At 59.0% G+C, this 461373-nt stretch carries 391 protein-coding genes, 2 tRNA genes and 11 pseudogenes (2 of these 404 cut by a window edge); 227 read left to right on the top strand and 177 right to left on the bottom strand.

Going from position 1 to position 461373, the window contains the following annotated elements; all coding sequences use genetic code 11:
* Positions 1-343, top strand: the 3' portion of a protein-coding gene (locus tag ACZ0A4_RS08680) for a DUF1294 domain-containing protein (protein ID WP_463574096.1). It extends 89 nt beyond the left edge of the window; only the last 343 of its 432 coding nucleotides appear in the window; its start codon lies beyond the left edge, outside the window; it ends in the stop codon at positions 341-343.
* 120 nt (positions 344-463) lie between these two features.
* Here ACZ0A4_RS08680 and ACZ0A4_RS08685 read toward each other — a convergent pair whose 3' ends face one another.
* Both ACZ0A4_RS08685 and ACZ0A4_RS08690 read right to left on the bottom strand, forming a co-directional pair.
* Positions 464-823, bottom strand: coding sequence for an MmcQ/YjbR family DNA-binding protein (locus tag ACZ0A4_RS08685; protein WP_463574097.1), 360 nt, complete (start codon positions 821-823; stop codon positions 464-466).
* On the bottom strand, positions 820-1728 hold the full coding sequence (locus tag ACZ0A4_RS08690) for a LysR substrate-binding domain-containing protein (protein WP_463574098.1): 909 nt from the start codon (positions 1726-1728) through the stop codon (positions 820-822). The genes ACZ0A4_RS08685 and ACZ0A4_RS08690 overlap by 4 nt, the downstream gene beginning before the upstream one ends.
* A 127-nt stretch (positions 1729-1855) precedes the next feature.
* On the opposite strand from ACZ0A4_RS08690, the gene ACZ0A4_RS08695 reads away from it, so the two are divergent.
* Both ACZ0A4_RS08695 and ACZ0A4_RS08700 read left to right on the top strand, forming a co-directional pair.
* Positions 1856-2467 carry an FMN-dependent NADH-azoreductase gene (locus ACZ0A4_RS08695; protein ID WP_250605060.1) on the top strand — a complete coding sequence of 204 codons (612 nt, stop codon included), beginning with the start codon at positions 1856-1858 and terminating at the stop codon, positions 2465-2467.
* Between the two features lie 236 nt (positions 2468-2703).
* Positions 2704-3741, top strand: coding sequence for an alpha/beta hydrolase family protein (locus ACZ0A4_RS08700; RefSeq protein WP_463574099.1), 1038 nt, complete (start codon positions 2704-2706; stop codon positions 3739-3741).
* A 124-nt stretch (positions 3742-3865) separates the two neighbouring features.
* On the opposite strand, the gene ACZ0A4_RS08705 is transcribed toward ACZ0A4_RS08700, so the two are convergent.
* Positions 3866-5053 carry an MFS transporter gene (locus tag ACZ0A4_RS08705; RefSeq protein ID WP_463574101.1) on the bottom strand — a complete coding sequence of 396 codons (1188 nt, stop codon included), beginning with the start codon at positions 5051-5053 and terminating at the stop codon, positions 3866-3868.
* Between the two features lie 281 nt (positions 5054-5334).
* Positions 5335-6921: an ABC-F family ATPase gene (locus tag ACZ0A4_RS08710; RefSeq protein ID WP_007914779.1), complete on the bottom strand. Its 1587-nt coding sequence runs from the start codon at positions 6919-6921 to the stop codon at positions 5335-5337.
* Between the two features lie 379 nt (positions 6922-7300).
* Here ACZ0A4_RS08710 and lpxO point away from each other — a divergent pair, with 379 nt between their 5' ends.
* A complete protein-coding gene (gene lpxO, locus ACZ0A4_RS08715) occupies positions 7301-8200 on the top strand; it encodes a lipid A hydroxylase LpxO (protein ID WP_397480621.1) in 900 nt (299 codons plus the stop codon).
* 142 nt (positions 8201-8342) lie between these two features.
* Here the strand turns inward: lpxO and ku are convergent, their stop codons facing one another.
* Positions 8343-9209, bottom strand: coding sequence for a non-homologous end joining protein Ku (gene ku / locus ACZ0A4_RS08720; protein ID WP_463574102.1), 867 nt, complete (start codon positions 9207-9209; stop codon positions 8343-8345).
* 189 nt (positions 9210-9398) lie between these two features.
* Between ku and ACZ0A4_RS08725 the strand changes: the two genes are divergently transcribed.
* Both ACZ0A4_RS08725 and ACZ0A4_RS08730 read left to right on the top strand, forming a co-directional pair.
* Positions 9399-9719 carry a hypothetical protein gene (locus tag ACZ0A4_RS08725; RefSeq protein WP_007914772.1) on the top strand — a complete coding sequence of 107 codons (321 nt, stop codon included), beginning with the start codon at positions 9399-9401 and terminating at the stop codon, positions 9717-9719.
* Positions 9720-9771: 52 nt separating this feature from the next.
* Positions 9772-10926 carry a PQQ-dependent sugar dehydrogenase gene (locus tag ACZ0A4_RS08730; RefSeq protein WP_463574104.1) on the top strand — a complete coding sequence of 385 codons (1155 nt, stop codon included), beginning with the start codon at positions 9772-9774 and terminating at the stop codon, positions 10924-10926.
* Between the two features lie 50 nt (positions 10927-10976).
* On the opposite strand, the gene ACZ0A4_RS08735 is transcribed toward ACZ0A4_RS08730, so the two are convergent.
* On the bottom strand, positions 10977-12077 hold the full coding sequence (locus ACZ0A4_RS08735; protein WP_463574105.1) for a peptidase C39 family protein: 1101 nt from the start codon (positions 12075-12077) through the stop codon (positions 10977-10979).
* 92 nt (positions 12078-12169) lie between these two features.
* On the opposite strand from ACZ0A4_RS08735, the gene ACZ0A4_RS08740 reads away from it, so the two are divergent.
* The 4 genes from ACZ0A4_RS08740 to nudC all read left to right on the top strand — a co-directional run bounded on the left by ACZ0A4_RS08740 (position 12170) and on the right by nudC (position 16528).
* A complete protein-coding gene (locus ACZ0A4_RS08740) occupies positions 12170-13744 on the top strand; it encodes a RimK family protein (RefSeq protein ID WP_463574106.1) in 1575 nt (524 codons plus the stop codon).
* Between the two features lie 7 nt (positions 13745-13751).
* A complete protein-coding gene (locus tag ACZ0A4_RS08745) occupies positions 13752-14675 on the top strand; it encodes a magnesium transporter CorA family protein (protein ID WP_110718565.1) in 924 nt (307 codons plus the stop codon).
* A 203-nt stretch (positions 14676-14878) separates the two neighbouring features.
* The gene (locus ACZ0A4_RS08750) at positions 14879-15691 is read left to right on the top strand and encodes a crotonase/enoyl-CoA hydratase family protein (protein WP_463574108.1); all 813 of its coding nucleotides are present in this window, start codon (positions 14879-14881) and stop codon (positions 15689-15691) included.
* 6 nt (positions 15692-15697) lie between these two features.
* Positions 15698-16528, top strand: a complete 831-nt coding sequence (gene nudC / locus ACZ0A4_RS08755) for an NAD(+) diphosphatase (RefSeq protein ID WP_463574110.1) — start codon at positions 15698-15700, stop codon at positions 16526-16528.
* Here nudC and ACZ0A4_RS08760 read toward each other — a convergent pair.
* The gene (locus tag ACZ0A4_RS08760; RefSeq protein ID WP_134175277.1) at positions 16496-17275 is read right to left on the bottom strand and encodes a TSUP family transporter; all 780 of its coding nucleotides are present in this window, start codon (positions 17273-17275) and stop codon (positions 16496-16498) included. The genes nudC and ACZ0A4_RS08760 overlap by 33 nt on opposite strands.
* Positions 17276-17610: 335 nt before the next feature.
* On the opposite strand from ACZ0A4_RS08760, the gene sfnG reads away from it, so the two are divergent.
* Positions 17611-18693 carry a dimethylsulfone monooxygenase SfnG gene (gene sfnG, locus ACZ0A4_RS08765; protein ID WP_463574112.1) on the top strand — a complete coding sequence of 361 codons (1083 nt, stop codon included), beginning with the start codon at positions 17611-17613 and terminating at the stop codon, positions 18691-18693.
* 121 nt (positions 18694-18814) lie between these two features.
* Here the strand turns inward: sfnG and ACZ0A4_RS08770 are convergent, their stop codons facing one another.
* A complete protein-coding gene (locus ACZ0A4_RS08770) occupies positions 18815-19294 on the bottom strand; it encodes a nuclear transport factor 2 family protein (protein ID WP_463574114.1) in 480 nt (159 codons plus the stop codon).
* Positions 19295-19349: 55 nt separating this feature from the next.
* Positions 19350-19913 (bottom strand): TetR/AcrR family transcriptional regulator, encoded by a 564-nt coding sequence (locus ACZ0A4_RS08775; RefSeq protein ID WP_463574115.1) that lies wholly within the window; start codon positions 19911-19913, stop codon positions 19350-19352.
* A gap of 216 nt (positions 19914-20129) precedes the next feature.
* Here ACZ0A4_RS08775 and pssA point away from each other — a divergent pair, with 216 nt between their 5' ends.
* Positions 20130-21473: a CDP-diacylglycerol--serine O-phosphatidyltransferase gene (gene pssA / locus ACZ0A4_RS08780; RefSeq protein WP_463574116.1), complete on the top strand. Its 1344-nt coding sequence runs from the start codon at positions 20130-20132 to the stop codon at positions 21471-21473.
* Between the two features lie 132 nt (positions 21474-21605).
* On the opposite strand, the gene efeO (ACZ0A4_RS08785) is transcribed toward pssA, so the two are convergent.
* From efeO (ACZ0A4_RS08785) to efeU, 4 genes are read right to left on the bottom strand one after another with little or no spacing between them, the layout of a single operon-like run.
* Positions 21606-22430 (bottom strand): iron uptake system protein EfeO, encoded by an 825-nt coding sequence (gene efeO, locus ACZ0A4_RS08785; RefSeq protein ID WP_463574117.1) that lies wholly within the window; start codon positions 22428-22430, stop codon positions 21606-21608.
* Positions 22431-22459: 29 nt separating this feature from the next.
* Complete coding sequence (efeB, locus tag ACZ0A4_RS08790) at positions 22460-23758, bottom strand: iron uptake transporter deferrochelatase/peroxidase subunit (RefSeq protein ID WP_463574118.1); 1299 nt, start codon at positions 23756-23758, stop codon at positions 22460-22462.
* Positions 23759-23776: 18 nt separating this feature from the next.
* Complete coding sequence (gene efeO, locus ACZ0A4_RS08795; protein ID WP_463574120.1) at positions 23777-24976, bottom strand: iron uptake system protein EfeO; 1200 nt, start codon at positions 24974-24976, stop codon at positions 23777-23779.
* An 8-nt stretch (positions 24977-24984) separates the two neighbouring features.
* A complete protein-coding gene (efeU, locus tag ACZ0A4_RS08800; RefSeq protein WP_463574122.1) occupies positions 24985-25824 on the bottom strand; it encodes an iron uptake transporter permease EfeU in 840 nt (279 codons plus the stop codon).
* A 284-nt stretch (positions 25825-26108) separates the two neighbouring features.
* Between efeU and ACZ0A4_RS08805 the strand changes: the two genes are divergently transcribed.
* The 6 genes from ACZ0A4_RS08805 to ACZ0A4_RS08830 all read left to right on the top strand — a co-directional run bounded on the left by ACZ0A4_RS08805 (position 26109) and on the right by ACZ0A4_RS08830 (position 33063).
* Positions 26109-27125: an AraC family transcriptional regulator gene (locus tag ACZ0A4_RS08805; protein WP_463574123.1), complete on the top strand. Its 1017-nt coding sequence runs from the start codon at positions 26109-26111 to the stop codon at positions 27123-27125.
* A gap of 227 nt (positions 27126-27352) precedes the next feature.
* Positions 27353-29017 carry an AMP-binding protein gene (locus tag ACZ0A4_RS08810; RefSeq protein ID WP_463574125.1) on the top strand — a complete coding sequence of 555 codons (1665 nt, stop codon included), beginning with the start codon at positions 27353-27355 and terminating at the stop codon, positions 29015-29017.
* A gap of 18 nt (positions 29018-29035) precedes the next feature.
* Complete coding sequence (locus ACZ0A4_RS08815; RefSeq protein WP_463574127.1) at positions 29036-29797, top strand: SDR family NAD(P)-dependent oxidoreductase; 762 nt, start codon at positions 29036-29038, stop codon at positions 29795-29797.
* A gap of 12 nt (positions 29798-29809) precedes the next feature.
* Positions 29810-31003 (top strand): acetyl-CoA C-acyltransferase, encoded by a 1194-nt coding sequence (locus tag ACZ0A4_RS08820; RefSeq protein WP_463574129.1) that lies wholly within the window; start codon positions 29810-29812, stop codon positions 31001-31003.
* Between the two features lie 142 nt (positions 31004-31145).
* On the top strand, positions 31146-32273 hold the full coding sequence (locus ACZ0A4_RS08825) for an acyl-CoA dehydrogenase (protein ID WP_463574131.1): 1128 nt from the start codon (positions 31146-31148) through the stop codon (positions 32271-32273).
* Between the two features lie 16 nt (positions 32274-32289).
* Positions 32290-33063 (top strand): enoyl-CoA hydratase, encoded by a 774-nt coding sequence (locus ACZ0A4_RS08830; RefSeq protein ID WP_463574132.1) that lies wholly within the window; start codon positions 32290-32292, stop codon positions 33061-33063.
* Positions 33064-33314: 251 nt separating this feature from the next.
* On the opposite strand, the gene ACZ0A4_RS08835 is transcribed toward ACZ0A4_RS08830, so the two are convergent.
* The 14 genes from ACZ0A4_RS08835 to arnB all read right to left on the bottom strand — a co-directional run bounded on the left by ACZ0A4_RS08835 (position 33315) and on the right by arnB (position 48821).
* On the bottom strand, positions 33315-34466 hold the full coding sequence (locus ACZ0A4_RS08835; protein ID WP_463574134.1) for an acyl-CoA dehydrogenase family protein: 1152 nt from the start codon (positions 34464-34466) through the stop codon (positions 33315-33317).
* Positions 34467-34469: 3 nt separating this feature from the next.
* Positions 34470-35576, bottom strand: coding sequence for an enoyl-CoA hydratase/isomerase family protein (locus tag ACZ0A4_RS08840; RefSeq protein WP_463574135.1), 1107 nt, complete (start codon positions 35574-35576; stop codon positions 34470-34472).
* A 142-nt stretch (positions 35577-35718) separates the two neighbouring features.
* Positions 35719-36408 carry an HPP family protein gene (locus ACZ0A4_RS08845; protein ID WP_463574137.1) on the bottom strand — a complete coding sequence of 230 codons (690 nt, stop codon included), beginning with the start codon at positions 36406-36408 and terminating at the stop codon, positions 35719-35721.
* Positions 36409-36566: 158 nt separating this feature from the next.
* On the bottom strand, positions 36567-37745 hold the full coding sequence (locus ACZ0A4_RS08850) for an MFS transporter (RefSeq protein WP_463574138.1): 1179 nt from the start codon (positions 37743-37745) through the stop codon (positions 36567-36569).
* A gap of 104 nt (positions 37746-37849) precedes the next feature.
* Complete coding sequence (locus ACZ0A4_RS08855; protein WP_463574139.1) at positions 37850-38368, bottom strand: GNAT family N-acetyltransferase; 519 nt, start codon at positions 38366-38368, stop codon at positions 37850-37852.
* 36 nt (positions 38369-38404) lie between these two features.
* Positions 38405-40000 (bottom strand): ArnT family glycosyltransferase, encoded by a 1596-nt coding sequence (locus ACZ0A4_RS08860; RefSeq protein ID WP_463574141.1) that lies wholly within the window; start codon positions 39998-40000, stop codon positions 38405-38407.
* Complete coding sequence (locus ACZ0A4_RS08865) at positions 39997-41376, bottom strand: UDP-glucose dehydrogenase family protein (protein WP_463574142.1); 1380 nt, start codon at positions 41374-41376, stop codon at positions 39997-39999. Before ACZ0A4_RS08865 ends, ACZ0A4_RS08860 begins: the two co-directional genes overlap by 4 nt.
* On the bottom strand, positions 41373-41777 hold the full coding sequence (gene arnF / locus ACZ0A4_RS08870) for a 4-amino-4-deoxy-L-arabinose-phosphoundecaprenol flippase subunit ArnF (RefSeq protein WP_463574143.1): 405 nt from the start codon (positions 41775-41777) through the stop codon (positions 41373-41375). Before arnF ends, ACZ0A4_RS08865 begins: the two co-directional genes overlap by 4 nt.
* A complete protein-coding gene (gene arnE / locus ACZ0A4_RS08875) occupies positions 41774-42118 on the bottom strand; it encodes a 4-amino-4-deoxy-L-arabinose-phosphoundecaprenol flippase subunit ArnE (RefSeq protein ID WP_463574145.1) in 345 nt (114 codons plus the stop codon). Before arnE ends, arnF begins: the two co-directional genes overlap by 4 nt.
* On the bottom strand, positions 42115-43767 hold the full coding sequence (gene arnT / locus ACZ0A4_RS08880; RefSeq protein ID WP_463574147.1) for a lipid IV(A) 4-amino-4-deoxy-L-arabinosyltransferase: 1653 nt from the start codon (positions 43765-43767) through the stop codon (positions 42115-42117). The genes arnE and arnT overlap by 4 nt, the downstream gene beginning before the upstream one ends.
* The gene (arnD, locus tag ACZ0A4_RS08885; protein ID WP_463574148.1) at positions 43764-44648 is read right to left on the bottom strand and encodes a 4-deoxy-4-formamido-L-arabinose-phosphoundecaprenol deformylase; all 885 of its coding nucleotides are present in this window, start codon (positions 44646-44648) and stop codon (positions 43764-43766) included. The genes arnT and arnD overlap by 4 nt, the downstream gene beginning before the upstream one ends.
* A complete protein-coding gene (arnA, locus tag ACZ0A4_RS08890; protein ID WP_463574149.1) occupies positions 44648-46654 on the bottom strand; it encodes a bifunctional UDP-4-amino-4-deoxy-L-arabinose formyltransferase/UDP-glucuronic acid oxidase ArnA in 2007 nt (668 codons plus the stop codon). Before arnA ends, arnD begins: the two co-directional genes overlap by 1 nt.
* Entirely contained in the window at positions 46651-47676 is a 1026-nt protein-coding gene (gene arnC / locus ACZ0A4_RS08895) for an undecaprenyl-phosphate 4-deoxy-4-formamido-L-arabinose transferase (RefSeq protein WP_463574150.1), read from the bottom strand. The genes arnA and arnC overlap by 4 nt, the downstream gene beginning before the upstream one ends.
* On the bottom strand, positions 47673-48821 hold the full coding sequence (gene arnB, locus ACZ0A4_RS08900; protein WP_463574151.1) for a UDP-4-amino-4-deoxy-L-arabinose aminotransferase: 1149 nt from the start codon (positions 48819-48821) through the stop codon (positions 47673-47675). Before arnB ends, arnC begins: the two co-directional genes overlap by 4 nt.
* Before the next feature lie 433 nt (positions 48822-49254).
* Here arnB and ACZ0A4_RS08905 point away from each other — a divergent pair, with 433 nt between their 5' ends.
* Positions 49255-50145 (top strand): site-specific integrase, encoded by an 891-nt coding sequence (locus tag ACZ0A4_RS08905; protein WP_463577517.1) that lies wholly within the window; start codon positions 49255-49257, stop codon positions 50143-50145.
* Here the strand turns inward: ACZ0A4_RS08905 and ACZ0A4_RS08910 are convergent, their stop codons facing one another.
* The 8 genes from ACZ0A4_RS08910 to ACZ0A4_RS08945 form a co-directional block, all read right to left on the bottom strand.
* Positions 50146-51204, bottom strand: a complete 1059-nt coding sequence (locus tag ACZ0A4_RS08910) for an ABC transporter ATP-binding protein (protein ID WP_463574152.1) — start codon at positions 51202-51204, stop codon at positions 50146-50148. It lies immediately after the preceding gene.
* Complete coding sequence (locus tag ACZ0A4_RS08915; protein ID WP_463574154.1) at positions 51201-52799, bottom strand: ABC transporter permease; 1599 nt, start codon at positions 52797-52799, stop codon at positions 51201-51203. The genes ACZ0A4_RS08910 and ACZ0A4_RS08915 overlap by 4 nt, the downstream gene beginning before the upstream one ends.
* The gene (locus ACZ0A4_RS08920; protein ID WP_463574155.1) at positions 52800-53813 is read right to left on the bottom strand and encodes an iron ABC transporter substrate-binding protein; all 1014 of its coding nucleotides are present in this window, start codon (positions 53811-53813) and stop codon (positions 52800-52802) included.
* A gap of 220 nt (positions 53814-54033) precedes the next feature.
* Entirely contained in the window at positions 54034-54585 is a 552-nt protein-coding gene (locus ACZ0A4_RS08925) for a PqiC family protein (protein WP_463574157.1), read from the bottom strand.
* A 17-nt stretch (positions 54586-54602) separates the two neighbouring features.
* Positions 54603-56258, bottom strand: coding sequence for a PqiB family protein (locus ACZ0A4_RS08930; RefSeq protein WP_463574159.1), 1656 nt, complete (start codon positions 56256-56258; stop codon positions 54603-54605).
* A 179-nt stretch (positions 56259-56437) separates the two neighbouring features.
* The gene (locus tag ACZ0A4_RS08935) at positions 56438-57739 is read right to left on the bottom strand and encodes an NAD(P)/FAD-dependent oxidoreductase (RefSeq protein WP_463574160.1); all 1302 of its coding nucleotides are present in this window, start codon (positions 57737-57739) and stop codon (positions 56438-56440) included.
* The gene (locus ACZ0A4_RS08940; RefSeq protein WP_463574161.1) at positions 57736-58824 is read right to left on the bottom strand and encodes a polyamine ABC transporter substrate-binding protein; all 1089 of its coding nucleotides are present in this window, start codon (positions 58822-58824) and stop codon (positions 57736-57738) included. Before ACZ0A4_RS08940 ends, ACZ0A4_RS08935 begins: the two co-directional genes overlap by 4 nt.
* A 160-nt stretch (positions 58825-58984) precedes the next feature.
* Positions 58985-60343, bottom strand: a complete 1359-nt coding sequence (locus ACZ0A4_RS08945; protein WP_042704900.1) for a glutamine synthetase family protein — start codon at positions 60341-60343, stop codon at positions 58985-58987.
* Positions 60344-60505: 162 nt separating this feature from the next.
* Between ACZ0A4_RS08945 and ACZ0A4_RS08950 the strand changes: the two genes are divergently transcribed.
* The 4 genes from ACZ0A4_RS08950 (at position 60506) to ACZ0A4_RS08965 (ending at position 65437) form a co-directional block, all read left to right on the top strand.
* Entirely contained in the window at positions 60506-61414 is a 909-nt protein-coding gene (locus ACZ0A4_RS08950; RefSeq protein WP_463574162.1) for a helix-turn-helix domain-containing protein, read from the top strand.
* 84 nt (positions 61415-61498) lie between these two features.
* Complete coding sequence (locus ACZ0A4_RS08955) at positions 61499-62017, top strand: sigma-70 family RNA polymerase sigma factor (protein ID WP_463574164.1); 519 nt, start codon at positions 61499-61501, stop codon at positions 62015-62017.
* Positions 62008-62970: a FecR domain-containing protein gene (locus ACZ0A4_RS08960; protein WP_463574165.1), complete on the top strand. Its 963-nt coding sequence runs from the start codon at positions 62008-62010 to the stop codon at positions 62968-62970. Before ACZ0A4_RS08955 ends, ACZ0A4_RS08960 begins: the two co-directional genes overlap by 10 nt.
* A 67-nt stretch (positions 62971-63037) precedes the next feature.
* Entirely contained in the window at positions 63038-65437 is a 2400-nt protein-coding gene (locus ACZ0A4_RS08965) for a TonB-dependent siderophore receptor (protein ID WP_463574166.1), read from the top strand.
* A gap of 98 nt (positions 65438-65535) precedes the next feature.
* Here ACZ0A4_RS08965 and ACZ0A4_RS08970 read toward each other — a convergent pair whose 3' ends face one another.
* From ACZ0A4_RS08970 to ACZ0A4_RS09025, 12 genes are all read right to left on the bottom strand, one after another.
* Positions 65536-66807 carry a condensation domain-containing protein gene (locus tag ACZ0A4_RS08970; protein ID WP_463574167.1) on the bottom strand — a complete coding sequence of 424 codons (1272 nt, stop codon included), beginning with the start codon at positions 66805-66807 and terminating at the stop codon, positions 65536-65538.
* A 9-nt stretch (positions 66808-66816) separates the two neighbouring features.
* Positions 66817-68241, bottom strand: a complete 1425-nt coding sequence (locus tag ACZ0A4_RS08975; RefSeq protein WP_463574169.1) for an MFS transporter — start codon at positions 68239-68241, stop codon at positions 66817-66819.
* Positions 68242-68314: 73 nt separating this feature from the next.
* The gene (locus ACZ0A4_RS08980; protein WP_463574170.1) at positions 68315-68899 is read right to left on the bottom strand and encodes an aminodeoxychorismate/anthranilate synthase component II; all 585 of its coding nucleotides are present in this window, start codon (positions 68897-68899) and stop codon (positions 68315-68317) included.
* The gene (locus ACZ0A4_RS08985; protein WP_463574171.1) at positions 68896-70296 is read right to left on the bottom strand and encodes an anthranilate synthase component I family protein; all 1401 of its coding nucleotides are present in this window, start codon (positions 70294-70296) and stop codon (positions 68896-68898) included. The genes ACZ0A4_RS08980 and ACZ0A4_RS08985 overlap by 4 nt, the downstream gene beginning before the upstream one ends.
* Positions 70293-71618, bottom strand: a complete 1326-nt coding sequence (locus tag ACZ0A4_RS08990) for a phenylacetate--CoA ligase family protein (RefSeq protein ID WP_463574173.1) — start codon at positions 71616-71618, stop codon at positions 70293-70295. The genes ACZ0A4_RS08985 and ACZ0A4_RS08990 overlap by 4 nt, the downstream gene beginning before the upstream one ends.
* Entirely contained in the window at positions 71615-77116 is a 5502-nt protein-coding gene (locus tag ACZ0A4_RS08995; protein ID WP_463574174.1) for an amino acid adenylation domain-containing protein, read from the bottom strand. Before ACZ0A4_RS08995 ends, ACZ0A4_RS08990 begins: the two co-directional genes overlap by 4 nt.
* A gap of 34 nt (positions 77117-77150) precedes the next feature.
* On the bottom strand, positions 77151-78269 hold the full coding sequence (locus tag ACZ0A4_RS09000) for a DNA glycosylase AlkZ-like family protein (protein ID WP_463574176.1): 1119 nt from the start codon (positions 78267-78269) through the stop codon (positions 77151-77153).
* Between the two features lie 30 nt (positions 78270-78299).
* On the bottom strand, positions 78300-79034 hold the full coding sequence (locus ACZ0A4_RS09005; RefSeq protein WP_463574177.1) for a flavodoxin family protein: 735 nt from the start codon (positions 79032-79034) through the stop codon (positions 78300-78302).
* A gap of 90 nt (positions 79035-79124) precedes the next feature.
* Positions 79125-80480, bottom strand: a complete 1356-nt coding sequence (locus tag ACZ0A4_RS09010; RefSeq protein WP_463574179.1) for a serine hydroxymethyltransferase — start codon at positions 80478-80480, stop codon at positions 79125-79127.
* Positions 80480-81478, bottom strand: a complete 999-nt coding sequence (locus ACZ0A4_RS09015) for an alpha/beta fold hydrolase (RefSeq protein ID WP_463574180.1) — start codon at positions 81476-81478, stop codon at positions 80480-80482. The genes ACZ0A4_RS09010 and ACZ0A4_RS09015 overlap by 1 nt, the downstream gene beginning before the upstream one ends.
* Positions 81471-82547, bottom strand: a complete 1077-nt coding sequence (locus ACZ0A4_RS09020; RefSeq protein WP_463574181.1) for a hypothetical protein — start codon at positions 82545-82547, stop codon at positions 81471-81473. The genes ACZ0A4_RS09015 and ACZ0A4_RS09020 overlap by 8 nt, the downstream gene beginning before the upstream one ends.
* Positions 82548-83298: 751 nt before the next feature.
* Positions 83299-83868, bottom strand: coding sequence for a DJ-1/PfpI family protein (locus ACZ0A4_RS09025; RefSeq protein WP_463574183.1), 570 nt, complete (start codon positions 83866-83868; stop codon positions 83299-83301).
* Between the two features lie 272 nt (positions 83869-84140).
* Between ACZ0A4_RS09025 and ACZ0A4_RS09030 the strand changes: the two genes are divergently transcribed.
* Entirely contained in the window at positions 84141-84650 is a 510-nt protein-coding gene (locus ACZ0A4_RS09030) for a cupin domain-containing protein (protein ID WP_463574184.1), read from the top strand.
* A 371-nt stretch (positions 84651-85021) separates the two neighbouring features.
* Here the strand turns inward: ACZ0A4_RS09030 and ACZ0A4_RS09035 are convergent, their stop codons facing one another.
* Entirely contained in the window at positions 85022-85969 is a 948-nt protein-coding gene (locus ACZ0A4_RS09035) for a type II toxin-antitoxin system RelB/DinJ family antitoxin (RefSeq protein WP_463574186.1), read from the bottom strand.
* 285 nt (positions 85970-86254) lie between these two features.
* On the bottom strand, positions 86255-87436 hold the full coding sequence (locus ACZ0A4_RS09040; RefSeq protein WP_463574187.1) for a XylR family transcriptional regulator: 1182 nt from the start codon (positions 87434-87436) through the stop codon (positions 86255-86257).
* Positions 87437-87611: 175 nt separating this feature from the next.
* Here ACZ0A4_RS09040 and xylA point away from each other — a divergent pair, with 175 nt between their 5' ends.
* The 5 genes from xylA (at position 87612) to ACZ0A4_RS09065 (ending at position 94142) form a co-directional block, all read left to right on the top strand.
* A complete protein-coding gene (gene xylA / locus ACZ0A4_RS09045) occupies positions 87612-88928 on the top strand; it encodes a xylose isomerase (protein WP_463574188.1) in 1317 nt (438 codons plus the stop codon).
* Between the two features lie 149 nt (positions 88929-89077).
* Positions 89078-90079 (top strand): D-xylose ABC transporter substrate-binding protein, encoded by a 1002-nt coding sequence (xylF, locus tag ACZ0A4_RS09050; RefSeq protein ID WP_463574190.1) that lies wholly within the window; start codon positions 89078-89080, stop codon positions 90077-90079.
* A 165-nt stretch (positions 90080-90244) separates the two neighbouring features.
* On the top strand, positions 90245-91801 hold the full coding sequence (gene xylG, locus ACZ0A4_RS09055) for a D-xylose ABC transporter ATP-binding protein (RefSeq protein WP_463574191.1): 1557 nt from the start codon (positions 90245-90247) through the stop codon (positions 91799-91801).
* Positions 91802-92938, top strand: a complete 1137-nt coding sequence (locus ACZ0A4_RS09060) for a sugar ABC transporter permease (RefSeq protein WP_463574192.1) — start codon at positions 91802-91804, stop codon at positions 92936-92938.
* Between the two features lie 244 nt (positions 92939-93182).
* On the top strand, positions 93183-94142 hold the full coding sequence (locus ACZ0A4_RS09065) for an EamA family transporter (RefSeq protein WP_463574194.1): 960 nt from the start codon (positions 93183-93185) through the stop codon (positions 94140-94142).
* A 29-nt stretch (positions 94143-94171) separates the two neighbouring features.
* On the opposite strand, the gene ACZ0A4_RS09070 is transcribed toward ACZ0A4_RS09065, so the two are convergent.
* Positions 94172-95101 carry a ZIP family metal transporter gene (locus ACZ0A4_RS09070; RefSeq protein ID WP_463574195.1) on the bottom strand — a complete coding sequence of 310 codons (930 nt, stop codon included), beginning with the start codon at positions 95099-95101 and terminating at the stop codon, positions 94172-94174.
* A gap of 63 nt (positions 95102-95164) precedes the next feature.
* Positions 95165-95413 (bottom strand): hypothetical protein, encoded by a 249-nt coding sequence (locus ACZ0A4_RS09075; protein ID WP_463574196.1) that lies wholly within the window; start codon positions 95411-95413, stop codon positions 95165-95167.
* 316 nt (positions 95414-95729) lie between these two features.
* On the opposite strand from ACZ0A4_RS09075, the gene ACZ0A4_RS09080 reads away from it, so the two are divergent.
* Positions 95730-97028 carry an MFS transporter gene (locus ACZ0A4_RS09080; RefSeq protein WP_463574198.1) on the top strand — a complete coding sequence of 433 codons (1299 nt, stop codon included), beginning with the start codon at positions 95730-95732 and terminating at the stop codon, positions 97026-97028.
* Between the two features lie 23 nt (positions 97029-97051).
* Here the strand turns inward: ACZ0A4_RS09080 and ACZ0A4_RS09085 are convergent, their stop codons facing one another.
* Positions 97052-97663, bottom strand: a complete 612-nt coding sequence (locus ACZ0A4_RS09085; protein WP_463574200.1) for a dTMP kinase — start codon at positions 97661-97663, stop codon at positions 97052-97054.
* Between the two features lie 127 nt (positions 97664-97790).
* On the opposite strand from ACZ0A4_RS09085, the gene ACZ0A4_RS09090 reads away from it, so the two are divergent.
* Both ACZ0A4_RS09090 and ACZ0A4_RS09095 read left to right on the top strand, forming a co-directional pair.
* Complete coding sequence (locus ACZ0A4_RS09090; protein ID WP_463574202.1) at positions 97791-98924, top strand: alanine--glyoxylate aminotransferase family protein; 1134 nt, start codon at positions 97791-97793, stop codon at positions 98922-98924.
* A gap of 166 nt (positions 98925-99090) precedes the next feature.
* Positions 99091-100212 (top strand): SMP-30/gluconolactonase/LRE family protein, encoded by a 1122-nt coding sequence (locus ACZ0A4_RS09095; RefSeq protein ID WP_463574203.1) that lies wholly within the window; start codon positions 99091-99093, stop codon positions 100210-100212.
* A gap of 196 nt (positions 100213-100408) precedes the next feature.
* Here ACZ0A4_RS09095 and ACZ0A4_RS09100 read toward each other — a convergent pair whose 3' ends face one another.
* A complete protein-coding gene (locus tag ACZ0A4_RS09100; RefSeq protein WP_463574205.1) occupies positions 100409-101575 on the bottom strand; it encodes an MFS transporter in 1167 nt (388 codons plus the stop codon).
* A gap of 94 nt (positions 101576-101669) precedes the next feature.
* Between ACZ0A4_RS09100 and ACZ0A4_RS09105 the strand changes: the two genes are divergently transcribed.
* The 3 genes from ACZ0A4_RS09105 (at position 101670) to ACZ0A4_RS09115 (ending at position 104826) form a co-directional block, all read left to right on the top strand.
* On the top strand, positions 101670-102575 hold the full coding sequence (locus ACZ0A4_RS09105) for a LysR family transcriptional regulator (RefSeq protein WP_463574206.1): 906 nt from the start codon (positions 101670-101672) through the stop codon (positions 102573-102575).
* Positions 102576-103145: 570 nt separating this feature from the next.
* Positions 103146-103505: a hypothetical protein gene (locus ACZ0A4_RS09110; RefSeq protein WP_463574208.1), complete on the top strand. Its 360-nt coding sequence runs from the start codon at positions 103146-103148 to the stop codon at positions 103503-103505.
* A gap of 100 nt (positions 103506-103605) precedes the next feature.
* A complete protein-coding gene (locus tag ACZ0A4_RS09115; protein ID WP_463577519.1) occupies positions 103606-104826 on the top strand; it encodes an MFS transporter in 1221 nt (406 codons plus the stop codon).
* A 70-nt stretch (positions 104827-104896) separates the two neighbouring features.
* Here ACZ0A4_RS09115 and ACZ0A4_RS09120 read toward each other — a convergent pair.
* Positions 104897-105810 (bottom strand): annotated as a pseudogene (locus tag ACZ0A4_RS09120) (aldehyde dehydrogenase family protein).
* A gap of 602 nt (positions 105811-106412) precedes the next feature.
* On the opposite strand from ACZ0A4_RS09120, the gene ACZ0A4_RS09125 reads away from it, so the two are divergent.
* Together ACZ0A4_RS09125 and ACZ0A4_RS09130 are read left to right on the top strand one after the other, a co-directional pair.
* On the top strand, positions 106413-108443 hold the full coding sequence (locus ACZ0A4_RS09125; RefSeq protein WP_463574209.1) for an alkyl/aryl-sulfatase: 2031 nt from the start codon (positions 106413-106415) through the stop codon (positions 108441-108443).
* Positions 108444-108533: 90 nt separating this feature from the next.
* Positions 108534-109202, top strand: coding sequence for a DUF3313 domain-containing protein (locus ACZ0A4_RS09130; RefSeq protein ID WP_463574211.1), 669 nt, complete (start codon positions 108534-108536; stop codon positions 109200-109202).
* Between the two features lie 64 nt (positions 109203-109266).
* Here ACZ0A4_RS09130 and ACZ0A4_RS09135 read toward each other — a convergent pair whose 3' ends face one another.
* Positions 109267-110475 (bottom strand): MFS transporter, encoded by a 1209-nt coding sequence (locus ACZ0A4_RS09135; RefSeq protein WP_463574212.1) that lies wholly within the window; start codon positions 110473-110475, stop codon positions 109267-109269.
* Positions 110476-110705: 230 nt separating this feature from the next.
* Here ACZ0A4_RS09135 and ACZ0A4_RS09140 point away from each other — a divergent pair, with 230 nt between their 5' ends.
* From ACZ0A4_RS09140 to ACZ0A4_RS09165, 6 genes are all read left to right on the top strand, one after another.
* Positions 110706-111638 (top strand): AraC family transcriptional regulator, encoded by a 933-nt coding sequence (locus ACZ0A4_RS09140; protein ID WP_463574213.1) that lies wholly within the window; start codon positions 110706-110708, stop codon positions 111636-111638.
* Between the two features lie 77 nt (positions 111639-111715).
* Complete coding sequence (locus ACZ0A4_RS09145) at positions 111716-112171, top strand: (2Fe-2S)-binding protein (protein ID WP_463574215.1); 456 nt, start codon at positions 111716-111718, stop codon at positions 112169-112171.
* Positions 112171-114423 carry a xanthine dehydrogenase family protein molybdopterin-binding subunit gene (locus ACZ0A4_RS09150; protein WP_463574216.1) on the top strand — a complete coding sequence of 751 codons (2253 nt, stop codon included), beginning with the start codon at positions 112171-112173 and terminating at the stop codon, positions 114421-114423. The genes ACZ0A4_RS09145 and ACZ0A4_RS09150 overlap by 1 nt, the downstream gene beginning before the upstream one ends.
* A gap of 17 nt (positions 114424-114440) precedes the next feature.
* Complete coding sequence (locus ACZ0A4_RS09155; protein ID WP_463574218.1) at positions 114441-115793, top strand: c-type cytochrome; 1353 nt, start codon at positions 114441-114443, stop codon at positions 115791-115793.
* 13 nt (positions 115794-115806) lie between these two features.
* Positions 115807-116811 carry an XdhC family protein gene (locus ACZ0A4_RS09160; protein ID WP_463574219.1) on the top strand — a complete coding sequence of 335 codons (1005 nt, stop codon included), beginning with the start codon at positions 115807-115809 and terminating at the stop codon, positions 116809-116811.
* A 184-nt stretch (positions 116812-116995) separates the two neighbouring features.
* Entirely contained in the window at positions 116996-117808 is an 813-nt protein-coding gene (locus ACZ0A4_RS09165) for a DUF1206 domain-containing protein (RefSeq protein WP_463574220.1), read from the top strand.
* Positions 117809-117869: 61 nt separating this feature from the next.
* Here the strand turns inward: ACZ0A4_RS09165 and ACZ0A4_RS09170 are convergent, their stop codons facing one another.
* A complete protein-coding gene (locus tag ACZ0A4_RS09170) occupies positions 117870-118847 on the bottom strand; it encodes an NAD-dependent epimerase (RefSeq protein WP_463574221.1) in 978 nt (325 codons plus the stop codon).
* Between the two features lie 597 nt (positions 118848-119444).
* On the opposite strand from ACZ0A4_RS09170, the gene rfaH reads away from it, so the two are divergent.
* The 17 genes and pseudogenes from rfaH to ACZ0A4_RS09255 all read left to right on the top strand — a co-directional run bounded on the left by rfaH (position 119445) and on the right by ACZ0A4_RS09255 (position 138926).
* Positions 119445-119981 (top strand): transcription/translation regulatory transformer protein RfaH, encoded by a 537-nt coding sequence (gene rfaH / locus ACZ0A4_RS09175; RefSeq protein ID WP_463574223.1) that lies wholly within the window; start codon positions 119445-119447, stop codon positions 119979-119981.
* A 36-nt stretch (positions 119982-120017) separates the two neighbouring features.
* The gene (locus tag ACZ0A4_RS09180; protein ID WP_463574224.1) at positions 120018-121178 is read left to right on the top strand and encodes an outer membrane beta-barrel protein; all 1161 of its coding nucleotides are present in this window, start codon (positions 120018-120020) and stop codon (positions 121176-121178) included.
* 12 nt (positions 121179-121190) lie between these two features.
* Positions 121191-121724, top strand: coding sequence for a polysaccharide biosynthesis/export family protein (locus ACZ0A4_RS09185; protein ID WP_463574225.1), 534 nt, complete (start codon positions 121191-121193; stop codon positions 121722-121724).
* Positions 121725-121726: 2 nt separating this feature from the next.
* Positions 121727-124042 carry a GumC family protein gene (locus ACZ0A4_RS09190; protein WP_463574226.1) on the top strand — a complete coding sequence of 772 codons (2316 nt, stop codon included), beginning with the start codon at positions 121727-121729 and terminating at the stop codon, positions 124040-124042.
* 147 nt (positions 124043-124189) lie between these two features.
* Entirely contained in the window at positions 124190-125581 is a 1392-nt protein-coding gene (locus ACZ0A4_RS09195; protein WP_463574227.1) for an undecaprenyl-phosphate glucose phosphotransferase, read from the top strand.
* Positions 125582-125652: 71 nt separating this feature from the next.
* A complete protein-coding gene (locus tag ACZ0A4_RS09200) occupies positions 125653-126993 on the top strand; it encodes a UDP-glucose dehydrogenase family protein (protein ID WP_463574229.1) in 1341 nt (446 codons plus the stop codon).
* A 12-nt stretch (positions 126994-127005) separates the two neighbouring features.
* Positions 127006-127710 carry a WecB/TagA/CpsF family glycosyltransferase gene (locus ACZ0A4_RS09205; protein ID WP_463574231.1) on the top strand — a complete coding sequence of 235 codons (705 nt, stop codon included), beginning with the start codon at positions 127006-127008 and terminating at the stop codon, positions 127708-127710.
* Positions 127711-127712: 2 nt separating this feature from the next.
* On the top strand, positions 127713-128792 hold the full coding sequence (locus tag ACZ0A4_RS09210; RefSeq protein WP_463574232.1) for a glycosyltransferase: 1080 nt from the start codon (positions 127713-127715) through the stop codon (positions 128790-128792).
* A complete protein-coding gene (locus ACZ0A4_RS09215) occupies positions 128789-129901 on the top strand; it encodes a glycosyltransferase (protein ID WP_463574234.1) in 1113 nt (370 codons plus the stop codon). Before ACZ0A4_RS09210 ends, ACZ0A4_RS09215 begins: the two co-directional genes overlap by 4 nt.
* On the top strand, positions 129898-131211 hold the full coding sequence (locus ACZ0A4_RS09220) for an O-antigen ligase family protein (RefSeq protein ID WP_463574236.1): 1314 nt from the start codon (positions 129898-129900) through the stop codon (positions 131209-131211). Before ACZ0A4_RS09215 ends, ACZ0A4_RS09220 begins: the two co-directional genes overlap by 4 nt.
* Positions 131212-131228: 17 nt before the next feature.
* On the top strand, positions 131229-132182 hold the full coding sequence (locus ACZ0A4_RS09225; RefSeq protein WP_463574237.1) for a glycosyltransferase family 2 protein: 954 nt from the start codon (positions 131229-131231) through the stop codon (positions 132180-132182).
* Between the two features lie 13 nt (positions 132183-132195).
* On the top strand, positions 132196-133614 hold the full coding sequence (locus ACZ0A4_RS09230; protein ID WP_463574239.1) for an oligosaccharide flippase family protein: 1419 nt from the start codon (positions 132196-132198) through the stop codon (positions 133612-133614).
* 29 nt (positions 133615-133643) lie between these two features.
* A complete protein-coding gene (gene galE / locus ACZ0A4_RS09235) occupies positions 133644-134699 on the top strand; it encodes a UDP-glucose 4-epimerase GalE (RefSeq protein ID WP_463574240.1) in 1056 nt (351 codons plus the stop codon).
* Positions 134696-136162, top strand: coding sequence for a family 16 glycosylhydrolase (locus tag ACZ0A4_RS09240; RefSeq protein WP_463574242.1), 1467 nt, complete (start codon positions 134696-134698; stop codon positions 136160-136162). The genes galE and ACZ0A4_RS09240 overlap by 4 nt, the downstream gene beginning before the upstream one ends.
* A 123-nt stretch (positions 136163-136285) precedes the next feature.
* Positions 136286-137338: an acyltransferase family protein gene (locus tag ACZ0A4_RS09245; protein ID WP_463574244.1), complete on the top strand. Its 1053-nt coding sequence runs from the start codon at positions 136286-136288 to the stop codon at positions 137336-137338.
* Between the two features lie 49 nt (positions 137339-137387).
* Positions 137388-137504: pseudogene (locus ACZ0A4_RS09250) on the top strand (alanine--glyoxylate aminotransferase family protein); the annotation flags it as partial.
* Positions 137505-137966: 462 nt separating this feature from the next.
* The gene (locus ACZ0A4_RS09255) at positions 137967-138926 is read left to right on the top strand and encodes a hypothetical protein (RefSeq protein ID WP_463574245.1); all 960 of its coding nucleotides are present in this window, start codon (positions 137967-137969) and stop codon (positions 138924-138926) included.
* A 193-nt stretch (positions 138927-139119) separates the two neighbouring features.
* Here ACZ0A4_RS09255 and ACZ0A4_RS09260 read toward each other — a convergent pair whose 3' ends face one another.
* Positions 139120-139626, bottom strand: coding sequence for a hypothetical protein (locus ACZ0A4_RS09260; protein ID WP_463574247.1), 507 nt, complete (start codon positions 139624-139626; stop codon positions 139120-139122).
* Between the two features lie 400 nt (positions 139627-140026).
* On the opposite strand from ACZ0A4_RS09260, the gene ACZ0A4_RS09265 reads away from it, so the two are divergent.
* The 8 genes and pseudogenes from ACZ0A4_RS09265 to ACZ0A4_RS09300 all read left to right on the top strand — a co-directional run bounded on the left by ACZ0A4_RS09265 (position 140027) and on the right by ACZ0A4_RS09300 (position 150307).
* Positions 140027-140407: a hypothetical protein gene (locus ACZ0A4_RS09265; protein ID WP_463574249.1), complete on the top strand. Its 381-nt coding sequence runs from the start codon at positions 140027-140029 to the stop codon at positions 140405-140407.
* A gap of 39 nt (positions 140408-140446) precedes the next feature.
* The gene (locus tag ACZ0A4_RS09270) at positions 140447-141904 is read left to right on the top strand and encodes a tyrosinase family protein (protein ID WP_463574251.1); all 1458 of its coding nucleotides are present in this window, start codon (positions 140447-140449) and stop codon (positions 141902-141904) included.
* A 10-nt stretch (positions 141905-141914) separates the two neighbouring features.
* Positions 141915-142685 carry a copper chaperone gene (locus ACZ0A4_RS09275; RefSeq protein ID WP_463574252.1) on the top strand — a complete coding sequence of 257 codons (771 nt, stop codon included), beginning with the start codon at positions 141915-141917 and terminating at the stop codon, positions 142683-142685.
* A complete protein-coding gene (locus ACZ0A4_RS09280) occupies positions 142678-144678 on the top strand; it encodes a hypothetical protein (RefSeq protein WP_463574253.1) in 2001 nt (666 codons plus the stop codon). Before ACZ0A4_RS09275 ends, ACZ0A4_RS09280 begins: the two co-directional genes overlap by 8 nt.
* A 41-nt stretch (positions 144679-144719) precedes the next feature.
* Positions 144720-145184, top strand: coding sequence for a hypothetical protein (locus ACZ0A4_RS09285; protein WP_463574255.1), 465 nt, complete (start codon positions 144720-144722; stop codon positions 145182-145184).
* A 184-nt stretch (positions 145185-145368) separates the two neighbouring features.
* On the top strand, positions 145369-146271 hold the full coding sequence (locus ACZ0A4_RS09290) for a bestrophin family protein (protein WP_122598350.1): 903 nt from the start codon (positions 145369-145371) through the stop codon (positions 146269-146271).
* Positions 146272-146519: 248 nt separating this feature from the next.
* Positions 146520-148925 (top strand): glucose/quinate/shikimate family membrane-bound PQQ-dependent dehydrogenase, encoded by a 2406-nt coding sequence (locus ACZ0A4_RS09295; RefSeq protein WP_463574257.1) that lies wholly within the window; start codon positions 146520-146522, stop codon positions 148923-148925.
* 85 nt (positions 148926-149010) lie between these two features.
* Positions 149011-150307 (top strand): annotated as a pseudogene (locus ACZ0A4_RS09300) (carbohydrate porin).
* Between the two features lie 63 nt (positions 150308-150370).
* On the opposite strand, the gene ACZ0A4_RS09305 reads toward ACZ0A4_RS09300, so the two are convergent.
* The gene (locus tag ACZ0A4_RS09305; protein ID WP_095049097.1) at positions 150371-150616 is read right to left on the bottom strand and encodes a hypothetical protein; all 246 of its coding nucleotides are present in this window, start codon (positions 150614-150616) and stop codon (positions 150371-150373) included.
* A gap of 176 nt (positions 150617-150792) precedes the next feature.
* Positions 150793-151440: a hydrolase gene (locus ACZ0A4_RS09310; protein ID WP_463574258.1), complete on the bottom strand. Its 648-nt coding sequence runs from the start codon at positions 151438-151440 to the stop codon at positions 150793-150795.
* A gap of 177 nt (positions 151441-151617) precedes the next feature.
* On the opposite strand from ACZ0A4_RS09310, the gene ACZ0A4_RS09315 reads away from it, so the two are divergent.
* The 3 genes from ACZ0A4_RS09315 to ACZ0A4_RS09325 all read left to right on the top strand — a co-directional run bounded on the left by ACZ0A4_RS09315 (position 151618) and on the right by ACZ0A4_RS09325 (position 153435).
* The gene (locus tag ACZ0A4_RS09315) at positions 151618-152541 is read left to right on the top strand and encodes a LysR family transcriptional regulator (RefSeq protein WP_463574259.1); all 924 of its coding nucleotides are present in this window, start codon (positions 151618-151620) and stop codon (positions 152539-152541) included.
* A 38-nt stretch (positions 152542-152579) separates the two neighbouring features.
* Entirely contained in the window at positions 152580-153041 is a 462-nt protein-coding gene (gene alaE / locus ACZ0A4_RS09320) for an L-alanine exporter AlaE (RefSeq protein WP_463574260.1), read from the top strand.
* Between the two features lie 97 nt (positions 153042-153138).
* A complete protein-coding gene (locus tag ACZ0A4_RS09325) occupies positions 153139-153435 on the top strand; it encodes a hypothetical protein (RefSeq protein WP_463574261.1) in 297 nt (98 codons plus the stop codon).
* 153 nt (positions 153436-153588) lie between these two features.
* Here ACZ0A4_RS09325 and ACZ0A4_RS09330 read toward each other — a convergent pair whose 3' ends face one another.
* The gene (locus ACZ0A4_RS09330) at positions 153589-153957 is read right to left on the bottom strand and encodes a hypothetical protein (protein WP_141125695.1); all 369 of its coding nucleotides are present in this window, start codon (positions 153955-153957) and stop codon (positions 153589-153591) included.
* Positions 153958-154036: 79 nt separating this feature from the next.
* Between ACZ0A4_RS09330 and ACZ0A4_RS09335 the strand changes: the two genes are divergently transcribed.
* Entirely contained in the window at positions 154037-154213 is a 177-nt protein-coding gene (locus tag ACZ0A4_RS09335; protein WP_463574262.1) for a hypothetical protein, read from the top strand.
* Positions 154214-154510: 297 nt separating this feature from the next.
* Here ACZ0A4_RS09335 and ACZ0A4_RS09340 read toward each other — a convergent pair whose 3' ends face one another.
* The gene (locus ACZ0A4_RS09340) at positions 154511-157216 is read right to left on the bottom strand and encodes an AAA domain-containing protein (RefSeq protein ID WP_463577521.1); all 2706 of its coding nucleotides are present in this window, start codon (positions 157214-157216) and stop codon (positions 154511-154513) included.
* Positions 157217-157554: 338 nt separating this feature from the next.
* Here ACZ0A4_RS09340 and ACZ0A4_RS09345 point away from each other — a divergent pair, with 338 nt between their 5' ends.
* Positions 157555-158502, top strand: a complete 948-nt coding sequence (locus tag ACZ0A4_RS09345) for a lysophospholipid acyltransferase family protein (RefSeq protein ID WP_463574263.1) — start codon at positions 157555-157557, stop codon at positions 158500-158502.
* Positions 158503-158722: 220 nt separating this feature from the next.
* Here the strand turns inward: ACZ0A4_RS09345 and ACZ0A4_RS09350 are convergent, their stop codons facing one another.
* Entirely contained in the window at positions 158723-159022 is a 300-nt protein-coding gene (locus ACZ0A4_RS09350; protein ID WP_463574264.1) for a DUF3144 domain-containing protein, read from the bottom strand.
* A gap of 150 nt (positions 159023-159172) precedes the next feature.
* Here ACZ0A4_RS09350 and ACZ0A4_RS09355 point away from each other — a divergent pair, with 150 nt between their 5' ends.
* The gene (locus ACZ0A4_RS09355; protein ID WP_463574265.1) at positions 159173-159454 is read left to right on the top strand and encodes a hypothetical protein; all 282 of its coding nucleotides are present in this window, start codon (positions 159173-159175) and stop codon (positions 159452-159454) included.
* A gap of 32 nt (positions 159455-159486) precedes the next feature.
* On the opposite strand, the gene ACZ0A4_RS09360 is transcribed toward ACZ0A4_RS09355, so the two are convergent.
* The 6 genes from ACZ0A4_RS09360 to ACZ0A4_RS09385 form a co-directional block, all read right to left on the bottom strand.
* The gene (locus ACZ0A4_RS09360) at positions 159487-160833 is read right to left on the bottom strand and encodes a glutamine synthetase family protein (RefSeq protein ID WP_463574266.1); all 1347 of its coding nucleotides are present in this window, start codon (positions 160831-160833) and stop codon (positions 159487-159489) included.
* A 21-nt stretch (positions 160834-160854) separates the two neighbouring features.
* Positions 160855-161412 (bottom strand): helix-turn-helix domain-containing protein, encoded by a 558-nt coding sequence (locus tag ACZ0A4_RS09365; protein ID WP_463574267.1) that lies wholly within the window; start codon positions 161410-161412, stop codon positions 160855-160857.
* A gap of 13 nt (positions 161413-161425) precedes the next feature.
* Positions 161426-162715: an NAD(P)/FAD-dependent oxidoreductase gene (locus ACZ0A4_RS09370; protein WP_463574268.1), complete on the bottom strand. Its 1290-nt coding sequence runs from the start codon at positions 162713-162715 to the stop codon at positions 161426-161428.
* Positions 162716-162844: 129 nt separating this feature from the next.
* Positions 162845-164029 carry a DUF2252 family protein gene (locus ACZ0A4_RS09375; protein WP_463574269.1) on the bottom strand — a complete coding sequence of 395 codons (1185 nt, stop codon included), beginning with the start codon at positions 164027-164029 and terminating at the stop codon, positions 162845-162847.
* A 92-nt stretch (positions 164030-164121) separates the two neighbouring features.
* A complete protein-coding gene (locus ACZ0A4_RS09380; RefSeq protein ID WP_463574270.1) occupies positions 164122-165450 on the bottom strand; it encodes an ATP-binding protein in 1329 nt (442 codons plus the stop codon).
* Positions 165450-166154, bottom strand: coding sequence for a response regulator (locus ACZ0A4_RS09385; protein WP_463574271.1), 705 nt, complete (start codon positions 166152-166154; stop codon positions 165450-165452). The genes ACZ0A4_RS09380 and ACZ0A4_RS09385 overlap by 1 nt, the downstream gene beginning before the upstream one ends.
* 162 nt (positions 166155-166316) lie before the next feature.
* Between ACZ0A4_RS09385 and ACZ0A4_RS09390 the strand changes: the two genes are divergently transcribed.
* The 3 genes from ACZ0A4_RS09390 to proP all read left to right on the top strand — a co-directional run bounded on the left by ACZ0A4_RS09390 (position 166317) and on the right by proP (position 168960).
* Entirely contained in the window at positions 166317-166628 is a 312-nt protein-coding gene (locus ACZ0A4_RS09390) for a hypothetical protein (protein WP_463574272.1), read from the top strand.
* Positions 166628-167287, top strand: a complete 660-nt coding sequence (locus ACZ0A4_RS09395) for a DUF3313 domain-containing protein (protein WP_463574274.1) — start codon at positions 166628-166630, stop codon at positions 167285-167287. The genes ACZ0A4_RS09390 and ACZ0A4_RS09395 overlap by 1 nt, the downstream gene beginning before the upstream one ends.
* A 170-nt stretch (positions 167288-167457) precedes the next feature.
* Complete coding sequence (gene proP / locus ACZ0A4_RS09400) at positions 167458-168960, top strand: glycine betaine/L-proline transporter ProP (RefSeq protein WP_141125710.1); 1503 nt, start codon at positions 167458-167460, stop codon at positions 168958-168960.
* A gap of 27 nt (positions 168961-168987) precedes the next feature.
* Here the strand turns inward: proP and ACZ0A4_RS09405 are convergent, their stop codons facing one another.
* Positions 168988-169875, bottom strand: coding sequence for a LysR family transcriptional regulator (locus ACZ0A4_RS09405; protein ID WP_463574276.1), 888 nt, complete (start codon positions 169873-169875; stop codon positions 168988-168990).
* 99 nt (positions 169876-169974) lie between these two features.
* Here ACZ0A4_RS09405 and ACZ0A4_RS09410 point away from each other — a divergent pair, with 99 nt between their 5' ends.
* Entirely contained in the window at positions 169975-170637 is a 663-nt protein-coding gene (locus ACZ0A4_RS09410) for an NADPH-dependent F420 reductase (RefSeq protein WP_463574277.1), read from the top strand.
* Positions 170638-170730: 93 nt separating this feature from the next.
* On the top strand, positions 170731-171324 hold the full coding sequence (locus ACZ0A4_RS09415) for a DUF502 domain-containing protein (RefSeq protein WP_463574278.1): 594 nt from the start codon (positions 170731-170733) through the stop codon (positions 171322-171324).
* Here ACZ0A4_RS09415 and ACZ0A4_RS09420 read toward each other — a convergent pair whose 3' ends face one another.
* Positions 171325-171891: a hypothetical protein gene (locus tag ACZ0A4_RS09420; RefSeq protein WP_463574280.1), complete on the bottom strand. Its 567-nt coding sequence runs from the start codon at positions 171889-171891 to the stop codon at positions 171325-171327. It abuts the gene before it with no gap.
* Between the two features lies 1 nt (position 171892).
* Positions 171893-172681, bottom strand: a complete 789-nt coding sequence (locus ACZ0A4_RS09425; RefSeq protein ID WP_463574281.1) for a DUF2092 domain-containing protein — start codon at positions 172679-172681, stop codon at positions 171893-171895.
* Positions 172682-172932: 251 nt separating this feature from the next.
* On the opposite strand from ACZ0A4_RS09425, the gene ACZ0A4_RS09430 reads away from it, so the two are divergent.
* From ACZ0A4_RS09430 to ACZ0A4_RS09450, 5 genes are read left to right on the top strand one after another with little or no spacing between them, the layout of a single operon-like run.
* A complete protein-coding gene (locus ACZ0A4_RS09430; protein ID WP_463574282.1) occupies positions 172933-184245 on the top strand; it encodes a VCBS domain-containing protein in 11313 nt (3770 codons plus the stop codon).
* 44 nt (positions 184246-184289) lie between these two features.
* A complete protein-coding gene (locus ACZ0A4_RS09435) occupies positions 184290-185828 on the top strand; it encodes a TolC family protein (protein ID WP_463574283.1) in 1539 nt (512 codons plus the stop codon).
* Entirely contained in the window at positions 185809-186582 is a 774-nt protein-coding gene (locus ACZ0A4_RS09440) for an efflux RND transporter periplasmic adaptor subunit (protein WP_463574284.1), read from the top strand. The genes ACZ0A4_RS09435 and ACZ0A4_RS09440 overlap by 20 nt, the downstream gene beginning before the upstream one ends.
* Positions 186579-187925, top strand: a complete 1347-nt coding sequence (locus ACZ0A4_RS09445) for an efflux RND transporter periplasmic adaptor subunit (protein WP_463574285.1) — start codon at positions 186579-186581, stop codon at positions 187923-187925. The genes ACZ0A4_RS09440 and ACZ0A4_RS09445 overlap by 4 nt, the downstream gene beginning before the upstream one ends.
* Positions 187925-190021, top strand: coding sequence for an HlyD family efflux transporter periplasmic adaptor subunit (locus ACZ0A4_RS09450; protein ID WP_463574287.1), 2097 nt, complete (start codon positions 187925-187927; stop codon positions 190019-190021). Before ACZ0A4_RS09445 ends, ACZ0A4_RS09450 begins: the two co-directional genes overlap by 1 nt.
* Before the next feature lie 9 nt (positions 190022-190030).
* Here the strand turns inward: ACZ0A4_RS09450 and aspT are convergent, their stop codons facing one another.
* From aspT to ACZ0A4_RS09465, 3 genes are all read right to left on the bottom strand, one after another.
* A complete protein-coding gene (gene aspT, locus ACZ0A4_RS09455; protein WP_463574289.1) occupies positions 190031-191722 on the bottom strand; it encodes an aspartate-alanine antiporter in 1692 nt (563 codons plus the stop codon).
* 24 nt (positions 191723-191746) lie between these two features.
* Entirely contained in the window at positions 191747-193360 is a 1614-nt protein-coding gene (locus tag ACZ0A4_RS09460; protein WP_463574290.1) for a mechanosensitive ion channel family protein, read from the bottom strand.
* A gap of 96 nt (positions 193361-193456) precedes the next feature.
* On the bottom strand, positions 193457-194572 hold the full coding sequence (locus ACZ0A4_RS09465) for an AI-2E family transporter (RefSeq protein ID WP_463574291.1): 1116 nt from the start codon (positions 194570-194572) through the stop codon (positions 193457-193459).
* A gap of 132 nt (positions 194573-194704) precedes the next feature.
* On the opposite strand from ACZ0A4_RS09465, the gene ACZ0A4_RS09470 reads away from it, so the two are divergent.
* On the top strand, positions 194705-195982 hold the full coding sequence (locus ACZ0A4_RS09470) for an OmpP1/FadL family transporter (RefSeq protein WP_463574293.1): 1278 nt from the start codon (positions 194705-194707) through the stop codon (positions 195980-195982).
* Positions 195983-196110: 128 nt separating this feature from the next.
* Here the strand turns inward: ACZ0A4_RS09470 and ACZ0A4_RS09475 are convergent, their stop codons facing one another.
* Both ACZ0A4_RS09475 and ACZ0A4_RS09480 read right to left on the bottom strand, forming a co-directional pair.
* On the bottom strand, positions 196111-196437 hold the full coding sequence (locus ACZ0A4_RS09475; protein WP_463574294.1) for an FKBP-type peptidyl-prolyl cis-trans isomerase: 327 nt from the start codon (positions 196435-196437) through the stop codon (positions 196111-196113).
* Positions 196438-196629: 192 nt separating this feature from the next.
* Positions 196630-197238, bottom strand: a complete 609-nt coding sequence (locus tag ACZ0A4_RS09480) for a TetR/AcrR family transcriptional regulator (protein WP_463574295.1) — start codon at positions 197236-197238, stop codon at positions 196630-196632.
* A gap of 158 nt (positions 197239-197396) precedes the next feature.
* Here ACZ0A4_RS09480 and ACZ0A4_RS09485 point away from each other — a divergent pair, with 158 nt between their 5' ends.
* The 7 genes from ACZ0A4_RS09485 to ACZ0A4_RS09515 all read left to right on the top strand — a co-directional run bounded on the left by ACZ0A4_RS09485 (position 197397) and on the right by ACZ0A4_RS09515 (position 209523).
* Positions 197397-198773 (top strand): aspartate aminotransferase family protein, encoded by a 1377-nt coding sequence (locus ACZ0A4_RS09485; RefSeq protein ID WP_463574296.1) that lies wholly within the window; start codon positions 197397-197399, stop codon positions 198771-198773.
* Positions 198774-199142: 369 nt separating this feature from the next.
* On the top strand, positions 199143-200846 hold the full coding sequence (locus tag ACZ0A4_RS09490) for an amidase (RefSeq protein WP_463574297.1): 1704 nt from the start codon (positions 199143-199145) through the stop codon (positions 200844-200846).
* 423 nt (positions 200847-201269) lie between these two features.
* Complete coding sequence (locus ACZ0A4_RS09495; RefSeq protein ID WP_463574298.1) at positions 201270-202565, top strand: OprD family porin; 1296 nt, start codon at positions 201270-201272, stop codon at positions 202563-202565.
* A 217-nt stretch (positions 202566-202782) separates the two neighbouring features.
* Positions 202783-205920, top strand: coding sequence for a hypothetical protein (locus ACZ0A4_RS09500; RefSeq protein WP_463574299.1), 3138 nt, complete (start codon positions 202783-202785; stop codon positions 205918-205920).
* Between the two features lie 248 nt (positions 205921-206168).
* On the top strand, positions 206169-206414 hold the full coding sequence (locus ACZ0A4_RS09505) for a hypothetical protein (protein WP_463574300.1): 246 nt from the start codon (positions 206169-206171) through the stop codon (positions 206412-206414).
* Between the two features lie 479 nt (positions 206415-206893).
* Positions 206894-209122, top strand: coding sequence for a TonB-dependent siderophore receptor (locus ACZ0A4_RS09510; protein WP_463574301.1), 2229 nt, complete (start codon positions 206894-206896; stop codon positions 209120-209122).
* 185 nt (positions 209123-209307) lie between these two features.
* Positions 209308-209523: a hypothetical protein gene (locus ACZ0A4_RS09515; RefSeq protein WP_463574302.1), complete on the top strand. Its 216-nt coding sequence runs from the start codon at positions 209308-209310 to the stop codon at positions 209521-209523.
* 324 nt (positions 209524-209847) lie between these two features.
* On the opposite strand, the gene ACZ0A4_RS09520 is transcribed toward ACZ0A4_RS09515, so the two are convergent.
* The 5 genes from ACZ0A4_RS09520 to ACZ0A4_RS09540 all read right to left on the bottom strand — a co-directional run bounded on the left by ACZ0A4_RS09520 (position 209848) and on the right by ACZ0A4_RS09540 (position 213304).
* The gene (locus tag ACZ0A4_RS09520; protein ID WP_463574304.1) at positions 209848-210339 is read right to left on the bottom strand and encodes a GNAT family N-acetyltransferase; all 492 of its coding nucleotides are present in this window, start codon (positions 210337-210339) and stop codon (positions 209848-209850) included.
* Between the two features lie 118 nt (positions 210340-210457).
* The gene (locus tag ACZ0A4_RS09525; protein ID WP_463574305.1) at positions 210458-211039 is read right to left on the bottom strand and encodes a DinB family protein; all 582 of its coding nucleotides are present in this window, start codon (positions 211037-211039) and stop codon (positions 210458-210460) included.
* A 17-nt stretch (positions 211040-211056) separates the two neighbouring features.
* Complete coding sequence (zapE, locus tag ACZ0A4_RS09530) at positions 211057-212172, bottom strand: cell division protein ZapE (RefSeq protein WP_463574307.1); 1116 nt, start codon at positions 212170-212172, stop codon at positions 211057-211059.
* A gap of 22 nt (positions 212173-212194) precedes the next feature.
* Positions 212195-212536 carry a nuclear transport factor 2 family protein gene (locus tag ACZ0A4_RS09535; protein WP_463574309.1) on the bottom strand — a complete coding sequence of 114 codons (342 nt, stop codon included), beginning with the start codon at positions 212534-212536 and terminating at the stop codon, positions 212195-212197.
* A gap of 51 nt (positions 212537-212587) precedes the next feature.
* Positions 212588-213304, bottom strand: coding sequence for a helix-turn-helix transcriptional regulator (locus ACZ0A4_RS09540; RefSeq protein ID WP_463574310.1), 717 nt, complete (start codon positions 213302-213304; stop codon positions 212588-212590).
* Positions 213305-213505: 201 nt separating this feature from the next.
* Between ACZ0A4_RS09540 and ACZ0A4_RS09545 the strand changes: the two genes are divergently transcribed.
* A complete protein-coding gene (locus ACZ0A4_RS09545) occupies positions 213506-214558 on the top strand; it encodes an aldo/keto reductase (protein ID WP_463574312.1) in 1053 nt (350 codons plus the stop codon).
* 154 nt (positions 214559-214712) lie between these two features.
* On the opposite strand, the gene speB is transcribed toward ACZ0A4_RS09545, so the two are convergent.
* Positions 214713-215672 carry an agmatinase gene (speB, locus tag ACZ0A4_RS09550; protein WP_463574314.1) on the bottom strand — a complete coding sequence of 320 codons (960 nt, stop codon included), beginning with the start codon at positions 215670-215672 and terminating at the stop codon, positions 214713-214715.
* Positions 215673-215688: 16 nt separating this feature from the next.
* Entirely contained in the window at positions 215689-216780 is a 1092-nt protein-coding gene (locus tag ACZ0A4_RS09555; RefSeq protein WP_463574315.1) for a polyamine ABC transporter substrate-binding protein, read from the bottom strand.
* A gap of 99 nt (positions 216781-216879) precedes the next feature.
* Between ACZ0A4_RS09555 and ACZ0A4_RS09560 the strand changes: the two genes are divergently transcribed.
* From ACZ0A4_RS09560 to ACZ0A4_RS09575, 4 genes are all read left to right on the top strand, one after another.
* A complete protein-coding gene (locus ACZ0A4_RS09560) occupies positions 216880-217773 on the top strand; it encodes a LysR family transcriptional regulator (RefSeq protein WP_463574316.1) in 894 nt (297 codons plus the stop codon).
* A gap of 131 nt (positions 217774-217904) precedes the next feature.
* Positions 217905-219371 (top strand): nucleobase:cation symporter-2 family protein, encoded by a 1467-nt coding sequence (locus ACZ0A4_RS09565; RefSeq protein ID WP_463574318.1) that lies wholly within the window; start codon positions 217905-217907, stop codon positions 219369-219371.
* 68 nt (positions 219372-219439) lie between these two features.
* Positions 219440-219913, top strand: a complete 474-nt coding sequence (locus tag ACZ0A4_RS09570; RefSeq protein ID WP_397480458.1) for an LEA/WHy family protein — start codon at positions 219440-219442, stop codon at positions 219911-219913.
* 53 nt (positions 219914-219966) lie between these two features.
* Positions 219967-220518 (top strand): GNAT family N-acetyltransferase, encoded by a 552-nt coding sequence (locus tag ACZ0A4_RS09575; protein ID WP_463574320.1) that lies wholly within the window; start codon positions 219967-219969, stop codon positions 220516-220518.
* A 127-nt stretch (positions 220519-220645) separates the two neighbouring features.
* Here ACZ0A4_RS09575 and ACZ0A4_RS09580 read toward each other — a convergent pair whose 3' ends face one another.
* Positions 220646-221569: a carbon-nitrogen hydrolase family protein gene (locus tag ACZ0A4_RS09580; RefSeq protein ID WP_463574321.1), complete on the bottom strand. Its 924-nt coding sequence runs from the start codon at positions 221567-221569 to the stop codon at positions 220646-220648.
* An 84-nt stretch (positions 221570-221653) separates the two neighbouring features.
* Here ACZ0A4_RS09580 and ACZ0A4_RS09585 point away from each other — a divergent pair, with 84 nt between their 5' ends.
* Positions 221654-222562: a LysR family transcriptional regulator gene (locus ACZ0A4_RS09585; protein ID WP_463574323.1), complete on the top strand. Its 909-nt coding sequence runs from the start codon at positions 221654-221656 to the stop codon at positions 222560-222562.
* A 4-nt stretch (positions 222563-222566) separates the two neighbouring features.
* Here the strand turns inward: ACZ0A4_RS09585 and ACZ0A4_RS09590 are convergent, their stop codons facing one another.
* Positions 222567-222821 (bottom strand): hypothetical protein, encoded by a 255-nt coding sequence (locus ACZ0A4_RS09590; RefSeq protein WP_007917411.1) that lies wholly within the window; start codon positions 222819-222821, stop codon positions 222567-222569.
* Between the two features lie 154 nt (positions 222822-222975).
* On the opposite strand from ACZ0A4_RS09590, the gene ACZ0A4_RS09595 reads away from it, so the two are divergent.
* A complete protein-coding gene (locus tag ACZ0A4_RS09595; RefSeq protein WP_016982860.1) occupies positions 222976-223293 on the top strand; it encodes an ElaB/YgaM/YqjD family protein in 318 nt (105 codons plus the stop codon).
* Positions 223294-223502: 209 nt separating this feature from the next.
* Here the strand turns inward: ACZ0A4_RS09595 and ACZ0A4_RS09600 are convergent, their stop codons facing one another.
* The gene (locus tag ACZ0A4_RS09600) at positions 223503-224543 is read right to left on the bottom strand and encodes an Ldh family oxidoreductase (protein ID WP_463574325.1); all 1041 of its coding nucleotides are present in this window, start codon (positions 224541-224543) and stop codon (positions 223503-223505) included.
* A gap of 231 nt (positions 224544-224774) precedes the next feature.
* Here ACZ0A4_RS09600 and ACZ0A4_RS09605 point away from each other — a divergent pair, with 231 nt between their 5' ends.
* Positions 224775-229649, top strand: coding sequence for a dermonecrotic toxin domain-containing protein (locus tag ACZ0A4_RS09605; protein WP_463574326.1), 4875 nt, complete (start codon positions 224775-224777; stop codon positions 229647-229649).
* A 66-nt stretch (positions 229650-229715) separates the two neighbouring features.
* Here the strand turns inward: ACZ0A4_RS09605 and ACZ0A4_RS09610 are convergent, their stop codons facing one another.
* Complete coding sequence (locus tag ACZ0A4_RS09610) at positions 229716-229985, bottom strand: PepSY domain-containing protein (protein ID WP_463574327.1); 270 nt, start codon at positions 229983-229985, stop codon at positions 229716-229718.
* 152 nt (positions 229986-230137) lie between these two features.
* On the opposite strand from ACZ0A4_RS09610, the gene ACZ0A4_RS09615 reads away from it, so the two are divergent.
* On the top strand, positions 230138-231139 hold the full coding sequence (locus ACZ0A4_RS09615; RefSeq protein WP_463574328.1) for a FecR family protein: 1002 nt from the start codon (positions 230138-230140) through the stop codon (positions 231137-231139).
* A 56-nt stretch (positions 231140-231195) separates the two neighbouring features.
* On the opposite strand, the gene pvdQ is transcribed toward ACZ0A4_RS09615, so the two are convergent.
* A complete protein-coding gene (gene pvdQ / locus ACZ0A4_RS09620; protein ID WP_463574329.1) occupies positions 231196-233541 on the bottom strand; it encodes a bifunctional acylase PvdQ in 2346 nt (781 codons plus the stop codon).
* Positions 233542-234348: 807 nt separating this feature from the next.
* Here pvdQ and ACZ0A4_RS09625 point away from each other — a divergent pair.
* Positions 234349-234726: a fe2+ zn2+ uptake regulation protein gene (locus tag ACZ0A4_RS09625; protein ID WP_095050747.1), complete on the top strand. Its 378-nt coding sequence runs from the start codon at positions 234349-234351 to the stop codon at positions 234724-234726.
* Between the two features lie 18 nt (positions 234727-234744).
* Here ACZ0A4_RS09625 and ACZ0A4_RS09630 read toward each other — a convergent pair whose 3' ends face one another.
* Positions 234745-234933, bottom strand: coding sequence for a hypothetical protein (locus ACZ0A4_RS09630; protein WP_273916767.1), 189 nt, complete (start codon positions 234931-234933; stop codon positions 234745-234747).
* Positions 234934-235091: 158 nt separating this feature from the next.
* On the opposite strand from ACZ0A4_RS09630, the gene ACZ0A4_RS09635 reads away from it, so the two are divergent.
* The 6 genes from ACZ0A4_RS09635 to ACZ0A4_RS09660 all read left to right on the top strand — a co-directional run bounded on the left by ACZ0A4_RS09635 (position 235092) and on the right by ACZ0A4_RS09660 (position 242563).
* Entirely contained in the window at positions 235092-235232 is a 141-nt protein-coding gene (locus tag ACZ0A4_RS09635) for a hypothetical protein (RefSeq protein ID WP_007918111.1), read from the top strand.
* 275 nt (positions 235233-235507) lie between these two features.
* Positions 235508-236755, top strand: coding sequence for an MFS transporter (locus ACZ0A4_RS09640; protein ID WP_463574331.1), 1248 nt, complete (start codon positions 235508-235510; stop codon positions 236753-236755).
* 11 nt (positions 236756-236766) lie between these two features.
* The gene (locus ACZ0A4_RS09645) at positions 236767-237897 is read left to right on the top strand and encodes a LuxE/PaaK family acyltransferase (protein ID WP_463574332.1); all 1131 of its coding nucleotides are present in this window, start codon (positions 236767-236769) and stop codon (positions 237895-237897) included.
* Position 237898: 1 nt separating this feature from the next.
* Positions 237899-240295, top strand: a complete 2397-nt coding sequence (locus tag ACZ0A4_RS09650) for an aldehyde dehydrogenase family protein (protein ID WP_463574333.1) — start codon at positions 237899-237901, stop codon at positions 240293-240295.
* Between the two features lie 43 nt (positions 240296-240338).
* Positions 240339-241637, top strand: a complete 1299-nt coding sequence (locus tag ACZ0A4_RS09655; protein WP_463574334.1) for an AMP-binding protein — start codon at positions 240339-240341, stop codon at positions 241635-241637.
* A complete protein-coding gene (locus ACZ0A4_RS09660; protein ID WP_463574335.1) occupies positions 241625-242563 on the top strand; it encodes a GNAT family N-acetyltransferase in 939 nt (312 codons plus the stop codon). Before ACZ0A4_RS09655 ends, ACZ0A4_RS09660 begins: the two co-directional genes overlap by 13 nt.
* A gap of 60 nt (positions 242564-242623) precedes the next feature.
* On the opposite strand, the gene ACZ0A4_RS09665 is transcribed toward ACZ0A4_RS09660, so the two are convergent.
* Positions 242624-243151, bottom strand: coding sequence for a hypothetical protein (locus ACZ0A4_RS09665; protein ID WP_141129313.1), 528 nt, complete (start codon positions 243149-243151; stop codon positions 242624-242626).
* A 382-nt stretch (positions 243152-243533) separates the two neighbouring features.
* Between ACZ0A4_RS09665 and ACZ0A4_RS09670 the strand changes: the two are divergent.
* From ACZ0A4_RS09670 to ACZ0A4_RS09760, 19 genes and pseudogenes are all read left to right on the top strand, one after another.
* Positions 243534-244664: pseudogene (locus tag ACZ0A4_RS09670) on the top strand (HAMP domain-containing protein); the annotation flags it as partial.
* A gap of 333 nt (positions 244665-244997) precedes the next feature.
* A pseudogene (locus tag ACZ0A4_RS09675) lies at positions 244998-245525 on the top strand (methyl-accepting chemotaxis protein); the annotation flags it as partial.
* Between the two features lie 319 nt (positions 245526-245844).
* The gene (locus tag ACZ0A4_RS09680) at positions 245845-246291 is read left to right on the top strand and encodes a DUF411 domain-containing protein (RefSeq protein WP_463574336.1); all 447 of its coding nucleotides are present in this window, start codon (positions 245845-245847) and stop codon (positions 246289-246291) included.
* A complete protein-coding gene (locus ACZ0A4_RS09685) occupies positions 246291-246725 on the top strand; it encodes a YqaA family protein (RefSeq protein ID WP_463577522.1) in 435 nt (144 codons plus the stop codon). The genes ACZ0A4_RS09680 and ACZ0A4_RS09685 overlap by 1 nt, the downstream gene beginning before the upstream one ends.
* Positions 246726-246812: 87 nt before the next feature.
* Positions 246813-247862 (top strand): alpha/beta fold hydrolase, encoded by a 1050-nt coding sequence (locus tag ACZ0A4_RS09690; protein WP_463574337.1) that lies wholly within the window; start codon positions 246813-246815, stop codon positions 247860-247862.
* Between the two features lie 13 nt (positions 247863-247875).
* Positions 247876-248829, top strand: coding sequence for a D-2-hydroxyacid dehydrogenase family protein (locus tag ACZ0A4_RS09695; RefSeq protein ID WP_463574338.1), 954 nt, complete (start codon positions 247876-247878; stop codon positions 248827-248829).
* A 620-nt stretch (positions 248830-249449) separates the two neighbouring features.
* Positions 249450-251036 (top strand): glycogen synthase GlgA, encoded by a 1587-nt coding sequence (gene glgA / locus ACZ0A4_RS09700; protein WP_463574340.1) that lies wholly within the window; start codon positions 249450-249452, stop codon positions 251034-251036.
* An 18-nt stretch (positions 251037-251054) separates the two neighbouring features.
* Complete coding sequence (gene treZ / locus ACZ0A4_RS09705) at positions 251055-252857, top strand: malto-oligosyltrehalose trehalohydrolase (RefSeq protein WP_463574341.1); 1803 nt, start codon at positions 251055-251057, stop codon at positions 252855-252857.
* A complete protein-coding gene (gene malQ / locus ACZ0A4_RS09710; RefSeq protein WP_463574343.1) occupies positions 252854-254932 on the top strand; it encodes a 4-alpha-glucanotransferase in 2079 nt (692 codons plus the stop codon). Before treZ ends, malQ begins: the two co-directional genes overlap by 4 nt.
* Positions 254929-257703 carry a malto-oligosyltrehalose synthase gene (locus ACZ0A4_RS09715; RefSeq protein WP_463574345.1) on the top strand — a complete coding sequence of 925 codons (2775 nt, stop codon included), beginning with the start codon at positions 254929-254931 and terminating at the stop codon, positions 257701-257703. Before malQ ends, ACZ0A4_RS09715 begins: the two co-directional genes overlap by 4 nt.
* A 21-nt stretch (positions 257704-257724) precedes the next feature.
* Complete coding sequence (locus ACZ0A4_RS09720; RefSeq protein ID WP_463574346.1) at positions 257725-258039, top strand: DUF2934 domain-containing protein; 315 nt, start codon at positions 257725-257727, stop codon at positions 258037-258039.
* A gap of 227 nt (positions 258040-258266) precedes the next feature.
* Positions 258267-260426 (top strand): glycogen debranching protein GlgX, encoded by a 2160-nt coding sequence (glgX, locus tag ACZ0A4_RS09725; protein ID WP_463574347.1) that lies wholly within the window; start codon positions 258267-258269, stop codon positions 260424-260426.
* Position 260427: 1 nt separating this feature from the next.
* Positions 260428-261426, top strand: a complete 999-nt coding sequence (locus ACZ0A4_RS09730; protein ID WP_463577524.1) for an acyl-CoA dehydrogenase — start codon at positions 260428-260430, stop codon at positions 261424-261426.
* Positions 261423-262181: a PIG-L deacetylase family protein gene (locus ACZ0A4_RS09735; RefSeq protein ID WP_463577526.1), complete on the top strand. Its 759-nt coding sequence runs from the start codon at positions 261423-261425 to the stop codon at positions 262179-262181. The genes ACZ0A4_RS09730 and ACZ0A4_RS09735 overlap by 4 nt, the downstream gene beginning before the upstream one ends.
* Positions 262178-262777 (top strand): SAM-dependent methyltransferase, encoded by a 600-nt coding sequence (locus ACZ0A4_RS09740; protein ID WP_463574348.1) that lies wholly within the window; start codon positions 262178-262180, stop codon positions 262775-262777. Before ACZ0A4_RS09735 ends, ACZ0A4_RS09740 begins: the two co-directional genes overlap by 4 nt.
* Complete coding sequence (locus ACZ0A4_RS09745) at positions 262774-263460, top strand: glycosyltransferase family 2 protein (RefSeq protein ID WP_463574349.1); 687 nt, start codon at positions 262774-262776, stop codon at positions 263458-263460. Before ACZ0A4_RS09740 ends, ACZ0A4_RS09745 begins: the two co-directional genes overlap by 4 nt.
* Before the next feature lie 156 nt (positions 263461-263616).
* The gene (locus ACZ0A4_RS09750; protein WP_463574351.1) at positions 263617-264375 is read left to right on the top strand and encodes a PIG-L deacetylase family protein; all 759 of its coding nucleotides are present in this window, start codon (positions 263617-263619) and stop codon (positions 264373-264375) included.
* A 196-nt stretch (positions 264376-264571) separates the two neighbouring features.
* Positions 264572-265354, top strand: coding sequence for an endonuclease/exonuclease/phosphatase family protein (locus ACZ0A4_RS09755; protein ID WP_122661320.1), 783 nt, complete (start codon positions 264572-264574; stop codon positions 265352-265354).
* Between the two features lie 389 nt (positions 265355-265743).
* Positions 265744-266811, top strand: coding sequence for an autotransporter domain-containing protein (locus ACZ0A4_RS09760; RefSeq protein ID WP_463574352.1), 1068 nt, complete (start codon positions 265744-265746; stop codon positions 266809-266811).
* Between the two features lie 124 nt (positions 266812-266935).
* On the opposite strand, the gene glgB is transcribed toward ACZ0A4_RS09760, so the two are convergent.
* From glgB to ACZ0A4_RS09775, 3 genes are all read right to left on the bottom strand, one after another.
* Positions 266936-269167 (bottom strand): 1,4-alpha-glucan branching protein GlgB, encoded by a 2232-nt coding sequence (glgB, locus tag ACZ0A4_RS09765; protein ID WP_463574354.1) that lies wholly within the window; start codon positions 269165-269167, stop codon positions 266936-266938.
* 2 nt (positions 269168-269169) lie between these two features.
* A complete protein-coding gene (treS, locus tag ACZ0A4_RS09770) occupies positions 269170-272511 on the bottom strand; it encodes a maltose alpha-D-glucosyltransferase (protein ID WP_463574356.1) in 3342 nt (1113 codons plus the stop codon).
* A 72-nt stretch (positions 272512-272583) separates the two neighbouring features.
* Positions 272584-274578: an alpha-1,4-glucan--maltose-1-phosphate maltosyltransferase gene (locus ACZ0A4_RS09775; RefSeq protein ID WP_463574357.1), complete on the bottom strand. Its 1995-nt coding sequence runs from the start codon at positions 274576-274578 to the stop codon at positions 272584-272586.
* 216 nt (positions 274579-274794) lie between these two features.
* Here ACZ0A4_RS09775 and ACZ0A4_RS09780 point away from each other — a divergent pair, with 216 nt between their 5' ends.
* Complete coding sequence (locus ACZ0A4_RS09780) at positions 274795-274953, top strand: hypothetical protein (RefSeq protein WP_463574359.1); 159 nt, start codon at positions 274795-274797, stop codon at positions 274951-274953.
* A 42-nt stretch (positions 274954-274995) separates the two neighbouring features.
* Here ACZ0A4_RS09780 and ACZ0A4_RS09785 read toward each other — a convergent pair whose 3' ends face one another.
* A complete protein-coding gene (locus ACZ0A4_RS09785) occupies positions 274996-275508 on the bottom strand; it encodes an MgtC/SapB family protein (RefSeq protein WP_463574360.1) in 513 nt (170 codons plus the stop codon).
* A gap of 123 nt (positions 275509-275631) precedes the next feature.
* Here ACZ0A4_RS09785 and ACZ0A4_RS09790 point away from each other — a divergent pair, with 123 nt between their 5' ends.
* The 3 genes from ACZ0A4_RS09790 to mapR all read left to right on the top strand — a co-directional run bounded on the left by ACZ0A4_RS09790 (position 275632) and on the right by mapR (position 279192).
* Positions 275632-275880: a DUF3203 family protein gene (locus tag ACZ0A4_RS09790; RefSeq protein ID WP_460090790.1), complete on the top strand. Its 249-nt coding sequence runs from the start codon at positions 275632-275634 to the stop codon at positions 275878-275880.
* A gap of 195 nt (positions 275881-276075) precedes the next feature.
* Positions 276076-277506 (top strand): cytochrome c oxidase accessory protein CcoG, encoded by a 1431-nt coding sequence (ccoG, locus tag ACZ0A4_RS09795; RefSeq protein WP_463574362.1) that lies wholly within the window; start codon positions 276076-276078, stop codon positions 277504-277506.
* 276 nt (positions 277507-277782) lie between these two features.
* On the top strand, positions 277783-279192 hold the full coding sequence (gene mapR, locus ACZ0A4_RS09800; RefSeq protein ID WP_008087199.1) for a GntR family transcriptional regulator MpaR: 1410 nt from the start codon (positions 277783-277785) through the stop codon (positions 279190-279192).
* A 149-nt stretch (positions 279193-279341) separates the two neighbouring features.
* Here the strand turns inward: mapR and ACZ0A4_RS09805 are convergent, their stop codons facing one another.
* The 8 genes from ACZ0A4_RS09805 to ACZ0A4_RS09840 all read right to left on the bottom strand — a co-directional run bounded on the left by ACZ0A4_RS09805 (position 279342) and on the right by ACZ0A4_RS09840 (position 293132).
* Positions 279342-280088: an SDR family oxidoreductase gene (locus tag ACZ0A4_RS09805; protein ID WP_463574364.1), complete on the bottom strand. Its 747-nt coding sequence runs from the start codon at positions 280086-280088 to the stop codon at positions 279342-279344.
* A gap of 181 nt (positions 280089-280269) precedes the next feature.
* Positions 280270-282351 carry a putative bifunctional diguanylate cyclase/phosphodiesterase gene (locus tag ACZ0A4_RS09810; RefSeq protein WP_463574366.1) on the bottom strand — a complete coding sequence of 694 codons (2082 nt, stop codon included), beginning with the start codon at positions 282349-282351 and terminating at the stop codon, positions 280270-280272.
* Positions 282352-282646: 295 nt separating this feature from the next.
* On the bottom strand, positions 282647-284116 hold the full coding sequence (locus ACZ0A4_RS09815; RefSeq protein WP_141129291.1) for an efflux transporter outer membrane subunit: 1470 nt from the start codon (positions 284114-284116) through the stop codon (positions 282647-282649).
* Positions 284113-287220 (bottom strand): efflux RND transporter permease subunit, encoded by a 3108-nt coding sequence (locus tag ACZ0A4_RS09820; protein ID WP_463574368.1) that lies wholly within the window; start codon positions 287218-287220, stop codon positions 284113-284115. The genes ACZ0A4_RS09815 and ACZ0A4_RS09820 overlap by 4 nt, the downstream gene beginning before the upstream one ends.
* A gap of 142 nt (positions 287221-287362) precedes the next feature.
* Positions 287363-290464, bottom strand: a complete 3102-nt coding sequence (locus tag ACZ0A4_RS09825; protein ID WP_463574370.1) for an MdtB/MuxB family multidrug efflux RND transporter permease subunit — start codon at positions 290462-290464, stop codon at positions 287363-287365.
* The gene (locus ACZ0A4_RS09830; RefSeq protein WP_463574371.1) at positions 290461-291765 is read right to left on the bottom strand and encodes an MdtA/MuxA family multidrug efflux RND transporter periplasmic adaptor subunit; all 1305 of its coding nucleotides are present in this window, start codon (positions 291763-291765) and stop codon (positions 290461-290463) included. Before ACZ0A4_RS09830 ends, ACZ0A4_RS09825 begins: the two co-directional genes overlap by 4 nt.
* A 175-nt stretch (positions 291766-291940) precedes the next feature.
* Positions 291941-292441 carry a thiol peroxidase gene (gene tpx / locus ACZ0A4_RS09835; RefSeq protein WP_194935989.1) on the bottom strand — a complete coding sequence of 167 codons (501 nt, stop codon included), beginning with the start codon at positions 292439-292441 and terminating at the stop codon, positions 291941-291943.
* Between the two features lie 247 nt (positions 292442-292688).
* On the bottom strand, positions 292689-293132 hold the full coding sequence (locus ACZ0A4_RS09840) for an SRPBCC family protein (RefSeq protein ID WP_463574372.1): 444 nt from the start codon (positions 293130-293132) through the stop codon (positions 292689-292691).
* A gap of 130 nt (positions 293133-293262) precedes the next feature.
* On the opposite strand from ACZ0A4_RS09840, the gene ACZ0A4_RS09845 reads away from it, so the two are divergent.
* Entirely contained in the window at positions 293263-293688 is a 426-nt protein-coding gene (locus ACZ0A4_RS09845; RefSeq protein ID WP_242208002.1) for a YciI family protein, read from the top strand.
* A 103-nt stretch (positions 293689-293791) separates the two neighbouring features.
* On the opposite strand, the gene ACZ0A4_RS09850 is transcribed toward ACZ0A4_RS09845, so the two are convergent.
* Positions 293792-294151 carry a hypothetical protein gene (locus tag ACZ0A4_RS09850; RefSeq protein WP_463574373.1) on the bottom strand — a complete coding sequence of 120 codons (360 nt, stop codon included), beginning with the start codon at positions 294149-294151 and terminating at the stop codon, positions 293792-293794.
* A gap of 253 nt (positions 294152-294404) precedes the next feature.
* Positions 294405-294773: a DUF6124 family protein gene (locus ACZ0A4_RS09855; RefSeq protein WP_463396394.1), complete on the bottom strand. Its 369-nt coding sequence runs from the start codon at positions 294771-294773 to the stop codon at positions 294405-294407.
* Positions 294774-295399: 626 nt separating this feature from the next.
* Here ACZ0A4_RS09855 and ACZ0A4_RS09860 point away from each other — a divergent pair.
* The 15 genes from ACZ0A4_RS09860 (at position 295400) to ACZ0A4_RS09930 (ending at position 314557) form a co-directional block, all read left to right on the top strand.
* Positions 295400-296188: a hypothetical protein gene (locus ACZ0A4_RS09860; protein ID WP_463398652.1), complete on the top strand. Its 789-nt coding sequence runs from the start codon at positions 295400-295402 to the stop codon at positions 296186-296188.
* Positions 296189-296198: 10 nt separating this feature from the next.
* Positions 296199-297650: a DUF1254 domain-containing protein gene (locus ACZ0A4_RS09865; RefSeq protein WP_463558424.1), complete on the top strand. Its 1452-nt coding sequence runs from the start codon at positions 296199-296201 to the stop codon at positions 297648-297650.
* Between the two features lie 13 nt (positions 297651-297663).
* Positions 297664-299067 carry a DUF1254 domain-containing protein gene (locus ACZ0A4_RS09870; protein WP_463574374.1) on the top strand — a complete coding sequence of 468 codons (1404 nt, stop codon included), beginning with the start codon at positions 297664-297666 and terminating at the stop codon, positions 299065-299067.
* 16 nt (positions 299068-299083) lie between these two features.
* Entirely contained in the window at positions 299084-300034 is a 951-nt protein-coding gene (locus ACZ0A4_RS09875) for a SphA family protein (protein ID WP_463574375.1), read from the top strand.
* Between the two features lie 23 nt (positions 300035-300057).
* A complete protein-coding gene (locus tag ACZ0A4_RS09880) occupies positions 300058-301038 on the top strand; it encodes an AAA family ATPase (RefSeq protein WP_463574376.1) in 981 nt (326 codons plus the stop codon).
* A complete protein-coding gene (locus ACZ0A4_RS09885; protein WP_463574377.1) occupies positions 301035-301970 on the top strand; it encodes a DUF58 domain-containing protein in 936 nt (311 codons plus the stop codon). Before ACZ0A4_RS09880 ends, ACZ0A4_RS09885 begins: the two co-directional genes overlap by 4 nt.
* Complete coding sequence (locus tag ACZ0A4_RS09890) at positions 301967-302569, top strand: DUF4381 domain-containing protein (RefSeq protein ID WP_463574378.1); 603 nt, start codon at positions 301967-301969, stop codon at positions 302567-302569. Before ACZ0A4_RS09885 ends, ACZ0A4_RS09890 begins: the two co-directional genes overlap by 4 nt.
* Positions 302556-303548, top strand: coding sequence for a vWA domain-containing protein (locus tag ACZ0A4_RS09895; protein ID WP_463574379.1), 993 nt, complete (start codon positions 302556-302558; stop codon positions 303546-303548). Before ACZ0A4_RS09890 ends, ACZ0A4_RS09895 begins: the two co-directional genes overlap by 14 nt.
* 1 nt (position 303549) lies before the next feature.
* Entirely contained in the window at positions 303550-305130 is a 1581-nt protein-coding gene (locus ACZ0A4_RS09900) for a VWA domain-containing protein (RefSeq protein ID WP_463574380.1), read from the top strand.
* On the top strand, positions 305127-306479 hold the full coding sequence (locus ACZ0A4_RS09905; protein WP_463574381.1) for a BatD family protein: 1353 nt from the start codon (positions 305127-305129) through the stop codon (positions 306477-306479). Before ACZ0A4_RS09900 ends, ACZ0A4_RS09905 begins: the two co-directional genes overlap by 4 nt.
* Entirely contained in the window at positions 306476-307498 is a 1023-nt protein-coding gene (locus ACZ0A4_RS09910) for an HAD family hydrolase (RefSeq protein WP_463574383.1), read from the top strand. The genes ACZ0A4_RS09905 and ACZ0A4_RS09910 overlap by 4 nt, the downstream gene beginning before the upstream one ends.
* Positions 307499-307568: 70 nt before the next feature.
* A complete protein-coding gene (locus tag ACZ0A4_RS09915) occupies positions 307569-309149 on the top strand; it encodes an arylsulfatase (RefSeq protein ID WP_463574384.1) in 1581 nt (526 codons plus the stop codon).
* Between the two features lie 188 nt (positions 309150-309337).
* Positions 309338-311842, top strand: coding sequence for a fused MFS/spermidine synthase (locus ACZ0A4_RS09920; RefSeq protein WP_463574385.1), 2505 nt, complete (start codon positions 309338-309340; stop codon positions 311840-311842).
* Positions 311843-311942: 100 nt separating this feature from the next.
* Positions 311943-313562 carry a J domain-containing protein gene (locus tag ACZ0A4_RS09925; protein WP_463574386.1) on the top strand — a complete coding sequence of 540 codons (1620 nt, stop codon included), beginning with the start codon at positions 311943-311945 and terminating at the stop codon, positions 313560-313562.
* Positions 313559-314557: a DUF3829 domain-containing protein gene (locus ACZ0A4_RS09930; RefSeq protein WP_463574388.1), complete on the top strand. Its 999-nt coding sequence runs from the start codon at positions 313559-313561 to the stop codon at positions 314555-314557. Before ACZ0A4_RS09925 ends, ACZ0A4_RS09930 begins: the two co-directional genes overlap by 4 nt.
* A 49-nt stretch (positions 314558-314606) precedes the next feature.
* On the opposite strand, the gene ACZ0A4_RS09935 is transcribed toward ACZ0A4_RS09930, so the two are convergent.
* The gene (locus tag ACZ0A4_RS09935; RefSeq protein ID WP_463574389.1) at positions 314607-315284 is read right to left on the bottom strand and encodes a DUF3313 domain-containing protein; all 678 of its coding nucleotides are present in this window, start codon (positions 315282-315284) and stop codon (positions 314607-314609) included.
* Positions 315285-315495: 211 nt separating this feature from the next.
* Between ACZ0A4_RS09935 and ACZ0A4_RS09940 the strand changes: the two genes are divergently transcribed.
* Positions 315496-317856: a tetratricopeptide repeat protein gene (locus ACZ0A4_RS09940; protein WP_463574390.1), complete on the top strand. Its 2361-nt coding sequence runs from the start codon at positions 315496-315498 to the stop codon at positions 317854-317856.
* Between the two features lie 229 nt (positions 317857-318085).
* Here ACZ0A4_RS09940 and ACZ0A4_RS09945 read toward each other — a convergent pair whose 3' ends face one another.
* The 3 genes from ACZ0A4_RS09945 to ACZ0A4_RS09955 form a co-directional block, all read right to left on the bottom strand.
* Positions 318086-319060, bottom strand: a complete 975-nt coding sequence (locus tag ACZ0A4_RS09945; RefSeq protein WP_463574391.1) for a hypothetical protein — start codon at positions 319058-319060, stop codon at positions 318086-318088.
* Between the two features lie 141 nt (positions 319061-319201).
* Positions 319202-319681, bottom strand: a complete 480-nt coding sequence (locus ACZ0A4_RS09950) for a DUF934 domain-containing protein (RefSeq protein ID WP_463574392.1) — start codon at positions 319679-319681, stop codon at positions 319202-319204.
* Positions 319678-321351, bottom strand: a complete 1674-nt coding sequence (locus ACZ0A4_RS09955; protein WP_463574393.1) for a nitrite/sulfite reductase — start codon at positions 321349-321351, stop codon at positions 319678-319680. The genes ACZ0A4_RS09950 and ACZ0A4_RS09955 overlap by 4 nt, the downstream gene beginning before the upstream one ends.
* Before the next feature lie 347 nt (positions 321352-321698).
* On the opposite strand from ACZ0A4_RS09955, the gene ccoN reads away from it, so the two are divergent.
* The 3 genes from ccoN to ACZ0A4_RS09970 all read left to right on the top strand — a co-directional run bounded on the left by ccoN (position 321699) and on the right by ACZ0A4_RS09970 (position 324635).
* The gene (ccoN, locus tag ACZ0A4_RS09960) at positions 321699-323126 is read left to right on the top strand and encodes a cytochrome-c oxidase, cbb3-type subunit I (protein ID WP_463574394.1); all 1428 of its coding nucleotides are present in this window, start codon (positions 321699-321701) and stop codon (positions 323124-323126) included.
* A gap of 18 nt (positions 323127-323144) precedes the next feature.
* Entirely contained in the window at positions 323145-323363 is a 219-nt protein-coding gene (locus ACZ0A4_RS09965; protein ID WP_016983187.1) for a hypothetical protein, read from the top strand.
* A gap of 129 nt (positions 323364-323492) precedes the next feature.
* Positions 323493-324635, top strand: coding sequence for an IS481 family transposase (locus ACZ0A4_RS09970; RefSeq protein WP_463573905.1), 1143 nt, complete (start codon positions 323493-323495; stop codon positions 324633-324635).
* Between the two features lie 209 nt (positions 324636-324844).
* On the opposite strand, the gene ACZ0A4_RS09975 is transcribed toward ACZ0A4_RS09970, so the two are convergent.
* Positions 324845-325336, bottom strand: a complete 492-nt coding sequence (locus ACZ0A4_RS09975; protein ID WP_463574396.1) for a hypothetical protein — start codon at positions 325334-325336, stop codon at positions 324845-324847.
* A 204-nt stretch (positions 325337-325540) separates the two neighbouring features.
* On the opposite strand from ACZ0A4_RS09975, the gene ACZ0A4_RS09980 reads away from it, so the two are divergent.
* Positions 325541-326233 (top strand): aspartate/glutamate racemase family protein, encoded by a 693-nt coding sequence (locus ACZ0A4_RS09980; RefSeq protein ID WP_463574397.1) that lies wholly within the window; start codon positions 325541-325543, stop codon positions 326231-326233.
* 1 nt (position 326234) lies between these two features.
* Here ACZ0A4_RS09980 and ACZ0A4_RS09985 read toward each other — a convergent pair whose 3' ends face one another.
* The 14 genes from ACZ0A4_RS09985 to ACZ0A4_RS10050 all read right to left on the bottom strand — a co-directional run bounded on the left by ACZ0A4_RS09985 (position 326235) and on the right by ACZ0A4_RS10050 (position 340463).
* Positions 326235-326753, bottom strand: a complete 519-nt coding sequence (locus ACZ0A4_RS09985) for a GNAT family N-acetyltransferase (protein WP_463574398.1) — start codon at positions 326751-326753, stop codon at positions 326235-326237.
* 173 nt (positions 326754-326926) lie between these two features.
* A complete protein-coding gene (locus ACZ0A4_RS09990; RefSeq protein WP_463574399.1) occupies positions 326927-327907 on the bottom strand; it encodes a LysR family transcriptional regulator in 981 nt (326 codons plus the stop codon).
* 190 nt (positions 327908-328097) lie between these two features.
* Positions 328098-329045: a peptidylprolyl isomerase gene (locus ACZ0A4_RS09995; protein WP_463574400.1), complete on the bottom strand. Its 948-nt coding sequence runs from the start codon at positions 329043-329045 to the stop codon at positions 328098-328100.
* Positions 329042-329512 carry a YbjN domain-containing protein gene (locus ACZ0A4_RS10000; RefSeq protein ID WP_134177130.1) on the bottom strand — a complete coding sequence of 157 codons (471 nt, stop codon included), beginning with the start codon at positions 329510-329512 and terminating at the stop codon, positions 329042-329044. Before ACZ0A4_RS10000 ends, ACZ0A4_RS09995 begins: the two co-directional genes overlap by 4 nt.
* Positions 329513-329529: 17 nt before the next feature.
* A complete protein-coding gene (locus ACZ0A4_RS10005; protein WP_463574401.1) occupies positions 329530-330159 on the bottom strand; it encodes a DNA repair protein in 630 nt (209 codons plus the stop codon).
* A 17-nt stretch (positions 330160-330176) separates the two neighbouring features.
* Positions 330177-331874: a putative porin gene (locus tag ACZ0A4_RS10010; protein WP_242209060.1), complete on the bottom strand. Its 1698-nt coding sequence runs from the start codon at positions 331872-331874 to the stop codon at positions 330177-330179.
* Between the two features lie 39 nt (positions 331875-331913).
* Positions 331914-332618 carry an energy transducer TonB family protein gene (locus ACZ0A4_RS10015; RefSeq protein ID WP_463574402.1) on the bottom strand — a complete coding sequence of 235 codons (705 nt, stop codon included), beginning with the start codon at positions 332616-332618 and terminating at the stop codon, positions 331914-331916.
* Positions 332619-332621: 3 nt separating this feature from the next.
* Positions 332622-333047 (bottom strand): ExbD/TolR family protein, encoded by a 426-nt coding sequence (locus ACZ0A4_RS10020; protein WP_007915482.1) that lies wholly within the window; start codon positions 333045-333047, stop codon positions 332622-332624.
* 11 nt (positions 333048-333058) lie between these two features.
* A complete protein-coding gene (locus tag ACZ0A4_RS10025; protein WP_463574403.1) occupies positions 333059-334858 on the bottom strand; it encodes a DUF2341 domain-containing protein in 1800 nt (599 codons plus the stop codon).
* 12 nt (positions 334859-334870) lie between these two features.
* Entirely contained in the window at positions 334871-336469 is a 1599-nt protein-coding gene (locus ACZ0A4_RS10030) for a ShlB/FhaC/HecB family hemolysin secretion/activation protein (protein WP_463574405.1), read from the bottom strand.
* Positions 336470-336525: 56 nt separating this feature from the next.
* Positions 336526-337137 (bottom strand): transposase, encoded by a 612-nt coding sequence (locus tag ACZ0A4_RS10035; RefSeq protein WP_463574406.1) that lies wholly within the window; start codon positions 337135-337137, stop codon positions 336526-336528.
* 281 nt (positions 337138-337418) lie between these two features.
* On the bottom strand, positions 337419-338627 hold the full coding sequence (locus ACZ0A4_RS10040; protein ID WP_463577527.1) for a DSD1 family PLP-dependent enzyme: 1209 nt from the start codon (positions 338625-338627) through the stop codon (positions 337419-337421).
* Between the two features lie 74 nt (positions 338628-338701).
* Entirely contained in the window at positions 338702-340030 is a 1329-nt protein-coding gene (locus ACZ0A4_RS10045; protein WP_463577529.1) for a D-arabinono-1,4-lactone oxidase, read from the bottom strand.
* Between the two features lie 76 nt (positions 340031-340106).
* A complete protein-coding gene (locus ACZ0A4_RS10050) occupies positions 340107-340463 on the bottom strand; it encodes a c-type cytochrome (protein ID WP_463574407.1) in 357 nt (118 codons plus the stop codon).
* A gap of 369 nt (positions 340464-340832) precedes the next feature.
* Here ACZ0A4_RS10050 and ACZ0A4_RS10055 point away from each other — a divergent pair, with 369 nt between their 5' ends.
* From ACZ0A4_RS10055 to ACZ0A4_RS10070, 4 genes are all read left to right on the top strand, one after another.
* On the top strand, positions 340833-342458 hold the full coding sequence (locus ACZ0A4_RS10055) for an NADP-dependent glyceraldehyde-3-phosphate dehydrogenase (RefSeq protein ID WP_064391032.1): 1626 nt from the start codon (positions 340833-340835) through the stop codon (positions 342456-342458).
* Between the two features lie 130 nt (positions 342459-342588).
* Positions 342589-342939: a DUF3302 domain-containing protein gene (locus tag ACZ0A4_RS10060; protein WP_463574409.1), complete on the top strand. Its 351-nt coding sequence runs from the start codon at positions 342589-342591 to the stop codon at positions 342937-342939.
* Positions 342940-342944: 5 nt separating this feature from the next.
* Positions 342945-343904, top strand: a complete 960-nt coding sequence (locus ACZ0A4_RS10065; protein WP_463574411.1) for an HlyD family secretion protein — start codon at positions 342945-342947, stop codon at positions 343902-343904.
* A gap of 61 nt (positions 343905-343965) precedes the next feature.
* Entirely contained in the window at positions 343966-345006 is a 1041-nt protein-coding gene (locus tag ACZ0A4_RS10070) for an FUSC family protein (RefSeq protein WP_463574413.1), read from the top strand.
* A gap of 3 nt (positions 345007-345009) precedes the next feature.
* Here the strand turns inward: ACZ0A4_RS10070 and ACZ0A4_RS10075 are convergent, their stop codons facing one another.
* A complete protein-coding gene (locus tag ACZ0A4_RS10075; protein WP_034156510.1) occupies positions 345010-345903 on the bottom strand; it encodes a DMT family transporter in 894 nt (297 codons plus the stop codon).
* Between the two features lie 138 nt (positions 345904-346041).
* Here ACZ0A4_RS10075 and ACZ0A4_RS10080 point away from each other — a divergent pair, with 138 nt between their 5' ends.
* Together ACZ0A4_RS10080 and ACZ0A4_RS10085 are read left to right on the top strand one after the other, a co-directional pair.
* A complete protein-coding gene (locus ACZ0A4_RS10080; protein ID WP_064381847.1) occupies positions 346042-346479 on the top strand; it encodes an Lrp/AsnC family transcriptional regulator in 438 nt (145 codons plus the stop codon).
* 57 nt (positions 346480-346536) lie between these two features.
* On the top strand, positions 346537-346854 hold the full coding sequence (locus ACZ0A4_RS10085; RefSeq protein WP_463574414.1) for a YceK/YidQ family lipoprotein: 318 nt from the start codon (positions 346537-346539) through the stop codon (positions 346852-346854).
* Positions 346855-346941: 87 nt separating this feature from the next.
* Here the strand turns inward: ACZ0A4_RS10085 and ACZ0A4_RS10090 are convergent, their stop codons facing one another.
* On the bottom strand, positions 346942-347613 hold the full coding sequence (locus ACZ0A4_RS10090) for a Bax inhibitor-1/YccA family protein (RefSeq protein ID WP_008081508.1): 672 nt from the start codon (positions 347611-347613) through the stop codon (positions 346942-346944).
* Between the two features lie 122 nt (positions 347614-347735).
* Here ACZ0A4_RS10090 and ACZ0A4_RS10095 point away from each other — a divergent pair.
* The 4 genes and pseudogenes from ACZ0A4_RS10095 to ACZ0A4_RS10110 all read left to right on the top strand — a co-directional run bounded on the left by ACZ0A4_RS10095 (position 347736) and on the right by ACZ0A4_RS10110 (position 349183).
* Positions 347736-347823: transfer RNA gene (locus tag ACZ0A4_RS10095), tRNA-Ser, on the top strand.
* A gap of 207 nt (positions 347824-348030) precedes the next feature.
* Positions 348031-348241 (top strand): annotated as a pseudogene (locus tag ACZ0A4_RS10100) (hypothetical protein).
* 262 nt (positions 348242-348503) lie between these two features.
* Positions 348504-348755 (top strand): annotated as a pseudogene (locus ACZ0A4_RS10105) (hypothetical protein); the annotation flags it as partial.
* A gap of 75 nt (positions 348756-348830) precedes the next feature.
* Positions 348831-349183 (top strand): annotated as a pseudogene (locus ACZ0A4_RS10110) (hypothetical protein).
* Positions 349184-349220: 37 nt separating this feature from the next.
* On the opposite strand, the gene ACZ0A4_RS10115 reads toward ACZ0A4_RS10110, so the two are convergent.
* Both ACZ0A4_RS10115 and ACZ0A4_RS10120 read right to left on the bottom strand, forming a co-directional pair.
* Positions 349221-349844, bottom strand: a complete 624-nt coding sequence (locus ACZ0A4_RS10115; RefSeq protein ID WP_463574415.1) for a hypothetical protein — start codon at positions 349842-349844, stop codon at positions 349221-349223.
* Between the two features lie 94 nt (positions 349845-349938).
* A complete protein-coding gene (locus ACZ0A4_RS10120; RefSeq protein ID WP_463574416.1) occupies positions 349939-350793 on the bottom strand; it encodes a hypothetical protein in 855 nt (284 codons plus the stop codon).
* Between the two features lie 304 nt (positions 350794-351097).
* Between ACZ0A4_RS10120 and ACZ0A4_RS10125 the strand changes: the two genes are divergently transcribed.
* Both ACZ0A4_RS10125 and ACZ0A4_RS10130 read left to right on the top strand, forming a co-directional pair.
* Entirely contained in the window at positions 351098-351412 is a 315-nt protein-coding gene (locus ACZ0A4_RS10125; protein ID WP_463574418.1) for a hypothetical protein, read from the top strand.
* A 56-nt stretch (positions 351413-351468) separates the two neighbouring features.
* A complete protein-coding gene (locus tag ACZ0A4_RS10130) occupies positions 351469-351870 on the top strand; it encodes a hypothetical protein (RefSeq protein ID WP_463574419.1) in 402 nt (133 codons plus the stop codon).
* Between the two features lie 33 nt (positions 351871-351903).
* On the opposite strand, the gene ACZ0A4_RS10135 is transcribed toward ACZ0A4_RS10130, so the two are convergent.
* Positions 351904-352647, bottom strand: coding sequence for a hypothetical protein (locus tag ACZ0A4_RS10135; RefSeq protein ID WP_463574420.1), 744 nt, complete (start codon positions 352645-352647; stop codon positions 351904-351906).
* A 72-nt stretch (positions 352648-352719) separates the two neighbouring features.
* A complete protein-coding gene (locus tag ACZ0A4_RS10140; protein WP_463574421.1) occupies positions 352720-352908 on the bottom strand; it encodes a hypothetical protein in 189 nt (62 codons plus the stop codon).
* 271 nt (positions 352909-353179) lie between these two features.
* On the opposite strand from ACZ0A4_RS10140, the gene ACZ0A4_RS10145 reads away from it, so the two are divergent.
* Together ACZ0A4_RS10145 and ACZ0A4_RS10150 are read left to right on the top strand one after the other, a co-directional pair.
* Positions 353180-353392 carry a hypothetical protein gene (locus ACZ0A4_RS10145; RefSeq protein ID WP_463574422.1) on the top strand — a complete coding sequence of 71 codons (213 nt, stop codon included), beginning with the start codon at positions 353180-353182 and terminating at the stop codon, positions 353390-353392.
* A 101-nt stretch (positions 353393-353493) separates the two neighbouring features.
* Positions 353494-354372 (top strand): hypothetical protein, encoded by an 879-nt coding sequence (locus ACZ0A4_RS10150; RefSeq protein ID WP_463574423.1) that lies wholly within the window; start codon positions 353494-353496, stop codon positions 354370-354372.
* Between the two features lie 42 nt (positions 354373-354414).
* On the opposite strand, the gene ACZ0A4_RS10155 is transcribed toward ACZ0A4_RS10150, so the two are convergent.
* Both ACZ0A4_RS10155 and ACZ0A4_RS10160 read right to left on the bottom strand, forming a co-directional pair.
* A complete protein-coding gene (locus tag ACZ0A4_RS10155) occupies positions 354415-354684 on the bottom strand; it encodes a hypothetical protein (RefSeq protein ID WP_463574424.1) in 270 nt (89 codons plus the stop codon).
* Between the two features lie 95 nt (positions 354685-354779).
* The gene (locus tag ACZ0A4_RS10160; RefSeq protein WP_463574425.1) at positions 354780-355628 is read right to left on the bottom strand and encodes a hypothetical protein; all 849 of its coding nucleotides are present in this window, start codon (positions 355626-355628) and stop codon (positions 354780-354782) included.
* Positions 355629-355763: 135 nt separating this feature from the next.
* Here ACZ0A4_RS10160 and ACZ0A4_RS10165 point away from each other — a divergent pair, with 135 nt between their 5' ends.
* Together ACZ0A4_RS10165 and ACZ0A4_RS10170 are read left to right on the top strand one after the other, a co-directional pair.
* A complete protein-coding gene (locus ACZ0A4_RS10165) occupies positions 355764-355982 on the top strand; it encodes a hypothetical protein (protein WP_463574426.1) in 219 nt (72 codons plus the stop codon).
* Complete coding sequence (locus ACZ0A4_RS10170) at positions 355979-356275, top strand: hypothetical protein (RefSeq protein WP_463574427.1); 297 nt, start codon at positions 355979-355981, stop codon at positions 356273-356275. The genes ACZ0A4_RS10165 and ACZ0A4_RS10170 overlap by 4 nt, the downstream gene beginning before the upstream one ends.
* 79 nt (positions 356276-356354) lie before the next feature.
* Here the strand turns inward: ACZ0A4_RS10170 and ACZ0A4_RS10175 are convergent, their stop codons facing one another.
* A complete protein-coding gene (locus ACZ0A4_RS10175; RefSeq protein ID WP_463574428.1) occupies positions 356355-356924 on the bottom strand; it encodes a hypothetical protein in 570 nt (189 codons plus the stop codon).
* A 67-nt stretch (positions 356925-356991) separates the two neighbouring features.
* Between ACZ0A4_RS10175 and ACZ0A4_RS10180 the strand changes: the two are divergent.
* The 4 genes and pseudogenes from ACZ0A4_RS10180 to ACZ0A4_RS10195 form a co-directional block, all read left to right on the top strand.
* Positions 356992-357485: pseudogene (locus tag ACZ0A4_RS10180) on the top strand (hypothetical protein).
* A gap of 46 nt (positions 357486-357531) precedes the next feature.
* On the top strand, positions 357532-357774 hold the full coding sequence (locus ACZ0A4_RS10185; protein WP_095190012.1) for a DUF4224 domain-containing protein: 243 nt from the start codon (positions 357532-357534) through the stop codon (positions 357772-357774).
* A gap of 1 nt (position 357775) precedes the next feature.
* Positions 357776-358825 (top strand): tyrosine-type recombinase/integrase, encoded by a 1050-nt coding sequence (locus ACZ0A4_RS10190; RefSeq protein ID WP_463574429.1) that lies wholly within the window; start codon positions 357776-357778, stop codon positions 358823-358825.
* A gap of 371 nt (positions 358826-359196) precedes the next feature.
* A pseudogene (locus ACZ0A4_RS10195) lies at positions 359197-359403 on the top strand (hypothetical protein); the annotation flags it as partial.
* 152 nt (positions 359404-359555) lie between these two features.
* Here the strand turns inward: ACZ0A4_RS10195 and ACZ0A4_RS10200 are convergent.
* Together ACZ0A4_RS10200 and ACZ0A4_RS10205 are read right to left on the bottom strand one after the other, a co-directional pair.
* Positions 359556-360491 (bottom strand): SDR family oxidoreductase, encoded by a 936-nt coding sequence (locus tag ACZ0A4_RS10200; RefSeq protein WP_463574430.1) that lies wholly within the window; start codon positions 360489-360491, stop codon positions 359556-359558.
* Between the two features lie 169 nt (positions 360492-360660).
* Complete coding sequence (locus ACZ0A4_RS10205) at positions 360661-361221, bottom strand: Crp/Fnr family transcriptional regulator (RefSeq protein ID WP_463574431.1); 561 nt, start codon at positions 361219-361221, stop codon at positions 360661-360663.
* A 372-nt stretch (positions 361222-361593) separates the two neighbouring features.
* Here ACZ0A4_RS10205 and ACZ0A4_RS10210 point away from each other — a divergent pair, with 372 nt between their 5' ends.
* The 4 genes from ACZ0A4_RS10210 to ACZ0A4_RS10225 all read left to right on the top strand — a co-directional run bounded on the left by ACZ0A4_RS10210 (position 361594) and on the right by ACZ0A4_RS10225 (position 364072).
* Positions 361594-362028 carry a hypothetical protein gene (locus ACZ0A4_RS10210; protein ID WP_463574433.1) on the top strand — a complete coding sequence of 145 codons (435 nt, stop codon included), beginning with the start codon at positions 361594-361596 and terminating at the stop codon, positions 362026-362028.
* Positions 362029-362100: 72 nt separating this feature from the next.
* Positions 362101-362589, top strand: a complete 489-nt coding sequence (locus tag ACZ0A4_RS10215; protein WP_463574434.1) for a DUF6530 family protein — start codon at positions 362101-362103, stop codon at positions 362587-362589.
* Between the two features lie 125 nt (positions 362590-362714).
* Positions 362715-363350 (top strand): hybrid sensor histidine kinase/response regulator, encoded by a 636-nt coding sequence (locus tag ACZ0A4_RS10220; RefSeq protein WP_463574435.1) that lies wholly within the window; start codon positions 362715-362717, stop codon positions 363348-363350.
* A gap of 260 nt (positions 363351-363610) precedes the next feature.
* On the top strand, positions 363611-364072 hold the full coding sequence (locus ACZ0A4_RS10225; protein WP_463574436.1) for a hypothetical protein: 462 nt from the start codon (positions 363611-363613) through the stop codon (positions 364070-364072).
* A gap of 141 nt (positions 364073-364213) precedes the next feature.
* Here the strand turns inward: ACZ0A4_RS10225 and ACZ0A4_RS10230 are convergent, their stop codons facing one another.
* A complete protein-coding gene (locus ACZ0A4_RS10230) occupies positions 364214-364435 on the bottom strand; it encodes a hypothetical protein (protein ID WP_463574438.1) in 222 nt (73 codons plus the stop codon).
* A 193-nt stretch (positions 364436-364628) separates the two neighbouring features.
* On the opposite strand from ACZ0A4_RS10230, the gene ACZ0A4_RS10235 reads away from it, so the two are divergent.
* On the top strand, positions 364629-364838 hold the full coding sequence (locus ACZ0A4_RS10235; RefSeq protein WP_463574439.1) for a hypothetical protein: 210 nt from the start codon (positions 364629-364631) through the stop codon (positions 364836-364838).
* A 51-nt stretch (positions 364839-364889) separates the two neighbouring features.
* On the opposite strand, the gene ACZ0A4_RS10240 is transcribed toward ACZ0A4_RS10235, so the two are convergent.
* Both ACZ0A4_RS10240 and ACZ0A4_RS10245 read right to left on the bottom strand, forming a co-directional pair.
* On the bottom strand, positions 364890-365258 hold the full coding sequence (locus ACZ0A4_RS10240) for a cupin domain-containing protein (protein WP_463577531.1): 369 nt from the start codon (positions 365256-365258) through the stop codon (positions 364890-364892).
* A gap of 166 nt (positions 365259-365424) precedes the next feature.
* Positions 365425-366333, bottom strand: coding sequence for a transcriptional regulator GcvA (locus ACZ0A4_RS10245; RefSeq protein WP_463574440.1), 909 nt, complete (start codon positions 366331-366333; stop codon positions 365425-365427).
* A gap of 110 nt (positions 366334-366443) precedes the next feature.
* Here ACZ0A4_RS10245 and gstA point away from each other — a divergent pair, with 110 nt between their 5' ends.
* From gstA to ACZ0A4_RS10260, 3 genes are all read left to right on the top strand, one after another.
* Entirely contained in the window at positions 366444-367055 is a 612-nt protein-coding gene (gene gstA / locus ACZ0A4_RS10250) for a glutathione transferase GstA (RefSeq protein ID WP_463574441.1), read from the top strand.
* 99 nt (positions 367056-367154) lie between these two features.
* A complete protein-coding gene (locus ACZ0A4_RS10255) occupies positions 367155-367535 on the top strand; it encodes a RidA family protein (protein ID WP_007919637.1) in 381 nt (126 codons plus the stop codon).
* A gap of 216 nt (positions 367536-367751) precedes the next feature.
* On the top strand, positions 367752-369740 hold the full coding sequence (locus tag ACZ0A4_RS10260; protein WP_463574444.1) for a peptidase U32 family protein: 1989 nt from the start codon (positions 367752-367754) through the stop codon (positions 369738-369740).
* Positions 369741-369853: 113 nt separating this feature from the next.
* Here the strand turns inward: ACZ0A4_RS10260 and ACZ0A4_RS10265 are convergent.
* Positions 369854-369928 (bottom strand) — tRNA-Gln (locus ACZ0A4_RS10265).
* A gap of 319 nt (positions 369929-370247) precedes the next feature.
* Here ACZ0A4_RS10265 and ACZ0A4_RS10270 point away from each other — a divergent pair.
* Entirely contained in the window at positions 370248-371276 is a 1029-nt protein-coding gene (locus tag ACZ0A4_RS10270) for an alpha/beta fold hydrolase (RefSeq protein ID WP_463574445.1), read from the top strand.
* 56 nt (positions 371277-371332) lie between these two features.
* On the opposite strand, the gene ACZ0A4_RS10275 is transcribed toward ACZ0A4_RS10270, so the two are convergent.
* Positions 371333-371689 (bottom strand): DUF6124 family protein, encoded by a 357-nt coding sequence (locus ACZ0A4_RS10275; protein WP_007919067.1) that lies wholly within the window; start codon positions 371687-371689, stop codon positions 371333-371335.
* Positions 371690-371807: 118 nt separating this feature from the next.
* Entirely contained in the window at positions 371808-372173 is a 366-nt protein-coding gene (locus ACZ0A4_RS10280) for a DUF6124 family protein (RefSeq protein ID WP_463574447.1), read from the bottom strand.
* Positions 372174-373008: 835 nt separating this feature from the next.
* On the opposite strand from ACZ0A4_RS10280, the gene ACZ0A4_RS10285 reads away from it, so the two are divergent.
* Positions 373009-374358, top strand: coding sequence for an AAA family ATPase (locus tag ACZ0A4_RS10285; protein WP_463574449.1), 1350 nt, complete (start codon positions 373009-373011; stop codon positions 374356-374358).
* On the top strand, positions 374355-375062 hold the full coding sequence (locus tag ACZ0A4_RS10290; RefSeq protein ID WP_463574451.1) for an HNH endonuclease: 708 nt from the start codon (positions 374355-374357) through the stop codon (positions 375060-375062). The genes ACZ0A4_RS10285 and ACZ0A4_RS10290 overlap by 4 nt, the downstream gene beginning before the upstream one ends.
* A gap of 260 nt (positions 375063-375322) precedes the next feature.
* On the opposite strand, the gene ACZ0A4_RS10295 is transcribed toward ACZ0A4_RS10290, so the two are convergent.
* Genes ACZ0A4_RS10295 through ACZ0A4_RS10315 form a run of 5 tightly spaced genes read right to left on the bottom strand, consistent with a single transcriptional unit; the run spans position 375323 to position 380640 of the window.
* Positions 375323-376348 carry a GlxA family transcriptional regulator gene (locus ACZ0A4_RS10295; protein ID WP_463574452.1) on the bottom strand — a complete coding sequence of 342 codons (1026 nt, stop codon included), beginning with the start codon at positions 376346-376348 and terminating at the stop codon, positions 375323-375325.
* A gap of 50 nt (positions 376349-376398) precedes the next feature.
* The gene (locus ACZ0A4_RS10300) at positions 376399-377520 is read right to left on the bottom strand and encodes an agmatine deiminase family protein (protein WP_463574454.1); all 1122 of its coding nucleotides are present in this window, start codon (positions 377518-377520) and stop codon (positions 376399-376401) included.
* A 49-nt stretch (positions 377521-377569) separates the two neighbouring features.
* Positions 377570-378673 carry an extracellular solute-binding protein gene (locus ACZ0A4_RS10305; RefSeq protein WP_463574455.1) on the bottom strand — a complete coding sequence of 368 codons (1104 nt, stop codon included), beginning with the start codon at positions 378671-378673 and terminating at the stop codon, positions 377570-377572.
* Position 378674: 1 nt separating this feature from the next.
* Positions 378675-379583, bottom strand: coding sequence for an N-carbamoylputrescine amidase (aguB, locus tag ACZ0A4_RS10310; RefSeq protein WP_463574456.1), 909 nt, complete (start codon positions 379581-379583; stop codon positions 378675-378677).
* Between the two features lie 4 nt (positions 379584-379587).
* Positions 379588-380640, bottom strand: coding sequence for an agmatine deiminase family protein (locus ACZ0A4_RS10315; RefSeq protein WP_463574457.1), 1053 nt, complete (start codon positions 380638-380640; stop codon positions 379588-379590).
* Positions 380641-380751: 111 nt separating this feature from the next.
* Here ACZ0A4_RS10315 and ACZ0A4_RS10320 point away from each other — a divergent pair, with 111 nt between their 5' ends.
* Entirely contained in the window at positions 380752-381639 is an 888-nt protein-coding gene (locus tag ACZ0A4_RS10320) for a LysR substrate-binding domain-containing protein (RefSeq protein WP_463574458.1), read from the top strand.
* Here ACZ0A4_RS10320 and ACZ0A4_RS10325 read toward each other — a convergent pair.
* A complete protein-coding gene (locus ACZ0A4_RS10325; protein ID WP_463574460.1) occupies positions 381610-382770 on the bottom strand; it encodes a radical SAM/SPASM domain-containing protein in 1161 nt (386 codons plus the stop codon). The two genes, ACZ0A4_RS10320 and ACZ0A4_RS10325, sit on opposite strands and share 30 nt — an antisense overlap.
* Positions 382771-382894: 124 nt before the next feature.
* A complete protein-coding gene (locus ACZ0A4_RS10330; protein WP_463577533.1) occupies positions 382895-383788 on the bottom strand; it encodes a LysR family transcriptional regulator in 894 nt (297 codons plus the stop codon).
* Positions 383789-383904: 116 nt separating this feature from the next.
* Here ACZ0A4_RS10330 and ACZ0A4_RS10335 point away from each other — a divergent pair, with 116 nt between their 5' ends.
* The 15 genes and pseudogenes from ACZ0A4_RS10335 to ACZ0A4_RS10405 all read left to right on the top strand — a co-directional run bounded on the left by ACZ0A4_RS10335 (position 383905) and on the right by ACZ0A4_RS10405 (position 395527).
* Positions 383905-384306, top strand: coding sequence for a RidA family protein (locus ACZ0A4_RS10335; protein ID WP_463574461.1), 402 nt, complete (start codon positions 383905-383907; stop codon positions 384304-384306).
* A gap of 72 nt (positions 384307-384378) precedes the next feature.
* Positions 384379-384936 (top strand): helix-turn-helix domain-containing protein, encoded by a 558-nt coding sequence (locus tag ACZ0A4_RS10340; protein WP_463574463.1) that lies wholly within the window; start codon positions 384379-384381, stop codon positions 384934-384936.
* Positions 384937-385011: 75 nt separating this feature from the next.
* Positions 385012-385569 (top strand): annotated as a pseudogene (locus ACZ0A4_RS10345) (HD domain-containing protein); the annotation flags it as partial.
* Positions 385570-385572: 3 nt separating this feature from the next.
* Entirely contained in the window at positions 385573-386079 is a 507-nt protein-coding gene (locus tag ACZ0A4_RS10350; protein WP_463577535.1) for a GNAT family N-acetyltransferase, read from the top strand.
* 216 nt (positions 386080-386295) lie between these two features.
* Complete coding sequence (locus tag ACZ0A4_RS10355; RefSeq protein ID WP_137216861.1) at positions 386296-387159, top strand: putative selenate ABC transporter substrate-binding protein; 864 nt, start codon at positions 386296-386298, stop codon at positions 387157-387159.
* Positions 387156-387953 (top strand): phosphonate ABC transporter ATP-binding protein, encoded by a 798-nt coding sequence (locus tag ACZ0A4_RS10360; RefSeq protein ID WP_463574464.1) that lies wholly within the window; start codon positions 387156-387158, stop codon positions 387951-387953. The genes ACZ0A4_RS10355 and ACZ0A4_RS10360 overlap by 4 nt, the downstream gene beginning before the upstream one ends.
* On the top strand, positions 387947-388771 hold the full coding sequence (locus tag ACZ0A4_RS10365) for a PhnE/PtxC family ABC transporter permease (protein ID WP_463574466.1): 825 nt from the start codon (positions 387947-387949) through the stop codon (positions 388769-388771). Before ACZ0A4_RS10360 ends, ACZ0A4_RS10365 begins: the two co-directional genes overlap by 7 nt.
* The gene (gene phnE, locus ACZ0A4_RS10370; RefSeq protein ID WP_141129199.1) at positions 388768-389535 is read left to right on the top strand and encodes a phosphonate ABC transporter, permease protein PhnE; all 768 of its coding nucleotides are present in this window, start codon (positions 388768-388770) and stop codon (positions 389533-389535) included. The genes ACZ0A4_RS10365 and phnE overlap by 4 nt, the downstream gene beginning before the upstream one ends.
* A 188-nt stretch (positions 389536-389723) precedes the next feature.
* Positions 389724-391403 (top strand): MFS transporter, encoded by a 1680-nt coding sequence (locus tag ACZ0A4_RS10375; RefSeq protein WP_463574467.1) that lies wholly within the window; start codon positions 389724-389726, stop codon positions 391401-391403.
* Between the two features lie 158 nt (positions 391404-391561).
* On the top strand, positions 391562-391780 hold the full coding sequence (locus ACZ0A4_RS10380; protein WP_463574469.1) for a hypothetical protein: 219 nt from the start codon (positions 391562-391564) through the stop codon (positions 391778-391780).
* Between the two features lie 9 nt (positions 391781-391789).
* Positions 391790-392299 (top strand): hypothetical protein, encoded by a 510-nt coding sequence (locus ACZ0A4_RS10385; protein ID WP_463574471.1) that lies wholly within the window; start codon positions 391790-391792, stop codon positions 392297-392299.
* A gap of 202 nt (positions 392300-392501) precedes the next feature.
* Positions 392502-392687, top strand: coding sequence for a DUF1843 domain-containing protein (locus ACZ0A4_RS10390; RefSeq protein ID WP_463574473.1), 186 nt, complete (start codon positions 392502-392504; stop codon positions 392685-392687).
* Between the two features lie 34 nt (positions 392688-392721).
* On the top strand, positions 392722-393336 hold the full coding sequence (locus ACZ0A4_RS10395; RefSeq protein ID WP_463574474.1) for a DUF1842 domain-containing protein: 615 nt from the start codon (positions 392722-392724) through the stop codon (positions 393334-393336).
* A 42-nt stretch (positions 393337-393378) separates the two neighbouring features.
* Positions 393379-393960 carry a DUF1842 domain-containing protein gene (locus tag ACZ0A4_RS10400; protein WP_463574475.1) on the top strand — a complete coding sequence of 194 codons (582 nt, stop codon included), beginning with the start codon at positions 393379-393381 and terminating at the stop codon, positions 393958-393960.
* Positions 393961-394063: 103 nt separating this feature from the next.
* Entirely contained in the window at positions 394064-395527 is a 1464-nt protein-coding gene (locus ACZ0A4_RS10405; RefSeq protein ID WP_463574476.1) for a GDL motif peptide-associated radical SAM/SPASM maturase, read from the top strand.
* A 486-nt stretch (positions 395528-396013) separates the two neighbouring features.
* Here ACZ0A4_RS10405 and ACZ0A4_RS10410 read toward each other — a convergent pair whose 3' ends face one another.
* Complete coding sequence (locus ACZ0A4_RS10410) at positions 396014-396730, bottom strand: DUF72 domain-containing protein (protein WP_463577536.1); 717 nt, start codon at positions 396728-396730, stop codon at positions 396014-396016.
* A gap of 36 nt (positions 396731-396766) precedes the next feature.
* Positions 396767-398554: a thiamine pyrophosphate-requiring protein gene (locus tag ACZ0A4_RS10415; protein WP_463574477.1), complete on the bottom strand. Its 1788-nt coding sequence runs from the start codon at positions 398552-398554 to the stop codon at positions 396767-396769.
* A 167-nt stretch (positions 398555-398721) separates the two neighbouring features.
* Here ACZ0A4_RS10415 and ACZ0A4_RS10420 point away from each other — a divergent pair, with 167 nt between their 5' ends.
* Both ACZ0A4_RS10420 and ACZ0A4_RS10425 read left to right on the top strand, forming a co-directional pair.
* Entirely contained in the window at positions 398722-399510 is a 789-nt protein-coding gene (locus ACZ0A4_RS10420) for an APH(3')-II family aminoglycoside O-phosphotransferase (RefSeq protein WP_463574478.1), read from the top strand.
* Between the two features lie 160 nt (positions 399511-399670).
* The gene (locus ACZ0A4_RS10425; RefSeq protein ID WP_463574480.1) at positions 399671-400180 is read left to right on the top strand and encodes a cupin; all 510 of its coding nucleotides are present in this window, start codon (positions 399671-399673) and stop codon (positions 400178-400180) included.
* A 3-nt stretch (positions 400181-400183) separates the two neighbouring features.
* Here the strand turns inward: ACZ0A4_RS10425 and ACZ0A4_RS10430 are convergent, their stop codons facing one another.
* Positions 400184-400459: a DUF2798 domain-containing protein gene (locus ACZ0A4_RS10430; RefSeq protein WP_463574482.1), complete on the bottom strand. Its 276-nt coding sequence runs from the start codon at positions 400457-400459 to the stop codon at positions 400184-400186.
* A 124-nt stretch (positions 400460-400583) separates the two neighbouring features.
* On the opposite strand from ACZ0A4_RS10430, the gene ACZ0A4_RS10435 reads away from it, so the two are divergent.
* The 4 genes from ACZ0A4_RS10435 to ACZ0A4_RS10450 all read left to right on the top strand — a co-directional run bounded on the left by ACZ0A4_RS10435 (position 400584) and on the right by ACZ0A4_RS10450 (position 403505).
* Positions 400584-401495, top strand: coding sequence for a LysR family transcriptional regulator (locus ACZ0A4_RS10435; RefSeq protein ID WP_463574483.1), 912 nt, complete (start codon positions 400584-400586; stop codon positions 401493-401495).
* Between the two features lie 88 nt (positions 401496-401583).
* The gene (locus tag ACZ0A4_RS10440) at positions 401584-402660 is read left to right on the top strand and encodes an alpha/beta hydrolase family protein (protein WP_463574485.1); all 1077 of its coding nucleotides are present in this window, start codon (positions 401584-401586) and stop codon (positions 402658-402660) included.
* A 2-nt stretch (positions 402661-402662) separates the two neighbouring features.
* The gene (locus tag ACZ0A4_RS10445; protein WP_463574487.1) at positions 402663-403073 is read left to right on the top strand and encodes a GFA family protein; all 411 of its coding nucleotides are present in this window, start codon (positions 402663-402665) and stop codon (positions 403071-403073) included.
* Positions 403074-403121: 48 nt separating this feature from the next.
* Positions 403122-403505: a hypothetical protein gene (locus ACZ0A4_RS10450; protein WP_463574488.1), complete on the top strand. Its 384-nt coding sequence runs from the start codon at positions 403122-403124 to the stop codon at positions 403503-403505.
* A 13-nt stretch (positions 403506-403518) separates the two neighbouring features.
* On the opposite strand, the gene ACZ0A4_RS10455 is transcribed toward ACZ0A4_RS10450, so the two are convergent.
* Positions 403519-404415: a LysR substrate-binding domain-containing protein gene (locus tag ACZ0A4_RS10455; RefSeq protein ID WP_463574490.1), complete on the bottom strand. Its 897-nt coding sequence runs from the start codon at positions 404413-404415 to the stop codon at positions 403519-403521.
* A gap of 166 nt (positions 404416-404581) precedes the next feature.
* Here ACZ0A4_RS10455 and ACZ0A4_RS10460 point away from each other — a divergent pair, with 166 nt between their 5' ends.
* The 4 genes from ACZ0A4_RS10460 (at position 404582) to ACZ0A4_RS10475 (ending at position 409931) form a co-directional block, all read left to right on the top strand.
* Complete coding sequence (locus ACZ0A4_RS10460) at positions 404582-405202, top strand: LysE family translocator (RefSeq protein ID WP_463574491.1); 621 nt, start codon at positions 404582-404584, stop codon at positions 405200-405202.
* Positions 405203-405312: 110 nt separating this feature from the next.
* Complete coding sequence (gene yghU, locus ACZ0A4_RS10465) at positions 405313-406152, top strand: glutathione-dependent disulfide-bond oxidoreductase (protein ID WP_463574492.1); 840 nt, start codon at positions 405313-405315, stop codon at positions 406150-406152.
* Positions 406153-406420: 268 nt separating this feature from the next.
* Complete coding sequence (locus tag ACZ0A4_RS10470) at positions 406421-408598, top strand: TonB-dependent siderophore receptor (RefSeq protein WP_463574493.1); 2178 nt, start codon at positions 406421-406423, stop codon at positions 408596-408598.
* A 139-nt stretch (positions 408599-408737) separates the two neighbouring features.
* Entirely contained in the window at positions 408738-409931 is a 1194-nt protein-coding gene (locus tag ACZ0A4_RS10475) for a GAF domain-containing sensor histidine kinase (protein ID WP_463574494.1), read from the top strand.
* 13 nt (positions 409932-409944) lie between these two features.
* Here the strand turns inward: ACZ0A4_RS10475 and ACZ0A4_RS10480 are convergent, their stop codons facing one another.
* The 3 genes from ACZ0A4_RS10480 to ACZ0A4_RS10490 form a co-directional block, all read right to left on the bottom strand.
* Positions 409945-410586 (bottom strand): LysE family translocator, encoded by a 642-nt coding sequence (locus ACZ0A4_RS10480; RefSeq protein WP_064118354.1) that lies wholly within the window; start codon positions 410584-410586, stop codon positions 409945-409947.
* A gap of 663 nt (positions 410587-411249) precedes the next feature.
* On the bottom strand, positions 411250-411591 hold the full coding sequence (locus ACZ0A4_RS10485; RefSeq protein WP_456021618.1) for a hypothetical protein: 342 nt from the start codon (positions 411589-411591) through the stop codon (positions 411250-411252).
* Positions 411592-411677: 86 nt separating this feature from the next.
* The gene (locus tag ACZ0A4_RS10490; RefSeq protein ID WP_463574496.1) at positions 411678-412322 is read right to left on the bottom strand and encodes an ATPase; all 645 of its coding nucleotides are present in this window, start codon (positions 412320-412322) and stop codon (positions 411678-411680) included.
* Positions 412323-412493: 171 nt separating this feature from the next.
* On the opposite strand from ACZ0A4_RS10490, the gene ACZ0A4_RS10495 reads away from it, so the two are divergent.
* The 3 genes from ACZ0A4_RS10495 to ACZ0A4_RS10505 all read left to right on the top strand — a co-directional run bounded on the left by ACZ0A4_RS10495 (position 412494) and on the right by ACZ0A4_RS10505 (position 414550).
* Complete coding sequence (locus ACZ0A4_RS10495) at positions 412494-412742, top strand: hypothetical protein (RefSeq protein ID WP_463574497.1); 249 nt, start codon at positions 412494-412496, stop codon at positions 412740-412742.
* A gap of 147 nt (positions 412743-412889) precedes the next feature.
* The gene (locus tag ACZ0A4_RS10500) at positions 412890-414047 is read left to right on the top strand and encodes a GGDEF domain-containing protein (RefSeq protein WP_463574498.1); all 1158 of its coding nucleotides are present in this window, start codon (positions 412890-412892) and stop codon (positions 414045-414047) included.
* A gap of 8 nt (positions 414048-414055) precedes the next feature.
* Positions 414056-414550 carry a PaaI family thioesterase gene (locus ACZ0A4_RS10505; protein ID WP_463574499.1) on the top strand — a complete coding sequence of 165 codons (495 nt, stop codon included), beginning with the start codon at positions 414056-414058 and terminating at the stop codon, positions 414548-414550.
* Positions 414551-414774: 224 nt separating this feature from the next.
* Here the strand turns inward: ACZ0A4_RS10505 and ACZ0A4_RS10510 are convergent, their stop codons facing one another.
* The 5 genes from ACZ0A4_RS10510 to ACZ0A4_RS10530 form a co-directional block, all read right to left on the bottom strand.
* A complete protein-coding gene (locus tag ACZ0A4_RS10510; protein WP_463574501.1) occupies positions 414775-415182 on the bottom strand; it encodes an Imm1 family immunity protein in 408 nt (135 codons plus the stop codon).
* Between the two features lie 5 nt (positions 415183-415187).
* The gene (locus ACZ0A4_RS10515; RefSeq protein ID WP_463574502.1) at positions 415188-419909 is read right to left on the bottom strand and encodes an RHS repeat-associated core domain-containing protein; all 4722 of its coding nucleotides are present in this window, start codon (positions 419907-419909) and stop codon (positions 415188-415190) included.
* Positions 419906-422830, bottom strand: coding sequence for a type VI secretion system Vgr family protein (locus ACZ0A4_RS10520; RefSeq protein ID WP_463574504.1), 2925 nt, complete (start codon positions 422828-422830; stop codon positions 419906-419908). Before ACZ0A4_RS10520 ends, ACZ0A4_RS10515 begins: the two co-directional genes overlap by 4 nt.
* Positions 422831-422956: 126 nt before the next feature.
* Positions 422957-423472: an Hcp family type VI secretion system effector gene (locus ACZ0A4_RS10525; RefSeq protein WP_127646759.1), complete on the bottom strand. Its 516-nt coding sequence runs from the start codon at positions 423470-423472 to the stop codon at positions 422957-422959.
* A gap of 454 nt (positions 423473-423926) precedes the next feature.
* Positions 423927-426131, bottom strand: coding sequence for an OsmC domain/YcaO domain-containing protein (locus ACZ0A4_RS10530; protein ID WP_463574505.1), 2205 nt, complete (start codon positions 426129-426131; stop codon positions 423927-423929).
* Positions 426132-426352: 221 nt separating this feature from the next.
* Here ACZ0A4_RS10530 and ACZ0A4_RS10535 point away from each other — a divergent pair, with 221 nt between their 5' ends.
* Complete coding sequence (locus ACZ0A4_RS10535; RefSeq protein ID WP_463574506.1) at positions 426353-428965, top strand: bifunctional diguanylate cyclase/phosphodiesterase; 2613 nt, start codon at positions 426353-426355, stop codon at positions 428963-428965.
* A gap of 5 nt (positions 428966-428970) precedes the next feature.
* On the opposite strand, the gene ACZ0A4_RS10540 is transcribed toward ACZ0A4_RS10535, so the two are convergent.
* On the bottom strand, positions 428971-429186 hold the full coding sequence (locus ACZ0A4_RS10540) for a hypothetical protein (RefSeq protein ID WP_463574507.1): 216 nt from the start codon (positions 429184-429186) through the stop codon (positions 428971-428973).
* A gap of 263 nt (positions 429187-429449) precedes the next feature.
* The gene (ppk2, locus tag ACZ0A4_RS10545; RefSeq protein WP_463574509.1) at positions 429450-430265 is read right to left on the bottom strand and encodes a polyphosphate kinase 2; all 816 of its coding nucleotides are present in this window, start codon (positions 430263-430265) and stop codon (positions 429450-429452) included.
* 188 nt (positions 430266-430453) lie between these two features.
* Here ppk2 and ACZ0A4_RS10550 point away from each other — a divergent pair, with 188 nt between their 5' ends.
* Positions 430454-432580: a TonB-dependent receptor family protein gene (locus ACZ0A4_RS10550; protein ID WP_463574511.1), complete on the top strand. Its 2127-nt coding sequence runs from the start codon at positions 430454-430456 to the stop codon at positions 432578-432580.
* Positions 432581-432808: 228 nt separating this feature from the next.
* On the opposite strand, the gene ACZ0A4_RS10555 is transcribed toward ACZ0A4_RS10550, so the two are convergent.
* Positions 432809-433465 (bottom strand): O-methyltransferase, encoded by a 657-nt coding sequence (locus ACZ0A4_RS10555; RefSeq protein WP_463574513.1) that lies wholly within the window; start codon positions 433463-433465, stop codon positions 432809-432811.
* A 112-nt stretch (positions 433466-433577) separates the two neighbouring features.
* Between ACZ0A4_RS10555 and ACZ0A4_RS10560 the strand changes: the two genes are divergently transcribed.
* Positions 433578-434255: a TetR family transcriptional regulator gene (locus ACZ0A4_RS10560; RefSeq protein ID WP_463574515.1), complete on the top strand. Its 678-nt coding sequence runs from the start codon at positions 433578-433580 to the stop codon at positions 434253-434255.
* Here the strand turns inward: ACZ0A4_RS10560 and msrA are convergent.
* Positions 434227-434724, bottom strand: a complete 498-nt coding sequence (msrA, locus tag ACZ0A4_RS10565; protein ID WP_463574516.1) for a peptide-methionine (S)-S-oxide reductase MsrA — start codon at positions 434722-434724, stop codon at positions 434227-434229. The genes ACZ0A4_RS10560 and msrA overlap by 29 nt on opposite strands.
* A 402-nt stretch (positions 434725-435126) precedes the next feature.
* Between msrA and ACZ0A4_RS10570 the strand changes: the two genes are divergently transcribed.
* Positions 435127-436230: an HBL/NHE enterotoxin family protein gene (locus ACZ0A4_RS10570; protein WP_463574517.1), complete on the top strand. Its 1104-nt coding sequence runs from the start codon at positions 435127-435129 to the stop codon at positions 436228-436230.
* 67 nt (positions 436231-436297) lie between these two features.
* Positions 436298-437251, top strand: coding sequence for an HBL/NHE enterotoxin family protein (locus ACZ0A4_RS10575; RefSeq protein ID WP_463574519.1), 954 nt, complete (start codon positions 436298-436300; stop codon positions 437249-437251).
* Positions 437252-437480: 229 nt separating this feature from the next.
* Here the strand turns inward: ACZ0A4_RS10575 and ACZ0A4_RS10580 are convergent, their stop codons facing one another.
* Complete coding sequence (locus tag ACZ0A4_RS10580; RefSeq protein ID WP_463574520.1) at positions 437481-438698, bottom strand: MFS transporter; 1218 nt, start codon at positions 438696-438698, stop codon at positions 437481-437483.
* A gap of 131 nt (positions 438699-438829) precedes the next feature.
* Between ACZ0A4_RS10580 and ACZ0A4_RS10585 the strand changes: the two genes are divergently transcribed.
* Positions 438830-439465 (top strand): TetR/AcrR family transcriptional regulator, encoded by a 636-nt coding sequence (locus tag ACZ0A4_RS10585; RefSeq protein ID WP_463574522.1) that lies wholly within the window; start codon positions 438830-438832, stop codon positions 439463-439465.
* A 229-nt stretch (positions 439466-439694) separates the two neighbouring features.
* Here ACZ0A4_RS10585 and ACZ0A4_RS10590 read toward each other — a convergent pair whose 3' ends face one another.
* From ACZ0A4_RS10590 to ACZ0A4_RS10600, 3 genes are all read right to left on the bottom strand, one after another.
* Positions 439695-439949 (bottom strand): hypothetical protein, encoded by a 255-nt coding sequence (locus ACZ0A4_RS10590; protein ID WP_463574524.1) that lies wholly within the window; start codon positions 439947-439949, stop codon positions 439695-439697.
* A gap of 258 nt (positions 439950-440207) precedes the next feature.
* On the bottom strand, positions 440208-441752 hold the full coding sequence (locus ACZ0A4_RS10595; protein WP_463574525.1) for an endonuclease NucS domain-containing protein: 1545 nt from the start codon (positions 441750-441752) through the stop codon (positions 440208-440210).
* A 194-nt stretch (positions 441753-441946) separates the two neighbouring features.
* The gene (locus ACZ0A4_RS10600) at positions 441947-442312 is read right to left on the bottom strand and encodes a hypothetical protein (protein ID WP_463574527.1); all 366 of its coding nucleotides are present in this window, start codon (positions 442310-442312) and stop codon (positions 441947-441949) included.
* 730 nt (positions 442313-443042) lie between these two features.
* Here ACZ0A4_RS10600 and ACZ0A4_RS10605 point away from each other — a divergent pair.
* Positions 443043-443405: a DUF6124 family protein gene (locus ACZ0A4_RS10605; RefSeq protein WP_463574529.1), complete on the top strand. Its 363-nt coding sequence runs from the start codon at positions 443043-443045 to the stop codon at positions 443403-443405.
* A 106-nt stretch (positions 443406-443511) separates the two neighbouring features.
* Here ACZ0A4_RS10605 and ACZ0A4_RS10610 read toward each other — a convergent pair whose 3' ends face one another.
* From ACZ0A4_RS10610 to ACZ0A4_RS10620, 3 genes are read right to left on the bottom strand one after another with little or no spacing between them, the layout of a single operon-like run.
* A complete protein-coding gene (locus ACZ0A4_RS10610; RefSeq protein ID WP_463574530.1) occupies positions 443512-443868 on the bottom strand; it encodes a DUF7079 family protein in 357 nt (118 codons plus the stop codon).
* Complete coding sequence (locus ACZ0A4_RS10615; RefSeq protein WP_463574531.1) at positions 443853-444635, bottom strand: hypothetical protein; 783 nt, start codon at positions 444633-444635, stop codon at positions 443853-443855. Before ACZ0A4_RS10615 ends, ACZ0A4_RS10610 begins: the two co-directional genes overlap by 16 nt.
* A gap of 10 nt (positions 444636-444645) precedes the next feature.
* Positions 444646-445191, bottom strand: a complete 546-nt coding sequence (locus ACZ0A4_RS10620) for a PAAR domain-containing protein (RefSeq protein ID WP_463574532.1) — start codon at positions 445189-445191, stop codon at positions 444646-444648.
* A gap of 356 nt (positions 445192-445547) precedes the next feature.
* Between ACZ0A4_RS10620 and ACZ0A4_RS10625 the strand changes: the two genes are divergently transcribed.
* Both ACZ0A4_RS10625 and ACZ0A4_RS10630 read left to right on the top strand, forming a co-directional pair.
* Positions 445548-446372, top strand: coding sequence for a GIY-YIG nuclease family protein (locus ACZ0A4_RS10625; RefSeq protein ID WP_463574534.1), 825 nt, complete (start codon positions 445548-445550; stop codon positions 446370-446372).
* A 90-nt stretch (positions 446373-446462) separates the two neighbouring features.
* A complete protein-coding gene (locus tag ACZ0A4_RS10630; protein ID WP_463574535.1) occupies positions 446463-447356 on the top strand; it encodes a DUF2971 domain-containing protein in 894 nt (297 codons plus the stop codon).
* 170 nt (positions 447357-447526) lie between these two features.
* Here ACZ0A4_RS10630 and ACZ0A4_RS10635 read toward each other — a convergent pair whose 3' ends face one another.
* Together ACZ0A4_RS10635 and ACZ0A4_RS10640 are read right to left on the bottom strand one after the other, a co-directional pair.
* Positions 447527-448453 (bottom strand): DMT family transporter, encoded by a 927-nt coding sequence (locus tag ACZ0A4_RS10635; RefSeq protein WP_463574536.1) that lies wholly within the window; start codon positions 448451-448453, stop codon positions 447527-447529.
* Positions 448454-448728: 275 nt separating this feature from the next.
* Positions 448729-449532, bottom strand: coding sequence for a 2OG-Fe(II) oxygenase (locus tag ACZ0A4_RS10640; RefSeq protein WP_463574537.1), 804 nt, complete (start codon positions 449530-449532; stop codon positions 448729-448731).
* A 265-nt stretch (positions 449533-449797) separates the two neighbouring features.
* Between ACZ0A4_RS10640 and ACZ0A4_RS10645 the strand changes: the two genes are divergently transcribed.
* On the top strand, positions 449798-450769 hold the full coding sequence (locus ACZ0A4_RS10645) for an AraC family transcriptional regulator (RefSeq protein ID WP_463574538.1): 972 nt from the start codon (positions 449798-449800) through the stop codon (positions 450767-450769).
* Positions 450770-451092: 323 nt separating this feature from the next.
* Here ACZ0A4_RS10645 and ACZ0A4_RS10650 read toward each other — a convergent pair whose 3' ends face one another.
* Entirely contained in the window at positions 451093-453012 is a 1920-nt protein-coding gene (locus ACZ0A4_RS10650; protein WP_463574539.1) for a tyrosine-protein phosphatase, read from the bottom strand.
* A gap of 497 nt (positions 453013-453509) precedes the next feature.
* On the opposite strand from ACZ0A4_RS10650, the gene ACZ0A4_RS10655 reads away from it, so the two are divergent.
* Positions 453510-455036, top strand: coding sequence for an EAL domain-containing protein (locus tag ACZ0A4_RS10655; protein WP_463574540.1), 1527 nt, complete (start codon positions 453510-453512; stop codon positions 455034-455036).
* Here the strand turns inward: ACZ0A4_RS10655 and ACZ0A4_RS10660 are convergent, their stop codons facing one another.
* From ACZ0A4_RS10660 to ACZ0A4_RS10675, 4 genes are all read right to left on the bottom strand, one after another.
* Positions 455037-455435, bottom strand: a complete 399-nt coding sequence (locus ACZ0A4_RS10660) for a hypothetical protein (protein ID WP_463574541.1) — start codon at positions 455433-455435, stop codon at positions 455037-455039.
* An 80-nt stretch (positions 455436-455515) separates the two neighbouring features.
* Positions 455516-455752 carry a hypothetical protein gene (locus ACZ0A4_RS10665; RefSeq protein WP_463574542.1) on the bottom strand — a complete coding sequence of 79 codons (237 nt, stop codon included), beginning with the start codon at positions 455750-455752 and terminating at the stop codon, positions 455516-455518.
* Positions 455753-455889: 137 nt separating this feature from the next.
* Positions 455890-457329, bottom strand: coding sequence for a hypothetical protein (locus ACZ0A4_RS10670; protein WP_463574543.1), 1440 nt, complete (start codon positions 457327-457329; stop codon positions 455890-455892).
* Entirely contained in the window at positions 457326-458174 is an 849-nt protein-coding gene (locus ACZ0A4_RS10675; RefSeq protein WP_463574545.1) for a hypothetical protein, read from the bottom strand. Before ACZ0A4_RS10675 ends, ACZ0A4_RS10670 begins: the two co-directional genes overlap by 4 nt.
* Before the next feature lie 120 nt (positions 458175-458294).
* Here ACZ0A4_RS10675 and ACZ0A4_RS10680 point away from each other — a divergent pair, with 120 nt between their 5' ends.
* From ACZ0A4_RS10680 to ACZ0A4_RS10695, 4 genes are all read left to right on the top strand, one after another.
* On the top strand, positions 458295-458879 hold the full coding sequence (locus tag ACZ0A4_RS10680) for a hypothetical protein (protein WP_463574547.1): 585 nt from the start codon (positions 458295-458297) through the stop codon (positions 458877-458879).
* A gap of 61 nt (positions 458880-458940) precedes the next feature.
* A complete protein-coding gene (locus ACZ0A4_RS10685; protein WP_463574549.1) occupies positions 458941-459684 on the top strand; it encodes an N-acetyltransferase in 744 nt (247 codons plus the stop codon).
* A gap of 302 nt (positions 459685-459986) precedes the next feature.
* The gene (gene tspO, locus ACZ0A4_RS10690; RefSeq protein ID WP_007916213.1) at positions 459987-460427 is read left to right on the top strand and encodes a tryptophan-rich sensory protein TspO; all 441 of its coding nucleotides are present in this window, start codon (positions 459987-459989) and stop codon (positions 460425-460427) included.
* Positions 460427-461373 carry the 5' portion of an alpha/beta hydrolase gene (locus ACZ0A4_RS10695; RefSeq protein ID WP_463574550.1) on the top strand. Its footprint extends 31 nt past the window's final position, so only the first 947 of its 978 coding nucleotides appear in the window; it begins with the start codon at positions 460427-460429; its stop codon lies off the right edge, out of view. The genes tspO and ACZ0A4_RS10695 overlap by 1 nt, the downstream gene beginning before the upstream one ends.

Raw genomic sequence — 461373 nt, forward strand, 5'->3', positions numbered from 1 at the left:
GATCGTCTGCGCGCTGCCGTTGTTCGGCTCAGTGTCGATGTGGCTGCGCGGGATTTCACGGGTGCCGCTGACCGCTTATGGCGTCGTCAGCGTGCTGGCGTTCTTTATGTACTGGGCGGACAAGCGCAAGGCTCGCGCTGATGCCTGGCGCACCCCGGAGAACATCCTGCACGCGGTGGAACTGGCCGGTGGCTGGCCGGGCGCGTTGATCGCCCAGCAGGTGTTCCGGCACAAGACGCGCAAAGTCTCGTTTCAGATTCTGTTCTGGGTGGTTGTGGTGTTGCATCAGGTGTTCTGGATCGACCAGCTGTTTCTCGGCTCGAACTTGCTGACGCTGTTCTAAAGAACTGCAAAAAACCAATGTGGGAGCGAGCCTGCTCGCGAAGAGGCCATGTCAGGCAACATTATCGTTGAATGAAAGTCCGCTTTCGCGAGCAGGCTCGCTCCCACAGGGGGGTGGGGGTTAAAGCAACAATCCCACCTGGGTTTTCTTTGGCAACTTGCTCACAACCAGTTGATGCGAACGCTGCAACAACCCGCGCAACTCCTCAGCAGCCAACGGGTAGGGCGGGTGCATGATGATCCACTGCGCCCGCGCCAGATACGGCGCCGGGTGAATGCCCGGACGGTCGCAATGGCCGAGAAACAGATCCTTGTCGACCTTGAACGCCAGCGAATCCCCACGCAGCCCCTGCAAGGCAAACATCTTGTTGCCGGCAATCGAAAACACCCGCACGCCGCCCCATTTGTAATCTTCCCGAGCGCCCGGCAATGCCAGGCAGAACGCCGCTACGTCGGCTTCGTTCATCTTTCCTTTGCTCATAACAATCGCTCCCCACAGGCATTGAACGATTCGACCAGATGATCGATCCACGCGCGCACCGCCGGCATCACTCCGCGTCGATGCGGATACACCGCTTGCAGCCAGCCGCCGGGCAGCGACCACTCTGGCAGCAATTGCACCAGCGCGCCGTTTCTCAGTTCTTCTTCGCAGTACATCATCGGCAGCAAGGTGAAACCCTGACCGGCCAGCACGCAGGCTTTGCGCACAATAAAGTCATCGATGCCCAGTCGTGCCTCCATGTTCAACTCGAAGCTTTCACCCTGTTGATCAAGCAGGCGCACATGAACCAGACGGTCCGCCTCCAGCGCGCCGAGCACCGGTAGATTTTTCAGGTCTTGCGGATGGTTGATCGATTGCTCCCGTACAAAATCCGGACTGGCCACCACGACCATTTGCGCCTGCCGCAAGCGCCGGGTCACAAGTAACGGATCTTCGTCACCGTGTTCACGCACGCGCAGCGCCACATCAAAGCCTTCGCCGACCAGATCGACCCGGCGATTGAGCAAGACGACTTCCAGTTGCACCTGCGGAAATTTGCCTAAAAATTCGCTGATGACCCACGGCAACATTTCCCGGGCCAGACCGGTGGGGCAGGAAACTCGCAGGCGACCGCGCGGCTCACTGGACATACTCGCCACCGCCTCGTCGGCCATTTCCGCTTCCAGCAACATGGCCTGGCAGTGACGCAGATAACGTTCGCCAACAGCGGTGAGATTGAGTTGTCGAGTGGTGCGTTGCAGCAGGCGTGCGCCGAGGCGCTCTTCCAGTTCGGCGATGCGCCGCGACAGGCGCGACTTGGGAATGCCCAGCAAACGCCCGGCCGCCGCGAACCCGCCGGCCTCGACCACTTTGGCGAAATAGTAGAGATCGTTGAGGTCTTGCATAGGGAAATCCAACTGTTCTATCAGTGGGACAAACTATCGCATTTCAGGCGTCTAATCATCCATTGGTTTCTTGCGTAGGATTGTCTCCATTCCGTCGCCACCGGCGATTCCTTCCAGGAGATTCCACATGAAACTGCTGCATATCGATTCGAGCATTCTGGGCGACAACTCGGCTTCCCGTCAGTTGAGCGGCGAAGTCGTCAAAGCCTGGCAAGCCGCCGAGCCAAGCGCTGTGGTGACCTACCGCGACCTGGCCGCCGACGCCATCAGCCACTTCTCGTCGACCACCCTGGTTGCCGCCGGCACCACTGCTGAGCTGCGTAACGCCGCGCAACAACACGAAGCCGAGCTGAGCGCATCGACCCTGGCCGAGTTCATCGCTGCCGACGCCGTGGTGATTGCTGCTCCGATGTACAACTTCACCGTACCGACCCAACTCAAGGCGTGGATCGACCGCGTTGCCGTTGCCGGTCAGACCTTCCGTTACACCGAAGCCGGCCCTGAAGGCCTGTGCGGCGGCAAGAAAGTCGTGATCGTATCGACTTCCGGCGGCATTCATGCCGGTCAGGCCAGCGGCATCGCTCACGAAGAATACCTGAAGCTGGTGCTGGGCTTCCTCGGCATCACCGACATCGAAATCGTCCGTGCCGAAGGCCTCGCTTATGGCGACGAAGTGCGCAACAACGCCATGACCGCAGCGCAAGCGAAGATCAGCGAGCAGTTGTTCGCCGCTGCGTAAGGCTTGCGTAAAGAACAGCTATTGTTCAGGTAACACTCAAAAAACTCTGTATTCTGGTTCCGCAAGGGGCGAATACGGAGTTTTTTGTTTCTGGCTGTTACATAATCTGGCCCGGGTTATGCAGTCACACAATCAGCGTCTGAGTGCATTGTCGTACCGAAACACCGAATCCCCGGCGTTTCAGGCCCGCAACGCAACGGAACTTTCGATTGAGTAACAACAGGGTGGAGCATCCCATGATGCGTCTTTGTGCAACGTTACTGATTTGCCTGCTTGGCAGCTTTAACACAGTGCACGCTGCGCCTGGGCGACACCCGGTGTGGAGCGTCGGCTACCACGAGATGACGTTTCTCGATCCGCTGGACCTGCAACCGATGCGCGCCATCGCCTTCTATCCTTCCAGCGATCGCGAACACATGAGCCTGCTCGAAGGCTATTCGGTGGAAGCGGGCGAAGACACCAAAGTCGCCATCGGCCGCTTTCCGATGCTAATGCTCTCCCACGGCAACACCGGCACCCCGCTGGCGCTGCACGATCTCGCGACCTCACTGGCGCGCAAAGGCTTTGTTGTGGTCGCAGTGATTCATCCCGGCGACAACTCCAAAGACCACAGCCGACTGGGCACCCTGAGTAATCTCTACGGGCGGCCGATCCAGATTTCCGAGGCCATCACCGCGACCCTTGGCGACCGCATGCTTGCTCCGTACGTCAACGCCGATCAGGTCGGGGTGATCGGTTATTCTGCGGGCGGTGAGACGGCGTTGATCTTGTCCGGGGCGCAACCGGATCTGGATCGCCTGCGGCGTTATTGCCAGGAGCGTCCGGATGATCGTGATGCCTGCAACACTCAAGGTGAATTGATCGTCGATCGTGATGACCTGCAACCGGTGGCCGATCCACGTGTGCATGCCTTGCTGCTGATGGCGCCGCTGAGCCTGAAGTTCGGGCGTCACACCCTGGCCGATGTGCACGTACCGGTGCTGCTATATAGCGGCGATGGCGACAAACTGGTGGCCTTCGACAAGAACGCCGCTGCGCTGGCGCGTAAACTGCCGACGGCGCCGGATTTCAAGTTACTGGCCGGGGCAGGGCACTTCGTCTTTATGGCGCCGTGTAATGAAGAGCAGATCCGCGCCATGCCAGCACTGTGCACCGATGCCGATGGCGTTGATCGCGAGGATATCCATCGCAACCTCATCTCAGAGGCGGGGCGATTCTTCTCCCATGCGCTGGGCAGACCAACGCGAGCGGGCATGCAAACCGCAGATCAATAGTCAGGAGCAGAACCCTTGTGGGAGCGAGCCTGCTCGCGAAGGCGTAGTGTCAGTCAATACATGTGCTGACTGACTCCCCGCCTTCGCGAGCAAGCTCGCTCCCACTTGGTTTTGCGTCGATTGTTCAGGAAGTTGCACGGCGCATCAGTAGCAAGGTCAACCCCAGCCCGATCACCGACAACAGCGCCGCACTGAAGAAAATCCACGAATACCCCAGATTCAACGCCACCGCGCCCATCAGCGGCCCGGCAATCGCCAGCGCGAGGTCGAAGAACACCGCATAAGCCCCCAGGCCCGAACCGCGACTGGAACTCGGCACCTGCTTGATCGCCTCGACCCCCAGCGCCGGGTACACCAGCGACAGGCCAAACCCCGCCAGACCCGCGCCGATCAAGGCGAAAGCGGTAGACGGCGCCAGCCACAACAGCACCAGCCCCACGGTTTCGATGGTCATGCAGGCAATGGCAGACCTGAAACCACCAAACCGACTGATCGCCGAAATGAACATCAGGCGCGACAGGATGAAACACACGCCGAACACCGTCAGGCAATACGCCGCGCCGGTCCAGCCACGGTTGAGGTAATACAGGGTGATGAAGGTGGTCAGCGTGCCGTAGCCGATCGAGGCCAGGGTCAGGCTGGCGCCATACGGGGCAATCCGCCCGAACACCGCCCAGAACGGCAGGCGTTCGCCACGGATCACCGGCACCGAAGGCTTATTGCGAATCAGCACCAGCGCAGCCGCCGCCAGCACTGTCAGGGCGATACCGAGGCTGGTGAAGCCGTAATCGGCGACCATCACCACGCCCAGCGGCGCACCAATCGCAATCGCGCCATAGGAAGCGATGCCGTTCCAGCCAATCGATTTCGCCGTGTGTTCGACGCCGACCTGGCCCATGCACCAACTGATCGTGCCGACGCCGATCAAGCCCTGAGCGATGCCGAGCAGCAGGCGCCCGGTAATCAGAATGATCAGGCTGGTCAGCGGGAAATCCTGTAGCAGCGTGGAGAGCAGCGTCAGCAAACCGCTGAGGACAATCCCCCACAGGCCATAAATGATTGCCCGTTTGGTCCCGACTGTATCTGACATGCGCCCGGCCATCGGTCGGCTGAGCAGGGTTGCGAGATACTGCGAGCCAATCACCAGCCCGGCAATGACTGCGCTGAAACCCAGCTGCTCATGTACATAACCGGGCAACACCGCAATCGGCAAACCGATGCAGAGGAAGGCAATAAAGGTATAGAACACGATGGAGACGATCTGCAGGGTGATCGCCATTGAGCTTTGCGGTGGCAGTTGCTGCGCAGACATGAGGACTCGTTCGCGGGCGGCGGTGGGAGAGTTCGCATCATGGCTTGGGCTTGCGATAAAAGAAAGCAGGCTATCTATTTTTCCTGAGGATTGATCTCGCCGCTACTGGCCCCTTCGCGAGCAGGCTCGCTCCCACAGGGGAATGCATTTCAAAGTGTGGGAGCGAGCCTGCTCGCGAAGGTAGCCGCACCCGCAAATTCCTCAACCTGAAATGCAAAAAGCCCCGTCACATGGACAGGGCTTTAGCTTGAAGCTGACAGCTCAACACTAGAAGCTGCGTTTTAGAACACCACACCCTGACTACGCAGGTAGTCATCGTAAGTGCCGCTGAAGTCGGTGACGCCATCCGGGCTCAGCTCGATGATGCGCGTGGCCAGGGACGATACGAACTCACGGTCGTGGCTGACGAAGATCAGCGTGCCCGGGTAGTTTTCCAGCGCCAGGTTCAGCGCCTCGATCGATTCCATGTCCAGGTGGTTGGTCGGTTCGTCCATGATCAGCACGTTCGGCTTTTGCAGGATCAGCTTGCCGAAGAGCATGCGACCTTGCTCACCACCGGAGATAACCTTGACCGACTTGAGGATCTCGTCGTTGGAGAACAGCATGCGGCCCAGAGTACCGCGAATCATCTGCTCGCCCTGAGTCCACTGACCCATCCAGTCGAACAGCGTGACGTCGTCTTCGAAATCGTGCGCGTGATCCTGAGCGTAGTAGCCCAGTTCGGCCGCGTCGGTCCACTTGATGCTGCCGGCGTCCGGGGTCAGCTCGTTGACCAGGGTGCGCAGCAGGGTGGTTTTACCGATACCGTTCGGGCCGATGATCGCCACGCGCTCGCCGGCTTCAACCTGGAAGCTGAAGTCTTTGAACAGGGGTTTGCCGTCGAAGCCTTTGGCCATTTTTTCGACGATGACCGCCTGGCGGTGCAGCTTCTTGTTCTGATCGAAGCGGATGAACGGGCTCACGCGGCTCGATGGCTTGACCTCGGCCAGCTGGATCTTGTCGATCGCCTTGGCACGCGACGTGGCCTGCTTGGCTTTCGAGGCGTTGGCCGAGAAGCGGCTGACGAACGATTGCAGCTCGGAAATCTGCGCTTTCTTCTTGGCGTTGTCCGACAGCAGTTGCTCGCGGGACTGGGTCGCCACGGTCATGTACTCGTCGTAGTTGCCCGGGAACAGACGCAGCTCGCCGTAATCCAGGTCAGCCATGTGCGTGCACACGCTGTTCAGGAAGTGACGGTCGTGGGAGATGATGATCATCAGGCTGTTGCGCTGGGTCAGCACGTTTTCCAGCCAGCGAATGGTGTTGATGTCCAGGTGGTTGGTCGGCTCGTCGAGCAACAGTACTTCCGGATCGGAAAACAGCGCCTGCGCCAGCAGCACGCGCAGTTTCCAGCCTGGCGAGACTTCGCTCATCGGGCCGAAGTGTTGCTCGATGCCGATACCCAGGCCCAGCAACAGTTCACCGGCACGGGATTCGGCAGTGTAGCCGTCCATCTCGGCGAATTCGGTTTCCAGCTCGGCCACGGCCATGCCGTCTTCTTCGCTCATTTCCGGCAGCGAGTAGATACGATCGCGCTCGGCCTTGACCTTCCACAGCTCTTCGTGACCCATGATCACCGTATCGATCACGGTGAATTCTTCGTAGGCGAACTGGTCCTGGCGCAATTTACCCAGACGCACGTTCGGCTCGAGCATGACCTGACCACCGGACGGATCGAGGTCGCCGCCGAGGATTTTCATGAAGGTCGACTTGCCGCAACCGTTGGCGCCGATCAGACCGTAGCGATTGCCCGCACCGAATTTGACCGAAACGTTTTCGAAGAGCGGCTTGGCGCCGAACTGCATCGTGATGTTAGCTGTAGAAATCAAGGGTTTTTCCTGCGAAGCATTCTTAAAAAGCGAGGGTGCGGCTGCAGCGCTTGGCCCGAGTCAAAGTGCGCTGAGGCGGGAGAGTCCCGTCATCAACCAAGGGGGGCGCGTAAAGTTTGGCGGCGATTGTACTGGTCTGGCTCTTTAAACGATAGGGCGATCATGCCACGATCGCCGATTGGCATGATCACGGGACAGTTTTTCACAGTTGAAGATTCACTATCGGTTACAAACTGTGGCTAAAATGCCACCTTTCACCGAGCGTCCGGTTACGGCGCGGGCCAAGGACGTGCCATGTGTATTCAGACCACTGCATAAGACGCTGAGCCTCAGGCTGCACGGCGCGCAGTTTGTTCACTTCTGACGTGTGACGATTTCCGTGAAACTCATCATTGCTGCTATTTATGTCATTTCCATTGCATACGTTCATCTGCGTGGGCGTGTGCGCCACAAGCTCGGTCGACAACTGAGTGACCATTCGACGTTTCTTGCGCCGATCAACTGCTTCCTTTATCTGTTTTCGAAAAAGCCGAACAAGCCGTACCTGGATCCGAGCGAGTTTCCAGACTTGAGCCCGTTGCAGGCGCACTGGGAAGAAATCCGCGAAGAAGGCCAGAATCTGCTGCGTGCCGGCGAGATAAAACGCTCTAACCAGTACGACGATGTCGGTTTCAACTCGTTCTTCAAAAGCGGCTGGAAGCGTTTCTATCTGAAGTGGTACGGCGAGAGCCATCCGTCGGCAATGAAGCTGTGCCCGCGTACCACCGAACTGGTGCAGAGCATCGGTTCGATCAAGGCCGCGATGTTTGCCGAGCTGCCACCGGGGTCGAAGCTGGTGCGTCACCGCGATCCGTATGCAGGCTCCTATCGCTATCACCTGGGCCTGGACACGCCGAACGACGCTGGCTGCTATATCAACGTCGACGGTGAGAGCTACCACTGGCGTGACGGCGAAGCGGTGATGTTCGACGAGACGTTTATTCATTACGCCGAAAACACCACGGACAAGAATCGCATCATCCTGTTCTGCGACATTGAGCGGCCGATGAAGTACCGCTGGGCCGCCGCGTTCAATGCGTGGTTCAGCCGCACCGTGATGTCGGCGGCAGGCGCGCCGAACGATGCCGGTGACCGCACCGGTGGCATCAACCGGTTGTTTACCCGGATCTACAAGATTCGTCTGCGTGGCAAAGAACTGAAAAAACGCAATCGCAAGCGTTACTACATGGAAAAGTGGGCGATCTTTGGTGGTTTGCTCGCGGTGTTCATTCTGATCTGAATTTTGCAGTAGGTTCACTGGCCCCTTCGCGAGCAAGCTCGCTCCCACAGTGGAATTGGGTGAATGCGAATTTCGCGCTCGACTCAGAACCTTGTGGGAGCGAGCTTGCTCGCGAAGGGGCCCTTAAAATCCCCAGGTACTATCAGGAAGCCTTCTTGGTCTTCTTTGCCGGCGCAGCTTTCGCCGGTTTCTCAGCTTTTGCCTTCGGTTTAGCCGCCGCTTTCCCGCCCAGACTGCGTTTAAGCAGCTCGGTCAAGTCGATCACATCAGCAGTTTTGCGCTCTTCCTCGCCACCCACCGACTCAACATCCTCGATCTTGCCTTCATGGGCCTTTTTCTCGACCAGAGCCATGATCTTGTCTTCAAATTCATCGTTGTAGTCTTCGGGTTTCCAGTCCGCGCTCATGTCTTGCACCAGCCGTTTGGCCATGTCCAGTTCACCCTTGGCCAACTGCGGCTTGGTCACTTCAGGACCCAATTCCAACTCATCGAGGCCACGCACCTCCTGCGGCCAGCGCAATTTCACCAGCACCAATGCATCTTCCAGCGGCATCAGCGCCGCAAGGTACTGGCGTGTATGCAGCACCACGCGGGCGAGGGCGACCTTGTTGGTTTTGCTCAGGGTTTCACGCAGCAATGCGTAAACCTTGCCACCGCGCTTGTCGGGTGCCAGGTAGTAGGGCGTGTCGATGTTCTGCAGGGGAATCTGTTCGGCGTCGACGAAAGAAAAGATATCGATGGTTTGGGTGGAGACGGGGTGCGCCGAACGGATCTCCTCTTCGCTGAGCACCACATAGCGGCCCTTTTCATAGGCCACACCTTTGACGATGTGCTCTTTGCTGACTTCCTTGCCGGTGACCTTGTTGACCCGCTTATAACCCACTGGGTCCATGCTACGGCTGTCGAGCCAATCGAAGTCGACGCCCTGCGACGAGGTCGCCGATACCAGCGCGACAGGGATGTGCACCAGTCCGAAACTGATCGCGCCTTTCCAGATTGCCCGAGCCATGGTGTTTTCTCCGAGTGATGATCGGATGACCTGCGGCTGTAACTGAAAGTTTCCCCGGATTGCGCGGGTTTCCAGGGACTCGGTCAAGCCGTGTTACATGTTGTTTAAGGCTGACGGGTTAACAAATCCGAACCCTCGGCGTAGCGTGGACTCGAAGGCTCTATCCCAAGCCCATCGAGAGGCAGCGTCATGAACCGAATTCTGCTTGGCATCGTCGTCCTGACACTCAGTGGCGGTCTGGTCCATGCCGACGTCCTGTTGGCGCAAAGCCCGACCGGCAACAGCAACAACCCCTACAACAGCCCGATCCGCCGAGCGAACCCCAACAGCATGCAGGGCACCCAGCCCAGCGCTCCACCCATTCGGGGGCCGAACACTGTACCGACGCCGCGTCAGCCCACGGTCGAAAACCGTGGCATCGGCAACGGGCAGCCGATCCGCTCGGTGCCGAGCACGCCACCCACGTTCATTCCCAACCCACCTTCGCGCAGCGGAGACAGCAACCGTTGAGCGGCAGGACTGAGGTTCTGCCGGCCCCTGAAACGAACAAAAGGAATCGTGCATGTTGCGTAAAACCCTTCTAGCCACACTGTGTGCCGGTGCGCTGCTCAGTGCCCCGGCCTTTGCTGCCGCCCCCAACGAGCTGCAAAGCGAACAGGGCACCCTCGAAGTCACGACCATCACCGCAGGCCTTGAGCATCCATGGGCACTGGCGTTTCTGCCGGATCGCCAGGGCATGCTGGTCACCGAGCGTCCCGGCAATCTGCGCCTGGTGGCCGCCGACGGCAAACTGTCGGCGCCGATCGCCGGTGTACCGCAGGTCTGGGCCAAGGGGCAGGGCGGGTTGCTGGATGTGGCGCTGTCGCCGGACTTCAAACAGGATCGTCTGGTTTATCTGTCGTATGCCGAAGGCGGTGGTGCCGGGGACAAGGCCGGCACGGCTGTGGGGCGTGGACGGCTTTCAGATGACTTGAAGACGCTGAAGGATTTCAAAGTGATCTTCCGCCAGGAGCCGAAGCTTTCGGTTGGCAATCACTTCGGCTCACGGCTGGTGTTTGATCGCGACGGTTATTTGTTCATCACCTTGGGTGAGAACAACGACCGGCCGACGGCGCAGGATCTCGACAAGCTGCAAGGCAAGGTCGTGCGCATCTACCCGGACGGCAAGGTGCCGGATGACAATCCCTTTGTCGGCCAGTCCGGCGTACGCCCCGAGATCTGGGCCTACGGCCTGCGCAACCCGCAGGGCGCGGCACTCAACCCCTGGACCGGCACGCTCTGGGAAAACGAACACGGCCCGCGCGGTGGCGATGAGGTGAACGTCATCGAGCGCGGCAAGAATTACGGTTGGCCGCTGGCGACCCATGGCATCAATTACTCGATGCAGCCGATTCCGGAAGCCCAGGGTAAAACGGCCGAAGGCACTGTCGCGCCGCACCATGTCTGGGAGAAGTCTCCGGGCGTTACCGGCATGGCGTTTTACGACGCCGATCGTTTTAAACCGTGGCAACACAACGCGTTTATCGGCGCGTTGGTGACTCAGGAACTGATCCGCTTGCAGTTCGATGGCGACAAAGTGGTGCACGAGGAGCGCTTGCTGGGCGAGCTCAAGCAGCGGGTTCGCGATGTGCGGCAAGGTCCGGATGGTTATCTGTATGTGCTGACGGATGAAGAGAAGGGATCGCTGTACAAGATCGGCCTGAAGCCCGCGCCTTGACGGGTATTCCCCTGTAGGAGCAGCCCGCGGCAGCTCCTGCATGTGGAGGCTTACGTTACGCGGGAATACAGCACCACCGCCGCACGCAATTTACCCCGGCCAAACCGGCACATTTTCTCGAACTCCCCATGGCTCACCGGCACATGCTGGCAATCCATGGGCTGCCGATGCTGGCTGTGATCGACATCCGGGTCATGCAGGTAAACGAAATCCTCGTCGCAGTCCGTCACGATTACCCAGTGCGGCGACTTGGAGCGGGTCAGCCGATAGCTGCTGATCAACACCAGTGGCTGTCCACCGGCATCCAGCAGTCGCGGCAGATCCATTGAGGCACCGATTACACACTCGACATCGGTCTCCTGCAATTGCGCCGTGAACTCATCGTGGACAAGCCGCATGACGTCTTTTTTATGCGCATTACGCACGCCATCGAGAAACAATGGCCCGGCCAGGCTCAGTTGCAAACCCACCTTGTAGCCTCGACGCCACGCCGCCAACGCCAATCCCTGTGGACTGCATCCGCCGTGGCCGGAGGTCATGAACACCGTGGTCGCTTCACGCCAGATCTGCAACTCTTCACGCCGCTCCAATAAACGTTCCGATTGCAGTGCACCCATGGCCATTAACAGGCAGGCCGGGCCACAGGTGAAATCAGTGGTTTGCCGGTAGTAGGGCACTTTGATGCTGCGCGAATCGCGGTGCTGGAGAATGCGTTTCTCCAGCCGCAGCGCGTCGGCATGATCTTCGTAGTAATCGTGAATCAGCGCAAAACGCCGGTAGCCACTACGCTCGTACAGCGCAATAGCCGCAGGGTTGTCGAGGCGCACCTCCAGGCGCAGATACGCGCAGTCGTGCTCCAGCGCCATCGCTTCAATGCGCTGCAGCAATGCCTTGCCCAACCCCGTGCCGCGCGCTTCGACGGCGATGGCGATGGAGTACAGCCGGGCGAGCGAAGTGCCGCGATGGAATAACACCAGCGCGTAACCCAGCAGTTGGCCGTCGTACTCTGCCACCAGCAACTGTCCGTGAGCACGGGTGATCATCCACTGAAAGCTGCGACTGGTGAGCCGGTCCGTGGTGAAACATTGCATTTCCAGTGCCAGCAGCGCCGGCAAGTCTTCAACTACCGCCAAACGAAAAACAGCCTTCATATGACCACCGTAAAAGTTGCGTAACGAAACGAGACTTTCAAAAAACTTCGTGCTTAATAGAAAAGGTCTTGTTCTCCAACGGATCAATCTCTATGTCAGCGGTACAGGGTCATTGGCGCGAAGTATCCGAGCAAAGTTTGCCGGCGGCAACTTATTTAAGTTCGGCGATTAAAGCATCCAGCCAAGTGTTGATAATTGTCGAGCGCAAGGAAGATTGGGCCTCATATTTCCCCAGCGAAGACATCCTGACGGCGCAGGAATACCTCGAGCACAGCTGTGACAGCGAGCCGGGCAAGCGCGTGCAGGTGATCAATCTGTGCCGCAGCTACAAGTATCTAGGGCACGGCTATTACTGCTCGCTACTGGCCGAAGCGCGGGGGCACAAGGTGATTCCGTCGGTGCGCACCATCAGCGAGCTGACGAAAAAATCACTGTACGGCCTGGCGCTGGACGATCTCGATAAAACCCTGGAGAAAGCCCTGAGTCATCATCTCTACAGTGATACCGAAGGCTTTACTTTGACCTTGTATTTTGGTCGGACCCATATTGAGCCATTACAGGATCTGGCGCGGCAGTTGTTTGAAGTGTTTCCCTGCCCGATCCTGTTAGTTGAGTTTCGCCGAACTAACGGTTGGCACATCGAAGGTATAAAATCCGGCGCCTTGCACAAGTTGCGCGATGATCAGGAAGATCAGTTTGCCAACGCGCTGGACGGTTTCAGCCGTAAAGTCTGGCGAGTGCCGCGCTCGCCACAAGTGGCGCGCTACGACTTGGCGATTCTGCACGATCCGCAAGAGGCCCTGCCGCCGTCCAACGCCAAGGCACTGGTAAATTTCGTCCGGGTCGGTAAAACCATGGGCATCGATGTTGAACTGATTGAACGCAAGGATTACGCACGACTCGCCGAGTACGACGGCTTGCTGATCCGCGAAACCACCAGTGTCGATAACCACACTTATCGCTTCGCCAAAAAAGCCGAGAGTGAAGGACTGGTGGTGATGGATGACCCGACGTCGATTTTGCGCTGCACCAACAAGGTCTACCTGACCGATCTGCTCAACAGCCATCAATTGGGTATGCCCGCCACCGAAATTCTCTACAAGGAGCGACCCGAAGACTTCGAGCGGGTCGGCGAGCGGCTTGGCTTTCCGCTGGTACTGAAGATTCCCGACGGCTGTTTTTCCCGTGGCGTGATCAAGGTCGAAAGTCAGCAAGCCTTGCTTGAGGCGACTGCTGAGTTGTTTGAGCACTCGGTGTTGCTGCTGGCGCAGGAGTTTTTCTACACCGAGTACGACTGGCGCATTGGCGTGCTCAACCGCAAACCGATCTTCGCCTGCCAATACTTCATGTCCAAGGGCCATTGGCAGATTTACAACCATAAGGCTAAGGGCCAGGACGTCAACGGCGAATGCCGGACGATGGCGGTCCACGAGGCGCCACGCGCTGTAGTGGAACTGGCGGTGAAGACCGCCAACCTGATCGGCGACGGCCTCTACGGCGTCGATCTGAAGCAGGCCGGCGACAAAGTGGTGGTGATCGAAGTCAACGACAACCCCAACCTCGACGCCGGCATCGAAGACGCCTATCTGCACGACGATCTGTATTCATTGGTGCTGGAAGAGTTTGTGCGCCGCCTGGAACTCAAGCGTCGCGGCCAGGCCTGGTGATGCGCCGATGATCAACAGCTTTGCACTGAGCCACGGCGCTTTGCAGCGGGTCGAGCGGCTGGACGCCGAGGTCATGCTGTTCAGCAACCCCGATGCCGCCGAGCGCGACTTGCTGCACAGTCATTTCAAGGTCGATGAGCATGCACTGGCGTCAGCGCTGGACCCGGACGAGGTGTCGCGCATCGAGTTCCATCCCGACCATCTGTTCCTGATCTGGAAACGCCCGGAAAACTATTCCGGCGGTGGCAGTCTGGCATTTGAAGTGTCGTCCTGCGGATTGCTGTTCGCGCCGGGACAACTACTGGTGATTGCCACCGACGACACGCCGCTGCACGGCCTCGGCACCCGCCAGCCGTTGAACACGCCGCTGGATGTGTTGCTGGATCTGTTGTTCAACAACATCCATCACTACCTCGGGCACTTGAAGGTGATCAAACTGGTCGCCCGTGAGTTGCAGCAGAAATTCAACGCCTCGATGCAGAACCAGCATCTGGTGCAGATGTTCAACCTCAGCGAAAGCCTGATCTATTACATCAACGCGTTGCACAGCAACGGCGCGGTCCTCACGCGCCTGCGCAATCATGCCGAGAAGCAGCACTTCGGCAGCGAAGCGATCGGCCTGATCGACGACCTGATCATCGAGAACAACCAGTGCTACAAGCAGGCGGAAATCTACTCGACAGTGTTTTCCGGGCTGATCGATGCGCGTGGCAACCTGATGAACAACAGCATGAACAACCTGCTGCGCAAGCTGACGTTGATCAACGTGGTGTTTCTGCCGTTGAACCTGATTGCGAGCATTGGCGGGATGTCGGAGTTCAGCATGATGACGGCGGGGACGCCGTGGTGGGTTTCCTATCCGCTGTTTTTGGCGGCGATGTTGCTGGGGGCAGGGGGGATGTTGTTTGGGTTGCGGCGTTTGGCTCGATGATGTTTCGTGATTGATCTGGCCTCTTCGCGAGCAAGCTCGCTCCCACACTTTGAAATGCATTCCCCTGTGGGAGCGAGCTTGCTCGCGAAGGGGCCGGCACAAGCGAAGTAAAACCCAGAACAGTCCCGCATTTGGCCGAACCGCCGCCGTGATGCCTTGTTATAGTTCGGGCCTCATTTTCAGCCCGGTAAAGGATCACTGCCATGACTCAATACTCCGCCTTCAGCGTCGAACTGGCCGACAACATCGCCCATGTGCAGATCAATCGCCCGGAAAAGATCAACTCGATGAACGCGGCGTTCTGGAGCGAGATCGTCGAGATCTTCCAGTGGATCGACGACACCGACGAAGTGCGCGTGGTGGTGCTCAGCGGCAACGGTAAACATTTCTCCTCCGGCATCGACCTGATGATGCTCGCCAGCGTCGCCAATGAACTGGGCAAGGACGTCGGCCGCAACGCGCGCCTGCTGCGCCGCAAGATCCTCACCCTGCAAGCCTCGTTCAACGCCGTCGACAACTGCCGCAAACCGGTCATTGCGGCCATTCAAGGTTATTGCCTGGGCGGCGCCATTGATCTGATCGCCGCGTGCGACATGCGCTACGCCGCCGAAGACGCGCAATTCTCGATCAAGGAAATCGATATCGGCATGGCCGCCGATGTTGGCACATTGCAACGGTTGCCACGGATCATCGGGGACGGCATGCTGCGTGAACTGGCTTACACCGGTCGCACTTTCGGCGCTGACGAAGCGCGCAGCATTGGCTTGGTCAATCGCGTCTACAGCGACAAAGAAGCGCTGCTCGAGGGCGTGCTGGACATTGCTCGCGAGATCGCTTCGAAGTCACCGATCGCGGTCACCGGCACCAAGGAAATGATCAGCTACATGCGCGACCATCGCATCGACGACGGTCTCGAATACGTTGCCACCTGGAACGCCGCCATGTTGCAATCCACCGATTTGCGCGTGGCCATGGCCGCCCACATGAGCAAACAGAAACCCGAATTTCTGGACTGAGAAACCATGACATCTCGCTGGACCACTGCAGTACTGGACACCGATCAACCCGGCGGCTGGGCCGTGGCGCGCAGCCCGGAAGGCTTTCTGTTCGATGACAACGGCGCGTTGTTCCCTCGCGAATGGCTCAAGCGTCAGGACTTGTCGATCCTCGCCGAGCATGGCATCGGCCACCTCGATGGCGAGCCGGTGTATCTGCTTGAACTGCGCAGCGCCAGCGAGGTGCCGGGTTGTAACTGGAAAGGCCTGCGGGCGTTCATGCTCGACGGCGATCATACGATCTACAAAGTGCTCGGTTATGCCGCGCAGATCGGCACCTGGGCCCGTGAGCATCGTTTCTGCGGCAATTGCGGCCAGGCGATGACACAGGTGCCGCGTGAGCGCGCGATGTATTGCCAGCCGTGCGACCTGCGCAGTTATCCGCGTATTTCGCCGAGCATGATCGTGCTGATCACCCGTGGCGACGAGATCCTGCTGGCGCGTTCACCGCGTTTCGTCACCGGGGTTTACAGCACGCTGGCCGGGTTCGCCGAGCCGGGCGAGTCAGCCGAGGATTGCCTGATTCGTGAAGTGCGCGAAGAAGTGCAGATCGAGGTGAAGAACATTCAGTATCTGGGCAGCCAGTGCTGGCCGTTCCCGCATTCGATGATGCTCGGCTTCCATGCCGAATACGCCGGTGGCGAGATTGTCTGTCAGGAAGACGAGATCGAGGACGCCCAGTGGTTCAACGTGCACGACCTGCCGCCGTTGCCGGCGTCCAAGTCGATTGCTCGTTACCTGATCGACGTCTATGTGGCGCGGCGCTTAGGCCACGCTGAACCAGTGCTGCCAGGCTAGGCGTACGGTCAAACCCAGCACCACGGTGATGAACACCGGGCGAATGAACTTGGCGCCGCCGCTGATCGCGGTGCGCGCGCCAAAGAACGCGCCGACCATCACCGACAGGCCCATGCTCAGGCCGATGATCCAGTCCACCTGCCCGGAAAACACGAACACCGACAGCGCCGCAATGTTGCTGACGAAGTTCATGCTGCGCGCTACGCCGCTGGCCTTGACCAGATCAATCGGGTAAAGCAGCAGACTGCTGACTGTCCAGAACGCGCCTGTGCCCGGACCCGCCACGCCGTCGTAGAAACCGAGGCTGAAGCCTTGGGTTGATTGCCATTTCTTTTTGATCGGTGCATTGCTGTCCAGCGGCGCTTTTGGCGTGCCGCCGAACAACAGGTAAAGACCGCAGGCGAAGACGATCACCGGGAGCATCTTGTTCAGCCATTCGGCCGGCAGGTAATGAGCGACGACGGCGCCGGTCAGTGCGCCGACCAGTGTGCCGACGATGGCGTGTGTCCATTGGCGCGGGTGAAACAATTTGCGTTTGTAGAAGGTGAAACTGGCGGTGGCCGAACCGAAGGTCGAACTCAATTTGTTCGTGCCGAGCACCAGATGCGGCGGCAGGCCAGCCGTCAGCAGGGCAGGCGTGGTCAACAGACCGCCACCGCCGGCGATGGCGTCGATGAAACCGGCAATGAAAGCGACAAGGGCCAGAATGGCCAGGGTGGTGAGGTCAACGCTGAGTTCGAAAGGCATGGAATCGGCTTATTCGGCAGGGCGCAGATTTGGCTGCGGGGAGGGCGGTCATGTTACTCATTTCCAAGTGTTGCGGCGACCCGTCTGACGCCTTCGCGAGCAGGCTCGCTCCCACATTTTGAAATGCATTCCATCCTGTGGGAGCGAGCCTGCTCGCGAAGACATTCTTCATGCCGACCCCAAACCAACTGTTGCCCACACAACAACCTGCCAACAAATCCCCCTTCCACAAAACATCAACGCCACCCCGAAACCCAACGAAATCGGGCATTTCCAGGCTGGCACGCTTGCTGCTCTAACACTCCCATCTCCGCAAATGTCCCGAGGACACGCCAATGAGTCAGCAAGCCGTTAAATTTGCCTACTGGGTGCCGAACGTCAGCGGTGGGCTGGTGGTCAGCAAGATCGAACAGCGCACCGATTGGGGCATCGACTACAACCGCAAACTGGCGCAAATCGCCGAGGCCGCCGGGTTCGAATATGCGTTGACGCAGATCCGCTTCACCGCCGGTTATGGCGCCGAGTTCCAGCATGAGTCAGTCGCGTTCAGTCACGCGTTGCTGGCGGCCACCAGCAAACTCAAGGTGATCGCCGCGATCCTGCCCGGCCCGTGGCAACCGGCGCTGGCGGCCAAGCAACTGGCGACGATCGATCAACTCACCAACGGGCGCATCGCGGTGAACATCGTCAGCGGCTGGTTCAGAGGCGAGTTTCAGGCCATCGGCGAGCATTGGCTGGAGCATGACGAGCGTTATCGTCGTTCTGAAGAGTTTATCCGTTCATTGCGAGGGGTGTGGAGTCAGGACAACTTCACCTTTCGCGGCGATTTCTATCGCTTCGACAATTACAGCCTGAAACCAAAACCGCTCGGCCGTCCGGAGATTTTCCAGGGCGGCAGTTCCCGTGCAGCGCGAGACATGGCCGCGCGGGTCTCGGACTGGTATTTCACCAATGGCAACAGCGTGGAGGGAATCAAGGCGCAGGTTGACGATATTCGTCAGAAGGCGGCGGCGAACAATCATTCGGTGAAGATTGGCGTGAACGCGTTTGTCATCGCCCGTGATACCGAAGAAGAGGCCAGAGCCGTACTGGCGCAGATCATCGATCAGGCCGATCCGGAAGCGGTGAATGCTTTTGGTGATGCGGCGAAGCAGGCGGGCCGGGCTTCACCGGAGGGTGAGGGCAACTGGGCAAAATCGACGTTCGAGGATCTGGTGCAGTACAACGATGGCTTCAAGACCAATCTGATTGGCACGCCGCTGCAGATTGCCGAGCGGATTGTGGCGTTGAAGGCGGTGGGTGTGGATTTGGTACTGGCGGGGTTTCTGCACTTTCAGGAAGAGGTGCAGTATTTCGGCGAGCGAGTGTTGCCGCTGGTACGCGAACTGGAGGCCGAAAAGACTGCCGCTGTTGCCTGAACCCAATGCAAAAACCTGTGGGAGCGAGCTTGCTCGCGAAGGCGTCCTTTCAGTAACTATTGTGATTACTGATACACCGCATTCGCGAGCAAGCTCGCTCCCACATTAGATCTACGGGGTCTTAGAGACCCAGGTCAGACAGCCCCGGATGATCATCCGGGCGCCGGCCCAGTGGCCAGTGGAACTTGCGTTCGCTCTCCTTGATCGGCATGTCGTTGATGCACGCATAGCGCTGGAACATCAGGCCTTGCTCGTCGAATTCCCAGTTTTCATTGCCGTAAGAGCGGAACCAGTTGCCCGAATCATCGTGCCATTCATAGGCATAGCGCACGGCAATGCGGGTATCCGAGTAAGCCCACAGCTCCTTGATCAAACGATAATCCAGTTCTTTCGCCCATTTACGGGTCAGAAAGGCCCTGGCTTCTTCGCGGTTGTTGGCGAATTCGGCGCGGTTACGCCATTGGGTGTCGAGGGTGTAGGCCAGCGATACCCGTTCCGGGTCGCGGGAGTTCCAGCCATCCTCGGCCAGTCGAACTTTTTCGATCGCCGAGTCACGGTTGAAGGGCGGCAATGGCGGACGTACCTGGGCTGCAGTAGACATGTTCAGTCTCCCGATCTAATTAATAATTGAACAACAAGTCCGGCTTATTAAGGCGTTACAGGTCCAATAACTTTCGCGCCATGCATTGCGCATTATCGGCGGCACTGTGATCACCCATCACAAGCGCTACGGTAATGGCACCGTCAATCAGGATCAGCAGCTGTTTGGCCAGCAGTTGCGGATCCTCGGCGCCATGTTCGGTACACAGCTCGCACACGTAGTCGAGCAGCTTCTGTTTGTGTTCTTTGGCCACTAGCCGCACCGGGTCCTGTGGATCGCCGGTTTCACCGCTGGTGTTGATGAACGCGCAGCCGCGAAAGCCTTCCGAGGCGAACCAGCTCTTGAGCACGGTAAACAGGTTGAGCAGGCGATCGGCCGGGCTTTCGGCCTGATCGACAGCGCCTCTGTACCAATGCATCCAGCGCACGTCGCGGCGTTGCAGAGCGGCGACGGTCAAGGCGTCCTTGTCGGCAAAGTAACGGTAGATACTTTTTCTGGAGACGCCGGCGGTTTTCACCAGAAGATCCATGCTGGTGGCAGCGATGCCACTTTTGTAGATCAACTTTTCGGTGACATCCAGGATGATGTCGCGTGTGTCGTTGCTAGTGATTTCGTTCATGCTGCAAACAGTAGAACGATTGTTCTCCTTGGTCAAGCGGGTATTTTTGCTGGCTGTAGAATCGTCTTCGCGAGCAGGCTTGCTCCCACAGGGGAGTGCGTTTCAAAGGTGGGAGCGAGCCTGCTCGCGAAGAGGTCATTACAGACACTAACAAGACCCGAAGGATGCGATGGTGTAAGCTCTCGGGTTCTTCGGATTCGACCCATTGCGAGCCCTATGCCGTTGCTTTTCAAACGTTCCTTGCTGCCTAAACTGCGCAGCTTTGCGCTGACCGCCGAGGCTGTGACCATTCTGTCCGGCGCCGCCGAGTTTCGTCGTTGCCTGCTGGATAAAATCGCCACGGCGACGCAGCGCATCTACATCGTTGCGCTGTATCTGCAGCAAGACGAAGCCGGTCAGGAAATCCTCGATGCCTTGCACGCCGCCAAGCTCAAACGTCCCGAGCTGGAAATTGCCGTGGTGGTCGATTGGTTGCGCGCCCAGCGCGGTCTGATCGGTGCCGGCAAGCAGCCGGGCAACTCGGCGTGGTATCAGGAAATGACCCGCACGCACCAGAGCGAAGTGCCGGTGTACGGCGTGCCGGTGCAGACCCGCGAGTTGTTTGGTGTGCTGCATTTGAAGGGCTTTGTGATCGACGACTGCGTGGTCTACAGCGGCGCAAGCCTGAACAACGTCTACCTGCACAAGTTCGACAAGTACCGCTTCGACCGTTATCACGTCCTGCAAAGCGCTGAGCTGGCCGACTCGATGCATCATTTGGTCAAGCACGGCCTGATCGAATCGAAAGCGGTGCATCGCCTCGACCTGCCAAACCTGCCGACCACGCGTAGCTTGCGCAACGACATCGGCGATCTGCGCAGCCGTCTCAAATATGCAACGTACGACACGGCCACTGGCAGTACTGCCCGAGACGGCTTGTCCGTTACCCCGTTGCTCGGTGTCGGCAAGAACAACCCGTTGAACCGGGCGATTCTCGAACTGATCGCCAGCGCGCAAAAACAGCTGACCATCTGCACGCCGTACTTCAACCTGCCGCTGGGCGTGATCCGTGAGATCAATCGCGCATTGGCCCGTGGCGTGAAGATCGACATTGTGGTCGGCGACAAGACTGCCAACGACTTTTACATTCCGCCGAGCGAGCCGTTCAAGGTGATCGCAGCGTTGCCGTATCTGTACGAGATCAGCCTGCGCCGCTTCGCCAAGCGCCATCAGCGCAACATCGACAGCGGCCAGTTGAACCTGCACCTGTGGCGTGATGGCGATAACACCTATCACCTCAAAGGCATGTGGGTTGATCAGCGCTATACGTTGCTGACTGGCAACAACCTCAACCCACGGGCGTTCCGCCTCGATCTGGAAAACGCGTTGTTGATCGATGATCCGAAAGGCGAATGGCTGGAGCCGCGGGCGAAGGAGCTGGAAGAGATTTTCCGCCATACCACGCGGATCGACAGCTTTCAGAGTCTGGAGACGCTGCCGGAGTATCCGGCCGGGGTGGCCAGGTTTCTCAAGCGCGTGAGTCGGGTGCGGATTGAGCGGTTGCTGTACCGGATTCTTTAGCGCCGCTGAAAGTGCCATCGCTGGCAAGCCAGCTCCCACAGGTTCTTTGGTGTACACAATACTTGTGAATGACCGAGAACACTGTGGGAGCTGGCTTGCCAGCGATGGGGCCCGCTTAGACGCTAAATAAACTCAGTTCAGACCCAGCTTGCCACGCAACGTGGACAGGTCTTCCGCCAAGGTATTCACCGGTCCAACCAGCGCTTTACGGTCGTTGTCCTTCACCTTGTCATAAGTCTCAAACCCACCATCCTTGGTCTTGTACTTGGCCAGAATCTTGTCGACCGTGGCAAAGTTCTTGTCGACCTTCGCGACGAAAGCCTTGTCCTGCTTCTCGATCTGCGGACGGAACAGATCAACGATTTTCTTCGCGCCGTCGATGTTGCCCTGGAAGTCGTAGAGGTCGGTGTGGCTGTAGCGATCTTCTTCGCCGGAGATCTTGGTCGCGGCGACTTCTTCCAGCAGCGCAGCGGCACCGCCGACGACTTTCTCCGGCGGGAAGGTCAGGCCGGCGACGCGGGTTTGCAGGTCTTTGACGTCGCTGTTGAGCTTGTCGGCCAGCTCGTTCAGGCCCTGGGTGCTTTTTTCCGAGAACAGCGTGTATTCGATGCGGTGGAAACCGGTGAAGTCGTCGGCCTTCACGCCTTTTTCGTGGTCGTCGACGCGCGAGTCGATGGACGCATCGAGGTCACTGAACAACTCGGCGATCGGCTCGATCGACTCGTAGTAAACACGGGTCGGAGCGTAGAGCTTTTGCGCAGTGGCCAGGTCGCCGTTTTTCACCGCATCGGTGAATTGCTGGGTGTGGCTGCCCAGCTCATCCAGTTGCTCGGTGACGTAAATCTTGTAGTCAGACACCGGCCCGACCAGATCCAGCGGTGCTGTCGCGGCGAACGCCGACAGCGGGGTGTTGAGCAAACCAAGGGTCAGCAATAGCGCGAGTGGCGTCTTTTTCATGGGGGCGGCTCCAGTGTTGGGGTGTTGTTTTATGCGGCTGTTTTCGGTTGTGTGGCGTTGAGCAGCGAGCGACCGATGAAATCCTTGTCGCCGGTGACACCCGGCAGGGTGAAGAAGTACCCGCCGCCGACCGGTTTGAGGTATTCCTCCAGCGGCTCGCCGTTAAGGCGGGTCTGCACGGTGATGAAGCCTTTTTCCAGATCGGCCTGATAGCAGATGAACAGCAGGCCCATGTCGAGCTGACCGTTCTTGTTCACGCCGTTGGAGTAGTTGAACGGCCGGCGCAGGATCAGGTTGGCCTGGGTTTGAGCCGTACGCGGATTAGCCAGACGAATGTGCGCGTCGAGTTTGGTCAGCTTGCCCGCCGGGTCCTTGCTGTAATCCGGGACTTCGCTTTCATGCTGGCCACCCATCGGTGCACCGGTGGTTTTGACCCGGCCAAGGATGCTTTCCTGCTCCTGCAACGGCGTGCGGTCCCAGCGCTCGACGAAATTGCGGATGATCCGCACTGCTTGGTAACTGCCATGGGCAGCCCAGGCCGGCTCATCGCTGCCCGGTTGCACCCAGACCAGGCGATCCATGGCATTGCTGTCGTTGGAGTCGGGGTTGGCCGAGCCGTCGCGGAAACCAAGGAAGTTGCGCGCCGATTGTGCTGGCACACCGGGTTTCGCCGGGGCTTGCGGCGGCACGCTGCCTTCCTGTTTCCAGCGCACCAGCAACAGGTCGGGGAGGTTTTTGACGATGTCGCGCAGGGCGTGAATGTTGGTGTCAGCGGTGTTCGAACAGAACTGCAAACTCAGGTCGCCATGGCAGCAATCGGCTTCCAGCGCATCGTTGGGGAAACCGACCATGCGCATCAAACGCTTGGGCTTGGCCTCGGCCAGACCGAAGCGCTCGTCGAACAGCGATTCGCCGACAGAAACGGTGATGGTCAGGTTGTCCGGCGTCACGTTCGGGCCGAGGATGCCGGAATCCGGCGGCGGCAGTTTCGGATCGATCTGTGCGACCGGGCCACCCTTCATCAGAAACGCGATGCGCTCGTTGAGGGTGCGGAACAACCGCTCCAGATCTTCACGATCACTGGCCAATACGTCGAACGAAACCAGCATGCCCGAGGCCGGACGCGGGGTGATGATGCCGGTCTGGTGCACGCCGTGGAAATCGTGGCGGTCTTCGGTCTTGTCGCTGCTTGGTGCTTCGGTGACTTGCGCAGGTGCGGCGGCCATGGCCGGGCAGCTCAGAGCGGACCCGGCGAGGGCGACACCCGCGGCGCCCATGCCCATCAGGACACGGCGACGTTGCAGGTTGAGTGGTTCGATATCTTTCATCGGAAATTCGTCTTCTGCTTACAGGCCGGAAAGGCCGAGGGCGGGATCGATGCCATCCAGTGCGTCGGCCAGAGCCTGGGCCTTGTCGGCGATCTGCTTGCGTTGTGCGCCGCTGATGGAGTCGTAGCTGGCGTAGCCGTCCTTGATCTTGTAGGTGTCGAGTTCTGTGTCGAAGTCCGCCAGTGCCTTGTCAATTTTCGGCAGCAGGTCAGCAGCCGACTTGGTCAGCATCGGCCGCAGCAAATCGACGACTTTATGTGCGGTTTGCAGATTGGCGGCGAAACCGTTGAGGTCGCTGTGGCTGTAGCGTTCCTCTTCACCGCTGGCGGCGCGGACGTCGGCAAGGGTGTTGAGGTTGCGCACTACGATGTTGACCAGTTGTTCCGGTGGCAGCGACTGCGCGAGCAATTGCTGTTTGAGCGTGGTGACATCGCTGAGCAGGCGCTGGGCGACTGGTGTCAGTTCGTCGAGTTTGCGTTGCTGGAACAGCGCGTATTCGACGCGGTGGAAGCCGACGAAGGCCGGATCCTGCTCGCGTTTTTCGAAATAATCGGCGCGGGCATTGATGCTGTTATCCAGTTCGGCCAGACGCTGCGCGGCCGGGGCCAGGCGTTGATAAGCCGAACGCGCCGGCAGGTACAGCGCCTGAGCCTGAGCCAAATCGTCGCTTTCAATGGCTTGATTAAGCGCGGTCACGGCTTTGATCAGCGCGCTGCTCTGGCTGGCCAGGTACACACGGAATTCCGACAACGGCCCGACGAAGGCGACCATCGATGGTTTGGCTTTGGCCGCTGCGTCAGACGCGGCAGTTGGCGTGACGTGCAAGGTGCCGCGCGGGTTGCTCAGCAAACCGCAAGTGATCGCGTAGTCGCCCGGTTGCAGATTGGCGTTGATCACCTGGCTCAGGCCCGGCGCGATGTTTTCGCGCTCTTCGACGACGAGCACACCATCGAGAATTTCCCATTCCACGGCGCGCTCGGAGCGGTTGACGATGCGGAAACTGGCGTGACCGGCCGGCACCGTCAGCGCGTTTGGCTCGCAACTGCCCGGATGAATATTCACCACCACTTCATCGTGGTTGTGCTGACGCTTGGCCGCAGCCAATTTCGAGGCGTAATAAAACAGACCGCCGGCGGCGATCATCACCACCACCGAGCCGGCCACCGCCCAACGCAAGGCGCGGGGAGGGGAGGCCTGAGGAGTATTAGGCTTTGACATGAATGCCCTTATTGGCTGGAAACAGAAGACGATTGAGCGGACGGCTTGGGCGCTGGCAGAAAGAACATCACCAGCGCGACGAGCAGATAGATCAGATACGCGCCGAGGGTGCTGACGGTCGGCGTGTCCTGATACCCGAACATGCCGGCCAGCACCGAGCCCAACGGGCCATCCATCGGCAGCGTCGCGCTGAAGTCGAACAGCACCGTTTGCAGGTGATTCCACAGCCCGGCTTCATGCAGCGCCTGCACGGAGTTGGCGAGAATCCCGGCGGCCACCACCAGAATGAACAGGCCGGTCCACTTGAAGAACGCCGAAAGGTTGAGGCGCATGCTGCCGCTGTAGATCAGGAAGCCGACGATGATTGCCAGAATCAGCCCGAGCAGGGCACCGATCGGCGCGCCCGGGCCTTCGCTTTGCTGGAACACGGCGAGCAGGAAGAACACCGTTTCCAGGCCTTCCCGGGCGACAGCGAAAAAGACCATGGCGATCAGCGCAATGACCTGATGCTTCGAAGAAGTCAGCGCGTGCTCCAGCGAGGCTTGCAGCGAATGCTTGATCGAGCGCGCGACCTTGCGCATCCAGAACACCATGGAGCTGAGAATGCCCACGGCCACCAGGCCGACGATGCCTTCGAACAGCTCCTGTTGCTTTTGCGGGAATTCTGCGCTGACCAGTTCCAGGCCACCACCGACCAGCAGGGCGAGGGCGGCGGCGAGGAAAACCCCGATCCACACGGCGGGCATCCATTGGCCACGGCCGGTTTGCTGGAGGTAACTGGCGATAATGCCAACGATCAGCGCGGCTTCAATGCCTTCGCGCAGCATGATCAGAAAGGGAACGAGCATTCGGTGTCCACTAAGTCATTCGAAGAGGTTACAAGTTGTAACATAATGAAAGTCATTCTCACATGACATTGATTGACATAAACCTGAACACAAGCTGAACAACCTGTTTTTTGCTGCGCACAAGTCCCTGTGGGAGCGAGCTTGCTCGCGAAGGCGGCGCTCCAGTCAACATATCCGTGCCTGCGCCACCGCTTTCGCGAGCAAGCTCGCTCCCACAAGGGATCTGCGCTGGGTTTGGGGTAATATGCGGGCCATCAGAAAAACAACAGGAATAAGCGCGTTCCATGTCGGAAAAAGACACCATTGCCGTCCAACTGGTGCGTGAAGCGCTGTTGCAAAGTTGTGCCCCGGGTGTGGCCACGGAAGAGGCCTTGAACAAGGTCGGGATTGATCCGGCGCTGCTGCAGACCGAGCACGGCCGGGTGCCAGCCTCGCAGTACGCGAAGCTCTGGCGGTTATTGGCCCGGCGCGGTGACGACGAGTTTTTCGGTATGGATCCACGCAAACTCAAGTCCGGCAGCCTTGAATTCCTCTGCCGCAGCGCCATGGCGCAACCGACACTGGCAGTGGGTTTGAGCACGGGCCTGAGCTTTCTGTCATTGATGCTTGAACGCATGCCCGCGCAACTGGTGCACCAGCAAAGTCTCGCGGAAATCGTCCTGCTGGAGGACGACCCCGAGCCGCGCCGCGCCTTCACTTATTTCACTTATTGGATGATCGTCCACGGTGTGGCCTGCTGGCTGGCGGGGCGGCGAATTCCGATTCTGGCGATTGAACTGCGCTGCCCCGAGCCGGATTTCACCGATGACTATCGGGTGATGTTTTCGCAAAACCTGCGTTTCGACCGGCCTCGTACGCGGATGATCTTCTCGGCGGATTGCCTCGAGCTGCCGATCAAGCGCACGGCCGAGGAGCTGAAACGCTTTCTCGCCCACGCCCCGGCCAATATTCTGGTGAAGTACCGCGATCCGGAAAGTCTCGCCAGCCGGATCAAGCAGGATCTACGGCAACTGCCGGCCGAGCAGTGGCCGGAAACAGAGGCCTTGGCGCAGCAATTGTGCATGTCGGCCTCGACGTTGCGCCGGCGACTGGCGGAGGAAGGGCAGACCTATCAAGGCCTCAAGGACAGTGTGCGCAAGGAGTTGGCGATTATCTGGCTGGCTGAGCCTTCGATCAGTTTTGTCGAGATTGCCGCGCGATTGGGGTTTGCCGATGCGAGTTCGTTTTACAGGGCGTTTCGCAAGTGGTCGGGGTCGAATCCGGGCCACTACCGCACGCTGATCCTCAATGAGGTTGTCTGACCCGGCCTCTTCGCGAGCAAGCTCGCTCCCACAGGGGAATGCATTTCAAACTGTGGGAGCGAGCCTGCTCGCGAAAGCTTCCGTCCAGGCAACACACCTTTAAAGGCATGGCCAAACCAGTCAGCCACATTGATAGCTTTGACCATTGCCCCAACCCCCGCACAGCGCGACTATCCCTCTGTTGTTTACGCTTCCCAGCCTAATAAAAACACAGAGGGATTCTGGCAATGCGCGATTACTTGTCTGCCACCAAACAGTTCAACTATCAACACACCGTGGATGCCGCGCTCAGCGGTACGCTTGCGGCGCTCAACGCTTGCGTCGAATGCTGCGACCGTCACGCCTTGCCCGGGCGTATCGCGCTGTTCTGGGAAGGCCGCGACGGCGCCAGTGCGACGTACACCTTCAGCGATCTGCAAGACAAAGCCGCGCGTTTCGCCAATTTCCTTCTCGCCCAAGGCGTGCAGAAAGGTGACAAGGTCGCCGGGCTGCTGCCGCGCAACGTCGAGTTGCTCATCACTGTGTTGGCCACCTGGCGTATCGGTGCGGTTTATCAACCGCTGTTCACCGCGTTCGGCCCGAAAGCCCTCGAACATCGCCTCAACAGTTCCGGCGCCAAAGTCGTGGTGACCGACGCCGTCAACCGGCCGAAACTCACCGAAGTCGCCGATTGCCCGACACTCGTCACCGTTGGCGGCGCGAAAGGCCAGGGCATCGTCCGTGGCGACTTTAGTTTCTGGGCCGAACTGGCCAACCATTCCAGCGTCTGCGAACCGGTATTGCTGACCGGCGAAGACCCGTTTTTGCTGATGTTCACCTCAGGCACCACCGGCCCGTCGAAAGCGCTGTCGGTGCCGCTCAAAGCCATCGTCGCGTTCCAGAGCTACACCCGTGATGCCGTCGATCTGCGCCCGGAAGATTCGTTCTGGAACGTCGCCGATCCGGGCTGGGCCTACGGCATTTATTTCGGCGTCACCGGCCCGTTGTCGATGGGCCACCCGATCACCTTCTACGATGGCCCGTTCACTCTCGAAAGCACCTGCCGGGTGATCAACAAATACGGCATCACCAACCTCACCGGTTCGCCAACGGCTTATCGCTTGCTGATTGCCGGCGGCGACGACTTCGCCAGGTCGATCAAAGGCAAGCTGCGCATCGTCAGCAGCGCCGGCGAACCGCTGAACCCGGAAGTGATCCGCTGGTTTGCCGACAACCTCGGCGTAATCATCCACGACCATTACGGCCAGACCGAACTGGGCATGGTCCTGTGCAATCACCACGGCCTCGACCACGCGGTGCACGTCGGTGCTGCCGGTTTCGCCTCGCCGGGCCATCGCATCGTCGTGCTCGACGATCAGTACAACGAACTCGGCGTCGGTCAGCCGGGCATTCTTGCCATCGACCGGCCGCAATCACCGATGTGCTGGTTTGGCGGCTATGAAGGCGCGCCGACCAAGGCGTTCGTCGGCGATTACTACTTGAGCGGCGACACCGTGGAATGGAACCCGGACGGCAGCATCAGCTTCGTCGGCCGCAGCGATGACGTGATCACCACATCGGGCTACCGCGTCGGCCCATTCGATGTGGAAAGCGCGCTGATCGAACACCCGGCGGTCGTCGAGGCGGCGGTGGTCGGCAAACCTGATCCGGAGCGCACCGAACTGGTCAAAGCCTTCGTGGTGCTGAGCGCGCAATACCGTGCCGCGCCCGAGCTGGCCGAAGAACTGCGCCAACACGTGCGCAAGCGTCTGGCGGCGCATTCGTACCCGCGTGAAATCGAATTTGTCAGCGAATTGCCCAAGACCCCGAGTGGCAAATTGCAGCGCTTTATCTTGCGCAACCAGGAAATCGCCAAGGCTCAAGAGGCCGCGGCGCATAACGTTTCAGCTTGAAGATCAGGAACTACAGTCATGCAGATCGAGAACAAGGTTTTTATCGTCACCGGCGGCGCATCCGGCCTCGGAGCCGCCAGTGCTGAATTGCTGGTGAGTGCCGGCGCTAAAGTGATGCTGGTGGACATGAACGCCGAAGCGGTCGCCGCGCAGGCTCAGCGTCTCGGCGCGAAAAGCGTGGTTGCCGATATCAGCAGTGAAGCTGCCGCCGAAGCCGCCGTGCAGGCAACCGTCGCAGCCTTTGGCAGCCTCAATGGTCTGGTCAACTGCGCCGGCATCGTCCGTGGCGAGAAAATCCTCGGCAAGAACGGCCCGCATGCACTGAGCAGTTTCGCGCAAGTGATCAACGTCAACCTGATCGGCAGCTTCAACATGCTGCGTCTGGCCGCTGCGGCCATCGCCGAAAGCGAAGCCAATGCAGACGGCGAGCGCGGCGTGATCATCAACACTGCGTCGGTAGCAGCCTTCGACGGCCAGATCGGCCAAGCGGCATATTCCGCTTCGAAAGGCGCGATCGCCAGCCTGACCCTGCCGGCCGCCCGTGAACTGGCGCGTTTCGGCATCCGTGTGATGACCATCGCGCCGGGCATTTTCGAAACGCCGATGATGGCCGGCATGACCCCGGAAGTGCGTGACTCGCTGGCCGCCGGCGTACCGTTCCCGCCGCGCCTGGGCAAGCCTGCCGAGTACGCTGCACTGGTTCGGCATATCATCGAAAACAGCATGCTCAACGGCGAGGTGATCCGTCTCGACGGTGCCTTGCGCATGGCCGCCAAGTAAGGAGGAATTGTCATGACTATTTCCAACGATCCGATTGTTATCGTCAGCGCCGTGCGCACGCCCATGGGCGGCTTTCAGGGCGAACTGAAAAGCCTCACCGCGCCGCAACTCGGTGCTGCGGCGATCAAAGCCGCAGTGGAACGTGCCGGTGTCGCCAGTGATGCGGTCGATGAAGTGTTGTTCGGTTGCGTACTGCCGGCCGGCCTCGGTCAGGCACCGGCGCGTCAGGCGGCACTGGGCGCCGGGCTGGATAAATCGACCCGCTGCACCACCGTCAACAAGATGTGCGGCTCGGGCATGGAAACCACCATTCTCGCCCACGACATGCTGCTCGCTGGCAGCGCCGATGTGGTGATCGCCGGCGGCATGGAAAGCATGTCCAACTCGCCGTACTTGCTCGATCGCGCCCGCGCCGGTTACCGCATGGGCCATGGTCGCGTGCTTGACTCGATGTTCCTCGACGGCCTCGAAGACGCCTACGACAAGGGCCGTTTGATGGGCACCTTCGCCGAGGATTGTGCCGAGACCAACCACTTCAGCCGTGAAGCGCAGGATGCGTTTGCCATCGCCTCGACCACCCGCGCGCAGCAGGCGATCAAGGACGGCAGCTTCAAGGACGAAATCGTCCCGCTGACCGTGACCGTCGGCAAAGAGCAGGTGCTGATCAGCCATGACGAGCAGCCGCCGAAAGCCAAACTCGACAAAGTGGCATCGCTGAAACCGGCGTTCCGCGAAGGCGGCACGGTGACGGCGGCGAATTCCAGTTCGATCTCTGACGGTGCGGCGGCGCTGGTGCTGATGCGCCAGTCGCAGGCGCAGAAACTCGGTCTGAAACCACTGGCGGTGATCCATGGTCATGCCGCGTTCGCTGATACCCCGGGCCTGTTCCCGGTGGCGCCGATTGGGGCGATCAAGAAACTGATCAAGAAAACCGGCTGGTCGCTGGGGGACGTCGATCTGTTCGAAGTGAACGAAGCGTTTGCCGTGGTTGGTATGGCGGCGATGACGCACCTGGAAATTCCCCATGACAAGTTGAATGTGCATGGTGGGGCCTGTGCGCTGGGCCACCCGATCGGTGCCTCTGGCGCGCGGATTCTGGTGACGTTGCTCTCGGCGCTGCGGCAGAAGAAGCTAAAACGCGGCATCGCGGCCATCTGCATCGGCGGCGGCGAAGCGACGGCCATGGCTGTGGAATGCGTGTATTGAAATAAACAACAATCCCTGTGGGAGCGAGCTTGCTCGCGAAGGCGTCGTGTCAGCCACCATCGGAGTTGAATGACACACCGCATTCGCGAGCAAGCTCGCTCCCACAGGGTTCTGTGTGGTAACCCGGATTTAAGGATTCACCATGATTCCCAACGAAGACCAAACCCAGATCCGCGACATGGCCCGGCAGTTTGCCGAGGAGCGCCTGAAACCGTTCGCCGCCGAGTGGGATCGCGAGCACCGTTTCCCCAAGGAAGCCATCGGCCAAATGGCTGAGCTGGGCTTTTTCGGCATGCTCGTGCCGGAGCAGTGGGGCGGTTGCGAAACCGGTTACCTGGCCTACGCCATGGCTCTGGAAGAAATCGCCGCCGGTGACGGCGCCTGCTCGACGATCATGAGCGTGCACAACTCGGTCGGCTGCGTGCCGATCCTCAAGTTCGGCAATGACGATCAGCGTGAACGCTTCCTGAAGCCGTTGGCCAGCGGTGCCATGCTCGGCGCCTTTGCGCTGACCGAACCGCAAGCCGGTTCCGACGCCAGTAGCCTGAAAACCCGGGCACGGCTGGAAGGTGATCACTACGTGCTGAACGGCTGCAAACAGTTCATCACTTCAGGGCAAAACGCCGGGATCGTTATTGTGTTTGCCGTCACCGATCCGAGTGCCGGCAAACGCGGCATCACTGCGTTTATCGTACCGACCGATTCACCGGGCTATAAAGTCGCTCGCGTCGAAGACAAGCTTGGCCAACATGCGTCCGACACCTGCCAGATTCTCTTCGAAGACGTCAAAGTGCCGGTGGCCAACCGTTTGGGCGAGGAGGGCGAGGGCTACAAGATCGCCCTGGCCAACCTTGAAGGCGGCCGCGTCGGCATCGCATCGCAATCGGTGGGCATGGCCCGCGCGGCGTTCGAAGCAGCACGTGATTACGCCCGCGAGCGCGACACCTTCGGCAAGCCGATCATCGAGCATCAGGCCGTGGCATTCCGCTTGGCCGACATGGCCACGCAGATCGCCGTCGCCCGGCAGATGGTGCATTACGCCGCCGCCCTGCGCGACAGCGGCCAACCGGCCCTGGTCGAGGCGTCGATGGCCAAACTGTTCGCCTCGGAAATGGCCGAGAAGGTCTGCTCGATGGCCTTGCAAACCCTCGGCGGCTACGGTTACCTCAACGACTTCCCGCTGGAGCGGATATACCGCGACGTGCGCGTCTGCCAGATCTACGAAGGCACCAGCGACATTCAGCGCATGGTCATTTCGCGCAACCTTTGACAAGGAATTTTTCTCCATGACTTACGAAACCATTCTGCTGGAAACCCATGGCCGCGTTGGCCTGATCACCCTCAACCGCCCGCAGGCGCTGAACGCCCTGAATGCGCAACTGGTCAGCGAAGTGAACCAGGCCCTTGATGCGTTGGAGGCCGATGCGAACATCGGTTGCATCGTCCTCACTGGCTCGAAAAAAGCCTTTGCCGCCGGTGCCGATATCAAGGAAATGGCCGAGCTGACTTACCCGCAGATCTACATGGACGACCTGTTCAGCGACAGTGATCGTGTGGCTAACCGACGCAAGCCGATCATCGCGGCTGTCAACGGTTTCGCCTTGGGCGGCGGCTGTGAGCTGGCTTTGATGTGCGACTTCATTCTGGCTGGCGACAACGCCAGATTCGGCCAACCGGAAATCAATCTCGGTGTGTTGCCGGGCATGGGCGGCACCCAGCGCCTGACCCGTGCCGTGGGCAAGGCGAAAGCCATGGAAATGTGCCTGAGTGGGCGCTTGATTGATGCAGTGGAAGCCGAGCGTTGCGGCATCGTCGCGCGCATCGTGCCGAGTGATGAACTGCTCGATGAAGCGCTGAAGGTGGCGGCAGTGATTGCCAGCAAGTCGCTGCCGATTGCGATGATGGTCAAAGAGAGCGTGAATCGTGCCTTTGAAGTGAACCTGACCGAGGGCGTGCGCTTTGAGCGTCGGGTCTTCCACGCGGCGTTTGCCACGCAGGATCAGAAGGAAGGGATGGCGGCGTTTATTGCCAAGCGTGAGGCCGACTTCAAAGGCAAGTAACGCGTCTAAAGCGAAAAGCCCCTCACCCTAACCCTCTCCCGGAGGGAGAGGGGACTGATTGGGGGATGCTTGGGAGGTACGCCGACCTGAAAGAACTTTACTGAATCCCTGATCGACCTGGTTTATCCAATCGATAATCGACGCGGTCTTTCAGGTCGATGTATAACGCCAGACACTTCGGTCGGCTCCCTCTCCCTCTGGGCGGTCCGACGTTTCGGGAGGGCTGGGGTGAGGGAAAGGGGCCAACACCATTACAACTGATAGTGCTTCAACTCCCGCGCAATCACCATCCGCTGTATCTCGCTCGAGCCTTCATAGATCTGGGTAATCCGCGCATCGCGGTAATACTTCTCGACTGGGTAATCCTCCAGATACCCATACCCGCCATGAATCTGAATCGCCGACGAACACACCTTCTCGGCCATTTCCGACGCAAACAGCTTGGCCTGCGAAGCCTCCGACAGGCACGGCTTGCCCGCCGTGCGCAGCCGCGCCGCATGCAGGATCATCAAGCGCGCGGCGTTGATTTGCATGTGCATGTCGGCCAACAGATTGGCGATGCTCTGGTGCTCATTGATCGGTTTGCCGAACTGGATGCGATCACGCGAATACACCAGCGCCGCCTCAAACGCCGCGCGGGCGATCCCCAGTGCTTGCGCGGCGATACCGATGCGTCCGCCCTCAAGGTTGGACAGGGCAATCGCCAGGCCTTTGCCGCGCTCGCCGAGCAGATTGGCCTCAGGAATGCTGCAGTTGTTCAGCGTCACCGCACAGGTATCGGAGGCACGAATGCCCATCTTGTGCTCAGTACGATCAACGATAAAACCGGCGGTATCGGTCGGCACCAGAAACGCCGAAATACCTTTCTTGCCCAGATCCGGATCGGTCACCGCAAACACGATCGCCAGCTTCGCCCGTTTGCCGTTGCTGACAAATTGCTTGGCGCCGTTGATCACCCATTGACCGTCACGCAGTTCGGCGCGGGTGCGCAGGTTGTGCGCTTCGGAGCCGGCCTGCGGTTCGGTCAGGCAGAAGCAGCCGATGGTTTGCCCGCTGGCCAGATCCGCCAGCCAGGTTTGTTTCTGTGCTTCGCTGCCGTAATTGAGCACCGGGCCGCAGCCCACCGAGTTGTGGATGCTCATGAACGCACCGGTCGCGCCGTCACCGGCGGAAATCTCCTCCACGGCCAAAGCGTAGGCAACGTAATCGACGTAAGTGCCGCCCCATTCCTCAGGCACCACCATGCCAAGCAAACCGAGTTCACCCATCTTCGCGACGAGCGCGTCATCGATCCAGCCAGCCTTTTCCCAGGCCTGCGCGTGCGGCGCGATTTCACCACGGGCGAAGTCCCGGGCCATGTCGCGGATCATCACTTGTTCTTCAGTCAGTTCGAGATCGTGCATGGCTCAGCTCCCGCTCTCATCAAAGCCTTGGAAGAAACTCGCGACATGCTCTGTGTCCAGCGCAGCCAGGGTCGGTGGGTTCCAGCGCGGTGTCTTGTCTTTATCGATCAGCAGGGCGCGTACGCCTTCGATCAGGTCGCCGCGCTCGAACCACTGGCGATCCAGATGCAGCTCCAGCGCGAAGCAATGTTCCAGGCTCAAGTGGCGGCCACGGCGCAGCATCTCCAGCGTCACGGCCATGGCCAGCGGCGAGCGGGTTTGCAGCAGGTCAGCGGTGGCGGTCGCCCACTCATGGCTGTCGGCGACGGTCACTGCGCGCAGCTGCTCAACCATGCTCGGCACATCCGGCAGGGCGAAGAAATGATCAATGGCCGGGCGCAAGGCCTCCAGCGGCGCATCAGGCAGGGTTTGCACGGCGTGCTTGGCGAGCAGGTTTTGCAGGGCCTTGAGCGGCGTATCCTGCCATTCCATCTGATCGAGTCTTTCGTCGAGCAGCGCCAGTTTGCTGCTGTCCAGATACCAGTCGGCCAGCCCGCAATACAGCGCATCGGCCGCACGGATCTGCACGCCACTGACCCCCAGATAAATCCCCAGCTCACCGGGAATGCGCGGCAGGAAATAACTGCCACCGACATCCGGAAAATAACCGATGGCCACTTCCGGCATCGCCAGGCGGCTCTTCTCGGTGACCACGCGCAGATCGGCGCCTTGCACCAGGCCCATGCCGCCGCCAAGGACAAAACCATCCATCAGCGCCAGCACCGGTTTGCGGTAGTGATGAATCGTCAGGTCGAGGGCGTATTCCTCAATGAAGAAATCTTGGTGCAGGGTGTCGCCGCTTTTGAAACTGTCGTACAGCGAGCGAATGTCGCCACCGGCGCAGAAGGCTTTTTCACCGGCGCCGCGCAGCACAACGGCGTGGACATCGGCATCAGTCGCCCAGGCGTCGAGTTGCTGTTGCAGCAAACGCACCATGTCGAGGGTAATGGCGTTGAGGCCGGCGGGGCGGTTGAAGGTCAGGTGACCGATATGGTTGCGAACCTCGGCCAGCACTTCGTTTTGCGTGGCATCCATGGACGGTGTCCGCTGGGATGAAGCCTGAGCTGTCATCAGTAACTCCCTGCTTTTATTGTCTTTATTCGAGAAGCTCGCGCACGAGCGTTACCGGATCGTAACAGTGCAAATTTGCCGTGTACAACCGGGATATGTGCAGGCGCTGTCTGCGTTTTTACCTTAGACGATAGGCAGAAGATTACTTCGAAAAAACCGCACCAATACTGCGGCGTCTGGCGTGCATTTCGCTGGCATGGATCAATTGCTCGAGATCTTCGGGCGTCACATCGATGAACGCCTCCATATCCGCCAACGCCAGTTTGAGGTCTTCAGCGGTGATCGCCTGACTGTCGACGGGCGCAACGATCGGCGCCGGTTCAGCCGGGCGTTTCGGGTAACGAATGCGTGTCAGGTTGTTGTAGGCGAGGGCACTGAGCAGCATGCACGCTGCGCCGAGCATCACCGGTCCCATCGCTTGCCAATCCAGGGCGATGGTCGCCGGATCAGCCAGCACCAGTGTCAATGCCAACGCCCCGGCCGGTGGATGCAGGCAACGCAGCCAGCACATCAAAATCAGCGCCATGCCCGCCGCCAGACAGGCGCTGCCGAGCGTGCGCCCGAGCACATGGGCCACCAGCAACGCCACAACGCCGGCACACAAGTAGCCGCCGAGAATCGACCACGGCTGGGCGAGAGCACCGGAGGACACGGCAAACAGTAACACCGCCGATGCGCCCAGCGGTCCGATCAGGTGGTAGGCGACTTCATGGCCGAACACCTGCGCACACAACCACACACTGAACAACGTGCCCAAGGCCATGCCGATGGCGGCGCGGCTCCATTCGGTCGGGCGGGTATTGATGGCGGCGGGCAACCAGCGAGCGAGCATGTGAATCCAGTCCTTGCAGCAAATTCGAGGCAAAAAAAAGGACTTGTCCGGCATATCCGGAAAGCCCTCGAAGTTGTTCCAACATTGGGGGAGGAACGTGCACAGTGTGCCGGGCAAACTCGATGCTGACAAATTCATATTAATGAAGATTTAGTGCATTAATTTTGCATTGAAGCGACGCGACGACCACTCACGAAGCATAGGTAGCCGCCCACCGCCGCCAATGCGCTCAAGGCATAGAACATGCTCGGCGCGGGTGTGTGCATCAGCAGAAACCCGCACATCACCGGGCTCGCCGCACCGCCCAGCGCTGCGAGGTTCTGCGCGCCGTAATAGCTGCCGCGCAGTTCTTCCGGGGCGAGGGTGTCGACAAACAGAAAATCGGCCGGGTAAATAATCATCTCGCCCAAGGTGAAGATGAACATCGCTACGCACCAACCGACCAGGCTGTCGGCCAGACTGAAGCCGATCAGCCCGACGATGAACAACGCGGTGCCGCCGGCAATCCAGTAGCGCAGGTGTTCGCGGCTGAGCAAGCGGCCGATCTGGTACTGCAAGAGGATCACCGTGATTGCGTTGCAGGCGAGCAGCGCGGCCATGGTGTCCAGCGTCTGTTGTTGGGTGTGGGTGACCAGCAGGTATTGCGACAGGTACAGGGTGAAACGCCCGTGCACCAGCGTGCTGAGCAGGCAACCCAGAGTGAACAGGATCATCGTGCGGTCGTTTTTCAGGATGACCAGGGTTTTCAGAAAGCTCGGCGGCGCAGTGACTGCGGCTATCGGGCTCACTTCCCGGGTGGCGCCGAGCAGCAAAAAAATACTGCCGATGGCAATCGCGCCGGCCACGATGAAGGGCGCCGAGGGCTGCACCCCGGCAATCACCACGCCGATCATCGGGCCGACGGCATAGCCGATGTTGGTCAATGTGTAGTTGAGGGAAAATGCCTTGACCCGTTGGCCGACTGGCAGGTTTTCACTGAGGATGGCTTTGGAGCAGATGAGGAACAGCGCCGATGCCGTTTCGCTGATGATCAGTACCAGGGTGACCAGATACAGGTTCTGCGCGAAGCTCAGCAGGATCAGGCCGATGCCGCTGGAGAGCATGGTCAGGATCAGCAACTGACGCTTGTCCAACCGATCGATGATGTAACCACCGTACAGCGACAGCAACGTGGCGCTGAACACCGCGATGCCCAGCAGCAGACCGACATCCTGTGGGTTGAGGCCAAGTTTGTTGCTGAGGAACAACGTCAGTAGCGGGCTGATCAGCGCGCGGCTGATGACGACGGTCAGCGAACTGATCATCAACCGACGGATGAGGCGGGAGTAGGTGGCCACGAAGGGTCAATGTCCTTATTTCAAATGCCTGGTGGGCGTGCGTCATCCTCACCGGCCAGTCACCACCGGTCAAGCTGCCACACCCACAAGAACCTTCATTGCTTTCAAATCAGGGGCAGGCGCATGGCGCAGCGCCGCTCTGGGGGAAATCCGCAGGCGATTTCGGCTTGCAGCGCATCGCGTAAATGGCGATCGGCTTGTACATTCGCCAACTCGACAAACCCCATCCTCTGATAAAACGGCGCATTCCACGGCAGATCGCGAAAGGTGGTCAGCGTCACTGAGTTCAACTGCATCGCGCGCGCTTGTTCAATGACGGCCGCAACCAGTGCACGACCCGTGCCTTGTCCTTGAAAAGCCTGGCTGACGGATAGCTCCTCAATGTGCAGGTGCTGATCGATAGTCACAGCACGAACAAATCCAATCAGTTGCCCGTCGCTATTTGCCGCAACCCACACGTACGCCTGTTCGATGGCTTGCAAATGACGCGCAGCAGTGGGCACCTCGGCATCAGTCAGCCACGCCAGTGAAGGATCAAGACGAAACAATTGCGCTGCCGAGCGCTCGATCGCGGGGAGGGCAACCGCGTCAGCGAGGCTGGCGCGGCGTACGTCGATGGTCATGTTGAGGCGCATCCTGCCGATCAAAAGGTCGACAGGTTACGGTTTCAGCCACAGCAATACATAGTCGTTTTTGTCGAAACGCCCGTTCAACACCGGCTGCGCGTTTTCCAGCGGCGTGGCCTTGAGGGATGGCAGATCACTGCGATCCATCATCAACCACGCGGGACCTTTGAGCGCCTCCAGTTGCTGCACCGAGTCGCTGAACTGCGGTTGCATATCCTGCGAGAGGTTGACCATGAACTTGATGGCCTTCGCGTCTTTACCCATGCCGTGCAACACCAGTGGCGCGGGGTTTTGCTGAACCTTGGCGAACGCTGCACGACTGAAAACCTGTGTGTCGTACAGGCGACGCTCCACCGGTTCAAACACTGCCGCGTACACCGTCCACAACGCTAACACGGCACACAACGCCAATACCTCGACGCGCCAGCGCGCAACCAATAATCGCGAGAGCGCCAGCAGTTGCAGCACGCCCAACGCGATCAAAACTATAGAAACCTCACCCAATTGCTCGGGAAAGCGCCGTTGGGCGATCAGCAAAACCACCAGCAACAAGCCCGGCGTGACCAGCCACAAGCCCATGATCAAGGCGCGCAAATAGCGGAACACCCGCCCGTGCGCCACCTGAAACGGATACGCCGCAATGATCGCCGCCATCGGCAGCATCGGCAGCAAATACCGCGCCTTCTTCGCCTGCGGAATCGACAGCCCGACCATCACAATCAACCCCGCTGCCGCGCAATACTGCACCAGACGCAACGCCGGGCCACGCTGCTGCGGTTTGCTCAGCCACACTGCCGCCAGCACCAACAAGGCCAATGGGTAGGCCAACGCATAGTTGCCGAACGAGCTGGTGAAGTAATACAGCGAACCGCTGACGCCTTCGCTGCCGTCCATGCGCCCCATGAACTGCATGCGGATCACGTCCTGCATGAACGCCGGACCACCGCTGACCTGCGCCAGCCACAACAACAGCCCGACACACCCGACCAGCAACGCCGAAGCCAGCACACCGAACACCAGCAACCGCGACCATTCTCGATTGAGCAGGTAATAGCTGCACAGCATGCCGGTCGGCACCACCAGCCCCATCGGCCCGCGAATACCGAACCCCAGCAACAGCAATACGAAGATCAACGGCCAGTGACGTCTGCCACCAAAATGATCACGGGCATAACCCAGATAAAACAGCGCAAACGCCACCGCCGCGAGCATCAAGTCCTGCGACACTGCGCGTACTTCAGTGACAAAGCCACCAGTGAGCATCAGCAGCGCGATACTGATCAACGCCCAGCGCCGCGAGTACGGCGCCAACAGTCGGTACATCAACGTCACGATCAGCGCGCCGGCGAACGCACTTGGCGCCCACGCGGTCAACGCATTCACTGCGCCAAACGGCAACGACAGCAGCCAGATAAACAGCGTCGAAACCGCTGAATAATCCGCGTACGGCTGACCATAGGTGGTTGGAAACACCGTCGGCCCATGGCGCAGCATTTCCTGCGCGAACAACACAAACCGCGAATCGAAACCGATAGGGGTCTGCCCATAGACCCCGGCCATGAACAATAAAAACGCCAGCAGCCCTGCGATCAGGGACTGCCGGCGAATCTCAGGCGTTAACGCTATCAAGCGACGTCGGACGCGTGCGGCCACTGTTGCAGCGGGATCGGCAATTTGCGCGATTCGCCACGGCCCATCGGGAAGTAATGGAAGCCATTGCGCGCCAGACGCTCGGCGTCGTACAAGTTGCGCCCGTCGAAAATCACCGGGGTGTTGAGGCGTTGTTTGATCAGTTCGAAATCCGGGGCCTTGAACTGCTGCCATTCGGTGCAGATGATCAGTGCGTCGGCGCCGGGCAACACCGATTCCGGCGTGCCCATCAGCATCAGTTTCGACTCGTCCGGGTAAAGGTTCTGGGTTTCCTGCATGGCTTCCGGATCGAACGCGCGCACGCTGGCACCGGCCGCCCACAGCTCTTCCAGCAACACCCGGCTCGGCGCATCGCGCATGTCATCGGTGTTGGGTTTGAATGCCAGGCCCCACAGGGCGAAGGTCTTGCCGCGCAGATCACCCTTGTAGAACGCATTGATACGCTCGAACAACTTGTGTTTCTGCCGCTGGTTGATCGCCTCGACCGCTTGCAGCAAGTCGCTGGAGCAATGCGCCTCTTCGGCACTGTGGATCAACGCGCGCATGTCTTTGGGGAAGCACGAACCGCCATAACCGCAGCCCGGGTAGATGAAGTGGTAACCGATGCGCGTGTCGGCGCCGATGCCCTGGCGCACCGACTCGATATCGGCGCCCAGGTGTTCGGCGAGTTCGGCGATCTGGTTGATGAAGCTGATCTTGGTCGCCAGCATGCAGTTGGCGGCGTACTTGGTCAGCTCGGCGCTGCGCAGGTCCATGAACATGATGCGGTCATGGTTGCGGTTGAACGGCGAGTACAGATCGCGCATCACGTCGCGCACGTCATCGCCGTCGCAGCCGATGACGATACGGTCCGGACGCCGACAGTCGGCAACCGCCGAGCCTTCCTTGAGAAACTCCGGGTTGGAGACGATATCGAATTGCAGCAGGCGGCCGACCTTGATCAAGGCTTTTTCAATGTGCGTGCGCAGGGTGTCGCCAGTACCCACCGGCACCGTGGATTTCTCGACGATGATCAACGGCTGCTCACGATGGCGGGCAATCGCGTCACCCACCGACAGCACGTAACGCAGATCGGCCGAACCGTCCTCACGCGACGGCGTACCTACGGCTATAAACGCCACCCGAGCGTGCTGCACGGCGAGTTTTTCATCGGTGGTGAATTGCAGGCGTTTTGAATCCAGCCCTTCGCGCACCAGGCTGGCCAGCCCCGGTTCGAAAATGCTGACATGGCCCTGCCGTAACAGCTCGACCTTCTTCTGGTCGACGTCCATGCACACGACATCATGGCCGACTTCGGCCAACACAGCCGCTTGCACCAGACCGACGTAACCGCTGCCAAATACTGTGATTTTCATGGAGCACTCCTGAATTCGGGCGCACGAGCCGGACGAGTGTTGATGGTGATGACCCCGAGCATGACCAGCGCCACGCCCAGTGATTTAGTGAAACTGAAGGATTCGTTGAACAGCGGCAGACTGGCCGCCAGCAGATACACCAGCGCATAGCTGATGCTCAGCAGTGAGTAAGCCCGGCCCAGCGGCAGATCGCGCAGGGCGGCGAGCCAGCAGAGCATCGACAGCGCGTAGGCGAAAATCGCCGCAATGACCACGGCCAGCGCGCGCCAGTCGAGGCTGTCGATATGCAGCCATTGGTCCGGTGCGGGCAGACGGGTCATGCTCCAACGCATGCCCAGTTGCGCAGCGCTGACGAGGAACACGCTGCCCATTGCGAAGGTGATGCCACGACGTTGATTCATGACTGTTGCCCCAGCAACACCACGCCGCCGATCACCAACGCCACGCCGAGCCAATGCTGGCGGTCGATGGGTTCACGGAAGACGAAGCGCGCGATCAGCGTGATCAGCACGAAATTGAGGCTGAGCATTGGGTAGGCGATGCCGACTTCCAGACGCTGCAACACCAGCAGCCAGACCAACAGGCCAGAGCCGAGGGCGAGGAGCGCCAGCCACAACCACGGCGAGCGCAGTTTGGTGATCAGCGAAGAATCGACGCCGCGCCAGCTCTCCACGGCGTATTTCTGCGCAATCTGACCGAGACAGGTCAGCAGGCACGCGGCCAACAGCAGCAACAGGCTCATGACGCCTCCTTGGGCAGGATCATGATCACCAGGTTGCCCTGTTCATAACGAATACCGTCCTTTGGCAATCTGTCGATTTCGTCCAGTTCGTCCTGCCCCTTGACGCGCATCACCACGCCGACTGAACCGCTGCGGCGCGCCTCGCGCATCCACTGTTGTACGTGTTCGGGATCGACCCGCTGTTGAATGCCGTCAGGATAGGCAAGGCCATATTTCAATTCGCCTATCGTGTTGTACAACGCCACTTGCGGGGTTTTCAGGCGCCAGGCCAGCGCCGAAGCAGCCCCCAGATCGTTGCTCAACAGGTGGGTGGTTTGTGCCAGTTCCGTGACGTGATGCTTGATGAACTGATCCGGCATCTTGTTGGCGACCACCGATTTCGGCAGCGCCGCCGGCAACAGTGCAATCAGCAAAAGGCTGCCGAGCGCCGGCGCGGCCCAGCATTGCAGCGGCAGAAAGGCTTGCAGCAGGTTGGCGATGATCCAGCCGATCAGCGCGATAAACACCAGCACCAGGCTGTGCAGTTCGTGGTCGTAGACCGGTTTGGTCAGTTGCAAATAGACCAGCGCGATCAATGTGACGATGCCCAGCAACAGATTGAGCAGACCATTGATGCTCAGCGCGCGACCTTGCTCAAGACGCAAGCGGTCGGCCAGCGCATTGCCCAGCAGCAATGCCATCGGCAGCAGGCATGGCAGGATGTAGGTTGGCAATTTGCCGTTGGCCAGACTGAAAAACCCCAGCGGCATCAGCAGCCACAGCAACACAAACACGATTTTTGGCTGGACGCGGCTTTGCCATGCCTGCTTGAACGCAGTCGGCAGCAACCCCACCCACGGCAGACTGAACGCCACCAACAGCGGCAGATAGAACCACCACGGTGCATCATGCTGGGCATCGTCCCCGGCAAAGCGGCGAATGTGTTCGTGCCAGAAGAAGAACCGCCAGTAGTCCGGCTCCTGCGCATGCACCGAAAGCACCCACGGCAGGCTGACAAGGATCGCCACGGCAATCGCCAACGGGCCAAACATCAGCAGTTCACGCCAGCGTTTTTGCCAGAGCATCCACGGCAGGGCGATCAATACCGGCAGCAACCAGGCAAGAAACCCCTTGGTCATGAACCCCATGCCGCAAGCCAGTCCTAACACTGCCCACGCGGCCATGCGTTTACCCGTGGTCTGGCTGTCGATCGCAAACCACAGCGCCACCAGACTGAGGTTGACCCAGAAGGTGAATTGCGGATCGAGGTTGGCGTAACCGGCCTGACCGGCGACTACGGTGAAACTCATGTAGAGCAGGGCGCAGACGAAGCTTTTACGCGGCTCGTTCCACAAACGGCGCGCGACCAGATAGCACAGCAGCACGCTCAATCCAGTGCTCAGCGCCGAAGCAAAGCGCACGCCGAACAGGTTCTGTCCGAACAATTCCTGCCCCAGCGCGATCATCCAGTAACCGGCAATCGGCTTCTCGAAATAACGCAGGCTCATGAAGTGCGGGGACACCCAGTTGCCGCTCAGCAGCATGTCCTGACTGATCTGCGCGTAACGGGTCTCGTCGGGAATCCACAAGCCGTGCGTGCCCAGCGGCAGCAGATAGGCAAGCAGACAAATGCCCAGCAACAGGAGCGGCAATGCCCAGCGTTTATTCATGCGCCTTGCACTCCCAGCCAGCCTTCACGGCCGTCGAGGGCGCCGCGTTGCACGCGACCTACGGGCAAGGTATTGAAAAACTCGGGCAACAAATCGCCCAGCGGTTTGAAGTCGATGTTGCGTTGGCGCGAATCGGCCAGCAATTGACGAAAATCCTCAGCCATCAGAATCCCTTCCACTTCGGCATGAATGGTGTAGACGTTGAGCTGTTGCGGGCGGAAGTGATCAAGGATGAAACCGTTGAAGTCCCGCGCCGCGACGATGGGGCCGACCACCTCATCGAAGGTCGGCAGATCCACTGGAATCTGTGGCGTGCCCGGCGTCCCATCAGCCAGCAGCGGACGGAACAGGCGTTGCCCACGGCAATCGCTGTTGTAGCGAAAGCCGAAGGCTTGTTTGGCCTCGATCACGCGCTCGTCCGCACGCCAACCGGCGGCGGCCGAGCACTCGACTTTCGCGCCGAGAATGTCGCTCAAGGTGTCGACGCCCTGACGGATCTGCTCGATCAGTTGCGCGTTGCTCCAGCGCCCGGCATTGGCCTGCCAGCCGTGGTGATCCCACGCATGCAAACCCACTTCATGACCGGCATCGCGGGCCTGACGCATCAGGTGCCCGAGATCACGGCCAATCGGTTTGCCCGGCCACGCGGTGCCGGCCAGCAGAATGTCCCAGCCATACAGGCCGGCCGCGTTGGAACGAAGCATCTTCCAGAGGAACTGCGGGCGGATCAGGCGCCACAGATGCCGGCCCATGTTGTCGGGGCCGACACTGAAGAAAAACGTTGCCTTGATCTGCGCCTCGTCGAGCATCTCCAGCAAACGCGGCACCCCTTCACGGGTGCCGCGATAGGTGTCGACATCGATACGAAGGCCTGCCTGCATTAGCCTGCCTCTTTGTTAGAGAGTTCCGCTTGTTCAAGCATGGCTTCGCGCAAGAAGAAATCCAGCGTGTTGCCAATGGTCTCGCGCATTTCCACGGTCGGCGTCCAGTCGAGCAGGCGCTTGGCGTTGGCGATGCTTGGCTTGCGGTGTTCGACGTCCTGGTAACCGGCGCCGTAGAACGCCTTGCTCTCGACGTCGCGGAAACCGGCGAACGGCGGGAAGTTGTCGCGCAGCGGATGCGCTTCGAACTGACGCAGCAACTCTTCACCCAACTGGCGGATGCTGGCTTCGTTGTCCGGGTTGCCGATGTTGATGATCTGGCCGTTGCAGACGTCGTTGTCGTTGTCGATGATCCGCGCCAGGGCCTCGACGCCGTCAGCGATGTCGGTGAAGCAGCGTTTCTGCTCACCGCCGTCGAACAGGCGAATCGGCGTGCCTTCGACCAGATTGAGGATCAATTGGGTGATGGCGCGGGAGCTGCCGATGCGTGCCGAGTCCAGGCGATCAAGGCGCGGCCCCATCCAGTTGAAAGGACGGAACAAGGTGAAATTCAGACCCTTGGCACCGTACGCCCAGATCACCCGGTCGAGCAGTTGCTTGGAAACGGAGTAGATCCAGCGTTGCTTGTTGATCGGGCCTACTACCAGGTTGGAAGTGTCTTCGTCGAAATGCTTGTCCTGGCACATGCCATAGACTTCCGAGGTCGACGGAAAGATCACGCGCTTGTTGTACTTGACGCAGTAGCGCACCAGTTTCAGGTTTTCCTCGAAGTCGAGTTCGAACACGCGCAACGGGTTACGGGTGTATTCGATCGGCGTGGCGATGGCCACCAGCGGCAGCACCACGTCGCACTTCTTGATGTGGTACTCGATCCACTCGGAGTGAATGCTGATGTCGCCTTCGACGTAGTGGAAGTGCGGGTGGCTGCGCAGGCGGTCGATCGCGTCGGAGCCGATGTCCAGGCCATAGACTTCATAGCGGTCATCGCGCAGCAGACGCTCGGACAAGTGATTGCCGATAAAACCGTTAACGCCGAGGATCAGCACGCGAGTGCGACGCGGTGCACGGCCGGATTCAGCCCCGCGCAACAGTGAGCCGTCGACCAGACCGAGTTCGTTGGCCAGTTGCGGGCCACTGAGGAACAGGCCGTTATCGTTGCGCTGACCGGAGAGGATCACCAGCGAGTCTTCGCCGCAGGCAATGCGCAGCGGATCGACGCTGATCACCCGGCCCGGTGCCTGACCGTCGTTGCCCTTGGCAACTTCAGCGCTCCAGACGATGAGTTTGTGCTCACCGACCGCGCAAAACGCGCCCGGGTAAGGTTGGGTTACGGCACGCACGAGATTGAACAGTTGCTCGGCCGGTTGCGCCCAGACCAGTTTGCCGTCGGCGGCAGTGCGACGACCAAATACCGTGGCTTTCGATTCGTCTTGCGGGGTTTCGCTGATCTTGCCTTGCAGCATTGCCGGCAGCGTGTCGCGCAGCAGATCGCTGGCTGCCGTGCGCAACTTGCCATGCAGGCTGAGCGCAGTGTCGCTGCGTTCAATGGCAACACGTTGCTGGGCGACGATGGCACCGGCATCGGCACGTTTGACCATGCGATGCAAAGTGACGCCGGTTTCGCTCTCGCCGTTGACCAGCACCCAGTTGGCCGGGGCGCGGCCACGGTAGCTTGGCAACAGCGAACCGTGCAGATTGAACGCGCCTTTCTTGGCCAGGGCCAGCAGTGGCTCGCTCAGCAGGTTGCGATAGTAGAACGAGAAAATGTATTCAGGATCGAGTTTGGCGATCCGCTCGATCCACAACGGATGGTTGACGTCTTCCGGCGCGTGCACCGGGATGCCTTTGCGTGCGCACAGTTGCGCGACCGAGGCGTAGAAGGCGTTCTCTTTCGGGTCGTCGGCATGAGTGAACACCGCCGCGATGTCATAGCCGCTGTCGAGCAGGGCTTGAATGCCGGCGCAACCAATATCGTGATAAGCGAAGACAACAGTTTTTGCACTCATGAGAGAACCTGACCGGTAGTAGAAGTAGTAGTGGAGAGACCGTCAACGGTGACTGCAGGCGCCGGGTCGGCGGCGTGGCTGCGCAAGACTTTTTCAATGAAGAAGCGCGGACGGGCGCGCACGTCGCTGTACATGCGCCCCAGGTATTCGCCGAGCAGGCCCATGCCGATGAACTGGCCACCGGTGAACACGAACAACACCGCGAACAGCACGAACATGCCGTCACCGGCCCAGCCAGAACCGAACGCCAGGCGCATGACGATCAGTGCGAACGCAAACAGCAATCCAAGACCGGCCATGGTGAAACCGACGATGCTCAGCAGGCGCAAAGGCGTGGTGGTCATGCAGGTGATCAGGTCGAACATCAGGTTGATCAAACGCATCGGGCTGTACTTCGAGTCGCCGTGTTCACGTTCGGCATGGGCGACGACGATTTCGGTGGTGTGGCGGGCGAAGCTGTTGGCCAGAATCGGAATGAACGTGCTGCGTTCCCGGCAGGCAAGCATCGCGTCGATGATCGTGCGGCGGTAAGCGCGCAGCATGCAGCCGTAGTCGCTCATGGCAACGCCAGTGGAGCGCTGCACGGCGAGGTTGATCAGCTTCGATGGATAACGGCGCAGGGCCGAATCCTGGCGGTTGCCGCGCACCGTGCCGACGACGTCGTAACCTTTTTCGGCTTCGGCGACCAGGCGCGGGATTTCTTCCGGCGGGTTCTGCAGGTCGGCGTCGAGGGTGATCACGACATCGCCTTTGCACTGTTCGAAACCGGCCATGATTGCTGCGTGCTGGCCGTAGTTGCGATTGAGGATGACGGCCACAAACGGGCTGTCTTCACGGCTCGCGGCTTCTTCCAGAAGATTGGCGGATTCATCACGGCTGCCGTCGTCGACGAGGACGATTTCATAGTCGTGACGCAGCATGCGGCAGGCCGCTTCGGTGCGGCGCAGCAGTTCCGGCAGGCTGTCCTGTTCGTTGTAGACCGGGATGACGATCGAGACACAGCGGATCGGATAAGGTTTCACAGGCGTTTGTCCATAAGGGTGGCAATGGCGCCGACCACGCGATCGAGGTCTTGATCGCTCATGTCGGGGAACAACGGAATCGAGCACAGCCGCGCCGAGTTCCATTCGGTGTTGGGCAGGTACAAGTCGGGATCACGCTGGCGATACCAGGTGTGCAGGTGGGTGGCGATGAAATGAATACCGGTGCCAATGCCCTGGTCCTGCAAGCCTTTCATGAAGGCTTCGCGGTCCATGCCGCAGCGCTCGCTGTCGATGCGCAGGATGAAAAGGTGCCAGGCGTGGGTTTGTGCGTAGGCGGGCACGGCCAGCGGTTGCACCGGCAAGCCTTCGAGTTTTTGCCGGTAGGCGGCGGCCAGTTCAGTGCGGCGCGCGTTGATTGCGTCCAGACGCTCCAACTGCACCAGGGCAATTGCAGCGTTGATGTCGGCGAGGTTGTATTTGAACCCCGGCTCCATTACCTGGGCCTGTGGCTTGCGGCCACCGGTCAGGCGATCGTAGGCGTCTACGCCCAGACCGTGGAACTTGAGCATGCGCACGCGGCTGGCCAGGGCTTCGTCGTCGGTGACGAACATCGCGCCTTCGGCACAGGTCATGTTCTTGATCGCGTGGAAGGAAAAAATTGCCGTGCCCTGGGCGCCAACGTGACGGCCCTTGTAAAGGGTGCCAGCAGCGTGGGCGGCGTCTTCGATGACCGTAATGCCGTGCTTGTCGGCCAACGCGTAGAGCGGATCGAGATCGAACGCGGCGCCAGCGTAATGCACCGGGATAATCGCTTTGGTGCGCGGGGTGATGGCGGATTCGATGCGCTCGGCGTCGGTCATCAGCGTGTTGCGGTCGACGTCGACGAACACCGGTGTGGCGCCGAGCAGCGAGATCATGTTGGCGGTCGACACCCAGGTCTGCGACGGGGTGATGACTTCGTCGCCGGGGCCAATGCCCAAGGCCAGCAAAGTGATGTGCATGCCGCCGGTGGCTGAAGACAGTGCCACCGCGTGACGGCAACCAACGTACTGTGCGAATTGCTCTTCGAGTGCCTGGTTTTTCGGTCCGGTAGTGATCCAGCCGGAACGCAAGACTTGTTCTACGGCTGCAATTTCTTCATCGCCGATACTTGGACGAGAAAAGGGGAGAAACGCCTGACTCATGAACACCTCATCACAAACGATCAGAAGAAAACCAACTCACCAAATAGGATCCAATCTCAGCGTAGACGCAAAAAATACCTTTGCATCAATAAGTTGCTGAAATGACATACCGTCGGTGTGCGATTGACTTTTGTGGCTTCGCGCGGCAGTTTGGACAGGGCCGACGCGGGATCTGTTGGAATTAAGGTTATGCGCGTTTTTGTGAAAGGAACATGAAAAACCGGTCGGCGAATCGTTTATCTAGAACTCATACAGCCGCTGTTCAGACTTCTACCGTTTATCGTCGTTTTTAGTAGAAAAGTCCTACGGAAGTGTCCCCCTTATAGGGGAAATGTTGCAGTTGTTAGTTGCTGTGTTGAATTGTTTTTACTCAAGGCCTTTACGTTTGACTGACTTGTCCGTTGTACCGCTGCAAACCCGCCAAACCAATCCGATGACCCTGTATCTGGCGCGCCTGGCCCCCTCGAGCCAGTTGACCATGCGCTACGTTTTGCAGGATGCGGCCGACCGTCTCGGCTTTGAAGACATGAATGTCGAGGAAATCCCCTGGCACGCATTACAACCTGAAGATGTGGTCGCCCTGGTTGCCGCCTTACGCGAAGACAACTATGCGCCGAACACTTCTTCGCTTTATGTGAATGCCGTGCGCGGGGTGATGAATGAAGCATGGCGGATGAGTTTGATCTCTCAGGATCATCTGTTGAAGATGCGCTCGGTCAAAGGCATTGCCGGTACGCGGTTGTCGCAGGGGCGCAACTTGAAGCGCACTTTGATCCATGAATTGATGGAAGTGTGCGCCGCCGATCCACGCCCGCAAGGCCTGCGCGACGCGGCAGTGATTGCGCTGTTGTACGGCACCGGCATGCGTAAGTCGGAGTCGGTGGATCTGGACTTGAATCAGGTCGACTTCACTGCACGCAGCCTGACCGTCACCGGCAAGGGCAACAAGCAACTGATCAAGTACGCGCCGGCCTGGGCCTTCGCCAAACTCAATGCGTGGCTGGAGTTGCGGCGTTCAGAACTCAAGGAAGGCGAGAGCGATGATGCCTTTCTGTTCAACCGTATCCGTCGCGGCAGCCACATCACCCGCGAGCGCATTACCAAACACGCGATCTACTACATCGCCCGTCAGCGTGGCACGCAGGTCGGGGTGAAGATCATGCCCCACGATTTTCGCCGTTCGTTTATCACCCGGGTCATCGAAGAACATGATCTGTCGATCGCCCAGAAGCTCGCGCACCACAGCAACATCCAGACCACCGCCAACTACGATGTCCGTGATGACAACGAGCGGCGGCGAGCGGTGGATCGCTTCGATCTGTGATCAGGAAAGCGCGAAGATGTGAGCAGCACCGAGTACCGATAACTGTACGTCGCTGCCGGCCGGCGGCGCGTGCATGCCGGAGCTGCGGACCAACAACGAGCGGCCGGGTTGCTGATTGACGAACGAGCGCAGTTCGACCGTGAGGGTGCAGGTGTTGCCGGCAAAATCGCGTTCGGTCACCACGGCGGGACAGCCTTGGGTGCCGAGCACGGCGCCCGACACCTGCAACTGTTCCGGCCTGAGCATGATCTGCGCATCGCCAATGAAACCGTTGCTGTTGACCGGCACCTGGCCGAGATCGCAGTGGGCCAGACCGGAGTCGATCCGCGCCGGCATTACCACGGCTTCGCCGAGAAAGTGTGCGGTCTGCTCGTCGTGTGGGTATCGGTAAAGATCCATCGGATGCCCGGACTGCACCAGCCGTCCGCCGCGCATCACCGCCAACTGATCGGCAAATGACAGCGCTTCGCCCTGATCGTGGGTCACCAGAATCGTGGTGACGCCGGCGTCCTCCAGCAGTCGCGCGACCATTTTGCGCATGGCGCTGCGCAGGCCGGTGTCGAGGGCGGAGAACGGCTCATCGAGCAGCATCAGTCGTGGTCGCTGGGCGAGCGCCCGGGCGAGGGACACCCGTTGCTGCTGGCCGCCGGACAGCTCATGAGGCCAACGCTCGGCCATGTTGGCGTCCAGCGAAACGCTGTCCATCAATTCCTTGATCCGTTCCTCTCTGGCCGTGCCGGTCAGCGCCAGGCCGAAACCGATATTGGCGGCGACGGTCATGTGCGGAAACAACGCGCCGTCCTGCGGTACGTAGCCGATCTGCCGTTGATAGGCGGGCACGGCATGAGTGCTGTCGACCAGCATCTGACCATTGAGCGTGAGGCTACCGGCGTCGGGGAATTCGAATCCGGCAATCATCCGCAGCAATGTGGTTTTGCCCGAGCCGGACGGGCCGACAATCACCGTGCGGCTGCCGGTCGGCACCGACAGGCAGATGTCATCCAACGCTTTCTGCGCGCCAAAGGATTTGTTCAGGGAGATCAGTTCGAGTGCGTTCATCGGCCAGCGGTGCGCCTGGATTGGTGATAGAGGATGGCCGTCAGCGGCAGCGATAACAGCACCATCAACAGTGCGTAGGGCGCGGCAGCGGCATAATCGATTTCGCTGGTCATGGCCCAGAAACCGGTGGCCAGGGTGCGGGTGCCGTTAGGCGCGAGCAGCAAGGTTGCGGTCAGTTCATTGGTGATCGCCAGAAACACCAGTGCGGCGCCGGCGGCAGCCCCCGGCGCGGCAAGGCGCAGGGTGACCAGCCACAAGGCCCGCAGCGGCGAACGACCGAGGCTTTGCGCAATATTTTCCAGCTCCACTGGCGCCTGGGCGAAACCGGCACGCAGGCTGACCAATGCGCGGGGCAGGAACATCAGCAGGTAGGCGAGCAGCACGGTGATGGTGGTCTGGTAGATCGGCCGGGCGAAATGGATGGTCACGGTGACCAGCGCGAGTGCCACAACAATGCCCGGCAGCGAACTGGTGATGTAGTTGCAGCCTTCAAGCAAGCGCTGCAATTTGCCCGGCGCGCGAATCGACAGCCAGGCAATCGGAATCGCCGCCAGACTGGTCAATAGCGCGCCGGCGACACCGAACGACAGAGTTTGCAGGAGCGCGGGCAACAGTTCGCCACCGCCCCAGACCTCAACGCCACCGGCAATCAACCAGCGACCCAGCGTCAGTAATGGCACGCCGAGCGCGAGCAGGCAGATCAACAGTTGCAGACTCAGTCCGAGGATGACGCTGCCGCGACGCAACAGCACCGTGCGCTGCTCGCGGGCGCTACCGGAACCCACACGAGCGTAACGCGCCTTGCCCCGGGCGGCGGATTCGACGGTAAGCATCGCGAGGCAGCACAACGCCAGAACGCCCGCCAGCATGTTCGCCGCCGGGCCGTTAAAGGTCGATTTGAACTGGTCGAAAATCGCCGTGGTGAAGGTGTCGAAGCGGATCATCGCGTAGAGGCCGTACTCGGCCAGCAAGTGCAGCCCGACCAGCAATGCGCCGCCGCAAATGGCCAGACGCAGTTGCGGCAGCACCACCCGCCAGAACACCGCCCAAGGTTTCAGGCCTAGGGATTCGGCAACGTCTTCGATCGCCGGATCGAGCCGCCGCAACGTCGCCGCAACCGGCAGGTAAAGAAACGGGAAATAAGCGATCACCGACACCAGCACGCCGGCCGGCAATCCGTGAATCGAAGGAATCAGGCTGACCCACGCATAGCTATGCACGAACGCGGGTACTGCCAGCGGCGCCACGGCCAGTAAAGACCACAGACGTCGACCGGGCAGATTGGTGCGCTCGGTCAGCCAGGCCAATGCAGTGCCAAGCACAATGCACAGCGGCAAGGTGATCAACACCAGCAGCACGGTGTTGATCAGCAGTTCCGCGACCCGTGGGCGAAACACCAACGCTTCGATGGTCGCCCAACCGGTGGCCCACGACACGCCGAGGACAAACGCGATCGGGAGCAACGACAACAATGAAACGCCGACGGCCAGCGCGACCACCCAAGAGCCACCGCGCCCGGTCAGGGCGCGGGGTTTAAGCCTGAGGCTGGCGGAGGAGGCCGCTGCGACCTGCGCCGGTAGGGTTTCGGGGAGCACTTAGAGGATTCCGGCCTGAGTCATCAGCTCAACGGCTTTCTTGCTGTCGAGTTTCGACGCATCGACTTTGGGTGCGTCGAGATCCTTCAGCGGCGTCAGTTTCGCGTTGGACGGTGCGTCTTTGCCGACTGCGTACTCAAACGAGGTGCCGCTGTGCAGAATCTCCTGGCCTTCTTTGCCGGTGATGTATTTGACGAACTTCTGCGCCTCTTCCTGATGTTTGCTGGAGGCCAGCACGCCTGCGCCGGAGGTACTGACAAACGCGCCCGGGTCCTGATGCTTGAAGTAATAAAGCTGGGTGTTCTTGCTGTTTTCGCCGGTCTTGGACTGATCGACGAAGCTGTAATAGTGGTAGATCACGCCGCTGTCGATCTGCCCGGCATTCACCGCTTTGAGCACGGCGCTGTTGCCGCGATACACGGTGGCGTTGGTTTTCATGCCTTTGAGCCAGTCCAGCGTGGCGGCTTCGCCTTTCTGCTCCAGCACAGCAGCGACGATGGCCTGGAAATCAGCGCCGGCCGGCGAGGCAGCCCAGCGACCTTTCCACTCCGGTCTGGCCAGATCCAGCAAGGATTTCGGCAGGTCTTTTTCCGCCAGTTTCGCCGGGTTGTAGACGAACACCGTTGAGCGCGCAGCGATGCCAATCCACTGGCCGTGAGCCGGGCGGTACGCCGCATCGACTTGTTCCAGCGTGGCTGGCGCGATCGGGGCGAACAGCTTGGCGTTGTCGACCAGTACCATCGCCGGGGAGTTTTCGGTGAGGAACACATCGGCCGGCGAGGCCGCGCCTTCCTGCACCAGTTGGTTGCCCATCTCAGTGTCATCGCCATTGCGGATCGTCACCGGAATGCCCGTCTCTTCGGTAAAACCGGCGACCCAGGCCTTGGTCAGGCTTTCGTGCTGGGCGTTGTAAACCAGCAAGCCAACACCGTCAGCCGCATAGGCCTGGCTGGCGCCGAGCAGAGCGGTAGCCAGTACGGCGCGTTTCAGGAAGGCGGGAATGTGTGGGCTCATGACGGGCGGGCTCCGGGTTTTCAGACGTTAAAGGCAAACCTTCGCCATTGATGTGATGCGAATGATTTGCAAGTGTTGAGTCGCAGGCAATGTAGGCAGGCAAATGAGAAAAAAACGTTAAAAAAACCGTTAATACATGTCATTCCTATTCAGATTAGCAGCGACTCGACGACGCACGATGGCCGTGCGTCTTGACGTGAGTTTTTTTTGCGGTTGGGAATCAGGAGGAGGGTGGGCAGCCGCGTGCATTGCCGGCAGCCTGAGTGATCTGTGCAGCCAGACGTTTGACGTTGTTCTGCTGCGCCGTCACCAGTTCATCGATGCTCGGCCCCGAGGGCGTCTGCAGGACTGAACGGCACGTCAGCAGGGCGCTGTCCGTCGCGCCGAGTGGACGCAGGCGCCATTTGACGTCGATCAAAGCGTACTGGCCGGGAATCGAATCGAAACGCTGCACGTCGACACGTACCGACATTCGCTGCTGGCCGGCGGCGTTGCTCAGTTGATCGACCAGGGCACTGCGCAACTCATCGGCGAGGCTGGCGCCCCACCATTCGGTTTCAAGTATCGCCAGGCCACTGTCGCCTTGGCGGATGACGATTTGCGGACGGTCGACTTGCGGCGGCACGGTGATGCCCTCGATCGCGATGTCCGAGCCATTGCGAGCGTGACCTGGTTGGGCCGGCGTCAGCGTGTGAAAGCTGATCGGGTCGCTGCGGCAGGCGCTCAGCAACATAACGACAGCGAGCACAGTAATCTTCAGCGGTGATGCCATGGGTTCAGCTCCTGTGCTCAATTGCGTGGCGGTCCTTTCAGGTCCAGCGGTGCCGCGTTGTCGGGACGGCCACGAATCAGCGATTCCGGATGACGCCCGAGATAGTCGGAGAGTTCACGCAGAGAGCGCGACATGCGTCCGAGTTCGTCGAGGGTCTCGGTGAGTTTCTCGCGTTGCGGCGAATCTTCGGCGAGCGTTGAACTGGCAGACTGCAAGGTCTTGCTGACGTCGGCGAGCGTGCTCTGCACGCCCGGCAAGGTCTTGGCGTTGAACTGGGTCAGACCTTTGCGCAGTTCGACCAGATTGCTGTCGAGGTTGCTGGCGATACGCTCTACCGGCAGTGCGTTGATCTTGTTGACCATCGCTTCGAGTTTTTCCTGCAACTGTTCGAGGCTGCCCGGAATCGTCGGGATGCTGACCGGGCGGGCGGTTGGGTCAAACGCGACTTTTGGCGCTTTCGGGTAGAAATCCAGCGCGATGTACAACTGACCGGTGAGCAGGTTGCCGTTACGGGCCTGGGCACGCAGGCCATTGTCGATAAAGGTGCCAATCAGGCGCGCGCCGGTGGCTTCGTCGTTTTCGTCGCCATTGAATGCCTTGAGCATTTTCTGGTGCGCCCGGCCAAGGCGCTGCGGATAAATGACGATACCGACGTTGACCGGGAACGTCCGTTTGACTTCGTCGAAGTCCAGATTGACCGCCACCACGCGACCGATCTCGACACCGAGGAATTCGACCGGCGCATCGACCTTCAGCCCACGCAGGGCCTGATCGAAACGCAGGCTCAGGTACTGCGCCTTGCCGTTGGGCGGGGCGAGGGCGGCGGTCTGGTCGGCGAAGAGCTCGAAGTCTTTGTTTTCCGCGGCGACACTATCGTTGGGGCTGTAATCCGGTGCGCGGAACGCGATACCGCCCACCAGCAGGGTCGACAGCGATTCGGTTTTTACCGCGAAACCATTGGCGCCGACGCTGACATCAACGCCACTGGCGTTCCAGAAACGGGTGTTTTCGGTGACGTATGCATCGTTGGGTGAGTGGATGAATACTTCGATGTTGACGCCTTTACCATCGGGATTGAGCGCATAGGACACTACTTGGCCCACGGGGATCTTGCGGAAGTAGACCGGTGAGCCGATGTCCAGCGAGCCCAGATCAGAGGTGTGCAAGGAGAAGGTTTTGCCCGGTTCGCCATAGGTGATGGGCGGCGGGTTCTCCAGGCCTTTGAAGTTTTTCGAGCGGTTGTTGGCTTCGCCGATATCGGCACCGATGTAGTCGCCGGACAGCAGGGTATCGATGCCCGAGACGCCGCCGGCGCCGATTCTTGGCCGCACTACCCAGAATTGCGAATCTTCACGGGTAAAGCTTTCGGCCTGCTTGGCCAGTTTGATCGTCGCGTTCACGCTTTTGTGATCGTCGGCCAGTTCGACATCCGAGACATGCCCGATGACCACGTTGCGGTATTTGACTTCGGTTTTATTGGCCGTGAGACCGTCACCGGTCTTGAACGTCACGGTGATGGTCGGGCCTTCCTGCATGAGGTTGTGCACCACCAGCGAGATGCCCACCAGCACCGCGACGATCGGCACGATCCAGACCAGTGAGATGCCGAAACGGCGGGTTTTGACTGGGGCTTGGCCTGGCGCTCGCGGCTCGTCGGTGGCTGACGACTTCATCCATGTCCTCCTCGATTGATTGGGCACTGAGCGTCAGGAACGCAAAAGCACCTCATCAATATAGAAGTGCTTGGCGATAGAGCAAATCTGTATAGCGCATGCACCGCGATTCCCCTGTTGATGATCGTTCCCACGCAGAGCGTGGGAACCATCAGATCGCGACAGCGCTGTTTGCGCCGTTAGCCGAGCATTTCCCGCAGGCGATACCAGAACATCCCCAGTGCCAGCAGTGGCGAGCGCAAGGCCGGGCCGCCGGGGAAGGTCATGTGCGGCACGCCGCTGAACACGTCCATGCCTTGGCTGTGACCGGCGTGAATCGCCTCGCCGAGCAGTTTTGCGCACCAGTGTGTGACGTTCAGGCCATGCCCGGAATAGCCCTGCGCGTAGAACACGTTCGGGTACTGTTTGAGCCGGCCGACCTGCGGGAAACGGTTGGCGGTGATGCCGATCTTCCCGCCCCACTGGTAATCGATGCGCACGTCCGCCAGTTGCGGGAAGACTTTGAGCATCTTCGGTCGCATATAAGCCGCGATGTCCGCCGGATCGCGCCCGGAATAATGACAGGCACCGCCGAACAGCAAGCGTCGGTCGGCTGAAAGCCGGTAGTAATCAAGGCCGACTTTCTGGTCGCAGACTGCGAGATTCTGCGGGATCAGTTGCGCGGCGCGCTCCTCGGACAACGGCTCAGTGGCGATGATGTAACTGCCGGCCGGCAGCACCTTGCCACTGAGTTGCTGTTCGAGTTCGTCCAGATGCGCATTGCAGCCGAGCACCAGGCTGCCAGCGCGCACCGTGCCGTGGGCGCAGCGCACTTGCACCGTCGCGCCATGGATGATTTCCAGCACTTCGCTCTGCTCGAAAATCTGCACGCCAAGCGACGCGGCCAGTCGCGCTTCGCCTTGCACCAGATCCAGCGGGTGCAGGTGACCGGAACCCATGTCCACTAGCCCACCGGCATAGAGGTCGGAATTCACCACTTGCTGGCGGATCTGCTCCGGGCTGACCAGGCGGGTTTCGTGGGCGTAACCGAGTTCGGCGAGGTCGAGCAATTCATCCTTGAATGCAGCGTACTGCGCCGGGGTGTTGGCCAGGTCGCAGAAGCCCCAGCGCAGATCACATTCGATGCCGTTGTCGCCGATGCGCTGACGCACCAGGTCCACCGAATCGATGCCAGCGCGCTGCAAATAGCGCACGCCCTCCTGACCGACATACTTGGCGAAACCGTCAACGTCATGACCGATGCCGCGAATCAACTGGCCGCCATTGCGCCCGCTGGCACCCCAACCGATGCGCCGGGCTTCGATCAACACCACCGACAGCCCGCGCTGCGCCAGTTCAATAGCCGTGTTGACCCCGGTGAACCCGCCGCCGATCACGCAGACATCGGCGCTCAGATCACCTTCCAGTTGCGGATAAGGTGTAGTCGCCCGAGCCGAAGCGGCGTAATAGGAACGGGCGTGTTCGTGGGTGTACTGATTCATTTGTTCGACTTCACTTTGCTCCAGGAGCGGGTCATCAGACGCATGATCGCTTGAGGCGGGGTGGTAGAGATGTAGAGTTTGTCGAGGACTTCTTGAGGCGGATACACCTCAGGATTGTTGACCAGATCCTGATCCATGTACTGCTTGGCGGCCGGGTTCGGGTTGGCGTAACCGACCGAGGCGCTGACCTTGGCGATCACTTGCGGATCGAGCAGGTAATTAATGAAAGCATGGGCTTCTTTGGTGTTGCTGGCGTCGGCAGGAATCGCGAGCAGATCGAACCAGAGGTTGGCGCCTTCTTTCGGAATGGCGTAGGCGATGTTCACGCCGTTCTTGGCTTCCTTGGCGCGGTTGGCGGCCTGGAACACGTCGCCGGAGTAACCGAAGGCCACGCAGATATCGCCATTGGCCAGGTCCGATACGTACTTCGAGGAGTGGAAATAGGTGATGTACGGACGGATGCTCAGCAGCTTCGCTTCAGCCTTTTTATAGTCTTCCGGATTTTCGCTGCGCGGGTCCATGCCCATGTAATTAAGGACGGCGGGGAAGACTTCGTCGGCGGAGTCCATCATCGACACGCCGCACTGGGTGAGTTTTTTCAGGTTCTCGGGTTCGAACAGCACGGCCCAGGAATCGATGTGGTCGATGCCCAGCACTTGTTTGACTTTGTCGACGTTGTAGCCGATGCCGTTGGTGCCCCACAGGTATGGCACTGAGTGGGCATTGCCCGGGTCGTTTTTCTCCAGCAGTTCGAGCAGTTTCGGGTCGAGGTTCTTGAAATTCGGCAGTTGTGAGCGATCCAGTTTGAGGAACGCGCCGGCCTTCACCTGACGAGCGAGGAAGTGGTTGGACGGCACGACCACGTCGTAGCCGGTGCGGCCAGCGAGAAGTTTGCCTTCGAGGGTTTCGTTGGAGTCGAAAACGTCGTAGATCACCTTGATCCCGGTTTTGGCCTGGAAGTCGGCGAGGGTGGTTTCGCCGATGTAGTCGGTCCAGTTGTAGACGCTGACCTGGGGCTGGGCTTGGGCTACGGCGCTGAACAGCACGCTCAGGGCGACGGGGAGTACGGATTTCAACAGATGCATTTCGACACCTCTTAAATTGTTGGATTTTTCAGGTGGTTCGCTATTCCCCTTGTGGGAGCGAGCCTGCTCGAGAAAGCGGTGGGTCAGGCAACATCAATGGTGACTGTGCCGGCGCCTTCGCGAGCAGGCTCGCTCCCACAGGGATTTATGCAGATTTGGATTAGACGCTGAGCATCAGGAACTCACGCTCCCACGAGCTGATCACGCGCTTGAAGTTTTCATGCTCGGCTCGTTTCACCGCGACGTAACCCCGGACAAACTTGTCGCCAAGGTATTGCGCAACGGCCTCGCACTCTTCCATCTGCGTCAGCGCTTCTTCGATGGTGATCGGCAAACGCAGGTTGCGGCGCTCGTAAGCGCGGCCCTGGACCGCTGCGCTCGGCGCTATGCCTTCGACCATGCCGATGTATCCGCAGAGCAAACTGGCGGCAATCGCCAGATACGGGTTGGCATCGGCGCCCGGCAAGCGGTTTTCCACGCGCATGGCTTCCGGGCTGGAAGTCGGCACACGCAGGCCGACGGTGCGGTTTTCCTCACCCCATTCGACGTTGACCGGTGCCGAGGTGTCCGGCAGGAAACGGCGGAACGAGTTGACGTTCGGCGCGAACATGGGGAGCACTTTCGGAATGTACTTCTGCAAACCACCGATGTAGTGCAGGAACAGTTCGCTCATCTGCCCGTCTTCATTGGCGAAAATCGGTTTGCCAGTGGCGATGTCGACCACACTCTGGTGGATGTGCATGGCGCTGCCCGGCTCATCACCGATCGGCTTGGCCATGAACGTCGCCGCAACGTTGTGCTTGAGTGCCGCCTCACGCATGGTGCGTTTGAACACGGTGATCTGGTCGGCGAGATCGAGGGCGTCGCCGTGGCGGAAGTTGATTTCCATCTGCGCCGGGCCGTCTTCGTGGATCAGTGTGTCGAGGTCCAGACCTTGCAATTCGCACCAGTCATAGACGTCTTCGAACAGCGGATCGAACTCGTTGGCAGCATCGATGGAGAACGACTGACGACCGCTTTCAGCACGACCGGAGCGGCCCAGCGGTGCCTTGAGCGGCAAGTCCGGGTCTTCGCAACGTTGGGTCAGGTAGAACTCCATTTCCGGCGCCACAATCGGCTTCCAGCCTTTGTCGGTGTACAGCTGCAAGACTTTCTTCAGAACGTTGCGCGGCGACAGTTCGATCGGGTTGCCGAACTTGTCGAAGGTGTCGTGGATGACTATGGCGGTCGGTTCGATCGCCCACGGAATCACGTAGACCGCGTCAGCCACGGGCTTGCAGACCATGTCAATGTCGGCAGGATCGAGCAGGTCGTAGTAGATGTCGTCGTCGACAAAATCCCCGGTTACCGTTTGCAGCAGCACACTTTCCGGCAGGCGCATGCCTCGCTCATGCAGGAACTTGTTGGTCGGTGCGATCTTGCCGCGGGCAATGCCGGTCAGGTCGCTGACCACACATTCGACTTCGGTAATCTTGTGATCTTTCAGCCACGTGAACAGCTGATCGAAAGGGGCATTCATAAAGACCTCGTTATTGGTTTTATAGACGCCGGGGAGGGCGGGTTTCATCTTCCGCCCCTTCCCCTGTGGCGCGTTGACGACTATCTTGGGCGAGCCTTGCAGTTCCATCTATCCACTTTAAGCAACACCAAAGCGCACCAAAAGAGTGCGCAAGGTCACCCCATGACAACGTGCAATCCGCTACAAGTCCAAGCGTTCAATACCGCCGATGTCGCCGAGCAAGTCCGTGTCACACCGGGCTGGGTCCAGCATTATCAACAGATGTCGCCGGGCCATTTCGCCGGGCAGATCCGCTATCTGGATCTGCAGGGTGTCGAGGTCTATGAAGAGCAGATGAACACCCGCGTCGAGCAGAATTTCAGCGCGCCGTCGGGTGCCTTGGCGTTCTGTTTCGATCGCAGCGACAACGCGCTGTACCTGCTCAACGAAGAAAGTCGCAACATCTGGATCACCCCGGAGAATTACCAGGAAATCGCCGTGGTGTTCGGCCCGGAGTTTGTCCGTGAGCACGGTCTGAATGTGGCGAAACTCGAAGGGTTGTTCATGACGCAACTTAATTGCGGGCAGAACGCTTTGTTCAGTCGCTGGTTAAGCTCGACTCTCACGAAGGTGTCTCAAGCTGTTGATCTGCTTGATAAAGATTCGCTGACCAAGCAGCTGCTGGAAGACTGTCTGTTCATCCTCGATAACGCTCATAGCACCCTTGATCGCGGCGGGTTACAGAAACGTAGCGAAGAACGGATGATCATGAAACGGGTTGGGGAGTGGGCGGCGGATTCGCCGGAAGACACCGTCAACCTGCTTGAACTGTCGCAGGTGGCAGGCGTGCCGTTGCGGCAATTGCAGCAGGCGTTCAAGGCCTACACCGGGATGACCCCGAGCCACTGGCTGCGCCTGCGCCGATTGAACAGCGCACACCGCGAATTGCTCAAGCGCCGGCCGACGGAAACCACCGTGGCCGAGGTGGCCATGCACTGGTCGTTCTGGCATTTGGGAAGGTTTTCCAGCAGTTATCGGGCGCTGTTCAAAGAGCTGCCGAGCGAGACGCTGAAACGCTCGGGATTGCGCTAACCGGCAAAAAGATCTTTGTGTCCCAACCGAAGTTAAATAGAATCAGTCTCATTTGAATTCTTACTTCGCGCAGGGCCTCTTGAGATGACTGAAGCAACGGCGCCATCGGAGCAGAGCCTGCACGCGTTGTACCGGGATCACCGAGGCTGGCTGGAAACCTGGCTGCGGCGGCGCATGGGCAACGCGTGGGATGCGGCGGACCTGAGCCAGGACACCTTCCTGCGCGTGCTGTGCGGCGCTCAACCGATTGCCGACATGCGTGAACCGCGCGCGTACCTGCTGACCGTGGGTAAGCGCCTGCTGAGCAATTTCTACACCCGCCGCAGCCTGGAGAAGGCCTATCTCGAAGCCCTCGCGCAGTTGCCCGAAGATTGCGTGCCGTCGCCCGAGCAACGTTGGCTGCTGCTGGAAACCCTGCAAGCGCTGGATGAGCTGCTCGATGGTTTGCCACGGGAGGTGCGCCGGGCGTTTTTGTGGAGTCAGCTTGAGGGCCTTGGTTACCGCGAAATCGCCGAGCGTCTGCAAGTCTGCGAACGAACCATAAAACGGTATATGGCAAAGGCTTATGAGCATTGCTTGATGTTGGATCTAGCATGCGCGTAGCGCTCAACGCAGAAGTTCGCAAAGTGGCACGCGCCGCCGCGCAATGGCTGGCGCTGCTTGAATCCGGGGATGCCACCGATGACGATCACGCGCGACTGCAGCATTGGCGCAGCAGTGACAGTCGTCATGAAGATGCCTGGCAGAAGATTCAACTGCTGCGCCAGCGCTTTTCTGCGGTGCCGGCGGCGTTGGCCATGGCCACGCTGGACCGTCCGGATCTGGCGCGTCGCGCTGCGCTGAAACGTGCGCTCGGTCTCGCCGCATTGGTGCCGGCGGCGTGGCTGATCAGTCGACAATTGCCGATGGACGTCTGGCGTGCCGATCTGCACACCAGCACCGGGGAGCGCCTGCGTTTGCCGTTGGCCGATGGCAGTTCGTTGCAACTGAACACCGCCAGCGCAGTGAATGTCGATCTGCCGGCACGGCAAGTGACGCTGGTGCGTGGCGAGATCGCGCTCAACGTTCCGGGCACTTCGGCGCTGACCATCAATGCGCCTTACGGCCGGATCATCGTCAGTCGCAGCGAGGTTTGCGTGCGTCTCAATGAGCGTGACTGCAATGTTTCGGTCGTCAGCGGCGCGGTGCAGTTACAGCCGTTGCACGGACCCGCGCTGGTGTTGAATCAAGGACAGCAAGTCAGCCTGCAAGCGTCTGGCGCAGGTTCCGTCAAAGCATTCGATGCGTTGATGCCGGGCTGGCGCGACGGTGTGTTGATGGCGCAGAACCAAGCGTTGGGAGACTTCTTGCGCGAGCTGAGTCGCTATCGTTCGGGGCAGTTGCGTTGGCACCCGGCCTTGGAAGCGTTGCGCATCACCGGCAGTTTCCGCCTCGACAACACCGATCAAATCCTCGCACTGCTCACGGCGAGCCTGCCGATCGATGTTCATACGCGTACGCGGTTCTGGGTGTCTCTCACGCCTCGAAATATTCCCCCCTCAGAAAAAACTGGCTGAAGCCTGTCCCTTTTTTTCGCCTCGCTGGTCATTCCAGGCAAGTGAACAAAATCGAGAGCGTCTTCCAATGCCCGCAGTATTCCCAAGTCGTTTGCGTCCGTTGTTGCAGTTGAGTCTGCTGCTGAGCCTGAGTGCCAGCCCTGTGTTGATCCAGTCGAGCTGGGCCGAAGACGCCCGGCGCGGTTATCAAGTGCCGGCGGGTAGTCTGAGTGCAGCGTTGACGCGGTTTGCCGGGTTGGCCGGGGTCAATCTGTCTGTCGATCCGGCGCTGGTCAGCGGGCGCAACAGCAATGGTTTGTCCGGCGAGTTTGGCGTGGAGGAGGGGTTTACCCGGTTGTTGCTGGGCTCAGGTTTGCAACTGCTACCGCTAGGCGAGCACGCTTACACCCTGGTGCCTGCGCCGGAGGCTGGCAGCCTGCAACTTGCACCGACTTCGATCCTCGGCGCCAGCGATTCGACAGGCGCCGATGTCTTTGCCGGTGGCCAGGTAGCGCGTCGCGGCTCACAGGGTTTGCTGGGGTCGAAAGACTTCATGGAAACCCCGTTCAGCATGACCACCTACACCAGCGAAACCGTTAAAAACCAACAGGCACGCACGCTGGGTGATCTGATTGCCAGCGATCCATCGGTGCGCGCGACCAACCCGGCCGGTGGACGTTACGAGCAGTTCACCATCCGTGGTTTCAGTCTGTTCAACAGTGACGTGGCCTATAACGGCCTCTATGGGGTTCTGCCGACTTACACAATCGACATGGAAATGGCCGATCGCGTCGACATCCTCAAAGGCCCGAGCCAGCTCATCAACGGTATTTCGCCGAGAGGCAGTGTGGGCGGGGGGATCAACGTGGTGCCCAAGCGCGCTACCGACCTGCCGATCACTTCACTGACGGCCAATTACGCGTCGAATAATCAGGCCGGTGGTGCGGTGGATGTCGGCCGCCGTTTCGGCGAAGACAACCAGTTCGGCCTGCGTTTCAACGGGGTGAAGCAGTCCGGTGACACGGAGTGGGATCATCAGAGTGTCGACCGCGACATGGCGGTGCTCGGCCTGGACTTTCGCGGTGAGCGCTTGCGACTTTCGACCGATATCGGTCACACCGAACGCGACACCGACGCCCCGCAAGAGCGCGTGCAAGTTGCTGCCAATGCCAAGGTGCCCAACGCCAGCGACGTGCACGATAACTATGCGCAACCGTGGAGCCAGGCGCGGACCAAAGACACCTTCGGCACAGCGAACGCTGAGTTTGATGTCAATGATTCGGTGATGGTCTACGGCGGCGTTGGCGCCCGCAAGAGCAATCACGAGTTCCTTCGACATGCGGTTTCCGTGACCAACGATGCCGGCGACTTCAGCGTGCAACCGCGTGATTTTACCCGCGACGAGAATGTCCGTACCGCCACGGCCGGTGTGCGCAACTGGTTCCATACCGGGCCGGTGAGCCACGAAGTCAATCTGGCGGCCAGCTACTTTTATATGGATTTCGAGAATGGCGGTGCGCGATATGCGGCCGGTCGCAGCAATCTGTATGACCCGGTGGAAACCGCGAAACCCGGCACGCCGACGCGCAATGACGCCAAGGTCTACACGGAAAACCGCTTCAGCGGCGTGGCGTTGTCCGACACCTTGGGCTTTTTTGATGATCGGCTTTTGTTGACCCTCGGTGCGCGCTGGCAACGGGTGAAGGTCGACGACTGGAGCGATGACGTCAAAGGTGACACCGCTTACGACGAGGAAAAAGTCTCGCCATCGGGCGGCATTCTGTTCAAGGCGACTGACAAGCTGTCGCTGTATGCCAACTACATGGAAGGTTTGAGTCAGGGCAAGATTGCGCCTTCGACATCAGTGAATGAGGATGAGATCTTCCCGCCATTTATTAGCCGTCAGGTCGAGGTCGGTGCCAAGTACGACGCCGGTTCGTATGCGTTGACGGCAGCCGTGTTCAGGATCAAGCAGCCAGCTTACGAAACCAACGCAACGACCCGAGTCTTCGGCCCCAACGGCAAGCGACAGAACGACGGCGTGGAGCTGAGCGTGTTCGGCGAACCGCTCAAAGGCTTGCGGTTGCTCGGTGGCTTGATGTACATCGACAGCGAGCTGACCCACACGACCAATGGCACGTTCGACGGCAATCGCGCGCCGGCGACGCCGAAATACAACATCAATCTTGGCGCCGAGTGGGATGTGCCGACGGTGCAAGGCCTGACGCTGACCGGACGCGGGATTTATTCCAGCGCGCAGTATCTGGATCAGTCCAACGAAAAGGAAATCGACGCCTGGGAGCGCTTCGACGTAGGGACGCGTTATGCGTTCAAAGTCGATGAGAAAACCGTCACGCTGCGCGCCAATGTCGAGAACGTGCTGGATAAACGCTACTGGAGTTCGGCAGGCGCTTCGGATGACAGTGAGCCGGGTTTGACGTTGTCGACGCCGAGAACCTATCTGCTTTCGGCGACCGTGGATTTCTGATCGGGCGCCCAAACACATTGGGCTCCGGTGTGCCCGGGAACGATCAAGTCAGGGGCGGGCGTGATGCCGCCCCTGATGTTTGCTTAACGCCTTGTTGATCAATCGCCGGGGATGCTTTGCAGGTCACGGATCATGTGCTCGATGACCTGGCCTGCCTGTTCGCCATAGGCATCGGCGTCCATGTCGATCCGCCCGGAAATATGCTCGGTGTGCTCATCCAGGGTGATTTCGAAAGAAACGCGACAGGTATCGTTCGGCAAAAGCTTAAGGCTCATCCACTGGTCCTCACCCAAGTCGATACGGCTGCCTTCGCTGCGTGAGTTCCAGGCGTTGAACAGCTGGGGAAACGGCAGTTCGAAACCGGCGGTACGCGTAGATATGCCCTCGGGATATAACGCCGCCGGTTCCAGATGCTGACGCGCCGCGGCATTGATCACTGCCCGCTGCACGCGTTTGATCACCGCTGCCAACGGCTCGTCGGGCGCATGCCAGGTACTGACCGGAATGGTGTTGGACAACGGCCCCACCAGCGACTGGACCGCAGCGTCCGGGCGGTTGGCAAAAGGCACTCCCGTGACCACGGTAGCGACACCACTGACGGCACTGATTGCCCGCTGATAGATCGCCAACAGCAGCGCAAACGGTGTCACGCGCAGGCTTCTGGCATAGTCCATTACCCTGCTGCGCGCGACGCTGGAGGTGAATTTCAGGCTCTGCATGCGCCCCTTTGCGTTGCCGCTTTTGCGGCGCAACGCATCAAGCCCGTAGGGTCCTGTCCCCGGGTAAATCTCACATTGCTGCACCGCGCTGACTGACTGTGCCGGCAGGTGCTGCAACCGGCAATAGTCATTCCAGTCCGCGCAGGACACCGGGGGCAGGCCGGTGTAACACCGGGCAATATCGTCCATCAACAGATCAATCGATGCGCCATCGCAGGTATAAATCCAGAAGCCGATCCAGATATGCAGACCGGTTTCGTCTACCGTCGAGACGATGCGCAGCCCCGGTTCACCGGCGTGGCGGGCCCGGTAGGCAAGAAAGTCCTGGTCACTGACGGTGGCCTGCACTTCACTCAATTGCTCCTCCAACGCTTGGCGCAATGCCTGCTCGGCAGGGGCTCGACCGACCAGTTGTTCGTCTTCAAACCCGAACCGGGCGGCCAGGATTGGATGTCGCGCCAAGACCTTGGCCACAGCCTCGAATACGAGTGCCTGGTCGCACTGCGCGCTGAAGTCCAGACGCAGCGCGCCGCTATAGGCGCGCCCTGTCTGGTCAAGCATCGCCCCGGTCCATTTTTCCCGCAGTGCCGCGACGCTGGACAGCGTCGTGAGTGGCCCCTTGAAGGGGGGGATCAGGTAGTTCTGATGCATGACGATAACCTACGGTTGTGGGCTCGCGGGGGCTGGCTCGAGCGCCAGCGCATTGCGTCCGGCCCAGATCAGCACCGCCCCTGCGATCATTGCCAGCGCCGATACGGCGAAGGCGGCGACAAAACCGTTGGCGGCGATGGCAGGCACTCCGGAGTTGTCGGAGACCGCCAGGGCCACAGCTGCCAGAAGCGTGACCCCGAACACCTGGAACAATTGCTGGATGGTGGTGGTAATACCGGATCCGGCCCCCGCATCTGCCTCGCTAAGGTCGCTGGTGGCCAACGATTGGGCAACCGGTGCGACACAACCGAAGCCGATGGAAGTCACCAGCATCGCCGGGAGCATTCCCAGCCAGTAGTTGTGCAGCGGAACGCCGAAGGCAAACAGTGCGAAACCCAGTGCGGAGGTTGCCAGACCAACCACGGCGGCGGCCTGCGGACTCCAGCGTTGCATGACGAACTGCGAAAGGAAGATGCCAGGGAAGAAACCCAGGCAGAAGGGCAGCCACGCCAGGCCGGTCTGCATCGGGGTCAGGCCCAGGTAGTCTTGCAACAACAGAACACCAAGATAGAACAGGGCGCCGGAGGTGGCTGCCAGGATGGCCACGATGGCATAACCAGCCACACGCGGGGAGCGTGTCATCAGGCGTGCCGGAATGATGCCGTTTTCCGAGCGCTTGCAACGACGCAATACCACGGCGATACCCAATATACCCAGTAGCAGAAGCGTGATGCGCTGCCCCGGCAGGTGTTCGATGCCAGAGCCCATCACGGCCATGACGGTCGCGGCGACGGCCACCACCAGGATCAGAGCGTTGCCCAGGTCCAGAGGGGTGGAACTACGGTGAGTGAACTTGGGAATCATGACCGCGGCAGCCACGATCAGGAGCAGGACGATCGGTACGTTGATCCCGAAGACCCAACGCCACGACAGATAATGCGTCAGTACACCGGACAGCAGGACACCGATGATCGAGCCCAGACCACCCAGTGCCGCCCAGATGCCAAACGCCTTGCCGCGTTCGGGGCCGGAGGGAAACAGCAGTGACACCATGGCCAGTCCGGTGGCAGACGCCAGCGCTTCACCGACGCCCTGGCCGGCACGGCTGATGATCAGTACGGTGGCGTCCTGAGCAAAGGTTGCCAGCAGGGAAAATGCGCCAAAAATCACTACGCCGACCTGAAACGTGCGGCGCACGCCGAAGGCGTCGCCGATCCTTCCGCCCAGCAGCAACAGCGATCCAGCCGTAATGAGGTAGGCGTTGACTACCCAGGTCAGGGACCCGTCCGTGAGTCCCAGTTCGTGTTTGATCCGTGGCAGGGCCACGTTCACCACGGTGGCATCCAGCAGCAGTATCAACTGGATGATCGAGATGACAGCCAGGGCCTGCCATCGTTTTTCATTAAGCGTTGCGTTCTTGGGTGTGTGCATCATGTTTATCCAGTCCTTAGATTTAAACGGGTGTCGCCCGGCTTCCGGCCGGCACCCAGGGCTTTTTTTCGAGCATTCAGCCCATGGCGTTGACGTTGGCCAGCGCCAATGAGTTACGAATCATTTTGATCCCGTGAGCGGTGCCGATGCTCTCGGGGTGAAACTGCACGCTTTCGATCGGCCGGGTACGATGCCGCGCCGCCATGTTCACACCATCGTCCGAACAGGCCGTGGCCACCAATGGGCTGGATGCTCCCGGGTCGGTGATTGCCAGCGAGTGATAACGCACCACAGTGACGGCCGATGGTACGTCCTGAAAGACGCCTCGTCCGTCATGGTGAACCTGAGCGTATTTGCCATGTTGGGAGGAGGGCGCACGGCTGAGCTTCCAGCCGAAATGTTCGCCCAGTGCCTGGTGCCCCAGGCAGACCCCGAAAATGGCCTGCTGCTCATCCATCGCGCGGATGATCTGCGGGTAGCCATGATCTTCGGGAGTGCCCGGTCCAGGCCCCAGCACCAGTAACTGCGGTTGCCACTGGCGATAGTGGGCGATGGGGTCATCGTTGACGCGAACGACCCGGGTCTCTGCACCCACCGCCGAATAGTACTGCTCGATGACATACACAAAGCTGTCGAAGGCGTCGACTAACATCACTCTCATACGCTGGCTCCCATTGCTCGGGAAAACGATTTGATCTTCGCTCCCGCCTCGTTCCATTCATCTTCGGGCTCGGAGTCAGCGACGACTCCCGCCGCAGACTGCAGTACATAGCGTCCGGCATTGCCGACGATCGTGCGGATGGTCAGGGCCAGCACCGCGCTGTTGGCGCCGGTGATATAGCCGACACAACCGGTGTACAACCCGCGAGCGCTGCCTTCCAGCTCGGCGATGATTTCCATTGCCCGGACCTTGGGGGCGCCGGTCATGGTGCCTGCCGGGAAATTCGCCACGATCAGATCCCAGACATCACAGTGCTCGCGCACCTTGGTTTCCACGGTCGAAACCAGGTGCAGCAAGGATCCGTATGTGTCCTGTTGCATGAACGAAGTCACCTGTACGCCCCCAGGAACAGCGCACCGGGCCAGGTCGTTGCGCGCCAGATCGACGAGCATCAAGTGCTCGGCGGCTTCCTTGGGAATCTTGTCCAGCGGACTGCCGCGCTCATCCTCCCGGCTCATGGTGCCGGCGATGGGCCGGACCTGAGCCACACCGTCATGGAGGCGGATCATCAGTTCCGGGCTGGATGACACGACGTGCAGGTCGGCAAGGTCCAGGTAGTACATGTACGGCGCGGGATTGACCGATGTCAGGCGTTCATAAAGATCCACCGGCGCAATCATCGCGCTGGACACTGCACGTCGACACAACTGCACCTGGTAGATCTCACCGGCGCGGATGTATTCCTTGGCCCGGGAAACCGCCGCACAGAATGCCTCGCGATCAGTGACGTCCTCGACCACGGCGACCTCAGTGGCCAGCGCTGGCGCGGGTGCCACGGGCGGCTTGCGCAGCACCGCAAGCAGGGCGTCCAGTTGCGCTTGAGCATTGTCCCCGGCGTTGAGGACGTCGACTTGCGCCGGACCTTGAGCGTCTTCGTAACGCACGATCTGCCGATAGACCCGCACCAGCACCTCGGGCACATCTCGCTCGATGGCAATGTCCGGCAGGTTTTCGACGAAGCGCGCGGCGCTGTAGCCCAGCGCCAGCACCAGCGGAAAACCCTCCGGCAAGGCCAGCGTCTGCGTGACCCGTCGCAGGCGTTCGCACAGGCTCGACTGTGAATTGTTCAGCATCTGCTCGCAGGCGGCCAACGCCCACTGGAATGGCGCGCCAGCCGACAGCCGCCAAGTGCCATTGACCAGTTTCAGCTCCAATAGCAGGTCGATCATGAACGTGGTCTGGTGACCGTCGACTGGCAGGAAGCCCGCTCCGGTTTCGAACAGCGCCGGGCACGGATAGAGCCCAAGCAGGCCACGCCGCACCTGGGCGACCGGCGCTGCATCGGCGATGTCGTGGTGCTCCACGGTCCACAGGGGGATCGGTTGTAATGAACTCACAGTGCTGGCTCCCGTTGATCGCGAATACGTGCGTGCTTCCAGGAAATGTAGGCACCGGTCTCGGTCCTCGGATCCAGGCTCTGCTCCAGTTGCAGCTGGACTGAGGTGCCGAAATGGCCGGCCATCTGCTCTTGTACTTCGGCCAGCGAGCGCTCGCCGATACCTGCCACCATCGACACCTCGATATGGTCACTTCCGTCGCTGGCGGAGCAGATCCTGACTTCGTAGCCAGAGACCCATTCGGCTGCCGTCAGCACCGCTGACTCGATCAGTGCCGGAAGGACCTGGCGACCGCCGAGGGTCATCACATCACTCACCCGGCCAAAGACCCGCAGGCAACGGGAACGATTGCCGCACCCGCAGTCCTCGGCAGCGTGCAGCCGCGCCAGATCGCCGGTGCGATAGCGGATCAGCGGCTTGGCCCCAGGCACGAGCATCGTCAGGCACAGTTCGCCGATATCGCCCTCCATACCCGGAACCGGAAGAATTTCCGCCAGATAGTTGGTCTCGGAGAAGTGCAGGTTGCCGTTTGCGCAACCGGTGGCCACCGCATGGGCTTCCTGAGAGCCATACAGGCCGTGGGTGCAATGGGCATTCCAGACCCGGGCAATATTGCTCAGCATTTGCGGCGTGCACAGTTCACCCAGCACCATGATCTGACCGACCGCTGTTGCACGCGGATCGATTCCCTGGCTCGTGTAGAGGCGGGCCAGGGCCAGCGCTACGGCGGGCGAGCAGATCAGTGAGCGCACGCCCAGGTCGTTGATCAACTGAGCGGCCTTGACCAGACCGACGCGCGGGCTTTCCGGCCACAGTCGCACGTAGGGAATGCCCAGGTTGCGGCAGACCTCGCCATAGGTATCGCCGAACGCATACAGCTCCGACGGCCCCATGATCGCGGTGAGGGCTTGGGTCGTGCCGAATGTCGACTGATACAGGTCGGCGACGGCCTTCTGCACATAGGCGCCGCTGGTTTCGACATCGATCGCCGCGCGCGGGCAGGGGGTTGGCAATCCGGTGGTCCCGGTCGTTTCGTAGTACACCGCGATCTGCTCGAAAGGCAGGCTGCAGACCGAGCGACCCACGGCGCGCAGGTCGTCCTTGGTGGTGAAAGGCACGCCGTCCAAAGCCGGCAAGGCGCTCGGACTGCCAGCTTGCGAGCGCAGGTGCCCGGCATAGAATGCCGAGCCTTCCTGGACATAGTGCAAGACTTCGCTAGCCCGCCGTTGCCCGTTGGCCTCTAGCGCCTGTGGCGTCGTGCGTCCATCCAGGTAGGCTTCCACATCTTCCAGCCATTGTTGGTGCAGGTTGTCCCTGATCATGGCTGGTTCCCCTCGTCCAGGCTGTTGGCAAACTCCTTGATGGTCTCGGTGAGCATGAGGTTCTCCAGCGGTACGGGCATGGACAACTGCGACTCGAGTTCGATCTTGATCTTCATCGCCGACAGCGAATCGCCGCCGAGGTCGAAGAAGTTGTCTTCGGGCAGTATCACGGGTTGTTCGAGATGACTGGCGATCACCCGGATAACCGTGCGCAGGATGGTTTGCGAAGTCTTGCCATTGGGTTCTTTCATGTCATTCCTCAGGGTTTCACGCAGGGCCAGGACATCCACCTTGCCGTTCTTCGACAGGGGTAACCGGGGTAACGACTGGACAGTCTTTGGCACCATGTAGGCCGGCAGGCGCTGGGTCAGAGTCAGGGTGATTGCCGCTGCCAGCTCGGGCTCGCCGACATACACCAGGGCGATCTGTTTGGGATGCCCGTCGGGGCCCGGCAGGGCTACGGCACAGGCTCGCGAGACGCCAGCGCAGGACTCTGCCACGCTTTCGATTTCACCCAGTTCGATGCGCAGGCCATTGAGCTTGATCTGGTTGTCGATACGTCCCAGGATCTCGATTTCACCGTTGGGCAGGTAACGTCCCAGGTCGCCGGTGCGGTACATACGCCGGCCGCTGCGCGGGTGCCGGACAAAGGCCTTGGCGGTCAGTTCCGGTTGGCCGATGTAGCCACACGCCAGGGAGACATCGCTTTCGACGAGCATTTCCCCGGGCACCCAATCCGGGCAATCGGTCCAGTCACCCGCCACGATGTGATAGGCCGAATTACGCATCGGCGCACCATAGATTACCGAGCGCACTCGCTGGCCTTCCTGTGCGTCGATCTCATGCAGCACCGACCAGTTCGTGGTCTCGGTCGGACCGCCGCAGGAGTAAAGACGTGCGTTCGGGTAAAGCGCCCTGGCGCGTGGCAGCAAGGGCAGTGGAATCCAGTCACCCGCCATGACGATATGGCTCAGTGATTCCACCGCGCAGAGACTGCGCGCCGTCTGCGCAACACTGCACAGCAGATCCATGATGGCCGGAACGCAGGCCCAGAACGTCACGCCGTGGCGGCGTTGCAGGCGTAGCCAGGCATCGGGATCCGGACCTGCCGCCTGCGCAGGCACCACCACCGAGCCACCGTGTAGCAGGGGGCCGAAGATATCGAAGACCGACATGTCGAAATGCAGGGCGGCCGTGGCCAGGTGGCGAGTGGACGCGTCCAGGCCGAAACGCTCGACGACGTCATAAACGTGGTTGACCACGGCAGCCTCTGGAATCTCGACACCCTTGGGATTACCGGTGGAGCCGGAGGTGAAAATCACATACGGCGAGTACTCCGCAGGCACAGGTGCCAAGGCCAGGTCCGTGTGCTCTGCAGCCCACGCATGCAGGTCTTCATCTGTCAGTACCAGCCGCTGGATCTGTTCGGGCAACGCGGTATCGACACCGGCGATCACGGTGAGTACCCCGGCCTGGGAAAGTACCGAACGGATACGTTCGGATGGCAGGTCGATATCCACCGGCACATAGCCGACCCCGGCCAGCAAGCAACCGTAGACCGCGGCATAATGGCTGCTGCCCTTGGGCAGGACAATGCCGACAAAGCGCTCATCAGGATGGCGGGTTTGCTGGATCATCTTGCTGATTCGCGCCGCCACCCGGCCGATTTCGCCCCAGTTATAGCTGCGATGAGTATCGAGGACGGCGGTTTCCCCCCCGCGCTCGGCAATCCTTGCCAACAGCAGGTCACGCAAATGAACCTGCGGTACTGGCGCCTGCGTCGAGTTGACGGCGTGGCGTATTCCGATTTGCGCGGCAGGGCGTAGGTCGAGCCAGGTGCGTTGCCATATTTCGCTGTCATCGGCCAGTTGCTGCAGCAACGTGCGGAATGCACCGAACATCGACTCCACGACCTCGGGACGAATGACCCCGGTGAGGTAATCCCATTTGAAGTGCAAGGTGCCCTCGGACTCGCGCAATTGCACATCAAGGGTCACCTGAGGCGTTTGCGATACACCGTAGACCTCTTGCCCAAAGAGCGCCGAATCATGACGTCCCGGGTGCCCGAGCAGGCTGGTAAGGACGATTGGCATCAGTGGCGCGCCGCCACTGCGACGGACTCGGGCCAGCTCGCGCAGCACCTCGACACCGTTGAACAGGCGATGATCCAGCGCCTGCCAGATGGCGCCTTGCAGCTGCTGGCCACGCGCCTCGAGGGTGTCGGCGGCCGCGGCTTCATAAGGCACGAGCAAGGTGTTGGTGAAGTCGCCCACGACCTGGTCGATATCGGCCGTGACGGGCATCCGGTCGGAAACCGGGAAGTTCAGGGTAAACCGCTCCTCTTCACTCCAGCCGCGCAGCACTTCGCACAACGCCAGTGCGACGACCCCGGACGGCGAGATATTGCGCGCCTGGGCCTGACTCTGCAGGCGCTCCCAGGCAGCAACGGCGAGGGTGCCCTCGTATCGCTCGAAACGCGACGTGCCAGTGAACTCTCCAGGCTCCAGTTGAGGCAGGCGCGGGGCCGCCGGCAGATGGTTGATCTTGTCCAGCCAGTACTCGCGGTCGGCCTGATACTGGGCGCTTTGAAGCACTTTTTGCCGGTAGGCGACGTAGTCATGGAAGCTGGTGTGCAGCTCCGGCAGTTGTGCGTCATCGTCCATGTAAAGATCGATCAGGTCGGGGATGATCACCTGGAAGATCGACCAGGCATCGGCGATCAGCATGTCGATGCACAGATGCACACGGCTGGCGCCGGCACTGATGCGACTGATACGGAACTGGAACAGCGGCCATTGCGTGGTGCCGATTTCTTCGTTGGCCATGCGTTCGCGGACCTGATCGATTTCCCGCTCGATCTGCTCGTCATTCAGAGCGCTGAGATCGACGTACTGCACCGCCTGCGTACCGTCGACGTCACCGATGCTCTGGCGACCGCTGGCATCAATGGTCATGCGCAGCATCGGATGGCGCTGGACCAGCAATCCTACGGCACGGGTGAAGCGCTCGCGGTCGAGGGCCTGCACCTCCCATTCGAAATAGCCCTGGCAGCCGACGCCACCGTAGTCGTAGAACGAGCCACGGCCGATCCACAATGCCTGCTGGCTTTCGTTGAGTTCAAACGGCAGCAGTTGCTGCTCTGCCGGCAAGTGCTCGAACTTCGGCAACCGGGTGTTGTGCGAGGCGTTGGCCAGGCGCACCAGGTTTGCCAGTACGGGTTCTTCGAGGAATGCACCCATTTGCACATGGATGCCATGCTTGCAGGCCAGTTCACCGACCATGCGCAAAGCGCGCAGTGAATCGCCGCCGGCGTCGAAGAAACTCGATTCCAGCATCGCTTCTTCACATAGCGTCCAGGCCAGCCAGCAATCACGCACGGCTTGTTCCGCCTGGGTCACCGGGACGAAAACGGTCTGGTCCGCATCGCGCTCGACAGGACTGACCCGCAGCGCGCTGTAGTCAACCTTACCGTTGCGCCCAAGGGGCAGAGCGCCGGTCACGATCTGGCCGGGCTGGGCGGCCGGGTGCAGGCGCGCAGCCAGATGCTTGCGAACCTTGGCGACCACCTCTTCGGCGTCCGGCGCCAACTCCAGAAACAATGCCAGCGTCGCGCCCTGGTCGTTGCTTACGCAGTTGGCCGCCGCCTTCACCACGCCCGCTACTTGCAGCGCGGTGATCTCCAGTTCAGTCAGGTCGACCCGGTGGCCGCGGATCTTCACCACCGAGTCAGTCCGCCCGAAGATTTCCACGGTGCCATCGGCGGCCATTCGCGCCCGGTCGCCGGTGCTGTATTGCAAGGGCGAAGTGGCGTCGAGGGTGTTGCCACGAAACGCTTTGCGGGTGTCCTCGGGATTGACGTAGCCCACCGACAGCGTTTCGCCGGTGATGATCAACTCACCGACACAACGAGCCGGCAGCTGTTGGCCGTGGCGGTCGACCACATACATGTGGGCGCCGGGTATCGCGCGTCCTACCGAGGGCAGCAAGGTACGGCGTGGCGCGGACAGGTCCTCGATGGAAACCACTGCGGCTTCGGCGGAACCATAGACGTTGATGACCTGGTAGCCGAGATCGGTCGGCGGCCATTGCTTGCAGCGCTCACCGGCGATCAGCATGGTGCGCAGACCTGACCGGGCACCAGTGGCCCACAACGCCTCGGCAATGGAAGTCATGGCCAGCGTGTGGTTCATGTCGCCTTCCAGCAGCCAGCGTGCCAGCAGGTTGACGTCCTGCAACACTTGCGGGGCAGGGATGCACACCGTGCCGCCAGCGCACAGCACCGGCAGCGGGTCGACTTCCACCATGCCGTAGCCAGGCGATGAGAGCCAGGAACCGCGGCTATGCTCGTCCAGCCCTGCCTGCTCGATAATGGCATCCAGGGTGGCGGCCATGCCCCGATAGGACAGGCAAACAGCCTTGGGCCGTCCGGTACTGCCGGAAGTGCCAGCGATGAAGCAGGCTTCATTGGTGCTGTCGACCCATTTGCCGTGTTCCCAATCGACGAGGGCAGGGCGCAGCTGCACTTTGTCGATATCCAGTTGCGGGCAGGTCAACAGATCGCGCGCGCGCTCGGTGGTACTGCCGGCGGTCAGCACCGCATGTGGGCTGCACTCTTCGATGAAGGCCCGAATGCGCTCATCAGGATGCGCCGGGTCGATCAGCACGCAGGTGCCCCCCATGCGTTGCACAGCGATGATCGAAGCCAGATGTTGCCAGCCGCGGTCGAGAAACAAAGCCAGGCGCGGACTCGAGCGGCGCGAAGTCACGCGCTCGCGTATGTGCTGGACCAATACCTCGGAGGCTTCCCAGAGTTCGGCGTAGGTCAGGGTGCGGTCAGCATTGTCATCCACTATCGCCGCAGCCGATGGCTTGCTCTGTACATGGCGGTAGATGCGCTCGACCAGGAACTGGCGCTCGGCAGCTTGCACCGAGGCCGGGAAGGCGGGCCGGATCGTGGCTGCCGGCAAGACCTTGGGGTCAAGTACTCGGGCGCAAGCGAAGGCCACCAGTTCAAGCAATTCCAGGCGTACTTCGCGGGTCATGCGATCGCTGCGCACTGACAGTTGGCAGCAGCCGTCCTGCACCAGTAGCCAGACCGGTGATTGCTCCGCGGGCAAGTGCTTGCCATCGCTGATCTCGATATCGGCATGCATTGGCGTCTCGCCGTGACACGCTTGAGCATTGTCATGCAACTGGGCGATATAGGCCCGAACGTCTTGCGCAAGGTTCAACGCCATGCAATCGACGCTGAGCTGCGCCGGTCTGCCATCGACATGGATTCCCAGGGTTACCCGGCCCTCTGGACTGAGCAGTGAGCCGAGTACCGCAGCGACCGTCATCAGGTCGTTGACACTGGCCGCCAGGCCAGGGGGCAGGGCGATATCTTCCTGGTCTCGTGTGCTGCCGGGCGATTGTCCAGCCGTCGGGTACGCAAATGCGTCCCACAGGCTGCGCTCGTTGCCTGACTGCGAGTGTGGTGCGGGGGGTACTGATGTCATGTCGTCCCTCATCTTGTTCATGCCTTCCCTGTTTTCACGCGGTGGTTTCGTTTTCGATCTCGTGAATCGCCCCGATCTGCTCCGCCAGAACCGAAGCCGCCTGAAGCACCGCCTCACGCTCTTGGCTGGCCAGTGTCGAGGCGTCGACCGCAATCAAGCGTTTGCTGCCCTTCGCCGCTGTATTCCATGTCGCGACAGCCCGGCCACCGATGAGCACCACGGGCTTTCCGTTTCCAGCCTTGTCGTAGCCGCCGACACGCTCCAGCTCAAGGCAGTCGCGCTGTCTCGAACCGGGCGCATAGCCCATGACCAAAGGGTCCCAGGCCGGCAGAAAGCGAATCTGCGTGCTGCTGGATGCCGGATCGCGCTGGAAAAACTGCTCCAGACGCGTCAGACCCGCCTGGCTATGCCACATCTGGTCTGCGACCTGACAGGCCGCGCACGTTTGCAGCAGCGCGCGTGCGGTTTCCTTTGAAACGGCGAGCCACCAGGCCAGGTCGTCGACCGTGACGGGGCCGTAGTGCTCGACGTAGCGCGCAGCGATATCACGCAGCAGTGAGTCGCGGTCCAGTGGCACTCCGTCGCCTGGCAGCAGCCCATCGGGTGCAGCCGAATACAGCCAGCGACTGGACCATTGGTTGGCCGCCGGAACACGAATCAATGCACCGTCATAGGCCGCAACCGAAGTCAATGCACGAGCCTGGGGTGCCGGCAGGTCGAGGGCGCTGCCGATGTCCTGCAGGCGCACGGCAACGCCGGTGCTGAAGGCGATCAGCGCCGGCAGCAGTCGCCGGTAATCATCCAGACCAAGCCCTGCGTCCCGTAGCCGCCACTCGTGGTTGGCCAGTGGCAAGCGGGTGGCGGCGAAGACTTTGCCTGCCAGTTCGCCGGGAAGCAGAAACTTGGAGCGCCGCATGCCCGGAATTCGCAGCAGGTCGCTGTCGCTTTCCATCGTCAATACGCTCTTGCGATCGAGGTTGTGATTGCGCGCCATGACCGCCAGCCAACTGGTCGGCCGGGCTGAATAAACGCCGACATAGGCCTGTGCAATTTCTGCCACCGTTGCTTGTGCCAGGCGCTCGAAGTGTTCCGACACAATCCATTCCCGCAGGTGGGTGTCGGTGAGGCCATTGCAGGCAGTTCTAATGCTCATAGGTTTCTCGATAGCTGTTGGCTGTGCCGTTCAATCGCCGACCACATCGAAGTTGCAGTTGCGCGCGGCTTCGACCTGATACATATCGGACTTGGTCGGAACGAAGAACTTGCCGTCATTGCCCTCGCGATGACGTTCTCCGGGTACCGAGACCGGCAGCGCCGGCTGGCCGGTGAGCTGTTCGTAGTCGCGCAGCAAACGGGTCATGGACACCATGCGGTCAAGCATCCGGCGCAGCATCTCCATGCCTTCCTTGTCGCCCAGTACTTCACCTTTCTTGTCGCCCACGAGCATTGCCGGGAAGCCGTAGCCGACCATGATCATGCGGTTGAGCAAGGCGCACTGGAGCATCTGGTTGTACACCTCGACATGGCCCATCCGCCGGCCGGTGACCATGACCCCGGCCACCTTGTTGGTGAGGGTACGATCGTGGCGCAGGAACCCGGTGCCGACCCGCTCCAGGAACGCCGACATCAACGGCGTTGCGCCAAAGCCATGCACGGCACAGGCGAAGATCACGCCGTCGCTGGCTTCCATGAGTCGCACTGCACGCGCGGCGTCATCCTTCTGAGCGCAGGGCTCATTACGAAAATTGCAATCGCCGCAGGCTCCGCAGGGATCGATTTTGGCGTTGGCCAGTGAAAAAACCTCGAGAATGACATCCTGTTTTTCCAGGTACTCGGCCGCCCATTCCAGTGCCCTGGCATTGTTGCCATCGACCCGCTCCGAGCCATTGATGGCGACATATCTGATCTTGTCCGTCATGGTGCTTCTCTCTCCTTAGAGTGTTGCTGTTCCCGGACACGACGATCGCCGGACCGTCGTGCCATCTCTCCAGCGTTGCCAGAGCCTGTTTCAGCGTGCCAGGTAGTCTGCGATCGGATACTTCACGCATAAGGCCTCGGCCTCTGCGCTGAATTGCTTGCGCAGGACCGGGTCCAGCGTGAACTCGCTGTCACCGAGCGGCGTCACCTCGTCGAGGATTCGGCAGAGCAAGTCGACAATCTGCCGGCAACCTTGCGGGTCGACGTGACGCTGGGCGAGGGCGCCAGTTCCGATGCGCAGGCCACTGGTGACGAACGACGAACGGGTTTCGCCAGGCACTCGGTTCTTGTTGACGACGATTCCGCAGTGCTCCAGCGCGGTCTCGGCGATGGCGCCGGTCATTGCGGCACGCAGGCGAATCAGAATGGTGTGGTTCTCGCTGCGGCCGCCCACCACCTCGTAGTCCCGGGCCTGGAATTCGCTGGCCATCACATCGGCCGCGGTGCGGATGCGTTGCATCTCGGCATCGAATTCGGGGGTCATGGCGTAACCCAGTGCTGCCGCCTTGGCAGCCATCATGTTGACGGCGGGAGCGCCTTGCATTCTTGGGAATACTGCCAGTTCGAGCACGCGGCTGAACGTCGCATCGCGGCCAGGGACTTTTTCATTAGCGTCACGGCCCGAGAGAATCAGGCCGCCACGAGGGCCGGCGAGCTGCTTGTGGGTACAGGTCGTGGTGACGTGCGCGGCATCAATCGGACTCGGATGGCGCCCGGTCGCCACCAGGCCGGCAATATGCGAGATGTCGGCCATCAGAATGGCGCCGGCTTCATCGGCAATCCGGCGGAAACGTTCGAAATCCACGACTCTGGAGTAGGCGGTGGCACCGCAGATGATCAGTCGCGGCCGATGCTCGAGGGCCAGCCTGCGGACTTCGTCGTAGTCGATCAGACCTTCCTTGGTGGTGCCATAACCGATGGCGTTGTAGTAGGTGCCCGAGAAAGTCACCGGGCTGCCATGGGTCAGATGGCCGCCGTTATCCAGGGCCATGCCCAGTAACGTGTCGCCAGGTTCGAGCAAGGCCGCGAGTACCGAATAGTTGGCGCTGGAAGCCGAGTGCGACTGCACGCCGGCATACTGCGCAGAGAAAAGCTCCCGGGCACGCTGGATCGCCAGGGACTCGACCCGATCGACGTTCTCGCAACCCGCGTGATAGCGGCGTCCTGGAACGCCTTCAGCAGTCACGTTGACCAGCACGGAGGACGACGCGGCCAGGGTACGGGGCTTGACCGCGCAGCAAGAGGCGACCAGCGAGAGGGTGCGTTGCTGGCGAGCGACTTCGGCGTCGAGGATCCGCGCCAGTTCGACATCATGTTCTTGAAGATCGGCCAGGCCACGCTTGAGCAGATCCGCCTGGGTGAGAAGTGGCTGATGATTGGCTGTCATTACTTGCTATCCCTTCCTTTGGTGTTGTGTGCTGCGAAAGACAGCACGGTTTCCTCGACCTCGCGCGCATGGGTACGCACGAAGTAATGCCCGCCACCTGCGAGGGTTGCGGTTTGGGTGACGTTGATGAACCTGCTCCATTGCGCCAGTACGACTTCCGGCTCGGCGGTGGCCGGATCCTCATCGCCCAATAGCACCAGTGCCGATACGCCCTGTGCCGGGTACTGCGCCAGGTAGCGATAGGCTTCGCAGGCAATCAGATGGTCTCTGCGGCCGCGAGCCAGCATGCTCTCGACCTGACTGTCGAGCAGTCCGGTAAAGGCCCCCAGAGAACGCAAATAGTCGGTCCAGATCTGGTCCGAGGTGGTTTCGGCGGCGCGAATCGCGGCATCTGCATCGAGCACCGGGCGCGAGGCGGCAACCACCAGTGAGAGGTCCTTGTGGCCTGCGGCCATGCTTGAGGCAATGCACGCAGCTGTTGCTGCGCCGGCGCAGTGGCCGTAGATCACCAGATGCGCAGCGCCGATCCCTTCGATTTCGGTGCAAAGGGTGTCGAGCAGGGCATGGAAGTCCGAGGCGTTCTCGACCTCGGAGTCACCGAAATCCACGCCGAAAACCTGAACATTCGGGTTGCCTTGAAACAGGTTGCAGTAGGCCGTGGCGTCTCCGCCGCCAAAAGGGACCGCGATCACCGCCGTGGAGTGTGCGGCGGCCGGCGCATCGCTGAAACAGACCAGGCGAGCGGCTTGGCGTGTGGCCGCGCAGACGATGCGTCGAGCCAGGCCCGCTGCCGTCGGATGCTCAAAAAGAGTCACGATAGGCAAGCTGCAAGACAGGCGCGACATCACGCGAATAGCGTCAAAGGAGTCGCCGCCAAGGTTGAAGAAATTATCATCAGGGCCGACCTGCGAAAGCTTCAGCACCTCGGCAAACGTGGCGCAAACGCGAGCCACTTCTGCGGCGAGATCTTGTTCATCGAACTGGATGTTTTCAGTCATTCCATTCACTCCTATCCATAAGTTCATCAGCGAGTTCATTGAGCAGATTGTTGGCGGCACCGGCATCGCAAAACGGCCCCTCGATTTCCAGCAGCCATTGCGAAGTACCTGTGCGCCGTACGTCGATTCCCACCGGAAAAGTTGCACTCATCACCTGTGACGCCGGAATGCCGCGCCGGCCAGCGCCGTTGATGAACAGCTCGGATGCCCGGCAGCAGGCCAGCGCCTGACGCGCTGCCGGACAGCGACGGGCCCGTGCTTCCAGGCTGATTTGCCCGGATAACCGCTGCTCTCGAGGGGATGTGAGGGAGAGTGGAACAAGGCCTGTCATCATGCCGATGGCAGCCTGTTCGTGAGCCTGTCGCCAGTTCTGCGACGAGCACAGAGTGTCGCCGTCGGCAATGACGTCGGCGCGTTGCAGGCAGCCCAGGAGTGTTGCCATGGGCTGCTTTTCGACATTGATCGTGGCGATGTCAAAGGTGCGTTGCAGACTCATGCGCTGCCCTTGAGCGTTAAAAGCCAGGCGTCCGGTTTGCAGCAGACGCACAGGCACAATGGGGTGTGCTAACGCTGTGCCAAGCCCGCCATCATCGTCGGCGTTGAGCGCTTGCGCCTGGACATAATCTTCATAGAGCTCGCGCCCTTGATGCATCTGCGCCAACACTGAAGCGACATCTACGCAAGGTGCTGCTTGCAGCCGTAGCGCGAGAACCTCAAGGCTATGTTCGTCGGCCAAGCCATGATGAATCGAGAGCAGGCACAGCGTTCCGGTGCTGGTCAGCAGGCTGCCGGCAGCAAATAGGGCAGTACTGGATCTGACAGCTATTTGAACCTTGCGCAACGCCTCTTCAGCGCTGTCGCCACGAACGTCGAGCACTTCAAGGCATTGGCCAAGCGTCTCGCCCCATCCGGCGATTACCAGTTGGCGCAAACGCTCAATAACCGGTTCTGCCTGATTTTTTAGCGGTATGGCGATGGAAACTTCCTGGCAGATCCCGGTGTAGAAACCCTGAGCGACCATCGCCTTGGCTTCGACACTGAGCAGGGCATCAGCCAGCGCCTGCCTCATGGCCATCCGTTGCACTGACGCTTCGGGCAAGTGTTTAACCGTTGTTTTTGACATGTCAGATCCTCGTCGGGCAGACAGCACCCGGCGGCGATTTCGATCCATTGAAGAACACATTTCCGAGCGCTCGCATCTTTCCCGTCCGAGGGGAAAGTCATAGGGCACGCGCAGTTTTTTGTACGACAGCCTTAGTCGGTCATGTCGTAAAAATGTGTCGGTGTTTTACGTGTTTCGAGTGGGCCGATCAGTTTCTAAGGCGCACGCGAAGGAGGGATCCCGAGGTCATCTCGGGCAGAGTTCTGGAGGTATGGGAGACATTGCTCTCAGTATTTCTCTCAAGGGCTGAGGTGCTGAAAGCTGGCGCTACAAGAGGGGTTGGAACGTTTCCGGCAACGATATCGACAGACAAAAACATTAAGCCATTCCTTAGCTTTGGTAAAAAAGCGTCGCCTCATGGCGATCTCAATAAAGCATCCTTTGACACGGCTCCAATTTCATCCTGACGGAGCCAGGGCGAACCCCTATGCGTCATAGGAGGAAACCTTAGTCGGAAATATCGTAACCGCAAGTAGGATTTTTCCGATTATTGAAAATAATTGTCGGACGATCCAAAACTACGGTGCTATCGCCGAGAACACAGAGAGGCCGCCGTCAGCGCGGAATTCGTGAAAGGATTCAATGTCGCAGACGCGCTGCGGCCTGATAAGAGACCGCAGCGTCGGGGGAGGGAGGGGAGATCGGGGGAAGAGGGGGCTCAGCAGTGAGTATGTTCCGCCGCGTGCATCGCCAGGTAGGCATCCAGCTTCTTGTCGTTCAAACCCAACGTGTCGAGAATTTGCCCCATGAAGCTGACAGGCGCGCTACCGGGAGCCGTGACCACGCCCTTATCGGCAACGGCATAGGGCACATCCTGATAATAAGCCGCTCCGCGATAATGCACTTGCTTCAAGTTGTCGGCGGAGTTTGACGTATGGCGCAAGTGATCCAGAACTCCAGCCTTCGCCAGAACGCGGGTGCCGTCACAGATTCCCGCTACGACGATTTTCCGCGCGTGGGCCGCACGAACTAGCGTCTCGATCGCCGGTGCATTGTCTGTTTTCCAGATTGGACCTCCCGTCACAATCAGCAAATCGACATGTTCCAACTCAATGGCCTCGATGGCCTGGTCAGGGATGATGGTCATTCCTCCGGACGAGGTCACTTGCTTGCCAGCGGGAGCGGCAAAACAAGTGTCGAAGCCGTAGTAAGCGCGCCCCGTGGAATTGATGAGGGCGGGCTCCCAGTCAGAAAAATTCTCGGTGAGAATAGTAACGGCACGTACCATTTGAGTGTCCTTCTCAAGATTCCATGATAATCAGCGGCAACATACCCAAGACGCGGGTCTCGCCACCGAGTGTAGACGCCAGCGATGTCGATGAATAAGTGGGTGACCTTTTGGCAGTGTGTATTTCAGCTGACAATGACAGTGATCAACTGGCGCTCATATTTAGCGCGTTTAATTAGTGAAGAGCGTTCTTAGTGCAATTAATTATAACTACACTAAATGACCGTTTAGTTTAGTTATATTGGATCTATCCTTATCAAAAAGGGAAAGCCATGAATCAGCGTACGACAAACGCCTCAGACGTGATAACCAAGCTCGATCTGGAACCGCATATTGAAGGTGGGTATTTTCGCAGAACCTACCAGGCCGACCATCGAGACATGCTGCAAACAGCCGACGGCCCACGCTATTTGCTGACTTCGATCTACTATCTGCTGACTGCAGATTCTCCGGTGGGACAGTTTCATTTCAACCAGTCCGACATACTGCATTATTTCCATTTGGACGATGCCATCGAATACAGCCTGATCCATCCTGACGGATCACTGCAGACATTCATCATGGGCAACGATTTTCTGGCAGGACAGTATCTGCAATTGCACGTACCGGGCGGCATGTGGAAAGCATCTCGATTGCTGGACGGCACAAACGGTTTTGGATTGGTCAGCGAAGCCGTTTCACCAGGATTTGATTTTGCCGATATGGAGATGGGTAATCGGCAAAAACTCACGACAGCGTTTCCACAGCACCGAACGCTGATTGAAAAGCTGACGTGGGATTAGGATCGAGCGCTGCAGATTTAAAGGATTATCAGGTTGGAGGGAAAGACGATGTGAGGCTTTAAGGAGAATGAAATCTCTTGGGCAACGAGGCTAATCTCGAAACATATTGTTACGTGTAATGTATATTATGTTAAATGATGTATTACGCTACGTGCCCTTGCAGTCGTTCAATCCCACATGCTTTCGTTCAAAGTCCCATAGCCCCCGGTTTCCCAGAAAATCCAACGCTTGGCCCATATTCATCGTCCCGTCTCTCCAGATCGCATCTCTCTAAACTCCAGTTGGCACAATAGAGCCCTGTATGGTATTCGACCATAGAAGTAATAGGCCTTGCGCGCGTCGTTCAACTTAGAGGCGCGCAAGGTTAAAGACTATCGCGAACCTCCGCGGACGGCATTCCGCTGTAGTGTCCGCACTAGCTCGTCAGCAACATCGATAGCATCACCCTGGAACTTGAGCCATGCCAGGTTGTTCCTGGATGCATACTCAAGGCGCTGCTGATTCCAAAGGTCAATCTCTTTCCTGACCTTGACTATCTGGTTGACCACCTGCTGAATCTGAATATCCCACTTGCTCGCGCCCACTCGCTTGTGACACGACTGGACTTCACGGCACCCGGCATCTACGCGTGAGAACCAATGCGTGAACATGAAGATTTCGTACGGGCCTTCAGTGAGGGCTCTGGCAGCCTGAACAACATCCATAGCCGCAACCACGAAGAATGCAACTCGAGAGGCTGTTGATCGATCACCAGGCACTAAATCACGTAGCGCTTGGAGCTCCACTGCGGCATCAGAAAGGGAGCTCTGCATTTGCTCTAAGTCGCCCCGTTCTAGCGGACGATTGTTAAAATTAATGCAACATACAGCTTCTCCCAACCGAGATTTGACTGCGTTAAATTTCTCACGGCTCAGCGAAAAGTCACGCAGTGAACCATCACCGATCTCTACCCTCTCCACCTGGCATGGCGCGCCGTACACGTAGCGCTCATTTTCTCGAAGAAAACTCAGCGCGAGTGTGTGGTCGTGGCACAGAGGGCGGCATCGCTCCATTTGATCATCGATACCTGGCTGCATCGCATTTTTCATCGAAGCCAAGCCATTGTATAGGTCAGAGAATTTCTCTACCGCCTCAGCGTAAACCTCATCGAAGTTAACCAGCTTGGGCTTCTGCTTGATCTCGAAGGGTACAGCTCCCGTATCTGCAATGTACTCGATCACGCTGGCGAAGTACCCACTCACGGACAGGCCGTGAATCTTGAGTACTTGTTCGGCTTTCTCTTTGTCTTCGTCTGCCACCCGGGCATTTATCTGGGCCATAAGGCCTCCCATTCCGTCGTTAGGTTTCCATCAAGCCGTCGTAGCTCGATGGATGTAGTAAAGCATATTGCTTTACCGTAAAGCAATTCACTTTACCGACACTCGGAAAAGTGAGAAAAATTTGTTATGCCAGCAGTCTCGGCGTGCCTCGGAGCGTCAAGTGAGCTGTCCTTCAAAATCGAGCGCTCGATAGGTGTTCATCCAGAGCGCCTCGATTCTTAGGCAAAATACTGGTCCGGGCGGAGACATTCGAAAAAGCGAGCAATGTCTTTGAAGAAGCCACGTTTAACGCATTCCCGCCCCTTGCTGATACTCCCGAGGCGTACAACCAAACTCCCGCCGAAAAACCGTGTGCAAATACTGCGCAGACTTAAACCCACAACTGCGCGCAACGTCGGCAATCACCGAGTCAGCATTTTTCAAGCCGCTGGTAGCCGCTGCCAATTTGAAACGCAAAATCTCGTCATGCACGCTACAACCACGCTCACCGCGAAAATGCGCTTCGAGTGACGAACGCGACACACCGACATAAGCCGCCACCTGTGCCGTTTTGATGCCCTGGCAGGCGTATTGGCGAATGAACAGCAGCGCTTGCATGACGTACGGATTGCCCAATGGCTGGTGCAAACTCGACACCTGCACGTTCACAGCATCCGGCGGAATCAGGATCTGCGTGCCGGTCGACGGCATGCCGTGCAGCATCTGGTGGAGTAATTGCGCAGCGGTGCGGCCCATGGTTTCGGTACCTTGGATGACCGAACTTAGTGGCACCCGGGTCAGGCTGCGGGTCAGCGGATCATTGTCGATGCCAATCAATGCCACCTGCTCCGGCACGGCAATCCCGGCGGTCAGGCAGGCTTGCAGCAACTGACGGGCGCGGGCGTCGCTGACGGCGATGATGCCAATGGGTTTGGGCAGGCTTTGCAGCCAGGCGATCAGTTGTTCGACGGCGCTGTCCCAGAGCGGCGCGCTGGTGCCCATGCCGCGATAGATTTCGCCGTGCAGGCCGTCGCGTTTCATCAGTTTGCGAAAGGCTTTTTCGCGCTCCTGCGCCCAGCGATTGGCTTGCGCTTCCGGCAGGCTGAAGCAGGCAAAACGCTGCAGTCCCGCCTCGATCAAATGCGTGTAGGCCAGTGTCATCAACGCGTTGTTATCGGTGGCGACGTAGGGAATCGCTTTCGGATAGGCGCGTTTATCGTCGTACGAGCCCCCTACTGCTACCACCGGCATCTGGATATCGGCCAACGCCTCGCCAATCAGCGGGTCGTCGAAGTCGGCAATGATCCCGTCACCCTGCCAGCGCTCGATGCCTTTCAAGCGACAGAGAAAATCCTCTTCCAGGAACAAGTCCCAGGAGGCACGGGTGCTGCTCAGGTAGTTGCCGATGCCGCTGATGATCCCACGGTCGTAGATCTTGCTGCCGTTGAACAACAGGGCGATGCGGTGAACAGGCGGTACGGTTTTCATTGTTTTTATGCTTGTTCAAGGCCCCTTGTCACGGAGGCGATTGGCACAGACTAGGCGCGTGACCGAAGAAGCTCAATACGCAAAATCGCACCCCGTGTTGATGTTTTTCATAATCAGCGGGCACAGGGCCGTTGCTAGTATCGAGACACCGCCAAGAACAACAAGGACAAGGTCCATGCAGTATTTCCCCGATGTCGATGCGATTCGCTACGAAGGCCCGGATAGCGATTCCCCCCTCTCCTTTCGTCACTACGACGCCGATAAAATCATCCTCGGCAAACCCATGCGCGAACACCTGCGCATGGCCGCCTGTTACTGGCACACGTTCGTCTGGCCCGGTTCCGATGTGTTCGGCGCGGGGACGTTCAAGCGCCCATGGCAACACGCCGGTGATCCGATGGAAATGGCCATCGGCAAGGCAGCCGCCGCCTTCGAATTCTTCTCCAAACTGGGCATCGACTATTACTGCTTCCATGACACCGATGTCGCCCCGGAGGGCCGCTCTCTGAAGGAGTATCGCAACCACTTCGCGCAGATGGTTGATCACCTGGAGCAACACCAGGAAGCCAGTGGAATCAAGCTGCTGTGGGGCACGGCCAACTGCTTCAGCAATCCACGCTTCGCAGCGGGTGCAGCGAGCAACCCGGACCCGGAAGTATTCGCCTGCGCCGCAGCACAGGTGTTCAGCGCCATGAACGCCACCCAGCGCCTGAAAGGCGCCAACTACGTGTTGTGGGGCGGTCGTGAAGGCTACGAAACCCTGCTCAACACGGACTTGAAGCGTGAACGCGAACAGCTGGGCCGCTTTATGCGCATGGTGGTCGAGCACAAGCACAAGATCGGTTTCACCGGCGACTTGTTGATCGAACCGAAGCCGCAGGAGCCGACCAAGCATCAATACGATTACGACAGCGCCACCGTGTTCGGCTTTCTTCAGCAGTTCGGGCTGGAGCGCGAAATCAAGGTCAACATCGAGGCCAACCACGCCACCCTCGCCGGCCACAGTTTTCATCACGAGATCGCGACAGCCGTCTCACTGGGGATTTTCGGCAGCATCGACGCCAACCGGGGGGATCCGCAAAACGGCTGGGACACCGACCAATTCCCCAACAGCGTCGAAGAAATGACTTTGGCCACTTACGAAATCCTCAAGGCCGGCGGCTTCAAGAATGGCGGGTTCAACTTCGACTCCAAGGTTCGCCGGCAAAGCCTTGATCAGATCGATCTGTTCCATGGCCACGTCGGCGCCATGGACGTTCTTGCCCTGTCTCTGGAGCGCGCAGCCGCCATGGTGCAGAACGACGAACTGCAACGTCACAAGGATCAACGCTACGCCGGTTGGAAGCAGCCATTCGGGCAGGCAGTGATGGCGGGCGACTTCAACCTTGAATCGCTAGCCGAGCACGCGTTCACCAACGAGTTGAACCCGCAAGCCGTCAGCGGCCGCCAGGAAATGCTCGAAAACGTGGTCAACCGGTTTATCTATCGCTGATCACACAGAGAGTCTGCGGGCGCATTCATGCGGTGACATTTCTACGACAAATCTGTGCCTGCTGCGCCTGAGGATTCTCTACAGTTTTACCAGCCCGATACTCATCGTCAGGCCGTGTCTTTCCAACAACAATAAAAGGACGCCCCACTATGAAGAACGTAAAACGCACGCTATTGGCCACTGCCCTGGCCTTGCTGTCTCTGCCAGTGCTGGCTGACGCTGCCCACCCGAAAATCGGTTTCTCCATTGATGATCTGCGCCTGGAGCGCTGGTCGCGTGACCGTGATTACTTCGTCGCGGCGGCCGAAAAAATGGATGCCAAGGTCTTCGTGCAGTCGGCCGATGCCAACGAACAGAAGCAGATTTCCCAGATCGAAAACCTCATTTCCCGGGGCGTCGATGTCATCGTTATCGTACCGTTCAACGCCACGGTGCTGACCAACGCGGTGGCTGAAGCGAAGAAAGCCGGGATCAAGGTAGTGTCCTATGATCGGCTGATCCTCAACGCTGATGTCGACGCCTACATTTCCTTCGATAACGAAAAGGTCGGCGAGATGCAGGCCAGCGGCGTGCTGAGCGCGGCGCCCAAGGGCAATTACTTTTTGCTCGGTGGTGCGCCCACCGACAACAACGCCAAGATCCTGCGTGAAGGCCAGATGAAAGTGCTGCAACCGGCCATCGACAAGGGCGATATCAAGATCGTCGGCCAACAGTGGGTGAAGGAATGGAACCCGACCGAAGCACTGAGCATTGTTGAAAACGCCTTGACCCGCAACGACAACAAAATCGACGGCATCGTTGCCTCCAACGACGCCACGGCCGGTGGCGCCATTCAGGCTCTGGCGGCGCAACAACTGGCCGGCAAGGTGCCGATTTCCGGGCAGGACGCTGACCTTGCTGCAGTCAAGCGCGTGATCGCCGGCACGCAAACCATGACCGTGTACAAACCGCTGAAACTCATCGCCACCGAAGCGGCCAAGCTCTCGGTGCAACTGGCGCGCAACGAAAAACCTGCCTTCAGCTCGCAGTACGACAACGGCAGCAAAAAAGTCGACACCATCCTGCTCACACCAACCCCGCTGACCAAGGACAACATCGACCTGCTGGAACAGGACGGCTTCTACACCAAGGCGCAAATTGCCGGGAAGTGATCCCATCACAACTCTGCGGTGATGCGAAAACCCTTGTGGGAGCGAGCTTGCTCGCGAAGACGGCAGCACATTCAGTATCGATGCCAGCTGAACCACCGCTTTCGCGAGAAAGCTCACTCCCACAGGTTTCGTGGTGTGTGAGTCTTTGATATACGAGCCCTGTCCATGTCCGACTATCTGCTGCAAATGAACGGCATCGTCAAAACCTTCGGCGGTGTCAAAGCCCTCAATGGCATCGACATCAAGGTCAGACCCGGCGAGTGCGTTGGCCTGTGCGGCGAGAATGGTGCCGGCAAGTCCACGCTGATGAAGATCCTTTCGGCGGTCTACCCCCATGGCACCTGGGACGGTGAAATCCTCTGGGACGGGCAACCGCTCAGGGCGCAATCGATCAGCGAAACGGAAGCCGCCGGTATCGTCATCATTCACCAGGAACTGACGCTGGTGCCCGACCTGTCGGTGGCCGAAAACATTTTCATGGGCCATGAGCTGACGCTGTCCGGCGGGCGCATGAACTACCCGGCGATGATTCACCGCGCCGAAGCGCTGATGCGGGAATTGAAAGTCCCCGACATGAACGTATCGCTGCCGGTTTCGCAGTACGGCGGCGGCTATCAGCAACTGGTGGAAATCGCCAAAGCCCTCAATAAAAAGGCCCGCCTGCTGATCCTCGACGAGCCCTCCTCGGCCTTGAGCCGTTCGGAAATCGAGGTGCTGCTGGACATCATCCGCGACCTCAAAGCCAAAGGTGTTGCCTGCGTCTACATCTCGCACAAGCTCGATGAAGTGGCCGCCGTGTGCGACACCATTTCGGTGATCCGCGACGGCAAACACATCGCCACCACCGCCATGGCCGACATGGACATTGCGCAGATCATCACGCAGATGGTCGGACGGGAAATGAGCAACCTCTACCCCAGCGAGCAACACAATATTGGCGAAGTGATTTTCGAAGCCCGCCATATCACCTGCTACGACGTCGACAACCCCAAGCGCAAACGGGTCGACGATATTTCCTTCGTGCTCAAACGCGGCGAGATCCTCGGTATCGCCGGGCTGGTCGGCGCCGGTCGTACCGAATTGGTAACCGCGCTGTTCGGCGCTTATCCCGGTCGCCACGAGGGCGAAGTCTGGCTGGACGGGCAACCCATCGACACGCGCACACCGCTCAAATCAATCCGTGCCGGCCTGTGTCTGGTGCCGGAGGACCGAAAGCGCCAAGGCATCATTCCTGACCTGGGCGTTGGCCAGAACATCACCCTCGCCGTGCTGGACAACTATTCGAAACTGACCCGCATCGATGCCGAAGCCGAATTGGGCTGCATTGATCAGGAAATCTCGCGCCTGCACCTCAAGACCGCCAGCCCGTTCCTGCCGATCACCAGCCTTTCAGGTGGCAATCAACAAAAAGCCGTGCTGGCGAAGATGCTGCTGGCCAAACCCCGAGTGCTGATTCTCGATGAGCCGACCCGAGGCGTGGACGTCGGCGCCAAATACGAAATCTACAAGTTGATGGGCGCGCTGGCCGCCGCCGGCGTGTCGATCATCATGGTCTCGTCGGAGCTGGCCGAAGTGCTCGGCGTTTCCGACCGCGTACTGGTGATCGGCGAAGGCCAGTTGCGTGGCGACTTCGTCAACCATGAGCTCACTCAGGAACAGGTGCTCGCAGCCGCCCTCAGTCAGCCTGGCAGTCATAACAATAATGATCGGAAATCCGCGTAAATGAATCAGGTCAAACAACTGTTCACTCGCTACAAAATGCTCGCGCTGGTGTTTGCCGTGGTGCTGATCTGGCTGTTCTTCAGCTGGCAGACCGAGGGCGGATTCCTGACCCCGCGCAACCTGTCCAATCTGCTGCGGCAAATGTCGATTACCGGCATTCTCGCCTGCGGCATGGTGCTGGTGATCATCAGCGGCGAGATCGATTTGTCGGTCGGTTCATTGCTCGGCCTGCTCGGTGGCCTCGCGGCGATTCTCGATGTGGTCTATCACATTCCGCTGTTGGCCAACCTGAGTCTGGTCGCGCTGTGCGGGCTGATGATCGGCCTCGCCAACGGCTACATGGCGGCTTACCTGCGCATCCCCTCGTTCATTGTCGGCCTGGGCGGCATGCTGGCGTTTCGCGGGATTCTGCTGGGGATCACCGGCGGCACGACCATCGCGCCGGTATCGCCGGAGCTGGTTTACATTGGCCAGGGTTACCTGCCCCACGCGATCGGCACTGGCCTGGGCATTTTGCTGTTTGCACTGACGGTATTCCTGACCTGGAAGCAACGGCGTAATCGCGCCCTTCACGGCCTCGCGGCGCATTCGTTGGTGCGTGATGTTATCCGCGTGTTGGTGATCGGCGCCGTGCTGGCCGGTTTTGTACAGACGCTCAATAGTTATGACGGCATTCCCGTGCCAGTCCTGCTGCTACTGATTCTGCTGGGCGTATTCAGCTACGTGACCAGTCAGACCGTGTTCGGCCGGCGCGTGTATGCCGTGGGCAGCAACATGGAAGCGACGCGCTTGTCAGGCATCAATGTGCAGGCCGTGAAACTGTGGATCTTCGGGATCATGGGTGTGATGTGCGCCCTCGCCGGCGTGGTCAACACCGCGCGCCTCGCCGCCGGTTCGCCTTCTGCCGGGAGCATGGGCGAACTCGACGCCATCGCCGCCTGCTTCATCGGCGGCACCTCGATGCGCGGCGGCTCCGGCACGGTGTACGGCGCCCTCCTCGGCGCGCTGGTCATTACCAGTCTGGACAATGGCATGTCGATGCTCGATGTCGACAGTTACTGGCAGATGATCGTCAAGGGCAGCATTCTGCTGTTAGCCGTATGGGTGGATGTCAGTACGCGGACCGGGCGACGTTAAGCGGTTACGGAGGGGGTTCGCCCCTCCGTACCTGGCCAGCCCTGAATCGTCGCGCCAGCCAGAGTCATACGATCTCTATTTTTTCTCAAGGCACTGAAAGCCAGACGTAGCGTGCTATAGACCCATGTTTAAGCTGCATGGGTCTCTTGCCCATCGCCGTCGGATACGGTAAAAACCGGTTAGTTGTACGACAACATAATAAAAACCGGGTCGCCTTGAGCGGCTATTACTCTTGAGATCTGCCATGCCTCACCCTACCGCTACGCAAACCGTGCCGCCGCCCTACCCTCGATATCTGGCTGTGATCATTCTGTTGTGCATGGGCTGTGCGTTTGCCGGCAATCATGTGGCGGCGCGAGTCGCCTTTGATGATGGCGCGGGTGTGTTGCTGGCGATTTTGATGCGTTCCGGCGGGACCTTGCTGGTGCTCGCCATCCTCGTCCTGTGGCAAAGACAAAGCCCGCGCTTGCCGGTGGGCGCGTGGCGCTGGCAACTGTTGCTGGGGTTGCTGATCACTGCGCAGAGTCTGTGTCTGTATTCCGCTGTCGCACGGGTGCCGGTGGCGCTGGCCCTGCTGGTGGCGAACGTATTCCCTATTCTGCTGGCATTGCTCACTTGGGCGCTGGGTGGCCAGCGACCGAGCGCACGCACTGCGACATTGATGGGGCTGATTCTATTGGGCCTGGTGTTTGTGCTGGATGTCCCCGGGCGGCTCTCAACCACGACAGATGTCAGTGCGCAATGGCTGACGGGCGTCGCGCTCGCGTTCTGCGCCGCCAGCGTGTTCGCCTGTGCGCTGTGGATCACCGACCACAAACTGTCTCAGGTACGTGGCTCGGTGCGCAGTCTGCTGACCATTTTCATCGTGTTCAGCAGCGTCAACCTGGCAGGGCTGACGGGCGCCCTCCCAGGCGGACTGAACCTGCCCGCCACCTCGACCGGATGGCTGGCCCTCGCCACTTTGGTGGTGCTGTACGGCACAGGTTTTATCGTCTTGTTCATTTCAGTACCTCGACTCGACATGCCGCGCAATGCGCCGGTCATGAACATCGAGCCATTGGCAACGCTGCTGATGGGCTGGATTGTGCTGGACCAAATGCTCAGCAAAGGACAGATTTTCGGCGGGGTGATTGTGGTCATGGGCATCGTTTTGCTGACTTATCGTAAATCAGTGGTCAAGGCTGAGGTTAAAGCCAGTGCGTGAGGGTTTCTCTCCAGTGGTCAGGTTCGTGATTAACCCAAAGCAGTGTCGAGAAACATCATCACCCCAAAGCCGAGCATCAGTCCCAAGGTGGCCGGGGTCTCATGCCCGTTGCGATGGGTCTCGGGAATGACCTCATGGGACACCACAAAAATCATCGCCCCGGCGGCCAAACCGAGCGCGATGGGATATCCCAACGCAAAGCTGCTGGAAATACCCAGTCCGACAATGGCGCCAATGGGTTCCATCAACCCAGAACCCACCGCAATCATGGCTGCGCGCAGTGCGGAGATGCCGGTTACGCGTAATGCCAGGGCGACTGCCAGACCTTCGGGAATGTCTTGAATGGCGATGGCAGTCGTCAGCGGCAGTCCCACCTTCATATCGCCGTTGGCGAAGCTCACGCCAATGGCCATGCCTTCCGGCAGGTTATGCAGTGTGATTGCCAGCACGAACAACCAGACACGATTGATGCGCTGCGCGTCCGGCCCACGGCGTCCGCTTTTCTCGTGTTCGTGAGGGACGAAACGATCAAGACCGACCATCAGCGCTACGCCCAATCCCAAACCTGCGACGACGACGCAGGCTGCGAGCAGTTGGTTATCGCAAAGCGCCTGAGCCGCTTCGATGCCAGGCAGAATCAGCGAAAACGAACTGGCGGCCAGCATCATTCCGGCAGCGAAGCCGAGCATGATGTCTTGGGTTCGGGCGGCGATGTCTCGCAACGCGATCGCTACGACAGCACCCATTGCCGTCGCAGCGAAGCCGGTCATGCCACCGATAAAGGCGAAGTACAGATTCTGTTTGTTGGCCCCGACGAAGGCGCCATACCCGCTAATCAGCAGGAAGATTGTCACCCCGATCAGAATTGACCAGAAGACGCGCCCGCCCCATCCAGACCCTGAGAAACGAGCGAACCAGGAGCGAGCGGGTGCGCCTGATGAGGTCAACGGCTCGGGCATGGAAATCTCCTGTTGTCTTGAGTCGATCTTTTCAGCGGATGCGGATAACGACCGTACATGACCTCAATGGTAATCGTCTCCAGCGACTGCGCGCAGGTACGCGACGTCTGCTTCTCTGCGCAGGTCGCGCCACTCGTCCCAGCTGAGGATGCCCAAGCGATCCATTTCATCCGACTGGCGCAGCAGTTCGTCGTGATAGGCATCTGGACAGTCCATGCGCAATTCAAGGTTTTCCAGTGCGCGTTGCCAAGTCGCCAACGCGAGTAATCTGGTTTCTTGTGCGAATGTCAGTTGATTCTTGAACGCGTTCATTTCGCCCACCCCGAACATTTCCCGGTTGAGCGACCGATTTCGGGTTAGGTTCAAAATGTCTGAAGAAAAGCGGATGACTGAAAGCTTGTCGTTATATCTCTGCCTTTGTTTGCCTGCGTCCAAGCGTCGCAGTCAACAGCTATTGGCAAATCCTGCGCAAGCCTTAGAATCCGCGCGCTCTTGCAGTCGCCGGATCTGGTGACCGAAACGTATCCAACCGCCCTGCCCGTCTGGCGGGCGCCTGCACCACACACCCCGGCTTGGCAATCGCATGCGCAGAGGCGCACGTTGCGCTGTTCGATCTCTAGAGGTTTTTATGTCTCCGCGTTTGCTGGCCATGGCGCTGGCGCCCCTGCTCGGGCTGTTCATTGTTGCGCTGGGCAACGGCTTTCTGTCGTCGCTTACCACCCTTCGACTCGACGCTGCCGGCGCATCAGCGACGATGATCGGCGTCGTTTCATCGGCCTACTTCATCGGCCTGACCCTGGGCGCCGTGTTCAATGACCGCTTGATTCTGCGCATCGGTCATATCCGCGCCTACGGCAGCTTTGCTTCGCTGATCGCCGTGACCATCCTGCTGCAGGGCTTGTTTTATCACACCTGGGGCTGGTTCGCCCTGCGCCTGATCAACGGCTGGGCCACGGTCGGCGTATTTCTGGTGATCGAAAGCTGGCTGCTCTTGGCGGGTGACGCGAAGATTCGTGGGCGCTTGCTCGCGTTGTACATGATCGTCCTGTACGGCGCCGGTGTGCTGGGTCAGGCAACGCTGGGCAAAATCACCGGGCTCAGCGACAGCGCGCCGTTTATGGTCGCCGGCATGCTTGCCTCGTTGTCGGTGTTGCCGATCGTGATCCTGCCGCGCGTGTCGCCGCTGCTCGATCAGGTCGAGCCGCTCAAGCCACGGCAACTGCTGGGCGTGACCCCGACCGGGCTGGTCGGCTGTTTCGGCTCGGGCGTCACCATTGCGGCGATTTACACCTTGCTGCCGTTGTATCTGCAGCGCAGCGGTCTGAATGTCGGGGAGGTTGGCAGCATGATGGCCTGGACGATTCTCGGCGCCATGCTCCTGCAATACCCGGTCGGGCGTTGGTCCGATCGCAAGGATCGTTTGCAGGTACTGACGATCCTGACGGTGGCGTGCACGGTGTTGTCGCTGGTGATCGTATTGCTGCCGTTGTCCACAACGATGCTAGCGGTGATGTTGTTTCTGCTCGGCGGCGGTGTGTTTGCGCTTTACCCGGTTGCCGTCAGCCACGCCGCCGACCGTGCCCCGGCCGAAGCCTTGGTGCCGATGATTCAGGGCTTGCTGCTGATCAACTCGCTGGGCTCGGCGATCAGTCCGATGATGATTTCGCCGGTGATGAACTCGTTCGGCGCCAATGGGTTGTTTTGGGTATTTGCGCTGGTCAATCTGTGCATGGTCACCTTCTTCCTTTGGCGCCGTGGCAAACGCCCGGTTCCGGCCAATCCCGCGCCGTTTGCGGCAGCAGCGACGTTCTCACCGACAGGTGCGGAACTGCGGGTGACCGAAGACTTGCGTCAGGCGGTGCAGGAGCATCCGCCGATGGTGGATGCGTTGAGCGGCGAGCCTTCGCCACACTGTGAAGCACGGTGAGGTTTGCGCCGCCCCTTCGACTATCAGCCAAGCACTTTATAGATCTCGGAAACCACCTGCATCGTCGCGGCTTCGATGGTTGCCTCGTTACGGCACAAAATCCAGCCGTGATCGGCAACCGCCTGCTCGAACATCTCGGTACACACGACGTGCTCTGCGTGTTTCTGGATCACCGTGCCGCCCAGTCCACGCGATCGTGCCGTTGCCCGCGCCCATGAAATATCCGGCGCGGTGACGACGCCGACATGCAGGTCCGGCACGCGCACGCCTCGCTGCATGTTCAACTGCAGAATTTCGGCAAACGGCACGCCATGGCGAAATGCGGCATCTGACGGATACCAGCGGTCGATCAGGATGATGCTGTCCAGCGGCTGTTTGGGCAGCACTTCTTGGGAAATCCAGCGACGGCTATCCGCAAGGCGCTGACACACCGCCCACTCCAGATCCCGCGAGGGATGTCTGGCGAGTTGGTTGACCAGGGCCATGGTTTCACCTCTGTAGGGATCGCTTTTTCTCTCGCACAACCGAATGACTTTGTGCTTGTCTGCCCGCAGCGCTGCGGTAACGGCCTCCAGCAATGTGGTTTTGCCGGTGCCCTTGGGCCCATCCAGAGAAATAAACAGCGGCAGCTTCATGGTTCACGCAACGATTGAGACATTGCTGAGCACTCTAACCTCATTTGCGCATTTCGATGAGCTGATCCCTGCCCTTTGCCTACACTTGCTTGCCAATGATGTTTACCCCTCTGCCAAAGGAGTCACCATGTCAAAGCTCTATCCGAGCATCGATCCCGAGGGATTGGTCGAGTATTCCGTGGTCTACACCGACCGCTCGCTCAATCACATGTCGCAGTCCTTTCAAGGCGTGATGAAGAACATTTCCACGACCCTGAAACAGGTCTACAACGCCGAAGCAGTGGCGGTGGTTCCGGGCAGCGGCACATTCGGCATGGAAGCAGTGGCGCGACAGTTCGCCACCGACCAGCAATGTCTGGTGATACGCAACGGGTGGTTCAGTTATCGCTGGAGCCAGATTCTGGAGATGGGCAACATCCCGGCGGCCACCACGGTGCTCAAAGCCCGGCCGGTCGAGACGGGGCGCCAGGCAGCCTACGCCCCGCCGCCGCTGGATGAAGTGCTGGCCGCCATCGCCGCGCAGAAACCGAAAGTGGTCTTCGCGCCCCACGTTGAAACTTCATCCGGAATTCTCCTGCCTGACGAGTACCTGCGGGCCGTCGGTGACGCTGTGCATGCAGTGGGTGGTCTGTTCGTGCTGGACTGCATCGCCTCCGGCGCGATCTGGGTGGACATGCACAAATGCGCCGTCGACCTGCTGATCAGCGCACCGCAGAAAGGCTGGAGCGCCTCCCCTTGCTGCGCCTTGGTGATGTTCAGTGCTGCGGCGCTTGCACGCATCGAACAGACGCAAAGCAGCAGCTTCGCCTGCGACCTGAAAAAGTGGCTGCAGATCATGCAGGCTTACGAACAGGGCGGACATGCTTATCACGCGACCATGCCCAGCGATTCCCTCGCGCGCTTCAACGATGTGATGAAAGAGACGCAAGCGTACGGGTTCGACAAGATCCGCGACGAGCAACAGGCGCTGGGCGATCGGGTGCGTGCGTTGTTGACCGGCAGAGGCTTTAAAAGCGTGGCCGCGCCAGGCTTTCAGGCTCCCGGCGTGGTGGTGAGCTACACCGATGATGCCGATATCAAGAGCGGCAAGAAATTTGCCAATCACGGCCTGCAGATCGCCGCCGGAGTACCGCTGCAATGCGACGAACCGGCCGACTTTCAGACCTTTCGCCTCGGGCTGTTCGGACTGGAGAAGCTGCAGAATATCGAGCGCACGGTCAGCCTGCTTGAGCAGGCAATGGATGAAGTGGTGGCTGGCTAAGATCTGTTCGTTCCCGCATGCCAATTTTACGGTGGAGGTCGCGCTCACTCGCTTCCACCGCTACATGCAACCTGTGGCCCGCGCACAACGAACAACTTGTACGATGTCCTATCACAAGGTATTACTACGTCTCCCCGAAAAAAAATAAAACCACGGAGATCGCTACATGGACTCACGCCTGTCCGCCAAACCTGAAAGCCTCGACCGAGCGCAAGGCAACACCCGCCGCAGCTTCCTGAAAAAATCCCTCGCCGTTTCCGCCACGCTCGCCACCGTTGGCAGCACCGCACTGACGAGGATCGCCGAGGCCGCCGAACCCTTGAGTCAGCGCTACCCGGATCCGCTGATTCACATCCTCGACGACAGCTTCCTCGAGCTGCGCATTTTCAACGCCAGTGTTGAAAAACTTGCCACCGGTATGCGCTGGGCCGAAGGGCCGGTGTGGGTCGGTGATGGCCGCTACTTGCTGGTCAGCGACATTCCCAACAATCGCATCATGCGCTGGGACGAAATCACCGACACCTTCAGCGTGTACCGCGAACACTCGAACTTCTCCAACGGCATGTGCCGGGATCGCCAAGGGCGGCTGATTGTCTGCGAAGGTTCGACGACCACCAGCGAAGGCCGGCGCATCACGCGCACCGAAGCCAATGGCACGATCACCGTGCTGGCCGACAGCTTCGACGGCAAACCCTTCAACTCGCCCAACGACATCGTCTGCAAAAGTGACGGATCGATCTGGTTCACCGACCCACCCTTCCAGACCGGCAACAACTATGAAGGCCACAAGATCACCCCGAGCCAACCCCACGCCGTTTACCGCATCGACGGCGAGAGCAAAAAAGTCACGCGGGTCATCGACGACCTCAATGGCCCAAACGGTCTGTGCTTTTCTCCCGATGAGAAAACCCTGTACGTGGTCGAAGGTCGCGCCAAGCCCAATCGCCTGATCTGGGCGATTGCGGTGAAGGACGACGGCACACTCGGCGAACGCCGCAAGCACATCGAAGGGTTGGACTATGCCGCCATCGACGGCATCAAATGCGATGAAGCGGGCAACCTGTGGTGCGGCTGGGGTGGCAATGGTGATCCCAAGGCTGACCTGGAAAAACTCGACGGCGTGCGCGTTTTCAATCCGCAGGGCAAGGCCATCGGGCATATTTCGTTGCCAGAACGTTGCCCGAACCTGTGCTTTGGGGGGCGCGAAGGGAATCGGTTGTTCATGGCCAGTAGTCACTCGATCTATTCGCTGTTTGTAAATACCCGTGGGACTACGTTTGCGTTGTAGAACCGCTGTCGAAACAATCTGATGCCGCGCATCCGAGGATGCGCGGTATTCTCCTCAGGATGCAGGCATCAATACGAACGCCTCTTCAAGACCAGAACCCTTTATGCGGCTCAGCCGCCTCCCCCGCCAGAGCGGGCCTCGATCAAGCGCTTTTGTCGCTACGTCAGGTCGGCTGTTTCAGGCTGACCGGAGCTTGTCACACCGTTGCCGCTTCAATCGTTCTGGAACGCCACGCAAACGCCAACACCATCAGCAGCCCCAGACCTGCCATTGCCGCGCCGGCCAGGGAGATCGCCGGATAACCCAGGCCGCTGCTGATCACCGCACCGCCCAGCGCCGCGCCAATCGCATTGCCGAAGTTGAAGGCGCCGATGTTCACCGCCGAGGCCAGATTGGGCGCGTCCTTCGCCGCTTCCATGACGCGCATCTGTAGTGGCGGCACCAAAGCAAAACTGGCGATACCCCAGATCAGGATAGCCACGGCGGCCGGCAGCGGCCAACGCATCAGTACGGTGAACGCCAACAAGACGCCAATCAGTACGCTCAGCGAGACGATCAGGGTGCGATCGATCGAGCGGTCAGCGGCCTTGCCGCCCCACATGTTGCCCAGCGTCAACCCGACACCGTAAAGCATCAGCATGGCGGTAATGTAGGCAGTGGATGCGTGGGTCTCACTGCTGAGGATCGGCGCGATGTAGGTGAAGACAGTGAACATGGCGCTCGAGCCAACGACGGTCAGGGCCAGCGCGGCCAGCACCGGGCCGCGCCCCAACACCCGAATTTCCGCCATGACACCGACACTTTGCGGCGCCCGCACGTTGGGCAGAGCGAACCACAACGCGGCCATCGTCACCACGCCCAGGCCGGTAATGCCCCAGAACGCGGTGCGCCAACCGAACAGTTCGCCAAACCAGGCGGCCAGCGGCACACCGCCGATGGTCGCCAGGGTCAGGCCCATGAACATTGCCGCAACCGCTCCGGCACGTTTTTCCGGGGCGACCAGGGTGGCGGCGACGACGGAGCCGACGCCAAAGAAGGCACCGTGGTTCAGTGAGGTCACGACCCTGGCGACCATGAGACTGTAGTAATCGGTGGCCAGGGCTGACATCAGATTACCCAGAGTGAAAATCGCCATGAGCCCGATCAGCAGATAGCGTCGGGGAATCCTGCCGGTGGTCAGGGTCATCAGCGGTGCGCCGAGCAACACGCCCAACGCATAAGCACTGACCAGCAAACCGGCAGCGGGAATGGAAACGCCCAGATCCGCAGCGATACCCGGCAACATGCCCATGGGGGCGAATTCTGTAACGCCGATGCCGAAGGCACCGATGGCGAGTGCAACAAGTGGTGGATTGATACGCATGGAAAACTCCTTATCTATGCCGCCAATGCTACGATCCTGTCTTTTCAGGCGGTAGATAGCATTTTTGGCAATCACCTTTGCGTAGGAGGCACAAGTGGATTTCAACGGCAGGTCAGGTGAAATGAGCGTGTTCACCACCGTGGCGCAGCAAGGCAGCCTGTCGGCCGCCGCGCGTGCGCTGGGCCTGACACCTTCGGCAGTCAGTCGGATCATCGCTCGCACCGAGCAACGTCTTGGCACCCGCCTGCTGTTGCGCACCACCCGAGCGATCACGTTCACGGCAGAGGGTGAAGCGTTCCTGCGCGGCGCCCGGCGTATCCTCGCCGACATGGACGAGGTCGAAGAAGCCATCGCCGATCAAGGCGTGCCCAGAGGGCGATTGCGGGTCAGTGCCGCTCTTGGCCATGGGAGGCTGGCCATCGTTCCGTTGGTCGCAGCCTTCAGCGCCCGCTTCCCGAACATCGTCGTCGACCTCACCCTCGGCGACGAAGTGGTCGACATTCTTGGTGGGCAAGCCGACGTCGCCGTTCGCTTCGGTCATCTGCCCGACAGCCCGCTGACCGCACGCAGAATCGGCACCACCGGCCAGGTCGTGGTGGCATCGCCCGAGTATCTACAGCGCCACGTCGTCCCCCAGGAACCGGAAGACCTGCTGCAGCACAACTGCCTGCGCTTCAATTTCAAGCGTGCCGAACCCAACTGGCCATTTATCCGCGATGGCAAAGCGTTTTCCCTGAAGGTCAGCGGCAATATCGAATGCAGCAGTGGTGAAGCGCTGGCACAACTCGCGCGAATGGGCGCCGGCATTGCCCGTATCGGTGCGTTCAGCGTGAGTGAGGATCTGCAGCGCGGCGACCTGATTGCGCTACTGGAAGCCTGGAACCCCGGGGATCAGGAGCCGATTCATGCGGTGTTCGTCGGGGGCGCGACGATGCCGGCGCGGGTGCGGTTGTTTGTGGACTTCCTGGTGGAACATCACCGGATGTCAGCCGAGACGTAAGCTGATACTGATGATGTTGAAGTGGCCATGGCCTTTTTGGACGTCTTACCAATAGGTGTCTGCCCTACAGGAGCAATCGTGACACCGGCATGGCTGACCGAGAAATTTTAACGAAGTCTTTTGTATATTCACGCAAAACCTTCCGCTCTCTGCATGTGCACGAAACCTTTCTTACATGCCCCATTTTGATGCTCGATTAGTTAACCCTCCAAAAATAAAGCTTCTACGCATCATTGTTTATTTACCAAAATGGTGCACGAAAATATAGTTTGACAGCGTCTTTTGAGTTGATCTTAATTACCCCGCCACTCAACTGCATTGCAAAGTAACTCCGTTGCTTTGGACGGTAAAAAGCTTTTTATATTGCGCAGTTTAATAAGCCTTTCCGCCCCGCTGTCTTGTTGAGTTGACAAGGCGGTTCTCGCCGACTACTGTGATTTCGATTTCGTTTTACATACGACATCTACAATGGTCTGCGCCGAGAGCCTCCATGTTGAACCAGTCCGCTTTATGGATTGGAAGCTTCTGAAAGCAAACGTGTTAATCACTCATAAATACGTAGAGGCAAGAATGGAATCTCAAACATACGAAGTCGTCTTTGGCAAAGAACGTCAACTTGATAAGCCAATTATTGCGCTGACCAACTGCGAAGTGGTTTTTTCAAGTAAGGACGAGCTGGACAAGTGTATTGTTGCAGTGATGGAGTCTGACGAACGACTGGGAGCTCGACCGGTTGAGGCTGTTTTCTACGACTGGCAACTGGCTACGGTGATAAGGGGGCTGACCATGTTCTTCGGCGTAAGGTGGTATGATCGAGAGTATTTTGATCAAAACCGAGATATTTATAAGAATAAAATGCACAGCCACCTCTTTTCGAAGTTTGGCGTGAGTGCAGAAAGCTTCAAGGTTAATCATTTCGTAGCCGGCTGATTCGTATGAAGGGTTCGCAATGGCATGAAGCTGTTGCGAACTTCATACGAAGCAAGGAAATTATCAATTGAGTATATTTCGAAAGTATCTTTGCCTGGACTTGTTACTTTGGATCTACCTCGGCTGTTGGAATACTACGCTACCTCTGATTATCGTGCAGCGAGGAAGCCTCTTGGAGCTGGCAGCCTATGAAACAGCCCTGGCACTCGCGGCGATCATTTCAATGTTGTGTCTGGCGCCGCGTGTTGAGTCAATGCGTCGCAGCACAGCGCTTAAGGTCGGCTGTTTTGCGGTATTGATTGCGAGCGTATTGCGATACTTTTTTGCCGCAAACTGGTATTCGCTTGATGCCCTGATACTGATCGATGTGATAGCTGCATCAGCCTTTGGAATGATCCAGCCTCTTTTGGGCATCTATCCTGCGGAAACCGTTGATAAACACCGTGCGGACGCTGCGTTTCGCGTCCGGCGCATCGTTGTAACTGTCGGCCGGGTTGCGGGGCCTTTGTTGGCGGGTATTGTGATTACGGTTTCTTCACTGGAAAGCTCGCTGCTATTTGTATCGATAGTGGGATTCGTCATTGTGGTTTCAGTCATGGCGCTACCGGTTAGCGCAGCCCCTGCCCTACAACGTAGAAAACCATCAACTGATCTTATTAATGACATGCTTTTAGGGCTTAAACTCAAATGCGTTCTACCGCCAGAACAATTTTTGACCTTTTCCGGATTACTACTTGGTTTTGCCGTCACAGCGACCGTACCGATGCTGGTGCCAACGCTCATACACACTCACGGTCTAGCTGAAGGTAGCGTTGGCTTGTTCAATGCGGTATTCGCCGGTGGAGCCGTTGCAGGTTTGTTCTTTTTAAGCCCGCTGATTAGCAAAAGGCAACATCAGCGCAACAAGTATCTCGGATGTTGGGCATTATTAACTTTTGCACTCTGCGCAGCGGCGCAAGCAGACGAAATCTGGCAGTTGAGTGCTTGCCTGTTTTTCGCTGGGGCGGCAAGTGCTTGCATTACGATGGTCGGAATGGACAAGAGAGTCATATCGATCCCCTCCGGCGTACGCGTGCGACTGATGGCATCCACGTTAGTGATCAGTCAGCTAGGAAGCTCGGTCTCATTCATGATGACGGGCGCCATCATGTCCAGGTCCGGCGCAACCAGTTTGATGTGGCTTTATCTTGGGGTATTTCTGATTATCGTCATATATTCCATGCGATCAAAAAAGATATGGCACTTCCTGGAAGATGACGCAGAGTCAGAGCTGTATTACGCAAAAAACCATCCGAAACTAGCGGCAGTCATGACCCCATGAAATGTCTCCTGAGAATGTGCCCGATAGCCCGGACGACGGATGCAGTGCCCCAGACAAGAACCTGACCCAGTCATTTCAACGGGTCATCGCTGATCAACGTCTTCAACTCCGGATACGCGCTCATCCCCCACCTGCCCATTTCGCGCCCAAGGCCTGAATGCTTGAATCCACCGAAAGGGGCACGTGGTTCGTGGGCCAGGGTGTTGATGAGCACGCGCCCCGCATCGATCTGACGTGCGACGTTCATACAACGTTCAGCGCTTTTTCCCAGCACCAGAGCGCTCAGCCCATAGTCTGTATCGTTGGCAATGCTGATCGCATCGGCATCGTCCTCGTAGAAATGATTGTCAGCACGGGGCCGAAGATTTCCTCGCGCGCAATGCGCATCCGGTTGTTGGCATCAGTGAAGATCGTGGGTTTCACGAACCATCCGGCATGCAAGCCTTCCGGGCGACCTTCGCCACCCGCCAGCAACCTCGCGCCTTCTTCCTGGCCGGTGCGGATGTAGCGCTGCACCCTTTTCCATTGTTTCTGGCTCACCATCGGGCCGATATCGGTGTTGGTATTACGCGGATCGTCCGATCGGATCTGTGAGACGCCCTCCTTCGCAATGCGCTCGAACTCTGCCAGCCGGCGGTGCGGCACGAGGATGCGAGTGCCTGCGATGCAAGCCTGGCCGCTGTTGAGAAATCCGGCTTGCAGCACCATCGGCATGACTGCCTGGAAATCCGCATCGTCAAGTACCACGGTGGGCGACTTGCCGCCGAGCTCAAGCGTCACACGCTTCATAGTGTCCGCACCGGTTTTGACCAGATGTTGGCCGATAGCGGACGAACCCGTGAACGAAATCCTGGCAACGTCGGGATGACGGGCGATCTCCTCGCCAACCACATCGCCCCGTCCGTTGATGACATTGAATACACCCGGTGGCAGCCCCGCTTCGTGCAACGCCCTGACCACGACCTGCGTCTGTAACGCGCTCATCTCGCTAGGCTTGATGAAGGCGGTGCAGCCGCAGCAGCCTGGTGGGCGTGGAGTACCTCGATTCGACCACCAAGGCTGTATTCCTATATGGAGTCCGAAGTACTGCGCGGTTCGTTGTACGACGGCAGCTCCCTGAAGGGTAATTGAGTTCGCCACGGCACCCAAGCATTCCGCTTCGCTCTGGAGTTATTACGACGTGCCCGCCACTGATGTCAGCGTTGGCATGGCCATTTGCGACTGTCTTGGTAGTCATTAACTGGTCAGCAGAATCACCGCTCGTCGGCTCATGAAGGCATGTAACCGCAATGCTCGGGAATGCAGTCATCGATTAAGTCGCAATGCGTGACAAAATCGTTCGACCTGTACAACTAATTTATAACTCGTTGACCTTCATAGCATTTCTATTTTTCAGTGCGTGGGTCTGAAAGTTTTCCACCCATTGAAATTCTCAGCTTGTCATCGATTACGTTAAAATTTGTTTCACTTGATTTCTGAAAACGGTCGATGATTTTCCTGGCCAACTGCGAATTCCTACTACCTTCAAGTGGGCTTGTTTTTGCGCTTTAGGCTTAGCGCATTCCTACTATGAAGGAGCGTAGAAGATGGTCTGGGAAACTCACTCGACAGTGCAACGCCAACCCCGTGGAGAATGGCGTTCCTTGAAACTGGCTGGCGCCGCTTTTTCGTTGGTAGCAGCCATAGCATTGGCTTCGCAGGCCCTCGCGGCTGACGGAGAAAAGCCAAAGCCTGCGTCGGAAGCCACCAAGGCGGCGAACAATGCGTTGCTCAATGAGCTGCCGTTCAACGACAAGACCTCGTTTGAACTGGCGCACAAAGGCTTTATTGCGCCGTTGCCATCGACAGTCATAAAAGGCGGCTCGGGCAATGTCATTTGGGACCCTGCCAAGTATGCCTTTATCAAGGAAGGTGAGGCTGCACCGGACACCACCAACCCCAGCCTGTGGCGTCAGTCTCAACTGATCAATATTTCTGGTTTGTTCGAAGTCACCGATGGCATCTATCAGGTGCGTAACTACGATCTTTCGAACATGACCATCGTTGAGGGAAAGGACGGCATCACCATCTTTGACCCATTAATTTCCACCGAAACCGCGAAGGCAGCCCTCGATCTTTACTATCAGCACCGGCCGAAAAAACCCGTGGTCGCGGTGATCTATACCCACAGTCACGTCGATCACTATGGCGGCGTACGTGGGGTGATCAACGAAGACGATGTAAAGGCCGGAAAGGTCAAGGTTTACGCCCCTCTGGGCTTCGTCGAGCACGCCGTAGCCGAAAACGTCATGGCCGGTACCGCCATGAGCCGTCGGGCCAGCTACATGTACGGCAACCTGCTACCCCCTTCGGCAACCGGCCAGTTAGGCGCAGGTCTGGGCACCACCACGTCGGCCGGTACCGTGACACTGATACCGCCGACCGACATCATCAAGACCACCGGTGAAACCCACGTCATCGACGGCCTGACCTATCAATTCCTGTATGCGCCCGGCAGTGAAGCACCGGCGGAAATGCTCTATTACATCAAGGAGAAAAAGGCGCTCAACACCGCCGAAGACTCCACCCATACCCTGCACAACACCTACTCGCTGCGCGGCGCGAAGATCCGCGAACCGCTTCCATGGTCCAAGTACCTCAACGAAGCGCTGAAACTGTGGGGTGACGATGTCCAGGTGATGTACGCCATGCACCACTGGCCAGTCTGGGGCAACAAGGAAGTGCGTGAGCAACTGTCTTCCCAGCGCGACATGTACCGCTACATCAACGATGAAACCCTGCGGATGATCAACAAGGGTTACACGATGGTGGAGATCGCCGAGCAATTCAAACTGCCCAAGGCGATCGCCAACAAGTTCTCCAACCGTGGTTATTACGGCTCGGTGAACCACAACGTCAAAGCCACCTATGTGCTGTACCTGGGCTGGTTTACCGGCAACCCGGCCACATTGAATGAATTGCCGCCGGAGGAAGGCGCCAAGCATTACGTGGAAATGATGGGCGGCGAAGACGCCGTACTCAAGAAGGCCAAGGAGTACATGGATAAAGGCGAATTCCGCTGGGTCGCCGAAGTGGTCAATCATGTGGTGTTTGCCAACCCGGGCAACCAAGCGGCGAAAAACCTGCAAGCCGATGCGCTTGAGCAGTTGGGTTACCAGGCCGAAAGCGGCCCATGGCGCAATTTCTACCTCACCGGTGCACAGGAACTGCGCGATGGTGTGAGGAAGTTGCCTACTCCGGACACGGCCAGTCCGGACACTGTTCGCGCCATGGATCTCGATCTGTTCTTCGATTTCCTGGCCATGCGCCTCAATGGTCCGAAAGCGGATGGCAAGCGTTTGTCGCTCAACTTTGATTTCACTGATCTGAAGCAAAACTACTCGGTGGAAATGGAGAACGGCGTGCTTAACCACACTGAAGGCGTTGAAAGCAAAGACGCCGATGCCAAAGTGACCCTGACTCGCGACACCTTGAACAAAATCGTGCTGAAAGAAACCACTTTGAAGGACGCCTTGGCCAAGGGTGATATCAAAGTCGACGGCACGCAGGGCAAGCTCGAAGAGTTGGTGTCGTACATGGATGACTTCGATTTCTGGTTCAACATCGTCACGCCGTAACGACCGAGTCAGTTGATGTCGGTCTGCGGTAGCGATTCAAAACGCTGCCGTAGGCCTGTGTCACTAGTATTTCGACAATGGAGCGTTCTCATGCGATTTAAAGCACTCGCTGTACCGTTGTGTGTGCTGTCTCTGGCCCTTTCCGGCTGTGCCAGCAAGTACGTCGACCCTGAGCAGTACTCTGGATTTCTCGGCGACTACAGCGTCCTGAAAGAGGAGAAATCTCCTTCGGGTGCAGCCGTCATGCGCTGGATTGATCCGAAAGTCGATGTCAGCAAATTCACCAGCGTTTACGTCGAACCCAGTCAGCTCTTCCCCAAGCCGCAGCCTACCGCGAAAATCCCGCAAAAGACCCTCAATGGCATCACTCAGTACTACGATCAGACCTTGAAAAATGCCTTTTCCAGCGCGCTTCCGCTCGCCAGCGGCCCAGGGCCGGGCGTGCTGGTGGTACGTCCGGCGATCACCGCGGCCAGTGCCAAGACCAAGGGGCTGCGTCCGTATGAAGTGATCCCGATTGCACTGGTGGCCGCTGGCGTCAGCGCCGCCACCGGCATTCGTGATCAGGACACCAGCCTGGCGACCGAAGCCGCGTTTCTCGATGGAAGTGACAACAAACTGGTCGCCGAAGTGGTGCGCAAGGGCGCCGGCGCTGATCTCGACAACTCCGCGCAGGTTCTGCAGGCCAATGACTTCAAAGCGGTGCTCGATGTCTGGGCGCGGGACATGGTCAAGTCTTATGAGCAACTGAAGAAATAGCGCCGACCACGGCCACCTGACGTGAGCCTGCGCAGGTTAGTGGTACGCGAAACGGCTGCTCCCCTCAAGCAGCCGCATTCGCCTCGACAAGATGAACCTCCGTGGCATTGCGCCCCGCCATCCACGCCAACACCGACGCGACAACCAGGACAGCGGCACTAAGCTCGAACGTAGCTTTATAACCACTCAGATCAAAAGCCAGACCACCAATGATTGCGCCACCGGCGATCGCCAGTTGAACAATCGCCACGAGCAAGCCGCCTCCAGCCTCCGCATCATCCGGAAGCGTCTGCGCCAGCCATGTCCACCAGCCGACCGGCGCGGCCGTCGCAACCAGTCCCCAGAGGCCGAGCAACACGGCGGTCAGCACCGGTGATTTGCCGAAGCTGACCAACGCCAGCGCGATGGCCGCCATGATCAGCGGGATGACGGTCAACGTGCGGTAGAGGCCGCGGCCCATAAACCGTTCGATCAGAAAGGTGCCGATAAAACCGGCCAGTCCCAGCCCCAGCAGCATCAAAGACAAGGTTGAGACACTGACACCCGTCACGCCTTCAAGAAAGGGTCGCAGGTAGGTGAACAGCATGAACTGGCCCATGAAAAAGACGCTGACGGCGACCATGCCCAAGGCCACTGGCAATTGCGTCATCAGGCGCAGAACGTTGCCGCTACCGGCCTGGCGCTCGGCCTTGAAGGACGGCAGGCTGATCAGCAGCCACACGGCGGCCAGCACTGCGACCGGAACCACACAGAAGAATGCCCCGCGCCAGCCGATCAGCGAGCCAAGAAAGCTCCCTGCCGGAGCGGCGATAACCGTGGCCAAGGCGTTACCGCCATTGACGATGGCCAGCGCTCGCGAAACCTGTTCAGGCTTCACCAGGCGCATTGCAGTCGCTGCCGACAATGACCAGAAACCACCAATCGCTATCCCGATCAACGCGCGTCCGAACATGAATGACGGATAACCCGGCGCGACCGCGACGACCGTACCGGAGACGATCATCAGCAAGGTCAGGCCCAGCAGCAATTTCTTGCGTTCGACGCGAGCAGCGACCGAGGCAATCAACAGACTGGTGATCAAGGCAAAGGCACCCGAGACGGAAATCCCCTGCCCGGCCTGGCCTTCGGTGATGTGCAGGTCTGCAGCAATCGGCGTCAGCAGACTGACGGGCATGAACTCTGAAGCGACCAAAGCGAATGCGGCCAGCGACATGGCCAACACAGCGCTCCAGCCGCCTGTTCTTTTAGAAGGATCTGTAGAAGGAAACGTCATGGGAGCTACCTGTGGTGCGAAAAAACGTAGGGGTGTGATGCGCAGGGGCAAGCAGTTTGTCGCTCTTGCGAGCACTGCCCCTGTAACAGATAGACACATTCTCCCGGTCAATCCGGCCCTTCCCTAGTGCATTCCTCTTGAATGCTTGCCTGATCCTCTGGCGATGCAGGGTGATGGATAGGAAACGTCTCGCTCGCGGATTAGAGTTCGGTCAACAGGAGTGACCCGACATGATCCCTACCCCCCAGCCGCAGCAATCGCCTTTGGCGTTGCACATAGACCCGCGCGTGAAGGCCCCGGGTGACTTCGCCACGGCCATACCCGGGCTGACGTTGTTTCGTCGCGACCAACCGGCGCCACCTGTTGTGTGCATGATCGAACCGAGCCTGATTCTCGTCGGTCGCGGCGAGAAGCGCTTGTGGGTCGGTGGTAAGGGCTACAGCTATGACCCTTCGCGGTTTCTGGTGACCTCACTGGATCTGCCCGCCAACTCCGAAGTAATGCTTGCCAGCCCCGAGCAGCCCTGTGTCGGCCTCGTGCTGAAGCTGGATGTGAGCATGCTCGCCGAGGTCATCACCAAGAGTGGCTTGCCGGCCAAGCGCCAACCCTCAACGGGCACGGGCGCCGCGATTGGCAGTCTGTCGTCGGCGTTGGAGGGCGCGCTTGATCGCCTGCTGGCATTGCTCGACGAACCCGAGGCGATCCTGGTGCTGGCGCCGCTGATTCTGCGCGAAATCCACTATCGGTTGCTGCATACCGACCAAGGCGCACGGCTGCGGCAGATCACGGCCGTCGATGGTCAGGGTTATCGCATCGCCAAGGCGATTGACTGGCTCAAGCTCAACTACGCAGATGCCCTGCGCATCGACGATCTGGCCGCGCGGGTACAGATGAGCGCGCCGACCTTTCACCATCATTTCCGTCAGCTCACCGGCATGAGTCCGCTGCAATACCAGAAATGGCTGCGGCTCAATGAAGCGCGGCGGCTGATGCTGGTCGAGCGCCTCGACGTGTCGCGGGCGGCGTTTGCAGTCGGCTATGAAAGTCCTTCGCAGTTCAGTCGCGAATATGGCCGGCTGTTCGGCACCGCGCCGAGTCGAGACATAGCCGTCCTGCGCGGGCAGCCATTTGAAGCAGAAGCCCTCGGCACAGTAGCGAATTGAACGAAAAACGGTGATGCGCCTCGCCGCGTGTCACCGCTCATAACAATGCACGTCAACCGATGATCAGCGGGTGAATCATGGAACTACGAATCAACCAGAAGACCTATCAGGTCGATGCCGACGCCGATACGCCCTTGCTGTGGGTGATCCGCGATGATCTGGGCATGACCGGGACCAAGTACGGCTGCGGACTGGCGCAATGCGGCGCCTGCTCGGTGCTGGTGGATGGCAACGTGGTGCGCTCGTGCGTCACGCCGGTGGCCGGTGCGGTCGGCCGCGAGGTCACCACCATTGAGGCCATCGAAAGCGATGACGTGGGCAAACGGGTGGTCTCGACCTGGGTCGATCTGCAGGTCGCCCAGTGCGGCTACTGCCAGTCCGGGCAGGTGATGGCCGCCACCGCACTGCTCAAACAAAACCCCAAACCGAGTGATGCGCAGATCGAGGCGGCGATGGTCAATCTGTGCCGCTGCGGCACTTACAACGCGATTCATGCCGCCATGCATGAGCTGGCCGGCAAGGGAGACGCGTGATGAACGTTCGAATCGACCCTTCACTGCAAGCCTCAGCACTGGATCTGCACGAACCGATCAATGTTTCGCGCAGACGTTTTCTCACCGGCACCGCCGTCGGCGCACTGGTCCTCGGCTTCGGCCTGCCGCTGGGTGCGACGCGCGTGCAAGCTGCCGTTGCAGCGGCGACGGCCGAACGCGGCACGCAAGTGCCGGCGTTTCTCGAAATCCGTCCAGACAACCGCGTGCGCCTGCTCTGCCCGTTCATGGAAGGCGGACAAGGCACGTTCACCGCGATGGCGCAGATTGTCGGTGAAGAACTCGATGCCGATCCGTCGACCTTCCTGGTCGAAGCGGCGCCGCCCGGCGAAGCCTATGTAGTGTTGGAAAACGGCATGCGCATCACCGGCGGCAGCATGTCGGTGCGCATGAGTTACCCGGTCATGCGCCGCCTCGGCGCCCTCGCCCGCGCCATGTTATTGCAGGCAGGCGCGCAGCAACTTGGCGTGCAAGTCAGCGAGTTGAGCACCGAGCCTGGAAAAGTCGTGCATGCCAAGTCGGGCCGCTCGTTGGCCTACGGTGAGCTGGCCGAGCGTGCGATGGATCTACCGGTTCCTGATCCGGCCTCTGTGAAGCTGCGTGATCCGAGCCAGTTCCGCTGGATCGGCAAACCGGTGAAGCGTCTTGATGCCTACGACAAGTCCACGGGCAAAGCGCTCTACAGCATCGATCTGAAGGTCGACGACATGCTTCATGCTGCCGTGCAACATGCCCCGCGCTTGGGCATGACGGTCGGCAACCTGCGCAACGAAGACCAGATCATGGCGATGAAAGGCGTGCATTCCGTGCACCGTCTGCCAGGCGCTGTGGCAGTAGTCGCTGAACGCTGGTGGCACGCCAAACGTGCGGTCGAGGCGATACAGGTTGACTGGCAAGAACCAACGGCCGGGAGCAAAGTGCGGCCGATGCCCGCTGACTTTTCCAGCGACGCCTGGTTCAAACGCCTCGCGGAAGATAAAGGTCCGGCCAAAGATGATGAAAACGAAGGCGACGTGGCGTCGATTCTCAAGGAAACCAAGACTCGGATCGACGCCACTTACCACAACCAATACCTGAATCACGGGCAGTTAGAGCCGCCTTCGGCACTGGCCCGCTTCAACCCCGACGGTTCGCTGGAAGTCTGGTTGCCGAATCAGGCGCCGGACATGTTCCGCGCCGACATCGCCAAACGCACAGGGCTGGATCCGTCGCGCATCACCTTGCATTCGCCACTGCTGGGCGGGTTCTTTGGCCGGCATTTTCTCTACGATTCGGCCAGTCCCTATCCGCAGGCGATCGCGCTGGCGAAAGCGGTTGGCCGCCCGGTCAAACTGATCTGGAGTCGCGAGGAAGAGTTCCTGCGCGATGTGCTGCGCCCCGTTGCTGCGGTGAACTTCCGTGCCGCGCTGGACGCCGACGGCTGGCCGCTGGCAATCGAAGCGATCAGTGCCACTGAAGGCCCGACCGAAGCCCTCGCCGGCAAGCAAGGTGAAAAGCTCGACCCGACGGCGCTTGAAGGGTTGTCAGGCAAAACCTATGCGATCCCCAACAAACGCATCGCGCAGATCTACGTCAAAGGTCCAGCGATGCTCGGTTACTGGCGTTCGGTGGGCAATTCGCTCAACGACTTCTTTTATGAATCGTTCCTCGATGAACTGGCCGACAAGGGCGGCAAGGACCCGTTCGACCTGCGCCTGCATTTGCTGCGTGACAACAAACGACTGACCACCCTGCTGCAAGCGGTGGGTGAACTGTCGGGCGGCTGGAAGCGTGGGCCGTTTACCGCCGAGGACGGCAGCAAACGTGCACGAGGCGTGGCCATGGCTTCGCCGTTCGGAACGGAGACAGCGGTGATCGCCGAGGTGTCCATCGAGAACGGCCAGGTCAAGGTGCACGACATCTGGCAAGCGATTGACCCCGGCAGCATCGTCAACCCGGCGATTGTCGAGGCGCAGGTCAATGGCGCCGTGGCGTTGGGGCTGTCGCAAACCCTGGTGGAAGAAGCCGTGTGGATTGATGGCAAACCCCGGGCGCGCAACTACGACTTGTATCCGATCCTGCCGCCTGCGCGGATGGCTCGGGTCCATGTGCGGGTGGTCGAGAGTGGGGAAAAAATGGGTGGTATCGGGGAACCGCCGCTGCCTGCGGTCGCGCCCGCCGTCGCTAACGCGGTGGCAGCGCTAACCGGTCAGCGGGTGCGCAGCCTGCCCATGAGCCGACACACCTTCACTTGATCAGCGCCGGAGCGTCCATGAATAACAGCCGATTCGCAAGAACCGCTGGCTGGCTGGCAGTGCCGTGCCTGGTCGCGGCAGGCCTGCTGGCCTGGTATGTCACCCGCGAGCCTGTCTCACGCCTTGAACACCCTCAGATCACCGTGGCCGACATCGACCCGGCATTGGTCGCACGTGGCGAATACGTCGCCCGGCTCAGCGATTGCGTGGCCTGTCACAGCGTGCCGGGCGGCGCGCCATTCGCCGGCGGCCTGGAAATGGCCACACCGCTGGGCTCAATCCACGCGACCAATATCACCCCGGACGCGGAAACCGGCATCGGCCACTACAGCCTGGCGGATTTCGACCGGGCGGTGCGTCACGGCGTGGCACCCGACAGTCGCCGTCTGTATCCGGCGATGCCCTACCCGTCCTACGCCAAGCTCAGTGATGACGATGTGCGTGCGCTGTATGCGTTCTTCATGAAAGGCGTGACGCCGGTGAAGCAAGCGAACATCCCCAGTGCGATTCCGTTTCCGCTGAACCTGCGCTGGCCGATCGCACTGTGGAACGGCGTGTTTGTCGACGCCGAACCCTACGTAGCCAAACCGTCGCAGGATCAACAGTGGAACCGTGGCGCTTACCTCGTTCAGGGCGCCGGGCATTGCGGCAGTTGCCATACGCCGCGTGGCTTGGCGTTCAACGAGAAGGCACTGGATGACACTGGTAAGCCGTACCTCGCCGGCGCCTTGCTCGATGGCTGGTACGCACCGAGCCTGCGTGATGATCACAACACCGGTCTGGGCCGCTGGAGCGAGGCGGAAATCGTGCAGTTCCTCAAGACCGGTCGCAATCAACACGCGGTGGTCTATGGCTCAATGACCGAGGCGTTCAACAACTCCACGCAGTTCATGAGCGATGAAGATCTGACCGCGATTGCCCACTACCTGAAGTCGCTTGCCGGGGATCGCGAACGGGATGGCGCACCGTGGCAGTATCAAGCGGTTTCGGCAGCGCAACGTCTGGACTCGCCCGGTGCGCATACCTACGTGACGCGCTGTGCTTCGTGCCACGGCCTCGACGGCAAGGGGCAACCTGAATGGATGCCGCCGCTGGCCGGCGCCACCTCGGCACTGGCCAAGGAAAGCGCCTCGGCGATCAACATCACCCTCAATGGTTCGCAACGTGTGGTGGCGGCCGGCGTGCCGGATGCCTATCGCATGCCGGCCTTCCGTGAGCAGCTGTCGGATCAGCAGATCGCCGAAGTGCTGACTTTCATGCGCAGCACCTGGGGCAATCAGGGCAGCGCTGTTGATGCGCAGATGGTGGGCAAATTGCGTGAACACACCGATCCGGCCAGCAGCAGCCCGATCATCCTGCAAATGCGCTAGAGGAGAGAGACTGATGGAAAGCATCGACTTGCTGGTCCTGCGCACGGCGCGGGACTGGCTCGCCGCTGGCGAACGTGTGTTGCTCGCCACGGTGGCGCGCACTTGGGGTTCGTCACCACGGCCGACGGGATCGATGATGGCCTTGCGTGACGATGGTCGCGTGGTCGGCAGCGTGTCCGGCGGCTGCATTGAGGATGATCTGATCCATCGCTACACCACGGCCCATGGCGGCAGCGCTTTTAGCGACAGCGCACCGCAAGTGGTGCGCTATGGCGTCAGCGCCGATGAGGCGCATCGGTTCGGTTTGCCCTGCGGTGGCACGCTGGAACTGATCCTTGAGCTCAACCCGTCGTGGCGGTCGCTCGACGCGTTGCTGGTGCAACTGAATGCCGGGCAACTGGTTCGCCGTCGTTTGGCGCTAGAGTCCGGTCAGGTGATGCTCGAACCGACCGCAACGCCGGAACAGTTCAGCTTCGATGGCGTGCAGATGCTAAACACCTTGGGGCCGGGCTATCGGATGCTGATGATCGGTGCCGGCGCGCTGGCCGAGTATCTGGCGACCATGGCCTTGTTCAACGGTTTCAAAGTGGCGGTGTGCGATCCGCGTCCCGAGTACATCGAGACGTGGGCGGTAGACGGTGTGGAGCGCATTGTCGGCATGCCGGACGACGTGGTGCGCGACTTCGCGGTCGATCAGCGCACCTGCATCGTCGCCTTGAGTCATGACCCCAAACTCGACGATCTGGCCCTGCTCGAAGCGCTCCACGGCCCGGCGTACTACGTCGGTGCGATCGGCTCGCGGCGCAACAGCCAACTGCGCCGCGAGCGCCTGATCGGGCATTTTGGTGAAACCGAGGCATCGCTTGAACGCCTGCACGGGCCGATCGGCCTCTACATCGGCAGCAAGACCCCGGCGGAAATCGCCGTTAGCGTGATGGCCGAAATTCTTGCGGCGAAGAATGGCGCCAGCCTGCCGAAAGGGTTTTCAATTGCCAGGGCCAAAGCGCTCGCAGAATGAGCCGCGCGGCTACTCTGCGTCGGCGTTATCGGCCAGCAATGAAACGACGTGGTGTTATCAGGTGACGATTCCGGCTATTGATGAGTTATCGACACAAACCAGCTCACTGTGTTCTTCGACAAGTCATAGAACCCCTCGGGGCAAGAACGGTCTGCTCTCCTGTGACCTCTCAGGAATACGTCCCATGTCAGCGCAACGCAACCTTGTCATCCTCGCTCGGGGAGGCTACGCCGCCCGGGGAATGCTGTATTTGATCATCGGCATCTTTGCGTTGCTGGCGGCCCAGGATTCGACCAGACCGAAGGACAGTCACAAGAGTCTGGAAGCCCTGCTGGGCCAGCCATTCGGCTATTTTCTGGTTGGACTTGTCGTGGCGGGACTGCTCGCATTTGCCGCCTGGCGTGTCCTGCAGGCAACGCGTGATGTCGATCATCACGGCACAAAACTCAAAGGTCTGGTGATTCGCACAGGGCTGTTTGTGGGAGGTTTGGTCAACGGTGCTCTGGCGTTCTTTGCATTGGGCCTGCTCATCAGCGGGATTAAAAGCTCGGGCAATTCTGCAGGACAGACCAAAGACTGGCTGGCGCATCTGCTGTCCTGGGAACACTCGAACTGGCTGGTGTACCTGATCGCCCTCATTCCGCTTGGGGTCGGCATTGCCCACATCTTCAAGGGATGGAAAGCGACGTTCGAGAAGTATTTCCAGGCCGACGAGGATGTCATGCGCTACGTTCGCCCGGTCTCCCGGTTTGGTCTGATAGCGCGCGGAGTGGTGTTTATCGAGATTGCATTGCTGCTGGCCGTCAGCGGTTCCAGCTATCAGGCCATGGATCCACCCGGTATGAAGGAAGCGCTCGATGCGCTGCAGAATCTACCCGCTGGCTGGCTGATTTTGATGGTGATGGCCTTGGGACTGATTGCCTTCGCGGTCTACAGTCTGGCGGAAGCTTTCTGGCGCAAGATCAATATGGATGTGCCGGGAGTCGCGAGACCGTAGGGTGTAATCCAGTCCCCATGGCGCTCGTCATCTCGTTACGGGTTATCCACCGCCCGATCACTCACACCCGATAATACTGGCGATACCAGCGTACAAACTCCGCCACACCCACCTCAACCTCGACCTGCGGCGAACACCCGATCCAGTCTGCCAGCGCCGAAACATCAGCCCAGGTCTTGACGACATCGCCTGCCTGCATCGGCAGCAAATTGCGCTGGGCTTTTATGCCCAATGCCGTCTCCAGACAGTCGACAAAATCCAGTAGCGCGATCGGCCTGCCACGCCCGAGGTTGAAAATCCGGTGACTGCCATGGGCGTCTTTGTCGGGCGTTGGCGGCTTTGGGCACAGGCGGACGATGCTCTCGACAACGTCATCGACGTAGGTAAAGTCCCGCGCCATCTGGCCCTGGTTATAAATATCAATCGGCCGCCCCTGAAGGATCGCTTCGGTGAACTTGAACAACGCCATGTCCGGTCGTCCCCATGGCCCATAGACGGTAAAAAACCGCAGTCCGCTAGCCTTGAGGCCGTAGAGATGGCAGTAGCTGTCGGCAAGCAGTTCATTGGCGCGTTTGGTGGCGGCATACAGGGACACCGGATGCTCGACCGCGTCATCGACGCTGTATGGCAACTTGCTGTTGGCCCCGTACACCGAACTGCTCGACGCGTAGATCAGATGCGCAGGTGGATAGTGCCGGCAGGCTTCCAGTACATTGAGAAAGCCCAGCAGATTTGATTGCGCATAGGCATCCGGGTTGTCGAGCGAATAGCGGACACCCGCTTGAGCGGCCAAATGCACGACCTCGGTGAAACCGTGCTCTTCGAACAAAGCCATCAAGGCTGGCTTATCGACAATGTCCATGGTCTGGAAACGGAAACCCTGTAGCTCGCTCAACTTCTGAAGGCGCGCCTGTTTGAGTTCCACGCTGTAGTAATCGTTGAGGTTGTCGATGCCGATTACTTGATGGCCTTGCAGTATCAACCGTCTGACCGTGTGATATCCGACAAAGCCTGCAGCACCTGTAACAAGAACGGACATATTCGCCTCTCCAGCCAATTCAACAGGCGATTAGTTATAGCGTTGGTCGACTTGCGCAGTCCAGACTTTATAACTTCCCCAACTATGGGGATTAACGACCGATCTAAATAGCGGGCGACGACTCTGAAGTGACAGTAAAGTTTCTTGTCTTCCGACAAAAGGATGACGCCTTGGAAAACAATAACCTGCGCACGAGTGCCATCATTAGCAGATAAATGGCGTGTTTTTTGACTGGGATCGTTTGACAGACCGCAAAGACTGGCCGATAACTACCAAGGTTCATTTTTACAGGGCGCGAGCAATCTTCTAGTCGCGCCCTGTCGTTTCAGAGACAACTACTTAGTTACCTATCGTTAAAGCTGCATGAGCAGACCGTGCGGTAGCTTTGCCTTCTGAAAAGTTAAGCCGCGGCTTATTCCCCATGCGCCGCACAATATAGCGTCACGCCTCAGTTGGACGCACCTTAATGAAACGCTTTGTGATTCGAGATTGAAACACCTCAGTGTTAATAAAATAAGACTTTCGCCACGTGCCTTACTTAGCCCTCGATAGAGCTTCTGCCTGCATAAACTTTCGATCATTACAGAGTTTACCAGCATGCCAGTTATCAGCTCCGAACGTCCCTTTTGGTACCTTTTGCAATGCAAACCACGTCAGGATGAGCGCGCTCACCTGAACCTGCTCCAACAGGATTACGTGGTATTCCATCCCCAACTCCTCAGTGAACGCATCATTCGCGGGAAACGACAGCGAGTGCGCGAATCGCTGTTTCCCGGCTATTTGTTTATCCAGCTCAGTCGTAACGACAATTGGGGGCCCTTGCGTTCCACGCGCGGGGTCAGTCGTATCGTCGAATTCAATCACGGGCCGGCAACGGTGGCAGAGCATGTCATCGAGCACCTGCGTGTGCGCTGTATCGAATCGTCGCTGTCGGGGCCGGATGAGGCGCTGAAACCGGGGCAGAACCTGCAGATCGTCAGCGGCCCTCTGGCATCCTTGGAGGGTGTGTTTCTCGGTTTGCACGGCACTGATCGCGTGATGATCCTCCTGCAATTTCTCAATCGCGACCAATCCGTTTGCTTGCCACTCAGCGTGATCGAACGTCAACACCGCAACTTTCAGACCTATAACTAAGCCCTTTCCTTATATGCCTTGCTCAGGAGCTATAACATGACCTTGAAGTCACGATGCCCTGTCGCACTGATGATGGCCTCTCTTTATCCCGGAATGGCGTGGAGTATCAATCCGCAAGCCATTGATGTTTACGGATTCGATTTCACGCCATCCTTTTTGTTTTCAGAAAGTTATGACGACAACTTTCGCGAAGTGGAAAACAGCAAGCAGTCCTCAATGGTCACCAAACTGGCGCCCTCCTTCGAACTCAAGGCCGAAGACCGCAACAGCGCCACTCGCTTGATCTGGCAGCCCACGCGTTACATCTATCACGACGACTCGGATGCCTCGAACACTGCCCAGCGCGTGCGTGCCGACAGCATCATGGAGTTCACCGACCGGCATCGTCTCAAGCTCGACGCTGAATACCGTAAATGGGAGCGCACCGAGTCGACGGCAGTCGAGGGCATCAACGACAAGCTCAACAACAAACGCGTGGGCGGTCTCTACACCTTCGGCGCTAAAAGTGCGGATAACCAAATCGATGTAGGGGCCAGTTACGCGCAACTTCGCTACGACAATGCCGACGGCATCAACGACGACAAGGAACGCAATACCACCGCCCTCACCAGCACCTGGTATCACCGCATCGGCAGTAACACTCGCGGCCTGCTCGAATATGACCACACCGACTTTGATTATCAGCAAGCCAACAGCCCGCGCAGCAGTAAATCCGATGCGGTACTGGCCGGTGCCGTGTGGGATTTCACCGCACGCACGACCGGCAAAGTGCGCCTCGGTTATGAGCGCAAGAACTTCGACAACAGCGAATCCAAAGACCTCAACAACCCGACCTGGCAAGTGGACTTGCAATGGAAACCGCGAACCTATTCGACGTTTACCTTTGTCGCTCGTCAGGCCCTTGCCGAGGGTGACGATGGCGCTGATGCCGTGAAGTCGACATTCACTCAGATCGGTTGGCGTCACGGCTGGACCGAACGGATCACCACGGTGGCACAAGCCGGGTACGGCCGTTATGTCTACGAAGGCCAGAGCCGAACCGACAATCTTCAGGACTACAACCTGGCCGTGGTGTACGCGATGCGCCGCTGGCTGGATATCGAACTGGGTTATCGGTACCGCGACAACGATTCCGATGCCGACAATGAAAGCTTCACCCGCAACGTGTTCCAGATCAGTTTCAACGTCAGCCTTTAAGAGGGTTTCGACATGAACACACGCACGCTCGTCCTGTTGTTCGCCCTGTGTTTTGTACCTCATACCTTTGCCGCAGGCCCCGACACTCAATACAAACTGGCCGCTGGCGATGTCTTGCGCATCATCGTCTTCGGTGAGCCGGAATTGAGCCTGAAAAAGATCCGCCTCAGCGACGCTGGCACTTTTTCCTACCCTTTTCTGGGCGAGATTTCCGCCAAGGGCCTGACCCCCGGCCAAGTCGAAAAAATCATCGTCGACGGGCTGAAACAGGGTTACCTGATCGACCCGAAAGTCAGCCTCAGCCAGATTGAATACCGGTCTTTCTACATCAATGGCGAAGTGAAGAAACCCGGCAGCTACCCGTTCGTGCCCGGCCTGACTCTGGAGAAAGCCATCGCCTTGGGCGGTGGCCTGACCGAGCGTGCCTCTATCAAGCGCGTGACCATTTTGCGCGGCGATGGTGGCGCGACCCTCACCGATGACGTGACGCGCAACACCACGATTGCCCCCGGTGACACCATTTCAATTGCACAAGGCTTTTTCTAATCATGGACAACAGCCCTAGCACCTACGTCGAACGTCCTTTGCAAGCGCATCTGCATCAGCAGTACAGCGAAGACAAGGACACCCTTGACCTGTTAAAGCTCTGGAGAGTGATCTGGCGCGCCAAATGGAGCATCGCCTGGCTGGTGCTGGCCAGTGCTGCGCTGGCCGCGATTGTGGTCTCGAACATCACGCCGCAATACATCGGCAGCACCACTTTGCTGTTCAACGATAAGACACCGCCGCTGATGTCCTTTCAGCAAGTCAAGGATTCGGGCGGCAACGCCACGGATTACTTGCAGACCCAGCAGGCGCTCCTGCAATCGCGCGATCTCGCCGAACGCGCAGTGAAAAAACTCGGCCTGACCACCCACCCGGTCACCGACCCGCGCCAGCAATCAAAGCCCTGGTTTGCACCGCGCCAGTGGCTGGCGGATCTCGACCTTGATCAATGGATCCCGGAGCTGAGTCGGGTGATGCCGCTGAACAACAAAGAGGAGCCCACTGAAGAAGACGTCTTCAATCAGGTCACGCAGAACCTCATGCTGCACACCAGCGTCAAGTTCGTCGGCAAGAGCCAGTTGCTCGAAATCGAGGTCGAGTTGCCCGATCCGGTTCTCGCAGCCGCAGCGGCCAATGCGTTGGCCCAAGGCTTCACCGACAGCCAGCTCGACACCAGCGAAAAGTCCTCGCAAACCACCACAGCCTGGATGAACACACGGCTGGTCAAACTGCGCGACAACTTGCGTGTCGCCGAGAAAAAGCTCCAGGGCTACCGCGAAGAGCAAGGTCTGGTGGACGTCGGCGGCGTTGCCACCATCAGTGCCAACGAACTGGAAATGACCGGCAATCGCATGGTCGACGCCCGGCGCAACCGCGCTGAAGCCGAGAGCGAATACCGTCAGGCGAAGGCCTTGGGCAACGGTGATCTGAGCCGGCTCTCCAGCGTGCCTGCAGTGCTGAGCAATCCCTTGGTGCAGAAATTCCAGGCCGACCGCGCTGTGGCGCAAGCCAAGGTGGATGAGCTGGCGGGCCGCTATGGGCCAAAACACCCGAGCCTGCTTTCTGCGCAGACCGAATTGCGCACCGCCACCACCAGCCTGCAATTGCAGGTGCAGCAAGTGGTCGCCGGCATTGAACGGCAATACCAGCTGGCAACCGCCAGTGAAGCCTCGCTGCGTCAGTCGTTCAACAGCAACAAGGCGCAAATCCAGGACATTGCGCGCAAAGAGTTCCAGTTGCGCGAGTTTCAGCGTGAGGTCGACAGCTCCCGCGCGCTGTATGAAACCTTCGTCACTCGCCTGAAAGAAACCACCGCCACCGCCGACATGGACTCGACCAAGGTACGCATCGTCGACCCGGCCATTGTTCCGGTTGACGCTAGCAAACCGCGCAAAACCTTGATTGTCGCTATCGTCGGGTTAATCGCTGCGGTGATCGGCGTTGCCTTGGCGCTGCTCTTCGACAGCCTGAGCAATACCTTCAAAACCGACGAGTCGATCGAAAACGCGCTGAACATTCCGTTGCTCAGCGTCGTGCCACTGGTGACGAAGAAAACCCGTCGGCAACTGGCGCGTCTGTTCGAGGATAACGACAACCCGCGTTTTTCCGAGACCATTCGCAACCTGCGAACCTGGTTGATGTTGCAAAGCAGTGAAATGCCTTCGCAAGTGGTGCTGGTGACGTCGACGGTTGCCGGTGAGGGTAAAAGCACCATTGCCAACAATCTCGCCAGCTCACTGACGTCACTCGAACGCGTGCTGTTGATCGATGCCGACATGCGTCAGCCAACCCTGTCGCTGAACTTCGATTTCCCACTGGACAGCCCCGGACTGGCGAATGTCATTGCCGGCACCGCCAGGCTTGAAGACTGCATTGTCTCGGTGGGCAATCTGGACATGTTGCCGGCCGGCAAGGTCCTGCCGCCACCGCTGGACATGTTCGCCGCCCCGCGCCTGCCGTCGCCGGCCGACTCGCTCAATCCGTTACAGCCACCGCCGCAGGATCTGCTCAGCTCACCGCGCATGGCGCGCATGCTTGAGGCGCTGAGGTCGCGTTACCGCCACATCATTATCGATTCCCCCCCTGCGGAGATGATCAGCGACGCGCTGTTGCTGGCGCGGCATTCGGATGCCGTGATCTATGTAGTCAAGGCCGACAGCACGCCGATCAGCCAGGTGCAACGCGGCCTGGCCATGTTGCAACAGAGCCATGTGCCGGTGTTTGGCACCGTGCTCAACCAGGTCGACCTGCGCAAGGCGCGCAAGTACGGCCATCACCACTCCCGGGCGTTCTATAACTACGATTTCGCGCCCAGGTAACACCAGGCGAATACGCCAGCCGCTACGCCCCCATCTGCCAACGCACAACCCGCTTCACCTCTGCCGAGCTACGGAATAGCCATCGGGCGACACGTCCTGTCCGTTCGATTAGCGCTGATGCATGACTGCTGCCTTGAGGTTGAGCCCATGACGCCGTTCTATACCGCTCACATGACGCACCGCCGAGGCCTGACCTTCTGGGGTCAATGGCTGTGCGCACTGTCGCTGACCACCGTGTTGCTGATGTTGCTCGTGCATTGGCGCGTCGGCAGTCTGAACAGCGAATACCGCATCCTGATCATTCTCGCGGTGCTCGGTTCGGTGCCGATTTACAGCGTGATGCAGGTCTACCACAAGCGCCATGGCCTGTTGGTTGGCCTGGGCCGATTGCTTGCGGCGTGGCTGATTCTACTGGCCGTGCTGGCGGCGATTGCCTTCATTACCCAGACCAGCGCGATTTACTCGCGCCAGGTAATCATGGTCTGGGCGGTGCTCGGTTTCGTCATCCAGGCATTGAGCTTTTTGCCCCTGCATTACCTGGCCCGATTGCATTCACGCCGGGTCTGCAAAGAGCGCCGCTCGGTGATCATTGGCACCTGCCCGACGGCCCATGAGCTGGCGAAAAAACTCTCCCGACCGAACCGCGCGCTGGTGCTCGGTTTCATCGCTGCCGCCGACAACAGCGGCCCGGCTCCGAGCATTCTGCCGCTGCTCGGTCACGTTGCCGCGATCCGCGAGATCATCACGCGTCTGGAGGTGCGCCGCGTCTACATCGTGCTGACCATGGCGCATGCCGCGACCATCGAAGCGCTGTACATCGACCTCCTGGACATGAATGTCGACGTGGTGTGGATTCCGGACTTCGGCAGCATGGTGTTGCTCAACCATTCGATCTCGGAAATCGAGCGGATGCCGGCGATTTACCTCAATGAAAGCCTCATCAGCTCGCACCCGGCGAGCCTGTTTTGCAAGGACCTGTTTGAACGCAGCCTGGCCGGCGCGGCCATTATTCTGCTCAGTCCCTTGCTGCTGGCGGTGGCTGTCGCCGTCAAGCTCACCTCCGCAGGCCCGGTGCTGTTCAAGCAGGCCCGCCACGGTTGCAACGGAGAAGTGATCAAGGTCTGGAAGTTTCGTTCGATGCACGTCCACGACGATCGCGAGGTGCGCCAGGCCACCCGTGACGATGCCCGCCTCACCCCGATCGGCGGGTTCCTGCGCCGCAGTTCCATCGACGAACTGCCGCAGTTGTTCAACGTCGTGTCCGGGCAGATGGCCCTGGTCGGCCCGCGCCCGCATGCCGTCACCCATAACATTTATTACACCGGCAAGGTGCGCGCCTACATGGCCCGCCATCGCCTCAAGCCGGGCATCACCGGCCTCGCCCAGATCACCGGCCATCGCGGCGAAACCGAGACGGTGGAAAAGATGCAGCTGCGCGTCGCCCAGGACCTCAACTACATCAACCAATGGTCGCTGTGGCTCGACATCAAAATCCTCATCAAGACGCCCTTCACCCTGTTCTCGAAAAACATCTATTGACCCCTGCCCGAGCGCTTCAGCCCCGCCCTGCCCCTGCGTTGACAACCTTCACCACGATCTGAGGTTTGACCATGAATGTGAGCGTATTCGGTATTGGTTACGTGGGCCTGGTCCAGGGCGCCGCACTGGCCGAGGTCGGGCACAACGTGCTCTGCGTCGATGTCGACGCGGCCCGGGTCGAGGCGCTGAAACAAGGCACGCTGCCGATCTACGAGCCGGGCCTGAAAAGCCTTGTGCGTGACAATTATCAAAGTGGTCGTCTGCGCTTCGGCACCGATCTGGCCGAGGCTGTTCAGCATGGCGATGTGTTGTTGATCGCCGTCGGCACCCCGCCAGACGAAGACGGTTCGGCCGATCTGCAGTACGTGTTGAGCGTGGCGCAGACCATCGCACTGAACATGGATCGGCATCAAATCATCGTCGACAAATCCACGGTGCCGGTCGGCACGGGCGATCAGGTGCGTGCGTGTATCGAGCAGGTGCTGGGCGACAACGATCGCAGTCACCTGACGTTCGATGTGGTTTCCAACCCGGAATTTCTCAAGGAAGGCTGCGCGGTCGAAGACTGCATGCGCCCGGACCGGATCATCATCGGCACCGACAGCCCGCATGCCGAAGCGGTGATGCGCGAACTGTATGAACCGTTCAATCGCAGCCGCGAAAAAATCATCGTCATGGACGTGCGCAGCGCTGAGCTGACGAAGTACGCCGCCAACTGCATGCTGGCGACCAAGATCAGCTTCATGAACGAGATGGCCTGCCTCGCGGAAAAACTCGGCGCCGACATCGAAAAAGTCCGCCACGGCATCGGCGCCGACCCGCGTATTGGTTACCAGTTTATCTACCCGGGCGTTGGCTACGGCGGCTCGTGCTTTCCCAAAGACGTCCAGGCGCTGATCCATGCCGCGACAAGTGTCGATATCGACGCCCGACTGCTCAAGGCTGTAGAGGCGCGCAACCAGGACCAGAAGGCCAGTCTGTACAGCAAAATTTTCAATCACTTCGACGGCCACCTGCGCGGTAAAACGTTTGCCCTGTGGGGCTTGAGTTTCAAACCCAATACCGACGACATGCGCGAAGCCCCCAGCCGCGTATTGATGGAAGCCTTGTGGCACGCCGGCGCCAGCGTTCAGGCGTTTGATCCCAAAGCCATGGAAGAGGCCCAGCGCCTGTATGGCGCGCGCGATGACCTGACGTTGGCGGGGACCAAGGAAGCGGCGCTGAAAAATGCCGACGCGTTGATCATCGTCACCGAGTGGCAAGCGTTTCGCGCGCCGGACTTCGACTTGCTCAGCCGGCAGCTCAAACAACCGTTGATTTTCGACGGACGCAATCTGTTCGATCCGCAGCGTTTGAGCAAACGCGGCTTCACCTACATCTCCGTGGGGCGGCCAACCCCTTCAGTCATTTGAAGGAGCCGCGCCATGTTGAAGCTGGAACTGGTCGGGCATTACTCGGCGAAATTACTGGAGGCCAACCAGGCCTATTCCTTTATCAACTTTGCCTCCATCGGCAGCGTTTTCGAGCAGACCCCGGGTAGCGTCGCCTATTTCTGCGACGGCATGTTGATGTCGACCTTCATGTCCCGGGTGACCGGCAGGACCATTGGCCGGGTCAGTTTTGACTTCACCTCGATTGCCGACCTTGTTCTTGGCAGCGCCGAGCAACTGGGCAAACGCGTGTACTTCGTCGGCGCCCGGCAGGCCGAACTGGAGCTGTTTATCGTCAAGATCGGGGCGCTTTATCCGCGGCTGACCATCGCCGGTTATCGCAACGGCTATTTCGACGCCGCCGAGGCTGAAGACATTCGCGCTGACATTTGTCGCAGCGCCGCCGACATCCTCATTGTTGGCCTGGGCGCCGGGCTGCAAGAACAATTCGAACAGGACGCCCTGCGCGCAGGCTTTCGTGGTGTCGCCTTCACCTGTGGCGGGTTCATCCGCCAGGAAGCGCTGGCCACGCGGCAATACTACCCGGCGCTGATCAATCGCCTGCACCTGCGCGCGTTCTATCGAATGTACCGCGAGCCGCACACGATCAAACGCTACCTCGTCGATTACCCCAGCAACTTCTTGCACCTGCTGACGATGCTCGCCCGGCACAAAGTCGCCATCAGCGTGGGGGAATGACCATGCACATCCTGTTTATCCTCAAGGATTTCAAGTTGGGCGGTGGCGTCGAGCGCGTTCAACAACGGTTGTCCGAGCAGTTTCTCAAGGACGGTCGCCGGGTGAGTTTTTTCGTTATCAACGCAGACGTGGCCGACACGCCGGGGGTGCAACGCTTCCACGGCGGCGGCAGCGGTCTCGTCGGTTTGCTCAAGTCGATCGTTTTGTTGCGCCGGCTCATACAGCGTGAAGGCGTCACCCACCTCATCGCCGCTAAAGAGCAAGCCAACCTCTGCACCTGGTTCGCCACTTTGGGCCGTTTGTGCAAAGTCATCTATTGCCGCCATGCGACCCTTGATTGCAGTGAGCAGAACACCGGCCCCGCCAGCCTGCGTTTGCTCTACAGCTTGTACCTGTGTGGCAGCGGCAAGGTCGTCACCGTCTCCAATGCCTTGCGCCAGACGCTCATCGAGTTGCTGCCCTGGGGTCAGCAGCGCATCCGTTATTGCCCCAATGCGGTGGTCACCGAGCAACTGTTTCAAGCCTCGCAGGCGCCGCTACCCGCCGGAATGCCCGGCGCTTACTGGCTGGGCCTGGGCCGCTTGGTCGAACCGAAAGGTTTTCAGCTGTTGCTCGATGCCTACGCGTTGGCGTTGCGCAGTGCAGTGCTGCCGGATCTGGTGATCGTCGGCGACGGCCCGTTGCGCGAGGCACTGACCGCTCAGGCCTGTCGTCTGGGCATCGCCCCCCGGGTGCATTTCACCGGGTTCCTGAGCAATCCCTATCCGCTGCTCCGGCACGCGCAACTGTTCATTTTGAGTTCCGTGCAAGAAGGCATGCCGACGGTGTTGATCGAGGCGCTGGCACTGGGCACGCCGGTGCTGGCCAGCGATTGCGAGACCGGCCCCAGAGAACTGCTGGACAACGGCCGACTTGGCCAACTGGTGAGGGTCAACGACGTACCGGCGCTGGCCGACGGCATGCTGCGCAGCCTGACCCCACGCGATGACGTCGCCTTCAGCGAAACCAGGCTCACTGACACCCTGCGTCAGTACACCAGCCAGTACGCGGCGCAGGCGTATTACCAGGTATGGAATCAATGAAAAAACTGCTGATCATCCTGCATGACCTCAGCGCCGGTGGAGCTGAGAAAATGATGGCGCGTCTGGCCGGAGCGCTGGTGGACGCGGGCAATGACGTGACCTTGCTGATGCTCACCGGCGGCGGCATTCACGCCGCGCACCTCGATCCGCGAGTGAAAAAGGTTGAGTTGAATAGCCCGCGCAGCGTTCGTGCAGTGCCGGCACTCACGCGATTTTTGCGGGCTAATCGCTTTGACGCACAACTGGCGGCCCTCACCCACGTCAATGTAGTGGCGATTGCGGCGGCGGCGTTATCCGGCACGCTGGCACGCCTGCACGTCAGCGAGCGCAATGCCTTTTCCCATGACAAACACGTCAACCCGGACTTCATGGTGCGCGTCGCGTACCTGCTGGCGCCGCTGTTGTACCGGCTGATTCCCAACCCGGTGATCTGTGTTTCGCGGGGTGTCGCCCAGGATCTGGTCGACACCACCGTCACCCGCCGCCAGGACGTGACCATTGCCGATAACCCGGTGCTCGACAACGACTTTCGCGAGAAAACGCCCGGCCTGCCCAGCCACCGCTGGCTGCTGGACAAATCCGTCCCGGTGATTGTCGCCGTGGGGCGTCTGGCGCCGCAAAAAGGCTTCGACACGTTGATCAGCGCGTTTGCGGCATTAGCGGACAGCCGCGCGCGCCTGATCATTTTTGGCGAGGGTGCACTCCGGCCCAATCTGCTGGAACATGCGCGCGCAATGGGCGTGGCGGACCGCTTCGATCTGCCGGGCTATGCCAATGACCCTTTAGCCGAGGTCGCCGCCGCCGATTGCTTCGTGCTGTCGTCGCGCTTCGAGGGCAGCCCCAACGCGTTGGTAGAGGCGCTATCCACGGGCACGCCGGTAGTGGCAACCCGTTGCCCCCATGGCCCGCAAGACATTCTCATTGGCGGTGTGGTCGCGCCGCTGGTCGACGTCGACGATCCGCTCGCCCTGGCACAGGCGATTGCCCTGCAACTGGCTACACCGCGCAATCTGCAACGTGAATTGCGCCTGGAGGCCGCCGCCCGGTTCATCAATGCCAGCGCGGTGCAGACCTACCTCAAAGCGTTGATCGGGAGTCCGTCATCATGAGCACACTGGCGATCAGGTATTCGACGTTGCGCGACGGCTTCACCTTGTTCGGCGTGCTGTTCTACATCCAGGTGATTACCTTTGTCCTCAGCCTGGGCGGAGCCGCCAGCTTCGGCGATATCAATAAAGACCTCGAAGGCAACGTGGCCAATCAGATCTGCGGGCTGATCACGCTGCTCGTACCGCTGTTCTTCTTCATCCGCAACAAGGTCTTCCTCAGCAAGACTTTTTATCGCAGCAACTTCTTTCTGTTGCTGTTCATGCTTTCTGTCATCGCATCGATCGGCTGGTCCCACGACCCGATGCTGAGTTTCAAGCGCTTTATCGCGTTGCTCAGCATGGTGTTTTTCGCCGGTTTCATTGCCTACAACTACTCGCTGGAAAAAATCACCTTCATGCTCGGCTGCGCCATCGGTGTGGCGGCGTTGATCGGCCTGATCCTGGCGGTGGTCATGCCTGATGTCGCGTTCCTGTCCGGGGGTATTCGCGACGGCGCTTTCAAAGGGATTTTTGCCGAAAAGAATGCCGGTGCGCGGCTCAACGCGATCGCTATTCTGTTGTTGCTACCGATGATTCGCCGACGCAATCACTGGGCGCTGTTCTGTGCGTTTTTCTCGCTGGTCGCGATCCTGCTCGCGCAGTCGGCGACCGGGGTGGCGTTGATTGTTTCCGGCGCGATCAGCTATTGGTACTTCCTGACCTTGATCCGTTTGCGCGTCAACCATTCGCCGCTGATGTTCCTCGGCTGCACCCTCCTCTACCTGCTGGTGTGCCTGTTCCTTTACAGCAACTTTGCGGTGCTGCTGGAAATGGCCGGTCGCGACCCGTCACTGACCGACCGCACCTTGATCTGGGAACTGCTCGGGCCCTTTATCGACGGGCAGTTTCTCAAGGGTTATGGCTTCGGCGCCTTCTGGTCCAGCCCCGACGCCGATGGTTTCATTACCCGCTGGGGTTACATCGGTAATGCCCACAGCGGCTACGTCGAAACCCTGCTCAACGGCGGAGTCATCCAACTGACCGCGCTGGCGCTGATGTTTGGTGAAGCACTGCTCAAGCAGTACCGCGCCGTGACCGCGAATCAAACGGCGCAGTTTCGCGCCAGTGCGCTGGTGATCATCGGCTTGTTCGCCGTCACCAACTATGTGGCGTACGTGATCCCCAACTATCGCTCCGCCGAGTTTCTGGTGTTCTGCACCCTGGCCCTGTCTTTCCGACATCACCTCGCGACCTACCCCGAAACCTCATCGGCAGCTCAGCGTCAGCGTGTGTCTGGCAGAGCACTGCCGCGCGATTCAGCCAACGCGTAACCCAAGGAGAACCACCCGTGCCCAACCAAGCCCCCCCTTCCGTGGACTCAGTGTGCGTCGTCATCCCGATGTACAACGGCGCCGACAGCATTGAGCAGACATTGGCCTCGCTGGTCGGGCAAACCCGCCTGCCGGATCACGTCATCGTTATTGACGATGGCTCCACCGATGACGGCCCACAACGGGTCAGGAACTTCGACGCGCCGTTTCGTCTGACGCTGCTGCAGCAAGCCAACGAAGGCCAGGCCAGCGCGCGTAATCACGGCATGCGGCACTCGCAAGAAACGTTTGTGGCGATGCTCGATGCCGATGACCAGTGGCACCCGCAAAAGCTTGAGCTGCAATTGGCCCTGTACGAAGAACTCAGTCGTCAGGGCCGGCCGGTTGGGTTGATCGACTGTTACGCGCAGGTCAATTACAGCGATGGCCGGCGGCAACTGGACAACCGCCGCAAAAGCGGCAGGCACTTCTACGATTTCATCCACGCCAACGTCGTCAATGGTGTTTCCACCGCGCTGGTCAGACGTGAAGTGATCATGCAGCTCGGCGGTTTCGATGCCAGCCTGCGCTACTCCGAAGACCGCTACATGTGGACGCGGATCGCCGAACACTGGGAAATCCACACAGTGCCGCAAGTGCTGCTGGAGCGCACGGTCAACGGCGGCAACATGACCGCGCAACCGAAAAAGTACTACCAGAACAAGATCCGTTTCATCGAGGTGTACCTCGCCCGCTACGGCGAGATGCTCAGCCAGCAGCAACGGATCGATTTCGTCCTGGGCAACCACACCGATTTTCTCGAAGCGTTTTCCCGACGCGGCGAGCATGACCAAGTGCTCGGCGTGTACCGGCGAATGCTCGAGTGCTCATGGCAAGCGCTGATCTTCGCCAACGGCAAAGCCACCTTGCGCTATCTCTATGCCCGCGCCAGAACGTGGCGCAAGGCAACGGCGTCAACCCCAGCTCATTGAATCGGTAACCGCCATGGCCAATCACCGTCTGGTGACATTGAGCTGGATCTTCACCGAGAAATTCGGCCTGATCCTGCTGTCGATGATCACCTTTGTCGTCTACGCCAAGCTGCTGTCGCCGGCCGAGCTGGGTGTGGGCACGATCATCATCGCCATCGTCGAGTTGATTGGCCTGGTGTACTCATCGGTGCTGGAAGATCCGCTGGTACGCCTTGAACGGCTGGAAGACAAACACATCTGCACGGCCTTCTGGGCCGGGGTGTTCGTCAGCCTGGTGTCGATTGTCATCATCTCGCTCGCGGCATTCCTGTACACGCCCGACCCGCTGCTGCAATGGCTGACGGCGGTGGCCTCGGTGAAAATCCTGTTCACCATGATGGCGCGGGTCTATGTGGCGCAAATGCGCCGTAGCGGCAACTTCAAGATGCTCGCATCGCGCACGTTGCTGGGCAAAGTGGCGGGCGGTGTCGGCGGCATCGCGGTGGCACTTTGCGGTTGGGGTGCGTGGGCAGTGATTGCCCAGGCGCTGATCATGGAATGGGTGTCGATCATTGTCCTGATGCATGCAGACCGGCGACGCATTGCTTTTGCTATCGACCGCCAGGTTCTGCGTGAGCTGCTGCGGGCCGGCGCACCAGTTGCAATCAATTCCCTGAGCTCGCAAACCTTGCAGCGCGGCGTCAACGTGGTGCTGGGGATGACCGCCGGGGCGAACGCGGTCGGCATGTTCAACATGGCGATGCGCATCATCGAGCTGCCGCGCACAGCGATTTATAACGGTCTGCTGAGTTATGCGTTGCCGGCGTTTGCCCGGCGCAGTGCAGAACCCAAGCGTCTGCTCGGAATCATTGGCGACTCGACTGCGGTCAGCGGCTTTGTGTTGACGCCGCTGTTCATTGGCCTCGCGCTCACGGCCAACGACCTCATCCTGTTGATCTTCGGCGCCAAGTGGGCTGACGCCATTCCTCTGTTGCAAATGCTGGCCTGCACCGCGGCCATTGGCAACACCGCCATGTACGCCACCACCGCACTGGTGGCGGTCAACCGCAGCCACCTGACGATCAAGGCGGAAGTGCTGACTACCGTCCTGGCACTGGCGCTGGTTTACAGTCTCGGCAACGTCTATGGCGGCATGGCCGCAGCCGGCGCGCTGCTCGCGCGCATGTTGCTGATCACACCACTGCAAATTCGCGGCCTGAACCTGGCCATCGGTTACAGCTGGCGGCGGTTTTTCGAGGCCAATTACCGCAGCGTGATTGCCGCGCTGGTCATGGCCGCGACCGTGTTGCTGGTGTCAGCGCAACTGGGCTTTCAGGGCTACTTGCACCTGATCGGCAACATCGCAGTGGGCGCGCTGAGCTACGCCGTGGCGTACAGCCTCATCCACCCGCACTGGCCGCAGGAATTCAAATCGGTTTTCACCGCCCGCTGATTCATTCCCTGAGACAGGAAGCCCTCACCATGCGCAAAACCACGTTGATTACTGGCGGGGCCGGGTACATCGGCTCGCATACCGCTTTGGCGCTCATCAATGCCGGGCACCGGGTGCTGGTGCTCGATAACTTGTGCAACAGCTGTCAGGAGTGCATCGCGCGCCTTGAGCAACTGACCTTGACCCGGGTCGATTTCATCAAGGGCGACATCCGTGATTCCGATCTGCTGGACGACATCTTCCGACGCTATGACATCGATGCCGTGGTGCATTTTGCCAGCCTCAAATCCGTCGCAGAAAGCGTGCGCAAGCCGCTCGACTACTACGCCAACAATGTCGCCGGCACGCTTGACCTGTGCCGGGCAATGGCGCGCAACAACGTCTTTCGCCTGGTGTTCAGCTCATCGGCCACGGTGTACGGCGAGCCGACCCGCACGCCGATTGCCGAAGACTTCGGCACCGGTAAACCGGTCAATCCCTATGGCCGTACCAAGCTGATGATCGAAGAGCTGCTGACGGATTTGTGCGACTCCGATCCGCGCTGGAGCATTGGCCTGTTGCGCTACTTCAATCCGATTGGCGCCCACGAAAGCGGGATGATCGGTGAAGACCCACGCGGCCGACCCAACAACCTGCTGCCGTGTCTGACCCAAGTCGCGATTGGCCGGATACCGGAACTCACGGTGTACGGCAGCGACTATCCCACCGCCGACGGCACCTGCGTGCGCGATTACATCCACGTGGTCGACCTTGCCATTGGCCACCTCAAGGCACTGCTGGTGTTGCAGCACCACCACGGCATCCATTTCTGGAACCTCGGCACGGGTGTCGGCTACAGCGTGCTGCAGATCATCCACAGTTTCGAGGACATCACCGGCATCAGCATTCCCTACCGGTTTGCACCGCGCCGCGAAGGTGACATTGCCAAGTGCTGGGCCGACCCGGCCAAGGCCGGACGGGAGCTGGGCTGGACCGCGCAGCGCGACCTGCAGCAGATGATTGTCGATGCCTGGCGCTGGCAGTCGTGTAATCCGCAGGGGTATCAGTCTTCCTTTGAAATTCCAGCGCTGCTTGCCTTCAAATGATGGTTTTACGATCGCTGCCGGCGCTGCTGCTGTGGGTTTCGCTGACTGGCAGCGCCGCACAAGCGCCTCCCGACGCCGGGCTGGTGCTGTGGCTGGACGCGGCCGATGTCTCCAGCCTGACCCTGAATGCGCAGAACCGTGTGCAGCGCTGGAGCGATAAATCCGGCCAGTCCCATGACGCCAGGGTCGACGAAGGCGCCGAGCAGCCACAACGCCTGGAAAACGCTGTAAATGGCCATGCGGTAGTGCGGTTGAGTGGCAGTTCGGCGTTTCTGGGCAAAAGCATTCGTAGCGCAAAAGGGCCTGTCACGGTAATGATCGTGTCCCGCCGGTTGCCCGAACAGGCCGGGGTCGATCCGTGGCAGCGGTTGTTCAGTTCACGGGCGCAAACCGCCCATAACGATAATGTGCTGCCCAACTTTGCCATCAGCCTGGCGCAAACCAGCGCGTATGAACCGACGGTTTCCGTCCTGGAACTGCAGGATGTGCCGATCGGCCCGTATGCAGTCGGGCGCAATGCCGTCGGCACGTCGGAAAACTTTCGCGGCGACATCGCCGAAGTGCTGGTCTACGATCGCCCGTTCACGTCCCTCGCCGAGCGCCAGCAGGCATTTCAGTACTTGGCACAAAAGTGGTCAGTGGCGGTCCCCAGCCATGCCGATACCTGGACCCGCGTCGGTCCACTCGGCACAGTGCCGGCGCGTCAGCACGCCTATCTGCCGCTGTCCGACCAGGCCAATGCCGGGCGCTGGGCATTCAACACGACGCTGTCCGACGACTTCAACGGCAGCAGCCTCGACCCCGGGCGCTGGCACGTCAACAATGCCATCGGCAACGAATCGCTCGGACGCAAACCGGCGCTGTTCACCCCTCGCAATGCCAACGTCAGCAACGGCCACCTGAACATTGTCTTTCGCAAGGAAACCTTGCCGCAAAAGTACGTCGAACTCGGCTTCAAGGATTACACCTCAGCCATGGTCCGTACCCGTGAACGCGGTTTCTACGGCTACTACGAAGCCCGGGCCAAACCGATGAACTCCGCGGCTTCCAGCGCGTTCTGGCTGGCGTGGACAGGCCTGACGGACAACGCCACGGAAATCGATATCTTTGAAATTGGCGGCAAGACCAGGGATGCGGCCTCGGATCGCTCTTACAACATGAACGCTCACTTATGGTCGACGCCGCACAGCAAAGAACACATCGCCGACGGCAGCAGCTGGATCAGCCCTTGGCGCCTGGCCAGTGACTTTCATGTCTACGGCTTCGACTGGCAGCCCGATACCCTGCGCTGGTACGTCGATGGCGTGCTGGTCAGGGAATCGAAGAACCGCCACTTCTTCTTCCCGATGCAAATCGTCTTTGACAGTGAGGCCATGTGGAAATGGTTCGGCGTGGTCGACGACACTGACCTGCCGTCCACCTTTGAGGTCGACTACATCCGCATGTGGCAACACGGTCCATAACCGTCACACCTAGCCTGGGACAGTCGACGCCCTTCTGCTGCCATAGCTTTCGCCTTGGGTCGAATTTCACTCGGCGGAGTCGTCAGTTCTCAATCAGCGCTAACACGTCCGGAGCGCCCCTACATGAACAACCGACGACTGAAGGAGCTGGATCTGCTGCGATTCCTGGCAGCGCTCGCCGTGGTGATTTTTCACTACGCGTTTCGCGGTTATGCGCGGGGCGATATGTCGGTCATGCCCTATCCGCTGCTGGCCGAAATGGCCAAATACGGTTACCTGGGCGTGGAGCTTTTTTTCATGATCAGCGGATTTGTCATTCTGATGACGGCGTCGAGCAACAATCTGCAGGTGTTTTTCATCTCCCGCGTGGTGCGCCTGTGCCCGGCGTTCTGGGTGTGCTGCACGCTTACGTTTCTGATCACACTGGCCTTCGGGCAGCCCAGATTCAGCGCGGATCTTTATCAATACCTGATCAACATGACGTTCCTTGGCGACCTGATCGGCGTCCCGCCAATCGACGGCGTTTACTGGTCACTGTTTGTCGAGATCAAGTTCTACCTGATGATCTCGGTTCTTTTGGCCTTCAAGAAAATAGACAAAATCGAGCCCTGCCTTGTGCTCTGGCTACTGGTGTCGGCCACAGCGGAAGTCCTCGCTTTTGAAAAGCTGCGCTCGCTATTGATCACTGATTACGCGGCCTACTTCATCGCCGGTGCGACGTTCTACCTGATCTGGGCGAAGGGTATGACAAAACCGCGCATTGCCTTGGTGGCGGGAGCACTGGCATTGGCCACCTTCACCGCCATTACCTGGGCCGAGTCGATCGAAAGCAAATACGCGACGCAATACGATCCCTCGATCATCGGCAGCGTCATTATCGTGTTCTTCATGACCTTCCTGTTGATCGCAACCAACAAAACAGCCGCCATCGGACAATTGAACTGGACCACCCTGGGAGCGCTCACCTACCCGCTTTACCTGCTCCATCAAATGATCGGTTTCATCATCTTCAACATGGCCTATCCGGCGGTGAATGCGCACCTGCTGCTGTGGGGCACCGTGGCGTTGATGATCGCTGCTTCCTATGTCATTCACGAAAAGATCGAAACGCCGATGGCCAAGCTGATGAAAAGGTCCCTGTCATTTTCCTTCAATCGACTCAGGGCTGATCCGTAGCCAGCCGGCGCATTTCAAGCGAGAAACCACTGACAGCAGCTTCGCCTGCGACCTGAAAAGTGGCTGCAGATCCGCCGGGGTGCCGTTGCAATGCGACGAACCGGCCGACTTCCACACCTTTCGCATCGCGCTGATCGGACTCGCAAGGCTGTATGACCTGAATTGACGCTTGTACCTGACTATTTGAATGAGTGACCGGAGCATTGGCTGCCCAGGAGTGTTGAGCGAATCCAAAGTTCGCGAAGTATTCTCCCTTCTTCGCCAGAGCGAAAGGTTTAAATACTGAGGGGGCATCTGAACGATTGCTGATACCGCCCCGGCCTCGCGTAAGCACTATGCAATCCAAATACATAATGGCAAAATGCCGGCAGCTCAGTTTTCCCGCTTTTAGATAGTGAGGATACCAACTCGATTCAAAGCATTCACCGATGTCTCAAATTAGAGGATATTCAAGGCTTGGGCATTTTATGGCTCATTGGCTTATGCTTATTAACCACCGCACTACTGCATAGCATAGGTTTTTAGCTCTGCGAATAAAAATGTTGCGCTCAGCAGGAATCAGACGTAGACCTGTAGAAGTTCAAATCAGTCAAAGACACAGAATTAACGACGATGGAGTTTGTGCAAAATGGATAAAAGCAAAGAGTCTGTATTGATCAATGAAGTAATGGGACTGGTAGGTGATCGTGCAGAACTGCAAAAATCACAATCGGAAGGGCAGTTACAATGGGTGCAATTATCAGCACCTAACTATAAAACGAGACCCGAGACCTGGGTGCTGAAGGCGCATATCGGTACTATTGGAAAGCTTCAACACCTCACCACTCCGATGAGTCTTGAGCAAGACATGTCTCTCATCGCGCTCGCTCGCAATGTCTTTGAGAATCTGATCTGGCTTAAGCTTTTCAATTTGGACAGGTACTACGGACTGGTGTTCTATAGACAACTTTTACAGCAACAGTTAGATAGCCAGGCACAGGCGATAGAAAAAGTTCGCGAAGAAATTGAGCTTTTCAAGGAACTCGACAAAGAGGACGCACCCGACTTCGACTCGATCTTCGATAAGGTCGACGAAAATACAAGCAAGGAAGAAAAAGCAGCGATTATCAGCGATCATATAAAGCAGGCAGCAGACAAAATTGACCTAAAAGCCAGATCGGCTTTTTCCATCTATGCCGACCAAGCGAAAACCAACGGCTACGGATTTCAAGCCCATCTGATCGAACAACAAGCGATTCCCCAACATAAGGGCCAGATTGCTGTTCTCACCGAGCACATGGAGGAGCTTTTGAAAGCTGTACCAGCGGGCATAGCGCCGCAATTGCAGGCTGAGTTTCAAGAAAAGCCAATTCGTTGGAACTGGGCAGATCGAGCATTGAAACTTGGAATGAATTCCGAGTATAAATTTCTTTATGCATTCACCAGCAGACTATTGCACTCCACACCCTTAAGTCTGGTGACCCCTGCCGCTCTTGACTTGCAAGAGCGTTGTTTGCTGCTTGATTACATTTATCTAACGATAAATGAAATATATAGCGAGATATCCAGCTTTGTATATCCAGGAAAAATATCAGTTATCAAAGTCTAAATAAAAATCAACAAAACCAAGCCTGTTGAGCATATCTGAATAGTGCTGCCGGGTTCTTCGGGCTGGCCTCAGGGGCCGGCTCGACCACACCGGCACTACGCCAGGTCGAGCCGGCCCGCTCCACGGCTATGAAAAAATCGCATAAAGTCGCTCTACTACAAAACTCAAAGCGACTTTAATAGTCATGCCGCGGTTAACCGAACCATACCGAAACGATCAATTCACTTTCATTCAATTCAATATTGCAGCGTTCAGGAATCCAATCCTTGGTTAGTCCGTCACCTGTTTTATATACTCTGAGACGATGGCCGACCAACTGAGAGATTGTTTGCGGCTGAGAAGACACGAGCGATCCGATCAACTGCCCTATACCGACCTCCTCCAGTGATCTGGCAGTATTCTGGTCTAGTAACTCAAAGCCAGACTTTCCCATTATTCCTGTTTTTAATAAATTCCATCCTTCGTCGGTTATCTCAAAGGCATTGTACGAGCCCGTTGGCAACCCACACAAAGAAGGAAATATCCTGCTCCCGGTTTTCTCCTCCAGTATCAAGGCATCGCCTATCAAGCCAGCGAGCTCCTCACGGGCCTCGCCTAATGTGGTTTTACGGATCTCCGGATGACACTGGACAGAACTATCAAGTTTGTAAATCCATACACCAGACATATCATTCTCCCTATTTAAATCAGCTATTTTCATGAGAGTACTTTCCAAATGGCAGACTCCATAGCTAGCTAACTTAAAGCAAAATGCCATCATGCAATTTGGTGGAAGAAGCATAGTTGAATAAATCTCAGTGATGCCATTCGGTTATTGAAATATTTTTGACTGTTTCAGAAAAGTTACAACTAAGACAATGCGACGTCTCAAGCAGGATTTACTGCGCGGTTTTCAGATCCAATACCATTGGGCGGGTACTCATAAAAACGTCTTGCACTGAGAGTAACCCGGACTATGCTCCCAACATCCTCTCTAGTGGCCACTGGCCTTGAGTGGCCAGCCTCAGGTTTTGCTGTCCGGGCATCGCATCGCTGATTAGCACAGAGCTATACACCCTACGGCACAAATGCGTTTGCCGTGGTGTTCCCAGGAGGGAGTCATGCCGCCAGGACAGTACCTGATCTCCCCCCGCATCTACGAAGGTGCGGACTTGCTCGACTTCAGCGCCCCTTGCGAACTGTTCAACTGGATGAAGCGATTCACTCGGTTCAAGGCGGGAGAGGGTTATCCACCTTACATCGTCGATAGACTGAATATTACCGACGGTGGCATTTCAACGGGGCTCAACGAGGCCTTGGCAATCATCGCCTTGGTTCCCGGTGATCTGGTCGCACAGGAGGTGCAGTTGAACACCCAGTACAACCCCTGCCCTCCCTTTACAAATGGCCGCCCTTCCGTCGCCAAGCCTCCTACCTACACCCGTGCGCCGGACGCACCTGCGATTCCGGTCTCGCTAAGACCATCGCTAAAGCCGGACTGAAGTTGGAGAGGGTCACCTAACCGCAATGGAGCAAAAATCATGACCGATTCTCGCCAGGATGTTGCAACACTGGGTTCTGGATGGAACAAGACATTACTGAACTACGCAAAGGCAATGCAGGCGCTGGACGCACTACCAATAGCAGATCGCACCAGCTGGAAATTCCTTGGCGCCATGCATGGATTCCATCCCCAGTTGTGGCTCAACGAAAACCTGATCAAAGCGAACACCCCGATTCCAGTGGACTTGACCAACAGGACGTACGGGAATCAGTGTCAGCACGGTAGTTGGTATTTTCTTTCCTGGCATCGGGCATATCTGTTTTCTTTCGAAGCAATCGTCGCCGCGAAAGTAAAAGAGTTGACGGGTGACGACTGGAGCCTTCCTTACTGGAACTACCTCAACAGCAGCAACCCGAAAGCACTGTATCTACCAGATGCCTTTGTAGAAAAAACGTTACCCGACGGCAGCCCGAACCCTCTGAGCAAATATCCTCGGCGCCCCGGGATCAAGGCGATCAAGCCGGGTAGAGGATTCAGCCTTGAAGCGATGGAGGAAAATGACTTTATCGTCGGTAACGGAAACTTGGGATTCGGTGGCGGAATCACTGGCGATTTCGTCCAGTTCGCCGAAATCACCGGGGAACTTGAGAGTAACCCGCACAACACGGTTCACGGCTTGGTCGGTGGTTACATGGGAAATGCCTATTTGGCAGGTCTTGACCCGATATTCTGGCTCCACCATTGCAATATTGATCGCCTCTGGGAAGCGTGGATGAACGCGCCGGGCAAGACCATGGTTCACGACCCACTCTGGCTTAATGGTCCGGCAAACCGCAGCTTTATCATGCCAGTCCCCGGCGATAATGCACCTGGGGTAAGGTTTACTAGCAAAGACACGTTGAAGGGCGGTAAATTTTATCGGGCCTATGATGACTTGAGCATTGGTACGGGTGTAAAGCCGGGAGTGACTGCAGTGGCACGGGTCAATATGGGGTCGCCCAACAAACAAACGGTACAACCCATCGGCGCCAATGCCGCAGCCGTCACGATAGGGAGCGTGCCGGTAGACAGTCATATCGACCTCGAACCAACAGCGGCCTCCAGTACCATTTCGACCATGGGTGCGAAAACGCCCGGAAAAGCAGTGGCCCGACTCTATCTGTCTCTGGAATCTGTGCGCGGTTCGGCACCATCACCGCTTCTGGATGTGTACGTCAATCTCCCTGTAGGCGCCAACCCGGTGCTCGACCCAGGCCGGTACGCCGGCAGCCTGACGCTTTTCGGGCTCAACGTTGCTTCTGAAACAAACGGCGAACACGACGGATTGGGCTATACGATTGACATCACCGATCTCGCCCAGCGGCTCACCGACGCCGGGGACTTCGATCCGAATCATCTGCGAGTGACGCTTGTACCTGTAGAGCAGATATCCGATGAAGCACCGATAACGGTTGAACGCATCAGCGTTCTCAAGCGCAGCGGTGTCGTGACCTGAGGTCAAGCTCATGCGGCCAGGTCTGGTTCTACGCAGTTTCACGTACGCACCGTGGCCAATACTGCTGGCCACGGCAGGAGTCGGCCAGGCCCTTTCCCTTTACAACGATGTGAGTGGTGAAGGTCCCGCGTTTTGCTTGGCGGTGAATGGGCTGTCGATCGTCACGAGTTGGCCGGTGGTTTTACAAGCGGAGCTTGCACTGAACCCGCTTCATCGCATCCTCGCCGGCTGGTTCTTGATGCTTTTGGCCATGATGCCGCCCCTGTTGGCGATGCCGCTCATGCATGTCTGGCGCTCCAGCCTGCCGAATCGCCGAATGCGGGCGTCTGCCGTGTTTATGCTCGGCTATTTTGCGTTGTGGATGGCCGTCGGCCCTCTTCTATGGGCTTTGGCATTGTGGCTGCAGATCGCTGTCGGCGAAAACGTGTTGATCGCAGCGCTACTGATCGCGATGGTGTGGAGCATCGGCCCGTGGCATCGCGCAGCACTCAATCGGGGCCATCAATCGCGCAGAATCGGCTTGTTCGGCTGGCTAGCCGACAAGGATTGCCTGACCTTCGGCCTGAGCCACGGCCTGGTTTGTCTGGTTTCGTGCTGGGCATGGATGCTGGTGCCGCTGGTGAGCGTGGCTTGGCATATTCCGGTGATGCTATTGGCAGGTCTCATCATGCTGGCTGAACGGCTCACGCCTCCTGGTCCTCCACGCTGGCACCCGTTTGTGTCGCCTATGCACTTGTACTCGTTCCTCACCAAACAAATTACGGAGCGTCCCCATGGTTAGGCGAGTTTGTCTGGCAATCGGCGTAAGCACCGTGACATCTGTCACGAAAGAAGTCTCGGATTTCGACTATCTGGATGGTGCCGTTTTAGCCGCTCGCTCAATGGGAGAGTGGGCGCTGCGCTCTGATTTCGGCGTCGACAACATAAAAGTCGTCGACGACGGCTGGGTCGACAACAAGCCCAACCCGGTCACACGAGCGCGCGTACAACAAGCCGTCGACGAGCTGTTTCCAGCCGGCCGCGAGGTCGTTGACCAGTTGATCCTGTCATTTTGCGGACATGGGCTGACGGGGTCGAATTTTGGCGAGATCTTCTGGCTGTTCAGCGACTCGCTGCTTATGAAATACCGTATCGTGGTCGACAGGTTCCAGGAGGAAATCTTCCTGCTCGGCGTCAAGCGCATAACGCTGATCACCGATGCGTGCCGCGAAGCCCCCCAAAGCCTGGAGTTGATGCGCCTTGACGGTATACGCGGGATCGTTGTGCAAGGTACCCGGGCCGACCAAACAAGGTTCGATCGCCTCGCATCCTGCCAGGACGGACAACAGGGGTATATGGTGCGTGACCAGGCCGCAGGCGCACCGGGCAAATGCGTTTTCTCGGGAGTCATCGCAGATATTCTCTGGGGACTGGAACCAGCGGCCATCGAAAATGGACGCATAACCACCAATGCGCTGGGTAACTTCGCTCGCTCGCGAACAACCGAACGCGCACGCGATTACCACCTCAAGCTTGATCCGCAATGTCAGATGGATCCCGAACCCGTGGTGCTTTACGACACTGCGAGCCCATTGCAACTCCCCGCCGACCTGCAACCCTGGCCCCCCCGAAGCAATTTAGCGGTATTGGGTGCTGAAAAAGCCGACAGGGCTCTGAGATCTGCCAAGCTCGCTCTGGAGAACTTAACAAACCAGCATTCCCACCAGGAACGCACCTTCCGGGGCCGCTCCTTCCGGGATCGTCTCTCCGACAAATTCTCTTGGTTCAAGCGGTTCAAATCGAAAGATCCAGATATTCGCCGCGTAGTCGAAAAACGAGCGCAATTGCGCGAGGTGATCGCTGAACTTCGGTCCTTCAGCAAGGATGACCCTCGCCAGACGAAAAAGATAAAGGACCTGTTTGAACTGATATCAACCGAGTCGGACGCTTTGAAGGTTCAACATCGGTTTCTGGAAATCAACGATCCCGGTCACGCAAACCTGATCGTTTGGGGTGATCAGGCGACGCTTCTGCCCAGCTCTTCGATCCACTCCCTCAGATCCGAGCCCCCCATCAACGAGTTTTACGTTAAAGCCGACGCCAGAGGGGCGCCTGTTCTGGTGCAAATGGCCAATGGGCAATTCACTCCCGTCGTACCTTATGCGGGTCTGTATGCGGCTGTTGTGCCCGGTTCCAGCGGAGACGTTTTCCAGATTTACGGCGCGCACGGTTCGCCTGAAAGATATCTGACAGCCATTAGGGCCATTCACGAATTCGCCGCCGGCCGACTGCGGGTCGACAGCGTTGAACGACTGGCTGCAGACCTGCGGCACGAAAAACATGCCGATCCGATGCTGGGCGTCATCTGCGCGTATCTCTATCATGCAATTGCCGATTACGACAACATTCGGCGCATGGCCCGTTTTTATGCGGCCCGGCACCAAGCGGTGCCCTTCGACCTCGCGCTTCTCGGGGTGATGGAAGTGACACACGGCAAGCATGGCGCCCTGCAATTGCATGTGCCGGAGGTGAAGGCTCGGCAATCGCGGCAACACGGGCCAGCTCTCCCCGACTATGCCACGCAAGCAACCTCAGCAACCCTCGCCAGCATCGGCGGACGATGCCCATGGCTCGGGCTTGGCTGGGACTATGTTGTTGAACCTCGATTGGAGTCGGCCCTCCTTGTCGAAGGACTGGGCAAACATGCGCCACTGGTTCGTCGCAGCGGTTCGACCGTGTTGCCTCCGAACTCAGCAAGGCAACTCGCGGAGGCCTGGGGTCTGCTGCAAGGTTGATTCGATTTATGCGTTGTTGAGGTGTTCTCAAGGAGGAAATCATGCATGAAGAGTTGAGTTGGGCAGACATCGTAGATGCGCCGGCAGAGCCGCTTGAATTTGGCGCATGTCACGTCCATCAAGCGTGGCGACGCCATAAGACGCGCCAACAAAAATTCCTTGGGCTGCAGGCGGCTTTCGTGACCAGTGAGCACCGCTTGCCCCGCCTGCTTCAGTCCGTCGAATCAAACTGCAACGCACGAAACCATACCGAGAGAGGGCAAGCGATATTCGCTGCCGTCTGGTCAAGCAATGCTTCATGGGCAATTCTTTGTGATGCCACCCAAGCGGTTTTGATACCCAGGAACTGCCTTGAGACAATTGCGGAAAACAAGGTGCGAGATGACGATCTCGTCGGTGTTCTTCGATGTCTTCTTGAGCGCAGCCCGCCGAGTCGAAAAACTCCGCTTGATGAGACCGTCTACGAGCGAGTCCTCGCTGCGAGCCGACGGCAACAGAGCCGTTAAACACCATCAGTGGTCTGGGCACACCGAACACAGGCGGTAGCTGTCTTCGATACGAAAGAACCGAGAGCGCAGGACCGATCCCGTGAATTCGCGAAGGAGTCTGATGCAAATCACCGAACCTTTCGCGCGAAAACAGCGTCCGAGTCAAGGCGTTATCGCTTACCGCTCGCCACGAGGTTTACGTTTGAAAGCTGCCATCGTCAGAAAATACCGTTTGATCATCAAGACTCTGGGCTATGTCGGCTGGGCGTTGTTCTGGCTGCTACTGTGGGACATCGCCGTCACCGTCGACTTCATGCTGTTCCTCAACGCCAAGCTGAATCTGCCATTGATGCCCCTGACGTTATTGGGTTCGGCATTGATCGTGCTGATCAGTTTTCGCAACAGCAGCGCTTACAACCGCTGGTGGGAAGCACGGACGTTGTGGGGTTCGATGATCAACAATTCGCGCAGCTTCGCCCGGCAGGTGCTGACGTTGCTGGATGATCCCGATGGCGAGGTTAATCCGGTCAAATCGACCCTGTTGCGCCGGCACGTCGCCTATGTGAATTGCCTCGCGGCGCACCTGCAAGGCCAGCCTTGTCCTGAGGAAGTCCGCGCGTTCATTCCCGCCGATGAGTTCGCCCGCAGTGGCACCACCAATAACTTTGCCAACGATATCCTCACCGGATCAGCGACTTTGCTCGCGCGGGAATACAAGGCCGGGCGCCTGGACAGCATTCGCCTGGCGCGGCTGGAATCGACATTGGTGGATCTGTCCAACAGTCAGGGTGGTATGGAACGGATCGCGAATACACCGCTGCCCTACCCGTATGTGTATTTCCCGCGGCTGTTTATTTCGCTGTTCTGCCTGATCGTGCCCGTCGGGCTGGTGGAATCGTTGGGCTGGTTCACGCCGCTGGCCTCGACCGTGGTCGGCTTCATGCTGCTGGCCATCGAGCGCATCGGCACTGATTTGCAAAGCCCGTTTCGCCACAGCGAACATCAGATTCAGATGGAAGCGCTGTGCGAAACCATCGAGAAAAACCTGCAATCGATGCAGCGTGACTCTTTGGGGGATGTGCGGCGGATTGAAGAGAACGCTTAAGCGTGGTCGCCGTGCGTCGGCTGTCCGGTGACGGTTACGTCAGCGCAGAGCTGTCACAACCCACATTTTCCCTGACAAAACCACTGCTTTTGCAGACGTTGTAAAAGTCTTCTCAGCCCGCTGGACGCGCCAGGCCAGGCCCTGGCGCGTTATTGAGCAACGAACAACGCTTTATTACCGAATTTGTGATTTAACTAGATAGTTACCTAATTATATAATGCGTCCCTCATTTCAACGGGACACTCAACGTGAAGCAGAGTCAACGCCTCTCGGGCATATCAAAATTCATTCTGGTCGGGCTGGGCGTCGTCATCGCCCTGCTCGGCTTGGCGCTGGCTGCGGGCGGCGTGAAGTTGGTCAGCCTGGGAGGCTCGTGGTACTTCCTGGTGGGTGGCTTGGTCATGGCCGTTTCCGGTCTGCTGATCGCGCGCTTCAAGCTGGCCGGTGCGTGGCTGTTCGCTGCGTTCCTGGTGGGCACCGCGATCTGGGCGGTGAGCGATGCCGGGCTAGTGTTCTGGCCGGTGTTCTCGCGCCTGTTCATGTTCAGTGTGATCGGTTTGGTCGTGGCGCTGGTTTATCCGCTGCTCAAGCGTGCCAACGGTGGCGTTGCGGGTCGCGGCGCTTACGCTGTGGCTGCGGTGCTGGCGGTCGGCGTGGCTGTGGCGGCCGGCAATATGTTCGTCGCACACCCGACCGTTGCCGCTACCGGCACCGGCCCGGGCCTGACCCCGGTCGAGCCGGACAAGGCGCAAAAGGACTGGGCGCACTACGGCAATACCGAAGGTGGCAGCCGCTTCGCTGCGCTGGACCAGATCAATCGCGCCAACGTCGACAAGCTGAAAGTGGCGTGGACCTACCACACCGGTGACGTCGCCGAGAGCGATGGCAACGGCGCTGAAGATCAACTCACTCCGCTGCAGGTTGGCAACAAGGTATTCATCTGCACCCCGCACAACAACCTGATCGCCCTCGATGCCGACACCGGTAAAGAACTGTGGAAGAACGCGATCAACGCTCAGTCGAAAGTCTGGCAGCGTTGCCGTGGCATGGCTTATTTCGACGCCACCGCCGCTATCGCTCAGCCGGCCAATTCGAAAATCATCGAAGCCAAGCCTGCGCCGGCCGCCAATTGCCAGCGTCGTCTGCTGACCAACACCATTGATGCGCGCCTGATCGCGGTCGATGCAGACACCGGCGAGTTCTGCCAGGGTTTCGGCAACAACGGCCAGGTGGATTTGAAGGCTGGTCTGGGTAATGTTCCGGACAGCTACTACCAGTTGTCCTCCGCTCCACTGATGGCCGGCACCACCGTTGTGGTTGGCGGTCGCGTAGCTGACAACGTGCAAACCGACATGCCCGGCGGCGTGATCCGTGGTTTTGACGTGATGACCGGCGCCATGCGTTGGGCCTTCGACCCGGGCAACCCGCAGGATAAAAACGCACCCACCGAAGGCAGCACTTATGTGCGCAGCACGCCGAACAGCTGGGCGCCGATGTCCTATGACCCGGCGACCAACACCGTTTTCCTGCCGATGGGCAGTTCGTCCACCGACATCTATGGTGTCGAGCGCAGCAAACTCGATCACACCTACGGTGCTTCGATCCTCGCGCTGGACGCCACCAGCGGTGACGAGCGCTGGGTATTCCAAACCGTGCACAACGATCTGTGGGACTTCGACCTGCCGATGCAGCCGAGCCTGATCGACTTCACCAAGGACGGCAAAACCGTTCCAGCGGTGGTCATTGGCACCAAGGCCGGACAGATCTATGTGCTCGACCGCGCCACCGGCAAACCGCTGACCGACGTTAAAGAAGTACCGGTCAAAGCGGCGAACATCCCGAACGAACCGTACTCCCCGACTCAGCCGAAATCGGTGGGCATGCCAGAAATCGGTGCTCAGCACCTGACCGAATCGGACATGTGGGGCGCTACTCCGTACGATCAGCTGCTCTGCCGCATCGACTTCAAAGGTATGCGCTACGATGGTCTGTACACCGCGCCGGGCATGGACAAGTCGTTGAGCTTCCCGGGTTCGCTGGGTGGCATGAACTGGGGCAGCATTTCCACTGACCCGGTGCACGGCTTTATCTTCGTCAACGACATGCGTCTGGGTCTGTGGATTCAGATGATTCCGTCGCAGAACAAAGGTCAGGCTGCTGGCGGCGGCGAAGCGCTGAACACCGGCATGGGCGCCGTACCGTTGAAAGGCACGCCTTACGCCGTGAACAAAAACCGCTTCCTGTCGGTCGCCGGCATTCCTTGCCAGGCGCCGCCGTTCGGCACGCTGACGGCGATCGACATGAAGACCCAGAAAATCGCTTGGCAGGTTCCGGTCGGTACTGTTGAAGACACCGGTCCACTGGGCATCCGCATGCACCTGCCGATCAAGATCGGTCTGCCAACCCTCGGCGGCACCCTGTCGACCCAAGGTGGTTTGATCTTCATCGCCGGTACCCAGGACTTCTACCTGCGCGCCTTCAACAGCGGCAACGGTGAAGAAGTCTGGAAAGCACGTCTGCCAGTCGGCAGCCAGGGCGGCCCGATGACCTATGTTTCGCCGAAAACCGGCAAGCAGTACATCGTCATCACCGCCGGTGGTGCGCGTCAGTCGACCGATCGTGGCGACTACGTGATGGCTTACGCCCTGCCGTAAATCACGGTGTTCACGTAAAGCGCGGCACCTTCGGGTGCCGCGCTGCTTTCCCCCTATTGCTCAAGTTTTCTGCAGGAAGATTTACATGCTATCGGCTGTTGGTTTTTCCCGTTCCGACCTGTTCAAAGGCCTGTTGCTGGGCTTCGCTTGCACCACCGCCCTCCCCGCACTGGCCGACAACGATGCCGATCTGTTAACCCGCAGCACCCTCACCGGTGACTGGGGTGGCTTGCGTCACCAGATGGATGAACAAGGCATCAAGTTCACCGGCGATTACAGCGGCGAAATGGCTTACAACGCTGATGGTGGCTTACATCGCTCGGCGCGCTACTCGCAGAACATCAAGCTCGGCGTGCAGTTCGACCTGAGCAAGTTGTATGGCGTCGACAACGCCGGCAAAGTCCAGTTGACCATCAACGACCGACGCGGCAGGCGCTTCCGAAGACCTCGTCGGCAACCGCCTGCCGATCCAGGAAAACTACGGTGGCCTGTACACGCGCCTGACCGAACTGAGCTACGAGCGCAGCCTGTTTACCCCGGCGCTCAATGTGAAACTCGGTTACATGGCCATGGGTAATGACCTCGGCGGCCTCGACAGCGGCATTCTTTGCAACTTCATGAACGCCGGTTTCTGCGGCCATCCGCTGAACATGTCCGGCGGCAGCGGTTGGACCAACTACCCCAACGCGCGCCTCGGCGTGCGGGTGAAATACGACCTGTCGCCGTCATGGCAACTGCGCGTGGCCGCGTTCAACGTCGACCCGGAAAGCAACGGCAACTCCAGCCGTGCCTGGCACCTTGACCCTAAACACACTACCGGCACCGTGGTTCCCGTCGAACTGGTTTACAAACACGCGGGCACCCTGCCCGGCGAATACAAGCTCGGCTACTACTACGACAGCTCTGATGTAAAACGCATCGGCAGTGACAAAGAAGTGTCCGGTCGCGGCGGTCATTATTTGCTGATCGATCAAGCCGTCTGGAGCTCGCCGACGTCCGAAGGCCGCAGCCTGCACGCTTTCGGTCAGTACTCGGCCGCCAGTGAGGCGGCGTCACCGTTCAGCAAGTGGTACGGCACCGGTGTGGTTCTGTACAAACCGTTTGAAGGTCGTCCGCGTGACACCGTCGCGCTGGGTTATGGCCGCGCCGTGCCGAACCCGCGCAGCCGCGACGTGCAGCAGGACGCCGCATTGAACAACGGCACGGCGTTCCCGAACCTGGACAGCGCCGAGCAATTGATCGAACTCGGTTACGGTTATCAGGCCACGCCCTGGCTGACCCTGCGCCCGAATGTGCAGTACATCATCGAGCCCGGCGCGTTTTCCGGGCAGGACATCGATAATGCGTTGGTGTTTGGTTTACAGGTAAAAGCGGCGCTCTGAACATCCTGATTACAGGCAATAAAAAACCCGGTTCGAATGCCGGGTTTTTTATTGCCTTCAAGATTACTTTTTCTTTTTAGCTGGCTTGTCAGCCTTCTTTGAATCCTTGGCCTTCTCAGGCTTGCTGTCCGCTTTCTTGGCAGACTTCTTGGGCTCGGCATCTTTCTTCTTGTCTTTCTTGTCGGAAGACTTGGAAAGCGCCGAGGCTGCCGCTGATTTCTTCTCAGGTGATGACTTTTTGTCTTTCAAGTCCTTGCTGGCTTTCGAAGCGTCACCTTTGTCTTTGCTTTTCTTTTCGTCTTTAGCCACGTTGACCACCTCTCGGAGTGTGCCGTTATTGACACATGGCCTGTGCGATTGACCACAAGCTAATCATTAGGCGAGCAGGTTCCGAGGCCGTTCAGATTATTTTCAGGCGTTGAACAAAAGCCCAATAAAGGCAGCGCCAGCTATTGCCGGCGCCACCTTTAACATTGACCCTTTAATCAGGCCTTGTTGCCAGCTTCCTCAAGCGCCTTTTCAGCGTTGAAGCCGTCGAAGTTTTCGAACACACCCATGAAGCCAGGCACAGTCACCTCTCGCGCCCAATCGCGCTGCAGTTCGCAGTACATTTGTACGCGGCTGATGAGCTTCGCACCCGCCTGTTCCATTCGGCGCAACGCCGCCTCGTGTGCGGCAAGCGATGTGCCTCCCACGGCATCGACCGGCACGTAAACCTCATAGCCTTCCTGGATCGCATCGAGCACCGGGAAGGTCAGGCAGGCTTCGGTCCACAGCGCGGTCATGATCAGTTTCTTGCGCCCCAGCGCCTTGACCGCCTGCTTGAACTCGGTGTCCTCCCAACTGTTGATCGACGTGCGGTCATAGGTCGGCAGATGGCCGAGCACCGCTTGCAACTCTTGAATCGGCGGCTTGTTGCGGCCCGTCGCGACATTGACGGTCGAATGGATGATCGGCAGGTCGTAGTTAACCGCCGCTTTCGCAACGCTGGTGATGTTGAACACCAGTTCATCCCGTGGCATCGAGCGGATCGAAGACACCTGAACCGGTTGATAGTCGATGACGATCAATGCTGAATTCTCGGGCGTCAGCAGTTGATCGGTGTGGGGGTTGCGGATTGCTTCGCTTGCCATTTGCAGGTCCTTTTGTATGGGTAGCGCACGTCGGTGAAACGGCCGGAGCCCGTGCGGTTTGTGGTTCCAGAGCGCACGCGAGTACGCCGCGCCTGGAAAACCCATTGTGCTGTTCCCCTGTTCGCGGCAGTAGTAGCATCCCGAGGCGAACTGTGTCGCGCCAAGGGGAACGCGAGAATGGATATCGAAGAACTGAAAACCTTCGTCGAAGTGGCGGATGCCGGGGGTATTTCGCAGGCGGCGCTGCGGCTCGGGGTCTCGAAATCAATCGTCAGCCGGCGGCTGGTCCGGCTTGAGGCGGAACTCGGCGTGCAACTGCTGGCACGCTCCACTCGCGGGGCGTCCCTCACCGAGGCCGGCGCGACGTTCCGCGATTACGCCGCCCGAGTCTGTAGCGAAATCGACATCGCCAAGGAAACCATCCTGCCCGCCGGCGCCCTGCGCGGTCGCTTGCGCGTGGCTGTGCCGTTGTCGTTCGGGCCGACGCACTTCGCCCCGGTGCTGGCGGAAATGGCTCGCCGTCACCCTCAATTGCACATGCAGACCTGCTACAGCGATCGCTTCGTTGACCTGATTACCGAGGGCTACGATTGCGCCATTCGCGTGGGTTATCTGCAGGACTCCAATTTGATCGCCAGGCGTATCGGCCCGGTCTACACCAAGCTCGTCGCAAGCCCCGACTACATCAAAGCGCACGGCGCACCCGAAACCCCGGACGAACTGCACGCCCATCAGGCGCTCATGCAAGGCACCGAAGCCTGGCAATTCATGGAGGCTGACAAGATCATCACGGTTCGCCCGCAAGGACGCTTCAAAGCAGACAACGGCACCGCGCTCGCCATGGCCGCGACTGCCGGCCTTGGCGTTGCTTATTTGCCCGATTGCCTCACCCACGAACACATTGCCTCGGGTGCACTCGTGCCGATCATGACCAACCATCCACCGCCCCCCGCCGGTGCCTACCTCCTCCGCGCACCAGGCCCGCATCCCGCGCGCAAGATCCGCGTGCTCACGGATCTGCTGATCGAGTACTTCGGCGAATCGCCGCACCTCGCGGTGCAGCCGCTGTCACAGCACGATGAAGCACCGGCGTTTAGCTGAGGAAAGATCAATGCTGAAGCCATGAAAGGAGAATTGAGGTGCCGCAACGCCTGCAACAGCCAACGCGTCGGACTGCATTTATCGCAGACACCACGGCGCTGGTCCTGTTTTTCACCACCACCGGCATCATCAATGAACGTTTGATTGCCGGCATGACGTGGGATCAGGTTCTCCACGCGCGCCTTTTGGGCGCGGCGCTGATGATTCCGGTCGCGCGACCTTACGGTATCTGGCGCGATTGGGTGATGACGCGAGCCAGTGAGGGTCGGTTGTCCAGATTGCTCTGGGACAGTGTTGCCCTCGTCAGCTTTCAGGTGCCGATCTATGCAGCGATCATTGCCTTCAGTGGTGCATCGGGCGAAGGGCTGGTGCGCGGCACACTTGGCGCGGCGGTGATGATGCTGGTGCTGGGACGGCCTTATGGGGCGTTTCTTAATCGGGTGCGCAGGTTGTTTGGCTTGCCTCCGGGAGGGGACAGGCCGATGTCGTTGAAGGGTTGAGGGGCTGTAATTGACCAAAAGTGGAAATTCGTTTCGGGCGCATTCATTCGCCGAAACTGGTCTGTAGTAGGATGCGGATTTAATCGAAAGAAGCTTCATGATGGATGTTCGTGCACTTGAAGAAAGCAGTGTCTTGTCGATCACAGTGGACCAAGCCCATCGCTATTTTGAGATAGTTGTGAGACTGGATGACGGGACCAAAAAAAAACTGATGGCATGGAACGCGGACGGCACGGAGCTGGCTATCAGACTCGGCGCTCTTTACGTTCAAAACCACAGCGGGCTCGGAGAGATTGAAGGGATAAGCATCGTTGATAATGTTTTATTCCTTGAAGGTGACTTTGGAGATATCACGATTCAAGCCACCTCGATTTCTATCGAAAAGCTGGTGTAACTACCGTTCTGGAGGCTACTGCGAGCTGAAATCTACCCATATGGATGTCCGTTCTTGGCCGAAAGCAGTCGCTCGAGAAATATCGCCGACGACCGCTTTTGACCCCAAGCAGACAATTCAGCTCCTTGATGAATAGGAAACCTCCTGCCCATCCTAAAATCGGGACGGTGGTTCAAGTCCAGCATTGATCTGTGAAAAGACATGGTCAGGGTCTATCTGGCACCAATATTTGAACAGCAGGCGAGGTTCGGAATCTGCAAAATACTGGCTCAGAGTGCTCTCGGCGGGGATCGTCAATTTGGGTTCTAGCCATTGCTGAGCTAAAACACCAATGTGTTTGCCAGACGTACAAATAATCCACGTCGCCTTGCCTCCACTGATGGCAGGCAAGTAACCCATACCTCGGATCGCTTCGAACAATGTGCGCAGTGTTAACGTTGGATCAAGCTCGATTGATGTTCTATGACTTTCCAGATCATCCCCTGCATGCACGCTATCGCGATCAATGCTAATGGCCCACATGAATGCTCCTTGTTAACGTTGCCCGGTTACTTGAATGCAAGCTCCCAATCGACCCTATACCCCTCGCCGGCGCAAACCTATGAATCTCCTGCAAGCTGCAAATGGTCATTTACTCATCGAATTCGGTGAGTTGTCGGATGCCGACTGGCAGGCGCTGGAAGCAAACTGGTTAATGTCTGGGGCTTTCAACGCGTGGGCGAAGTCGTCGTCGACCTGGACGGTACAATCTGTCCCGACTTCGAGCGCCAGGATCTGAAGCTCGCTGCAGGTTGGGACATCTGGTTAGGGTATCACTTGCTTTCTGAGTGCGCCGCCGGCGACGAATTCTTGCAAAGAATGTGGGCAAACAAAGGCAAACAAAGGGACTGATTTATTTTCTGGAAATAAATCAGTCCCCTTTTTTTGAGTCCCCTTTTTTACAGGGTGTGAGCGGGTGATGTGTTGGCCATACATGTTTCCTGCCGGTGGTCCGACTCGTCACTCGACAATGAAGATTTCAGGGGCGAAAACATTGGGGCAGACCATCAGTGACTGACGACCTCCGCCCCGGTGTTTATGCGCCATTCGCGGGACTGGCCCACTGCCCGATAAAGTCGCCAATTCTGCGCTGAATATCACTCTCAACTGTCCGCAGCCGCAGAATGGGAATGCCACTTCTAGCCAGAATCTCATTTTTCATGGCGTCCCGAGCAGCCTGCACAGGTTGGTCGTGGTACCCGCCATCGACTTCAATCACGCCTATCGGTTGCTTGCCCACTTTGAAATAGATCACGAAATCGCAACTGGCGCGCCGCATGAACGCGCGCTGCAGCTCTGTCCAGTTGAGGCCAACCGGCGACGCGAGTTTATCCAGTCGGATCTGCGTGTGGTACTTCAATGCCTGGTACGCCAGTGCGGCCAGCGCTTCGCGCAGCAACTGTGCCACGATCTGCTCGGACTTGTAGCGCGAATCCTCGGGCCGCAGGCGGGCGTCCAGGCGAGCCAGCGACTGATCGTACTCGCGGTATAGCAAGTCGAATGCCGACACCACCGGCGCACGTACGATCTGCTGATCCTGCGCGTAATAGCTGATGTAGCGGATCAACGCGGCGATGTGGCCATTGTTGTCAGTGAACACCTCATCGCCGGTCACCAGGGTGAAGCGATGTTTCGCCCGCGAAACGGCCACGTTGATCATGCGGGGGTCGTCGACAAAATCCAGGCGTGTTCGCGCCTGGTTGTAGCGCTTCTTGTCAAGCACGGTGGAGAACACGATTTCATCACACTCGCGCCCCTGAAACTTGTGCACGGTGTCCTTGACGAAATCCGTCGGCAAGTGCGTGCCGGACAGATTTACTTGTGCCCTGTACGGGGCAATGTAACCTCGGCCCTCGCCGTCTATTCCGACGGGCTGCCCCTCCTCCTCAAGCACCTTCAGCAGGGAGTCCAGTTCCCGAAGGTTGGTGTTCTTCCTGGCGTGATTGCCCTTGGCGGTCACCACTAGGCGCAGGGGCTCTTCGCCGTTGTCCTCGGTCATTGGCACCAGTGCGTTGTCGTAGAACTGCTGGTTGCAGAACTGAATGATCCGGGGGTGGCAGCGGTAATGTTCTTTCAGCAGGGTTCTGGGCAGCGCGTCCTGGAACACGGCAATGCACGAATCCAGCAAGCTGTAGCGCTCGCAATCGTAGGCCTCGGTCGGCGCTTGAAGCCCCAGTGCCACGGGGATATGCGGCAACTGGCGGTTGTCACCCACGACGATCAGGTTCTTGGCGCAGCCCAGTGGCAGGATGCCCGGTACGATGTCCTGCAAAGAGGCTTCGTCGATGATCACGTAATCGAGGACCGCTCCCGGCGCGATCGAATTGACGATGGAGTGCGTGCCGCTGCCCAGGACAGGGAAGCGCTGCATGAAGGTATCGAAACGCTCGCAGTAGGTTTTGACATCAAAGCTGTCCGACGGCGGTACCTGAAGTAGCAGATGGCGTTTGAGATGCTGCATCGATGCGGCTGTCAGTTCTTTCAGCAGGGCCGGGAAATTCGCGCGCGCCAACGAATCACGGCACGCACGCAGTTGCGTTTTCTTGTCCTGCAGCGACTTGTCGTAGTAATGCATTTGCAGTGCATGGAAAACGGCCATGCGCGCCTCGTCCCCGGCGAACGGCTTGGTGCGAAAGATCCTGAATTTGAACAGTAGCTCGATACGGTCCTTGAGATGAATGCGCTGCTCGCCCAGGTAAGCCAGGTAGGCCATGAGGTCCGCAGTCTTGCGCGGTGTCAGGCCGTATTTGTCGAGCAAGCCTGTGGCCTGCACATCGTTTTCTGCCTGCCACTGCTGCAGGTAGCGCCGCTCGATGACCAGCTCGTCCAGCTCGATTTGCAGTTGCGCCGCCCTGTTGTGGTCTTGCAGGTGCTGCTTCAAGCGGGCCAGCAACGTCTGGATCTCATCCAGCGACGGTGCCGGCTCGGGAGGGCTTGAAGGCCATGCAGGCAACTCGGCGAAAAAGGCCTTGCGTTTGTCCTGGTTGCCAAGCTTGGCGACCAGGTGGCCCAAGCCGTATTTCTCCAGCTTTTCGTAGACGTTTTCCACGGCAGCATTGTTGTTGGACAACACCGCGACTGTCTGCCCGCGTAACAGAATATTGGCGAGGATGTTAAGGATCGTCTGGGTCTTGCCAGTCCCTGGCGGGCCTTCGATCACGCTGACTTGCGCGCTGAACGCCTGCTCGACTGCCTTAAGCTGACTCTCGTTCAGCCCGAACGGATAGATGAGCCCCTGCCCCGGCACCAGCGTTCCGTTGCGTCCAGTACAGTAGGCTTGCAAGGCAGTGCCCGCGAGGGCAGGCAGTTTTTCGAGCTGGCGCAGCACATTGTCGGCAATTTCACGATCATCCTGCGACTTAGCGTGATTCTGTCGGGCTTTCGCCACGGTAGTGAGATAGCGGAAGACTGGCGTGTCCTTCATTAGTGTCGGAGCGCTAAAGCTGATGCCGTCCATATTGTGGACATAGGGCTTTTTGCTGCCCGGATAGTGCACGACGGCATAGCGTTCGCCGTAAATCGTAGCGTTGGCAATGGGCTTGGTGCTGCCGCGCTTGTGCAGCAAGACATTGGTCAACTCGCGGGTGGGCGAAACAAGGCAATTGCTGAGAGGACGGGTGTATTTTTTGCTGGAGGGGTAGTGACAGGTCAGTTGCAGAAATTCGTCCTTGTCGCTCCAACGGATCGCCCAATCGCTGATCTTTGCGGTCTTGTCCTCACCATCCACCTGAATCGAAACCATATTCCTCATCCCTAAATGACATCCGGCTCGCTTCGCGCCGAATGCTAATTCTCCATGAGACGCCATATTGCCATCACTGCGAGCAGCGTCGATAGCCGGTTCATGCGTCTAGTCATTTTTCCGAAGAAAATTTCAGAGATTTCAGGGGCAGACCACATTTAGAAAACGTGGTCTGCCCATTATTCTCCTCCGATGGCCACTCTTGCTGTGCCGTTCGGCCACACTTCAGCATAATGCCGCCTGAAATCGCTTTGCTTCAGAAACAGAAAAGGCTGCGGCCGCTAATAATTGGCGTTCAAGGACACTCGGACGTCTAGCCGTTCAAAAGGGAAAAGGTAATGTCAGACCGCTGTGACCGAAAAAACACCCCAATCCCCCCCCCCCCGAAACGCTACGACAAGTGGAACCGTCGGACGATACGTGTAGCGTGGGCGTTGCTTATCGCCATATTCATCAGCGCACTTGCGACACAACTGATCGAGTACGTCACAAGCCAGGACATTCCTTGGCCGTACTGCATAGCCTTGTGCGCTGTGCTTGCGGGAATTTTGACTGCCCGAACCTGGACCTGCAGGGAAATGGTTTTGACTCAAGATTGGCAAATGTTATCAACGGTCGCCAACAGCAAGGCATTGATGCTTATCTCTGTGGCATTGACTATCGTTCCTCTGGCCTTGTCCGCCTCCCAAGCTTTAAACAAAGAGTATTTGTTCCCTTTTGACCTCTACCTGTATTGGGTGAGCGGACTGTCTTTTTTTGCATTCATTCTGGTTTACAAAGCAACGGCGCCAATCATTTTCAAATACGCATCGTATCGTGATCTTATCGACCGTGAAGGCAGCGTGCGTGTCTTGCGAGATTCGCTTGCGGAGTTGCAGCAACTAGCACGTAGGCGCAAAGCAGCGTTTTCTCCTGCACGTGAAGTACTGGTACCCAAGGCGGATGTTTACGCCATTCACACCTTGAACATTCAGAATACGCAGCATCAAGAACACATCTACTTCCTGACGCGCGAGTACACGAGGTACCTGCGGGGCTTCTACAGATTGATCCTGAGCATCCTGCTGATAGCCCCCATCTTTTTCGTGTTGACGATCACAATTTCCAAGATGTTCGCAGTGGGTATACAGGCCGCTAAGACCGTGGAATGTTATGACGGATGGATAAAAGCGACCTACTGGAACATGTTAAAGACGAACCCATCCATCATCACTCCGGATATGCATGAGTCCACCAAGCAATGCCTACTCATACTGGCTGAGCATGAAGCGAGGCTTGCAAACTAGAAGATTTCCGGGGCAGACCTCCTGTAGAAACGTGGTCTGTCCCTTACTCTCACTCAAGCGCTGCCGGGGGCCGTTATGCCGTAGCTAGTTTCAAAGGGAAAGTTGAGGGTTTGGCTAACGCCTGGATGTGGCTGACGCGTGAATGCTCACTGCAAACACTCCTTCGATCACGGTCATTGTGATCAGGTCATGCTGATCGTTGGAGGTCTGCCCCTACCCATCAGGCGTCTTTTTTCGTGGACATGTACTGGCTGAAATTGTTGATATGGTCGTCAAGGTTATCCTCGAGCATCATTCGGTACTGCTCACAGAAATACTTCAACATCGCTTCGCGAGCCTGCGACATCTCCTCGCCTGACTTGAAGCTGCGCGCGCTCACCCAGGCATTGAATCGAGTGGTGCCAAACATCATCGATGCGCTGACTTTGCCAAGGTTTTCGAACACTTTAAGCTGCTCGTTCGACAGGCTTATATGCGCGTCTGCGCGATCGTAGAACGCATCATCGGTGGTATCGGTCATGGCTGTTTTGCCTTTTTATCAATGTCGGGAAATTCTGCAATTGGAACATGTCTCGCATTGACTCGCTACGCACCAACATTACTGACAAGCATGTCAGTGGCATGTATCAATGCATGCTCCCAGTAACCTTCCATGCACGGGCGCGAATCCATGAATGCTGTCCAGGCCGCAAATGGTCATCTGATGATTGAATTCGGCGACTTGTCTGATGCCGACTGGAAAGTGCTGGAGAGCAAACTGGTGACTGTCTACGGCTTCGGCCGTGTTGGCGCAGTCGTGGCCGGCCTGGACCAAACGATCTATCCCGGCTTCGAGCGCCCGGATCTGACGCTCGCTGCAGGTTGGGACATCTGGTTTGGACACTATTTGCTTTCTGAAAGCGCAGCCAGCGACGAGTTCTTGCAACGAATGTGTAATGAGCTGCAGTTTTGAGAGTTAGCCGTGACCCTCATCGATCCCATCACTCACATATACCAGCGATACTCCCGCGCACTGATCTCCTGCATGAATGCCAAATGATCCTGGCGCTTGTTTTCGCAATAGACATCCACAAACTCTGCGCCCAAGCCCTCACGCAACTGCGGCTGATGCTGCATCGCCCTAACCGCTTCAAACATTTCCGTCGGAAAACCAATCCCGCTGTCACGATCGTCGTTCAGCGGCACGATCGGCTCTTTACCTGACTCAAGTCCATGCTCTAGCCCCACCAAAATCGCCGCCAGTACCAGATACGGATTGGCATCAGCGCCCGCCAAGCGATATTCAATCCGCAAATTCTTCGCGTCCGACTCCGGAATTCGCAAGCACGCATCACGGTCCTCAAAGCCCCAACTGGCCTTGGTCGCCGTATTCACCGTGCCGCCCAAACGGCGCATCGAGTTCTGGTTTGGCGCGAAGATCGGCATGCTGTGCGGCAGCAATTCCAGGCACCCGGCCACCGCGTGACGTAGCGGCTGCTGCTCATTCGCCGCCAGCAGGTTATTGCCATCAGCATCGTAGAGGCTGACATGCACATGCATGCCACTGCCGGGATGCTGCAAGTACGGCTTGGCCATGAAACTGGCGCGGTAGCCGTGTTTAAGCGCAACCCCGCGCGTGCTGCGGCAGAACAATGCGGCCCAATCCGCCGCACGCAAACCATCGTCGAGATGGCCGAAGTTGATTTCAAACTGACCGGGGCCGAGCTCAGCGGTAATCACCGTGGCGTCGATGCCCTGCGCCCGTGTGGCTTCGACCATGTCATCCAGCACCGGCGCGAAACGTGAGAGCCGCTCGATGTGCAGGTTCGGTTGATCATCGGCATCGTCAGTCAGGTCGTCGCGGGGGAATTGCGGCAGACCGTCGCGCAGCTTTTTATCGAACAGGTAGAACTCCAGCTCGAAGGCCACCACCGGATGAATGCCTTTGCGTGCCAGACGATCCCGCACCTGCGCGAGGACTTCACGGGGTTCGAACTCGATCGGCTTTTCGGTGCCGTCCGAAGTGATCAGCATCTGCCCCAGCGGCTGCGCTTCCCATGTCACCGGTTTCAGTGTGCCCGGCACCAGACGGCGCACCGCATCCGGATCGCCGTCGTTGAAGCAGTAATCGCCAATCGGGAACAAACCACCCTGCACGCCCAGCAGTACGCAATTCTGCGGCAGCTTCAGTACGCTGCCGGCGGCGACTTTTTCGAGCATGTCGATTGGATAACGCTTGCCATAGAAGTGCCCGGGAATGTCCAGGCAAATCAGGTCAACATAACGCACCTCGGGGTAGCGTTGGCGAAACGCTCGTACTTCGGCGAGCAGGTCAGCGCAGACAGCGTCCATCGTGTTCATCCTTTGTTGTGATCAGGTGTAGACCCAGAGCACGCGAGTCAGCTGCTCAGTGAAGTTGCCGTAGCGGCAGCGGGTATGACTGTCGAATTGAAAGCTGTCGCCGGCCTTCAATGTGGTCGGTTCTTCATCGTCGCCCAGCCACAGCGTCAATTCGCCTTCGAGCACGTAACCGCCCTGCTCCGAGCTGTCGGTCAGATGGCGGTCGCCGCTGCTGGCGCCTGCTTCGAGATGGCTTTCGAGCATCGAGAACGAAGCGCGGATCTGTGGCGACACCAGAATGTCGGTGATGCCATTGGCGTAATACAGCGTGCGGCGCTCGTCCGGGCGCGTCACCCACGGCAGCTCTTTAGGCTTGGGCAGGCTGTAGAAGTAGGTGGTCGGCACGCCGAAGGTTTCGCTGATCGCGGTCAGGTCCGCCACGGTAGGCCGCGACAAACCGCGCTCGACTTGCGACAGAAAACCCACTGAACGGCCGATCTTGTCGGCCAGTTCCTTGAGGGTCCACTTCTTGTGCTTGCGCAGGTCGTGGATGAGGATCGCCAGCGCGGCGATTTCTTCTTGCTTGTTCATGGTCAAAGTCTCATCAAATACTGTCGCGCAGTCGGTACCAGGCCTTGCCGATGGCTTCCAGCGGTGCGGCAAGGTGTTTGCCGCCGGGGAAACGGCCATTGCTCAAGCCCTGATACAGCGCCAGTTCGTCGGCATCGCCAAGAATCGCATCGGATACCGCGCGCGCGGCGGCCAATGTCGGCAAGACGCCATGGCCCGAATAGCCTTGCAGCCAATAACGATTACCCGCGCCGCCGACATCGGGTGTGCGGTTCATCGTCAGATCAATGTGCCCGCCCCAGGCAAACTCGATGCCGACGCCTTTGAGCTGCGGGAACACCCGTTCAAGAAACGGCCGCGTCGCTGCCGCAATGTCTTTGGGCATGCCGCCCAGATAGGTGCAGCCGCCGCCGAACAACAAACGGTTGTCCGGCGTGCGCCTGAAGTAATCGAGGACGAACTGGTTGTCGGTCACGCAGACATTGCGCGGCAACAGCGCCGTGGCCTGCTCGGGCGTCAGCGCTGCGGTGGCGACCTGGTAAGTGCCCACCGGCAGAATGCAGCTGGACAGTTGCGGGTCGAGTTCATCGAGATAAGCGTTGCAGGCCAGCACCAGCACACCGGCGCGCACCGCACCGTGCTCGGTGTTGACGCGGAAACCGTCGCCCTCCTCCTGATAACTCAACGCTTTGCTTTGTTCATGAATACGCCCGCCGGCTCGCTCGATGGCGGCGGCAAGGCCCAGTGCCAGTTTCAATGGGTTGAGGTGCGCGCCTTGCGGGTCGTACAGCCCGGCCTGATAGCGATCACTGGCGACCCAGTCGGACAATTGTTCACGAGGGATGAACTGCAAGGCATCGTGGCCCCATTTGTGGCTGGCCTCGTGTTGCCATTCAGTCAGCAGACTGACCCGGCGCGGCATCACCGATGTCCACAAATGCCCGGGCAGATAGTCGCAATCGAAACCATGACGTCCGGGCAATTCACGCAACTCATCAGCCGCCCAACGGATGCCGTCCCACAGCCGTTTCGCCCGTTCATGACCCAGCGCGGCTTCCAGCGGCGGCATGTCGCACGACCAGCCGAGAATCGCCTGACCGCCATTGCGCCCCGACGCCGCCCACGCCACCCGACTGGCTTCCAACAGCATCACGCGTTTGCCAGCCAATGCCAGACGCAATGCCGTGTGCAAACCGCTGAAGCCGGCGCCGATGATCACCACGTCGGTGTCATGTTCGCCTTCCAGAGCCGGTCGATGGGTCAGAATCTCGGCGCAACTGTGGGCGTAATAGCTGTCGACGTGCTGGCTGGATTGCAGGAACATTCGCGACCTCATGAAATTTATTTATTATAATTTCATGAAAATCTACAGAATAAATTTCACGCCGGCAACCCGCCTTATTCAGTCACGCAGCCATGGCAGGTCTGCGCGCGTTGATAACGCTGGGCACGATCAATGCTGTAACGCATAGCGCCGGCAATGTTCCAGATAACCTTTTTCATGATTGCCGACCAGTTGCACAACGCTGGTCCACAACCACGACGGCGCATCCAGACGTTTCGAGCGGCAGGTTTGCAGTTCCGCCATCCACGCGGACCGCGTCGCCAGATCCATTTGCCGGGCATGCGCCACGCCGACGACCCGCGCCAGATAACCGGCCGCCAGCATCGCATCGCGCTGACTCAATTGATCCAGTTCCAGCTTCATGTCCTGCGGCAACAGTTCGCGGACGAAAAAGCCGTGATCGAGCATGCGTGTCGCCAGCATCCGATTGCCCAACCCGGGTGAAAGAAATCGCGCGCCTTCGACCACGCGTTTGCCATTGTCGCGTGGCATGGCTGCTCGGGCGGCGCGCGGTGCAGCCGCACCGACGGCTTCTTTGATATCGAGCAGGCAATATTCCTCGTCATCGCCCTTGCCCACGCCCAGCAGCACGGCATAACGCTTTAACCCCAATGAACTACAGCCTTTGACCCAATACGCCGAGTCGAGCATTTTCACTCGGTCATCCTGTGAGCGGCCCTTCAACGACGTCACCAGCGTATGGATCTCGGGGGTGGCGCAGAGGGTTTTCAGCGCCGCGCGTTCATCACGTGAAAGCGTCCAGAACTGTTTGCCCAACGGAATGGTTGGCTTGGTGTTCTCGATGCGCTCTTCGGCCAAATGCTTCCAGGTGCGCTGCACGGCACTGCGCATTCCCGCTTTGACTTGCGCCGGACGCGGTGGGTCTTCCTCAAGATCGCCGTCAAAGGCTTGCTCGTAGCCGCGCATCATTTCTTCGAGCATGCGTGCGGTCGCCACGCCGGGCAGATCGGAACCGCGCGCTGCTGTGGCGAGCGACAGCGCCAGGCGCACCAGATCATGCGCCGGGTTGCCGATCACGGTCTGATCAAGGTCACGAATATGGATATCGATCTGCCCTTTGAGATCGCCGGTCGGCCCCAGATTGCCAGCATGGCAATCGCCGCAGATCCACACCGCCGGGCCTTTTGGCAGGCTACGGCCCGGTTGGCTGTGCAGCCACTCGTAAAACTGCACGGTGCTGCCGCGCACATAGGCGTGCGCGGATCTGGCCATTTTCAGATTGCGCAGTTGCGACAGCGGTTCAAGTCGGGCGGAGGGACGCGGGGTTTTCATGGACACTTCTTATGCGGGATGTGAGCTGTTGACCGCTCGCGACGCACGAATGTTTCAAAGTGTTTCAGAGAAATTCGTAGAAGCTACCCGCCCTAGAGTGGCAGTTCTACGCACGCCAGTAATCCTCCACCGTGGCGGTTGCTCAACGTCAACTCGCCCCCTTGTTCGCGCGCAATCGCCCGCGCCGCCGACAACCCCAGGCCTACGCCCCCGGTGTCACGATTGCGCGAAGCCTCCAGACGAAAGAACGGATCGAACACCTGTTCCAACGCCGCCTCGGGAATACCGGGGCCTTCGTCGCTGACCTCGATACGAATCGAATACTCGTCACGCGTCAACGCAATGACCGGACGCTGCGCGTACTTCAACGCATTCTCCAGTAGATTGACGATCACCCGTTTGATCCCCAGCGGTCGACCCTCATACACCAGATGCGCCGGGCCATCGAAATCGACATTGATGTGCTGATCGCGGTAATCATCAACGATGGTTTGCAGCAGCTCCGACAGATCGAATGCAGTGGTCTCCTCGCGATGCGTGTCCTCACGGAAGAACGCCAACGCAGCGTTGATCATCGACTGCATCTCCTCGACGTCACGAATCAGTTTGCCCTGATGATCGAGGTCTTCCATGAACTCACTGCGCAACCGCATGCGTGTCAGCGGTGCGCGTAAATCGTGGGAGATCGACGCCAGCATGTGCGTGCGCTCGGCGATGAAGTGCTGGATCTGCGCCTGCATGGTGTTGAAGGCGATGATCGCCTGGCGAATTTCGTCGGGGCCTTCGAGCTTGATCGGCGGTGCCCGTAGATCGGTGCCGAAGCGTCTGGCGGCTCGCGTGAAACGCTGCAAGGGGTTGGCCAGTTGCCGGGTAGCGATCCAGGCAACGAGCAATGTGGCAATCAGTCCCAACGCGATGACGATCGCGATACGCACGCCAAATTCCAGACCCCAACTGCGCTCCGGCGGGATAAATGACAACCAGCTGCCATCGATCAATTGCACGACGGCGGCGTAATGCGCCTGGGGACTGCCATTCGGCCAGTCGCCCGGGCTGAACACCTCGATTTTTCGATCATTGCCCAGCAGTTGCTGCAGCACCGGCACCCTGCTCGCTGGCAGGCGAAGCCCGTCATTGGGCAGATCGAAATCCGCACGCTGCGCTTTCCACGACACCTGCAGCATGGCGCTGCTCGCCGCAGCCGCCAGTTGCGGGCGCAGGTTGGCCGGGGCCGCTTCGATCACCCGCGAAGTCGCGGCAATCTGCTCCAGCAGGCCGGTGCGTTCAATCGGTGGTCGCGCCCAGATGCCGGCGACTTGCACGAACAGCGCATTCAATGCCAGTGAGGCGACCATCGCCGCCACGATGGTCAGAGCGATGTGCCGGCGCAGAGTGTCGCCGCGCAACAGTCTGCGGATCATCAGCGGCTGACCTTGGCGGTGAACAGATAGCCGCCGTTGCGCACCGTACGAATCAGGTCCGGGCGCTTGCTGTCCGGCTCTATCTTGCGGCGCAGGCGACTGACTTGCACATCGATGCTGCGATCGAAGGCGTCATGGCCGTGGCCGTGGGTCAGATCGATCAATTGCTCGCGGGTGAGGATGCGCTGCGGGTGATCGAGGAACACCACGAGCAAATCGAACTCGCCACCGGACAGTGGAATCATCACGTTTTCCGGCGAGCGCAATTCGCGACAGGTGATGTCCAGATGCCAACCGGCGAACGTAATCACCGGGCGTGACGGCTCGACCGGATTGCGCTGTTCACCAGCGCGGCGCTGCAAGGCGCGCACCCGAGCGAGCAGTTCCTGCGGGGCAAATGGTTTGGTCAGGTAATCGTCGGCACCCAGTTCCAGGCCGACAATGCGATCGCTCAGCTCGGCCATGGCGGTGAGCATGATGATCGGAATGCCCAATTGCGCGCGCACTTTCTGGCACAGGCTCAGGCCGCTTTCGCCGGGCATCATCACATCAAGAATGATCGTGTCCGGACGGTTCTGCGCGATCGCCGCCCACATGGCTTCGCCGTGGGACGCCACGTCGACTTCATAAGCGTGCTGCACGAAGAACTTCTTCAGCAGCCCGAGGATTTCCATGTCGTCGTCGACGAACAGCAGTCTGCTCACAGTTACAGATCCATGCGGCGAAAAAACGCCAATCTAAAGCCATTTCGCCGTCCGGGTCATTTATTTCAATCGAGCAACATTTCTGCACGCCAGACATCAAGCGGACATTCTCTGGCAAAACCGCGCGGGCACTCTGCAGCTATTTCCAGCGGGGGGATTGGCATGAAGGTATTGAACAACAAACCGGGCGTTACGCAGCACAACGGCAATCGGCCGTTGATTCTCAGCCAGCGCACCGCCGCACTCGGCCCGGACACACCGGTGGTCTTTCAGGAATCGTGCCTGGGGGTTTCCACTGATCAGGGCACGGTGGTTCTGCGCCGTTACTTCGAGCATTTCAGCCCGACAAACGCGCACTGGGTGGAATACGTGCATAGCGTCAACACCGCTGACCTCATGAACTGGATCATGGCTCATGGTCGATTGCACATCGAATGCTCGGACAACCTGGCGCAAAACAAGGAAGCCGTTTGATGTCGCGTATTCGTTCGCTGTCGCTGTCAATTGTCACCACGCTGAGCCTGGCCGCGTGCAGCAACAAAACGCCGGAACACAGCGGCTTTCTGCATGACTACAGCGTGTTGACCGAGCGCCGGTCGCCGTCCGGGCAACCCGTGTTGGCGTGGGTCAGCCCGGCGCTCGCCCGGGGCCGATACACGCAGGTTTATCTGGCGCCGAGTCAGTTCTACCCGAGTGCCGAGCCGACGCAACGGATTCCGCTGAGCACGCTGTCTGGAGTTACTGACTACTACGACGCGGCGCTGCGGCTGGAATTGAGCAAGGTGCTGCGGCTGGTCAATCAACCGGGGCCGAACACCCTGGTGGTGCGCCCCGCCATCACGCAAGTGGCGACCAGCACTCAGGGTTTGCGCTTTTATGAGTGGCTGCCCGTCACCCTCGTCGCGGCCGGTGTGAGCACGGCGACCGGCATCCGCGATCAGGACAGTGAAGTCGCCACCGAAGTGTCGTTCGAGGACGGTTCGACCGGTGAAGTGATTGCCGAAGTGGTGCGCAAAGGCACCGGTGTGCCGCTGGAGAACGACAAACAGGTGCTGACTGCCGACGACGTCAAGGTCGTGCTGGATGGCTGGGCCAGTGACCTGCGGCAATCGTATACGGCCATCCGCCGGTAAACACATATCCCCTGTAGGCGCAGCCTTCGGCAGCTCCTACACCGGTGCGCCAGGAAAAAAGCGCCGAGCAGTGAATTATTTCGTGTCCTCATGTATCTGAGCCAAAGAGTGCGCGCCATCAAATAGATGGCATCTACGCGGCACGATGGATCAGCAAAGAGAAGACCCGGATGAAATCACGCAAGAAAACCGTCAAGCCGATCGGCTTAAAAGACATCACCATTGTCGACGACGCCAAGATGCGCAAGGCGATCACCGCCGCCGCACTGGGCAATGCCATGGAATGGTTCGACTTTGGTGTGTACGGCTTCGTCGCCTATGTACTCGGCAAAGTGTTCTTCCCCGGCGCCGACCCCGGTACGCAGATGATCGCCGCGCTGGCGACGTTCTCGGTGCCCTTTCTGATCCGGCCGCTGGGCGGCTTGTTCTTCGGCGCGTTGGGCGACAAGTATGGACGACAGAAAGTCCTTGCCGCGACCATCGTCATCATGTCGCTCAGCACTTTTGCCATCGGCCTGATCCCGTCCTATGCCTCGATCGGCATCTGGGCGCCGATCCTGCTGTTGCTGGCAAAAATGGCCCAAGGTTTCTCGGTCGGTGGCGAATACACCGGCGCGTCGATCTTCGTCGCTGAATACGCGCCGGATCGCAAACGCGGCTTCCTCGGCAGCTGGCTGGATTTTGGCTCGATTGCCGGTTTCGTCCTCGGTGCCGGGGTGGTGGTACTGATCTCGACGACGCTGGGCGAAGCCAAGTTCGAGGAATGGGGCTGGCGTCTGCCGTTCTTCCTCGCGTTGCCGTTGGGCATGATCGGCCTCTACTTGCGTCACGCCCTGGAAGAAACCCCGGCGTTCCAGCAGCACGTCGAAAAGCTTGAGCAAGGCGATCGCGAAGGCCTCGCCGGCGGCCCGAAAGTGTCCTTCAAAGAGGTCGCGACCAAACACTGGCGCAGCCTGATGACCTGCATCGGCGTGGTGGCGGTGACCAACGTCACCTACTACATGCTGCTCACCTACATGCCGAGCTACCTGTCCCACAACCTGCACTACAGCGAAAACCGTGGCGTGCTGATCATCATCGCGATCATGGTCGGCATGCTGTTCGTGCAACCGGCAATCGGTTTTATCAGCGACAAGATTGGCCGCAAGCCGTTCATCGTCGTGGGTAGCATCGGTTTGTTCATTCTGGCGATTCCGGCGTTCATGCTGATCAACAGCGGCAAGATCGGCTTGATCTTCGCCGGCCTGCTGATGCTGGCCGTTTTGCTGAACTTCTTCATCGGCGTGATGGCCTCGACCCTGCCGGCGATGTTCCCCACGCACATTCGCTACAGCGCGCTGGCAGCGGCTTTCAACGTTTCGGTATTGATCGCCGGCCTGACCCCGACCGTGGTCGCCTGGCTGGTCGAGAGCACCAACGATCTGTACATGCCGGCGTATTACCTGATGGTCATCGCCGTGGTCGGCCTGATTACTGGCGTGACCATGAAGGAAACCGCCAACAAACCGCTGCGTGGTGCCGCGCCGGCGGCCTCTGACCTTGAGGAGGCCAAGGAACTGCTGCAAGAACATCACGACAACATCGAGCAGAAAATCGAAGACATCGACGCCGAAATCGCCGCGCTGGAAGCCAAGCGCAAAGAACTGGTGCAGCAACATCCGCGAATTAACTAAGCCACGTCATTCATTCGAATCGCCCGGTCAGCCAAATCGGCTGACTGCGGCATGGATGAACTGGCGAACTTTCGCCGTTTTCTGTCGATGAGCCGTGTACAGCAGATGCATTTGTCTGCTCGGCGCCTCGAATCCCTCCAGCAACCTCACCAATTCCCCTCTGCGCAACGCCGGTTCTAGAAAATCGGCAGGCCCAAGCACAATCCCGAAACCATCGACCGCCGCTGACAACAACGCCTTGCTCTCGTTGACGTGCAAGCGACTGCTGACCGGCACGCGCTCGACCTCGGCGCCATTGAAAAACGACCACTCATGGTCGGCAGGCCGCGACCAATAGGCATAGCCCAGGCACTCATGCTGTTGCAGATCGGCGGGCACTTGCGGCGTGCCGTGTTCGGCCAGATAGCGTGGCGCCGCGCAGACGATCAATCGATACGCAGCCAATGGCCTCGCGGTCAGACTGGCCGTGGCCAACGGGCCGATCCGGAAAGCCACCTCATAACCCTCCTCCACCAGATCCACTGCTCGGTCGGTCAAGTGCAAGTCGATTTCCACTTCCGGAAACTCGCGCAAGAACGTGGTCACGAACGGCATCAGGCTGTAGGAGCCAAACGTCACCGGCGCACTGACCCTGAGCTTGCCGCGCGGTGTGTCGTTCATGACTTGCGCCAGTGAATCAGCGGCTTCAGCCTCACTGACGATGTGCTTGCAGCGCTCGTAATAGGCCTGGCCCAGTTCGGTCAGACTCTGCCGGCGCGTGGTGCGGTTGAGCAACCGTGCGCCGAGCCGCTGCTCAAGGGCGGCAACGTGCTTGGCGACCATTTGCGCGGACATGTCCAGGCGTTGCGCGGCACCAGCGTAAGAGCCCGCCTCGGCGGCCATCACGAAAGCCGCCATGCTGGTCAGCCGATCCATTCGAAACTCCTGTTATTGAATGTTAGTAACAGAGTGCAATTTATCTGCATTCGGGCAGCAATCATCATAGAAGCTCCCCACCTGATAGAGGAACACACTATGCGCATTGGAATCGTTGGCGCCGGCTTCATCGGGCGCGCTGTCGCGCAAATCGCCCTCGCCGCCGGGCACGAAGTGATGCTCAGTAACTCACGCGGCCCGCAGACCATGAGCAGCGTGCTCGCCGGCATCACTGGCAGCCAGATCGGCACGGCCGAACAGGCCACGCAATTTGCCGACGTGGTGCTGCTGGCCATCCCCTACGAACACATCCCGAGCCTGCCGCCAGCCTGGTTCGAGGGCAAAACCGTGCTTGATGCCAACAACTATTACCCGGATCGCGACGGCCACATCGCTGCGCTCGACACGTTCCAGAGCACCACCAGCCGTTTGCTCGCCAAGCATTTGCAGGGCGCCACGGTGGTCAAAGTGTTCAACGCCATTCTCGCAGCGGATTTGCTCACGGATGGCCGGCCGCACGGTTCCAGCGAGCGACGCGCCCTGCCCATCGCTGCGGATGACGCGCAGGCCAAGGCGTTGGTCGCGGGTTTGCTGGACGATCTCGGCTTCGATGCGGTCGACGCCGGAGGCCTTGATGACAGTTGGCGATTCGAGCGGGCAAAACCGGCCTACTGCGCTCCGCTGGACAAGTCCGGGCTGGAAAGAGCCTTGGCTGCCGCCGAGCGCGAGGTCGAATTACCCTTGGGCAGTTGGCGGCGCTGATACCGCTCGCTCGTTCCGGCGCTCTGGCGTTACGGCAGGTGGACACAGATCAGCTAGCCTTGAATCCGATCGCACGTCATTCAAGGAGCCGTCATGTACAAGTTCATCAAGACCACCGTGATCGGCGGTCTGCTGTTCATCCTGCCGCTGGTGCTGATCGTCGTGCTGATCGAAAAAGCCATTCACCTGCTGCGCGGGCCGGTCGAAAAGCTGTTGCCGATGTTCAAGGGCTATGACGTGGCGGGCGTGACGCTGGTGAGTGTGGCGACGCTGCTGGGCCTGATCGTGCTGTGTTTTCTCGCCGGGCTACTGGCTCGCACGTCAGCGGCGGCGCGGGCGATGGAGGCCACGGAAAACAAGCTGCTCAGCAACCTGCCGGGCTACCAGTTGTTCAAGGACACCACCGCGCGCTTTGCCGGACTGGAAAACGAGGACGGCTCCAGGGTCGGCATGATTGCCGAGGGCGAAGGCTTTCGCCTGTGCCTGATCGTTGAGAGCGTGGATGACTGGCTAACGATTTTCATGCCGGACGGTGGGCCTGCCGGCGGCACCGCCGGTGAAGTGCGACTGGTGCCTGCCGCCCATGTCATCGTCACCGATCTGTCGTGGCTGACGCTGGCCACCGGATTGCGCCGTGGCGGCCGGGGCATGCTCGCGCAGATGCAACCGTGGGTGCCGAAAGGCTGATCAAGGCGCGTTGACCACCACATACGTCACATCGCTGCCCTGATACTGCGGCTGGTACCAGGTCGAACCGCACTGCATGTAGGCGACGTTGTAGCGAATCACCTGCACACAACTGCTTGGCATCTGCGCCGGAGTGAAGATCGCCCCGACCACCGCCGCCGTGACGGCGACAGTTGCCGTCACCGCCGCTGCGGTCGCGATCGGATGGTAATTGTCGTCGTAGCCATAACGGCCATGGCCGTCGACATCGATATCAACATCACGGTGGTTGTCGATATTGACGTTACGGTTGACGTTGCGATTGCTGTTATTGACGTACGTACGGTTGCCGGCATTGACCCGATTGCCCGAGTTGACCCGGTTACCGGCATTTACGTGATTGGCGCGCTGCGGCGCATTGATCCGCTGCGCCCGCTGCGCATTCGGCGCCGGCGCGCGGTTGACGTTGGCGCGGGCATGTCCCTGAGCGCGTTGCCCCCGGGCATCGGCTTCGGCGACATAACCGGTGGTCAGCAGCGTTGCGGCGGCCAGCGATAACAACAGACTCCAGGTCATCGATTTGTTCATGTCACTGCCCTCCCTGATCGCTGGCTTTTTTAAATGCAATCGCCACATCGCCCTTGCCCGGTTTGAAGGTGAACTGCGTGTCCGCGATGGTCGGCTTGAGGTTCCACTGATACACCGCGCTGTACTCGGGGAAGCTCTTATCGTCGGTGGTGGTGATCACCAGTTTGCACGGCAAGGGTTTATCGGAACGGGTCAGCCACAATTGCCAGTCGATACCTTCCTGGCGAAACGCCAAATGATCGCAGAGCTGGCCCTTGATGATCGACGGCCCCACGTACAGCGCAGCTTTCAAAGCGTCGATCTGCGCCTGATCGCTGCCGAACAGAAACAGATCCTCCATCGGCACCTGCACACCGTAGAAGTTCTCGACCTTGTGCAGGGTTTGCGCCACGGTGGCCGGGGCATCGACCGTGGTGTAGTACTTCAGGTACGGCGAGTACTGGGTAAGTTTTTTGCCGTTATAGAAAAACTCGCGGGTGCGTACATCGCCCTCAGACTTGGCGTACAGGCGATCATGGCCGACCACTTTCAGGGTGTTGGCCGACTCGGTCTTGATCTTCTGCCCGGATTCCAGAACGGTGTCGCGGGAGACTTGAGCATCAACCTGAAATTTCGGCAGGCTGCGCAGGTAATTACCCATGTCAATGAGCTTGTCGACCACCTGCGGGTTGATCAACGGCGTGTCATTGCTGGCCTCGGCCGCCGGCGTGGCGGATGGGTCTTCGGCGCGGGCGACCGGCGCGAGCACCAACGTGAACATCAGGCAGACAATACTGGCTGGGGCTTTCATCGGTTGCGCTCCTGTCCCTGCGTTGGGCGTTGCGCCCCAAGGGCGACTGACTGACCAGCCTAGACCTCACTATTGCTGTGCGCCAATGTGCGCGGGAACACCGCGCATTGATGGCCATAGGCTGTTAGCCCACCTTGTCGCAAGCCACTGAAGTTCGCTGGAAAACCGTAAGAAACGGCCTACGCTGAATTTGTCCGTCGCCCGGCGTCGGCACTCATTGGATGGATTCAGCAGGCAGTACGAGGCCGATCATGCAAGGTTCACGCAATGGATTGTCCGGTGCCCATTGGCGCCCGCAACGTCAGTCACTGGCGTTGGAACCGAGAATTCTGTTCGACGGCGCCGCCGCTTCGGCGACTGCCGATCAACATCACAGCGATCCCGCCGCGCCACCGGCCGCCGTGGACGCCCAGGTTCCTCACTCCACGCCCACCGAGGGCCGCGCCAGCGAGCCAGCACCCTCTGCTGCGCGCAGTCTGCTGGTGATCGACAGCCGAATTGAAAACCGCGATCAACTGGTCGCGCAGTTGCCGGGCAATGTCACCGCGATTGTGGTGAATGTCGGCGAAGACGGTCTGGCCGCGATCTCTGCGGCGTTGGCGCAACTGGGCAAGGTCGATTCGATCCAGATCATGTCCCACGGCGCCTCCGGGCAATTCACCCTGGGCAACCGCACGGTCAGTTCGGACAACATCGACTCGCTGGGCAAGACCCTCGAACAATGGCGCAACAACCTGACCCAGGGCGCGGACATTCAGCTCTACGGTTGCGATGTCGGCGCCGGCGCGGCCGGGCAAACCCTGGTCAGCGAACTGGCACGCTGGACCGGCGCCGATGTCGGCGCCTCGAGCAACGACACCGGCAGCAGCAAGGTCGGCGGCGACTGGACCTTGGAAACCCGGGTCGGCGACCTCGACAAGAGCATCGCCATCAGCGGCCTTGCCATGGCGCATTTCGATGGCTTGCTGGCGGATGCTGCGCCCACTGCCACGGTGGCCACTGGCGGCAGCGATGTGCTGCTTGGCGACCGCTTCACGTTTACCGTGAACTTCAGCAACACCTCGACCCAAGTGGGTTACGCGCCATTCATCAATCTGGCGATGCCGGTCACCGGCAAGGATGGCGACGACGGCGTCAATTTCATTTCGGCCACCTACCTGGGGCAAAACCTGATCAGCCACGTGGTGACGTTCGATGCCAACGGCAACGCCACACACCCACTGGCCAAAGACGCCAACGGCAACTTTCTGATCATCAACGCCGCCACTTACGGCATGCGCGCCGGCGACAAACTGGTGGTCATCGAACTGCCCTTCGCCAGCGTCACCAACCAGCAGCCGGTGATCGGCGTGCAGATTACCGCCAGCCTGAGCAATCTGGCCGACACGGCGTTTTCCAACGGCAGCCCCGACCTGACGATCCGCGCCAGTGGCGGCTTCGAATTCGGCAACGACGCGCTGGACAACCCGACCAATGATCCGAGCCTGATTCAGGCCGGCACCGCGGCCTTCGTCGTGCACCCGACGGTGATTACCGTCAGCGAAACCATCAATACTCCGGAAGGCGAAACTGCCACCGGCCCCAACTACGTGCGCACGCTGACCCTGTCGGCGACACCGGCACCGGGGCAGACGTTGACCAACGTCGTCGTCACCCAACCCCTGCCCGACAACATCCAGGTCAACTCGATTACCCCCGGTGCAGGCGGCCGGCTGACCTCGATCACCCTGCACGACGGCACCGTGGTGACCAATCCCGCGCAAATCGCCGTGCTGATTGCGGCCAATGACGTTTACATCAACTCGTTCACCGTCGCCTACGACAGCCTTTCCGGCAAGACCGACACCGTGGTCGCGTTCTACGTGCCGGAAGTCGATGCCAACGGCCAGCCGGTGATCAACCCGGTGACCGGCGATGCCGTGACCGTGACCCTTGGCCCACCGACCGCTTCGGGGCAATGGGTGCCGCTTGATCCGCGCGACCTCACTGCACCGAACACCACCATCGATTTCAGCGGCACCGGTCAGGGCACGCAGTTCATCGCCAAATCGATCACGCTACTGAAAACCGCGACGATGCAGAATGACATCGGCCACAGCGGCATCAGCCCCGGCGACACCCTGCAATACACCCTGAACCTGGCGATTTCCGACTACTTTGCCTTCGGCAAGGACTTCTTCAACGAAGGCCAACTGGTCATTCGCGACCAACTCAGCGATGGTCAGACCCTCAGCGGCACGCCGACCCTGACGGTGACGATCAACGGCGTCGCGCAGACCATCACCCTGGTCACCAGCGTGGTGACCAATGCCGACGGCAGCACCTCGATGGTGTTCGACATCGCCCAGTCGCTGCGCAATGCGTTCAGCAACACCCGCGGCTGGCTCAATGGCGACCTGGCCTTCGACGACACGTTGCAGGGCGCCGTGGTCGCGGTGTTGAGCTATTCGGCCATCGTTGGCCAGACCTACAAACCGCCTTCAGGCAACCCGCACCCGGACATCAACGAAGGTGACGAACTGGGCAACACCGCCACGGTGGACGGCACGCTGTTGGTCGATCGCTTCAACCTGACGGGCGAGAGCGAAACCGACGGTTCCACCACCACCAGCGTCATCCCCACCAGCAACGTCGATATCAATCTGGTCGAGGTCAATAACGGTACACCGCCGGGCAACGGTGAACTGCGCCCCGGCGATGAAGTGACCTTCGAACTGAGTTATGACCTGGTCACCGGCGATTACGAGCAATTCAAACTCACCGCGTATCTACCGCTGCCGCTGTTCAATGTCAGCGGGATTACCTGGGGTTCGGGCGATGATGTCGGCCAGTGGGCGCTGGGTGCGGGCAATACCAATGCCGGTGGCGTGGTCAGCGTCACCAGCGCCGACGGCAACTCGGTGGTGTTCGACTTCGGCAGCTTTGCCACCAACACCACCACGGGTAGCCGCATTGTCATTCGCTTCACGGTCCGGGTTGGCGATCAGCCGTTTGCCGACCAGCGCTCGCTCGACGTCCTCGCACAATCGAGCCAGCAGACCACCCTCACCGACCGCACGCTGATTTCCTCCGACGTTGTCGCGATCGTTTCCGTCGCCGAGCCGGTGCTCAATATCAAGCACGGCGTGGTGTCCGGCTCCAACGGCACGGTGACCGGCACCAGCGGCAGCTGGAATCCGCCGGGCAGTACGGGCAAGCCGTTCAATGGCAGTGTCACCGACCTGTCGTCGGTTGACGGCAACATCAGCAACATCGACGGCGCCGACCGTTTGCGCCTGGTCACAGCGATTGAAAACAGCGGTGGCGGCGGCGCGTTCGACGTCAGCACCAGCATCACCCTGCCCTCCGGCTTGAGTTTCGTCGGCGGCAGTCTGGCGGCGGCCAATCTGCAGATTTATCGTGGCGACGGCACCTTGCTGGTGTTGGGCACTGACTACAGCGTCAGCGGCAACCAGATCAACTTCCTCGACGCCGGTGGCGTAGCCAGTCTGTTGGCCGGACGCAGCGGCACGGCCGCCGATAACAGCGGCGCCAATGTTGTAGTGATCAGCTATGACGTGGTGGTCAGTGCGACCATGGAGGCCAGCCGCAGCCTGCAATCCACCGCGACCCTGAGCAATTACGCCAGCGTCAATGGCGGTACCGATTTCACCCCGACCGACCTTACCGATCTGGCCAGCCAGCAAATCGCCGCGCCGGTCATCAGCAAAGTCTTCGCCGACGGCACGCTGGACAACGGCGACTCCAGCGCCAGCCACACCACCGGCAGCGATCTGGTGGTCGGCGAAAGCATGCGCTACGACATCGTCATCACCCTGCCGGAAGGCACCACGCAAAACCTGCGCATCGAAGACCTGATTCCACCGGGTATGCGCCTGGACACCAGTTTCAATGGCGGCCTAGGCTACCAGATCATCACCACCCGCGCCGGCAGTGGCGCGCTCGGCGCCGATTTTGCCGGCAGCGTGCTCGTCGGTGGTTTTGCCGGAATTGGTGGCGCACTGGGGGGCGACGGTGTCGATGGACGCTGGACTTTCAGCGTCTCCAGCGTGTCGGCGGACAACCAGACCGGCAACAACACCTTCGTCATTCGTCTGCAACTGGTGGCCAACAACGTCATTGCCAATCAGGCCAACGTCTCGCTGCAGAACAATGCGCAGTTGGTTTACAACGACCCGGATGGCGACACGCCGAACGGCGCGGTGGCGCTGGATCGCAACGTTGCCCTGAGCGGCGGCCAGCCGACGGTAACCGTGCGCGAACCTACCCTGCAAATCAATCAGGTGATCACCTCCACCTCCGGCCTGGGCGGCTATGACCAGGGCGACACGGTGACTTTCAATATCACCATCACTAACGGCAATGGCAGCACCGATTTCAGTGCGTTCGACATCAGTTTCCTCGACACCCTGCCGACCCAACTCAGCAACGTCACGCTGGTTGGTGTGCTCTATCAGAACGGTGCGACAAATAACGGTGGCGTGGCGTTTGAAATCGTCGGAGGTCAGTTGCGCACCGCCAGCGGCGCCAATATCGACATCGCCAAGGGCGGCAGCATCGTTTTGCAACTGAGCGGCATCGTCAACGCCAGCGCCGCAGCACTATCAAACATCGCCAACGTCGCCAGCGTGCAATGGACCAGCCTCGACGGCGGCAGTGCCGGCGAGCGAACCGGCGTCGACGGCGTGCTCAATGGCGGCACGCTCAATGATTACCGCAACCTGTCGACGTTACTGATTCCTGTGGCTCAGGCCATCGAAATCTCCCGTGTCGGCGGCCTGCCGGACACGGCCGCGCCCAATCCGACCACCGCCACCGTCGAACAAGTCACCGTCGGCGAAGTGATTCGCTACCGCGTGGTGGTGCTGGTGCCAGAAGGCAACAACCCCAATTATCAGGTGCAAATTACCCTGGCCAACGGCTTGCAGTTCATCTCGCCGGATGCGCTGGTCAATGCCCTGCGCATCGCCTTCATTTCCAACGGCGGGCTGACCACTGATGCCAACCTGATCGTCGGTGGCACTCTTAACATCGACGGTAACGAAAACAGCCCCGAGGCCTTGCCGATCACCGCCGACCTGTCCGGCCTGGCGCCGCAAGGCATCTTCGACCCGAGCCGGCTGACGGTCATCACCAACCCGGATGGCAGCCAGGTGGTGACGTTCAACCTCGGCAACGTGGTCAACGGCAATGGCAACGATGACGATCTGGAAGGCATCTCGATCGAGTTCAACGTGCGCGTCACCAACATCGCCGCCAACATTGCCGGCGCGCAACTGGCGGTGACCGCGCAGGAAATCGTCAACGGCGCCGGGCGTGCGGTCAGTGACACGGTGTTTGAACGGGTGGTCGAGCCGAGCTTCAGCGGCCTCGACAAGCAGATCATCAACTTCAACCCGAACCCGAGCGGTGCCGTTGGCAACGCCACGGTGCAACTGAGCTTCACCCAGAACGGCGGCCTGCCGGCGTTCGATGCGCGCGTCAGCGACGGCTTTGCCGGCGGCAGTAATTACACGTTGCTCAGCGTCAGCATCAACGGCGTGAGTTACGGCCCGGGCAACCTGCCGGCGGGCATCAGTTTCAGCACCAGCGGCGGTTTGAGCGTCAACTTCGATCAACTGGATGTCGGCGCGCAGATTCAGGTGCGCTACTCGGTCGACCTGCCCAACTCGACGATTGTCGCCAGCAGCAACGCCACGCTGACCTGGAGCAGCCTGCCCGAAGACTTCACCCGTTGGGGCGGCAACAGCGTCGGCGTCGATGGCACCACCAGCGGCGAGCGCGATGGCAGCGCCGTCGGCCCGAACCAGTACATCTTGCGCGACACCGCCGGGCTCGGCGTAATCACCGGCACCTTGTGGAACGACACCACCAGCCCGACTGCCAGCGCCACACCGGATGGCGCCGGTCTGGCCGGGCAAACCGTGACCCTGACCTGGGCCGGTGCCGACGGCCGCCTCGACACTACTGCCGACAACCTGCAATTCACGACCAGCACCGACGCCAACGGCCAGTACCATTTCGGCGTGTTGCCATTGGGCGTGTTCCGAATCGACGTGCCCGCCGGGCTGGTCAGTTATCCGCAACCGCTGGGCGATTTGCGCGTACGCGTCGACAGCGATGCCGGCACCCTCGGCCAGATCACCATCACCTTGGGCGATGCCGACACGCAAAGTGCCAACGCCGGTTATGTCGAGCAGAACGACGCACCGGTGAACACCCTCCCCGGCACGCAAAACGGCCTGGAAGACGTGGTGCTGAATATCGGCGGCATCAGCGTCGCCGATGTCGATGCCGACCGCGATCCGAACGTCAACGACCGGGCGATCAGCGTGATTCTCACGGTCACCCACGGCACGCTGTTCCTCGGTGCGACCGTGCCCGGCGTCACCGTCAGCGGTGCCAACACTGCGAGCCTGACCCTGACCGGCAACCTCGCCGACATCAACGCCGCGCTGGCCAGCCTGCAATATCTGGGCAATGCCAACTTCAATGGCACCGACACCCTGACCGTACTCAGCAACGACCGGGGCAACTACGGTGATGCCGATGGCGACGGCATTCCCGGTACGGCCGCCGATGCGCTGACGGACACCGACACCCTGCAAATCATCCTCGCCGCCGTCAATGACAACCCGCTCGGCGTCAACGACAGCGCCACGGCACTGGAGGCCGGCGGCACCAACAACGCCTCCGCCGGTATCGACCCGCGCGGCAATGTGCTGAGCAATGACACCGACGTCGACATCGCCACCAACGCCGATCAGTTGCATGTGGTGTCGGTCGGCCCCGGCGCCGGCATTCAGACGCCGGTGCTCGGCGTCACCGTGATCAATGGTCTGTACGGTCAGTTGGTGATTGGCAGCAACGGTTCTTACCAATATGTCGTCGATAACAACAATGCGGCCGTGCAGGCCTTGCGCGTGTCGGGCCAGACCTTGCAGGACAACTTCAATTACATCCTCGCGGACCTTGCCGGTGAAACCTCGACGGCCACGCTGACCGTTACCCTTCAAGGCGCCAACGACACGCCGCAGGGCATCGACGATGACGGCGTGGCCATCGAGGCCGGCGGCGTCAACAACGGCACACCGGGCAGTGACGCCACGGGCAACGTGTTGAGCAATGATCTGGACGTCGATAGCGTTGCCAACGGCGAAACCCGCACCGTAACCGGCATTCGCCCGGTGTCCGAGGCCGGCTCCGGCAACTTCACCGCGGTCAGCGGCGCCACGGCGATTGCCGGGCTCTACGGCACCTTGACCATCAATCCCGACGGCACTTACAGCTACGTGGTCAACAACAGCAACGCCACGGTTCAGCGCCTGAGTGCCGGGCAACAACTGGTCGAGTTCTTCAGCTATCGGCTGACCGATGCCGGCGGGCTGGATGATGTCGCGCAATTGCGCATCGTCATCCAGGGTGCCAACGACAACCCGGTGGCCAGCGATGACGCAGCGTCGGCGCAGGCCGCGTCGACCAATGGCACCGCGTCGGAAAGCAACCCGAGTGGCAACGTGATTCAGTTCCCCAGCCGTCCCGGGCCGATCACTCAACCGGGTGGCAACGGCGTCGATCAGGACGTCGACGCCAACGATCAGCCGAGCAGCCAGTTGCTGGTCAACGGCGTGATCAACAAAAGCGAAGCCAGCTACAACCCGGCCGTCGACGTGCTCAGCGGCGTCGCCACCGGCACCACTTCCGCCAATGGCACCGTGGTGGCCGGTCTCTACGGCACCTTGCGCATCGGCGCCGATGGCTCGTTTTTCTATGACGTCGACAGCACCAATGCGCTGGTACAGGCCCTGGCGCCGGGTCAGACCCTGACCGAGTTCTTCACCTACCGGATCACCGACACCACCGGCCTGACCGACACCGCGCAACTGGTCATCACCGTGCATGGCGTCAACGATCCACCGGTTGCGCAAAACGTCATCGCCGTCGCCACCGAAGCCGGCGGGATCAACAACCTGACGCCGGGCGTCAACCCTTCGGGCGACGTCACGGTCAACGACACCGATCCCGATGGTGATCCACTGACGGTCACGCTGATCAAGTCCGGCGCGAGCGGCGAACCGGGCACACCGATTGCGGTGAATCTCGGCGGCACGGTGATTGCCGGGCTGTACGGCACGCTGACGATTTTCCCCGACGGCAGCTACGTCTACGAAGTCGACAACAGCAATCCCGACGTGCAGGCCCTGCGCCGTAGCGCCGATCTGCTCTCGGAACGTTTCACCTACACCGTCAGCGATGGCGTCGGTGCCACGCCGCAAACCGACACGGCGGAAATCATTGTGTTGATTCGCGGGCAGAACGACAACCCGCTGGCCAGTGATGATTCCGGCGTGGCTATCGAGGCCGGCGGCCTGAACAACAGTCAACCCGGCCAGGATCCCGCCGGTAACGTGCTGGATAACGACAGCGATGTCGACGGCGGTGAAGTCCCCGGCGACCTGCCCAACTATGACTACGGCGAAACCCGCGCAGTGTCCTCGGTGCGCACCGGCAGCGAAGCCGGAACCGGCACGACCGGCGCCCTCGGCACCGAGTTGCGCGGCACTTATGGCTGGCTGACCCTGAACGCTGACGGCAGTTATAGCTATCGTCTGGACAACAGCATGGCGGCGGTTCAGGCCTTGCGCGCCGGCAACACCCTGCTCGATGCGTTCAGCTACGAGGTGATTGACGCGGCCGGTGCCACTGATCGCGCCACGTTGAACATCAGCATTCAAGGGCGCAACGACACGCCGGTCGCACAGAACGACAGCAACACCGCTGTCGAGGCCGGCGGTGCGAACAACGCCACGCCGGGCCTCAATCCGAGCGGTAACGTATTGGCCAACGACACTGACGTCGATGGAAACGGCGAAGTGCTTAGCGTGATCGGCGTTAATCAGGGCTCCTCGGTGGGTCTGATCGGCAGCGGTTTCAATGGTACTTTCGGTGTCCTCACGCTGAACGCCGACGGCAGCTACAGCTATCTGCTCGATAACCTAAACCCGCAGGTCCAGGCACTGCGCAGCAATGCCGACACCCTGACGGAAACCTTCACCTACCAGATCCGCGACCTCGCCGGCGCCACCAGCAGCGCAACCCTGACCATCACCATTCGCGGGGCCAACGACAACCCGATCGCCAGCGACGACAGTGCCGTGGCGGTCGAGGCCGGCGGCACGTTCAACGGCACGCCGGGGGTCAATCCTAGCGGCAATGTGCTGACCAATGACAACGACGTCGATGCCAACGACGCGAAACGGGTGACCGGGATTCGCACGGGCAGCGAAGCGGCCGGCGGCACTTTCACCAACGTTGTCGGCGCGCAGACCTTCAGCGGTTTGTACGGCACCCTGACCCTCAACACCGATGGCACTTACAGCTATGTGATCAACAACAGCCTCGCCGCCGTGCAGGCGCTGAAAGTCGGCGATTCGCTGGTGGAAACCTTCACCTACCGCCTGCGCGATATCGCCGGGGCCACCGACACCGCACAACTGAGCATCCGCATTGACGGCGCCTGGGATGCGCCAGTCGCCGCCAATGACACCGCGCTCGCCGTGGCCGATAACGGCAACGGTAACGGCGTCAACCCGAGCGGCAACGTGCTGGCCAATGACACTGACGTCGATCAGGGTGACAGCAAAACCGTCACCGGCATCCGTTTCGGCACTGAAGACGCCGGCGGCGGTCTGGCCGGGGTCACCGCAGGCACCGACAACAGCAATGGCACGCTGATCAACGGCCTCTACGGGCAATTGATCATCGGCGCCGACGGCAGCTTCACCTACAACCTCGACTCGAACAATGCGGCGGTGCTGGCTTTGGGGCCGCTGCAATTTCTCAATGAGCGCTTCACCTATCAAGTCAGTGACCGTGGTGGGCAGACTGATCTGGCGGAAATCCACATCATCATTCGCGGGCGCAACATTGCACCGGTGGCAAATACCGACACGGCCACTGCCGTCGAGGCCGGTGGCAGCAACAACGATCAACCCGGCCTCAACCCCGGCGGCAATGTGCTGGACAACGACACCGATGCCGAAAGCGATCCGTTGTCGGTGATCGGCATTCACACCGGCACCGTCAACGCAATCGGCACGGTCGGCAGCGTCGGCACCTCGTTGCGCGGGTTGTATGGCGACTTGCTGATCAATACCGACGGCAGCTACACCTACACCGTCGACAATAACCTCGCTGCCGTACAGGCCTTGCGTCAGAGCGGCCAGACCCTGAATGAAGTGTTCACCTACACCATCGTCGATCGCTGGGGCGACACCAGCACTGCCGAGTTGCGCATCACCGTCGATGGCCGCAACGACACGCCGGTCGCCGTCGATGACAGCGCCACGGCGGTCGAGGCTGGCGGCGTCAACAATGGCCCGCCGGGCAGCAACGCCACGGGCAACGTGCTGGACAACGACAGCGACGTGGATAGTGTCGCCAACGGCGAAAGCAAGCAGGTGCAAAGCGCCAGCAATCAGGCCGGCCAGTCCGCCGGCGCCGGGCAAGTGTTGATCGGCCTCTACGGGCAACTGACGCTGAATGCCGACGGCAGCTACACCTACGTCATCGACAACAACAATCCCGTGGTGCAGGCCCTGCGCACGGCGGGCGAAACCCTCAGCGAAACCTTCACCTATCGGATGGTCGACGCGGCGGGCGCGACCTCGGACGCACGGCTGACGGTGGTCATTCAGGGCGCCAACGACGCACCGGTCGCCCAGAACGACAGCGGGTTTGCCAGCGATCAGTCCCCTGCCCCGCAAACCACCGGCAACGTGCTGCCCAACGATGGCGATGTCGACGGCAACGACAGCCTGGTGGTGGTCGGCGTGCGCACCGGTGCCGAAGCCGACGGCGGCACGGCCGGGGTGATCGGCCAGCCAATCATCGGTCTCTACGGCACCCTGGTGCTGAACGCTGACGGCAGTTACACCTACACCATCGATCAGAACAACCCGGCCGTACTCGCCGCCGCCGGCCTCGGGCAGATCCTGCGCGACGTGTTCACCTACACGATCAACGACCGTGCCGGCGCCAGCGATCAGGCCGAACTGGTGATCACCCTCGACATCGCCACACCGTTCATTCCTGCGCCGGGCGGCAACAACTTCGAGCGTGACCCGAACACCGTCAACCGCAACTTCCTCATCCCCGATCCGCAACCGGCGGTCTTCGTCACGCCAGTGGTCGAACGCGTGGCGGAAATCTCCGAGCTGTCGGCCTGGGGCGTCGATGGCAGCAACCTGCGCCTGGCGGCAGTCGGTGAGTTCAGCAGTGATTCGCTCGGCAATGGTCTGGGCCTGGTGCCGGGGCAATTCGTCCAGCAAGCGGTGCGCATCAGTCGCCTCGAAAGTGAACTGGACCTGCTGTGGATTCAGGGGCGTCAGGGCCGTACCGGGCTGAGTGCCGATGGTTTGTTGAGCGACCCGTCGCTGTTCACCTTGAACCCGGCCGACCTGACGCACAGCCCGGCACACGCTGAAAAACAACAGGAAAAACCACGGGGCAAGGGCTTCAGCGCGCAATTGCGTGACGCAGCGCAGCGGCGCACGCCACGGTAAAGCGGTCGACCTGAAGAAAATTCGAAGAATGCAAAGGAATGAATATGCGTATACATGCGACCCGGCTTCTCAGTACCGCCATCGCTTCTGCACTGCTGCTCAGTGCATGTTCGTCAACGGAACCGAAACCCTCGACTGACGAAGAAAACCGTCAACGCATCATTGCCGACCAGTCCCGCATGTACTCCGGCCAGGAACCGGTCACCGCACCGATTACCTTTTACGAAGCCGCCGCGCGGGCGCTGAAATACAACCTCGACTACCGCCTCAAACTGATGGAAAGCGCGCTGGCCTCGGATCTGCGCGATGTCTCCAGTCATGAAATGCTGCCGCGTCTGGTCGCCTCGGCCGGGTACGCCGGGCGTGACAACGATTCCGGCGGCACCTCGATCGGCATCGAAGACCGTCAGGTCAGCTTGCGTCCATCGACCTCCGAAGAACGCTATCGCGAAGTCTACGGTCTGGGTTTGAGCTGGAGCCTGCTGGATTTCGGCGTCGCGTATTACCGCACGCAACAGAAATCCGACCAGATCCTCATGGCCGAAGAACGCCGGCGCAAAGTCGCGCAAAACGTTCTGCAGGACGTGCGCAATGCCTACTGGCGGGCGCTCGGCGCCCAGCGGTTGATGCCGGAAGTCGACAAACTGTTGATGCGCACCCACACCGCACTGACCTCGGCCCGCCAGGCGGAAACCCGTGGTCTGCTGCCGCGTCAGGAAATCCTTGCCTACCAGCGCGCGCTGCTCGATTCGATCTACCTGCTGACCGTGCGCCGCCAGGATCTGGAATTCGCCCAGGCCGAACTGTCGGCGCTGATGTCGCTGCCACCGGGTTCGAAAATGATCCTCGCCGACATGCCCGACCCGCCGCTACCGGAAGTCCGTCAGAGCATGGCGCGGCTGGAACAGCTGTCGTTGGAGAACCGCCCGGAAATCATGGAAGAGTGGTACCGCAAACGCGTCAATCAAAAGGATCTGGAGATCGCCAAGGCGCAGTTGTGGCCGAATGTCAGTGTCGATTTCGGCTACAAGTACGATTCCAACAAATACCTCTACAACAACGACTGGATGAGCACCGGCCTGCAGGTGTCGATGAACCTCATTCGCCTGCTGCAATTGCCGTCGTTGAACGCCGCAGAGAAATCCCAGGGCGAAACCGACGATACCCGCCGCGTGGCGCTGTCGATGGCGATCCTCACCCAAGTACGGGTCGGCACCCTGCGCTATCAGCTGGCGCGGCAGGAAGTGGAGTTTGCCGAAGACAGCCTGCGCGTCGACCGCAGCCTGCTCGATTACGCGCAAGCGGCGAAAACCGGCGCGTTGGGCTCGGAGCTGGAAGTGATCCGCTCCGAGGGCCGTTATCTGCTGTCGCGTTATCAGCGTGAAGCGGCGTTCTCCAGCGCTCAGGCCGCGTGGGGGCGGATGTACAACTCGGTCGGGCTGGACGTGCTGCCCAAGGAAATCTCGCAACACGACATCAAGACCCTGGCCCGGGAAATCCAGCGCACCTTGAACGAACAAGAACAACAACGCCTGCTCGCTGCCACTTCGCAAGGAACGCCGAATGCGCAAAATCGCCCTTGAGTCCCGTTTAGGGGCCCTGTTGTTGGCCAGTCTGATCCTGCCCGTCCACGCCGAAGACAGCCCCTCGGCCACAGCTCTGGAAAGTGCCAGTGCGATTCGTGTGTTGCTCGCCGCCGAACTGGAAACCACCCTCTCCAGCCAGATGGCCGGCACCCTCGGTGAACTGAAAGCCGGGTTCGGCGAGCAGGTCGCCAAGTCCGAACTGCTCGCCCGCTTCAACTGCAATGAAGCCGAAGCGCGCTCGAAAGTCGCGGCGGCGGAACTGGCCATGGCCAAACAGAACCTGCAAGCCAAACAGCAATTGCGTCAGCTCAACGCGGTCGGCGATATCGAAGTGTCGATGGCCAATACCGAGGTGCAAAAGGCTGACGGCGCGCGGGCCATGGGCGCGGCGCAGAGTAGCTACTGCCAGGTGCTTGCACCGTTTTCCGGGCGGGTGGCCAAGGTTTACGTCAAGCCTTACCAAACCGTCTCGGCCGGCACGCCACTGTTCGATCTGGTCAGTGACGGCGCATTGAAAGTACGCCTGAACGTGCCTTCGAATCTGCTCAAAGACCTCAAACCCGGCTTGCCGCTGCAAGTCAGCATCCATGAAACCGGCAAGACCTATCCGGCGCATGTCAGCGGCATCAACTCACGCGTCGATGCGGTGGCGCAAACCGTTGAACTGGAAGCGAAGCTCGACAACAAGTATCCCGACCTGATGGCGGGCATGAGCGGCACGGCGCAGTTCGAACAAGCCGCTCGCCCATGACCATGAACGAGCCGTTGCCGCACCCTCACCTGCTGCTCGAACTCGATGCGTTGCGTGATAAAGCCATGGCCGCTGACTCGCTGAACAGCCTGGCGTTCAGCATGGCCAACGACCTGTACCCGTTGCTGCCGTTTCATCAGGCGCTGGTGTTTGCCCAGCGTGAATCCTCATTGGAATTGCTTAACGTCTCTGGTCTGTCACGGCCCAGCGAAGATTCGCCCTATCTGGTCTGGCTGCGCCGTGCCAGTCGTTGGGTGGCGGCGCAAGTGCCCGATGCTGAGCCGGTGTGGCTGTCACAGGACAGCGCCAACCCACCGCCGGACATCGCCGAAGGCTGGAACGAATGGTGGCCGTCGGGGCTTTGGTGCGTGCCGGTGCAGGATCGCGACAATCAACGTTTGGGCTTATTGCTGCTGTTGCTGGAACAGGAGCCGCCGACGCTGCTGTGGCCACACCTCAAGGGGCTGGTCAGCACGTGGGCTTATTGCTGGTCAGCGCTGACCCGGCGCAAGGGTTTGCGGCGCTGGCAACCCAGTCGCAAACAACTGCTGCTGGTATTGATCGTAATCGCTGCGCTGCTGTTGTTGCCGGTGCGGCAAACGGCATTGGCGCCGACAGAAATCGTCTCACGCCAGGCGCAGATCATCAGCTCGCCGATCGATGGCGTGATCGAAAAGATTCAGGTTCGGCCCAATCAACCGGTCGAGGCCGGCACAGCGCTGTTTTCACTGGATGAAACGACGTTGCGCAGCCGCGCCGAAGTGCTCGGCAAAGAAGTCGCCGTGGCCGATGCTGAATTGCAGGCGGCCAGCCAACGCGCCTTCGACAACCCGCAAAGCAAAAGCGAACTGACCTTGCTCGCCGGCCGCGCGCAGCAACGCCGGGCGGAGTTGGCAGCGGTGCAGGCGCAACTCAAACGCACGCAAGTGCTGTCGCCACGGGGCGGCGTCGCGGTGTTCAGCGATCCCAACGACTGGCTGGGCAAACCGGTGGTAACGGGCGAGCGCATCATGCAGGTGGCCGACCCGTCGCAACCTGCGATGCTCATTCAACTCGCCGTGGCCGATGCCATTGCGCTGGACCCGGGCGCTGAAGTGACGCTGTTCCTCACCGCCTACCCGCTGACCCCACTCAAAGGGCAGATCCTCGAAACCAGCTATCAGGCACGCCCCAGCGATGAAGGTGTGATCGCCTACCGCTTGCTCGCCAGCATCGACGGCACCCCGGAACACGCGCGCCTCGGCCTGCACGGCACGGCGAAGATTTACGGCGGGCGGGTGATGCTCGGTTATTACCTGCTGCGCCGACCCTTGGCGACGCTGCGTGCGTGGAGTGGCTGGTAATGCTCGACCCGGCTGACCTGCCCGTCCCGCCGCTGCGTGAAGACTTGCGCTTGAGCGAAGCAGCCCACGGCAGCAACGGCGAACCGGCGTGGGTGATTCAAGACACGGTGATCAACCGTTTCTACCGCATCGGCTGGCTGGAATTCGAGTGCCTGCTGCGCTGGGGTCAGTCGCCGCGCACGATCAGCGAACAGATTGCCGACGACACAGCCCTGAAACCGGATGTCGAGCAAGTCCTCGATTTCCGCCAGTTTCTCGAACAGCATCAATTGCTGCGCGCCGGCCCCGCCGCGCTGGAACGATTGAAGGATAAAAGCGAGCAAGCCAGTTGGCTGACCTGGCGCTGGTGGCTGCACCATTACCTGTTTTTCCGCATTCCGTTGCTGCGTCCGCAACAGCCGTTGCAGGTGTTGGCACGGGCGCTGGGCTGGGTGTTTCATCCACTCACCGGGCTTGTCGTACTGAGCCTGAGCCTGCTCGGGATCATTCTGGTGTTGCAGCAGTGGGACGTGTTCACCAGCGCCGTGGTCGAGTCGTTTTCCACCGAAGGCCTGTTCAGCTTCGCCCTGGCGCTGATCGTCGCAAAAACCCTGCATGAACTCGGACACGCCTTGGTCGCCACGCGCCTGGGGTTACGCGTCGGGCACATGGGCATCGCGTTTGTGGTGATGTGGCCGATGCTCTACACCGACACCGGCGAGAGCTGGAAACTCAGCCGTTCCCGGCAGCGACTGGCCATCGCTTCAGCGGGGATCGTGACCGAGTTGTCGCTGGCCGGACTGTCGACGCTGGGCTGGGCGTTGTGTGATCCGGGCGCGTTGCGCAATGCCCTGCTCTATCTGGCAACCACCAGTTGGCTGTTATCACTGGCGCTGAATGCCAGTCCGTTCATGCGCTTTGACGGCTACTTCATCCTTTCCGATTTGCTCGACTTTCCCAACCTGCATGAACGCGCTTCGGCGCTGGCGCGCGTCACCCTGCGGCGCAATCTGTTGGGTTTGCAGGAAGACTGGCCGGAAACGTTCCCGAGCGGTCAGCGGCGTTTGCTGGTGACCTTCGCGATCATCACCTGGGTTTATCGGCTGGTGTTGTTTCTGGGGATCGCGCTCGCGGTCTATCTGTTTTTCTTCAAGGTTCTGGGGATTTTCCTGTTCATGGTCGAACTGTCGTGGTTTATCGCCCTGCCCGTGATGCGCGAGCTGGGTCACTGGTGGAAAAACCGCGCGGCGATTCCGAGCCGGCGCAAAGTGGCGTTCTACGCGGTATTGCTGGCGATGCTGGTGGGGCTGGCGATGCCGTGGCGCACACAAATCGATGCGGTCGGCGTGGCCCGTGCCGAGCATCAGTTGCGCGTGTATGCGCCCTACCCGGCGCGCTTGCAATCGATTCACCCGGGCGGTCCGGTCAAGGCTGGGGAAACCCTGATTACCCTCGATGAGCCGGACATCACCTCACGCCTGCAATCCAGCGAAGCCAATGCCCGCAGTTACGAAGCGAGACTCTCGGGACTGATCGCCGACCCCGGCGGTCTGGCCGAAGACGCCGTGACCCGCCAGCGCCTCAACGTGCAGTTCGAAGAGGCCCGCGCCGCGCGCTCGGAAATCGCCCGGCTCAACCTGCAAACGCCGTTTGCCGGGGTCTGGCTGGACGTCAATCCTGACTGGAAAACCGGGCAATGGGTCGGCCGTCAGGAGTCACTGGGCATGCTGATTGATACGCGTAGCTGGCAGGTCGATGCTTATGTCGCGCAGGATCAGGTGCACCGCATGGCCACCGGCGATCACGTGCGTTTCTATGCCGATGGCCAGACCACGCCGTTGTCCGGCCGTGTCGTACAAATCGGCAGCACCCGCGCCAGTCAGCTGTCGCACCGCATGTTGTCGTCACGCTATGGCGGGCCAGTGCCGACGACTAGTGCCGAACATGCGCTGATTCCGAGCAACGCACTGTTTCAGGTGTTGATTCAACTGGATGAGCCGTTGCCGAGCCTGCGCGAGACCCGTGGGCATCTGAAGATCGACGGCGAGCGGCGCAGCCTGCTCGCTGACGGCGCGACCCATGTGCTCGCAGTGCTGATGCGCGAGAGCGGCTTCTGACAAGCGAACCTAGCCAGCGACGACAAACACAATGATCGGCCCGCACACCGCGAGCAAGACGTTGGAAATCGCATAGCACACCGTGAAACCGATCACCGGCGTGTTGCTCCCCGACTGCTCAATGATCTTGTTCATCGACGCCGCTTCGGTCTGCGCGCCGGCCAATGCACCAAACAAAATCATCGGGTGCAAGCGCAGCACATAGCGGCCGAAGTACAACGCCACCAGCGGCGGCAATATCGTCACCACAGCGCCGGACAAAAGCAGCGCCAGCCCCTGCTCTTTCATTGCGGCAAACGCCGCCGGCCCGGCCAACAAACCCACCACCGCACCAAACGCGGTCAGACCGAACTCGGAAAACGCCCATTGCGCCGCTGGCGGCAACGCGCCGATTTCCGGGTGACGCGAGTTGTACCAGCCGATCACCAGCGCCGCGACCAACACCCCGCCGCCGATCCCCAGCTCCACCGGAATCATGCCGATGTGCGTCGACAACAACCCCAGCAACGAACCGAGCACCATGCCCAGGGTGTGCATGGCGATATCGCTTTTGTAGTTGTTCTTGCGGATGCGCCCAAGGCGTTTGGCCATGGCTTCGACACTGGCGGTGCGCCCGGTCAGCGAAATCACATCGCCGCGACGCAACACGGTGTTGGGCAGCAACGGCAAGTCGTAGCCCTGACGGCTGATGTTGTTGACGAAGCATCCCAGGCGCCGGTCGGTGGCAAGGCGCGATTTGGCTTGATGGATGGTTTTGCCGGCGAACTCCGCCGAGGTCAGGACGATGTCCACCTGACGGGTCGGAAACGACAAGGCTTCGGGATGATCGATCTCCGGTCCGACCCAGTGACTGAGGTTGCCCACCGCATCGCGCAAGGCGTAGACGCCGATGATGTCACCCGCCATCAGCACGAACTCTTCATCGCGCTCGATGACTTTGCCGGCGCGCATCACCCGCTCGACGGTCAGCGATTCGTGGGGTTTTTCCAGATCGATGATGCGCAACCCGGCGGCCTGACCGTTTTCCGCAACCTGGTGGGCGCGCACCACCATTCGGGTGTAGGGCACGGTGATCGCCTCTTCTTCCTTGGCGATGCCCAGTTCCAGCTCCAGTTCCCGCGCCGACTCGCGCAGGTTCACGCCGAGCAGTTTCGGCGCGATGCTGCCGACAAACACGATCAAACCGATGGTGCCGAACAGGTAGGTAATCGCGTAAGCAATCGCCATGTGGCTGTTGAGTTGCGCCTTGGCCGCGGCATCGATTGTCAGTTGATTGATCGCGCTGGTCGCGGTGCCCATGATCGCCGTGTCGGTCAGCGCCCCGGCACCCAGGCCTGCGGTGAACCCGGCGTCGAAATCGAACAGCGAGTACATCAGTAGAATCGCCCCCAGCGCGGTGGCGCACAGCACCACCGAAAGCAGCACCAGTTTCAGTGTGCCGCGATTGAGGCTGCCGAAAAATTCTGGACCACTCTTGAAGCCGACGGCGTAGATGAACATCACGAAAAACACCGACTTCAGACCCGCCGGCACTTCCAGACCGATCTGCCCGATCAGCAAACCCATCAGCAGCGCACCGGCCACCGAGCCGAGGTGGAAGCTGCCGATGTGAATCCGGCCAATAAACACGCCGAGGGCAATCGCCAGAAACACGGCGATTTCCGGGTCGGTGCGCAAGGCGTGCAGGATGAATTCGAGCATGGGGCGAACTCCTTTGAGCGGCGGTCACTGATCCTTCGGTTCTTGCGCGGGTGCTGTGTACCACTTTTCTCGTGACACCCACTTTTCGCTCTGCGGATCGCCAAGATAGTGCGGCGACATAATCTGCACGCCGTATTCGTTGAACACGTCCTGGATATTGGCGTGGAGCATGCTCAGCAGCACCGCACGCGGGCGCGGCTGGCTCGGGATCGCCTGCGCGACCAAGCGATATTCCGGGTAGAAATCCGACAACGCGGTCTGGAACACCTGCGCCGCAGGATCTTCGAGAATCCCCGGCGTACGCTTCGCCGCTTCCAGCAGCATCGCTTCGACCTGACGCCACGGCGTGTCGTAGCCGATGGTCACTACCGTATCCACCACATAACCGGGGCCTTGCACGGTGCGCGAGTAGTTTTTGGTGACCGTGCCGGTAATCATCGAATTGGGCAGCGTCAGCACTTCCCCCAGCCCGGTACGAATGCGCGTAGTGAACATGCCCAGTTCGGTGACGGTGCCTTCGTAGTCGCCGATTTTTACGAACTCACCCGGACGCAAGGTGCGCGTGTAAGTGAGGATCAAACCGGCGGCGGCCTGCCCGACCACACTGGTCGCGCCGAGGGAAATCATCAGGCCGATCAGCACCGACAAGCCCTTGAAGGCATCGGTGCCGGCACCCGGCAGATACGGATAAGCCATGGCCAGGGCAAACAGCCAGATCGCCAGCGCGGTCAGACGTTGGGTCGGTTGCAGGGTTTCGTGATTGAGCCAGCTGAACGTCCCTGGCGTGGCCATGCGCCGCAGGATCCGCCGGGTGAACGCGGTGACGCCACGGGCGATAAAGAATATCGCCAGGGCCACGCCCAGTCCGGGAATCGCATCGACGATGCCTTGCAACAAATACCCGGCCAGCTCGAACAGATAGTTATTGAGACTTTCGCCCCATGGCCGCGTGTAGGGAAAGCGCGACAGGACGAAACCCAGCCATTCATAGGTCAACAGCAAAATCAGCAGCCAGCGCAGCAGCAACAGCAGACGGCTGACCAGCGGATACAGGAAGTTGGAGTCGATCAGTTGCACCCGTCCGACCTTCAGCGCCTGGGTGTGGCGATCCATCAATGCGGGGAGTTTTGCCAGTAACTTACGGCGCAAATACGCCAGGCACCAAAGCAGCGCGAGGTAAATCAGCGTGGCGACCGCAGCCAGTGCCAACGAGCGCAGAATCAAGTCGAGACTGCGCGCTTCGCGGGTTTCATTGACCACTTGACGGAGTTTTTCCGCCGCGCCCTCGGCAGCCTGTTGCACCGATGAATAGGCCAGCGTGTCGATGTCCTTGGGCGCGACAATGAAGGCGCGTTTAGAACCGATCAGCACCAGGTAGCTGTTCTGGATCGAATCAATGCTGACGTTGAGGTTCTCGCCTTCTTCCAGCGCCTCATTGATGACCATTTTCGCCCGTTTGACCCGCGAGGCCGGCGCTTCGCCGAGGATGGTGGCGCGAAACAGCATGATGCTGCGATTGGCGACCTTTAGCTCAACCGCCTCGTCGGCCGGTTTTGTCGCCTCATCAGCCGCCCAGCCGAGCCCGCTCCAGAGCGCCGCGAATACCACTATCCAAACCGCCAGCAGCCTGCTTCGCATGCGCCTGTTTCCTTACGCCCAAGTGTCAGAGAGGGATACGTAAGGCAGCGTAGTTGAGCGATGAACGGTTGTCAGATTCCCTCGCACCGATAAGTGTCACGGCAGATTTTCTTTGCGCTGGCTCTCCAGAAGCTCGGTGACATTGGCCGGTTGATACACCCAGCCAATGAACAATTCATAGCCGACCGCCAAAATCACCGGGCCAATGAACAGACCAATAATGCCGCTGGTGACCATGCCTCCAAGTGCACCGATCAGCACCACCGGCATCGGCACCGCGACGCCGCGGCCCAGCAACATCGGCTTGAGCACATTGTCGGAAAGCCCGGCAATCGCCATCCACACCGCAAAGATAATCGTGCTGGCACTGACCCCGTCCTGCGCGAAGACATAAATCACGATGGGCAAGGTGATCAACAACACCGGCAATTGGGTGATGCCCAGCAGCAGCACCATCAAGGCGAGAATACCGGCCGCCGGCACACCCATGACTACCAGTGCCACGCCAACCAGCAGCATCTGAATAAACGCGATGCCGACCACACCCTGCGCCACGGCGCGGATGGTGGCCGTGCACAGTTCGGCGATTTGCGGGCCGCGCACCGGGCCGGAAATCCGTGTGGTGATGGCGACGGCGGTACGATGACCGCTTTCGCCGTTTTTCATGATCAAACCGGCGACAATCAAGGCAACAACGAATACCACGATCCCAGCGCCTACACCGGCGGCCTGATGCAACAGCACTTTGCCCCAACTGCTCAGGTGCGGCGACAACTCCTTGAACGCCCAGCTCAGATCCTGCGAAGCGTGCTGCCAGATGCCGAAGAGCGGCGCACCGATCAGCGGCCAGGTTTCGACGCTGGCTGGTGGCGGCGGAATCTCGAACGAGCCCGCCTCCAGCGTGTGCATGCCGACTTTCACCGAGTCAGCCACGGAAGCGCCAAGCAGACTCAGCGGCACCATCAGAATCAACAGCCAAAGCAGCACCAGCACGATCGCTGCCCACCCGTAGCGGTTGCCGAGCCTGGCGCCGAGCTTCTGATTCAGCGGATACAAGGTGATGGCCAGGATCAGCGCCCACAGCATCACGTTGAGGAACGGATGGAAGATATCGAAACAAAACATCACAAGCACGGTAATCAGACCGGCACGTATGAACACGTCCAGCAGGGCTCTGGAACTCTGAAACGCTATCAGCGGTTTGTCTTCCATTTCGGCTCTCCTGATTGGGCCACCGTTGAACCGAACTGAGCCTAGTTCACAACTGGCCGATCGTCTCGACTGGTGCTCCAGCCAATTCACGACTAAACCTGAAAGCTGATCTTCTTTGATAAGGACGCCGGGATGAAATCTACGCATTCCCTGATTATTCTCGCGCTGGCAGGCTCAGGTGGTCAGGCGTTGGCAGGTGGTATTGATCTGTATGAAGCGGGTCAGGAAGGCGCGGGACTGGCGAATGCCGGTTCGGCGGCGCTGGCCACTGACCCGAGCGTGTTGATGAGTAACCCGGCCGGGATTGCCGCACTCAAAGGCACGCAAATCAGCCTGACCGGCCAGGCCATACTCGGTGGCCTCGGTTTTGATCGCGACAGCGACAATGACTTCTCTGGCAACGAGGGCGGCAATCCACTGCCGATCCTGCCGGGTACCAGTTTTTTTATCAGCCATGAGATCAATGACCGCGCCAGTATCGGCTTCGGCATGTATGGCAACTTCGGCCTGAGCGTGAAATACGACGATGACTGGGCCGGCCGCTACTTCAGCCAGGAATCGACGCTGATCGGCATTTCGATGCAACCGACCTTCGCCTACAAGATTACCGACGACCTGTCGATGGGCATCGGCCCGCGTCTGGTCTATGGCTACTACTACACAAAAATGGCCATCGACAATAACGCCTTCCTGCCGGGCACACCGTTCCAGGAAGATGGCAAGTTGCAGTACAAGGACACCGACATCGGCACCGGCATCAATCTGGGCCTGCGCTATCAGGTCAATGAGCGCACCACCGTCGGTCTGGCCTACACCAGCAAGGTCAAACTGGAGTTCAAGGACTCACCTTCCGTTCATGGCATCCGCAATCCGCTGCTCAATCTGGCGCTGTCGCGGCTGGACGTCGACGACCTGGAAATCGACATGAACATCCCGCAGACCGCGACCCTGAGCATTGCCCATCAGTTGAGCGAACAGTGGACACTGTTGAGTTCGGTGAACTGGCAGGACTGGAGCGACTTTGCCGACATCGGCGTGTCGGTGGACAGCGCCGCCGGCGACGTATCACGTTCGGTCGACCGCAAGTATCAGGACACCTGGCACCTGTCGATCGGCGCGCAAAACCAGATCAGCCCGAAACTGCGCTGGAACATGGGCGTGGGTTACGACAGCTCGGCGGTGAAGGACAAGGACCGCACCGTCGACAACCCGATGAACGACACATGGCGACTGGCGACCGGGTTGAGTTACAAACTCGCCGAAGACACCGACCTCAACCTCAATTACACGCTGGTCTGGCTGGGAGATATGGACGTGCAGCAGACCAAGCGCAACGGGCAGACGCTGTCGGGGAGTTATCCCAATAGCGCGCTGCACATTGTTGGCGGAGGGGTGACCTGGCGGTTTTGAGTCACATAGGGGCGCGTTCTAGCGAGAAAAGGACTCGGCGAGCCAGGCATAGCCGTTTTCAAAAGATGTTTGGCAATGCTTTGTCTGGATGGCAAGCAATGGTTTCATACTTGGTTATTAGCTTGCCATTACTGGATATCCAGAAGTTCAACGTCGAAGATAAGTTCCGAATTAGGCGGGATGAGACCGGGGTGGCCCCGTGTTCCATAGCCGTAATCAGGAGTAATTGTCAGCTTGCTGCGTTCTCCTAGACTCATTTGAGCAATACCCACGTCCCAGCCTTTAATAGCCTGTCCGTCACCAATTCTGAATTTAAAGGGTTGACCTCTGTCCTTACTTGAGTCGAACTTCTTACCATCTGTCAAAGTACCGGTGTAATGAATTACGACCGTTTGTCCACGCTTCGGGTATATAACGCCGTCGCCGGTTTGAATCACTTCTACAGTAACACCCATTTTAAGTCTCCTTGAATGAGGGCAAAGTTATCGCAGCAGCACCGCTACAGTGCTTTCATATTCAAGGATCGGATGATGAATTTGACCTGTCATAAATGACAGGTTTTTAGGTTGTTTGGCGATAGGCATGCTGTTACTCAGACACTTTGGTTTCTTGGGACCTGAGTAGCTCGTTCAAAAATCAATGGCTCGTCATGCTTCCACGCAAATCCCCTGGCAAATCAGATTCAACACACTCCGCATATGCCGGGCATGAGCGTCCCGATCGGGCACCGCCTCGGTCGCCAAGCGAACAAATGCCATGTTCGCGTATTGATTGAAGAGCGTGGCAGCCACTTCGATATCGACTGACTTGCGGACCTTGCCCAACCGCTGAAAATGCTCAAGTAAAGCCTTGGTTTCTTCAATGACAGCGGCATTCCATGGACTCAAGGCCTGCGCCAATTCACCCGTCAGCAGAAACGGCGCCAATTCCCGCCACAAAGAAGCTGGCATCGCCGCTAGCTGGTAATCGGTCATCAGCCCTTCGAACTCGCACAACGCCTCCAGCGGATCGCTGTCTGCGTCCAGATTCGCCCGGGCCTCGCGCATGGCCTGCTCGTCGGGTTGTTTGAGCAAAGCCAGCAGAATTTCCTGCTTGCCGCCGAAGTAATTGACCACCGTCGGCGCGGAAACGCCGGCCTGTACGGCGATCTGCTCCAGCGTGGTCGCCGCGAAACCGTTGCTTTTGAACAGCTCAAGCGCCGCTGCGGCGATGACTTCCCTGCGCTGTTCCTTCTGCCGTTCTCTGAGTCCGCTCATGTTGCCTCTGATGATCCTTGCGTGTCGGGCTCAGCCTACGGCGATATTTTTTCACCGACAAATATTTTCTTTACAAAAATATTTTTAAGTGACAAAACTTTACTCGCACATCACAGGAATGAACGCACTCACTCATCCCGTTTATCTGGAGATCAGCCATGTCCGCCGAATTCGACCGCACCACCCGCGATTACCAAGCTGCCGACGCGGCCCACCACATCCACGCGTTCGTTGATCAAAAGGCCCTCAACGAGGAAGGCCCGCGGGTGATGGTTAGCGGTGATCGGCTGGCGTTGTGGGACAACGACGGCAATCGTTATCTGGACGGCATGTCCGGCCTGTGGTGCACCAACCTCGGTTACGGGCGCAAGGATCTCGCCGCTGCCGCGACTGCGCAGCTGGAACAACTGCCCTACTACAACATGTTCTTCCACACCACTCACCCGGCGGTGATCGAGCTGTCCGAACTGCTCTTCAGCCTGTTGCCCAAGCACTACAGCCACGCGATCTACACCAACTCCGGTTCCGAAGCCAACGAAGTGCTGATCCGTACCGTGCGCAAATTCTGGCAGGTCATGGGCAAACCCGAGAAGAAAATCATGATCGGCCGCTGGAACGGCTACCACGGCTCGACCCTGGCCGCGACGGCGCTCGGCGGGATGAAGTTCATGCATGAGATGGGCGGCACCATTCCCGATGTGGCGCATATCGATGAACCGTACTGGTTCGCCCACGAAGGTAACCTCAGCCCGGAAGAGTTCGGCCTGCAAGCCGCGCGGCAACTGGAAGACAAGATTCTCGAACTGGGCGCCGACAAGGTCGCAGCGTTCGTCGCCGAACCGTTCCAGGGCGCGGGCGGCATGATCATTCCGCCGGCGACGTACTGGCCGGAGATTCAGCGCATCTGCCGTCAATATGACGTGTTGCTGTGTGCTGACGAAGTGATTGGCGGTTTCGGCCGCACCGGTGAATGGTTCGCCCATCAGACGTTCGGTTTTGAGCCGGACACGCTGTCGATCGCCAAGGGCCTGACCTCCGGTTACATCCCCATGGGCGGTTTGATTCTGTCGCGGCGCATGGCCGAGGCGCTGGTGGAAAAGGGCGGCGTGTTTGCCCACGGCCTGACCTATTCCGGCCACCCGGTGGCCGCCGCTGTGGCGATTGCCAACCTCAAGGCCTTACGCGATGAGGGCGTAGTCACTCAGGTGAAAACCGACACCGGCCCGTACCTGCAAAACTGCCTGCGCGAGGTGTTTGGCAACCACCCGTTGGTGGGTGAGATTCAGGGCGTTGGCCTGGTGGCGGCGTTGCAGTTCGCTGAAGACAAGGCCAGCCGCAAGCGCTTTGCCAATGAAAACGACATCGCCTGGCGTTGCCGCACGATTGGTTTTGAGGAAGGGCTGATCATTCGATCGACACTGGGACGGATGATCATGGCGCCGGCGCTGGTGGCCACGCGCACGGAGCTGGATGAGTTGATCGACAAGACGCGGATTGCGGTGGATCGCACGGCGCGGGAGTACGGGGTGCTGTGATCGTCTGAGGACGTACCTGTCTTCTGGGAACGCAACAAATCCCTGTGGGAGCTGGCTTGCCAGCGATGGCGATAGTTCAGACACTTCATTATCGAATGGGCTGGCCCCATCGCTGGCAAGCCAGCTCCCACAGGGATCTACAGCGGACACGAATTCTGCATACCCCGTAGCCCCCTGTAGGAGTGAGCCTGCTCGCGATGGGGCCTGTAGAGTAGAAAATCGGTGGTAGATCGTTCCCGCCGATTACTCCGCGCCCCGCTTGGTGTTAAATAGGCGCCAGTCTTAACCTTGTCGCTAAAGCCGTGCAACGAGAACCGCTATGAACACCTATTCCAAGAAAAACACCTCTACTCCAACAGCGGTGACCGCATGATCGAAGTCACCGAAGTTTCCATTGCCCAACTGCGCGCCGCGCTTGAGTCCGGCCAGACCACCTCGGTCGAGCTGGTGCAGGCTTATCTGGCCCGAATCGATGCCTACGACGGTGCCGACACCCCGACGGCGCTGAATGCCGTAATCGTGCGCAACCCTGAAGCGCTGAACGAAGCGCGAGCGTCCGATGCGCGCCGTGCCAAAGGCGAAACCTTCGGCCCGCTCGACGGTATTCCTTACACCGCCAAAGACAGCTATCTGGTCAAGGGCCTGACCGCCGCGTCCGGCAGCCCGGCCTTCGCTGATCTGGTTGCCTATCGCGATGCCTTCACCATCGAACGCCTGCGCGCGGCCGGGGCGATTTGCCTGGGCAAGACCAACATGCCGCCGATGGCCAATGGCGGCATGCAACGCGGCGTCTACGGTCGCGCCGAAAGTCCTTACAACGCCAATTACCTGACCGCGCCGTTTGCTTCCGGCTCGTCGAACGGTGCCGGCACCGCCACTGCCGCGAGTTTCGCCGCGTTCGGTCTGGCTGAAGAAACCTGGTCGAGCGGACGTGGCCCGGCGTCGAACAATGGTTTGTGCGCCTACACCCCGTCGCGCGGTGTGATCTCGGTGCGCGGCAACTGGCCGTTGACCCCGACCATGGACGTGGTCGTGCCTTACGCACGGACCATGGCCGATCTACTGGAAGTCCTCGACATCGTCGTGGCCGAAGACCCGGACACCCGTGGCGACCTCTGGCGCCTGCAACCGTGGGTGCCGATCCCCAGCGTCAGCGAAGTGCGCCCCGCCGCTTACGCCGATCTGGCCGCCGACGCCAAAGCACTGGCCGGCAAGCGTTTCGCCGTGCCGCGCATGTTCATCAATGCCGACCCTGAAGCCGGCACCAGCGCAGCACCGGGCATTGGCGGCCCGACCGGCCAGCGCATCAACACCCGCGCCTCGGTGATCGACCTGTGGAAGCAGGCGCGGGAGGCCCTCGAAGCCGCCGGCGCCGAAGTCATCGAAACCGACTTTCCGCTGGTCTCCAACTGCGAAGGCGATCGTCCCGACGCGCCGACCGTGTTCAGCCGTGGTCTGGTCTCGAAAGAGTTCCTTCACCATGAACTGTGGGACCTGACCGCGTGGGCGTTCGACGACTTCCTGCAAGCCAACGGCGACCCGAAGTTGAATCGTCTGGTCGATGTCGACGGGGCGAAGATCTTCCCGCACGAACCGGGCACGTTGCCCAACCGTGAAGGTGATCTGGTCGCGGGCATGGATGAATACGTGCGCATGGCCGAGCGCGGCATCACGCCGTGGAATGAAATTTCCACTGTGCCCGATGGCTTGCGCGGTCTGGAGCAGACTCGACGTATCGATCTCGAAGACTGGATGGACAAGTTGGGCCTCGACGCCGTGCTGTTCCCGACGGTCGCTGACGTCGGCCCGGCAGACGCCGATGTCAATCCTGAGTCGGCCGACATCGCCTGGAGCAACGGCATCTGGGTGGCCAACGGCAACCTCGCGATCCGCCACCTCGGCGTGCCGACCGTCACCGTGCCGATGGGCGTGATGGCCGACATCGGCATGCCGGTCGGCCTGACCTTCGCCGGCCGCGCCTACGACGACTCGAACCTGCTGCGCCTGGCCGCCGCGTTTGAATCGACCGGCAGCAAACGCCAGATCCCGCCACGTACGCCGCCATTGTCGTAACGCGATCAAAACTGTAGGAGTGAGCCTGCTCGCGATGGCGGTGTGTCAGCCTGGATAAACTTGACTGACACGCCGCCATCGCTGGCAAGCCAGCTCCCACAGGTTTCAGCTCCAGTCACAAAACCTCATTCAACCCAATACTCTGTGGGAGCGAGCCTGCTCGCGAAAGCGGTGTATCAGCCGAAACAAATGTTGCCCGATGTACCGCCTTCGCGAGCAAGCTCGCTCCCACAGTTTTTTGTGTGATGCCAAGATTGGCGGGTACGCCATAGATAACTGTGGGAGCTGGCTTGCCAGCGATGGCGTCAGCGCATTCACAACCTCATGACCTGACAGCCACAGCAATTCAGCACATCCGCTCAATCCCCTGCCTTGCAATCCCGAGATCATCCCAGCCACCTTAATTGCCGCTGGCCACTGACCATGATCGACCGCGCCCCTTTGCGTCTCACCCTCCTTGCGCTGCTCTGCGGTCTGAACCCAACCGCCCACGCCAGCGGTTTTTTCGACGACGCCAAAAGTGAAGTGCTCAGCCGTAACTTCTTCCTCAGCAACGACTATCGCTCGCCCTCGCCGTCCGGAAAAAACTACAAACAGGAATGGGCTCAAGGCTTTATCGGGACTTTCTCATCTGGATTCACATCCGGCACAGTTGGTTTCGGCATCGATGCCCACGCCTTCGCCGGGTTGAAACTGGACGGTGGCAAAGGCCATTCCGGGACCGGTCTGCTGCCAGTCGACAGCGAAGGTCGCAGCGAAAATGACTATTCCAGCGCGGGCGGCGCACTCAAGCTGAAAGCCTCGCGCACCACCCTCGCCTTTGGTGAAATGACCGTCGAAACCCCGGTGTTCGACACCTCCGACAAACGCCTGCAACCGGAGTACGCCACCGGTTTTCTGCTCAACAGCGCCGAGTTCGACCACGTCAATCTGATGGCCGGGCATTTCACCGCGTTCAAGAATCAGGACAGCTCATCGGGCAAAGGCGATTTCTACGGCTATGGCGCCAACACCGAGGCCGGCGGGATCAGTTTTGTTGGCGCCGATCTGTTCAGCGATAGCCCCATCGGTGGCGCGCTGTACGCCTCAGATCTCAGCGACACTTGGCACCAGTACTACGGCAATCTGCACTTCAAGCAATCCGGCGTGCTGCTCGACGCTAACCTTTACCACACCCGCGACACTGGCCAGGCGCTGGCTGGCGCCATCGACAACACCGCGTTCAGCCTGTCCGGAAAATACGCCTTCGGCCCCCACGCGGTAATGCTCGGCTGGCAACGGATCAACGGCGACACGCCGTTCGACTTCGTCGGTGGCGACTCGATCTACCTCGCCAACTCAATCAAATACGCCGACTTCAACGGCGCCAACGAACGCTCCTGGCAAGCGCGCTACGACCTCGACCTCGGTGCATTCGGCGTCCCCGGCCTGAGCTTCATGACCCGCTACGTCAGCGGCAGCCACATCGACGGCACCCACGCACCGCAGGGCGGCGCGTATAACCCGTTCGACGCGCAAAGCGGCAGTTACCAGCCGCAGCAAGGTGATGGCGGTAAACACTGGGAACGCGATATCGATTTGAAATACATCGTCCAGTCGGGCGCGGCGAAGGATCTGTCAGTGCAGGTTTCGCATGTATCGCACCGGGCCAACGAGGCGCAGGCTGGCGATGACATTGACCGGATTTACGTGGTGATTCAGTACCCGTTGGGCTTCTGACAAAACACGGGAATTTGCGCGCTGATAGCCGCAACATCAAAAGGCGACCGTCGGATGGAAGCGCAGCGCAATCTCCAAGGTTGTTTCGGTTTCGACCCGACCTCTTCCAACATACCACCCGTCGGATTCCAGCCCGCACCTGTCAGATCTGACAGGTGCGCAATCGCGTCAATGCGCTTTCAATCATTCCGTCACCTTCCCGACGGAGCACGCCCGCATGTCCGACTCAGAAATTTATGCCTTGAAGCGCTTGCATTTCCCCGCCTCGTCCACCCTTGATCCCGAGGATGGCTACGACGGAGGCATCCCCATTCGTGCAGTGGAAAACGGTTTGCAAGTGGTCATCCCCGCCTGGCTAAAAATGGAACTCCAGCAGCATGTCGAATTCTTCTGGAACAACCCTAAAGATCCGGTGTGGAGCAAGACCCTTGAGCACGAGTCCGAGCTCAATCGGGATGTGGCCTTTACCTTGCCCAAGGATTTTGTGATCGATGGTGAAGTCATCGACGTGTTCTACAAGGTCACCGGCAAGAACATTCCTGACGAAGAATCCACCCCCCGCTTGAAGCTGCTGGTCAAACTCACCCGCCCCGGTGGATACGATGACATCCCCGGCGATGACGGCCACTCCGACCTGAATTTTTCCCTCGACCGCTACGAAGTCGACCAGGACTTTTCGGAAACCGACGTGGTGACGATGCGCATCTTCACCTACCGCAACCTGACTGAATACGACCGCATCCACGCCCGTTGGGGCAGTCACAAAGTGGTTCATCTCGTCACCCCGGATCAAGCGCGTGATCCGGATCAATACCCCATCGACATCACTTTCGATTACGACCTGATCAAAGCCGCCGGCGATGGCTCCGCGGTGGCCGTGGCGTTTCAGGTGGTCGACCGCTGCGGCAACTACCCGGACGAGCGCGCACCGTGGTCGGCCCTAAAGCGGGTGCTGGTGGACATGAACGGTGACCGCCTCGACCCACCGCTGGTGCTGGTCAAAGGCCAGCCGACCGATCGCGTGGACCTCGACACACTGGGTGACGACGACGTCATCGTTCGCGTGTACACGACGGCTAAAGACTTTGCCGTGAACGATGAAGTGCTCCTGACCTGGACCGGCACCCCCGCGCAAGGCCCGCAAATCATCGTTGGCCCGTTATCGAAAACGGTGGAGTTCGTGCCCTTTCAGCTCGACTTCATCATCCCCAACGAAGCCGTGCGCGCCATCGCCAAGGGCAGCGCATCGGTGGGCTTTGTCCGGCGCCGCGAGAATGCGTCCGACATCCCCTCGAAAAACGCCAGCGTCAGCGTTGTCGGCGACATCAGCCAACTGCTTGCGCCTACCGTTGACGAGGCGCCGGGCGGGACGTTGCCAGTCGATACGCCGTGGGCGACGGTACGTATTCCGTCGTACATCGGCCGCAACGGCAGTGATCTGCTGAACCTGATCTGGGAAGCGCAGGTGCCTGGCGGCGATACCGTCTACTACGAGGACCCACGCCAGGTCGGCAACATCGCGGATGGCGAGCCCGTCTTGCGCAACGTGAGCCAGACCGAAATCCAGCGTTTCGATGGCTTGAGCGTCAAGGTCTACTACGTCGTCACCAACAGAGAAAACCTCCTGCTGAGCGTGCGCGATTCACTGCCGTTCATCATGCAGGTGGGCGTGCCGAAGCCGATCTTTGATCGCCCGGAAGTCGAAGGAGCAGACGCCAATGACGTGCTGGACCCGGACAAGGTGCCACCGATCGGCGCAACGCTGGTGGCGCCCTTCCTCGGCACCCAGGACAAGGATCGCGTGACCTACCGCTGGCGCGGCTCGGCCAGCGGCGGCAGCACCAGTGATTATCTGGACATGATCCCGGCCACGATGGGCAAACCGGTGAAGTTCACGGTGGGCAAGGCATTCGTGACTGCCAATCGCAACGGCACGGTGGTGGCGGATTACAGTATTCAGCGAGGGGGAGAAACGTTGGGGCATTCGCAGGAGTTGAAACTGCGGATTGGGGTGGCGTTGGATCTTAAAGATCCCGAGATCAAAGAAGCACCTAACAACATCCTGCAACCCATCGCCGCCAAAGATACCCTGACTGCTATTGTCCGGGCTTATCCGGACATGATCGGTACACAGGTGAGCGTGACGTGGACAGGTACGCCGGGTGAAGGCAGCAAAACTGAAGGCCCGATAGATGTAACTGCACAGGAGGATTTGGAGGTACCGCTGCCCAACTCGCTGGTTGCGTTCAACCTGGGTAAAACAGTCAGGGTGATTTACACCGTCATTCGCAATGGTGTACCGCAAGACTCGGACGAGTTAATCATGACTGTGTTGCCGATTGCTGATGGCGACCAGAATTTACCGACGCCGAGTATTGATGGTGCAGTGGGTGATGAGCTGGATGTGGCACGGCTGGAGGAAGGTGCGCAACTGCGAATTGAAAAATGGATGTTGCAGGCTGTGGGCCAGTGCATCTGGCTGCGTTACGTCGGGACTGACCAGAACGGTGAGGCTGTAGAGAAAGTGTTTTGGGCAGGTGAAGTGCATCAACAGGCGGAGGGGTTGGTGACGGCGGCGCAGGTTGCTTGGTTGCAGGAACGCGAGGATGGAAGTCCGCTTAAGATTGCGTTCAAGTTGAACTATGACAAGGTTGCGAATGCTGATACGGCGGTTGATTTTCCGATAAAAACTTACACCATTAATGCCTGCAGGTCACTGGAGATAGACACTACCCCCATGATGCTTGATGGAGTCCACTTGTACCCCGCACCCGCACCATTTGCTCCCCCCTTTGAAGCAACGGCGTACTTACCCGACAACGCGCAACAATCCCGAGCAGCACAGGGCGGCTATCCACCGTACGAATATCTCACCTCGAACCCCAACGTCGCCTCCGTTGATGCAACAACCGGCTACGTGGTCTCGACAGGAATCGGAACAGCAATGATCAGCGCGCGGGACACGAAAGGACAGACCGTCAAATATCAGGTGACATGCGAACACGTGTATGAGCTTATTGTGAGCGAAGAAACATTCTTTAACTACTCCTACGCCAGAGGATGGGCGACCCGGAACGGAGCGCAATTGTTTTCAGTGGAAGACGACCCTATACAACAGGCCCTGATCATCGCGATAACCTATGGGTTCCAGAAACCAGGAACCACCGAGCCGCATACATGGGCCCTCGCCCAATTTGTACCCGGGGTAATCTCACCCACCGGGCAAACCGCCCAATGGGAGGCCGACCCCAAAACCCCCGGCATGCGTGTTATGAATGGCCAACATGGTCACTACTTTATTGCCATGGCCTACCGCCCAAAGGCCACTATGCCCACCAACCACATAGATCCCTAACCCCCCCCGATGTATACCAAGGGCGTTGATACGAAAACCGGTAGTCCACTCCAAACACCTCCTTCGCGGGATGTCGTTCGAGGCTTGCTCCTCAAGCTGGCCGTTTTTCGATGATGAGATTTTTAACACGGCGGGGGTTATTGCGCGGGGTAACGCTTTCGCAAGAAAGTGAAGCCCCGTTCAATGCGCGCTACAAAAGGTTTTGTCGGGATGGTTCTCCAACTCCAGTTCCTCAAACAGCCGGTTGATTGTTCGGACCGCTTCACGCAGCTTGTGTCGGGTGGGCGTCAGGACAGGCACACTACGCCCTCGAACACGCCTCCGTTTACCTGAACTGCGCCGAAGCCCTCGCCCATCAAGCCCCCACCGCCACCCGTCTGGAACACAGCGGTTCACTGCACTGGGCCAGCCAGCAAATGCTTGGCACCGCCCGCGCATTGATACTGGCCTCCGTCGCCGGGCTGCACGCCGCGCAGGCAGGATGTGAAGCATGAGTCCGCACATTTCGATGACCCTCAACGAAGACAGCATCCCCGTGTTACTGGTCTCCACCGAAGCCTCGCTGGATGTCCTGCACGGCAGCGCGGCCAGCCGTTTTCTCGCGGTAACGCAGATGATGGAGTCTGGCCAGCCTGGATATCTCGTCCGCCAAAGGTGCCGATGTGCAGCAACTGGCCCATGCAGCGGCGATGTTGTTGCGTGATGGCTGTGACGTGATGGATGTGTTGGGGCGGCAGATTCGTTTGCGGGTCTGATGGCGGCAAGATCAAAAGATCGCAGCCTTCGGCAGCTCCTACACCGATCCCTGTAGGAACTGCCGAAGGCTGCGATCTTTTGCTTTTCAAGCGAGGTCGAGTCATACCTCTGAAACACCTTCAAATAACAATATTTCTCGTTTGACACTAAATCACAGCCGTACCCCTCGTCTTTGAACAAACGGAATTTTTCCCTCGAAGACAAGGAGTCGGCTGCGATGTTCGCGCCCATTACCCGTTCCATGACCCTCACCCTCGGCCTGTGCAGCGCTGCATTGAGCGCCGATCTGCTAGCTGAAATCGAAGCCGAAAAACCGCCGCAGCCCACTGACACAGCGCTGGAACTGGCCGCGACCAACGTCAGCGCGCAAGGCCTGGGCACCACCACCGAAAACACCGAGTCCTACACCACTGGCGCGATGAGCACGGCGACGCGCCTGAACCTGTCGATCAAGGAAACCCCGCAATCGGTTTCAGTGATCACCCGTCAGCAGATGGATGATTTCAAACTCGGTACATTGACCGAAGCCATGCGCCAGACCACGGGCGTGGTGGTGCAGCATCTGGATTCGGATCGGGTCAGCTATTCCTCGCGCGGTTATGCGATCAACAACTTCCAGATCGACGGGATGCTCAACACCTTCGATCGCATGAAGTCCGATTCCGACACCATCATTTACGACCGCATCGAGGTGGTGCGCGGTGCCACGGGACTGACCACGGGGGCCGGTGATCCATCGGCGACGATCAACATGGTGCGCAAGCGTCCGACCGCGCAGTGGCAGGCGCTGGCCGGGGTCAGTGGCGGCAGCTACGACAATTACTACAGCTACGTCGACGTCGGCGGGCCGCTGGCGTTCGACGGTCGCCTTCGCGGACGCACAGTGTTGGCGTATCGCGACAATCAGTCGATCAAAGACAAATACGCGCTGCAACGCGAGGTCGGTTATGGCGTGCTGGAAGCCGATCTGACCGACTCTACTGTGCTGGCGGTCGGTTACGACTATCAGAACAAACATGTGCAAGGCTCGTCCTGGGGCACCGTGCCCTACTGGAATGCCGATGGCAGCAAGGCCGGACTGGGGCGTTCGACCAACATGGCGACGTCGTGGAGTTCCTGGCCGCTGCAAGACAAAACTGCGTTCGCCACCCTTGATCAGCAATTGGCCAGCGGCTGGCGTCTGAAAGCGGCGTACACCCACCGCGACAGCGCGAGCGACGGCAAGGTCTATTACGGCGGTGGCGGTTTCCCCGAGGCCGATCGCAGCGGCATGCTCGCCTACACCTCGCACATGATCGGCACACAGAAAATGCAGGCGTATGACTTCAACGTCTCCGGCCCCTATTCGCTGCTGGGCCGTGAGCACGAAATGATGTTCGGCTATGGCGAGGCCGAACGCCGTTCGAACTCGCCGTACACCATTGCAGGCGCACAACCCAGCGATTACGGAAAAATCCGCGACTGGAAATACATGGGCGATATCGCCAAGTTCCACGACACCGTCACCGACCTCACCGGTTCCAAAGACAATACCCGACAAAAAGCCGGCTACATCGCCACGCGCCTGAGCCTGACCGATGAGTTGCACGCGGTGCTGGGCAGTCGCTACGGCAGTTGGCAGGCGTCCAGCACCAGCAACCGTTACGACGCCAACCGGCAACTGACCAAGATCGATTACACGAGCCAGAAACAGAACGACGTCTGGACGCCTTACGCCGGCCTGCTGTACGACCTGACCCCGGAATACACGGCGTACGTGAGTTACACCGACATCTTCAAACCCCAGGGCAACCGCGACAAGAACCGCAAATACATCGACCCCGTGGTCGGCAAAAACTATGAAGTGGGCGTCAAAGGCAGTTTGCTCGAGGAACGCCTGAACCTGTCCACGGCACTGTTCTGGAGCAAACAGGACAATGTCGCCGAACTCGACAACTCGGTCCCGGCGGATCCGGTTACCCGTGAGCAGTTCTACAAATCCGGCGGCAAGGGCAATAAGGTCAACGGCTTTGAGGCCGAAGTGTCCGGCGAAATCCTGCAGGGCTGGAACATGACCGCCGGTTACACCTACACCCACTCGGTCGACGGCGACAGCGAGCGCACCAACACCAGTGAGCCGATGAATCTGTTGCGCGTCTCCACCGCGTACCGTCTGCCGGGCGAGTGGCAGGCGCTGACCGTAGGTGGTGCGGTGAACTGGCAAAGTGATGTGTATGGCACGTCGAACCGACCGGTCGGTGCCGACACCGAAGAAGCGCGAATCAACCAGAGCGCCTACACCGTGGTCAACCTGATGTCGCGCTACGCGTTCGATCGGCACCTGTCGGCGTCGCTGAACGTCAACAACCTGTTCGACAAGAAGTACTACGACAACGTCGGCTTTTATAACGGCGTGTACTGGGGTGATCCGCGCACGGTAACGGTGAGTCTCGACTGGAAGCTCTAAGCCTTTCCCTTCGACGCGGCGTGCCTTCGCTCGATGGGTGCCGCGTCTGTCAGATATCGCCTCGCAACATGCTGCAAAACCTACACTGAATCGGCGTTAACCCCGTGTTAATTCATGCCACCCAGACTCTCTTCCGAGATCTGCTTCATGGACGAACGGCTCCCACTTGTTCAGTAGGAGGCACCATGAAAATCACTACCGCAATCCTTGCCGGGCTGTTTGCCCTGGGCTCCGCCAGCGTCTTCGCCGAGGGCGGCGCTGAGCGCATGCGTTATTACTACGACAACTTCCCGGTCCACCACGCCCAGAGCGAGCAGAAGAGCGACGCCAACGCGAAAGAAATTCGCGTTCCCGCCGATCAGACGGCGCAAGTGACCGAGTCTTACCGCGACCGGGATTGACCGAGCAACCGATGGACCTTCCGTGGCTCCGCTCTGGCCCGGGAGAAGACAGTTTGGCGCCCTGAATGGGGCGCCTTTTTTATGGGCGTGGAGCGGGGTGTTCGACCTTATGCTGTCGCGAGTTCGCAGATTGGGTTGGGTCAGCAAGATCCACCCCCCTCACCCCAGCCCTCTCCCCAAAGGGGCGAGGGGGAAAGGGAGCCGATTTTCATGCTTTTCAAAACCTGAGTTCGGCTCGATGTTTCAGGTCGGTGTACCTCGCCCAAACACCTCGATCAGTCCCCTCTCCCTCTGGGAGAGGGCCAGGGTGAGGGGCTTTCAGGCCTACAGGTTTTTGATCCAGAACAGCATCTGCCCATGAGCCGGGTCGAACATGCCTGGCGCGAAGCCGAATTTGCTGTAGGCATTCTGCGCGACGGCGTTGCCTTCCAGCACTTCGAGGGTGATCTTGCAGCAGCCGCGCTGGCGAGAGATTTCCTCGACTTTCTGCAGCATTTTCTGACTCAGGCCGAGGCCACGAAACTTGCCCACCACCGCCACGTCGTGGACGTTGACCAATGGTTTGCAGGCAAACGTGGAAAACCCTTCAAAGCAGTTCACCAGCCCCGCCGGCTCACCACCGACAAAGGCCAGCACGCTGAACGCATACGGGCGTCGTGCCAGTTCTTCGGGCAGCCGACGCAACAAGTCAGGGTCGAGCGAGTGACCGCCGCCCATGGGGTCTTCTGCGTAATGATTGAGCACGATACCGATGGCCTCGGCGTGCGTTGGATTGCTGTAGCTGGCTTGAAGCACAAGAATTTCTGCGGAATCCATTTCCATCCCCGAACACACAAAAGCCCCGGCGCGCAAAGTGCGCACTGAAAGGCTGTCTGACCTTAGCGCGGGGGTGATCGGGCGGGCAACCCGCAAATGCAAAAGATCTTTTGCTTTATCAGTGGCCCCAGATCAATTCTTCAGTCCAGCCCAGCTCGGCAAAATCTTCGGCGCGCAGGCCGCTCTCGCCGACACAGAAGAACTCATCCAGTTGCGGCGGGTTCACTGCGGTATCGCTGAGCATCGCGTGCACCTGACCACGGTGATGAATCTGATGTTCGAACAGGTGCGACAGCATGCGCAGACGACTCTCGTGCTGCGGCGTGTCACGGGCGATGGTGACGATCCGGGTCAGATCGGCATCGCGCAGTTGCTCGCAATAGGCGATCAGACGCCGATCAACGCGAGCCTGCTCTTCACGCAGTTGCGCGCCCTCGGTAAACGGTTCGTCCGCATTGAAAAACACGTAGCAGTCAGGATGCGGCTCGTCCCCGCGCAGCTCGCGCTCCAGTGCATCGACGTAAAACCAGTCGCAAGTGAGGATGTGATTGAGGGTCAGGCGAATGCTCGGAAAAAAGCTGGCCCGAGGCGCCGCCAGATCTGCCGCGCCAAGCTGCGACCAAACCTTGGCCAGTCGATGATTGGCCCAGGCATTCTGATAAGCCATGGTCAGCAAATGATGGGATAACGCTTGGCTCATGTCGGCGTCCTCTTCACTCAGGCTTCGGCAAAACGCTGCAGCTGCATCTCCTGCAAGCGACTGAGGGTGCGGCGGAACGGGAATTCCAGATAACCCTCGGTGTACAGCGCATCCATTGGCACTTGTGCCTCGATGTACAGCGGCACCTTGCGGTCGTAGCACTCGTCGACCAGAGCGATGAAACGCCGCACGCCGTCGTCGTGAACCGACAATTGCGGCAACTCGCGATCACCGGCCACCACCCGTTCGGCGCCATCTTCGGTGCCACGCGCGATGCGCCCTTCGCGTTTCTGTGCGCTCAGGTTGGGCACCTCGCTCAACAGAATAGCCGTGTAGCGATCGCACAATGCGATGAAATCCATGGCGGCGAACGGTTGCTCGCAGAGATCCGCGTAGCGGCACCACAACACCGTTTCGCTGGCCTGCACCACGTTCAACTGGCGATGACCGACCGCCACCGGTTCAACGCTGGCCGATTGCCCGGCGGTCAGTGCCTGAAAGACTTCATCCAGCGCACTGACCGCAGACGTGGCCACAAAGTAGCGTTGCAACCCCGCCCCCGGATGCAGTCGATGATCCTCGGCGCCATTCACCGCCACCACCTGCATATGCGCCTTGATCGCGGCAATTGCCGATACGAAGCGATCGCGGTTGAAGCCATCGGCGTACAGATCGTCCGGCGGCAGGTTGGACGTGCACACGATCACCACGCCTTCGTCGAACATCACCTGAAACAACCGACCGAGAATGATCGCGTCGCCGATGTCGTTGACGAACAGCTCATCGAAACACAGCACCCGCACCTCGGCCGCCAGCTCTTTGGCCAGCGCGCGCAACGGATCGGCAATCCCGGTCAACTGGAACGAGCGCTGATGCACCCAGCCCATGAAGTGATGAAAGTGTTGGCGTCGCGCCGGCACGCGCAGACTCTGATAGAACTGATCCATCAGCCAGGTCTTGCCACGTCCGACCGGACCCCACAGATAAACGCCGATGACCGAACGGGCACCGGCGTGCAGGGCTTCATGGCATTTTTGCAGCGCCCAGACCGCGTGTTCCTGAGCTTCATCCTGGATGAAGCCCTTGTGTTGCACGGCGTGTTGCCAAGCGCTGAGGGGAGAGTCGAAAGTCATGCGCGGCAGTATGCCACGATGCTTACAGGGAAATATCCAGGCGGGCGATTTTCCCCTGCTCGTTCAAGCGAAATGTGTAACGCAACTGGGCCGGGCTACCGGGGAATGTCCCGGAAATCAGCCCGTGCACCAGCACTTTGCCGGTGCGCTGCTGGACGTCGAGCACTTCGACCCGCGACTGATAGCGTTGCCCGGTATCCTGCATCCATTGCGCAATGGCGTGCGGGCCGATCTGATGCTGGCCTTCATCGAACACGTTGGCATCCTCGGCAAAAAAACTGGCGACCCGCGAGGTGTCGCGTGCGTTGGCCGCATCGATATACGCAGCGATGGCCGGGGCCAGCGTTGAGGCGGGATGAGACATGATTGCAGCTCCTTTTGTGTGGTTCTGCTCACATCGTAAAACAGCCCTGCGTCAGTTTTTGTCAGGAGTGAAACGCCCGCTTTCATCCAGTTGCATCTGCTCGCGCCAAGTGCGCAACAAGTCGCTGCGGCGCCCCGGATAACCCTCGCCCTGACGGCTTGCCGCGCTGATCCGGTCGGTTCGAAACGTACGATAGGCGCCGCGCAATTCGCACCACGCGACGATGATCCGCACCTCGTTGAGAAAACCCAGCGCCAAGGGCCAGATCAACCGTTGGCTGGGCACCTGCTGCGCGTCGGCGTATTCGATGTGCAACTTGGCCTGATCGCGGATGGCGTGGCGGAATACGTTCAACGGCACGGCGTTTTGCGGAAAACCATAGCCCGGCGGGCCCGGCATCACGGTGGGATTGCGCAGCGCTTCCTGGGCTTGCGGATCAAGCACAGCGGCAATTTTCGCCAGCGCATCCGCTGCCGCTTTGCCGAGCACTTCATCTGCGCGCTGATCGACGTAACGCAGACCGAGGACGATGGCTTCGGTCTCGTCGGCGTTGAGCATCAGCGGCGGCAAAAACAAGCCGCTGCGCAACACATAGCCGATCCCCGCCTCGCCATGGATCGGCGCGCCGAGGGCGGTCAGTTCAGCGATATCTCGATAGAGCGTGCGCTCTGACACTTCCAGCTCGGCAGCGAGAATCGCCGCCGTCACCGGACGTTTCTTGCCGCGCAGCACTTGCAGCAAAGTCAAAAGACGAGTGGTACGCGACACGATCGGCGGACTCTGGAGGGAAAAGATTCCGGAGCTTAGCAGAGGCTGCTGCCAGAAAATGGCAGGAGTGTGACAACGATGGTGCGCGGGTGTGACCGTTGAGCGGCAAGCGTATTGACACTGAATATTACCAACATCATATTGAGCAAATATTTCTATCGTAATTTTTTTAACAGACGAATTTCCATTGAGGGCGTTGCCATGCACTACAAGGTTTTTGGTCGCAAAACCGGCCTGCGTGTTTCTGAACTGGCGCTGGGCGCCGGCAATTTCGGAACCGGTTGGGGCCACGGCGCCGAACGTGACGAAGCCAAGCAGATCTTTGATGGTTTCCTCGAGGCCGGCGGCAATTTCATTGATACTGCCAATGGCTATCAGGGCGGACAGTCGGAATCGATGCTCAGTGAGTTCATTGCCCCGGAGCGTGATCGCCTGGTCATCGCCACCAAATACAGCATGGGCACGACCCCGGCCGACGGCAGTTCCCACACCGGCAACAGCCGGAAAAACATGGTTCGCGCAGTAGAAGAGAGCCTTAAACGCTTGAACACCGATCACATTGATCTGTTCTGGGCGCACGTGACCGATGGCGTGACGCCGATGGAAGAAATCCTGCGTGGTTTTGATGATCTGGTGCGGGCAGGCAAAATCCACTATGCCGGGTTGTCGAACTTCCCGGCGTGGCGCGTTTCCCGCGCTGACGTGTTGGCGGAACTGCGCGGCTTTGCGCCGATCGCGGCGATTCAGGTCGAATACAGCCTCGCCGAACGCAGCGCCGAGCGCGAGTTGCTGCCAATGGCCGAAGCACTGGGACTGGCGGCAACCCTGTGGTCACCCTTGGCCGGCGGATTTCTCACGGGCAAGTATCGCGGCGGCGATGACAACAACCGGGCGAGCAAACTCGGCATGCTGGTGCACGCGGAAAAAAGCGCCCGCGAAACCGCCCTGCTCGATACGTTGCTCGCGGTGGCCGCAGAAATCGGCGCCAGCCCGACCCATGTCGCTATTGCCTGGTTACGCGAAAAGGCCCGGCGCTCGACGACCGCGCTGATTCCGATCCTCGGCTCGCGTACCCGCGAACAATTCGACAAAACCCTGGGCGCACTCGAGGTGCAGTTGAGCGAACAGCACTTGGCGCGTCTGGATGACATCAGCGTCGTGCCGGCCGGTGTGCCGCACGAGACGATTGCCGGTTCAGTCGCGCGTTACACCGGACCACAAACCCTCGACCTGCCGATCATCCCGGTAGCCTGAACCGAGGCCTTCGAAAACAGGCTCCTGCAAGGGATCGAGGAACTCCAGTGGGAGCGAGATTGCTCGCGAAAGCGGTCTGTCATTCAGCGGCGATGGAGCCTGAATTGACGCCTTCCCGAGCAAGCTCGCTCCCACAGGGGGTATGTTGTGCTGATTAAATATCGACCTTGTGTCGGGCGGCGTAGAGGCAGAGCATTTCCATCGCCAGTGTGGCGGCGGCCAGCGAGGTGACCTCGGCGTGGTCGTAGGCCGGGGCGACTTCCACCACGTCCATGCCCACCAGATTGATCCCGCGCAGACCACCGAGAATCTCCAACGCTTGCACCGTGCTCAAGCCTCCACAGACAGGGGTACCGGTGCCCGGTGCGAAGGCCGGATCCAGGCAATCGATGTCGAACGTCAGGTACACCGGGTTATCGCCGACCCGGGCACGAATCGCTTCGACAATCGCTTCGCAGCCACGACGATGCACCTGCCGGGCGTCCAGCACCTGAAAACCCATGTGATCGTCATTGGTGGTGCGCAAACCGATCTGTACCGAGCGCGCCGGATCAACCAGCCCTTCGCGCGCCGCGTGCCAGAACATGGTGCCGTGGTCGACCCGCTTGCCCTCCTCGTCCGGCCAAGTGTCGCTGTGCGCATCGAAGTGGATCAGCGACAGCGTGCCGTGCTTGCGTGCATGAGCCTTGAGCAGCGGATAGCTGATGAAGTGATCACCGCCAAATGTCAGCATCGCGCTGCCGGCGTTGAGAATCTGCTCGGCGTGGGCTTCGATGCTTTCCGGGATGCTGTGGGGTGAGCCGTAATCGAAGTCGCAGTCGCCGTAATCGATGACCGCCAAATGATCAAACGGATCGAACGTCCACGGCCAGTGACGTTCCCAGGCGATCCCGGTAGAAGCCGCACGAATCCCCCGTGGCCCGAAACGTGCGCCGGGGCGATTGCTGGTGGCGGTGTCGAACGGCACGCCGCTGACCGCGACATCGACGCCGCGCAAGTCGCGGCTGTAGCGTCGCCGCATGAAACTGGTGATGCCGGCGTAGGTACTTTCGGCGGCGGTACCGTAGAGGCTGTCACGGGTCATCGCCTGATCGTTTTGCATGGGCACATCCATCGTGGTGCTCCTGTTGTTATTGATGGCTACGGAAAGTGGTCCACAGACGCGTGCGCTGACGCATGTCCTTGAGGCTCATGCTGCGATCGGCGTAAAGCCGCGCACGCACATCGCTCGGCGGATAGATGTCGGGGTCGTTGCGCACCGCCTCATCCACCAGCGGCGTGGCGGCCTGGTTGGCGGTGGCAAAAAACAGCGTATTGGTCAGTTCGGCCACCGAGTCCGGGCGCAGCATGAATTCGATGAACGCCCGCGCGGCTTCGGGGTGCGGCGCGTCTTTGGGGATGGCCAGATTGTCCTGCCACACCAGCGTGCCTTCCTTGGGAATGCGGTAGGCCACTTCGTACGGTTTATTGGCCTTGTGCGCCTGATCAGCGGCCATGCTCGCGTCACCGTTGTAGGTCAGCGCGAGACACACATTGCCACTGGCCAGATCATTGATCTGCCGGCCGGTGGCGACGTAGAGCACCGACGGTTGGAGCTTCTGCAACAACGCTTCGGCGGCAGCCAGATCATTCTTGTCGGTGCTGTAGGGATCTTTACCCAAGTAATGCAAGGCCAGACCGATGACCTCCTGCGGCGAATCGAGAATGGCGATGCCGCAATCCTTGAGCTTGCTGGCGTTCTCGGGTTTGAACAGCAGATCGAGGCTGTTCAGCGGTACATCAGGCAGACGCTGCTTCACCGCCTCGACATTCATGCCCAGCCCCAACGTGCCCCAGGTGTACGGCACGCCGTAGCGATTGCCGGGGTCGACGGCGGCCATTTTCTCCAGCAAGTCGGGATCAAGATTGGCGTAACCCTTGAGGCCCTCGTGGGAGATTTCCTTCAGCGCACCGGCCGCGAGTCCACGCGCCAGAACGCTGGACGACGGCACCACCACGTCGTAACCGCTGCCACCGGTGAGCAACTTGGTTTCCAGCACCTCGGAGGTGTCGAAGGTGTCGTAACGCACGTGAATGCCGGTTTCCTGCTCGAACCGTTGCAGGGTTTGCGGCGGCACGTAATCAGCCCAGCTGTAGAGATTGAGGGTTTTGTCCTCGGCCTGAGCCTGAAGAGCCACGGACAACAGCAGCGCGGGGAAACACAGCTTGAACACGGGAGCCATGACGAACACCTGAGCGGAGGAAGTGGCTGCAGGATGCGCCGTCCGATACATTAGAAAAATAGCCGAATAATTATCCTGACTTTATCCGGGAGTAATGTGATGTTGGGTCAACTGCACGAAGTGGATTTGCAGCTGTTGCGGCTGTTTGTGCGGGTGGTCGAGTGCGGTGGCTTCAGCGCTGCCCAAGGTGATCTGGGCCTGAGCCAGTCGAGCATCAGCCAGCAAATGGCCAAACTGGAAACCCGCCTCGGTTACCGTTTGTGCAGCCGTGGCAAGGGGGGCTTCAGTGTTACGCCCAAGGGAGAGCAGTTGCTGATCGCGGTGCGTACGTTGTTTGAATCGATCGAAACCTTTCGCCATCAGTCCAACGGCGTCGCCGGGCGCTTGATCGGTGAGGTGCGTCTGGGGATTTCCGAGTCGGTCGATCAATCTGTATTACAACGCGTGGCCGAGGCGATCCGGCGCTTTCGCGAGCGCGATGAATCGGTGCGCATCGAACTGATCACGGCCATGCCAGGCGAAATGGAACGCCTGCTGTTGCAACAGCGGCTGGATCTGGCAATCGGCTATTTCTCGCAAGTGCAAAGTGCCTTCGACTATCGCCAGTTGTTCAGCGAAACCCAGCATTTGTATTGTGCCCCGGGCCATCCGTTGTTCACCGATGAGGCGCCCAGCGATGCCGCTTTACAGGCGTGCGACCGGGTCGATCACCCCTACCGTTTTTTGCGCAGTGACGAGCCGTTTCAGGGCAAGGTCTGCTCGGCGCGGTCGGAACAGGTTGAAGGTACGCTGACGTTTATTCTGTCTGGCAAACATGTGGGTTATCTGCCGGATCACTACGCCCGGAGCTGGCAGGCCAAGGGGTTGCTGCGGCCGGTGCGTAAGGGCGAATTAAGTTTTGACGTGGCGTTTCATCTGGCCCGGCATCGGGCGCAGGCGGCGGGAGATGCGCAAAAAGCCTTCGAAGAGGATCTGCTCAGCGCATTTGCATGAATCGATTTAGCGCCCAACGCCTGAAAACCTGACCTTTCAGGCAGTTATTGCTCGTTGCCCTCGCCGCCCGCTTCCGGCATCCTGCGCCTCCATTTTCTGACCCGGCCCCGCCTCGCAGCGCGCAAAACACCATGACCGCCTCTGAAAAAGCCCCGCGCAACAACGACCTGATCTACGGCCTCAACGACCGCCCGCACCTGACCGCCACCGTGTTTGCCGCGCTGCAACACGTGCTGGCCAGCTTCGTCGGCATCATCACCCCGACGTTAATCATGGGCGGCGCCCTCGGTCTGCAAAGTGAAATCCCCTACCTGATCAGCATGGCGCTGTTCGTCTCTGGCCTCGGCACGTTCGTTCAGGCCAAGCGCTTCGGCCCGGTCGGTTCGGGGTTGTTGTGCCTGCAAGGCACCAGTTTTTCCTTTATCAGCGTGATTCTCAGCGCCGGCTTCATGGTCAAGGCGCGGGGTGGCGGCACCGATGAAATTCTCTCGACGATCTTCGGCGTGTGCTTTTTCGCAGCGTTCATCGAAGTGGTGCTGAGCCAGTTCATCGGCAAACTGCGCATGCTGATCACCCCGGTGGTCACCGGCACCATCATCACGCTGATGGGCCTGTCGCTGATCAAAGTGGCGATGACAGACATCGCCGGCGGTTTCGGCGCGCCTGATCTGGGCGCGGCCAGCCACATTTTCCTCGCAGCGCTGGTGATCGGCACCATCGTTGTGCTGAACCGCGTCGACGTGCCGTTTCTGCGCCTGGGCGCGATCGTTATCGGCCTGACTCTGGGCTATGTGGTCGCCTGGCTGATGGGCACCGTGGATTTTGCCTCGATGCCCGAAGTGCCGCTGGTCAGCGTGCCGGTGCCGTTCAAGTACGGTTTCAACTTCGACTGGGTGGCGTTCGTGCCGGTGGCGGTGATTTTCCTCGTGTCGCCGCTGGAGGCTGCGGGTGACTTGACGGCCAACTCGATGATCTCCCGGCAACCGGTCAAAGGCCCGCTGTACATTCGCCGAATCAAGTCCGGCCTGCTCGCCGACGGCCTCAACTCGGCGATGGCTGCCGTGTTCAATAGCATGCCGATGGTGACCTTCGCGCAGAACAACGGCGTGATTCAGCTGACCGGCGTGGCCAGCCGTTACGTCGCCTTCTTCATTGCCGGTTTGCTGGTGCTGCTGGGGCTGTTCCCGATGATTGGCGCGGTACTGCAACTGATGCCGAAACCGGTGCTGGGCGGCGCTGAACTGGTGATGTTCGGCACCGTCGCGGTGGCCGGGATCAAGATCCTCGCCGAAGCCGGCCTGCATCGGCGCAACATGCTGATCGTAGCGATTTCGCTGGGCATGGGCCTGGGCATCGCCGCTGTGCCGGAAGTATTGCGCGAACTGCCGCGAGCGCTGCGCAACATCTTCGAATCGCCAATCACCGTCGGTGCGTTGTGCGCTATCGTGCTGAATATCTTCCTGCCAGAAGAATTCATCGAGCTGGAAGAAGACGATTTCGACCCGGAAGCTTCTATTCTCCAGGTCATGGAAAACCCGGACATGCCGGCCAAAGGTGAACCTGCCCCGGCGGCGGCTGTCGCACAGTTGAACCGCTAACGTCTGGCCTTTGACAGAAAGGGCTGAGCCGGTGACGGTTCAGCCCTTTTTTTGTTGAGAGACCGTTTATGCGCCGTTTCCAAGCCGTCATGCTGTCACTGCTTCTGCTGTCGCTCAGCGCCTGTGCGCTATTCCCCAACCGTGATCCGGTGAACATCAACGTGGTCGGCCTGGAGCCGTTGCCAAGCCAGGATCTGGAAGTGCGCTTCGCCATCAAGATTCGCGTGCAAAACCCCAATGAGACGGCCATCGACTACAACGGCATCGCGTTGGATCTTGAGGTCAACGGCCACTCGCTGGCTTCCGGTGTCAGCGATCAGAGCGGCTCGATCCCGCGCTTTTCCGAAACCATTGTCAGCGTGCCGGTCAGCATCTCGGCGTTCTCGGTGCTGCGCCAGACGTTGGGCCTGAGTCAGACGCAAACCCTCGATAATCTGCCCTATGTGCTGCGCGGCAAACTCGCCGGCGGCTTGTTCGGCACCATGCGTTTCGTCGACAGCGGCAAGCTCAGCCTGCCCAAGGCCACTGCCGCCACCTGGTAAAAATGCGTTAACCTGCTTCGTTCATTAAGGACATTCAGGGAGGCTGCAGGTTTATGGAAGACATGCCGACGCTGTACACCGAACGACTGATCCTGCGCCCATTGCAACTGGCCGATGCTGAAACCGTGCAACGCGAATTTGCGCATTGGGACGTGGTGCGATATCTGAATGCGGCCGTGCCATGGCCGTACCCGGAGGACGGTGCCCTCGCCTATCTGCGCGACATTGCCTTGCCGGCGGTTGCGGCAGGCAAGGAATGGCATTGGACGCTTCGCCTCAAGTCCGCACCTGAACAGTTGATCGGCAAGATCAGCCTGATGGATCAGGCGGACAACCACCGCGGCTTCTGGCTGGCGCCGGCGTTGCAAGGTCAGGGTTTGATGACGGAAGCCTGCGCGGTGGTGACCGATTACTGGTTCAACGTTCTGCAACGCCCGCTAATGCGCGTGCCGAAAGCCGCGCCAAACATCGGCTCGCGCAAGCTCTCGGAACGCGCGGGGATGCGCTTGATCCGGACAGATGAAGGCGATTTCGTCGGTGGGCGTTTTCCACGGGAGCTGTGGGAAATCACCCGCGAGGAATGGCTGGAACAACACAATAACTGAATCGAGTGACTATCCCCTGTGGGAGCGAGCTTGCTCGCGAAGGCGGAATATCAGTCAACGAAAATGTTGAATGTGATGACGCATTCGCGAGCAAGCTCGCTCCCACAGGTTCTCTATAAGGCTGGAGTCATGTGTTGAAGCGCACCCCGGGCTTGGCGCGTTCATCCACTGACAGCTCAAACACGTCCGGTCGCGCGTAGTGGCCGACCACATCGTAGTCATACCGCGCACGGACCAGTTCATCGGTGTCGATTTCTGCCGTGAGCAACCCCGCCTCCCCGCGCAGCGGCCCCGCCAGCACATCGCCCATCGGCCCGACAATCACGCTGCCACCGGCAATCAGCGGTCGATCCGCCGGCCAATTGGCAATCTCGACTCCCAACGCCTGAGGCGAGGCCTGCACCTGACAGGCACTGACCACAAAGCAGCGACCTTCATGAGCAATGTGGCGCATGCTGACCTGCCACATCTCGCGCTCATCGACGGTCGGTGCGCACCACACTTCAATGCCCTTGGCGTACATCGCCGTGCGCAGCAGCGGCATCATGTTTTCCCAGCACACCACGGCGCCGAGCTTGCCGACCTGGGTGTCGAACACCGGCAAGGTCGAACCGTCGCCCTTGCCCCAAATCAGCCGTTCGGTGCCGGTGGGCATCAGTTTGCGGTGTTTGCCGACGAGGCCGGCCTGCGGGTCGAAATACAGCGCGGTGCAATACAGCGTGCTGCCAGAACGTTCAATGACACCGATTACCAGGTTCGCCCCGGTTCGCGCCGACATTGCCGCCAGCGCTTCAGTCTCGGCGCCCGGCACATCGATAGCGTTGGCGAAGTATCGGGCGTAGGCTTCACGCCCCTCAGGCAGGCGATAACCCAATTGCGTGCCGAAACCCTCGCCTTTCGGGTAACCGCCCAACAGCGCTTCGGGCATCACCACCAATGCCGCTCCGGATTCAATGATCGCACCTTCCCAACTGAGAATCTGTTCCAGAGTCGCGTCTTTGCCTTCGGGCAAGGCGCCGATTTGCAGCGCAGCAACGATTGATTTGGCCATCGCGGTAACTCCATCAGGTTCAGTGGTTGCCGATTCTGCGGCGTCACGCGATCATGAATAAAGCCCCGTTCGCTGCTGAATGATATGAACCAAATGAATATCGCCACCATCGACCTCAATCTGCTGAAAGTCTTTGAAGCCCTGCATGAAGAGTCCAGCGCCAGCCGCGCGGCGTTGCGTCTGGGCGTCACGCAATCTGCTGTCAGTGCGGCGTTGCGCCGGTTGCGCGAGGTATACGGCGATCAGTTGTTCGTGCGCACCGGGCGCGGACTGGCGCCGACGCTCCAGGCCAATCAATTGAAACCGGTGGTCAGCGAAGCGCTGAACAAATGCCGGCAGAGCCTGGCGATGGTGGACCCGGCGGCCAACCAATACGACGGCCGCTCAGTCACCGTGGGGCTGTCGGATGACTTCGAGATTGCCTACGGTCGCTGCCTTATCGAGGAAATTGCCCGCAGCGCGCCGAAGTTGCGCCTGATCTTTCGTCAGACCCACAGCCAGATCGTCGCCTGCGCGCTGATGGAGCGCAGTATCGATCTGGCGATTACTGCCGGTGGCTTTGCCGAGCGTTTGCTCAGCCGTCAGGTGTTGGGCGAAGGTGGATATGCCTGTCTGGTCGACCCGGCGAGTCTTGCGCCCGGCCAGCAGCAGATCGACCTCGACGAGTTCGTCGCCCGCGAGCACATTCTGGTGTCGTCCGGGGGTTTTATCGGGATCACCGATGAGGGCTTGGCGGCGCTGGGCCTGAGTCGACGGGTGTGCGCCTCGACCACGCATTTCGCCGCGTTGCCGTATCTGCTCAAGGGCAGCCGGGCGGTGGCGACGATTCCGGCGCATGCTGCCGAGAGTATCGCGGCACTCAGCGGTCTGGCGCTGCTGCCCTGCCCCCTGAAGTTGCCGCGCTATCCGGTCGAACTGGGCTGGCGCACCAGCACGCAGATCGATCCGGTGGTGGTCAAAGTGCGTGAAGCGATTGCCGCGACGTTCAGTTGAGGCGTTACTTGTTGGCGGCCATCAGGCGATTGACTTCACTGCGCACCATGTTGGCGAACTCCGGCGGCGACATGCCGTCCAGCTCGGCGCGGACCCACTCCGCCCATTTGCCTTTGCGCTTGCCGCGCTCGCCGAACAAACGCGCGGCTTCGCCCTTGGCTTTGCCCAGATTGTTCTGCCAGAGTTCGAACAGACGGGATTTCTCGTCTTCCAGCGCGGCGCGCTCTGCGAGTGATTTGTCGGCCAGATTGAAACTCATGGGGAATTATCCTGCTGCGTAAAATGGCGCCATCTTACACGCTCGACGGAAATCTCCCGCGCAGGTTTTTATTTCTGACCTAAATTCAGTGCAACTTTTCCGTAAGCGCCGCACTCCATTGATCACTGTCCATTCAACTGCAAGGAGTCACCCAATGGCCCGCAAATCCGCCGTGCAAGCCGCCGAAGATCAAATCAAGGATCAGGCCTTCAGCGAACTTCAGGCTCTGATCGAAGAGTCCGACAAACTGCTCAAGAGCAGCGCCTCACTGGTCGGCGAAGAAGCGGAAACGTTGCGCGGACAAATCGCCCTGAAACTGCAGCAGGCGCTGGATTCCGTGTCGAGCGTACGTGACCGAACCAAACCGGCAGTCGATGCCACCGAAAGCTACATCGGCGGTCATCCGTGGCAGACCGTGGCGATCTCCGCCGGTTTCGGTCTGGTGGTCGGTTTGCTGCTCGGCCGTCGCTGAGTCAAATCCGCACAAAAAAAGGCGAACCCAATGGGTTCGCCTTTTTTATGCCGGCATGTTTTTGCCGGTTTTGAACCAGTTCTGGGCATTCAAAACCCGAGTTCAGCTCGATCCTTCACGTCGGCGCACATCCCCATTCACCTCGGTCAGTCCCCTCTCCCTCTGGGCGGTCCGACGTTTCGGGAGGGTTAGGGGCCTTTGCTCTTTGCTCACTCCCCCGCCATTTCACGCAACTGCGCCAATGTCTGCCCATCCAGCACAATCCCCTCCGCCAGTGACTTGCTACGCTGCCAATGCCGACGATCCCCCGGCAAACGCTTGAGCCCGACGCCGTGCATCTGCCGCACCAGCTCGCCACTGCGCTCGGCAAAACCCTGCCCGGCGGCTTTGCTCGGATCGATGACGATCAGCAACTGCCCGGTCCACGGCGTTTTCGCCCCGGGATGATTGGACCAATCGAATTCGAAGGAAAAATTGCCCCCCGTGAGTGCTGCGGCCAACAGCTCGACCATCATCGACAGCGCCGAACCTTTATGGCCACCGAACGGCAGTAACGCCCCGCCTTCAAGAATCGCTTTGGGGTCCTGAGTCGGCTGACCGAGGCTGTCCACGCCCATCCCGGCCGGCAGCCGCTCACCTTTGCGCGCAGCAATCTGCACGTCGCCATGGGCGATCGCGCTGGTGGCCAGGTCGAAGACAATCGGCGCAGCACCGGCCCGTGGCGCGGCGAACGCAATCGGGTTGGTGCCGAACAGCGGCCGGTCGGCTCCGTGGGGCACCACGCAAGTCATGCTGTTGACCACGCTCAGCGCCACCAGACCTTCATCGGCGAACGGCTCGACGTCCGGCCACAATGCGGCGAAGTGATGCGAGTTACGAATCGCCAACACGGCAATCCCGGCGTTGCGCGCCTTCTCCACCAACAACGGCCGAGCGGCGGCGAGTGCCGGTTGCGCGAAACCGTTACCGGCATCGACACGGACAAATCCCGAGGCGACATCTTCGACGTGCGGCACGGCCTGTCCGTTGACCCAGCCGCTGGCCAGAGTCGAGACATAGCCGGGAATGCGGAACACGCCGTGGCTGTGGGCACCATCGCGTTCGGCCCCGGCGCAGTTGGCGGCCAGCACTTGCGCGACTTCGGCGGAAGTACCGTGGCGCAGAAATATCGTTTCAAGCAGTTGCGTCAGCGCTTCGAGAGACAACGAGGACGAGACAGCAGAAGACCCATGATCGTGTGGCGCAGACATCTGAAGCTCCAGAATGATTATTGGAGGGAACAACAGCGTACGGACGAATTGCTCGCCGATTAACCATGGCGGAGCTGTCGGCTGTCAACCCTTCGATCATTCGGCAGTGACTGACGCCCTTCCCTGCACATTTCAACTCGGCGTGTGCGGTAACCATGTACCGCCTGTGCGCTGATCTGCGGACCTATTCTTGAGCCCCCCGCCCAAGGCGCCTGCATTCAGAGCTCGATGATGTCTAGTCCCACTGCACCTTTACTATTCCCCGCCATACTCGAATTCCCAGGCCTGCGTGGCGACCTCCGTCTGGCCCACGGCCTGAACAGCAAAGATTTCCCTTGGCTCGCTGGTGTGCAACTGGCAACCCACGCGCTGCGCAGCGAACAAACCCCGCCCATGCTCGCCGAACGCATTCTGTTAAACGCCGACAAGCAGTTGGCTGTGCCGCTGGCCGGCAGTTTTATTCTCAGCGCCGGGCCGGATGACAACGGTGTATTTCTCTACACCCCCTACGATGGCCTGAAAAAATACGGCGATCACAAGGCGCTGACCCAGGCCTTGCAAACGCGCCTGGACAACGCTGGCGAAAAGGATGATCTGTTTGCCTTTCTCACCGTGTCGCTGCGCAAGGAATTGGTGGAGAAACGCAGCTTTACCCTGACCCGTGAAACAATCGAAGGCGATGTGTTTGACGATCAAAAAGCCGCGATCAGCCAATCTCAGGACGCCTGCGCGCGCGACCTGCTGGATGAACTCAAACGCCTGCCTTCGCTGACCACCCTGCTGGAAAAAATTCTCGATGAACTGCTCGAACCTCACTTTGCAGGTTTGCAGCAGTCGCGCACCCGGGTCAGTTTTTTTGCCGACACCGCCCCACTTTCCGGCGATGTCAGGCAATGGGTCGATTCGCTGTCGCTGAGTGAAGCGCTATTGCTGTACTTCCGCCGTCAAGGCTGGCCGCGTGGTCAGACCGCTGAGTTTTCTCATCCCGCCCGCGCAAGCCGGGATGCTGACCAGATCGCGTGGGCAGAAGCGATCAAGTCCGCGTCGGGTAATCTGACCATGCTGTTGTTTCGCCAGCTTGAGGCCTACTGGAACGCCGCCTCATTCGAGGGGTCGCCCAGACGCGCATTCTTCAGCCAGACACTGCAGGACCAGGTGCGTGCGGATTTGATGATCAAGCGCGAAACGCAAATCCTCTCTGCCGCTGAGTTCGATGCATTGCACTGCTTGATTCGGGAACCGAATGTCGCTTTCCAGCGACCCACCTTCGAAACCGTGTGCTTGCGCGAGGAGACCGCCTATGTCGAGTTGGCCGGCTCGCTGATGATCAACCATGACAAGGCCTATCTCTACACCCCTGCTCAAGGCTTTCAGGTCCTCACCAACTACGCCGATCTGAAACAGACTTTGACCGCCAAACTCAATGCCGCCGGACATGAGGACGAGCTATACGGCCTCATGAGTCTGGAGGAACGCAATCGCTATCTTGGTTTCGCCAACGCCCAGGTGTCTGGTGAAAACATCGGCGGCGAGATCATTACGACGCTGTTTGAGGCAATCCTCACCAAACAACGCCAGAACGTTGAATACGCCTTGCAGCTGTTTCGTCAAAGCGAACGCACAACTGACATCCATGCGCTTTTCGACAAGGCGCTGGATGTCCGCGCAATGATTCACGAGCGTCTGCTCAAGCTTGACGTCAACGAGCGTTGGAGTACTCGCCCTTTGTTTTCCAGCGCACCGCCGTCGTCGCTCGTGCAGGCCGACAAGGCTGGGCAATTGGCGACAAAGCTGGAACGCACCCTGGAAAATCTCACCAGCCACGTCAAAGACCAGCCGACCACGAGCAGCACTGAACAACGCGCCTTCCTCGAAGATATGCGATGGAAACTGGCGCAGGCTTTCGAGGACGGAGTGCGTGGTGAGGTACTGATGAGAAACCTCAGTGGTTCCTGGCTGACGGCGGAGCGAAAAATAGTCGAAGCCGTCTTCGACGCAAAACACGCAACGCGCATGGATCGCCAGTCCCTCAACGGCTTCCGCCCCGACGCATGGTCGCTCACCCTTACCCGCGCCGGCCAAAGTGACGTGATATCGCTTGCCCACTGCGTACTCCTGACCGAACGCGGAGGCATGGATGTCAAGCATTCCGGGCGTGCCATCCTGTGGACCCCAGCCATAGGCCTGGAATCGTTCGACGACATCGCCATTGCGCAAAAGCAAATGCAACGACGGCTCGACGACAACAACCAGAATCAGACGCTGCTGGAAAACCTGCCATCGCAGCAACGCCAACTCGATCAGCAATACACCCTCGGCACCTTCCAACTGATTGAAGGCAATGTGTTGAACGATCGCATGCAATCGGGCATTGAACATTTTCTTGCCCATTGTCAGGTGTTACGCGCTTGCATCAAAGACGAGGACACACTTGCAAACTTCCTGAGCCAGATGAAAAACACCGTCATCGATACCAACTTGCGCCGGGCCATTGAACTCGCGCGGGCCATCGTCCGTCGGCTCGACTATCCAGACTGGTTGCGCATGGCCCCAGTCACCGAACAACGCACACAACTCGCCCTGCTGGATGAACTGCGACGCAGCTTTATCGATGGCAAGGATTTTCTCGAAGGCATCCCTGCGTTAACCACTCATGTCGAGGAGACGCTGCAGACCCTGCTCGACGCCAGATTCCCGAACACTGGACTCAAGCCACAGGATATCCAGATCGCCCCGAATCTGACACTGGCCGGGCCTGCCTGCAATTTGCTCGATTTTGCCTTGCATCATTACAACATCGTGCAGGGCACCAGTTTCAAGGTTGCCTCGAACACAGCCACCGCGTTACCGAAGAACCTCAATCAGTCTGCCGTGCAGCAACTGCTGCAATCGCTCGATATCACCACCACCTACACGCAGAAAGTGGCCGAAGCGCTGTCAGCTGACAGTGACTCGGCACACCTCAGCAAAACACGTTTTTTACGGCAGTTGCCCTGGCAGTTGATGCAGCACGCGCACTCGTTGAAGTTGCAGCAACAGCTGTCGGAAAACGGATACGACTACATTTGCCAGGTTCTCGACATGCCGGACGGGGTGGCGCGTGCCACGGTAAAGGACGCTCACGCCATTGTTTGCCCGCTGTCATTGAGCAAGACCATGGGCGCCGCTGTTGTCGATGCCCTAGGACTTTATGTGTTCGGGCCGGGTGCGGGGCAAACCGGCCCACGGGTGCTGTACGCGCCCTACTCCAAATACGTTTTTCGCGAATTCGAGAATGAAGCGCAGTTGATTGATGCGTTGAATACACCCGGGCATTTGCAGGATTTGATCATTCGACGCTTGCCCTCAGGAAAACAGGCAGGCTTCAAGAGTCTCTTGAAAACAACGATCGGCAAACCTACTGAAATCAAGCTGCAAAGCACTGCCGTTAACGGCAATCTGCTGGAGCGATTGCACAAGGACACGCTCAGCCTGTTGCCGCAGTTGCTCAGTTGCCAGCCGCAGATCAATGCGCAAGCCGACTGGGAAGCGGCGAAGTTTCTATTCAGCCAGGGTGTCCGTCTGGTTCCACACCTGTTGCCGGGGAAACTCGCCTCTTTGTTTTTCCTCTGGACGAGTTACAAGGACTTCAAAGCGTCTGCCGAAGACCTGCAGGATCACCATTGGGCGAACGCCCTGAAAAGCTTCATCAAGGGAGCCATTTCCCTGTTCAGTCTGGGGCGCTTGTCCTGGGAAACAGAAGTTGAAAAGGAAACGGCTGAGTTTGCCTCTGAAGTACAGGTTCCTGGATCGACGGCTGCTGAAACCGCAGGAACCACAATAGTAAAAGCCGCCCCTCTCTGGGCAAAAGTCCCACCCGATACCGCCTCTCGCATAGATCTGCAACGCTTTGAAACCACCACCGCGCTGGAGAAGCTCAAGCTTGAGAGCAATAACCTTGTTTACGGGAATTCGTCGACGGCACAAAAATACGCGGCGATTGCCGGCAAGGTCTATCCGGTGATCCAGTCTGAAAAAACCTGGTATTTGCATATAAAAGACGGGGGCCAAGGGCCAGCGCTTGAACAGAAGAACTCAAGACTTGTGGTTGCCGGCGCCGACAAGTCGGCTCTTCGTTGCCGGTCAAAGCAACGCAACCGCGTGCAAACCGACGTCGAGCGCAGCCGCTCGATAATGATGTACATCCAGGCCAAAGGGATGGCACAAATCAACCGTCGCTATCCCGCCAGAGCCTTCGTGATCGAGCAAGCTGTCGGGCGGGCTAGAAACTATGCGCTGAATTGCCTGCACAACTTCGTCATACACCGCGACAACCTGGGTGGCACCCGGATTGAAACAGTACTCAAAGATTTTTTCGAAGTATCGCAAATCACACCCAGGCTACTCAGAAGATTCGAACAGGTGATCATCCCCCTTTGCCGTGAGTTGACTGATCCAAAAGATGACTTGCTCTATACGGAACGTTTTTTCGCAGGTCTGAATGCGCGGTATGGCGACGATACGGTTGCATTTGTTTTCAAGGAAGACAGGCGAAAGGTCGTCCACTTCACCGAACTGTTTTTTAATCCGGGGCTGCACGCCTACACCGCTTTTCTGCCGCCCAGATTCAATGTTGACTCTCATGCTCGCGCGGTCACGCTGATCCATGAACTGTCGCATTTAGTCTGCGACAGCGAAGATTTCGCCTCCGTCGAGGCGATGGGGCCATTTCCCCGACTTATCGATACATCGACCGCGAACGGGCTACTTCTCAAAGCTGATATTGATCGGCTGCGAAAGTCCTTGTCCCGTTCTACCCCACTTTCGCAGTTGTTCGCAGAGAAGAGCAAGAATGGAGTGTGGGTGGATCTGGATCAGTTGCCAGAGCGCGCCAACGAATACAAAAAAATTCTCAGCCTGACAAAATCCAAAAATCTTGCAGAGGCACGTAGAGCCTTTCGCAGTGCGGTCCATGATGAAGCGCGCGTTGAAGTGATGATGGCCAACGCCGACTCGATCGCGTTGCTCATCAGCGAAATGGGCCGGGAGCTGGACCCGCTTCCGGCCCCCATACCTTTGCCGGCGCCAACTTCAAGTCAGGCAGGATCCTCATCGGTTTTGCCTTGACGACTGCAACAAAAAAAATACGCCGGCTAGAAGCCGGCGCATTTTCACAAGCAGCATTCGGGTTGGTTAATCCTTCTGATCCCGCAACACATTGCCCGACGCCCCGTCGATACGGAACTCGTAGACAACGCCATCAGCCTTGCGCCCCTCGCCCTTCCAGTAGCCGTTGTTGTCGGCCTCGATCTCATAGACCTCGACGTAACCGGCCTTGGTTTTGACGATCTCGATGGCTTTTTCGATGGTGATCCAGCCTGCGCCCGGCCGGTCAGCCAGCGCTGCGCCTGCACTGAGCAAACAGGCAGTAGTGATTAAGGCTGTGAATGTCTTTTTGATCATTTTTTCACTCCATTTGTGGATAGTGTTCATTGGCGTCCTGTTTTTTGGGTGCCGGAGCGAAAAATAAGTTCCACTTTGATGGGTAAATGCCATGACGGATGTTCTCGGTCACTTCCCGACAAGGTTAGAATGTGCGAAATCAGGACGAGTCAATGACCCAAGACACCCTCTCGGAAGCCGAATACGATGCGATCACCGATGCCGCTGCGCATTGGTGCATGCGTGTGCACGCCGCCGACTGCACGGACGAAGAGCATCGCGCATTCAAGCAATGGCACGACGCACATCCACTGCATGCGTTCGAATATGAAGCCATGCTGGAAATCTGGGACGTGGCTGAACACTTGCCGCGCCCGGAATCTGCGTCAGGCGTGCCAGCGCCGCGACCTTCGCGCTCATGGCGTCAATTCGCTGTTGCAGCCGGTGTCTGTGCGCTCGCCCTGCCACTGGCCGCTTACACTGGCTGGAACCTGGGCTGGCTGCCCGACAGCTATCAGCATTTCGCCGCCACCGATAATGTCCGGCAGGTCACGCTGAATGATGGCAGCCAGATCGAACTGAACCTGAACACCGACCTGACCTTCAGCAATTACAAGGACGAACGCCGGGTCACCCTGAAAAAAGGTGAAGCGTTCTTTACGGTCAGTCACGACATGGCCCACCCGTTTGTCGTCCGCGCAGGCGAAGGCAAGATCCGGGTCACGGGGACACGCTTCAACGTCTGGATGTATCAGGATCAAGTGCGCGTGAACCTGATCGAAGGTTCGGTGCTGGTCACCAGCAATCGCTCCTTGCCAGGCGACGGCTTGCGCCTCGGCCCGTCGATGCAGGCACGTTACAAGCAAGGCGATTACATGCCTCAGATCAGCCAGACTTACGCCAGCGACACTTCACTGGCGTGGCGCAATGGCAAACTGGTGCTGGATAACCTCGCGTTGAGCGAAGCACTGCCACTGATCAATCGGTATCTGAGCAACCCACTCGAACTGGCTGATAACAGCACCGGTTCGATTCGCGTGGGTGGCATCTACAACATCAAAGAGCTGAACAACCTCGCCAACAGCCTGCCCAAAGTGCTGCCGGTCTACCTGAGCCGTAACAAGGAAGGTAACCCGGTGATCAACTCGATACCGCAACAGCCGCCAAAAAGCTGAAGGCCGCATCCCTTGCAGGATGCGGCCTTCAGGCTCGTCACCAGTAACGCTCAGGTTTATTGAGCGGCAACGTTCCCGGCCTTGTCCAACGTCTCACGAACAGTCTGCACCTGATACTGCGGGTCAGCCTGAATCTGCTGCTCGGTGAACGGCAGCACACTCCACTGTTTCTTCGAGAACGCCTCGGTCTGGTCCCGCGAGTACTTCGACGCCGGATCGCTCGACAGCGAAAACGCCAGCAGCCCTTGGGCGTGCGGGCCCTTGTCGTCAAAGGTCACGACTTGCAGGTAGCTGGTGCCACTGACCACTTCGAGTTTGCCGTCCTCACGGGGCACGCTCTGGATGGCGTTGTAGATTCCGAGGGTAGCCGGCCCGCCGTGAATCGGCGTCTGTTGCCCGCCACTGCTGACCACCTGGATATCACCCCAGCGGGTTTGCGGCGTGAGACCCATTTTTGTACTCGATTCGACCGACGCCAGCATGGCCTCACGCAACGCCTTGGCCACCGCTGGCTGCTCGACTGCCAGGCCACGCGGAGTGTGTTGCGCATCCTTGGGATCGAACGCCACGCGCCAGACATCCGGCGAAGCCTGCAATGCCTGCATGATGTTCTGGAAGTGCACCAGGCCCACGCCCGAATCGAGATTGGCGCGGCCATCCCAGGCCTTGAGGCTGACACAAACCGGTTTAAGGGCCTGAGCATCGGCGCCGAGGTCTGCAGCACAGAACTTCAACAGATCCGGCACTACTTGCGTCGCCAGATACACTTGGTCGTCCATCACCATCTGCTGCAGATCCTTCACCGCCAACGGCCCTTTCTTGCTCAGTGTGCTCAAACGATCCAGAGCAAACCGGGCGCGCAAGCCCAGCGGCTGGCCATCCTGACTGATCAACGGCGAGAAACCGGTAAGCGGCTGCGCCGGGTTGGCCAGCCACGCAGAGTCATTGGAGTGCTGGACAAAGTCCTTGCGCAGCAGTTGCGGCAATTGGCTGGAGGCATAAATGCCTTTCTGCGCAGCTTGTGGGTCGATGTCCCATGCGCAGGCACTGTTGGAGCCGTCGAGCACGATCATTTGTGTGCCGATACGCGGGTCGCTGCACTTGGCAAGTTTCTCGGCGTTGACGTTCGGCACCACCGACAGGTTCATGTACAGCGTCTGGCCTTTGTCATCGACGGCCAGAGTGTTGACCCACGGAATACCCTGAATCTTGTGCACCGAATCCTGCAGTTCCGAAAGCGTGGACGCCTGATTCACCGTGTACCACTGGTTCAGCACCCGATCATTGTCGATATTGGCATCGCGCAAGCTGTAGGCGAACTGATTGTCCCAGTCGAGCTTGCCCGGCCATTGCACGATCGGCCCGAATTGCGAGCTGTAGACATCACGCGAGACCGGCACCACTTGCCCGTCGGCCTGTTTCACCTGCACGGTGACGGTTTGTTTGTTCAACGGCAGAGATTTGCCATCGAGCAGATAACGGGTGGAATCCTTCGGGTCGAGTTGCAGACGATAGAGCGTGAAGTGTTTCGATGAATCGACCGTGTGCGTCCAGGCCAGGTGCTGATTGAAGCCGATATTGATCATCGGCAGCCCCGGCAAGGCAGCGCCCATGACGTCGAGTTTGCCGGGAATGGTCAGGTGCATCTGATAAAAGCGCATGCCGCCGACCCAAGGGAAGTGCGGGTTGGCCAGCAACATCCCGCGCCCGTTGAAGGAGCGCTCGCTGCCCACCGCGACAGCGTTACTGCCACGATCCAGGGCAAAGCGCTGCTGACGCGCATCGGCCAACTGATAGGCCTGCGCGTCTTGTTCGATTGCGGCGATCGCATGCGGCGGTGTAGCACCGGCCAAGGCCTCGGCGAACTGGCCGACACCGCCCTCGACCAACAGACGGCGGGTCAGCTTCACCAGATCTTCCGGTGCAATATCTCGCACCCACTCGCCCTGACACTGTGGCGGCAAGCCTTGCGGACGGCGCTCGGCCAGATAACGGTTGTAGCCGGCGGCATAACCCTCGACCAGATCACGCACCTGCGCAGGTTGCGCCTGCCAGAACGCCTTGACCGCTTCAGGCGTATTGAGCCAGGTAAAGAACACGTCGCTGACGCGGTTTTCGCGTTGTTCGACGGTGAACTGATCCGGGCCGAAGTAACGGGAACGCTGGCCATTGACCGTCACGATCTCGTTGGCCAACAGGCACAGATTGTCCTGGGCATAGGCATAGCCGATGCCAAAACCCAGCCCGCGCTCGTCTTGCGCGCGGATATGCGGCACGCCAAAAGCAGTGCGGCGAATATCGGCGCTGACATCCGTCGCCGGGCTGAACGCATGGGCCGAACCACTCAAGCCAAAAACCACGCCGGCCAAGGTCAGTCCGGTTAACTGTCTGGAAATAATCACGCTCGCTCCTGATCGACATGCCAAAGAGCGGATCAGGCGCTTGCGCGGACCCGCCCTGGAAACACCCACGCGTCCACGCGCAATGAGCCTGTCGAAGAAACGAAGTCAGAGGAAAAAATTTAGGCACTCCGCGCAATCCCCCGAACGCAAAATCAAAAGCCCCTCACCCTAGCCCTCTCCCGGAGGGAGAGGGAACTGACCGAGGTGATTGCGAGAAATACACCGACATGAAATACCGAGCCGCACTCAAATTCGGAAGCAAATCAAAAGCCGCCCCCCCCCCCCCGCTCCTCACCACTCAACAGGATGAGCGTTAGCTCGGCTGCAGCTCTTGATCTTGCCGTGCTGGCCCCTTCGGCAGGCTGAGTGGAGGGATTGATCCGGGGGTGGGAGCGCAGCGACCGTTTGGCGCAGCCAAATGCATCGAGAGGAGGTGCAGCGAAGCAAACCGTAGGCGATGCCCCCGGATCAATCCCGGAACGAAGGAACCCCGAGCCCCAGCGAGCGGGCCGAACGCCGGGGCCCAGCCTTTTGCTTACTTTTCGGCGTCTGGAAAAGTGAGTCGCTGTAAGAGCGGAACCGCCAGCCACAACGCCCAAAAAAAACGGATATACACCCAAAACCCAACAGCATGGTCGGCCCAAAGGCCGCCAGGCCCAACGCAATCTCAACCCAGAATCACAAGAAAAAGACAAACCCCCGACAAATTTTCTACATTTTTTCTTTCATGATTTGTCGTGCTGATACGTCTTGTTTAGAGAGAGCAAAAAAACCCTCCCCGATCAGGCTCTGAAAAGGAGTAATCGCATGTACAACTCGCAACTACCAACGGACGGTAGCCAGGCACCCAAAGGAGTTTCCATGAGCCCCCACGCGAGCGATTTCGGGCAACGCGTCGAGCGTCACGGTAACGAACGCATCCGCTTGCTGCTGAAAAGTTTCGGGCTGCGCACCAGCCTGATTCGTCTGAAAGTCATTGATGCCCTGCTGGTCGCCGCACAAAGCGAGCGGCGTCTGGGCGTGCGCGGCGTCCACAGCCAATTGCTGGATCTGGATATTCCGCTGTCCTTCCTCAGTGTCCGCGAAGTGCTCAAGCGCCTGTGCGCCGAAGGTGTGATCACCTTCAATGAAGACAAGAGCTACAGCCTGCATCCACAGGCTGCGGCCGTCCTCAACCACGATTGAAGCGTGTGGCAATCGCCGTCAGGACTTGACCTTGCGGCGCATCACGCCGTTGATCACCACCACGATCACCGCCACACCGATGGCGACGAACTGGAACGTCTTCTCCGAGATCATCCCGGCGTTTTGCAGCCAGGACAGGCCAAGCATGATCGCCAGGACCGACACGGCGATCAGAATCGAATAAATCAAGCGTTGCTTGTGGGTCATTGCGGCTTCCTGAAACTTTTAAATGTATCCGGTTTGTATCCGTTTGCATGCCATGCACATACCGTTCTACGGGGATGCGCCGCTGCAATCGGGGTCTCATGTTACAGCCGATGAAGAGTTTTGGCTTCATGACGGCGTAACCATGAGGAATTTTCAAAATGCTGCGTCGAATCACCTGGCTGATTCCCGTTCTTGCCCTGCTGACCCTGAGTGGCTGCATCATCTTCCCCCACGGCGGCTGGCATGACGATCACCACCGTTACTACCAAGGTGGTCCTGGCTATTACCAACATCGCTAGAACAGGATTGTTCGCCCTGCCCGCTTGCCAATGAACAGAGTGCGGCAGGAAATCAACAAGCCCGATCAACTTCAAACAAAGCCCGCCCTGTTGCGGGCTTTTCTGTTTTTACCGCTCGACTCTCCTACGCAGTTGTAACTTGCCATGTACGTAAACCGGATTCGCTAAATAAGTTGCAAGCATTTGAAATCTAATGTCGCAGCAAAACAATAGGTCACGCATGCCTCTCCCACTAGTCTCTGGCAACTTTCCTCCACTCACTAACAGGGACGTTTATGCAGAGAACTCTTATACAGCTCGGGCCGCGACACGTGCTCGGCTTCTGTTTAGCGTTAAGCGCTTTTGAACTTCTGACGTATATGGCCAGCGACTTGATCATGCCAGCCATGCTGAGCGTGACAACCGAACTTCACGCCGATGTGCGTCATGTGCCGAACGCCTTCAATCTTTATCTGATCGGCGGTGTCTGCCTGCAATGGCTGATTGGGCCGCTGTCCGATCAATGGGGGCGGCGGCGGGTATTGTTGATCGGCTGCGCATTGTTTGCGGCGGCCTGCGCGGGGGCATTCTTCACCCAAAGCATTGAAGCCTTCAATTTGCTGCGACTGCTGCAAGGCATGGGTCTTGGTTTTGTGGTTGCGGTCAGTTATCCGGCCCTTCAGGAAGTGTTCTGCGAGGCTGATGCGGTACGCTTGATGGCGCTGCTCGGCAATATCGCCCTGCTCTCACCGCTGGTGGGGCCGTTACTGGGCATTCTGTTGTTGCAATGGCTGTCCTGGCGCGAACTGTTTCTGGGATTGGCTTTCGCCGCATCAGTGGTCTGGCTGGGGCTTTTCGTCTGCATGCCGGAAACGGTCGGGGTCACTCGCCGTGATGGGCAAGTGCAGGCCGCCGTACGTTGCTCCTGGCGCCAGACCGGTCAACGCTACCGAGCCCTCTTGGGTAATCGTCGCTTCCTCGCTGCCAGTTTCGCACTGGGGCTCATGAGCCTGCCGCTGATCGCCTGGATCGGCCTGGCACCGCTGCTGCTCATTCAGCTGCTCGGGCTGACGCCGCTGCAATATGCCTTGTGGCAGATTCCGGTTTTTTCCGCCGTTATCACCGGCAATCTGATGCTCGACCGCTTGCTGGTTACGCACTCTTTATCCCGGCTGATCCGCTTGGCGCTCTGGCCTTTTTGTCTGGGGCTTGTGGCATTGATTGCCTGCGCGCTGTGCGGTGCTGGACTCGGCGCAGTGGTTGCCAGCCTGGCGTTGTACGCGGTCGGGCTGGGAATGAGCAACGCTGCGCTTTACCGGCTGGCGCTGTTTGCCAGCGCCGACAGCAAGGGCTTGGTCTCGGCGCTGGCCGGCATGATTTCGATTGCGGTCATGGGGCTCGGCGGCTCATTGATTGCCGCCATCGGCGGTGGCGCCCGCCTCGAGCTTTTCGCAATCTGCGCGGCCTTCAGCGGCCTGATGTGCCTGCCTCTGGTGCAGGGATTGTTGCAATCCACACCGTCCGACTCCGCTTCCACTCAATAAAGGAATGTTGAATGAACCACTTCCCCGCCAGCGATGCGCTTTGCGCGTTGCCAGCCCCCTATTGCCCGGATTCTGTGCCTGCGGGACTGTTCGACCAGGCCATGACCGAAATCAGTCGGTTTCATTGCCAGCACACCCCCGGCTACGAACATTGGCTGAACGCCAACGGCCTCGATGTGAAGGATCTGGACAGCCTCGATGACTGGTCCCGACTGCCGCCGATTCTGGCCAGTTTTTTCAAACAGCAACTGTTGCTCAGCCCGACCGGGGAGAATGCCCTGGAACTGACATCCTCCGGCACCAGTGGCCAAAAAAGCCGCATGCGCTATGACCAACGCAGCCTGTCGGCCGCGCAGTTCATGGTCGAGCAGATCTTTAGCCATTACGGCTGGAACACACCGGATAGGCCGTGCAACTACTTGCTGCTGAGCTACGAACCGCAAGGTGCGATCACACTGGGAACGTCCTATACCGACCAGTTCCTTTGCCGCTTTGCGCCCGTCAACCGAGTTGTCTACGCCTTGCGCTGCAACGGCGATGGCCACCAGTTCGATGTGTTCGGGGTCATCGCGGCCCTGCAATCGTTCGCCGAGGAAGGCCTGCCCGTGCGCATTTTCGGTTTCCCGGCGTTTCTTTGGCAGACCTTGCAGCATATGCAGGCCACAGGTGTGCCTGAGCTGAAACTGCCGGCCGATTCGCTAGTGTTCTTCGGCGGCGGCTGGAAAACACAGGCCCGCGAGGAAATTTCAAAACAACAACTGTATGGGCGCATCGCCCGACAACTGGGTATCGCAACGTCACGATGCCGCGACGGTTACGGCGCGGTCGAGCACGCGGTGCCTTACATCGAATGTGCCCACCATCATTTTCATGTGCCCGTTTACACCAAGGCTTACGTACGCAATCCGCAGGACTTCTCCGTTCAACCCTACGGCCAGCAAGGCTTGCTGGGGTTCGTTTCGCCCTATATTTCGTCCAGCCCGGCGCACGCCGTGGTGATGAGCGATCTGGCGACATTGCACCCCGCTTCGAGCTGTGACTGCGGCCTCGCCAGTGACTGGTTCGAACTGCATGGCCGCGCAGGCACCACGGTCGGCAGAAGCTGCGCGATGGCCGCGTCCGAATTACTGGGGAGGCACTGACATGTACCTGATCAACGGAGAACTGCACGCGGACGTCGACCTCGACAACGCACTGGCGCTGCTGCATCCGACCTTGCCACAACAGCTCAGTACGCCGCTGGACAGCGCCACCGTACTGACTGCCGCCGCACAGTTTGCCCAGCAATTGCAAAGTGCCGAACTGCCGCTGGATGAAGAACAACGCCAGGCCCTGATCGGCTTCTGTCAGCCCCATGCTCTGCAACTCAAGCTTGAGCGCGAACTGGGCGATCAGGCTGAATCGCTGCGACGTATCGATCATCAGCAATCGCGCTTTGAGCGCTGGAGTCCGCTGGGACTGGTGGTCCACATCACACCGGCCAACGCACCGCTACTGGCGTGTTGCGCGATCATTGAAAGCCTGTTGGCCGGCAACATCAATTGGTTACGTCCCAGCCGCAGCGACCAGGGCCTGACGGCGCGCTTGCTGCACGCGCTGGTGCAATGCGACCCAACCGGCCAGCTGCGCTATCACGTGGCCGTGCTGCCAGTGGCGACGGAACAAATCGGTCGTTTGTGCAACATGGCCAACGGCGTTTCGGCGTGGGGTGGCGAAGCGGCACTACAAGCGATCCGCCAACAGTTACCGCCCGGTTGTCGCTGGATCGACTGGGGGCACCGCATCAGTTTCGCCTACCTGACGCCGGATGCCGCCTCGTCGCAGGCACTGGACGCGTTGGTCGATGAGGTCTGCCGACTGGACCAGCAAGCCTGCTCCAGCCCGCAATGGTTGTTGGTCGACAGCGACGAACCCGCCGTTCTGCAAGCAATCGGCAGCGAATTGGCCAAGGCGTTCGAGCGCCGCGCCGGGCAATGGCCAGCGCTGATCCCCACGGCTCAGGAGGCCAGCGAGATCACCACCTGCACCCTGATGACGCGTCTGGGCGAGAGTTTTTCCGGGGTGACGGCGCAGGTCTGGAGCGCACCGGGATGGCGGGTGATCTGGAGCCACGACCAGTTACTCGCGCCCTCGCCGCTGTTTCGCACGGTGTTGCTCAAACCCCTGCCACGGGCGCGACTGACACAAACCCTGCTGCCCTGGCGCAACGTTTTACAGAGTTGTGCGCTGGCGTGCGGCGAAACGCACATCGGTGAACTGTCGCGTACGCTGATTGCAGCAGGTGTCAGCCGAATTGCGCCGATCAACGCCATTCACGACGGCTACGATGGCGAACCCCACGATGGCGTCTATGCCCTGCAGCGCCTGAGCCGGCGGGTGTCGGTCAGCGTTGCGCCGACGCATTTGCCCACCCACATGACCCTCGACCGGCCAACTGGCGCGCCGATGCTGACAGGCTTGCCAATCACCGACAAAAAAGCGTTTATCGCACGACCGACCACAGCGGCAGCGCAACTGTTTTTCCGCTCTGGCGGCAGCAGCGGCACACCGGCGCTGGCGGGTTATAGCTACCGCGATTTTCAACGACAAATGCGCGCAACGGCCGACGGGTTGTTTGCGGCAGGTCTCGACCCGAGCCGAGACAAGGTGATGAACCTGTTCTTCAGTGGCGGTTTGTACGGCGGCTTCTTCAGTTTTGCCAAAGTTCTGGAAATATTGGGCGCCCGCCACCTGCCAATGGGTGCTCCGGCCGACGATGACTACAGCGATATTGCGCAAGTCATCATCGAACAGCGCGTGACGGTACTGATCGGCATGCCCAGCACCCTGCATCGTTTGTTCCTCAACGAACAGCAGCGTCTGAGCCGTTATGGCGCCATCGAAAAAGTCTTTCTCGGCGGTGAACACATCAGTGATCAGTGCCGCGAACTGTTGCAGCGCTGTGGCGTTGCCAGCATCCGCTCGGCGGTGTACGGCAGTGTCGATGCCGGCCCCTTCGGGCATGCCTGCGCCGCGACCGGCGATGGCGTGTTTCATCTGATGGACGCGATCCAGCATCTGGAAATCGTCGCACTGGAAGAGGACGTACCGGTCGCTGGCGATGAAATTGGCCGTTTACTGTTCACCGCCAAAGCCCGCGAGGGCCAGCAGGTTCAGCGTTATGACGTCGGCGACACCGGGCGCTGGTTGCTCGGCGATTGCTCGTGCGGGCTGAGTTCCCCGCGTTTCGAACTGCTGCAGCGGCACGGCAAGCTCCTGCGTATCGGCAGCGATTTCATCTGCCTGAACCAGCTCGCCCTGCATCTGCAAGCACCGTTTCAGTTGCACCTCGATCACGCCCCTGACGGCCTCGAACGCCTGCTGATTCGCAGCCCCGGTGCCGCCGCAGACATCCTGCGCCGACTGGAAGGCTACGCGACGCTGGCGACCCTCGTGCGAACCGGGCTTCTCACCGTGCAAGCGCAAACCTGCGAGCCGCAACAGTTCGACAGAAACAGACACAGCGGAAAGATACCGCCCGTGGTCGACGCTCGCCGTTAAAGAGCCAGCATCGTCCCGTACCTGAACAACTAAAGAGAACACCATGAACATCACACTTGAACTGAACAAGTTGCTCGCCTTCGCCCGACAGCACTCAACTTATTACGCCAGTCATTTGCAAAACGTTGCGCCACAGATAACGACACTGGATGAACTTCCGCTGATCGACCCACAACAATACTGGGCAAGTAGCGAGAACCTGGAGCATTGGCCCGTTCTGACCTCAATGGTTGAACGTGCACTGCTGTTCAAGACCGGTGGAACAACCAGCGCCGGTAGACTTTCGGTGTTTACCCGCGAGGAGTGGCAGACACTTGTACGCGACTTCGGTCACCATCTGGCGAGCCAACTGAATCCGCGAGACCGGGTTGCAAATCTGTTTTTTGTCGGCGATCTGTATGCCAGTTTCATCTTTATCCACGATGCACTGGCGCACGAAACAGCGGGCGTCACCGAATACCCTTTTACCGGCGACGTCGACCCTGGTGTGCTGGCTGACGCCATCCGTCAGCACCGGATCAACGTATTGGCCGGCGTGCCTGCACAATTGCTGACATTCGCCAGCGTGCTGGAGCGCCAGGCGCAAAGTCTGGCCGAAGTCGAGACCGTGCTTTACGGCGGCGAAAGCCTGTTCGCCGGGCAACTGCAGATATTGCGCCGGGTATTCCCCAATGCGCGGTTCGCTTCCATCGGCTACGCCAGTGTCGACGCGGGGTTCATCGGCGCCACAAGCCGCGATTGTGCCTTTGGCGAACACCGCATGCTGGCCAGCCACAGCGTGCTGGAAATTATCGACGAGCACACCGGTGAAGTGATTGAGGAATGCGATCGTAGCGGACGGTTGGTGGTGACCAACCTCACCCGCCGGCTTATGCCGTTGATCCGTTACCCGGTGGGCGACCTCGCCTGCTGGCGAGAACCGGCCTCGACGGCCATGCGCAAGTTTGCCTTGTTGGGTCGTAGCGGGAGCAGTCAGCGCGTGCGGGTGAGCAGCCTGACCCTGCTGATGGAGGACATCGACAGAATCGTCCAGCGCACTACCTGCAACGACTGGCAACTGGTCATCAGCCAATCGGCGAACATCGACATCTTGCTTCTGAAGTGGGTGCCCGATGCGCTGAAACCCTTGACAGCTTGCGCCAACACAACATTGCACGGGGAATTGATCAAGCAATACCCGTTGATGACGCAACTCTGCGCGGATCGGTTAATCGAGTTGCAGATTACCCATTGCACAGCCGAAGAGCTCGCTCGCCATCCGCGCTCCGGCAAAAGCCAACGAGTCGTCGACCTGCGCAGTTACGCAACCCCACGTCCGGAGCAATGCCCATGGACAACGTGACGCTGCGCAGTTATCGCCGCTCCGACGCCGGAGCCGTCAGCCGTTTGTTCCGCGAAATCTATGGCGACCATTACGTGCAGCCCCACGTGTATTTGCCTTTGATGATCAACCAGAACCATGGCGATGGACGCTGGCATTCCCTGGTGGCGGAATCCGGCAAGAAAATCCTCGGTCACGCCACATTGTGCCGAAACTGCGGATCACACACAGCGGAACTGGCATTGAGCGTTGTCCATCCGTCGACTCGCGGGCAGAACATCGCCACCCAGTTAGGCATTCGGTTGTTGATCCATGCGCAAGCGTTGGGTTGCCACGGTGTGACCATCAAACAAGTGACACAGCACGCCTATACCCAACGCATGGCTGACCGGCTCGGCTTTTGCAGCAGTGGGTTGTTGCTCGACTATGTGCCCTCGCCGTTTGGCGAAGCACTGCCGGAGTCCATCGTCATCGGCTACACCCCTGTCGATGGTTACCGCCGCCCGCTCCCGACGTTGCCATGGCCGCAAAGCTGTCGCGAACTCATGGAGCATTTGTGCGAGGTGTACGGGGTGCAGGAAAAAGAACCACCTTGGGTGGGGCCGCCGATGCAGGTCGAACACTCTTTCGGGCGTTATGACTTGACGCTGAAAAAACTCGATAGCTCTTTACTTAAACAGCTACGACAACTGCCCGGACACTGGATGATCTCGATCAGACTCAGGCTGGCAACGGGTTTCGCCAGCGCCGTGGAAAGCTTCTCGGCGATGGGCTTTGTCTTCACCGGGATTGCCCCGAATGAACGTTGCGCGGGATGGCTGGCGTTGTTTCATCGTGGATATCAGCCGCGTACGCTGGAGTTGCGTTGCCCGCACATCCAGCGATTGCATGATCAGGCGCAACAACACATCACCCCGCGCGCCAGCGAGGCGTCGCCGCTGTCTTGAACCAAAAGTCTTTACCTCGACCAGCCCGTTCAAGCGTTGAACGGGCTACACCGGGTGGGCTCAAGCCTTGGCTTTGACGCCCTCGTCGACCGGTTTCGCGGCATTGCCTTCACCGTAGGTCTTGAGGTTCTGCAGAACATAGATCGCTTTCTTGAACTCGGGAATCAGGTTCTTGCCGTAGGCGTTGCCATTGAGCCCGTTGGTCTGGATGGCATCGAGTTGGGTGGCGAAATATTCCAGCGCATTGAATTTCGCATCGACATCGGTCGTCACGCCGAAACGGTCGAACTTGTCACCGGCGTTCATCAACGTAAACGAAGTGATCTCGGAGATCAGCCCGCGGCCACGCAGAAAAGCGCTCAGGTTACCCAGTTGTTTGACCGACACATTCGCAGGATCAAAACCCTTGATCTGCTTGCGCAAACCCTGCTTGTCCATTTCAGCAGTATTCAGTGCGTTGGGATCGTTGCCGACCATGGTCAGCATCTGCTGCACCTTGACGCTCTGGGCCACCTGTTTTTTTGCGCCGGTGTTTCGAACCAGAACCCCTGCCTTGCTCTCCCAACCACCGACAATACCGATCGTCATGAGAAGACTCCCTGTGAAATGACCATGAAAATATCCGTGCCAAGCACCATTAATGGGCGCGAGTATCGGCGGGCGAACTGATGGCACCAACCTCTTTCTGCACTTTTTTACAATTCTTGTACATTCTCGATACAAAAGCCCAACGCCCCGCAAATCGTGCCCCAGAGCTGTCATGACAATGAAATGAACATCGGGGTGACGCGCACTTGGGTGCGCTGATCTGCGTTTATGTATCGACCCTGATACTGACCAGTCATCGGCACCTGCACTTTTTAGGACGTGAGTACCTAAAGCTTCTCGCCACAACGACGATACGCTGTGGATACCCGCACTGTTTTACCCCCGCCCCCTAATAAGAAACGCTGCTCAAGGACCGGTCTCCATGCCCGCATTCCGCACTATTCAGGCTCGCTACACGCTGTTTCTGGTTCTGTTCATCCTGCTGTTGTCGGTGTTGACCGTTGTCGGCATCAGCCAACTGGTCGCCCCGAAACTGCGCCATACCGAAGAACAGGTAGTCCTCAACCGCATCGCCGAAGTGGCCGAGCAGATTCAGGGCGAGTTGAACAAAGTGCAGGCGCAACAGCGCAGCATCACCCAGACCATCCCGCTGCTCGACAGCGCCGCCATCGACACGGTGCTGCCAGGCCTGGTCGATCAGTACGGTGAGTTGAAGGTATTCGGTGGCGGGATCTGGCCGCTGCCGGGGCAGCGTGAAGCCGGGCGCAACAAATTCAGTACGTTCTGGCACCGCGACGCGTCAGGCAAACTGGCCGTGAATACGTTCTGGAACAGTGACGCGGCCCCCAACTATTACGACCAGAGCTGGTACAAGGGCGGCATGGCCACACCGCGCGGCCAATGTGCGTGGGCGGCAGCGTATAAAGATGACGCCAGCGCCGAACCGCGTACCAACTGCGCCATGGCCATCCAGAAAAACGGCAGCGCCTGGGGCGTTTCGACCATCGACGTCACCCTCGGTTTCTTCAACGATCTGGTGGCGCGCAAGGAAAAAGACCTCAACGCCGAGATGCTGATCATTGAGGCCGACGGCAAGATCATCAGTAACAGCTCGCGCATCAGTGGCCCGATCGTGCTGAAGAACATCAGCGAACTGGCCGGCACGTCGACCTTCGCCAGCCAGGTCAAAGCCGCGTTGCAGAACCGCGATCAGGCGCAACGCATCGAGTTCGACAACAACGGTGAAGCCAGCACTTTCTTCATGCGCCCGATTGAAGGCACGCCGTGGTTCCTCGCCAGCGCCCTGCCAACGAAAATGCTCACCGCCCAGCGTGATGACGTCCTCAGCACCCTGAGCCTGTTGCAGATTCCGCTGGTGATTCTGCTGGTGCTGTTGCAGGTCTACGCGATTCGCCAGTTGGTGCAGCGCATGAAAGCGTTGAAAGCCAACATCGATTTGCTGTCCAGCGGCGATGCCGACCTGACTCGCCGTATTACCATCCGCGCCGAAGATGAACTTGGCGCCATTGGCCATTCGGTCAACACCTTTATTGCCTACCTGCAAAACATGATCGGCGAAGTTACCCAGGCCACCGGCGCCATGGCTTCCAGCCTCGACAACCTGCAACGCACTTCGGCGCACACCAGCCAGATCCTGCTGCGCCACGCCTCGGAAACCGATCAGACCGTTACCGCCATCACCGAGATGAGTTCGACGGCAGAAAGCGTGGCGCAGAATGCAGCCGAAACCGCCGCGTTCACCCAGCGCGCCAACGAAAACGCCGACCGTTCGCGTGTGGTGGTGGGCGAAGCCACCAACAGTGTCGTGGCGCTGATCGATGAAGTGGCCAGCGCGACGCACAAAGTCGAAAACATGCAACAGGATGCCCAGCGCATCACCGAGATTCTCGGGGTGATCGGCGCGATTGCCGGGCAGACCAATCTGTTGGCGCTCAACGCTGCCATCGAAGCCGCGCGCGCCGGTGAACAGGGCCGCGGTTTTGCCGTGGTTGCTGATGAAGTTCGTGCCCTCGCCGCGCGCACCCAGGCCAGCACTTCGGAAATCAACGAGATGTTGACGCGTCTGACGCAAGGCGTGAGCTCGTCGGTCAGCGCCATGGAGAACACCCAGGCCAGTTGCCAGTCGGCTGCCGACGCGACTGCACGGGTCAATTCGGGTCTGGATGAAATGGCCGGCTCGGTCAGCCACATCAACAGCCTCAGCACGCAGATCGCCACCGCCGCCGAGCAGCAAAGCGCCGTGACCGAAGAGATCAACCGCAGCATGGTGCAAATCCGCCACATGGTGGATGAGCTGGTGCAGAGCGGCAAAGCCAGCGAGCTCAACACCCACCAGTTACTTGAGGCCAACAGCCGGGTGAGCGCGATCATGGGGCGCTTCAAAGTGCGCTGATCTCTGCTTCCCACAAGGGTTTCTGCCCAACAGATAACCCTTGTGGGAGCGAGCTTGCTCGCGAAAGCAATCGGCCAGTCGCTGCTTCAGTGTCTGAATGACCGCATTCGCGAGCAAGCTCGCTCCCACAGATTCACACCATCGCCAGATGTGGCCACCTGACAAATTTGTCATCTCACGCTCAGCAACCTGTCAGCATTGATCTACGATCATCCTGCCAATCCCCTTTGCAACAACTGGAAACATTGCGTTGATGCCCGGCGGAAAAAACCGGTCAAAATGCCTGCTTTCCGATCGTCACCCGAGCCGAGAATCCGTTATGCGAACCCATCTGCGTCTGGTCGCCCTGAGCGCCCTGTTCCTTTCTTCCCTGGCGCAAGCCGCCGACCTGATCCCGATCGAAGTCCATCGTGACGCCAATTGCGGTTGCTGCAAAAAATGGATCAGCCACCTCGAAGCCAACGGTTTCAAAGTCGAAGACCACGTCGAAAGCGACATGAGCAGCTTCAAGCAGCAACATGGCGTGCCGCCGCGTCTGGCGTCGTGCCACACCGCGATCATCAACGGCAAATTCGTCGAAGGCCACGTGCCGGCGGAGCAGGTCCTGGCCCTGAGCAAGCGTGACGATCTGCTCGGCGTGGCTGCTCCAGGTATGCCGATGGGTTCGCCGGGCATGGAAATGGACGGCATGAGCGATGCTTATCAAGTGATCGGCCTGAAAAAGGACGGCGCTGATGTGGTGGTGGCGGACTACCCGGCCCATTGATCGGCGCCGCTTACTTCGGGCTGTTCTTTGCCGCGTTCGGTGCGGCCACCTTGTTGCCGTTGCAGTCCGAGGCATTGCTGGTCGGTTTGCTCATCAGCGAGCGTTACTGGCTGTGGGGTCTGCTGGCCGTGGCAACGCTGGGCAACGTACTCGGTTCGCTGGTCAACTGGTGGCTGGGCCGCGGCATCGAGCGCTTTCAGGATCGCCGCTGGTTTCCGGTCAGCCCCGCGCACATGGCCAAGGCGCGCAAACACTATGAGCGCTACGGGCATTGGTCGCTGCTGCTGAGTTGGTTGCCGGTCATTGGCGACCCGCTCACGCTGGTTGCTGGCGTCATGCGCGAACCGCTCGGGCGCTTCCTGTTGATTGTCACCCTGGCCAAAGGTGCCCGTTATGGCGTGCTGACCATGCTGACGCTGGGCTGGCTGGGTTGAACGTTCGGGCGCGCGCATTGCCTGTGTTTAACGTCGGCATAATCCAGCCGTTCCAGCATCGGCTGATTTCAAACGGAGTTTGACCTAATGTCTGTCACGTTTTCCCGTTGGCTCCCCTCCCTGCTCCTCTGCGCCGCTTTGCCCCTGTCAGCTCAGGCTGTCACGACCGGCGAAGCCGCGCCGGAAGGCCCGGCATACGGCCCGGAACTGCAAGGTTTCGAGTACCCCTACACGCTTAAACACTTTGCGTTTCAGTCTCAGGGCAAATCCCTGCAAATGGGTTACATGGACGTCGCCGCCCACGGCAAGGCCAATGGCCGCACCGTGGTGCTGATGCACGGCAAGAATTTTTGCGCAGCGACCTGGGACAGTTCGATCAAGGCCTTGAGCGAGTCCGGTTACCGGGTGATCGCGCCGGATCAGATCGGCTTCTGCACCTCCAGCAAACCTGACAACTATCAGTACAGCTTTCAGCAACTGGCGACCAACACTCAGCAGTTGCTCAAAGCGCTGGGCATTCAGAAAGCCACGTTGCTCGGCCATTCCACCGGCGGCATGCTCGCCACCCGTTATGCCTTGCTGTTCCCGGAACAGGTCGAGCAGTTGGCACTTGTCAACCCGATCGGTCTGGAAGACTGGAAAGCCCTCGGCGTACCGTATCGCACGGTAGATCAGTGGTATCAACGTGAGCTGAAAGTCAGCGCCCAAGGCATTCGTGATTACGAACGCACCACTTACTACGACGGCCGCTGGAAACCGGAATTCGACCGTTGGGTGGACATGCTCGCCGGCCTGAGCAAAGGCCCGGGCAAGACGCAAGTGGCGTGGAACTCGGCGCTGATCTACGACATGATTTTCACCCAGCCGGTGTACTACGAGTTCAAGGACTTGAAGATGCCGACCCTGCTGCTGATCGGCACCTCCGACACCACAGCCATCGGCAAGGATCTCGCGCCACCTGAGGTGAAAGCGAAAATCGGCCACTATGAGGTGCTCGGCAAACATGTGGCCAAGCTGATCCCGCAGTCGACGCTGGTGGAATTTCCCGGCATGGGCCACGCGCCGCAAATGGAAGAACCGGCGCAGTTCCACAAGGCGTTGCTTGGCTGGCTGAATACAACCAATCCCGTTCGTTGAAGAGGTAAGGCTGATGGCGGTGCAGATTGCAGTGATCGATGACTGGCAGGACGTGGCTCGCGATGTGGTCGACTGGTCAATGCTCGATAGCCTCGGTGAAGTGACGTTCGAGCATGATTACCCGGCCGACAACGCAACACTGGCCGAGCGGCTGGGCCGCTATCAGGTGATTTGCGTGATGCGCGAACGCACGCGATTCGACGAAGACCTGCTCAAGCGCCTGCCCAACCTTGAACTGCTGGTCACCGGCGGCATGCGCAACGCCGCGCTGGACATGCGAGCGGCGGCAAAACTCGGGATCAAGGTCTGCGGCACTGACAGTTACAAGCACGCCGCGCCGGAATTGACGTGGGCGCTGATCATGGCGGCGACACGCAATCTGGTGAAAGAAGCCAACGCCCTGCGCACCGGCCAGTGGCAGCAAGGGCTGGGCGGTGACTTGCATGGCAAGACCCTCGGGATTCTCGGTCTGGGCAGCATCGGCCAACGTGTGGCGCAGTTTGGCCAGGTGTTCGGCATGAAGGTGATCGCCTGGAGCGAAAACCTCACGGCCGAACGGGCTGAACAGGTTGGCGTTACGTACGTGAGCAAACAGGCACTGTTCGAGCAGGCCGATGTGTTGTCGGTGCATCTGGTGCTCAGCGAGCGCAGTCGCGGGCTGGTCGATGCGCAGGCGCTGGGCTGGATGAAGCCGACGGCACTGCTGGTCAACACTGCACGCGGGCCGATTGTCGATGAAGCGGCGCTGATCAAGGCTTTGCAGAAGCAGCACATCGCCGGGGCGGCGCTGGATGTGTTCGAGCAGGAACCACTGCCGTCGATGCACCCGTTTCGCACACTCGACAATGTGCTGGCGACGCCGCATGTGGGCTATGTCAGTCGGCAGAACTATGAGCAGTTCTTTTCGCAGATGATCGAGGATATTCAGGGATGGGCGGCTGGGGAGCCGATTCGCCTGCTGAACTGAGATTTCCCATCATTGCGCTGGTGTAGCGACCACTGCCTTCGCGAGCAAGCTCGCTCCCACATTGGATCTGTGCCAGGAACAGATTTTCTGTCCACTGAAGATCTCCTGTGGGAGCGAGCTTGCTCGCGAAGAGGCATTCACAGTCACCCTTTCAACAAACTGCCCGCACCACAACAGTGCGCCCGCGCTGCCCGCTAGCACAAAGTCGTGACTACCCAGTCACCGTTTTAGCCCTTCCCCAAAGAAAAACCTGCACTTCGTCGGTGCGTTTACCCTTCCAGACCACGACTTCCGTTAACGGCAAACCGATTGTCGAACAATTTACCCATTTGCTCTGGCCCGCTCTAGGATCTGGCCTAGACTGGTTTTTTCGGGGTACGACCTGTCGGTCACATTGCGGAAAAAAACTCGAAACTTTTGCATTGCGCGGCGGGTCATCAGAAAGACAGGGCCAAAGCGACTGGTGCAATCCTTGCAACGGCCCGATCACCCATTCTGCTTGCGCGTGTTGGGTAGCGTTTGCTCACCGATGCGTGGCGCGTTTGCGCCCGGCCACAGGACTTGGCCATGGACATCGCTTGTTCAAGACAAGAATCAGATCAACGAGACGGGAGATTCATATGATCAGTGCGGCATTGGATATTCAGGGAGAGCGTGCTCAGCAGGCGGTTGGAGAATCGAGCACCGTCAGTGTTCCCGGCAGCCGACAGATCAACGTCCCAGGCACCAAAACGCTGACTCCGGTAGCGAGCCAGAACCCCAACAAGAAAAAAGTGTTGTTCGTCACCTCGGAAATCGCCGACCTGGTCAAGACCGGCGGCCTGGGTGACGTCTCCGCTGCTCTGCCCCGGGCCATGGCCCATCTGCACGACGTGCGCGTGTTGATCCCCGGTTACCCGCAGGTGATGCACAGCGAAAACCCGATCCACATCATTGGCGAACTGGGCGGCCATGCGGCTCTGCCACCGTGCAAGATCGGCCGTATGGACATGCCGGACGGTCTGGTCATCTACGTGTTGATCTGCCCTGAACTTTACGAGCGCGAAGGCTCGCCTTACGGCGCCAACAACGGTCGCGACTGGCCAGACAACCACATTCGTTTCGCTCGTCTGGGCCTGGCCGCTGCCGACATCGCCGCCAACCTTGCACAAATTCACTGGTGCCCGGATCTGGTGCACGCCCATGACTGGCCGGCCGGTCTCGCCCCTGCCTATATGCACTGGCGCGGGCAGCGCACACCGACCCTGTTCACCATTCACAACCTCGCTTATCAGGGTGTGACCAGCCTCGGCTCCTGCCCTGAACTGGGGATTCCCACCCATGCCCTGCAACAGGAAGGCATGGAGTTCTACGGCAAGATGTCGTTCCTCAAGGCCGGCATGGCCTATTCGAGTCACATCACCACGGTCAGCGCCACATACGCGCAGGAAATCACCACCCCGGATTTTGGCTGCGGCCTCGACGGCTTTCTCGCCGCCAAGACCCAGCAAGGCTTGCTCAGCGGCATTCCCAACGGCATCGATGAGAGCTGGGACGCTGCCACCGATCCGCACTTGTTTGCGCCGTTTGCCATTGGCGACTGGGAAGGCAAAGCGGTCAATGCCGCGCATGTGCGTGAGCTATTTGAATTGAATGACTCAGAAGGCCCGCTGTTCGCCGTGGTGTCGCGACTGGTCTATCAGAAAGGTCTGGACCTGACGATCGCGGTATCCGAGTACATCGTGCAGAACGGTGGCCAGATCGCGATCATCGGTCGTGGCGAGCCGGAAGAAGAACAAGCCATGCGCGAACTGGCGCTGCGCTTTCCCGGGCAGATCGGTGTGCGCATCGGCTTCAACGAAACCGACGCTCGGCGGATGTTCGCTGGCAGCGATTTCCTGCTGATGCCCTCGCGCTACGAGCCTTGCGGTTTAAGCCAGATGTACGCCCAGCGTTTCGGCTCTCTGCCCGTGGCGCGCAATACCGGCGGGCTGGCCGACACCATTGAAAACGGCGTCACCGGTTTCCTCTTTGATGAATCCACTGCCGAGAGCTATCAGGAAGCCCTGAGCCGCGCGTTCAAGGTGTTCGCCTTTCCGGAACTGCTCAATGCCATGCGTTGCCGGGCAATGGCGGCGCCGTTCAACTGGTGCAAAGCGGTTGAACCGTACGCCGAACTCTACGAACAACTGGTCGCCAAGGCGCTGGGTAAAGCTCACCACAAATAACCAGGGAGGTTCACCACGATGCCGTTACGGTCTACTGAAACCTGGCCCCACGGCGCGATCATGCTGGACGCCGAACACACGCAGTTTGCGCTATGGGCGCCGGATGCGTTTTACGTCAGTGTCGAACTTGAAAACGGCCAGTCGCTGCCAATGCTGCCTCAGACAGACGGCTGGTTTGTGATCAAGACCCGCTGTCCGGCGGGCACTCGCTACCGCTATAACATCGACGGCGAACTGGAGGTGCCCGACCCGGCCTCCAGAGCGCAGGATGGCGACCTCGACCGACACAGCGTGGTGGTCGATCCGCTGGCCTATCAATGGCGCCACACTGCCTGGCACGGTCGGCCGTGGAGCGAAGCGGTGATCTACGAGTTGCACGTCGGTGCGCTCGGTGGCTTCGCTGAAGTCGAACAACATCTGGCGCGCCTTGCAGGCCTGGGCATCACCGCCATCGAACTGATGCCGCTGGCGCAGTTCCCCGGCGAACGCAATTGGGGCTACGACGGTGTTTTGCCCTACGCACCGCAAGCCTCTTACGGCACGCCGGAACAACTCAAACACCTGATCGACAGCGCCCACGGCCACGGTCTGGCGGTCATTCTTGACGTGGTCTACAACCACTTCGGCCCGGACGGCAATTACCTGCATCGTTACGCCAAAGGCTTTTTCCGCGAGGACAAACACACGCCGTGGGGCGCCGCGATCGATTTTCGCCGTAGCGAAGTGCGCGAGTTCTTCATCGAAAACGCGCTGATGTGGTTGCTCGAATACCGCTTCGACGGCCTGCGCCTGGACGCGGTGCATGCCATTGAAGACCCGGATTTCCTCACCGAGATGGCCCAGCGCATCCGCGCGCAGATCGACCCGAGTCGGCATGTCTGGCTGACCGTGGAAAACGAACTCAACCAGTCGAGCCTGTTGGAATACGACTACGACGCGCAGTGGAACGACGACGGCCATAACGCCCTGCACGTTCTGCTCACCGGCGAAACCGATGCCTATTACGCCGACTACGCCGCGCAACCCACCGAACAATTGGTGCGCTGCCTCAGTCAGGGGTTTGTCTTCCAGGGGCACATCACCCGTCACGGCGAACCTCGCGGCGAGCCCAGCGAACACCTGCCATCCACCGCATTCGTGCTGTTCTTGCAGAACCACGATCAGATCGGCAACCGTGCGTTCGGCGAGCGCCTGCATCATCTGGCCGATCCGCGTGCCGTGCAGGCAGCGACCGTGCTGTTGCTGCTGTCACCGATGATTCCGCTGATGTTCATGGGCGATGAGTTCGCAGCCGAACAGCCTTTCCTGTTTTTCACCAGTCACCACGGCGAACTGGCGAAACTGGTGCGTGAGGGTCGACGCAATGAATTCGCCGCGTTCAGTGCCTTCGCCGATCCGCACAAACGTGAGCAGATTCCCGATCCGAATGGCGAAAAAACCTTCCACGCCTCACAGCCAAGGTTGATTGGCAATGGCAGCGCAAAACAGCAAGAAACCCTCGCGCTGTACCAGAAGCTGCTGCAATTTCGCCATCAATACATCATTCCCCATCTGTCCGGCACGCAAGCGCTCGGCGCCCATATGCTCGGTTATGGCGCGGTCAGCGCACGCTGGCGGCTGGGCAATGGCAGTGAGCTGCGAATTGACCTGAACCTCAGCGACACGCCAGTGGTCAACCCTCCACAGACCGAAACCGTGTGGCTGTTTCAACAGCCGCCCACCGCCGATCTGTCGGAATCGGGCGAACTGCCCGCGTATTGCGCGCTTGTCAGCCTCACGGCCGCAACCCCTTTGCAACCTCTGAATGGAGAGCGCCTATGAGCGATGCGCAACTGGAAATTCTTGCAAGCCGTGCCGGCCTCGCCGTCGACTGGATCGACGCCAACGGCCGCCCACAGAAAGTCGCCCCGGCGGTGCTGCGCAATGTCCTGATCGGCCTCGGTCACCCGGCCAGCACGGCGCAGGAAATCGACGCCAGCCTGTTGGAACTGCAAGCCGTACAACAAGACCGCCACTTGCCACCACTGTTGACCGCCGATGTCGGCGTTGGCGTGGATCTGGCGCGTTATTTTTCGCCTGAAACCCCCTGCGAAATCCACCTTGAAGACGGTTCACGCCTGAACCTCAAACTGGATAGCGAAGCGGTATTGCCGGGCCTGATCCCGGTCGGTTATCAGCAAGTGCACATTGGCGATCAATACTTCACCCTCGCCGTCGCCCCGGAGCGCTGCTTCAGCGTCGGCGATGCGGTCGACAATCCAATCCCGCGTGCCTGGGGCCTGAGCGTGCAGTTGTATTCCCTGCGCCGGCCCGGCGACTGTGGTTTCGGCGACACTCAAGCGCTGGAAGAACTGGTTCGCGTGGCCGGTGAGCGCGGCGCCGAGGCCTTGGCGATCAGCCCGCTGCACGCCATGTTCAGCGCCGATACCGGCCGTTATAGCCCTTATTCGCCCTCCAGCCGACTGTTTCTCAATTCCCTGTATGCCTCCCCCGGGGCGATTCTCGGCGAGCGCGCCTTGCGTGATGCGATCGATGCGGCCGGCCTGGCCGAGCAGTTCGCGCAACTGGAAGACCTGACACTGATCGACTGGCCGAGCGCCGCCGACGCCAAGCAAAAACTCTTGCAAGCCTTGTATGAAGGATTCGTCGCCGGCGACCACCCGCTGCACCCGGACTTCGCCAGTTTCCGTCACGCCGGTGGCGAAGCACTGGAAAATCACTGCCGTTTCGAAGCGATTCAGGAAATGCGTGCCGCCCGTGGCGAGAACCTCGATTGGCGGCAATGGCCGGAACACTGGCACGACCCACGCGGCGCGGCGCTCGAAGCCTTTGCCGAGGAGTACGCCGAACGCATCGGCTATTTCGCTTTCTGCCAATGGCTGATCCACCGTTGTCTGGAACGCGCACAAACCGCCGCACGCAGCGCCGGCATGGGCATTGGACTGATCGCCGATCTGGCGGTGGGCGCCGATGGCGCTGGCAGTCAGGCCTGGAGTTTTCAGGATGAACTGCTCGCCTCACTGACGGTCGGCGCACCGCCGGACATTCTCAATCGCTCGGGTCAGGGCTGGGGCATTTCCGCGTTCTCGCCGGAAGGCCTGATCCGCAATGGTTTTCGCGCTTTCATCGACATGCTGCGCGCCAACTTCGCCCACGCCGGTGGTTTGCGCATCGACCATGTCATGGGCCTGCAACGCTTGTGGGTGATCCCCAACGGCGCCGCACCGGCCGATGGCGCGTACCTGTATTACCCGGTCGATGACTTGCTGCGCTTGCTCACCCTCGAATCCCATCGTCATCAGGCGATCGTCCTCGGCGAAGACCTTGGCACAGTGCCTGACGGCCTGCGCGAAAAGCTCATCGCCCGCTCGATGCTCGGCATGCGCGTGCTCTTGTTCGAACAGGACAACACCCATTTCAAACCAATCCTCGACTGGCCGGACAACGCACTGGCGACCACCAGCACCCACGACTTGCCGACACTCAACGGCTGGTGGCATGGCCGCGACATCGACTGGAACGCACGGTTGGGTTTTGTCGATGCCAACGGTGAAATCGAATGGCGCCAACATCGTCAGCGTGAACGTGAAGGCCTGCGCAGTGCCTTGAGTCAGGACCCGCAAAACTTTCGCGAGGAATCCCACGAGGCCGATCAAGTGGTCGATGCCGCCGTGCGTTTCCTCGGCCACACCCGCGCACCGCTGGTGCTGTTGCCGCTGGAAGATGCGCTGGGCATCAACGAACAAGCGAATCTGCCGGGCACCATCGACACCCATCCGAACTGGTCACGGCGTTTGCCCGGCACCAGTGAGGCGTTGCTCGACGGCGCGGATGCGGCGCGACGCCTGGAGTTACTCGCGTGCGCGCGTCTTCAGGCTGCCGAGCGTGACCAATGAATCAAGCGCTCATTCAGCCCCTGCGCGCGACGTTGCGCCTGCAATTTCATAAAGGCTTTACCCTTGAACAAGCCGTGCCACTGGTGCCTTACTTTGCCCGGCTCGGCATCAGCCATATTTACGCCTCGCCATTGCTCGCGGCGCGGGCCGGTTCCATGCACGGTTACGACGTGGTCGACCCGACCCAAGTCAACCCGGAACTCGGTGGCGAGCCAGCGTTAAGGCGTTTGGTCAGCACCCTGCGCGAACACAACATGGGCCTGATCCTCGACATCGTCTCCAACCACATGGCCGTCGGCGGCAACGACAACCCGTGGTGGCTCGACCTGCTGGAATGGGGGCGACTGAGCCCTTACGGCGAGTTCTTCGATATTCAGTGGCACTCGCCCGATCCGTTGATGGAAGGCCAATTGCTCCTGCCATTTCTTGGCAGTGATTACGGCGTGGCGTTGCAGGAAGGCACGCTGAAGCTGCTGTTCAAGGCAAACACCGGCAGCTTTTACGTCGAGCACTACGATCATCATTTCCCGATCTGCCCGAGTGATTACGGTGAGATCCTCAAACATCAAGAGACGCTGAAATCCCTCGCTGACCGGTTCAGCACGCTCAGTTATCAGACCGACGCACATTCGCTGGCGATGCCACTGAAGGAAGAGCTGCGCGAACTGGCGAGCGATCCGCAAACGCTTGAAGCGATTCAAAGCAACCTGCAGCATTTCGACTCAACGACCGAAGCAGGCTTCCAGGCGCTGCATCAGTTGCTCGAGCGCCAAAGCTATCGCCTCGCCAGTTGGCGCACCGCAGCGGATGACATCAACTGGCGGCGCTTTTTCGATATCAACGAACTCGGCGGCTTGCGTGTCGAACGTCCGGCGGTGTTCGAAGCCACCCACAGCAAAATCTTCCAGTTGATCGCCGAGGGGTTGGTTGATGGCGTGCGCATCGATCACATCGACGGCCTCGCCGACCCACGTGGTTATTGCCGCAAATTGCGCCGCCGCGTCGATCTGCTGGCACCCGGCAGGCACTTGCCGATCTACGTCGAAAAGATCCTCGGCGCCGGCGAAACCCTGCGCCGCGACTGGGCGGTGGACGGCACCACCGGTTATGAATTCATGAACCAGCTGTCGCTGCTGCAACACGACCCGGACGGCGAATTTGTCCTCGGTGACCTCTGGCAACGGCGCACCGAACGCCCGGCCGCATTCATCGAAGAAGCGCAACTGGCGCGTCAGCAGATCCTCAACGGCTCGCTGGCCAGTGATTGCGAAAGCGTCGCCCAGGCCCTGCTGCAAGTGGCTCGCGATGACCTGATGACCCGCGATTTGACCCTCGGCGCCATCCGCCGAGTATTGCAGGCGCTGATCGTGCACTTCCCGGTGTACCGCACTTACATCAGCGCGATGGGTCGCTCCGAGCAGGACGAGGTGTTTTTCCAGCAGGCCATGGACGGGGCCCGGCAAACGCTGAGCGAAGCCGATTGGCCGGTGCTCGACTGTGTCTCTGCGTGGCTCGGTGGCACGCCGTGGCGAGGCAAACCGCGTGGCCGCTCACGCAAGATTCTCAAGCATGCCTGCGTACGCTTTCAGCAACTGACCTCACCGGCAGCGGCCAAAGCTGTGGAAGACACCGCGCTGTATCGCTCGGCGGTGCTGCTGTCGCGCAACGACGTCGGCTACAACACCGAGCAGTTCAGCGCCCCGGTCAGCGACTTTCATGCGGTCAATCTACAGCGCCTCACCGAGTTCCCCGACAACTTGCTCGCCACCGCGACCCACGACCACAAACGCGGCGAAGACACCCGCGCGCGTCTGGCCGTGCTCAGTGAACGCAGTCATTGGTACGCGGAGCAGATCGAACTGTGGCGCGCCCTCGCCCGCCCCGTTCGGGTTGACGATCAGATGCCGTCGAGCGGCGATGAGCTGATCCTCTATCAAGCGTTGCTCGGCAGTTGGCCGCTGCAATTGCGCGATGACGATCAGGCAGGTGCAGCCGACTACGCCAAACGTATCTGGCAATGGCAGCAGAAAGCCCTGCGTGAGGCCAAGCTGCAAAGCAGCTGGAGTGCGCCGAACGAAGCCTATGAAAACGCCGCACAGGCGTTCACCGAAAAACTGCTCACCGGTGAAGAAGGTGAACTGCTGCGCGCCGCGCTGAGCAAGACCGTCAACAGCATTGCCGCCGCCGGCGCCCTCAATGGATTGGCGCAAACCTTGCTGCGCATGACCGTGCCGGGGGTGCCGGATCTGTATCAGGGCAATGAGTTCTGGGACTTCAGCCTGGTCGATCCGGACAATCGCCGGCCGGTGGATTACGCCGCACGTGAACACGCTTTGCAGAAGCCATTGCCACCTGTGGAGTTGCTCGCGAACTGGCGTGACGGACGCATCAAGCAAGCCTTGATCGCCGAAGTGCTGAACCTGCGTGTCGAGCATGCCGAGCTGTTTCGCCGGGGCAGCTACCAGGCCCTGGAAGTGCTCGGCAGTCAGGCGCACAACGTGCTCGCGTTTGCCCGTGAGCACGAGGGGAAGCAGGCCATCGTGATCGTGCCGGTCCGTTGCGCAACCCTGCTGGAAAACGGTGCTGTACCTCAGGTCGATGCGCTGCGCTGGGGCGATACGCGAGTGGTTTTACCGTTCGCCGCCTCTGCGACAAACCTGAAGGGACTTTTTTCAAGCGCAGCAGTCACAAAAAACAGGGAGCTGAATATCAGCGACGCGCTGGGGGATGTCCCGGTCAATCTCTTTATCCAACACTTAACACAAGCATGAGTTCAGTTCAGGAGCATTGCGATGAGTACCGACGATAAACGCATCCGCGAATTCGCCTATCAAATCTGGGAATCGGAAGGCCAACCGGAAGGTCAGGACGCGCGCCACTGGGAGATGGCGCGCAAACTGGCTGAAGCTGAGGCGCTGGCGCCGAAGAAGCCACCGAAAGCGGCTGGCAGCAAAACCGCTGGCAAGACGGCCGAGGTCAAAGCGCCGGCCGCTAAACCGAAACCGGCGGCCAAGGCCAAATCGGCCAGCGCCGCTAAAGTGATTCCCCCGGGCGAAAAACCCGCTGAGAAAAAGCCGCGAGCGCCGAAGAAGCCTTCGGCGATCTGACGCTCTAACCGGATTATTGAACTGGAATGAATGTGTGGCGGGTTCGCTCGCCACCGAGGGCTGACTCGCCCTCAAGAAAGCACACCCATCCCTGTGGGAGCGAGCTTGCTCGCGAAGGCGGAGTGTCAGTCGACTGCAATGTTGAATGTCAGATCGCATTCGCGAGCAAGCTCGCTCCCACAGGGTCCGGTGTTAACCGAACTACCCCGTTTTTTGCAGGAGCAATCATGACCCGTCCAAAGAAAGCCGAGCCCACCGCGCACGCCGAGCCGTCGAGAATCCGTGAAGGCCTGCCCTTCCCGCTCGGTGCGACCTGGGATGGGCTGGGGGTGAACTTTGCCCTGTTCTCCGCCAACGCCACCAAAGTCGAACTGTGCATCTTCGACGATGCCGGCGAAGTTGAACTCGAACGCATCGAACTGCCGGAATACACCGATGAGATCTACCACGGCTATCTACCCGATGCGCACCCGGGGCTGATTTACGGCTACCGCGTCTACGGCCCGTATGACCCGGCCAACGGTCACCGCTTCAACCACCACAAATTGCTCATCGACCCGTACGCCAAGCAACTGGTCGGCGAACTGAAATGGTCGGAAGCGCTGTTCGGCTACACCATCGGCCATCCCGACGCTGACCTCAGCTTCGATGAACGCGACAGCGCGCCGTTTGTGCCCAAATGCAAGGTCATCGACCCGGCGCATACCTGGGGTAACGACCATCGCGTCAGCGTGCCGTGGGACAAAACCATCATTTACGAAACCCACGTACGCGGCATCAGCATGCGTCACCCGTCGGTGCCGGAAAACGTGCGTGGCACCTTTGCCGGTTTGATGAATGACGATGTGCTCAAACATATTCGCAACGTCGGCGTTTCGTCGGTAGAGCTGCTGCCGATCCATGCCTTCGTCAACGACCAGCATTTGCTGCACAAAGGCATGACCAACTACTGGGGCTACAACAGCATCGCCTTCTTCGCCCCGGACCCGCGCTATCTGGCCAGCGGCAAGATCGCCGAGTTCAAGGAGATGGTCGCGCATCTGCATGAAGCCAATCTCGAAGTGATTCTCGACGTGGTCTACAACCACACCGCCGAGGGCAACGAGCAAGGCCCGACCCTGTCGATGCGCGGCATCGACAACGCCTCGTACTACCGCTTGATGCCCGACGACAAGCGCTTCTACATCAACGATTCCGGCACCGGCAACACTCTCGATCTGAGCCACCCGTGCGTGCTGCAAATGGTCACCGACTCGTTGCGCTACTGGGCCAGCGAGATGCACGTCGACGGCTTCCGCTTCGACCTGGCGACCATTCTCGGCCGTTATCACGACGGTTTCGACGAGCGTCACAGCTTCCTCGTCGCCTGCCGTCAGGACCCGGTGCTGCGTCAGGTGAAAATGATCGCCGAGCCGTGGGACTGCGGCCCCGGTGGCTACCAGGTCGGCAACTTTCCGCCGGGTTGGGTCGAGTGGAACGACAAGTTCCGCGATACCGTGCGCGCATTCTGGAAAGGTGACGACGGTCAGGTTGCCGACTTCGCCAGTCGCATGACCGCCTCGGGCGAGATGTTCAACCAGCGCGGGCGGCGGCCCTATTCGTCGGTGAACTTCATCACCGCCCACGACGGTTTCACCCTCAACGATCTGGTCTCGTACAACGACAAGCACAACGAAGCCAACGACGAGAACAATCAGGACGGCAGTAACAACAATTTGTCGTGGAACCACGGCGTCGAAGGTCCGACCGACGATCCCGAGATCAATGCGCTGCGCCATCGGCAGATGCGCAATTTCTTCGCCACCCTGCTGCTCGCACAGGGCACGCCGATGATCGTCGCCGGCGATGAATTCGCCCGCACCCAGGACGGCAACAACAACGCCTACTGCCAGGACAGTGAGATCGGTTGGGTCAACTGGGACCTGAGCGAGGACGGCAAGGCACTGCTCAAGTTCGTCAAACGCCTGATCAAGCTGCGTCTGGCCTATCCGATCCTGCGCCGTGGACGTTTTCTGGTCGGCGAGTACAACGAGGACATCGGCGTCAAGGACGTCACCTGGCTGGCACCTGACGCCACCGAGATGACCACCGAACATTGGCACGATGCGCACAACCGTTGCCTGGGCATGTTGCTCGACGGCCGCGCGCAGGAAACCGGGATTCGCCGCAAAGGTGCGGATGCGACCTTGCTGCTGGTGGTCAACGCCCATCACGACATTGTCAATTTCACCCTGCCGGAAGTGCCGGAAGGCAGCTTCTGGACGTGCATGATCGACACCAATCAGCCGTCGATTCGTGGCCAGGAACGCTTCGATTTCGGCCACGAATACTCGGTCACCGGGCGCTCGCTGCTGCTGTTCGAACTGCAACGTGATGAAGAAGATTGATATGGACCTGCACAGTTATCTCGCCCGACGCCCAGCGGATTATCCGCACACCGTAGCGCTCGGCAATTGCCTGCGGGCGCTGGTCGAGGCCGGGCTGGATCGGTTGCCGTTGCCGGGTAGCGGCCACACGCTGGAACGCTTTCAGCGATTGGCGGAAGTCGGCGGGCATGATCTGGGTTTGTGCAAACTGTTCGAAGGCCACACCGACGCACTGGCGATCATCGAGCAACTGGGCGGCACGCCGACGCCGGGTAGCACGTGGGGCATGTGGGCGGCGGAACCGCCGCAGGCGCGGGTCAAGGTCAGTCCGGCCGGGCACATGGTCGCGTTGCACGGGCGCAAGGCTTGGTGCTCCGGAGCTGCCGTGCTCAGCCATGCCTTGCTCACCGCGTGGGATGCCGATGATCAGCAACAACTGGTCGCCGTCGCCCTCGATCAACCGGGCGTCACCGTCACCGAGCAAGGCTGGCAAGCGGTGGGCATGGCCGCCACTGGCAGCGTGGAGGTGCTGTTCGACGGCGCCGAAGCGCAGGCCATCGGCAACCCCGGCGACTATCTGCAACGCCCGGGTTTCTGGCAGGGCGGGATCGGCATTGCTGCGTGCTGGTACGGCGCCGCGCGACAAATTGCCGAAACATTGCGCGCGCAGTGTGGGCAGCGCCCGGAACCGCACGCCCTCGCCCATCTCGGCGCGGTCGACAGCGCGTTGCAAGCGGCGGCCGATGTACTGCGGTTCAGCGCATTGCACATTGATGCTCATCCCGAGGACAACGCAGAATTGCTCGCTCGCCGTGCCCGCGCGGTGGTCGAGCAATCGGCCGAACAGGTGATGCGTGAAGTCGGTCGCGCCCTCGGCGCGGGTCCGTTTTGCAAGGATCGACAGTTCGCCCGGCTCAGCGCCGACCTGCCGGTGTTTCTGCGCCAGAGTCATGCCGAACGTGATCTGGCTGCACTCGGTCAGTTGATTGCCAAAAAAAGCGGCGAGGCATGGACGTTATGAAAACCAACCCGATTGTCGGCCAGGGCACGAGTCTGCATCAGTGGCAGGCTTCGCGGCATCTGGCGGAGCTGGATAGCATCGACATCCTCAGCGTGGTGCCTCCCGGCGCACGGGCAGTGATTATCGCGCCACACCCGGACGACGAAGTACTCGGTTGTGGTGGCCTGCTGCAATTGCTCGCCGCCGCTGGCCGGCCTCTGCAATTGATTTCGGTGACCGACGGCAGCGCCAGCCACCCCGGTTCCAGTCGTTGGCCGGTGGAACGGCTGAGCGTGGTGCGTCCGCAGGAGTCTGCCGAAGCGCTGCGCCGACTGGGTTTGCCGATGCATCGCATGAAGTGGCTGCGCGGCGGTTTCAGCGACACGCAGGTCGCCGCTCATGAAGATGAACTGGTCGATTTCATCGCGCGTCATCTGCGTCCCGACGACGTGCTCTTCACCACTTGGAGCGAGGACGGTCACTGCGACCACGAAGCTGTCGGCCGCGCCAGTGCCGAAGCTGCGCGCCGGGTCGGTGCAAGCTGCCATGAGCTGCCGGTGTGGACGTGGCACTGGGCAACCCCGGAAGACGCTTTCGTACCGTGGCAACGAGCACGCAAGATTCTCCTGACGCCGGCGCAAGTCGCGCGCAAGCGCCACGCGGTGTACGCCTTCGCCAGTCAACTGGAGGGCGATCCTGACGCCGGACTCGGCCCGGTGCTCGCACCCTATGTGCTCGATCGCCTGCTGCAACCCTTTGAAGTGGTGTTTCTATGAGTGTCGAAGATCGCTATTTCGACGGCCTGTTTGCCGGCAACGATGACCCATGGGCCTTTCGCGATCGCTGGTACGAACAGCGCAAACGCGCGATCACCCTCGCCGCCCTGCCGCGTCCGCACTACCGGGCAATCTTCGAACCGGGCTGCGCCAATGGTGAGTTGAGCGCCGAACTCGCCGCGCGTTGTGATCGCTTGCTGTGCTGCGACACCGCCAGTGCCGCAGTGGCGTTGGCGCGCACCCGTTTGAGCCTGTTCGATCACGCTGAAGTGCGGCAAAACCGTCTTCCCGGCGACTGGCCGGAGGAAAAATTCGACCTGATCGTATTTAGCGAGATCGGCTACTACCTCGACGGCCAGGATCTGACAGAAGTGATCCGTCGGGCCAGTGATTGCCTGACTGCCGACGGCCAGTTCCTCGCCTGCCATTGGCGCCCGCCCATCGACGGCTGCCCGCTCAATGCGCGGCAGGTGCACGACCTGATCCACGAAAAACTGCATCTGCCGCGCCTGGTTTTGCATCAGGAAGCGGACTTCATTCTTGAGGTGTGGAGCCGCGAACCGCGCTCGGTAGCGGCGCTGGAGGGCTTGCGATGATCGGCATTCTGATCCCGGCCCACAACGAGGAAGACTTGCTCGACGAATGCCTGAGCGCGGCCGTGCGCGCCAGCCGCCACGGTTTGCTGGCGGGCGAAAAGGTTGAAGTGTTGGTGGTGCTCGACAGTTGCACCGACCGCTCGGCGCAGATTGTCAGTTGCTATCCGGTGCTGAGCCTGCACATCGACGCGCGCAATGTTGGCCAGGCGCGGGCGGCCGGCGCACAGCTGTTGCTGGAACGCGGGGCACGCTGGATCTCCTGTTCGGACGCCGACAGCCGCGTGGCCGACGACTGGCTGGTGGCACAACTGGGGTTGGGTGCAGATGCAGTCTGCGGTACCGTCACCGTCGAACGCTGGCATGAATCGTTCGATGCAGCGGCGCAAATCCGCTACCACCGGCATTACCGTGCCTGCGATGGCCATCGGCACATTCACGGCGCTAATCTGGGCATCAGCGCCGACGCTTATCGCTGGGCCGGAGGCTTTAAACCGCTGGCGTGCGACGAAGATGTGCAGCTGGTGCGGGAGCTGGAGCGGGATGGCGCCAACATCGCCTGGAGTCATCGCCCACAAGTGCTTACCAGTGCTCGCTTCGACAGCCGTGCTCGAGGTGGCTTTGGTGACTATCTGCGAAATCTGGCACAGATAGCGCAAAAAAAAGCGGATCAGATTGATCTGTGACGCGACGAAGTTCACTTCATGAGCAATACTCTGCTGCGCGGCAATCCAGGGTTCGGAGCGTCGCAGGGCAATCAACCAGCCTTCACGGGTCGGTAGCGTCTGACAATCACTGTCACGCGCACGACTGAGGGCGAGACAACACAAGGACGTCATACCATGAAACCGTTATCCCTCAGCGACAGCAGTCTGCCGGCGCAGATCTGGAACAGCGCCGCGCAACTGGACAACATCCCCGTCATCAATACCCGCAGTCTGGTGCCCGACGGTGCCCGCGCCGTGGTCATCGCGCCGCATCCCGGCGATGAAGTGGTCACTTGCGGCGGTCTGCTGCAATTGCTCTCCAGCCTCGGTCATCCGCTGCAATTGCTCTCGATCACCGATGGCAGCGCCAGCCATCCGGGTTCGCGGCAATGGTCGGAAAAGCGCCTGAGCGTATTCCGCCCGCAGGAAAGTGTCGAAGCCCTGCGCCGCCTCGGCTTGCCGATGCACAGCCTGAAATGGGTGCGAGGCGGCTTTACTGACAACGCTCTATGCGACCAGCAAGCACAAGTGACCGAATTCATCAGCCGCTACCTGCGCCCCGGCGACGTGGTGTTCAGTACCTGGCGCGGCGATGGCAATGATGACCACGAAGCAGTGGGTCGGGCCAGTGCGCAAGCAGCGGAACAGGTCGGCGCGATCTTCCATGATGTACCGGTCTGGGCCTGGCATTGGCCTGAACGCGACCAGCAAATGATCCCTTGGGAGCGCGCGCGCAAACTGCGCCTCGACACCTGGACCGTGGCGCGCAAGAGCCACGCCACTCACGCCTATGCCAGTCAGCTCAAGGGTGAACCGGCGATCGGCATTGCGCCGATGCTGCCGCCGGTGATTCTCGAAAGAATGCGTTTGCCTTATGAAATCGTCTTTGTCTGAATCTCTGATTCCCTGTGGGAGCGAGCTTGCTCGCGAAGAGGCCGTCACATTCGATATTCGTATCGACTGGACCGACGCCTTCGCGAGCAAGCTCGCTCCCACAGGGTTTGATGTGCAATCGAAATTATCCAGAAGGAACTGCCGCCCCTCCCCATCAGTCGCATGAATAAGCGGCCCGCAATCCAGAGGAGTGAACGTGTCCAGCGATCCCGAGCGTCATGTTGTCGACGCGCCCGTCATTCATCGTCTCCGGGTGTTGACGGTCAACACCCACAAAGGCTTCACCGCGCTCAACCGGCGCTTCATCCTGCCGGAACTGCGTGAAGCGGTGCGCAGCACCTCCGCTGACCTGGTGTTTCTGCAGGAAGTAGTAGGCGAACACGAACGGCATTCGAGCCGTTACAACGAATGGCCGCAAACCTCGCAATACGAATTTCTTGCCGACAGCATGTGGAGCGATTTCGCCTACGGGCGCAATGCCGTCTACCCCGACGGCCATCATGGTAATGCGCTGCTGTCGAAATATCCGATCCGTGAATACCGCAACCTCGACGTCTCGATCACTGGCCCCGAGCGCCGCGGCCTGCTGCATTGTGTGCTGGACGTGCCGGGGCATGCCGAGGTGCATGCGATCTGCGTACATTTGAGTCTGCTCGAAAGTCATCGGCAATTGCAGTTGCAGCTGCTCTGCCAGTTGCTCGAATCGCTACCCGACGACGCCCCGGTGATCATCGCCGGCGACTTCAATGACTGGCAGTTGCAGGGCAATGTCGCCCTCGCCCGTCGAGATTATTTGCACGAAGCCTTCGAGCGTCATCACGGGCGCCCGGCCAAGACCTATCCGGCACGTTTTCCGTTACTGCGCCTGGACCGGATCTATCTGCGCAATGCCAGCAGCCATGACCCGCAAATCCTCGGCAACAAGCCGTGGACGCATTTGTCAGATCATCTGCCGCTCGCTGTAGAGGTGCACTTGTAGCCGCAATAGTGACAGCAATACAGGACGGAATGGGGCAGCTCATTCGGCGGTTAAAAATTACCGGCAGACCATCTGTCGGTAACTGAATGCCTCTGGACCGGGGGTTTCGCTGCGTTTTTCCATACAAACAACCACTTAGTTATGTTCAGAAAAACAAACGCTTGCAAAGCCCGTTATACCACTACCGCTCATCGTTCAATTTCTTGACGGGCGCGCGCGACTCTTCTTATCTCTACCTTACTACCCCCGGAATCACTACCCGTGACGAACCTTCGGACACTCGCGAAATCGAGCGGTCACGGTTCGCCCCGCTCCATTCGGTCGCCCCTCGTTCGGGGTAGGAGAGACGCCACACAGAGACAATGCATGCGCCTGCAAGGTAGACCTTCATGAAAACTTCCATCAGCCCACACGAGATCAAAATCACGTTCTGCACAGTGTCGAGCTCTATCTTGCTGTGCTCATCCATGGAGGCGCAGGCCGGTCCCGCGGCGGATGAAACGACCCCGTGGTATCGCGCGGATGTGCCTGTCATGACCTTGCCCGCCACCGTCATCACCCCCGGCCCGCAACGCTTCAGCCCACGGCCCGACCTGCAAGGCACACGCTTGATTACCGAAGACCTCGCACCGTCGGCCTGGGATGAGTTGTACGGCAGAAGCGCCCGCCAGGCGCAAACCGATGTGCTGTCGTCAGGCTACGCAACGCCCGGCAGCGGTGACTTCAAAGGCCCCGCCGTGTTGACTCTGCAAAGTGGTAGCCATACCCAGAAAATCGGCCTGATCGGCGGCGTCAATCAGATTCAGGCCAATGGCAACGGCACGGTTACCAGCCGCGCCTTGGCAGACCCGAACAGTGACACCCTCAATCTGCAAGGCCAAAGCCTTGGCGCTTATTACAGCCTGATCGGCGCCCAGGGCTGGCACGTGGATGTATCCGCCAGCGGCGGCCGGGTCAGTGGCTTCAGTCGCAACGACCAAGGTGCCCGGCAAGCCACCGAAGGCAGCGCCATGACCTTCTCGGTGGAAGGCGGTTTTCCGATTGGCTTGAGCGACAACTGGGTGGTCGAACCGCAGGCGCAATTGATCAATCAACGGATTACTCTCGACACGCCGTACGCCGGTTCCGGCAATGCTTCTTCCACCGATCTGACGGCCTGGAGCGGTCGCGTCGGCGCACGCTTGAAAGGCAGTTACGATTTGAATGGCTTGCCGGTCGAACCCTATGTGCGCACCAACCTGTGGCACACCGTCTATACCGGCAGCACGGTGACGCTGGATCAGGTCGACAAGATCAGCAGCAGCCGCAAGTCATCCACCGTCGAGTTGGGATTGGGTCTGGTGGCGCGGGTGACGCCGGCGGTGAGTCTGTATGTGAGTGCGGATTACAGCAGTGACGTCGATGACAATGATCTGAACGGGATCATTGGCAGCCTGGGGGTGCGGATGCGTTGGTGAGCGGTAGGCCGGATTTTGGCGGTGCCCGAACTGGCGCCTTCGCGAGCAGGCTCGCTCCCACATTTGGAATGTATTTCCCCTGTGGGAGCGAGCCTGCTCGCGAAGGCAGCGACGCGGTCGCGGATCAACCCTCTGGTTTAAGGATCAATACCGCCAACGGCGGCAAATTCAATTCCAGCGACAATGACTGACCATGGCTCGGCACTTCCTCGGTAAACGCCCCGCCTCCATTGCCATAATTGGAACCGGCATAGGTGTCGGCATCGCTGTTGAGCAGTTCAGTCCAGCGCCCGGCAAACGGCACACCCACGCGGTACGCCTGACGCGGCACTGGCGTAAAGTTGGCCACCACCAGCACCGGTTTGCCGTCCTTGCTCCAGCGCAGCCAGGCATACACGCTGTTGATTGCATCGTCGCCGATCAACCACTGAAAACCCTGCGGCGCGTCGTCCTGGTCGTGCAGCGCCGGCTCTTCTCGATACAGCCGATTGAGATCGCCAACCAGTTTCTGCACGCCTTTGTGTTCGGAGTACTGCAGCAGATACCAATCCAGTTGCTGATCGTGATTCCACTCGCGCCACTGGCCGAACTCGCAGCCCATGAACAACAGCTTTTTGCCCGGATGCGTCCACATGAAGCTCAGATAAGCGCGCAGGTTGGCGAATTTCTGCCAGCGATCACCCGGCATCTTGTCGATCAGCGAATGCTTGCCGTGCACCACTTCGTCGTGGGAGATCGGCAGGATGAAACGCTCGGACCAGGCGTAGACCAGACCAAAACTCAACTCATTGTGATGATGCGCGCGGTACACCGGGTCCTGCTGGATGTAATGCAGCGAATCGTGCATCCAGCCCATGTTCCATTTGTAAGCGAAACCCAGACCGCCCTGCTGCGTGCTCTGGCTGACACCCGGCCAAGCAGTGGACTCTTCGGCGATCACCAGTGCACCCGGCGCTTCCAGTTCGACCACATCATTCAAATGCCGGAGAAAGTCGATTGCCTCCAGATTCTCCCGCCCGCCATGACGGTTCGGCACCCATTCGCCAGCCTTGCGCGAATAGTCGCGGTACAGCATCGACGCCACCGCGTCGACGCGCAGGCCGTCGACGTGGAAATGCTTCAACCAGTGCAGTCCGGAAGCCAGCATGTAGCCATGCACCTCGGTGCGGCCCAGGTTGTAGATCAGCGTGTCCCAATCCTGATGGAAGCCTTCCAGCGGGTTGCCGTATTCGTACAGCGCGGTGCCGTCGAATTGCGCCAGACCGTGGGTATCGGTGGGGAAATGCGCCGGTACCCAGTCGAGAATCACGCCGATCTCGGCCCGGTGGCAGGCGTCGACAAATTCAGCGAACTGCGCCGGCGAGCCATACCGCGCGCTCGGTGCAAATTGCGAGAGCAACTGATAACCCCAGGAACCACCGAACGGGTGTTCCATGATCGGCATCAGTTCGATGTGGGTGAAACCCAGTTCCTTGACGTAGGGAATCAGCCGCTCAGCCAGTTCCGGCCAGGTGTACTGGCGCGCCACTTCACCGAGATCATCCAGTTCACATTGCCACGAACCGGCGTGCAGCTCGTAGATCGACAACGGCGCCGAATGCTTGTGGCGGTCACGGCGGCTGTTCATCCAGTCGTGATCCTGCCAGTCGATTTGCAGCGGTTCGGCGACTTTCGACGCGGTGTCCGGCGGCAGGCTCGTGGCCAGTGCCATCGGGTCAGCCTTGAGCGGCAGAATGCCGTGGGCGCCAAGAATTTCGTATTTGTACAACTCGCCCGCTTGCAGGCGCGGAATGAACAACTCCCAGACCCCGGACGGATGCCGCAAGCGCATCGGATGGCGGCGGCCGTCCCAGACGTTGAAATCACCCACCACCGACACGCGTCGGGCATTCGGCGCCCACACGGCGAAACGCACGCCGTCGACGCCGTCCACGGTTTTCAGCTGCGCGCCGAGGCACGCACTGAGGTCACGGTGATTGCCTTCGGCGAACAGATACAAATCCATTTCACCGAGTAACTGGCCGAAGCTATACGGGTCTTCTGCAACCTGCTCGCCGCCGGCCCAGCGCGTGCGCAACTGGTAAGGCCGCGCCTGATCGAAATGACCGACAAACAGCCCCGGCGTTTCCGTTTGCTCCAGCGGCCCGCGTTCTTCACCGCTGTCCTTGTCCAGCACCACGACACTCAACGCACCCGGTAAATAAGCGCGAATGAACTGCCCGCCTGCGCCATCGCCGTGCGGGCCAAGAATGGAAAAAGGATCGTGATGTTCAGCACGGACCAAGGCGTCGATATCTTTCGCCGAGGGCAGCACTGCTTCTTTGACCTGACCCTGTTCCTTGTTCGAGAAACTCATGACTACTCTCCACCAAGATCGGAAAAGGGTTTAAGCCCCGTCAATAACCCATACAAACCGTGCAACGGCACGGGCAGCCACGTGGGGCGATTTTCGGCTTCATAGGCCACTTCATAGGCCGCCTTCTCCAGGCCGAACAATGCCAGCGCAGCGTCGGCCCCTTCAGGATCTTGCCAAGCATGATCAAGACTAGCTGCCGCACGGCGATATGCCTGAACAAATGCCTCACGGGCCTCACGCAAATAGCGCTCGGCGACCAGACGCCGCGCGGTTTCAGACTCCGCGCTGTGGTCAACGTTATGCACGTTGATGGTCATCGCTGCCGCGTAATCGAAGGAGCGCAGCACGCCGCTGACATCCTTGTACGGACTGTGTTTACCACGCCGCTCGCTCAATGGCCGCGCCGGCTCCCCCTCGAAGTCGATCAGATAGGCATCGCCCTTGATCACCAGCACCTGGCCCAGATGCAGGTCTCCGTGAACGCGGATACGCAAGCCACCCGTGGCCTTTTTCGCCAGATCCTGCACATGCGCAAGAATGGTTTTTTTCTCGTCGATCAGGCGTTTGACCAGTTTCTGATCCGCTGCGCTGAGTTCGCCCTGATGCTGCTTGAGCAGCTTCAAGGCGTGCTCGACCTGCGCGACGACATCCTTGCCCGTCGCCTGCATGTCCTTGGCCGTCGACACCTGCGGCGCGAAGTCGGCATTGTCGGTGGGCGCGGCGAGCACCTTGTGCATCTCACCCAGACGCTGACCGAGCATGCCGGCAAAATCCTTCAACTCACTGAGGGCGTTGTAATGCTGCTCCTGCTCGGACATGGCATCAGCCAGTTCATCGCGCAGCGCCCGTTCGAGGTTGTTCTGCGTCCATTCCCACGCGTCGCCCTGATTGCTCAGATAGCCTTGGGCAATCATCAGCAAGTTGTCTTCGCCCTTGGCGTCGCGGCGGATCACCGAGCCGAGCAGCGGAGAGATATTGGCAAACCCGGCCTCGGTCAGGTAAGCGCTCATCTCCAGTTCCGGGTGTACGCCAGAAGCGACTTTACGTATCAGCTTGAGCACCAGGCTGTTGCCGATCACCACCGAACTGTTCGATTGCTCGGCGGACAGATAGCGCACTTCAGACTCGGCACCGAGGCCGAGTTTTTCCAGATGCGGCGTCGGTGCGAAGCGGATTTCACCGTCGTTCGACTCCAGCACCGTGTTGTTCTGCATGCCTTGCAGCACCGCACGAATAAACGCTTCGAGGCTGAACGCATCGGTGATCAGACCGACTTGTCGTACACGGCGTACACGGGACAAGGCCAATTGCTGCGGCAGTGCCGGGCCAACCTGATCTTCGGCAATAAAGCCGAACGGCAGTTGATAGCGACTGGTCTGCCCGCCGCTGGTGACCTCGATTTCGCTGAGCAGCACCGGATGCTGCGCGTCGCCGAAGCGCACGCCGTAGGCCAGATGCACCTTGTCGATGGCCGCATCCTTGCCGGCGAACCAGCGCCGGTTCTGCAGCCAGCTCGGCAGGATGCTCTGCTCCAGCGTCGTGCGTGAAGGCGCTTCGAGCAGTTCTTCCATGCGTTTTTTCAGCACCAGCGTGGTGAAATCCGGCAGGCTCTGTGCCGGCTCCACGTGCCAGCTCGGCATCTGGTTTTCCGCCGCCAGCGCGAACCAGTAGAAACCGTAAGGCGCAAGGGTCAGGAGGAAATTCAACTGGCCAATCGGCGGGAACGCATTACCGCCGAGCATCTCCACCGGCACCATGCCGACGTAGGCCGACAGGTCCAGCTCCACCGCTTGCGCGCTGCGCGAGACGTTGGCCACGCAGAGGATGATTTCGTGTTTGCCGTCGGCGTCGGTGAATTCGCGGGTGTAGGCCAGCACGCGACGGTTGTTCGGCGAGAGCATCTTCAAGGTGCCACGGCCGAAGGCCTTGGACTGCTTGCGCACCGCCAACAGACGCCGGGTCCAGTTCAACAACGAATGCGGGTCGCCCGACTGGGTTTCGACGTTGACCGACAGGTAGCCATATTGCGGATCCATGATCGGCGGCAGCACCAGACTCGCCGGGTCGGCGCGGGAGAAGCCGCCGTTGCGGTCGATCGACCATTGCATTGGCGTACGCACGCCATCGCGGTCGCCGAGGTAGATGTTGTCGCCCATGCCGATCTCGTCGCCGTAATACAAGGTCGGCGTGCCGGGCATCGACAGCAGCAGGCTGTTGAGCAATTCAATGCGCCGACGATCGCGTTCCATCAACGGCGCCAGACGTCGACGAATACCGAGGTTGATCCGTGCGCGACGGTCTGCGGCGTAGTAATTCCACAGATAGTCGCGTTCCTTGTCGGTGACCATTTCCAGCGTCAGCTCATCGTGGTTGCGCAGGAAGATCGCCCACTGACAGTTGGCGGGAATTTCCGGGGTCTGACGCAGAATATCGGTGATCGGGAAGCGATCTTCCTGGGCCAGAGCCATGTACATGCGCGGCATCAGCGGGAAGTGAAACGCCATGTGGCATTCGTCGCCATTGAGGCCCGCAGCATCGGTGTCGCCGAAATACAGCTGAGTGTCCTCCGGCCATTGATTGGCCTCGGCGAGCAGCATGCGGTCAGGGTAATTGGCGTCGATCTCGGCACGGATCTGCTTGAGAACGTCGTGGGTTTCCGGAAGGTTTTCGTTGTTGGTGCCGTCGCGCTCGATCAGGTACGGAATGGCGTCGAGACGCAAGCCGTCGATACCCATGTCCAGCCAGTAACGCATCACCGAAAGCACGGCTTTCATCACTTGCGGGTTGTCGAAATTCAGATCGGGTTGGTGCGAATAGAAACGGTGCCAGAAGTACTGACCGGCGACCGGGTCCCAGGTCCAATTGGATTTTTCCGTGTCGAGAAAAATGATCCGCGTGCCGTCGTACTTCTGATCGTCATCCGACCACACATAGAAGTCCCGCGCCGCAGAACCCGGTTTGGCCTTGCGCGCACGCTGGAACCACGGGTGCTGGTCGGAGGTGTGGTTGATGACCAGCTCGGTGATCACCCGCAAGCCGCGTTTGTGCGCCTCGGCGATAAAGCGCTTGGCGTCAGCCATGGTCCCGTAATCGCTGTGTACGCCCCGATATTCGGCGATGTCGTAGCCGTCATCGCGACGTGGCGAGGGATAGAACGGCAATAGCCAGATGGTATTGACGCCGAGATCGGCGATGTAATCGAGTTTGGCGATCAGGCCGGGAAAGTCGCCGATCCCGTCGTTGTTGGAGTCGAAAAACGATTTGACGTGAACTTGATAGATCACCGCGTCCTTGTACCAGAGCGGGTCTTTGATAAAGGTCGCTGCCTTGGGTTTCTTCGCCATGTGAAACTCCTGCTGAATACTGGATAAACCGTGAGCCGATCACTTGGCTCGAAAACGATGAGCAACCTGTGGTTAGGCAGTAATCCGCCAAATGCCAAACGGTTGATACGCCGGGTCTAAACGCATGAACTGATACTTGCCATGCCAGTCCCAGCGATGCCCGTTCATCAAGTCTTCGCCGTGGGTCGTCGCATCGTCGGACAGGCCCATTTCCCACAGCGGCAGTTCAAAGTTCGCCTCCTGCACGTTGTGCGGATCAAGGCTGACGGCGACCAGAATGAAATTGCTGCCGTCGAAACTGCGCTTGCCGAAGTACAGAATGTTGTCGTTCCAGGCGTTGTAGACCTTCAGGCCCAGGTGCGTGTGCAGCGCCGGGTTCTGCCGGCGAATGCGGTTGAGCTGGGCGATCTCGGCAATGATGTTGCCCGGCGCAGTGAAGTCGCGAACGCGGATCTCGTACTTCTCTGAATCGAGGTACTCCTCCTTGCCCGGCACTGGCGCCGACTCGCACAGCTCGAACCCCGAGTACATGCCCCACAAGCCCGATCCCATGGTTGCCAGCGCTGCACGGATCAGAAACCCCGGGCGCCCGGATTCGTGCAGGAACGCCGGGTTGATGTCCGGCGTATTGACGAAGAAATTCGGTCGGTAGCATTCGCGCCATGGCGATTCATTCAGTTCAGTGAAATACGTCGCCAGCTCAGCCTTGGTGTTGCGCCAGGTGAAATAGGTGTAGCTCTGGGTGTACCCGACCTTGCCCAGCCGCGCCATCATCGCTGGCGTGGTAAAGGCTTCGGCGAGGAAAATCACTTCCGGGTACAACGCCCGCACATCAGCGATCAGCCATTGCCAGAACGGCAACGGTTTGGTGTGTGGATTGTCGACGCGGAAGATCTTCACGCCCTCCTCGACCCAGCCGATGACAATGTCGCGCAATTCGATCCAAAGGCTTGGAATCGCGTCCGGCGCATAGAAGTCGACGTTGACGATGTCCTGGTATTTCTTCGGCGGGTTCTCCGCGTATTTGATCGTGCCGTCGGGGCGCCAGTTGAACCAGCCCGGATGCTGTTTGAGCCACGGGTGATCCTGGGAACACTGAATGGCAAAATCGAGAGCGATTTCCAGACCGTGATCAGCGGCAGCGGCCACCAGTCGGCGGAAGTCCTCGCGGGTGCCGAGTTGCGAATGAATCGCCTCGTGCCCGCCCTCCTCGCTGCCAATCGCATAAGGGCTGCCGGGATCATCGGGGCCGGCGCTCAGGGAGTTATTGCGGCCCTTGCGGTGGGCGCGGCCAATCGGGTGGATCGGCGTGAAATACAGCACGTCGAAACCCATGTCCTGAATCATCGGCAGGCGCGAATGCACGTCGTTAAAAGTGCCATGGCGGCAGGGATCGTCGGTCATCGAGCGCGGAAACAGTTCGTACCAGCTGGCGAATTCAGCCAGTTCGCGTTCGACGTCCATGGGAAATTCGGCGCTGACGCTCAAGTACGCGCGGTGATCGGCCTCGGCCATCAACTGCGCACTGCGCGAGTGCAGAAACAGTGCGACTTGCTCGGTTTCGAGCAGGCCGGACAATTCATGGTGCAAGGCAGCCAATTGCTCACTGAGCTGACCTTCGCTGCGTTCAGCGGCCTGTTGCACCATCGTGCGGCCTTCTTGCAACTCGAGCGAAACGGGTACGGCGGCGGTGTGCTTTTTCTCCAGTTCGTACTGGAAACTGGCGAAGAGATCGATCCACGCTTCGATGCAATACAGGTAGCGGCCCTGATGTTCAGGGCGGAACTGACCCTGCCAGCCGTTATTGCCCTGATCGGCCATGACTTCGCTTTGCCAGGTGTCTTCGCCTTCCTCGCGCCAGCGGATGCGCACGGCGAGTTTGTCGTGACCGTCGGCAAACACTTTGCTGGTGACCACCACTTCACGACCGGCAATCGATTTGACGGCAAACTGCCCGCCATCGAGGGTCGGCATGGTGTTTTCAATGACAATGCGCGGCAGTAGCAGTGCCTGCGACAGTGGCATGTGCGGGTTGTAGCTCAGCTCTGAGGGTTTTTCAGCAGTCATTGAGCATCTCTCCTTAACGCCCCAAGGACGCTCTTGTGCCGGTTCGGCGTTCACAATCGAGCGCCTGCCCGGAATGAACTCACTTAGGTTCCGAGCGACCGGCGTCGGGAAAAGTTCAGATGAAATTGCCGGGTCAGAAAAGCGGATCGAATGACGTGCAGGGCGGTCAATCCACTTAAGCACTTCTCACGCCATGTGCCACACGGAGGTCCACCGATGAACATCCCGATCCCGGCCGAAACACCCGATCCGAACATCGACAAACCCACCCTGCCCGAGACAGAGCCCCAGCCGATTCCGGAGCAGGAACCGCCCGGCACCACGCCACCGCCGAAAGAAGAACCGCCGAGCTCGATGCCACCCGTGATCGTCTAAACCCCTTCTTGATCGTTCTCATGCTCTGCACGGGAACGATCATTAGTGATCATCCGTTTTCTGCTCATCCGTTTCGAAAAGTTTCACGATACGCGGCATCACGCTGAAGATGCCTAGCGCCAGAAAAGTGCTAAGCACCGCCGTCGCCTCCTTGCCCAACCCCGCCGCGACACCAATGGCCGCTGTCATCCACAACCCAGCAGCGGTTGTCAGGCCTTTGACATGCCCCTCATCGCCTTCATGGTTTTTCAGAATCGTCCCGGCACCGAGAAAGCCGATCCCGGCAATCACCCCCTGCACCACGCGACTCATCGCGTCCGACTCCGCTCCTGACGTCTGCGGCACCAGCACAAACAGCGCGGCCCCAAGCGCCACCAACATATGCGTGCGCACTCCGGCAGCCTTGCCCTTGTGTTCGCGCTCAAAACCGAGAATCCCGCCCAGCACCGCTGCCATCACCAGGCGCACAGTGATACGCGTCAGTTGCGATGCATCGCCGATATCGGCGAATTCCGTCTGCAGGGCCTCCCACACTTCATGCCACCACGCGCTCATCGTGCAGTCCTTATTATTGGCTCGATAGACGATGGACAGCGGCGACCATTAATCAGTTGCGCAGAACGATCGGCGAAGCGTGCGCCCTAACCTTCAGACCCCTCTGAAAAAAGGACTGCCCTCATGCCCGTTCGAGTCGATGAATCCAATCCCGAACAAAAAGTGTGTTTTTTCACCGTCGAGAATGGTGAAGAAATCCGCATTTGCGACACCTTGGAAGTGCGCACGGACAGTGACAAGGCCATGTCATTCGTGGAAATAGAAGGCCGCCGCGTTTACATCACCGAGGCAGAAGCCGACGAATTGACCGTCGCAGGCGCCAAGGACGGCCGCAAGCATTTGAAGGCCGACGAGAGTGGTTCGGTGATTTGACTGACCTTGATCAACACCCCGCGCAAACGCCTGAGATAGGCGTTTGCGCCTTTGCCTGCGGGCTGCTTCAACTTGTCGCAGGCGTTGCGCAAAATCATATCTGATCCGCTTTTTATTGAAATACCTGAGTCTGTTATGCAAACAGATCGGCGCTCATAGTGCTCAGGCCTGATGGAGGCTGATGAGCGAATAACCATGAGCGAACAAATCCCCGTCCGAACCGTAGAAGCATCTCCCACTATAAAGAGTGTGCCCGCGCGCCCAATGAAGGCGACGGCCAAATCCAGCGACAACCAGATCCACACCCGCAGCTTCACCGGCCTGTTCCGCACCCTGCGCATGAGTGGCGCAGGATTTCTGTTTGTGCTGTTTTTCGGCACCGTGTGGCTGAACTGGGGCGGGCGTCAGGCAGTGCTCTGGGATCTTTCCGAAAGCAAATTCCATATCTTCGGTGCGACGTTCTGGCCGCAGGATTTCATTTTGCTCTCGGCGCTGCTGATCATCGCCGCGTTCGGCCTGTTCGCCATCACCGTGTTTGCCGGCCGGGTCTGGTGCGGCTACACCTGCCCGCAGAGTTCGTGGACATGGATCTTCATGTGGTGCGAGAAAATCACCGAAGGCGAGCGCAACCAGCGGATCAAACTGCAATCCGCGCCGTGGAGCCTGAACAAACTGGCCCGGCGCGCGGCCAAACACACCTTGTGGCTGGCGATCAGCGTGCTGACCGGCTTGACCTTCGTCGGTTATTTCACGCCAATCCGGCCATTGGCCGAAGAACTGCTGACCCTGCAAATCGGCGGCGTCAGCCTGTTCTGGGTGCTGTTTTTCACCGCTGCGACTTACATAAATGCCGGTTGGCTGCGCGAGGCGGTGTGCATGCACATGTGCCCATATGCACGCTTCCAGAGTGTGATGTTCGACAAAGACACCCTGGCGATTTCCTACGACGTGGCCCGTGGCGAAAACCGTGGCCCGCGTAAACGCGACGTGAAACCGCTGGAAGCAGGCTTGGGCGATTGCATCGACTGTCAGTTGTGTGTGCAGGTTTGCCCGACCGGCATCGACATCCGCGACGGCTTGCAGATGGAATGCATCGGTTGCGCCGCGTGTATCGACGCCTGCGATTCGATCATGGACAAAATGAACTACCCGCGCGGTTTGATCCGCTACAGTTCCGAGCGCGAATTGCAGGGTGGCAAAACGCATCTGCTGCGCCCGCGACTGATTGGCTACACCGTGGTGCTGGTGGCGATGATCGGCGCTCTGGCATTGGCGCTGGTCGAGCGGCCGATGGTCTCGCTGGACGTGACCAAGGATCGCGGGCTGTTCCGTGAAAACGGTCAGGGCCAGATTGAGAACATCTATAGCCTCAAAGTCATCAACAAGACCCAGCAGCGTCAGGATTACAACCTAAGCCTGGTCGACGGCGACGGCTTCCAATTGCAAGGAAAAACTGAGTTGAGTCTTGCTGCGGGCGAAATTGTCGATGTGCCGGTGTCGGTGGCGATGACCACAGAACGCCCGGCCAGCAGCTCGCAGACCTTGAGCTTCAAGATTGCCGACAGCGATGAGCCTGAGGTTTACAGCGTGGCGAAGAGCAGGTTTGTTGCGCCGATGAATCGTTGAGCCGTTAGAATCCAGTCCCCTCACCCCAACCCTCTCCCAGGGGTAGAGGGGGCCGACCGAGGTGTCTGTCGCTATACATCGACCTGACAGACCGAGTCGATTATGGATTGAGCAAGGCATTTTCAGGCCGAGTCGATTATGGATTCAGCAGAGAAATTTCAGGTCGGTGTAGTTCACAAGCATCCCGCAATCAGTCCCCTCTCCCTCCGGGAGAGGGCTAGGGTGAGGGGCTTTTTACCTGACACCCATCTATTCAACCAGCACCAAGGCTCCTCGATGAAACGCTACGAAAAATTCGCCGACGACATCGCTGAACTGATCCGCTCCGGCGTCCTTGGCCCCGGCCAGCGCGTGCCTTCGGTGCGTTACGCCAGCCAGACCTACGGTGTCAGCCCGTCCACGGTGTTCCAGGCCTATTACCTGCTCGAACGCCGTGGCTTGATCCGCGCGCGGCCGCGCTCCGGTTACTTCGTCAACACCCACGCACCGAGCCCGTTTTCCGAGCCGGTGATCAGTAGCCACGTCAACGACTCCACCGAAGTCGACGTCAGCGAACTGGTGTTCTCGGTACTCGAGTCGATCAAAGACCCGAGCACCGTACCCTTCGGCTCGGCATTCCCCAGCCCCACCCTGTTCCCGCTGCAGCGCCTGTCGCGCTCGCTGGCCAGCGCTGCCCGGGAGATGGATCCGCGCATGGTCGTTACCGACATGTCGCCGGGCAACCCACAACTGCGTCGACAAATCGCCCTGCGCTATATGGTCGGCGGCCTGATGCTGCCGATGGAAGAGTTGCTGATCACCAACGGCGCCCTCGAAGCGCTGAACCTGTGCCTGCAAGCAGTCACCGAACCGGGGGATCTGGTGGCCATCGAAGCCCCGGCGTTCTATGCCAGCCTGCAAGTACTGGAACGCCTGAAACTCAAAGCCGTGGAAATCCCCGTGCATCCGCGCGACGGCATCGACCTCGGCGTGCTCGCGCAAACCCTGGAACGCCATCCGATCAAGGCCTGCTGGTGCATGACCAGTTTCCAGAACCCGATGGGCGCAACCATGCCCGAGGCGAAGAAACAGGAATTGGTCGAACTGTTGCGTCGTCATCAGGTGCCGCTGATCGAGGACGACGTTTACGCCGAACTTTATTACGGCCAACAGGCACCGAAACCGGCCAAGGCCTTCGACACTGAAGGTCTGGTGATGCACTGCGGCTCGTTCGCCAAGAGCCTGGCCCCCGGTTATCGCATCGGCTGGGTCGCCGCCGGGCGCTACGCGCAGAAAATCGAACGACTCAAACTGATGACCTCGCTGTGCGCCTCGATGCCGGCGCAAGCAGCGATTGCCGATTATCTGCAACACGGCGGCTACGATCGGCACCTGCGTAAATTGCGCTACGCACTGGAAGAACAGCAGAGCGCGATGCTCGCCGCGATTGCCCGTTATTTCCCGGCGCAGACGCGGGTCAGCCAGCCGGCCGGCGGCTACTTTCTGTGGCTGGAATTACCGCCGCAGATGGATTCGCTGAAGTTGTTTCAGATGGCACTGGCGCAAGGCATCAGCATCGCCCCGGGGCCGATTTTCTCGCCGACACAACGCTTCAGGAATTGCATTCGCCTGAACTATGGCAGCCCTTGGACTGAGGACTCGGAAAAGGCCATGGAGACGTTGGGGCGGATTGTGCGGTCGTTCTGATGATTTCTTGTTGAATGCACTGGCCCCATCGCTGGCAAGCCAGCTCCCACAGTGTTCTATGTCACCGCGTATGTTGTGTACGACACAGAAACCTGTGGGAGCTGGCTTGCCAGCGATGGGGCCGGATCAGGCAACACAAATCCCAAGGATCAGCGCCCGCCCCCCAAATCAACAAACGTCCCGGTCGCATAAGAAGCCTTGTCCGACAACAACCAGACAATCGCCTCCGCCACCTCATCCGGCCGCCCGCCACGGGCCATCGGAATCGCCGACTCGAGCTTGCTGACCCGATCCGGGTCGCCGCTCAGCGCGTGGAAATCGGTATAGATAAACCCCGGGCGCACCGCGTTAACCCGAATCCCCTCGCCCGCCACTTCCTTGGACAAACCGACAGTGAAGGTATCAAGCGCGCCTTTGGACGCGGCGTAATCGACGTATTCGTTCGGCGAGCCAAGACGCGAGGCCACCGACGACACGTTGACGATACTGCCGCCCTGCCCGCCGTGCTTGGGCGACATGCGCAGGATTGCGTGCTTGGCGCAGAGGATCGGCGCCAGGACATTGGTTTTCATGATCTTCAGAATGCGGAATTCGGACATTTCATCGACCCGCGACTTTTGCCCGACGGTGCCAGCGTTATTCACCAGAGCGGTGACGCGGCCCAATTCAGTATCGACGCGATGGAACAGCGCGATCACCTCGTCTTCGATGCTGACGTCGGCACGTACGGCGATGGCCTGGGCGCCCAGTGCACGGACTTGCTCCAGCACACTTTGCGCAGCCTGCTCGTCTTGCTGATAGTTGATGCAGATCCGATAGCCCTGCTCGGCAGCCAACAACGCCGTAGCGGCGCCAATCCCGCGCCCGCCACCGGTGATCACAATGACTTTATCCATGCTGGCCTTTCCCCCAAATGCACACGTAACAGTCGGGGGGAAGAATAACCGCCATTGGCGGGTTTTGCATGAGCTCTGTTGTGTCTGGCCGGACGCCTTCGCGAGCAGGCTCGCTCCCACAGGGGGTATGCATTCCAAATGTGGGAGCGAGCCTGCTCGCGAAGAACGATAACGCGGTCGATCAGACCACCGCCACTTGCTCGCCCCGCGCAATATCCTGCATGAATTTGTCCGCCGGCATCGGATGCCCCAACAGATAACCCTGCAGCGAATCACAACCCAACTGCGTCAGAAACTCCTGCTGCACACCGGTTTCCACGCCTTCAGCGACAATGCGCAAACCGAGCGCCTGCCCCAACGCGACAATCGCCGAGACAATCGCCGCATCATCGCTGTCATGCTCAAGATCGCGCACAAAACCACGGTCGATCTTCAGCTCATTGGCTGGCAAACGCTTGAGGTACATCAGGCTGGAATAACCCGTGCCGAAGTCATCGATCGACAGATCGACGCCCATGTCCGACAACTCCTGCAACACCGTCATGCTCGCATCGGCATCGCTCATGGCCGTGGTCTCGGTGATTTCCAGGGTCAGGCTGTTCGCCGGCAAGTGATGCGTGGCCAACGCCTTGGCCACGCTGCGCACCAGTCCGGCGTGGCAGAACTGCAACGCCGACAGGTTCACCGCGATACGCCAATCGGTGTAACCGAGCACGTACCACTCGCGCATCTGCCGGCAGGCTTCATTGAGCACCCATTCACCGATCGGAATGATCAGCCCGGATTTCTCCGCCAGTTCGATGAACTTGTCCGGCATCAGCATGCCGTGAATCGGATGCTGCCAGCGCAGCAACGCCTCAGCGCCGACCGGACGGCCGTTGGCGGCGTCGAACTTCGGCTGGTAATACAGACTGAACTGGCTGTGTTCCAGCGCCGCGCGCAGGTCTTGCAACAACTGCAACTGCTTGCGCGCGTTGTTGTTCATCGACGCGTCGAAAAAGCTGTAACCATTTTTGCCGCCGCCCTTGGCGTGGTACATCGCCGCGTCAGCGTTCATCAGCAGTTCCTGCGCGTTCTGGCCATTGCCCGGATACAGGGCGATGCCGACACTGGCGGAGATCTGCAAGTCATGCTCGGCGACACGGAATGATTGTGCGATCAGGCCGACCTGACGTGCCGCCAGCCCCAGTGCGTCATTGGGTTCGGTCAGACGCACCAGCAACACGAATTCATCGCCACCGATGCGCGCCAGTGTGTCGGGGCCGCGCAAGTCTTCACGCAGACGCAACCCCACTTCACGCAACAACTGGTCACCCATGTGGTGACCGAACGCATCGTTGACCGGTTTGAAGCCGTCCAGATCGATGAACATCAAGGCAAAACAGCCGCCCTGCTCGTGGACCTTCTTCATTGCCTGATTGATGCGGTCGTCCAGCAGCATGCGGTTCGGCAGGCCGGTCAGGGTGTCGTGCAGGGCCAGTTGCGTGAGTTCACGGTTGGCCACGGTCAATGAGTGCGCCAGATCAGCGGTGCGCGCTTCCAGGCGTGCGTCGAGAATCGATGTGAGCAAGGCAATCGACAGCACTGCCAACGTAGTGATCAACACCAGACTGTCGAGGCCGTTGCCCTTCAAGCCATTGACGGTGGCACCGCAGAAACTGCCATCAGGGAATTGCGCGGCGGCCATGCCGGTGTAATGCATGCCGACAATGGCGATGCCCATGATGATCGCCGCCCCGCCCCGGATCAGCCGCACATAAGGCGAATGCTGACGCAGGCGGAAAGCGATCCACAGTGCCGCCGCCGAGGCGCCGACGGCAATCAGCAACGAAGCGCCAAACAGCGTTGGGTCGTAGTCGATCCCCGGGGTCATGCGCATCGCCGCCATGCCGGTGTAATGCATGGCACTGATCCCGGTGCCCATGATCAGCGCACCGAACGCCAGTTGCAGAATCGGCAGTTTCGGCTGGCTGACCAGCCACAAGGCGAACCCGCAGGACAACACGGCAATCAGCAGTGACAGCGCGGTCAGGGTGATGTCGTAGCCCAGATCGATCGGCAGCTTGAAGGCGAGCATGCCAATGAAGTGCATCGACCACACGCCGACACCCATGGCAAATGCACCTCCGGCCGTCCAGAAATGCACCGCACGACCCTTGGCCGTGGCAATGCGACCGGTGAGGTCGAGGGCAGTGTACGAAGCGAGAATCGCCACACACAACGAAATGAAAACCAGCGTGGAGGAATAACTACCGATGAGCATGGGAATTCTCGTGGCCACCCAACGCGGATTGCGTCCGTTCCCGGTCGGGCAAATGCGGCGATTGTACTGATTGCACCGAAGAACGCACTGACAAAGTAAGCAATTGGCCATCAAGCCGATGAAACGCTTGTTCGATCGTCCGACAAGGCTCTGGAATGGGCTTTTCTGCAACTGGCGCGCTTACTGTGGGAGCGAGCTTGCTCGCGAATAGGCCCTTCGATTCGAAACAATAAGTGAATGCAAGGACGCCTTCGCGAGCAAGCTCGCTCCCACAGGTTGTTGATCAAGGCGTGATTTATTGGGCGTCACTGACATCCAGTTGCCCGTCCCAGCCACCGCCCAGTGCCGCAATCAGTTGCACGCTGGCGATCAGACGGCTTTGCAGAATGTTCAGCACGCTGCGCTCGTTGCTCAGTGCCGTGGCTTGCACCACGACTACATCGATGTAGGCGATCAATCCGGCCTTGTACTGGTTTTCCGTCAGGCGCAGAGAATCCCGGGCCGCATCCAGCGCTTCCTGGCGCACCGCCGCTTCGTCCTCATACACCTTCAACTGCACCAGATAGTTTTCCACTTCGCGGAAACCGTCGAGCACGGTTTGCCGGTACTTGGCCACGGTCTGGTCGTAGACCGCTTCAGTGCGGTCGACTTCGGCCGAACGGATGCCGCCATCGAAAATCGGCAACGACAGTTTCGGCCCGACCGACCAGAAACGGTTCGGCAGGCTGATCAGGTTCTGCGAAGTACTGCTGCTGTAGCCGCCGCTCAGACTCAAGCTCAGATCCGGGTAATACGCCGCTTTGGCCACGCCGATGTTGGCGTTGGCAGCGATCACCGAACGCTCCGCCGAGGCGATGTCCGGGCGCCGCTCCAGCAACTGCGAGGGCAAGCTCAATGGCACTTGCGGCAGCTTGGGAATGGTCTGCACTTCGGCAATATTGAAATCTGCCGGGGCTTGCCCGGTGAGCACCGCAATCGCATTTTCGAATTGCGCGCGCTGCCAGATCAGGTCGACCAGATCGGCCTGGGTGCTTTTCAGTTGCGTCTGCGCCTGTGCTACCGCATCGCGCCCGGAAACCCCGGCGCGGTACTGGTTCTGAGTCATTTTCAGCGAGCGTTCGTAGGCGGCAACCGTGGCTTCGAGCAGACGTTTCTGCTGATCGATCACCCGCAATTGCAGGTAGTTCTGCACCAGTTCCGATTGCTGGCTCAGACGCATGGCGGCCAGGTCGGCAAAGCTGGCCTGGGCACTGGCCTCATCGGCTTCCAGTCCACGGCGCAGCTTGCCCCACACGTCAGCTTCCCAACTGACGCCCAGTTCGGCGTTATAGGTGTCGCGGATACCGCTGGACGAACTGCTCAGACTCGAACTGCTGCTGCCGGTGCCCTGACTGGAGCGGGTCTTGCCCAGGCTCAGGTCAACGCTGGGATAGAACGCCCCGCGAGCACTGCGCACCAAGGCCTGGGCCTGACGGTACTGGGCTTCCGATTGCGCGACTGTCTGGTTGGCGTTGTTGAGCTTTTCGATCAACCCGTTGAGCTGCTGATCGCCATACAGTTCCCACCAGGCACCACGGGCCAGCGAATCGCTCGGGTTGGCCTGGGTCCAGCCTTCGGCTTGCTTGTACTGAGCGATTTCAGCGGTTTGCGGGCGTTGGTAATCCGGGCCGACAGCGCAGGCACTGAGCATCGCCACGCACAGCGACAGGCTCAGCAGACGCGAGCCTCGAACAGTGGCCAGATTGAAAAGCGAACGGTCAGTCATAGCGGAGTTTCCAGAGCGGCGTCAGTACGCACGCCACGCCATTTGTTGAAACGATGGCGCAGCTTGTCGAGATAGAGGTAAACCACAGGGGTGGTGTAAAGCGTCAGCACCTGGCTGAAAATCAGCCCGCCGATGATCGTCAAACCGAGCGGCTGGCGCATTTCCGCACCTTCGGCCCGGCTGAGCAGCAACGGCAAGGCACCGAGAATCGCCGCCAGCGTGGTCATCAGAATCGGGCGCAGACGTTGCAGGCAGGCGCTGCGGATCGATTCCAGCGGCGACAGGCCCTGATGCCGTTCCAGTTGCAGCGCAAGGTCGATCATCAGAATGGCGTTTTTCTTCACCACCCCAATCAGCAGGAACAACCCGAGCAACGAGATCAGGCTGAACTCGCCGCCCAGCGCATAGATCGACAGCAACGCGCCGACACCGGCCGACGGCAGGGTCGACAGGATCGTCAGCGGATGGATGTAGCTTTCATACAGCACGCCCAACACCAGATACACCGCCAGCAACGCCCCGAGAATCATGAACGGCTGGCTTTTCTGCGTCGCGGCAAAGGCGTCGGCGGTGCCGGCCATTTTCGCGATCACGTCTTCCGGCAGGCCGAGTTTTGCAATCGCCCGCTCGATGGCGGCACTGCCCTGCTCCACCGTCACGCCTTCAGCCATGTCGAAGGAAATGTCTTCGGAGGCGAACTGGCCTTCGTGGCTGACGCGGTCATCTTCCAGGCTGCTCTCATAATGAGCGATCGTCGACAGCGGCACCCGCGCACCGTCAGCGGTGATCACCTGCACTTGCTTGAGCGTCACCGGGTCCTGAGCGTATTTCGGGTTGACCTCCATGACCACTTGATACTGGTTGAGGCTGTCATAGATCGTCGAAATCTGCCGCTGGCTGTAGGCGTTGTTCAGCACGGCGGTGACCATGTTCATGTCGATCCCCAAACGCTTGGCCTGATCACGATCGACAATCAGTGTCACTTGCTGGGCCCCCTTGCCTTCACGCGCGTCGATCGCCGTCAGCTCGGGCAACGCACGCAGCGCCGCCACAACTTTCGGGTACCACTCGCGCAGTGAACCGAGGTCGCCACTTTGCAGGATATAGCTGTATTGCGACGTGGTCTGCTCGCGACCACCGCCAAATTGCAGGTCCTGATCCGCCATCAGCATCAGTTGCGCACCGGAAACCTTGGGCATTTCCTTGCGCAGGCGCTCGATGACTTTCTGTGCGTTGAGCTGACGCTCTTTGATCGGTTTCAGACGAACCAGCATGAAAGCGTTGTTGGTGCCGTTGGTGCCGCCGATGAAACCGGCGACACTTTCCACCGCTTCGTCCTTGAGCACGGCGCGGCGGAAGATTTCCATTTTCGGTTGCATCACACTGAACGACAGACCGTCGTCACCGCGCACGAAACCGATCAACTGGCCGGTGTCCTGCTGGGGCATGAAGGTTTTTGGCACCACGACGTACAACGCGACGTTGACGCCCACCGTGATCAGCAGGCTGAGCAAGGTCAGACGCCGGTGGCGCAACACCCAGTCGAGGCTGGTGGCGTATTTGCCGACCATCCAGTCGTTGGTGCGGCGGCTCCAGCGTTGCAGGCGGTTTTCCTGCCCGGGTGTATGCGGTTTCAGCCAACGGGCGCAAAGCATCGGCGTCAACGTCAGCGAGACCACCAGCGACACGACGATGGCTGCGGCCAAGGTGATGGAAAACTCGCGGAACAGGCTTTCGACGATACCGCCCATGAACAGAATCGACAGGAACACCGCCACCAGCGAGACGTTCATCGACAGCAAGGTGAAACCGACTTCCTTGGCCCCGAGGTACGCGGCCTGCATCGGTTTGACGCCTTCGTCGATGTGCCGGGAAATGTTCTCCAGCACCACGATGGCGTCGTCCACCACCAGGCCGGTGGCCAGAATCAGCGCCATCAGCGACAGGTTGTTCAGTGAGAAGCCATAGAGGTACATCACCGCAAAGGTGCCGACCAGCGACACCGGCACGGCCAATGTCGGAATCAGCGAGGCGCGGAAGTTACCGAGGAACAGGAACACCACCAGAATCACCAGCGCCACGGCAATCAGCAGGGTCATCTCTGCTTCGTGCAACGTTGCCTTGATCACCGGCGAACGGTCCATGGCCAGATTCAGCTTCACGCTGGCTGGCAACACCGCTTGCAGGGCCGGCAGTTGCGCCTTGATCTCGTTGACCGTCTCGATGATGTTGGCGCCGGCCTGGCGGTTGATCACCAGCAGCACCGCCGCGTCATCGTTGAAGAAACCGCTGTTGTAACGGTCCTCGACACCGTCACTGACCTTGGCCACGTCCTTGAGGCGCAACGCTGCGCCATCGGCATAGTGGATGATCAGTGATTCGTAATCCTTGGCTTTTTCCAGCTGGTCATTGGCCTGGATCTGCCACAAGCGCTGACCGTCCTCGACTGAACCTTTTGGCCGGCGCACGTTGGCATCGGCGATGGTCTTGCGCACATCGTCGAGCGCCACGCCGTACTGGTTCAGCGCCTGCGGTTCGAGTTCGATACGCACCGCCGGCAGCGAACTGCCGCCGATCTGCACTTCCCCGACGCCCTGCACTTGCGACAGGCTCTGCGAAAGAATGGTCGAAGCCAAATCGTAGAGCTGGCCTTTTTCCAGCACGTCCGAAGTCAGCGACAACACCATGATCGGCGCCTGCGACGGGTTGACCTTTTTGTAGGTCGGCATACTGCGCATGCCACTTGGCAGCAGGTTGCGCGAAGCGTTGATTGCTGCCTGTACTTCCCGCGCGGCACCGTTGATGTCGCGGTCGAGGTCAAATTGCAGAATGACCCGGGTCGAACCCTGACTGGAACGGCTGCTCATGGTGTTGACGCCGGCAATCGCACCGAATGAACGTTCTAGCGGCGTGGCCACGGTGGACGCCATGACCTCCGGGCTGGCACCGGGCAGGCTGGCCTGCACGACGATCACCGGGAAATCCATTTGCGGCAACGGCGCTACTGGCAGCAGACCGAAGCTGACACCACCGAGCAGCATGATCGCCAGGCTCAGCAGCATCGTCGCGACGGGACGCTTGATGAAAGGACCGGAGAGGTTCATCGAACACGAACCCCTGCTCCACCGCCCAACCCTGTGGGAGCGAGCTTGCTCGCGAAGAGGCCGGCACATTCAACATCGTTAGTGACTGACTGACCGCTTTCGCGAGCAAGCTCGCTCCCACAGGTTATGTGGTGATGCAAAGTCATACCGACACCTCTTCAGTGTCCGCATTGGTCTTGCCAAAGCGTCGCCCGAGGCGGTCGAAATACAGGTAGATCACCGGCGTGGTGAACAGCGTCAGCACCTGGCTCACCAGCAGACCGCCGACCATCACCAGACCCAGCGGCTGACGCAATTCAGCCCCGGAACCGGTGGCGAGCATCAACGGCACCGCACCAAACAGCGCTGCCAGCGTGGTCATGAGGATTGGCCGGAAGCGCAGCAGCGCGGCCTGATAGATCGCCTGTTCCGGCGCCATGCCCTGGGTGCGCTCAGCATCGAGGGCGAAGTCGATCATCATGATCGCGTTCTTTTTCACGATACCGATCAACAGGATGATGCCGATTATCGCGATCATGCCCAGGTCATTGCCACTGAGCAGCAACGCCAGCAAAGCGCCGACTGCCGCCGACGGCAAGGTCGACAGAATAGTGATCGGGTGGATGTAGCTCTCGTACAACACGCCCAGCACGATGTACATGGTCACCACCGCCGCCAGAATCAGCAGCAAGGTGCTCGACAACGACGCCTGGAAAGCTTCCGCTGCCCCCTGGAACTGGGTCTGCACGCCGACGGGCATACCGATGTCTTTCTGTACCTGCTCAATGATATCGACCGCATGCCCCAACGCCACGCCGGGTGCGAGGTTGAACGACATCATCACTGCCGGGAACTGGCCGATATGCGTGATCGCCAGTTGCGCCTGACGTTCCTCGATATGGGCCAGACTCGATAGACGTACTTGCGCGTCATCGGTGGTCTTGACGTGAATCTGGTCCAGCGCCTGCGGGCCGATTTTCTCACCGGCCTGGGCCTGCAGCACCACGCGGTACTGGCTGGCCTGGGTGTAAATGGTTGAGATCTGCCGCTGACCAAAGGCGTCGTAGAGCGCATCGGTGATGTTCGCCACCGAGACGCCCAGGCGTGAAGCCGCATCGCGATCGATCACCAGATAGACCTGCAAGCCCTTGTCCTGCAAATCACTGGCGACGTCGGTCAGTTCCGGACGCTGCGCCAGTGCTTCGACCAGTCGGCCGCTCCACTGGCTGAGCAGTTCGGAATCCGGCGAGGACATGCTGAACTGGTATTGCGTGCGGCTGACGCGGTCTTCGATGGTCAGATCCTGCACCGGCTGCATGAACAGGCGGATGCCGACCAGTTTGTCCAGCTGCGGTTGCAGGCGCGCAATCACTTCCGTGGCGCTCAGATCGCGATCGCCATGGGGCTTGAGATTGATCAGCAAACGGCCGCTGTTGAGCGTGGCGTTATCGCCGTCGACACCGATGTAGGACGACAGGCTCTGTACCGCCGGATCTTCCAGAATGATTTTCGCCAGTTCCTGTTGGCGCTCGCCCATGGCCGCAAAGGAAATCGACTGTGGTGCTTCGGAAATGCCCTGAATCACCCCGGTGTCCTGGACCGGGAAGAAGCCTTTGGGCACGACCATATAGAGGAACACGGTCAACGCCAGCGTGCCGATGGCCACCAGCAACGTCAGCGGCTGATGCTTGAGCACCCACTGCAACTTGCGCCCGTAAGCGGCGATCATCCAGTCGATGACCGCGCCACTGGCCCGATAAAAACGGCCCTGCTCGTGTTCTTCGGGTTCACGCTTGAGCAGACGCGCGCACATCATTGGCGTCAGGGTCAGCGAGACCACCAGCGAAATCAGGATCGCCACGGCCAGGGTGATGGCGAATTCACGGAACAGGCGCCCGACCACGTCGGCCATGAACAACAGCGGAATCAGTACTGCGATCAGCGACAGGGTCAGGGAAATCAGGGTGAAGCCGATCTGTTTGGCGCCTTTGAGCGCCGCTTGCATCGGGCTGTCGCCCTCTTCGATGAAACGCGCGATGTTCTCGAGCATGACGATGGCGTCGTCGACCACAAAACCGGTGGCAATGGTCAGGGCCATCAGGGTCAGGTTGTTGACCGAGAAGCCGGCGAGGTACATCACGCCGAAGGTGCCGATCAGCGACAGCGGCACGGCTACCGATGGAATGATCGTGGCGCTGGCGCGTCGCAAGAACAGGAATGTCACCATCACCACCAGAGCGATGGCGATCAGCAGTTCGTGCTGGACGTCGGTGACCGAGGCACGGATGGTTTGCGTACGGTCAGTCAGTACGGTGACATCGAGGCCGGCCGGCAGGTTGTCGGTAATGCTCGGCAGCAGCGCTTTGATGCGGTCGACCACCTCGATCACGTTGGCACCCGGCTGACGCTGGATGTTCAGCAATACCGCCTGATTCTGGTTGGCCCACGCGGCGAGGCGTTCGTTTTCGGCACCATCGACGATTTCCGCCACGTCCTTGAGCCGCAACGGCGCGCCGTTCTTGTAGGCGAGGATCAGGTTGGCGTAATCCTTGGGCGACGTCAGCTGGTCGTTGGCGTCGAGCATCGACACCCGCGTCGGGCCGTCAAAGTTACCTTTCGGCTGGTTGACGTTGGAGGCGCTGATCAAGGTGCGCACGTCCGACAGGTTCAGACTGTTGGCCGCCAGCGCCTCCGGGTTGACCTTGATCCGCACGGCCTGACGCTGACCGCCGGCAATGCTGACCATGCCGACGCCGCTGATCTGGGCGATTTTCTGCGCCATGCGCGTATCGACCAGGTCATTGAGTTTGGGCAGCAACATGGTTTTCGAGGTAATCGCCAGGGTCAGCACCGGGGTGTCCGCCGGGTTGACCTTGTTGTACACCGGTGGCGCCGGCAAATCGGTTGGCAGCAGATTGGTCGCGGCGTTGATCGCGGCCTGCACCTGCTGCTCGGCGACGTCCATGTTGATGTCGAGGCTGAAGCGCAAGGTCAGTACCGAGGCACCGCCGGAGCTGGTCGAAGCCATTTGCGTCAGGCCCGGCATCTGCCCGAACTGGCGTTCGAGCGGCGCGGTCACGGCACTGGTCATCACGTCCGGGCTGGCGCCGGGATACAGGGTCATGACGCGGATGGTCGGGTAATCGACCTGTGGCAGCGCCGATACCGGCAGCAGGCGGTAAGCGATCAGGCCGGCCAGAACAATGGCCAGCATGCTCAGGGTGGTGGCTACCGGTCGGAGGATGAACAGCCGCGAAATGTTCATGCGCCCTTCTTGGCCTTGTCGGTGACAGCAGCATCAGTCGGGGTGGCGGCAGATTTGCCTTGCAGGTGTTCTGTCGGCGTGGTCGGTACTTGATTGCTGTCGTTGACCACTTCCACTTCACTGCCTTCCTTGAGGCGATCGGTGCCTTCCAGCACCACACGGTCGCCGGCAGTCAGGCCTTCAGTGACCACGGTGTTTTCACCATCACTGGCGCCGATCTTCAGTTGGCGAATGGTGACTTTCTTGTCGCCATCCAAGGCATAGACGAAGGTGCCGTTGGTACCGAACTGGATAGCCGCCGACGGTGCCAGCACCACGCCTTTCAGCGTGTCAGCCAACAGGTGAACGTTGACGAACTGGTTGGGGAACAGCGCCTGATCGCGGTTTTCGTAGCGGGCCTTGAACTTCAGGGTGCCGGTGGCAACATCAATCTGGTTGTCGAGGCTTTGCAATACACCGGTGGCTTGTAGCTTGGTGTCCCCGCGATCCCACGCTTCAGCTGGCAGTCTGGCGCCGCTGCGATAGCGGGCAAGCACGGTTTCGAGGCTGTTTTCCGGCAAGGTGAAAGCGACGCTGATCGGTTGTGTCTGGGTGATCACCGCGAGGAACGTGGTGTCGTTGGCGGTGACCAGATTACCGACATCGACCTGACGCAGACCGACGCGACCGGCAATCGGCGCGCGGATCTTGGTGAATTCGAGATTGAGCTTGGCGTCGTTGACTGCGGCCTGGTTGGTCTTGACCGTGCCCAGATACTGGCCGACCAGTGCTTCGGCGGTGTCCAGTGTCTGTTTGGCGATGCTGTCCTCTTTGTACAGACCGCGATAACGCTCGACGTCGACCTGAGCGTTCTTCAGTTGTGCCTGATTCTGCAGCAAGGTGCCTTCGGCCTGCAGCAAGGCGTTCTGGTAGGGGCGCGGGTCGATCTCGGCCAACAGATCGCCGGCCTTGACCATCTGACCTTCTTCGAAATTGATCTTGACCAGCTCACCGCCCACCCGGCTGCGCACATTGATGGTGTTGAGCGCGGTCACCGTGCCCAGCGCCTTGTAATACAGCGGGAAGTCACCGGTGACCGCCGGCGCCACGCGCACCGGAATCGGCCCGGTGCCGCCACCGAAGCCCGGCCGCATCATCCCCGAACGCCCGGTGTGCCCGGCCGCCTTGTCAGCGCCCTCTTTGTGGGCCGAACCGGCGGGCCAGAATTTCCAGCACAAAACGGCGATCACCAACAAGACAAGCAGGCTGATCAGCCAGCGACGGGAGTTACGAGGGGACGATTGCATGGAGTCATTAACCATTGGGCGCGTGGGCTTCTTTTACGGGAGGCTGAACGATAAGCACTGGTGGGGAAATAGCAAAGCAGCTTTACCGGCAATTTACCTTCAACTTACGTTTCAAGGTGTGAGGCAAAACACTGATACACAAATGAAAACGGCCTGGACAGGGCCAGGCCGTTAACAATTGTAAAAGCGCTTACTTGAGAACGGACAGCGCCGCTTCGTAGTTAGGCTCTTCGGCAATTTCCTTGACCAGTTCGCTGTGCAGGACGTTGTCATTTTCGTCCAGAACCACGACGGCGCGAGCGGTCAGGCCTTTCAACGGGCCGTCAGCGATGGCCACGCCGTAGTTCTCGATGAACTCGGCACCGCGCAGGGTCGACAGGTTCTGGACGTTTTCCAGACCTTCGGCGCCGCAGAAACGCGCTTGGGCGAACGGCAGGTCAGCGGAGATGCACAGCACCACGGTGTTAGCCACTTCGCTGGCCTGAGCGTTGAACTTGCGTACCGAAGTGGCGCAGGTCGGGGTGTCAACGCTTGGGAAAATGTTCAGCACTTTGCGCTTGCCGGCAAAGTCTTTCAGGGTGACGTCGGACAGATTGCCGGCAACCAGAGAAAAGGCTGGCGCCTTGGAACCGGCTTGTGGCAACTGGCCGTTGACTTGAACCGGATTGCCTTTAAGGGTGACTTGAGCCATGACTTGAGTCCTTCTGATGTTTTGATTGGAAAGCATGCAAGAGGCGGAAGTTAACCACGAAATTGTCCGACGACCTATGCCCTGTTTGGAAATTGTTGGGGGCCTGCGCGAAAAATTGTATACAAAACCGCCGCCGTTCCAATGTGGGAGCGAGCCTGCTCGCGAAGAGGCCGCCACATCCAACATTTATACAGACTGACCCAGCGCTTTCGCGAGCAGGCTCGCTCCCACATTGGAGTCTCCGGTGTTACTGGAGCAGTTGCAGCATATTCCGATGCCGCGCTGCAAAAATCCGCCGCATATAAGCATCCACCAATAACCGCTCGCTGAACGCTCCACCAATCGCCGCGTACGTCACCCGGTCGGTATAAAGCGTACCGCCCTCTCCCGCGGCTACCCGATGTTCATGACGAAAGGCACGCAGCGGCCCCTTGAGCATTTCATCAATGAAATGTGCCTCACCCACTTCGCGGATCAGCACCGTCCAGGTCGCCGGAATCAGGTTGAACATCCAGTGCCGAAAGCGGAACTGCCGCCCGGCTTCGATACGCAAATTGTTCAGATCGACATCGCCCAGCGGTGTGATGCGCTCCGGGAATATCTTCGGGAAATTCGTCCCGTCCAGACAAAAGTCGAGCACTTCGGCCGGTGTGCGGGCGGGAATCAATGTGCTGAGTTCGAGGATTGGCATGGCCGACACATTCCGTAGGCAGGGATGCTTGTTAAAACGCAGGTCTGCATCTTTTATTTACAAGCCTGTCGATTCAACCCCGGCCCGTTCGACTAAACAACGAATCCCCACAATCCAAGGAGTACCCGCCATGCGATTCATGATCCTTGTCAAAGCCAGCGCCGATTCCGAAGCCGGCATCATGCCCAGCGAAGAGCTGATCACCGCGATGGGCAACTTCAACGAAGAACTGGTCAAGGCCGGCATCCTGATCGATTGCGATGGCCTGCATCCGAGCAGCAAAGGCGCCCGCGTACGTTTCTCCGGGGACAAACGCACGGTCATCGACGGGCCGTTCATCGAGACCAAAGAACTGGTGGCCGGCTACTGGATCTGGGAAGTGAAATCGAAAGAAGAAGCCATCGAATGGGTCAAGCGTTGCCCTAATCCGATGCCGGGCGATTCTGAAATTGAAATCCGCCAGATATTTTCTGCCGAAGACTTCGGTGCCGAGTTCACCCCAGAAGCGCGGGAGCAGGAAGAGCGCGTTCGCGAACAGGCCAAGAAAAACGGCTGAACCGGATATCACATGCAGGAGCTGCCGAAGGCTGCGATCTTTTGATCTTGAAAAGCAAAGTCAAAAGATCACAGCCTCGTTTCACTCGACACCTGCAAAATTGTCAGTCGGGCATCGATCGGATGATGTCGGCCAGATCATCCTTGGTTATTTCATTGGCCTTGATAGCTGCGGCGACATCTGTTTTGGAAAGCGGAAAACGTTTGAAAATTTCTTTCAAGGTTTCCTCATTAACATTGGCCAACCAGAGAGGATCGATCAATGAGCCGCCATACTCAGGTTTCATGGGTACTTCTTCGTGTGCAATTGCGCCTTTATGGTTGAGATAGACCACATAACGGTCATGCCCTTCAGGAAAGCTTTTATCGTGATAAAGCGTGGTACCCAAAGGCAGTACAGAGTAGTTCTCGTCGCCATTTGGCCCTTCAATCAGTAACGCCTCTTTGGTTTTGATCATTTTCATATCGTGTCCCTTCCCGATATCACCAAAAATCAGAAAAGCCAAAAAAGCCGCGTTGACGGATAGAACTGCCACCAGCCATAGGCTAATCCGCCTGTTTGTAACCATATTCCTTATCAAGCCTTTGCTCCTGCAATTGTCACGGTTATGCCCAACCGTCTTTCAAGGGACGCTCTGCGTTCAGCTTGCGAATTTGACGCAGAGCGTCAAGGGCTGCATTCCCACGCTGAGCGTGGGAATGATCATTCAAGAGAGATCAGTTCTTGAGTTCGACGTGATCCAGGGCTTGATTCACCGCAAGCTCACCCAACATGACGACCTGTGCGATACCCAGTGCAGTCTTGCGCTGCGAGGTTTCCAGGGAGGCGGCGAAGTTGATCAGCATTTCGCTGGCCGAGCCTAGGGTTTCGCTGGCGTTGGCGAGCAGGGATTCGGTGTTGTAGCGGGGATTGGCGAGGTACATGGGTTCCGGCTCGTTGGCGCAGGACATGATGCGGGCGGCGGGATTGAGGTAGTAGTCGAGGGCGCGGTCGGCGGCTTCGTGAAGTTTTTTACTGTCGACTGAGGCGTAGGGGGATGTGCTGTCGGCGTCTGATTCTGGGGGGTTGGGTGTTGGCTTTTTCATGGTAGAACTCCACTGGAAAGTTGGAGCTGCCGCATTCGGTTTCCGGACGAAGAGGTGGCAGCTGTACGCAGGTTGGAAACCCGGGCAGCGGCGACCCGGTCGACCCGAAGGTCTCCCGCGCACAGCCGCCATAACGGACTGCACACATTCGAAGTGCGCAAGGATACGTTATGAAAGGCGTGTACGCGCCACTAATACCCGTCGGGGTTTCCAGTCCCGGTCGCTGATTTGGCAGCGACGAGCACAGGCTAGAGACCCGACGTCCGACGGACAACCTGAAAACCTTGTGGGAACGTTCCGCAAATTCCAAACAACGTTTAAACATCCCGAATTGAAATACGCATAGGTAGGAGCTACCGAAGGCTGCGATCTTTTGATCTTGAACTTACAAACAAGATCAAAAGATCGCAACCTTCGGCAGCTCCTACACGGGCAGCAGCCTTTGAGTACACAAAATCACCGTGATCCTGCTCACAAAACCAAAGAATTAATCCATTCGGCTGGCTAACTCCCGATTAGCTGCTAGCGTCATTCAGACGTGTCCTACAGGCTTGATAAGAAAGGGATTACGCCGTAACGGCCAAGATGTGCCGAGTTGTCCATAGGCCACCAGGGAATCGGGGATGATGTTCAATCGAGTGGGGAAGACTCTTTTTCTGGCGAGTTCGCTGGCGGCTGCGTGTGGCGCGCAGGCGGATAACGCCGAGGACTCCAACAAAAGCAACAACCCGTTGAACGTGGCGCCCGGCGCCAATCTGCAGGACTACTACACCCCGAAACTCTACGACAGCAACGCGCACACCAATGACGTGTTGCTGCGTGGCACCCTGCCGATCGCCCCGAACGATTTCATCGGTGTGCCGCAACTGGTTCGCGCCACGCTGCCGATCAGCACCCGCCCCGATCCGCACAACCGTTACAGCACCGGTATCGGCGATCTGAACCTGTTCGATATCTTCATTCTGAAAACCGACGGCGTGCAGTTGGGCATTGGTCCGCTGATCACGGCGCCGACGGCTGAACAGGACGAGCTCGGTACCGGCAAATGGCAAGGCGGCCTGGCTGCGGTAGCAATCGACGCTTCGCCGCGCGGTCTGCTTGGCGCACTGGTGCAATACCAAAGCTCGTTTGCCGGGGACAACGACCGCGCCCACGTCGAGAGCGCCACGATGCAACCGTTCATCATTCATAACCTGGAAAAAGGCTGGTATTTGCGCTCCACCGGCACCTGGACCTTCGACCTGAAAAACGACACCCATTACATCCCGATAGGTCTGGGTGTGGGCAAGGCCTGGAAGTCCGGCAGCAACATCCTCAACGCCTTCGTCGAACCGCAATGGACGGTTGATCGCAAGGGCGATGGCCTGCCGCAATTCACCCTCTATGCCGGCCTCAACGTGACGTTTGGCAAGTAAGGAAATCGCTATGCACGTAGCCCTCAAAGCCGCCGGTTTCAGTTTGATGATGATGTTTGTCAGTTGTGGCGTCGGCGCCCAGGACCTCGATACCCCTATCGGCAAGATCGCTATGGAAGGCGAGCTGCCGAGCCATGAATCGATTGCCAAACTGTACGCCGAACTGGATTTCCAGCAGGCGACCCAGAGTTATCTGTGGGCCTTGCCGCTGGTGTCTTATGCACAGTGGCAGGAAGAGTTTCGCGACAAGCTCGGCGCGCGCAGCGGCGATCTGATGGTACTCAACAGCTACGAAGACAAGCTTGGGGTGATCACTGCCAACGCCACTACCCCCTACATTCTCGGCTTCGTCGATCTGAGTGAAACCGGGCCACTGGTGATCGAGTTGCCGCCGGGGCCGACCGCTGGCGGCATCGGTGATTTCTGGCAGCGGGCGATCATCGACATGGGGCAGACCGGCCCCGATAAGGGTCAGGGCGGCAAATACCTGGTGCTGCCACCCGGAGCCGAACCACCGGCAGATGCCGGCCGGTACTACCTGGCGAAATCGGAAACCATGAACGTGCTGGTGGGTTTCCGTGTGCTCGATCCGGACCCGGCCAAGGGCAAGGCACTGGTCGAGAAGTTCAAGATGTACCCGTACGCCCAACGCAATAAGCCGGGCGACACTCGCCTGCTTTCGCCGCAAGGCAAACCTTGGTCCGGCACGCAACCTCAAGGCATCGCCTACTGGGAACGCCTGCACCAGATCATTCAGAAAGAACCGGTCAACGAGCGTGACCGGTTCTACATGGCGATGCTTGCCAGCCTCGGTATCGAAAAGGACAAACCCTTCAACCCCAATACCCATCAACGTCAGGCCCTTGAGCAAGGTGCGCAGGTCGGCGAACTGATTGCCAAGGCCAACACCTTCGCCAAGCGTTTTCCTGACGCTCAGTATTGGCCCGACCGGCACTGGGACACGGTGCTGAACATCGCCGAGCCATCACAACGCGTGGCCTATTACGACCAGTTGTGGGAACGCAGTGCCTGGTTCTACGAGGCGGTCACCAACACCAAGGGCATGGTTTCCAAAACGCCGGGGCTGGGTCAGACCTACCTCGGCGCCTACACCGACGCCAAGGGTGACTGGCTCGACGGTGGCAAGAGCTATCGCCTGCACGTTGGCGCCAACCCGCCGGCCAAACAATTCTGGTCGATGACTGTTTACGACATCACCAGCCGCGGCTTGATCGACAATCCGCAGCGCAAGGCCGACCTTTCTTCGCGTCAGGATTTGCAGAAGAACCCCGACGGTTCGGTGGATCTGTACTTCGGCCCGACCGCACCCAAGGGCCTGGAAAGCAACTGGGTGCAAACCCTGCCCGGCAAACACTGGTTCAGTTATTTCCGTCTGTACGCGCCGACTGAAGCGTATTTCGACAAGAGCTGGAAACTCGACGACATCACGCTCGCGCAATAAATAAGGACGCACCATGCACACACGCAATCTGTTGCTGACCGGCCTGACCCTTACGCTGAGCACCAGCGTCCTGGCCGATTTCAGCGCCAGCCCTGACGAAGCCCAGGGCATTGCCAAGGAAGCCTATCTGTATGGCTTCCCGGTGGTGGAGATGTACAAAACCCTCTACACCCAGGCCATCGACAGTAAAAGCCCCAACTACAAGGCGCCGCTGAACCAGATCGGCAACACGGCGAAGGCGTTCACCGCCAAGGACACCGCGTTTGTCACGCCCAACGCCGACACGCCCTACTCCTTCGTCTGGATGGACTTGCGCACCGAGCCGCTGATCCTGACGCTGCCGCCGATCGAAGAACACCGTTATTACTCGGTGCAACTGATCGACGCCTACACGCAGAATTTCGCCTATCTGGGCACTCGCAGCACGGGTAACAACGGTGGGCATTTCATGATTGCCGGGCCTGACTGGCAAGGTCAGCAACCGGTCAACATCGACCGCCTGCTGCGCAGCGAAAGCAACATCACCTACGCGCTGTACCGCACGCAGTTGTTCGATGAAAAGGACCTGGCCAAGGTCAAGCAGATCCAGAAAGGCTACAAAGTAGAAACCCTCAGCCACTACCTCAAACAAAAAGCCCCGGTCCCGGCACCCAAGGTCAACTGGCCGAAACCCACGCCGACCATGAGCGAAACCCCGGAGCTGTTTCGTTACCTGAATTTCATGCTGGCGTTCACGCCGCCGCAGGATGTCGAGAAGGATCTGCTCGCACGCTTCGGCAAAATCGGCATCGGCGCTGGCCAGCCGTTCGACCTGAAGAAACTCTCAGCCGAGCAGCGCAAAGCGCTCGAAGACGGCATCAGCGATGCCAAAGGCGAATTTGCCGCGTTCAAAAAGGACAAGGTCGACACCCATCAAGTGACCAGCGGGGATTTCTTCGGCACCCGCGATCACCTCAAGGGCAATTACCTGTACCGCTACGCCGGCGCCAACATGGGCATCTTTGGCAACTCCGCTGAAGAAGCGAACTACATCGGCTACTTCGTCGACAAGGACGGCCAGCCAGCCGACGCCTCGAAACACGATTACACCCTGCATTTCGACAAAGGCGCCCTGCCCCCGGCCGACGCGTTCTGGTCGCTGACGATGTATGACGGCAAGAACAAATTGCTGGTGGCCAACCCGCTGAATCGCTACCTGATCAACTCGCGAATGCTACCGGACCTTGCGCTCGATGCCGACGGTGGCCTGACCCTCTACGTGCAGCACAACAATCCCGGCAAGGACAAACAGGCCAACTGGCTGCCAGCACCCAACGGGTCGTTCTACGGGATCCTGCGTCTTTATCTGCCAAAACCGGAAGTGGCCAGCGGCGAATGGAAAATGCCGCCACTGATCCCGGTCAACTCAAAACAATAAGCGGAGTCATTGATTGATGATCAAGCCCAACGTTGTGCGCCCGTTACTGGCGCTGTGCATGATCGGCAGTCCTCTGCTTTACGCAGCGGAGGGCGGCGTCGGCCGACCGATCACCGGCCAGCAGGTGTTTTCCAATGCCGGCATCGTCCCACCCGAACCGGGCTGGGTCATGTCGCTCACCAGCATCTGGTACGACGGCTCGCTCAAGGGCAGTAGCGGTGCACCGATCTCCGGCGCAGTCAGCGGCGGGATCGACATGAAAGTCTCCTACACCATGGGCAACTTCACGCATGTCTGGGACACCGGCAAGGGACGCTGGAACTACGCTTCGGCAATCGGCGTACCGGTGCAGTACACCGACATCAAGGCCAGCATTACCGGCCCGCGCGGTCGCACCCTGGGTGACAGCGATTCCGGCACGCAATTCGCCGATGCCTTGATCACGCCGATTGCCGCCGGTTACCACTTCGATGAACTGAACCACCTTTCGCTGTCCCTGCCGATCTACGTGCCGACTGGCGCCTATAACGATAATCGGCTGGCCAATCCGGGGCAGAACAACTACACGTTCATGCCCACCGTGGCGTTCACGCACCTGGATGGCAAGGGCGGCGAGCTCACGCTGTCCAGCGGTCTTGAGTTCTATACCGAGAACGACGCCACCGACTATCGCAACGGCAATATCTTCACCCTCGATGCGCTATGGACCCACGGCTTTGGCAATGGCTGGAACGCCGGTGTCGCCGCCGGTTATATCCAGCAACTGACCGACGACAAAGGCCAGACCGCCGATACCTTCAATGGTTATCGCGGGCGTTCGGTGGGCGCAGGCCCGGTGATCGGTTGGGCCGGCAAATTCGCCGACGCCCAAGCCAACATCAGTGCGCGCTGGGTCCCGGAGTTCGACACCAAGAACCGCCCTGAAGGCAACGGCTTCAGCGTCAACCTGACCCTGGCCTTTTTCTAGACCGGACACAAAGGACTGCCCCCATGACTGCGCTTACCGACCTCAATGCCCTGCAAGCCAGCATCGCCGAAGCGGTGCTCGGCCAGGATCAAGTGATCCGGCAGATCCTCCTTGGATTGCTGGCCAACGGTCACTTGCTGCTGGAAAGCCTGCCGGGGCTGGCCAAGACGCGCACGGTCAAAGCGCTGGCCAAACACCTCGACGCGAAGATGAGCCGCATCCAGTTCACTCCGGACCTGCTGCCCTCGGACATCACCGGGGCCGAGGTGCTGCATCAGGTCGACGGCAAAAACGAAATCCGTTTTCAGCCGGGGCCGCTGTTCGGCAATCTGATTCTCGCCGACGAGATCAACCGCGCACCGGCGAAAGTCCAGGCCGCGTTGCTTGAAGCCATGGAGGAACGGCAGATCACCGTGGCCGGCAACAGTCATGCCCTGCCCGAGTTGTTTATCGTGGTGGCAACGCAAAACCCGATCGAACAGGAAGGCACCTATCCGCTGCCGGAAGCGCAGATGGACCGTTTTCTGATGAAAGTCCTGCTCGATTACCCGAGCGCGGAAAACGAAAGCCAGGTGCTGCGCCTGTTGCGCAACGAAGAGTTCGCTCAAGGTGCGAGCACCACACCCATCAAGGGTTTCAGCCTCGCGCAGGATGTGATCTTCGCCGCGCGCAAGGAAGTCAGCGCGGTGCATGTGTCGCCGGCCATCGACAGTTATCTGATTGATCTAATCAACGCCACCCGCCACCCCGCCGATTACGACGAAGACTTGGCGCGCTGGATCGCTATCGGCGCCAGCCCGCGCGGCGGCATCGGCCTTGATCGTTGTGCGCGTGCCGATGCGTGGTTGCAGGGTCAGGATTTTGTTTCGCCGGACAACGTGCGTGCGGTGGTGCATCCGGTGCTGCGTCATCGCCTGCAATTGAGCTACGACGCCGTGGCCGACGGTGTAAATGCCGATCAGGTGCTTGACCGGATTCTCGACAAAGTGGCGATTCCGGCGTGAACGATGAAGGACTGGTCTACGTCTCTCTCGCGCAATTGATGGCGCTGGAGTTCAAGGCCCGTGACCTGAGTTTTCTCGCCCGTCAGCCTCGGGGCAGCATCCTCGCCGGCAACCATGCCTCACGCCTGCGCGGACGCGGCCTGAATTTCGATGAGTTGCGCCGCTATCAACCGGGCGACGACTTGCGCCACCTCGACTGGCGCGCCTCGCTGCGTACCGGCAAACCGGTGGTGCGCACCTTCACCGAAGAGCGCGACCGCCCGGCGTTGATCGTCGTCGATCAGCGCATGTCGATGTTTTTCGGCTCACAACGCAGCTTCAAATCCGCCCTCGGCGCCGAACTCGCAGCGTTGGCGGCATGGATGGTGTTCAACGCCGGCGACCGGGTCGGCGGGCTGGTGTTCAACGATCAGCGCATCGACAGCATTGCGCCGCTGCGCAGCCGCAAACGCGTCGAAGCCTTGCTCAGCCGCATCGCTGAACAGAATCGGGCACTGAGCGCGGCCAACCCCGACGCTGAAGACGAAGATCAACTGGACAAGGTCCTGCAGCGCTGCCTCGCGCTGGCCGGGCATGATCATTTGATCTGCATCGTCAGCGACTTTGCCGGGGCCGGCGAACGTACCCTGCAACTGATGCGGCAACTGTCGGCGCACAACGATGTGATTGCGCTGCAGGTCTACGACCCGTTGGCGATGAAGCTGCCGAACAATGGTCGCCTGCTGGTCACTCAGGGCGAGTTGCAAGTGGAACTGGCGGTGGAAAAGCGCAATGTGCATCAGCCGCTCGGGGACTTTCTCAGCGGTCGGCTCAAGGATGTCGCCGACCTGCTGCGCCGCAGTCAGGTGCCGTTGATGATGTTCAGCACCGCCGAAGAGGCCCATGCGCAACTGCGTGCCGAGCTGGGCAAAAGTGCCGGGGCAAAACGGTGAATCCGCAGATCCCAAGTATCGAACAGCTCAAGGAGCTGGGGCTGCCTGCACCGATCAGTTACGCGCCGCAGACCTGGGGCTGGTGGGTGCTGCTCGCCTTTTTGATATTGGCCGCGTTGCTGATCGGTATCCGCCGTTATCGGCAATGGAGAAGAGACGCTTATCGGCGTGAAGGCCTTGCGCGTCTGGCGCAATTGCGTGGTCGCAGTGATGACCTCAATGCCTTGCGCGAATTGCCGGAGCTGCTCAAACGCGTGGCGCTTTCGATGCCCACACCCAAATCTTTTTTGTGGAATGCAAACCCTGTGGGAGCTGGCTTGCCAGCGATGGGGCCATCACATCCAACATCTGTACTGATTGACAGGACGCCATCGCTGGCAAGCCAGCTCCCACAGAGTCCTGCGGTGCTTGGGCGGGAGGATTGGCAAGGCTTTCTGCAACGGCACTGTACGAAACCGTTGCCGGCCGACTTCAGCGACCAACTCGCACAACTCGCCTACGCCCCCGACGACACCTTGCGCGCCCTCCCCGCGCCGCAACGTCAGGCCCTGTTCGAGACCTGCCAATACTGGATGGAGCATCACCATGTGGCAGCTTGATTACCCGTGGCTGTTGCTCCTGCTGCCATTACCTTGGTTGGCTTACCACTATCTGCCCGCCTACAACGAGGCCCGCAGCGCCGTACGCGTGCCGTTTTTCGCAGCGATGAGCCGCGCCGTCGGTGAAGCACCGGGCATCGTCGGCAGCCGGCGCAATCGCTGGCAACTGCTGTTGAACGTCCTCGTCTGGGCATTGATTCTGCTGGCGGTTGCGCGTCCGGTGTTTGTCGAAAAACCCATCGAACGACAACAACCGGTGCGCGACCTGATGCTCGCCATCGACCTGTCACAGTCGATGGAAACCGAAGATTTCACTAATGCCGGCGGCGCAAAAATCAATCGCCTCGCTGCCGTCAAAGAGGTGGTGCAAGGCTTTATAGACAAGCGCAAGGACGACCGTCTCGGCCTGATCGTGTTTGGCAGCGGCGCCTATCCGCAGGCACCGCTGACCCTCGATCACGCAAGCTTGTCGCTGCTGCTGGCCGACACCGGCATCGGCATGGCCGGCCCGAACACCGCGATCGGCGATGCCATCGGCCTGAGCCTGAAGCTGCTGGATCAGGCCCATGAGCAGGAAAAAGTGCTGATCCTGCTCACCGACGGCAACGACACCAGCAGCGCAATCACTCCGGATCACGCCGCTGAAATGGCCGCCAACAAAGGCGTGATCATTCACACCATCGGTATCGGCGACCCGAGCGCGTCCGGCGAAGCCAAGGTCAACCTGTCGGCGCTGGAACAGATCGCCAAAACCACTGGCGGTCAGTTCTTCCGCGCCGAAGACCGCACTGCGCTGGATCAGGTCTACAGCACCCTCGATCGCCTCACCCCGCACCAAGTGAAAACCCTCAGCCATCAACCGCAACGCGAGTTGTTTTACTGGCCGCTGGGTTCGGCGATGGCTCTGTTGGCCCTGTATCACCTCGGCGCGCTGCTGCGTGTGCGTCTGGCGTTCGCCCGTCAACGGCAGGAGGCCTGAGATGGAGATCAACCTCAGTGACTTCCATTTCCTCCGTCCCCTCTGGCTGCTGCTCGCACTGTTCGGCGCCGCACTGCCGCTGCTCTGGCGGCGTGGTCGCGACCTGCAACGACGGTTGCGCGGCAACATTGCCGAACACCTGTTGGCGCATTTGCTGATCACCCCACAGGACCATCAGCGCCTGCGCCCGGTGCATCTGCTGTGCGCGCTGTTGATCCTCGGCGCAGTTGCCGCTGCCGGGCCGACTTGGGAGCAGGATCGACCGGACTTTCTCGAAAACCGTGCGCCGTTGATTGTCGCCGTGGATCTGTCGCCGTCGATGGACGCCAGCGATGTGCAGCCGAGCCGACTGGAAGCGGCGAAACACAAACTGCACGACCTGATCCAGCGCCGCGCCGGCGCCCGCACCGCACTGATCGCCTACGCCGGCAGCGCGCATCTGGTGTTGCCGCCGACCGACGATCCGGCTCTGCTCGACACCTTCATTCAAGCCTTGGGCAGCGGGTTGATCGACAAACCGGGCAAAGACGTCGGCGCGGTGATCGATCAGGCGAAACGTTTGCTCAGTGCCGAGAAAACCCCCGGCAGTCTGCTGTTGATCACCGACGGCGCCGACAATTCGCAACTCGACGCTCTCGACAAACGTCTGGGCGACACCCCGTTGCAAGTACTGGTGTTGGCGGTCGGCAGTGAGGACGGCGGCGTCATTCACGATGCCAGCGGCCAGCCGCGCACCGATGCCAACGGGCGCCCGGCGCTCGGCAGTTTTGATCAGGCGGCGCTCAAGCAATTAGCCTCTGCCCTCGATGCGCCGCTGGGCAGCCTGACCCTGAATGACGACGACCTGGACTGGATCGAACTGCACGCGCAGCAACACTTCCAGAGTGCCAGCGCCGAGCAGCGTGAATTGCACTGGAAAGACGCCGGTTACTGGTTGTGCTGGCCGCTGTTGCTATTGGCGCTGTTCAACGTGCGCAAGGGCTGGAGCGTCAACTGGATGCCGGCGCTGGCACTGGCCATCGGCCTGGGCTGGCCAGCGGCGCCGGCGCACGCCAACGCCCTGACAGACGCTTTCTTCACCCGCGACCAGCAAGGTCGCTGGGCGTTCGAACATGAGCATCTGCCGCAAGCCGCCGCGCTGTTTGTCGACCCGTACTGGAAAGGTATCGCGGCGTATCACGCAGCCGATTTCGACCTCGCATTGGCGACCTTTGCGCGGCTCGACACGCCGCAGGCGTATTTCTATCTGGGCAACATTTACGTGCGGCGCTTCAAGTTCGATCAAGCCATCGCCGCGTATACCCAGGCCTTGAAGTTGCAACCGCAGTTTCCCGAAGCCACGGCCAATCTGGCCCTGGCGCAGGCGCTGCTCAAGGACACCGAAAGCGCGGAGAAAAACGCCCCGGAAACCAAACCCGATGAGGTTAAATTCGACAAGGCACCGGGCAAGGGTCAAAGCAAAAAAGTCGAGACCGAACAGGCCGCGTCCGATGCCTTGTGGTTGCAGAACCTGACCACTTCGCCGGCGAAGTTTCTCAAGCAGAAGTTCAGCTTGCAGGACCAAGTTGGGGCCAAGCCATGAAGCTTCCAAACCCTCTTGCTCGCGAAGGGGCCCGCCTGATCACCACTGCTCTGCTGATTGGTCTAGCCAGTGGCCTGTTCACCCTCCAGGCTTTTGCCGCCGACCCGCAACTCAAAGTCCAGGCCCACCTGCAACCCGCCGAAGGCGCGATGGTCGGTGGCCTGGTCGAGCTGCAAATCGACGTCCTCACCGACACCTGGTTCACCAGCGCCGCCACCCTGCCCGACCTGAAACTCGACGGTGCGCTGGTCATGCCGCCGGACGGACAGGCGCAGCACCTGAATCAAACCATCGACGGCCAGGCCTTCAGCGGTTTGCGCTACAGCTACCTGATCACCCCGAACGTCGCGCGCACGTTTGATATCCCTTCTCTGACCGTGCGCGCGACACCCGGCCAAGCCACGACAGAAATCACTGCGCAAAGCCAACCGGTGCAGTTCAGCGCCGCACAACCGCCCGGTTTCAAACCCGGGGAAACACCGCTGGTGGCCAACGGTTTGCGTTTCACCCAGACCGTCACAAACTCGGCGACTCCCTTGAAAGTCGGTGACAGCATCACCCGCCAACTGACCCTGCAAGCAGACGGCGCGCTGGCGATGGCCTTGCCGATTCCAACGCTCGGTGATATCCCCGGTTTGAGCCGCTATACCAAAACCCCGCAAGTCACTGCGCTGGATGATGGTCGCGGTGACATCCTTGGTGGCCAGCGCATCGACAGCGTCACCTACCGCATCGACAAGGCCGGCTCGCACACGCTGCCGGCCATTGCAGTGAAGTGGTGGGACGCCAGCACTCGGCAATCGCGCACAGCGCAAGTGCCGGCGGTGACGTTCGAAGCAGCAGTCGGCACGCCTTACAAACCGGTATTTTCGATCAGCGAAGACCTTAAGCAACTGGGCCAGAATCATCTGCGTTTCTCCACGCGCTGGCTGTTGTGGCTAACGCTGATCGCCGCTGTCGTTGCCGCCCCTTATCTGCTGCGTCCTGCGTTCATCCGCGCCAGGCAGCAGTGGCAAGCACGCCGGCAAGCGCAGCTACAGGCGTGGCAGCAATCCCCCGACTTCGCTTGGCAACAAATCAACGCACAGCTACAAGGCACACCGGCGCAATTGAGCGCGCTGTACCTGTGGCTGCGGCGCAGTCGCCTGGGGCTGAAACTGGTCGATGCCGGCCCGCGCCTGCAAGGACTGTTACGCGGGCTTTACGGTCGTCAGCCAAGTCCCGAGCAAACACTCGTTCAACTGCGCGAATCATTGACTACGCTTCACAGTCAGGCCGAACAGCAGCAGGCAAAACCGGCGTCGGCCCTGCGCCCGCTCAACCCCGTTCACGAGAAGGATTTCCCATGACGACTGCGCTACGGCAACGCCAACGTTTCGCCCTGGCCCTGGTGTTTGGCCTCGCCCTGCCACTGCTGGCTCAAGCCAACGAGCCGCTGCCGTCGTGGAATGACGGCCCGGCGAAGAAGAGCATTATCGAATTCGTGCAGACCGTGACCGACCAGACCAGCAAGGACTTCGTGAAACCGGGCGACCGTATCGCCGTGTTCGACAACGACGGCACCTTGTGGAGTGAACAACCGGCGTATTTCGAATTGCTCTTCGCCTTCGACGAGATCAAGCGCACCGCCGCGCAGCACCCGGAATGGAAGACCACCCAGCCGTTCAAAGCTGTACTCGAGAACGATCACAAGGCCTTGGCCGCTTCCGGTATGGACGGCCTGCTGAAAATCGTCGGCGCGACTCACACCGGCATGACCACTGAAGCCTTCGATGACTACGCCAAGACCTGGCTCAGTCAGGCGCGCCATCCGAAAACCGGCAAGCCGTACACTGAAATGATCTTTCAGCCGATGCTGGAGATGCTCGACTACCTGCGCAAACAGGACTTCAAGACCTACATCGTCTCCGGCGGCGACACCGGGTTCATGCGCGCCTTCGCCGAGAAGGTCTACGGCATCCCGCCGGAACAGGTGATCGGCACCACCTTCATCACTTCATTCCAATACAAGGATGGCAAGGCCTCGATCGTGCGCACGCCGAAACTGGCGCACAACGACGACGGCCCCGGCAAACCGGAAAGCATCGACGCGGTGATCGGCAAGCGACCGATTCTCGCCTTCGGCAACTCTGACGGCGACCTGCAGATGCTGCAGTGGACGGCCGCCGGTTCCGGCAAGCGTTTCATGGGACTGGTGCACCACACCGACCCGAAGCGCGAATGGGCGTACGACCGAAAATCCGATATCGGCCGGCTCGACAAGGCCCTCGACGAAGCGAATTCCCGTGGTTGGACCGTGGTCGACATGGCGTCCGAATGGCGCCGGATCTACCCGTTCGAATCGCCGGCAACCGGGCAGGTGCAATAAGAAAGCGTGATGCAGGACCGCAAAAAACGTTAGTCGCAATAAACGACCCCCGCGAAAAGGAGCAAGTCAGATGACTCGCATACGCAAGTGGCTACCCAAGCTCGCCTTAGTGGCGACTTCGGTCATGGCGCTGTCGGCAACGGCCACAGCGGCTGAAAAACCCAACATTCTGGTGATCTTCGGCGATGACATCGGCCAGACCAATATCAGCGCCTATTCGATGGGGGTGGTTGGCTACAAGACCCCGAACATCGACCGCATCGCCAAAGAAGGCATGATGTTCACCGATTACTATGCGGAGAACAGTTGCACGGCTGGGCGATCCTCGTTCATTACCGGGCAGACGCCGCTGCGTACCGGCCTGTCGAAGGTCGGTATTCCGGGTGCACCGGTGGGCCTGCAAAAACGCGACATCACCATTGCTCAGGCGCTCAAGTCGCAGGGTTATGCGACCGGCCAGTTCGGCAAGAACCACTTGGGCGACAAGGACGAATACCTGCCGACCAACCACGGTTTCGACGAGTTCTTCGGCAACCTGTATCACCTCAATGCCGAAGAAGAGCCGGAGCGTCCGTACTGGCCAAAAGATGACGCCGAGTTCGTCAAGGCTGTTTCCCCCCGTGGCGTGATCCACAGCTTCGCCGACGGCAAGATCGAAGACACCGGCGCGCTGACCACCAAGCGCATGGAAACCATCGACGACGAAACCACGGCGGCGGCGCAAGCGTTCATCGAGAAACAGGCCAAGGCGGACAAACCGTTCTTCGTCTGGATGAACACCACGCGCATGCACCTTTACACCCACGTGCGTGATTCCATGAAGGGCCAGAGCGGCATGCCCGGCAACGAATACGCAGACGGCATGCTCGAGCACGACGGCGACGTCGGCAAACTGCTGAAAACCCTCGATGACCTGAAAATCACCGACAACACCATCGTCGTCTACACCACCGATAACGGCCCGAACCAGTTCTCCTGGCCGGACGCGGCGACCACGCCGTTCCGTAACGAGAAAAACTCCAACTGGGAAGGCGCCTACCGCGTACCGGCGATGGTTCGCTGGCCGGGCAAGATCAAACCGGGTGAAGTCACCAACGAGATGTTCTCGGGCCTGGACTGGTTCCCGACCTTGCTCGCGGCGGCCGGTGACACCGATGTCACCAACAAGTTGCTCAAGGGCTGGGCGCCGACCTCTGGCGGCACCAGCTTCAAGGTGCATCTGGACGGTTACAACCAATTGCCTTTCCTGACCGGCCAAAACCCTAAGAGTGAGCGCAAAGAGTTCTACTACTTCAACGACGACGGCGTACTGGTGTCGATGCGCTATGGCAACTGGAAAGCGGTGTTCTGCGAACAACGTGCACCGGGTGGTTTCAAGGTCTGGAGTGAACCGTTCGTATGCCTGCGCGTACCGAAAATCTTCAACCTGCGGATGGACCCATATGAACGTGCTGACACCGTTTCCGATCAGTACTACGACTGGACCACCAAAAACGTTTATCTGACCGAGATGGCGGTGATGAAGTCCGCCGCATTCCTACAGACTTTCGTCGATTACCCACCGAGCCAGAAACCGGCCAGCTTCAGCATCGACCAGATCCGTGCTGCGGTAGACGCGAAAATCGCTGAAAAAATGAAAGCTGCACAGTAAGCCCGCTGGACTGCCGTTCGCCCTCACCGGCGGACGGCCCTGTTTTCGACTTGGGACCGTGTCGGCCCCATTCGCGAGCAAGCTCGCTCCCACAGGGGATATGTGGCGTACACAATTCCAATGTGGGAGCGAGCTTGCTCGCGAAGGGGCCAGTACCGTCACAGTGACTCTTGAATTAAGGCCTTCGAATGTCCTCACGTATCGCCAGCAAGCCATCGGCCATACCCGCTGCGCACACCACCTCCCCGGCCCTGCTCATCCCTGCCCTGCTGCTGTGCATTTCCGGTGCCGCTGCGTTGGTCTATCAAGTGCTGTGGATCAAGCAGCTGTCGCTGGTGGTCGGCGTCGAGGTCTACGCGATCACCACCGGCATCAGCGCGTTTTTCGCAGGCCTGGCGATCGGTGGCTGGCTGTTCGGGCGTTGGGCAGACCGTGTGCAGCAGCCGGTTCTGCTGTATGCCGGGCTGGAAGTGCTGGTGGCGATTCTCGGCGTCGGCGCGACCGTGGCCATGAGCCTGGCGGCTAGTCCGTTTGCCTGGCTGCAAGAGCATGTCGGCCTGCTCGCTTGGATATTGCCGTTCGCATTGGTGGGCCTGCCGGCAGTGTTGATGGGCGGCACCCTGCCGGTGCTGGTGCGTTCGCTTGCCGCCGATCCGGGCAAGGCTGGCGGTCAGTTGTATGCGGCCAATACGCTGGGGGCGATTGTCGGCACTCTGCTCGCCGCGTTTGTGTTGATCGCCAGCCTCGGCGTACGTGGCAGCGCGTTGTTCGCGGCGATGCTCAATCTGCTGGCAGCCATCGGCGCGTTATGGCTGGCCCGGCAGCATCCGGTGCCGGTGGCAACCCTCACTAAACATCACGCTGAAAAAGCCCCGGATCGCAGCGCACTGTGGCTGTACTCCATCGCTGGTGGCGTGGCACTCGGTTATGAGGTGGTCTGGTCGCAATCGATCGTGCAGTTCATGAGCACGCGCACCTACGCATTTGCCGTGGTGCTGGCGACGTATCTGACCGGGTTGTTTATCGGCAGCGCCTTGCTCGCCCGGCGGGTTGAACGGATCCGCGATCCGTGGGGCGTGTTCGGCTTGCTGATTGCCGGCGCCGGGTTGATCGCGCTGCTGGAAATCGCCGTGCTCGGGCGCTGGCTGGTGATCGCGCAAAGTCAGGCGGAAATGTGGCTGTTGAGTCTGGGCGCCAGTGAACTGGCCGGCATGAGTGCACGCTTCGCGGTGGCAGCGTTGAGCATTGTCTTTGTACCGACGCTGCTGCTCGGCGCGGCGTTTCCGCTGGCACTGCGTTTGAGTGTCGGCCATGAACGCGTAGGCCGGGATGTGGGTGCCGTGGTCGCTTTCAATACCCTCGGCGGGATCGTCGGGGTGATGCTTTGCGGCTTTGTGCTGATCCCGCTAATGGGGCTGGTGCGCACCTTGGGCCTGTTGGCGATTATCGCCGCCGGCATCGGCTATTTTGCCGTGCGCAAAGGTCATCACGTCAAAAAAGGCCGGCGTCAGGCCGTGGTTGCCCTCGGTTTGCTCGCGGTAGCTCTTGCCGTGTTCACCCCGGTCGACAAACTCGCCAGCCTGTTGCCCGGCGCGCGCAACGGCAGCCTGGCGTTCTACGAAGAAGGCCGTGGCGGTACGGTGGCGGTGGTTGCTCAAGGTCGCGGCGATAACACCTTCCACCGTTTGTATATTCAAGGCGTATCAAACACCGGTGATGCCATGCCGTCGCTGCGCTATATGCGCATTCAGGCCCTGTTGCCGCTACTGATCCACAACGGCGAGCCGCGTTCGACCCTGGTCATCGGTTTTGGCACCGGCATCACCGCCGGCGCCATGTTGCGCTACCCGGGGCTGGAACATCGGGTGGTCGCCGAGCTGCTGCCGTCGGTGGTCAAAGCCGCGCCACTGTTCAAGGGCAACTTCAACGCCGCCAGCGATCCCGGCGTCGATGTGCGTCTGCGCGACGGGCGCCAGGAACTGCTGCGCAGCGCGCAAACCTACGACCTGATCACCCTCGAACCGCCACCGCCATCCGCAGCCGGCGTGGTCAATCTGTATTCACGCGACTTCTATCAGTTGGCGGCCAGCCGTCTGGAGCAACAGGGCATCGTCGCGCAGTGGCTGCCGTTGCCGACGCAGAACATCGACGACTCGCGTTCGCTGGTGCGCAGTTTCCTCGACGTGTTCCCGTACGCGTCGCTGTGGACCAGCGAGTTCCACGAGATGTTGCTGGTCGGCTCGATGCAGCCGATGGAACTGGACGTCGCGAAAATCACCGCGCGTTTCCAGCAGGACAGCGTGCGCAGCACATTGCAGGATGTCGGCATCGGCTCAGCCGCAGCCCTGCTCTCGACCTGGGTCACCGATCGCACCGGGCTCGAACGCTTTGCCGCCGATGCACCTGCGGTGACCGACGATCAACCGCGCATCGAGTACGCACCCTGGGTGCGCAGCAAGGAAATCACACGTGTGTTGCCGGCACTGTTGGACCTGTATCAAGCGCCACCACTGGTGAATGCCGATGCCGGTTTCAATGAACGTATGGAAACCCATCGCCAGCGCCTGATGCAGTTCTATCGCGCCAGTCTGCATGCCTATGATGGCGACCGCGATGCCTGGGCGCGGGATATCGGCGAGGTGATGCGCGGCGATGGCGGCAACCCGTATTTCCGCTGGTTCGTCGGCAAATAAACAACGGCTGAGGACTTTTCGACGCGAAACAGGTAGGGTGCGCAAAATCAAAGTGCCATCACTGGACCGCGTCGCAGGTTTTCATGGAGTTGTACACGCAATGAGTTGCTGGACCGTCCTTGGCCTCACGGCCGACGCCGATACGCGCAGTATCAAACGCCAATACGCTGCCCTGCTCAAACAGACCCGTCCGGACGAAGACGCCGAGGGCTTCCAGCGCCTGCGTGACGCCTACGAGCAAGCCCTGAACTACAAGGAGTGGGCGCACGTCCAGGAAGACAACGAAGCGCAGGACGACAGCTGGGACTTGACCGGCCTGACCGTGGTCGAAGTCGATGCCTTGCAGCAGGCGACGCGCTCACTGCACGACACCAGCCTTGCACAATTGCAACAGCGCCATGCCCTCGCCGTTGAGCAGGGTTGTGCGCATATCCTCGAAGAGACCCTGCTGCAGCATTGCATCGAGAACCCGCAAACATCGGCACCGATGGTCGATTGGGCAGTGCAGACCTATCACTGGTTCAGTGCCTGGCAACGGCTTGAGCTGGATGAAGAGTCGATCGAACTGCTGCTCGATCAGCAGCGGGAGCGCATGACTCGACCGCTGCGTGACACCCTCGAACGTGAGGACAGTGCGGCCTTTTTGCAGGCCTACGCACAGTGCACGCAATACCTCTGGCTCGATGCTGAAGTGCACCGACTGTGGTTCAACCTGTTCCTCAGTCGATTGCTGCTGGACAGCGAATACTGGTCCTCCGCTATTTTCGAGCAGGTTTGCGCTGGTCAGGGCTGGCTCTCCGGCCCGGCCAACCGTTGCCCGGGTGGCGAATGGAAACGTCTGGTTGCGCGCCATGAAGCACCGATTTTTATCGCGCGGCAGCGTCAACTCGCACAAGAACCGCCTGCTACTGCCGAACATCGTGCTGCCCGCCTGTTGCTCGGCAGCGGCCCGTTCAGCCATCGTCGCGCGCTGGCCCGGCGCCTGCGTGAGAAAGATTGGGAGCATTGCCGCCAATTGAGCTCTGCGCTGTATGCCAATCATCCGAAGGTCTGCGCAGAACTGCCCGGCGGCACCGCGTTCTTCTGGCGCGACTGGGAGCTGAGCCGTGGCGAATGGCCGACGTACCTTGGCGTGGTGCTGGCTTGCCTGATCGGTGCCTTTGCGCACTTCATCCCGCTGGGGCTGCGCGTCACCGGGTTGTTCAATATTTTCATGGTGTCGATCGTGGTGTTTGGCGTAATCGCCGCCGGCCTCAATTGGCTGGCCCACGATCTGGCGCACCGTTATTGGCTGCTGGATGACTGGCTCAGCGCGCGGCTGTGCCCGGGGATCGCGGCGCCGTTCGGTGTAATTCGCGACCTGATTCCCTGTGCACTGATGGTCGCCGGACTCACTTGGCTATTCGGCCCTGTCGGCGGGGTGGTCTATGCGACGACGTTGGCGGTGGTCGGTCTGGTCCGCCGGCGCCAGGTCCAGCCACACGTATCCTGGGAACAGCGCAATCCGCTGCTGAAGATTTGCCTGGTGGTCCTCGGCGTAGTTGCCCTGGTGATCGCCCTCGGCGTGCTCAATGTGATCGCCAGCAAAGGCACGGTGACTCGCAATCAGGGACTGCAACCCTGGGCCGAGCGCTTGTGCAGTCGTCTGCCCGCCACGGCGACCGGCTGCGGTGCACCCGCCACCCGTGAGCAATGGTATGGCGCGGAGGCAAAACCATGAGTTCACGACTGATGTTTGTCAGTGGCCTGCTCGTCGTGCTCCTGGTGATGGGGCTGTCGGGGGCAACGACGCCGTTCCTGCAACTCGACCTGTGGCTGGACAATCGCGACGCGCCCGTGACTGCTCAGGCCAACGCGCTGAACCCGATCATCACCTGCGTCAACCGTGTCGACGTGCATTGGCAGGTGGCCTACGAGCAATACAAACATCCGAAACCGCCAAAGGATTATTCCGCCGCCAATTGGGTGCCCGAGCCACGGGACTTCGAGGACAGTGATGCGCGCATCGTGCAGGACATCCAGAAGGATGCCTGTCTCTCCAGCATGAACCTGAAGCTCGATCTTCTGGGCTATCAGCCGGGACTCTCGCAAACCGTCCGTGACTATGCGAAAGCGCTGCAGGACGTGGCAACGGTATCGATGCCCTCACGATTCGATAGAAGTGCAAGTTTCGTTTCCGTGTTCCCGAATCCGTCAGGGGGCTACCGGGAGCGGTACCTGAGCGCCATTGCTGACTACCTCAAAACGTCGACGGCCCTGAGAAAAGACCTTGTGACGCTCGATATCGCTCAGCGCAACGAACAACTCAAACGCCTCGAAGCGCGCGTGGGCAAGGAGATTCACTGGTCTCTGCTGGCGTACATGATTGAGGCCCGGGAGACCCTGGAGCGACTGGAAGACGGGATGAAGCACCGAACGCTGACACCGCAAACCGTGGCGGACACCACCGCCAGCCTGCAACAGGCGTGGGATCGCCGCGAGCCTTTCACGCGCACCGGCGAGCGCGGATTGCGCACCAAGGATGATGACGCAAAGGAACTGTGGGGATACATCAGCGAGCCAGCGCAGCACTACCTCGACGCGCTGAACACCCTGCACAAGGACTGGCAGGACCACGCTGAACCGCAACGTTTGAGCGAAGACTACTACGCCGTCACCCGTAGCTATGACGCCCTGCTCAGCCACTACAACAGCCGGGCACGCGCGAACTTCTGAGGGTGGGCACAGGCCGGAGAGTCCTCGCGGACAATCCGGCCTCGTGCGCTTATTTCGATTCGGACTTCAGCTTCAGGTACATCTGGTGCATATCCGACGCCCAGCCATCGATCACGGCTTTGACGTCATCGGCCTTCAACGCCTGAGTGTCGTTCTCCAGTGGTTTGCCGGTGCCTTTGCGCACAACCTGAGCCACCACATGGTTGTTGGCACCATCCATGAACACCGCCTCGGTAGCCAGGGTGGTTTCCTGATCGCGAATGCCGCTGGCGGTGCTGACTGCTGCTGCCACCAGTGCGATCGGGATCACTTCATAAGCGTGCAGGCCTTCGGTCTTGCTGCTCACGGCGGTGATCGCCGGACGTACCACAATCACTCCAGGCCCGGGACCTGCGGCCAGTGGCAGCGACTTGCTTAGCTCACGCTTGAGTGCCTGGTCGTAGTAGCTGGTGATGCCATTGAGGGTTTGCTGGGAGATTTTTGCAGTCGGTTGTGGCTTTGGATAGAGCTGGCTCGGTTCGACATACACACTGCTGAATTTGTTGATGTCGAGTTTCGGGTCCATCCAGCGCATCACCTCGGCACCGGACGGCGATTTGGCCTCCTTGAGCTGGCTGTAGTCTTTGAGGAAGCCGGAGTACTCTTTCGGGTCGACGGTTTTGCTGGAACAACCCACCATCGCCACGGTGGCAATGCACAGCGTGCCCATCATCACTGCTAGCTTCATGCTGTAACTCCTGTCAGAAGGCCAAAAACTTTGCCGGGGGAGTTACAGGTATAGCTAAAACCTCAGTAATTGCGATTGCAAAGCACAATATTCACGCAAGGCTGCGTGGCGGATCACAACCGTCATTTGACAGACGCCGGTCGTCCGGCAAAGCTGCATTGAGCTTGAACGCACGCCAGACGGCAAATGCACCTGGACTACGGAAGTCGCAATGCCCAAGCATAAAAATAAAACCGCACAGTCTGACCCTGACTCGACTCAATCTTCACCCTCAAACTATCTGTTCCCGATCACCATTGGCGTTCTGCTGGCCGCCGTGGCGGGGATCGGCTGGTTTCTGTTCAGCCCTGCTGCGGTGCCGGTGAAACCTGCGCCGGTCAGCGCCCCCGTTGCCGCCCCCGCCAAGCCACAAGCCGTGCTCACAAGCAAACCGGCGACGATGGTCGATGAACAACAATGCCAGGGCTGCCACACCGAACAGGTCAAGGACTGGCAAGGCTCGCATCACCAATTGGCGATGCAGCCGGCGAACGCTGAAACGATGCTCGGCGATTTCAACAACATCACCTTCAAAGCCGAAAACGAGACCACACGATTCTCGCGCAAGGGCGGTGAGTTCTGGGTCAACACTCCAGGCATCGATGGCAAGAATGCTGATTTCAAAGTCGCCTACACCTTCGGCATCGCACCGTTGCAGCAGTATCTGATCGAGGTTGGCGAAGGCCGGTTGCAAGCGCTCGGCGTGGCGTGGGATACCGAGAAACACCGCTGGTTTCACCTTTACCCCGACCAGGGCGTGAACTTCAAGAATCCGTTGCACTGGAGCAAGCCGAGCCAGAACGCCAACTTCATGTGCGTCGAGTGCCACACCACCGGGTTCAAGCGCAACTTCGATGCGGCGAGCAACACCTTCAACAGTCACTGGAACAGCCTCGGTGTCGGCTGCCAGGCTTGCCACGGTCCGGCCTCGAATCACGTGGAGTGGACGCAGAAAAAAACCGATCTGATCCATCAGGGTTTCGACGTCGATCTCAAGGACAAGAACGCCACCGTCGAGATCGAAACCTGCGCCCGTTGCCACGCGCGTCGTGCGCCGCTGGGCGATGGCTACACCGTCGGCAAACGCTTGATGGACGATTACCTGCCGAGCACCCTCACCCGCGAACTCTATGCGCTGGACGGCAAGATCAAGGATGAGGTGTTCGAACACGGCTCATTCCTGCAAAGCAAGATGTTCGACAAGGGCGTGCGGTGCAGCAACTGCCACAACCCCCACAGCACCGAACTGAAAGCACCGGGCAACGCGGTATGCCTGCAATGCCACAACACCGCCGGCAAGACTTCGATCGAAGGCGTTGACGGCAAGGGCCTGCAAGCGAAGAACTACGATTCCATCGAACACACCCGCCACACTCTGGGCCAGCCCGGTTCGCAGTGCGTGGATTGCCACATGCCCGGCAAGTTCTACATGGGCAACGATTTCCGGCATGACCACAGCTTCAGCATTCCCGACCCGGAACGGGCGCAGAAGCTCGGCACGCCGGACGCCTGCCTGACCTGTCACCAAGGCAAGGCCGGCGACAAGGTCACCGCGCAGTTCAAGTTGTGGAGCGCTTCCACCGCGCCGCTGGCACCGCGTTATGACGAAAGCCTGTGGTTGATCCGCAACGGCCAGCCGGGCGCCGCGGATGCGCTGTACGAGCAGTTGCAGCGCAGCAACCTGCCAGCGATTCAACGGGCGACATTGCTCGCTGAATTGCCGCTGTACCCGAGCGAACAGGCACTGAAACTGGCCACCCAGGACCTGAAGAATCCGGCGCCGCAAGTGCGTGAAAGCGCTGCGCGAGCGATCAGTGCATTCCTGCCGCCACCGGAGCGTGCGCCATTGTTGTCGCCGCTACTGGGTGATCCAGTGAAAGCCGTGCGCATTGTGGCTGCACGGGATCTGTTGAGTGTTGCGCGCAACAACGGTCTTGGCGCTGCGCAAGCCGATTGGGATGCTGCGATTGCCGAGTACGAAGCGGTGCAGAAAAGCCTGCTGGAACGTGCCGAGGCCAATCTGAATCTGGCAATGTTGTATCAGGCCAGTGGCCGCGGTTCGCAAGTCGAAGGTCTGTTGCGCTCGGCGCTTAAGCGCGACCCGGATTTCTACCCGGCACTGGTGACGCTGGTGCAATGGCTGGAGGCCAATGGCCGTGGTCAAGAGGCGCAGACAATGCTGGATGACAGCCTCAAGCAGTATCCGGACGCGGCGCTGTTGCAACACACCCAAGGTCTGTCGCTGATCCGCGCGGGCAAGGCTGCCGAAGCCATGTCATCGCTGAGAAAAGCCGCACAACTGGAACCGCAGAACGCTCAGTACGGTTATGTACTGGCGGTCGCGCTGCATGAAAGCGGCAAGGTCGATGAGGCGTGTGCGGTGCTGGAAGGTTTGCTCAAGGTGCAACCGGCGAACCGCAATGCGCGGTTGTCGCTGATTCAGTGGTATCTCGACAGTGGGCAGGAGCCGAAAGCGCAGGTGCTGTTGCAGGGGTGGAAGAAGATGAATATGGGGGATCCGGCGCTTAAGTGATTGGCTGGAGATTGTCTTCCCTCACCCTAGCCCTCTCCCACTGGGAGAGGGGACCGATCGGGGAATATTCAGGAGATACGCCGACTTGAGCGATTGGCGTTGAATCCATAATCGACTCGGTCTTTCATGTCGGTGTCACTCGCAAGACACCTCGGTCAGTCCCCTCTCCCTACGGGCGGTCCGACGTTTCGGGAGGGTTAGGGTGAGGGGCTTTTAAGCGTTCAACCGATTACCAGGACGAAGTCTCACCACTGCGCAACGCCATCTCCCGCCGGCTGTTGATGTGCATCGCCTTGATCAACGACACCGTGCCCACCAGCAAAATCGCCGCCCCCAACAGGAAGTCGATGTTGTACAGCTGAAAATCCTGCACCGGCCCGATCAGCAGCACCCGCACGATCGCCGCGCCCAACAGCGTGGCAAGGAAGTCGATCCCTGGTTCATTACGGTAAAACACCAGCAGCAACGGTAGACACAACACCAACAGCAGCAACAACACCACAACCTTGAACGAACCCTTGCGCTCGATGCTGAAGGCACATTCGTGCGGCCCGTACGCTTTGTAATCCTCGTCGCGAATCATCGAGGTTTTCTCGTTGATGTAGTCGACGCGGTTGTACTTCTGGATCGGTGTGAAAGTGTTCGACATTTCCATCAGTGTGGTGATGTTCTTGAAGCGCAGATCAATGCGCTCGCTGCCCTTGAGGTAATAGAGCACCGGTTTATAGCCGTAGCGATAGGTGTCGAAAGGGAATTCAGTGACTTGACCCTGTACGCCGATCGGGCGCGGTTCAAGTTCAGCGTAGGCGCTTTTGTTGGTGGCCGACAGGTTGCGGCTAAGCGGCTGAACCTTGACCTGCTCAAGGAAGATCGGCGTGACGCCGAAGGACCATTGCAACGGCTCCAGACGCAGACGCAGTTCGTTGCGAGCGAGGTCGTAGCGGTTGAAGGTGCGTTCCGAGACCACCAGCGAACCACTGAGCATGAACTCGCCGCGCAGGTTGTTGGTGACGCGCAAGGTCAGTTGGTCCTTGCCCAGCAATGCCGCTTCGGTGGACGGTGGCGTGCCGCACCACGCGCTGCTTTCGCCGACGCCGCCGAGCTGGCCGTCGCGGTTTTCCTTGAATACATAAAAGTAACTGGCCCACAGCGTCACCATCAACAGCAACGCTGTGAGGCCGAGGATTTTTTTGCCCGGACTCACTGATCAGACTCCCTTCTTCGGTTCCATCGTCCAGCCGAAAACCCGCTGGCGACGGCGACTCTACCAAAAGGCCACCACTGACCCAAGGGGAAATGCCCGATTCATGAGGTTTCTAGGGGTTTCCCCTGCCCGGGCAAAGGGTTAGCGCCGACGGAACAACGGGCGTGGTTCGATCACCGAACGCCCATACAGCACGCTCATCCCGGCCAATCCTTTCAACGCATCCCCGGCAGATTTGTCCTCACGCACCGCAAAACTGTCGAAACCGCACTGGCGCATATGGCTGAGCTGATCACGCAGCACGTCGCCAATCGCGCGCAACTCCCCTGCCCAGCCGAACCGACTGCGCAGCAGATACGCCTGGCTGTAAGCACGCCCGTCGCGAAAACTCGGAAAATCCAGTGCGATCAGCGGCAACGATCCCAGCCACGGCACCAGGCTTTCGACCTCATCGTCGGGGCCGAGCCACACGGCGTGAGTCGACGGCGACTCCAGCCAATGCGCCAACGGCAACATCAACAGCCCGGCGGGCCTTGGCGTCGATGGCTCGCGCACCAGCGTCCATGGATCGTCCGTCACAATCCGCGCTACACCCTGCTCCAGCCGCAACAAATTATTCATACCGCGGCCTCCAGCGTCTTCGGATAGACCCGCTCCTTGAACGGCTCCAGGCCGATCCGCGCCACGGTATCGACAAACAATTCCTCGTGCTCGCGATAGCGCACAAACGTGCCGATGATCCGCTCGATAACCTGCGGTACCTCGGCAGCGCTGAACGACGGGCCGATGACTTTGCCCAGCGCACTGTGCTTGCCCTGCGCACCGCCGAGGGTGATCTGATACCACTCGCTGCCGTTCTTATCGACGCCAAGAATGCCGATATTACCGATGTGGTGATGGCCGCAGGCGTTCATGCAGCCAGAGATGTTCAGGCTGATATCGCCCAGATCATGCAGGTAATCGAGGTTGTCGAAGCGCGCCTGAATCGCCTGGGCGATCGGGATCGACTTGGCGTTGGCCAACGCACAGAAATCACCACCGGGGCAGGCAATGATGTCGGTCAGCAAGCCGACGTTGGCGCTGCCCAGATCGTGTTTGCACGCCAGTTGCCACAGCGCGTAGAGGTCGGTTTTCGCCACGTCGGGCAGGACGATGTTCTGCTCATGGGCGATCCGAATCTCGCCAAAACCGAAACGCTGCGACCAGTCGGCGACGGCGAGCATCTGCGCGCCGGTCACATCGCCCGGAGGCGCCGCCATGCCCGGTTTGGTCGACAGCACCACACTGGTGTAACCCGCCACCTTGTGCGGCTGCACGTTACGCGCGACCCAACGGGCGAACGCCGGGCTTTCGGCCAGGCGCGTGCCGAAGTCCAGATCGGTGTCGGCCAGGGTGTGATAAACCGGCGGCACGAACGCACTGGCAACGCGTTGATATTCGCCTTCGGTCAGTTGTGCCGGGCCGTCCTTGAGGTGCTGCCACTCCTCTTCGACTTCCTTGGCAAACGCCTCGATGCCCAGTGCCTTGACCAGAATCTTGATCCGCGCCTTGTACTTGTTGTCGCGCCGACCGTGGCGGTTGTACACCCGCAAAACCGCTTCGACGTAGGACAGCAAATGCTCCCACGGCAAGCCTTCGCGAATCTGCAAACCGAGGATCGGCGTGCGCCCCAGACCACCGCCGACGATGACCCGCAGCAACATCTGCCCGTCGCGGCCGGGGTAAAGATACAGACCGATGTCATGCATCATGATCGCCGCACGATCTTGCTTCGCCGAGCAGATAGCGATCTTGAATTTGCGCGGCAGAAAGAGGAATTCCGGGTTGATCGTCGACCACTGCCGCAGGATCTCGGCCAGCGGGCGCGGGTCGATCAATTCGTCCGCCGCGACCCCGGCGAACGCCTCGGTGGTGATGTTGCGCACGCAGTTGCCGGAGGTCTGGATCGCATGCATGTTGACCTGCGCCAGACGCTCGAGGATGTCCGGCACCTCGGCGAGTTCGATCCAGTTGAACTGCATGTTCTGCCGGGTGGTGAAGTGGCCGTAGCCGCGATCGTAATCGCTGGCGATGCTGGCCAGCGTGCGCATCTGTTCGGCGCTCAACGTGCCATAGGGAATCGCCACCCGGAGCATGTAGGCGTGCTTCTGCATGTACAGACCGTTTTGCAAACGCAGCGGCAAAAATTCTTCTTCGCTCAATTCCCCGGCCATGAAGCGCTCGACCTGATCGCGAAATTGCGCAACACGCTCGAACACCAGCGCCCGGTCGTAATCATCGTATTGATACATGCACACCTCACCAGAATTGATCACAGATCAAAACTGTGGGAGCGAGCTTGCTCGCGAATGCGGTGTGTCAGGCAACGAATAGGTTGTCTGACACACCGCATTCGCGAGCAAGCTCGCTCCCACAGGATTTTCCCAGACTATGGCCGAACGGCGCAGCACGTTACAGATTCACCTGAAGCGATAAAAACCATATCAGGGCGCGGCAGAACGCCGCAGTCAGCCCTTCAATCTGATCCGCACAAATGAAAGATTCCTGAGCCTGTTTTGTTTCTGGCGGGGTTTCTACAGTGCAGCTCATGCCAGACCGGGTGGCCTGGCAAGACTTTGCAACCGTGGATGAACTGACCATGAGTACAGCAACAATCGGACAGGCTTATAACTACAAGGTCGTCCGCCAATTCGTCATTGCGACGATTTTCTGGGGTGTGGTGGGCATGGCGATGGGCGTGTTGATCGCCTCGCAACTGGTCTGGCCAGAGATGAACCTGGACCTGCCATGGACCACCTTCGGCCGCTTGCGCCCGCTGCACACCAGCCTGGTGATTTTCGGTTTCGCCGGCAGCGCGCAATTCGCCGCCAGTTACTACGCGGTGCAGCGCACCTGTCAGGTGCGGCTGTATTCAGACAAACTCGCCGCCTTCACCTTCTGGGGCTGGCAATCGGTGATCGTGATCATGCTGATCACCCTGCCGATGGGCTACACCACCACCAAGGAATACGCCGAGATCGAATTCTCCGGCGCGGTGTGGATGGCCGTGGTCTGGGTCGCTTACGCCATCGTATTTTTCACCACCGTGGTGCAGCGCAAGACCAAACATATCTACGTCGGCAACTGGTTTTTCGGTGCGTTCATTCTGGTGATCGCCATGTTGCACGTGGTCAATCACCTGTCAATTCCGGTGGACTGGTTCAAGTCGTATCCGGTGTATTCCGGCGCCACCGACGCCATGGTGCAGTGGTGGTACGGGCACAACGCGGTGGGCTTCTTCCTGACCACCGGGTTCCTCGGGATGATGTATTACTTCGTGCCGAAACAGGTCAATCGGCCGGTGTATTCGTATCGCTTGTCGATCGTGCATTTCTGGGCGCTGATCACCTTGTACATCTGGGCCGGCCCGCACCATTTGCACTACACCGCGCTGCCGGACTGGGCGCAGTCGCTGGGCATGGCCATGTCGCTGATTCTGCTCGCGCCGAGCTGGGGCGGGATGATCAACGGCATGATGACCTTGTCCGGCGCCTGGCATAAGTTGCGCACCGACCCGATTTTGCGCTTCCTCGTGCTGTCGCTGGCGTTCTACGGCATGTCGACGTTTGAAGGGCCGATGATGGCGATCAAAACGGTCAATGCCCTCTCCCACTACACCGACTGGACCATCGGCCATGTCCACGCCGGCGCGTTGGGCTGGGTGGCGATGATCACCTTCGGCGCGACCTATCACATGGTGCCGAAAGTCTTTGGCCGCGAGCAGATGTACAGCACGCCGCTGATCAACCTGCACTTCTGGCTGGCGACCATTGGCACGGTGTTGTACATCGCCTCGATGTGGGTCAACGGCATCACTCAGGGCCTGATGTGGCGAGCGATCAACGAGGACGGCACGCTGACCTATTCGTTTGTCGAGGCACTGCAGGCCAGTCATCCGGGGTTCATCGTGCGCTTTGCCGGCGGGGTGTTCTTCCTCACAGGTATGCTGCTGATGGCTTACAACGTCTGGCGCACGGTGCGGGTTGCCGACGTGGCATTGGCGCACCGCGAAGCGCAGATCGCCTGAGGCAGGGAGCCGCTCGTGATGGAGATTTTCTTTGATGTGTTGGGCGTGGTGTTTCTGTGGCTGGCGGTGGAGTACTGCTTGCGGCGGGAGACGGCGGACAGTCTGGATGAAGCGAGTATGGTGCCGTTTGCCGATGATCCGGAGGTGGCGCGGCGGGTTGAGCTGGCCACCGGCAAGACTGTGAAAGCGGTGGCGCCGGAGGTGGCGAAGCCGGGGTGGGTCAATCTCGATATGTGAGGGGTGTCAGTCGGGTTGCCCTCACCCTAGCCCTCTCCCTGTATGTACCGGAGACATGGTGGACGGGTGTTCGGAGACATGGTGGACACTTTTTAATAGACACATTGCTCATCACCGAGGAGATGACCTGTGTCCTGGGAAGAGGTGTCCACCGTGCAGCTTCGTTCAGAATTCGTGCTTTTGGCTCGGCAAGAAGGGGCCAATGTTCGGCAGCTTTGCCGTCGATTCAATATCAGCCCAAGCACTGCCTACAAATGGCTCAGCAGGTTTGAAAATCTCGGTGCGCAAGGGTTGATCGATCAGTCTCGACGACCAAAGACGTCACCCAAACGCTGCGCTGAAGAGGTTGAGCAGCAGATTTTGACCCTGAGTCAGGAGTACGCCGCTTGGGGCGCTCGCAAGCTCAAGCGTGTGTTGGAAGACGACGGCAAAGTGATGCCCTCTGTCAGCACCGTGCATGCGGTTTTACAACGTCATTCGCGGGTTGATCCAAAGGCTGCCGAGGTCAAACCGTTTATCCGGTTCGAGCACGAGGAGCCCAACGATCTTTGGCAGATCGACTTCAAGGGCCATATCAGCCTGAGCCACGGACGTTGCCATCCGCTGACGATACTGGACGATCACTCGCGGTTCTCACTGTGCATCGCTGCGTGCGCCAATGAGCAGCGCCGAACCGTCCAGGAGCAACTAATGCGGGCCTTTCGGCTCTACGGTCTGCCTCTGCGCATGACGATGGACAACGGTTCGCCATGGGGTGACCAGACCGGCGTTTATACCGCGCTGGAGGTCTGGCTGATGAGCCAGGGCATCAAGGTCGGCCACTCCCGACCTTATCACCCGCAAACCCAGGGAAAGCTGGAGCGCTTCCACCGCAGCCTGAAAAGGGAAGTCCTGCAAGGCCATCCCTTCACCGATCTGGACGATGCACAACGGGCGTTTGATATCTGGCGTGAGATTTACAACCAGAAGCGTCCGCATCAAGCGTTGAACATGCAGGTTCCTGCTACTCGCTACAGCAGCAGCCCACGGGAATATCAGGAGCAACCGGCGGCGCCGGAGTACGACGATGGGGATGTGGTCAGGAAGGTTCAGGTAAAAGGAGAGATCTACTGGAGGAACCGTGAATACACAGTCGGAAAGGCTTTTCACGGGAGGTCAGTAGCTATCCGGGAAACGACGGAGGACGGCATCCACGATGTCTACTGGAGTAGACATCGTATCGCCCGGATCGACTTGAACTTGCAGATCGTTACGGCAGGTAAGAAGATCTAAAACCGTCCACCATGTCTCCGAACATGTGTCCACCATGTCTCCGGTACATACACTCCCAGAGGGGGAGGGAACTGACCGGGTTGTTTGTTCGGGTTACACCGACCTGAAAGATCAAGTCGAACTCAGGTTTTGAACAGCACTCGGTCTGCTCCCTTTCCCCCTCGCCCCCCTGGGGGAGAGGGCTGGGGTGAGGGGGTAGGCTCTTGATCTTAACCGCGATCGCGAGGAATCAAACTCTGCAACTGCTGCGCCAGAAAGTTCGCATCAAACACAAACGTATCCGGATCCTTCAGCCCATTGGTCTTGCGCCACTGCCACTCACCATTCGCCAATCCCACCAGCGAAATGCTGCCATAACGCGCCGCCGTCAACCCCATCACCGCCAATGAAATCTGCCCGCCACTGCCCATCACATCCGGCACAAACTCCACCGGTTTGCCGGCAATCACAATGCTCAGCTTTTCTGTTTTGAAGGTCGAGGTCTCCACCGGTGTGCTCGGCCCGAACGCGACATAAGACTCGCGACTCACCTCCAGCAGATTCGGCGCCTGCACCGGTTCCAGCCATTGCTGAATATCGCCGAACAGCGCGGTAATCCGTGAGGCCCATGTCGCCGATTGCGTCTCGAACAGTTGTTTCTTGTGCGCTTCGCTCTCGGCGTAATGACGGAGCATCTCGCCCAGTTGTTGTACGTCGTCCATAGCGGTGTTCCTCGGAAAGGACCTGCAAAGGTTGATAGTGGCAGATACCAGCCCCGGCGTACGTTTAACCTGCACCCGCCCCGATAAAGCACCATGACACTTGCGTGAAAGATCAGCGGTACAGTCACTTGTCGCTGGCATCGGATCGCGAACAAAAGGACACTCCGAGTACGCTCGACACTGTCATTTGCCTGAGGACATCCAATGCGCACCATCGGCCTGATCGGCGGCATGAGCTGGGAATCCAGCGCCGAATACTATCGACTCATCAATCAGCAAGTCCGTGATCGTCTCGGCCCGTTGCGCTCGGCGCAATTGCTGATGTACAGCGTCGATTTCGGCCCGGTCGAACAGGCCCAGCACGCCGGGCGCTGGGACGATGCCGCCGCGATTCTGGTGGACGCCGCGCGCCGGCTCGAAGCCGGCGGCGCCGAATGCGTGGTGCTGTGTACCAACACCATGCACAAGGTCGCCGAGCAGATTCAGGCAGCGATCAGCATTCCGTTTTTGCACATTGCCGAACCGGCCGCGCAGGCAGCTCTGGACATCAATGCTCGCACCGTCGGTTTGCTCGGCACGGCATTCACGATGGAACAGGACTTCCTCAAGCAACGCCTGATCGCTCAGGGTTTGACCGTGTTGGTGCCGGACGAAGCCGAGCGCAAAGACGTGCACCGGATCATCTACGACGAACTCTGCGTTGGCGTGATCAGTGAACAGTCGCGACAAATCTATCAGCGGGTAATCGAATCCCTCACCGCGCGTGGCGCGCAGGCGATCATCCTCGGCTGCACGGAAATCGGCATGTTGGTCAAACCCGAACACAGCGCCCGGCCCCTGCTCGACACCACCGAGCTGCATGCGCAGTCGGCGGTGGCGTTCGCGCTGGGCGACTGAGTCAGATTTTCGGGCGATTGCGCAGGCGGGCCATGCTCAGGGTGTCGACCCACTGCCCGTCGCGCACCGCGTAATCGCGAAACAGGCCTTCGTCCTCGAAACCGAATTTGCGGTAGAGGCCGATGGCCGCTTCATTATCGGCATAGACCGTGAGTTCGACGCGATGCAGGTTCATCCAGTTGTCGGCGACCTCCAGCGCCGCCGCCAACAACTTCGAGCCCACGCCTTTGCCCTGCCACGCGACCGCGACGCCCATGCCGAAACTGCCAGCGTGCGCCCGACGCATCCGCGAATACGCCTCCAGCCCTAGGTTGCCGATCACCACGCCTTGATGCAACGCCACCAGTTTCACCGCGCGTTCGTTGTCCGCCAGCAGGCGTTGGCGCCAGACTTCTACGGACTGAAACGGCATCTGCAACACCTGCCGCGCCACGACCGGATCGTTGTACAGCGCGGTGATGCCTTCGAGGTGGGATTCGTTGAAGCGTTCGAGGTGGATGGCGGGGTTGTGGTCGGGCATGGCGGATCCTTCCTGGATCGATGTGTGGCTGATCACTCTAAACCGATAAACCGCTGTCTGGCGAATATCAAAATGTGGGAGCGAGCCTGCTCGCGAAAGCGGTGTGTCAGGCAACAGAGAGTTGAATGTCAGATTGCTTTCGCGAGCAGGCTCGCTCCCACAGGTGATTGACGTCAAGGCTGAAACCATTCCCGACGTTCGTTGAAGGTATGGTGGATGAGGTCGGTCAAGGTTTGGACTTCGCTGATATTTTGCGAGTCAGCATTGACCGCCAGCCACGCCTGCAATTGCATAGGCTCCTCGAACAGCCCCGGCAGTGCGATCAGGCCTCGATCAAACCGGCTCATATACGCCGGCAACAAACCAATGCACGCGCTGCAGCGAATCATTTCCAGCATCAATTCATAAGACTGCATCTGCACCACACCGGCCAGGCGCTGTTCGACCAGTTCATTCCACGGGCGGAAGCTGTCGATCTGCCGGTCATGCTGCCATTGCACCAGCATGAAGTCGGCGAGGTCGTCGGGGGTGTCCGGGCGGGCGGTGACGCGGGAGTAGCGTTTGGCGATGTGTGGCAGGTAGTCGAGGCGCGCCAGCGCTTGCGGTTCGCTGGTGGCGAAGGTCGGGCCGGGGTGTGGGGTTTCACCGTTGGCCAGCCACAGCACAATGTCGGCGCTGACCGCACGCAGCGACAATTCACTGTCCAGCGCGATGATTTCCAGGCGTACGCTGGCGTTGCGGCGCAGCAGTGCGATGAGATCGCGACCGAGGATGTCGTGGAGGATCGATTCGGCCACGGCGAGACGAATCAGCGGTTGTTCGATCACTGGGAGTTTGCGCTCGTTGGCCAACGTAACCAGTTTGGCCTGGAGTTGCTGGCCTTCGCGGGTGAGGCTTAGCGCGCTGCCGTGGAAGCTGAACAGCGTGTGTTGCAGTTCTTGTTCGAGCTGCGCGAGTTGTTTACGCAGCAGGGTCGAGCGCACGTTGAGGCTGCGCGCGGCTTGCATGAAGCAGCCGCAGCGGGCGCTGACCAGAAAGTATTGGGCGACATCGACATCGATGGTCGCGGCGTGTGCGAGCCACGGTTCGCTGTTGTCGTGTGGCCAGCGGTAATCGGTGGTGCCCGGTCGTCCTGCGGGTTCGGTGAATGACATCGATGACTCCCTGTCGATCTTTGTATTTTGGTGGCTTCCAGCACTTTCCAACTATTTCTGAACCTAGTGGAGAACCTTGTGGGAGCTGGCTTGCCAGCGATGAGGCCGGCACATCCAACTTCATTTGTGCCTGACACCCCGCCATCGCTGGCAAGCCAGCTCCCACAGTGGTTTTGTGGTGAAAGTGAAATCAGCGTTTTTCCTCCAGGACTTTGTTGAGCTCGGCACCGTCAATGCTCAATGTCGCGGTGTTGAGCATGCCGTCCAGATACGCCTGGGCAATCTGCTCCTGTCGCTGTGCACGCAAGGCCTGGGTCAGTTGATCGCGCAGTTCATCGAGGGTCGCGGTGCGCATCGGTTGTTGTTCGGTGAGTTTGATTACGTGGAACCCGGCGGCGCTTTGGACGGGGTCAGAGACTGCGCCAACCTTGAGCCGCGCCACCGCGCCACGCACTTCCGGGACGAGTTGCTGCAACGGTTGCAGACCGCTATCGCCACCGCGTTCAGCGGTGACACGATCCTGAGAATACTGAGTCGCCAGCGCGGCAAACTCCGCCGGCGTCGCCTGCGCTTTCTTGCTCAGTTCAAGCGCCTGCTTGCGCACCGTTTCAAGCGTCTGCGGATCATTCAACCCAAGAAAAATCTGACTGACCCGATACAACGCCGGCGTCTGCCAGTTCGCCTTGCCGGCTTCATAGGCCTGCTGCAACTCGGCTGCACTCGGATAATCCGCCGGCACTTCGCTGACCGAACGCAAGTAATCACGGAAGACAATTTGCTCAGTCGCCGCACGGGTCTGCCGGGCAACCTCCGGCCGCTGCGCCCAACCCTGCGCATCCGCCTGCTCCAGCACCGCTTTCTCGGCCAGACGCGTGCGAATCCAGCGTTCCAGCGCCTCACGATTACCGCGCAATTGTTCGCGGGTTTGCGGCGGGACTGTCGCCAGCAACGCCTGCAATTCATCAGGCGAAACCTGCTGATTGCCCAACCGCGCCACCGCCGGCCCCGTTGCAACCGTCGCCAGCGGCGACGATTGCTGGGCGGCGACCGGGTCACTGCCCGGCCGCACCACCAGCGCCACGGCCACCACCAACAGCGCCACAGCGGCGGCGCTGATCACCATGGCAGGCTTTTTCACAGCGCGACTTCCTCTTGCTCGGCAACGGCGACTTTCGCGGTCTGCGCTTTGCCGTTCTGGGTGAAGTCACGCAGATAAACGATGAATTCCTGTAGCAGGCGATCCCACAATTCAAGGTTGCCGCGCAAGTGATCATTGCTCACACCCGCCGCCACCACCACGTCCATCTCCATCACCAGAAACTCGCCCTGCAACGACAACCGCGCAAACCGGCGGCTCGCGTTCCACTGCTCGGCCACACCCTGTGGCAACTCACCCTGCACCCGCAGCGCACAGCTGAAAGTGAAATCGACGTAACTGCCCTGCTCCACCGCCGGATTACCGAAACGCACGGCGTAACCAATGCCCTGACTGGCGCTGAGCAACTGAACAATACCGTTCTGCTCGGTTTCGTTGACGCGATAACCCGCAGCTTGCAGGACTTCGGTCAGAGATTTTGGCGATACGTGGCTGATCAATTGAGTCATTACTTCTTCCTTGTCTATCAGTGCGAGAGCGCAGCTTGCGGCGCGTCGAATTGAGTCTTGTAAAGGTCATCACCGAACCCCTGGGCCAGTTCATCGAACTTGACCCGGGCGCTGCCCGCGAAGGGCTGGCGGATCTTCATCACCTCGGCCACGTCGATGTTTTCGTAGGCAGTGAGGATCTGTTTGGCGACGCCGTACATCTGCTGATTCTTGACTGAACATTGCTGCACTTGTGTGTCACGTTCAGCCAATTGCGCTTGAAGCTTAGACCGTTCTGCCTCTTTGGCACGGGCCATGACCAGCAACTCGTCATAGGCCTTTTTGAACTTGCCGGTCTGCTCGGCACTGGCCGCCACTTGCGCCTGCGCCTGGCTGTGCAGGCTCTGTTGCTGCCCGGCGAGCTGGTCGGCAACGCCTTTGGCCTTGGCCAATTCAGCGCTCAATTGCTTGATTTGCGCCTGCGCAGCCTTGGCCTCATTCTGCGCCGCCAGTTGCGCGGCGCTGGCCTGGGCCTGCTGACTTTGCAGGGCCTGCAACTGTTGCGTGGTGCTGCGCAATTGCGTGCGCAGGCGTTCTTCCATGCCTTCGGCATGCGCTCCAGTGGCGATCAAAAGCCCGAGCCCGAGCCACACAAATCGCGTTTTCATAACCCTCTCCCGGCGCCTTAGAAGCGCGTGTTGATCTCAAGCTGCAAGACGTCGATGTCAAACGGCGCGCCGTACACCGCTTCGGTGCTCATCCAGCGACCGGTCGCATAGACGTTCTTCGCCAGACCGTAGTTGCCACCGATGAAATAACCCTTGGCGTTGGTGCCGCCAAGGTGGAACGACGAGTCGTTGAAACCGTCCGGCAAGGCGTCGGGCTGGATGTATTTGTAGCCAGCGAACATGTTCCAGTCGCCCTGCTTTTTCAGGTCCAGCGCGCTGCCGAGGGTGAACTGCACCATCCACGCGTTGGCGCCGCTTTCGATGTCGCCGTTGCTGTCGAGGTTGTTGACGATCTGCCCGGCCGAGCGCTTGCGCATGTCGCCTTCGTCGTAGGCGAGGTTGTGGATGTAGTTACCCTGGCTGCGCAGTTTGAAATCTTCCGGCAGGTCGGCATCCCACACCACGTTCAGATCCAGCAGATTGAATTCGGAGGCGAGACCGACGTATTGCGGCTGCGGTGTGGTGGTCGGGTTGAGCGGGTTCGGCGTGATGTCGCGCAGCAGGAACACACTGTTGCCCTTCTGCATGAACGCTGCGCGGCTGCCGTCGCTGTCGCAACCCGGCGCGCCGGCCCACGGTTCGCAAGGGCTGGAGCGCTGGCCTTGAATATCGTCGAAGCGGTAGTAAGCCAGCGCGCCTTTCAAGCGGTTGTTACTGTTGATCGCCCATTTGGCGCCGATCTGCGCGCCGTACAACCACTTGTTGTCGCTCTCTTCCTTGTCGAAGCCATTGCTGCTGGCGGTGTCGTTGGTGTAATCCACCGGGAACGCGCCGACGGTGCCGAACACGCCCCAATCGCGGTTGAGCTTGTGGTCGAAAATCGCCGCGACGCCGTCGAAATTCAAGTCGTTGGAATAGAGCATGTCGGTGGACATGAACGGGTTGGCGAAACGCCCGCCGGTCAAGGTCAGCTCATCGGTCGGCTTCCAGTTCAGGTAACCCTGATCGAGCCAGATGTCTTTCTTGGCGAAGCCGCCGCCGAGGCTTTGCGTGGTCGACACCGGGTTGTTGTCCGAGCCGGTGCCGATGCGGATACCCGCAGTCCATTGCGGCGAAATCTCGGCTTTCATGCCCAGCCGCGCGCGGATGCGGAACTGGTTGGTGCGGTCTTCGCGGGTGTTGAGCAGCGGCGGCAGATTGGTGCTGCTGTTGGGGTTTACGTCGTACGGGCCGTTGTTGTTGAGCTTGGCGAAGTCGACGATCTCGTTGCTGTTGCTGTCCGAGTAGTAGCGCGACTCGTCACGCAGACGAATGTCGCCGTCGAAACTGATGCGCGCCGCCCATTCCGGGAAGCTGTTGGGCGCGGCCCAGTTTTCCTGTTTGGCGGTGGCCATGACTTCGGCTTTGACCTGATCGCGGATCTGGTCACGCACCGCTGCCGGCACGTATTGCACGCGGACATCGCCCGGCGCCGCCACTGGCCCGGCGGCCACGGCGGTGGATGCCGCAGCCTGTTTTGCCTGGGCCGCTTCGTTCTGCGCCTGAGCGATCAGTGCGTCGGCCTTGTCCTGCTTCAGAATGCCCTGCTCGACCAGCAAGCGGATCAGATTGATCGTGGCGTTCTCCGAGGGCGCAGGCGCTGCCACGGCCTGACCGACCAGGGTCGCAATGACCATGCCGACCGCCAAGGACAATCGATTCACGTTGGAAATCATCTGCACACAACTCCTTTTGGCAAAGCTTAAATAAATTTATTAACCCGGACGCCGCCCTTGCAGGGACAGGCGCACAGGCAAAGTGATGGAGGCCGGTGGCCGTTCGCTGAGGGCCGGGGCACCGCGCAGCGCCGCCAGCACCTGGGTATCGATTTCGGGATTGCCGCTGGACTTGATCAGCTCGACCCGGGTGATTTCGCCAACACTGCTCAGCCAGATATCGGCCTGCAGCGAAAACGCGAGGTTGCGCAGCTCGGGGTTCTCGCGCAGCAAACGCTGGAAGGTGAACGCCAGAAACTGGCTGTACGTCCCCGTGCCCAGACGCCCGCCGCCAGCCCCGGCCATGCCACCACCCTTGCCCGCGCCGATGTTGAACGCGTCGTTGCCGGACTGCGCATCGCCGTCCATTTGCATCGGGTTGGCCAGATCGTCCACCGGTGATGGCGGTGCTTCTTCCTCGGGCTTGACCTCTTCTGGTTCGGGGGTTGGCTCCGGCTCGACGACTTTTTCTTCGACCGGAGTTTCCGGCTCCGGCGGTTTTTCCGGCGGCGGAGGTGGCGGTGGCGGCAACGGAATGATCGTCGGCACCTTCGGCGCTTCGCGGCGGATACCGCTCATGTCGTTGGCCCACTGCCACAGGAACCACGCAGCGAGCGAGCCGATGAGCAATCCGGCGCTCCATTTCGCATAACGCAGCGCTGGTTTTTTCACCGGCAGCGGCTCGATCGGGAGTTGTGCGGTCATGACTCAGCCCTGACTCGGTTTGCCGGTCACAAGACCGACCTGGGACAGTTCGAGCCGGCGCAACAGGTCCAGCACTTCGATGACTTTCTGGTACTGCACCGTCGCGTCGCCGCGCACGATCACCGGGAAATCCGGGCTCTGCGCCTTCTCGATGCGCAGCCGCTCTTCGAGCTCGGCCAGGGTCACCGGATAAGCGTCGAGGAACACCTGGCCGCCGTCGTTGACCGAAATCGCCTTGGTCTTGGCCTCGGACAGCGACACGGAGGCGCTGGCCTTGGGCAAGTTGATCTGGATTCCCGAGACCTGCGCGGTGGCGGTGAGGATGAACATCACCAGCACCACCATCAGCACGTCGACCAGCGGGGTGATGTTGATGCTGTCCACCGCTGCATCTTCGTCATCGTCGTGGGAGGCATTTACAGAAGCCATGTCAGTGCTCCTCAGGCCGGTACGGAGTGGTTGGCGTGATGGCCGCGCTGGTGCGACGCCTCACTGAACTGGCTCTCGCCGTGCATCTCCGCCAGACGGGTGATGAACTCGTCGACGAACACGCGCATGTCAGCGCTGACTTCCTTGTTGCGGGTGATCAGCCGGTTGTAACCAAACAGCGCCGGGATCGCGACGAACAGGCCCATGGCGGTGGCGAGCAACGCGGCAGCCATACCCGGAGCGATGGCGTTGATGTTGACGTCGCCGGCCATCGCGGTGCCGAGGAACACCACCATGATCCCCAGCACGGTGCCGAGCAGGCCGATATACGGGCCGCCGGCGATGGCGTTGGACAAGGTCGAGAGTTTCGAACTCAGTTGCTGGTTTTCGCGGGTGCGCACGCCGTCCATGGAGCAGCGAATGGCTTCGATGGTCGCGGCGGAAACCGAGGAGGTATCGGCGCCCTGCTCGCGACGGGTGCGGATCTCTTTCACCGCCACCAGGTACAGGCGCCACAGCGACGAATGCTGCAAACGCTGGGCGAGTTGCGCATCGTCGGCGAACATCTCCAGACGCGTGCCGACCTTGGCGAACTGAACGCGGAAGTCTTCGTTGGCGGCGCTGACGCGACTGAGGCTGCGGTTCTTGCGCAGCATGATGATCCACGACTGGAACATCATCAGCACCAGCACGGCGATGATCACCCAAGCGTCGATTGGCACCGCGTTAAGCAGGAAGCCGAGGCTGCCGAAACCGAAACCGGACTGTTCTTCGTCGACACCGTAAGCCACCAGTTTCGACTCGGCACCTTGCGAGGTGGCGTCGGCCAGCAACAGCGCTGCCGGGCGTGAAACTTTCGACAGGCGCAATTCATCGATAGCGCCCACGAACGGCTGGAACGGGCCTTCGTGTACGTCAGCGCCGATGGCCATGACCGAGTTGAATGCCGGCATCGCCTGAGCGAGCGTGGCCGCTTCGCGACCGTTGATGAACAGGGTCACTTTGGAACCTTCAGCGGTCAGCGCGACATGCTGCCATTGGCCCGGATTCAGCGCTTGTGTGGCGACGGCACGTTGACCGTCGATTTCAACAAACGGCACACCCTGGTTCGCACCGACCAGCAAGCTATTAGCGCCCTCACGACGGGCGAGAATCAGTTGTTCGCCACTGGCCTGATCCAGACGCAACCACGCACTGAAGGTGAACGCACTGCCCGCATTGTGTTGCAGCGAAGGACTGGCCGGCAGCAGCAACGGCTGGCCGCTGAACTGCAACGCGCGCCCTACTACGCCGTCAATCGCCGCGCCGGTCGCGCTCTGTGCGGTATTACCGTAGGCCGTGGTGTCTTTGGCCGGCGTGCCGGTGGCGCCGTCGAAGTGATACAGCGCGGTGTAATTCGGGTCGAAGGTCAGTTGGCCGTTGCCGGTCGCCGGGGCCTTCTGATTGCCGTAATACATCCAGATGTCCTGACGCTGACCGCCCTCGACATTCGGCACATCGACCCAGATCAGCGCCATGCCCATCAACGCGTCGAAACTCTCGATCTGGTGGTTGAGCACGGTTTTGTCATCGGCCGCGACGAAGCGCAGGTCCGAGCCGTCCTCTTTCACCCCGTCGAAGGTGAAGTTGCCGGTGTGCAGGCGTACCAGCAGCGCAGTGCGGCCGAGCGCCTGATTGATGCCCGCGCCTTGTGGCGTGGTGTCGACGGCGATCTGTTTGCGGTAATGCCAGTCGTCCTGCCACCAGGCCTGAGCCGTGGCCGGGAGCACGAAGCCCAGGCAGATCAACAACGAAAGAATGAGGCGCTGCATGAACGTGCTCCTTTAGAAAGTGGCTTGAAGGTTGAAGTGCAGGCGCGATTCCTGCTTCGAGGTGTTCGGCCCTTCGAGTAGTGGGTAGCCCCAGTCGAGGCTGCCGGACAGCCATTTGCTCAGGCTGGCGCGGGTGCCGAGGCCGACGCTGGCCAAGGCGTAATTGGCGTCCTGATCCGGCAGCTCGTCGCGCAGGTAAAGTTGCGCGCCTTCGGCGAAGGCATAGAAACGCCAGTCCTGCATCCACGTGCCGGCGTACTTGGCCAGCGACGGCGTGCGCACTTCCTGGCTGAGCAGCACGCCGTCATCGCCGGTACGTTCGGCGGCCAGATAGCCGCGTACTGAAGTGGCGCCGCCGGCGGAGAATTGTTCGTTGGAAACCAGCGGCCCGGACGCGAGTTGGAATGCGGCTTTGCTTGCGCTCTGCCAGTCGCTGTCGAAGGTCCAGGTGTAATTGGTGTCGCCCTTGAGCACGGCGAAACTCGGTTTGGCGCGATAGCGTTTGTAGTCGAAATCTTCGTCGGAGCTGCCGTAGCCGAAAATGCTACGGGTGGCGGCCACGAGGCTCAGGCCGAGGCCGAGCTGGCTTTTCTCGCTGTAGCGATAGCCGTTGTAGGCGAAGGTGAACGGCGCGTATTGCAGTGGGACTTTGTCGCTTTCGCCGGACAGGGTCAGGCGTTCGTCGAAGTCCTTGAAGTCGATGCCGGCCGACAGCGAGTTCGACCAGTTGCCGCTGGAGGGCAGCGTGTAGATCGCCGAGACGCCATAGGAATGGCCCTTGCCGAGCACGTTGCTGCCGCCGATGGTGGCGACGTTGCTGTCGGACTGGTAACCGGAGAACTGCACGCTCCAGCGATCGGTCAGCGGCGCCGTGTAGGAGCCGGACCAGACCTTGGCGTTGTCGGTGTCCTGCGGCGCGGTGAAGAACGTCAGGTTGACACTGTGGCCGAGTTGCCAGAGGTTGTTGTAGCCGAGGCTGGTGACGGTGCGCAGTTTTTCGGTGTCGGCGCTGTAGTCGTTGTTGAGACCGACGCTGGCGGTCCACGGGTTCTGGTCTTCGACCTGCAGATCGACGTCCATGGTGCCGGGGCGCAGACCTTCGCGCACCAGCGGCATGACTTGCCGACCCGGGGTTTTGTTCAGTTGCGCCAGTTCGCCCTGAACCTTGGCGAAGTCTGGCACCTCGCCTTCCTTCAGCGCCGGGACGTCGTCGCGGATGTCCAGCGGCGAATAGTGTTTGGCGCCGACCACACGCACGCGGCCGACCTTGGATTCGCTGACTTGCAGATAGACGATACCGTCGGCGACGGCTTGCTCCGGCAGCTCGACGAACACCGACTGATAGCCGCGTTCCTGATAGGCCTTCTGCAAGGCATCCCGTGCGCCTTCGATATCCGTGAGGGCTTTTTGCGGGCCGAGGAACGGGTACACCGCTTCTTCAATCGCCCGCGCATCGAGCACGGTGTTGCCGCGCACGAAGTATTCGTTGACGTCGACCAGGCGCTGCGCCGCTGCGTTATCGGCAGCCTCTTCGGCCAATGCCGGCTGCGCGCCCGCCGTCACCAGCAGCCAGCCCCACAGCGCCAGCCGTGACTTGAAAATCGGTTCCACACTACCCCCTGAATTCGCGATGACCTGTTGGCGTTTTGAACGCCGCGTGTATGGCGTCAATTGCTGGCTGTGGTGGCGCAGGCGTGTTTGCCCAGCCACGTGTGCAAAAGCGCGAAGTTCAGCGAGAACTCGGGCATTTGCAGCAGCGCGCCGCAGAACACTTCGCCGATGATTTTTTGAATGAGCAGCACCGCACGCGGCTCGTTGAGCAACGTGGCGATGTCGCGACTGAGGGCGTTGAAGCTCCAGACTTTCTGGTTCAGGCCAAGACCGACGAACCAGCGGAACAGCAGGTTGTAATTGAGTTGTTCATACAGTTGCTGTTCGCTGGGCACCGAATACAGCAGTTGCAGGAGCAGGATGTGCATCACCGTTTGCGCGGGAATCAGCATGCCCGGCTCGGCATTGAGGTCGTGCAGGAGCTCGCGGTGGGCGTCGAGCAAGTCGTCGATCTGCGGGCGCAGCAACACCAGCGAATGGCCCGGCGGAATGTAGCTCGACACCTCTTTCAAGGCGCCCTGCCAGTCATCCTGCGAGACGATCCAGACCCACGGCGCGCCGTAGCGATACACCGAAACCGGCTTCTTGCGCGCGGCTTCGACGATCTTCGACAAGCGTTGATCGAGTTCCTGCATGCCCACTTTCGAGTAGCGTTCCATAGTCCCCATTGCCTCACTCCCGGCGTCCCGCCTCGGCTTGTGAAAAGCGCCCCGTTGGGCTCCTCAAGCGCGTTACATAGGCATGACCGGACTGGCGATGTGCTACCGAACTTTTGTCATAAAAGCTTCATTACAGAATTTGGCAATGAGATGGGACATACATCGAGAACCCTGTGGGAGCGGGCTTGCCAGCGATAGCGGTCTGTCAGCGAAGTAAAGGGTTGCTGACATGACGCCATCGCTGGCAAGCCAGCTCCCACAGGGTTTTGCAGTGTTTGTGTGATTTGGGGTCAGGTGTAGACGGGCCAGGTGTCGACGATTTTGCCGCCGCGCACGGCGAGCAGATCGCCGAATTGCAGAAGTACGGCTTCGGTCTGGGCCGGGCGCAGGAAGACTTGATCTTCGATGGTCAGGCCCACGGCGCTGGAGCCGTTGACCATTTCCTGATTGGAGCTGCGGCCATACACGCCGTTGCTTTGCAAACCAACGGGCGATTCAAACTCGGCCATCCAGTTGCCGCCATAGATGAAAAAGGTCTGGCGCTGATTAGTGTCCCACCACGAGAACAGTTTTGACTTGTCATCCAGCGCCGGGATGTTCACAGACCCGGTACTTTTTAGAACTGGCGTGGCGATGTAGGTCGCGGGGACGTGCTCAGTGAGCGATGGCAAATCATAGTGCGTCGGTTTGAGCATCGCCGTGCCCACCGACACTTCCGTGCTGAGCTTTTCGTTTTCGTGAATGCGATAACTCGGGCTGCCAGCGGCATTCAGGCACAAACCGTTATGCCACAACGCGGGAAACTGCTGCCGGGTGAAATCGACGCAACGCTGATAAATCACCATGACCTTGGCGAACAGTTCCTCGGGGGAACCGAGAATGCCCGGCACACCCATGCCCACGAACGGGTCGTAACCCATGAACCCAGCGAATTCCAGATGCTGTGGATTGGCGCTGATCAGCGTGAGCATCTGCCCAAGGACATTCACATCACTGACGCCGCCGCGATGCAGGCCGACATCCAGCTCGATGTTGATGCGCATCCGTGTGCCCAGCCCTTGAGCGAGCGCAAGGTATTGCTGCAAACGTTCGGGGCCGTCGAGCAACCATTGCAGTTGTTTCGCGGGATCGAACGGGCCTTTGTGGGTTTGATAGAACAGCTCAGCCGAACGCACCGGCAAGGGCTTGCCGAGCAGAATGTCGGACTGCGCAAACACCTGCGCATCGTGATTGAGAAACGGCTGATGGAACGACATCAGCTTCTGCGTCCCGGCACGTTGCGCGATGTAGCTCAATAACCCAGGCGATGGCAGTGACTTCTCTACCAACCGTAACTGTTTGCCGCCACGCTTGACCGATTGCATCACCACATCGATGTTGTGATCGAGCCGATCCAGATCAATCAGCAGCACCGGACGCATCGGACCTTTACCCTTCAACTCATTGTTCAGCGCACGAAAATAATCGTCGTACGGCGCGCCGCGATCCCCCGGTCGCAGCCATGCGCCAACGCCGGCCAACAACGCGCCAACCCCCAACGTGCCGAGCAGAAAATTGCGCCGATTGACTGCCATCAGCTCACCCCCAGAATCGACGACAAATGCGCATTGAGAAAGCGTCCGCTGGGGTCCAGCGCCTGGCGCACATCAACAAATTCGCGCCAGCGCGGATACAGCGGCTGCAGGTTTTTCGCGTTGAGCGTGTGCAACTTGCCCCAGTGCGGGCGGCCGTTGTACTTCCAGAAGATCGGCTCGACCGCCGCGAAGAAGTTGTGATGATCCATCTGATAATGCTGGTGCACCGAGATCGAACAGCTGTCGCGGCCCTCGAACATGCTCAACGGAATATCGTCAGCCTTGACGTAGCGGTACTCAATCGGAAACCAGGTGCACAGATCCTTGTCCTGAATCAGCTTGAGAATCTCACGCAGGCAAGCAGGGCCATGTTCGGCGGGCACCGAGTATTCCATCTCGTTGAAACGCACGGTGCGCACGTTGGCGTAGATGTCGAACGAGTCGCCGACGCGATCATCGAAACTGGCCAGATGGCGCAGGCTGTTGAGCAGCGTGCGGCGCAGGTCGGGGAAGTCGCTGGCGTACTTGTCGATCTTCTCGATCAGGGTGACGAACTCGTTGCCGCCCTCTTCTTCCGGGCTGATCGGCGGCGTGGCCGGGTCGTCGGTTTCGTTGAGGGCGATCGACAAGGCGTAGTCGGAATGGGTGACGACGAGCATTTCCCAGTGCTGGTTTTCACGGGTGTTCTTGTCGAGGTCTTCGAGCAACTCTTCGGTCTTGGCGATCCATTGGCGCTCGCGCAGGCGATAGGCCGGGCGGTTTTGCAGGCGGATTTTTGTTGCCACACCGAGTGCACCTAGGGAGACGCGGGCAGCGTTGAATACGTCAGGGTGGCGCTGGCTGTCGCAGTCGAGCACCTCACCACTGGCGGTGACCAGTTGCATGCCGCAGACATGTGCCGAGTAGGACTGGAAGTTTTTGCCGGTGCCGTGAGTCGAGGTTGAAATGGCTCCGGCGAGGGTCTGGTAGTCGATATCGGCCATGTTCTGCAAAGCCTGGCCGATGTCTTTCAGCGGCTGGCCCATGCGCGACATCGGCGTGCCGGCGGCAAACTCGGCTTGCAGGGTTTTCGCATCATGATCAAGCAAACCGTTGAAGTAGCTCAGTGACAACAGCGTGCCGTCGGTGGGCACCAGCGCGCTAAAGGAATGCGCCGAACCGACCGGGCGGATCTTGCCTTGTACCTGCTGGATCACGGCCACCAGCTCATCGAGATTCTTCGGTGCCAGTCGCGCCGCCGGCAGGCAACTCTGCCCGCCCGACCAGTTGCGCCACGGAATCAAGCGTGGCGCCCGCAGCAATTGGCCCAATGCCGGACTGCTCGCCAACGCACTGAACGCGCCGACGATGCTTGCCCGTTGCAACAACTGCCGCCGTGTCAGATCCATCGTCATGCCGGGCACCTTATTGTGGGAGGGGCTGGTCGGCCATGAAGCCGATCAATTGCAGGAACTGTTCTTCCGAGCACTCGACGCACTGGCCCATCGGCGGCATGCCGTTGTAGCCGTTGATGGCGTGGTCGAGCAGCGTGTCGGTGCCCTGCCGGATGCGCGGTTCCCAGGCTTTGCGGTCGCCGGTGAGGGGTGCGTTGGCAGCGGGGTTGGCGTGGCAGAGCCGGCAGCTGTTGGTATAGATCTGCGCCAGCGCCGGGTCTTTGGGCGTGGCGTTGCTATTGACGCCGGCCGGGGGTTTGGAGTCTTCGCCGCAGCCGGGCAGCGTCATGGCCAACGCCATCAGTAAAGTCAGTCGGATTGCCCGCATAACGGCCTCGCTTATTGTTGTGCTCACACCTTAAGGCAGCGGCTGCAACGGCTTGAGGGCATTGCGGGACAGCGAGGGGGGCAAACGGGGCCAGCCAGGACTCGCCTCGGGATCGGCTATAGACACAAAACCCTGTGGGAGCTGGCTTGCCAGCGATAGCGGTGTGTCAGGCAAGGAAGATGTTGAAAGTACCGGCCACATCGCTGGCAAGCCAGCTCCCACAGAGTTCGCGGTGTTGCCAGCCCTTTCTGCTCTGCGCCTTTGCGTGACATTCGGGTGACATTTGCGGGTTTAAATTGCGGCGCATTCAGGCGTATAACCTGTACAGACTTTTTGATCTGCATGCGGACATCAACACGGGGTAGCGACATGACCACAGCAAACATCCTTGGCAATCTGTTCCCTTCTGTCAGCGACATCCCGGAAAAATACCGCCTCGACGGTCAGGTCGAGCAACGCGAATATCTGGTCGACGGCCAGTTGCGCCGCTGGGACGGCCCGCTCGCCACCGTGCGCAGTCCGGTCTATCTGAAAGGTGAGAATGGCGACGAACAAGTGATACTCGGCAGCACGCCGCTGCTCGACGCCGACACCGCGCTCACCGCCCTCGACGCCGCCGTGCGCGCCTACGACCGTGGCCAGGGTCTGTGGCCGACCATGCGTGTAGCCGAACGCATTCAGCACGTCGAAGCGTTCCTCGGCCGCATGCGCCAACAGCGCGATGCCGTGGTGAAGTTGTTGATGTGGGAAATCGGCAAGAACCTCAAGGACTCGGAAAAAGAGTTCGACCGCACCTGCGATTACATCGTCGACACCATCAATGCGCTCAAGGAACTCGACCGCCGCTCCAGCCGTTTCGAGCTGGAACAAGACACCCTCGGCCAGATCCGCCGCGTGCCACTCGGCGTCGCCTTGTGCATGGGCCCTTATAACTATCCGCTGAACGAAACCTTTACCACGCTGATTCCGGCGCTGATCATGGGCAACACCGTGGTGTTCAAACCGGCCAAGCTCGGCGTGCTGCTGATCCGTCCTCTGCTGGAAGCGTTCCGCGACAGCTTCCCGACCGGTGTGATCAACGTCATCTACGGCAGCGGCCGCGAGACCGTCAGCGCGCTGATGGCCAGCGGCAAGATCGACATCTTCGCCTTTATCGGCACCAACAAAGCCGCCAGCGACCTGAAAAAACTCCACCCGAAACCACACCGCTTGCGCGCCGCGCTGGGTCTGGACGCGAAGAACCCGGGCATCGTCCTGCCGGAAGTCGATCTCGACAATGCCGTCAGCGAGGCGGTCACCGGGTCGCTGTCGTTCAACGGCCAGCGCTGCACGGCGCTGAAAATCCTCTTCGTCCACGAAGATGTGGTCGACAGTTTCATCGAAAAATTCAACGCCAAACTGGCCACGCTGAAACCGGGCATGCCGTGGGACAGCGGTGTGTCGCTGACGCCACTGCCGGAATCGGGCAAGGTCGACTATCTGCACGGTCTGGTGGCGGATGCGCGCAGCAAAGGCGCCGAAGTGGTCAATCCGAATGGCGGCGAATCCCGTGAGTCGTTCTTCTACCCGGCGGTGCTGTACCCGGTGAACCCGCAGATGCGCGTCTATCAGGAAGAGCAGTTCGGCCCGGTCGTGCCCATCGTGCCGTACCGCCATCTCGATACCGTGATCGACTACGTGCTGGAGTCGGATTTCGGCCAGCAGTTGAGCATCTTCGGCACCAACCCGGTGGCGGTCGGCCGTCTGGTTGACACCTTTGCCAACCAGGTCGGGCGGATCAACCTCAACGCGCAATGCCAGCGCGGCCCGGACACTTACCCGTTCAATGGTCGCAAGAATTCCGCCGAAGGTACGCTGTCGGTGCACGATGCGTTGCGGGTGTTCTCGATCCGTACGCTGGTGGCGACCAAGTTCCAGGACAGCAACAAGGACCTGATCAGCGAGATCATTCGCGGGCGTGATTCGAGCTTCCTGACCACCGATTACATCTTCTGATCGACTGTCACCGGGATCGTGAATAAGCAAAAAGGCGACGGCATCCACTACTGATCCAAAGTCGCCAAGCGCCCGGCAAATCAGTGTCTACACTGATGCCAGCACTGTGCTGGATGCCGGGAGCTTGACCATGCTGGATTACTTTGCGTTAGGGGTTTTGGTGTTTGTCGGGCTTGTGCTTTTTTACGGGATCATCGTGTTGCACGACATTCCCTATGAAATCGCCGTGCACCGTAACCATCCGCACCAGGATGCGATCCATGCCACTGGCTGGGTCAGTCTGTTCACGCTGCATGCGCTCTGGCCGTTCCTGTGGATCTGGGCAATGGCCTATCGAGAAGATCGCGGCTGGGGGTTCGGTGACGGCAAATCTGTGCAAAACCATGTGGTTCACCTGGAGCAACAGGTGGTCGAACTGCAAGGTCGCATCGAACGACTCGAAGCGCTGAACGCCACTGCCCCCCACAACCGGGAGGGCTGAGCGCCATGGATTTGCTCCTTATCCTGACTTACGCCGCTTTCTGCGTCGCGCTGTTCAAGATCTTTCGCATCCCGCTGAACAAATGGACGGTGCCCACGGCCGTACTGGGCGGCATCCTGCTGATCGGTGCCTTGATTTTCACCATGAACTACAACCACCCCTACTCCGAGGTGGCGCGCACTTACTTCGTGTCTGTGCCGGTAATCCCCATCGTCAGCGGCCAGGTGATTGACGTGCCGGTCAAGGGTAACGAACCGCTGGAGAAAGGCGATGTGCTGTTTCGCATCGACCCCACGCCGTTTGAAAACCGGCTGAAATCACTCAAGGCGCAACTGGTCGCTGCCAAGGGTGATCGCTATCGCATCACCGAACTGATCCGTCGCAATTTCGGCACCCAGCGTGAATTGGATGCCGCGATTGCCCGCACCGATGATCTGCAGGCGCAACTGGATAACGCACAGTTTGAACTGGACAACACCACCATCCGCGCGCCGAGCAAAGGCTTCGTCACTCACGTGTCCTTGCGGCCGGGGATGATGGCGAGCAAGTTGCCGTTGCGTCCCTCAATGGTGTTCATTCCCGAGGAAGGCCAATACTTTGCCGCGTGGATGCGCCAGAACAGCCTGCTGCGCCTGACCGTGGGTGATGAGGCGGAAGTGGCGTTCGACGGCATTCCCGGCAAGGTCTTCGCCGGTCGGGTGAAGAATGTCATCGGGGTGATTGCCGAAGGCCAAGTGCAACCGTCCGGTACTTTGATCGGCTATACCGGTTCGCCGCCCGCCGGGCGTGTGCCGGTGATCATTGAAATTACTGATCCCGACTTCGCTCAGTACAGCAAGCTGATGCCGGGCGGTGCCTACGGGCAGGCTGCGTTGTACAGTCAGCACTTCCACCATATTGGCGCGATGCGCAAAATCCTCCTGCGTATGGCAGCATGGATGAATTACATTTTCCCTTTCCATTGACCTGAACCGCAATCACGAGAGGCCCGCACTGAGCACTTACAGCACCCATCGACTTCCGCCCTTGCTGCGCCGTGTATTGCGTCCGTTGCTTGATCCTTATCGACGTTACCGGCACGCGCGGCTGATTCATGCGGTGCGCGTGGCCCTCGGCTTGCTGGCAACGATCCTGCTGACCACCGGCATCAACCTGCCCCACGGCGAATGGGCCTCGGTGACCATGCTGGTGGTGATCGGCGGTTTGCAACATCACGGCAACATCGGCAAAAAAGCCGCCGAACGCGCCACCGGCACGTTGATCGGTGCCGGCGTCGGTTTGCTGCTAGTGGCGCAGCAGGCGTGGCTCGGCATGCCGTGGCTGACGTATTTTGCGATGGCGGTGGTCTGCGGTTTCTTCTCTTATCACGCGATTGGCAAGGGTGGGTACACCGCCCTGCTTTCGGCGATCACCGTGTTCATTGTCGCCGGACATGGCGACAACCCGATCACCGATGGGTTGTGGCGCGGGGTCGATATCTTGATTGGTATTGCGCTGGCGCTGGCCTTCTCCTTCGCCCTGCCGCTCTACGCGGTGTATTCGTGGCGCTACAACCTCGCCGATGCCCTGCGCGATTGCGCCACGGTGTACGGGCGGATCATCAGCGGTCAGCCGGTCAGCGCCGATGAGCATTTGAAATTGATGGGCCGTCTCGGTGCGGTGATGGTGCAGTTGCGTTCGCTGATGCCGTCAGTGTCCAAGGAAGTGAAGATTTCCATGACCGAACTCGACGCGATTCAACGCAATCTGCGCATGTGCATCAGCACATTGGAAATCCTCGGCAACACGCGACCGGATGCCAATGATCCAGAAGCCATGGCCCATCTGCAATCAGCGCTGAAGGCCGAGCACCGGCAGATTCGCGTGCAACTGATCGGCATGGCCCGAGCGTTGAAAACCGGCGCTTCGCAGCGCCTGGACAAGCCGCTCGAATTGCCAGAAGCCAACCTCGATGCGCCGGTTTACAGCACGCTGGGTGGCTACCGACTGTTGACCCGGCAACTGGCGAGCAACATTGCCGAGATGCGCCAGCGTCTGGCGAAAACCGCAGCGCACTGGAACATCTGAGGGTTACTGCGCGGCCAGTCGCCGGCTCTTCAGGCCCCAGCCCTGTTGCATCCCGGCGGCAGCCAGCAGGATCGCCGCCACGCCGAGCCATTGCAGGGTTTCCAGGCGATGGCCGAACGCGAACCAGTCAACGAAGATCGCGGCAATCGGGTAGATGAACGACAGAGCGCCGGTCAACGCGGTCGGCAATTTCTGAATCGCGCCGTACAGCAGCACATACATCAGGCCGGTGTGAACGATGCCGAGCGTCACCAGACTGGCCCAGGCACTTGGCGCTTGCGGCAGCGCACTGAAATGCGCGAACGGCGCCAACAGCAAAATCCCGGTGCATACCTGAATCAGCGCGATCAGATGCGGTGGCGTGCCGGTCAGGCGCTTGATGATCAGCGCGGCAATCGCATAGAGAAACGCCGCACCCAACGCCAACGCGATCCCCATCAGATAGTCGTTGCCGCTCTCGCCCTGAGTGCCGTGGGCACTTACGATCGCCAACATGCCCATGAACGAAATCGCCAGCCAGAATAGCTTTTGCAAAGTGATTTTTTCGCCGAGAAACAGTGCCGCCAACCCGACCAGCATGAACGGCTGAACGTTGTACACCGCCGTGCCGATGGCAATTGAAGCGCGGGAGTACGAGGCAAACAACAGCACCCAGTTACCGACAATCGCCATCCCGCTCAGCACCGCAAGCAAAAATGTGGTGCGGGTCAGAATGCCCGGGCGCAGAAAGCCGAAAGCGGCGCAGATCAACAGCAAGGTGCCGGCGCCAAACACGCAGCGCCAGAACACCACGTCCAGCACCGGTTGCCCGGAGACCAGCACAAACCAGCCGATCGTCCCGGAAATCAGCATGGCAGCGGTCATTTCGAATGAGCCGCGACGGATTGTGTTGTCCATCATCTATCTCCTGAGTGTGTGTGAAAAGTATGCCTAACGAACGCGCAGGCGCTCCAGCACAAAAAGCAGGCTAAACTCGGAATCTGCCTTTTTTATCGTGGGTAGTTTTCATCAATTGCCTAATGCTGGAGTTTTTTCATGACTGACGATATTGATCAGATCCTCATCGGCGCGTTGATGGAGGATTCGCGGCGCTCGCTCAAAGCTCTGGCACAAATCAGCGGACTGTCGTCACCAAGCGTGGCCGAGCGTTTGCGTCGACTGGAAGAGCGCGGCGTGCTCAAGGGCTACACCGTCGAGATCGACCCGAAATGCTTCGGTTACCAATTGCAGGCTATCGTCCGGGTGCGGCCACTGCCGGGCCAGTTGCAAGAGGTCGAACGGCAGATCCTGTCGATTCCCGAATTCACCGAGTGCGACAAGGTGACGGGCGAGGACTGCTTTATCGCACGCCTGCATGTGCGTTCGATGGAACAACTGGACACCCTGCTCGACCGCCTCAATACCTTGGCCGAAACCAACACCGCGATCGTCAAGAAGACGCCGGTCAAGCGACGTTTGCCACCGATGGCCTAAGTGCTTTTTCCGCACGTTCGGCGTAGATTGAGGTTTTTCCGGCGAAGGATTGGCGGTATGAAAGTTCAGGCAATGATGCTGAGCGCATTAGTGTTGAGTGGTTGCGGGACAGTGCAAACGGTCATGCGCGACGACCAGGTCGCCGTGGATGATTTGAGATCGAACAAATCCTATTGCGGGGCGGTGCCGAGGATCTACAGCGGCGTGATGTATGACTTCTGCAGTCTGCATGCGCCGATAGACCAACGTAACAAGTACAACGCCGCCCTTCCTGGCTGGGCGATTGATGCTGTAGCGTCCGGGGTACTCGACACCTTGTTGCTGCCCTACACCGTCTACAAACAACAGACTGAAGGCAGCATCGTGATCAATTGACCCGCTTCGGGCATGCGCTCATTCAGCTTTCCAGCAGACAACAAAAAACCCGCCGAAGCGGGTTTTTCGTTATTTCACAGTCAGCAATCAGTCGTCGCGGCTCATGATGCCGAAGATCTGCAACAAGCTGATGAACAGGTTGTAGATCGATACATACAGGCTGATGGTCGCCATGATGTAGTTGCGCTCACCGCCGTGGATGATGGCGCTGGTCTGGAACAGGATGCACACCGACGAGAACAGCACGAAACCTGCGCTGATCGCCAGTTGCAGGCCGCTGATCTGGAAGAAGAAGCTCGCCAGCGTTGCACCCAGCAACACGAAGAAACCAGCGGTGATGAAACCACCGAGGAAGCTCATGTCCTTGCGAGTGATCAGCACGTAGGCCGACAGACCACCGAACACCAGCGCGGTCATCGCGAACGCCGAGCTGACCACTTCAGCGCCGCCCTGCATGCCCAGGTAACGGTTGAGGATCGGGCCGAGCAGGAAACCCATGAAACCGGTCAGCGCAAAAGCGGACACCAGGCCCCACGCGGAATCACGCAGCTTGTTGGTGAGGAAGAACAACCCGTAGAAGCCGATCAGCACCACGAAAATGTTCGGGTAGCCAACACGCATCTGCTGAGCGACAAAAGCCATGACGCCGCTGAATGCGAGGGTCAGAGCCAGTAGGCCGTAAGTGTTGCGCAGGACGCGGCTAACCTCTAGCTGCTCAGCCTGCACGCTGTTATTAACTGCGTAATCCTGTTCGCGCATGGCGACACTCCTGTTGGTTTGAAACGTTCAGTCGCAAAGATCATAACAGACGCTCTGTAACAAGCCATGCAGAGAGTTTGACAGTGTGTTTCATTCAGGTATTATGGCGCCCGCAACGCAACGGAGGTGTGGCCGAGTGGTTTAAGGCAACGGTCTTGAAAACCGTCGACTGTAACAGGTCCATGAGTTCGAATCCCATCGCCTCCGCCATCTTATGTACGACAAAGCCCTGATTATTCAGGGCTTTGTCGTTTCTGGGGTTTGAGATTTCCGCCGAGCTTATTGAAGCGTTACAAAACTTTCTGATACGCGTTACAAAACTTTCTTGTTTTTCTCCCTTCTCTGGCGTTCTGCCAAACGTAAAACACTCTTCATGTAACACGGTGCTACGCTGGGTTCTTTCACGGAGGAAACCCCATGCCGAATTCAGATCTGATCCCTTCCCTGCTCTACAAAAATCAATGAGAACCAACTCGCTCTAGAAGCCACCATCATGGAGCTTTCGAACTTGGTCGAGCAGCGTGGTTCTGCCGATGTTGCCGAGAACGTCCGCGGCGCACTCTGGGCGATCGACAAGAACGAAGAATTCATCAAGATGACCTTGGCTGTATTGATGACGCCCGACTGACAGCTCGTCGTTTCACCCTCGCTCACCTGTCGCACCTCGATTACTGTACATGCATACAGCATTGGTACAGCGAACTCAGCGGCATGAATTTCGACGAAGCGAAAACCCTCCGGATCCAGCGATGGCGCGCAACTCTCGGCGACCAGGACTTCCGCATGCAAAACCCCGAGGGGCATCGGGAAACCCTGCACGAAATGGCAGCCACGCTCCGGGATGAGGGTCTGATCGACCAGCTTGAACAGTTCGACATGAACGAGATGGCATGTGTCGCGACGAGCGCGGCGCCGAATACATCAAGTCGGTCGAGATATCTCCGGAGGGCATCTACAAGGTCGAGCGCCTGACTGACGCGATAGAGCATTACTACCTGGAGCTGCGCAACAGCGCGAACCCTAACCGTTTGGTCGCGTCAGGATGGATCGCCATTCCCGACGAGATCTCAATGGACGAAGCCCAAGCCGCCAAGCTGTTCTTCGCCGCCGGCGCCTGGCATCAGGTGAAGGTCGCAGCGTGAGACGTTTTCGCACCCAACAACGCAAACGACAGCCCTGGCTGGACTTGCCGGCCAGCGGAATTGAAGAGGTAGGCAATGGCCGAAGAACAGGACCTGACGACGGAAGAACCGCAGCTGACAGCGGAAGCCATCAAGCAGCGCAAGAAACGAGAGAAGGCAGCAGCGAAGGACGCTGCATTGGGCGTCGAGAAGTTTACGGTTGAAGTCGCCGGGGTGTTCAAGCCAGACCTCAAGCGGGTCATGGCAGCGCACGGCATCAACAACCAGCAGGAGTTTATCAGCTTCTGCTGATAAACCTGATCGCCGCCGACTTCGATACCCATGCGAAGATGCTTCGCTGTGTCACGACACCTTTTGTTGTTACTGAAAAGGTGTCGCGACTGATCGAGACAGCCGGTATGAATTCACTCGGTGACGACCCACCATAGCCTGATGACGAAGTTATTGATCCAAATCGAGCAAGACTCACTCCATCTGCTTCACTCTAATCCATTCCGTCTTCAATATGCCCTGAGCAATTGAAACAATTCTCCCACAATTATCGAAAACCGAATTTTCAATAGTATTCGCATTTTTTAAGGCGACTTGAACCTCATTAAGCAACCCTTGAAATGCTGGCTCCTTAGGGTTTGAAAGGAGGTGAATTTTTGCACTCAGGGAGAACGCCGATTGCATCAACCTTCTTCTCTCTTCTTCCCATGAAGCCGTCAAGCTGGCCGCAGTGGCTTTATCATGAGCGTCAATTTTACTTATGAAGACTTGATGTGCAAGCTTCGCCTGTGCATGAGTCTGCAATATCCCCACTGCTGCAACGTAGTCAGCACACGTATCGCGTAATTCGTTAATCCATGCTTGCCTGCTTTCTTTCAGGGCCGCCGCTTTGGCGAGAGTCATCTGATTACTGGCAGTTCGCTTATAAGTGAAAACAGAAACCCAGGCACCAGCCATGACTGCCACAGCAGTGAGAATAAAGCCGAAAAGAGTTACTAAGTCCGTCCCAGTATCAACGACAGCTTTGATTTCTGGTAATTGGTGGAGCGTCACCATCAGATTTTCAATCGCCACACCTGCTCCTTGATCCGACTCCATGCCGGTCACCCGTAATACGCCATCCCAATCCAAATTGCCACCACGCCGCCCAGCGACGAGGGAGCACTTACAATGCTTGCCGTGGACAAGCTAATTAAGCATCTAGCATAGCAAAATCCATATTTACAGCAAATGTGTCTATTGACTGGCCGGTCGCCTCACAGTACAAAGCAAGATCACTCCAGAACGGCCAGTCACTTACCTCGTGCAACGCAAATAATAAATAATATCCAACACTCCAGTCATCTTTCTCATCGATAGAGGCAACTGCGTAGAATTGCAACCTATTACCATACTCTAAAACCTCATCCAGCGGCATCCTAAACGCGCCGACTAAATCGTGCAGAGCAATAGCCCTCTCGCTCCATCCGTGCTTAATAACTACAGCAGTATTCTTTACGCGTTGCATCCGAGCCACAACCCTCCCGAGAAAAACACGTAACTCTAGAGGCACAGATTGGAACTTATCAATGTATGTAGTGACACTTTGAAGATAATGAGCCTTATCTACATCATCTAGCGTACCCGAACAAAACGGGTAAAGCCCATTCATGTTATGTGGCTTCGTAAATGAATGACCTACGGTCCAATCTTTGATGGAATCAAAAATAACCCTGCCCGGATCAGAAAACCTCAGCTCATGCTGGAGCTTCATGTTCTTTAGGCGATCGACTGTATACACACTAACGTCATTCGTAACTTTATGATGCTCGTGACACATCAACATCAGGTTATCAAAGCGACGACGATCTTCATTGGTCATGCAAGGATTAAATCGTTCACCCCCTTTCTCAGCCGCTTCTATATGACAAATTTGCGCTATAAACACACCATCCGAATTCATAATCAAATGAGCACACTCAGGAAATGCACATAAATTCCCCGACTTCAAAAACAACTCACGCAAAGTTCCAGAGAGTGGTGTTAGGCGCTTTACTTCCTCAAACATTTTCATCTCACATATTTCTCAGAACATACTCTGGGAGACTTCATACGCCTCTTTTTGGCAAATTGCCACCATGCCGCATCCGGCCACGGAGGGCGGCGCATGCATGGAGAAAGCCATGACGCACAACTGCGCATACGTCCGGCAGCACTACCTAGTGCCAGCTGAGACCGTCTGACGCGTTAAGGCCGGCGAGTAGTACACCAACTTCCCAAGGCCTCAGTGAAGCGATCGATCAACCGGGCGGCCACGCGCCGCCGACAGACCTGGCTGGACTTGCCGGCCAGCGGAATTGAAGAGGTAGGCCATGGCCAAGAGCAATGCAGATCGCTCAGCGAAAGCCGCGGCGAAGAGGAAGGAGCGCGGCGAAGAGGAAATCAGGATGCACTGCCTGCCCGGCACGCGCCAAGCACTTGCTGAGTTGATGGCCTGGAGCGGTATCGAGGAACAGGGTGAGGCCATCACGCTGATGATTCACCACCTGCACGGCCTTGGCCCCGGCGGCGCCCTTCCACTACTTGAGCCACCGCCGCGACACAAATACGAAATACCTGAAAACGTGTCGCGAAAATTGAAACTCGCCCACGACCGCGAGGCCCTTCGCATCACCCACGACGAATAACCCTACCCACGCTGCGCATCCGGTCATGGAGGGCGGCGCCTGACTGGAGATAATCCATGACCCACAACTGCGCATACGTCCGGCAGCACTATCAGGTGCCCGCCGAAATTGGCTGCCGAGTTATTGCCTACGGGAAGCCCGGCGTCATCCTGGCAGATCGCGGCCACTACATCGGTGTGGTGCTGGATGAAGACCCAAAGAAGCGCATCGGCAACTACCACCCCACCCACGAAATGCAGTACGGCGACATGGCCGAGACGCTGCCGCTCAAAGAGTGGCTGGTCCTACCGTTCAAGCATGACTGGAACGATCTCGACTGGAACCGGGAGGCCCGCGAAGATCTCGTAAGGGTGTGGGCAGCCACTCGAAGTCAGGCTAAGTACAAGGCCTACGAGCGGCTTCAGGATTACTGCCACAGCATCAAGGCGATGCTCCACTTCAAAGTCCGGCGCGCCTGATACGTCATAGTTTGTTGCGTCAGTTCAAACTCTTCAACGCAGGCTTATGCCGATGTCACAACCATGCATCCCTACCGCTGAAAAAGCACTCCAGTTCTTTCCATCAGTGGATATTCGCAGAGCACTCTCGTTGCCACTCAAGAAATAACCTTCAAATAGCATATCGATTCTTTCGATAACGATTGCATGCGGAGGTAATGTCCGGACTTGCAGAGCAATGTCCGCAGGGCCACGACGAATTGTTATCAAAGGTCCGACAACCTCCACATCCCAATTGTCGTCACCGGCTGACCATATGTTGTCAACGATCTTCAGTGTCGTTGCGCCTGTTGTATCCGCAAGAAATCCCGATAGTCGAACCGGTGCACCAGACTCTTCGGGAGGTTGGACAGATAACAGATCGACTCCATGGATTTGAATTAGAACTTTACAATCAACGAAGCTGACACCGGCAAATCGAACTTCAATAGGATCAGGGCCGAAATCAAATAACTCTGATGCAAACCCTTGCTGCTTGCACGCAGGGTTATCGTTTGCTTTGGCAACAGTTGCGGCAGATAGAGTTCCACGCGCTCGTTTTTGATTGCACTGCATGCAAAGCAGAGTCATCCCGGCTGGATTGTGCTCCTTCGCATCCTTGAAGTCTGGAGCGAAGTGCTCGTAATCATAGTAAGCCAGGCCGCATATCACGCAGCCAAACCCACAACGAGCGCGGATTTCACGACGGACATCCTGTGGCATGTACCGGCCAAGCCCATGCTGGTTTCGCTCTGCCATTGCTTTCTCTCGAATGTGTCAAGCCCATGCCGGGCCGAACACAAATACCGCAACGACGGGCAATGCGCCAGCTCAGGCGAAACTCGGCGCCTCAACGGTTCGATGCGCCGACTCCATGTAGCTTGCCAGGTCGATCACCTCCCGAAGGAACACAACCACCTCCAGCTTCACGCCGTCGTCCGGCAGCCTTAGCCGTTTCAGCATCGCTTTTGCGTCCTCTTCGATCGCCGCTAGTGCATCCACATCGCTCTGCAACCTCATGTCGGCCTCCTGCCAGTGTGAGATTGCAGATGAATACCCCACTTATACGAATCACGCCAGCCGGCGCGGCAGGCGTATGCCTGGAGAATGCTTATGAGCACTTTCGCTGTGTTTGGAACGACCATTGATGTCGCCACCGCGGAGGCACGCAAGAAGACCAGCGGCACCCGCAAGAACCTCAGGGCTCCAGGCGGCGTCGAGCCAATACCGGAGCCTGAGTGGCTTGAGATGGTTCGCAAGCGTGCTGAGAAGATCATAGGGGGGAGCTACAGTGCGTCAGCTCTCGCCATTGTTCGACGCGCCGCAGTACGCCGAGCAGTTCATGGAGCTGGCTCGCAAGACTTTGCGCTGTCGTGATCTGAAGATCAGGGCAAAGGCGGTTCTGACCGACGTCAAGGGAAAGCCAATCCTCAATCCGAGAACCAAAGTGCCGAAGGCCGGCTTTACGGATTGGCCGCAGATGCAAGGAGCGCAGGCAACATAATCTGCACCTGATCAACCTACGGGAAATCGCTCTGGCTACTTGGCAAAGTCGGCATGAAGAGGCAGGATAATGGCGAATCGGCATGAATCAGGGAAGAACATATGCAATACGCTCTGTGCAGAAATGACGGAAAAACTTGGGAAGCTTATGCATTTTCAATGCTAGGCCACTCGGAGTTAAGCGATAAGCGTAACAATCTTATCTGTACAATGTGCGGAGCACTGGCATGGTTCCGAAAGGAAAGTACCCACGGTCACCCCGCTCACTTCTGTGCCCACCACAACAATGAATGCGAGTTAAAAGCAGAATACGTAGTTGTCGACCAGGATAAGGGAGATGGTACTGAAGCGGTAGATATGCTGAAAAGCAGTGGCGATATCATAGTACGTCTCGACAAAGAAAAGGGTGGTGATATCGATGTAGCTCCACCTTCAGAGCTTCCAGGCGGTCCGGCTTCGCAAGACGGAAGAACACACCTTGTAAAAGGTGGAGATAGATTGTCGAGTCAGGAGTTTACCTTACGTCGAATTCTGCATCGATTAGTACAGAGCCCTGATTTTCGGAACTCCTCCGCAAAATTAACTTTTTTTAAAAAGGGCGATGAGCCTTATATCTCAGGCTGCGTAAAGGATATCACTCGTGCATTCAGCGAGATTTCAAAGGAAGAAACAAGTGAGAACCCCATGTTCTACTGGGGACCAATCACCAGCGTCAAAACAACTTCAGATGGAAAGATCTGGCTAAATTCCTCTCCACAATATCAATCTGTTAGCGTGGCAATATTCCCAGACATTGCTGATGACTTCATCAAAAGTTTTAATATTGATGAGCTAGATGATTTAGCGGGTGCACACATCCTCGTATCTGGAAAGTGCTTTTTCACCGGAAAGCAACAATCTAAACCTATCATCTGGTGCGGCGCGGTGAATCAAATTGTAATTCGACGTTATCGAGCAGCCAGCTTACAAGTAGCTGGATAACACCAAGCATGCGCCAGGAACCCATTGGTTGCCTGGCACTGTTTATTTTTTTCGCACCGCGTCATGATCAGAAGAGAACTCACACATATACACGTTTTGAATCGCAGAAAAATCCTTAACTGGCATCTTCATATCACCGCGCATGTAGCTCAGAAGTTTATGCGCCTCCACGTGGACGTGGTCAGCAAATAGAGTTTGATAAGCCCGGCTCGCATTTCCCGGGGGAGTGTTACCGAAGTCATTTGGACAGTTGGTCCACCTCCTAAAAAGCTCCAACTGAGCGTCACTTGCAAACTGATTATCTTCCTGCATTTAGAACTCCTTGTCTCGGTCCTATGCCGGGCCGAAAAAAAATACCCCACTTCTACGAATCATGCCAGTTTGCTCTAGAAGAACCAGTGGAGCCTTCACAAAAGGATGTCAGTGAGTTCTTCAGAAATCATCTTATAAACACTATCTTTGTTTTGCTCCATAGAAAGAGGAACTGAAGAGAGTATATGATCATAGAAAGAATTGTTTCCGATCAATTCAACGTTAGCTGAATTAGGGTGCTCAGATAGCGTTTTGTTTATCGAATTTCTTATAGCCCGGCGCAATGGTGAACCAATCAATCCTAGCCCCCTATTGCCCGAAGCTTTCTTTATGCGTGCGACGTCCGCCGAAAGATCCTGCAGCATCTCTAAAATTACTTGATCCGGACTGCCGACCCTCTGCTCAAGAGTTGATACGGAAAACGTGCCAAAACTTTTCAAAAAAGAGGTCTCACCGCCGGCAAGACCGGCCTTATGAGTTGCTACCAACTTTTCTGCCAGCGCAGTTTTAAACGCCATAACCTTACCAAATCTTAGATCTCGAGGATAACTAAGATGCTCAATAACCCCAGTATCAAATGAATAGTCCGTCTTATCATCCTTAATTATTACTGTAGGCTTATCAAACGCAAGGCGCATCCCGAGTTCAAACATAACATTTGGATTTTTACAACTCACATCGCAAACAACGATATCGGACAAGTATATATTCTGAACTATACGCTTCTGAATAACCCCAACATCATCTTGCTCGCTAACCAACTTAACATCTATCTGATAGCTTTCAATCGTTGAAATCGACTCGACGATAATATTTTTTACTTCAATCCAGTGTTCTGCGGAGCAACCATCGATGGAGGATATAGGCATGACAAGCCCGCAAGTAATGGAGCTTGGAACTTCGTCATCCTTTTGGATAGGTTCCGGATTTGTTCCTTTTGCCATGATCATGCCCTCGATGAGATCCGCTTGAGTTGCAATGATGGCACAGAGCCGTATTTTCCTCTATCTACATGAATGCCACTTGAGCTACCCCATTTTTTTTCAACCGCCCGGGCATGCCCCGGCATAGGACGCCCCATGCCCACAGAAAACAAACCGACTGCACCAGTCACAGCGGCTGAAGAACTCGACGCGGTTCTGCACTGGCGCAACAAGCATGCGACCGCGATCAAAGAACGTGACGCGCTACGGCAGCGCCTGAACGCAGCGGATCAGCAGATTGATGAGCTGGTGGCAGAGCTCGCAAAAGTCCGCCAAGACCCTTGCAAACTGATCGTCGGGGACGAACTGCCATGACCCACAAAAGCTACAGGCTCGACCCGAACGTGAGAACCATCACCGACTTGGTGACTGATGAGCAGGTGCAGAGCTCATTCCAGGGCACCAACTTCGGCCACGATGACTTTCGCGGGCTACTCGCTCAAGGGTGCATCAAGGCGTTGGCAGGCTGGCATCAGGGGCACACGCTCACCAGCATCCTCGAAGAGCTGCGGCTGATCAGCTGGAACCGGCAGATCGGCAAGATCAAGGTCACCGCCAAGGGTCGTCACTACATCTGGCTCGCTTTTAAAGGCCGCCCGGGCGTCTAACCCTAAAAAGATTAAATCTGTACTTCTCCCGAAAATTTACTCCCTCCCCCTTCAAACCGATGATAGGGCGCTAAAACTATTACTCGATCTTCGGCGGCTTATCTGAAGAAGGTTGCAACCAGACGCTATACAACGAGCTCGGCCTTTTTAGAAAATACCAATAATGAAAAAACTCCATTAGCGTATTGAAAACCACTCCACATACAACCGACCAGACAATGCCGACAGATCCGAGATCAAACATCCACACCAGTAATATTCCCGTGTACATGTTTATCGAATTTGAAAAGGCGTGCCTCACATACCAGTCGACTGGACTGCCCCACAGATCCACCACGTCCGGGCGGTCTTGCGAAATCACTCGATGCATTAGCGAGCTTATTCCGTAAGGCACAAGAAACGTCGGGAGGCATGCAGATACCGAAAGAAACAGCAGCTTGATAAAATCTAATCGTTCAAATAACTCTGGATTGTAAATATATAATAACAAGAAGCCCGGTATGACGAGACCAACCAGTCCAATAGAGACATTAGCAGCAATTGAGAAATTTATTTTTTCAATATTTTGAATATCCATAAACCTTTCAAGCTCCGTATCGAACAGTCCAATACTGCATATTTCACGCATTGCGCCCACTGGAGCGTCCATTTCAAACGATAACCCGAAACCCTTTTAATTAGACAGCCTGCTGGTGTACGGCGGGCGAGGAATTCGTATGTCCGCACTGAACCGTTTTCATGAAACAGCGAGCGATGCGCTGGAGAAGATCAGCGCCTGCCTGCCGGCCGGTGCCAAACTCTGCCTGGCCATCTACACCCCTGAAAAACCAGAACTCGACATCGTGCTCCAAGACAAAGGACTCGCCCTGAACGAGGTGGTTTCGACACTGCGCCGGCGCGGCCTGAGCATCGACGGCGACAACGTTTATAAGCGCGACCTGCTGGACGCTGTGGTCGGCGCACTGGCACTCGGCGCGCAGAACAGCAACCCGCCGCCGGCAGAACACTGGGGCCAGCGCTCTGGGATATCGGCCGGGAGGAACGCGGGCTGCACGAAGAGCTGGTCGCCGCGCTGAAACTCACCCGCGAGAACCTGCGCGCATGCCAAGCCACCATTCACCTGGCAGGCGGGTTCGACCCCGCATATGTCGACGATGTGCAGGCCGCAATCGCCGTTGCCGGCGCGGTGCTGGCAAAGGCCGGCGCATAACCCATCACCACCTTCTGCCGCCACGCGCGGCATGGAGCAATATCTCATGGAAACCGAAATCCTCTCCGACGAGGAACTGGCCGCACTAACCGGCTACAAGGCCCGGGCCTACCAGCGCCGCTGGCTGATTGATCGCCAGTGGGTGTTCGTTGAAAGCCGCGGCAAGCGCCCGCTGGTGGGCCGCATGTATGCCCGCATGAAGCTGGGCATGATCAGCCCTACGGTTGCCGATCCGAACCCGCCGCCGGCTGCACCGGTATGGACACCAGACTACTCGCGAGTGAATTGATATGCGCCCCCGCAAGGCCGACACACGCAACTTGCCGCCTCGGATGTACCAGTGGACACGAACACGAAAAAGCGGAAAGGTTTGGATCGCCTATTACTACTTGGATATGACAGGCAAGGCGATCCCGCTGGGCAAGGATCTGGACTTGGCCAGGGTCAAATGGGCGGAGCTGGAGGCGAAGGAAAAGCCGCTTGATCTGCGCACCATGAAAGGCATCTTCGACCGATATATCCGCGACATCGTATCGAAGAAAGCGGCACGGACGCAGAAGGACAATTTGGCGGAAATCAAGCAGCTTCGGCCGATGTTCGACAGCGCTCCCATCGACTCAATCACCCCAGCAACTATCGCGGGGTACCGCGACGCGCGGACCGCCAAGGTTCGGGCGAATCGGGAGATTGCCACCCTCTCCCACGTTTTCAACATTGCTCGAGAATGGGGACTGACGACCAAAGAAAATCCCTGCCAGGGCGTGCGAAAAAACAAGGAAACACCGAGGGACTATTACGCAAATGATGTGGTTTGGGATGCTGTTTACATGAAGGCAGCTCAAGAGCTGAAAGACGCGATGGACTTGGCCTATCTGACCGGGCAAAGACCGGCAGATGTCCTGGTCACGAGGAAGGACGATGTCGAGGGAAATTACTTGGGTGTGCAGCAGAATAAGATACACAAAAAGCTGCGTATCCAGATGACTGACGGTGATGAGCCAAACAGTCTGGGCCTGTTGATCGGGAAAATGGCCGAGCGCAATGCTCAGCACATTTGCAGCTATTTGATCGTGAGCGCACGCGGCAAGCGGATGACCGCGAAGATGCTTCGCGATCGATGGGACGACGCCAGAGAAACGGCCAAGAAAGAAGCTGAAGAAAAAGGCGATGTTCAGTTGGCTGCGAAAATCGGAGGCTTCCAGTTCAGAGACATCAGGCCGAAAGCGGCGTCTGAAATCCTCGACGTCGGCGATGCGAGCCTACTCTTGGGGCACACCAAAGGAGACATTACCGAGCGCATCTACCGACGAATTGGCGCCATTGCCAAGCCATCAAAATAACCCCAAAAACCGTTACAAAACTCAAAATCCGCCCCTTGTAGAATGCGGGCTGTAGAGGTGCCAAAAAATAAACGTATCGTAACGAAAAGCGGCTACAGGCCTCGGTTTCATGGGCTTTGCATATAGGTCTTGAAAACCGTCGACTGTAACAGGTCCATGAGTTCGAATCCCATCGCCTCCGCCATCTTATGTACGGCAAAGCCCTGATTATTCAGGGCTTTGTCGTTTCTGGCGCACTGAAAAATTTCTGTCGTGCCAGACGCGTTCCACAACTCGCCCTATTTTCTCCCTTCTATGGCGTCCTGCCGAACCTAAAACACTCTTCATGTAATACGGTGCTACGCTGGGTTCTTTCACGGAGGAACCCTCCAATGCCGAATTCAGATCTGCTCCCTTCTCTGCTTGACAAAATCAATGAGAACCAACTCGCTCTCGAAGCCGCCATCTTGGAATTATCCAATTCGGTCGAGCAGCGCGGATCGGCCGACGTCGCCGAGAACGTCCGCGGCGCCCTCTGGGCAATCGACAAAAATGAGGAGTTCATCAAGATGACGCTTGCGGTTTTGATGACGCCCGACAGACCGCTATCGGCCAGAAGCGGTCTGTCGCAGCTGTCTGCGTCCGCCCCATAGATGCCCTTAGCGAAGAGCAGCTACCGACCTAAAGCTGCTGCTGGGGTCTGGGGTGCATTGGTGAGAAGCAAGCAAAGGGGACACTCGACACCCAGGGCCTATTCGCCCTTGGTCATTTCAACTCTCCCCATCTCCAACGCTCCGCTGAGTTGCAATGCATTTAGTACACGGGCGGGAAGGATAGTGAAAAGGGCTGCCAGTAGACCGTGTCGCCAGTGGCCATGAGATGCGAGTGTGTGGCCTAAATGAGACAGTGCTGCGCTGGCAGCCATTTCTGGTGTAATGGTGATGGCAGCAGGTTCTGTGCCTGCTGCCATAGCTGTCGCCATGACGGTGGGCTGGAAGGACAAAACGTCGAGTTGATCTGAATACTCAAATGCCAGCGGAACAGTGAGATGATCAACGAAAGCCTTGCAGGCTCCATAGATCTGCGTACCCGGCCAATAAAAGCGCCCCACTATGGAGCCTACGTTAAGAAGTGCTGCACGTCTTCCCGTCGAGGAGGAGTGCCTGAGGAGTCCAGGCAGCAACGTATGGGTCACGATAGCGGTGGTACTGACATTCACTGCCAGCAAACGGCGTAAAGTGGCAATCGGCACATCCGCATAACGCCGATGTACTGTGGTGCCTACACAGTTGATCAGCACCGAAAGATCAACATCCTCTGCGGCGGCGGCCAGGGCTTGATAGGTGTGTGGGGCCGAATCCGACAGGTCAAGCGCGACAGTTCGAACTTGAACCCCCAACTCCTGCAACTCGCTCTGGAGGCGGTCAAGTTTGGACTGGGTACGTGCTGCCAAGATCAGGTTAAAGCCGCAGTGTGCTAATTCGCGGGCGAAAGCTCTGCCCAAACCGTCGCTGGCACCAGTGATGAATGCCCAGCTCCCTTGACCGTAGCGTTTGGCTAAAGATTGGCCGTTGAATCGCGCTGGTAGCCAAAGGTAGATCCAAAGCCACCGTGCTAGCTTGACCAATGCCCAAGTCAGAAGAGCTGCGCCGGAAATCTGCAGTACAGCCAGTAAATTCAATGCCATCGAGGTACCTCCAGAAGTGGATGGATGCTTGAAAAGTCTCATCACTACTGTGGTAACCAAAGGTAGGGGGCTGTTTCGAAACATCAGCCCGTTAGCTGCCGGAGATTGGCCAGAGCAGTGGTGAAGGCCAATCGTGCTTCTCTGGCGTTATGTTGTCATTTACATATGTTCAGATGCCGGTTTTGTCTGCGCTCGCTTTCAGCTTTCGCCGAATTCGGCTCAAGTGAACTGGGGTCACCCCCAGATAACCTGCAAGCACGTGCATGGGGATTCTTGCCAATCGATCTGACTGAGTGGAGAGCATGCCCAGATATCGTTCTGTAGGGGTTTGCGAGATGGCACTGGTGTAGAGCTTGATGTAGTCGGCCAGTCGCAACTGCGTGAGTGCCAGCAACTGAGTCTGCAAGATTGGTTTCGACAGGATCTGCGCCAGAACGGTGTCCCGGTCTAGCACGCACAGGTGGCACGCTTCCATCGTGATAATTTCCAACTCGCTTGGACAGCCGCTAACCAGGCTCTCCAGAGAGCTAACGACCTCGCCCTCAAAAAAGAATTGGACGCTGATATCCGTACCTTCTGGGTCGCGCACGCAGATCCGCACTGCACCAGCTTTGATGAGGTAGAGGTTTTTAGCGAAGTCACCCGACCGTAAAAGAGCATGGTTGGCCTCTATGTAGAGGTCTTTGCCGAACGTTAGGAAGAAGTCGCCTAGGACAGTGTCTAGTTTCATGAACGCAGTATCGCACAAGGATTGGGTGCGCCGGTGTCGACAGGCCGCTTTTGGCCGAAAGTAGCCGCACCGCTACAGTTCGACGCCTCACCCTCGCCCACCTGTCTCGCCTAGATTACTGTACACGCATACAGATTTTGTACGGCGAACCCCCTTCCGCATTTGCCCCGCCTGCCTCGATCGCTTTGGTTCGCGTGACGACTACCGGACCTGCGCTGGAAAAGGTTTTGCGACAAAGATTTAGCGCCTTTTTCGACCGGTTAAACTAGTGGAGGTGGGGGATATGGCCTGTCCAATAATCACCCCCTCAGCTTGAAATAGTGGCCCATAGCCGGTATTTGTGTGCGCCTCAAAAAGTAAGGACGCCAACTCATGCGAATTCAACAAATTTCCCTCGTCGCCGCTACTCTCGCCGCAGTCACCCTCTCTGGCTGTGTGACCGCTCCAACATGGACCAACAGAGGGCCATCGACGATTGTCACCGCCAAAGGGATGATCTCTTGCTACGAAGACGCAAACATCATCGACGGAGAGCGTATGCAAGGCACTATCTGCGCCACTCCTGAATCTGGCTTTTTCGGCGGCGGCGAACCAGAGATCTACTTTGGGCCATGGAATCGGAAATTCATGAAGGAACCGGCAAGTACAACAACGGCAGGTGTAACTCGAGATTATCAAGGGAAGACGGTGTTTCTTCAGTGCGACCCGGTTCTTGCACCTGGCACTAAGACTGAAACCGGGCGGACGTGCAAGGTCACCGTCAATGGCCAACTCCTAGTCACAGCGTATGTTGAGTTCAAAAAATAGAACGTTCCGTGCCGCACTCACATGCGGCACCCCTACCTCGCGTCACCACATCAGCAGAAGGAATGGCAGAAGATGCCTATCGAAGAGTTTGGCGGTAAGAACAACTACAAAATTACTCCACCGCTACCACAGCATCTTGAGCACCAACCTATTTACGCAATGCCGTACCAACCTTTCGATGGCATGTATCGTAAGAACACTGACGCACGATATCTATCAGTCGGATTATCGCAATGGGGGCACGAAGATCTATCCCTGAAAATCATGCGCTACAGGGACCAATGGTCACGTCAGTCTGAGGAGATCCCACTCCATAGAGTCATCGATTCGACTGTTTTTCTAGCGAAGGTTTTGCTGGATAGAGACCAGCAAAGCGTAGAGATAGAACGAAATCTTTTTGTAGATCAGCCAGAAGGATTTCGAGTACGAGAGGAATCCGTAGCGGCTACTGACATCCAGAAGTTTGAGGCTTTTTTAGAGACTCACAACGACGAACTGAAAGAACGCTTCAACAAGCTTTTTCAGCTGCTCAGTAGCCTCAAAACACAGGGTAAGCTCTAACTATCCAGTTTCAGATCGCGACACAATTTTCTCGTTCGCGTAACGGGTCGCTACCTACTTGGATCGGCGATCTATACCGCTGCAAAATCACCTTGCAAGTCCCCCAGTCGCCGGAGCCACCGCTGGTGGTCGATGCCGACAACCTGCACAAGGTTTTCGATCTTTTCAGCCAAGCGGAAAACCAGCACACCACCCATCAACGCGAAGGCTTGGGAATTGGCCTTTCGCTGGTGCGACAACTGGTGGAAGCCCATGGTGGCTCGGTGGATGTGCGCTCCGAAGGGGTTGGTCGTGGCTGCACTTTTACCATTCGGCTTCCGCTGTGCCGTCCCCACCAGCAGGCGGCGGATCAAGCGCAGGCCTGCGGTGAATCAGGACGGTTGTCTGGCCAGAAAATATTGCCGGTGGATGACTCCCAAGACGTGATGGAAGTGCTGCAGATGTTGTTGGAAATGGAGGACGCCCACGTGGAAGCGTTCAGCGACCCGTTACTGGCTCTGGAAGCCGCGAAAGAGGGCAATTACGACGTGATCATTTCCGACATCGGCATGCCCGTCATGGATGGACATGCGCTGATCCAGGCCATTCGCCAGATCGTCCATCACAAATACACGCCGGCCATTGCGCTCACAGGTTATGCCACCAGCAGCGACCAGAAAAAAACCAGACAATCGGGGTTTAATTACCACGTGGGCAAGCCGGTTGCTCATGATGACTTCATCGACCTCATTGATGAGGCTTGCAAAACTCGACCGTATTAACCCCGCGACGTTTCGCTACGATTCGCCCTTTACCATGCTTTCGCTCGTAAGCAGCCGGCTTCGAGCGACTGCTATTGGCCGCAAGCTCCCGCACCGCGACTGAGGTTCTCTACACAAACTGCCTGTTCACCCCTCGGCGCCGCTATACAACCCCCAATTCACACAACAACCCTTATGCATCCCGAAAACACGCCGATAGCGTCCAGCAGCATGGAAGCACCGCAGTAGCAATGACTCCCTGGAAGGCAGGAACCCGATCAATGTTGGAATACCTATGGCGCAGCATCCATTCCCCGGACTACTTGCCCAACGTACTGGAATGGATGCTCCATATTCTCCTCAGCCCGTTCATGGTGATCATGTGCCTGATGGTCGGCGCGCTGGCCGGCAAATGGTGGAGAGCACTGCCCTACGGCAGCCTGACTTGTTATGTGGTCTTCCTGAGCCGGTCTTCTTTCTATCGGTGGGAAAGCATTTTCCCCGTAGCCGGCCTGCCTGCACTGGCGATCGACGGCGCGCTGTTGGCGCTCCTCGGCTTTTATTTGAATGGCTTACTCAGAACCCGCGCAGAAGCAAATCCCGAAGGCCATTGGCTGCGCATGCTTTATCAAGGCCTTAAGGTCGTCCTGCTGACAGTCATGGTGATGTTCTGGGGAGTGGTCGTGCTGTTTGTCGTGGTCTTCACTGTCTCGGTCGCGACCCAACCATCATTGGCACATTGAGCAGCCTACAGCCAAGAACGGTGCAAACTTGCCGAGTGAACTCAGCATCGCCCAGGCCAAACATGCCATCGAAGCTGTGGCGATTGATTGAGCGAGCGCGCCGACTCAATTCGATCCTTGAATCAATCAGTGATCCGCCACTCACGACAGTCCATCGAACCAGCCCAGCACGCGCATGACCTTGGTGTAGGTTTTTTGATTGGCGAAGAGCGTCAACAGCACCAGAGCGCCGCCCAAAACCGTGAAAAGCACCCCGCCAGTGCCATCGATGAAGAGCAGAAACACACCCAAGGCCGCGAATGCCGCCCCCAGCGCGCCCATCACCTGTCGGCTCTGCTTCTGCTCGGGATACTTGCCAAACATCGTCCTGATCTCATTCACTCGCTGGTATCAATCCACTCTAGACCAGGGGCGAACAGCCACTGATCATTCTTGCGTCATGGAGGCGCGCATCCGTCGCAGTAAAGCGTTTGCAGATGTGCTGCAATAGGCGTCGAAAAAGTCACATTGCGTGTCAACTGACCTGATCCGTTAACCGTCACCAGAGAAGCCCTGCATGCCGAAAAAACCGCCGGTCAATAAAGAGGCCGCCACCGCAGCTGATATCGAGCGTTCTATTCAGGCCTTGAACAAAATGGCCGAGCGTCTGTGGGGGAACGGGCGTGAAGCCGAGGCCAAGGCGCTGCTCGATGCGCTTGATGCCTTGAACCGGGCACTCGACAGAATCCGCATTGGCGAGAGCCGCCGGGTTGTCACCCTGCATTAAATTCCGCATCAGTCGTCAGTCCTGCCAGCGTGGCAGGGCCCGATCTGCGCCTTACGGTTTGAGTATCAGCACCGGCTCACCCTTCTTGACGATGTAAGTTGCCAGTTCGGAGCCTTTCTCCTGGCCGACATTGCGGGCGATATGCGCCACGCCTTCCGGGATGAACAGCGAATCACCGGCCTTCAACGTGACCGGCGCCCTGCCCTCCAGTTGATACTCGAACGTGCCGCTGATCACATAAGCGACTTCCACACCCGGATGGGCGTGTCGGGGCGAGGTCACACCCGGCTCGAAATCAACCCGTGCCTGAATCACCTCGCGCTCGGCCGCGCCGAGATCCTCGCGGACCAGATCGGTGCGGCTCAGCCCTTGCTGCCAGCTCTTGGGTTGAGCGTCAGCCGCGTGTGCGAGGCCGATCATCGAAGCGAAGATTACTGCGGTAGCCAGAAACAGTGGACGGTGCATGGCGTGCCTCTCAAAGGTCGTGTTGGGGTGACCTCTACTGTGGGCGCGGCATGTAGAAGGGATGTGTCGCAAAACCTCGGTTTGTTGTTTACGTGTGTCCCTGCACGGGATTGATACACGCTTATACAAATGCCTCGCTGGAGGGACATTGCGCCAACAGCCATGTCCTGAACGCCGCGATCTTGCGGCTATCGGCGGTTTCATGGGGCGTCACCAGGTAGAACCCCAAGTCGTCCTTCAATCGCAGATTAAACGGGGCGACCAGCCGGCCTGCACGCAGATCATCGTCGACATACGTCGAACGCCCGATGCACACACCCTGCCCGTCCACCGCCGCTTGCACGGCCATCATTGCCAGGTCGAAGGTCAGGCGCGGACGCTCGGCCAGTTGCGCACACTCACCGGCTGCGCTCAGCCAGTTGTTCCAGTCGCCGGCGGTCATGCCACTGACTTGCAGCAACGTGTGCTCGAGCAAATCGGCCGGTGCGCTCAGGCGTTTCGACGCGTCGAGCAACGCCGGACTGCACACCGGAAAAATCTCATCGGACATCAGGAAATCGGCGCGCAAGCCTTTCCAGTCGCCACGCCCGTAGCGAATCGCGGCATCGATGCCGCCCCGACGAAAATCGACCAGCTCGGTGGATGCGCTGATGCGCACATCGATCGCGGGAAACGCCTGCTGAAATGCCGGCAATCGCGGCAACAACCATTTGGAGGCGACCGACACCAAAGTATTGATGGTCAACACGCTGTTGTGGTGCGACTCCATTAACGCCTGCGTTGAATAGCGCAATTGGTGGAAAGCTGAGCGAATGCCAGGCAAGTACGCCTGGCCGTCTTCAGTCAGGGCCAGCCCATCCTTCAGCCGCAGAAACAGACTCACGCCCAATTCTTCTTCCAGACGACGGATCTGATGGCTGATAGCAGTTTGCGTGACGTTCAGCTCTTCGGCAGCCTTGGTGAAACTCATGTGCCGAGCGGCACACTCAAACGCTTTCAAGCCATTGAGCGAAGGGAGGCTGGCGACCATGGCGATTTCCATACTCATGAGATTTTGTCATACGCTAACACTGCAAATGACCTTTGCGAAGCACTGCCCCTGCAAGGGATGCTGACACTTCCTCACCCACTGGAAGTGCCATGAAACTGTATTTCGCCCCGATGACCTGCTCGCTGGCGCCGCACATTGTGCTGCGCGAATTGGGCCTGCCTTTCGAGCTGATTCGCGTCAACAACCAAAGCAAGTGCACGGCCGATGGACAAGACTTTCGCGACATCAACCCTAAGGGCTATGTCGCTGCGCTGGTGCTGGATAACGGCGAAGTGCTGACAGAAGGCCCGGCGATCTTGCAGTTTCTCGTCGATCAGGTCCCCGAAAGCGCGTTGGCGCCGACACTCGGCAGTTGGCAGCGGACGCGCTTGCAGGAGGACCTGAACTTTATCAGCACAGAGATTCACGCTGGCTGTGCCCCGCTGTTCGACGCGCAGATTCCACAGGCGACCAAAGCGATTTTTACGCAAAAGCTGTTTAAACGCCTCGACTACCTGGACCGCAGGCTGGCGGATCAGGACTATTTACTGGGCGCGTTCGGTGTCGCCGATGCCTACCTGTTCAGCGTGCTGACGTGGCTGCCCAGCTTCAATATCGATTTGCAAGACTGGCCGGCGCTGGCCGCCCACACCCGGCGGGTCGCCACCCGTCCCAGCGTCGTTGCGGCCATAGCGGCTGAAGCGGCGACGCAGCCGGTTTGATCGCCCTCTACGCTTTCACTGCGCTGGCGGCTGATCATTTGTCCGTTGGCCCTGAATCTGTAAACTGGCGCGATTTACTCGCTCAAACAAGGGATCCGCATGGCTAACCAAGACATCACTTTTACCCCCGATCCGGACGCAGACTCGATTTCCTCGGACGTCACCACGTTCAACGGGATCATGATGTCCACGCAGATCCCGACCCGTGCCGACGGCAGTCTGGAACTGGGCGACATCACCCTGCAAAGCGAATGCACACTGCAAGCGTTGAAAGTTGCGCTGGAACGTGCCGGCAGCTCGATGGACCGGGTGATGCACTTGACCATCTACCTGACCGACATGGCTGATCGCGCGGCATTCAACGAGGTTTACAAGCGCTACTTCGCCAAGCCATGGCCGGTACGTGCGGCGGTAGGTGTGGCATCGCTGGCGGTTGAAGGCATGCGTGTGGAAGTGACTGCGATGGCGGCCAAGGCCTGAGACTCACTGCACAACCCCTTGTGGGAGCGAGCTTGCTCGCGAAAGCGTCAGTTCAGCCTCCATTGATGTTGAATGTCCTGCCGCCTTCGCGAGCAAGCTCGCTCCCACAGGGGTCAAGGTGACAATACCCTGTGCCATCGGGCAGCACAGGCGTGCCGGGCGCACGTTTCACGGGTAGAATGCGCGCCTGACCGTGATAGCCTGACTAAAAAAACTATGTCCTTGCCCAAGCATCATCTGGAATTGCTCAGCCCTGCCCGCGATGTCGCCATCGCCCGTGAGGCGATCCTGCACGGCGCCGACGCCGTGTACATCGGCGGCCCGAGCTTCGGCGCGCGCCACAATGCCTGCAACGAAGTCGGCGAAATCGCCGAACTGGTGGAATTTGCCCGCAAGTATCACGCGCGAATTTTCACCACCATCAACACCATCCTGCATGACAACGAACTGGAACCGGCGCGCAAGCTGATCCATCAGTTGTACGACGCCGGTGTCGACGCGTTGATCGTTCAGGATCTGGGCGTGATGGAGCTGGACATTCCGCCGATCGAGCTGCACGCCTCGACGCAAACCGACATTCGTACGCTGGAGCGGGCGAAGTTCCTCGATCAGGCCGGTTTCTCGCAACTGGTCTTGGCCCGTGAGCTGAACCTGCAGGAAATCCGTGCGATCGCGGACGAAACCGACGCTGCCATCGAATTCTTCATCCATGGCGCGTTGTGTGTGGCCTTCTCCGGCCAGTGCAACATTTCCCACGCGCAGACCGGGCGCAGCGCCAACCGTGGCGACTGTTCGCAGGCGTGCCGTTTGCCGTACACCCTCAAAGATGAAAAGGGTGGCGTGATCGCCTACGAAAAACACCTGCTGTCGATGAAAGACAACAACCAGAGCGCCAACATCCGCGCGCTGGTTGAAGCCGGTGTGCGCTCGTTCAAGATCGAAGGTCGCTACAAGGACATGGGCTATGTGAAGAACATCACCGCCTACTACCGCCAACGCCTCGACGAAGTTTTGGAAGATCGCCCGGACCTGGCACGCGCCTCCAGCGGCCGTACCGCGCACTTCTTCCTGCCTGACCCGGAAAAGACTTTCCACCGTGGCAGCACTGATTACTTCGTCACCGATCGCAAGATCGACATCGGCGCCTTCGACTCGCCGACCTTCACCGGTCTGCCAGTGGGCACCGTCGAGAAAGTCGGCAAACGCGATATGCAGGTCGTCACGCAGGAGCCGCTGTCCAACGGCGATGGCCTTAACGTGCTGGTCAAACGCGAAGTGGTCGGTTTCCGCGCCAACATCGCCGAAGCCAAAGGCGAGTTCGAAGAAGATGGCGAGAAGCGCTATCGCTATCGCGTCGAGCCGAACGAGATGCCGGAAGGCCTGTACAAGCTGCGCCCGAATCACCCGCTCAATCGCAACCTCGATCACAACTGGCAACAGGCCCTGCAGAAGACTTCTTCCGAGCGTCGCGTCGCCCTGAGCTGGGTCGCGCGCCTGCGTGAAGAACAGCTGGAAGTCACCGCCACCAGCGAAGAAGGCATCAGTGCCAGCATCACCCTGCCCGGTCCGTTCGGTGTGGCCAACAAGCCTGAGCAGGCGCTGGAGCAACTGCGCGATCTGCTCGGCCAGCTCGGCACCACGCAGTACCACGCCACCGACATCAAGCTGGATGCGCCACAGGCGTTCTTCATCCCTAACTCGCAGCTCAAAGCCCTGCGCCGTGAAGTGATCGAAGCCCTGACCGCCGCCCGTGTTGCTGCACATCCGCGTGGCGGCCGTAAAGCCGAAACCAGCCCGCCACCGGTGTACCCGGATTCGCACCTGACCTTCCTCGCCAACGTCTACAACCAGAAGGCGCGCGACTTCTACCACCGTCACGGCGTGAAGCTGATCGACGCGGCGTATGAAGCGCACGAAGAGCCGGGTGAAGTGCCGGTGATGATCACCAAGCACTGCCTGCGTTTCTCCTTCAACCTGTGCCCGAAACAGGCGAAAGGCGTGACTGGCGTGCGCACCAAAGTCGCGCCGATGCAGTTGATCCACGGCGATGAAGTGCTGACGCTGAAGTTCGATTGCAAGCCGTGCGAAATGCACATCATCGGCAAGATGAAAGGCCACATCCTCAACCTGCCGCAACCGGGCAGCGTGGTCGGCCACATCAGCCCCGAAGACCTGATGAAAACCATTCCGCGCGCACCGCACTGAGTGGATGGCATGCGCGGTGCTTCGGTGCCGCGCTCGCCTGCCCCGCTTTGCCTGGCCAAATCGCAGGCATAAAAAAACGCCAACTTCTTGCGAAGTTGGCGTTTTTTCGAATATGGCAGGGGCGGCTGGATTCGAACCAACGCATGGCAGGATCAAAACCTGCTGCCTTACCGCTTGGCGACGCCCCTACTGCTCTGTACAGCTACTTCGTTAGGTTCGCTGTGAGAACGGGGCGCAATTTACCAAGGTTTTTTGGCTTTGGGAAGCGCGAAGTGAAATATTTTTTGTTTTAAAACAGCTACTTATTATTTTGGCCTGAATCAGGTCCAGGGTGAGTCGGTTAATCCGCTGTGTATCACACTGTGTACGAACCCCACCGCGACACATCGACTTTCAACAAAGCCGTTTTACGACACAGGCCAGATACGTCCCTACGCTCAAATGCACTCAAGGTTTCAGGTGTTCATTCAGAACCCTTGGCCAAAGGCTCGCAAAGGAGACGTCACCATGAAAAAGGCACTGCACACCCGCAACACCGCGTTCGGTTTGTCGATTCTGGCTGTGTCGTTGTTCGGCGCCTTTGGCAGCGCCCAGGCGCAAACCGCTGAACCTTCCGCCGTCAGTTATTCCGCGCCCTCGCCCTTCGGCCCGCTCAAGCATGTGAAGGCCGGCGTGCTCGACGTCGCCTACGCCGAAACCGGACCCGCCGATGGCCCGGTGGTGATCCTGCTGCACGGCTGGCCCTACGACATTCACAGCTACGACGAAGTCGCACCGTTGCTCGCGGCCAAGGGTTATCGGGTGTTGATACCCTATGCGCGCGGTTATGGCGATACGCAGTTCCTCTCCAAAGACACCCTGCGCAACGGCCAACCGGCGGCGCTGGCCAGCGATGTCATCGATTTCATGGACGCGTTGAAAATCAAGCAAGCGGTGCTCGGCGGTTATGACTGGGGTGCGCGTTCGGCGGACATCGTTTCGGCGTTGTGGCCGGAACGGGTGAAAGCGCTGGTCTCGGTCAGTGGTTACCTGATCGGTAATCAAGCCGCCGGGCAAAACCCGCTGCCGCCCAAGGCTGAATTGCAGTGGTGGTATCAGTTCTACTTTGCGACTGACCGTGGTCGCGCCGGTTACGAGAAGAACACCCACGACTTCGCCAAGCTGATCTGGCAAACCGCTTCGCCGCAGTGGAAATTCGACGACGCCACGTTCGACCGCAGCGCCAAGGCGTTGCAGAACCCGGATCACGTCGACATCACCGTGTTCAATTACCGCTGGCGTCTGGGCCTGGTACAGGGCGAAGCGAAATACGCCGCACTGGAGCAGAAACTCGCTACTGCACCGTCGATCAGCGTGCCGACCATCACCCTTGAAGGCGATGCCAACGGTGCGCCGCACCCGGCGCCGGAGGATTACGCCAAGCGCTTTACCGGCAAATATCAGTTCCGTTTGATCAATGGCGGGATTGGCCACAATTTGCCGCAGGAAGATCCGCAGGCGTTTGCCAAAGCCGTGATCGACGCCGATCACCTGTAAAAACAAAAAAAGCAGTCAGCCGCAATGGCTGACTGCTTGATCGTTAACGTGTGCGACTACTCGGTTGGCACAACCAGATCCAACGCCTTGTTCACCGCCAACTCCCCCAACATGACCACTTGCGCAATGCCCAGCAGGGTATGACGGTTCGATCCCTCCAGCACCCCGGCAAAATTACCGAGCATGACCGTGGCAGACGCGAGGGAACCGCTGGCATTGCTCAGCAAGGACTCGGCGTCGGATTGCGGGTTGACCATGAACATCGTGCTGGGCGTATAGGGTGTGGCCATGATTGCGGCAGGCAACAGGTAATGGTCGAGCGCACGTTCTGCCGCTTCGTGGAGCTTTCTTGAATTGGGCGATGCGTACGGGGACACCAGGTCGGTGACCGGTGGTTCGGGTGGCTGAGACATCAGCTGAAACTCCAGACAAGAACCGTTTGCGGCTCTTTGATAGAAGGCGTGAAGCGCCGCGATTGCGGACGCTTCTGTGCAATGAGGGAGCGAACCCCCTCACCCATCTGCATCGCGACTAGTGCGGCAAGCGCTGGTTATCCAGGACTCGTCCGACCACCAGCTCACTGAGCATGATCACCTGTTGCAGGATCAGCATCTTTTTGCGCTGTGAAGAATCGATCGAATCGGCGAGTTCACGGGCCATGTCAGTGGCGGAGGACAATGTTTCAGTGGCTTCGACGAGCAGGGTTTCGTTATCCACCGCGGGGTCGATGAGGTAGATCTTGCCGGTTTTGCGGGTGGGTATTGAAGTCTTCAGCGCGGAGGGGTTGAGGTAGAAATTGATCGCTCGGTCGGTGGCCTCTTTGATGTTTCGAGGTTCGAGCGCGGCGTCGTAGGGGATTGGATCGGTTTCTGGCGGGTTTGGCGTAATTTTGAACATAGATGAATTGCTACCTTGAAGGAATGAGGAGCCGACACTCTCGCTACCAAACGAAGGGTGGCGGCCATACGTGGGTTGGTAGACCGGTCAAGACAGCGAACCCGGCGCTCACGAATGAGCCCCACGCATGGTCACCATATAAAGCTGAGCCCAAAAAATGGCTGAATAAGGTGACGCAATACGGCTATCAAGAAACGGGCTACCAAACCCGATCACTGTTTTGCAGTGACAGGGAAACGATACAGCCCGCCTCAAGGCGCGTAAGCCGGCGGATTCTGGCGTACGCGTAGGCAACGGCGCAAGGTGTTGTAGCCGTTATGGCGTAACAGTTGGTGTAGATTAAACGCGTGTAGCGAATGGTGTTTAAGTGGCGCGACGGCAGTGAGTCCGTCGTCCTTTTTTCCCGGAAAGCCACTGAGAGTCACTGGCGAGGTGACTGAGTACGAGGCTGCCACGTAGCCAAGCTTGAATCTGCATTGCGCCGGACAGGTAGGCTATGACGCGACCGCCCTACGCAATAGGCGCAAAGTGCAGATACCGACCAAAGGGCGATGTATCCCAATCCGACCAAGCTCAATGGTCGCTCGGACAGCATTGATTTGGCTAAGCCCTTAGATACTTGCTGCTGGTGCTGCTATTTCAGCAACCCGATTCGACTTGAGGGCTGTGGCGTTGTAACTTGCTACCCTCTATTCATCGATCACCTATCGAGGTGACTCAAAATTCCCGCTTGCAGAGCCATTGTGTGGGACAGAACCGCAGAGATTTCAGAGCGGCTGCACAATGTTACAACGCAAGCTGGCCCGAAGTTCGCATTCACCAAGCCTGATAACTTATGAAAATTTCTGAACTAGTGCTGCACAACTTCCGAAAGTACGATGAAGCCTATCTCCAGTTCAATTCTCAATTCAACGTTCTGATCGGGAACAATGGTAAGGGCAAGACGACCGTACTCGATGCACTGGCGATGCTGCTCAACACTTATTTTCAGGGCGGTAAGCTGACGACTGGTGGTGGCACGATCAAGGATTCTGATGCGCGGGCTGTTTTCAAAGAAATCGAGAATCAGGTTTTCCGTGAGCCATTCACTGATGTTTGGCTAGAAGCTGTCTGTCAGATAGAAGAAACGCCGATTCGATGGCGACGAGATCTGGGAGACCGCGGTAAGAAGGCCAAGGATTTCGTCAGAGCGGGTGTAGTAGCGCGTGAGCGTGTGAACCAGCAGCCTGATGTGAATCTGCCTCTATTGCTGTACTACGGTGCAGGACGCCTATGGGATAAGCATGACGATGTGGTTGCGGATAGCCCGTCTTCCCGCTTGGCTGGCTATCGGTATTGCCTCGATCCGAAGTCGGATCACAAGGCCTTCGAGAAATGGTTCAAACGCCTGTCTATGGCGAAGTTACAAAAAGGCAAAGACATACCCGCATTGGTTGCTGTAGCGAACGCTGTGACGTCTTGCATCCCCGGAGCACAAAATTTCTATTTCGACGCGAACTACGATCACCTGATGATTGAGTTGGATCACGAGGGCTTAATGCCATTCGATGAGCTCAGTGATGGTTATCGCAACATGGTTGGCATCATTGCTGACATTGCGCACCGGGCTTCGCGTCTAAACCCGCATTTAGGCGTCAACGCAGCAATTGAGACTCAAGGTATTGTATTGATCGATGAGATCGACTTGCACCTGCACCCTAAATGGCAGCGCCGTGTGGTTTCGGATCTGAAAAAAGCATTTCCATTTCTGCAGTTTATCGTCTCCTCTCATTCCCCATTCATCTTGCAGTCGCTCGAGGCTGGCGAAGTTATCGATTTGGAGCGTGGGTTAAAACCCGCTCAAGCGGACTCAATTCCTGATGGTATTGCGGCGCCCGCTTCGGAGGCGAAATACGCTAATCGATCTATCGAAGACATTACCGAAGAGGTAATGAACATTCCGGTGCCGCAGCGTGGAGAGCGTTACCAGAAAATGCATGACGCGGCCATTGAGTACTTTAGTCTGCTTAATGAAGCCTCTGGCAAGGTAAGTGATGAACGGAAGGAAGCAATCAAAGCAAACCTTGACGAACTATCGGATCCCTTCAGTGACAACGTTGCGTATCACGCCTTTCTAAAGATGAAGCGATTGGTCTCGGGTATCGATGGCGTTCCTGAGGTTAACCCGAAGGCGGATGATGAATGAGACCAGTCATTCGAGGGAATTGCCCTACCCAAGCCGATGGAACGAATGTCGTATACAAAGCATATGCTATGGCGCGAGGCAAGCTTATCAAGCGACTCGGCGAATGTTGCTCCTATTGCGAAGTGCATCTTGATACCAGCTTGGCCGTGGAGCATGTCCAACCCAAGAAACCACCAGGCGCCATCGTCAACGATCTGACTCGCGAGCTAAACTGGGATAATTTTTTACTCGCGTGTACAAATTGCAATAGCACTAAGGACAATGTAGACGTCGTTCTTGATGATTACTTGTGGCCGGATCGGGACAATACCTTTCTGGCCATCATCTACAAGCAAGGTGGACTCGTCGAAGCAGCACCAGGACCTGACAACGCTCGAGCCGCTCGCATCATCACGCTTGTAGGTCTAGGCAAAGTGCCTAGCGTTCGCGATCAGGAAAACGAAGCATCCGACCGCCGTTGGAACAATCGGCGCGAGGCTTGGGATATCGCTATAGAGTCAAAGCAAAATCTTGCACAACTGGATCATCCCCTGATGCGCGCTCAGATTGTGCTGCAGATACAAGGCTTCTGGTCGATCTGGATGACAGTTTTCAAAGATGATCCAGATATGCTCGAACGCATCCTGGATTGTATTCCTGGTACTGCGAAACATTGTTTCGATAATGCCAATGGTTATCAGGCAATTGCTCGTGTTCTGCCTTAGATAATCGCGGTGGAGTGAGCCGCAGCAGAGTTGCGTGTCTGATCGGTACAATTCCCTGCGTTGGCATGGTTTCGAAAAGCTTATTTGAGCCGAAAGGCCGCTACTAACAGCGGCCTTTTTTGTGAGCGCTATCAAGTGATCAGCAGATTCCTGTTGTACCTGAACAACTGATGCTCCCCAAAAAATATTCGCCAGAAAAACCACAGCCGCGAATGCTCAACACCCCCCCATGTCAGACGCTCACAACGCCGCGCTACCTCCTATTTCACCAGGCGTTTTTCTTTGGAAGGTCTGTAGCCGAAATATGAGCTGTAGCATTTGCTGAAATGGCTTGGGGAAACGAAGCCGCACGCGACCAGCACTTCCACTTGCGAAAGCTCAGTGTGCTGCAACAACCGTCGCGCTTCGGTGATGCGCAGTTCCAGGTAATAGCGCTGCGGCGTGGTGCCCAGTTGTTCCTTGAACAAGCGCTCCAACTGGCGACGTGAGCGCCCCGCGTACACCGCCAGTTGCTCCAGCTCCAGCGGTTCCTCCAGATTGGCGTCCATCAGCTTCACCACTTCACGCAACGGCGCACTGACACAGATGTTCTCGTCTGGTTTGATGCGGCGGTAGCGCGATTCCTCGAAGGCGAGGATGTCCTCGATACCTTCGACCAACGCCTTGCCGTGCAGGCTTTTGATCCAGTCCAGCGCCATATGGAAAGCCCCGGACGGACTCGACGCCGTGAGCCGGTCGCGGTCGATCACGTAAGGCTCACTGCTGACGTCGGTGGTTTTGGCGATTTCAGTCAGCGCCGGGCGATGCTCCGGGTGGATCGCGCAGCGATAGCCGTCGAGCAATCCGGCGCGGCCGAGAAACCACGAACCGTTCCACAACCCGGCGAGGCTGATGCCTCGCTCCGCTGCAACCTGAAGCAAATGAATAAACTCCTCACTCGCCCGCAACTCGGTGCGATACCCGCCACACACCACCAGCAGATCCAGTTGCGCCAGCGCGGCAGAATCCAGACGTGCGTCAGGGCGGATGACCAGCCCCAAATCACTGACGACTTCGCCGTCACCCAAACCAAACGTGCGCGAGGAAAACAGCCCCGGGCGCAGCAGATTGGTAGTGACAACCGTATCCAGCGCCTGGGTAAACGCCGGCAGTGAAAAGTGTTCCAGCAGCAAAAAACCGGTGCGGGTCATGCGCGTGTCATCCGCGCCTTGCTCATTCAGATAGCGGAGGTTTTTCCCCTTCATGCCTCCGCTGAATTGGCGTCGTTCGATCAAGTTCGGGTCCATCGGTCATGTTGTTGTGCGCCGATAGTTGGCTTGATCCGCCAAAGAGTCAATCACGCCTGCGGTTGATGGCTGGTGACGCAGTGGATTCCACCCCCGCCAGCGGCAATCGCATCGATGTTGAGCTGGACGATTTCGCGCTGCGGATACAACTGCGAGAGCAGATCGAACGCCTTTTTGTCTGCCGCTTTGTCGCCGAATTCCGGGGCGATGATCGCGCCGTTGATCACGAAGTAATTGATGTAACCAGCGGCGAAGTCCGGGTTGTTCTGGTTGAACTTGCTTTTGCGCGGTTTCAGCGGCGGCGACATCGTGTGGACCTGCAATTTGCGACCGTCAGCGTCGGTGGCGTTCTTGAGGATTTCCAGGTGCGCCAGCGTGACCTTGTGATCGTAGGATTCAGGGTCGGTGTCGAGGTTGGCAATCACCACGCCGGGCTTGATGAAGCGTGCGTAGAAATCGACGTGAGCGTCGGTGATGTCCTTGCCTTTGATCCCCGGCAGCCAGATGATTTTGCGCAGACCCAGACGCTCCTTCAGTTCAGCTTCGACATCGGCCTTGCTCCAGTCCGGATTGCGGTTGCGGTTGATCCAGCTGCTCTCGGTCATGATCCCGGTGCCGTGACCGTCGACCTCGATGCCACCGCCCTCGCCCACCAGATCGGTGCGGATGTAGGTGGCTTGTACGTCGTCGGCGACCAGTGCGGCGATCTTCGAGTCTTTGCTGTGCTGCTGTTTGCCGCCCCAACCGTTGAAGTTGAAGTCCACCGCGCCCAAACCACCCTTGTCGTCGATGACGAAGTTGGCGCCGATGTCGCGCATCCAGATGTCGTCGAGCGCGGCGGTGACGTAAGTGATGTTGTGCGTGCCGCAGAATTCTTCGGCGATGCTGCGTTCGTTCTTGCGGCAGAACACGGTGACCGGTTCAAACCGGGCGATGGCGCGGGCAATGCGGCCAAGGGCTTCCTGGACGTCTTCGGTGAAGTCTTCCCAAATCGCGTCCTGCGCACCGAAAGCGATGTAGGCGCGCTCATGATTGTCGCCTTCGTCGGGCATGAACCAGCGGCCTTGTGCAGCGGCGAACACTTTGCCCGGCGACAGGCCGAGGCCCATGAATGCCGCGCCGACACCGGCGGCGACCGTGACTTGTTTGATGAATTCGCGACGAGTCGACATGTAGCTTTTCCTGTAGAAAAAAGGGCCGGCGCAATACGCCGGCCATGGATCATTGGCCAGTGGCAGTCTTGAATTTGGTCCAGGTGCGCATACGTGCTCGCATGTCGGCCTGGGGAATGTCCTTGCCCGGAATCAATCGAGCATAGGTCGCCTCGTCGAGGTAGATGTCCGGGTTGTCGCGCATGCTGGCATCGACGTTCGCCCGCGCCTTGGCGTTGGAGGTGGGGTAACCGGTGAAATTGCTGATCGCTGCCATGTTCTCGGGGCGCATGACGAAGTTGATAAACGCGTAGGCGTATTCCGGGTGTTTCGCGTCGACCGGAATGGCCATGGTATCCATCCACACCGTGGTGCCCTCGCGGGGCACGCGATACTGGAAGCGCGTGTGTTTGCCGGCGCTGTCCGAGGTGCGCTGGGCCTGGGTCATGTCGCCGCTATAGCCGAGTGACAGGCACAGGTTGCCATTGACCAGATCGGTCACCGGTTGCGACTGGAACTTACGGATGTACGGCCGCAGCTTCATCAGCAGCTCGCTGGCCGCTGCCAGATCCTCGGCTTTGCCGCTGCGCGGATCGCGACCGAGGTAGTTGAGCACTACCGCCAAGGCTTCGTCTGGCGAGTCGATCATCGAGATGCCGCAATCGGCGAACTTCGCCGCCAGGTCGGGTTTGAACAGCATGTCGAGGCTGTTGACCGGCGCGTCGGCCATGCGCTGCTTGATCTGTTCTTCGTTGTAAGTCAGGCCGATGGTGCCCCAGGTGTAAGGCACCGTGGCCTTGCTGGAATGCTCGTAGTGGCCGCGCAGTTTCTGCAAACCGGGTTCGATGTCAGCCAGTTCCGTCAGCTTCGCTTGATCCAGCGGCATCAGGCTGCCGGCACGCATCAAGCGCTCGGCGACGGTGTCGCCGGGGAAGATCAGGTCGTAGCCGCTGCCGCCAGAAAGCATCTTGGCTTCGAGGGTTTCGCTGCCGTCCATGACGTCGTAGATCACCTTGATCCCGGTTTCGGCGGTGAAGCGACTCAAAGTGTCTTCGGCAAAATAGTCGGCCCAGTTGTACAGGCGCAGGGTTTTTTCTTCGGCGTGCAGCGACGGCATCAAACAGATCAGCGCCAGGCCGATCGCGCCGCGCAAGCGTTTGTGGTGGATAGCCATGTCAAACCCCTTGGGTGTTCCAGCGTGCATGAAGGTGGCGGCCGTCCTGACTCAGCAGCGGCCCGTACATGTCCGGACGGCGATCTCGATAAATGCCCCAGCTCAAACGCTCTTCACGCATCGCCGCCAGATCGACGTTGTGCAGCAACACGCCGGAGCTGCCGCGGTCAGCGCTGGCGAGCAATTGGCCCTTGTGATCGCTGATGAACGACGAGCCATAGAAGCTCATTTGCAGGCTCGGATCGGTGGTTGCCACTTCGCGTCCGACCCGGTTCGCCGCCACCACCGGCAGCAGATTGGCAGCGGCATGGCCGCGCATGGTCATCTGCCAATGGTCGCGGGAATCCAGCGCCGCGCAGCCCGGTTCCGAGCCGATGGCGGTCGGATAAAGCAGCACTTCAGCGCCCATCAGCGCCAGGCAGCGGGCAGTTTCCGGGAACCACTGATCCCAACAGATGCCGACGCCGAGGCGGCCGAACGCGGTGTCCCAGACTTTGAAGCCGGTGTCGCCGGGGCTGAAATATTCCTTCTCTTGATAGCCGATGGCGTTGGGGATGTGGGTCTTGCGATACACACCCAACAAACGCCCGTCGGCATCGGCCACGCTCAGCGAGTTGAAGTAGGCGTTGCCGGCCTTTTCGAACCAGCTCAGCGGCAATACCACGCCCAACTCGCGGGCCAGGGCGGCGAAACGCGCGAGCACGCGGCTGTCGCGATATTCCTCGGCCAACGCCATGTGTTGATGGCTTTGTTCGATGCAGAAGTACGGTGTGGCGAACAGTTCCTGCAACAGGATCACTTGCGCGCCCTGCTGCGCTGCGTCACGGACGAGCTGCTCGGCGCGATCAAGGTTGCCGGGCAAATCCCAGGTGCACGGCATCTGGGTGCTGGCGATGGTCAAAATACTCATGCTTTCAACCTCTCACTGGCCAGGCTGGTTGCTGTTGCGTGATGCAATGCACCCCGCCACCACCGTGCGCCAAATGGTTGATCCGCACTGGCACCACTTCGCGATCGGGAAAGGTTTGCTCCAATACTTTGGCCGCGACGTTATCCGCTTCGATGCCGTAGGCCGGCATGATGATCGCGCCATTGGCGATGTAGAAATTGGTGTATGAAGCGCAGAACACTTCGGCCTCTGTGTCGACGGCGTCGGTGGCTTCGTACAGTTCGATCAGCTCGAACTTGCGGCCCTGCGCATCGGTGGCCAGTTCCAGCGCGCGGCGGTTTTCCCGCGCCACTTCGGCGTAGACCGACGACTTGTCGTGGGTAGCGTCAACCAACAAGACGCCAGGCCGGGCAAAGGCGCAGACGCCATCGACGTGGCCGTCAGTCATGTCGCCGGTGACGTAATCCGGATCGCCCGGCAACCAGATGGTTTTCTTCACGCCGAGCAAACGGCTGAAGATCTCTTCCATCTCGGCTTTGCTGATGCCCGGGTTGCGATTGGGATTGAGCAGCACCGATTCGGTGGTGATGAGCGTGCCTTCGCCGTCGACATGAATCGCCCCGCCCTCGTTGCTCAGTGGCGTGCCGAAGCACTCCAGGCCGAGGTGATTGAGCGCACGACGCGCCAGACTTTCGTCCAGATCATGCGCCGACTTGCCGCCCCACGCGTTAAAGCGCCAGCTCACCCCGGCCAGCCCCTGTTGCGGATGACAGACAAACGTCGGCCCGGAATCGCGACACCAACTGTCATTCACGGCCAGTGCAATCAACTCGATGTTCGGCCCGCACAACGCCTTGGCGCTGGCGACGACCGACGGATCGACCACCAGTTTCACCGGTTCGAATCGGGCGATGGCGTTGGCCACGCGCGCAAAATCTTCCTGCACCTGCGCCAAAGTCACGCGCCAACCGGACTCCCACAACGCTTTGTTGTGCGGCCAGACCATCCACGTCGCGGCGTGGGTCACCCACTCTGCCGGCATCATCCAGGCGCTGTTTTTATTGTCGTTGTGCTGCATGATAAGCCTCGTTAGTTAAGCCAATGTGTTCACGCCGCCAATGCTACGGACGCGAAAACAGGCAAACAAACGATGGATTTAGCGCACAACTGATTAGAGGAACTTATCGATATGCTCAAGCACTGGCCGCCACTCAGCTCTCTGCGTGGCTTCGAAGCCGCCGCCCGGCTCGGCAGTTTTCACAAGGCCGCCGAAGAGCTGAGCCTCACCCAATCGGCGATCAGTCAGCAGATCCGCAGCCTTGAGGCCTACCTGGAACAGCCGCTGTTTTTCCGCAGCGGTCGCAGTGTTGCGTTGACCGACGCCGGGCACGATTTGCTCAGCACCACGCAAGCGATGTTGCAGCAATTGGCGGTGGGGATTCGGCGGCTGGGGCAGTATCAAAAACCCAATCAACTGGTACTCAACACGACGCCGGCATTTGCCCGGCATTGGTTGTTGCCGAGGTTGGCCGACTTTCGCGATCAGCATCCCGACGTGGATCTGTGGATCTACAGTACCGACGAGGTGCCGGACATGGCCACGCAGACCATCGACCTGGCGGTTCGCGACGACATCAGCGCGCAGGCTGAGTGCAGTTTCAAAGTGCTGCACACCGATCGGCTCTATCCGGCTTGCCATCCGCGCCTGCTGAACACGCCAACAGCGCAACGCAGCACCTTGCACGGCGAGCGGGAAATGGACTGGAGCCATTGGGCGGTCGAGGCCGGTATCGATGTCGGCCAGCAGGCTCAGGGGTTGAATTTTTCCGACCCGGGGCTGTTGCTGGACGCGGCTTGCGCGGGGCTTGGGATTGCGCTGGTGAGTCAGTTGCTAAGCCGTCAGGCACGCGCTGACGGCTTGTTGCAACCGCTGGTCGAGGCAACTATTCGCGGGCCAAACTGGGCACTGCTGACCCACCGCGACAGTGAAAATGACCCCATGGCGAGGTCTTTTATCGATTGGTTATCCGCCAACCTGAACCTTGACTCAAACGGCCGAGAAAACCCCGGCACCTAGTCGTCCCTCAAGCCGGCCACAGAGCACGTAGTGCTGATAGGCGCTGGAGAAGCCTCCCTGGGCGACCGCGATCCTGACATCGTCATTCAATCGAAGGTATTGGGCCTCATCAAAGTTTTCTGCGCTGACTTCGCCGGCGCGCCCCAGTTGCTCGCTTTCCACCGGCAGACCCTGGCTGGCACGCTGCTCGAAATCGATGATGCGATTCACCGCGTGCCGCTCCAGCACTCCCTGATTGGGATGCATCGAGTAGATATGCAGGCCTTTAATGGCGCAGCGGTCGCACATGTCGACACAGTTTTTCTGCGTCGATTTGCGCCGCGTCAGTTCTGCAAGCGGCATGTCGAGGTACTTGCCAACCTGATACTCGGTCTGATTGAAGATCGTGCAGCACAGCACCGTGTTGCCATTGCAGTCGATGACCAGCCAGTCATCCTTGAGCGTGCACGCCATCTTGGGAAAGTTCTGGATGACATTGACGAGATCGTCGTACGGCGGCAGTGCGAGGCGTTTCAGGGTGTCAATGTCCGTAGCCGTGACAGACGGGTCACGCTCGACAATGGCCAGTGTCTTTTCCAGCGGCATCATCACGGAATACCCGGTGGTGAACATGAAGCCAAGACGCTCACTGAACTCGCGCATCAGTGATTCTTCTTCGATGTTATCCAGGTAGCGGTGATAGTAAACATCAACGCGGGTCCTCAGACCCAGGCGCTGCTTGATCTCCTGCAAGGCGATCATGTTTTGTTTTACAACTTCGATATCGCCGCCGACATGGCCCTTTTCGTAGGTTTCCTGGTAAAAACCCGAGAGCGAAATACGGAAGTAACTCGGCTCGGCCATCAAGGCCTTTTCCATATTCTTGGCGAGGTTCAGGTTGGTGCTGATGCCGCTGCCCATGCCGGCAGCATTGATGACCTCGATAAACTCGCCAATTTTTGGATGAATCAGCGGCTCGGTCCAGTTATAGAGGTAGATCGTGTTGACGCCCTCCGTCTTGGCCTTATCGACAATCTGCTTGAACATGTCGAGCTGCATGGCTTTTTTGAAATTGAGATTTTCCGAGTTGCCCATTGGGCACGACGGGCAGCTCAGATTGCACGCACCGACAATATCGATGTACATATTCATGCGGGTGAAGCTCCTTGAATTGAAAGCCATGCATCTCATCACTACGGGCTTTCAAGTCGCCTGATTGTGTTGGTATTTTGACGGCACTGGCACAGCAGCTAGCAATAACTGCACCACAATGCTGCTACGCCATCAATTCAACGACCCAATCGATGAACACACGCAATTTCAGACTGACATGCCGGTTCGGCGGATACGCGATGTACAGCGGCATCGGCGCGAGTTTCCAGTCTTCGAACAGCGGCACCAGTTCACCGCGCGCCTCGTGGGCGGCAGACATGTATTTGGGCAGCCAGAGCACGCCCATGCCCGCCAGACCTGCCGCGAGATAAGCGTTGCCGTCATCGACTGCCAACACGTGACGCCCCTTGATTTGCAGGTTTTCGCTGGCGTTGTGCAAGGCGTACGGTACCGGTCTGCCGGTGCGTGCCCAGAGAAAAGCGACGACCCGATGATGGCTGTCTTCCAGGTCCCGCGGGTGCGCAGGCGTACCGGCGCGGGCCAGGTATTGCGGCGCGGCAAACACTCCCAGCTGCAGATCGGCGACCTTGCGCGCCATCAGCGACAGGTCCATGAGTTCGCCCCCGCGTACCACGCAGTCGACGTTCTCATCAATGATGTCGACAATGCGGTCACTGACGCCCATGTCAATCTGAATGTCCGGATAACGCGCGTGAAACTCAGGCAAGGCCGGCACCAGAATCAACCGTGCGAACGGACTCGGAACGTCCACCCGCAGCCGGCCAGAAGGCAACGCCGCCGCACCCGGCAAGCTGCTTTCGGCATCGTCCAGATCGGCGAGCAACTTGATCACCCGCTGGTAATACGCCGCGCCATCGGCGGTGACGTTGACCTTGCGCGTGGTGCGATTGAGCAATTTCACCCGCAACCGTGCCTCCAGTTGCTGTACCAGTTGAGTCACGGTGGTCTTGCTCATGTGCAAGGTTTGCGCCGCTTTGGTGAAACTCCCCGCCTCGACCACCCGGGCAAAGGCCTGCATTGCGTCAAAACGGTCCAGGCTGCGCCCCCCCGATTGTCTGGATTTAACAAACAGTGAACGCCAAGCTTGCGCGTTTATCGGTCGGCTGCAAATACCTAAAGTGGCCCCATCAACTCACCGATGGAGATATCCCGATGACACAACGCGATGTGGTTTTCCCGCCCGCACGACGCACGCTCTATGAACGCCATCGCTACTCGCCGGCGATTCGTTCCAACGGATTCCTGTTTGTCTCAGGGCAAGTGGGCAGCACCGAGGACGGCACGCCCGAACCGGACTTGGAGAATCAGGTGCGCCTGGCCTTCAACAACCTGAACGCGATCCTCGCCGAGGCTGGATGCAGCTTTGACAACGTGGTCGACGTCACCGTGTTCATCGTCGACCCGGCATCGAAATTCGAGACGATCTGGAATGTTGTGCTGACAGAGTTCTGGGGCGATGCACCGCATCCGACGGTGACGGCTGTGGGCGTGACCTGGCTGTATGGGTTTGATTTTGAGATCAAGGTGATTGCCAGGCTGCCTGAAGCGGACTGATCGTCAGATCGATTTGCGGCATGGGTCGGCTATCTTCAAACTGTCCGGCCCTTAGCCTTTTCCGACACCCCTATGGCTGATTCATTGCTCAAACCCGCCCTGCCCGGCGTCGCACTGCGACGATGGCGCTTGTTGCACCGGGTCAAACAAAGCCACGCTGCCGAGATGTTCAACGTCACCCAATCGACCATTTCCCGTTGGGAAAGCGGAGTGCAGGCGATGGATCCGGCTGCACATCTGCAACTTGAGCACCTGTTGGCCGCGCGTCTCGACACGGCTGCCGATCAAGCCCTCGCTCGGCTGGTGTGCGAAAGCGCACGACCGGTGCATCTGGTCTGTGACCTGACTCACCGTTTGCTGGCCTGCTCACCTGCCCGTGCCGCGCAATTTGCCAGTCCACTGAGCCAACTGCTCGGGCAATCGCTGTGGCGTTTCGTGACGCCGGAAATTGCCAGCAACGAACTGGCGCTCGACACACTAGGCTGGCGTGAACTACAGGCACCACCGGCTCTGGAGTTCGTCACTGGCAGCAACGACTCCAACCTCGTGCCGATTCGCCAAAGCCTGTGCCGCTGGACCCGCATTCCGCTGTCCGACGGCACTGCGGCGCGGCTGGTCGAGACGCTCTGAACGCATATTTTATGCGTGGACGCTCGACACCATCAGCTCTAGGCTTGCTCCTCGGCTCTACCACCGGGCAAGTTTATGGACCTCGAAAAAATCAGCGGACGCCTTGAGTTCCTCCGTGAAGCGGAAAAACTCAAGGACGTCCTCAGAAGCGCACACACCTCCAGTGGCCGCACCGAAAGCACCGCCGAACACAGCTGGCGCCTGTGTCTGATGGCGATTGTTTTCGCCGATGAACTGGTCGGACTCGACCTGCTTAAAGTGCTCAAGATGTGCGTGATTCACGACTTGGGCGAAGCGATCAATGGCGACATCCCGGCGGTCAATCAAGCTGCGTTCCCCGACAAGGGTGAGCAGGAGCGTAACGACCTTCTGCTGCTCACCCGCTCGCTCGATGAAACGCTGAGAAACGAAATTCTCGCATTGTGGGACGACTACGAAAACGCCCGGTCTGCCGAGGCAAAAGCCGTCAAGGCACTGGACAAGCTTGAGACCCTGCTGCAACACACTCAGGGGCAGAACCCAGGCGATTTCGACTACCGCTTCAATCTGACTTACGGCAAGAAACATACCGCTGGCGAACCGATCTTCGCAGCGCTACGAGCGCTTATCGACCAAGACACCCGAAAAAGGATCAGCATGAACCTGACCATCCGCAACGAACAACCCGACGACATCGACACCATCGCGCAACTGACCGAAGCGGCGTTCCAGAACGAAGAGCACTCAAGCCATACCGAGCAGTTCATCGTCAATGCACTGCGCGACGCCGGTGAACTGAGCGTTTCGCTGGTCGCCGTGGAAAACGGCAAGAGCGTCGGCCACGTAGCGATTTCACCGGTAACGATTTCGTCTGGCGCCACAGGCTGGTACGGTCTTGGCCCGATCTCGGTATCGCCTGAGCGTCAGCGGGAGGGCATCGGCTCGGCATTGATGAAGGCCGTACTGGCGCAACTGCAAAGCCTGGGCGCAGCTGGCTGCGTGGTGTTGGGCAATCCGAGCTATTACGGGCGTTTCGGCTTCAAGAGTCATCCCGAGTTGACGCTGCCCGGTGTACCGCAGGAATACTTTCAGGTGTTGTCATTCGGCATTGAGTTGCCGACGGGCGAAGTGAAGTACCACGCAGCCTTTGAGGCGACCGAGTAAGCGACTCAGCGCACATAATATCCAGACATACCCCGCCGGTTGCCATCGCGACGCTCGTCTGTTTGCATAACCGCCCAAGAACAAAGGCCAGCATCGTCCCCACGATGCTGGCCTTTGTGCGTGCGAATACGTATAACTTCGCCGATTCGTCTACCCTCACGTAGCGCCCTATTTCAGCTCTTCACACTTTTTGACGCTCACGAAACGGAGAATTTCATGCTCAAACGAACCCTGGCACTGACCGCCGGCCTGGCCCTGTCCTTTTCTACTTTGATGGTGCAAGCGGCAGACGTTTTGCGGGTCAGCGCGATTCCCGATGAAGCCCCGACCGAGTTGCTGCGCAAGTTCGAACCGCTGGGTGCCTATCTGGAACAGCAACTGGGCATGAAGGTGCAATTCGTCCCGGTGGCCGATTACCCGGCAGTGGTTGAAGCCCTGGCGACCGATCGCCTCGACATGGCCTGGCTCGGCGGCTTCACTTTTGTCCAGGCGCGCTTGAAGACCGACGCAACCACGCCAGTCATTCCGTTGGTGCAGCGTGAACAGGATGCGCAGTTCACCAGCAAATTCATCACTGCCGACCCGAATGTGCATAGCCTCGCCGACCTGAAGGGTAAAACCTTCGCCTTCGGCTCGGTGTCATCGACCTCCGGTAGCCTGATGCCGCGTTACTTCATGCTGAAAAACGACAACATCAAGCCTGAGGCGTATTTCAGTCGCGTCGCCTACTCCGGTGCTCACGATGCCACCGTGGCCTGGGTGCAGGCCGGCAAGGTTGACGCCGGTGTACTGAACGCCAGCGTCTGGCAGAAACTGGTCGACGCCGGCAAGGTCGACACCAACAAGGTCAAGGTCTTCGCCACCACCCCGACCTACTTCGATTACAACTGGACCGTGCGCGGCACCCTCGACCCGGCTCTGGCGGCGAAAATCAAGAAAGCCTTCCTCGATCTGGACCCGGCCAACCCGGAGCAGAAGAAGATTCTTGATCTGCAAGCGGCTAGCCGTTTTATCGACACCAAGCCTGAGAACTACAAGGGCATCGAGGAAGCCGCCCGCGCTGCCGAACTGCTGAAATGACCCTGAGCCTCAAACAGGGCAGCCTGCGCCACGCCAATGGAGTCGACGCCCTGCGCGGTGTCGATTTGCAGATTGGCGTCGGTGAACAGGTCGCCATCATTGGCCCGTCCGGGGCCGGTAAATCGAGTTTGCTCAACCTGCTGGCCACCGCATTGCGGCCCAGCAGCGGCGACATTGAAGTGCTCGGCGAACGTGCCTGGCATTTGTCTGCCCGCCAGCGCCAACGCTTGCGCGCACGAATCGGTCTGGTGCATCAGGCGCCACCGTTGCCACCGCGCCAGCGTGTGATCACAGCGGTGCTGGCCGGCAAGCTCGGCCAGTGGAGTCTGGGTAAAAGTCTTTTGAACTTGTTGCATCCCCTGGATGTGGCCGGTGCACGCGCGGCGTTGGCGCGGCTGGATCTGGGTGACAAATTGTTCGCCCATTGCCAGCAACTGTCCGGCGGCCAGTTGCAGCGTGTCGGCATCGCTCGTGTGTTGTATCAGGCGCCGGAGATTCTGCTGGCTGACGAACCGGTGTCCGCCATGGACCCGGTCATGGCCGGGCACACCTTGTCGATCCTCTCGCGCCACGCTCGCGAGCACAACGTGACGCTGGTGGCCAGCCTGCATGCGGTGGATCTGGCGTTGTCGCACTTCCCTCGGATCATCGGTTTGCGCGACGGGCAGATTCTGTTCGACAGCCCTTGCGCTCAAGTCAGCCATGAAATGCTCGATGCGCTGTACGCCAACGAAAAACTGCAATCACCGACGGCTGCGGTGGCGCCTCTGACTGTGCAGATTCCACGATGCTGAAAGCCGATTCACGGGATCCGGCGGCGTGGCCGCGATTGCTGCTGACATTGCTGGCGATTGCTTTGCTGTGGCCGGGCATTGAGCTTAGCGAACTGAATCTGGGCGTGCTGCTGCCCGACAGCCAGAATGAAATGGGCCGTTTTGTCGCACAATTCTGGCCCCCTGCGCACGACGAAGCATTTCTTCAGTTACTGCTCAAAGCCACCCTGCAGACGCTGGCCATCGCCACCGCCGGCATGGCCTTGGCGCTGTTGCTGGCGATACCGACGGGCCTGATTGCCAGCCGCGCGCTGTCGCTGTCCGCCGCCTCGCGCGGTGGCGTACCCAGTCGCCTGGGGCGTCTGCTGCGCTGGCCGGTGCGCGGTTTGCTGATCTTTTTACGCAGCGTGCCGGAAATCGTCTGGGCGTTGTTGTTTGTCCGCGCCGTCGGGCTGGGTCCAGCGGCGGGGGTACTGGCCATTGCCATTACCTACAGCGGCATGCTCGGCAAAGTTTACGCGGAGATTTTCGAGTCGACTGACCAGCGCCCGGCGCATGCATTGTTGCAGGCTGGCAGTGGTCGTCTCGCGGCGTTTGCTTACGGCACGTTGCCCAATGTTGCGGCGGAACTGCTGTCGTACACGGTTTATCGCTGGGAATGTGCGATTCGCGCGTCAGTCGTGATGGGGTTTGTCGGCGCCGGAGGTCTGGGTCAGCAGATCGATCTGTCGATCCGCATGTTCGCCGGCGGTGAAGTCGCCAGTATTCTGCTGTGCTTCCTGGTTCTGGTATTGGCCGCCGACCAACTCAGCCGCTTGCTGCGCTGGAGGCTGACATGAATCGGCTGATCAACCTGCTGCTGATCGCCGGCATCGCGCTGGCCGTCATCGCCTCGTTCACTTATCTGGGGCTCGATCTCGGTGAACTGGGCAGCGCCACCAGTCTCAAGCAGATGGGCGCGTATGTGCAGCGTTTCCTCAGCCCGGACTTGAGCGCGGATTACCTGAAAGCCATCTTGCAGGGTTCGATGGAAACCCTGGCGATGTCGGCCCTCGGCACCCTGCTCGCCGCAGTATTCGGGATCGTCCTCGCCCTGCCCGCCGCCGGACGGTTCGGCTGGCCGCTGCAAAGCGCCTCGCGCCTGCTGCTCAACGCCTTGCGGGCGATTCCGGAACTGGTCTGGGCGGCGCTGATGGTACTTGCCGCCGGCCTCGGCCCGAACGCCGGCACCCTCGCCCTTGCCCTGCACACCACCGGCGTGCTCGGTCGATTGTTCGCCGAAGCCCTGGAAAACACCCCGCCGCAACCGGCCGAAGCGATTCGTTTACAGGGTGGCAATCCGCTCCTGGCTTTCTGCTACGGGACGTTGCCGAACCTTGCGCCGCAGTTGCTTGCGTACATTCTGTATCGCTGGGAAAACAACATCCGCATGGCCAGCGTGCTGGGATTTGTCGGTGCCGGCGGGCTCGGGCAGATGCTCTATGTGAGCCTCAGCCTGTTTCAGGAAGCCCAGGCCAGCACGGTGATTCTGGCGATGCTGGTGCTGGTGTTCGTGGTCGACTGGTTGAGTGCCTGGAGCCGGCAGCGCTGGGTGAAGGCCTAGGAGGCAGGCCGGCGGCTGGATATCTGGCAGAAGCTGATTATGCTTCAGGAAAGCTTGCACAAATGCGCGATGGCGACACTGTGCAAGCTTCACGCGACAGCGCTTCCGGCATATGCCACAAGGCCAGAGTGAGACAAGCAATAACGGGGGACTCCGGCCTACAACAATAAGCACGACGGAGAACACCCATGGCCACAATCGACACAGCATCCACCGGCAGTCCACCGCGCAGCGGCGGCATCACCAAGGAGGAGCGCAAGGTCATCTTCGCGTCTTCCCTGGGCACGGTTTTCGAGTGGTACGACTTTTACCTCTACGGCTCGCTGGCGGCGATCATCGCCAAGCACTTCTTCGCCGGCGTCAACGAAACCACCGCGTTTATTTTCGCCCTGCTGGCGTTTGCAGCGGGGTTTGCGGTGCGACCGTTCGGGGCGATCGTGTTCGGCCGGCTCGGCGACATGATCGGGCGCAAGCACACCTTCCTCATCACCATTGTCATCATGGGCGTCTCGACGGCTATTGTCGGTCTGTTGCCCGGCTACGCAACCATCGGCGTCGCCGCACCGGTCATTCTGATTACCCTGCGCTTGCTCCAAGGTCTGGCGCTGGGCGGCGAGTATGGCGGTGCAGCGACGTATGTGGCTGAGCATGCGCCACGCAACAGGCGTGGTTTCTTCACATCGTGGATTCAGACCACCGCGACGCTTGGCCTGTTTCTATCGTTGCTGGTGATTCTCGCCTGCCGCACCGCGCTGGGCACTGAAGCGTTCGAAGCCTGGGGCTGGCGGATTCCGTTTCTGCTGTCGATCCTGCTGCTGATCGTCTCGGTGTACATCCGCCTGCAACTGAGCGAATCGCCGGTGTTCCAGAAAATGAAGGCCGAAGGCAAGGCGTCGAAAGCGCCGCTGACCGAATCCTTTGCGCGCTGGGACAACCTCAAAGTGGTGATCATGTCGCTGCTTGGCGGCACGGCCGGGCAAGCAGTGGTCTGGTACACCGGGCAGTTTTACGCGTTGTTCTTCCTGTTGCAGACATTGAAGATCGACCCGCAGACCGCCAACCTGCTGATCGCCGGTTCGCTGTTGATCGGCACGCCGTTTTTCGTGATTTTCGGCAGCCTTTCGGACCGCATCGGGCGCAAGCCGATCATCATGGTCGGTTGCATTCTGGCGGCGCTGACCTACTTCCCGATCTTCCATGCGCTGACCCAGTACGGTAACCCCGACGTGTTCATCGCTCAGGAAAAGAACCCGGTCAAAGTCATCGCCAACCCCGACCAGTGCTCGTTCCAGTTCGACCCGGTGGGCAAGGCCAGATTCACCAGTTCCTGCGACCTCGCCAAGACCCTGCTGGCGAAACGGGCGATCCCGTATGAGAACGTGATCGCCGAGCCTGGCACCGTGGCGCAAGTGCGCATCGGTGACAAAGTCGTCGAGAGCTTCGAAGGCAGCGCCCTGCCAGCCGCCGAATTCAAAACCCGCAACGATGCGTTCACCGCGACCCTCGGCACTGCACTCAAGGATGCCGGTTATCCGGAGAAAGCCGACCCGGCGAAAACCAACTACCCGATGGTGCTGCTCCTGCTCACCGTGCTGGTGATCTACGTGACCATGGTTTACGGCCCGATTGCGGCGTGGCTGGTCGAGCTGTTCCCGACCCGCATCCGCTACACCTCGATGTCGCTGCCTTATCACATTGGTAACGGTTGGTTCGGCGGCTTCCTGCCGACGGTGGCGTTCGCCATGGTTGCCGCGACCGGGGACATCTATTACGGCTTGTGGTACCCGATCGTGATCGCGGTGATGACGGCGGTACTGGGCACGTTCTTCCTGCCGGAAACCAAGGATCGCGACATTCTCAAGGACTGAACCGATACGTGCAGGTGCTGCCGCAGGCTGCGATCCTTTGATCGGCAAAACAAGATCGCAGCCGTTGGCAGCTCCTGCTCGTTGCAGCGCAACTTAGAAATATCGAACGCTCGCCGCTGTGACGCTTCCAACGTTTACACCCCTTGGAGGTCAGCGATATGAACAGCAATGACAATAAAGCCTCAAATGCCCCGCCCACCGATACCTCCGGCAAACCGGTAAATGTGGTTGAGCGTGATCTTGAAGACCGGGACGATGACACCGAAGCCGTTGATGAGGTGATCACCCCTTCGTCCACCCGAGTGAAGGAACAGGATGCGCAGACACTGCAGCGCAAGATCGATGAGATAGAACGTAAAGTGGCCGACGGCAATTAGCGGTTTGTCATGACAATCGCAGACAGCATCCCTTTGCTGTTTGCGATTTTTTTTGCTCCCGTTTCAATTGGCTGTAAGCATGAATTTTTTTATTTCGAACAAATCCACAGCGCCTTGAACGCCACTGAACAACGGCGCAATTTTTATTTAATTCATGGCGTTAGAATCGATAGCCTACTTGCCATAGACCTGCTGCCAGCACCCTGCCCGACAGCGGCGATGACCGTTCGGCGCTTTTTCTGGCAGACCCGCAAAATCGGATCTAGGGTTGCGTGGCTGGCGATATGCCAGCCAACAGATCGGGCAGGTGCCCGATACATTGCCGGTAGAGAAACAGGGATGGTTTTTTGCGTTTTACAATCGCTTGTGAGCGCTTTCGAGTGCCCGACTGATCCCTGTGTTTCGTTGTTTTCTATCAAGGAAAGAATGATGACCAACGTACAGGCGAATTCCCTCTGTCTGCCCCTGTGGCAACCCTCTTCAATCACGCCGCGAGCGAAACCCGACGGGTTCGGCTGACGACGCTGGCGCCTCGTTCGACATTCATACGTCGTCTTTGCGCGAACTGATCGCATGACTTGAACAGATCCGGACGGATCAGGCTGACGCTACGCCGGGAAAACCCCAACGGGTTTGCCTGATCGCCGTCGCCTGTCTGTCAGGAAAGGCGCCTCTTTGCCAAAAGGGGCTGTTGAGTAGCACCTGCGAGGAAACCCTCGAAATGTCCAGATCCGCACACGTAATCCCGCCGTATGGCGTCGCCATCCAAAGCTCTATCAAGGGCGGCGATGTGCAAGACATGAAGACTTTGTTGAAACAGCGCGACTCGACAAAGCCCGAAGCGCAAGACCTCAAGGACGCGTACGAAAAACTGGCCGAGGAAATTTCCCGTCTGGAAAAACGCTAAGGCCATTTCCCACATTGCAATGGAGGCAATCACCATGTCCGGTTCCACTCAGCAAAATGTTGGTCTGTTCCCGGTGTGCTATCGCATTGGTACAGGCGCGCCCGGTGCGCAAACGCTTTCGCTAAACCTGTTGGTTTCCACGCCCCAGCACGAAGTCAGCGGCACGGCGGCGATCACTCAAGCGACTAACCCGCCGCTCGACGTACACGCCGATGTCTGGGGCGAATACACCTACATGACCGTGATGTCGCCCGGGGTCAGCAAAATCCTGATCACTGCGCAAGGCAATCACGGCGGTCGCGGTTCCAACTCGATCCTCAGTTTCAAACTGCATTTGGTGGTCGGCACTGACTGGAAGGACGGTGTGGCCAACTACCAATACTTCGATGGCCAGCGCTGGCATGAGGTCAACAATGCCCCCGCACATCTGGTCGACTCGTTCTACCCGCCACTCGAACCCGGTCCGGTGATTGTCCCACCGATCATGCCGCTGTACGCCGCGCCGATTCAAAGCGCGATTGCCAGTGGTGATCTGGCCCAGATGAAAAATCTGGCGAAGCTGGCCCAGCAACAATTGGACCAGCAACCGCAACTGCAAGGCGCACTGGAAGCGGCGAAGAGCGAAGTCAGCCGTCTGCAAAACCGCTGAAAGCGTTCATTGAATCCGCCAATCACGTTAGGGAGTAGCACCATGTCGATCGGACTTTTTCACACCCGTCTCAACGTCAGCAATTCACTGCTCGGCGCCCCGGTTCTGACCCTCGATCTGTTGGTCGATACCGTCAATAAAAAGGTCAGCGGGATTGCCAGTCTCTTCCAGGCGACCTGGCCCACCGTCAACTTTCGCGCTCAGGTCTGGGGTAATTATTCCGAGGCCAAACTGACCGCGAAAGTCGAGAACCACATCATCCTGACCCTTGCTGGCAGCCCGAGCGGCCCGCTTAGTCAGATCGCCCAGACGTTCGACCTCAAAGGCATTCTTGCCGGCGACTGGGCCAGTGGTTTTGTCGATTATCGCTATGAGGAACAAGGCCAGTGGCACGAGGTGAAACACGTCGCCGTGCATCAGGCACCGACGGTGGAACCGCAACCTGTCCCGCACCCGCACCTGCCGTTGTACGCAGTGGCGGTGCAAACGGCGCAAGCCAGCGGTGATCTGGCGCAGCTCAAATCGGTGGTGCAACAAGGGGAGCAGCAATTGGCCCACCACGGCGCGTTGCGCAGTGCGCTTGAGCAACTGAAAGCGGAAATCGCGCGACTGGAAGCTCACTAACCGGCTGGCCCCGGGCGGGATCGAACGTGATATCGCCCGGGGTTTTGCCCAATCGAGGTCAATCCATTCGTGCCGCGCACAGGACCGTGCGCAAGGATTTCCCATGTCAGACGCCCGCCCTGCCCGCTACCTCAGCGAAACCGACCTCAAACGCTACGTGCCAGTGCACGTGGTTTGGGAAATCACCCTGGCCTGCGACCTCAAATGCCTGCATTGCGGCTCTCGCGCGGGGCATCGCCGGCCGGATGAACTGAATACCCGCGAGTGCCTGGACGTCATCGACTCGCTGGCTGCGCTTGGAACTCGCGAGATCACCTTGATCGGCGGCGAAGCCTACCTGCGCAAGGACTGGACGCAACTGATCCAGGCCATCCACGACCATGGTATGTACTGCGCGATCCAGACTGGAGGACGCAATCTCACTCCGGCGAAAATGCAGGCGGCGGTCGACGCCGGGCTCAATGGCGTCGGCGTTTCCCTCGACGGCCTCGCCCCGCTGCACGACGCCGTGCGCAATGTTCCGGGCTCGTTCGACAAAGCCGTGGACACCCTGCGCCGCGCCAAAGCCTCAGGCCTGGCCGTAAGCGTCAACACGCAGATCGGCGCGGCCACTTTGGCCGACTTGCCGGAACTGATGGACACCATCATTGAACTGGGCGCGACCCACTGGCAGATCCAGATCACCGTGGCCATGGGCAATGCCGTTGACCACCCCGAACTGCTGCTGCAGCCCTATCAGTTGCTGGAAGTGTTGCCACTGCTCGCACGGCTCTACCGCGAAGGTGTTGATCGCGGCTTGCTGATGAACGTCGGCAACAACATCGGCTATTACGGCCCTTACGAACATCTGTGGCGTGGTTTTGGTGACGAGCGCGTGCACTGGAGCGGCTGCGCGGCCGGGCAAACCGTGCTGGCACTGGAAGCCGACGGCACGGTGAAAGGCTGCCCGTCGCTGGCCACTGTCGGGTTCTCCGGCGGCAACGTGCGCAACATGAGCCTGCACGACATCTGGCATTACAGCGAAGGCATGCATTTCGGGCGCCTGCGCTCGGTCGATGACATGTGGGGCTATTGCCGTACCTGCTATTACAACGACGTCTGTCGCGGTGGCTGCACGTGGACTTCGCATTCGCTGCTGGGCAAGCCCGGCAACAACCCCTATTGCCATTACCGCACGCTGGAGCTGAACAAGCGTGGGCTGCGTGAACGCATCGTCAAGGTTGAAGACGCTGCGCAGCAATCGTTCGCCGTCGGGCGTTTCGATCTGATTACCGAGCGCATCGACACAGGAGAAAAAGTCAGCAGCGTCAGCGACAGCGGTCAGGTGATCAAACTGGCGTGGATCAATCAGGGCCAGCAATCGCCCGAGGAGGGCCGCATACCCGTGCAACTCAGCCTATGCCGCAGTTGCTTGCAGTACATCTATCCGCAGGAGGTGATTTGCCCGCATTGCCAAGCGGATGTAGCGGCGGCGCAGGCGGTGTATCTGGCGGACCGGGCACGGCAACAGGCGATCATGAATACGCTGACCGGATTGTTGGGGGTGGCGCCGAGTACGTTGGTTTGAAGGTCGGGATTTGTCGGTGCAGCTGGATCTACCCCCTCACCCCAGCCCTCTCCCCCAAGGGGGCGAGGGGAAAGGGAGCCGATTTGTGGGCTTTTCAAATCCTGAGTTCACCTCGGTATTTCACGTCGGCGTAACTTGCATGGATACCTCGATCAGTCCCCTCTCCCCCAGGCGGGCGAGAGGGAAACGGAGCCGATTTGTGGGCTTTTCAAATCCTGAGTTCACCCCGGTATTTCACGTCGGCGTAACTTGCATGGATACCTCGATCAGTCCCCTCTCCCTCTGGGAGAGGGTTAGGGTGAGGGAAATCGGGCAATACAGAACAACATGAGCAGCACAGACACCGCCTCTCTCCCTTATTGACGGTTACTGCGTAGGTGCGACGTTATCCAACGCCTGATTCACCGCCAATTCCCTCAACATGACAACTTGCGCAATAGATGATTGTCGGTGCAACGATTTTGTTTGAGCACTTGGCGGTCTGAGTCAGCCTGAAGTCAGCGTCGTCAGCGTCAGGGCATTGCCCAGCGCTGCGCCGCTGGCGGTGTTGTCGAAAACGCACCAGGTCGCGGCACCTGTCGCGGCCGCTGATTGCAGGGCTTGTGCGAGGTTTTGCAGAGGCTCCGAAGCGTAGGCACTGTGGTAAATACGCGGTGAGCCGTGCAGTCGCCAATACCGGGTTCCCGCCCAGCCACCGGGCGAAACATCACTGCTGATGCGCGAGGGGTCGACGACCGCTTGGGCGATCTGGTGAGTCATCAGCATCGGCTCGGCGCTGACCCATGATTCATGCCTTGGCTCGAGTACCACGACCCCGGTAAAGCGCTGGCGCAATGCCGTGAAAAAGCCTCCGGCGATGGCCTCATCGAACGCCAGCGATGGTGGCAATTGCACGAGCAAGCAGCCCAAATGCTCGCCCAGACCGCCGCATTCAGCCAAAAAATTGTCCAACGCTGACTCGCAGCCCACCAGACGCAATTCATGGGTGATGTGTTTGGGGATTTTCACCGAAAAGCGAAAGGCCTCAGGTACGCCATCGGCCCAACGCTCATAGGTTTGTCGACGATGCGGGCGGTAGAACGAACTGTTGATTTCCACGCAATTGAGGCGCGCGGCGTAGCGCTGCAAATGCGTGCCCTCCACCGGAAATACCGGCCAGTGTTCGCGCCCCAGACTCCAGCCTGCACAGCCGATGAAAATCAAAAAACACACCTCCTCACCTGTAGGCGCTGATCCGGGTCATTTTTTGCCGGGCAACACCGCACCCAGCACCTGCTTGGCGGTTTGCATGATCACCCCGGCCTCATCCGGGTCGCCCTTGAGCAGCGTCGTGGCGAACTTCTTCGCCTGTTCAAGCTTGATGTGCGGTGGCAGCGGCGGCACGTTCGGGTCGGTCTTGAATTCGATCAACACCGGCACCTCCGAGGCCAGCGCCTGCTCCCAGGCAGCGGCGACGTCTTCTTCGCGATCGACAAAAATGCCTTTCAGGCCGATGGAAATGGCGAACAAGTGATAAGGCACGTCGGGAATGCTTTGCGAGGCTTCAAACTTCGGATCGCCCTCCATCACCCGCTGTTCCCACGTCACCTGATTAAGGTCCTCGTTGTTGAACACCGCACAGATCCATTTCGGACTCGCCCACTGTCGCCAGTATTTGGCGACGGTTATCAGCTCGGCCATGTTGTTCATCTGCATCGCACCGTCGCCCACCAGCGCAATGACTGCCCGCTCAGGGTAGGCGAACTTGGCGGCAATCGCGTAGGGCACAGCGGCGCCCATCGAGGCCAGGCCACCGGACAATGAGCACTGCATGCCACGGCGGATGTTCAGGTCACGGGCAAACCAGTTGGCGCACGAGCCGGAGTCGCTGGTGATGATGGCCTGATCGGGCAGGCGCGGCGACAACTCATACACCACCCTTTGCGGGTTGACCGGGTCAGCCTTGGCCATCGCGCGTTTTTCCAGGGTCTTCTCCCAGCTGCCGCGCCAGCCTTCGACTTTCTTGCGCCACTTGCTGGAGGCTTTCTGTTGAAGCAGCGGCAACAACGCGGCGAGGGTTTCCGCCGAATCGCCAACCAGATTGACCTCCATCGGGTAGCGCAGGCTGAGCATGTCGGGTTGCAAGTCGATCTGCACGCCACGGGCCTGACCTTCCCTGGGCAGAAACTCCGCGTAGGGAAAACCCGAACCGATCATCAGCAAAGTGTCGCATTCGTTCATCAGTTTGTAGCTCGGTTCAGTGCCAAGCAGGCCAATGCTGCCGGTGACCCAAGGCAGACCGTCGGGCAGCGCGGCTTTGCCCAATAACGCCTTGGCGACGCCGGCGCCGAGTTTTTCCGCCACAGCGATGACTTGATCCGTCGCCTGCAAAGCCCCGGCGCCCACCAGAATCGCGACCTTTTCTCCCGCGTTCAAAACATCGGCGGCACGCTGCAGATCCACGTCATAAGGCAACACTTTGGGTTTCGTGTAACCGACACCGGAATGCGCCGTGCCATGGGCACGCGCAGGCGCCTCGTATGCAAGATCCTGCAAATCGTTGGGCAGAATCAGCGCGGTCACCCGACGTTCACCCACTGCGGTGCGCACTGCGCGATCAAGCAGATGCCGTACCTGCGAAGGCGCCGAAGCCTGCTGCACAAATGCCCCGGCGACATCCTTGAACATCGACACCAGATCAAGCTCTTGCTGGTAGTGACTGCCCAGCGCCGTGCGCGCCTGCTGGCCGACGATGGCCAGCACCGGCATGTGGTCCATGCGCGCGTCGTACATGCCGGTGATCAAGTGTGAGGCGCCCGGCCCGGAAGTGGCGATGCACACCCCCAGCTCACCGGTGAACTTGGCATGTGCCGAGGCCATGAACGCGGCCATTTCTTCATGCCGTGCCTGGACGAATTCGATTTTTCCCTTGGCCCGACCAAGCGCGCCGAACACGCCGTTGATGCCGTCACCCGGGTAACCAAAAATCCGCGTAACGCCCCATTGGCTGAGCCGCTCAACCAGAAAGTCTCCCACTGTCATCGTCATCTCGATCCTCGCCTTTCTTTGGTGCATGGAGCTGTTCCAGCAGAACATCTGCCGGGAGGTGTAAGGGTCTGGACAGTTGGGTCGCTGGCGAAGTTTCGATGGATTGCCCGACGCCGATCCTTGTTTGCGAACAAAACCGCCAGAGCGGCACAATGTGCACATCGATAATGACAAGGACTTTAAACATGGATTTCCCAGCAGCATGGCGCAGCCAATTTGCCGGTGCGGCCATTGAACAGCAGACCATTGGCGAATCGCGCGCTGATGTATGGCGGATTACGCCTGCCGGTGCTGCGCCGCAGTTCGTCAAAACCGAACAAGTGATGACCTGGGGCGAGTTGCCCGGTGAAGTGCAGCGGTTACGCTGGATGGCGACTCAGGATTTACCTGCACCGCATGTGCTCGACACAACCACGCAAGCGGAACACAACTGGCTGTTGATGACCGCCGTGGCCGGTCGCGATCTGGCCAGCAGCGAGCACCTCTCGCCGCAGCAGATCGTCACGCTCGCCGCAGAGGCATTGCGCGCACTGCACACAGTCGCGATCGAAAGCTGCCCGTTCGATCACAGCCTGGAAGCAAAAATCAGACTGGCCCGCGAACACCTGCTCGCCGGGCTGATCGACGAAGAAGACTTCGACGACTCGCGCCTCGGGCAATCCGCCGAGGAAGTGTTCGAGCAGTTGCTCGCCACACGTCCCGCGCACGAGGATCTGGTAGTGACTCATGGAGATGCATGCCTGCCCAACCTGCTCGCTGCCAATGGCCGCTTCAGCGGGTTTGTCGACTGCGGACGACTGGGCGTTGCCGATCGTTATCAGGATCTGGCCCTGGCCGCCCACAGCATCACGGACAACCTCGGCGCGCAGTGGCTGCCCTTGTTTTTCGAGGTATATGGCGTCGAACCGGATCAGCAGCGAATCGCCTTTTATCAAATGCTCGATGAATTTTTCTGAGGCGAGTGCGCGCTATGGCTGTCCACCCTTTAGCCGTTGAATAAGCGGCGCGGCCATTCGCGAGCAGGCTCGCTCCCACAGGAGATCGCGGTCTAAATATGGGAGCGAGCCTGCTCGCGAAGGCGCCAGACCAATCAATACGCCGGATCAGGAGAACAGCATGCCCGCCCCCGTACAAGCCCTGCTGCTAAAACGCAACGACTGGGTCCCGAACAACCCGCGTCTGCCGGTGTTGATCTATCCGCAAGCGATTGAACTCAAGGGCAGCGACGACCCCGCAGCCCTGTTCGAGCAAACCTTCAGCGCCAACGGCTGGCCGCCGCAATGGCGCTACGGGGTTTATGACTTCCATCACTACCACACCGAGGGCCATGAAGTGCTCGGCGTTGCAGCTGGCCGTGCGCAACTGATGCTGGGCGGGCCCGAAGGGCATGCTGTGCAGGTCAGCGCCGGCGATGTGTTGCTGCTGCCCGCCGGCACCGGCCATTGCAACCTGAGTTGCAGTGACGACTTCCTGGTAGTCGGTGCTTATCCACCAGGCCAGCATGCCGATATCTGTCGCGAAGCCCCTGATCGCGAGCAACTGGACAGCATCGCGAAATTGACCTTCCCGCAGACCGATCCCGTGCAGGGAGCGCAAGGTGCTGTCGGGCAATATTGGCGCGAATAATCCTCAGCGATGCGGATGCACCGTCCACGCCACCAATTTGATTACGATAGGCCGCACGATGAGGATGCACAGGAACGCCGCAGGCATCGCCAGCTTGTAGGCGTGCAACGCATTACTCAGGTAGTCGTAATCAATGCCGGAGTTGGCGGCAGTGATCACCAGCGACATCAGAAACGCCATGATCGTCGCCATGTACAGCGCAAACACATACGGTGTAGCACGTGGGGACAGCTTGCGACGGCTAATGACCAAGGATTCAGAGCTTGTCGGTTGATTCATAAGGCGTTTCCATCCATTGACAGGGAGACCGCACGTTAGCAAAGCCGATCTGCCGCAACTAGACGCTCAGTCGCAGGTACTTTATAAAGCAGAACTTACGAATCAACCCTCAACGGGACGATGAATGAATCTGCTAACGGCAATTGCCAGTTTTATTAAAGTGGTCGAAGCCGGCTCGATTGTCGGCGCCGCCAAGGCCTTGGGCATCAGTGCGGCGGCAGTGAGCCAGACGCTCAATCGATTGGAAGCGCACCTCGGCGTGCGGTTGTTGCAACGCACCACGCGCAGCATGGCACTCACCGAAAACGGCGCGGTGTATTACGAAAAAGTTCGCCGGATTGCGGCGGATCTGGAAGCCGCGCAAACCTCGATCAGCAGCGATGAAACCGAACTGCAGGGCCGACTGAGCATTGCCTCGACGTCTGCGTTCGGCCGCCATGTATTGGCATCACTGATCGCCGGTTTCGCCGCGCTGCACCCGCGCCTGCTCATCGAACTGTCGACCACCAATGGCAAGATCAATCACATTCAGGACGGCATCGATCTGAGCCTGCGGATCACGCCGCAACTGGAGGACGGCATCGTCGCGCGCAAGATCGTTTCGCTGCCCTTCATCCTGTGCGCCGCGCCGGCTTATCTTCAGCGCGCCGGTTGGCCGCAATCGCCGGATGATTTGCAGAATCATGCCTGTCTGGCCTTTCGTTATCCCTTGGACGGGCGCTTTCTGCGCTGGAGCTTTTTCCGCGATGGCGAGCGTTTCGACGCGAACATCAATGCCACTGCAATCAGTGATGACATCGATGCGCTGGCGCAAATGGCGGTTCACGGCGCCGGGGTCACGCGACTGGCAGAGTTTGTTGCGGCGCCTTATCTGGCGAGCGGGCAATTGCTGCCGCTGTTTGAACACAGTGTTGTCGAACCGATGGACATCTACGCCTGCGTACAGGAACGGGCGGCGATGACGCCGAAGGTCAAAGCCTTCCTCGATTACCTGAGCGCGCATCTGGCCACGCGATGGCCGATGGAAAATGTTTAAGACGAAGCGTGCAAAGAGGCTCGCTGAAGCGCGCGAATTCGGGCAAAGTCCATCTCGCCCAAACGGCCCATCACGGAAGATAACAACAATGAAAAAGTCTCTCGGCGCTCTGCTACTGATCTGCTTGAGCAGCCACGTATTCGCTGACACCCGCCCCGTCGGTTTCCAATACGCCACGCTGGCCGATCCGCGCAACGAACGCGCGCTGGAAATGGTCGTCTGGTACCCAAGCTCGACCACCGCTGCGACGCCACAATTGTTCGGCGACAACCCGGTCTTCGTCGGTGCCCCTGCCGTGCTCGACGCCCCGGCCGCCAGTGGCGCGCATCCTTTGGTGGTACTTTCCCACGGCAATGGCGGTAGCTGGATCAACCAGACGTGGCTGGCCAGTGCACTGGCCCATCAGGGGTATATCGTCGCGGCTGTCAACCACCCCGGCACCACCAGCCGTGATCGTAGCGCGCAGGCAGCGGCGCAGCTGTGGCAACGCCCCGTCGACCTGAGCCGCGCCATCGATGCCGTGACGGCTCAGCCGGAAAAATTCGGCGCGGTGGCGAAGGATCGAATTGCTGTTGTGGGCCATTCTCTCGGCGGCTGGACAGTGCTCGAAACCGGCGGCGCGCGCTTCGACCCCGAACGTTTTGCCAAAGACTGCAAGGTCCACACGCAACTGGCCAGTTGCACCGTCTACCAACAAATGAACACTGCAAGCACCGCGCAAGCGAAAGCACAATTGGCCGCCGACTGGCGTGACAAACGCGTCACTGCCGTGGTGTCTCTGGACCTGGGGCTGTCACGCGGGATGACCGATGCAAGCCTCGCGGCCTACCCGGTGCCGGTCCTGGTGATCGCTGCCGGTGTACCGTCGAAAGAGCTGCCTGCTCAACTGGAGTCCGTCGACCTCGCCAGACGCCTGCCAAAAAACTCATCGCGTTATGTCGAGATCAGCGATGCCAGTCACTTCAGTTTCATGGCGATCTGCAAACCTGGCGCCGTGGCCATGCTCGACAAAGACGTACCCGGCGACAGCATCATCTGCACCGATGGCGACGGCGGTCGTCCACGTGCAGTGATTCAGCAGCAGGTGATTTCCCTGATCACCGGGTTTCTGGCGCAGTCACCGGCTCCCTTGAAACAAGCCATCATCTACAAGGATCCGCAATAACAATGCTCACGCCCTCCCCTCAGACCTTCCGGGGCAGTTGCCTGTGCGGAGCGGTGAAGTACCAGATCCGTTCACGGCCCAAGGCACTTTCGCATTGCCATTGCAGCCAGTGCCGCAAAAGCCACGGCGCGGCGTTTGCCAGCTATGGCAGCGTGCAGCGCCAGAACCTGGAATTGCTGAAAGGTGCTGACCAGCTGAAGTCGTATCAATCGTCTGAATCGGTACAGCGCCAGTTCTGCACGCACTGCGGCTCGTCGCTGTTCTGGGCAAGCAATCAAGGGGAATTCAACGGCTGGATCTCGGTCGCACTGGGCACGCTCGACACGACGTTCACCACCGAAAAACAGCAGCATGTGGAAGTCACGTCGAAGGCGCCGTGGTTTGAAATCAAGGATCAATGGCCGCAGCGCTGAGCCTGAAAGATTCATTTATCAGACGTTGCTTCACCCTTTGGAGATCAGATGAAACGCTCAAAAATTGCGCCGTTGCCTGCGCTGCTAATGGCCGCAATAACCGTCATTTCACTGCAGATGTTTCTGTACGACGCCGAAATAACCATGGCTGAGGCATCCATGGGCAGCGTACCTGTTCAATTGGTCGCACAAATCCTGATCACCATTGCCACTCATCTGTTCGTCGTCCTGATGGTGCCAGTGCTCTTGATCGCCTACAGGAAGTACCTCGCCGGCTATGCGGTGCTTGCCCTGTCCCTCGCTGCCTACGCCCAGATGACCACAGGGCTGGGCGTGATCGGGCCGATGATCGCGGTCATCGCCGTCTCGATCCTGGGTATTCATGGCTTCAGAAAAGCCAGCGAATGGGTACGTTATATGCGCACGAAATGAATGACGCGGCCGCTCAATAGCAAAGCAAATCACCGTCGAGCTGACGCGAGCAAGCACTCATCGCTTCGCTCAGCCAAGTCCTGAAGGCTGTGCTATTGGCGCAGTTCTCAAACGGCCGTGGTGATAGCAGGCAATAAGTCGAACCGTCCTGGATAAAACCAAACGGCGCGATCAACTGCCCGGATTCGAGCTCGTTCTGCACCATCAGAAAGGACGCCATAGCGATGCCCAATCCGGCCAGCGCCGCCTGAATGCATAGATAAAAATGTTCGTAATCGACGCGACTGACATCCGCTGCGCCCCTGCCGACACAGCGCAGCCAGTTGTCCCATGCCAGCGGACGCGTCTTGCTGCGCAGTAAGCATGCGCCGTGCAGTTCAGTGGATTCAGGACTTTTCGAGGGCAGAGAAACCGGGCCGATCCACTCCTGGCAAATCGTCACGGCATGAACCGTTTCGTCCCAGAGAAAATCATCCCGGCGGATCGCCAGATCGGCGCCTGAGCGGGCAAAATCGATCGGCCCTCCGGCGGTCAGTAGTTGCACCTGAATGTGCGGATGGGCGCTGTGAAAATCCGGCAGTCGCGGAATCAGCCATTTCATGGCGATGGTCGGCTCGCAGGACACTACCAGCACATCGTTGTGACGCTCTTGCTGCAGGCGATAAACCGCCCCTTCCAGTTGCTCGAACATCGGCCGTGTAACCTCGAACAACAGACGGCCGGCCTGATTGAGAAAGATTGCCCGGTTGCGCCGCTCAAACAACTCGACCCCGATCGCCTCCTCCAGCAAGCGCACCTGACGGCTCACCGCGCCGTGGGTGACGTGCAGCTGCTGCGCGGCTTTGACAAAGCTCTGGGTCTGCGCGGCGGTGTTGAAAAAACGAAAGGCAGCTAATGGAGGCAGGTTCATATAGACGACGATTACTCACAGATTTCGACGACTATAAATCGTTTTTTCTGCTGACGACAATTGATCATCATGAGCGCCAAGCACTGCCTTGTACGCTGTTCCTGGCGTTTCAAGCAGTTCGACATCGGTGAACTTACGTAGCGCAAATACAGGTTGGAGAACGTTGATGAATGAGTTGTTTCTGATGATCGCCATTACGATGCTGGCGGTGATCAGCCCCGGCCCGGACTTTGCCATGGTCACCCGCAACAGCTACGCGTTCGGGCGGCGCAGTGGCTTGATGGCGGCGCTGGGCATCGCCTGTGGCGTACAGGTTCATGTGTTCTACACGGTGTTTGGCGTGGCCGTGATCATCACGCAGTCGCCCTTGCTGTTTATGGCGATGAAACTGCTGGGCGGCGGATACCTGGTTTATCTGGGCATCAAGTCGATCACCAATACTTCGACGTTGACGTTTGCAGAGGCTGGCGGCTCGGCGCCCTCATCCTGGGCAGTGTTTCGCAGCGGTTTTCTGACCAACGCGCTCAATCCGAAAACCATGCTGTTTGTCGTCGCGGCGTACAGTCAGTTTGTTCAGGTCGATAGCTCGCTCGCCATTAACTTCGCCTACGGATTGTTTATGTCACTGGCCCACTGGGTGTGGTTCAGTCTGGTCGCACTGTTCTTTTCCACTGAGGGATTGCGCCGGCGCATGCTGGCAAAACAGCGAATCATTGACCGGGTCATTGGCACCGCCCTGATTGGCCTTGCAGCGTGTTTGCTGATTCCGGGGATTGGCCAGCCTTGAATGCAGCGGGCAATTGGCCCATCGCCCTCTGGAATACACAGCGGGTTCTGTGGTGTGCTGTCTATGATCAGCGAGTTATTTTTTCCACTTGCCAAGATGAGGCCCCTTAGATGAGCAAAGCGCCGTACGTTCCGCCCCAGGTCTGGAAAAACGAAGCCCCGTCCGGTGGCCAGTTCGCCAGTATCAATCGGCCGATTGCCGGCCCCACCCATGACAAGACCCTGCCAGTCGGCAAGCATCCATTGCAGCTGTACTCACTGGCCACGCCCAACGGCGTCAAAGTGACGATTCTGCTGGAAGAGCTGCTGGCGCTGGGGCACCGCGCTGCCGAGTACGATGCCTGGCTGATCCGCATTGGCGAGGGCGATCAGTTCTCCAGCGGATTTGTCGAGATTAATCCGAATTCAAAAATCCCGGCGCTGCTGGACCGCAGCGTTGAACCGACGATTCGTGTGTTCGAATCGGGTTCGATCCTGCTGTATCTGGCCGAAAAGTTCGGTGCATTTCTGCCGAAAGACCCCGCTGGCCGTACTGAAACGCTGAACTGGTTGTTCTGGCAAATGGGCGCCGCGCCCTATCTGGGTGGCGGTTTCGGGCATTTCTATGCCTATGCGCCAGAGAAGATGGAATACCCGATCAACCGCTTCACCATGGAAGCCAAGCGCCAACTGGATGTGCTCGATCGGCGCCTGGCCGAAAGCGTCTACCTGGCCGGCGACAGCTACACCATTGCCGACATCGCGGTCTGGCCGTGGTACGGGCAACTGGTGCGCAACAATGTTTATTCCGCGGCCGAGTTTCTTGCGGCGCACGAATACACCCATGTGCAGCGCTGGGCAGAGGACATTTCCAAGCGGCCGGCGGTCATCCGTGGGCAGCGCGTCAATCGCACATGGGGCGATGAAGCGACTCAAGTGCCGGAGCGGCACCAGGCCGAAGATTTGAACTGACACCCCTGAATCACCCTCGTCAGCGAGCCGATCACACGCTTCTGTGATCGGCCCGCTGCGCCTCGAATGGCCCCTCGCTCGCCCCCCCCAAAAAACCAGGACCCTGCGCCAACCCGCGACGCAGAGCACCCAGTCAATTGTGAAAAAATCGTTAACTAACTGAGCCGTACGGCTTTCTACACACAGAATGATCTGACACACTAATGCGAATAGTTCCTACACGCACTCGCACTGGATTCGTTTTCGTATTATTTGGGGAAGCAGATTGATGTCGTTTCGCACCATTCACCGCCGTTCAAACCGTTCACCTAACCTGTTGGCACTCGCCATCTGCATGGCCAGCATCGCACCGGCACTGGCCGACGAGACAACGCCCGCCACGCCTGAAAAAACCGCGCCGGCCACACTGGAACTGGATGCGACGGAAATCGGCGCCACGCAGATGAGCAGCACCACCGAAGACACTCAGTCCTACACCACTGGCCCGATGCGGACGGCGACCAAGCTGTCGCTGACCATGCGCGAAACGCCTCAGGCGGTGACGGTGATCACCCGTCAGCGCATGGACGACCAGAACATGACCAGCATCAACGACGTGGTGAAGGGCACGCCGGGACTGTTCCTCAGTCAGGCCAGCGGCCCGGGTCGGCAGACGTACAGTTCACGCGGTTTCGACATCGACACCATCATGTACGACGGCTTGCCGAGTTCGTACTCACCCTTCGCGATGGCGGTGCAGCCCAATCTGGCGATGTTCGACCGCGTCGAAATCGTCCGTGGTGCGACCGGCCTGGTCACCGGTGCCGGTAACCCTTCGGCGGCGATTAACCTGGTGCGCAAACGCCCGACCGCTGATCAGCGCGTAACCCTCACCGGCGCGGCCGGCAGCTGGGATGACTACCGTGGCGAAATCGACGCCTCCAGCCCGCTGAATGAAAGCGGCACCTTGCGCGGTCGCGTGGTGAGTTCCTATCAGGGCGCCGACAGCTTCCGCGACAAGGAAGAAAACGACCATGGCCTGTTCTATGCCATCGGTGAAGCCGACCTGAGCGACAGCACCACCGCGACTCTCGGCTTCTCCCGGCAGAACGAACAGACCAACTATTTCTGGGGCGGCCTGCCGATCGGTATCAACGGCCACCACCTCGATCTGCCCCGCTCCACCTATCCCGGCACCGACTGGGAAAATCGCAAGCTGCAGATCGACACCGTGTTCGGTGAACTCGAGCATCGCTTCGACAACGACTGGAAGCTGCACGTCGCCGGTTCGTCCTCGACCCTCGACGGCGAGTTCTCCGGGACTTACCTGTCGCGTTACGCGGGCCCGCTGGAAACCACCGCTTATCAATCCCGTCACACCGACAAGCAACACTCGCTCGACGTGTTTGCCAGCGGCCCGTTCGAAGCGTTCGGTCGCAGCCACGAACTGGTCGTCGGCGCCAGCAACCGCGTATATGACGCGACCACCAAGGAGTACGACCCGTACACCACGGCCTGGCCGATTGGCGCCCCCAAGCCTGACTTCGTGCGTGACGGCAAAACCCGCACCGTCACCACTCAGGATGCCGTTTACCTGACCACGCGCCTGAGCCTGGCCGATCCACTGACGCTGATCCTCGGCGGCCGCCTCGACTGGTATGACTACGATGACCGCACGGCCGACGGCGATTACAAGGTCACCCGTAATCTCACCCGCTATGCCGGCCTGATCTACAAACTCGACGACCATCACTCGGTGTACGCCAGCTACACCGACATCTTCACCCCGCAAACCCAGAAGGACCTCGGCGGCAAGGTGCTCGAGCCGATCGTCGGCGAAAACTACGAGGTGGGCATCAAGGGCGAGTACTTCAACGGCGCCCTCAACGCCAGCCTGGCGGTGTTCCAGATGGACCAGACCGGTCGCGCCACCCAGGCCGACACTCAGTTCGGCTGCCCGGTACTGACCTGCTACGGGTCATCGGGCAAGGTGCGTAGCCAAGGCGTGGACATGGAACTGCAAGGCGCGCTGACCGACAACTGGCAGGTCGGCGCCGGCTACACCTATACTCGCGCGCATTACATCAAGGACGAGAACCCGGCCAACAACAATCAGCGTTTCGAAACCGACACGCCAGAGCATCTGTTCAAAGTGTCCACCGTGTACCGCTTCCAGGGCCCGCTGCAACACCTGCGCGTGGGGGGCAACGTCTACTGGCAGAGCCGCATGTACAACGATGTCGCCCTGGCCAATAACGGCAGCTACCGTCTCGAACAGGGTGGTTACGCGGTCACCGACCTGATGGCCGGGTACGAAGTCAACAAACACCTGGATCTGCAGGTTAATGCGAACAACATTTTCGACCGCGTCTACTATTCCGCCATCGGTTCCGATGTGACCTGGGGCTCCAACGACAACTACGGCAACCCACGCAGCTACATGCTGACAGCCAAATACAGGTTCTGAGTCGCTGACGTTCTAATCAGCAGCAAAAGCATGGGCGCCGGGGAAATCCACGGCGCCCTTGTGCTTTCTGGCAGCCGTGTTAGTCATCAGCTGCAATAACGGATAGTCTCTGAGCCAACTCACTACGAAGCATCGCGCCATGACCGACCCGGTATTTGCCCCCGACATCGAAGCCATCCGCAGCATTGAAGCGGTGCCGGTCATCCTGAGCATGGTCAAACACCTGACGGGCATGCGTTTCGCGGCGGTGGCGCGGGTCACGGACAGAAACTGGGTGGCCTGCGCGGTCGATGACTCCATCGACTTCGGCCTGAAACCGGGCGGAGAACTGGTGCTTGAATCGACCATTTGTCATGAAATCCGCCAACATCAGCAGCCGGTGATTTTCGGCCACGCCAGCGCGCACCCGATCTTTTCCCTGCACCACACGCCAAAAACCTACGGTCTGGAGAGTTACATCTCCATTCCCATCATCAAAGCCAACGGTCACTTCTTCGGCACGCTGTGCGCGATAGACTCCGTCCCGGCGAACCTCGACGAGCCGGCCATTGCCAAGACGCTGACCCTCTTCGCCCAACTGATCGCGATGAGCCTCGACACGCAGGCCCATCTTGAGGCGACCCAAGTCGAACTGAGCAACGCCAATGAACTCGGCCGTCTGCGCGAGCAGTTCATCGCCGTGCTCGGCCATGACCTGCGCACACCATTGAGCGCCATTCGCATGAGCGCCGACCTGCTGGAAAGCAAAACCGAAGAAAAACGTTCGCTGAATCTGATTTCGGCCATCCGCAACAGCTCGGTGCGCATGGGCGTATTGATCGAAAACATCCTCGACTTCGCGCGTGGACGCCTCGGCGGCGGGATTCCGGTGCAGCGCAAACTGGTCGATGACTTACAGCAGACCCTGCAATTGACGCTCGCTGAGGTCAAAGCCTCGCACCCGCAAGCGATTTTCATCGATGAACTGGACGTGCCGGCAGGCGTCTATTGCGATGCGTTGCGCATCAGTCAGCTGCTCTCGAACCTGCTCGGCAACGCCGTGACTCATGGTTCAAACGCCACGCCGATCGTCCTCAAGGCCTATTCGGAAAACGGCGAAATCGTGATCTCGCTGACCAACCAGGGCACGCCGATTCCCGCGCAGTTGATGCCACTGCTGTTCGAACCGTTTTCCCGCTCCGAAGCCGGGCAACGCTGTGAAGGCCTGGGCTTGGGCCTCTACATCGCCTCGCAGATTGCCGCGGCGCACAACGGCAGTTTGACCGTCAGCTCAAGCCTCGACGCCGGCACCTGCTTCGTGGCCAGATTCCCGGCGCAGTTCAAGTGGGTCTAAGCACCCTTCACGCTTACGCCGTCTGGCGGCGCATGGTCAAAATCGCAGCACCAAAACCAATGAACGTCGTGCCCACCACACGACTGACCCAACGCGACAGCGCCGGCCGGGTCAGCACGCCTTTGGCCCGCGAGGCCAGCGCGGCATAGACACTCAGCGACGACACCGACAGCGCCATGAAAATCGCCGTCAACATCAAAAACTGTGGCAGCAACGCCGCGCCCTGATCGATGAACTGCGGGAAGAGCGCCGTGAAAAACATCGTCGCCTTGGGATTAGTCACCGCCGTCAAAAAAGCCGACTTGTACAACTTCCCACGCGTCGGCCGCACCTTGCCCGCCTCACCCTCGATCCCCTGCGCCAGCATCGGCCCCTTCTTGAACAGCTGCTTCACGCCGAGATAAAACAGATAACCGGCACCGATCACCTTCACCGCGTTAAACAACATCTCGGAACTGGCCAACAACGCCCCCAACCCCAACATCGCCGCCGCCGACAGACAGAACAAACCACTGGCGTTGCCCAACGACGACCAGATCGTACTGCGCTGCCCATGCGCGAGACTGTTATTGATCGCCATCAGCGTCGCCGGCCCCGGGCTGGCGATGGCAATTGCGGCGACCAGAGTGAAGGTCAATATCGAGTGAGAATCCATTTTCGCTGCTCGCAAGATTGAAGATGCCGCATCTTACAACAACCGACTGCATAGCCCAGATCAAAAGCCCCTCACCCTAGCCCTCTCCCGGAGGGAGAGGGAATTGACTGAGCTGATTGCGAGAAATACACCGACATGGGATACCGAGCCGCACTCAAATTCGGAAGCAAATCAAAAGCCGCACCCCCCCCGTTTCTCACCACTCAACAGGATGAGCGTTAGCTCGACTGCAGCGCTTGATCTTGCCGTGCTGGCCCCTTCGGCAGGCTGAGTGGAGGGATTTATCCGGGGGTGGGAGCGCAGCGACCGTTTGGCGCAGCCAAATGCATCGAGAGGAGGTGCAGCGAAGCAAATCGTAGGCGATGCCCCCGGATAGATCCCGTAACGAAGGCACCCGAGCCACGGCGAGGGCCGAACGCCGGGGCCCAGACCTTTGGTTCCTTTGGGGCGTTTGCCAAAGGGACTCGCTGTAAGAGCGAAACCGCCAGCCACCCCCCCCAAAAAAAACGGATATTCACCCAAAACCCCAAGAACATGGTCGGCCCAAAGGCCGCCAAGCCCAAACAAAAAAAAAGCCCCGCAACCCTATGAAGGCGCGAGGCAAAAAATTGGTTGGTTGCGGCCAACCAAAGGAGCTCAGTCAAATACGTACAAAAGCCAAAATCAGATGCAATCCTGCGCCGCCCGCTCAAAACTCGAAGGCAAAAGATTCGAAGCCAACAAATGCCGCTCGTAGATAAACACCTTGCCGCCATTCCCGGCTTTATAAGCCTCGAGCACGTTGTCAGCCGAAACCTTGCTCGGCACCACAATCCGATAACTGCGCTGAGTCTGTGAAACCGTCGGGTTCAGCGCACTGCCCTGCAACTTCGGCACAACACAGTCGGCGTACTGCGCAGGCGTCTTGCTGGTCTGCAACGTCAGGCTCGGATTGTTCGGCGCCGAAGCGCAACCAGCGAGCAGCAAAGAGGCAACGGCCAGAGCAGGCACAAAGAAAAGACGCATCGGTGTCATCCTGAAAATAAAGGTTCGGTTCAACCGGCAACGGTTCAGCCTCACGGAGCCGCCGTCGCCATTTATGTTTTAAGTGATCAGCTCGACGCCACCAGCGCCTTGAGCGACACATCGAATTGCTTCAACGCGTGAAGTTGCAGATCACGCTGCTTGTCGATCTGCGCAGCGATGACCGGTGCTGCCTGGTTATGCACCCACGCCGAAGGCAACTGTTTCTCGACCGCGCCTTCAGCCTTGCCGATGTATTGCAGGTCAGCGTCGTAGAAGCGTGCGGTAAAACGCGCTTCGACCAGACTGTTTTGCTGTGTCAGCAGGCGATTGAAGGTGTCGAGCTTCACCACCACGTCCGGATGCGCCTGCACCAGCGCATCAAGGTTGTCGTACACGGTCACCGACAAGAACTGTTGTTGCAGCGAACTCACCAGCCAGTCGATGGCCAGTTCCGGATCGGAACTGCTGACAAAGGCCTCACGAATTCGCGAGTCGAGCGCATCTTTCGCGCCGTTGACCGCCATGTCGTGGTAACGCTCAAGGTATTGCAGGTTGTCCAGGGTGTTCTCGCTGAGTAGCACACCCACGGATTGCGAATGCTGCAACGTGGCGCTGCTGCTCGTGATGGTCTGGAAGTGACACGACCCGGCGGCGGCTGCGTAAGTCGGAGCTGTGAACAGCGCGCCACCTGTCAGCAGGGCGACCAAAGCCAGTCGGGTCATAATCTTCATCGCGCAGATTCCTTGAGCGGCGTGTTCGATGGAGGCGATTTTCCGCCGATTGCCGACAAAGCAGAACTTGCGTTTCTTGATGGTCACTATTACTTCTAGCAATAGTTGCGCGACGTGCAGACTGATACACACTCAACCACAACTAGAAAAACATGAAATGAGGAGTTCGCCTTGAGAACGTTTGACCTGATTCGTGACGCCGTTCTGCCCGATTTCCGCGAGCGTGTGGCCGAGTATCTGGTTCAGTACGAGAGCGTATTGCTGGACAAAGGCATCACCGACCCGCAGCTCATCACCGACACTGCCAACCAGTTGCGCGGTTACCTGCGCGGGCTCAACACCACTCGTGTCTTGGGAATGGCTTATTGGGAAGAGCTGGATCGTCGAGTCGTCGACACTTGGCTCACGCCCGAGCAGTGACCGATCGACAGGGTGATCAGGGCGGCGGCCAGCAACCGCGCCCTTCCCGCTGCCAATGGTCTGCGCGGCAACACGACCTCTGCGAAAAAACCGCCCGAACGCTTACAATCGCCGGTCTAACCGCCAATCAGACAGGCTCATCAAGAAATGCCGCTCGACCCACCTACGATGTTGACCCTTTCCATCGCTCTCGCAGCCGCTGCCGCGCTGTATCTGGCGATCGAATGGCGCAGCATTCGTGAGCCTTCGCTACTGTTCTGGAGCGCCGGTTTCGCCACCATCACCGTCGGTTCCACCCTGGCCCTGCTGCGCAGCAGCGGCTTTTTGCTGATCGGCATCTGGTTCGCCAACGGCTTGCTGGTGACCGCGCACTTCCTGTTCCTGCTCGGCGTGGCGCGTTTCACCCAGATACGGCTGTCGCCGGCCTGGTATCTGATCTTCATCACCTGGCTGGTCATGCTGTTGTTGCCGGACGGGCCGCTGTGGTCGAAGGTGATGCTGGCGGCCAACTCGCTGCTGGTGGCGCTGTCGACCCTCAAGGCCAGCTCACTGCTGCGCCCCCACGGCAAGTCGCTGAGCGTGGGCGCAGTGCAGTTGCGCTATGTGCTGCTCGGTCATGGGCTTTTCTACGTGGCCAAAGCCCTGACCGTGATGATCCCCGGCACGCTGATCGATCTGGCAGCGTTTCGTGGCGAGATCATCCAGATTTCCCTGGTCGAAGGTGCGATGGCGATCATGTTGATCGCCCTGTCGATGACCGGCACCGAACGCTATCGCCGGGAAAAACAGATCGCCCGCCTCGCCGAGCGTGATCCGCTGACCGCCCTGTACAACCGCCGCGCCCTCGAAAAGCGCGCACCGCGCCTGCTCGAACACGTATCGCCCGAGCATCCCGGCGCCTTGCTGCTGATCGACATCGACAACTTCAAACTGGTCAACGACCAGTACGGCCACACCGCTGGCGACCGTTTGCTGATCGCGTTGAGCGAGATGATCCGCTCGGTGCTGCCGCGCAATGCGCTGACGGCGCGCCTGGGCGGTGACGAATTTGTCATTCTGCTCAACAGCACATCAGGCGAGCGTGTCATGGAACTGGGCAACGCCTTGCGCGAGCAGTTTTTGAGCATGACCTCCCAGACATTCCCCACCACCGCTGCCGTGACCCTGAGCATCGGCGCCAACCTGTTCGACAACCCGCCCGCCCACCTGACGGCACTGATCGAACAAGGCGACGCGGCACTCTATGAATCGAAACGCGGCGGGCGCAATCGCCTGCGCCTGACCGGTCTCACCACGCCAGGATAATAAAAACCATGTCCAGCCTCGATACTCCTCTGCAAGACCTCGCCGCCCCCGAAGGCGTTTGCTACGGCTGCGGCGGCTGCAACCCGCACGGCCTGCACGTCAAAAGCCACTGGCATGAAGACGGCGTGCACGTCATTGCCGAACACCTGCCGGAGGCCAAGTACTGCGGCTGGCCGGATCTGGTCTACGGCGGCCTGATCGCCATGCTGGTCGACTGCCATTCCAACTGGACAGCGATGGCGTATCACTACCGCGCAGAAAACCGCGAACCCGGCAGCCTGCCGCGCATCGACTGCGTCACCGGCAACCTTGGTATCAAATTCATTAAACCGACGCCGATGGGCGTGACGCTGACTCTGCGCGCGAAAGTCGAGGGTGACGTCGGGCGCAAGACCCGGGTGATCTGTGAGGTGTTTGCCGGGGATGTGCTGACGGCAGTGGGCGACTCGGTGTTTGTGCGGGTCGACACCGGGCAATTGGCCGACGCGGCGCACGGGCGATAAACCTGGCGAGCCTGCCCGGCTTGTCGGACCGTTTACCGGCAGGCCTTGGCGAATATTCAACGCTCGCGCTTAGCGAGCGTCATCTCAATCACGAAGGCAGCCTCGGACTTCAACTGACCACAGCACCTTTGGGGCCGCTGGCAATCAGTCACCCAAGCGAATCGCGTCTTTCACAGCATCACGCCTTTGCCGTTCAATCAGACCCGGCGGTCTGACTTCTCCCCTCAGCCTTCAACCTCCCACGACAATCCCGGATCCGCTGTGCCGTTCTCGAAAAAATACAGCAACGCTTTCCGGGCATGCTCTTTGTCGACAACCTGGTTTTTCGGGTAGCTCCCGGACTGCCCACCGACGACGACATCTACCGTCTCATCGTTTGATGCATCAGGATTGGTCAGTGTGTAAAGCTTCTCGTCGACGTTTACCGCGATAAACACAACATAGCGATGGTCGTTACCCCCGCCCACGCTCATGTAGTTTTCGTCATCGAGCAAAAACAGGGTGGAACTGAACGCCTTTCCATCCAGTCGATCCAGAGTTGCGAGTACCTTTGCGCGGTCGGGACTCAAGTGCTCCCGCTCCTTGAAACCCGCGCCGTTTGCTTCGTCTTCTATGATTTTTTCCAGCTTCATGATCACTACTTCGTTGGTGTGTAAGTTCGGCTGCCACTGGGTGAATGCACGGTGATATTACATCCCAGATTTCGAGCCAGTGAACGAATGCCCCCTGCGCCCGGCAACCCGCAAGCCTTGCACGGATCGCGGTCGACCCACATTTCGGCACTTTCGGCTTTGCCTGCCATGCCCGCGTTCACGGCATGTTGCACCGCTTCAGCCTCCGCGTGGGTTTTGGTTTGCGCATTTACGCGGTCGAGGGTAATCGCCGTCTTGGGATTCTGGTCACCTGAGTTTATACCCTCGAAACTCTGACCATTGACCCTCAGTAAAGACAATGTCGATGTGTCATTGGCAGAACCTGCGACAGGCAGACCCAACGCCTTCCTGCGGTCGGCCAACTGCTGCCGTGGGTCACAGGTTTCCAGGCCCAGCGGATCGATCCAGCCCGTCGGGTTTGGTGCATAGGCATAAAGATTCAAGCCACCGGCATAGCTGATCGGGTCTTTGCTGATGAAACGACCGACCTGCGGATCGTAGTACCTGTAGCGGTTGTAATGCAGGCCCGTCTCATGGTCATGGTACTGCCCCTGGAAACGCAGTGGATTTGTCAGCCCTTGTTGCCTGGCCCAATCTGAACGCTGTTCCTGTGCTTGCCCCCACGTCTTGTATTGCGCACTCCAGACGATTTCGCCGCGCTGGTCGGTCAGTTCCTGTGGCGTGCCCAAGTGATCGCACTGATACCAGCTCAACTCATCGATCGGTTGGGCCTTGGGTGCGTGGCTCCACAACGGATCATCGTCCAGTCGATATTCGTCGCTGTAGTCGGGCTGCTCCGACAGTTTGATTGCCTGATGCCGCAGTGCCTGAGCGACAGGCACAAAGGTGCCAGGCTCATACACGTAATGCACGGTACGACCATAATCACCGTCCACCTCTGCCAGGCTACTTTCCCAGGCTAAAGCGTCGCCGTCCCAACCATACAACGTGAAGCCGCAACCCGACTCCCGCTGCTTGCGCGCATATTCGTGATGGTTCCACTGAGAGCCGGCTTCAGGGTGCTGTTTAAAGTGCGCACGGGAATGTTTGGACACTCTGCGGCCCAGCGCATCGTAGGCGTAATCGACCTCCAGACGGGCGTCGTCAAAATGCACCAGACGATCGAACAGATCCCAGCGCAGGCGGCTGTAGCTACCGTTATGCCAACGCTGGATCAGGTTGCCCCGCTCGTCATACTCATAATGAGTGCCGGCGTACTCGCGCAGCAGGTTATCCAGAAGCTTGCTGCGGGTCGGGTCCTGATCCAGCGGACGCCGGGGTTGCCGGGCCGTATCGTCGAGCAGATTGGCGGCCGGATCAAAAGCAAAGGTTTCCACACCCAGGCGACTGCTCGCCTGAAGCAGACGCCCGAGCGGATCGTATTGATAAGCCAACGTCCCGCGGCGGGTGTCGTCGATACCGCGCAACTGACCTGCCGCATCGTACTGATACTCGCGTTTGAGCACCGTGCGCTTATCGTCGGTGCGCCCCAGTAGTTGCTCCTGCAAACGTCCGGCGGGGTCCCACTGCTGGGTTTGCAGCAGATGATTGCCCTGATGCCGCGAAACTTCGCGATGCAGGTCGTCGCGCTCGTAACCGACAAGGTCATGTTCGTCGAGGCGCATGCCCAACAGATGACCGCTGCCGTAAGTCAGCCAACTGACCCGATGACCATCCGGACGCAGCGTGGCCACTCGCTGATTGAGTGCATCGTACTCATGTCGCCAAATCGCAACCGTGGGACTTTCCAATCCCGGAAAATGCTGATGTTCGCGCAACAGATTGCCAGCCGGGTCATGGAACCACTGCAAGCGGCTCTGATCGTTACTGGCCAGCACCAGATTGCCGTTTCCATCGTAGGCGAAGATTTCCGCTTGCGACTCGCTGCCAAGCCTCGCCGAACGGCTGATCATCCGGTTCATCGGGTCGAACTGGAATTCGGTGACGCGCTCACCGTCGCGAATGGAGGCTAATCGCCCGGTCTCGGCGTCATAGCGATAGTGTTTGCTGCGCCCATCGAAGCCGGTTTCATGGAGCAAGCGGCCCACCGGATCGTACTCGAACTGCACGCGCTGCTGGTTCTCGTTTTCCAGGGCGGTCAGCCGCCCCAGTCGGTCCCAGCGATAGCGCAACGTCTGCTCCGTGGCATCCACTCGCTCAGCCACCAGCCCCGCAGCGGTGTAACGCCAGGAGGTGCAGCGATCCAGCCCATCGATATGGGCCAGCAAGCGACCTTCAGCATCGTAAGTGAAACGTTCTTCGGTTTTATCCGGATGCCTGATCAGCACCCGCTGGCCGGCACGGTATTCGTACTCGGTGCTTTGCCCGGCCGCGTCGGTGAAGCAAATCAACTGCCCAAGACTGTTGTACTCCCAGGCACTGGCCTTGCCGGAGCAGTCGGTATATTTCGTCAGTTGACCGGCATCGTTGTATTCAAGCTTCTTCTCGGCGCCGTTGGCGTCCTTGATCGCCTTGAGCAGGCCTGCCGAGGTATAGGCGTATTCGGTCTGGTTACCCAATGGGTCAATGGCTTTTTCCAGATTGCCGTGAGCATCATAGTCACGCAGCCAGAGCCCGCCTTCGGCGTCGCTGATCTTGATCAACTGATCCTGATCGTCATACGCGAAATGCAACACGGTGTCGTCGGCTCGAATATGCTCAAGCACATTGCCACGTTCGTCATAGCTGAAGCGATCGATGCTGGCGTCGGTGTGCACATGGCGCACGACGTTTTTTGCCTCATCGCGAAACAGCCATTCCGAGCGTTCATCCGGGTGGCGAATGCGATAGGTGTAGCCAAGGATGTCGTAGTAGTGCCAGGTCTCGTTGCCGTGGGCATCGGTGACATAAGTCAGGCGAATGTTTTCGTCCCACTCCAGCCGGGTATCGAAACTGCCGTCATCCGCCCATTCGCGGACGGCTTTGGCATCGGCGCCTTGACCTTGCCATTGCAGGTTCATACCGCGCCCGGTGCGATCGGTGTAGCGCGTGACCAGATGGTGCTGATACTGATAATGCCAGGCTGCGCCGTTTTCATCCTGAGCCTGGATCAGATCACCGTTGGCGTCGTAGCGATAGGCACACAACTGACGCTTGGCTGCACCGTCGCGAACTTCCCAGAGACCGATGAGGCGCCCTTGAGCGTCGAGCAGGGTACCGAGCTGCAAGTGGACGTTGCTGATATCGCCTTCGTAGGTAATCAGATCCGACAACACCGCCTCGTCGTCATGACGGTGTTCGTAATGAAGCATGACCCCTGCACCGCTGCGCAGGACGATACCACTCAGCACGTAACGCTGACCGCGGCGCACGTAGGTTTCCTTGCGCTCGACACCGCTGCACAGCACCAGCCGGTTTTCGTCAACTCGCACCAGCGTCAGGCTTTCAATCGGGTCGTAGTGGGCCTCACCGACTTTGGGCAGTGGGTAGTTGTGGCTACGTCCATCCGCCGCGTGAAACACCAGGCCGTCATCGACGCGATCAAAACGGGTGGTGAATTCGGTAATCCAGCGAGCGCCCATGACCCCTTTGTCATAGGCCTCCAGACGCGAATAATACGTGCGCGTCCAGTTGATCGGAAACGGGCCCGGCAGACTGAAATCAGTGTGACGGAAGGTCTCCGAGCCCATCGAGAAACTGATGCTGTGCGCGGTGATGGGACACACCACGTTTTTTCTGCAGTTTGGATCGGCTTTCGCACCGGCTTGCTTCGATTGCATCTCCAGCTGACCTTCCCCGGCCTTGCGCTTGGCCTGGGTGGTGGTGCCTGGTTTGACGTTCGCGCTCTGACCATGCGCCTTGCGCTTGCGCCAAGTGACCACGGCACCACCGAGCATCTGCAACAGCCAGCCGATGGAGTGTTGAACGCCCGGATCGCTGAGCTTCTTCAGTTGTGTTCGCAGCTCTGCGCCCAAAGTCCGCAGCATGGATGTATTGCTGAGCACCAATGCCTTGGCTTTTTCCGGCAGCAGGTTTTTCGCTGCGCTGTTGGCCACGCCTTTGCCGGCGGCCTTGTAGGTACTGAACGCAGCACCGAAGATATTGCCGATGGCCGCTTTGGGGTCATGCAGTAACTGGCTGCGCGCCGCCGTGATCTTTGAACCCGCAGCGTTGAGGTCGCCCTTGGCATCGAGTTTGCCATTGACGACGGTTTCCAGCCCCTTGGCAATCTCGTTCACCGCGCTCTGGCCCAGTTTGCCGGCGTCGTCGAGAATGCCAGCCAGTTTGGGTTGCGCCTGTTTTACGAAGTCATCGATTGTGCCGACAATGGTCGCGTTCAAATGCCCGATCAACACTTCGATCAGAGAATCCCCCAGTAGCATCTTCGCGCTGTTACGCAGCTCCTGGCGCACCAGGCCCAATGTCGGACGCAGCGTCATGCGTGCCGACGCCATGGTTGGAGGGGCCGGCAGTACGCCAATCAGGTTGATCCCCAGGCTGACCCAGTCCAGCACTTGGCGCTGCTTGCTTTTGGCCAGGGTCACGATGTCGCCAAGGGCGTCGACCAGCGCCATGATGTTACCCACCACCGGCAAGGCGCCGGCAACGTTCTTCACACGATCGAGCGTGACAATCCCGCCACTGATCGACTGCAGCCAGGCATCGAATTTGGCGGCACCGCGGCCGACATCTTGAATATCGATGGTGTTGAGCGGAACGACAGCTACCTGGGGTTCACGTTTTTTATCGGGCGCGGGAGTCGTCATGACATGAACTCATCTGGCAGCAAGCTTGGGACCGGATTAAGGCCGGGCGTTTGAATCGAGTTTTTGGGCAACGAAACAGCAGGCAAACTCGGCAGCTTGCCGTTCTTGCTGGCAGCGCCGAGGATGTTCGATGCACTCGGCATGGCGGCGCTGGCCAGCTTCGGCAACCCGGCCACCCCGCCCTGCACCACGCCTTTCACTTGCTGCGCCGTTTGCATCGCGCCTTGCGCCGTCTGCATTGCACTCATCCCTGTTTGCGCCATGTCCTTGCCCTTCTCCAACATCTCCCAACTCTTGCTCGGCAAGACCTGCGCGACCATCGCCTGCACTTGGCTCGGCACGTCTTCGGCACCCGGCGGATTCAACGGCCATTCCGGCTTGCCGATGTAACTGCCATCGCTCCAGGTGTCCGCCGGATCCTTGCCGAACAGCACCCGCGCAGGCCCCGGTGCGGCGCCGGCGACACTGGCGAAACCCTTGCCGTCGAGCTTGCCCTTGATGCTTTTGCCCAAGGCATCGATGACTTCGTAATCGCCCTCTTTGATGCCCTGACGCCCGGCGTACTGGTTGAACAATTCCAGATTGCCCTTGCCCGGTTTCGGTGGTTCCGGGAACACTCCGGCGAGACTTTTCGCGCCGGTGTAGGCGAAGTTCGCCGCGTGGGCGGTGTACGGGCCGCTGGTGGCGTGGGTGATGCCGCCGGCGTTGTAGGTGGTGGCGCTGCCGCCGCCCTGGATCACCAGTTCGGTTTTCGCGGTGATGGTGATGCGGTCGGCGTTGGCGGTGATGTTGAGTTTGGCCAGCAGGTTGATGCTGTCCTTCAGGGCCCGCACGTCGATATCACCGGAGGCCGCGACCAGCCGCCAACCCATGCTTTGCACGAACAGACGCATGCCCCGACTGGCACTGGCCAGCAGGCGTTTGCCGATCGACAGGCTGGTGTGGCCGGTGCTGCTCAGCGCCAGGTGTTCGCCGGTGGCGATGTGGCTGGAGCGCGGCGTGGTCAGGGCAATGCCGGCCGGGCTGGCGAGGACCAGATGCGGCTCGGTGAACTCGGGGAATTCGTTGGCGGTGAGGTTCGCCGGTCCGCTGCCGAGTACGCCTTGATGCTGGGCGTGCAGCGCTTTGGCGACGTCGTCCTGATCACCGGCCTCTTGGGCTTGAAGCTCTTTAGCTTGCACGGCGAATCCGTCCTGCTGATCGCTGGCCGTGGCGAGGCGTTCAGCGGTTTCCGGCAGATCCTTGTGATGCTTGGATTCGTTTGGACGCGGCTCAGTGGTGATCAGCAGACCGGCCGCCGCACGCACCGCACCGTGGCGGTCGGTTCTTAATTCAAAACCTTCACCGCGCGGCTGGCCACCGCTCGGGCGCGGATGAGTCAGATAACCAAGGTTGATCGCACTCGCGCCGTGGTCGCTGCGCAGCGCGATGCTGATCTCACTGGTGGTGTCGTCGATGCGTAATTCGTTGGCGCGACTGCCCTTGTATTCCTTGCTCTTGACCGTCGCCAGCGTCTTGAAATCCGGCAGCTTGTACGGCGGCAGATTCGCGCCGTGGTACAGGCAGCCGGTGATCAGCGGCTGATCGGGATCGCCCTCAAGGAAAGTGATCAACACCTCCATGCCGACCCGTGGGATGTTGATCGAGCCAAAGGTCTCGGCCGCCCAGCTCGACGCGACGCGCATCCAGCAACTGGTCATGTCGTCGTGCTTGCCTTCGCGGTCCCAGAAGAACTGCACCTTCACCTGGCCGTACTGGTCGCAATAAATCTCTTCGCCTTCAGGGCCGCAAACCACCGCGCTTTGTGTGCCGAGGACTTTTGGTTTCGGGTGATCGAGCGGCGGACGATACGGCACGTCCCACGGAATCGCGCTGAAGCGGTTGCGGTAGCCCTGGTGGAAATCGTCTTTGTTGTCGGTGGTGTCGCTGGTCACCGACTCTTCGAGCACTTGCGGCTGCTTGCCTTCGTGGAAGATTTCGGTGAGCAGCCACAGGTCATTCCACGTCGGGTTGGCGTGGTCGGTCAGGGCGAGGAAATGCCCGCTGACCAGGATCGGCTGATCGCTGTTGCCCTCGGCCAGACGGTAGTCGCTGCGATGGCGTTCCAGCGCGCGATTGGCCAAGTGTTTACCGCGCTCGCGATCGACGAAACGGCCCGGGTAATCGTAGTCTTCGAGGTCCGGTTGCGCGCTGCTTTTGGCATCGCTTTCCAGCTCGATTTTCGGTTTGACGAAGTCGTAATCACGGCGCGTGGTGCGGCTGGTGCGGGTGGCCACGCGCAGGCCAAAACGCTTGACCACCGGTTTGTCGGCGACCAGTCCGGAATCCTGCTGATAGGCCACTGGCGCCAGTTTCGGGAACACCGTCTGGTCATCACCAAAGGTCAGCTTGTGGCCGCTGGACGTGTGCTGGAAGTGGTAGTGAATGCCCTCTTCTTCACACAGGCGCTGGATGAAGTCCAGGTCCGACTCGTCGTACTGCACGCAGTAAATGCGTTCGGGATAAATCGCGCTGAGCTGGAAGTGGTAATCGCTGGCGAGGATGCCGTGTTCTTCCAATACCTTGCTGATGATCTGCTGCACGGTCATCTGCTGGAAGATGCGCTGATTGACCCGGTGCGCGAGGTACGCCAGTTGCGGGCGCAGGGAGATCTTGTAGCGGGTCAGGCGCTTGCCCGCCTCGCCCTGGGCGATGCTGTAAACCAGACCGTGGATCCCCGTCCCAGTTGGCGACAGCTGCAGAAACGCCAGTTTGTGCAGCACGCTTTCGAGGTTGATCGAGGCCTTTTCGCTGACCAGTTCCAGCTCGAATTCGAACGGCGTGTTGAGGGCCTCGCGACCGGTGAAGGACAGCACCTGGAAGTCGCTATCGCCGCCATCGACGGTCAGATTGAAATGAGGCTGGTTGGCCGGTGAGAACATTCCCTTGTCCCTCGCGCAGTGCTGCAACGCGCATCAGATTGAAAGAATCTGATGCGGAAAATTCCTTGATCAAGCGGTGAACCCGACCAGCAGCACTGGTCGAGTCGGTACCGTCATCAGCCGTGATTAAACGACTGGAGCACGCCAGTCATCGGAACCCGAAGTACCGGAGACTTCGTGGGTCCAGGTGATTTTGCGGTAGGTGAACTGCACTTCTTCCAGATGGGTGAAGTGCGCGTTGCCTGGATCCTGGCAGTTGTGCATTTTGTTGTTGATGGCGACGATGATCGCGTCTTCCAGTTTGGTGGTGTAGTAGTGCTCTTGGGTGCCTTGAGCAGAAGTACGGAACCACTGGATAACGATTTCGCTCATGCGCTCGCCGGAAGTCAGAGCGGCTTGCAGCAGTGGCGAAGCCTTGTCGTAGACCTTAGTGATGACCACGGGCTTGTGAACGCGCTGACCGGTTGGCTGACCGGATTGTGGATCACGCGGGATGATCACGTCGTGGGTGAAAGCCTGCACCATGACCTGGTCTTCGTGGCCTTCTTGAAAGGTGTTGCCAACGGAGTCGGCGGTGAACGCGCCGGCTGTGATCAGGCCTTGTTTTTCGCCGGTGACGGACATGTACGCGGGGGTTGCCATGGAATGCTCTCCTTGCTCAAAAGACACAAGCGACAGGCACCATTGCCTGTCCGTGCGAGCTTGGAGATATCAACTTTCATGCCAGCAATTACATTGCCATTATTCATCAACAACTTGTGTAAACAACTTCAACAGAAGTAGCTATTGCAGCCGGGAAGAGCCGCCGTAAGTGCGCAACTTTTTGCGCAGTACTGCGCAAAAAGTTGCGCACTTGGCTGCACGCCTTTAACGGCGTGGCCTGCAGCGTTTTTTACGGACGTTTTTTTGAAAACAACTGCGCAACTTCTTGCGCAGTTGCTAAAAAGCGCTTTTATCTTCAATCGACGAAAAATCTCCAGACAGCCTTACTCTCGTTGACGTTGCATCAACGCAGTTTTGCTGAATAGGCAAAACATCGCGTGTAAAGAAAAGCCAGGCAACTGCCTGGCTTTTCTGATCAGCGGCAATAATCCAATCAGTCCGAAGAGGCCTTCACATTTGCCCGCGCCGAATGCAGCTTTTTATAGCTCTCGATCAAGCGCAAATGCCGATCCAGCCCTTCCAGCTTCATACTGGTCGGCGTCAGGCCATAGAAGCGCACACTGCCGTTGACCGAGCCAATCGCTGCATCCATACGCTCGTCACCGAACATGCGGCGGAAGTTAGCCTCGTAGTCTTCCAGCTGCAGATCCTCGTCCAGCTCCATCTCCAGCACCACGTTGACCGCTTGATAGAACAAGCCACGTTCGACGGTGTTGTCGTTGTACTGCAGGAAGGCTTCAACCAGATCCTTGGCCTGCTCATACTTCTGCAGAGCGAGGCAGATCAGCAGACGCAGTTCCAGAATGGTCAGCTTGCCCCACGCCGTGTTGTCGTCGAACTCGACGCCGATCAGCGTGGTGATCTCGGTGTAATCGTCCTGTTCGCTGTTTTCCAGGCCTTGGGCGAGGTTACGCAGACCGACTTTGCTCAGGGTGTGCAGGTTGAGGATGTCAGCACGAAATTGCAGGGCTTTGTTGGTGTTGTCCCAGATCAGGTCTTCGACCGGGTAGATCTCCGAGTAATCCGGCACCAGAATGCGGCAGGCCTTGGCACCGATGTGCTCGTAGACCGCCATGTAAACTTCCTTGCCCATGTCTTCGAGGATGCCGAATAGCGTCGCGGCTTCTTCGGCGTTGGAGTTTTCGCCCTGACCGGAGAAATCCCACTCGACGAATTCGAAGTCTGGCTTGGCGCTGAAGAAACGCCACGACACCACACCGCTGGAGTCGATGAAGTGCTCGACAAAGTTGTTCGGCTCGGTCACCGCCTGACCGGAGAAGGTCGGCTGCGGCAAGTCGTTCAAGCCTTCGAAACTGCGCCCCTGCAACAGTTCGGTGAGGCTGCGCTCCAGCGCCACTTCCAGGCTCGGGTGCGCGCCGAAGGAGGCAAACACGCCGCCAGTGCGCGGGTTCATCAGGGTCACGCACATCACCGGGAATTCACCGCCCAGCGACGCATCCTTGACCAGCACCGGGAAGCCCTGCTCTTCCAGGCCTTTGATGCCAGCGAGGATGCTCGGGTATTTCTCCAGCACTGCCTGTGGCACGTCCGGCAGGGCCATTTCGCCTTCGAGGATTTCGCGTTTGACCGCGCGTTCGAAGATTTCCGACAGGCACTGCACCTGCGCTTCGGCAAGTGTGTTGCCGGCGCTCATGCCGTTACTGAGGTAGAGGTTTTCGATCAGGTTGGACGGGAAGTACACCACCTCACTGTCGGACTGGCGCACGAACGGCAGCGAGCAAATGCCACGCTGGGTGTTGCCGGAGTTGGTGTCGAACAGGTTCGAGCCGCGCAATTCGCCGTCACGGTTGTAAATCTTCAGGGTGTAATCGTCGAGGATCTCGCTCGGCAACTCGTCTTTCGGGCCCGGCTTGAACCATTGCTCGTCCGGATAATGCACGAACTCGGCGTTGGCAATCTCTTCGCCCCAGAACTGGTCGTTGTAGAAGAAGTTGCAGTTCAGGCGCTCGATAAACTCGCCCAGCGCCGAGGCCAGTGCGCCTTCCTTGGTCGCGCCCTTGCCGTTGGTGAAGCACATTGGCGAATGCGCATCGCGGATATGCAGCGACCAGACGTTGGGCACGATGTTGCGCCACGAGGCGATTTCAATCTTCATGCCCAAGTCGGCCAAGATCCCCGACATATTGGCGATGGTCTGCTCCAGCGGCAGGTCCTTGCCGGCGATGAAGGTGCCTGCGTCCGAGCCGGCCACCGGCATCAACAGCGCCTGGGCATCGGCGTCGAGGTTGTCGACTTCTTCAATGATGAATTCCGGGCCGGTCTGCACGACCTTCTTCACCGTGCAGCGGTCGATGGAGCGCAAGATGCCCAAACGATCTTTCTCGGAGATGTCCGCCGGCAATTCCACCTGAATCTTGAAGATCTGGTTGTAGCGGTTTTCCGGGTCGACGATGTTGTTCTGCGACAGGCGAATGTTTTCAGTCGGGATGTTGCGCGTGTCGCAGTACAACTTCACAAAATACGCCGCACACAACGCCGACGATGCCAGAAAGTAATCGAACGGCCCCGGTGCCGAACCATCGCCCTTGTAGCGGATAGGCTGATCGGCGATCACCGTGAAGTCGTCGAACTTGGCTTCAAGTCGAAGGTTGTCGAGAAAATTGACCTTGATTTCCATGCGGGATTACCAGAATACGGCTAAACGAATGGGCGCCATTATCCGGTTTTTGCGCGGGAAGTCTTGCCCTTTCGGGAATCGCCGCTGATCGGCATCCTGCACTTGGGGAGGCAATTCACCCGGGGTTCACTACGCTTTCAATGCAGTTGCGTAGAAGAATCTGAACATTGCGTCCGCGCCGTGGTTCTAGATTCAGAAGACAGCGGATCAAGGACGAGCACATGGACATTTCCGGTTATGCGGCCCCTCTTCCACCGCGCCAAAGCGCCGTTACCCGACGCCTGGCCATCGCCGTCGGCGCGCTGTTCGTCAGCGGTGTGATTGCCGCAACAGTCGCCTTGCTGGGGATTGCCAATGCGCTGGATAGCGAGGAAATCGACAAAACCCGCTTCTATTCGGCCCGGGCTTTGGAAAACCGCATCACTGCATCAAAAAACTACATCACCAGCTATGCCTACTGGACCACGGCTTACGAGCATTTGAGCGATCAGGTCGACACAAACTGGGCCTACACCGAGCAGAACATGGGCAAGACCCTGTTCACCAATGACGGCTATGACGGCGTGTTCGTGCTCGACCGCGAGCGCACCAAATACGCCGTGGTGCGCGGGCAACTGCTCGATGCGGACCTGTCGGCGTATTTGCAGGTCAGTGCCACGTCGCTGCTGGATCAGGTTCAGGGGCAGAGCGATCTGAGCAAACCCGTCAGCACCTACTCGCTGTTTGAAGGCTGGCCGGCGCTGGTGTCGGCGGCGGCGATCATTCCCAATGATGAGCGGCCGCTGGACTCGGCGCAGAAAACCTCGGTGCTGGTATTCGTCGATAAACTCACCCCGACCAAATTACGCCTGATCGGCAGCGGCTACGGCTTGAGCAACCTGACCCTGGCGCTGGATGAAACCCTTGCGCCCGACCGCCCGCGAGTGCCGCTGGACAGCACCGGCTACAGTCTGATCGCCGATCTGGAGCGGCCCGGGCAACATTTGTTGTGGTCGTTGCTGCCTCCGCTCGGCGCGACGATGCTGGTGTTGATGCTACTGACCGCCTACTTCTTTCGGCACGCCTTGCGCTCATCGCAATACGTCGACCAGAGTTTTGCCGTCATGCAAACTTCCAATCAGGCGCTGGAAACTGCCAACCGTGGCTTGGAAGCCAGCGAGGAACGCTTTCGCGCGGTGGCCGAAGCCGCATCGGACTGGATCTGGGAGGTCGATCGTGCCCTCGCGCTGACCTACCTGTCGGCGCGCTTCAGCGAAGTGACCGGTTACCCGCAAACCCTGTGGCTGGGGCAAGACATCGGCCACCTGTTGAGTTGCGACACCACGCCACTGGAACTCTGGCTGAGAAACCTGACCGAAGAAAACAGCGCCAGTGACTTGCGTTGCACCTACCGTGACCACTCCGGACAGCAGCGCCACTGTCGGCTGTCCGCCCGGCCGATCTTCGACAAGCACACAGTCATCGGCTATCGCGGCACCGCCAGCGACATCACCGACGAAGTCGCCGCCCATGCGCAGATCCAGCATCTGTCGATGCACGATGCCCTGACCGGCCTGCCCAACCGCAACAAACTCGCGCGTTATCTGGATGAAGCGCTGCTGCTCAAGGAGCACGCGCCGCCGCTGTCGCTGCTGATGATCGATCTCGACAACTTCAAACCAATCAACGATTCACTCGGCCACCCGGCCGGTGACGCCGTGCTGCAGGAAGTCGCCGTGCGCCTGCGAGAGTGCACCCGCGAACACGACATCGTCGCGCGACTGGGCGGCGACGAATTCATCGTGGTGCTCAACGGCATGGACAGTCAGCACGAAATCGACAAGTTCTGCACCCGTCTGATCGGCAGCCTGCATCAACCGGTGGTCTTCGAACACCATCCGCTGCACATCGGCGCCAGCATCGGCATTTCGCTCAGTCGCCGCCACGGTTACGTGCCGAGTGACCTGATCCGCTATGCCGATATCGCTCTGTATCAGGCCAAATCCGAGGGCAAGAACACCTGGTGTTATTTCGAAGCGCACATGAGCGACCAGATCCAGACGCGCCGGCAAATGGAAGATGATCTGCGCCATGCGCTCAAACACAATGAATTCATCCTGCACTATCAGCCGCGCTACAAGGTCGATGGCAAACACATCGTTTCGGTCGAAGCGCTGGTGCGCTGGCAACATCCCACCAAAGGCCTGCTCGGCCCGGACTTGTTCATTCCATTGGCGGAGCAGACTGACCTGATCGTCCCGCTGGGGCGCTGGGTGCTGCGCGAAGCCTGCGAAACCGCGCTGGGCTGGCCGGACGATATTCTGCTGTCGGTCAACCTGTCGCCCGCGCAGTTTGCCGTCAGCGATGTGGTTGAGGATGTTCGCGAGGTGCTGGTGCAGACCCGTTTCCCGGCCAGTCGCCTGGAACTGGAGATCACCGAAAACGTGATGCTCAACGACACCGACGGCGCGCTGACCACCATGAATGCCCTGAAAGAGCTCGGCGTGCGCCTGAACATGGACGACTTCGGCACCGGCTACTCATCACTCGGCTACTTGCGCGCCTACCCGTTCGACGGGATCAAGATCGACAAGCGTTTCATCGCCTCGATCAGCAGCGGCACCAATGATCGCGCGGTGGTGCAGGCGATCATCGGCCTGGGCAAAGCCATGGGCCTGACCGTGACGGCTGAAGGGGTCGAGACCGAGGAGCAACTGGATATTCTCGGAGTCGATCAATGCAATGAGGTGCAGGGGTACTTCATGAGTCGGCCGATCGACAAAGTCGCGTTTGCGCGGCTACTGCACGATTCCAGAGGTGCACAGATGAAGGCAAAGAAAGGTCGCGTGACCTGAAGGACCTAACCGTTTGTTCGACCCAATTCAGCGGTAAACACATTGCCCGCATCGCGAACCAACTGCCGCCACTCGGCGCTGGTGATCAGCCCCTGCTCCTCCATTTCATCGGCGGCCTTGAGCAGTTCGTCGTACTGCTGTTCCGGGTCCAGACGCATCTGCGCTTGCGTCGCCAGTTTTCGCCATGCCGCCAGTTTTTCCTGTTTGCGCTGATCGAACATCGGGGATGATCTCGTGAAGGACTCCACGGGTAGAAAGAAACGAGATCGCGATGGTTCAGCGCAGTCGACGGATGGACTGCTGACTTCTGAAGGGTTGCGCTGATCCGCAATGACGGATGATCACCTGATACTGCAGGAGTGAGCCGGCTCGCGATAGCGGATTGTCTGTTGCGGATGTGTTGGCTGACACACCGCTATCGCGAGCAGGCTCACTCCAACAGGGATATGTGCTGGCCAGCCCCCACAGTGTCTGAAGCAATTCGTCAGAATTTTTCCGCTACACGTTTATACGGATAATCCGGGTCCCGGTACTTGCCCGGCTTCTGCCGTTTGGGCAACTCGACCTTCTCGCGCTTCACATCCTCATACGGTATACGACTGAGCACATCGGTGATGATGTTCAGCCGTGCGCGGCGTTTGTCGTTGGAGTCGGCCACCAGCCACGGAGCATGTTCGGTGTCGGTGTGTTTGAACATTTCATCCCGCGCCCGTGAGTAGTCGTACCAGCGGCTGTAGGACTTGAGGTCCATCGGTGTGAGTTTCCAGGTCTTGCGACCGTCGTTGATGCGGGCTTCCAATCGACGAGTCTGCTCTTCGGGGCTGACTTCCAGCCAGTACTTGAGCAGGATCACCCCGGACTGGACGATGGCGTGTTCGACCCAGGGAATCGATTTGAGGAATTTGTCAGCCTGCTCGTCGGTGCAGAAACCCATCACCCGCTCGACGCCGGCGCGGTTGTACCAGCTGCGATCGAAGATCACCACTTCGCCTGCCGCCGGTAGATAAGGCAGATAACGTTGCACGTGCATCTGGCTTTTCTCTCGATCGGTCGGCGCCGGCAGCGCTACCACGCGAAAGACACGCGGGCTGACGCGTTCGGTCAACGCCTTGATGGTCCCGCCCTTGCCAGCGCCATCACGTCCCTCGAAAACGATGCAGACCTTGACGCCCTTGGCAATCACCCACTCCTGCAACTTGACCAGTTCGACGTGCAACTTGCGCAACTGCTCGAGGTAATCCTTGTTTTTCAGCTTCGGACTTTCAGGCGCCGTGGCGGCCTTCTTTTTGCCTTTTGCCATGACCTTGGCCTCTCTCCAATAAATGCAGAAACAGAGTGTTGATTGACGGGACAAACCAGACACGTGAGGTTAGTCCATGCCGTGCTGATTGCCATTGCCGGGCAAAAAGCCAAATTGCCATGTGTTTCGTTCGTTCTTTGTTACGTCGCACTGTTCATTGCCCGTTCTTGCCTGCCTGGAGTTTCTCGATGCCGTCGCCCAAATCCCTGCCCACCGCCCTGCTCGGCCTGGCGCTCGCCTGCCCGGCGATGGCCGAGACTCAAGGTCTGGAATTGGGGCAAGTACTGATTTCGGCAGATGAGCAACGGGGTTCAGACGCCAGTGTTGAAGAAGCCAAGGCCCGCCTGGAACAAGTGCCCGGAGGCACCAACGTGGTCGACATGCGTCAGCCGTTGCAGGGCCGCGTGGCGAGCAATCAGGATGTGCTGGCTTATCAGCCTGGGGTTTATGCGCAGTCGGCGGGCAACGAAGGCGTGAAAATCTCGGTGCGTGGCTCGGGCATCAACCGCGCCCCGGGCGCCCATGCGTCGGGGCTGTACACGATGCTCGACGGCCTGCCGCTGACCGGCCCGGGCGGCACGCCGTATGAATTGCTTGAACCGCTGTGGGTCGATCACGTTGAAGTGCTGCGCGGCGCCAACGGCTTCGATCGCGGTTCGCTGGCCTTGGGCGGCGCCATTGATTACGTCAGCCACACCGGCTACAACGCGCCGAAACTGCAGGTGCGTTATGCCACCGGCAGCCACGGCTATCAGCAGCGTCAGGTCAGTTCCGGGCAAGTACTGGGCGATTTCGATTACTACGTGTCGCTCACCGATTCCAACGCCGACGGCTATCAGGATCACACTGCCAGCGAGAGCAAAGGCGTAATCGCCAATTTCGGCTATCGCTTCAACCCGAACCTGGAAACCCGCTTCTATATTCGTTACCGCGAGACCGACAATGACCTCGCCGGCCGCGTGACCAAGCAATCCATCGAGCATTCGCCGCGGGCGGCCAATCCGTCCTATGTGGCGCGCGATGACAGCCGCAAACAACCGGGCAGCACGTTCATCGGCAACAAGACCACCTGGTACATCGACGACGATTCGAGCATCCAGACCGGCCTCGTTTATCACAACTACCCGATGGACCTGCGCGAAGGCCCGAACCGCTTGAAGGTCGCCTATACCGACGTCAGCGGCACATTCGATTACAAACGCCGCGACACGATTTTCGGCATGGAAAGCCGCAGCAACGTCGGCCTGCGCGTGACCAAACACCTGCCCAACGACGGCGCAAGCGAGTTCGTGCGCATCCCCAGCGGCAACACCGCCAACTACGTGCCGGGCACGCGCATGCGTAACTTCACCTATCAGGGTTCGGACACCGTTCTGCACTTTGGCAACGATCTGGAAATCGCCGACGACCTGTGGCTGACCACTGGCCTCGCCGCCATCTACACCCGCCGCGAAAGCGCTGTCACCTACCCGCAAAGCGGCGGCAAAACCAGCATGAACGACTGGGACTACGCCCCACGCCTCGGCCTGCGCTACCAGATCACGCCGGATTTACAGGTGTTCGGCAACCTCAGCCGCTCGGTTGAGGCGCCGCATCCGTGGTCGCTGATCTACAGCTCCAACGTACGCTTCCCGGCTGGCAATGGTGCTGCGACCGGCACGCAGAAAGACCCGATCAAACTGCAGAACCAGACCGCGACCACGCTGGAGCTGGGCGGTCGTGGCGACAGCGTCGTCGGTGAATGGAGTCTGGCGTGGTACTACGCGCAGGTGCGGCATGAACTGCTTTCGGTGTTGCCGGATGCCAATGCGGTGACACCGTATGAACTGAACGCCAGCCCGACCGTGCACCAAGGCATCGAAGCCAGCCTCAACAGCAAACTCTGGTCGGCGGCTGATGGCCGTCAGTTGAGTTTGCGTCAGGCGTATACCTTCAGTGATTTCCACTATCGCGATGATGATCGCTTCGGTGACAACCGCCTGCCCGGTCTGCCGATGCATTACTACCAAGGGGAATTGCGCTATGACTGGCCGCTGGGGGTCTTTGCGGCGGTGAATACGCAACTGGTGTCCAAAGTTGCGGTGGATTACGCCGACAGCTACTACGCCGATCCTTACGCACTGTTCGGCGCGACGTTGGGTTACAACGCGCCGAAAGGTGACTGGCAGGGTTGGGTGGATATGCGCAATTTGACCAACAAGCACTACGCGGCAACGGTTACGCCGGGGTATGACGACAAGGGACTGGATGCTGCGCGGTCGACGCCGGGTGAAGGGATGGGGGTTTATGTTGGGGTGTCGTGGAGCCTGCTCTGACACCTACCCCTGTGGGAGCCAGCATGCTGCCGATGGCGGCGTATCTGTAGCGAAGAAGCCAACTGACCACCGCCATCGCTTGCAGGCAAGCTCCCACAGTTATCGGCGCTGTACACGGATTTTATGGACACCACAAAAACCTGTGGGAGCGGGCTTGCCCGCGAAGACGGTAGCCCATTCACCAGTGAAACAACTGAAAGAACACTGAGAATCCGTTTTTCCAGTGCCTCAACTCAGCCGCATCGACAACTCAATATCATCCGCAAATGGCACAGACAAATACCCGTTCTGCGGCGCCCGAACGTAAGCCAGATACTCCGGGCAATAGTCGGTGTTGTCCGCCACCACCAAGGCCCCCGGTTTCAGGTGTTTTTCAACCAGACTCAACACGTCGCCATACAACGCCTTCGCGCCATCGAGCAGGAGCAGATCAACCGACTCCGGCAGATCCGTTGCCAGCGTGACCAGTGCATCGCCTTGGCGAATCTCCACCAGATCGCTGACGCCACCTTCAACGAAGTGATGCCGCGCCAATTCAATCTTCGACGGTTCGAATTCGCTGCCGATCAGCACACCTCCACCGTTGTCGCGCAGTGCCGCCGCCAAGTGCAGGGTGGACAGGCCAAACGAGGTGCCGAACTCGACAATCGCTTTGGCCTTGGTGTTACGCGCCAGCATGTACAGCAGTTTGCCGGTGTCGCGGGAGACCGGCAGCCACAGGTCTTTGAGCATTTCATAGAGTTTCAGGTATTCGGTTTTGCTGTGCATCAGGCGCTCGCGCTCTTCGCCGGACACCGTTTCCAGCATCGGGCTGGTAGCGGCGCTGGCCTGGGTGTAGAGGCGTTCGATCAGGCTCGCGAGGGGTTCAGAGGTCAGTGTCGTCATGATTGCTTTCCGTTAGTTGGGGACTAAAATGCGAGTAATTCGTCGCATTTAAATGATGCGAGCGATTCGCTGCTTGCGCTATTCGCATTCCCCTCTGACGTCCGAGCTGCCGATGACCAACCGCCAGACTGCCCGTATTTCCTCACGCAAACAGCCGCAACAGGCACGCTCCAGCGAACTGGTGGCGGCGATTCTGCAAGCGGCTATTCAGGTTTTGAGCGAGCACGGCGCCACTCGCTTTACCACCGCACGAGTCGCGGAAAAGGCTGGCGTGAGTATCGGCTCGTTGTATCAGTACTTCCCCAACAAAGCGGCGATCCTGTTCCGCTTGCAGAGCGATGAGTGGCTGCACACCACGCAGATGTTGCAGCGGATTTTGCGGGATTTTGAGCAGCCGCCACTCGTACGCCTGCGCACCCTGGTGCAGGCGTTCATTCGTTCAGAATGCGACGAAGCGCAGATGCGCGGCGCACTGAATGACGCCGCCCCGCTCTACCGCAACGCCCCCGAAGCCCACGCGGTGCGCGCAGCCGGGCGGCAGATTTTCGCCGCGTTCATGGAAGAATTACTGCCCGATGTCGCTGAACAAATCCGTTCGGCGGCGTGCGATCTGATCCTGACCACGCTCAGTTCGGTTGGCAAAGACTTTTCCGCCAGCCCACGTACCGAGGAGGAAATCTCGGTATGCGCCGATGGGCTGGCGGATATGTTCAGCGCTTATGTGATGGCGCTCAATGAGCGGCGCGCGCCCCTCACGCGCGCTACGGCAGCTTCCAGTCCGGCCGAATGAAATGGCAGGTGTAGCCATTCGGAATACGCTCGAGGTAATCCTGATGCTCCGGCTCCGCTTCCCAGAACGGCCCCGCCGGTTCGATTTCGGTTACCACACGACCCGGCCATAGTTTTGAAGCGTCAACATCAGCAGCCGTGTCCTCGGCGATGTCGCGTTGCGCTTCGCTGTGGTAATAAATCGCCGAACGATAGCTGCGACCAAGGTCATTGCCCTGCCGGTTGGGCGTGCTCGGATCGTGAATCTGGAAGAAGAACTCAAGGATCTGTCGATAGCTGATCACCGCAGGATCGAAGGTGATTTCAATGGCTTCGGCGTGGTCGCCATGATTGCGGTAGGTGGCGTTCGGCACATCGCCGCCGGTATAACCGACGCGGGTTTGCAACACGCCGGGATAGCGCCGCAGCAAATCCTGCATGCCCCAGAAGCAGCCGCCGGCGAGGATGGCGGTTTCGGTTTGAGTGGCCATGAGATGTCGTTCCTCTTGGAGAGTGGGTATAGCCATGGTTATGAGGGTGAGTTGGCTGATTCCAAGGGGGAACTCAAAGGGTTCCTGTAAGAAACTTGCTGTCTGATTGCAGCCATTGACCACAGACTCCGCGCCGACGCGCATCGCCGTTGAAAATCGCTGCGTAAGCGAGGGCTGTCGATCAACGTTACCGTTCAGCGGTTATTTCAGCGAATTAAGAAAATCACATCTAGTGTTGCATGACTGGCCAAATGCCAGCCCATGCGAGAGTCTGGAAAGGCGCTCGTCACTAACAGCAATGCCAAAGAAATCAGGGATGGTTTGTGCTTGCGGTTTCACGCCAGTCGCTTTCAGCGATTGGCTATTCCCTGTGTTTCGTTGATTTCTCTCAAGGAAAGAAAGATGAGCAACGTACAGTCAATACGCCCACTCCTCGTGAACTCGACTTTACCCACTGACGATCACAGCGCAGCAATCAATCAAACTGCATCTGTGGGCGCTTTGGTCAATAGTTGCTGCACGGCAATCTTGCAGCAGCCGAACATGGTGGTGCCGGCCATGCCCGAGATGGCGACGCATCAGCAAACCACTCGAGACCACGCGAACTTGTGGATCAATACCGTCCAGCCGGCACTGATCGGCAGCATTGGTGGGGTTGTAGGCTTCTCAAATCAGTTCAACGCGTATCTCACACCGTTGATCAACGCAGCCCCGACCGTCAACACCGATCCGAAATCGAAACAAACGGTTATTGAAGGTCTAAAGCTTCTGAAAACCGCAGCAACGACGCAAAAGTCGAATTCCACGTTAGCTTGCCAAGCGGTGGATAGTTTCCGAAGCAATTTCTCCACCGACTTTGTCGCCTTCGCTTCAGACATCGATACTCTTTCGATCAAGCTCATTGGTGATAATGGGGAAATCACTCAACTGCAAAATAAAATGTCGTCGCTGCAGAGTGGAATGAACAGTGATCTGACAATGATTGCTGGAGGTGCAGTCGGCGTTGTCGTAGGTGGATTGATGATTGCAGTGGGCGTGCTTGCTGAAATCCCGACTGGCGGCGTTTCCACGGCTCTGGTCGTGGCTGGAGGCGTCGTCGTGGCCGGCGGAGTGGCGGTCACCATTTATGGTTCTGTGGATTACGCGAACAAAATGAAGCAGTACAAAGAAGCTGCAGAGCAACTGGCTAGAGACCAGGCAGAGGTCACGTTGATGACGCACGCCAAGGGTCAACTAACCTCGCTCAACTCTCAGATCGCATCAGCCATCACGGCCCTGAACGCGATGGAGGCCTCCTGGCAGGGGCTGATCACAAACTTCAATACATTGCTCGATCAAGTAGACGGGACCGATGTCGACAGCGTTTTCCTTTCTGCACAGCTCGTTGCTGCAAGTTCTGACTGGAATGACATGGCGAAACAAGCACGCAAAGTGCAGGACATGATCAATCCGGCTCAAGTGCCTCTCTCTGTCGTCGAAAACATCCCCACCCCGGCTGCGGCCTGACACTCTCTGAATATGCATCGGCCATCAAGGCCGATGCATTGGTTTTGCTGCGAAAAGGGAAAACATCATGTCTCTTATGCAAAAGATCGACGTCAGCACGGTCTCGGCCTTTCGGAGCGCCGAAATCAATGCCGGTACCACCGTCGTGTCCAGTACCCTCGCCCTGCTGGACACGCTTTCGAACAGGATTGCCCAGTTACCGGATGTAGGTAACAACAATATTCCCGCATTGAATCAGCACATTAACGCGGTCAAGTCTTTGGCCAATGCATGGCCCACTACAAACAGACCGTCGCTGTTAGCGGCCATGCAACAACTGAAGGGCTTTGGCGATAGTTTCACATCGTCGGATGCGCCCGCTTTGCAGCGAGCATTCCAATCAATGGCTGATAACCAACAGGGGGCACAGCAAGCTGCGGTAGACCTTACCAGCCAGATTATTCAGAAACTGTCGGGCCCAAGTCTCGCCGTTAACACAGTGACTCATGATATTGGCGACTACCTTGGTCAACTGGCCACTGCTTCGTCAGATATAAGTGGCGACGCTTCGACAGTCGCTCAGCGCATTCAAAATGACCAGGTCAGGTCGGCAATGCTGGCGGCTCAAGCCAGTAGCCTTCAGGGCAAGCTCAATGATGCGCGCAGTCGAGCTAAATGGTATTGGCTCATGGGGCCGCTGGCCGCATTACTCGCTCAGGAGATCGACTCTCTGGCTTCGAATCTGAGTGGTGTGATCGATCAGCTCAATCAAATCAGAGCAGATCAGGCCAGCACGCTTGCAGAGGAAAACTACCTGCAAGCCTTGTTGCCCGCACTGAATGCCTACCTTACAGGGGTGAATCAAATGGGAGCGGGGATCAATTCAATTCTCGCCGGGATTCAGGCCTTGCAAAGTCAGCTCGGTCAGCTGAAGGGGGCGATTGAATCGTCACCAGGGGCAGGCGCATTCGCTAGCGCACAATTACAAGCCGCCATGGCTGACTGGCAAGATATTTCCACGAAACTGGGTCAGCTGACTTGAGTAAGTGCTTCGCTGGATAAGGACGCACAACACTTGAAGGATACTGCTCGCAAACGGCTTGACGCCCCGTCCTTTGCGCCGCGGCGTCTGACTCCATCCAAGCACCATTGCCCGGGAAAGTGCCCTGCCACGCTTTCCCGGGCGCAACTCTCACCTGTATTGAGGGCCTGCAGTTTGAGCCTGATGGTTTCGCCCCCCTACCTCCGCCACCGCCCGACACGTCCGGGCATCAGTGCCCGGTAACCGCCGCCGCTCCAGCAACACGCGGTCCCGACCTGAACCCGTACACCCGCGCGCCAAAGGCAATAGCAAACCCCACGCTCACCAGCACCACCATGGCCCAGGGAAACGAGGCGACGCCCCAACGGTCGAGCAGCACCCCGCCAACCACACCGCTACCGGCAATCGCGCTGTTCCACGCCACCACATTCAACGACAACGCGACATCGGCGCCGTCGCCGGCGGCATCCGCCAATGCCGTTTGCAGCAACGTCGCCGCGCCACCAAAACTCAATCCCCACACCGCCACGCCGAGGTAAATCACCTGCGGCACATGCCCCCAAAAGCCAAACAGCACGCAAACCAGTGCAAACGTCGCCAGGCTCGCCAGCACGGTCTTGCGCAACAGCGGCTCAACCAGTTTCGCGGTCAGCCAGATCCCCGCCAGCGCGGCGATGCCGAACACCAGCAAGACCAGATCCACGCGATCGGCCAACCCCGCCGGTGCCACGAACGGCGCGATGTAGGTGTAGAGAATGTTGTGTGCCAGCATCCAGCTGATCACCACGGCCAGCACCGGTCGAACGCCCGGCGTCGTCAGCACGTTGCGCAGCGACAGGCGCTGATGCGCAGGCTGTGGTGGATAGTCGGGGACTTTCACCAGCACCCAGACGATCAAAATCAAGGTCAGGCCCGACATGATGCCGAACGTCGTACGCCAACCCACCAGCCCACCCAGCCATGTACCCAGCGGAACACCCAAAGACAGCGCAATTGGCGTACCGACCATAGCCAGTGCCAACGCCTTACCCTGTTGATCCGGCTCGACCATACGCCGGGCATACCCGGCCAACAGACTCCACGCCAACCCGGCCGAAACCCCGGCAAAGAACCGCGCCACCAGCGTCACACCGTAATGAGACGACAGCGCCGTGATCGAATTGAACAGCAGGAAACCGAGAATCGTCAGTAACAGCACATTGCGGCGACGCCAGCCGCGAGTGGCAATGGTCATCGGAATCACCGCCAGCACTGAGCCCAACGCATAAGCGGTAACCATCTGCCCGGCCATGGAAGGCGAAATCGCCAGGCCGTCACTGATCAGCGGCAGCAGCCCCGCCGGCAGGGTTTCGGTGACAATGCAGATGAATCCGGTCATGGCCAGCGCCAGCAAGGCGCCGATGGGCAGGCTTTTGGGCGCTGCTGATAAAGTCATTGAGGGTGTCACGGGAAACTCCTTGAGTTTGGAAATTCTGACTTACGTATCGATCGATATAAAATACTGGCGGCATCGGATGCGCGTTGTCAACGACTTATGTATCGACTAGTATCCAAATCACTTTCCAAGGAGTTTTTGCTATGGCCAGAACCGGTCGCCCCCGGGCCTTTGATCGCGACGACGCCGTCGAACAGGCCATGCAATTGTTCTGGCAACACGGCTACGACTCGACATCCCTTTCACTGTTGAAGGCTAAACTGGGCGGCGGCATTTCCGCACCGAGTTTCTACGCCGCGTTCGGCTCCAAAGAAGCCCTGTTCGACGAATGCGTGCAGCGCTACCTGACGACCTTCGCCCAAGTCACCGAATGCCTGTGGGACGAAAGTCTGCCGCCACGCCAAGCCATCGAAACCGCGCTGCGCCAGTCAGCACGCATGCAATGCGACGACGGCCACCCGAAAGGCTGCATGGTCACCCTCGGCGTCATGAGCGCCCCGAGTCCGGAAAACGCCCACGTCGCTCAAGCCCTCACCCACTCCCGCGCCCGAACCCGCGCCGGGATTGTGGCGTGTGTCGAGCGTGGTGTGGGCCGCGGAGAGTTAGCAGTCGATACCAACGCAATCGAGTTGGCGACGCTGTTTGACAGTTTCCTCCAGGGGATTTCGATTCTTGCCCGGGACGACATGCCGATTGAAAGCATTGACGCTGCGATCACGCTGGTATTGCTAACGTGGGATTTGGCCCTTGCGACCGCGCCTGCACTCGAACAATCATGAAAGGGTTGAAACACCCGTATTTTTCCGCTGGATACGCCCGCGATTGGCTTTATCGAACGCTGGCGAAAATGGTTGGCCCCGGCATTTTCCGCGACGACGTCAGCGCTGACCGCGATGCTTTACGTCGACACCTCGGGCAGCGAACAACTGTTAAGGGGCGAACACCTCAATGAACGTCGTCTCCTCCGACCGTCACATCAAGCCGTGCTTCACCGGCAGGCGAGACTAATCAGCCACCTCTCGTAGTGAGCCTCAACATCCAGGAAAAGTGTGATATCGCCAGATTAATCTCATCCTGAGTATCGCCATCCCAATCCTCAACCGTGGCCAACTCAACCCTCAGCGCGTCAATTCGTTCGCGTATTTCAGCGATCTCTTCGTCCCCACACTGCTGCGCAATCGCCGCCCATTTCTCATCCGAAATACGCTGCTGCACGGAAAGCCCTGCACTCGCTTGCGCGATCATTGCTGATAGTGTGCTCATCGAATATCCCTCTCCTATTCCTTGTAGACCGTCGGCCCGATGCTCCGCCGGCAATAGAAATAATGTAATTGGCCGTATCAAGGCACAGCTCTTCATTCTCTGAACGGACAACCAATATTAGAGAGCTGAGAGAGACAGGATCAACGTCGACACGCAGCCTCGACCCACGCGTCAGGTCAGTCTCGTCCAGTGGCAATCATCAGGATTTTGCTGCCTCTTCTTTACCGTGACGAGCGCAAAACGCAATAACCTTCCAAGCTAATTGATCATGCCTACCGAATATTCTTTTACAATTGAAACCAGCCTCTTGCCGAATGCCACGTGAGCGTTAAGAAAATATTCTATTGAGAATAAATCTGTCTGAGAAAACGGCGTTGAAACGACGCCCCCGTTCTTTATCGCTACCGAATATACAGCTTCATCCTGTTTCCCAGGATTTACAACCTTATAAATCGCATACTCGAGCCCAAGTCCTTCGCACGCCAAATCTTCATTCATGTACTGCTCACCTAAAGCATGCATAATAAAGTATGACTGCAGAGAGTCATATGAATCCTCCATCCATTCCTCGGCACTCATGGTTATTGGAGTGCGATTCCAAATTAACTGCCCCTCATATAAAACCGTATGTTTTTCTCCGGACACTACAATCTGCAATCTCGGCATATATCTAAAGTCATTCTCACCATAAATCTTTGAAAGACCAAATACTATGTTTCCAAGATTATACAGACTAATTGATACCGTAGAACTGGAAGACTCGACTTCAACCTCAGCCGTCAACGCGGCAAAAAAACTCTCCCACTTTTCGTTCCCCATAAGAACTATTGCCACATCATCCTTGAACTTATTCCAGCTCGGAGGATACTTTGGCGATGAAGTACTTTGCAGATAGTAATTGGCACCACCTTCTGATTTCGAAAACTCTGTTAATAGTTGTTCGTTGGAAAGAAGCTCAGCATTTTTTTTGTATCGGCCATTACGAACAGCCACCGATATTGACCACCCCTGCTCATCCATCAGTTTGATTTTCTCAGGATGGCCTAACTCTACGGCACTGTGCCCGCTTATATTGCTCATCAGCGCGCTAAGAAAATTCTCATCGGGGTCATCCAGATATTCATCCCAATCTAACTCTTGAATGATGCGCTTTGCCCCCTCGCTTTCAGGATCTGTAATAGGCGAGGAAAAGCCAAAATACAGACCAAACGGATAAACCACCCGATCGCCCTCCCCTTCGTAGTCCGCTGTCAGAACCACGAAGTCAGATAATTGCGATTTGATTGCAGCGCTTGTGACGATGCTAATTCCATCATTTCTATTCTTGGAGTTCTTGTACAAAACAAGGCTTTGCTGTCTACTGATGGAGAGCCCTTGATCTATAAAGACAGGCGCAAACCTGTTACAACTAAACACCTCTCCGGATTCCGCTGCTGATATGACGTACCCTTCTGTCGGAACCTCAGATATTTTCTGATACTCGGAGAACGGAACCGCCAACTCATCCCACTCTGTAGAAACCAATAGGGCCCGTATTTTCTCTGCCGGCACTCCCAAGGAGGACCTTAACAAAGCCACGTACTTTGTTAACTCATGTAAAGCAGCTCTGGCGACTTGGTTGCTTCTTTTAACTTCGATAACAACGTAATGACCAAGACCATCTCTTGCAAGAATATCAACACTTCCACCCGAACCAAAATCGTTCGCCAGCTTGTATTCTTTAGCAATGATCGTTAAATCCAATTCGATCACATTCAAATTAACCGATAAAAAATCCCTTATTCTCTCTTCAAATCTGTTCACTTTTTGCTCCCTGCTTTTTGGCATAGTGGATTTCTACGAAATATATTTTTGGTTTATATTTTCGCAACGCAGATTTTTCGTTCCGCAAGACGCTCACTCATAAAACTTCCCGGCCAACAAAATGGCCGCACAGCGCTGCAAGATATCGATACGCCATATAGGTACAAACGCAAGAATCGCGACAGGCTCAAACGTTAGGCTTCAACCTCAACATAACTCGACTCCCCGCCTCCACTCATCCCTAACAACCACCCCCACACAAACCTCAAAGTAGTCCGCCCGGTCTCATCCACGCCAACCGTGCCTCGCGACCAACCGGACAGAATCTCGCCTTCCGTTGTCAGGCAATGAAACAACAGTTCAATGGTGTCAGGACCAGTAACACGCCCCACCTGATGGCCCATTCGAATCCGACCGCCATGATAAGTGCTCGAAATTCCCGTGCCTTCAATACAGTGATGAAACACCGTCCCACTACCCGACAGTCCCTGCGTATTATCCTCAACCGCGAATCGACGATCGTGCAAACGCTCGCTGACTTGAGAAAAGAGGATTTCCATAAATGGCGCGTCCTTGGTCGAGAGGGCCTGATCCAGTGTGCGAGTATCCTACCCCATCGTATTTCAGATTGATTGGCCGGCTGCTCTTCCGCTTTTCACAAGCGCGTAAAACACTGCTCGCGGTGCTGCTATTGACCGCCAAACCCGCCATGCCTCAAGCAGAAAACGCGGAAGCGGTGACCCTTAAGGTGTGGGATGGGAGTTTGTGGAGTTAGCTGCGGGGGTTGGAGCTGGGGAAAATGATGAAGTACGAATACGTGCCAGCGTTTCAGAGTGCATCGTATGCGCCGAAGCTGTCGGCGACGTTGGTGGGGCGCGTTGATTTTGTGAAGAGGTTGAAGCTTTTTTACGGGTGTCAGGCCTCTGAAACCTGGCACTCCAAACGACCCGTTTAAAAGCGTTCCGAAATACTTCCAACAGGCTACAACGCCTTGCGCCGTTGCCTACGACTACGCCAGAATCCGCCGGCTTGTGCGCCTCGGATGCGGGTTCTATTGTGGGTCCGTCACTGAATAGCAGTGATCGGGTTTGGTAGCCCGACTTGTCCCAGGCGCATTGCGCACCTTTCGCAGAGATCGCTTTTTTGATCTCCGCTTTATGGTGGCCATGCGTAGGGCGTCCTCGGACGCGCCGGGCTCCTGGGCCGGTCTACCAACCTGTGCATGGCCGCCACCCCTCGTTTGGTAGCGAAGTGTGATGGCTCCTTAACCGTTTCCCAGGAGTTTCATCTATGTTCAAAATTACGCCGAATCCGCCAGAAACCGATCCGATTGCGGGCGACGAATCCCCAGACGCAAAGAAATTCAACGAAGCCGTCGACCGCGCCCTCTCCCATTACCTTGGCCCCGCCCCGGAAATCATGCGCACCCCGTATCAAACCAACACGATGTTTATCGCCAATCCAAAAACCAAGACTGAGGAGTTGCTGGTGAATGCCAGTGAATCGCTCGGCTCAGCTTCGGTGATGCTTGGGGATGTTATCGGGCTGGTTCACGGACCGGCACGCAAGACACTGCAAGGCATTGCGCAGGTGGTGATGCTTGGGGAGTTGGCGGTGAATCGGGCGTTGGATAACGTGGTGCCTACGGAGTAATGAGAAAACCTCCATGACGGTTGGGATGCCGTCATGGAGGTTGATCAGACACGCCCACCGAGACAAAAAATAATCTCGTCCTCTTTCTTCTAAAAATCCCCCCAAGCTACAGCCTGCTAGCGATTTCTTTCCAGATGTAGGCGTAGTTGTACTTCAGCCAGCGAACCAGCACTTTGTCGAACTGGCGACGAAACCAATTACGCTCTCTCGCAGCCAACCTTTCCTCAATCGACTCTCTGAGAGTTTCGGGGTCGAAGCCTGTCCACACCGGAGGTACAGCGGCCACAAGATTGGTGAAACACACCGGCGCGACCTCTGAATAGAGGATTTCGTAAAGGACGTTAGGGTCGACGCCTTTAACCTTCCTCGCCAGATAGTCATATTCGACCGGAAAATCGTTGAATGGCTCGGAGAGTGCCGCTCTGACCTTGGTCAGTTGTGGCTCAGTCAGAAAATGTCCCAATGCGTGAACTCCTCAAGCTCTTCATCCAATGAGCTCGCAACAGCTTCACCTGCAACACCGCCTGCGATTGTTCCAGCAAAAACCACTGCGATTGCACAAATGGGAGCACCAGGTCCGCAAAATGCGCTGACGCCCAACCCCGCAAGAATCCCACCAAATGCCCCTGCACCGACAATGATTCCTTGGCGCGCAGCTTCCTTAGGTTTGTTTTCAGCATTCAATATCTGATATGTCGCCAGAGCCGCCGTCACAACAACACCGAGCTTGCCCATGATCAGCATTTTTTTTGTACCGGCCGAGAACTTGGCATTATCCCGCCCCGAAGATTCCAGAATGGTGTAATGGACTTTGCTCTTCTCTACTTCCGAAAGGCTGTCGTAACCCTTTTGGAATAGGTTTTCAGAGTACATATTTAAAAGCGTTTTGAGCTCCGTCCCACCCTTTTTCTTCCTCTGGGCGATTGCCAGCCCCTGCGCAGAGGTGAATTTGCGATGCTCAACCATGATTTTGTTGCGCATCTCATGACTGAACTTCACTCCCTCTTGCGCCGTAATCTTTCCAGCTTTCACGTCATCGCGTGTTTGCTGAGATATGCGCTGGATGTTCTTGATGTAGCTCGCTCGAGTTTTTTCATCAGATATCGCATCCAGTGAAAACCGCAGCGCAGAGCCCTCCATCAGTTCTAAAGCCCGATCAAGAGGCGAGTCTTGCAAGGCGTGCTCACGCTGGACGACATAGCTGCCAGTGACAATGTACGGCTCTGTCATAGGATGGTCCTTATCCCAAAATCGAATTCAATAGACTTTCGGTGAGAGATGCCGCTTCTTCGGATGCTTGCTCTTCAAATTGGAGCATCACGCACGCCTTCCCCGATAGGTTCGAAAATTTAATGGCGTTGTCTTTATCAAATACACCGGGCAGCGATGAGCCGTCATCAAAATGCGCGGTGCAGGATAGGCCCTCGTAGCTCTCGTCCGCAGGTATTCTGAAGCCGATCCAACGCGCATGGCCCGCTAGTGGCGCAGGAGGAACGAAATCGTAGGGTGAATGGGTATCCCCGATAATTACCGTCCCTGACCCACCAACAACGACGCCGCCGTGAGTTCCACCCGTGTCGATGGTTGCGGCATTCTTACCATTGATGAATACAGTCGAAGACAGCCCAGATGCAAGCGCACTCCCGCATGTGCACGCGTCACCTTGCCGTGCCGCGGCTAGTCCGTCGAAAAACACGTCGGGAGACCCGACCGCAATAGGGTTGGTGCCGTGCCCTGGCAATGGGCAACTGTATGGATCACTTTTTCGCGCCGCTGGCTTAGCCACTATGACTTCCTGTCAAATCCTTGTGAGCGTCGTAAGCTACCAGAACAGGTCCCTTGTTAAAAATCTATGTGCTGGTGGGCGTTGCCTAACGCCCTCCAATAGCCGCACGCATTGGCTGATCAGCATTTGAACCGAGACGTCACAACTCGTATGGGAAAGGCTGCCTCTGATTGCATTCAAAGGCAGCAATCGGCCATAAGCGGTCACTCATATCAGGCTGCTTCCGGCCAAACGCTGTTGTACCTAGCCATCACCGCCTATACCAATCAAAACTAACTGAAAGACGATCTGGACGGCTTAAGTGCTGCTATGGAATCCTTGGGGCACGCAGTCCCTTCCAGCAGAGTCAACCTTTTATGCTTATGCAACTCCTGAGCAGCATGCTGCCGTCACTTACAATCCAAAATACAAAGGTGCATCTCGCACAACACAATGGGTTTGAACACCCAATGGATGTATTCCTTGCAGGCGATTTCGACGATTGGCAGTCATGGCAGTCCCGAAGGAACTTTGAATGCGAGTACGTGATTGGTCTGGTAGAACTGCCTGGCTCCAAGAAATGGTTACTGGCCGGTGTGTACGACTCACTCAAAGTCAACGAATCGAAGGGTAGTAAAGGGAATCGTGACTTCGTGTACGACTACCGCCGTGTGCCTGAATTTGCCCAGCTGGAAGGCCGCTTGATACTCGACTACGCAAAACCACGAGGTAACTATCTCTGGCTTGAAACGTGCCTGAAAAGCATGGTTGTATCATCAATGCTGGAGAAGCCTATGACAGTCGGCAAATTTCCCGGCTTCAAGGAAGTAGATATATCTCATAGGGAATTGAACATTATTGTCCAACAGGGTCTGGAATCTTGGCAGACAGCGCTTTCCAGCGTAGCAGGCGTGTATCTCATATCCGACCGTACTGAAGGCGAGCATCAGCTATACGTGGGCTCCGCGACCGGGATGGGCGGTTTGTGGGATCGCTGGGTTAACTACTCTAATAACGGACATGGTGGAAATATCCGCATACGAGAACTGCGAACCAAGCGTGGCAAAAATTTCGCAGAAAATTTCAGGTTTAGCATTCTCGAAATTGCGGATAAACATACAGGGAAGGACGAAATGATGCAGAAAGAAATTTATTGGAAGCGCCGCCTTCTGACGCGCGACAGCGGACTAAACGGAAACTGAACAGATCGGATATGCCCCTTTGCCACTCGACCAAATATTCTTCTGCATGATATATTTTAATTGTCTTTAATTTTGAAGTGTGTAGATGCTATGGACCTGCCACCAGAGAAACTATACAAATACATCCCTTCTGCTAGAGTTGACGTATTACAACATCTGACAATACGATTTACTCAGCCATCCGCACTAAATGATCCATTCGAATTTAATCTGCTATTCAGTGAGGCTTTATCAACTCAACAGCTTCGAGAACACTACGAAAAAGCAGATAAACATGAAATTGCCTTAGAAGCAATTAACAGCCTCCCAGATGAACAGAAAGCTTTGCTTGCGCTATTACCGAAAGAGCAGCTTGTTCATATGCTTGAGCAATTCATCTCAACAATGTTCAATTCGGAACAAATCAATAATATTCACGGAGCTTACATAACACCATTAACATCAAAATTAAAGAATAAACTTTATGAAGGTCTTAATAAAACAATTGGCATTTTGAGCTTGAGCGCAACGCCTGTATCCCCGCCTATGTGGGCAAATTATGCAGAAAACTCAACAGGATTCGTGCTGGAGTTTGATACAGCGCATCCTTTTTTCAATGGTCGGCGATCTGACAAGGATGAGTTTTATCACCTGCGTCGAGTAGTTTATGCTGATAGACAGCCAAGTGCCACAATGATGGATATGCCGTTTGATACTTTTGTCCTGAAAAGTAAAAGTTGGGAATACGAACAGGAATGGCGCATGCTCTTACCATTAGATGCAGCATGCAAAAAATTTAAAACCCCATCCGGTGATGATGTGTCGTTATTTGATGTCCCGGCTAAGGCGATTTCAAAAGTCATTATTGGCCTTAATTCAAAAGATCAAACAATCACCGAATTAGTAGGGATTTTAAATAATAGCAGCCATTTCGCTCACATCGGATTAGAAAAAATCCAGAAAGGCTCCACGGGTTTTGAATTGACCAAGTTTGAAAATGAATAGCGAATCTCTGCACTGAATGGTGCTATTTACCGACGACTGCATAACTATAATTACTGCTTTTGACAAGACTCGAAATGCGGACCGCTATGGGTTCGATAGTCCAAAGTGCGAATGAGTGTTCATGGCCGACGGCTGCCGCTCACGAACGACGTCTCTGGGCCAAGAACCGCTTATTGATTACATTTTTGGGCACGCAGAATCAGGAAACCGGCAATGACAATCAAAAAAATTCCAGCCCATGTAAAGATCTCCGGCGTTTCCTGGAACAGTACATAACCCCAAAGGCAGGCGAAAACCAAGTAGGCATAATCGAAAGTCCCGATAAGTGCTGGAGGCGCAACTTGGTAGGCCTTGGCGGTAGCCGTATTTATGAAAATCAGGGCGCAGGCGTAACAGAAGATAAAAAGCATCTCCTGCAAACCAGGCGTCTGCCAAGGCGAGAGTAGAAATGCAGCACCAGCGACGGTGGTCTCACTGACCATTAGCGATGCGATGCCTCCGATGACGGCGGCGAAAAGAAAAGCGATATTCAAGCCCAGAGCCAGTACAAGTGGATGATCATTGCGACAATGTCGGCGTGTCACAACCATCGCGATCGCATAGAAAACAGCCGCAATTACAGGTAGCAGGGTTGCAAGGACGAAAATGTCTGATCCCGGGCGTAACACCGTGGCGACACCCGTGAAGCCTATTCCTATCGCTACCCAACCCCGCCGTGATAACGGCTCACCCCCGTAAAAGGTGGAGAAAAGCGCTATGAAAAGGGGAGTTGTGTAGATCGCCACGGCAGCCACTGATAATGGGATCAACGGTAATGCTGAGTAGTACGTTACCCACATTAACAACAGCAGAATGCTCCTGATTGTCACCCAAAACATCGAGGCGGCTGAGTGTCGACCCGATCTGATGCCCCTGGCAAGCCAGACTCCAAGGGTGGGCACCGACAGGCAGGAGACGATGAGGAACAACTGCCAGAGAGGAAGTCTGGCGCTGAAGTATTTGACCGCTGCATCGGCCAGAGAAAGGAGAAAGACAGCAGCGCTTATTAGCCATATGCCCTTGGAAACGCTGTCGGCGCTTGCACTGTACTTGCTCACGAACCGCACTCCTGTTCCGTCAGTGAACTGAGATCCTAACAGACGGTGGCGCATTCCTAGGGCAAATAACCAACACGTCAGACGGCAATGTTCAGTGCTGGCCGTTGTGACTATCGTCCCCACAAGCTCTGGGCCTTAACGGCCAACTGCGAACGGCTGCTTTTGGCCGAAAGCAGCCCTTCGTGAATGGCAGCGATTGGCCGAAAGCTGAACCAACACCAACTACTACCACCCAGTCCAAAAAAAACGACTGCTTCCCTGATCACGCAGCCTCCTCAGTCCTTCTTTTTAAAAAATTTATTCGCGTAGTACCTCAAACTCCACCGATCCTTCGGCCTTGGCTTATAGTGCGTTTTATTCCTCTGCCCCGGCTCCCCGCCCACCCCACTCGCCGTGTAGTAATAAAGCGCAATCGACCGCCGAGTGATGTGTACCGGCGTAGTCAACGGCTCCGGATGCCCATGGTTACTATCCTTGTCCGTATTAAAAATCACACACCGGTTATAAACCGGTAGCACCTTCTTCAGGCATTTCTTCATCCCCACATCCCAAAGCTCCAGATTCCCGCCGTACGCCTCCTGCCAGTCCTCGGTCAGGTAAATGATCACGTTCAGCCGCCGCTCAACGTTGAGTTTTTTGTTCAGCCGGAAATCCGAGTGCACGCCGAGGAAGCCGCCGGTTTTGGTTTCGTGCAGGCCGCCGCCGGTGAAATAGGGATCGGGGATCAGCCCTTGAATGCCGGTGAGTTTTTCGAGGAATTCCAGCATCGGTGCGGAGTTGAAGGTGTTGAAGACGTTCTTCAGGTAGGGGCTGCAGGCGTTGGGGCTGATCTGGCGTTTGAGCTGGCCTTTGTAGCCGCGCTCGTAGGTCTGTTCGTTGGTGGTCGGTTCGACCGGGAAGTGTTCGCGGATGCTGGCGATGACGTCGGCTTGAAGGAAAGTATCGATGACGATGTGCGGGAATGGCGTGGCTTGGGTGTATTCGTGGGTCAGCGATTCGCCAAAAGCGCTGGCGGCGGTTTGGTCGAAGTCGAGTTCGGGGGTCAGGGTGATGGGGAGTGTTTGTGTGTTGGCTTGCATTGCCGCTCCAATTAACTTGAATGCTTTCAGGTCATGTCAAACAGGGCCAAGCGCTGGAGGCGTCGCCGCTATTTGTTGCTGAGTACAGATGCGAGCAGGTTGCCATGTCGGCATTGGCCTGCCGAGTGTCCTTTTCCTGAATGTGGCGCGGCGCTGTAACGGCATGTTTCTGACTGTCACAAACCCGTCATATTGCCTCTGCTAATCTCCTCGGCGCCCTGCCCTACACCCCAGTCCTAGAGCCCCAAACGAAGGTGCCGCCAAGGTGTTTCCGACTCCTGTTCGCCAGCAAATCATCCTGCGCTCCGACAACCTCCGTTCGGACGACTTCGGTGCACTGTTTTCCAGATTGTTTGGCAATCGTTATGCCGACAATCCGCCGCTGCCGTCGAACATCATTATTGGTGGTGTTTACGGTCGGCACGATGGCGTGAGTTTTCGGCGGATGCATTATCACGGTGATTTCACCGTCGCTTTCCCCGATCCACAGGATGAGATCACGTTCGTCATTCCCACTGCCGGCAAGATCGTTTTCAACCATGCCACCGAGTCTATCGGTATGTCGCACGTAGGGCTGGCAATCGATAAGGCGGATATCCGTTCGATGCACTTTCTGGATGATCACGCGCATCACGGCATGTCGATCAATCGTCTTCAGCTCACCGAACGACTGTCGGCGCTGTTGGATAAACCGATTCTGCAGAAGATCGTTTTTGAACCCAGCGTGGATCTGAATTCGGCGGCGTTTCAGGGGATCAAGGCGTTGATTGATCTGGCGACGGGGACGGAGTTTGACTTGTTGCTCAACAGTGGGACGTTGATGCCGTCGCGGTTGCGCGAGATGTTGGTTGATGCTGTGCTGGAGGCTTGGCCGCATAACTTTTCCGAGGCGTTGCGGCGTCCGGCGCCGATGGTCGCGCCAAGGCATGTGAAGCTGGCAGTGGAGTTTATTCAGGCGCATCCGGAGCAGTTGGTTAGTGGTGTGGATCTGGCGCGGTTGAGTCATGTGAGTCAGCGCGCATTGCAAGAGGGGTTTCGGCGGTTTGTCGGGATGTCGATTGTGGCGTATCAGCGGCAGGTGCGGCTGGAGCGGGCTTATGAGGTGTTGAAGCAGCGGGGTTCGGGGTCGGTGACCGAGGTAGCGTTGCGGTTCGGGTTTAGTAATGTGGGGCGGTTTTGTCAGTATTTTCAGGGGGCTTATGGGGTGAGTCCGGCGGGGTTGCGGGGGCGGGATTGAGGGTGTAAGTCTGTTGTGGTGATGGTGGCTGGGAAGGCGCTATCGCTAGCAGGCTAGCTCCCACACGGGTCTGCGGTGTGATTGAGATTGTTGGCATTCCACAAAACCTGTGGGAGCTGGCTTGCCAGCGATGGCGGTGGGTCAGGCAATGAAGAGGTTGGCTGTGCTGGCCAAATCGCTGGCAAGCCAGCTCCCACAAGGATTTTTGGTTTGGTTGGGATTGATGGCATCCCACAGGGGCTTGTGATGTGGCTGAGATTGATGGCAACTCACAAAACCTTTGATGTTGGTTGGAGTGGGGTCTCCCTTGACCCCGTTTTCTTTTAGAACGTGTAACTGGCCTTGAGGCCGCCGTTGAAGCCGTGGCTGTCGCCGCCGCCATTGGCGCCGACTTCTGCACCCAGGCTCAGGGCGCCGAGGCTGGCCATCACATTCACACCGCCACTGAACTGATCGCGATTATCAAAAGCCGCGCGTTGTTCGATGTCGAGGCCCAGCAGGTGGCCTTGGCTGTCGACCTGGTTGTCGCCCAGTGTGCGCTCGTAACCCACTTGCACGCCCGGCACCAGTTGCCATGCGCCCATCGTCACCGGGGCGAAACCGACGTTGAGGTTGGCGACGGCGCTGCGGCGGGTGGCGCTGTTGTCGTCGACGTCGAGGGACAGTTCGCTGCCCTTCTCTTTGAAGCCGTTGAGGTCGAGGTGGCTTACTCGGAAGCCCAGGCTCGGTTCGAAAGTCATGCCGTTGACCGGGGCGCGGTAGCCGAGGGCGACGGTGGCGCCGGTGAGGTTGCCGTGGCTGTTGCCTTTCGCGGTGCCGAGGCCGCCGCCGAGGTCGCGTTTGCTGTCGTAGTCGACGTAGCCGGCGCTGGCGTTGGCATCGAGGAACAGGCCTTGTTCGAGGCTGCTGAAGCCGTAGCGGGTGCCGACGTTGAGGAAGGTGAAGTCGGTGTCGGCTTCGCCACCCGCGCCGCCGACCGTGCCTTTGCTGTAGCCGAAGCCGCCACGTGCGCTGAGCTGTTCGCTGAAGCGTTGGGTGATGCCGACCATCAGGCCTTGGCTGTGTTCATTGCTGCTCTCGGCGTCGGCCGAGCCGTCGGTGCCGAGGTAGCCAGCGAGCGCGGTGGTCCAGAGGCGATATTGGCCGACCTTGAGGTCCGTGCCGCTGGCGAATGGTGCAGCGGCTTGTTCGATCATTGCGTTTTGGCGCAGCAGGTAGCTGGCGGCGTCGGCGTGAACCTGGCCGCCGACCTGCGATTCAACACCGCCGAGGGTGCCGGCGTCGATGGCCGATTGCAGGTAGTAGTTGTAGGCGCTGTAGGTGCCGGACAGGCTGGTGTTTTGCAATTGGCGGAGCATTTCGGCACCGGCGGCGGCGTTGCCGATCAGCCCGGCCTGACCCGGCAGGCTGTTGTATTCGACCAGTTTGCCGCGCAGCACATAGATGGTTTCCTGCGACAGACCGAGGCCTTGTTTAAGGTAGTTGTCCATGCTGCCGTATTCGGCGGTGACTTCATCGAGGCCGGCCTGAAGGTAACTGGCCTGGACGCCGAGCAACGGCTCGTAAATGGCGGCCATGCTCGGCGGCAGCGCTTTGAGCGTGGCGGCGACACGGGCGGCGGTATAGTCGTTGGTCGCCAGATAGTTGGCCATGATGGTCGCATTGTCGACCCCGGCGATGCTCTGCAACACGGCGGCGGTCCAGCCGGTGCGGTCCTTGCCGGCGGTGCAGTGGAACAGTTGCGCGGCGTCGACGCTGGCGAGTTCATTGAACAGCTTGCCGAACTGGCCGCGCATGCCGGCGTCACTGACGAAGGCGCGGTTGGTCTGCTCCATCATGGCGATGGCGTCGGCGGCGCTTTTGAAGGAAACGTTGGTGATATTCGCGCCAGAGGTGGTGCTGCCGATGATGTCGATGTTCTGGTAGGTCGCGCCGCTCAGCATTGTGTCGGGGGTCGCGGCGATTTCGCTGGGGGTGCGCAAGTCGTAGACCGCTTTGATACCGAGGCTGTTTAGGGTCGTCAGGTCAGAGGCCGTTGGAGTTACCGCGTTGGCGCGGTAGAACACGCCAGCGCGCATGGTGCCGTCGTGAGCGGTGGAATACGCGGAGGTGGTGCCAGCGACATCGCGGAAATTGTCCATGCCTTGCAGGCGCGGCGTGTCGAGCGGCACAGACTCGGCAGCATGGGCGGCGGCGATGGACAGACTCAGTACGGACAGCGAACACAGAAGACGTTGAAACACGGTGCAGCCTCATTGTTTAAGCGTTGGGCTGGTCACTATGGGTAGGCAAGTGATACTGAATATGACAGTTTCAGTTGGAATGGAAATGGCTGCGCGATCGGGCCGTGGGGTGCGTGATCGGTCCATCCGTTAAAACGGTTGGCGCTCATGAAGTCATCCAAATGGATAATGAGATTCAAGCGGTAACCGACGTTGCTGGAAACCTCGGCTTTCACACAACACCTGTGGGAGCGAGCCTGCTCGCGAATGCGGCGGGTCAGCTGAAATGATGTTGGCTGGCAGTTCCTCTTCGCGAGCAGGCTCGCTCCCACAGGAGATGTTTGTGTGACTGTCAGATGGGTTGATCTACAGCAATATTTGCCCCACACAGCGGCGTTATTCTGCAGTGGCTGAAAACAGCCGTGCTGTGCGCACGTCACAGGCCTTGTGGCCAAGGTGGCGCCATGAACAAAAAACGCATTGTCTGGGGGAGCGTTCTCCTGGGCCTTCCGTGTGTCTTGCTTCCGCTCATTTTGATGGGTTACGTCGCCTGGCTGTTGAATCTGGCGGCGGCGCAACAGCGCCTGGAAACCCTCGCTTCCGTTGCCTCCAGTCGCGCCCACGGGACTTTCAGTGAAGCGGCCGGTGCACTGAAATCCATCGCGGGTTCGCGTCTAGCGCCGTGCACGCCGGAAAGCATCGACGAGATGCGTCTGCTGACCATCAACACCCTCTCGGTGAAGTCGATCGGTTACGTCGAAGAAGAGATTTACGCCTGCGGTTCCTGGGGCCCGGTCGGACAGCACGCGACGCCATGGCGCGAGGATTTCACCACCTCGGACGGTGTGCGCGTGTCGCTAGGCGTGCAGTCGCGCATCGTTGCGGCGAAACCGATGATGGCGCTGCAGTATGCCGCGTTCAACGTGCTGGTCGATCCCGAGCAATTTCTGCATGTGATGCTCGATGAGGATCTGCATCTGACGGTCGGCACCGCGTCCGGGCAATTGATCAGCACCTCGCGCCCGGGTGCGGAACACTTTCTTGCTCGCGTGCATTCCGGCCCGCATTCGGGCCTTGCCGATGGCTATCTCTACACCCTCGTGCACAGCGGCGACTGGGTCGCCATCGCCGCGCTGTCGCGCCATGAGCTGATGCAAGGCTTGATCCGCCGGGAGTTATTGCTGTTGCCCATCGGTGGCTTGCTCGCGGGGGTGCTGGTGTTGCTGATCGTACGCCGCACTCGCCAACGCCTGTCGCCGCTGGCCGAACTGCAATTGGCGGTGCGCAACCGTGAGTTCGTCGTTCACTATCAGCCGATCATCCGCCTCAGCGACGGTGCCTGTGTCGGTGCGGAGGCACTGGTGCGCTGGCAGCATCCGGATGGCTCGCGGGTGTGCCCCGATGCGTTTATTCCGCTGGCCGAGCACAGTGGTTTGATTCTGCCGATCACCGATCAGGTCATCGACCATGTGATGCATGATCTCGGCCCGTTGCTGGTCAAGGAACGCAGCCTGCACGTGGCAATCAACCTGGCGGCGAAGGACGTCAGCAGTGGCCGCTTTCTGCCGAAGCTGGAAGCCGCATTGCGCCGCGCCGATGTGCAGCAGAAGCAGATCTGGCTGGAAGCCACCGAACGCGGCTTCGTTGAGATTGATGCCGCCCGCGCCACCGTCAATCGTGCCCGCGAGCTGGGTTATCTGGCGGCCATTGACGATTTCGGCACCGGATTTTCCAGTCTTCAGCATTTGCAGCAACTGCCGCTGGATGTACTGAAGATCGATAAATCGTTCGTCGACAACATCGATCACGACGCGGCGACCGGATCCGTGACCGGCCACATCATCGAAATGGCCAGGAGTCTGCGTCTACAAATCGTTGCTGAAGGCATCGAGACCGAAGCGCAGCGCGACTACCTGCACGGTCACGGTGTTCAGTTTGGTCAAGGCTGGCTGTTTGGCAAGGCTATGCCGGCGGAGGAGTTTTTACGGTTCTATCAAGAGCGGGCAAACGTGCTTGTCGACCATCCAGCGCTAGAAAGCGTGTAATTATCGACGAGCCCCGGACAAGCCACCCGTCAGCCGATCAAGAATCTGCACGAGCTCAGGTCGCGTCCATTTTTCCCAAGGGACGACCTCTTTGTTATCACCGGTGTGCCAATGCTCTCCGGAATCAAACGCCAAGTAGATGGAAAAAGCCGGTTCGGGCATTTCGGCATCCATGCCGAGGTTGACGATATCGCCGAACAACAGATTCATCACCTCGTCGCATGCGTGAAAGTCGCGTGCACCGCTAAGGAACTGATCGGCCATGGCAATCGCGACTTGATTCAACAGGTCGCGAGGATTCATCTCTACAGCCTGACAAATAAGGCTCAAGTCGTGAATTGTGTCTTGCTCCAGGATTTGCAGAACGTAATCAAGATCAGCGCGGCGCAGGGTCGGCAAGGCGTGTCCTCCAGGCGAGCAGTGAAGTGTGCGCGCAGCATGCGATGAATCACCGCCATTGCCAACGTCTGCTGCACACTTCAGTTGGTTTTGCTGACAACCTTGATGTCTGTAATCCCTACCCGTTCGGCATGCTCCAGAATCTGCTCGGGTGTTGAGTCAGCCGTGGGCATGATCAAGCCGTTTTCCGCGTCGCCCAGATGCAGTTCCAGCAAGTGCATCGCAGCCTCATGGTTGGCCAACTCCTGTTCCTTGAGTTCAAGCAGAAAGGTACGAGGCTCGCCGTTGAATCGGTAATCGATGTGAAAGGTGTTCATGATGTCATCCGCGTCAGTAGAAAAAGGCACTGATCATCCTGACGCAGCAGTCAGTTTTTAGTTCAATCGCAAAGCGAAGCGGTCAGACCTCCCCGCGACTCAAGGGAAGTCTCGACATGGTCGTGTTGTTGTTTTTTTCAACTCATCATGAACGCATCCAGTTCCTCATGGCGGGTAATCAGAACCGCAGGCGAAACGCCCAGGGTCAGCGCCAGTACGACGCTGCTGTGCAACAACTCGGTGTTTCGCTCGATATCAAACGCGGCGGTCATCAGATCGCCCAGATGATCGAATGCCTCAAGGATGTCCTGCACGACGGCTTGGCATTGCCGGTCGACTGTGGCCAGGTATTCGTTCATTCGTGCATCCAGGGTGGCCTGAATCCCGGCCGATTGCCCTTTGAGGAATTCAGCAAGCATCTTGCCAGCCACGGAGCCCACTACCGCGCCGATCACGGGAACAGGTATCAGAGCCTGCCCGGCGGCCGTAGCGATACCGACGATGGCCGACTCTGCGCAGACAACAGTGCCCAGGCTAATCAACTCGTCCAGATCAATCCTGCCGGCGTGGTAATCGACGATCAGGGTACTGACCCCTTTCGCGGCGCTGACCACAGCGCCGGCAAAAGGCGCAGCCATGTTTGCATAGTTGGTCATGAGGTAGATCGAGCCGCCGGCGATCGCACCGCCGATTGCTGCCGTGCCTGTATCGATTCCAACATCGGCCCAGTCCTGCGTGTTGAAATCACCCTTGAATACGTTTTTGCCTTCCTTGTATTTGGCGTACAGCGAAGTGGTCAACCCGACGGCACCTCCCACCGCACCTGCGATCGCGGCAGCCTGGGCCGCGCCAGCCAACGACGGGCCGTTTTCGCTGCGAATCTGTTCCTTGCGCTGATCATTGCGGTCGGCCAACGCATTCTCTTCCCGCTCAAGAGTGTCGAACACCTTGCCCTGTTGCGGGTCCGCGTAGTTCTGCAGGCTGGGTTTGACGACGTCCTGGAAAGGTTTGCCAGACGTCTCCTCGATTTCCTTGACCTTTGCCAGGATGGCCCTGACCGACTTATCACTCAGAGGACCGGGATCACCGTTGATGACGCGGGTGATGGTTTCGAACTGGTCCTTGGGAATCTGGTAAAAAGAGCCGTCTCTACCGAACGTTTCGTACTTGCTCATATGCTCAAGCACTTCGCCGAGCCCATTGTTGGCACCGTTGATGAACTTCGACTGAACCGCGATACCGTCCAGCAGGAAGTCCTCAGGTGCCGTGCGGCCGACGCCTTCGAACGTCGCAACGAAGTCGCCTTGTTCGACCAGCGAGCGGGCATTGCGCACCCCCACTTCAACCTGCTCGGCAATTTCTCCGTGTTTGGTCAAAGGGTTACCGAGGATCTTTTCGGGGGTTTTCAGAAACGCGCGAACAATATCAATTTGCTCAACCGCTTTGTGCAGCGCTTCGTCCTGACCGTTCAGTAACCGGGTAGTGGTCTGGATTCGAATGTTGTTGATTCCATCCACCAGTTGCGCAGTGATCTGGTCGCGGACAGTACCCGTCTCCGTCTGATCGAGCGCCATCATTCAGGCGCCTTGTTCAATAGTTGAGAAAGCGAGTTCATATGGTTGACGAGCGCGCCGAGCATGTTCTTCTGCTCAGCATTGAACAGCGAGTAGTTGTTTGGAGCGGTGCGCGTCAAAACACCCAGCAATACATCCATGCCGTCGGCGTGTTGCACGGTGCTCGCGATCATCCGGTCTACCCATTGTCTGGCGACGTTCAATGTCCGGGTGGAGGCTTCGATCTGTGCACGATGCTCGGCAGCCTCTTCGGCTATTTTCCGGTTTTTGCTCCGCGCATACAGACCGCCGCCCACAATGGCTGCGCCACCAATGCCCCAGCCAATGGGACCTGCCAGCGCGAGCAATGCCGATCCTGCAGACATTCCGCCACCGCCCGCCGCCAATGCACCTCCGCCCAACCAGGCAAGCGCAGCGTTGGTGGCGGCGGCGCCCGACAGCCCGGAAATCGCCGCACCGGTGGAAGCAGTGCCGAACGTGGTAGCAACTGCCATCGCGGCCGTCGGTGCGAACGCTGCTGTACCGACACCCGCGGCTACACCAGCAGCCGCCGACGAGCCGGCCGTGAATTCGACCTTGGAGGCTTCGATGTTGAGCTTGTTGACCAAGCCACAAAATGATTGGGCCTCGGCCCTGAAAGTCCCAAAGGACTTTTCGAATTCCTTGGGTGAGTTGGCCAGGTGGTTGATGAACGTCTCGACCGATCTCATCAATTCGGTACTGGCGCGGTGGCGCACGGTATGCAGACCGGTACAGGCTTTCTCGACATCGTCAGCGACAAGCGTCTGACGATTGCGGGCCTTTTCAAGTTGCTCCAGCGCGTTTTTTTTAAGATCACCATTGAACATTGAACGAATTCCATCTCGATTGTGGCAAAGTGCCACATATTAATGGAATCGACAGATATGGCAATTAGCCTTTAACGCCTGACGGCAGAGCAGTTGCGCATTTTTTACAGGGAGAACGAGATGGGTTTCAGGGCGCCTTCAAATCAGATAACGGTGGTGTATGCGGACGGATACGTCAGTGCCGCCAACATCATCGAGGCACGAATCCAGGCGTTTGCCGGGTATACCAGCCGTCTGTGGGATGTCGGCTTTTATGATGCCAACAAGGCCACGCTTGACAGCGATCAGCGGGTCATTTTTCTCGGTGGGCCGGATGAGAATTCGGCGGCCGCCGCTTACGCAAAAGTGTTTTCGAATCAGGAGAAAGCCTTCGGTTGTGTTTACTCCATCGCCGGTTCCAAAGCGCTGATTTACCCCACCGGTGAGGCACCGGACGATTCGCTCCAACCGGACGATTCCACTCATTTTTATAGCGACAGCTGCGGCAACACGCGCTCCAAAAACAGTTTTTCCTCACTCTCAGGCATCGAATCGTCTTTGGTGTATCAGGCAGTGGCCGGTGTTTTCGGTGGTGGCCTGTTCAACCGGATGTTCAAACCGAAAGTACCCACGCGGCAGGAGCAACTGGAAACCGGTTGCGAAGAGTTCATGCAGCAACGATTCGCCCGCTGGGTCAATTTTGACGCGACCCGGGCAACGCCCTGATATCACTCATCCGTGGCGACAGTAGACCAACGATGCAAGGGTTTTCCCCCGAAGGAGCAATATGACAACGCTGAAACAAGCTGAAGACAAAATGGAAGTTGACGCAACGCTGCGTGAGGCCTATCTCTTCGAGGCCGCGAACAAAAAGGTGATGTTGATCGCCGTGACGGAACAGTCCCGGCTTGGCCAGATCGAAGAAAAGCCTGACTTTGAGTACTATCGCGCCCGCGCAACCAAGCCGGGGACATTCAATAATCAGTTTGATCGATTCGGCAATTGCGTTTCGGTCACGGTCTGCCACCAGACCCATACCGTAATGTTTGGTCCGACCAGTCAGATCCAGATGTACCCGGAAGGACACGGCCTGGGCCCGGCCTTGATGGCCCGCGTCATCGACTGGCTGCATCGCAAAGGACTACAGAACTACGTCATTCAACCGGGCATGCTTTCTTCTCACACAGTCAATGGCGACAGTGAGCGCCAGCGCCGTAATCAGTTCTACATGAAGGTTGGGTTCGTGCTGAGCGGCAGTGACAAGAATGGTCAAAGCGCGCAAGGTCTTGACGTGCTCAGCGGTCACTTCTCAGCGCCCACGGTCGGTGTCCTGAAGGTACAAAAGGCCTACCTGGATCGACTTGTTCCCTGCTCCGACTTCTATAGCAAACTGAGTACTGAACGGTATGTCGCACAGCAGAATGTCTGGGATATTCAGAGCCATGTAGCCTGGGCTAAAGGCAGCAGCTGGGCGGCACTGCTGAAGCGTAGCGTGCTGTTCATCATGAACTCGCCGATCGACAAACGCTGATTCATTCGCTTAGCGGGCTTGGTTGATCGCCAAGCCTTTTGAGCCTCGTGTATTCAAATCCTGGATGTCGGTTGCAACCGTCAATCCCTCCCATGCAGGCTGTTCCTGCAACTGTGCCCTCCCGCATCGACCGCTACGCTCAAGCCAGTCGCACGCACCACTGACGACTCGAAATCCGGTTCGGCTAATGTGTCGTCAACGCGCAAAGACTTTAAATCATCCTCGTACCATGCAAACTTTTCGCGTCGGCAGGCGTCCTTTTCTTAAACCCCTTAGCGGCTGATTTCAGCCAAGGACTGGCGATGACCTTCTTCATTTTTCTTCTGGCCTGCGCAGCAGCGGCAACCACCGGCGTGATGTTCAAACCGGGCCCGTGGTACGAAGGGCTGAACAAACCCGGCTTCACCCCGCCTAACTGGGCGTTCCCCGTGGCCTGGACGATTATCTATCTGCTGCTGGCGTGGGCCGGTTACCGCTTGAGCCTGATCCCCGGCAGCCAGACCGTGCTGGCGCTATGGGCGGCGCAGATTGCGTTGAACACGCTGTGGACGCCAGTGTTCTTCGGCGCGCATCAGGTGTTGGCGGCGATGGTGATTCTCACCGTGTTGTGGCTGGTGGTCGCGGCGATGGTGGTGCTGGCGATACAACTGGACCTGATCACGGGGTTGATCCTGTTTCCTTATCTGGCGTGGCTGTGCGTGGCGGCGGCGTTGAATTTTTCCATCCTGATCAAGAACCGCTGATGAGCAATGCCAATGGGGGTATTGCAACACCGTGGCCGCAAGGCGAGCGCGAGTTGGCGCAGGTGCGTGCTTTCAACAGGAAGCTTGCCTGGCTGCCACGCTTCAAGATCCGCAATCGCCTGACGCCGCGTTTGATTCAGGCGCTGCTGCGCCTCAGTCAGATGGGCGGCTGCGGCGTGTTACGCAAGTTTGGTCTGACGGCCGAGCGCAAGCTGATTGATAACGTGCCCGTACGGATAATTCGCCCCAAGGGCCCGGCGAAAGGCGTGGTGCTGGATTTTCACGGCGGCGGCTGGGTGATCGGCAACGCGCAGATGGACGACAACTTCAACGCGGCCATCGTCGATACCTGCGAGGTGACGGTGGTTTCGGTCGACTATCGATTAGCGGTTTCGACGCCGATTGAAGGTCTGCTGCAAGACTGCCTCAACGCTACTCGCGGAATATTGCTAGAAGCCGAATTTGCCGGTCTGCCCGTGGTGGTGGTCGGTGAATCGGCGGGCGGCCATCTGGCGGCGGCGACCTTGCTGGCGCTCAAGCAATGGCCTGATTTACTGCAACGCATCAGCGGTGCGCTGCTGTATTACGGCGTCTACGACCTCACCGGTACACCCAGCGTACGCAACGCGCCTGCCGACACGTTGGTGCTGGACGGCCCCGGCATGGTCGAGGCGTTGCGCCTGCTGACGCCCGACATGACTGACGAGCAGCGCCGCCAGCCACCGTTGTCTCCGCTGTACGGCGACTTCGCCGGTTTCCCGCCCGCGCTGCTGTTTGCCGGCGAACTCGACCCGCTGCGCGACGACACCCTCGACATCGCCAGGCGTTGGGCGCAATCAGCGCCGGTCGACATGTACGTGTTGCCCTCCTCACCTCACGGTTTTATCCACTTCCCCACGGCCATCGCTCAGGGCGTTCTGGCCTACAGCCGGAAATGGATTTCGGC

This window comes from Pseudomonas sp. AC172 (assembly GCF_979258595.1).

Bases quoted from the DNA above. Each gene is read 5' to 3' on its own strand.
- ACZ0A4_RS08685 (WP_463574097.1), bottom strand. From the start codon at position 823: ATGAGCAAAGGAAAGATGAACGAAGCCGACGTAGCGGCGTTCTGCCTG.
- ACZ0A4_RS08690 (WP_463574098.1), bottom strand. From the start codon at position 1,728: ATGCAAGACCTCAACGATCTCTACTATTTCGCCAAAGTGGTCGAGGCC.
- ACZ0A4_RS08695 (WP_250605060.1), top strand. From the start codon at position 1,856: ATGAAACTGCTGCATATCGATTCGAGCATTCTGGGCGACAACTCGGCT.
- ACZ0A4_RS08700 (WP_463574099.1), top strand. From the start codon at position 2,704: ATGATGCGTCTTTGTGCAACGTTACTGATTTGCCTGCTTGGCAGCTTT.
- ACZ0A4_RS08705 (WP_463574101.1), bottom strand. From the start codon at position 5,053: ATGTCTGCGCAGCAACTGCCACCGCAAAGCTCAATGGCGATCACCCTG.
- ku (WP_463574102.1), bottom strand. From the start codon at position 9,209: ATGGCTCGGGCAATCTGGAAAGGCGCGATCAGTTTCGGACTGGTGCAC.
- ACZ0A4_RS08725 (WP_007914772.1), top strand. From the start codon at position 9,399: ATGAACCGAATTCTGCTTGGCATCGTCGTCCTGACACTCAGTGGCGGT.
- ACZ0A4_RS08730 (WP_463574104.1), top strand. From the start codon at position 9,772: ATGTTGCGTAAAACCCTTCTAGCCACACTGTGTGCCGGTGCGCTGCTC.
- ACZ0A4_RS08735 (WP_463574105.1), bottom strand. From the start codon at position 12,077: ATGAAGGCTGTTTTTCGTTTGGCGGTAGTTGAAGACTTGCCGGCGCTG.
- ACZ0A4_RS08740 (WP_463574106.1), top strand. From the start codon at position 12,170: ATGTCAGCGGTACAGGGTCATTGGCGCGAAGTATCCGAGCAAAGTTTG.
- ACZ0A4_RS08745 (WP_110718565.1), top strand. From the start codon at position 13,752: ATGATCAACAGCTTTGCACTGAGCCACGGCGCTTTGCAGCGGGTCGAG.
- ACZ0A4_RS08750 (WP_463574108.1), top strand. From the start codon at position 14,879: ATGACTCAATACTCCGCCTTCAGCGTCGAACTGGCCGACAACATCGCC.
- nudC (WP_463574110.1), top strand. From the start codon at position 15,698: ATGACATCTCGCTGGACCACTGCAGTACTGGACACCGATCAACCCGGC.
- ACZ0A4_RS08760 (WP_134175277.1), bottom strand. From the start codon at position 17,275: ATGCCTTTCGAACTCAGCGTTGACCTCACCACCCTGGCCATTCTGGCC.
- sfnG (WP_463574112.1), top strand. From the start codon at position 17,611: ATGAGTCAGCAAGCCGTTAAATTTGCCTACTGGGTGCCGAACGTCAGC.
- ACZ0A4_RS08770 (WP_463574114.1), bottom strand. From the start codon at position 19,294: ATGTCTACTGCAGCCCAGGTACGTCCGCCATTGCCGCCCTTCAACCGT.
- ACZ0A4_RS08775 (WP_463574115.1), bottom strand. From the start codon at position 19,913: ATGAACGAAATCACTAGCAACGACACACGCGACATCATCCTGGATGTC.
- pssA (WP_463574116.1), top strand. From the start codon at position 20,130: ATGCCGTTGCTTTTCAAACGTTCCTTGCTGCCTAAACTGCGCAGCTTT.
- efeO (WP_463574117.1), bottom strand. From the start codon at position 22,430: ATGAAAAAGACGCCACTCGCGCTATTGCTGACCCTTGGTTTGCTCAAC.
- efeB (WP_463574118.1), bottom strand. From the start codon at position 23,758: ATGAAAGATATCGAACCACTCAACCTGCAACGTCGCCGTGTCCTGATG.
- efeO (WP_463574120.1), bottom strand. From the start codon at position 24,976: ATGTCAAAGCCTAATACTCCTCAGGCCTCCCCTCCCCGCGCCTTGCGT.
- efeU (WP_463574122.1), bottom strand. From the start codon at position 25,824: ATGCTCGTTCCCTTTCTGATCATGCTGCGCGAAGGCATTGAAGCCGCG.
- ACZ0A4_RS08805 (WP_463574123.1), top strand. From the start codon at position 26,109: ATGTCGGAAAAAGACACCATTGCCGTCCAACTGGTGCGTGAAGCGCTG.
- ACZ0A4_RS08810 (WP_463574125.1), top strand. From the start codon at position 27,353: ATGCGCGATTACTTGTCTGCCACCAAACAGTTCAACTATCAACACACC.
- ACZ0A4_RS08815 (WP_463574127.1), top strand. From the start codon at position 29,036: ATGCAGATCGAGAACAAGGTTTTTATCGTCACCGGCGGCGCATCCGGC.
- ACZ0A4_RS08820 (WP_463574129.1), top strand. From the start codon at position 29,810: ATGACTATTTCCAACGATCCGATTGTTATCGTCAGCGCCGTGCGCACG.
- ACZ0A4_RS08825 (WP_463574131.1), top strand. From the start codon at position 31,146: ATGATTCCCAACGAAGACCAAACCCAGATCCGCGACATGGCCCGGCAG.
- ACZ0A4_RS08830 (WP_463574132.1), top strand. From the start codon at position 32,290: ATGACTTACGAAACCATTCTGCTGGAAACCCATGGCCGCGTTGGCCTG.
- ACZ0A4_RS08835 (WP_463574134.1), bottom strand. From the start codon at position 34,466: ATGCACGATCTCGAACTGACTGAAGAACAAGTGATGATCCGCGACATG.
- ACZ0A4_RS08840 (WP_463574135.1), bottom strand. From the start codon at position 35,576: ATGACAGCTCAGGCTTCATCCCAGCGGACACCGTCCATGGATGCCACG.
- ACZ0A4_RS08845 (WP_463574137.1), bottom strand. From the start codon at position 36,408: ATGCTCGCTCGCTGGTTGCCCGCCGCCATCAATACCCGCCCGACCGAA.
- ACZ0A4_RS08855 (WP_463574139.1), bottom strand. From the start codon at position 38,368: ATGACCATCGACGTACGCCGCGCCAGCCTCGCTGACGCGGTTGCCCTC.
- ACZ0A4_RS08865 (WP_463574142.1), bottom strand. From the start codon at position 41,376: ATGAAAATCACAGTATTTGGCAGCGGTTACGTCGGTCTGGTGCAAGCG.
- arnF (WP_463574143.1), bottom strand. From the start codon at position 41,777: ATGAATCAACGTCGTGGCATCACCTTCGCAATGGGCAGCGTGTTCCTC.
- arnE (WP_463574145.1), bottom strand. From the start codon at position 42,118: ATGAGCCTGTTGCTGCTGTTGGCCGCGTGCCTGCTGACCTGTCTCGGT.
- arnT (WP_463574147.1), bottom strand. From the start codon at position 43,767: ATGAATAAACGCTGGGCATTGCCGCTCCTGTTGCTGGGCATTTGTCTG.
- arnD (WP_463574148.1), bottom strand. From the start codon at position 44,648: ATGCAGGCAGGCCTTCGTATCGATGTCGACACCTATCGCGGCACCCGT.
- arnA (WP_463574149.1), bottom strand. From the start codon at position 46,654: ATGAGTGCAAAAACTGTTGTCTTCGCTTATCACGATATTGGTTGCGCC.
- arnB (WP_463574151.1), bottom strand. From the start codon at position 48,821: ATGAGTCAGGCGTTTCTCCCCTTTTCTCGTCCAAGTATCGGCGATGAA.
- ACZ0A4_RS08905 (WP_463577517.1), top strand. From the start codon at position 49,255: ATGACCCTGTATCTGGCGCGCCTGGCCCCCTCGAGCCAGTTGACCATG.
- ACZ0A4_RS08910 (WP_463574152.1), bottom strand. From the start codon at position 51,204: ATGAACGCACTCGAACTGATCTCCCTGAACAAATCCTTTGGCGCGCAG.
- ACZ0A4_RS08920 (WP_463574155.1), bottom strand. From the start codon at position 53,813: ATGAGCCCACACATTCCCGCCTTCCTGAAACGCGCCGTACTGGCTACC.
- ACZ0A4_RS08925 (WP_463574157.1), bottom strand. From the start codon at position 54,585: ATGGCATCACCGCTGAAGATTACTGTGCTCGCTGTCGTTATGTTGCTG.
- ACZ0A4_RS08930 (WP_463574159.1), bottom strand. From the start codon at position 56,258: ATGAAGTCGTCAGCCACCGACGAGCCGCGAGCGCCAGGCCAAGCCCCA.
- ACZ0A4_RS08935 (WP_463574160.1), bottom strand. From the start codon at position 57,739: ATGAATCAGTACACCCACGAACACGCCCGTTCCTATTACGCCGCTTCG.
- ACZ0A4_RS08940 (WP_463574161.1), bottom strand. From the start codon at position 58,824: ATGCATCTGTTGAAATCCGTACTCCCCGTCGCCCTGAGCGTGCTGTTC.
- ACZ0A4_RS08945 (WP_042704900.1), bottom strand. From the start codon at position 60,343: ATGAATGCCCCTTTCGATCAGCTGTTCACGTGGCTGAAAGATCACAAG.
- ACZ0A4_RS08950 (WP_463574162.1), top strand. From the start codon at position 60,506: ATGACAACGTGCAATCCGCTACAAGTCCAAGCGTTCAATACCGCCGAT.
- ACZ0A4_RS08955 (WP_463574164.1), top strand. From the start codon at position 61,499: ATGACTGAAGCAACGGCGCCATCGGAGCAGAGCCTGCACGCGTTGTAC.
- ACZ0A4_RS08960 (WP_463574165.1), top strand. From the start codon at position 62,008: ATGCGCGTAGCGCTCAACGCAGAAGTTCGCAAAGTGGCACGCGCCGCC.
- ACZ0A4_RS08965 (WP_463574166.1), top strand. From the start codon at position 63,038: ATGCCCGCAGTATTCCCAAGTCGTTTGCGTCCGTTGTTGCAGTTGAGT.
- ACZ0A4_RS08970 (WP_463574167.1), bottom strand. From the start codon at position 66,807: ATGCATCAGAACTACCTGATCCCCCCCTTCAAGGGGCCACTCACGACG.
- ACZ0A4_RS08975 (WP_463574169.1), bottom strand. From the start codon at position 68,241: ATGATGCACACACCCAAGAACGCAACGCTTAATGAAAAACGATGGCAG.
- ACZ0A4_RS08980 (WP_463574170.1), bottom strand. From the start codon at position 68,899: ATGAGAGTGATGTTAGTCGACGCCTTCGACAGCTTTGTGTATGTCATC.
- ACZ0A4_RS08990 (WP_463574173.1), bottom strand. From the start codon at position 71,618: ATGATCAGGGACAACCTGCACCAACAATGGCTGGAAGATGTGGAAGCC.
- ACZ0A4_RS08995 (WP_463574174.1), bottom strand. From the start codon at position 77,116: ATGACATCAGTACCCCCCGCACCACACTCGCAGTCAGGCAACGAGCGC.
- ACZ0A4_RS09000 (WP_463574176.1), bottom strand. From the start codon at position 78,269: ATGAGCATTAGAACTGCCTGCAATGGCCTCACCGACACCCACCTGCGG.
- ACZ0A4_RS09005 (WP_463574177.1), bottom strand. From the start codon at position 79,034: ATGACGGACAAGATCAGATATGTCGCCATCAATGGCTCGGAGCGGGTC.
- ACZ0A4_RS09010 (WP_463574179.1), bottom strand. From the start codon at position 80,480: ATGACAGCCAATCATCAGCCACTTCTCACCCAGGCGGATCTGCTCAAG.
- ACZ0A4_RS09015 (WP_463574180.1), bottom strand. From the start codon at position 81,478: ATGACTGAAAACATCCAGTTCGATGAACAAGATCTCGCCGCAGAAGTG.
- ACZ0A4_RS09020 (WP_463574181.1), bottom strand. From the start codon at position 82,547: ATGAGGCAGGCGCTGGCTGATGCCCTGCTCAGTGTCGAAGCCAAGGCG.
- ACZ0A4_RS09025 (WP_463574183.1), bottom strand. From the start codon at position 83,868: ATGGTACGTGCCGTTACTATTCTCACCGAGAATTTTTCTGACTGGGAG.
- ACZ0A4_RS09030 (WP_463574184.1), top strand. From the start codon at position 84,141: ATGAATCAGCGTACGACAAACGCCTCAGACGTGATAACCAAGCTCGAT.
- ACZ0A4_RS09035 (WP_463574186.1), bottom strand. From the start codon at position 85,969: ATGGCCCAGATAAATGCCCGGGTGGCAGACGAAGACAAAGAGAAAGCC.
- ACZ0A4_RS09040 (WP_463574187.1), bottom strand. From the start codon at position 87,436: ATGAAAACCGTACCGCCTGTTCACCGCATCGCCCTGTTGTTCAACGGC.
- xylA (WP_463574188.1), top strand. From the start codon at position 87,612: ATGCAGTATTTCCCCGATGTCGATGCGATTCGCTACGAAGGCCCGGAT.
- xylF (WP_463574190.1), top strand. From the start codon at position 89,078: ATGAAGAACGTAAAACGCACGCTATTGGCCACTGCCCTGGCCTTGCTG.
- xylG (WP_463574191.1), top strand. From the start codon at position 90,245: ATGTCCGACTATCTGCTGCAAATGAACGGCATCGTCAAAACCTTCGGC.
- ACZ0A4_RS09060 (WP_463574192.1), top strand. From the start codon at position 91,802: ATGAATCAGGTCAAACAACTGTTCACTCGCTACAAAATGCTCGCGCTG.
- ACZ0A4_RS09065 (WP_463574194.1), top strand. From the start codon at position 93,183: ATGCCTCACCCTACCGCTACGCAAACCGTGCCGCCGCCCTACCCTCGA.
- ACZ0A4_RS09070 (WP_463574195.1), bottom strand. From the start codon at position 95,101: ATGCCCGAGCCGTTGACCTCATCAGGCGCACCCGCTCGCTCCTGGTTC.
- ACZ0A4_RS09075 (WP_463574196.1), bottom strand. From the start codon at position 95,413: ATGAACGCGTTCAAGAATCAACTGACATTCGCACAAGAAACCAGATTA.
- ACZ0A4_RS09080 (WP_463574198.1), top strand. From the start codon at position 95,730: ATGTCTCCGCGTTTGCTGGCCATGGCGCTGGCGCCCCTGCTCGGGCTG.
- ACZ0A4_RS09085 (WP_463574200.1), bottom strand. From the start codon at position 97,663: ATGAAGCTGCCGCTGTTTATTTCTCTGGATGGGCCCAAGGGCACCGGC.
- ACZ0A4_RS09090 (WP_463574202.1), top strand. From the start codon at position 97,791: ATGTCAAAGCTCTATCCGAGCATCGATCCCGAGGGATTGGTCGAGTAT.
- ACZ0A4_RS09095 (WP_463574203.1), top strand. From the start codon at position 99,091: ATGGACTCACGCCTGTCCGCCAAACCTGAAAGCCTCGACCGAGCGCAA.
- ACZ0A4_RS09100 (WP_463574205.1), bottom strand. From the start codon at position 101,575: ATGCGTATCAATCCACCACTTGTTGCACTCGCCATCGGTGCCTTCGGC.
- ACZ0A4_RS09110 (WP_463574208.1), top strand. From the start codon at position 103,146: ATGGAATCTCAAACATACGAAGTCGTCTTTGGCAAAGAACGTCAACTT.
- ACZ0A4_RS09125 (WP_463574209.1), top strand. From the start codon at position 106,413: ATGGTCTGGGAAACTCACTCGACAGTGCAACGCCAACCCCGTGGAGAA.
- ACZ0A4_RS09130 (WP_463574211.1), top strand. From the start codon at position 108,534: ATGCGATTTAAAGCACTCGCTGTACCGTTGTGTGTGCTGTCTCTGGCC.
- ACZ0A4_RS09135 (WP_463574212.1), bottom strand. From the start codon at position 110,475: ATGACGTTTCCTTCTACAGATCCTTCTAAAAGAACAGGCGGCTGGAGC.
- ACZ0A4_RS09140 (WP_463574213.1), top strand. From the start codon at position 110,706: ATGATCCCTACCCCCCAGCCGCAGCAATCGCCTTTGGCGTTGCACATA.
- ACZ0A4_RS09145 (WP_463574215.1), top strand. From the start codon at position 111,716: ATGGAACTACGAATCAACCAGAAGACCTATCAGGTCGATGCCGACGCC.
- ACZ0A4_RS09150 (WP_463574216.1), top strand. From the start codon at position 112,171: ATGAACGTTCGAATCGACCCTTCACTGCAAGCCTCAGCACTGGATCTG.
- ACZ0A4_RS09155 (WP_463574218.1), top strand. From the start codon at position 114,441: ATGAATAACAGCCGATTCGCAAGAACCGCTGGCTGGCTGGCAGTGCCG.
- ACZ0A4_RS09160 (WP_463574219.1), top strand. From the start codon at position 115,807: ATGGAAAGCATCGACTTGCTGGTCCTGCGCACGGCGCGGGACTGGCTC.
- ACZ0A4_RS09165 (WP_463574220.1), top strand. From the start codon at position 116,996: ATGTCAGCGCAACGCAACCTTGTCATCCTCGCTCGGGGAGGCTACGCC.
- ACZ0A4_RS09170 (WP_463574221.1), bottom strand. From the start codon at position 118,847: ATGTCCGTTCTTGTTACAGGTGCTGCAGGCTTTGTCGGATATCACACG.
- rfaH (WP_463574223.1), top strand. From the start codon at position 119,445: ATGCCAGTTATCAGCTCCGAACGTCCCTTTTGGTACCTTTTGCAATGC.
- ACZ0A4_RS09180 (WP_463574224.1), top strand. From the start codon at position 120,018: ATGACCTTGAAGTCACGATGCCCTGTCGCACTGATGATGGCCTCTCTT.
- ACZ0A4_RS09185 (WP_463574225.1), top strand. From the start codon at position 121,191: ATGAACACACGCACGCTCGTCCTGTTGTTCGCCCTGTGTTTTGTACCT.
- ACZ0A4_RS09190 (WP_463574226.1), top strand. From the start codon at position 121,727: ATGGACAACAGCCCTAGCACCTACGTCGAACGTCCTTTGCAAGCGCAT.
- ACZ0A4_RS09195 (WP_463574227.1), top strand. From the start codon at position 124,190: ATGACGCCGTTCTATACCGCTCACATGACGCACCGCCGAGGCCTGACC.
- ACZ0A4_RS09200 (WP_463574229.1), top strand. From the start codon at position 125,653: ATGAATGTGAGCGTATTCGGTATTGGTTACGTGGGCCTGGTCCAGGGC.
- ACZ0A4_RS09205 (WP_463574231.1), top strand. From the start codon at position 127,006: ATGTTGAAGCTGGAACTGGTCGGGCATTACTCGGCGAAATTACTGGAG.
- ACZ0A4_RS09210 (WP_463574232.1), top strand. From the start codon at position 127,713: ATGCACATCCTGTTTATCCTCAAGGATTTCAAGTTGGGCGGTGGCGTC.
- ACZ0A4_RS09215 (WP_463574234.1), top strand. From the start codon at position 128,789: ATGAAAAAACTGCTGATCATCCTGCATGACCTCAGCGCCGGTGGAGCT.
- ACZ0A4_RS09220 (WP_463574236.1), top strand. From the start codon at position 129,898: ATGAGCACACTGGCGATCAGGTATTCGACGTTGCGCGACGGCTTCACC.
- ACZ0A4_RS09230 (WP_463574239.1), top strand. From the start codon at position 132,196: ATGGCCAATCACCGTCTGGTGACATTGAGCTGGATCTTCACCGAGAAA.
- galE (WP_463574240.1), top strand. From the start codon at position 133,644: ATGCGCAAAACCACGTTGATTACTGGCGGGGCCGGGTACATCGGCTCG.
- ACZ0A4_RS09240 (WP_463574242.1), top strand. From the start codon at position 134,696: ATGATGGTTTTACGATCGCTGCCGGCGCTGCTGCTGTGGGTTTCGCTG.
- ACZ0A4_RS09245 (WP_463574244.1), top strand. From the start codon at position 136,286: ATGAACAACCGACGACTGAAGGAGCTGGATCTGCTGCGATTCCTGGCA.
- ACZ0A4_RS09255 (WP_463574245.1), top strand. From the start codon at position 137,967: ATGGATAAAAGCAAAGAGTCTGTATTGATCAATGAAGTAATGGGACTG.
- ACZ0A4_RS09260 (WP_463574247.1), bottom strand. From the start codon at position 139,626: ATGAAAATAGCTGATTTAAATAGGGAGAATGATATGTCTGGTGTATGG.
- ACZ0A4_RS09265 (WP_463574249.1), top strand. From the start codon at position 140,027: ATGCCGCCAGGACAGTACCTGATCTCCCCCCGCATCTACGAAGGTGCG.
- ACZ0A4_RS09270 (WP_463574251.1), top strand. From the start codon at position 140,447: ATGACCGATTCTCGCCAGGATGTTGCAACACTGGGTTCTGGATGGAAC.
- ACZ0A4_RS09275 (WP_463574252.1), top strand. From the start codon at position 141,915: ATGCGGCCAGGTCTGGTTCTACGCAGTTTCACGTACGCACCGTGGCCA.
- ACZ0A4_RS09280 (WP_463574253.1), top strand. From the start codon at position 142,678: ATGGTTAGGCGAGTTTGTCTGGCAATCGGCGTAAGCACCGTGACATCT.
- ACZ0A4_RS09285 (WP_463574255.1), top strand. From the start codon at position 144,720: ATGCATGAAGAGTTGAGTTGGGCAGACATCGTAGATGCGCCGGCAGAG.
- ACZ0A4_RS09310 (WP_463574258.1), bottom strand. From the start codon at position 151,440: ATGGCAAGCGAAGCAATCCGCAACCCCCACACCGATCAACTGCTGACG.
- ACZ0A4_RS09315 (WP_463574259.1), top strand. From the start codon at position 151,618: ATGGATATCGAAGAACTGAAAACCTTCGTCGAAGTGGCGGATGCCGGG.
- ACZ0A4_RS09325 (WP_463574261.1), top strand. From the start codon at position 153,139: ATGATGGATGTTCGTGCACTTGAAGAAAGCAGTGTCTTGTCGATCACA.
- ACZ0A4_RS09330 (WP_141125695.1), bottom strand. From the start codon at position 153,957: ATGTGGGCCATTAGCATTGATCGCGATAGCGTGCATGCAGGGGATGAT.
- ACZ0A4_RS09335 (WP_463574262.1), top strand. From the start codon at position 154,037: ATGAATCTCCTGCAAGCTGCAAATGGTCATTTACTCATCGAATTCGGT.
- ACZ0A4_RS09340 (WP_463577521.1), bottom strand. From the start codon at position 157,216: ATGGTTTCGATTCAGGTGGATGGTGAGGACAAGACCGCAAAGATCAGC.
- ACZ0A4_RS09345 (WP_463574263.1), top strand. From the start codon at position 157,555: ATGTCAGACCGCTGTGACCGAAAAAACACCCCAATCCCCCCCCCCCCG.
- ACZ0A4_RS09350 (WP_463574264.1), bottom strand. From the start codon at position 159,022: ATGACCGATACCACCGATGATGCGTTCTACGATCGCGCAGACGCGCAT.
- ACZ0A4_RS09355 (WP_463574265.1), top strand. From the start codon at position 159,173: ATGAATGCTGTCCAGGCCGCAAATGGTCATCTGATGATTGAATTCGGC.
- ACZ0A4_RS09360 (WP_463574266.1), bottom strand. From the start codon at position 160,833: ATGGACGCTGTCTGCGCTGACCTGCTCGCCGAAGTACGAGCGTTTCGC.
- ACZ0A4_RS09365 (WP_463574267.1), bottom strand. From the start codon at position 161,412: ATGAACAAGCAAGAAGAAATCGCCGCGCTGGCGATCCTCATCCACGAC.
- ACZ0A4_RS09370 (WP_463574268.1), bottom strand. From the start codon at position 162,715: ATGTTCCTGCAATCCAGCCAGCACGTCGACAGCTATTACGCCCACAGT.
- ACZ0A4_RS09375 (WP_463574269.1), bottom strand. From the start codon at position 164,029: ATGAAAACCCCGCGTCCCTCCGCCCGACTTGAACCGCTGTCGCAACTG.
- ACZ0A4_RS09380 (WP_463574270.1), bottom strand. From the start codon at position 165,450: ATGATCCGCAGACTGTTGCGCGGCGACACTCTGCGCCGGCACATCGCT.
- ACZ0A4_RS09390 (WP_463574272.1), top strand. From the start codon at position 166,317: ATGAAGGTATTGAACAACAAACCGGGCGTTACGCAGCACAACGGCAAT.
- ACZ0A4_RS09395 (WP_463574274.1), top strand. From the start codon at position 166,628: ATGTCGCGTATTCGTTCGCTGTCGCTGTCAATTGTCACCACGCTGAGC.
- proP (WP_141125710.1), top strand. From the start codon at position 167,458: ATGAAATCACGCAAGAAAACCGTCAAGCCGATCGGCTTAAAAGACATC.
- ACZ0A4_RS09405 (WP_463574276.1), bottom strand. From the start codon at position 169,875: ATGGATCGGCTGACCAGCATGGCGGCTTTCGTGATGGCCGCCGAGGCG.
- ACZ0A4_RS09410 (WP_463574277.1), top strand. From the start codon at position 169,975: ATGCGCATTGGAATCGTTGGCGCCGGCTTCATCGGGCGCGCTGTCGCG.
- ACZ0A4_RS09415 (WP_463574278.1), top strand. From the start codon at position 170,731: ATGTACAAGTTCATCAAGACCACCGTGATCGGCGGTCTGCTGTTCATC.
- ACZ0A4_RS09420 (WP_463574280.1), bottom strand. From the start codon at position 171,891: ATGAACAAATCGATGACCTGGAGTCTGTTGTTATCGCTGGCCGCCGCA.
- ACZ0A4_RS09425 (WP_463574281.1), bottom strand. From the start codon at position 172,681: ATGAAAGCCCCAGCCAGTATTGTCTGCCTGATGTTCACGTTGGTGCTC.
- ACZ0A4_RS09430 (WP_463574282.1), top strand. From the start codon at position 172,933: ATGCAAGGTTCACGCAATGGATTGTCCGGTGCCCATTGGCGCCCGCAA.
- ACZ0A4_RS09435 (WP_463574283.1), top strand. From the start codon at position 184,290: ATGCGTATACATGCGACCCGGCTTCTCAGTACCGCCATCGCTTCTGCA.
- ACZ0A4_RS09440 (WP_463574284.1), top strand. From the start codon at position 185,809: ATGCGCAAAATCGCCCTTGAGTCCCGTTTAGGGGCCCTGTTGTTGGCC.
- ACZ0A4_RS09445 (WP_463574285.1), top strand. From the start codon at position 186,579: ATGACCATGAACGAGCCGTTGCCGCACCCTCACCTGCTGCTCGAACTC.
- ACZ0A4_RS09450 (WP_463574287.1), top strand. From the start codon at position 187,925: ATGCTCGACCCGGCTGACCTGCCCGTCCCGCCGCTGCGTGAAGACTTG.
- aspT (WP_463574289.1), bottom strand. From the start codon at position 191,722: ATGCTCGAATTCATCCTGCACGCCTTGCGCACCGACCCGGAAATCGCC.
- ACZ0A4_RS09460 (WP_463574290.1), bottom strand. From the start codon at position 193,360: ATGCGAAGCAGGCTGCTGGCGGTTTGGATAGTGGTATTCGCGGCGCTC.
- ACZ0A4_RS09465 (WP_463574291.1), bottom strand. From the start codon at position 194,572: ATGGAAGACAAACCGCTGATAGCGTTTCAGAGTTCCAGAGCCCTGCTG.
- ACZ0A4_RS09470 (WP_463574293.1), top strand. From the start codon at position 194,705: ATGAAATCTACGCATTCCCTGATTATTCTCGCGCTGGCAGGCTCAGGT.
- ACZ0A4_RS09475 (WP_463574294.1), bottom strand. From the start codon at position 196,437: ATGGGTGTTACTGTAGAAGTGATTCAAACCGGCGACGGCGTTATATAC.
- ACZ0A4_RS09480 (WP_463574295.1), bottom strand. From the start codon at position 197,238: ATGAGCGGACTCAGAGAACGGCAGAAGGAACAGCGCAGGGAAGTCATC.
- ACZ0A4_RS09485 (WP_463574296.1), top strand. From the start codon at position 197,397: ATGTCCGCCGAATTCGACCGCACCACCCGCGATTACCAAGCTGCCGAC.
- ACZ0A4_RS09490 (WP_463574297.1), top strand. From the start codon at position 199,143: ATGATCGAAGTCACCGAAGTTTCCATTGCCCAACTGCGCGCCGCGCTT.
- ACZ0A4_RS09495 (WP_463574298.1), top strand. From the start codon at position 201,270: ATGATCGACCGCGCCCCTTTGCGTCTCACCCTCCTTGCGCTGCTCTGC.
- ACZ0A4_RS09500 (WP_463574299.1), top strand. From the start codon at position 202,783: ATGTCCGACTCAGAAATTTATGCCTTGAAGCGCTTGCATTTCCCCGCC.
- ACZ0A4_RS09510 (WP_463574301.1), top strand. From the start codon at position 206,894: ATGTTCGCGCCCATTACCCGTTCCATGACCCTCACCCTCGGCCTGTGC.
- ACZ0A4_RS09515 (WP_463574302.1), top strand. From the start codon at position 209,308: ATGAAAATCACTACCGCAATCCTTGCCGGGCTGTTTGCCCTGGGCTCC.
- ACZ0A4_RS09520 (WP_463574304.1), bottom strand. From the start codon at position 210,339: ATGGATTCCGCAGAAATTCTTGTGCTTCAAGCCAGCTACAGCAATCCA.
- ACZ0A4_RS09525 (WP_463574305.1), bottom strand. From the start codon at position 211,039: ATGAGCCAAGCGTTATCCCATCATTTGCTGACCATGGCTTATCAGAAT.
- zapE (WP_463574307.1), bottom strand. From the start codon at position 212,172: ATGACTTTCGACTCTCCCCTCAGCGCTTGGCAACACGCCGTGCAACAC.
- ACZ0A4_RS09535 (WP_463574309.1), bottom strand. From the start codon at position 212,536: ATGTCTCATCCCGCCTCAACGCTGGCCCCGGCCATCGCTGCGTATATC.
- ACZ0A4_RS09545 (WP_463574312.1), top strand. From the start codon at position 213,506: ATGCACTACAAGGTTTTTGGTCGCAAAACCGGCCTGCGTGTTTCTGAA.
- speB (WP_463574314.1), bottom strand. From the start codon at position 215,672: ATGGATGTGCCCATGCAAAACGATCAGGCGATGACCCGTGACAGCCTC.
- ACZ0A4_RS09555 (WP_463574315.1), bottom strand. From the start codon at position 216,780: ATGGCTCCCGTGTTCAAGCTGTGTTTCCCCGCGCTGCTGTTGTCCGTG.
- ACZ0A4_RS09560 (WP_463574316.1), top strand. From the start codon at position 216,880: ATGTTGGGTCAACTGCACGAAGTGGATTTGCAGCTGTTGCGGCTGTTT.
- ACZ0A4_RS09565 (WP_463574318.1), top strand. From the start codon at position 217,905: ATGACCGCCTCTGAAAAAGCCCCGCGCAACAACGACCTGATCTACGGC.
- ACZ0A4_RS09570 (WP_397480458.1), top strand. From the start codon at position 219,440: ATGCGCCGTTTCCAAGCCGTCATGCTGTCACTGCTTCTGCTGTCGCTC.
- ACZ0A4_RS09575 (WP_463574320.1), top strand. From the start codon at position 219,967: ATGGAAGACATGCCGACGCTGTACACCGAACGACTGATCCTGCGCCCA.
- ACZ0A4_RS09580 (WP_463574321.1), bottom strand. From the start codon at position 221,569: ATGGCCAAATCAATCGTTGCTGCGCTGCAAATCGGCGCCTTGCCCGAA.
- ACZ0A4_RS09585 (WP_463574323.1), top strand. From the start codon at position 221,654: ATGAACCAAATGAATATCGCCACCATCGACCTCAATCTGCTGAAAGTC.
- ACZ0A4_RS09590 (WP_007917411.1), bottom strand. From the start codon at position 222,821: ATGAGTTTCAATCTGGCCGACAAATCACTCGCAGAGCGCGCCGCGCTG.
- ACZ0A4_RS09595 (WP_016982860.1), top strand. From the start codon at position 222,976: ATGGCCCGCAAATCCGCCGTGCAAGCCGCCGAAGATCAAATCAAGGAT.
- ACZ0A4_RS09600 (WP_463574325.1), bottom strand. From the start codon at position 224,543: ATGTCTGCGCCACACGATCATGGGTCTTCTGCTGTCTCGTCCTCGTTG.
- ACZ0A4_RS09605 (WP_463574326.1), top strand. From the start codon at position 224,775: ATGTCTAGTCCCACTGCACCTTTACTATTCCCCGCCATACTCGAATTC.
- ACZ0A4_RS09610 (WP_463574327.1), bottom strand. From the start codon at position 229,985: ATGATCAAAAAGACATTCACAGCCTTAATCACTACTGCCTGTTTGCTC.
- ACZ0A4_RS09615 (WP_463574328.1), top strand. From the start codon at position 230,138: ATGACCCAAGACACCCTCTCGGAAGCCGAATACGATGCGATCACCGAT.
- ACZ0A4_RS09625 (WP_095050747.1), top strand. From the start codon at position 234,349: ATGTACAACTCGCAACTACCAACGGACGGTAGCCAGGCACCCAAAGGA.
- ACZ0A4_RS09630 (WP_273916767.1), bottom strand. From the start codon at position 234,933: ATGACCCACAAGCAACGCTTGATTTATTCGATTCTGATCGCCGTGTCG.
- ACZ0A4_RS09635 (WP_007918111.1), top strand. From the start codon at position 235,092: ATGCTGCGTCGAATCACCTGGCTGATTCCCGTTCTTGCCCTGCTGACC.
- ACZ0A4_RS09640 (WP_463574331.1), top strand. From the start codon at position 235,508: ATGCAGAGAACTCTTATACAGCTCGGGCCGCGACACGTGCTCGGCTTC.
- ACZ0A4_RS09645 (WP_463574332.1), top strand. From the start codon at position 236,767: ATGAACCACTTCCCCGCCAGCGATGCGCTTTGCGCGTTGCCAGCCCCC.
- ACZ0A4_RS09650 (WP_463574333.1), top strand. From the start codon at position 237,899: ATGTACCTGATCAACGGAGAACTGCACGCGGACGTCGACCTCGACAAC.
- ACZ0A4_RS09655 (WP_463574334.1), top strand. From the start codon at position 240,339: ATGAACATCACACTTGAACTGAACAAGTTGCTCGCCTTCGCCCGACAG.
- ACZ0A4_RS09660 (WP_463574335.1), top strand. From the start codon at position 241,625: ATGGACAACGTGACGCTGCGCAGTTATCGCCGCTCCGACGCCGGAGCC.
- ACZ0A4_RS09665 (WP_141129313.1), bottom strand. From the start codon at position 243,151: ATGACGATCGGTATTGTCGGTGGTTGGGAGAGCAAGGCAGGGGTTCTG.
- ACZ0A4_RS09680 (WP_463574336.1), top strand. From the start codon at position 245,845: ATGCGAACCCATCTGCGTCTGGTCGCCCTGAGCGCCCTGTTCCTTTCT.
- ACZ0A4_RS09690 (WP_463574337.1), top strand. From the start codon at position 246,813: ATGTCTGTCACGTTTTCCCGTTGGCTCCCCTCCCTGCTCCTCTGCGCC.
- ACZ0A4_RS09695 (WP_463574338.1), top strand. From the start codon at position 247,876: ATGGCGGTGCAGATTGCAGTGATCGATGACTGGCAGGACGTGGCTCGC.
- glgA (WP_463574340.1), top strand. From the start codon at position 249,450: ATGATCAGTGCGGCATTGGATATTCAGGGAGAGCGTGCTCAGCAGGCG.
- treZ (WP_463574341.1), top strand. From the start codon at position 251,055: ATGCCGTTACGGTCTACTGAAACCTGGCCCCACGGCGCGATCATGCTG.
- malQ (WP_463574343.1), top strand. From the start codon at position 252,854: ATGAGCGATGCGCAACTGGAAATTCTTGCAAGCCGTGCCGGCCTCGCC.
- ACZ0A4_RS09715 (WP_463574345.1), top strand. From the start codon at position 254,929: ATGAATCAAGCGCTCATTCAGCCCCTGCGCGCGACGTTGCGCCTGCAA.
- ACZ0A4_RS09720 (WP_463574346.1), top strand. From the start codon at position 257,725: ATGAGTACCGACGATAAACGCATCCGCGAATTCGCCTATCAAATCTGG.
- glgX (WP_463574347.1), top strand. From the start codon at position 258,267: ATGACCCGTCCAAAGAAAGCCGAGCCCACCGCGCACGCCGAGCCGTCG.
- ACZ0A4_RS09730 (WP_463577524.1), top strand. From the start codon at position 260,428: ATGGACCTGCACAGTTATCTCGCCCGACGCCCAGCGGATTATCCGCAC.
- ACZ0A4_RS09735 (WP_463577526.1), top strand. From the start codon at position 261,423: ATGAAAACCAACCCGATTGTCGGCCAGGGCACGAGTCTGCATCAGTGG.
- ACZ0A4_RS09740 (WP_463574348.1), top strand. From the start codon at position 262,178: ATGAGTGTCGAAGATCGCTATTTCGACGGCCTGTTTGCCGGCAACGAT.
- ACZ0A4_RS09745 (WP_463574349.1), top strand. From the start codon at position 262,774: ATGATCGGCATTCTGATCCCGGCCCACAACGAGGAAGACTTGCTCGAC.
- ACZ0A4_RS09750 (WP_463574351.1), top strand. From the start codon at position 263,617: ATGAAACCGTTATCCCTCAGCGACAGCAGTCTGCCGGCGCAGATCTGG.
- ACZ0A4_RS09760 (WP_463574352.1), top strand. From the start codon at position 265,744: ATGAAAACTTCCATCAGCCCACACGAGATCAAAATCACGTTCTGCACA.
- glgB (WP_463574354.1), bottom strand. From the start codon at position 269,167: ATGAGTTTCTCGAACAAGGAACAGGGTCAGGTCAAAGAAGCAGTGCTG.
- treS (WP_463574356.1), bottom strand. From the start codon at position 272,511: ATGGCGAAGAAACCCAAGGCAGCGACCTTTATCAAAGACCCGCTCTGG.
- ACZ0A4_RS09775 (WP_463574357.1), bottom strand. From the start codon at position 274,578: ATGACTGCTGAAAAACCCTCAGAGCTGAGCTACAACCCGCACATGCCA.
- ACZ0A4_RS09780 (WP_463574359.1), top strand. From the start codon at position 274,795: ATGAACATCCCGATCCCGGCCGAAACACCCGATCCGAACATCGACAAA.
- ACZ0A4_RS09785 (WP_463574360.1), bottom strand. From the start codon at position 275,508: ATGAGCGCGTGGTGGCATGAAGTGTGGGAGGCCCTGCAGACGGAATTC.
- ACZ0A4_RS09790 (WP_460090790.1), top strand. From the start codon at position 275,632: ATGCCCGTTCGAGTCGATGAATCCAATCCCGAACAAAAAGTGTGTTTT.
- ccoG (WP_463574362.1), top strand. From the start codon at position 276,076: ATGAGCGAACAAATCCCCGTCCGAACCGTAGAAGCATCTCCCACTATA.
- mapR (WP_008087199.1), top strand. From the start codon at position 277,783: ATGAAACGCTACGAAAAATTCGCCGACGACATCGCTGAACTGATCCGC.
- ACZ0A4_RS09805 (WP_463574364.1), bottom strand. From the start codon at position 280,088: ATGGATAAAGTCATTGTGATCACCGGTGGCGGGCGCGGGATTGGCGCC.
- ACZ0A4_RS09810 (WP_463574366.1), bottom strand. From the start codon at position 282,351: ATGCTCATCGGTAGTTATTCCTCCACGCTGGTTTTCATTTCGTTGTGT.
- ACZ0A4_RS09815 (WP_141129291.1), bottom strand. From the start codon at position 284,116: ATGACTGACCGTTCGCTTTTCAATCTGGCCACTGTTCGAGGCTCGCGT.
- ACZ0A4_RS09820 (WP_463574368.1), bottom strand. From the start codon at position 287,220: ATGAACCTCTCCGGTCCTTTCATCAAGCGTCCCGTCGCGACGATGCTG.
- ACZ0A4_RS09825 (WP_463574370.1), bottom strand. From the start codon at position 290,464: ATGAACATTTCGCGGCTGTTCATCCTCCGACCGGTAGCCACCACCCTG.
- ACZ0A4_RS09830 (WP_463574371.1), bottom strand. From the start codon at position 291,765: ATGGTTAATGACTCCATGCAATCGTCCCCTCGTAACTCCCGTCGCTGG.
- tpx (WP_194935989.1), bottom strand. From the start codon at position 292,441: ATGGCTCAAGTCACCCTTAAAGGCAATCCGGTTCAAGTCAACGGCCAG.
- ACZ0A4_RS09840 (WP_463574372.1), bottom strand. From the start codon at position 293,132: ATGCCAATCCTCGAACTCAGCACATTGATTCCCGCCCGCACACCGGCC.
- ACZ0A4_RS09845 (WP_242208002.1), top strand. From the start codon at position 293,263: ATGCGATTCATGATCCTTGTCAAAGCCAGCGCCGATTCCGAAGCCGGC.
- ACZ0A4_RS09850 (WP_463574373.1), bottom strand. From the start codon at position 294,151: ATGAAAATGATCAAAACCAAAGAGGCGTTACTGATTGAAGGGCCAAAT.
- ACZ0A4_RS09855 (WP_463396394.1), bottom strand. From the start codon at position 294,773: ATGAAAAAGCCAACACCCAACCCCCCAGAATCAGACGCCGACAGCACA.
- ACZ0A4_RS09860 (WP_463398652.1), top strand. From the start codon at position 295,400: ATGTTCAATCGAGTGGGGAAGACTCTTTTTCTGGCGAGTTCGCTGGCG.
- ACZ0A4_RS09865 (WP_463558424.1), top strand. From the start codon at position 296,199: ATGCACGTAGCCCTCAAAGCCGCCGGTTTCAGTTTGATGATGATGTTT.
- ACZ0A4_RS09870 (WP_463574374.1), top strand. From the start codon at position 297,664: ATGCACACACGCAATCTGTTGCTGACCGGCCTGACCCTTACGCTGAGC.
- ACZ0A4_RS09875 (WP_463574375.1), top strand. From the start codon at position 299,084: ATGATCAAGCCCAACGTTGTGCGCCCGTTACTGGCGCTGTGCATGATC.
- ACZ0A4_RS09880 (WP_463574376.1), top strand. From the start codon at position 300,058: ATGACTGCGCTTACCGACCTCAATGCCCTGCAAGCCAGCATCGCCGAA.
- ACZ0A4_RS09895 (WP_463574379.1), top strand. From the start codon at position 302,556: ATGTGGCAGCTTGATTACCCGTGGCTGTTGCTCCTGCTGCCATTACCT.
- ACZ0A4_RS09900 (WP_463574380.1), top strand. From the start codon at position 303,550: ATGGAGATCAACCTCAGTGACTTCCATTTCCTCCGTCCCCTCTGGCTG.
- ACZ0A4_RS09905 (WP_463574381.1), top strand. From the start codon at position 305,127: ATGAAGCTTCCAAACCCTCTTGCTCGCGAAGGGGCCCGCCTGATCACC.
- ACZ0A4_RS09910 (WP_463574383.1), top strand. From the start codon at position 306,476: ATGACGACTGCGCTACGGCAACGCCAACGTTTCGCCCTGGCCCTGGTG.
- ACZ0A4_RS09915 (WP_463574384.1), top strand. From the start codon at position 307,569: ATGACTCGCATACGCAAGTGGCTACCCAAGCTCGCCTTAGTGGCGACT.
- ACZ0A4_RS09920 (WP_463574385.1), top strand. From the start codon at position 309,338: ATGTCCTCACGTATCGCCAGCAAGCCATCGGCCATACCCGCTGCGCAC.
- ACZ0A4_RS09925 (WP_463574386.1), top strand. From the start codon at position 311,943: ATGAGTTGCTGGACCGTCCTTGGCCTCACGGCCGACGCCGATACGCGC.
- ACZ0A4_RS09930 (WP_463574388.1), top strand. From the start codon at position 313,559: ATGAGTTCACGACTGATGTTTGTCAGTGGCCTGCTCGTCGTGCTCCTG.
- ACZ0A4_RS09935 (WP_463574389.1), bottom strand. From the start codon at position 315,284: ATGAAGCTAGCAGTGATGATGGGCACGCTGTGCATTGCCACCGTGGCG.
- ACZ0A4_RS09940 (WP_463574390.1), top strand. From the start codon at position 315,496: ATGCCCAAGCATAAAAATAAAACCGCACAGTCTGACCCTGACTCGACT.
- ACZ0A4_RS09950 (WP_463574392.1), bottom strand. From the start codon at position 319,681: ATGAATAATTTGTTGCGGCTGGAGCAGGGTGTAGCGCGGATTGTGACG.
- ACZ0A4_RS09955 (WP_463574393.1), bottom strand. From the start codon at position 321,351: ATGTATCAATACGATGATTACGACCGGGCGCTGGTGTTCGAGCGTGTT.
- ccoN (WP_463574394.1), top strand. From the start codon at position 321,699: ATGAGTACAGCAACAATCGGACAGGCTTATAACTACAAGGTCGTCCGC.
- ACZ0A4_RS09965 (WP_016983187.1), top strand. From the start codon at position 323,145: ATGGAGATTTTCTTTGATGTGTTGGGCGTGGTGTTTCTGTGGCTGGCG.
- ACZ0A4_RS09975 (WP_463574396.1), bottom strand. From the start codon at position 325,336: ATGGACGACGTACAACAACTGGGCGAGATGCTCCGTCATTACGCCGAG.
- ACZ0A4_RS09980 (WP_463574397.1), top strand. From the start codon at position 325,541: ATGCGCACCATCGGCCTGATCGGCGGCATGAGCTGGGAATCCAGCGCC.
- ACZ0A4_RS09985 (WP_463574398.1), bottom strand. From the start codon at position 326,753: ATGCCCGACCACAACCCCGCCATCCACCTCGAACGCTTCAACGAATCC.
- ACZ0A4_RS09990 (WP_463574399.1), bottom strand. From the start codon at position 327,907: ATGTCATTCACCGAACCCGCAGGACGACCGGGCACCACCGATTACCGC.
- ACZ0A4_RS10000 (WP_134177130.1), bottom strand. From the start codon at position 329,512: ATGACTCAATTGATCAGCCACGTATCGCCAAAATCTCTGACCGAAGTC.
- ACZ0A4_RS10005 (WP_463574401.1), bottom strand. From the start codon at position 330,159: ATGAAAACGCGATTTGTGTGGCTCGGGCTCGGGCTTTTGATCGCCACT.
- ACZ0A4_RS10010 (WP_242209060.1), bottom strand. From the start codon at position 331,874: ATGATTTCCAACGTGAATCGATTGTCCTTGGCGGTCGGCATGGTCATT.
- ACZ0A4_RS10015 (WP_463574402.1), bottom strand. From the start codon at position 332,618: ATGACCGCACAACTCCCGATCGAGCCGCTGCCGGTGAAAAAACCAGCG.
- ACZ0A4_RS10020 (WP_007915482.1), bottom strand. From the start codon at position 333,047: ATGGCTTCTGTAAATGCCTCCCACGACGATGACGAAGATGCAGCGGTG.
- ACZ0A4_RS10025 (WP_463574403.1), bottom strand. From the start codon at position 334,858: ATGCAGCGCCTCATTCTTTCGTTGTTGATCTGCCTGGGCTTCGTGCTC.
- ACZ0A4_RS10035 (WP_463574406.1), bottom strand. From the start codon at position 337,137: ATGGGGACTATGGAACGCTACTCGAAAGTGGGCATGCAGGAACTCGAT.
- ACZ0A4_RS10050 (WP_463574407.1), bottom strand. From the start codon at position 340,463: ATGCGGGCAATCCGACTGACTTTACTGATGGCGTTGGCCATGACGCTG.
- ACZ0A4_RS10055 (WP_064391032.1), top strand. From the start codon at position 340,833: ATGACCACAGCAAACATCCTTGGCAATCTGTTCCCTTCTGTCAGCGAC.
- ACZ0A4_RS10060 (WP_463574409.1), top strand. From the start codon at position 342,589: ATGCTGGATTACTTTGCGTTAGGGGTTTTGGTGTTTGTCGGGCTTGTG.
- ACZ0A4_RS10065 (WP_463574411.1), top strand. From the start codon at position 342,945: ATGGATTTGCTCCTTATCCTGACTTACGCCGCTTTCTGCGTCGCGCTG.
- ACZ0A4_RS10075 (WP_034156510.1), bottom strand. From the start codon at position 345,903: ATGGACAACACAATCCGTCGCGGCTCATTCGAAATGACCGCTGCCATG.
- ACZ0A4_RS10080 (WP_064381847.1), top strand. From the start codon at position 346,042: ATGACTGACGATATTGATCAGATCCTCATCGGCGCGTTGATGGAGGAT.
- ACZ0A4_RS10085 (WP_463574414.1), top strand. From the start codon at position 346,537: ATGAAAGTTCAGGCAATGATGCTGAGCGCATTAGTGTTGAGTGGTTGC.
- ACZ0A4_RS10090 (WP_008081508.1), bottom strand. From the start codon at position 347,613: ATGCGCGAACAGGATTACGCAGTTAATAACAGCGTGCAGGCTGAGCAG.
- ACZ0A4_RS10115 (WP_463574415.1), bottom strand. From the start codon at position 349,844: ATGGAGTCGGATCAAGGAGCAGGTGTGGCGATTGAAAATCTGATGGTG.
- ACZ0A4_RS10120 (WP_463574416.1), bottom strand. From the start codon at position 350,793: ATGTTTGAGGAAGTAAAGCGCCTAACACCACTCTCTGGAACTTTGCGT.
- ACZ0A4_RS10125 (WP_463574418.1), top strand. From the start codon at position 351,098: ATGGCCAAGAGCAATGCAGATCGCTCAGCGAAAGCCGCGGCGAAGAGG.
- ACZ0A4_RS10130 (WP_463574419.1), top strand. From the start codon at position 351,469: ATGACCCACAACTGCGCATACGTCCGGCAGCACTATCAGGTGCCCGCC.
- ACZ0A4_RS10135 (WP_463574420.1), bottom strand. From the start codon at position 352,647: ATGGCAGAGCGAAACCAGCATGGGCTTGGCCGGTACATGCCACAGGAT.
- ACZ0A4_RS10140 (WP_463574421.1), bottom strand. From the start codon at position 352,908: ATGAGGTTGCAGAGCGATGTGGATGCACTAGCGGCGATCGAAGAGGAC.
- ACZ0A4_RS10150 (WP_463574423.1), top strand. From the start codon at position 353,494: ATGCAATACGCTCTGTGCAGAAATGACGGAAAAACTTGGGAAGCTTAT.
- ACZ0A4_RS10155 (WP_463574424.1), bottom strand. From the start codon at position 354,684: ATGCAGGAAGATAATCAGTTTGCAAGTGACGCTCAGTTGGAGCTTTTT.
- ACZ0A4_RS10160 (WP_463574425.1), bottom strand. From the start codon at position 355,628: ATGGCAAAAGGAACAAATCCGGAACCTATCCAAAAGGATGACGAAGTT.
- ACZ0A4_RS10165 (WP_463574426.1), top strand. From the start codon at position 355,764: ATGCCCACAGAAAACAAACCGACTGCACCAGTCACAGCGGCTGAAGAA.
- ACZ0A4_RS10170 (WP_463574427.1), top strand. From the start codon at position 355,979: ATGACCCACAAAAGCTACAGGCTCGACCCGAACGTGAGAACCATCACC.
- ACZ0A4_RS10175 (WP_463574428.1), bottom strand. From the start codon at position 356,924: ATGGACGCTCCAGTGGGCGCAATGCGTGAAATATGCAGTATTGGACTG.
- ACZ0A4_RS10185 (WP_095190012.1), top strand. From the start codon at position 357,532: ATGGAAACCGAAATCCTCTCCGACGAGGAACTGGCCGCACTAACCGGC.
- ACZ0A4_RS10190 (WP_463574429.1), top strand. From the start codon at position 357,776: ATGCGCCCCCGCAAGGCCGACACACGCAACTTGCCGCCTCGGATGTAC.
- ACZ0A4_RS10200 (WP_463574430.1), bottom strand. From the start codon at position 360,491: ATGGCATTGAATTTACTGGCTGTACTGCAGATTTCCGGCGCAGCTCTT.
- ACZ0A4_RS10205 (WP_463574431.1), bottom strand. From the start codon at position 361,221: ATGAAACTAGACACTGTCCTAGGCGACTTCTTCCTAACGTTCGGCAAA.
- ACZ0A4_RS10210 (WP_463574433.1), top strand. From the start codon at position 361,594: ATGCGAATTCAACAAATTTCCCTCGTCGCCGCTACTCTCGCCGCAGTC.
- ACZ0A4_RS10215 (WP_463574434.1), top strand. From the start codon at position 362,101: ATGCCTATCGAAGAGTTTGGCGGTAAGAACAACTACAAAATTACTCCA.
- ACZ0A4_RS10225 (WP_463574436.1), top strand. From the start codon at position 363,611: ATGTTGGAATACCTATGGCGCAGCATCCATTCCCCGGACTACTTGCCC.
- ACZ0A4_RS10230 (WP_463574438.1), bottom strand. From the start codon at position 364,435: ATGTTTGGCAAGTATCCCGAGCAGAAGCAGAGCCGACAGGTGATGGGC.
- ACZ0A4_RS10235 (WP_463574439.1), top strand. From the start codon at position 364,629: ATGCCGAAAAAACCGCCGGTCAATAAAGAGGCCGCCACCGCAGCTGAT.
- ACZ0A4_RS10240 (WP_463577531.1), bottom strand. From the start codon at position 365,258: ATGATCGGCCTCGCACACGCGGCTGACGCTCAACCCAAGAGCTGGCAG.
- ACZ0A4_RS10245 (WP_463574440.1), bottom strand. From the start codon at position 366,333: ATGGTCGCCAGCCTCCCTTCGCTCAATGGCTTGAAAGCGTTTGAGTGT.
- gstA (WP_463574441.1), top strand. From the start codon at position 366,444: ATGAAACTGTATTTCGCCCCGATGACCTGCTCGCTGGCGCCGCACATT.
- ACZ0A4_RS10255 (WP_007919637.1), top strand. From the start codon at position 367,155: ATGGCTAACCAAGACATCACTTTTACCCCCGATCCGGACGCAGACTCG.
- ACZ0A4_RS10260 (WP_463574444.1), top strand. From the start codon at position 367,752: ATGTCCTTGCCCAAGCATCATCTGGAATTGCTCAGCCCTGCCCGCGAT.
- ACZ0A4_RS10270 (WP_463574445.1), top strand. From the start codon at position 370,248: ATGAAAAAGGCACTGCACACCCGCAACACCGCGTTCGGTTTGTCGATT.
- ACZ0A4_RS10275 (WP_007919067.1), bottom strand. From the start codon at position 371,689: ATGTCTCAGCCACCCGAACCACCGGTCACCGACCTGGTGTCCCCGTAC.
- ACZ0A4_RS10280 (WP_463574447.1), bottom strand. From the start codon at position 372,173: ATGTTCAAAATTACGCCAAACCCGCCAGAAACCGATCCAATCCCCTAC.
- ACZ0A4_RS10285 (WP_463574449.1), top strand. From the start codon at position 373,009: ATGAAAATTTCTGAACTAGTGCTGCACAACTTCCGAAAGTACGATGAA.
- ACZ0A4_RS10290 (WP_463574451.1), top strand. From the start codon at position 374,355: ATGAGACCAGTCATTCGAGGGAATTGCCCTACCCAAGCCGATGGAACG.
- ACZ0A4_RS10295 (WP_463574452.1), bottom strand. From the start codon at position 376,348: ATGGACCCGAACTTGATCGAACGACGCCAATTCAGCGGAGGCATGAAG.
- ACZ0A4_RS10300 (WP_463574454.1), bottom strand. From the start codon at position 377,520: ATGTCGACTCGTCGCGAATTCATCAAACAAGTCACGGTCGCCGCCGGT.
- ACZ0A4_RS10305 (WP_463574455.1), bottom strand. From the start codon at position 378,673: ATGGCTATCCACCACAAACGCTTGCGCGGCGCGATCGGCCTGGCGCTG.
- aguB (WP_463574456.1), bottom strand. From the start codon at position 379,583: ATGAGTATTTTGACCATCGCCAGCACCCAGATGCCGTGCACCTGGGAT.
- ACZ0A4_RS10315 (WP_463574457.1), bottom strand. From the start codon at position 380,640: ATGCAGCACAACGACAATAAAAACAGCGCCTGGATGATGCCGGCAGAG.
- ACZ0A4_RS10320 (WP_463574458.1), top strand. From the start codon at position 380,752: ATGCTCAAGCACTGGCCGCCACTCAGCTCTCTGCGTGGCTTCGAAGCC.
- ACZ0A4_RS10325 (WP_463574460.1), bottom strand. From the start codon at position 382,770: ATGAATATGTACATCGATATTGTCGGTGCGTGCAATCTGAGCTGCCCG.
- ACZ0A4_RS10335 (WP_463574461.1), top strand. From the start codon at position 383,905: ATGACACAACGCGATGTGGTTTTCCCGCCCGCACGACGCACGCTCTAT.
- ACZ0A4_RS10340 (WP_463574463.1), top strand. From the start codon at position 384,379: ATGGCTGATTCATTGCTCAAACCCGCCCTGCCCGGCGTCGCACTGCGA.
- ACZ0A4_RS10350 (WP_463577535.1), top strand. From the start codon at position 385,573: ATGAACCTGACCATCCGCAACGAACAACCCGACGACATCGACACCATC.
- ACZ0A4_RS10355 (WP_137216861.1), top strand. From the start codon at position 386,296: ATGCTCAAACGAACCCTGGCACTGACCGCCGGCCTGGCCCTGTCCTTT.
- ACZ0A4_RS10360 (WP_463574464.1), top strand. From the start codon at position 387,156: ATGACCCTGAGCCTCAAACAGGGCAGCCTGCGCCACGCCAATGGAGTC.
- ACZ0A4_RS10365 (WP_463574466.1), top strand. From the start codon at position 387,947: ATGCTGAAAGCCGATTCACGGGATCCGGCGGCGTGGCCGCGATTGCTG.
- phnE (WP_141129199.1), top strand. From the start codon at position 388,768: ATGAATCGGCTGATCAACCTGCTGCTGATCGCCGGCATCGCGCTGGCC.
- ACZ0A4_RS10375 (WP_463574467.1), top strand. From the start codon at position 389,724: ATGGCCACAATCGACACAGCATCCACCGGCAGTCCACCGCGCAGCGGC.
- ACZ0A4_RS10380 (WP_463574469.1), top strand. From the start codon at position 391,562: ATGAACAGCAATGACAATAAAGCCTCAAATGCCCCGCCCACCGATACC.
- ACZ0A4_RS10385 (WP_463574471.1), top strand. From the start codon at position 391,790: ATGACAATCGCAGACAGCATCCCTTTGCTGTTTGCGATTTTTTTTGCT.
- ACZ0A4_RS10390 (WP_463574473.1), top strand. From the start codon at position 392,502: ATGTCCAGATCCGCACACGTAATCCCGCCGTATGGCGTCGCCATCCAA.
- ACZ0A4_RS10395 (WP_463574474.1), top strand. From the start codon at position 392,722: ATGTCCGGTTCCACTCAGCAAAATGTTGGTCTGTTCCCGGTGTGCTAT.
- ACZ0A4_RS10400 (WP_463574475.1), top strand. From the start codon at position 393,379: ATGTCGATCGGACTTTTTCACACCCGTCTCAACGTCAGCAATTCACTG.
- ACZ0A4_RS10405 (WP_463574476.1), top strand. From the start codon at position 394,064: ATGTCAGACGCCCGCCCTGCCCGCTACCTCAGCGAAACCGACCTCAAA.
- ACZ0A4_RS10415 (WP_463574477.1), bottom strand. From the start codon at position 398,554: ATGACGATGACAGTGGGAGACTTTCTGGTTGAGCGGCTCAGCCAATGG.
- ACZ0A4_RS10420 (WP_463574478.1), top strand. From the start codon at position 398,722: ATGACAAGGACTTTAAACATGGATTTCCCAGCAGCATGGCGCAGCCAA.
- ACZ0A4_RS10425 (WP_463574480.1), top strand. From the start codon at position 399,671: ATGCCCGCCCCCGTACAAGCCCTGCTGCTAAAACGCAACGACTGGGTC.
- ACZ0A4_RS10430 (WP_463574482.1), bottom strand. From the start codon at position 400,459: ATGAATCAACCGACAAGCTCTGAATCCTTGGTCATTAGCCGTCGCAAG.
- ACZ0A4_RS10435 (WP_463574483.1), top strand. From the start codon at position 400,584: ATGAATCTGCTAACGGCAATTGCCAGTTTTATTAAAGTGGTCGAAGCC.
- ACZ0A4_RS10440 (WP_463574485.1), top strand. From the start codon at position 401,584: ATGAAAAAGTCTCTCGGCGCTCTGCTACTGATCTGCTTGAGCAGCCAC.
- ACZ0A4_RS10445 (WP_463574487.1), top strand. From the start codon at position 402,663: ATGCTCACGCCCTCCCCTCAGACCTTCCGGGGCAGTTGCCTGTGCGGA.
- ACZ0A4_RS10450 (WP_463574488.1), top strand. From the start codon at position 403,122: ATGAAACGCTCAAAAATTGCGCCGTTGCCTGCGCTGCTAATGGCCGCA.
- ACZ0A4_RS10455 (WP_463574490.1), bottom strand. From the start codon at position 404,415: ATGAACCTGCCTCCATTAGCTGCCTTTCGTTTTTTCAACACCGCCGCG.
- ACZ0A4_RS10460 (WP_463574491.1), top strand. From the start codon at position 404,582: ATGAATGAGTTGTTTCTGATGATCGCCATTACGATGCTGGCGGTGATC.
- yghU (WP_463574492.1), top strand. From the start codon at position 405,313: ATGAGCAAAGCGCCGTACGTTCCGCCCCAGGTCTGGAAAAACGAAGCC.
- ACZ0A4_RS10470 (WP_463574493.1), top strand. From the start codon at position 406,421: ATGTCGTTTCGCACCATTCACCGCCGTTCAAACCGTTCACCTAACCTG.
- ACZ0A4_RS10475 (WP_463574494.1), top strand. From the start codon at position 408,738: ATGACCGACCCGGTATTTGCCCCCGACATCGAAGCCATCCGCAGCATT.
- ACZ0A4_RS10480 (WP_064118354.1), bottom strand. From the start codon at position 410,586: ATGGATTCTCACTCGATATTGACCTTCACTCTGGTCGCCGCAATTGCC.
- ACZ0A4_RS10485 (WP_456021618.1), bottom strand. From the start codon at position 411,591: ATGCGTCTTTTCTTTGTGCCTGCTCTGGCCGTTGCCTCTTTGCTGCTC.
- ACZ0A4_RS10490 (WP_463574496.1), bottom strand. From the start codon at position 412,322: ATGAAGATTATGACCCGACTGGCTTTGGTCGCCCTGCTGACAGGTGGC.
- ACZ0A4_RS10500 (WP_463574498.1), top strand. From the start codon at position 412,890: ATGCCGCTCGACCCACCTACGATGTTGACCCTTTCCATCGCTCTCGCA.
- ACZ0A4_RS10505 (WP_463574499.1), top strand. From the start codon at position 414,056: ATGTCCAGCCTCGATACTCCTCTGCAAGACCTCGCCGCCCCCGAAGGC.
- ACZ0A4_RS10510 (WP_463574501.1), bottom strand. From the start codon at position 415,182: ATGAAGCTGGAAAAAATCATAGAAGACGAAGCAAACGGCGCGGGTTTC.
- ACZ0A4_RS10515 (WP_463574502.1), bottom strand. From the start codon at position 419,909: ATGACGACTCCCGCGCCCGATAAAAAACGTGAACCCCAGGTAGCTGTC.
- ACZ0A4_RS10520 (WP_463574504.1), bottom strand. From the start codon at position 422,830: ATGTTCTCACCGGCCAACCAGCCTCATTTCAATCTGACCGTCGATGGC.
- ACZ0A4_RS10525 (WP_127646759.1), bottom strand. From the start codon at position 423,472: ATGGCAACCCCCGCGTACATGTCCGTCACCGGCGAAAAACAAGGCCTG.
- ACZ0A4_RS10530 (WP_463574505.1), bottom strand. From the start codon at position 426,131: ATGGAAATCAAGGTCAATTTTCTCGACAACCTTCGACTTGAAGCCAAG.
- ACZ0A4_RS10535 (WP_463574506.1), top strand. From the start codon at position 426,353: ATGGACATTTCCGGTTATGCGGCCCCTCTTCCACCGCGCCAAAGCGCC.
- ACZ0A4_RS10540 (WP_463574507.1), bottom strand. From the start codon at position 429,186: ATGTTCGATCAGCGCAAACAGGAAAAACTGGCGGCATGGCGAAAACTG.
- ppk2 (WP_463574509.1), bottom strand. From the start codon at position 430,265: ATGGCAAAAGGCAAAAAGAAGGCCGCCACGGCGCCTGAAAGTCCGAAG.
- ACZ0A4_RS10550 (WP_463574511.1), top strand. From the start codon at position 430,454: ATGCCGTCGCCCAAATCCCTGCCCACCGCCCTGCTCGGCCTGGCGCTC.
- ACZ0A4_RS10555 (WP_463574513.1), bottom strand. From the start codon at position 433,465: ATGACGACACTGACCTCTGAACCCCTCGCGAGCCTGATCGAACGCCTC.
- ACZ0A4_RS10560 (WP_463574515.1), top strand. From the start codon at position 433,578: ATGACCAACCGCCAGACTGCCCGTATTTCCTCACGCAAACAGCCGCAA.
- msrA (WP_463574516.1), bottom strand. From the start codon at position 434,724: ATGGCCACTCAAACCGAAACCGCCATCCTCGCCGGCGGCTGCTTCTGG.
- ACZ0A4_RS10570 (WP_463574517.1), top strand. From the start codon at position 435,127: ATGAGCAACGTACAGTCAATACGCCCACTCCTCGTGAACTCGACTTTA.
- ACZ0A4_RS10575 (WP_463574519.1), top strand. From the start codon at position 436,298: ATGTCTCTTATGCAAAAGATCGACGTCAGCACGGTCTCGGCCTTTCGG.
- ACZ0A4_RS10585 (WP_463574522.1), top strand. From the start codon at position 438,830: ATGGCCAGAACCGGTCGCCCCCGGGCCTTTGATCGCGACGACGCCGTC.
- ACZ0A4_RS10590 (WP_463574524.1), bottom strand. From the start codon at position 439,949: ATGAGCACACTATCAGCAATGATCGCGCAAGCGAGTGCAGGGCTTTCC.
- ACZ0A4_RS10600 (WP_463574527.1), bottom strand. From the start codon at position 442,312: ATGGAAATCCTCTTTTCTCAAGTCAGCGAGCGTTTGCACGATCGTCGA.
- ACZ0A4_RS10605 (WP_463574529.1), top strand. From the start codon at position 443,043: ATGTTCAAAATTACGCCGAATCCGCCAGAAACCGATCCGATTGCGGGC.
- ACZ0A4_RS10615 (WP_463574531.1), bottom strand. From the start codon at position 444,635: ATGACAGAGCCGTACATTGTCACTGGCAGCTATGTCGTCCAGCGTGAG.
- ACZ0A4_RS10625 (WP_463574534.1), top strand. From the start codon at position 445,548: ATGCTTATGCAACTCCTGAGCAGCATGCTGCCGTCACTTACAATCCAA.
- ACZ0A4_RS10630 (WP_463574535.1), top strand. From the start codon at position 446,463: ATGGACCTGCCACCAGAGAAACTATACAAATACATCCCTTCTGCTAGA.
- ACZ0A4_RS10640 (WP_463574537.1), bottom strand. From the start codon at position 449,532: ATGCAAGCCAACACACAAACACTCCCCATCACCCTGACCCCCGAACTC.
- ACZ0A4_RS10665 (WP_463574542.1), bottom strand. From the start codon at position 455,752: ATGAACACCTTTCACATCGATTACCGATTCAACGGCGAGCCTCGTACC.
- ACZ0A4_RS10670 (WP_463574543.1), bottom strand. From the start codon at position 457,329: ATGATGGCGCTCGATCAGACGGAGACGGGTACTGTCCGCGACCAGATC.
- ACZ0A4_RS10675 (WP_463574545.1), bottom strand. From the start codon at position 458,174: ATGTTCAATGGTGATCTTAAAAAAAACGCGCTGGAGCAACTTGAAAAG.
- ACZ0A4_RS10680 (WP_463574547.1), top strand. From the start codon at position 458,295: ATGGGTTTCAGGGCGCCTTCAAATCAGATAACGGTGGTGTATGCGGAC.
- ACZ0A4_RS10685 (WP_463574549.1), top strand. From the start codon at position 458,941: ATGACAACGCTGAAACAAGCTGAAGACAAAATGGAAGTTGACGCAACG.
- tspO (WP_007916213.1), top strand. From the start codon at position 459,987: ATGACCTTCTTCATTTTTCTTCTGGCCTGCGCAGCAGCGGCAACCACC.